The following is a 350,927-nucleotide window of genomic DNA, read 5'->3' as shown; positions in this document are numbered from 1 at the left end:
CCGTCACGCCGGTCCGGGCCGCCCGCCCACATTCATGCCTTGCGGGTACGGCTCAGCCGTCCTCGCGGTCCGGGCTCTCCAGCCGGAAGAAGTTGCTCTGCCTACCGTCGGAGCGCTCCTCCTGGTAGATGAAGTTGAGCCGGCGCTGGTCGAAGGCGGCGAACCAGTCCTCCCAGCTGATCTCGCTCAGCCGCTGCTCGCGGCCGTTGGCCGGGAAGTCGAAGCGGAGTACGCCGGCGTGCCCGTCGTGCTCGCTGCCGTCCACCGTGGTCGGCACGCCGCCGCGCTGCTCCGCCCACTGCCGGATCACCTCGTGGTCCGTGGTGACCAGGCTGCGGCCGGGCCGCTCCGGCTCGTCGTCGGTGGAGGTGATCTCCTGCGAGTACTTGATCGACTTCGAGGTGTGCGGGCCGGTCCGTACGCCGCCGTCGGTCGACGCCGAGCCGGAGGACCGGCCGGAGCGCTTGTCGCCGCCGGTGGACGAGTCGTCCTTCAAACCCTTGATCAGGGCCTTGACCAGGTCGTCCTTGTGCATGCCGGCGGTGTCGGCGACGCCGCGCTCCCGCAGCCGGCGGCGCAGCTCGTCGACCTTCAGCCGAGCGATCTCGCTCTCGTTGATATCGGGGGTGTTCGGGGTCTGGTTACCCGGGGGATTCTTGGTCGCGGTCGAGCCGCCGCGTCCCGAGCTGTTCTGCGTGGGCATCGAACGTCTCCTCTCTCGACCCGTGTCTGGGGCTGCCCGCCGCGCGGGCGGGCCGGGCCATGACGATCATCTGTACCCTCACCGATCAGCTCAAACGTGCGCCCGGGTCGCCCGACCTACTGGCGGTAGAGCGTCTCCAGGTACGCCGGGCCGTACCGGCGCTCCAGGTCGGCCAGGCTGTCCCCGGTCTGCTCCACCTCGTTGATCAGCCGGGCCCGGGTGGGCAGGACGTCCGGCTGCCAGGTCTCCGGCCGCCACAGCTCGGAGCGGAGGAACGCCTTCGAGCAGTGGTAGAAGATCTGCTCGACGGCCACCTCCACGGCGAGGATCGGCCGGTGCCCCTTGACCACCATGTCGTCGAAGTACGCGGCCTCCCGGACCAGCCGGGCCCGCCCGTTGATCCGCAGCGTGTCCGGCCGGCCCGGGATCAGGAAGATCAGCCCGACGTGCGGGTTGTCCAGGATGTTGCGGTAGCCGTCCGCCCGCCGGTTCCCCGGCCGCTCGGGGATCGCGATCGTGGTGTCGTCCAGGACCCGGACGAAGCCGGCCGGGTCGCCCTTCGGGGACACGTCGCAGCTGCCGTCCGCGCCAGCGGTGGCGATCAGGCAGAACGGCGAGGCCGCCAGCCACTGCAGGTCCCGCTCGTGCAGCACGACGCGCTCCTTGGCCACCGCCCGGGGCATCGGTGCCCCCAGCAGTTCGCGCAGCTCTTCCTGTGAGGTGATCTCCACCGTCACGTCCGCCTCCCCCGACCGTTGACCTCGGTGGCGGTCACTGCGCGTGCAGGCCGCCGTCCCGTCAGCCTAGAAGGGCGCGGCGAGCCGGGGTTTGTCCACCGACGCGGTGGGTACCGGCTCACACAGCGCCCCCCGATGCGAGCAGTGGAGGCCCACCATGGAGAGCCGACTGAAGGTGCTCGGCCACCCCGTGCACCCGATGCTGGTGATGTTCCCGGTGGCGCTCCTCGTCACCGGCACGATCTTCGACCTGGTCGACACGGTCGGCGGGCCGGACTTCCTCGCCGAGGTGGCCTACTGGAACATCACCGTCGGCCTCGTCGGTGGCCTGCTGGCGGCGGCGGCCGGGTCCTTCGACCTGCTCGCCATCCCGGCCAGTACCCGCGCGAAGCGGGTGGCGCTCACCCACGCCGCGGCCAACGTCGCGGTCATCCTGCTCTTCGCCGCCGTCTGGGTGGTCCGGCTCAACGCCGACTCCCGGGCGGCCGGCGGCGCGCTGATCGCCATCGAGCTGGTCGGGGTGGCCATCCTGGGCGTCAGCGCCTGGCTCGGCGGCGAACTGGTCGACCGGCTCGGCGTCGGGGTCGACCCGGAGGCCGGCCTGGACGCGCCCAGCTCGCTGCGGCCCCCGGCGGCCACCCAACGGATCGGAGACGTGCGATGACGGAACAGCAGGGTCGGGGCTGGCGGGGACGGCAGCAGGGCTGGGACCCGATGGGGGAACTCCAGTCGCTGCGCTCCGAGCTGAGCCGCCTGGTCGGCGGCGCCCGGGGTGGCTCACCGGACGTCGAGCTGACCGAGACCGCCGACGGCTGGGAGGTGGTCGTCCGGCTGCCCGGTGTCGCGCCCGAGGAGGTCGCCGTCGAGCTGGACGATCGCGAGCTCTGCGTGCGGGCCCGCTCCGAGGCGGAGGTCAACGCCGACCAGGGCATCCCCGGCGGCTTCGAGACCCGGGGTTTCGAGTACCGGGTCGACCTGCCGTCCCGGGTGGACCCGGACGCGATCGACGCGGTGATGGACCACGGCCTGCTCCGGGTCCACCTGCCCCGGGCGCAGCGGCCCGCGCCGCGCACCATCACCGTCGGCCGTGCCGGTTACCGCGGCGGTCCGGCCGCCGAGGGTAGGGCCACCCTGGCCGATCCGGCGGCGGACCGGGAGCTGCACCACCCGGACACCACCCTCGACGAGATCGACCGGCCGTAGGGTCGCGTGACCGCCCCGTCCCTGCTCGGCCCGGTTGGCGAGCGCGTACCCGACGTGGAACGGATCGCCGTGCTGCGGGCCAACGCGCTCGGCGACTTCATCTTCCTGCTGCCGGCGCTGGAGTCGCTGCGGGCCGCGTACCCGGCGGCGGAGATCGTGCTGCTCGGCGCGCCGTGGCACGCGAAGCTCTGGCGCGACCGGCCCGGCCCGGTGGACCGGGTCCTGGTGATCCCGCCGGCCCCCGGCATCCGGGACCCGGGGCCGGGGGAGGAGCCGTCGCCGATGGACGACTTCCTGGAGCGGGCCGCGAAGGAGGGCTTCGACCTGGCGGTGCAGGTGCACGGCGGGGGCGGCAACTCCAATCCGATCGTCAGCCGGCTCGGCGCCCGGGTCACCGCCGGCCTGCGGGCCGAGGGCGCGCCGCCGCTGGACCGGTGGATGCGCTACGTCTACTACCAGCACGAGGTGATCCGTTACCTGGAGGTGGTCGCCCTGGTCGGGGCGCCGGCCACCACCGTCATCCCGTCTTTGGCGGTGACCGACGCCGACCGGGCCGAGGCGCTGCGGGTGCTCGGCGCGCCGGACCGGCCCCGGGTGGCGCTGCACCCCGGCGCCACCGACACCCGCCGGCGCTGGCCCGCCGAACGCTTCGCCGAGGTCGCCCGGTCGCTGCACGGCGACGGGTACGAGGTGCTGGTCACCGGCACTGCCGCCGAGCAGGAGGTGGTGGACGCGGTGGTAGCGGCGGCCGGCGTGCCGGTCCGTGCCCAGGTCGGCACGCTCAGCCTCGGCGGGCTGGCCGCCGCCTACCAGGGCGCGGCGCTGGTCGTCTCCAACGACACCGGCCCGCTGCACCTCGCCGGCGCGGTGGGCACCCCGACCGTCGGCGTCTACTGGCTGGGCAACCTGATCAACGGCGCCACCCCGCTACGCGCCCGGCACCGACCGATCGCCTCCTGGACGACGCACTGCCCGGTCTGCGGCGTGGACTGCACCCCGGGGATCTATCCGCACCGCCCCGGCACCGGGGACTGCCCGCACCGGGACTCCTTCGTCGCCGACGTGCCGGTGGTCGAGGTGCTGGAGGCCGCCGCCGAGCTGCTCCGACCGGAGCCGGGCGCGCCCGGGGCGTGAGCCGCGGACTCAGGCCGGTTGCGGCGCGTCGGACTCGGCGAGCACGACCACCCACGCCTCCACGTCCCGCTCGGTGACCGTGGTCGGCGACTCCAGGTGGTACGCCCCGCTGGGCAGCACTCCGGCGCCGCCGTACCGCGCCATCACGGAGAGCTGCGCGGCGACATCCTCGCCCTGGTGCCGCTCCTGCACCCGGCGCCAGAAGTCGAAGCCCCCGGAGTCGACCAGCGCCGCCCGGTCGTAGAGCACGCACCCGCCGATCCAGGAGACCTTGTACGCCCGCCACGCGCCCGCCGGCAGGTCCAGCTTCTCCGTGACGTGCAGCAGGTTCGCCGCCGGGTGCAGGGACGCCCGGTGCCACTCGGGGGTGTCCGGCCGGATCCGCTCGGGCACCGGTGGGCCGTCCCACTCCTCGTAGTGGCCGTGCGTCTCGGGACGCACGTCGTCGGCGTACGACAGGCCGTGCACCGCGTTGCCGACGAACCCGCAGCCCAGCTCGCCGATCGCGGTGACCAGCCGGTCCAGGGTGCCCGGCTCCAGCCAGACATCGTCGTCGAGGCAGAGCACGTACCGCGCCGCCGACTGGTCCAGCAGGTACGCGCGGTGCTCGGCCAGGCCGCGTCGGGGCAGCCGCCGGGTCAGCAGCACCGGGTGCCCCCGGTGGCGCAACGCCCGGACCATGGTGGCCGCCGCCGGGTGCGCGTACGCGGGGTCGCCGTCGGACTGGTCGCTGACCACCACCCCGAACCCGGGCAGGCCCTCCTGGGCGGCCAGCCCGGAGAGGGTGACCGCCAGCTCGGCGGGGCGGTTCCGGGTCGGGATCAGCACGTCGAGCTGTCGTGGTTGGCGGAACTCCCCGGGCGTGCCGAGGTCGAGCGGTCGGTTCACGTGGACCTGCCCAGGTGCTGCGGCGCGGCCGACGGCGCGGACTGGGCGCGGATCCGGTCGATGATGGCGGAGGTGGAGCGGTCCGGCACGTAGCCGAGGGTGCGTACCTGGCCGCCGAGCCGGCGCACCAGCGGCGCCTCGGGGACCATCTCCGGCGGGTAGTCGCCGCCCTTGACGTACACGTCGGGGCGGACGGTCTCGATCAGCCGGGCCGGGGAGTCCTCCTCGAAGATCACCACGTGGTCCACGCAGGCCAGCGCGGCGAGCAGGGTGACCCGGTCCTCGACCGGGTTGACCGGCCGGTCCGGGCCCTTGAGCCGGCGCACGCTGCCGTCGGAGTTGACCGCGACCACCAGCAGGTCGCCCAGCGTCCGGGCCTGTTCCAGGTAGCGCACGTGGCCGGGGTGCAGCACGTCGAAGCAGCCGTTGGTGAAGACGATCGAGCGGCCGGCCCGCCGGTGGTCGGCGACCAGGGCCGTCAGCTCGTCCGGCCCGACCAGCGTCGGATGGGCCGTACCGCCGGGGGCGTCGCCGAGGGCGGCGAGCAGGTCCTCGCGTCGGCAGACGCAGGTGCCGGTGTCGGAGACGGTGATGGTGGCGGCGAGCTGGGCGAGCTGCGCGGCGGTCGGCAGCGGCGCCTCGGCGGCCAGGGCCAGCGTCATCGCCGCCAGGTACGCGTCCCCGGCACCCACCGCGTGACTGGCCGGGACGGGGGTGCTGTGACTGCGTCGCGGCTCGCCGTCCGCGCCGCCGACCACCGCGCCGTCGGTGTCCAGGGTCACCGCCACCACGTCGGCGCCGGTGTGCGCGCGCAGCTCGGCCAGGCGCGACTCGGCCAGGACGGCCCGGTCGACGCCCTCACCGGCGCTGGCGTTCACGGTGACGCCGGCGCCGGTGACGCTGAGGCCGTCCCCGGTCAGGGCGACCCGGTCCTCGCCCGGCGTCGGTTCCCCGGTCGGGCCGGCCGTCGGGCCACCGACGGGGGCGGGGGCGGACTCTGCGAGGGGCCGCTCGCCGGCACCGCCCGGTGCCGCGCCGACGGTGAGTTCGGACGGCCCGTCGGCGGGGTCGCCGGCCGGGTGGTCCAGGTGCAGATCGGCGCCGCCGGTGCGGGCCGTCGGCGGCGGGGCGCCGAAGCCGGCCGCCGCGCGGGCCAGCAGCCGGGTCGCCTCGGCGAAGCTCGGGGTGACCACGGTGGGGTTCAGGCCCCGCCAGTCGGCCAGGTCGTGGGCGTCCAGGGCGGCGGTGGCGAACCGGTCGCGGTTGAGCACCAGCCAGGTGCGGACCGCGGCGGGCAGCGCGCCCAGGCCGTAGTCGCAGACCACCAGGGTGGGTGCCGCGCCCCGGGCGACGGCCTTCAGCTCCTCGGTCGCGCAGTCCAGCGCGGTGAGCAGCCCCTCCACCCCGTCGGCGTCGAGCGGGTCCTCCGGGTCGCCGGAGTCCTCGCGGAGCAGGATCTGGTTGCCGGCCAGCATCCGGCGCTTCACCGGGGTCGGCCGGTGCGGCTGGTTGACCGTACGGTCCCAGACGCCGGCCCGGTCCAGGCAGTCGTGCAGTTCGTCGCCGGCCACGTCGGCGCCGACCGGGGCGACCAGCAGTGCCCGGCCGCCGAGGGTGGCGATGTTGACCGCCGTGTTGGCGGCGCCGCCGGCCGCGGAGATGCGCCGGCGCAGGCTGAGGATCGGGGCGGGCGCCTCGCGGCAGAGCCGGTCGGACTCGGCGAAGCGCCACTCGTCGAGCATGGCGTCGCCGACGACCAGGACGGGGCGTCCGAGCCAGCTCTCCACGACGGTGGCGAGCCGGCGCTGTTCCGCTGCTGCTCCTGCCATGCCTTCCGGGATCCCCCCACGCTCCGGGGCCAAACGTGCCACCCGGCGGGGAGGGCGACGGCGTCACGTTTCGGTCGGCAGGCCCCGGGAACCGCCTGAAGGTAACCCCGGAGAGGAGAAGAAGGACATGGCACCGAACACTCTGCAGGGCAAGCGGGTCGCCTTCCTCGCCACCGACGGCGTGGAGGAGGTCGAGTACGTCCAGCCGCGCGAGGCGGTCGAGCAGGCCGGCGCCACCGCCGAGCTGGTCTCGCTGAAGCCCGGATCGATCCAGGCCTTCAACCACCTCGACCACGGCAAGACGTACGACGTGGACGTGACCGCTGCCGACGCGGACGCCGGCAGCTACGACGCGCTGGTGCTGCCGGGCGGGGTCGCCAACCCGGACTTCCTGCGGACGGACCCGGACGCGGTCCGCTTCGTCAAGGCGTTCTTCGACGCCGGCAAGCCGGTCGGGGTGATCTGCCACGGCCCGTGGACCCTGGTCGAGGCGGGTGTGGTGCAGGGCCGCCGGATGACGAGCTGGCCGAGCCTGCGCACCGACCTGACGAATGCCGGCGCCAACTGGGTCGACGAGCAGGTCGTCACGGACAACGGCCTGGTCAGCAGCCGCAAGCCCGACGACCTTCCCGCCTTCTGCGCCAAGATCGTCGAACAGTTCGCCGAGGGCGCCCACAGCCCCCGTTGATCCGCGAGGGTCAGGGTCGGGTCGTCGCCGCCGCGCGTTCGCCGGCGGTGGCGGCCCAGGCTTCGTCCGCGGCCTGTTTGCGGGCGAGGCCGTCGCGGCCGTCATAGCGGAGGAAGGCCGGCAGGGCGGCGGCCAGGGCCGCTGTGCCCAGGACGCACAGCACGCCACCGGAGACGATCGAGCCGTTCACCCCCAGCGGGGTACGCGCCACCAGCCCGGAACGGAGCTGGCCGAGCAGCGGGCCGGTCGAGTACGACAGCATCTCGATGCCGGCGAGCCGGCCGCGCAGGTGGTCGGGGACGGTCTGGTTCCAGATCGTCATCCGGAACAGCCCGGAGACCATGTCCGCCGCGCCGGCCAGCACCAGGAAGGCCAGGGCCAGCCAGGGCCAGCCGGAGAGCCCGAAGCCGACCACCGCGAGCCCCCAGGCGCCGGCCGCGAGCACCACCATCAGGCCGTGCCGGTGCACGTGCTTCACCCAGCCGGAGCTGACCGTGGCGAGCAGCGAGCCGGCCGCCGGGGCCGCGTAGAGCAGCCCGAGCACCGCCGGCCCGCCCAGCCGTTCGGCCATGAACGGGTAGAGCGCCTGCGGCATGCCGAAGAACATCGCGTTGATGTCGACCAGGTAGGTGCCGAGCAGCTCGGGGCGGCTGCGGGCGTACCGCAGGCCGGTGGCCACCGACCGCAGCGAGGGCCGGTCGGCGGCCGGGGGCGGTGGCACCGCCCGGATGACGGCCAGGCAGGCCAGAGAGAAGGCGAAGGTGGCCAGGTCGACGGCGTACACCCAGGCCAGGTCGACCGAGGCGATCAGCACGCCGGCGACGGCCGGGCCGCCGAGCTGGGCCACGTCCATCCGCAGCGAGTTGAGCGCGCCGGCCGCCGGGATCTGGTCCGGGGCGACGACCCGCGGGGTGAGCCCCTCCAGCGCCGGGCGCTGGATGCCGTCCAGCGCGGCGGTCGACGCCGCCACCACGTAGAGCAGCCAGAGGTGCGGGGTGGCCGACAGCGAGTTGACCAGCAGCACCCCGCAGAGCGCCGCGAAGCCGACCTCGCCGCCGAGCACCAGCAGCCGCCGGTCCAGGTAGTCGGCGAGCGCGCCGCCGACGAAGGCCATCACCAGCAGGGGTACGAGTTCGCAGACGCCGAGCAGGCCGACCAGCAGCGGATCCCCGGTGAGCTGGTACACCTGGTACGGCAGCGTCACGTACGTGATGAAGGACCCGAACCCGGACACCCCCGTGGCGGCGAAGACCAGGCGGAAGTCCCGCGAGGTACGCAGCGGCGTGAGGTCCAGCGCCAACCGGCGGAGCAGGTTCACGGGCGGCATGGTGGCCGACGGCGCGCGGGGGTGTCGAGGGGTTTTCGCGAGGCCGACGCATGTTCCTGCCGGTAAGGGAAAGAAGGCGGGATGACCACGGAAGCCCATGGCCGCCCGCTGCTCAACACCCGCCAGATCCGTCTGCTGATGTTCGGCCTGATGACCGGGATGCTGCTGGCCGCACTCGACCAGACCATCGTCGGTACGGCACTTCCGACCATCGTCGGCGAGCTGGGCGGGATCAACCACTACTCGTGGGTGGTGACCGCGTACCTGCTCGCCTCCACGGCCTCGACCCCGCTGTACGGCAAGATGGCCGACCTGTACGGGCGCCGCCCGGTCTTCCTCTTCTCGATCGGCGCGTTCCTGCTCGGCTCGCTGCTGGCGGGCCTGTCGCAGAACATGACCCAGCTGATCGTCACCCGGGGCATCCAGGGTCTGGGCGCGGGCGGCCTGATGACACTGGCGTTCACCATCATCTCGGACGTGGTCTCACCCCGGGAGCGCGGCCGCTACCAGGGGCTCTTCGGGGCGGTGTTCGGCCTGTCGTCGGTGGCCGGGCCGCTGGTGGGTGGTTACTTCGCCGAGACGAACTGGCGGTGGATCTTCTACATCAACGTGCCGCTGGCGATCCTGGCGATCGTGGTCTGCTACCACGTGATGCGGTTGATCCCGTTCGAGCGTCGGGAGCACGCGATCGACTGGCTGGGGGCGGGGCTGCTGGTGGCCGGGGTGAGCGCCCTGCTGCTCGCGCTGAGCTGGGGTGGCAACCAGTACGCCTGGGGCTCCGGCGTGATCGTCGGGCTCTTCGTGGCCGGTGCGGTGCTCGGGGTGGCGTTCCTGCTCCAGGAGGCCCGGGTCGCCGAGCCGATCCTCCCGCTGCGGCTGTTCCGCAGCGCCACCTTCGCGCTGGCCAACTCGGCGGGCTTCGTCCTCGGTCTGGTGATGTTCGGGTCGATCATCTTCATCCCGCTCTACCTCCAGATCGTCAAGGGCGCCTCGCCGACCCGCAGCGGTCTGCTGATGCTGCCGATGATGGCCGGCATCATCGTCACCTCGATCCTGACCGGCCGGGCGATGAGCCGGATCGGCCGGTACAAGTGGTTCCCGGTGGCCGGGTCGATCGTTCTGCTCACCGGCATGCTGCTCTTCACCCGTCTCCAGGTGGACACCTCGCTCTGGGTGGCCTTCGGCTTCATGGTGGTGATCGGGGTCGGGCTGGGCCTGTGCATGCAGTCGCTGATCCTCGCGGTGCAGAACGCCGTCGACGTCCGCGACCTGGGCGCCGGCACCTCCTCGGCGACGTTCTTCCGGTCACTGGGCGGCTCGTTCGGGGTGGCCATCCTCGGTGCGGTGCTCTCCTCGCGGCTCACCGGGGAGCTCGCCGACCGGCTGCCGGGGGCGATCGCCCAGTTGCCGCCGGAGCAGCGCGCGGCGGTGGCGGCCAGCGGCGGCGCGAACATCTCGATCAACGACCCGGCGACCATCCTGGCGCTGCCCGGCCCGGTGCGGGCGGCGATCCAGGCCGCCTTCGTCGAGTCGCTGCACATGGTCTTCCTGACCACCGGCCTGGTCGCGATCCTGGCGGTGCTGGTCACCCTGGCGCTGCCGAACGAGCAGCTGCGCGGCGCCGGCCCGCAGGGCGCCACGGGCGGGGCCGACCCGCTCGGCGGCGAGGCGCCGGCCCCCGGCGGCAAGCCGCTGACCAGGGAGTCGAAGGAGGAGGCGGCGGCCGACATGGAGGCCAAGTCGCAGACCATGCTCTGATCGAGTCGATCACGTAACGGAATCACGGACATGAGCGTCTGTTGTGGAGGAGCGGCCGTCCGGCCACTCCTTCACGCATCGGGGGATGTTCATGTCATCGCAACACGTACGCCGGCTGGTCCGTGCCGGCGTCGCCCTGTCCGCCCTCGCCGCCGCGGTCGGACTCCAGCCGTCAGCCGCCGTGGCGGGGAGTACCGCGACCGGAGCCGACCTCCAGCTCGACCTGACCGCCAGCCAGACGATGCTCTGGCACGACCGGGCCGAGGTCATCGTCGACGCCGTCGTGCAGAACGTCGGCAGCGCCAGCGTCGACGACGTCACCATCAGCTACCAGCTGCCGCCCGGCGGCGAGATCGCCGGCGATCCCTGGTGGCAGTGCGACTACGCGACCCTTGTCTGCACCTACCGGTACGGGGCGCTGGCGGCCGGCGAGTCGACCAGCCTGAACGTCTACTTCTCGCTGCCGGTCAAGCAGGAGGGGGCCGAGGCGCGGATCTCGGCGACGGTCTCGACGAGCACGCCCGAGATCACCCAGACCAACAACACCGACCAGGTCAAGACCACCTACGCCAAGCTCCCCGAGCTCGCCCTGTACCCCGGCGAGCTGCGCGGTTCCTGGGGTGAGACGGAGGTTCCGGCGGAGGGCGGACTGATCACGCCCAAGTTCACCGCTGAGAACACCGGCACCGGCACGGCCAAGGACGTGACCCTGGTCGTCGACCTGCCGCCGGGCGCCTCGTTCGAGGGCGACGGCTTCGGCGGGCTGTGCACCGTGACCGACACGTCGATGTCCTGCCCGCTCGGGACGCTGAAGGCCAGCGAGTACGCGTCGCTCACCGTCCCGATGGTGGTCGCTGCGGGTACGGCGGGTGACCAGTTCACGGTCCACGGCGAGGTGAGCACCACCAGCGCCGAGTGGCGGCCCGACCCGGGCGACTACGCGGACGTGATGTTCCGCTACGTGGAGCCCGTCCCCGCCGCCTGATCCGGCGTCGGCGGGGTGGCCCCGGGGTGATCGCGCCCCGGGGCCACCCCCGACCGGTCCGCCCGCGCGCGGGCCTTGAGCAGGTCGAGGATCAGGGCGAGCGGCGGCCAGGCGGTCCGGCCGCGCCGGGTGACCGCGTACGACCGCAGCCGGGCCTCCGGGTCGGTCAGGGGGAGCAGGCGTACGCCGGGCACGGTCGGCTGGTCGGACGGGAGCAGGCCGACGCCCAGCCCGGCGACGATCAGGTCCTGGACGAGTTCGAGGCTGTCCACCCGGTGTGCGATCCGGGGCTCGAAGCCGGCCATCGAGGCGATGGTGCGGACCACCACCTCGTCGGCGGTGTTGCGGGAGTTGACGATCCAGCCACCCTCCCGGAAGTGGCCGAAGACCTCGGGGGCCGGGCCGGCGGGCGCCGGAGGGCCGTCGGCAGGCACGCCCAGGCTCCACGCGGCGGACCAGAGCGGGGTCGCCTCGACGGTCTGGTCGAAGGGCGCCGGCGCGAGGTGGTAGTCGTAGGTCAGCGCGAGGTCGACGTCGTCCGCCGCGAGCAGCGCGTACGCCTCGGCCGGCTCGTGTTCGTGGATGCGTAGCCGGACCTGGGGGTGGCGCGCCGCGAGGTCGGCGGTGACCGGCAGCAGCGAGCGCCGGACGGCGGTGGCGAAGCCGGCGACCCGTACCGTGCCGGCCGGCTCGGCCTGCGGGTCGAGGTCGAGGCGGGCCGCGTCGACGGCCGCCAGGATCGTCACGGCGTGCTCGGCGAGCCGCCGTCCGGCGGGCGTGAGCCGGACCCGGCGGCCGTGCGGTTCGATCAGCTCCGCGCCGACCTCGCGGGCGAGCACGGCGAGCTGCTGGGACACGGTCGAGGTGGTGACGTCGAGCTCGTCGGCGACCTCCCGCATGGAGCCGAGCCGGGCCAGCTCCCGGAGCAGCCGCAGGCGACGCAGGTCCATCCCGTCATTGTTCAGGATTACCGAACAGTCCGTCCAGCGAAGTCACGTGGACGCGAACGGTCCCAGCCGGTTCTACTGGTGGACATGACTCCCACTCGCGCCGGCGCGGCAATGGCGGTCGCCTCGATGATGTTCGTCCAGCTCGGCCTGGCCGCCTCGGTCGGGCTCTTCGACCGGGTGGGACCCGAGGGTGCCGCCTGGCTCCGGCTGGCCTGGGCCGGCCTGCTGCTCGCCGTGCTGGTGCGCCCGCGCCCCTCCACCCTCACCCGGTCGGCGCTGCGGGCCTGCCTGGCGCTCGGCGTCGTGACGGCGGGCGTCACCATCCTCTTCATGGCCGCGGTGGCCCGGCTGCCGCTGGGGACGGCGAGCGCGCTGGAGTTCCTTGGCCCGCTCGGTGTCGCGGTGGCCCGCGGCCGGGGCGGGTCCAAGCTCTGGCCGGCGCTCGCCGCCGTCGGGGTGCTGCTGCTCACCGAGCCGTGGCGTGGCGGGGTCGACCCGCTGGGCGTCGGCTACGCGCTCGCCGCTGGGGCGTGCTGGGCGGCGTACATCCTGCTCACCCAGCGGGTCGGCGACGAGGTCTCCGGGCTGCGCGGCCTCGCCGTGTCGATGCCGGTGGCCGCCGTGGTCGCCACCGTCGCCGTCGGTCCGTCGGTCTTCGCCGACCTGACCTGGCAGGTGCTGCTGGCCGGGCTCGGGCTGGCGGTGCTGCTGCCGATCGTCCCGTTCGTGCTGGAACTGCTCGCCCTGCGCCGGCTCACCACCGCCGCCTTCGGCACCCTGATGAGCCTGGAGCCGGCGATCGCCCTGGTGGTGGGGCTGGTCGCGCTGCACCAGGTGCCGGGCGTCGCGCCGGTGCTGGGAATCGCCTTCGTGGTGGTCGCCGGCATCGGCGCGGAACGCACCGGCGGGCGGCCGGAAGCCGGGGCGCAGGCTCCGGAGAAGCCCGTGTCGGCGGTCTCGTCAGCCGGTTGGTGATTCATGTGCGCAGGCCCGTACTCCGATGATGTAACGCCGCTACGGCGGTGGGCGTCCATTAGGGAGCGGGCCGCCGTCGCGGCCCGTTGGCCGGCGTCGACGGGGGCGTCGGTCGTGCCGCGTGCGCCGGACTGATGCCCGCGCCGCGGCCTCCTGCGAACAAGGGATGTCATGACCCCTCAGCGCACCCTACGTACCGGACTCACCCTGCTCTGCCTGGCTGCCTCGGCCGCACTGCTGCCGGCCACCCCGGCGGTCGCCGCGCCGGCCCGACCGGATCTCAAGCTCGACCTCAGCGTCACGCCGCAGGCGATGATCAAGGACTACGGGAGGGGCAACGAGCCCACAGCCGTCGTCACCGCCACGGTGACCAACGTCGGGACGGCCACCGCCGACGGCGTCACCGTCTCCCTCACCCTCCCGCCCGGGGCCGGTATCGCGGGCGACCCATCCTGGCAGTGCGACTACACCACCTTTGTGTGCACCGACATTTACGGTCCGGTGCCGCCCGGCGGCGTCGCCGAGCCGTTGCGGGTCTACGTCAGCCTGCCGGACGCTCCGGCGGGCACCGTCGCCACCATCGGCGCCACCGCTGCCACCCCCGCCCGCGAAGTGACCAAGACGAACAACTCCGGTCAGGTGCAGACGACCTACGCATACGTCGCCGACCTGTCCCTGGGCGCCTCGGGGTCTGCCCAGAGCTGGGAGGCGGACGTCCCGACCAGCGGCGGGAACATCTTCCCCGTCTTCACCGCCCACAACATCGGCAGCGCCGCAGCCGCCGACCTGCGACTGGTGGTGGACGTGCCGGCCGGCTTCACCGCCGGTCAGCCGTACGAGGCAGTCGACAACCCGGGCCCGTGGCAGTGCGACGTCACGACCACCCAGGTGGTGTGCACGGCCGGCCCGCTCGAGGAGGAAGCCACCTCGACGGTGACGGTGCCGATGACCGCTCCGGCGGGTGTCGCTGACACCCGATTCCAGATCCATGGCGAGGTCAGCACCTCGGGCGACGAGTGGCGCCGCGGGGACGACTACGGCGACGCGCTCTACCTCTACGTGGACCCGGTGGCCTGACGTCGTAACCGGCTGGTCCTCGGGGTTACTTGAGGATCAGCCGGTTGGTCTGCTCGAAGACGTCCAGGTCGGCGAGGGTCTCCGGGACCGACGCCGACAGCGGTGCGGGGAACTCGTCGCGGGGGTAGAAGCCCGCGTCTATGGTCTCGTCGGTCACCCGGGCCAGCTCACCGTCCCAGTCCTCGACCCGGAACGCGGTCGTGAAGATCTGGTACGTGTGGCCGTACATGTTGGTGTGGGTGCGGTCCGCGCCGGTGTAGAGGGCGAACGCGCTCACCCGCAGGGCGCGCAGACCGGTCTCCTCGCGCACCTCGCGCACCGCGCAGTCGGCGATCGACTCGCCGAGTTCCATCGCGCCCGCGGGCAGCGCCCACTGGCCGTTGTCCGAGCGCCGGATCAGCAGCACCCGGCCCGCGTTGTCGCGGACCACGGCGCGCGCGCCGACGAACATCAGCGTCCGGTCACCGGCCAGGGCACGCAGCTGGCCCACGTACGAGTCGGCCCAGGAGATGCTCACCCGGACAATCTACGCAGCTTCCCGGCGGTCGACCGGAGTTCCGGGGTTCCCAACCTGTGACCGGCGACATTAGCTTGTTACCCATGCGTAGCACGATGATGGACGCCCCTCTTCAGGTATCCCGGATCCTCGAACACGGCTCCACCGTGCATGGCACGGCCGAGGTGATCACGTGGACCGGCGCCGAGCCGCGCCGGATGTCGTACGCGGAGGTCGGTCGGGCCGCGGCCCGGCTCGCCCACGCGCTGCGGGACGAGTGCGAGGTGACCGGCGACGAGCGGGTCGCCACGTTCATGTGGAACAACACCGAGCACCTGGTGGCGTACTTCGCCGTACCCAGCATGGGCGCGGTGCTGCACACCCTGAACATCCGGCTCTTCCCCGACCAGGTGGCGTACATCGCCAACCACGCCGAGGACCGGGTGGTGGTGGTCGACTCGACGCTGATCCCGCTGCTGGCCAAGGTGCTCGGCGAGATGACCACCGTCCGGCACGTGGTGGTGGTCGGCGGTGGTGACCCGGCGCCGCTGCGCGCCGTCGCCGGCGACCGGATCACCTTCCACCACTGGGACGACCTGCTCGCCGGCCGCCCCGACACGTACGACTGGCCGGAGGTGGACGAGCGGGACGCCGCCGCGCTCTGCTACACCTCCGGGACCACCGGCAACCCGAAGGGCGTCGCCTACTCGCACCGCTCGATCTACCTGCACTCGTTGCAGGTCTGCATGCCCGAGGGGTTCGGGCTCGGCCCGGGCGACCGGGAGCTGGCCATCGTCCCGATGTTCCACGCGATGTCCTGGGGCCTGCCGTACGCGGCGTTCCTCTCCGGCGCGTCGCTGATCATGCCGGACCGGTTCCTCCAGGCCGCCCCGATCGCCCAGATGATCGCCGCTGAGCGGCCGACCCTGGCCGGCGCGGTGCCGACCATCTGGAACGACCTGCTGACGTACCTGGACAACAACGACGTGGACACCTCCTCGCTGAAGGAGGTGATCGTCGGCGGTTCGGCCTGCCCGCCGGCGCTGATGCACGCGTTCGCCGAGCGGCACCACATCGACGTGATCCACGCCTGGGGGATGACCGAGATGTCCCCGCTTGGGTCGGTGTCCCGGCCGCCGGCCGGCGTCACCGACGACGAGGCCTGGCGCTACCGCTACACCCAGGGCCGGGTGCCGGCCGGGGTCGCCGCCCGGATCGTCGGCCCGCTCGGCGAGGTGCTGCCCGCCGACGGCGAGTCCGTCGGCGAGCTGGAGGTCCGTGGCCCGTGGGTGACCGCCACGTACGTCGGCGACGACACCCCGGACGAGGAGAAGTTCCGCGACAGCTGGCTGCGTACCGGCGACGTCGGCACGCTTTCCCCGGACGGCTACATCACGCTCACCGACCGGGCCAAGGACGTGATCAAGTCGGGCGGCGAGTGGATCTCCTCGGTGGAGCTGGAGAACGCCCTGATGGCCCACCCGGACGTGCAGGAGGCCTGCGTGGTCGGGGTGCCCGACCAGCGCTGGGGTGAGCGGCCGCTCGCCACGGTGGTGGTCCGGGAGGGGGCGTCGACCACTGTGGAGCAGCTGCGGGAGTTCCTCGGCAGGTCGGTGGCGCACTGGCAGCTGCCCGAGCGCTGGGCGGTCATCGACGCGGTGCCGAAGACCAGCGTCGGCAAGTTCGACAAGAAGGTTGTCCGCTCCCGCTACGCCGACGGCGGCTTGGAGGTCCGGGAGCTGAGCTGATTGGGCCGTAACACTTTTCGGCCCTACGACGCATCTAGGGGCAGGGACGTATCTCCTGAGGCATCCCTCCCCAGGGGCGGCCCCGGCGTTCGCACCGCGCCGGGGCCGCCCGTTCCATGCGGGGCGACCCGCAATGTCATTGTTGCGAAACTTGCTCGGTTCTGTCCGGGTGATCGCGAAATAGCTTCACGGTCTACTCCTCGGCGGTGCTGATCAGCACCTTCCCGACCACCGAGTCCTCCACCGCCTGGTGCGCCACGGCCGTGTCCTTCAGCAGGTAGTGGTGCAGCGGCAGCCCCGCGTCCTGGCCCACCCGCACCCCGCCCTGGGCGACCGCGGCGGCCACGTCGACGACCGCCTGCGCCTTCGCGGCCTTCGGCTCGGTGTAGACCAGCACGAACTGCCAGCGGGCGTTCGTCACCATGGACGGCCGGATCGGGATCGACGCCGCCTCCCCGCCGTCGTCGGCGTACGCGCAGACCGCCCCGCCCGGTCGCAGCACCTGCGCGTCGATGGCGGCATTGCGGGCCACCGCGACCTCCACGACCGTGTGCACCCCGTCCGGGGCGATCTTGCGGAGCTCCTCGACCACGTCCTGATCCCGGTAATTGATCACGAAGGAGGCGCCGGCGGCCGCCGCGAGCTGCGCCTTCTCCGCGCTGCTCACCGTGGCGATGATGCAGGCGTCGGCCCACCGGGCCAACTGGATCGCCGCGTTCCCCACCGCGCCCGCCCCGCCCTGCACCAGCACCGTGTGGTCGCTGAGCGCCCCGGCATGCAGCGAGTCCGGCATGTACTCGCCCGCGGTCAGGCAGCGGTGCGCGGTCAGGAACGGGATGCCCAGGCAGGCACCCAGGTCGAAGGAGGCGGCGCCGAGGGACACCGCCTGCCGGACCGGCACCACGGTGTACTCGGCCGCGGTGCCCCAGGGCCGCTGCCAGGAGGCCTCCCAGACCCAGACCCGCTCGCCGATCAGCCGCTGGTCGACCCCCTCGCCGACCGCCTCGACGACCCCGGCGCCGTCCTGCCCGGGGGTCTGCCAGCCGGCCGGCAGCGGCCACGACCGGCGCCCCTTCCAGTCGGTCGGGTTCACCCCCGAGACGGCCAGCCGGACCAGCACCTCACCCCGGCCCGGTTCCGGCACCGGCCGGTCCACCAGCTCCAGCACCGACGGGTCGCCGGTGCGCTCGTACACGATCGCCTTCATCGCCGTCTCCTCGCCTCGGACGCCCGGCGGGCCCGTGCCGGGCTGCCCTACCCGGGCCGATCCTGATCATTCCGATCCGGGCCGCCCCGGAAACCGTACAACCAGGTAGTCGGTGGCAGGAGGGGTGTCATGTGGGACGTACCGATGGTGGCTCCGACGCCGCCCACGACGGACGGCGCCGGCCCGCCCGGGGCCGAGGAGCCGGAACCGGCGCCGCCGCCCCCGGCGGGGCGGCGCTTCCTGCCCCGCTCCAGCCGGAGCCGGCGGATCTGACCTCCGAGCCTGGGAGCCGGTGCGGTTCAGCCGAGCCGGTCCACCACGTCCGGGGTGAGGGCGTGCACCGAGGGGAGCAGCACGGCGGCGAGCGCCGACGCGTCCGGGTCCAGCGGATACGACCCGTGCGGCACCGCCACCACCCGCATGCCGGCGGCGGCCGCGGAGCGTACCCCGTTGGAGGAGTCCTCGATCGCGACGCAGCGGGTCGGGTCGACGCCGAGCCGTTCCGCCACGGCGAGCCAGACGTCCGGCGCGGGCTTGCCCCGCGCGGTCTCCTCGGTGGACAGGGTCGCGCCGAACACGTCGGCGAGGCCGGTGGCGGCCAGCGCCGCCGCGATCAGCCGGGTCGGCGACGAGCTGGCCAGCCCCAGCGGCCACCGCGCGGCCATTCGGCGCACCACCGCGTCGGCGTCGTCGATCAGCGGTACACGTTCCGCGTACCGCCGGGTCATCTCCTCCACCACCTCGGTGGCGACCTGGCCGGCGCTCCGGTCGACGCCCAGCTCCCCGCTGAGGTATCCGGCCCACTCGCCGGTGCTCATCCCCATCAGCCGACGTTGGGTGTCCGGCTGCCAGGTGCCGCCGTGCGCGGCCACGTACGCCCGCCGGACCTCCTCCCAGACCGGCTCCGAGTCCACGATCACGCCGTCCAGGTCGAAGATCACCGCGTCCACCGCCATGGCCCCATCCTGCCGTGGTCGCCGGTGGCTCAACTCCGTTGGGTCGCCGGCAGGCCGATCGGGCTCTGCCGGGGAATGATCGTGCGGCACCGGCGGGCGATCGGTTCGAGCAACTCGCGCAGCCGCTCGGTGCGCTCGGCGCCGAGCGCCTCCCACGGGCCGGCGGCGGCCCGGTCGGTGGCCTCCTCGACCGCGCGGAACGTGCCGGTGCCGTGCTCGGTCGGGGCGTGGTCGGCGGTCAGCCAGCCGCGCGCCACCAGCCGCTCCTCGGCGGCCGTCCACTCCTCGTCGGTCCAGCCCCGGGCGAGCTGGTGGAACTCCCGGGACTGGTCGACCCGGCAGCGCCAGGCCAGCACCTCGACCGGGTCCAGCCCGGTGGTGACCAGCGCGGCGACGTGCCCGTCGCCCCGGTGCTCGCGCAGCGTGGTGGCGGCCTGCCAGAGCCGGGCCAGCGGGTATTCACCCGCCGGCAGGGCGGCGTTGACCGCGCCGAGCACCCGGCCGGCGGTCTCCACCCGGCCGGCGGCCTCCTCGAGCAGCTCGGCGGCCTCGACGAGGTGCGACTCGGGCAGCTCGTAGGTGAACTCGGCGAGCGCCTGCACCGCGCCGGTGAGCCGGGCGCGCAGCGCCTCCTCCGGGGTGGCCAGCCGCCAGACCGAGGGCAGCGCCCGGGCCACCATCCGGGGCGCGAAGCTGAAGAACGCGGCGATCACCGGCGGGGCGGAGGTCGGGCCGAGCGGGGCGGCCCGGCCGGCGAAGTAGCCCCGCCAGTAGCCGCGCAGCCCGACCGCCTCGTAGGCCGTCCGGGCCCGGGGGTGGAAGTAGGTGACGGCGTGCAGGGGCTCGAAGAGCGTCCACATCAACCGGGCGGTCCGCCCGGGGTCGTCCAGTGCCGGCACGTGCACCTCCGCACAGGAAAGGGTCACCGTGGCACGGACCGACCGCCCACGGTGACCCCGAACCTACTGGCAGTAGGTGATCGCCGGGAAGACCCCTGTGGGCTACTGCACGGCGAGCACGTCGACGACGAAGCGCAGCGGGCCGGACGGCGCGCCCGGGCGCTGCGGCTTGTCGCCGTACGCCAGGTCGGCCGGAATGTCGAGCTGCACCCGGCTGCCGACGGTCTGCCCCTCCATGCCCTGATCCCAGCCCGGGATGACGTTGCCCTGGCCGAGCACGAACGAGAACGGCTCCGAGCGCTTCCAGGAGGCGTCGAACTCCTCGCCGGACTTGTACGACACGCCCACGTAGTTCACCGTGATCTGCTGGCCGGGCTGGGCGGCCGGGCCGTTGCCCCGGATCAGCGGGACCGCCTTCAGGCCGCTCAGCGTGCCCTCGCCCTTGCCCGCCTGCGGCTTGGTGCAGAGCGCCCGGTCGGCGCCCTGGGGCAGGGTGGGGAAGCCGCCCGGGCAGCCGGCGGACGACGCGGCCGGCTTGGGGGCGTCGTCGTTGCCGCGAGTGGCCACGAAGACGCCCACAATCACCGCGATGACCGCCACGCCGGCGAGCGCGCCCAGCCACGCCTGCCGCCGCTTCTTCGCCTCGGCGGCCTTCTGGGCGGCCAGCTGCGCGGCCAGCCGGCGCTGCGCCTTCGTCTCCGGGCCCTGGCCCGGCGACCGGTTCTCCGTACGCTCGCTCACGTCCTGAACTCCCCTGCTGGTGTGGGTGACCGGCCCGGCGACCCGGTGCCGTGGCCAGCGCACACGGTACCCGGGTCGATGGCCGCCCCGGACCGGTCGCCCGGTCACTCTGTCCCGCGCTGCCGCGACGAGGCCCGTTCCTCCCGGTTCGGGCGGGTGCGCGGCCGGTCCCGGCGGTAGGTTCCACACCATGGCGATCCTCACCGACGAAGACCTGGCCCTGCTCTCCGAGCCCCAGCTCGCCCACGTCGCGACCATCGAGCCCGACGGCACCCCGCACGTCACCCCGGTCTGGGTGGACACCGACGGCGAGCACATCGTGTTCAACACCGCCAAGGGGCGGCAGAAGTACAACAACATGGAGCGGAACCCGGTGGTCGCGGTCTCCGTGGTGGACAAGGCGGACGACTTCCGCACCCTCTGGATCAAGGGCACCGCCGAGTTCGTCACCGAGGGCGCCGACGCGCACATCGACCGGATGGCGAAGAAGTACCTCGGGCAGGACACCTACCCGTTCCGGCAGCCGGGCGAGGAGCGGGTGATCGTCCGGATCACCCCGACCCAGAAGCTCGGCCGGGGCTGAGCGGGCGGCGGGGCCCCCGGCGGCGACGACCGGGGCCCTGCCGTACTCAGGCGGTCTTGCGGGGCGCGGCCTTCTTCTCCGCCGCCTTCTTCGCGGGCGCCTTGGCGGCCTTCTTCTCCGCCGTCTTCTTCGCGGCGGCCTTCTTCGCCGGTTCCGCCTTCTTCGCGGCGGCCTTCTTCGCTGGCTCCGCCTTCTTGGCGGCGGCCTTCTTGGCCGGTGCCTTCGCCGCCTTCTGCGCCGACCGGGCCGCCGAGATCGGGGTCGGCTCGCCCGCCCCGCCGGACGGTTGCTCGCCCCGGGCCGTCCGGGCCCGCTCGACGGAGGCCTTCAGCGCGGCCATCAGGTCCACCGCGGCGGCCGGCGCGGCCTCCACCTCCTCCGGCTGGACCACCTCGCGCCCCTCGACCTTCGCGTCGATGACCTCCTGCAACGCGGCCCGGTAGTCGTCGGTGAAGGCGTCCGGCGCGAACTCGCCGGCCATCGAGTCGATCAGCGAGCTGGCCATCGCCAACTCCGGCGGGCGGACCTTCAGGTCCTCGTCCAGGAAGCCGAAGTCGGGGGTACGCACCTCGTCCGGCCAGAGCATCGTGTTGAGCAGCAGCACGCCCTCGCGGACCCGCAGGGTGGCGAGTTGTTCGCGCTGGCGCAGCGCCACCTTGACGATCGCCACCCGCTCCGAGTCGGCGAGCGCGTCGCGCAGCAGCACGTACGGCTTGGTCGCCGTCCCCTCCGGCTCCAGGAAGTACGCCTTGTTGTAGAGGATCGGGTCGACCTGCTCGGCCGGGACGAACTCCAGCACGTCGATCGCGCGTGAGCTGGTCAGCGGCAGGTCGGCGAAGTCCTCGTCGGTCAGGATGACCATCTCGCCGCCGCCGATGTCGTACCCCTTGGCGATGTCGTCGTAGGTGACCTCCTCGCCGCAGACCTGGCAGGTGCGCTTGTAGCGGATCCGACCACCGTCGGACCGGTGGACCTGATGGAAGCGGATGTCCTTCTCCTCGGTGGCCGAGTAGAGCTTCACCCCGATCGACACCAGCCCGAAGGACACCGCTCCCTTCCAGATCGCCCGCATGCCGCGCTCCTCTCCCCGGTTCTGCCCAGGATCGCAAAGGATCGAACGGCACGCACGCTCTTCGCCGCCCAACTACAGTCAGAAGGTGCCCGGCGCGCCGCTGAAGCCGATGCTCGCGATGACCGGGCAACTCCCGGTGGGTGCCGGCTGGGCGTACGAGTTCAAGTGGGACGGGGTCCGCGCGCTCGCCGACATCACCCCCACCGCCACCCGGCAACACCTGTACGCCCGCTCCGGCGTGGAGATCACCGCCGCGTACCCGGAACTGATCCCGCTGGCCGAGCAGGTCGACGACGCCCTGCTCGACGGCGAGGTGGTACTGCTGAACCAGACCGGGCAGCCCTCGTTCACCGCGCTCGCCGAACGGATGCACGTGCGGGACCGGGCGAAGGCGGCCCGGCTGGCGGCGACCGTCCCGGTCACGTACATGATCTTCGACCTGTTGCGGCTGCGCGGCGAGGACCTGACCGGCCGTCCCTGGCACGAGCGGCGGGCGGCGCTGGAGGCGCTCGGGCTGGGGGCCGCGCGCTGGGCCGTCCCACCGACCTTCACGGACGGCCCCGCCACCTACGAGGCGGCCGGCGAGCACGGGCTCGAAGGGGTGATGGCCAAGCGGGTCGACGCGGCCTACCGGGCCGGCGTGCGCTCGCCGGACTGGGTGAAGGTCAAGCTGGAGGTCACCGGCGACTTCGTGGTCGGCGGGTGGCGACCGGGCGCCCGGAAGATCGGCGGCCTGCTGGTCGGGGTGCCCGGGCCGGACGGGCGGCTGATCTACCGGGGTCGGGTCGGCGGCGGGATCGGCGCGGCCATCGAGCGGGAGCTGCTGCGCGAGTTGGAGCCGCTCAGGTCGGGGACCTCGCCTTTCTCCGGCGACGTGCCGCGCGAGGATGCCCGCGGCGCGATCTGGGTAACACCCCAGGTCGTGGTGGAGGTGAAGTACGGCCAGCGCACCCCGGACGGGCGGCTGCGGTTCCCCCGCATCCTGCGCCTGCGCCCCGACAAGCCACCGGAGGAGGTCGACGATGCCGGCTGAACGGCTCAAGGTGGACGTCGAGGGTCGGCCGCTCGAGCTGTCCAACCTGGACAAGGTGCTCTTCCCCGAGGCCGGGTTCACCAAGGGCGAGGTGATCGACTACTACACCCGGATCGCCCCCGTGCTCCTGCCGCACCTGGCCGACCGGCCGCTCACCCGGATCCGCTTCCCCAACGGCGTCACCGGCGGCTCCTTCTTCGAGAAGAACGCCCCGGCCGCCACCCCCGAATGGGTACGCACCGAGACGCTGCCGGCGCCCGGGTCGAGCAAGGGCCGGGAGACCATCGACTACGTGGTCGCCGACGACCTGCCGACCCTGGTCTGGCTGGCCAACCTCGCCGCCCTGGAGCTGCACACGCCGCAGTGGCGGGTCGGCGAACACCCCGACATGATGGTCGTCGACCTGGACCCGGGCGCCCCGGCGGCGCTGCGACAGTGCTGCCAGGTGGCCCTGCTGATGCGCGACCGGCTGGCCCTCGACGGGGTGGACTCCTATCCGAAGACGTCGGGCAAGAAGGGCATGCAGCTCTGCTGCCCGATCAGCGCCACCCAGTCCTCCGATCTTGTTTCTGATTACGCCAGGCGGATCGCCCAGGAGTTGGAGAAGGCGCATCCCAAGCTGATCGTGTCGAAGATGGCCAAGAACCTGCGGCCCGGCAAGGTCTTCATCGACTGGAGCCAGAACAACGCGGCCAAGACCACGGTCGCGCCGTACTCGCTGCGGGCCCAGTCGGTGCCGTCGGTATCGACGCCGCTGACCTGGGACGAGGTCGAGGCCGGCGCGGCCGGGAAGCGGCCCTCGGCGAAGCCGTACACCGCCGACGAGGTGCTCAAGCGGGTCGCGAAGCAGGGCGACCTGCTCGCCCCCCTGCTCGAGGGCGGCCCCGAACTACCCGTGTGATCACCGCTCACCCCGCAGCCTCGGCGGCCTCCCTTGATCGTTTGCGGCTGGGCCGTTGTTCCGTCGGCGTGTCGAGTGGCTGAGTCACAAACGATCATGGAGGGGACCGGGTGGCGGCCTGCTCGGGTGGGGCCGGGGCGGGCGTTAGGGTGGGGCGATCCGGAGTGAGGAGCGCCAGATGGACGTGTCCACCGCCCTGCCCGTCCTCGGCGGCGTCGACCGGCTCCACGAGGCTCAGCGGCCGTTGCTGACCTATCTCGACGGCGCGACCGGCGAGCGGACCGCGCTGTTCGCGCACCAGCTCGGTGACTGGGCGGCGCGCAGCGCGGGGCTGCTGCGCGACGGCTGCGGGCTGGGCCCGGGCAGCCGGGTCGCGGTGCTGCTGCCGCCGCACTGGCGTACCGCGGCGGTGCTGCTCGGGGCCTGGTCGGTCGGGCTGGCGGTGTCGTTCCGACCCCGGGCCACCGCCGGGCTGCCGGTTCTCGAACCCGGCGGCGACCTGCCATACGACGCGGTCTTCGTGACCCCGGAGCGGCTCGACGACTGGCTGGAGGACGTGCCCGACGGGACGCACCGCTACCTCGTCGGCACCGCGCCGGGGTCGCTGACCGACGTGCCGGTGGGCTGGCTCGACTGGTCCGCCGAGGTGCTCCGACACCCGGCCACCTCACCCGACCACCACGCCGTCCACGCCTCCGACCCGGCCAGCCCGGACGGCACCAGCTACGGCGCGTGGGGCGCGCTGGCGCACGAGATCGCAGCCCAGCTCGGCCTGCGGGCCGGCGACACCCTCCTGGTCGACGCCGCCGAGCACGAGCAGCCGCTGAAGTGGCTGCTCGCCCCGCTCTCCGTCGGCGCGTCCGTGGTCATCCACGCCAACCTGGACACCGACCGTCTCGCCGCCGAGCGGGTCAGCCACGTGCTCTGAGCCCCGGCTCGTCGTCGACCGTGTCGGCTACGGTCACGCGCGGCGTACGTTCATGACCATCACCGGATACGGCCCGGCGGGCATTCCGGCCGTGGCCTGGTCGGCGGGGATCACGTTGTCCATCCGCATCCGCAGGGTCGCGGTGTCGGTGGCATCGAACCCGATCCGCCAGCCCCAACCGCCGCCGTAGTCGCCCTCGAACTCGAAGGTTCCGACCGATCCTGATCGTCCGGGCAAGGACATCGGCACCGGCTTCTGATGCCAGGAGTCGCCCCATACGGCCACGAGCGAGCCGTCCTCGCCGGCAGAGCCGATGACGAGCAGGCCGTCCTGGGGTCCGTCGTCGGGGTGCCCCCAGGAGTAGGCAACCGAGGTCAGGTGATCGCCGGCCGCCATCGTCACGGTCATCGTGGCGGGCAACTCGGCGAGCGGGTGCTCGGGCATGAGCCGGAAGCCGTTGGTGCCGGCCCAGGACCCGGCGAAGTCGGAGAGGATCATTCATCGACCGTAGGCTGCCGCGGCCGAGCAGGGCACCCTTGTCCTTCCGGCCGCCACGGGAGTGTCGGCGGGCGGATCGGCGGCGGTCCTTGTGGTCCGGCAATCGTTTCCGCTCGTGGTCTGTTGTTAACGCCGTTGACGTGTTGTTATGTCGGAACGACGATGTCGGTCCCGTATCCCGGTGACCCTTCGTCCCTGCCGCTGACGTGGCTCATCCCCCGTATGTGAAAGGGCAACGATGCGCAGAAGAAGATCGGCTTTCCAACTGGCGGTCCTGACCGCCACCGCCGCCACCTTCCTGGGTGCCGGCGGGGCTTCCGGGGCGGTCGCCTCAGCGGCGCCCGCGACCGCCTCCCCGGGTGCCGCGGCCTGTGCGCCCGGAGCTGAGGCGCAGAGCGCGGCCCGGGTGGCCGAGGGCGCTACCGCCCAGGAGCCGGAGCTGTACTCGAAGAACGAGGCGAACGCCTACGGCGTGATCAAGGATTCGCCGCGCCTGGCCAACGGCAGCGTCACCATTCCGACGGTCTTCCACATGGTCTCCGACCACACCCTCACCGCCGCTGAGACGACCAGGTGGAACACCCTGATCGCCAACCAGATGACGGTGCTCAACGACTCGTTCGGGGGCAGCACGGCGGCGGACGCCGCCGACACCCCGTTCCGGTTCAACCTGGTCGACACGACCTGGACGGTGAACAGCGACTGGTACACGGTCGTGCCGGGCAAGAACGAGCGGGACATGAAGCAGGCGCTGTACACCGGCGACTCCCGCACCCTGAACGTGTACGCGGCCGACATCGGCGGCGGGCTCCTCGGCTGGGCGTACTTCCCGAAGGGTTACAACAACGGCCGGGACTACATCGACGGCGTGGTGATGCTCGACGAGTCGATGCCGGGCGGCACCGCGGGCAAGTACGCCCTGGGTGACACGCTGACGCACGAGGTCGGGCACTGGCTGATGCTGGAGCACACCTTCGCGCACGGCTGCGCCGCCTCCGGCGACTACGTCGAGGACACCCCGCGCGAAGCGCACCCGCAGTTCAACTGCCCGGTGGGCGCGGACACCTGCACCGCACCCGGGCTGGACCCGATCCACAACTTCATGGACTACTCGCAGGACTCCTGCATGGACATGTTCACCGCCGGTCAGGCGGACCGGATGAGCGACGCCTGGCTGGCCTTCCGCGCCGGCGGCGTCGGCTAATCAGCTCGGCACGTGAAGGGGTCGACGGGCCGCGCGAGCGGCTCGTCGGCCCCTTCACGGTTGGGGCTGCCGCCCTCACTGAAAGAGCCTGCCGGGCCTTCGGGAGCGGCTCGGCTTGGTGATCAGGGAATCCCTGCGCCTTCGGCGCACCATGATGGTGTTCGCCTTGTTCTTCAAGCCCTTGAGAATTCGGTCCTTCATCGCATGCCTCTCTGCTCCCGGCCTGGTCATTCGCGTGTCGCAGCCCGCGTACCCGATGGGGCAGCAGTCATTCACCAGCGTCGGCCGCTGACGGACATGACCGGTGCCGTCGAGGTCGGGCACCCGATCGCCTTCAGCGGCGGCTGAGCCACGGCGTGCGCCGCGCGCAGCGTGAGGTGTGGTCCACCGGCAGCGCACACCGCCCGCCGCCGTCGGGCAGCGGCCGATCGCAGAAGACCCAATGGCGTACGCCCTGCTGGTCCTCGGCCGAGACGGTGACCCCGCCCGGCTCGACGCGGGCGCTGAGCCGGGCCAGCACCCGCGCGGCGGTCCGGGCGAAGATCCGGGCGCGAAGCAGGTCGGGTGCGGTGAGCGGCAGGTGGATCACCCAACGGTCGCTCATCGGTAGCTCTGCGCCGACTGGGCAGTCTGCCAGGCGCGCAGCGCGTTCTTGATCCGTACGTTCTCCTCCTGCACCGCGACCAGGGCGGTCTGCGCGACGGTGAGTTCGTCGGCCACCCGGTGCAGGAAGGCGCGGATCTCGACGGGGTCGAGGCCGCGCCGGCGGACGTTGAAGCACCGGTCACGGATCTGCCAGGGGCGCAGCGGGTGCCTGGCTTCTGCCATCGGTTGTCTCTCCTCGCGTCGGCTCGCCAGCCGGCGGATCAGGTTGCGCACGTGGTGACCGCCCTTCGTCGGATCGCGTCGAGGTGGAGGGGGCGGCCTCCGCCGGTCCCGGTCGGCGGAGACCGCCCCGCCCTGCCACCGCAGCCTCGATCGGCGGTACGGCAGCAGAGCCGCTTTTCGGTTCCTGAACTGGTTGTTGAGGTGCTGACACGGCTGACGGGGGAGCCAGCCGTGCCAGCGGTGGTGGATGCCCAACCGGGAGGGCCGGCTGCCTACCAGGCGATCCGATCTCGGGTGTCCGGAAGTCAACCTACAATGCAAAGCATACTAAGTGCAAGAACCAATCATGCTAAGCAGGCGAAGTCTTGGCCGACGGAGTGTTGGCGTGGGAGGATCTTGGGGCCTACCAGGAGTTGCCATGCCCCGAATCTCAGACCGCCAGCGCATTGCCCAGGACATCCGCGACAAGATCGCGTCGGGCGAGTACGGCCCCGGCGCGAAGCTGCCTTCACTGCGTGAGATGTCTGCGCATTACAGCGTCTCGGCCGAGCCCGTTCGGTCCGCTCTGCTGATCTTGCAAGCGGAGGGCTTGGTCGAAGGCCATCAAGGCAAGGGCGTGTACGTGACCGGGGCTTGATCAGCGGCTGACTAATTGTGTTGGACCTTCGAGAACACCAGGGTCGGATCTCACCCGAGCGGAACGCGTCGAAGAGCCGTTCCCTTGTTGGTGGGGGCCCTGCATGAGCGGGCCGGCAAAATCTTGTGCCTATGGTACCGCTCGCAGTACCATCCAACTGTGCCGTCCATAGCCAAGCTCGTTGAAACGATGCGAAAGAACCAGCAGAACATCGCCTACAACGATCTCTACGGCGTGTGCGAGCACTACTTCGGGAAGCCCCGGCAGGCCGGCACCTCACACGCAGTGTTCAAGATGCCCTGGGCGGGCGACCCCCGCGTCAACATCCAGAACGACAAAGGCAAGGCCAAGCCATATCAGGTGCGGCAGGTACTCAAGGCGATCGACAAGAAGGAGGCCATGTGATGCAGCCCGACGCCCGTTCCGAGATCACCCACTACACCTACCGCGTCACCTGGTCCGCCGAGGATCGCGAGTTCGTCGCCACCTGCGCCGAGTTCCCATCGCTGTCGTGGCTCGCGTCGTCGCAGATCGAAGCCCTTCAAGGGCTCCAGGATCTACTGCGTGAGGTGATCGCGGACATGGAGGAGCAGGGCGAGCCGGTGCCGCTGCCGTTCGCTGAGCGTAGCTACTCCGGCAAGTTCAACCTCCGCGTCGGAGAGAGCCTGCACCGCGAGCTCGCCATCCACGCCGCCGAGGATGGCATGAGCCTCAACCAGTACGTCCTGCGGAAGCTCGCCGCCTGATCACCACGGGTCAGTCGACCGTGGGCAGCTTCGCCGCAGCACGTCGTCCGCGCTGAAAACGTCGCCTTCCCGGCCGTCCTCCCGTACCAATGTCGCCGTCAGCCCCAGCCAGCGGCGGGCCTGGAGGCCCGCGGTGAAGAGGGGGTTGGTTGAAGGTCATCAAGGCAATCGCCCGGCCCAGGATCGGATGACCCCGGGCCGGGCCGGATTCGTCTGCGCGTCAGTCGAACGCGGCGGCGAACATGCCGGGCTGGTAGGAGCCGCCCCGCTGGTGCACGATCACCGCGAGCCGGTTGGCGGCGTTGATCAGGGCGACCAGGGAGATCAGCGCGGCGATCTGGTCGTCGTCGTAGTGCTTGCGGACCTGGGCCCAGGTCTCGTCGGACACGCCCTGGTGGGCGTCGGCAAGCCGGGTGCCCTCTTCGGCGAGCGCCAGCGCGGCCTGCTCGGCCTCGGTGAAGACGGTGGACTCGCGCCAGGCGGCGACGAGATGCAGCCGAGCCGGGGTTTCGCCGGAGGCCTCAGCCTCCTTGGTGTGCATGTCGATGCACCAACCGCAGCCGTTGATCTGGCTGGCCCGCAGCGACACCAGCTCCTGCGTGGCCTTCGGCAGCGGCGACTGCTGGATCACCATGCCGGCGTTGGCGAACCGCTTGAAGAACTTCATGGCGATCTCGTTGTCGAACATGTTGAATCGGGCGTCCATGGTTCCGTCCTTCACTCGTGGTGTTCGGTGGACGAACACGAGATGCCGGCGAGCAGAGCCCTGTGACGGCGCGGCCGGGTGACGACTACCACTCTCCGGAGGTGTCACAGAACGGCCGGGTCCGGCATCTGGTGGGTGACGCAGTCGAGAGCGAACAGGAGTCACCGATGGTGGGCACGCCGCAGACCGCACCGGACAACCGCCCGGATCCCGCCACCGAGACGTTCCTCGCCCATCGCAACCTGCTCTTCACCGTCGCGTACGAGATGCTCGGCTCGGCCGTCGACGCGGAGGACGTCCTGCAGGAGACCTGGTTGCGGTGGGCGGGCGTCGACCTCGGCACGGTGCGGGATCAGCGCGCCTACCTGGTCCGGATCACCACCCGCCAGGCGCTCACCCGGCTGCGTACGCTCGGCCGCCGCAAGGAGTCCTACGTCGGCTCCTGGCTGCCCGAGCCGCTGCTCACCGCGCCCGACGTGGCCGAGGACGTCGCGTTGGCCGACAGCGTCTCGATGGCGATGCTGCTGGTGCTGGAGACGCTCACGCCGACCGAACGCGCGGTGTTCGTGCTGCGCGAGGTGTTCGACATCGGGTACGACGAGATCGCCGAAGCCGTCGACAAGAGCCCGGCCGCGGTCCGTCAGATCGCCCACCGGGCCCGGGCGCACGTCGCGGCGCGCCGGCCACGCCAGGTCGTCTCAGCGACCGAAACCCGGTACGCGCTCGACGCGTTCCAACGGGCGGTCGAAACCGGCGACCTGCAGAGCCTGCTCGACATCCTCGCGCCGGAGGTCGTCCTTCTCGGCGACGGTGGCGGAGTCAAGCAGGCCGTCCCGCGGCCCATCGTGGGATCCGACAAGGTCGCCCGCCTGCTGGCCGGCGGCTGGGGCAAGATCGCGGACAGCACGTCGTGGCGGGCGGCGCAGGTCAACGGCTACCCGGCGTTGATCGTCCGACTCGACGGCGAGCTCGACACCGTCCTGGCCGTGCGCATCGACGACGGCCTCATCACCGGCCTCTACGCCGTGCGCAATCCCGAGAAGCTGTCGCACATGGAGCGGGAGACCATCCTGAGCCGCTGAGCGGGGACGAGTGGCCGGCTGATTCGTTGACGACATCAAGTTGGTAGCGAGCGAAACAGACCTCCGCTCCCCGCGACATCGCACCGGAGCCCGACCGACCGCCTTGGCCGCGCGGCCCGCCCGCGCCGGGCCGCACGTCAGTCGACCGTCGGCAGCTTCGGCGCCGGGGCCTGTGTCGAAGCTGGCGACGGTCTACGCCCGGTACATCCCGCCGTCGCATCCTGGTGCTCAGGTCACTGGTTGGATCCTGGGGAAGTGCGGGCAGCGGGACGCTCGCTGTAGACCAGTGCGGCCGCAATAAGTGCGGGCACGAAGGATGCCGCCAGCCCGATCCCGCCCAGTTCGGTCCATGCTGGATGTATTCGACCGAATGCTAACGGCAGTTCCTCGTCAAGCGCTGTTGGCTCGTCGGCCAGCCATAGCCACCATCCAGCGCCACAGCAGCAAAGCACGCTGAGCAGGGTCGTGGCGACGGTGACCATTCGCGAGCTCTTTTGACCAGTCCGAACCCAGAAAGCGACGGCGAGCAGTGCGGGCGCGAAGAGAAGCGCGTACCACAGGGTGAGCCGCACCTCGAAATGGAAGTAGGACGCCTTGAGTGCGACCGACCCGCTGTCGGTCGGAACGCTGGAGCGACCCGCTGCATCGGTCACGGCCGCGTCGATGCCTTTTCGGGCATATGCGGCGGAGATCGCCGCAAATATCAGCAACGACGCCTGAAGGATCAAGAACGCACTTGCGATCCTGACTACCAGCGAAGCACGTTGAGGCGGCAGCCCACCGGACGAGTTCGTGCTAGCTGGCACCACGAGGTGATGCTAAGCGGTGATCAAAGGCGGTGGGGGCGGGGCGGGCCGGCTGATTCGTTGGCGTCATCAAGTTCGTAGCGTGCGAAACAGACGCCCGCTCCTCGCGACACCGCCCGCAGCCCGGTGGGGCCGCGCGCTCAGTCGACCGTCGGCAGCTTCGGCCCGAGCACGTCGTCGGCATCGATGATGGTGTACGCGTACCCCTGCTCCGCGAGGAACCGCTGCCGGTGCGCCGCGTACTCGGTGTCGATCGTGTCCCGGGACACCACCGTGTAGAAGTGCGCCTGCCGCTTGTCGGCCTTCGGCCGTAGCACCCGGCCCAGCCGCTGCGCCTCCTCCTGCCGCGACCCGAAGGTGCCCGACACCTGGATCGCCACCGCCGCCTCGGGCAGGTCGATGGAGAAGTTGCCGACCTTGGAGAGGACCAGGGTGCGCAGCTCGCCCGAGCGGAACGCGTCGAAGAGCCGCTCCCGCTCCTTGTTGGTGGTCGAGCCCTGCACGATCGGCGCGTCGAGGTACTCGCCGAGCTGGTGCAGTTGGTCGATGTAGGCCCCGATCACCAGCACCTGGTCGTCCGGGTGCCGGTCGACCAGCGCCTTGATCACCGGCAGCTTCGTCCGGGCGGTCGCCGCCATCCGGTAGCGCTCCTCGGCCTCCGCCGTCGCGTAGGACATCCGCTCGGCGTCGGTCAGCGTCACCCGTACCTCGGTGCACTCGGCCGGGGCGATCCAGCCCTGCGACTCGATGTCCTTCCACGGCGCGTCGTACCGCTTGGGGCCGATCAGGCTGAACACGTCGCCCTCCCGACCGTCCTCCCGTACCAATGTCGCCGTCAGCCCCAGCCGGCGGCGGGCCTGGAGGTCCGCGGTGAACCGGAAGATCGGCGCGGGCAGCAGGTGCACCTCGTCGTAGACGACCAGGCCCCAGTCGCGGGCGCCGAACAGGTCCAGGTGGGTGAACGCGCCGCCGCGCCGCGAGGTGAGCACCTGGTACGTGGCGATGGTGACCGGGCGGATCTCCTTGCGCTCGCCCGAGTACTCGCCGATCTCCTCCTCGGTCAGCGAGGTGCGGGCGATCAGCTCCCGCTTCCACTGCCGGCCGGCGACCGTGTTGGTGACCAGGATCAGCGTGGTCGCCTTCGCCTCGGCCATCGCCGCCGCGCCGACCAGCGTCTTGCCGGCGCCGCAGGGGAGCACCACCACGCCCGACCCGCCGGCCCAGAACGCCTCCACGGCCTCCCGCTGGTACGACCGCAGCGTCCACGGCTTGCGGCCGTCCTTGCCCGCCTCGGCCAGCTCGATGTGGTGCGCCTCGCCGTCGACGTACCCGGCCAGGTCCTCGGCCGGCCAGCCGAGCTTGAGCAGCGCCTGCTTGAGCCGGCCCCGCTCGGAGGGGTGCACCTGGATGGTGTCGTCGTCGATCTTGTTGCCGAGCATGCCGGCGAGCTTCTTGCTCTTGGCGACCTCGATCAGGACCAGCCGGTCCAGCGCCCGCAGCACCAGGCCGTGCACCGGGTCGTTGGCGAGCTGAAGCCGGCCGTACCGGTCCATCGTCTCGGCCACGTCGACCAGCAGCGCGTGCGGGACGGGGTAGCGGGAGTACTTGAGCAGGGCGTCCACCACGGCCTCGGCGTCGTGGCCGGCGGCTCGGGCGTTCCACAGCCCCAGCGGGGTGAGCCGGTAGGTGTGCACGTGCTCCGGGGAGCGTTCCAGCTCGGCGAAGGGGGCGATGGCCATCCGGCAGGCCTGCGCGTCGGGGTGGTCGATCTCCAGCAGCAGGGTCTTGTCGGACTGCACGATCAGTGGTCCACCACTCACGCCAGCGTCCTCTCCCGAAGGTCGGATCGTCGGCCACCTCGTGCGACACCCGCCGCAGGCCGACCATCCAGTGTTGCACGCGCCCGGGTGACGGCAAGAAAACTGCTCATCCGACGCAACCGCCCCGGTACCGGAAACGTCTATCAATAGGACGGACGACCCGGGAGGCCCCATGCGCACCATCAGTTTCGCCACCCGGATCGCCGCCCTGGCTGTGGTCACGCTGGTCGGCGCCGTTGGGTGCGCGTTCGATCCGCAGGCCGACCCGGGTGGCACTGGAGGAGGGCTCGCCCCGGTCGGCAGTGCGGGAAAGGTAACGGGGGCGAGCGGTACCCCCCGGCCCGACCAGCGGGCCCTGTCCAGTCCCACCCCGGCGGCCCGGCCCACGACCAGGGCACCGAAGCCGCAGGTGACGGCCACGCCGACGAGATCGGCGACCGCCTCCCCCTCCGCGACCGCGACGCACCGGCCCACGCCGTCGCCGTCCGCGTCGCGCACGACCTGCCCGCAGGGCGAGCGCCAGCGCGACGTCGAGGCGTACCTCGCCGAGCTGGGCGGCTTCGGCAAGGTCACCGTCGACGGCAGGCAGTCGGACGCCGACTGCGCCGCGATCAAGAAGTTCCAGCAGCGGTACGACATCCGCCCCGCCGCCGGCCGCGCCGGCCCGCTCACCTACGAGGTGGCGAAGCGGCTGGCCACCACGGACGTGCAGCGCTGCCACGCCGGCTCGGGCACCACCTTCTGCGTCGACCTGACCCGGCAGACGACCTGGGTGATGCGCAACGGCAAGCTCGTCGCCGGCCCGACCGTCACCCGCACCGGGATGGCGGGCTACGCCACCCCCGCCGGCAGCTACACGATCTTCAACCGGGACCTGAAGGAGTGGTCCGACCCGTACGACGTCTGGCTGCCGTACTGGCAGCAGTTCAACGGCGGGATGGGCTTCCACGAGACCACCACGTACCTGCACAACTCCGCGATCGGGTCGCACGGCTGCGTCAACCTGCTGCCCACCGACGCGGTGCGCTGGTGGGAGCTGGGCCGGGTGGGCGCCACCGTCACGCTCGTCGGGCGCCGCCCCGGCACCTGAGTCGCCGGGGATCAGGGTTTTCGCCCCTGTCCGGGCCGGCCGCCGGGTGCCACTCTGGAGGCAGAGCCGGACGGGGCGGGAGGGCTGGCATGACCGTCGACCGCGAAGTGATCGCCGACGACGCGCTACCCCGGGGGCGGGTGACCCCGCCCGACGAGGTCTCCACGGCCACGGTGGTCGGCTACTCCGTCGCCGGAGCCGCCGTCGTCGGCTGGTTCCTCTTCGGCTGGCTGGTGCAGAAACAGGGCTTCGTCGCCTCGGTCGGTGAGGCCGCCGGTGCCGGCTCCGCGCTCCTGCTGAGCGTGGCGGTGGTCGGCACCGTACGCCGCAGCCGCCGCTGACTCCTCATTCCTCCCGCACCGCCGCGGTGATCCGGTGCAGGGCGAAGGTGTGCAGCATCTCCGTCCGGTCGTCCTCGGCGCGCAGGTAGCCCGCGCCGATCGAGACCGGCCGGACCAGCCTCGACATCGTCGCCCCGTGCGCGTCGACGTAGCCCACCCAGACCAGCGCCTTGTCCCTGACGGCCTGCTGGAGCACGGCGAGGGCCTCCCCGTGGCCGTGCGCCGGCACCGGACCCGCCCCGGCCCGGGCCGCGCCACCGCGGACCACCGCGGGGGCCCGCCGAGCGGCCCGCGCCGCCGCCTCGCCCCGCCGGATCTGCTCCACCACACCGAGCAGCCGCGGCATCGGCAGCTTCGGCGTGGCCAGCGGGTCGACCGCGCGGGTGGTCACCGGCACCCGGGCGGGGGCCCGCCGGGTCTTCGGCCGGGCCAGCACCGCCGCGCCGCTGGCGTCCTCCGGCACCGGGGCGTACCCGGCGTCGCGGAGCGCCAGCAGCATCCGCTGCACCTGGTACGGGGTGGAGAGCACCGTCGGGGCCAGCCGGCGGAACGCCAGCGGCTCCAGCCGCCGGTCCGCTAGCACCTCGGCGAGCAGCGCCTCGTCGTCGCTGCGCACGTACCCGCCGGCGGAGCCGACGCGCAGCCCGCCGTGCTTGCGCGCCACGTCGTCCACCAGATAGGTCAGCCCCTGCGGCACCGGGGTCCGGGACCGACGGCGGAAGAGCTCGTGCAGGTCGTCGGCGGTGTACCCGGCGTCCAGGGCGCGCCGCACGCTGCCCGTGCTGACCCGGTGCACGCTGGCGCCGCCGGCCGACTCGTGCTCGGCCACCACGTCCAGTTCGGCGGCGAGCGTCGGGTCGGGCGGGCCGGGCACCACCACGCTCAGGTCGGCCTGCACCAGGAAGTGGTCCACCGGGGCGGGGAGCAGCGAGTCCAGCGCCCGCATCGCGCTGGACGGGTCGCCGCTCTCGGTGTCCGCGCGCAGCCCCAGCGGGTCGTCCGCGCCCCGCTCGTCGGCGTCGGTGACGTCGGCCAGCAGCAGCCGCCCGTACGAGGTGAGCGCCCCCAGCCCGGTCACGCCGAGCTGGGCCGCCTCGGTCAGCACCTCCCGGTGCGCGGTCTCCCGCCCCCGGCTGCGCCGCGGCGCCCGCCAGTCGAGCAGCTCCAGCACCTCCTCCGGGGTCGGCGCGGTGGCCGGTTCCAGGTCGGCCAGCACCCCGAGCACCGCCCGGCGGGCGGCCGGCGCGCCGGCCCGTTCCGCCTCGGCGGAGAGCACGCTGATCGGCCGGTCCCGGTCGTCACGCTGGCCGACCAGGCCCACCTGCCGGCTCATGGTCAGCCAGGCCCGGGCGAGCTGCTCCCAGCGGTGGGCCAGCGACATCGCCCGCCACACCTCGTACCCGCCGGTGGGGAGCACCTGCTGGTCGGCGCCGTACCGGGCGGTGGTGGCCCCGGGCAGGTCCAGCTCGCCGACCAGCCCCGCCGCGTACGCCACCTCGAAGATCAGCGCGGTGGTCGACTCGTCCAGCCCGAGCGTGCGGGCCAGCCGGCGCAGGTCGCGTACCCCGACGCCGCCCGAGCGCAGCACCGGCGCCGGCTCGGCGGCCAGGCTCTCCAGCAGCGCCTCGGTGTGCCGTACCAGCTCCATGGTCTGCCCGGCCCCGGCGGAGTCGACGGCCTTCGGCTCGCGCGGCGCGGCGGCCACCGACGGTGGGCTGGTGCGCAGCGGGCCGAGCGGGCCGGTGTCCCGACGCAGCAGCAGCCCGACCTCGCGGGGCAGCTCCACCGTGCTGGCGGAGACCGGCACCAGCAGCCGCGCCTCGACCAGCCAGCGCACCGGCGAACCGGTCGGCGCGCCACCGTTGGTGGCGTCCGGGGGGAGGTCGTCCTCCGCGCCGGTCGCGGGGGCCCGCAGCGCGCCCGGGGGGATGCTGCCGACCGGCGGGCCGGCCGCGAGCCGGTCCAGGATCGCCCGGGCCGAGGGGGGAGCGGCGAGCAGCGCCCGGCGCAGCTTCGCCGGGTCCGCGCAGACCGCGGCCGTCCGCGGGTCCAGGTCGGCCGCGGGCCGGCCCAGCCCCGCCGGGTACGGGGCGAGCTCGTCCACGCTGCCCACGACGCGCAGGGCGTGCTCCGGGCCGTACAGCAGGAAGAGCGCGCGCAGCTTGTCGACCGCGGCCTGGATGGTGGTCGGGGCGGGCGGGTGCGGCCCGGCGGTGGCCGTGGCGAGCACCGCGTCGGTGGAGGTGGTGCCCTCCTCGGGGTGCCGGGTGAGCCGGGCGGCGTCGAGGATCTGGAGGGTGAACTGGTCCAGCCCGTCCAGCGCGCGGGCCACCGACACCCGCGACTCGGCCCGGAGGGCGAGCGCGGACACGTCGGCGGGCACCGGCACGACGAGGTCGGGCCGCAGTTGCAGCAGGGCGGCGAGCGACTCGTCGGGCAGGGCGCGCAGGTGGTCGGCGAGTGAGGTGGTCATCGTCGTTCCACGCTAGCCCGGTCCGGGGCGTTCCCGCCCCTCGGACGTCCGGCTCGGCCGGGGTTGGCCGGGTACGTTCTCAGGATGCCCGCGCTGATGGTCGGATTCGACCTCGATATGACCCTGGTCGACTCGCGTCCCGGTATCGCCGCCTGCTACCGGGCGTTGACCGCCCTGACCGGCGTGCCGGTGGACGCCGACCTGGTGGTCTCCCGGTTGGGGCCGCCGCTGCGCACCGAGATCGCGCACTGGTTCCCGCCGGAGCGGGTCGAGGAGACGGTGACGATCTTCCGGGAGCTCTACCCGGCGTACGCGATCACCCCGACGGTGCCGCTACCCGGCGCGCGCGAGGCGGTCGACGCGGTGCACGCCCTGGGCGGCCGGGTGATGGTGGTGACCTCGAAGCTCGGCCGGCTGGCCCGGCTGCACCTGGACCATCTCGGGCTGGCCGTCGACGAGCTGGTCGGCGACCTGTTCGCCGAGGAGAAGGCGACCGCACTGCGCGAGCACGGCGCGGGCCTGTACGTCGGCGACCACGTGGCGGACATGGTGGCGGCGCAGGCGGCCGGGATCCCGGGCCTCGGGGTGGCCACCGGGCCGTGCACGACCGACGAGCTGCGGGCAGCCGGGGCGGAGCTGGTGCTCGGCGACCTCACCGGATTCTCGGCGGCGCTGGACCGGATCACCGGGCTAGCCTTGGAGCAGTAGACGTCTCAAGTGAAGCAGGGGTTCCAAAGGTGCCGACGGGTCGAGTGAAGTGGTATGACGCGGCCAAGGGATACGGCTTTGTCACCAGCGACGAGGGTGGCGACGTGTTTCTGCCCAAGGGCGCGCTGCCGACGGGTGTCACCGACCTCAAGGGTGGTCAGCGGGTCGACTTCAGCGTGGTGGACAGCCGCCGCGGCGCCCAGGCGATGGGGGTCAAGGTGCTGGACGCCCCGCCGTCGATGGCGGAGCTGCGCCGGCGGCCGGCCGAGGAGCTGCACGGCCTGGTCGAGGACATGATCAAGGTGCTGGAGGCGAAGGTCCAGCCCGACCTGCGCCGGGGCCGCTTCCCGGATCGGAAGACCGCGCAGAAGATCGCTCAGCTGGTCCACGCGGTGGCGCGCGAGCTGGAGGTCTGAGGGCTGGAGACCCGAGGTACGAGCCCGGCGTCGGCGGCCCGGCCGAGCAGCGCGTCCACCGCGGCGAAGCCCGCGTCCCCGAGGTCGGCGGTGAAGTCGTTGACGTAGAGGGCGATGTGCCGGTCCACCACGTCGGGCTCCATCTCCTGGGCGTGCGCGAGCACGTAGTCGCGGCTCGCCGCCGGGTCCGCCCACGCCTGCCGGACGGACTCGCGGATCCAGCCGGCGGCCTGGACCGGGTCGACGGCGCCCTTGCGGGCCAGGATCGCGCCGAGCGGGATCGGGAGACCGGTGGCGGCCTCCCACCACTCGCCGAGGTCGACCAGCGCGGTCAGCCCGTGCCGGGGGTAGGTGAACCGGGCCTCGTGGATGACCAGCCCGGCGTCGTACGTCCCGGCGGCGACGGCGGGCATGATCTCGTGGAACGGCACCACCTCGATCCGGGCCGGCGGCCGCTCGGCCGACCAGAGCCGGAAGAGCAGGTACGCGGTGGTCCGGTCGCCGGGCACCGCGACGGTGGCGCCGGTCAGGTCGGTCAGGTCGGTCCGGTCGCCGCGGGTGAGCACCAGCGGGCCGCAGCCGCGGCCGAGCGCCCCGCCGCAGGGCAGCAGGTGGTAGTCGTCGAGCAGCCAGGGCAGCGCCGCGTAGCTCACCTTGACCAGGTCGAACGCGCCCCGCTCGGCGGCGGTGTTGGTGACGTCGACGTCCGCGTAGGTCACCTCGACCGGCGGCGCGCCGGGCACCCGGCCGTGCACCAGGGCGTCGAAGACGAACGTGTCGTTGGGGCAGGGCGAGATCGCCAGAGTGAGCGCCACGCTCCCACGGTAGCCCCGCCCCGGTGGCCCGACGCACCCCCGCCCACCCGGCTGTGACGCCGCCCGCCGGCCCTCCGACTTGGTGCTGCCCGCCGCCGGCCCTCCGGCGGTGATGCCGTCCGCCCCGGGCCCTCCGGCGGTGATGCCGCCCGCCGCCGGCCCTACCGTCCACCGGTGCCAGCGGTGACGCTGCGTGCGGAGGAGCGGCCGAGCAACCTCCTCCCGGCTCGCTACGAACTTGATGACGTCAACGAATCACCTCCCGGCCCGCCGCGGTTCGCGGTGCCCGGGGTGTGTCGCGTGCCGGGGGTTCGCGGTGCTCGGGGTGCGCCGCCTGCCGGGGTTTGCGGTGCCTAGGGTGCGCGCGGCTGCCGGCGTTTCGGGGTCATCCGGGCGTGTGCGCCCGCCGGGGATTGACCTCGTCCGGGCTGCGCCCGGCCGCAGCGCTCAGCGGCATCCGTGGTCTGCGTGCCCGCCGGGGACTCGCTCGACCGGGGTTCCGCCCACCGCCGATTCGTTGCCGTCATCAAGTTTGTAGCGTCCCGTCGACTACCTTCATCCCCAGCTCCGGCCGTTTTCCACAGAGTTATCCACAGGGCGGCCGAGGGTGTTGAGGACGGCTGCGGCGCCGGCCAGCATGGTCTGGATGAGCGAGACGACGCCTCAGGTCGATCTCGGCGCCGCCCTTCGGGCCCTGCGTCGGGGGGCGGACCTGAGCCAGCGTGAACTGGCCGAGCGGGCCGGAGTGCCGCAGGCGACCATCGCCCGGATCGAGTCCGGCGCGGTGACCGACCCCAGGTTCCGGACCGTGGAGCGTCTGGTGCGGGCGGCCTCGGGGCGGATCACCCTTGGCGAGCCGGGCGCTTCGCCCCCGCCGATCCCGCACGAGGAGCTTCGCGACGCGGCCGGGCGGCACTGCCCAGCGCACCTCGATGCCCGGGAGGTGCGGGAACCACGGGACTGGCCGGGAGCCTGGTGGGCGCACTGGTACGACCTTCCGCCCGAGCGGTGGAACGTGACGTTGCCGGCGACGACCTACGTCCTGGACCGGGCGGCCCGGGACCGGCGACGATGGGGCGAACAGATCCGGCGTGACGTGCGGGTACGCCGCTGCGTCGATGACCTCCCAGCTACGTCCTGGCGGTTCGTCGCCGAACTGCCCGACGGTGCACTGGTCGGCGAGCTGCGGGCGCACGAGCGCAGCGTCGAATTCTTCCGCCGGTACCCCCTGGATGATCGGCGGGAACTCGTGCTCGACGGCGTCCTCGTCTCCGCCGAGCATCGGGGGCTGGGGATCGGGCGCCGCCTGCTCGACGCGCTCGCCACCGAGATGGATCGTGCCGGCATCGGCGCCGTGCAGGCGGTCGCCGAGTTCGGTGGCATCGGCTTCCTGCTGGCCTGCGGCTACCGGCTGGAGGCCAGCCGACCGGCCGCGCTCCGGCTCGACCGGCCGGCCGTCAGCGCAGGAAGCGGGCGGCGGCGGTCAGGGCGGTGAGCGCCTCCCGCATCCGCCACGCGTCGCGGTCCCGGGGACCGATCGGGTTGGAGACGGTCCGCAGCTCGGCGAAGGGCAGGCCGGCCTGGGCGGCGGCGACCGCCACTCCGTACCCCTCCATGGCCTCGGCCACGGCGTCCGGGTGCCGGTCGGCGAGCGCGGCGGTGCTCTCCGTCGTACCGGTAACCGTGCTCACGGTGAGCACCGCGCCGACCACCGCCTCGGGCAGGGCCTCCCGCAGGGCGGCCAACAGCTCCGGGTCGGCGTCGACGATCGGGCCGCCGCCCAGCAGCTCGGGCGGCATGCCCAGCTCGTCGATCGGCAGGAAGCCCGCCGGCGACTCGGCGCCGAGGTCGGCCGCGACGCTGCGGGTGCCCAGCACCGTGCCGCCGACCGTCACCCGGCCGGCGAAGCCGCCGGCGACGCCCGCGCTGAGCACCGCACGGTACGGGCGGCCGGCCGCCTCGGCCAGCGTGAGCAGGCGTGCCGTGGCGGCGCCCGCGACGGCCGGGCCCACCCCCACCGGGCGGACGGTCACCGTCGGGTCGGTCAGGCCCGCCCGGACCGCCTCCGCCTCGGCGGGCACCGCGGTCAGCACCAGCAGGCCGGTCACGACACCGGCCCCTGCGACTCGCGTCGCTGCTCGCCGTCCGCGTTCGACCCGCCGACCGCCGACGACGGCCGGTAGATGTGGTAGCCGGGCGGTGCCAGACCGGCGTCCGCGGCGCCGGGGGAGTCGTGCCCGGTCGGCGCGGCGGAGGTCGGCGCGGGGGAGGTCGGCGCCACCTGGGCGGCGGCCGCGGTGGTCGCGTTGTCGCGGGTGGCCAGTTCGTCGTCGTGCAGCGGCCGGCCCATCAGCCGCTCCGCCCGCAGCCGACCGGCGACCACCGCGCCCCGGATCGCGGCAAGGGTGCCCACCCCGGCGGCGACCGCGATGCCGACCCGTCCGTCGAACGGCACCAGGCCGAGGCCGCCACCGGCCACGAAGGCGAGCATCAGCGCCGTCTCCGAATGCGCGAAGGAACTCGCCCGCAGCCGCTCCGGGATCCGCTCCTGGATCGAGGCGTCCACCGCCAGCTTGGCGATCCCGCTGCTCAGGGCCGCGACCAGGCAGAGCGCCGCGACCATCGGCAGGGAGAACTTCAGCGTCGCCAGGATCGCCACCCCGGCCACGATGACGATGCTGCTGGACTGGATCGCCGTCGGGCGGTGGATGCGCAGTCGGGTGCCCACCGCGGTGGCCAGGAAGCCGCCCACCGCCAGCGCCCCGCCGATCAGGCCCAGCGCCGCCTGATCGTTGAGCTGCCGACCGAAGAAGTCGGTGGTGAGATCACCCTTCTTCAGCGCGAACGCCAGGAACAGCAGGAGGAAGCCGTAGAGCGCGCGGAGCGTCGCCGCGCCGATCAACGTGGCGATCACCACCCGGCCGGCGGGGCGTCCCCGGCCCAGCGGCCGGTCGCCGTCGCGGCGCAACGCCCGCAGCGGGCGAGGCACCCGCTCCGGCGGCTCCGAATCCGCCTTCGGCGGCAGGCGCAACGCGATCACCATGCCGACCAGGAAGATCACCGAGGCCACCCGCAACGGCCACTGCGGACCCAACCAGAACGCGGCGAGCCCGATCGGCGCCACCAGGGCACCGGCGACGGTGCCGTAGACGCTGGCCCGGGCGCCGACCTGGGAGAGGCCCAGGCCCTCCGGCAGCAACCGGGGTACGGCCGCCGAGCGGGCCACCCCGTACGCCCGGGAGAGCGCCAGCACCCCGAACGCCGCCGGGTACAACCCCAGGCCGCCCAGGTAGTCGGAGATCAGCCAGGCGAGGAAGGCCCGGCCGAGCATGGTGGTGGCCAGGGCGTACCGGCGGCCGTGCCGGAAGTGGTCGAGCAGCGGGCCGACCACCGGCGCGAGCATGGCGAACGGCACCATCGTGACCAGCAGATAGAGCGCGACCTTGCTGCGTGCCTCGCCGAGTGGCACGTCGAAGAAGATCGTCCCGGCCAGGCCGATGGCGATCAGGGTGTCCCCGGCGCAGGAGATCGCGTGCAGGTCGAAGAGGCGGACCATGCCGATCTCGCCGCCGGCCCCCCGCGCCCTGGCCGACCCGGCCCGCCGGGTCACCCAGCGGCCGCCGCTGACCGAGCCGCGGAGCAGCAGGCGGCCGGCACGGAAGCCCGTGCCCACGGTCCGGCCCAGTACGGACCGCCCGGAGCGGGAGAACAGCGGCATGTGCACCATCCTCGCCCATCTCTTCCACCGGTGCCGCACCACCGGGGAGACATCACCGGGGAGTGCCTGTCGGCCGGCCGTGCGCATGGGGAACAATGGTCGGGTGACCAGGCCCGTCTCCACCCGTGCCGCCCGCCTCGACCAGGTCTGCGCCGCCGCCGTCGAGGTGGCCCGTGCCGGCATCACCGAGGTGGAGCCCGCCGACGTCGGCGACCACCTGCGTGCCGTCGCCGAGGGCGACCGGGTCGTCACCCACTACTTCGAATGTCTGATGGGCGGCTACCGCGGCTGGCGGTGGGCGGTCACCGTCACCCGGGTGCCGCGCAGCAAGCACGTCACGATCTGCGAAACGGTGCTGCTGCCCGGCTCGGATGCGCTGCTCGCGCCCGGCTGGCTGCCCTGGCAGGAGCGGCTCAAGCCGGGCGACCTGGGCCCCGGTGACCTGCTCCCCACCCCGCCGGACGACGACCGGCTCGCCCCCGGCTACCTGCTCTCCGACGACCCGGCGGTCGAGGAGACCGCCTGGGAACTCGGCCTCGGCCGGCCGCGGGTGCTCTCCCGGGAGGGGCGCGCCGAGGCGGCCCAGCGCTGGTACGACGGCGACCATGGCCCGTCCGCGCCGATCTCCACCGCCGCGCCGGCCGCCGCCCGCTGCGGCACCTGCGGCTTCTACCTGCCGCTGGCCGGCTCCCTGCGGCAGTCCTTCGGCGCCTGCGGCAACTTCTACGCCCCCGACGACGGCCGGGTGGTCAGCGCGGACCACGGCTGCGGCGCGCACTCGGAGACCCTGGTCGAGACCGGGGAGCCCGCGGTCGACGAGCTGCCCACGGTCTACGACGACAGCGCCGTCGAGGCGATGTCGGTCAGCCGGGCCCCGGGTTCCGTCGAGGCTGCCGAGCCGGCGGAGCCGTACGGCCACTCCTGACCGGTCAGTCCCGCCGGGCGGCGGCTTCCCGGCGGCGCCGTCGGTGAGCGTCGTGTCGCATCATCGTGACCAGACCGGGAAAGCCCCAGAGGAATCCCGCCAGGCAGGTCCAGAGCCAGTTCTGGTGCCCGGTCCTGGTCAGCCAGTCACGGAAGAAGATCAACAGAACCAGGCCCACCACCGCCCAGGCGATCAGCCCGGCGACCGCGAACGGGACCATCGGCGGGTCGAGCGGCTCGGGCCGCGGCGGTTGCTCCTGTGGCACGGGGCAAAGCGTACGCGATCAACTTTTGTCGGCGGCCCCTGATCTGCGACGATGCGCGCGACAACGGAAGATCACCTGCGAGGACCTGATGGCCATTGCCCCGCCGGACAACGGCACCCCGCCCGATCCCGCCCACCCCCGTAACGGTTTCGACCGATACTTCGAGATCTCCGCCCGCGGTTCGACGATGAGCCGCGAGGTACGGGGTGGTCTGGCGACCTTCTTCACGATGGCGTACATCGTGGTGTTGAACCCGCTGATCCTGGGCGGAGCCGTCGACGGCGACGGCAAGAAGCTCTCGATCCCCGCTCTGGCCGCCGCCACCGCGCTGGTGGCCGGCCTGATGACGATCCTGATGGGTGTCGTCGGGCGCTTCCCGATGGCGCTGGCCGCCGGTCTGGGCGTGAACGCGCTGGTCGCGTTCGAGATCGCGCCGGAGATGACCTGGGCTGACGCGATGGGCCTGGTGGTGATCGAGGGTGTGCTCATCGCCATCCTCGTGCTCACCGGCCTGCGGACGGCCGTCTTCCGCTCGGTCCCGACCCAGATGAAGACCGCGATCGGTGTCGGCATCGGTCTCTTCCTCACCATCATCGGCCTGGTCGACGCCGGGTTCGTCCGGCGGTTGCCGGACGCGGCGAACACCACCGTCCCGGTCGGACTGGGCATCAACGGCAAGATCGTCAGCTGGCCGATGCTGGTCTTCGTGTTGGGCCTGCTGCTCACCCTGGTGCTGGTGGTACGCCGGGTGCGCGGCGCGATCCTGATCGGCATCCTGGCCTCGACCGTGCTGGCGATCATCGTGGAGGCGGTCGCCAAGGTGGGGCCGTCCTTCGTCAACGGTCAGCCCAACCCGAAGGGGTGGGCGCTGAACGTGCCGGAGCTGCCGAAGCAGATCGTGGACATCCCGGACCTGTCCCTGCTGGGCAACTTCAACGTGCTCGACTCGTGGAGCCGGGTCGGCTGGCTGGTCCCGCTGATGTTCGTCTTCACCCTGATGATCACCGACTTCTTCGACACCATGGGCACCATGGTCGCGATCGGCCAGGAGGGGAGCATGCTCGACGAGCAGGGCACCCCGCCGCGGGCGAAGGAGATCCTGCTGGTCGACTCGATCGCCGCGGCGGCCGGTGGCGCGGCGAGCGTCTCCAGCAACACGTCGTACATCGAGAGCGCCGCCGGCGTGGGAGAGGGCGCCCGGACCGGCGTGGCCAACCTGGTCACCGGCGCGCTCTTCCTGCTCGCGATGTTCCTGGCGCCGCTGTCCACGGTGGTGCCGTTCGAGGCGGCCTCGACGGCGCTGGTGGTGGTCGGCTTCCTGATGATGACCGCGGTGCGCACCATCGACTGGACCGACTACGAGATCGCCATCCCGGCGTTCCTCACCATCACCCTGATGCCGTTCACCTACTCGATCTCCAACGGCATCGGCGCCGGTCTGATCACGTACGTGCTGCTGAAGCTGGCTAAGGGGAAGGCGCGGGAGATCCACCCGCTGCTCTACGGGGTGGCGGCGCTGTTCATCCTGTACTTCCTGCGTGGGCCGATCGAGTCTGCGCTGCTCTGACCCGTCCGGCTCCGGGCCGGCGCATCCGAATCGGATTCCCGGCCCGGAGCAGGGCAAACTTCCCGTGAGCATGGTCATATTCCACCTCGTTAGCCAGGCTCATTAGTTAGGCTAACTACCGTGACGGAGCGGACGGTGACGGCGAAACGCGTGCCACCGGCGCAGCTGGCCCCTCAGCTGCGTGATGCGATCACCCGACTCAACCGGCGGGTCCGACAGGCCCGCCCGGTCGGCGACCTGACGGTCACCCAGCTCAGCGCGCTCACCAGCCTCCGGCTGGCGGGTGCCCTGACGCCCCGGGAGCTGGCCGACGTCGAACGGGTGCAACCGCCGACGATGACCAAGATCGTCGCGAAGCTGGAGGAGCGCGGCCTCGTGCAGCGCACCCCCCATCCGACCGACGGGCGACAGGTCATCCTCGCGGCGACCGAGGGGGGAAGGGCCGTGCTCGACCAGTTCGAGCGGGCCCGCGACGAGTGGCTGGCCAGCCGGCTGGCCGCGCTCACGGAGGACGAACGCGACACGCTGCGGCGCGCCGCTGAGATCCTCCAGCAGCTCGCCCGCGCCTGAGCGCCCGTACCGCCGGGTCCGCGCCGTCCGTAGTGGATGACGCGTATCGACCCGAGGAGGCGCACCAAGAGTGCAGGCGAGATTGAGCACGATGTTCCAGTCCCTACGAGTCCGCAACTATCGACTCTTCGCCACCGGACAGCTGATCAAACTGATCGGCGTCTGGATGATGTTCATCGCCCAGGACTGGCTCGTCCTCGAGCTCTCCGACAACTCGGCCACCGCGCTCGGCGTGGTGACCGCGCTCCAGTTCACCCCGGTGCTGCTGCTCACCCTGCTCTCCGGCCGGCTCGCCGACCGGTACGACAAGCGCATGCTCCTCTTCGTCGCCAACGCCTTCTGGACGCTGCTGGCGCTCGGCATGAGCGTGCTGGTGCTCACCGGCCTGGTCCAGCTCTGGCACGTCTTCGCCTTCGCCCTCCTGCTCGGCGTGGCCAACGCGGTGGAAACCCCGGTCCGCCAGGCCTTCGTCTCGGAGCTGGTCGGCACCACCCTGCTGCCGAACGCGCTCTCGCTCAACGCGGCCGTGTTCAACACCGCCCGGATCGTCGGCCCCGCCGTCGCCGGTCTCGCCATCGCCGCCTTCGACGTCGGCCCGGTCTTCCTCTTCACCGCGGTCAGCTCGATCGCCCCGCTGGCCAACGTGGTCCGGATGCGCCCGGCCGAGCTGCACCGCAAGGACCTGCTGCCGGTCGGTGAGCGGGACTCCGCGAAGGTGGTCGACGGGCTGCGCTACGTCTGGCGCCGCCCCGACCTGCTGCTGCCGATGGTGGTCATGTCGATCATCGGGATGACGCTGTTCAACTTCCAGCTCACCCTCGCCGCGCTGGCCAAGACCGTCTTCCACACCGGGGCCGCCTCCTTCGGCCTGTTCAGCACCGCGCTCGCCTGCGGCGCCCTGGTCGGGGCGCTGGCCGGCACCGGGCGGCGCAGCCGCCCCTCGGTCTGGCTGGTGCTCGGCGCGGCGGTGGGCTGCGCCAGCTTCGGCACCCTGGTCGGCTTCGTCCCGGCGTACTGGATGGTCGTGGCGCTGCTCCTGCCCACCGGCTTCTTCATGGTCTTCTTCGCCCAGGCCGCCAACCAGCGGGTCCAGCTCGGCGTCGACGCCGCCTTCCGCGGTCGGGTGATGGCGCTGTGGGTGCTGGTCTTCCTCGGCACCAACCCGGTTGGCGCGCCGATCATCGGCTGGGTCGCGGAGACGTACGGCGCCGGAGCGAGCATCTGGATGGGCGGGCTCATCTCGCTGGCCACCGCGCTGCTCGCGCTCACCTGGCAGCTGCGCCGCTCCGGTGCCCGGCTCCGCTTCCGGGTGCTGCCGATGCCCCGCTTCTACGTGACCTCCGCGCCCGACTGCTGACCCCGCCCGCCATCGGTCCGCTCTCCCGCCGGGAGGGCGGACCGATTCGCGTCCGGATACCGGCAATCCGGTGGCGGACGGGGGTGCGGGGCCTTAGCGTCGACACGTGGCAGGCGGTAGCGCACTGACGCTCGCACTCGCGTTCCTGGCTGTGGCATGCCTGCCAGTCGCGTTCGCCCTGCTGTTCTGCGTCGACGAGATCCTCGACCGGGTGGTCTGCGGATGGAGCGAGTGGCGGGAACGGCGCCACGAGCGGCGTACCATCGCCCGGCTGGACCGCACGATCGAGGCGGACGCCCTCACCCGGGACGTCGACCTGACCGCACTCGACCGCCCCGACCGGCAACCGCTCGAACTCATCGCCGCCGACCTGCGCCGCCTCGGTGGGCACCGGCTCGCCGCCGGCGGCCGCTCGGTGGTCTGGCACGGCGCGGTCATCGAGGCGTACGACGACCGGCTCCGGGCGGGCTGCCGGGCGCTGGGGATCACCGAGCACCTGGCCGACCTGGACGGCGTCGACCGGGAGATCGAACGGGTCCGGGTGGAGGGGCTGCTCGACGCCGCCGGGCTGCCCGTCCCGGCCGCCCGCGCCGGCCGGCGTCCGCGCAACCGGCGGGCGTGAGACTCTTCGTCGCGGTCTACCCGCCCGTCGACGCGGTGGCCGACCTGACCGCCCGGATGGCTCGGCTGCGGGTCGGCGCCGCCTCCGCCGCCGGAATCAACGTACGCCTCGCCGACCCGGCCCACCTGCACGTCACGCTCGCCTTCCTCGGCGAGGTCGAGGCGGACCGGCTGATCGAGGTGGAGAGCGTCCTCGGCCGCGCCGCCGAGACGCTGCGCGACGTCCGGGGCAGCTCGCCCCGGCTCCGGCTCGGCGGAGGCGGACGCTTCGGGCGGGACCGCTTCACCGTGCTCTGGGTGGACCTGCTCGGCGAGGTCGAGGCACTGCACGTGCTCGGCCGGCTGATCCGGCTCGGACTGCGCCGGGCCCGGCTGCCGCACGACGACAAGCCATTCCGCCCGCACCTGACGATCGCCCGGCCCGGCGACCGGATCGACCATGCCGACGTCGAGGCCGACCGGGAGGCGCTGGCCGACTACACCGGCCCGGAGTGGCCCGCCACCGAGCTGGTCCTGGTCCGCAGCCACCCGGGCCCCAACCCCACGTACGACCGCCTCGCCGCCTGGCCCCTCTAGCCGCGGCGACGGGGCGGGTTACCAGGCCCAGGCTTCGGGGCCGGGGCCACCGTTGCCGATCGGCGGGAAGAGCTCGTCGAGGCGCTTGAGCGTCGCCTCGTCGAGGTCGATCTCCAGGGCGCCCAGGTTGCGGTCGAGCTGGTCGAGGGTGCGCGGGCCGACGATCGGGGCGGTCACCCCGGGCCGGGAGAGCAGCCAGGCCAGCGCCACGTCCGCCGGGTCCTGGCCCAGGTCCGCGCAGAGCTTCTCGTACGCCTCGATGGTGGGTCGGTGCGCGGCGAGCGCGTCGGCGGCCCGGCCGCTGGTGCCCCGCGCGGCACCGCCCTCGGCCATCTTCCGGATGACCCCGCCGAGCAGCCCGCCGTGCAGCGGCGACCAGGGGATCACGCCCAGCCCGTAGTGCTGTGCGGCCGGGAGCACCTCCAGCTCGACGTGCCGGGTGAGCAGGTTGTAGATGGACTGCTCGGCGACCAGGCCGAGGAAGTTCCGCTTCGCGGCCGCGGCCTGCGCCTGGGCGATGTGCCAACCGGCGAAGTTGGACGATCCGACGTAGACCACCTTGCCCTGGGCGACCAGCGTCTCCATCGCCTGCCAGATCTCCTCCCACGGGGGTGGTCCGGGAGACGTGGTGCATCTGGTACAGGTCGATGACGTCGGTCTGGAGCCGGCGCAGCGAGCCCTCGCAGGCCCGGATGATGTGCCGGGCGCTCAGGCCCTGCTCGTTGGGCCAGTCGCCCATCTTGCCGTAGACCTTGGTGGCCAGGACGACCTTCTCGCGCCGCCCGCCGCCCTGGGCGAACCAGCGGCCGATGATCTGCTCGGTGATCCCCTCACCGGTCTGCCAGCCGTACACGTTGGCGGTGTCGAAGAAGTTGATGCCGTGTTCCAGCGCCCGGTCCATGATGGCGAAGCTGTCCGACTCGGTGGTCTGCGGCCCGAAGTTCATCGTGCCGAGGCAGAGCCGGCTCACCGAGAGACCGGTGCGTCCCAGATTCGTGTACTCCATGACTCCACCCTGGCACGCGGGCACTTCGAGTGCCTCGCGTTACCAGGGTGGAGTCGTTGGATCAGGACGATTCGCGGGCCGCCGGGCCGCTGCCGAAGAGGACGTCGTCCCAGCTCGGCAGCCGCTTGCGCGGCTTGCCAGTGGCGTCGGTCGACTCACCGCCGGCCGCGGCGGCCGCCGCGGTGCCGGTGCGCCGGGGCCGGAGCACCGCCAGCGACGGTACGGCCGGGACCTCCTTCGGCGCGTCCGAGTCGTCGTCGAACGCGGAGCCCTGGCCACCGCCGAGGAGTGCCGCCGCGCCGCCACCGACCGCCCGCTGCCGGGGCGCGTCGCCGCCGGCCATCGCCGCCGGGGAGCGCGGGTCGAGCCCGCGCCCGGAGGTGCCGCCGAGCGGCCGGTCCAGGGAGGCGAGCAGGGCGTCCCGGCCGGCGCGGATCGGGTCCCGCCCGGGGCGACCGTGCTCGGCCGCGGCCGGCAGGCCGTGCCCGCCCCGGCTCGGCTCGCCGCGCGACGGGCCGGGCAGCGCGTGGCCGCCCCGCTCCGGCGCCGGCTCCTGGCCGAGGATCGGGGTGGGACGCTCGGCGCAGAGGTACTGCGCCATGTCGTCGTGCGGGGTGACGTTCTGCCGGAGCTTGTCGAGATCCCAGACCGCCTGGGCGGTGGCCTTGCCGGACGGCCAGGTGGCGATGATCCGCCAGGTGCCGTCGTCGCGCCGGTAGGCGTCCCAGGAGATCTTCTCGGTGTCGATCCCGTGCTGGGCCAGCCGGCCGTTGACCACTTCGGCCAGCGGGGTCGGCTTCTCCGCGCCCTTGAGCCGGGTGCGCCGGGCGTGCTGGGCGAGCATGGCCCGCTCCTGAAGCACCGGGCCGGCGTAGCGCAGCACGCGGTCGACCGGCACGCCGGCGATCCGGGCGACGTCCTCGGCGGACTCGCCGGAGCGGATGCGGGCCTGGATGTCCCGTGGGGACAGTGACGGCACCGGGTCGACGGCGGTGGGCACCACCGCGAGGGGCGCCGCGCCGGGCTCGGCGTGCAGCACCGTGGCGATGCGCTCGTCGATGGGGAGGGCGAGCAGGCGCCCGACCTCGTCGGCGAGCACCAGAGCCTGGCCGTCCTCGGAGAGGGCGACGAAGCGTACTGGGCGCATGGCGTAGCCTCCGTCCCGCTTCGCTGGCCGCGTCACGCCACGAGCCGGCCACCCGGGCGTCTCGAACCACCGTACGCTCATCTTCCCCGAGGTGGGGGATGCGACACCCGCATGTCGCGACTGAGCTGCGGCGATGATCACGGTGGGTGGCCGTCGGGGCTGCCGTGGCCACCCACCGTGACGGCCTGCTAGAGCCGCTCCACCACGTAGTCGATGGAGGCGGTCAGCGCCTCCACGTCCGCCGGCTCGACCGCCGGGAAGAGCGCCACCCGGAGCTGGTTGCGACCGAGCTTCCGGTACGGCTCGGTGTCCACGATGCCGTTGGCGCGCAGCACCTTCGCCACCGCGGAGGCGTCCACCTCGTCGGCGAAGTCGATGGTGGCGACCACGTTGGAGCGCAGCGCCGGGTCGGTGACGAACGGCGCGGCAACGTCGGAGCGTTCCGCCCAGCCGTACACGATGCCGGCGCTCTCCGCGGTGCGCTTGGCCGCCCACGACAGGCCGCCCTGCGAGTTCATCCAGTCGGTCTGCTCGGCGGCCAGGAAGATGGTGGCCAGCGCCGGCGTGTTGTAGGTCTGCTCCAGCCGCGAGTTGTCGATCGCGGTGACCAGGTCGAGGAAGGCCGGGATGTAGCGGCCCGAGCCCTTGATCTCGGTGGCCCGCTCCAGCGCGGCCGGCGACATCAGGGCCAGCCAGAGGCCGCCGTCGGAGCCGAAGCACTTCTGCGGGGCGAAGTAGTAGACGTCGGTTTCGCCGACGTTGACGTCCAGGCCGCCCGCGCCGGAGGTGGCGTCGACCAGCAGCAGGGAGCCCGGGTCGGCCCCAGCCACCCGGCGGATCGGCACCGCGACGCCGGTGGAGGTCTCGTTGTGCGGGGTGGCGTAGACGTCCACCCCCGCCTCGGCCTCCAGGGTCGGCGCGCTGCCCGGCTCGGACTTGCGCACGGTCGGCTCGCCGAGGAACGGCGCGTCCTTGACCGACTTGGCGAACTTCGCGCCGAACTCGCCGAAGCTGGCGAACTGGGCCCGGTCGCGGACCAGGCCGAACGTGGCGACCTCCCAGAACGCGGTGGTGCCGCCGTTGCCGATCACCACCTCGTAGCCCTCGGGAAGGGAGAAGAACTCGGCGATGCCCTTGCGCAGGCGGGCCACCTGGTCGCGGACCGTCTTCTGCCGGTGCGAGGTGCCCAGGTAGCTGGTGGCCACGTCGGCGAGGGCGGACACCGCCGCTGGACGGACCTTGGACGGCCCGCAGCCGAACCGGCCGTCGGCGGGCTTGAGGTCGTCGGGTATCCGGATGGTCGGTGCGTCAGCCACGGTTGTTGAGATCCTTCCGCATGGGCGAGGGCGGGCCCTACACCAGGCGCGGATCTGCCGAGCGGCGCTGCGCGCGGGCGCGCGGCGCGGCCGGGATCCGGCCCGGTCCGGCGACACTGCCGGTCTTCATCCTCGCACCCGGGCCGGCCGGCCCGGCGGTTGGTCCCACGCCGGGGGGTGAGTCGTGCGCCACAGACGGCGAGGGGGCCCCGTCCGCGCGGACGGGGCCCCCTCGACGGGTACCCGGATCAGACGCCGTGCGGGATGGCGCTCCAGCCCTCGACCTCCTGCGGCTTCCGGCTGCCCGGCCCGACGTAGCGGGCGGACGGGCGGACCAGCCGCTGGAGCTTCTTCTGCTCCAGGATGTGCGCGGACCAACCGCCCATCCGGGCGCAGGTGAACATCGAGGTGAACATGTGCGCCGGCACCTCGGCGAAGTCCAGCACCACGGCCGACCAGAACTCGACGTTGGTGGCGAGCACCCGGTCCGGGCGGCGGGCCTGGAGCTCGGCCAGGGCGGCCTTCTCCAGCGCCTCGGCGATCTCGAAGCGCGGCGCGCCGAGCTCCTTGGCGGTGCGGCGCAGCACCCGGGCCCGCGGGTCCTCGGCCCGGTAGACCCGGTGGCCGAAGCCCATCAGCCGCTCGCCGCGGTCGAGGACGCCCTTGACGTACCCCTCGGCGTCGCCGCTGCGCTCGACGGCCTCGAGCATGGTGAGCACCCGGGACGGGGCGCCGCCGTGCAGCGGGCCGGAGAGGGCGCCGATGCCGGAGGAGATGCAGGCCGCGGCGTCGGCGCCGGTCGAGGCGACGATCCGGGTGGTGAACGTGGAGGCGTTCAGGCCGTGCTCGGCGGCCGAGATGAAGTACGCGTCGACGGCCTTGACGTGCCGCGGGTCCGGCTCGCCGCGCCAGCGCTTCATGAAGCGCTCGACGATCGTCTCGGCCTTGTCGATCTCCTTCTGCGGCACGGCCGGCAGGCCGAGGCCGCGGGCGGACTGGGCGACGAAGGAGAGCGCCGTCACCGAGACCCGGGCCAGGTCCTCGCGGGCCTGCGCGTCGGAGATGTCCAGCAGCTGGTCGAGCCCCCAGTACGGGGCGAGCATGGCGACGGCGGACTGCACGTCCACCCGGATGTCGCCGGAGTGCACCGGGACCGGGAACGGCTCGGCCGGCGGCAGGCCCGGGCCGAAGCGGCCGTCGACCAGCAGCGCCCACACGTTGCCGAACGAGACCTGGCCGATCAGATCCTCGATGTCCACGCCCCGGTAGCGCAGCGCGCCGCCCTCGCGGTCCGGTTCGGCGATCTCGGTCTCGAAGGCTACGACGCCTTCCAGGCCCGGTTTGAAGTCCGACATGTCGTCTCCTGGCTTCCGGATCGGTGCGCCCGCGCGGGCTCATCCGGCCCTGCACCTTAGGCGACCCTCAGGGATGTGTTCGTGCCATCTTGCCTGCTGGGCAACCGAGTCCGCGACCCAGTGCGACTGTGCCGCACGTGACATCCCCGCCGGTGGACGGCGTCGCGGTCTCGGCGAGACTGGGTGGTGGGGGCTGGCCAGCGTCGGGGGACGTGGCGGCCCCGACGAGGGAGGGAAGGACTGTGACGGGCGACACACCCGCTCCGGCGGCCATGCGTAACGAGTACGCCGCCGACCTGGGCCTTTCCGAGGACGACCTGGCCGCCGACTGGTACGGCCAGTTCGACCGCTGGTTCGCCGACGCGGTGGCCCACGGGCTGCCCGAACCGAACGCGATGATCGTCGGCACCGCCGACGCCGCCGGTCACCCCAGCGGCCGGACGGTGCTGCTCAAGGGGTACGACTCCGAGGGCTTCGTCTTCTACACCAACTACGCCTCGCGCAAGGGCGCCGAGGCGACCGCGAACCCGTGGGCGAGCCTGGTCTTCCCATGGTTCCCGATGCAGCGGCAGGTGGTGGTCGCCGGCCGGGTGGAGCGGGTCGACCGGGCGGAGACCGAGGCGTACTTCGCCAGCCGGCCGCGCGGGTCGCAGCTGGGCGCCTGGGCCAGCACCCAGTCCCAGGTCCTTCCCGGCCGGGCGGCGCTGGACGAGGCGTACCGGGCGGTGGTCGAGCGCTTCGCCGACGTGGCGCAGATCCCCGCGCCGCCGCACTGGGGCGGCCTGCGGGTCCGGCCCGAGTCGGTGGAGTTCTGGCAGGGCCGGGCCAGCAGGCTGCACGACCGGCTGCGGTTCCGGCGGACCGACGAGGGCGACTGGGTCACCGAGCGGCTCGCCCCGTGACCGCCGTCGACGGGACCCGGTCGCGCGGGGCGCGCCGCTGGGCGATCGACCTGCGTCCACTGGCGGTGCCGGCGTTCCGGCGGATGTGGCTCGGCAACACGCTGGCCATGTTCGGCTTCCAGTTCACCGCCGTCGCGGTGCCGGTCGAGATGTACGCGCTCACGAGGGACTCGTTCTGGGTCGGGCTGCTCGGCGTCGCCGGCTTCGTACCCCTGTTGGTCTTCGGTCTCTGGGGCGGCGCGGTGGCCGACGCCCGCGACCGGCGCCGGGTGCTGCTCGCCGGCTCGGCGCTGCTCTGGGCCTCGATGGTCGGCCTGCTGGTGCACGCGCTGGTCGGCCGGGGCAGCCCGGTGCTGCTGCTCGCCCTGGTGACGGTGCACTCGGTCGCGTTCGCGATCAGCTCGCCGGCCCGCAGCGCGATCCTGCCCCGGCTGCTGCCCGCGGAGCTGGTGCCGGCGGGCAGCACGCTGAACTACACCACCTTCACCGCCGCCTCGGTCGTCGGGCCGCTCGCCGCCGGTCTGATCTTCGCGGCCTTCGGCACCGGACCGGGTCTGCCGGTCGCCTACGCGCTGGACGCGCTGCTCTTCACCGGGCTGGTCGTGGCCACCGTGCGGCTGCCCGCGATGCCCCCGGAGCCGGTCGCCGAGGGAGAGGTGCGCCGCGGCGGGCTGGCCGGCATCCTCGACGGGTTCCGCTACCTCGGCACCACGCCGGTGCTGCTGTCGTCCTTCGCCATCGACCTGATCGCGATGATCCTGGCCATGCCCCGGGCGCTCTTCCCGGAGATCGCCGAGAGCCGCTTCGGCGGTGGTGCGGCGGTGGGCTGGCTCTACAGCGCCATCGCGATCGGCGCCATGGTGGGCGGGCTGACCTCCGGCTGGATCGGCCGGATCCGCCGGCAGGGCCTCGCCCTGGTGGTGGCGGTGGTCGGGTGGGGGCTGGCCATCGCCGCCGCCGGCCTGGCCCGGCAGCTCTGGCTGATGGTGGCGCTGCTTGCCGTCGCCGGGGCCGCCGACCTGGTCAGCGCCGTGCTGCGGCAGTCGATGCTGCTGATCTACGCACCCGACCGGATGCGCGGCCGGCTCCAGGGGGTGAACACCGTGGTGGTCGCCGGCGGCCCGCGCCTGGGCGACCTGCGGGCGGGCGCGGTGGCGGCCGGCTTCGGCACCGGGGTGGCCTGGATCGGTGGCGGCCTCGTCTCGGCCGCGCTCGCGGTGCTGCTGGTGGTGGCCTTCCCGGCGCTGCTGCGCTACCGGGCGGCGGGCGCGGGGCGGGAGCCGCGGGGCTGAGCCGGGGTGGGGCGCGGGGCGGTGGGGACCGACTAAGGTCAGCCGACATGGACAACTCCGCACCCCGCCACCCGTCCGGGACACAGTGGACCGTCTCCGCCGGCGGCCACGAGGCCGTCATCGTGGAGGTGGGCGGTGGACTGCGGTCGTACCGGCACGACGGGGTGGACTACGTCGACGGGTACGAGGCGGACGAGATCTGCCCCGGCTCGGCCGGGCAGGTGCTGGCCCCGTGGCCGAACCGGATCCGGGACGGGCAGTACACCTTCGGCGGGCGGTCGTTGCAGCTCGACCTGACCGAGCCGGCCCGGCACAACGCGATGCACGGGCTGGTCAACTGGGTGCGGTGGCACCTGGTCGAGCAGTCCGCCGACGCGGTCACGGTCGGCTACGACCTGCCGGCGAACCCGGGGTACCCGTGGCCGCTGCGGCTGCGTACCCGGTGGAGCGTCGGGGCGGACGGCCTGCGGGTCGAGCACGAGGCGACGAACCTCGGCGCGGAGCCCGCCCCGTACGGCTACTCCATGCACCCCTACCTGCGGCTGCCCGGGGTGCCGGTGAACGAGATGTCGATGCGGGTCCCGGGCCGGACCCGGGTGCTGCTGGACGGCCGGCTGCTGCCGGTGGGCGCTACCCCGGTGACCGGCACCGAGTACGACTACACCGCGCCCCGCCCGATCGGTGAGGCGGTGCTCGACCTGGCCTTCGGCGACGTGGTCCGGGACGACGACGGCGGTTCGGCGGTAACGCTGGCCGCGCCGGACGGCGCGACCTCGGTGCACGTCTGGGCGGACCGGGAGTTCGGCTGGTGGCAGGTCTTCACCGGGGACACCCTGACCGGGGAGCGGCACCGCCGGTCGGTGGCGGTGGAACCGATGACCTGCCCGGCGGACGCGTTCCGCTCCGGCAAGGACGTGATCCAGATGGAGCCGGGGGTGACCTGGCGGGGCGCCTGGGGCGTCCGGCCCGGGGTCTGAGCGTGGAGTTCGCCGAGGTCGTCCGGCGGCGCCGGATGGTGCGCAACTACGACCCGGCCCGCCCCGTCCCGCCGGAGGTGGTGGACCGGCTGCTCGACCACGCCGTCCGGGCGCCCTCGGCCGGGTTCGCCCAGGGCTGGGGCTTCCTGGTGCTGGAGGCCCCGGAGGACCGGGAGCGGTTCTGGGACGCGGCCACCCCGGCGGGCGGCGGGCGGGAACGCTGGCTGGCCGGGATGCGCCGGGCGCCGCTGATCGTGGTGCCGCACGCCAACCGCTCGGCCTACCTGGAGCGGTACGCCGAGCCGGACAAGGGCTGGGCGGACCGGTCGACCGAGCGGTGGCCGGTGCCGTACTGGTTCGTCGACACCGGCTTCGCCGCGCTGCTGATGCTGCTCACCGCGGTCGACGAGGGGCTGGGGGCGTGTTTCTTCGGTATCCCGCCGCAGCGGTTGGACGCCTACCGGGAGGCGTTCGGAGTGCCCGAGGAGTACCAGCCGATCGGTGCGGTCACCGTGGGCTACCGGGCAGCCGACCACCGGTCACCCTCGCTGCGTCGCGGCCGGCGACCGGTCGGCGAGGTGGTCAGGCGCGGCCGGTGGAGTTGAGTACGGTTCGTCCGGTCCGCTGCGGGTATCGACGGTAGCGAAACCGACATGAGGGAGCAAAACACGGTGTGGCGAGGGCGGTTAGGCTGGCACCGACATGGGCGCCGCACTCCGCGGCGCCTCGGCGTGACCCGGCTCCACGCCGTCGGTCGGCCCGGCCACGGGGAGGGGAGCGTGCCGTGATCTTCAGAGCGGTCCGGGACGGGCGTCCGTACCCGGAGCACCACTTCACGCTCAAGCAGTGGGCGGAGATCCCGCCGCGCCCGCTGCGGCTGGACCAGCTGATCACCACCAAGCGGGAGCTGGCGCTGGACAAGCTCCTCGCCGAGGACTCGACCTTCTACGGCGACCTCTTCCCGCACGTCGTGCAGTGGAACGGCGGCCTCTACCTGGAGGACGGCCTGCACCGCGCGCTGCGCGCCGCGTTGCAGCAGCGCAACCAGATCCATGCCCGGGTGCTGGTGCTCAGCGGTCAGGCCGAGTGACGCCCGCCTGAAGAATCGTTAAGGTGGCCCCCATGAGCCCTCTCGACCTGCTGGACGTCGATGCCTCGCTGAGCGAGGAGGAGCGCCAGATCCGCGCTGTGGTGCGCCAGCTCATCGACGACCGGGTCCGCCCGCACGTCGCCGGCTGGTACGAGGACGGCGAGGTGCCGGCCCGCGAGCTGGCCCGCGAGTTCGGCAAGCTCGGCCTCCTCGGCATGCACCTGACCGGGTACGGCTGCGCCGGCGCTTCGGCCGTCGCGTACGGGCTGGCCTGCCTGGAGCTGGAGGCCGGCGACTCCGGCATCCGCTCGCTCGTCTCGGTGCAGGGCTCGCTGGCCATGTACGCCATCTGGCGCTTCGGCAGCGAGGAGCAGAAGCAGCGCTGGCTGCCCGCGATGGCGGCGGGCGAGGCGATCGGCTGCTTCGGGCTGACCGAACCGGACCACGGCTCCGACCCGGCGTCGATGATCACCCGGGCCCGCCGCGACGGCGACGACTGGATCCTCGACGGCGCCAAGATGTGGATCACCAACGCGCCGATCGCCGACGTCGCGGTGGTCTGGGCCCGCACCGACGAGGGGGTACGCGGCTTCGCCGTACCCATGGACACGCCCGGTGTCACGGCCCGGGAGATCCGCCGCAAGATGTCGCTGCGCGCCTCGGTGACCGGCGAGATCGCTCTCGACGGGGTCCGGCTCCCGGCCGACGCCCGGCTGCCCGAGGCGGTCGGTTTGAAGGCGCCGCTGAGCTGCCTCACCGAGGCCCGGCACGGCATCGTCTGGGGGGCGCTCGGCGCGGCCCGCGACTGTCTGGAGACGGCCCTGTCGTACGCGACCACCCGGACCCAGTTCGGCCGGCCGCTGGCCGGTTTCCAGCTCACCCAGGCCAAGCTCGCCGACATGGCCGTCGAGTGGAACAAGGGCCTGCTGCTCGCGCTGCACCTGGGCCGGCTCGCCGACGCCGGCAAGCTCCGCCCCGAGCAGGTCAGCGTGGGCAAGCTGAACAACGTCCGGGAGGCCCTGGCGATCGCCCGGCAGTGCCGCACGATCCTCGGCGCCAACGGCGTCTCCGGCGAGTACCCGGTCATGCGGCACGCCAACAACCTGGAGAGCGTGCTCACCTACGAGGGCACCTCGGAGATCCACCAGCTGGTCATCGGGCAGAAGCTCACCGGGATCTCCGCGTTCTCCTGACCTGGGCGAGGCCGTCACCCGTCCGGGTGGCTCGCCGAGCGGGTGTCGCACCGGGCACGTAACGTCATCGACAGACGACGTGTCGGACGAGGACGGTGAGGGCGATGGCCCGCAGCGGTGACAGCAACGAACCGACGAGGGAGTTCCCCGGCTTCCCGACCGCCGACACCCTGCCCGGGCGGTCCGACGCCACACCGGAGCCGCCGACCGGAACGCCGCCGCCCGCCGGGCGCGGGGCGACCCGGGGTCTCTTCGCGGTGCTCGGCGCGGCGGCACTGGCCGTGGTGGTGCTGCTCGGCGCCCAGGCCACCGGGATCTTCCCCGAGTTCCGCAACCCGTTCGCCAAGGAGCAGACCGACCGCAGCCAGCCGCCGCTGCTCAAGTCGATCCAGGACCTCAGCCGGTACGTCGCGGCCGAGGGCAACTTCCAGGTCGTGGTCGACCTGCAGAACGACCGCAGCAACGTGCCCGAGTTCCTGCTCAACCAGCGCACCCTCTTCGTCGGGGCGGGCAGCGTCGAGGCGTACGTCGACTTCGCGAAGATCTCCGAGGGGGCGGTGGTCGAGTCCGCCGACGGCAAGTCGGTGGAGATCAAGCTGCCGGCGCCCCAGCTCGGCAAGACCAACCTCGACCTGGAGAAGAGCTACGTCTTCGCCGAGGAGCGCGGCCTGCTCAACCGGCTCAGCGAGCTGGTCAACGGTGACCCCAACCGGCAGCAGCAGGTCTACCAGCTCGCCGAGGAGCGGATCACCGCCGCTGCCCGCGACAGCGGGCTGACCCAGCGCGCCGAGGAGAACACCCGCAAGATGCTGGAGGGTCTGCTCCGGTCGCTCGGCTACGAGAAGGTCACCATCACCTACACGGCCCCCTGACCGCGTCGCGGGGGCCCGGGGGGCGGGGGCCGCGCGACGGGGGAGCCGGTCAGTAGCGGGTGGCGGCGTAGCGGTCCTCGTTCGGCATCAGCACCCAGAGCACCAGATAGACGATCACCTGGGTGCCGGGGAGCAGTAGTGACAGCAGGAACAGCAGCCGGATCAGGCCGGCCGAGGTGTTGAACCGGCGGGCCAGGCCGGCGCAGACGCCGGCGAGCATGCGCCCCTCGCGGGGCCGGACCAGTTTGCGACTCATCGTCGTACTCCACTCTGCGGCGATCCGCCGCTCTGACATCCACGGTAGGAACGGTCGGCCACCGCGCCCTCGGTCGTGAGGGGGATCCGGTGGCCCCGTACCCGTAGGTGGTTACCCGTGTCGGTGTCAGCCGACGCACGGGCCGCGGGAAGCCGGCGGCGACGGAGGGTGAGCTGGGCGGGTAGGCTCGCCGATCGGCACCGCCCACACCCCGGGCGGTTCCGCACGGCCGCCGGGGACCCGGGCGACCGCGACCCGAACCGGACCCCGCACCACCGGGGACGACGGCGAGGAAGTGCAGCCATGATCAGTGTTTTCGACCTCTTCAGTGTCGGCATCGGGCCGTCCAGCTCGCACACCGTGGGCCCGATGCGGGCCGCCCGGACGTTCGTCGGCGGGCTGAAGGCCGACGGGCTGCTCAGCGACGTCGCCCGGGTGCAGGCGGAGCTCTTCGGCTCGCTCGGCGCCACCGGGCACGGGCACGGCAGCGACCGGGCCGTGCTGCTCGGGCTGGAGGGCGAGGCCCCGGAGACGGTCGACACCGACACGGTGGCGCCCCGGGTCGCCCGGCTCCGCGCCGAGCGGCGGCTCAGCCTGCTCGGCACCCAGGAGATCGACTTCGACCCGGACCGGGACCTGGTGCTGCACCGCCGCCGGTCCCTGCCGTACCACCCGAACGGGATGACGTTCGTGGCGTACGACGCCGCGGGCGCCGAGGTGCGGGCCCGCAGCTACTACTCGGTGGGCGGCGGCTTCGTGGTGGACGAGGCCGCGGCCGGGGCCGACCGGATCAAACCGGACACCACCCGGGTACGCCACCCGTTCTACACCGGTGCCGAGCTGCTCGGCGTCACCACCGCCACCGGGCTGTCGATCAGCGACGTGATGCTGGCCAACGAGCTCTCCTGGCGGGGCGAGGCCGACGTCCGGGCCGGCCTGCTGGAGATCTGGCGGGTGATGGGCGAGTGCGTCGAGCGGGGCTGCGCGCGCGACGGCGTCCTCCCGGGCGGGCTGAAGGTCCGCCGCCGGGCCGCTGAGCTGCGCAAGAGTCTGGAGGCGGAGACCGACTCGACCGATCCGCTGCGCACGATGGACTGGGTGACCCTCTTCGCGCTCGCGGTCAACGAGGAGAACGCGGCCGGCGGCCGGGTGGTCACCGCCCCGACCAACGGCGCGGCTGGGATCATCCCGGCGGTGCTGCACTACTACACCCGGTTCGTTCCCGGCGCGTCCGACGAGGGTGTCGTGCGGTTCCTGCTGGCGGCCGGCGCGATCGGCGTGCTGTTCAAGGAGAACGCGTCGATCTCCGGCGCCGAGGTGGGCTGCCAGGGAGAGGTCGGTTCGGCCTGCTCGATGGCGGCCGCCGGGCTGGCCGAGGCGATGGGCGGCACCCCCGAGCAGGTGGAGAACGCCGCGGAGATCGGCATGGAGCACAACCTGGGGCTGACCTGCGACCCGGTCGGGGGGCTGGTGCAGATCCCGTGCATCGAGCGGAACGCCGTGGCTAGCATCAAGGCGATCACGGCCGCCCGGCTCGCGCTGCGCGGTGACGGGGTGCACGCCGTCTCGCTGGACAAGGTCATCAAGACCATGCGGGAGACGGGCGCCGACATGAAGGTCAAGTACAAGGAGACGGCGCGGGGCGGCCTGGCCGTCAACGTGATCGAGTGCTGAGCTGACGGTCACCGGTCGCCGTCCAGGTGGGAGGCGGCGGTGAGCTCTGCGGTCGGGGCGTTGTGGTCGCACCGCAACTCGCTGCGGATCCTGGTCAAGCGGGACCTGGCGGTCAAGTACCAGCAGTCCGTGCTCGGCTATCTCTGGTCGCTGATCGAGCCGCTCGGCATGGGCGCGATCTACTTCTTCGTCTTCGGCGTCCTCTACGCCGGTGACACCAGCCGGCACCTCGGCGAGGCCGGCGCGTCGTACCCGCTCTTCCTGATCACCGGCATCTTCGCCTGGGCGTGGACCAGCTCCGCGCTCAGCGAGGCGACCAACGCGCTGACCGGGCAGTCCCGGCTGATCACCACGATGAACGTGCCCCGGCAGGTCTTCCCGATCGGCCGGGTCACCGGCCGCTTCGCCGAGTACGTCGCCGGCCTGCCGATCCTGGCCGCCATCGCCGCCGTCTACGCCGCGCACGGCCGGATCCACCCCGGCTGGTCCCTGCTCGCCCTGCCGCTGGCCGTGCTGGTGCAGGCGATCCTGCTGATCGGCATGTCGTTGCTGCTGTCGGCGCTCAACGTGCTGATGCGCGACGTGGAGCGGATCATGCGGCTGATCATCCGGGTGCTCTTCTACGCGACGCCGATCATCTACCCGCTGAGCCTGGTCCGGGAGTCCGACCTGCCGCGCTGGCTGAAGGTGGCGTACGAGCTCAACCCGCTGGTCGGCATCTTCCAGCTCCAGCACGCCATCTGGTACCCCGACGAGTTCCCCGACGCCCGGCTGCTGCTGACCACCGTCGTCGGCAGCCTGGTCGTACTGGCCGCCGGCTGGTGGGCGTTCCGCCGGCTCGAACCGGCCGTGCTGAAAGAACTCTGAGGGTGGCCCCGATCATCGAGGCCGAGGGGCTCGGCATCCGGTTCGTCCGCAACCGCCGGCGGCAGCTGCGGCTGCGCGAACTCTTCATCCACCGGGGCGGGCGCTCCGCCGCGGCCGGCCAGTTCTGGCCGCTGCGCGACGTCTCCTTCACCGTCGAGGCCGGGGACACCGTCGGGGTGATCGGCCGCAACGGCACCGGCAAGAGCACCCTGCTGCGGCTGATCGCCGGCGTGCTCATCCCCGACGAGGGGCGGATCCGGGTCCGGGGCGACGTCGCGCCGCTGCTGGAACTCTCCGCCGGCTTCTCCAACGAGCTGACCGGACGGGAGAACCTGCACCTGGTCGGCGGCCTGCACGGGCTCTCCCCGGGCTACCTGAAGCGGCACTTCGACGACATCGTGACCTTCGCCGGCGAGCAGGTGGAACGGGCCATCGACACGTCGGTCCGGCACTACTCGTCGGGGATGAAGGTCCGGCTGGGATTCGCGATCATCTCGCACCTGCCGCACCCGGTCCTGCTGATGGACGAGGTGACCGCGGTGGGCGACGCGGAATTCCGGGAGAAGTGCTACGCGACCATCGACCGCCTGCTCGCCGAGGGCCGGACCCTGGTGCTGGTGTCGCACAACGAGAAGGACCTGACCCGCTTCTGCCGGCGGGGCCTCTATCTGGACGCCGGCCGGTTGACCGTCGACGGGACGGTGGACGAGGCGCTGGCGGCGTACCACGCCGCGGTGCGGCGGTGACCCTCGCGATCGTGCTCACCGCCGGGGCCCCTGCCGCCGGTGGGCCGGTCGCGGACCGGCTCGCCGCCCAGTGGCGCCGGGCCGGGGCGGACCGGGTCCGCCGGGCCGGCGACCTGGCCGAGCTGGCCGCCCTCGTCGACGCCGCCCCCGGCCCGGTGCTGGTCAGCGGGGCCGATCTGGTGGCGCACACCGCCGTACTGCGGCACCTGGCGACCAGCCCGGCCGGGCCGACGGTGGCCCTGGTGCTCGCCGATCCGCCGGTCGCCGGCCGGGCGGCCGTCCGCGAGGAACGCGGGCAGCTCGCCGACGCCGGCCCGGAACTGCCCGACGCCACCGGCGTCTTCGGCGGGGCGCTGCGGGTGGGCGCGGCGGACCGGCCGGCCCTCGCCGCCGCCGCCCGCGCCGCCGCCTCGCCGACCGCCGGGTCGGCGCCCGCCGCCGGACCGGCCGCCGCGTCCGCGGTCGCCGGGGGGCCGGCGGTCGGGCCCGCCGTGGACCGGCTGGTCGCCGCCCTCACCGCCCGCGGCACCCCGGTCTCCGCCCAGCGGGTACGCCTGCTCGTCGCGCGCCGGGTCGCCGACCCCGACGAGCTGGCCGAGGCCGAGGCGGCGGTGGCCGCGGTCGACGAGGACCGGGCGGAGCTGCGCCTCGCGGTCAAGGAGCGGGACGACCTCTTCGCGACGTACGCCGTCAGCACCTGGTCGGTCCAGCTGACCCGGGCGGCGGCCCGGCTCGGGCTCGGCCCGTCCACGGTCACCCTGCTCTCGGTGCTGCTGGCGGTCGGCGCGGCGGTGCTCTTCGCCCTCGGCGGGCGGCCCGCGCTGGTGGTCGGGGCGGTCCTGCTCTACCTCGGCTTCGTGCTGGACTGCGTGGACGGCCAGCTGGCCCGCTACACCCGGCACTTCAGCGCCTGGGGCGGCTGGCTGGACACCATGGCCGACCGGGCCAAGGAGTATCTGGTCTACGCCGGCCTGGCCGTCGGCGCCACCCACGCCGGGGTCCGGTACGGCTGGGCGCTGGCCATTGCCGCGCTGACCCTCCAGACGACCCGGCACATGACCGACACCTGGTACGGCGCGCTGCACGACGAGGCGGTCCGCCGACCCCGGCGCGAACGCGCCGAAGGTCGGGTCGGGGTGCGGCTGGACGCGGCGTCGACCCGGGTGCAGGCGGCGCCCGGGTCGCCGTCGTACTGGTTGAAGCGGACGGTGGTCTTCCCGATCGGCGAGCGGTGGGCGTTGATCGCGCTGACCGTGGCGCTCTTCGACCAGCGGGTCGCCCTGGTCGCGGTGCTGGTCTGGGGGACGCTGGCCTTCGCGTACACGGCCGGGTTGCGTACCCTGCGGGCCCGCTGGCTGCGGGTGCCGGTGCTGGAGACGGTCGACGCGACGCTGCACCGCGACGACGGTCCGCTGGCCGCCCGGCTGCCGGCGCTCCGGCGGCCGGGGCCGCTCGCGCTGGCCGCGATCGGGGCGCTCGGCGCGGCGGCGCTGCTGGTCTTGGCGCTGCTCCGGCGCGGCGGCGGCGATCCGGGTGGGCTGCGCCCGGGGGTGCCGGTGGCGCTGCTGGTGCTGCTGGCCGCCGGCCTCGGGGCCGGCGCGGCGCATCGCGGGCCGCTGGATTGGCTGGTGCCGGCGGTGCTGCGGGCCGGGGAGTACCTCTTCGCGATCGCCGTGGGGGTGGTCGGCGGCGTGCCGCCGTGGCTGGTCTTCGGATACCTCCTCGTGCTCGCCCTGCACCACTACGACCTGACCGCCCGGCTGGAGAAGCGGCAGGCCGCCCCGCCGCTGCACCGGGGGACCGCGGGGTGGGAGGGGCGTTCCGCGCTGCTGGCTCTGGCGGCGATAGCCGGTGCCACGGGTGTCGGGATGGCTACACTCGGTGCGTACCTTCTGGCGGTTTTCGTGGCGAGTGTCGTCCTGGCCTGGGTCGTCCTGCCGGCCCGGTCGGCGGACAGGCGGTGGGGATGACGCTGATCAGCTTCGTCGTGCCCGCCTACGGCGTGCAGGGCTACCTGCGCGAATGCCTGGACTCCCTGCTCGACCAGTCGTTCGGCGACATCGAGGTGATCGGCGTCGACGACGCCTCGCCGGACGACTGCGGCGAGATCCTCGACGAGTACGCGGCCCGCGACGCCCGGGTCCGGTCGCTGCGGCTGGCCGAGAACGTCGGGCTCGGCGCGGCCCGCAACGCCGGCCTCGACCTGGCCGCCGGCGAGTACGTCTGGTTCGTCGACGGTGACGACTGGCTGGCGCCGGACTGTCTGGCCGAGGTGGCGGACCGCCTCCTCGTCACCCGCCCCGACGTGCTGGTCGTCGACCACGTCCGTCGGCACTGGGACGACCGCCCCACCCGCAGCGTCATGCGCCAGGTCTTCCCGGAGCAACCGGGTGAGGTCACGTTCGGCCTGCGCGAGCGGCCCGAGGTGATGCGCCTGCTGCACACCGCGTGGAACCGGGTGGTCCGTCGGGAGTTCCTGGTCGACCTCGGGCTGCGCTTCGCCCCCGGCTGGTACGAGGACGTCTCGTTCAGCTATCCGGTGATGCTGGCGGCCGAGCGGATCGGCGTGCTGGACCGGGTCTGCGTCAACTACCGGCAGCGACGGCACGGGGCGATCACCCGGACCCGCGGCGACCGGCACTTCGAGGTCTTCGAGCAGTGGCACCGGGTGTTCCGGCTGCTGGACGAGTGGGACGGCCGGGCGGAGGAGCTGCGTCCCGCCGTCTTCGAGCGGATGATCTGGCACTACCTCACGGTCCTCGGCAACGGCGAGCGGCTCGCCCCGGAGCTGCGCCCGGCCTTCTTCGAACGGATCACCGCCGACTACCGGCGCTTCCTGCCGCCCGGTGGCTATCCCGCCCCACCCGGGCTGGAGGGGCTCAAGCACCGGCTGGTCGGGGCGGGCCGCTGGCGCGCCTTCAACGCGCTGCACGACGCGAGTCGGGCCCGGAACACGGCCCGGAAGGCGGCCCGACGGGTCCGGCCGGTCGTCCGGCGGGCCGCCCGGCTGGGCCGGGAGGCGGTGCTGCGGGAGTACTACCTGGCCGAGCTGCGTCGCCCGCTGGACCCGACGCTGGCGGTCTACGCCGCGTACTGGTACCGGGGGTACGCCTGCAACCCGGCCGCCATCCACGAGGCGGCCCGCCGGCTCGCCCCCCAGGTACGCGGGGTGTGGATCGTCCGCCGGGACAGGGTCGACACGCTGCCGCCCGGTGTCGAGTACGTGGTGGCCGGCACCCGCGCCTACTACCGCGCCCTGGCCCGGGCGCGTTGGTTGGTCAACAACGTGAACTTCCCGGACTTCGTTCGGAAGCGGTCCGGCTCGACGCACGTGCAGACCCACCACGGCACGCCGGTCAAGGTGATGGGGTTGGACCAGCAGCGCTATCCGCTGGGTGCGGACGGGATGGACTTCGCCGGGCTGCTGCGCCGGGTGGACCGCTGGGACTACAGCATCACCTCGAACAGCTTCTCGACACAGATGTGGGACCGGGCGTACCCGGCGGACTACGTCCGGCTGGAGGTGGGCTATCCGCGCAACGACCGGTTGGCCACCGCCACCGCCGAGGAGGTCCGGGCGGTGCGGGACCGGCTCGGCATCGCCGGAGACGATCGGGTGGTGCTGTACGCGCCGACGCACCGGGAGCACCTGCCGCACTACCGGCCGCCGTTCGTGCCGGAACGGCTGCTGGCGGCGCTCGGGCCGACCGGTCGGCTGCTGGTGCGCAGCCACTACTTCCACGACCGGAGCGGCCGGATGCTGCGGCGTACGCTCGGGCGGACCGTGGACGTCAGCGACCATCCCAGCGTGGAGGACCTCTACCTCGCCGCGGACGTACTGGTCACCGACTACTCGTCCGCGATGTTCGACTACGCGGTGCTGGACCGGCCGATCGTGGTCTACGCCCCGGACCGGGACGCGTACCAGCTGGCCAGGGGCGTCTACTTCGACGTGACCGCCGAGCCGCCGGGCGCGGTGGCGGTCACCTTCGACGAGCTGTGCGAGGTCTTCCGCAGCGGGGAGGTCGACGGGGAACCGGCGGCGCTGCGGCGGCGGCTGTTCCGGGAGCGGTTCTGCGCCCTGGACGACGGGCACGCCGCGGAGCGGGTGGTCCGCCGGATCTTCCTCGACGACCCGAGCTGACCGCCGCGGCCACGCTGGGCCGTAATAGCGCTGTCACGAGTCGAACATGGCACGTTTACCCGATGTGCTAACCGGATGATGCTCGTCACAGTCAAGCGGGGTTTCGGCGAGCTGGGGGAGGAGACGGTGACCACCGTCGCACTCAAGGATGTCACCAAGGTGTTCCAGGACGGGACGCTCGCGGTCGACAGCGTCAATCTGGACGTCAACGACGGCGAGTTCATGGTGCTGCTCGGGCCGTCCGGCTGCGGGAAGTCCACCGTGCTGCGGATGGTGGCCGGCCTGGAGGATCCGACCTCGGGCGCGGTGATGCTCGACGGCGAGGTGTCCAACGACCTGCCGCCGCGCGAGCGGAAGATCGCCATGGTCTTCCAGGACTTCGCGCTCTACCCGCACATGAGCGTCGGCGACAACATCGCCTTTCCGCTGCGGCTGGCCGGCGTCGAGCCGGCCCCGCGCGGCGAGCGGGTCCAGGACGTGGCCAGCGCGCTGGGGATAGGGGACGTGCTGGCGCGCAAGCCGAGCCAGCTCTCCGGCGGCCAGCGGCAGCGGGTGGCGATGGGCCGGGCGATAGTGCGCCGGCCCGGCCTGTTCCTGATGGACGAGCCCCTCTCCAACCTGGACAGCGGCCTGCGCGCCGAGTTGCGCGCGGAGATCTCCGGGCTGACCCGGGAGCTGGGTGTCACCACCATCTACGTCACGCACGACCAGGCCGAGGCGCTGACCATGGCCGACCGGGTCGCCATCATGCGCAAGGGCGTGCTCCAGGACGTGGGCACTCCCACCCAGGTGTACGGCCGGCCGGCCACCCTCTACGTTGCCGCGTTCCTCGGCAGTCCCCGGATGAACCTGCTGGAGGCGTCGGTCTACGTCCACCTCGACCGGTACGTCACGCTGACCCTCGGCGAGCAGGCGCTCTACCTGCCCTGGGACGACATCCGTACCCGGGCGGTGGCGCACTACCACGGCGAGCGGATCGTGGTCGGGATGCGGGCCGAGGCGTTGACCCCGGTGGCCCCGGACACCCAGGGCGACGTGCTCCAGGGCCGGGTCCGCTATCTGGAGCACCACGGGCACGAGTCGCTGGCCTTCCTCGACATCGGCGCCACCGCGATCGTGGTGGACGAGATGGGCGCCCCGGCGGAGGGCGCCGGCACCGGCCAGCGGGGCATCGGCCGCTTCGGACAGGTGATGCAGCGGCTGACCGGGCGGGCCGGCGAGGCCGCGGCGGAGCAGGTGGCGTCCGGCGGCGGCAACCGGACGAGCGTGCTGAGCGACCCGGGCCGGCACCACCGCCGCCCGGCCGAGCTGGCGGTCCGGCTGGCTCCGTACCCGGCGATCTCGGCGGGCCACCCGATGTCCGTGGCGGTGCGGATGGACGCGCTGCACTTCTTCGACGAGCGCGGCGACCGGATCGACGTCGGCTGGCGCTGAGCAGGTCGGACGTGCCCCGGCTAGTCCTTGCCCGGGTAGTTACCGACTAGTAACGTCAGGGCATGTCCATCGACTCGCGCCAGGTGGCGGCCGGAATGCTCCAGGCCGTCCCGTTCGCCCGTACTCTCGGCTTCGAGTTCGTCGAGGTCGCGCCGGAGGCGGAAGGCGGCGTCCGGGCGGTCGTCCGGCTGCCCGACACCCCGGCCACCCACAACCACGTCGGCGGCCCGCACGCCGGCGCCATGTTCACCCTGGGCGAGACGGCGTCCGGCACGGTGGTGATGGCCGCGTTCGGGCATCTGCTCGACCGGGCCGTCCCGCTCGCCGTCCGGGCCGACATCGCCTACCGGAAGCTGGCCATGGGGCCGGTACGGGCCACCGCGCGGCTCGGTCGCGCCCCCGCCGAGGTGATCGCCGAGCTGGACGCCGGCCAGCGGCCCGAGTTCCCGGTCGAGGTCGAGATCGGCACCGAGGACGGCACCGTCACCGGCACGATGACCGTGGTCTGGACGCTGCGCTTCAACCGCTGACACACGCGCCGCAGCCGAATCCGGTTTGCCCGGCCGGTCCGATGGATAGATTCGTACCGTGCTGGGTCTACCCGCTCATGTGACCGCGTGTCTCTTCGATCTGGACGGTGTGCTGACGCAGACCGCCAGGGTGCACAACGCCGCCTGGAAGCAGACCTTCGACGACTTCCTGCGCCGGCGTGCCGCGGCCACCGGTGAGCCGTTCCGGCCGTTCGACCCCGGGCCGGACTACAACCGGTACGTCGACGGCCGGCCCCGGGCCGACGGGGTGCGCACCTTCCTCGCCTCGCGCGGCATCGTCCTGCCCGAGGGGAGCCACGACGACCCGCCGGACGCGGACACCGTCAACGGCGTCGGCAACCGCAAGAACGTCGTCCTGCTGGAGCGGATCCACCGCGACGGCGTCGAGGTCTACCCCGGCTCGGTGAGCTACCTGCGGGCGGCGGTCGCCGGCGGGCTGCGCCGGGCGGTGGTCTCGGCCAGCGCCAACTGCCGGGACGTGGTGGCCTCCGCCGGGCTGGAACCGCTGCTGGAGGCACGGGTCGACGGCCTGCTGGCCCGGGCCGAGGGGCTGCGCGGCAAGCCCCACCCGGACACCTTCCTGGCCGGGGCGAAGCTGCTCGGCGTCGAGCCGGCGAACGCCGCCGTCTTCGAGGACGCCCTCGCCGGCGTCGAGGCCGGCCGGGCCGGCGGATTCGGGTACGTGATCGGCGTCGACCGGGTCGGTCAGGCCGACGAGCTGCGCGCGCACGGCGCGGACGTCGTGGTCACCGACCTCGCCGACCTGTTGAAGGGGTCGACCTCATGATCCGCGAACGCGCCTATCCGGTCGAGCCCTGGCACGTCCGGGAGACCCGGCTCGACATGGATGTCCTCGCCCAGTCGGAGTCGGTCTTCGCGCTCTCCAACGGCCACGTCGGGCTGCGCGGCAACCTCGACGAGGGGGAGCCGCACGGCCTGCCCGGCACCTACCTCAACTCCTTCTACGAGCTGCGCCCGCTGCCGTACGCGGAGGCCGGCTTCGGCTTCCCCGAGTCGGGCCAGACCATCGTCAACGTCACCAACGGCAAGCTGATCCGGCTGCTGGTCGACGACGAACCGCTCGACGTCCGGTACGGCGAACTGCTGTCCCACGAGCGGATCCTCGACCTGCGGGCCGGCACCCTGCACCGGGAGATGCACTGGCGCTCCCCGGCCGGCCGCGAGGTCAAGGTGCGCAGCACCCGGCTGGTCTCCTTCACCCAGCGGGCGGTCGCCGCGATCCACTACGAGGTGGAGGCGGTCAACGGGCCGCTGCGGCTGATCCTCCAGTCCGAGCTGGTCGCCAACGAGACCCTGCCGGCGCAGAGCCGCGACCCGCGGGTCGCGGCGGTGCTGGAGTCCCCGTTGCAGGCCGAGGAGGAGCTGACCACCGACGACGGCGGGCTGCTCATCCACCGCACCAAGGTCAGCGGGCTGCGGGTGGCCGCGATCATGGGGCACGACGTGTACGCCCCGGACAAGGCCACCGTCGAGTCCGAGGGGTACGAGGACTGGGTGCGGACCACCGTCGGGTGCGTGCTCAAGCCCGGCCAGACGCTGCGGGTGGTCAAGTACCTGACGTACGGCTGGTCCAGCCGCCGGTCGCTGCCGGCGCTGCGCGACCAGGTCGGCGCGGCGCTGGCCGCGGCCCGGCTGGACGGCTGGGAGGGGCTGCACCGGGAGCAGCGGACCTACCTCGACGAGTTCTGGGACGCCGCCGACGTGCGCGTGGAGGGCGACCCGGAGGTGCAGCAGGCGGTCCGGTTCGGGCTGTTCCACGTGCTCCAGGCCGGCGCGCGGACCGAGCGGCGGCCGATCTCCGCGAAGGGGCTGACCGGGCCCGGGTACGACGGGCACGCCTTCTGGGACACCGAGATGTTCGTGCTGCCAGTGCTCACGTACACCCAGCCGACCGCCGTCCGGGACGCGCTGCACTGGCGGCACTCGACGCTGGAGCAGGCGCGGGAGCGGGCCCGCACCCTGAACCTCCAGGGCGCCGCCTTCCCGTGGCGGACCATCGAGGGCCCGGAATCCTCGGCGTACTGGCCGGCCGGCACCGCCGCCTTCCACATCGCCGCCGACGTCGCCGACGCGCTGCGCCGGTACGTGCTGGCCACCGGGGACGAGCAGCTGGAACGGGACATCGGCCTGGAACTGCTGGTGGAGACCGCCCGGCTCTGGCGCTCGCTGGGGCACCACGACCGGCGCGGCCGGTTCCACATCGACGGGGTGACCGGCCCGGACGAGTACACCGCGGTCAAGAACGACAACATCTACACCAACCTGATGGCGCAGCGGAACCTGATCACCGCCGCTGACTGCGCGATGCGCCACCGGGACGAGGCGCGCGACCTCGGGGTGACCGAGGAGGAGGCCGCCGAGTGGCGGGACGCGGCGAACGACATGCACGTCCCGTACGACGAGGGGCTGGACGTCCACGAGCAGGTGGAGGGCTTCACCCGGTTGCAGGAGTGGGACTTCGAGCACACCCCGCCGGAGAAGTACCCGCTGCTGCTGCACTACCCGTACTTCGACCTGTACCGCAAGCAGGTGGTCAAGCAGGCGGACCTGGTGCTCGCCATGCACTGGCGGGGTGACGCGTTCACCGGTGCCGAGAAGGTCCGCAACTTCCTCTACTACGAGCGCCGCACCGTCCGGGACTCCTCCCTCTCCGCCTGCACCCAGGCGGTGATGGCGGCCGAGGTGGGCCACCCGGAGCTGGCCCACAGCTACCTGCGCGAGGCCGCGCTGATGGACCTGCACGACCTGAACGAGAACACCCGCGACGGCGTGCACATGGCCTCGCTCGCGGGTGCCTGGATCGCGCTGGTGGCGGGCTTCGGCGGGCTGCGCGACCATGACGGGACGCTGTCGTTCTCGCCGCGGCTGTCCAGCCGGCTCAGCCGGTTGGAGTTCTCGTTGCAGTGGCGGGGCCTGCGGCTGCGGGTGGACGTCCGGCCGCACCAGACCACGTACTCGCTGCGCAACGGCGGGTCGGACACGGTCCTCGAGCTGCGCCACCACGGGGAGAGGATCAAGGTGACGTCCGCCCTGCCGGTCACCGTCCCGGTGCCGCCGGCGCAGGCGACGGGGCCGTCCCCGGAGCAACCGCCCGGCCGCGCGCCGCTGCTGCGCCTCCCGGAGAACCGCCCCTGACGATCACGAGGTCGGCGGCGACCGCCGCCGACCTCGTGATCGACCAAGAAGGGACCGTCCGGTCAGAACTGGGGGCCGTTGGAGGGCCGGCCCGCGGCGTCGCGCGGGCTGACCGCGCGCGGGTCCTCCGGCGTACGCGCCTCCGCCGCCTCGTCCGCCCAGTCCCGGCCGCGCTCGGCGTCCTGTTCGCGGCGTTCCTGCTCGGCGGTCTGGGTCTGCTGGGACGTCTTCCGCTCGGCCATGGCGATCCTCGCGATCCGTCGGGGCGCGGCTGCGCCGGTGCTGAGGTCACCCCGCGCCTTCCCGATCGCCCCGGACGCAAACGACGTCACCCCTCCAGGTGTCGGGCGAAGCTCAGCCGCAGGTGGTTCTTCGGCCGCGAACCGACGATCGAGCCGACCACCTCGCCGGCGCGGAACACCAGCAGGGTCGGCATCGACATCACCTGGTACGCCCGGGTGGTGGCCGGATTCTCGTCGGCGTTCAGGGTGGCCACCAGCAGCCGGTCGCCGAACTCCCCGGCCAGCTCGGCGAGGCTCCGGGAGACCGCCACGCAGGGCGGGCACCAGTCGGCCCAGAAGTCGACCACCACCGGACGGTCGGCGGCCAGCACCGTGTCGGCGAAGGTGGCGTCCGTGACGACGGTCAACGCTCCGTCTGCCGTCTCCTGAAGCATGTTTCCTCCCGGTCTGCGATGGCCTGGGCGAGTTGGTGGTGCAGCTGCCGCCGGACCGCGCCCAGCCGGTCGAGGTACGCGTCCACCTCGGCGAGCTTGCGGCGCAGCACGGCGACCGAGTCGGGGCAGACGTCGCCCGAGGCGTGGCCGGCCCGCAGGCACGCCACGAAGGGGCGGATGTCGTCCAGGTCGAAGCCGATCGCCAGCAGCGTCCGGATCTCGTGGACGACGCGCAGCTCCGCCTCGTCGTAGACCCGGTAGCCGTTGGCCGAGCGCTGGGGCCGCACCAGCCCCCGCGTCTCGTAGTACCGCAGCGTGCGGGTGCTCGTGCCGGCGCGTTCCGCCAGCTCACCGATCAGCATCCGACCTCCTCGGCCGCTCCTGCCGGTCACGCTAGACCTTGTCGCCGGTGTCAAGGCAACGGGTGAGGACGGCCGTCCGGCGGGTACGCGGCCGACTGGACACTAGGTGAGGAGGCAACATGGGTACGCGCGCAGCGGTGACCATCCCGGTCGGGGCAGCCGGGCTGCCGGCCGACATCGACGGGCCGGACGACGCGACCGGCGTGGTGCTCTTCGCGCACGGCAGCGGCAGCTCCCGGCACAGCCCCCGCAACGTGGCGGTGGCCGGGGTGCTCCAGCGCGCCGGCCTCGCCACCGTACTGGTCGACCTGCTCACCCCCGAGGAGGACGCGGTCGACGCCGTCACGGCCGAGCTGCGTTTCGACATCAAGATGCTCGCCGACCGGCTCGCCGGGATCGTCGACTGGCTCGGCGCCGAGCCCACCCTCGGACGGCTGCCCGTCGGCCTGTTCGGGGCGAGCACCGGCGCGGCGGCGGCCCTGGTCGCGGCGTCCGAGCGGCCGGATCGGGTGGCGGCGGTGGTGTCCCGGGGTGGCCGCCCCGACCTGGCCGGCGCCGCGCTGTCCGGGGTGCGCGCGCCGACGCTGATGCTGGTCGGCGGCCTGGACGAGCAGGTCATCACGCTGAACGAGCAGGCCGCGGCGCAGCTGCACGCCCCGTACGAGCTGCGGATCGTGCCCGGTGCGACGCACCTCTTCGAGGAGCCGGGCACCCTCGACCAGGTCGCCGACGCCGCCGCCGGCTGGTTCGCCACCAACCTCCGCGTCCCCGCCTGAGTGGGGTGGGGGTCAGGGGGTGGTGGGGTGGCGGTGGCGTTGGATGGTGTCGACCACGCGGTAGGTGACCGCGGCGATCGGGACCGACACGAACGCGCCGGCGATGCCGGCGATCAGCGTGCCGGCGGTGACCACGACCAGGATCACCGCGGGGTGCAGCTGCACCTGCCGCTTCATGATCAGCGGTTCCAGCAGGTTGCCCTCGATCTGCTGGACGGCGATCACCGCGGCCAGCACCAGCAGCGCCGTGGTCGGGCCGTTCGCCGCCAGGGCCACCAGCACCGCGACCGCGCCGGCCACCGTGGCCCCGATGATCGGCACGAAGCCGCCGAAGAAGGTGATCAGCGCCAGCGGCAGGGCAAGCGGTACGCGGAGCAGCACCAGCGCCAGCCCGATGCCGATCGCGTCGATCGCCGCGATCACCATGGTGCCCCGGCTGTACGCGCCGAGGGTCCGCCAGCCGACCCGGCCCGCCTCGGCGGTCACCTCCCGGTTCGGGCCGGTCATCCGGCGCAGCACCCAGTGCCACATCGACCGGCCGTCCTTGAGCAGGAAGAAGAGCAGCACCAGGGCGAGCAGCGCGGAGCCGGCCACCTCGGCCGCGGTCCGCGCCCCGCCCACCGGGTCGGGGGTGCCGCTGCCCACGCCGTCGCGGACCTGGCGGATCAGCTTGTCGAGCTGGGCGTCGCTGACCGGCAGGGTCTCGGTGACGAAGTCCCGGCTGCGCTGGAGGCCCTGGTCGAGCTGCTGGCTCAACTCGCCGAACTGGGCGGCGGTCAGGTTCCACACCAGCGCGCCGACGCCGCACAGAATGCCGAGCAGCAGCAGGATGGTCAGCAGGGCGGCCGGCGCGGCCGGCACCCGCAGCCGGCGCAGGGCCAGCAGCACCGGGTCGAGCAGCGCGGTGAGGAAGAGGGTGACCGCCAGCGCGATCGCCAGCGGCGCCAGCAGCACCGCGACCTTGCCCAGCAGGTACAGCCCGAACACCACGACGATGAGGCAGGCACTCCACACCACCGCCGTACGGACCAGCCAGGGCAGGGCAGCCCAGGCCTGGCGCGGGCCCGGGCGGGCAGCCCTCGCAATGGGCTCGGGCGTCCGCCCGTATCCGTCATCGACCACGTCGACCCTCCTCGTCTCAGCGGGGTCGATACCCGACCGGCCGTGCCGCGACACCCGGTGACCCGACGCCCGGCCCGGTCGGGGACTCCGCTCACCCGTCGAGGACCACGGGTGTTTGCGGCCAAAACCCGAGGGAACGCAGAGGACACCGACCTAGGAGGACCATCATGAGTGACTTCATGGACAAGGCCCAGGATTTCGCCGACAAGCACGACAAGCAGGTCGACCAGGGCCTCGACAAGGCCGGCGACTACGCGGACAAGCGCTCCGGCGGCAAGTACGACGAGCAGATCGACAAGGGCGTCGACATGGCGCAGCAGCGCACCGGTGAGGGCGACCAGGATCGTTGACCCGCCCTGCCGCTGCCGGGTCGCCCGATACGGGTGACCCGGCAGCGCTGTGTCCGGAGCGGACACCCCCTGGCCACCATCGACCGCTCTCGGTCGGACGACGGACGGCCACGCACTCGGCCCTTGCCGGGGCGTGGCCGTCCGGGGTCCGGTCAGCTGTGCTGCTTCTCCCGCAGCTCCGCCATCGAGGTGGGCCGGCCGCTCAGCGCGTCGCGCATCCGGTCGACCAGGCCGGTGCCGGGGGCGAGCATCTTGTTCGCCGGCGGGTGGTCCGGGGCGGCCGGGTGCGGCCGGGTCGGGGCGGCCTTCTTCGCCGCCCGCACCTTGCCGGCCAGCTCGACCAGCTCCTCGCGGGCCACCGCGGCGCGCAGCCGGGGGAACAGGTCGGTCTCCTCGTCCTGCACGTGGTGCCGGATCGTGCTGGTCAGATGGGCCAGCAGCTCGTCGAAGCGGGGCTCGGACGGGTCGAGCGACTCCAGCTCCTTCATGGTGCGTTCCGCGTCGGCGTGCTCGGAGATCTCGTGCTCGGCCAGCTGCTCGCCGTCCGGCAGCGCCTTGCGGGCGGTCGGGTAGACGTACGCCTCCTCGGCGACCGAGTGGCGGACCAGCTCGGCGATCACCACGTCGGCCAGTTGGCGGCGGTGCTCCGGAGTGCCCTGCCGGCTCTCCAACTCGACGAAGATCGCCTCGACCTCGCGGTGGTCGGCGACCAGCACGTCGACGACGTCCTGGTGCGCGGTGTCGTGATGAGTCATGTTCGATGCCCCTTACCGGTGCGGTCGGTCGGATGGGGGGCTGGTACCCGTCATCCGTCGGCCGAACCCACCCGAGTGGACGGATCCCGGACGGCGGCCGCACCCTCCGCCCCCTGGGCCGCGCCCTGCGCGGTGGCGGTTTCCCGCGCCACGTCGGGCGGTGGGGCCGCGGGCAGCGGGAAGCAGAGCAGGGCGATGTCGTCGGCGGCCGGTCGGCCGCCGCGGGCCGCCGCGATCAGCTGATCCGTCCAGTCGTCGTCGCCGGCGCCGTCCGCGCCGATCGCGCCGGCGAGCCGGTCGATGCCCTCGTCGATGACCTCGTCGGGTGACTCGACCAGGCCGTCGGAGTAGAGCACCACCATCGCGCCGGCCGGCGCCGTCAGCTCCTCGTCGGCCCGAACCCCGCCGCCGACCCCGAGCGGGCGGGCGGTGGCCGCCAGCCGGCGCACCGTGCCGTCGGCCAGCCGCAGCAGCGGTGGTGGGTGGCCAGCGGAGGCGTACCGGAGGGTGCCGGTGGCCGGGTCGACGAACACGCAGGCGGCCGTCGCGAAGACCACGTCGGGCAGCGCGACGACGAAACGGTCCAGTTCGGTCAGGAGCGCGCCCGGGCCGGCGACCCGCCCGGCGAGCGCCCGGGCAGCCGTCCGCAGCTGACCCATCGCCAGCGCCGCCTTGACGCCGTGCCCGACCACGTCGCCGACCAGCAGGGCGTGCCGGTGGCCGCCGAGCGGGATCACGTCGTACCAGTCGCCGCCGGCGTTGAGCACCGACGGCGCCGGCAGGTAGCGGCCGACCGTGCCGGCCGGCAGGTCCTCGGTGAGCAGCCAGCGTTGCAGGTCCACCACCGCGTCGTGCTCGTCCTGGTGCAGCCGGTCCCGCTCCGCGGTGAGCCGGTCGATCCGGCGGCCGGCCAGCCCGCCGCTGACCAGCGCCAGGCCGGCCAGCAGCAGGATCCCGGCCAGCCAGCCGGCCAGCTGCCGGTCCGGCCCGGCGGTCGCGTCCGCCACCGGCCGTTCCAGCGCGACGTACTCGCCGAACCCGCCGATCCTGCTCCAGCCGACGATCTCGTCGGGGCGGCCGCTGAGACCGGTGCGTTCGGCCCGGGCGCCGCTCGCGAAGGCGTCCCCGCCGGCCACCAGCCGCCGGTAGAGGTCGGTGTCGGAGATGTCCCGGGTGCGGTCGACGTTGGGGCCGACGATGAGCTGCCCGGCCCGGTCCACCACCAGCAGGTCGGTCTCCGGCCCGTAGAACTCCGGCCCGATCTCGGCCGCCTGCCGGGCGGCCACCGCGCGGATCCACGACATGCTCCAGCCGCCGGCCAGCACCCCGTTCACCGCGCCGTCCGGCCCGCTGGTGGGCACCGCGAAGACCATCACCTCCCCGGCGAACGCGGGGGAGGTGAGCGCGGCGCTGGTGGTCCACTCCGCGCGCCCGCCCGCCACCTCGGACCACCAGTCGCCGCCGGCCGGGGCGCCCACCGTGCCCCGGTCGGCCGCGCGGACCGTCCCGGTGGTGCCGAGCCAGGCCAGGCCGCCGGTGAGGCCGAGCTGGTCGACCCGGATCGATTCGAGCCGCCGCTGGATCGCGGCCGGGTCGCCGCCGGTGAAGGTACGCCCCGACGCCACCGCCTGGAGCAGCCGGACGAGTGAGAGGCGGCTGCCGTACACGTTGGCGGCGACGGTCTGGCTGCGCAGCCGGACCTCCTCCACGGCGGCGGCCCGCTCGGCGCGCCAGGTGTCCACCGCGATCAGCGCACCGGTCGAGCCGAGCGCGAGGGTGACCACCGCGACGGCGGCGAAGAGTCGCCGGCCCGCTCCCAGGCTGGTCGACGGCCGCTGGCCGGGGGCCGGTCGTCCGGTCACCGTCACACGATGTCAGCCCGGCGGACGGATCGGTAGGGGGCGTACGCGTGCGGGCGTTGTCGCGCCGGTCACCCTGCCGTACGCTTCTCCTCGGCCCGCCCTCACGGTTTCCAGTGAGGAGCAGTCATGCCCTTGAACCGCCTGCTGGCCCTTGGGCTCAGCGCGGGTACGGCGGTCGTGCTGAGCGTGCCGGCGGTCGCCGCGCCGGCCTCGGCCGCCCCGTCCCCGCACCACCCCGCCGGCGGCAGCCTGGTGCTGGTCGGTGGTGGTCTCGCCGACGACAACGCGACCATCTACGGCGACATCGTCCGGCTGGCCGGTGGCACCGGCAAGGCCCGGATCGGCATCTTCACCGCGGCGGCCCCGGTGCCGTCCGAGGACCCGGACGCCGACACCCCGGACTGCAACAACAGCGTCTGCAACGGCGACTACTACGCGAAGCTCTTCAAGACCTACGGCGTCGCGGACGCGCAGTGGATTCCGATCGACCTGGACCACCCGCAGGCCGCCGACGACCCGGCGGTGGTGCAGCAGATCAACTCGATGACCGGCTTCTTCTTCGGCGGTGGCGACCAGTACCGGTACGTCACCACGATGACCCGGGGCAGCGCGCAGCGGGACTCGGCCGCGCTGGCCGCCGTTCGGCGCAAGCTGCGCTCCGGCGCGGTGGTCGCGGGCACCAGCGCCGGCGCGCAGATCATGGCCGGCAAGGACATGATCACTGGTGGCTCGACCGAGCCGGGGCTGCGCGACGGCGCGAAGGTGGGCTACTTCGACGACCCGGGCGTGCTCGGCTACCTGCCCAAGGGGGGCTTCGGCTTCTTCACCGAGGGGCTGCTGGACACCCACTTCTCCCGGCGTGGCCGGGAGGCGCGCTCGATCCGGCTGGCCTCGGACACCGGCAACGACCGGGTCTTCGGGCTGGACGAGAACACCGCGCTGGAGGTGACCGGGGTCGGCTCGCGGCACCGGTCGCTCAAGGTGATCGGCCAGCGTGGGGTGAGCGTGCTCGACCTGCGCCGCGCCGAGGTGACCAGCACCGATGGGGTGTGGGGCATCGAGGGCGTGCGGTGGAACCGGCTGACCGAGGGTGACCGCTACCGGGCCGAGCGCTGGCAGCCGGTGATCGCCGCCGGCAAGGAGCGGGTGGCCCCGGCCGCCGGCCCGTGCACGGTGCCCGCCTCGGAGGACGTCTTCTACGACTACGCGCTGGTCGGGCTCGCCGAGGGGCTGGTCGACCAGGCCGGTTGCGCGTCGACGTCGGGCACGTCGTACGAGAAGGACCCGCAGTTCGCCGCCGAGGTGACCCGGGGCCCTGGCTTCGCCGGGTACCGGGACGGGTCGAGGACGTCGTTCGTCGACGCGGTGGTCGGCATCCGTCCGGTCTGACGGTCGGCCCGGGCGGGTCGGTCTGCCCGGGCGGGTTCGACAACGAGCGGTATGACTCTGCGTCATGAATATGACTCGGAGTCATACCGCTCGTGCGTTCGTTGCCTGCCGGGCGGGGTGCCGGCAGCTCAGGTCGGCGGTGGCCCGAGCAGGGCGGGTAGCTCGGTGAAGGAGGCGATCACCGGACCGCCCCAGGTCGGATCGGTGTCGTTGTGCTCGGTGGTGCGCAGGACGGTCATGCCGACCGCCGCGGCCCCGGCGAGTTCGCCGTCCGAGCCGTCGCCGACGAACACGCAGTCGCCGGCCGCCACGCCGAGCCGGTCGGCGGCCGTCAGGTAGCTCGCCGGATCCGGCTTCGCCACGCCGATCTCGCAGGAGAAGACCGCGACGTCGAGGCGGGCGGCGAGACGGCTGCGCGGCCACGCCTCCGCCGTCTCCGAGGTGGCGTTGCTGACCAGTCCGAGTCGGTGGCCGGCGGCCCGGAGCGCGTCGAGGGCGTCCAGGGTGGCGGGCGGTACGGAGTCCAGCACCCGCCGGGCCAGCTCGCGGCGGAGCGATCCCGCCCGGGACACGGCGTCGGGCGTGGGGGCGCCGCCGAGCCGTCGGGCGAGGATGTCAATCGTCTCCTCCACGTCCCACCGGACCAGCCGGTCCCGCCAGGTCGCGTGGTACGCGGCGACCAGCGCGGCGGGTTCCACCCCGACCAGTGCGCCCATCTCGGCGACGACGCGGTCGCGCTCGGCGTCGGCGCCTTGGACGAGGGTGTGGAACAGGTCGAGGATCACGGCCCGCGGCATCGCCGCATCCTATCCGGACACTCCGGCGAAGGACCGTCACCGGGCTGTAACAGAAGTTACGTATTGAGCATGGAACTTAATGGATGTAACTTCTGTTTCATCGATCCGTGGCCCCTCGGAGGTGCCCATGTTCCCTGCCCGCAACCCCCGCCGACTGACGGTGGTGGCCGCCGCCGCTGCCCTGCTCACCATCGCCCCGGTCGGGGTGACCGCAGCCCAGGCCCAGGTCACCCGTGTCCGCCAGGGCAGCGCCACCGACGTCAGCCGGACCGCCTGGTCCGGCCCGGCGTACACCATGAACGGCTCGGGCGGGATCATCGCCGCCACCATGAACCAGGCGATCAACGCGATCCGCGGCGGCACCGGCTCCATCGACGTGGTCGTCATCGCCGGCTCCGGCACCACCACCCCCGAGTGCGACGTGATCAGCACACTGGCCGGGGTCAACTCCTGCACCACGCTCACCCTGACCGCCGCCCGGGACGGTGACGACGCCCAGGTCAACACCGACATCCGCAACGCCGAGTTCGTCTACTTCGCCGGCGGCAACCAGTGCAACTACGTGGCCTGGAAGGGCACCGCGCTGGAGGCCTCCGTGGAGTCCGTGGTGGCCAAGGGCGGCGGGGTCGGCGGCGGCAGCGCCGGGCACCACATCAACAGCGACATCGTGTACGACGCCTGCACCGCGAGCGCCACCTCCGCGACCGCCCTGGCCAACCCGTACGACCGGTCGCTGACGTTCACCACCGGGATGTTCCGCTGGCCCAACTACGCCAACACCATCAACGACTCGCACTTCGTCACCCGGGACCGGATGGGCCGGACAATGGCCTTCGTGGCGCGGGCGATCAAGGACGGGCTGGCCAGCGGCGGCAAAGCGTGGGGGGTCGGGGTCGAGGAGGGCGCGTCGCTCTACATCGACAAGTTCGGGCTGGCCACGCTCAGCGGACCGAGCGCGTACATCGTCCTCGGCGACCACCAGCCGGAGGTGGCCGTCTCCGGGCAGCCGCTGACCTACTCGAACTTCAAGATCTGGAAGCTGACCAGCGGCCAGACCTACCACTTCGCCAACCGGCCGACCTGTGGCTACTACCTCAAGAGCGTGAACGCCGGCGTGCCGAGCAGCAGCCTCTACAGCGGCACCCCGGTCACCGACTGCTCGACCACCCCGCCGCCGTCGGGCGGGTCGAGCTACGCCGAGGTGGAGCCGAACGACTCGCGGACCGCGGCCAACGACATCTCCGCCAGGTCCTACCCGCTCACCCTCACCGGTGACATGAAGAGCACCACCGACCGGGACTACTTCGCGCTCACCCTCGGCAGTGGACAGACGCTGACCGCGAACTGTGACGTCCCGACCGCGTACGACGCCGACCTCTACCTGCTCAGCTCCACCGGGAGCACGCTGACCCGGTCGGTGAACGACGGCGCCGGCGCCCACGAGTCGGTCACCCTCACCCGGACCACCTCCGGGTCGGCGACCTACTACCTGGACCTGGAGGCGTACTCCGGCTCCGGCGCCGCCGACTACACCTGCACGGTCACCAAGTCCTGATTCCCACCCCGAAGCCGGGCGCGGAGCGGGCGGGACCCCGCTCCGCGCCCGGTTACGCTCAGCGCGTGTCGAATCCCGATCATGTCGAAGAGCCGCACGCGGTCGGCGTCGCCGCGCTGATCCGGCAGCGGCTCGGCGAGTGCAGCCCGGCCGAGCGCCGGGTGGCCCGGGCGCTGCTCGCCTCGTACCCGGCCGCCGGACTGGGCACCGTCGCCGCGCTGGCCGAGCGGGCCGAGGTGAGCGGGCCGACGGTGCTGCGCTTCCTGTCCCGGCTCGGCTTCGGCGGGTACCCGGAGTTCCAGCGGGCGCTGCGGGAGGAGCTGGCCGAGCGGGAGACCTCACCGCTGTCGGCGTACCGGGCGGCGGAGCGGACCGGCGCACCGCCGGAGGGCGCTCTGGCCCGGTCGGCGGCCACCCTGCCGGACGCGGTCGCCGGCACCCTCGCCGAGCTGCCGCAGGGCGAGCTGGACGCGGCGGTACGCCTCTTCGCCGACCAGCAGCTGCGGGTCACCGCCGCCGGTGGCCGGTTCTCCGGGCTGCTCGCCCACTACCTGGTGCTGCACCTGATGCAGGTGCGCGGCGGCAGCCGGCTGCTGCCCCGCACCCCGGTGGAGCGGACCGACATGCTGGTCGACGTCGGCCGCCGGGACCTGTTCGCCCTGTTCGACTTCCGCCGGTACGAGGAGCCCACGCTGGCGCTGGCCCGGGAGGTGACCTCGCGGGGGGCCAAGGTGGTGCTCTTCACCGACCGGTGGTTGTCGCCGGTCGCCGGTCTGGCCGAGGTGGTACTGCCCAGCCGGGTCGAGTCGCCCTCGCCGTACGACAGCTTCGTGCCGGCGTTGGCGCTGGTGGAGACGCTGGTGGCGGCCCTGATCGACCGGCTCGGACCGGTCGCCGGCGGCCGGCTGAAGGCGATGGAGGCGGCCCAGCAGACGTTCGGCAGCGACTGAACGGCGCGTTACAGAAAATTGTAACCCCACCGAAATCGTAACGTGCGTTACAGTCCGGGGGCTGGTTCGTTCTGGCCCCCGGAAGGACACCTCATGCGCATCCGTCAGTTGGCCCTGGTCGGCGCGACCACGGCCCTTCTCGCCGCCACCGCCGCCTGTGGCGGCACCACCGACGCCGCCGGCTCCGGCGACGACGTCAAGCAGGTCTCGGTCACCATCGACGGGGTCGGCGCGGTCAACACCGACACCGCGCTGGCCAAGAAGGTCCCGACCGACGTGCGCGGCCGCGGCACCCTGACCGTCGCCACCAACGCCCCCTACCAGCCGTTCATCGACTTCAAGGTCGAGGGCAAGAACGACGAGTTCAAGGGCCTCGACTACGACCTGTTCCAGGCCGCCTCGGCCCGGCTCGGCCTGAAGGCCACCTTCAGCCAGCAGCCCTTCGACGGCCTCGTCCCCGGCCTGCAGGCCGGCAAGTACGACGCCATCGCCGGCGGCATCACCGACAAGAAGGAGCGCCAGCAGGTCGCCACCTTCGTCGACTACTCCGCCTCCGGCACCGGCTTCCTGGTCAGGACCGGCAACCCGCTGGGCGTGCAGACCGTGGCCGACCTCTGCGGGCGCAAGGTCGCCGTGCAGAAGGCCAGCAACCAGGCGAAGAACCTGACCACGTACTCCAAGGACAGCTGCGCCGGCAAGGCCATCGACGTCAAGGAGTACCCGGAGAACCCGCAGGCGGTGCAGGCCATGCTCGCCGGCAACGTCGAGGTGGTCGCCGCGACCAAGGTGAACCTGGTCGACACCGCCAGCTCGCTCGCCGGCAAGGCTGAGCTGGTCGATGACAAGTCCGCCCCGAACGGCTGGCTGGCCAGCCCCAACGGCTTCGGCTTCCTGAAGGCCAACAAGGAGCTGGCGCAGGCGTACCAGGCGGCCGTGCAGTCCCTGATCGACGACGGCACCTACGGCAAGATCCTCGCGCAGTGGAAGCAGGAGCCGATCGCCGTCAAGCAGGCCACCATCGACCAGGCCATCGACTGACCCGGCGGACCACCACTCCCTAGGACCGCGGTCGCCGGGCGTCCTCGATTCCGTGAGGGCGGGCCCGGGGGCGTCCGGCGACCGCCGCACCCTTCCGCCGCAGGAGGCACCGCACATGACGAGCGACACCGAGACCGTACGGGTGGTGCCCGTACGCCACTACGGACGCTGGGCGACCGCGCTGCTCGTGGTCGGCCTGACCGCCCTGTTCCTCCGGGCGCTGTTCGACAGCCCCAACCTGGAACCCGGCACCATCGCCACCTACCTGTTCAAGGACTACGTCCTCGACGGCGTGGTCACCACGCTCTGGCTCACCCTGCTGGCGATGGTGCTCGGCACCGTCGGCGGCGTACTGCTCGCCGTGATGCGGTTGTCGGAGAACCCCGTGCTGCGCGGCGTCTCCTGGGCGTTCATCTGGGTCTTCCGGGGCACCCCGCTGCTGGTCCAGATCATCTTCTTCGGCTTCCTCGGGGCGCTCTTCCCCCGGATCAGCCTGACCGTGCCGTTCACCGGCACCATCCTGTTCGACAAGCCCACCAGCGTGGTGGTGACCGGGACGGTGGCCGCCGTGCTGGCCCTGTCGCTCAACGAGATGGCGTACGCCGCCGAGGTCATCCGGGGCGGCATCCTCGCCGTCGACGAGGGGCAGACCGAGGCCGCCGCCGCGCTGGGCATGAGCCCGACGCTGACCCTGCGCCGGGTGGTGCTGCCGCAGGCGATGCGAGTGATCATCCCGCCGATGGGCAACGAGACCATCACCATGCTGAAGTCGACCGCGCTGGTCTCCGTGATCGCCGGGCGGGACCTGATGACCGCCGTGCAGACCGTCTACCAGAACAACTACAAGGTCATCCCGCTGCTGGTGGTGGCCGCCATCTGGTACCTCGCCCTGGTCAGCCTGCTCTCGGCGGGCCAGTGGCTGATCGAGCGGCGGTTCGGCCGCGGCTTCTCCCGGGTAGGTGTCCGATGACCGTGACCGACGAGACGCAGACCGGTCCGGTGGCGACCGCGACCAGGCCGATGGTGCGCGCCGACGGCGTGACCAAGCGGTTCGGACCGGTCGAGGTGCTCAAGGGCATCGACCTGACCGTCGCCCCCGGTGAGGTGACCTGCCTGCTCGGCCCGTCCGGCTCCGGCAAGTCCACCTTCCTGCGCTGCATCAACCACCTGGAGCGGATCGACGGCGGTCAACTCTGGGTGGACGGCGACCTGGTCGGCTACCGCCGGCAGGGCGACAGGCTGTACGAGCTCAAGGCGCGCGAGGTGGCCCGCCGGCGCCGGGACATCGGCATGGTGTTCCAGCGGTTCAACCTCTTCCCTCACCTCACCGCGCTCGGCAACGTCGTCGAGGCGCCCGTGCGGGTGCTCGGCACCCCGCGCGAGAAGGCCCGCGCCGAGGCGCTGCGGCTGCTGGAACGGGTCGGCCTGGCCGAGAAGGCGGGCAACTACCCGGGCCAGCTCTCCGGCGGCCAGCAGCAGCGGGTGGCAATCGCCCGGGCACTGGCCATGCACCCGAAGCTGATGCTCTTCGACGAGCCCACCTCGGCGCTCGATCCGGAACTCGTCGGCGACGTGCTGGACGTGATGAAGGGGCTGGCCGCGGACGGGATGACCATGGTGGTGGTGACCCACGAGATGGGCTTCGCCCGCGAGGTCGCCGACAGCGTCGCCTTCCTCGACGGCGGCGTGGTGGTCGAGGCCGGCACCCCGGCCGAGGTGCTCGGCAATCCCCGTCACGAACGCACCCGCGCGTTCCTGGACAAGGTGCTCTGATGGATCCTCTGCTCACGGCGGCCGGTGACCGGCTCGGGGCGTACCACGAGCGGTTGGCCCGGCTGGTCGGCGTCGACTCCGGCTCCGGGCAGGTGGACGGCCTGCGCGAGGCCGCCGACCTGGTGCAGACCTGGTGCCTCGCCGCCGGGCTGTCGGTCGAGCGGGAACCGGTGGCAGACCCGTCCGGCGCCCCGCTCGGCGACGTGCTGGTCGCCCGCAGGCGCGGCCGGGGCGAGCGGCGCGTCCTGCTCGCCGCTCACCTCGACACGGTCTTCCCGGCCGGCACCGCGGCCACCCGGCCGTTCCGGGTGCACGACGGCCGGGCGTACGGGCCGGGGGTCAGCGACGACAAGGGCGGCCTGCTCGCCGGGCTCGCCGCCGTCGAGGTGCTCGACGCGCTGGGCCGGGAGGAGTACGGCGAGCTGGTGCTGGTCTGCACCCCGGACGAGGAGATCGGCTCGCCGGGCAGCCGCCCGCTGCTGCGTACCCTCGGCGCGGAGGCGGACGTGGCGCTCTGCCTGGAATGCGCCCGCGACAACGGTGATCTGGTGTCGGCCCGCAAGGGCGTGGCCGACCTGGAGATCGTGCTGCGCGGCCGGGCCGCGCACGCCGGCATCGAGCCGGAACGTGGGGCGAACGCGCTGCTCGCCGCCGCGCGGCTGACCGTCGCGCTGGACGCGCTCAACGGCCGCTGGCCGGGGGTCACGGTCAACGTCGGGGTGCTGGAGTCCGGCGGCCGGCCCAACGTGGTGGCCGATCGGGCCCGAATGCTGGTCGACCTGCGGGCCTGGCGAACCGGAGAGTACGCCGCGGCGCTCGCCGAGATCCGCCGGCTGGTCGACGAGCCGACCGTCGCCGGGGTACGCGCCGAGCTGGCCGTGCACGCGCCCACCCCGCCCTGGGAGCCCGGCGCGGAGGAGCGCTGGCTGACCGAGCTGGCCGCCAAGGTCGGGGCGGGTCTCGGGGTGCCGGTGTCGCACACCGCCACCGGTGGCTGCGCTGACGCGAACCTGCTCGCCGAGGCCGGGGCGACGGTGCTCGACGGGCTCGGCCCGGTCGGCGGCGACGATCACAGCCCGACCGAGTGGCTGGACCTGGACTCGGTGGTGCCCCGGGTCGCGCTGCTCGCCGGCCTGATCGACGAGGTCGGCCGGCGCTAGGACGACGCGAGGGCCGGTCTCCCCGGGTGGGGAGACCGGCCCTCGATCTTCAGGCGTGCGGGATCAGGAGCTGTAACCGCGGCCCGCGATCCAGTTGGCCAGCTCGGTGACGTCCATCCAGTACTCCTGGATGTCCGGCGCCGCCGGGTCGGCGATCTTCACCGTGTTGCCGTCGTCCTTGTACTCCACCACCGTCAGGTAGTGGCCCGGGTAGTTGTGCTCGATGCCGTCGACGTCCAGCGCGCCGCCGAGGATGTTGGCGACGACCGGGTCACCGGCGTCCACCGAGGCCTTGATGTCCGCCCGCAGCCGCTCAACCTGCTCCTTCGAGGCGGTGTCCGAGCTGATCTCGGTGGTCTTGTACTTGCCGCCGGTGTACTCGTTGAGCACCCGGGTGATGTCGATGGCCGAGTCGGTGCCGTTCTCGGTCGTGCCGAGCTTCTTCGCCAGCTCGTCCTGACTGATCGTCTTGCCCTCGGCCGACAGGGCGATCCGGGTGGACGCCGGGCCGCAGTAGTAGAAGTTCGGCTGCGCCTGGTACTCGTAGCCGGCGCGCCGCTCGGCCTTGCCGCCCTTGCTCTTGTCGGCCTTGCCCTTGTCCGGCTTGTCGGCCACCACCGAGGCGGCCGGCTTGCCAGCCGGCGCGGCGTGCGCCGCCACGGCCGGGCCGGCGATGGCGCCACCGGTCATGATCAGGCCGGCGACGGAGAGCATGCTGTTCCGGAAGATCGTGTTCATGGTCGAAGCTCCGTTCGGGGGTTGACGTCGCGCGTCGGGGACGCGGACGCAAGCACCGGGAGGGGCGCTCGGATCGGGGATCGGTGGCCCGGGCGCTCGGCCCGCTCGCCCACCGGCTAGGTAACGACCGCGGGCGGCCGGCCATTCCAGCCGCTGCGCTCGTCCTGCTCGGTCGTACGGAGGGTGTAACGACCGGCGGCGGGTCGCGATTCCGCCGGGCGGCTGACGCCGGTCATCACGAACCGGACATCCGTGCACGCCCCCGCCCAGTGTGGCCGGCAGGCCCGGGCCGGACTCGGGCCTACAAACTTGATGACGCGAACGAATCGCGGATGGTGGTCACGCCTCGCCGCCCGAAACGGACATCCGATTCTCTGACGACATCAAGTTCGTAGCGTCCGAAAGGCGGCCCGGCGGGATGAGACGTCCGCTCCCGCTCGAACCCGGAAGGGTCAGGAACCGGACGCCGGGGGCAGGCTGCCGAGCAGGCGGGTCACCCCGATCTCGATGACCACGCGCTCCGGATTGGGGCGGGGCTGCCGGTAGCGCTCGGCGTACCGGCGCTCGGCCTCGGCCACCGACGCCGGATCGGACCGGAGCACCGCCCGACCCTCGATCGTGAGCCAACACCGGCCGTCGACGTGGCAGACCGCCACCGGGGTGCCGGCGGGACCGGCCGCGGCGACGTGCCGGGCCTTCGCCGACGTGGCCGAGGTGATCACCCGGGCCAGTCCGGCGTCCGGGTCGAAGGTGACCCCGACCGGGACCACGTGCGGGGTGCCGTCGGCGCGCAGGGTGGTCAGCGTCGCGAGGTGCCGCTCCCGGCAGAAGGTGAGCACCCGCTCGTCCCACGGGTCCAGGCGGTGATCGCCGGCCATGTCCGCTCCCCCGTCTCGTGGCCGGCGTCGTCCCGGTCCGCCCCGATCATGGCACGGTGCGGCGTACCCGTTCCTGATCAGGGGGAGTACCCGGCCGGCCGGGCAACGACCGGGTCGCCGCCCGGCGCTGGTTGACCAGCCGGGTCAGGTAGATCAGCGCCCCGGCGAGCACCCCGAGGTCGTCCAGGTAGATCGGGTCGGGGAGCAGATCGACGGGGGAGATCGTGTAGATCAGCGCGCCGTAGAAGGCCACCTTGCCGCCCACACCGAGCGCCCCCAGCAGCCGCCGGGTGCGTACCACCCGGACCGCCAGCACGATCGCGCCGACCAGCGCGGCGAGCGCCAGGATGCCGCCGACCACCACGAGGACCCACGTCTGTCGGGACATGCCGTCACGCTAACCGAACCGCGCCCGCACCGCCGGGCTCGCGCGCCGGTCACCCGGCCGCTGCGGCCTCGCGATCAGTACGCGGCGACCGCCGCCCGGCCGTGCGCCACGGTCGGCGCCTCCCGGGCCGGCTCCACCACCGGGTGCCGGGTCTCCGGCATCGGCACCACCGACTGTGCCTCCTCCGGCCGGCGGTCCAGCGCGGCGAACGCCTCCTCCCGCAGGCTCCGCGCCGCCGCGGCGGCGAGGTCCGCGTCCCGCCACGCCGCCCGCTCCCGCTCCACCGCCGTGCGGTGCCGGGCGGCCAGGTTGTCCCGCGTCGCCCGGCGCAGCAGCAGTTCCTGCTCCACCGGGTGCCGCCGCGGGTCCCAGCCGCCGCGGTGACCGAAGACATCGCTGAGCTGCTCGACGGAGAGCTCCTTGCGCCAGTACGCGTCCAGGGCCGCCCGGTGCAGGTATCGCTCCCGGTCGGCGTACTCGGCCGGGGTGCGGACCGTCTGGGGCAGCGGCATCGCCGCGGCGGCGGAGAGCCGGCGGACGTCCGCCTCGGCGGTCTCGTACTCCCGCCAGGCCGCCTCGACCTCCTCCTGGACGGCGAGCCAGGCCGTCCGGCGGCGCTCCGCCGTGGCCGCGGCCCGCTCGGCCGCCACCGCCACCTCCTCGGCGTACCGGGCGCGTTCGCGCTGCTCGTCGGCCAGCTCCAGGTGAGTGGGGAGGGCCGCCTGGCGGAACCGGCCGGCGAGGGCGAGCCGGAACACGTCGGGGCGGACGAACAGGCCCGCGACGGCGACGGCCGCGACGGCGAGCAGGATCAGCCAGATCAGGGCGGCGGCGGGGACGTCGGGCAGGACGGCGGAGAAGACGGTCTGCATCACCAGCACCTCACGGTGGGAACGATGTGGAGGGACGAGCGGGGACGGCGGGAGCCGGCGGTCGTACCCGTGGGAACGGACCCGCGGCCGGGAAGGCGCGTCGGGCCCGGCACCCGGACGGGTGCCGCGCGGGCTCAGTGCCGGGGCGGACCGCGCCGGCCGGTGGCGTCCCGGAGCGGGTCCGTCGCCGGCGTCCGCACCGTCGTCGCCGGCGGGGCCGGGTGGGCGGAGGTGGCGGCCGGTCGGGCCGGGAGCGGCCCGGCGGAGCTGTCGTCGACCCGCACGTCGGCCGGCGGGGTGGTGGCCGGCAGCTCGGCCACCCGGGAGGCCACCACGCTGGGCCGGAGCGGGGCGGACGCGGCGGCGGCCGGACCGCTCGGGCCGGCGACCGCGGCGCCGAGGCCGACGGCGAGCACCAGGGCGGTCATCGCCAGCCGGGCGAGATCACGCATCACGCGCAGCGTCGCCACCCAGGCGGGGCGGATCGTCGCTACGGGCAGCATTCACCCAACCTAATGCCTCCGGTCACCGCGCGCAGCGGTGCGACGGCGTGCCGGGAGGTGACCCGGGCCACTCCGTCCTCAGCGGACGAACCCCTCGCCTAGCGGTCGCCGCCGAGCACCGGCGGCGCGACCGAGTCGGCGTCCTGCCAGACCATCTCGTCCTCGGTCAGCCAGGTGAGCCGCTCGTCGGACTCGTCGTCACCCTGCTGGCCGCGGCCACCCAGCACGCCGTTGCGGCTGGCGCCGCCGGCCGTGGCGGCCCGGTTGGCAGCCCCGCCGGAGCGGCCACCGCCGTTCGCGCCGCCCGACTGCCCGGAGGTCAGCCGGCCCGTGCCGGTCGCCGACCGGTTCTCCGCGCCGGTCGGCCCGACGCCGGTACGCCCCGGCAGGGTCGCCGCCCGGCCGGAGGAGGCCAGCGAACCGGCCCCGCCCACCACGCCGCCGGCGGGCAACCCGCCCAGGGCGCCGAAGGTGCTCGACGGAGTGCCGCCCGAGCCGGCCAGGCCGACCGCGCCGAGCGCACCGCCGCCCAGCACCGCCCCGCCGACCAGCGGGTCCGCGCCGGCCAGCGAGGTGCCGCCGGCCAGGTCGTCGACGCCGGCGCTGCCCGGGCCGGCACCCACGCCGCCCGGGCCGGTGCCCGAGGTGTCGCCCGGGTCGGTGCTGCCCGATCCGGTCGTCGGGCCGTGCGCCGGGCCGGTCGGGGTGGCCACGGTGGCGTCGCCGCGCGGGCCCGCGACACCGGTGGTCGGGGCGGCGGCCGGGGTGCTGGACACCGGACCGGACCTCGGCGTCGAGTCGCTCGGCCGGGTGCCGCCCGGCAGCCGGCCGTCCGGCGGCGGGGCTTCCACCACCCGCCCGTACGCCGAGACGTCGTAGCCGGCGGAGAGCTCCGCCACCAGCAGCACCATCCGCTGGTGGGCCTTCTCCTGCTCGGCCTTGTCCTGCTCGTGGCCGATCAGCCCGCCGACCACCATGCCACCCACGCCGAACACCGCGCCCTTGGCGGCGTTGCCGAGCATCTTGTCGTGGTCGTCGGTCTCCTCCGGGCTCTCCGCCTGCTGCTGGGCGACGCGCAGCTGGCCGGCCATCATGGTCAGCGCCTGCCCGACGTCGGACATCCCGTCGGCGAGCTCGGCCGAAAAGCGCGACACGAGCGACAGCCGCTCCTGGAACTCGTGCGCCGCGTCGCCCGTCCAGCTGCCGGCCAGCCGGTCGAGGTCACCGTCGAGGTCGCGCGCCAGGCCGCTCAGGGTGTCCTTGAGGGAACTCCACTGGCTGGCGAGGCCGTCGATCTGACCCGGGTCGCCCGCCCGAACGGCGTCGTAGAGCTCCTTGTGGCTGACGTGCTGGTAACGCTGGGTGTATTCAGACACGCCCGTCCTCCCGCTCCTCGAGCACCTTGTCGACCCCGTTGAGGGCGGTCTCGATGTCGGCGGCGTTCGCCGCGTTGCGCGCCTCGGTGGTGCGGTAGTTCGTCATGACCGTGTGGGTCGCGGCCCGGGCCGCCGCGACCGCGCGGCGCAGCTGCGCGACCCGCTCCGCGTAGTCGGCCTGGACGTCGCTGTAGCGGCGGGCGTTGCCGGTGGCGTCGGCGAAGGAGCCGAGCGCGGGCGGCCGGCACTGCATCTCGCTGTTCAGCTTCCGCAGCGCCGTCTCGGCCTGGGTCAGTCGATCCGCCAACCGCTGGTGGAAGTCCTCCAAGGACAGTACGTCCACTGTCGTGCGCCCGGTCATGGCAGCATCCCCGTTGTCCATAGTCGATCCAAGGGCCAGGCCCAGGTTAGTCGACCCGCGCCATCCCGGGCGACCCCGTGCGACGGCCACCGGCCCGGTCAGCCCCCCTGGGCAGGCACGGCGTCGGGCGTACCCGAAGGGCTGGGCCGCTCGTCCTCGCGCCGGTCGTCCGGGGCGAAGTGGTCCAGCGCGTCCTGGCGGTCCAGCGCCGGCCCGGTCGGGATCAGCGAGAGCAGCGACGCCGGTACGACCAGCGGCGCCACCCCGGCGTACCCGAGCGCGGCGACCGCGTCCCCGCCGCGCCGGCCCAGCGGGTGGCGCACGCCCTGCGAGCTGATCAGGTAGACCGTGGCGCCGGCCGCCGGCTCGGTACCCTCGCCGGCTCCGGGAGCGGCCTGGACCAGCACGCCCTTGCCGCCCGGCAGCACCACCTCCTGCGCGGTGCGGACCGCGTCGCGCGGGCCTTGCCGGACCGGGTTCCCGGCGTCCGCCAGCTCGGCCGGCACCTGGTCGAAGGCCTCCAGCGTGGTGGTCGGGGGCCCGCCCGCCGCGCCCGCCCGGTAGGTCGCGCAGACCACCGTCCGGCCGGGACGGACCGGGTACAGCGCGGGCAGGGACTGCAGCGCGCCCTCGGCCTCCAGCCGCTGATCGGTCAGCAGTTCGCCGGCCTGGTCCGGGGTGATGTCGGTTATCTGACCCCCGTCGCTGACCAGGAGCAGCGCGGTGACCTCGCCGATCGAGACCAGGCCGTCCCGGGTGAGCACGTAGTGCTCGCCGGCGGCCCGGAACACCTGGCCGATCCGGGCCGGCCGGCCGGCCACCGGACGGCCGCTCAACGCGTCGTCGCCCGGGATCGCCGGCTCCCGCAGGGCCGGCCCGGCCGGCACCGCGTTGAGCAACTGCTGGCCCACCTCCAGGGTGTCCGCGGCGGCCATCTTCAACGCCGCCAGCGCCCGTTCGCCGCCGACCACCTGCAGCCGCGAACCGCCGGTGAGCAGGTAGCGCTGCGAGCCGGACTCGACCAGCACCGCCCGACCGGTCAGCGGGGCGCCACCGGTGAGCGCCCGGCCGACCAGCACCTTGGCGCCGGAGCGGCGCGAGTCCGCCGGGTCCGGCACGTCGCAGACCGACCAGGGGAGGCCGACCAGGGCGGTGCGGTCGGGCAGGGCGTCAGGGGCGCCGACGATGCCGACCGTACGGCCCCGGGGGCGGTCCTTGATCGACGCCTGCGACACCGTGCGGACCTCCGGGTCCGGCTCGTTGACGATCAGCCGGGCGGAGGCGTAGTTGAGCGTCGGGTGCAGCACCCCGGCGGCGAAGACGTAGGTCGCACCGGTCTCCCGCTCGATGACCAGGCTGTTCTCCTCCAGCGGAGCGGTGTTCCCGGTCAGCTGGCCGTAGGCCCCGGCACCACCGAGCACCACGGCGGCGGCGACCACGCTGCCCGCCACCGCCATGCCGAGCCGGCGCATTGGCAGGTTGGTGGTCTCCGGGTCGCCGGAGAGCAGCGCCGAGACGATGCGGCGGGTGACGAAGCGGTACGCCTGCACCTGATCGCGGCGGGTCCGCATGGTTGACCTCCGGCGGGGTTGGTCCGCGACGATCAGGTCCGAACTCCGTCGCGGGCTTCCCTACGATAAGGGGCCGTCGGCGGGTCACCGGGACCCCCGCCCGTACTCCGGTCGCGCCACCGCGACCGGACGCCCGCGATGTCCAGAAGGGACGCCCACCGATGACGCAGCTCCAGGCGCCACCCGGTCGTACGCCCACCGTCCCCGCCGACCGCCCGGTGTCGCCGGTCCCGGAGCGCGGTCGGGGCCGGATCGGCCCGGTGGCCGTCGGCCAGCTCGTCGTGGTCGAGCTCTGCGCGCTCGCCGTCTGGGCGGCGACGGCCGGGCCGAGCTGGCTGGTCGGGGTGGTGGCCGCGGTGGCCGTCCCCGTCGCGCTGGCCACCTTCGTCCGGCGCGGCGGCCGCTGGTGGTACGAGGACCTGCTGCTGCGCCGCCGGCTGCGGACGCGACGCGAGCACGCCCGGGCGGCGGTGGCGACGGGTGCCGTGGTGGACGCCCGGCTGGCCGCGCTCACCCCCGAGCTGAGCATCACCGAGCTGACCGAGCGGGGCACCCGGCTCGGCATCGGCCAGGACGGCCGGGGCTGGTTCGCCGCGCTGGCGCTGACCGGCCCGGTGGGCGCGCCGGTCGGCTCGGTCGAGGCGGCCGTGATGGACCGGGCGCTGGCGGTGCTGGCGGACTTCGCCGGCCCGGTCACCCTCACCCAGGTCGTCTCGCACACCCTGGTCTGGTACCCGGCGCCGGGCGCGCCGCCGGCCGCCCACCGTACGGTCTGGGTGGCGCTGCGGCTGTCGGTGCCGGACGCCCGCACCGAGGCGGTGACCCGGGGCGGCGGGATGCCCGGCGTGCACCGGGCGATGGCCGCCGGCGTCGGCCGGCTCGGCAAGGCGCTCACCGCGGCCGGCCTGCACCACCGGGTGCTGGGTCGGGACGAGCTGCGCGCCGCGGTGGTCGCCGCGGCCGGTCTCGACCTGGCCCCGGAGCCCCCTGCGGAGAGCTGGACCGGCCTGCGCGGCGGCGGCTGGGCCCAGCGCTGCCTGACCCTGCGCCGCCGGCCCGGGGCGCCGCTCGGCGCGCTGGTGGATGCGGTGACCGCCACCTCGGCCCCGTCGCACACGGTCGCCGCGGTGGTGACGCGGGGCGGCCGGTCGGTGCCGCCGCTGCTGCGGGTGGCGGCGATGGACGACCACGTCGAGGCCCTCGTCTCGGCCGTCCGGAACGTGGCCGGCCGCTGCGGCATGCCGGCCCGCCCGCTCGACGGCCAGCACGGCCCGGGCGTATACGCCACCACGCCGGTGGCCACCGCGGCGGGGACGATCAGGGTCGGAGGTTGACGATCCAGCCGTAGAGGCCGCACACCCAGACGGCCAGCGGCACCAGCGCCACGATCAGCAGGATCTCCACGATGTCGAGGAGCCGGCCCCAGACCGGCGAGATCCGCCTGCCGGCCACGGTCAGCCCGTGGACCAGGCTGACCACCGCGGTCAGCAGCAGGCCGCCGAGGACCAGCCCGAGCCGTACCGGCAGCCCCGCGTCGCCGAAGGTGGCCGCCGCCGTGCACGCCAGCCCGGCGGTGCCGGCGACCAGCACCGGGACGCGCTGGGACCGCCCGATGAACGGCCGGGCCCGCAGCAGCGACAGCAGCGCCAGCACCAGGCAGAGCAGCACCGCCGGCAGCCGTCCGTCGGTGGCCAGCACGGCCTGGCTGCCGAGCACCAGCAGCGACACCGTCCACAGCAGACCGGTGAGGAACTGGTCGGCCCGCTCGGAGAGCCGCAGCACCCGTCGCCCGTCGACGTTCTCGGTGTCGGTCTTCAGGTCGTCCGGGCCGGTGGGGATGGACGGCACGGGCAGCCGGGCCAGCCGGTAGGCGGTCATCGGCAGTATCGGCAGCGTCGCGAAGGCGACCGCGGCGACCACGGCGGCGGCTCCCGCCGCGGTCAGGCCGAAGAGCAGGTTGAGCAGCGCCGCGCCCGCGACGGCGGCGCCGATCGCCACGGCGCCGAAGAAGAGCGGCATCCGGTCGCCGACCGCCAGCGCGGCGACCGCGCCGGCCAGCAGCACCGCGGTCCCGGCCAGCAGGACGTGCGGGCCGGCCAGCCCGTCCAGGGCGCGGTCGCCGGCGAGCACCAGCAGGCCGCCGATCGCGGCGTACCCGATCCCGGCGACGGCCAGCACCACGCCGGTCCGGGTGTCGCCGGCCGCCCGGGAGAGCACCGCCGCCGTCACCACCAGCAGCACCGCGACCAGCAGGGCCGCGAGCGCGCCGGGCAGCTGCGGCGGCCCGGCGAACAGCGTCACCGCCGCCCCGGCCGCCAGGGTCAGCGTCGCCAGCAGCACCGCGAAGGAGCGGGTGGTGCCGACCTGCCAGGTGCCCTGGCGCTGGTTGGTGGCGGTCGCCACCGCGTCCACCACGTCGTCGAAGACGATCTCCGGGGCCGCCGCCGCGCGCGGGTTGAAGTAGAGGACCTCACCGTCGCGGACCCCGAGCTGCGTCGCGGTTCGGCCGCCGTCCAGCGGCGCGCCGCCGAGCCGGGAGAGGGACCACCCGCCGTGCCGTACGCCCTCGTCGGCGAGGTCCTCGCCGGCATAGCGGAGCAGGGTGGGGAGCAGGTCGGCCAGCGGCACGTCGGAGGGGAGCGCGAGATCCATCCGGGTCCGCGGCGCCACGATGGTGATCCGGCTCAACCCGCCGGTCGCGGTCTTCGTCGCCATTGTGGCCTCCTCGTGCTCTCGATCCACCTCGGCCGGTGGCATCGCCCCCGGGGGTCCACGACGCCCACGGGAGATTACCTACGATGGCGGGCACGTACGATGCCCACCCGACGACTCCGGTCGGTCGCAGACCGCAGCAGGGCCGCTTCTGGGGGAGGAGACAGCCGTGAGCACGGTGGTGTTCCGCCGGCTTCCGCGTCAACCGGGGCCCGCGCTGCCGCGCGGCGAGGTGCTGCTGGAGTCACCGCCCGAGCTGCCCGAGCAGACTCCCCGGAGCATGGGGCAGCTGCTGATGGTGCTGCCGATGCTCTGCGGCGTCGGCGCCATGGCCTTCCTGTACGCCGGCAAGGGCGGCGGCATGGTGACGTACATCGCCGGTGGTCTCTTCGGTGTGTCCATGCTGGGCATGGCGATCGGAACGATGAGCAGCGGCAGCGGGAACGACAAGGCGGAGCTGAACGCCGAGCGCCGCGACTACATGCGCTACCTGGCGCAGATGCGCAAGCGCACCCGGCGTGCCGCCGAGCAGCAGCGGGCCGCGATGGCCTGGCGGCACCCGGAGCCGGACGCGCTCTGGTCGATCGCGGCGTCCCGCCGGATGTGGGAGCGGCGGATCACCGAGGACGACTTCGGCGAGGCCCGGATCGCGACCGGTCCGCAGCGGCTCGCCGTGGAGATCGTCCCGCCGGAGACCAAGCCGGTGGAGGACCTGGAGCCGATGAGCGCGATCGCGCTGCGCCGCTTCGTCCGGGCCCACTCCACGGTGCCGGACCTGCCCACCGCGCTCTCGCTGCGGGCGTTCAGCCGGATCGTGCTGCGCGGCGAGCGGGAGCCGCTGCTCGACCTGGCCCGGGCCGCGCTGGCCCAGCTGGTCACCTTCCACGCCCCGGAGGACCTGATCCTCGCGGTGGTGGCCGCGCCGGACCGGCAGGCGGCGTGGGACTGGGTGAAGTGGCTGCCGCACGCCCACCACGCCGCGCGGACCGACGCGGCGGGCGCCCGGCGGCTGGTCTTCGCCAGCCTGGCCGAGGCCGAGGAGTCGCTCGCCGCCGAGCTGGCCGGGCGGCCCCGCTTCGCGCCGGAGGCCAAGCCGCTGACCACCGCCCCGCACGTGGTGGTGCTGGTCGACGGCGGCGAGGTTTCAGCGACCTGCCAGCTGATGGGGCCCGGCCTGCTCGGCGCGACCGTCGTCGACCTCTCCGGCACGGTGCCCCGGGACGCCGGCCGCTGGCTGCTCTGCCTCGACGCCGGGGACGGCAGCACGCTGGAGCTGGTCCGCGGCACCTCCACCTCCCGGCTCGGCCGGCCGGACCGGCTCAGCGCCGAGGCCGCCGAGGGGCTGGCCCGGCAGATCGCCCCCTACCGGCTCTCCCAGCAGCAGAGCGCCTCGGACGAGCCGCTGGCCCGCAGCACCGAGCTGCCCGACCTGCTCGGCGTCGGCGACGCGGCGACGGTCGACGTGGCGCAGACCTGGCGGCCCCGCGGGCACCGGGACCGGCTGCGCATCCCGCTCGGTCTCGGGCCCGACGGCAACCTGGTGGAGCTGGACTTCAAGGAGTCCGCGCACGAAGGCATGGGACCGCACGGCCTGGTGATCGGCGCGACCGGTTCCGGCAAGAGCGAGCTGCTGCGCACGATCGTCGGCGCGCTGGCGGTGACCCACTCCTCCGAGGAGCTCAACTTCGTCCTGGTCGACTTCAAGGGCGGCGCGACCTTCGCCTCGCTGGAGGCGCTGCCGCACACCAGCGCGGTGATCACCAACCTGGCCGACGAGTTGCCGCTGGTCGACCGGATGCGGGACGCGCTCGCCGGTGAGATGACCCGGCGGCAGGAGGTGCTCCGGGCGGCCGGCAACTACGTCTCCCGGTACGACTACGAGAAGGCCCGGGCGGCCGGGGAACCGCTCCCCCCGATGCCGAGCCTGCTGATCATCTGCGACGAGTTCAGCGAGCTGCTCGCCGCGAAGCCCGACTTCATCGACCTCTTCGTGATGATCGGCCGGCTGGGCCGGTCGCTCGGCGTGCACCTGCTGCTCGCGAGTCAGCGCCTGGAGGAGGGGAAGCTGCGGGGACTCGACACCCACCTGTCGTACCGGATCGGCCTGCGGACCTTCTCGGCGGTGGAGAGCCGGATCGTGCTCGGCGTGCCCGACGCGTACGAGCTGCCGAACGCGCCCGGCCACGGCTACCTGAAGACCGACACCAGCACCATGCTGCGGTTCCGGGCGGCGTACGTGTCCGGGCCGTACCGGGCGCCGGGGCAGGGCGAGCGGTCCTCGCGGGCGCTGGTGCAGCGCCGGATCGTGCCGTACGGGGTGAACTTCGTGCCCGTGCAGGTGCCCCGGGAGCCGGTCGAGGCGGAGACGCCCGAGCAGCCGGCCGACGGCAAGGCCGTGGCGATGCTCGACGTGCTCATCGACCGGCTCAGGGGCCGGGGCGCCCCGGCCCACCAGGTGTGGCTGCCGCCGCTGGCCGAGCCGCCGAGCCTCGGCGAGCTGCTCGGCCCGCTGACCGCGCACCCGACCTTCGGGCTGACCACCGCGAACTGGCCCGGCCGGGGCCGGCTCACCGTGCCGGTCGGCGTGGTCGACCGCCCGTACGAGCAGCGCCGCGACCCGATGATGGTGGAGCTGGCCGGCGCGGGCGGCAACGTGGTGATCGTCGGTGCCTCGCTGAGCGGCAAGAGCACCCTGCTCCGCTCGATGATCGCCTCGCTCGTGCTCACCCACACCCCGCGTGAGGCGCAGTTCTTCTGCCTGGACTTCGGCGGCGGCGCGCTGCGCAGCCTGGAGGGGCTGCCGCACGTCTGCGGGGTGGCCGGTCGCCGGGACACCGAGGCGGTCCGCCGCACGGTGGCCGAGGTGACGGCGATCCTGGACGACCGGGAGACCCGCTTCGCCCAGCACGGCATCGACTCGGTGGCCGCGTACCGGCGGCGACGGGCCGCCGGCGAGTTCGCCGACGACCCGTTCGGTGACGTCTTCCTCGTGGTCGACGGCTGGAACACCCTGCGCCAGGAGTACGAGGAGCTGGAGCAGACCATCACCAACCTGGCCAACCGGGGCCTGGGTTTCGGCGTGCACGTGGTGCTGACCGCGGTGCGCTGGGCGGAGATCCGGATCAACATGCGGGACCTGCTCGGCACCAAGCTGGAGCTGCGCCTGGGCGACGCCAACGAGTCGGAGATCGACCGGCGCGGGGCGGCAAATGTGCCGACCGGGGCTCCCGGGCGCGGCCTCACCCGCGACAAGCTGCACTTCCTCACCGCGGTGTCGCGGATCGACGGCAAGCGCGACATCGACGACCTGACCGAGGCGTCGGTGGCGCTGGCCCGGCACGTCGCGGACGCCTGGCCGGGCCGCCCGGCCCCGAAGGTACGGCTGCTGCCGCGCCGACTGCCGCTGGCCGAGCTGGTCCGGGTGATCGACCGGTCGGTGCCCGGCCTGCCGATCGGCGTCAACGAGGCGGCGCTCGCCCCGGTGCACCTGGACCTGGCCAGTGAGCCGCACCTGACGGTCTTCGGCGACGCCGAGTGCGGCAAGACCAACGTGCTGCGGGTGATCGCCCGGGGCATCGTCGAGCGGTACACCCCGGCGGAGGCCCGGATCGTGATCGCCGACTACCGGCGGGGCCTGCTCGGCGCGGTCGAGGGCGACCACCTGCTCGACTACGCCCCGTCCAACCAGGCGTTCAGCCAGGGTCTCGGCTCGATCCGCAGCGCCCTGCAGAACCGGCTGCCGGGCCCGGACGTCACCACCGCGCAGCTGCGCGACCGCAGCTGGTGGAAGGGGCCGGATCTCTACATCCTGGTCGACGACTACGACCTGGTCGCCTCCGGCGGCGGCAACCCGCTCAGCGCGCTGCACGAGCTGCTGCCGCAGGCCCGGGACATCGGCCTGCACCTCATCGTCACGCGTCGGATCGGCGGGGTGGCCCGGGCCCTCTACGAGCCGGTGCTGCAACGCCTGCGCGAGCTGGACTCGCCGGGCCTGCTGATGTCCGGCAGCCGGGAGGAGGGTGCCGTCTTCGGCACCCTGCGGCCCAGCCCGCAGCCGCCGGGCCGGGGCACGCTGGTGCGCCGCCGGGACGGCCAGCAGCTCATCCAGACGGCCTGGGCCGAGCCGTCGTGACGGGGCATCCAGGGTGGACCGGAATCGGTACGCTCGGCGCTCGTACGGTCTGGAGCAGGGGGCGACGGTGAGTGTGAGTGACGAGACCCGGGCCTGGTTCGGGCGCCTGGTGGCCGACACTCGGGAGCGGTTCGCCGGGCTGGCCGAGCTCGGCGACGACCCGGAGCGGCTGTACGGCGAGGCGGAGTCCCCGGACGGCGTCGTCGCGGTGGTGGCGCCCGGCGGGATGCCGGTCCGGCTCACCCTGAGCACTTCCGCGTTGCGGTTGGGGCCGGAGGAGCTGGCGGAGCGCATCGTGGCGACCCAGCGGGAGGCCGCGGCCGAGGCCGGCCGGCGGCAGGCCGAGGCGGTCCAGGAGCTGATCGGCCCGGCCACCGGCGGGGCGGTGGACGTGCGGGCGATGGTCGACCGGGCGGTGGACCGGGGCCGGTTCCGCGAGGCCGCGGAGCGGCTGGACTCGGCGGACGAACAGTTCGGCGGGCGCCGGTGAGCGCGCGGCGGCGCCGACCCGCGCTGCGGCCCGGAGGGCGGGCCCGGTGAGCGGCGACGGTTTCACCGTCCAGCCGGAGGCGCTGCGCGCGGCGGCCGGCGGTCAGGAGGCCGCGGCCGGGGTCGCCGAGTCCACCGCCCGCACCGTCGAGTCGGCCACCGTGCAGGGCAACCTCTTCGGCGTGATCGGGCAGATGGCCGGCATGGACGCCGGCTACCGCGGCTGGGTGGCCGACGAGGTCGCCTCGCTGGACGGGCTCGCCCAGCACCTGCGCGACCTGGCCGACGGGTTGCGCGCCAACGCCGAGGCGTACGAGTACACCGACTCGGGCAACGCCGAACACCTGGCGAGCCGGTACCGGGAGCGGTCATGACCCAGCCGAACGCCGTCGACGTCGCCAAGGGCTACCAGCAGGTCCGGGACACCTGGAACCAGGTGACCAGTCCGGCGTCCGAGGCGCTCAACACCGGACTGGACGCGCTGCTCTACCCGTTCGTCTGGCCGCTGCTGCAGCTGCTCGAGCTCTGCGTCGGGGATCCCGACCAGCTCGACGCGCACGCGGGCGCCTGGCGCAACGCCGCCACCCAGCTGCGTCAGCTCGCCGAGCAGGAACGGCAGGGCCTGGACGCGCTCCGCCCGGAGTGGACCGGCCCGGCGGCCGACGCCTACGCCCGGCGGATCGCCGCGCTGGTCGAGGGGCTGGAGGCGGCGGCCGGGGAGATGGCCCGGACGGCGGACAGTCTCGGCGACACCGCGATGGACCTGCGCGACTGCGAGGAGATCATCCGGACCATCATCCGGGAGCTGGTTGAGTGGCTGGTGATCACCTGGCTCGCCGCCCAGGCACTGGCGATCATCACCGCCGGGGCGTCCGAGGCGGCCGCCGCCGTCGCCTCGGCGGCCGAGACCGGCGTCGCGGTGAGCCGGGCCACCCGGATCATGGCGCAGCTGCACCGGGCGCTGGAGGCGTACAAGGCGGTGATGGAGGCCCTCAAGGCGATGGGCACCGTCGGCAAGATCGCCGCCTGGACCATCAACAAGCTGTACGGCCCGAAGCACTGGCTCAAGATGGGCATCAAGCTCGCCACCCCGCTGGACGGGTCGATCGTCGGCGAGGGGTTGGAGTCGATCGGCGATCTGGTCATCGACTCCTCCGCCGACGAGTACGAGGACCGGCGGCGCGGCGACGACGGTGACGGCAGCCGCTGGCGGCGTACGGTGAGCTCCTGGACGGACCCGGCAGCCGACCGGGTGCCGTGACTCGGGGAGGGTCGATGGACGAGCCGGCGGCGCGTCGGGCGGAGCTGCTCGGTCGGGTGGGGGTCCTGTTGGCCCCGGGCGAGACGTTGCGGGAGGCGTGCTGGTTCACCCGCGTCCCGGGCCGGCGTTCGGCCGGCGAGGTGTTCCGTGCCGAGCTGAACCCGCTGCGGGTGGCGGAGGGGCTGGCCTGGGATGCCGCCGGGGTCACCGCGTCCACCGGGCCCGGGGTCGAGTGGTACCAGGCGGCCCGTAACGGGGTGCTCGGCGGCCCACCGGGTTCGGTTGGGGTCGGGCTGGACGAGCAGCTGCCGGAGCCCACGGTCGCCCAGGTGTTGGCGCTGACGGACCGCCGGATGCTGGTGCTGCGCCGGCAGGGTGGTCGCCCGGCCGTCACCGAGCCGTCCGGCGGCGGGCTCCGGGACCGCCTGTCGGCGGCGGCCCGCCAGGTACGCGCGGCCTGGCAGGGGTCCGGTCCGGTGGACCGTGACGCCCCACTGGAGGTGGCCTGGCAGGTGGGCCGGGAGTCGGTGGTCCGGGTCGACGCCCTGCCCGGTGGCACCATCGGGCGCCTCGCGCTGCTCTTCGCCGACGGCTCGTGGATCGTGCTCGGCCCGCCGGACGACGGAACCGCCCAGCGGATGGCCTCTTCCTACACCGGCTGATCCGCTGGTCATCCACTGTGGCGCGAAGCCGTCCGGTCACACAGGGCTGCGGAGCCTTGACGCGGTCCGCTACCGTCTCATGCGGAGTGTCCGTCGGTGGGGTGTTGGCCTTGCCGCGGGGGAGGGGCGCGGCAGGTGCGCCGCCACAACATGACGGAAGGGTGTGAAGCATGGCGTTCGAGGTCGAAGCAGCGACTCTGCATACCGCCGCGAGTGACGTGCGGTCCACGCGCAGCGAGGTTGACGGCGAGCTGAAGAAGCTGTGGAACGTGGTCGACGACCTGGCCATCGCCTGGAAGGGTCAGGCGTCCACGGGCTTCCAGTCGCTCATGCAGCGCTGGAACGAGGACACGGTCAAGCTGCTGACGGCGATGGACAGCATCGCCGACCTGCTCGACAAGTCGGGTACGACGCACCAGGTCAACGACGAAGAGCAGCAGCAGATGCTGGACAAGTTCCACTCTGCTCTCAACCCGTGATCCACTGAGAAGAGCAGGGGAGGAATCATGACGATCAAGGTTGACTACGCGGTCCTCGAGAGCGCCAACCAGCAGATGCAGGGCATCTCGCGGACGATCGACGAGAAGCTGGACACGCTGCGGTCGATGCTGTCGAAGCTCCAGTGGGACGGGCAGGACCGGGCCGCCTACGAGCAGCACCAGGCGCAGTGGGACACCGCCGTTCGGGACATCAACCGGATCCTGAACGAGATCGGCGGCGCCGTCGGCGTCGCGCGTGAGAACTACGTCTCCACCGAGATGAGCAACGCCAAGGTGTGGGGCTGAGATAATCCAGCCGTCGCGGCTCCGGTCCGGTTCGACCGGACCGGAGCCGCACTGCGTTGCCAGCCACCGAGGTCCGGGGAGTGTCATGGGTACGGGCGAACGTCGTCGACCGGTGTTGAGATCCGCCGTCGCCGTGCTGCTGGCCGGCGCGGTGGTCGGGTCCGGGGTGGTGGGTGCACCGACCCCGGCGCGCGCCGCCGACACCGTGCGCGGCCTGCAGTGGTACCTCGACGCGATGCGGATCCCGCAGGCGCACCAGATCACCAAGGGGCGCGGGGTGACCGTCGCCGTCATCGACAGCGGCGTCGACGGGAACCACCCGGCGCTCGCCGGGCAACTGGCCGGCCGGCCGGGCACCGGCCCGGTGGGTTCCCCGGACGGCTGGGTCGACCGGGACGCCGAGGAGGGGCACGGCACGGCGATGGCGGGCCTCATCGTCGGGCGGGGCGGCGACCGGAACCGCCAGCTCGGCATCGCGCCGGAGGCGAAGGTCCTGCCGATCGCGCTGAGCAGTGCCCGTAGCGACGGGGAAATCGCCGAGGACATCCGCTGGGCCGCCGACGCCGGCGCGGACGTGATCAGCATGTCCATCGGCTTGGAGCAGACCTCCAGCATCCGGGTCGTCGAGGCGGTCCGCTACGCCCTCGACAAGAACGTGGTGCTCGTGGCGGCCACCGGCGCCCGGACGAAGGGCAGCCGGACGGTCTCCTCGCCGGCGAACGCCCCCGGGGTGATCGCGGTCAACGCGATGGACCGGTCGGGCGGCCTGTCCCGCGTTTCGGTGCCCGGTCCCGAGGTGGTGGTCGCCGCGCCGGGCGACGACATCATCGCTCCGGTGCCGACGGTGGTCTCCTCGAACGGCTACGGGGTCAGCTCGGGCACCAGCCAGGCCACCGCGATCATGGCCGGGGTGGTCGCGCTGGTGCGGGCCCGTTACCCGGATCTGGATCCGGCCAACGTGATCAACCGGCTGATCCGGACGGCCCGGGACGCGGGGGCGCCGGGCCGGGATCCACAGTTCGGCTTCGGCGCGGTCGACGTGCTGGCCGCCTTGCAGCGCCAGGTGCCCGCCGTGGACGCCAATCCGCTGCTCGCGGCGGGCGCGCAGCCGGGTGGGGCGACGGCCTCCCCGGAGGCGGACGACGGACGTCCCGCCGTCGCGTTCAAGGTGAAGAACAAGGCCGGCACGGTGATCGCGGGAGTGTTCTGCCTGGCCGTGGTGGTCGGCGCGGTCGTGCTGGCGCTGGTCGCCCGCCGCCGGAGCCGCCGCCGGGCGGCGCCGCCGTTCGGCCCCGGGTCGGGTCCCGGCACGCCGATGGGCGGTCCGGGCTTTCCGCCGCCGGGGGCCGTCCCCCCGCCCGGGTACGGCCCGCCGGCCGGCCCGCCCGGCCACGGACCGCCGCCCGCCGGGTACGGCCCCGCGGCAGCGCCGACTCCGCCCGGGTACGGGCCACCGCCCGCCGGGTTCGGCGCGCCGCCGCAGCCGCACCCGTACCAGCCGAGACCGCTCGCCCAGCCGGTTCCGCACCACCCGCCCACGCCGTCGCCCGGCCAGCCTGACGGGTTCGGCCAGCCGGGGGTGGCTCCGCAGCAGCGCTGACGCACCGCCGACGACCAACGGGGAGGACAGAGATGACCGACGACGGCAACAGCCCACCGCAGGTGGAAGGTTGGGTGCGGGTGCCGCCCGGCGCCGCCGACATGCTGCCGGCGGGGAGCCCGCTGCGGCCCATCGCCACGGTGGCCGCGCACGGGCCGGCGTTCGGCGTCCGCCGTGACGACGTGAGCGCGGGCGCGGGATCGGCGCCCTCCGCGCTGGTGGGCGGGCCCGGCAAGCGGGACGTCACCGAGTGGGAGGCGGACCGCCTGGAGGCGGCCGCCGACAACCTGGAGCAGCAGGCCGGCTACCTCCGCCGACTCGCGTTCGACATGGAGGAGATCAAGGACCTGCTCGGCGGTGACGCGGCGTTGCGTGACCCGGGTGGCGCCCTCGGCGGGTTCCCGAAGGCGCTGAACCTGGCCGGCGTGCATCACGGGCTGCACAAGACGACGTCGGAGGGGCTGAAGAAGCTCTCCGCCGACCTCTACAAGGCCGCCGACGCGCTGCGTGAGGTGAAGCGGAAGTACGACACCGCCGAGGGCGCCAACAAGATGTCGGCGCAGGAGATGCAGCGGGCCTTCGGGGCCGGCGGGCCCGCGGTCTGACCGGGGAAAGGGGACTGACATGGGTGGTCCGAGCTGGGAGGACATGGCACGGCAGGTGCTCGTCGCCGGCCGGCCGAGCGACGTCACCGGCGCCGCGCTGGGCTGGCAGGCGCTGCTGGGCAACATCGACGAGGTGAAGCGGCTGGTGGAGGCCGACGTCAAGGGCCTCGGCGAGAGCTGGAAGGGCCCGGCGTACGAGGCGTTCCGCACGCACATGGAGGGGCTCACCAAGCAGGCCGAGGCGATCGTGGACGGGGCCCGGAAGCCGGGGCACGGTCAGCAGAGCATCGTGACCGTGCTGCAGACGGCCGCGAGCGATCTGGAGCGGGCGCAGCACGCGATGCCGATCCCGCAGGGCTGCGTCGGTGACCTGGTGGCGGCCCGCAACGGCGACATGGTCCTCGACACCGGGCTGTTCGAGGCGAGCGTCCGGGCCGACTTCATGGGCAGCTGGCCGGTGGAGAAGATCGGCCAGTTCAACGACTGGGTCGGCGAGTTCTTCAACGACAACACCGAGAAGGCGCGCCAGGCGTACGACCAGGTCAGCGACGACTACCGGGACCGGGAGCGCGAGACGCCCGGCGGCGCGGGCGCCTCGCCGTGGGGCGGCGAGACGACGACCCGGCCCGATCTGGGTGGCGCTCCGGGCACCGGAGGTGCCGGAAAGGTGCCCGGGCTCGGCGGCATGCCGTCGACGGGCGGCCTCGGCGGTGGCCCCTCGCTGGGCACCGGTGGCCTGCCCGGTACCGGCTCCGGCGGCGCCTCCTTCGGCTCGGGCGCCCACCCTGACCTCTCCACCGGCGGCGGGTACGACGGCTCCGGCAGTGGCTGGACCCCGGGCACCGGCACTGGTTACAGCCCGGGCGGCACCGGCCTGGACGAGGACTACGGCACCGGCCTGGCCGGCGCGGGTACCGGCACCCTGCCCGGGGTGGGTACCGGCTTCGGCGGTGGCGGTGGCGGCCTGCCCGGTACGACGGGCCTGGGGGCCGGCGGCGGCGCAGGGGTGGCCGGCGGCATGATTCCCGGCGGTGGCGCGTTGGGCCGGCCGGTCAGGCCGGGCCTGCCGCCGATGATGGGCGGCGCGGCCGGGGCGGGTGCCGGCGCGGGCCGCGGCGGCGGCCGGCTCGGTGCCGGTGGCCGGCCGGGCATGGGCGGCGCGGCGATGGGCCCCGGCATGGCCGGCGGCGGCCGCGGCGGGGCCGCCGGCAAGGGCGCCGGCGCGGGTGCCCGGGGATCCGGTCTGCGTGGCGGGATGGCCGGCGCGGGTCACGGTGCCGGCGCGGGTTACGGCGAGGAGGAGGAACTCCCCCGGAACAGCTGGCTGGAGGAGGACGAGGACGTCTGGGGCGCCGACGGCGGCGGCTCGGCGGGCGTCCTGCGCTGAGCGTCGACGGGCGCCGTCCACAGTGGTGGGCGACGCTCGTCCGTCTCCAGGCGGGTCAGGCGGGTTCGGTGCGGCGTCCGGGGCGCCAGCCGCGCCGCCGGCCGCGGATCAGGATCGGCCGGGCGGCGAGCAGCGCCGCGGTGAGCACGGCGCCGATCCCGGCGGCCCAGAGCGCCACGGTGCGCTGCCCGGCCAGCGGGTCCCGGGCCGGTGCGGGCGCCGTCATCGCCCCGGCGGGCGGGTCGGTGCGCGTACCGAGCAGGCTGGTCAGCGCCCGGTACGGGTTGACCACGCCGTACCCGACCTCGGAGTTACGCCCCTCGGGCGGGTTGTCGGCCGTCCGGGTGATCCGGTAGGCCACCTGTTCCGGGGTGAGGTCGGGGCGGGCGGAGCGGAGCAGCGCCACCACCCCGGAGACGTACGCGGCGGCGAAGCTGGTGCCGCCCTGCGGTTCGGCGAGGTAGCCGGACCCGCTCGGGGCGGGGCCGACGATGTCCAGCCCGGGGGCGGCGACATCGACGTAGTCGCCGCTGACCGAGCTGCCCACGTGGCCGCCCTGCACGTCGACCCCGGCGACGGCGATGACCCCCGGGTACGCGGCCGGGTAGCGGGGCCGGTCCGAGCCCTCCTGGTCGCGGTTGCCGGCGGCGGCCACCACGACCACGCCCTTGGCCAGGGCGTAGTCGACGGCCTCGGCCAGTTCCGGTCGGTTGAACGTGGCCAGCGACAGGTTGATCACCTGGACGTCCTGGTCGACCGCCCAGCGGATCGCCTGGCCGATCTGCACCGGCAGTGCGCGGTCGGTGGACTCCTTCGCGTCCGGCAGCACCCGGACCGGCAGGATCCGGGCGGCGGGGGCGATGCCGCTGTACGGCGCGCCGGTGCCCTCCCGGCCGGCGATGATGCCGGCGACGACCGTGCCGTGGCCGGCGAGGTCGCACCGGCCCTTCATCGCGGGCAGGCCGTTGAAGTCGCGCCCCTCGGCGACCTGGCCGGCGAGGAGCGGGTGGTCCGGCGACACGCCGGAGTCGATGACGGCCACGGTGACCCGCTCGCCGTGGCTGATCCGCCAGGCCGAGGCGGGGTCGAGCCGGCGCAGCGCCCACGGCGTCTCGGTGGGGGCGGCCCCGCCGGGCCGGGGGGCGCAGGCCGGTGCCGCGCCGGCGGGCGGGCCGGGAACGAGGGGGGTGGCGAGCAGGGCCGCCAGCATTCCACCGAGGACCGTCCGAGTGGTACGCCCGGCGGGCCCGGTCACCGCCGTCCCGCCCGGCCGGAAGCTCTTACGCACGCGGTGAGATTACCGTCGCGGGCCCGGTGCCGGGGTGACGGGCGGGCCCGGATGTGGCGGGCGCTCAGGAGTCGGCGTCGGTCGGCGCGCTGGTGAAGAGGGAGAGGAGGTCGCCGACCTGGCGGTCCGCCTCGGCCGGGTGTCTGAAGTGGCCGCTGGGGTTGACCGTGTATTCGTTGCGCCGGCCGACCCGGGTGCGGTGCAGGTAGCCGCCGGCCTCCAGGTCGGCGACGATCGCCTGGGCGGCCCGCTCGGTCACCCCCACCTCGTCGGCGACGTCGCGCAGCCGGGCGGTGGGGTTACGCGCGATGGCGAGCAGCACGTGCCCGTGGTTGGTGAGGAACGTCCAGGTGCGGGTGCTCCCGTTCTGGTTCGCTGTGGTCGCCATGCCCGACATCGTATGACCTGCCGTTCGGGTTTTCGGCCCTGGCCTCCGCCCGAGGTACGGCCGTTGCCCCGCAGCGGGCCGATCCCGACGAAAGGCAGAAATCTTAATCACGTATATCTTGACGTAGGTTGGAGTGCGTGTGACCGTGGGTGTTCGGCCGCCTCCGTCGCCGGCCGGGTTGACCAGGCCGATCACGGACCGAGGTGAGGCAATGGCCCCGACCACTCCGACCCAGGCGCTCGCCGAGTTGCACGCCGGAAACCGCCGCTTCGTCACCGGTGCGCCGCGCCACCCCAACCAGGACGCCGGTCACCGGACGGCGGTCGCGGACGGGCAGGACCCGTTCGCCGTGATCGTCGGCTGCTCCGACTCCCGGCTCGCCGCCGAGATCATCTTCGACCGCGGGCTCGGCGACCTCTTCGTGGTCCGCACCGCTGGGCACACCGCCGGCCCCGAGGTGCTGGGCAGCGTCGAGTACGCGGTGACCATCCTCGGCACGCCGCTCGTGGTGGTGCTCGGGCACGACTCCTGCGGCGCGGTCCAGGCCGCCCGGGACGCCGCCCGTACCGGCTCATCGCCGGCGGGTCACCTCCGGGCGGTGGTGGACGCCGTCGCGCCCAGCCTGCTCCGGGCGGCCCGCGAGGGCGTCGACGACATCGACGGGATCGTCGACATCCACATCGCGCACACCGTGGAGAATTTGCTCGCCAGCTCCGCGGCGCTGGCCACCGAGGTGGCCGCCGGGCGGTGCGCGGTGGTCGGCATGTCGTACCGGTTGTCCGCGGGCGAGGTGCGCACGGTGGCCGCGGTGCCGGCCGCCACGGCCCCCGCCCAGACCGGCCGCGGCGGCCGCGCGGCCGCCGTCGCCCACTGACCGACCCGGGGTACGCGACGAGGGCCGCCCCGCACCCGGCGGGACGGCCCTCGGTGACACCCGGCGCGCCTACAGCAGCGACATGTGCACGTGGTCGGTGTGGTTCGACGGCCCGCTGTACGACCTCCACCCGGTCGCCGGGAACCAGATCTGCCGGTTCCAGATGACGTAGTAGATGCCGAGCCGGTCCGCGTTGCGGATCAGGAACGCGGCGAGGTTGTTGCCGTACATCCGGGTGTCGTTGTTGTGCCAGGGGGCGAACCCGCTGTTCTGCAGCGACCAGTCGCAGGCCCGGCCCTTGGGGTGCTCCCACGGCCCGCCCGGCCGGTAGCAGCCGGCGAACCGCTTGAAGCCCGCCCGACGGACCTCGTTGTAGGCGTGCAGGGTGCGCGGCGTGATCATGCCCGAGGTGGTCGGGTCGTTCTCGGTGCGCGACTCGGGCAGCCAGCCGCCGTCCGACGTCCGGCCCGGCCCGATCCGGGCCACCGGCGACTTCGCGTCGACCAGGCCGCCGGTGAAGCCCTCGCCACCGACCAGCGCCAGTGCCTTCTCCGCCTCCCGGCTCTCCCGGGCCATGGCGTTGGCGAGCCTCTGCTGCTCGCGCACCTCACCGTCGAGCGCCAGCTTGGCCTGCTGGGCACGGTTCCTGGCGGCGGTGACCCTGCTGAGCTTCTCCGCGTTGACCATGTTCAGCTCGTCCAGCGCGGACGCGCGCCTGACGAACGAGTCCGGGGCGTCGCTCTCCAGCAGCATCGCCACCGCGCCGATCCGGCCGGTCCGGTAGGACTGCGCGGCGATCTGGCTCACCTGCGGCCGCAGCGCCGTCAGCTCGTCCTCGGCGCGGCGTACCTCGAGCGCGAGCTGGAGTTGGCGCTTCTTCGACTTCTCCAGCTGCGACTTCGCCTTGGTGTACTCACGGTTGCGCAGCTCGATGACGTCGGTCAGCAACTTCGGCTCGGCGTCCTCCTCGTGCCCCGACGGGGTCGGGGTCGAGGGTGCGGCCAGCGCGGGGGCGGCCGGCCCGGCGAGGATGGCCAGGGCGGCGAGCACGGCCACCGCCGGTGTCAACCAGCGGCGCAGAGGTGCCGTCACAGTGTTCCCTTCCGTCGACCGCCGACCGGGTTAGCTGACGGGTTCGGGACGGAAGTGGCCCCTACCGCTGTCGCGGATGCACCCCAGGTACCTGGTTCCCCGGCTCGCCTTGCGGCGATTGGGCGGTGGTCCCGCAGGCGCCGGTGCGCGCCTTCGGCGGTGACCGGCAGCGAGGTTACCCGAGAGGAGTACCGGGGAGCTACGTCCAGAACCCGACTAAAAGCGTTATTTCGCAATGGCGTTCCGTGACCAGTGACGCGGTTATCAGCCGGGGGGTCGTCGTTGGTCACGCAGCGGAGTCTCACCATGCGGTGTCCGTGCTCCTTTCCGGGTCGGGCCACCGAGCCGGGGCCGGGGTGGACGGGCCGGCGTGCCGTGGCGCGCTCAGCGCCTCGAGCGCCGAGTCACGGTCGGCCGGGGGACGAGGGGTGGGCGCCGGGCCACTCGCCGCCGCGGTGTCCCCGGCGGGCCCGCGGCCGGCGGTGGTGACGAGCGCGGCCAGGCCGGTGGTCAGCGGTACGGCGGCCACCAGGCCGAGCGTCGCCACCGCACTGCGGACGATCTCCTGAGCCAGGAACTCGCTGGTGAGGATCTCACTCACCGACCGGCTGTCCACGGTCAGCAGGAGCAGCAGCGGCAGCGAGGCGCCGGCGTACGCCAGCACGATGGTGTTGACCGTGGAGGCGATGTGCGCGCGACCGACGCGGGTGGCCGCCCGGTAGAGCTGCAACCGCGACAACCCCGGGTTGGCGTGGGCCAGCTCGGTCACGGTGGCCGCCTGGGTGACGGTGACGTCGTCCAGCACGCCCAGCGAGCCGATGATGATGCCGGCGAGGAGCAGGCCGTGCAGGTCCACGTCGCGCTGGTACATCGACAGCGTGGTGGCCTCCTCGCTGCCGAACCCGGTCAGGTGGGTGGCGGCGGTGGCGAGGCTGCCGAGCACGCCGGTCAGCACCAGACTGCCCAGCGTGCCGAGCACCGCGACCGAGGTCTGCGCGGTGATCCCGTGGGTCAGGTACAGCACCACGAACATGATCAGCGCGGAGCCGGTGATCGCGATCAGCAGCGGTGAACCGCCCGCCGAGATGCCGGGGACGACGAAGGCCAGCAGGATCGCGAAGCTGGCGGCCAGGCCGGCCAGCGCCGCCAGCCCGCGCAGCCGGCCGAACGCCACGATCGCCGCCGCGAAGAGCGCCACCAGCCAGAGCAGCGGCTTGCCCCGCTGGTGCTCGGCGATGTTGTAGCTGCTGGCCGTCGGGTCCGCCGGATCGGTGAGCTTGACCAGCACGATCTCGTCGCCGACCGCCACCGTGGGGGCCCCCGGCCCGGCCGGCATCGGGGTCTGGACCAGTTTCCCGGCGTCCGGGCCCTGCTCGACGCTGACGGTCACCGTGCCGCACGGCCCGGTGGCCATCCCCGGCGTCCCCTCAGGGACCTCCGGGGTCGGTGGGCACGGCTCGCTCACCACCCGGGCCACCGTGCCGTGGTAGCGCGGCACGTCACCACCCCGGTCCTGCTCCCGGACGTCCCGTGGCCAGAGCGCCAGCGCGGCGACGACCGTGATGACGAAGAGCGGTACCACCGTCGCGACGAGGATCCGTCGCACCCGGGGTGGGGTGGACGGAGCGGGACGGGTGTGGTCGGCGCCCATGGCGAGTCTCCTGACGGTCCGGGGCGGGGTACGTGTCAGCCAGCCGGTCGGTTCAACGGCGGGACCCGTACACCGGGACACGTACCGGAGTGTCGCCTTGTCGTGCCGGCGTCGCCACGTACGGCGAGCGGCGCCGCGGCCGCCCGCGGGACGCCGCCCACGGGCGCCCGCCCCGGCGCGGTGCGCGGGGCGACGGTGGCGGTGGGCGGCGGGTCATCGTCGCCGAATGGTAGCCAGGACCGTCGCGGGTGGCTCGACTCGGACCGGTCCCGTCCGGGTCCGCCGCTGCCGGAGGAGGCGTCGGCTAGCGTGGTGGGGTGCGGACGGCGACGCTGGCGGAGACCGGGTGGTGGGCCCGGCTGCTGCTGCTCGCCTGCACCCTGCTCGGCCTGGCCGCCATGCACACCATCGGCCATGGCACGCACGCCGAGGGCGCCCACCCAATGGCCCACGTCGCGCACGCCGATGGCGCCTACCCGGTGGCCCACGTCGCGCACGCCGATGGGGGCTACCCGTCGGTCTACGGCGCGCACGCCGATGAGGACCACCTGGTCAGCCGCGGCGCGAGCGCCGAGGGCGCGACTGCGGTCGGCGACTGCGTCGGTGACCACTGCGCCGGGGCGGTGGCGTCACCGGCCGGTGACGCCGGCGGTCACCCGGACCTGTGGACCGTCTGCCTGGCGGTGATCGGCGCTCTCGCGGTGACGATGCTGCTGGCGGCGCTGCTGCTCGGCTGGACCCGGCCCGCCGTCGGGGACCGCCGCCCGTTCCGGCCCTCGCCGGGGCCGCGCGCCCCGCCGGGCCGCCCGCTCGGGCTCCGGCTCGCCACGGTGTCGGTGCTGCGCACGTAGGAGGGCCCGACGCGGCTGTGCCGCGTCCGCCGTCCGTTGCGTAGCTGTCGACACCGAAAGGACCTGATCGTGTTCACCCGTACCAACGCGCGTCGTGCCGCTCTGGCCGGCGTCACCCTGACCGCCGCTCTCGCCCTGGCCGCTTGCGGCGGCGACGACCACCAGGCCGGTTCCGGCCACGACATGCCGGGGATGGGGACCACCGGCGCCCCGTCGGCGAGCGCGTCCGTCGGCTTCGGCGACGCCGACGCGATGTTCGCCCAGATGATGATCCCGCACCACCAGCAGGCGGTGCAGATGTCGGAGCTGGCCGGGACCAGGGCGCAGGACCCTGAGGTCAAGCAGCTCGCGGCGCAGATCAAGGCCGCCCAGGCGCCGGAGATCGCCACGATGACCGGCTGGCTCACCGCCTGGGGGCGTCCGGTCCCGTCGGCGAGCCCGGCGGGCGGGCACATGCCGGGCATGGACCACGGCATGCCCGGGATGATGTCCGAGGCCGACATGGCGAAGCTGGCGGGCGCCTCCGGTCGGGAGTTCGACCGTCAGTTCCTGACCATGATGATCGCTCACCACCAGGGGGCGATCACCATGGCGAAGGAGGAGATCGCGAACGGCGTCAACGCCGACGCGAAGGCCATGGCCCAGCAGATCGTCACCGCCCAGCAGGGCGAGATCGAGACGATGAACAAGATCCTCGCCCGGCTCTGAGCGCCCGGTCGGGGGTGCCGCCGGGTGCCCCCGACCGGTCAGCCGCGCTTCATCAGGCGGCCGACGGCGGCCATCATCTCGCTGGCCATCTCGTCGGGGCGGCCCTCCGCGGCGCCCTCGCGCATGCAGTGCCGGGCGTGCCCGTCGAGCAGGCCGAGGGCGACCTTGTCCAGGGCGGCCTGGATGGCCGAGATCTGGGTGAGTACGTCGATGCAGTACCGGTCGTCCTCGACCATCTTCTCGATGCCGCGGACCTGCCCCTCGACGCGGCGCAGCCGTGCGAGCAGCTGGTCCTTGCTGGCGGTGTAGCCCCGGGTCGGGGTGCTCGGTGTGGTCATGACGACAAGGATAGCCTACCCCTGGGGGGTATGCTACGGTCACTGGGCGAGCTACCCCTGGGGGGTATAGGATCGGCTACAGGGAGAGGAGAACTGCCATGGTCACCACCACGTACCAGGTGCAGGGCATGACCTGCGGGCACTGCGTCAACTCGGTGAGCACCGAGGTGGGCGCGATCGAGGGCGTCAAGGACGTCCAGGTCGACCTGGCCACCGGCCGGGTCACCGTCAGCAGCGAGAGCCCGATGGACACCGACTCCGTGCGCGCCGCGGTCGACGAGGCCGGGTACGACCTCGTCGAGGCGTGACGGGTCACCAACCCGAGAACCGAGGTACCACGATGAACACGGCGACCAAGCTGAGCGGCTTCGCGCTCGGCCTCGCGGCGGTGTTCGGCACGGCGTACGGGGCCGGCCAGCTGGCCGGCCCCGTCACCCCGGCGGCCGAGACCCGACACGCCCCCGCCACCGGCGACTCCCACTCCGCCACCGACTCCCACGCCACCGACTCCCACGGCGCCGATCCCCAGGGCGGCCACGACGGCGCGGCCGACGTCGGCCTGCCCGGCGGCCTGCTCGTCTCCGACCGGGGCTACACCCTGCAACCGCTGGCCGCCCCGACCGGGCAGTTCGCCTTCCGGGTCACCGGCCCGGACGGCGCGCCGGTCACCCACTACGACGTGGCGCACGACAAGCGGATGCACCTGATCGTCGCCCGCCGCGACCTCTCCGGCTTCCGGCACGTCCACCCCGAACTGGGCGCGGACGGCACCTGGCGGGTCGACTCCCCACTGGCCGGGCCGGGCGTCTGGCGGGCCTTCGCCGACTTCACCCCGTCGGGCGGGGAGCCGCTCACCCTCGGGGTCGACGTGACCGTCCCCGGCCCGGTCGACGCCCGGCCGCTGCCGGCCGCGGCGACCAGCACCACCGTCGACGGCTACACGGTCACCCTGGCCGGCGCCGCACAGCCCGGGCGCAGCAGCCCGCTCACCCTGAGCGTCAGCCGGGACGGCCGGCCCGTCACCGACCTGGAGCCCTACCTCGGCGCGTACGGGCACCTGGTGGCGTTGCGCCAGGGCGACCTGGCGTACCTGCACGTGCACCCGGAGGGCGCGCCCGGCGACGGGCGGACCCCGGCCGGGCCGGCGGTGACCTTCTCCGCCGAGGTGCCGTCCGCCGGCACCTACCGGCTCTACCTGGACTTCCGCCACGGTGGCGCGGTGCACACCGCCGAGTTCACCGTGGTGGCCGGTCAGGAGGTGACGCGATGACCTCGACCGCGGAGTCGTTGCCGGTCGCCCCGAACCAGATCGAACTCGCCATCGGCGGGATGACCTGCGCGTCCTGCGCCGCCCGGATCGAGAAGAAGCTCAACCGGATGGAGGGCGTGACCGCGACGGTCAACTACGCCACCGAGAAGGCCACCGTCCGGTACGCCGACGAGGTCACCCCGGACGAGCTGATCGCCACGGTGGAGAAGACCGGCTACACCGCCGTCCTGCCGCCCCCGCCCGCCGCGGCCGGGGCGCAGCCGGCCGGCGAGCCGGTGGACGAGCTGCGCGGCCTGCGTACCCGGCTGTGGGTGTCGGTCGCGCTGGCCGTCCCGGTGATCCTGCTGGCCATGGTCCCGGCCTGGCAGTTCACCTACTGGCAGTGGCTGTCGCTGACCCTGGCCGCCCCGGTCGTCTGCTACGGCGGGCTGCCGTTCCACCGGGCCGCCTGGACCAACCTGCGGCACGGCGCGGCGACCATGGACACCCTGGTCTCGCTCGGCACCCTGGCTGCCTTCGGCTGGTCGCTCTGGGCGCTCTTCCTCGGCGACGCCGGGATGCCCGGCATGACCCACCCGTTCCGTTTCGACATCACCCGTACCGACGGCGCCGGCAACATCTACCTGGAGGCGGCGGCCGGGGTCACCGTGTTCATCCTGGCCGGCCGCTACTTCGAGGCCCGCGCCAAGCGGACCGCCGGCGCCGCCCTGCGCGCCCTGCTGGAACTGGGCGCGAAGGACGTGGCGGTGCTGCGCGGCGGTGGCGAGGTCCGGATCCCGGTCGACCAGCTCGCCGTGGGGGACCGGTTCGTGGTCCGCCCGGGCGAGAAGATCGCCACCGACGGGGTGGTCGACGAGGGCACCTCGGCGGTGGACGCCAGCATGCTCACCGGCGAGTCGGTGCCGGTCGAGGTCGGGCCGGGCGACGCCGTGGTCGGCGCGACCGTGAACGCCGGCGGTCGGCTGGTGGTCACCGCCACCCGGGTCGGTGCCGACACCCAGCTCGCCCAGATGGCGAAGCTGGTCGAGGAGGCGCAGACCGGCAAGGCGGCCGTGCAGCGGCTCGCCGACCGGATCTCCGGCGTCTTCGTCCCGATCGTGATCGCCCTGGCGGTGGGCACCCTCGGCTGGTGGCTGGGGAGCGGGGCCGGCCCGACCGCCGCGTTCACCGCCGCGGTGGCCGTATTGATCATCGCCTGCCCGTGCGCGCTCGGCCTGGCCACCCCGACCGCCCTGCTGGTCGGTACCGGTCGCGGCGCCCAGCTCGGCATCCTGATCAAGGGGCCGGAGGTGCTGGAGTCCACCCGCCAGGTCGACACCGTGGTGCTGGACAAGACCGGCACCGTCACCACCGGCCGGATGGCCCTGGTCGACGTGCTCCCCGCCGCCGGCGGGGACCGCGCCGAATTGCTCCGGCTGGCCGGGGCGCTGGAGGCCGGCTCCGAGCACCCGATCGCCCGGGCCGTCGCCGCCGGCGCGGCCGAGGCGGGGGAGTTGCCCCCGGTCACCGGCTTCGGCAACGTCGAGGGGCTCGGCGTCGCCGGCACCGTCGAGGGCCGCGAGGTGGTCGTCGGTCGGCTCCGGCTGCTGCGGGAGCGGGGTCTCGACGTACCCGAGGAGGTCGCGCGGGCGGCGAGCGGCGCGGAGGCCGCCGGCCGGACGGCGGTGGTGGCCGGTTGGGACGGTCGGGCCCGCGGCGTCCTCGCGGTCGCCGACGTGGTCAAGCCGACCAGCCGGGCGGCGATCGCCGGGCTGCGCGGGCTGGGTCTGGCCCCGGTGCTGCTCACCGGCGACAACGCCACCGTGGCGGAGGCGGTCGCCGCCGAGGTGGGCATCGACGAGGTGATCGCCGAGGTGCTGCCCGCCGACAAGGTGGAGGTGATCAAGCGGCTCCAGGCCGAGGGGCGGACCGTGGCCATGGTCGGCGACGGGGTCAACGACGCCGCCGCTCTCGCCCAGGCCGACCTGGGCCTGGCCATGGGCACCGGCACCGATGTGGCCATCGAGGCGTCCGACCTGACCCTGGTCCGGGGTGACCTGACCGCGACGGTCGACGCGATCCGGCTCTCCCGGCGGACGCTGCGCATCATCAAGGGCAACCTGTTCTGGGCCTTCGCCTACAACGTGGCCGCCCTTCCGCTGGCCGCGGGCGGGTTGCTCAACCCGATGATCGCCGGGGCGGCGATGGCCTTCTCGTCGGTATTTGTGGTGGCGAACAGCCTGCGGCTGCGCCGGTTCCGCCCGGTCGCCTGACCCTCCGCTGATCACGTTCGGTGATCGGTGGGCGAAGGTGGTGTTTCCCTGATCGGGCACGGGGGTACATCCGGGGCGTCGGAGGAACTGCTATCTGGAGGTTCGCATGGGCATCGACGACAAGATCGACAACGCGTCCGAGAACACCGCCGGCAAGGTCAAGGAAGGCCTCGGTCGGGCGACCGACGACGAGCGCCTCGAGGCCGAGGGTCGTAACGACCAGGCCAAGTCGAACCTGAAGCAGGCCGGCGAGAAGATCAAGGACGCCTTCAAGAGCTGACCTACGTCTTTCCGCCACGCCGGGCCGACATCTCGTCGGCCCGGCGTGGCGTGCGCCCGGCCGGTCACTCCGTCCTGCGGCACCCGCCCGGCTGTCGCCCGGCGCTGGGACAGCGGAGAGTGATCGGCCGCGACCGGGCCTCGCTCCACGCCGACGAACGCCGTCCCCGCCGGACGGCCGACCACCGAACGGGGAACCGATGTTCCGCAGCTCCGCCAGCACGCTCGCCCTGGTGACCCTCGCCGCCCTCGCGGCCGGCTGCCAGAGCACCGGGAACGACCAGCCGCAGAGCGCCCCCGCCACCGCCGGCGGCACCCCCACCGCCAGCGCCAGCGCCGCGCCGACCGTCAGCGCCTCCCCGTCCACCGTGAGCGCGGCGAACACCGCCTCGGTCTGCCGGGCCGTCGACCAGCTGATCATCGACGGCAGCCGGCGGATCGCCGACGACTCGGCGGCGGCGAACGCCCGACAGCTCACCCCCGAGCAGCTCAACGGCCAGCTCAAGGGCACCCTGGCCCGGCTCGCCGACGACATCCGCGACCAGGCCGCCCGGGCCGAGGACCCGCGGATCAGGAAGCTGGTGACCACCGCCGCCGAGCGGATCGACGCGGGCGCCGAGGCGACCAGCCCGGCGACGTGGATGGCGACCAGCTTCGTCGCCATCCCGCAGCAGCTCAGCCGCGACTGCCGGGTCTGACCGGCCCGTCGCCGCTGGGGCGGAGCACCCGGTACGTCACGTGCGTGACGGTCGGGCCGGCCACCACCGAGACCTGCTCCAGCCGCGGGTCGCCCACCTCCTCGAAGAGGCGCCGGCCCGAGCCGAGCATGATCGGCACGATGTGCAGCTGGAGGGTGTCCAGCAGGCCGGCGGCGAGGAACTGCCGCACCGTGCTGGCCCCGCCGGCCACCGCCACGCCCTTGTCGCCGGCCACCTCCCGAGCCTGCCGCAGCGCCGACTCCACCCCGTCGGTGACGAACCGGAACTCCGTCCCGCCCCGCATGGCCAGCGGCTCGCGCGGATGGTGGGTGAGCACGAAGACCGGCGTCCGCCACGGCGGTTCGTCACCCCACCAGCCGGTCCAGTCCAGGTCCCACGGCCCGTCACCGCCGCCGAACATCCCGCGGCCCATCACGTACGCCCCGATGTCCCGGGTCATCTCGTCGACCACCTCGGCGTCGACGTTCCGCTCCCCGCCGGGCAGCCCGTGCCGCTCCCGCCAACTGTCCACCCGGAAGAACCACTCGTGCAGGCGCAGTCCGCCCCGACCCAGCGGGTCCTGGAGGCTCTGCTCCGGCCCGGCCACGTACCCGTCCAACGACATCGAGATCTGACAGCTCACAGTTCCCATGCCGGGTGGACCTCCGGCGGCGCCGAAACTCATCGGCCGGCACCGAGCCGGGCGGCCCGCAGTTCCAGGTACCGCCGCTCGGGCATGCTGGTGGTACGCCGGGCGGCCTCCCGGTACGCCTCCCGCGCCGCGTCCGCCTCCCCGGCCAGCTCCAGCAGGTGGGCCCGGACGGCGGCCAGCCGGTGGTGACCGGCGACCCGCTCGTCCGCGTCCAGCGGGGCGAGCAGGGCGAGCCCGGCGCGGGGGCCGTCCACCATGGCCACCGCGGCGGCCTGGTTGAGGGTGACCACCGGGTTCGGCGCGACCGCGGCGAGCACCCGGTAGAGCGCGACGATCTGCGGCCAGTCGGTCTCCGCCGTCGACGGCGCCTCGGCATGCACCGCGGCGATCGCCGCCTGGAGCTGGTACGGCCCCGGCGGCGACCAGGTCAGCGCCTCTGTCACCAGGGCCACCCCCTCGTCGATCGCCGCCCGGTCCCACCGGCCGCGGTCCTGCTCGGCCAGCGGGACCAGCTCCCCGTTCGGCCCGGTTCGCGCCGCCCGGTGGGCGTCGGTGAGGAGCATCAGCGCGAGCAGCCCGGCCACCTCGCCGTCGCCCGGCAGCGCCCGGCGCAGCTGCCGGGTCAGCCGGATCGCCTCGCCGGTCAGCTCGGCCCGGTGCAGCTGGGTGCCGCTCGACGCGGTGTAGCCCTCGTTGAAGATCAGGTAGAGCACCTGGAGCACCGCGCGCAGCCGCTCGTCCCGCTCGGCCGGCGAGGGCAGGGCGAAGCGTGCCCCGGCCGCCTCGATCCGCTGCTTGGCGCGGCGGATCCGCTGGCTCATCGTCGGCTCCGGCACCAGGTACGCCGCGGCGATCTGCGCGGTGCTCAGCCCACCCACCGCCCGCAGGGTCAGCGCCACCTGCGCCGACCGGCCCAGCGCCGGATGGCAGCAGAGCAGCAGCAGGGTGAGGCTGTCGTCCTGCCCGGACGGTGCGTCGTCGGCGGGCGGGGCCACCGTGGCGTACGTCGGCTCGCGGAGCGCCACCGCGGCCTCGCGCTCCCGGCGGGCCCGCTCGCTGCGCCACTCGTCGGTCAGCCGCCGGCCCGCGACGGTGAGCAACCAGCCGCGCGGGTGCTCCGGCACGCCCTGCTCCGGCCAGCGGGTGGCCGCCGCGAGCAGCGCCTCCTGCACCGCGTCCTCGCAGGCGGAGAAGTTGCCGTGCCGGCGGACCAGGGTGCCGAGGACCTGCGGCGCCAGGGCGCGCAGCAGGTCCTCGACCGCCCGGCTGGTCACATCTCGGTCCCGGCCTGCTCCATCATCGGCCGCACCTCCAGCACGCCGAAGCCCATCCGGACGTCGGGCCAGCGGGCGGCGATCTCGGCGGCCCGCTCCGGGCTGTCGCAGTCGACGGTCAGGTAGCCGGCGAACTGCTCCTTGCTCTCCAGGAACGGCCCGTCGGTTACCTCCGTCCGGTCGCCGGCCAGCCGGACCGTCCGGGTCTGCGCCGGGTCGGCCAGCGCCTCGCCGCCGACCAGTTCCCCGGACGCGGTCAGCTCCGCCATGATCTCGTCGACCTCGCCGAAGAGGGCGGTGCGCTCCTGCTCGCTGAGCCCCTCGACGAAGCCGGGGCGGTTCCAGATCAGCAACATGTACTTCACGACGGTGCTCCTCGGGTCGGGCCACGGCGTGGCCTCTCAAGAGGGGATCGGCGCCGGCGCCGCGGATCCGACAGCCCCACCGGAGGATCTTCCCCCAGATTCAGCGCCGGCCGGTGACGGGCCGCGCCGGCCGCCCACCCGCCTGGAGCGAGGCCCGGTCGGCGGCGGAGGTGCCGGAGTGCCAGCCCTCGGCGTCCCGGACGGTCAGCCGGGCCCGGGTGAGCCCGGGGAAGAGGGTGTCCATCCGCTCGCGGACCGCGTCGGAGCGGGCGGCCAGCACGGGGAGCAGGCGCTCCGGCCCGGCGGCCTCAGCGGCCTGCCGGTTCGCCTCCTCGGTCGCGGACCGCAGCCGCTCGCCGATCCGCAGCGCGAACGCGTTGAGGAACGACTCGTCGTACGCCTTGGTGCGCCGGCCCGCCGCCTTCCGCTCGCTTCGGCCGCGCAGCATGGCGGTGGTGGCCTGGAGCAGCAGCGAGGTGTAGAGCAGCTCGACCGCCTCCAGGTCGCCCGCGAAGCCGAGCACGGTGGCGAAGCCGAGGTCGTCGGACCAGACCGCCTCGCACCGGTTCGCCGCCGCCACCTCCTGCACCAGCAGCGCCTTGGCCCCCGCGTACGGGGCCTCGGTGCCGAGCCGGACCCCGCCGGGCTGGTCGGGGCGTTCGGCGCTCGCCTCGACCAGCGCCCGGTCGAGGCTGTGCCGGGCGATGAGTTCCTGCGCCTTGCCGGTGAGCGCCTCCGCCTCGGCGGGGAAGGTGGTGGACTCGGCCTTGGCCAGCAGCGCCCGGACCCGGTCCAGCATCCGCGACCCGCTCCGCCCGGCGGGCCCGCTCCGGACCGCCAACGCCGCGCCGCTGCCGGGCGGCGGGCGCAGCACCGCGATCGGGGGCAGGCCGGCGAGCAGCGCCAGCACCTCGACCGTGTCGCGCAGCGCTGTGATCCGGTCCTCACCCTCCCGGGCCGCCCAGCGGGCCAGCCAGCCGGCGTCGTCGTCCCACCAGATCCGGGCGTCGAGGCTGTCGAGCTGTTCCGCCCACCACTGCGGCACCTCGCCGGTCTGCGCGCGACGCTGGGCGGCGAGCGCGTCCACCACGAGCCGGCCGGCGCGCGGGCCGAGGCGGCGAGACACGATCCGGGCCACGTCGACCGGCTGCCAGCCGCGCGGCCAGAGCCGGGACAGGGCGGCGACCAGGCGACCGAGCAGGGCGGCGTCCATCGCCGCCGCGCCGTCCGTGGCGCTGGTGCCGACCACGAGGCGGTCCAGCTTCCGCTCCGCGTCACGTACGTCGGTGCCGCGCACCGCCGCGATCGCGGCGGCGATGAGGGCGTCGGCGTCCGGCACGGGTGGTCCTTCCGAGAGGGGTGACGGCCGGTAGGTGTCCGGATCGTCGGGAGTGTCTACCGGCCAACGGTACCGGGTGCGGAATCGGTGCCCGGATCACTCATCCGCGCGGGCTCCGCCCCCGTACTCCTGTCCGCAGCGACCGACCGGGACGGAGGCGAGAGTGGCGAGCCTGACCGTGAGCGGGGCGGCCGAGCGGGGCCGGCACCGGGGGCGCCGCCGGGCCGGCGGGCTCTCCGTGACGCTGGTGCTGGTCGTCGGCCTCGCGGCCGGTGGCGCCTGGGCCGCCCGCCGGGGCGGCGGCGACCTCGTCCACGACCTGATCGGCGACATCCGCCGCGACCCGGCCAAGGGCCGCCCGGCGGCGGCCGCCGGGCCGGCCGTGCCCACCACCGTCCCCGGCGGGCCGTCGGCCCCTCCCGCCCCGCCGGCGCTGCGCTACCCCGAGCGGGGTACGGGCACCTGGCGGACCGCCACCGCCACCGGCAGGGTGGCCGGCCAGGAGGGGGAGCTGCTGCGCTACCGGGTGGCGGTGGAGGGCGGCATCGACGACGTGGACGTGGAACGGTTCGGCCGGGAGGTCGCCGTGGTGCTGGCCGACCGGCGGGGCTGGACGGCCGACGGCCGGTGGCGGCTGCAACGGGTCGGCCCGGACACCCCGGCCGACTTCACCGTGATGCTGACCACCCCGGTCACCCGGGGCGAGCTGTGCGGCGACCCCGCCGACCACTACACGTCCTGCCGCAACGGCGACCGGGTGGTGGTCAACGTGGCCCGTTGGGCGCGCGGGGTGCCCGGCTTCGGCGGCGACCTGGCCACCTACCGGTCGTACGTGCTCAACCACGAGGTGGGGCACCGGCTCGGCCGGGGTCACGAGCGCTGCCCGGCGGCGGGCGGCCCGGCGCCGGTGATGCAGCAGCAGACCCTCGGCCTGCACGGCTGCCTGCCCAACGCCTGGCCGCAGGTGGACGGCGCGCCGCACGCCGGCCCGCCCGGCGAGTACGACGATCCGATCCCCGCGGAGGGCTGACCGGGGACCGTAGGTGCGTTTCACCGCGAGTGTCGTTAGGCTGGCCCGAGCCGATCTCCGCCTTCTGCTACGAGGGAACGAGGCCGGCCGACGCAGGGAGCAGCGAAGTGCACGCGGATGGACCGCACCTTCAGCCCTCGTCGACGACGGGTCTCCAGGTCATCCCGGTCCGAGTGGACGCCGGGCGGCTGCGGGTGCGGGTCGCCGGCGAGGTCGACCTGGCCACCGCCGGAGAGTTCCGGGACGGCCTGAACTCCGCCCTCGACGGGCTCACCGGCACCGTCGTCGAGGTCGACCTCGACGAGGTCCGGTTCCTCGACTCCTCCGGCATCCTCGTCCTGCTCAACGCCCACGCCCGCGCGGCCGGGCAGGACTGCCCGCTGGTCGTGACCAACCCGCGGCCGGGCGTCCTGCGGGTCCTGGAGATCACCGGCGTGACCGCACTGCTCGGCGCCGGCTGACCCGCCTCACCCGGACGCCGGCAGCTCCCCGGTCTCCACCAGCCGGTGGGCCACCTCGACCAGCTTCACGTTGCACCGCTGGCTCGCCGCCACCAGCCGCCCGAACGCCTGCTCGCCGGTGAGCCGGTGCCGTTCCATCAGGATCCCCTTGGCCTGGCCGATCAGGTCCCGCACGTCCAGCGCCCGGTTCAGCTGGGCGACCCGGCGCGCATCGCCGATCGCGACGGCGGCATGGGTGGCGAGCAGCAGCCCGATCCCCTCCGACTCGGCGTCGAACGCGTGCGGCATCGGGGCGTACATGTTGAGCGCGCCGAAGCTGTCCCGGGCCAGGTAGAGCCGGACCGACATCATGCTGCCCACACCGAGGCCGGACGCCCGGGGGTTGAACTCCGGCCACCGACCGCCGACGCCGGTGTCGGGCAGGTGGACGAGCCGCTCCTCCGCCAGGGCGGTGAGGCAGGGGCCCTGGCCGGTCGCGTACTGGGCGTCGTCCACCTGGCGTACCAGGTCGTCGGTGGCGGCGGTGGTCCGCCAGCCGCGCCGTCCGGCCGGCTCGGTGATGCCGGCGTGCCGGGCGCCCGGCACGGTGTCGGCGGCGGCCCGGGCGACGGCCTCCAGGGTCTCCTCGACCGTGCCGGCCGACTGCAGCTCCCGGGCGAGCCGGGACAACCGGACGGCGAGCGGGTCGATCCGGGTCACCTGGCCGGTGAAGGTGAGGGTCGGCTCGGCGCCCGGTGCGGAAGGTGTGTCCAACTGGCTGTCGTGCGGCACGGCATCTCCTCCCCACTGGCTACGCGGGAGGCCGGCGGCGTTCCCGGTGTGGTTGCTGGCCAATTCCGTACCCGCCACCGGCGGACGCCAATCCGGGGCGCTCGTCACCCCCGGGTCCCCGGATCGGCGGCGGACGCGGGCGGCGGCCGTCGCCGGGTGAATACTGGCCGGGTGGAGAGCACCCCGCCCCGCCTCCTGCTGGTCGAGGACGATCCCGCGCTGGCCGGACTGCTCGCCGACCTCCTGCACGAGGAGGGCTACGCCGTGGACGTGGTCGGCGACGGACACCGTGGCCTGCACCACGGGCTGACCCGGGACTACCAGCTGATGGTGGTCGACCGGGGGCTGCCCGCCCTGGACGGGCTGGACCTCGTGGTCCGGCTGCGCGAGCACGGGGTGGGCTGTCCGATTCTCCTGCTCACCGCCCGGGGCGGCGTCGACGACCGGGTGGCCGGCCTCGACGCCGGCGCGGAGGACTACCTGGTCAAGCCGTTCGAGGTGCCGGAGCTGCTGGCCCGGCTGCGCGCCCTGCGCCGGCGCCACCCCGACGCCGCGCACTGGCTGCCGCTGGGCAGCCGCCGCCTCGACGTCACCAACCGCCGGGTGCTCGACGGGGCCGACGAGATCCCGCTCTCCGCCCGCGAGTTCGCGGTGCTGCGCGCGCTGGCCGGGCGGCCCACCCGGGTGTTCACCCGCGAGGAGCTGCTCCGGGCCGCGTTCACCGGCGCCGACGCGCCGGGCACCGTCGACGCCTGCGTGCACCACCTGCGCCGCAAGCTCGGCCGGGACACCGTCCGTACGGTGCACGGGCTCGGCTACCGGCTCGGTACGGCCTGACGCCGGTGGACGAGACGCGGCTGATCCGGGCCCGCCGGCGCACTGTCGCCCAGACCGCCGGCGCGATCGGCGTCGTCCTGCTGCTGGTCGGCGCGTTGATGTTCGTGCTGACCAGCCGTCAGCAGTCCCAGGCCCTCGACGACGAGCTGGGCCGGGTCCTCGTCGCGGCGGAGGACGTCGACGACCCGCCGCCCGGCCAGTACCTGGCCCGGGACCGGCCGGGCGGCGGCACCGAGCTGACCCCGGGCGCCCCCGGGGCCCTGGCCGGGGTGCTCGTTCCGGCGCTGGGCCGGCCGCCCGGCCGGTTCGACGCCACGGCGGGTGACGACCGGCCGGTCCGGGTGCTCGTCGGACGGCACCCCGACGGCAGCCGGTGGGCCGTGGCCGCCGATCTGCGACCGCTGCGCCGGGAACGCAACCAGCTGGTCGGCGTGCTGCTCCTGGCCGAGCTGGCCGGGCTGGCCGGCGCGCTGGTGGCGGCCGCGTTGCTGGCCCGTCGGGCGGTGGCCCCGCTGGCCGCCGCGCTGACCCTGCAGCGCCGCTTCGTCGCCGACGCCTCGCACGAGCTGCGCACCCCGCTGACTGTGCTGCACACCCGGGCGCAGCTGCTGGCCCGGAAGGGGCGTACCGAGCCGGCGGGGCGGCTCACCGACCAGCTGGACCAGCTGGTGACCGAGACCCGGGCCCTCGGCGAGGTGGTGGAGGATCTGCTCGTCTCGGCGGCGGCCGAGCACCAGCCGCTCCCGGAGGCCGTGGTGGACCTGGCCGGGATCGCCCGCGAGGTGGTGACCAGCATGTCCCTGTCCACGCGGGGGCGGCAGGTCGAGCTGGTGCTGGCCGCCGACGGGCCGGCCGAGGTGCGCGGGACGCGTATCGCGCTGCGACGGGCGGTGACCGCCCTGGTGGACAACGCGGTCGGCCACGTCCCCGCCGGCGGCCACGTACGGGTCAGCGTGCGCGCCGAGGGCGGCCGGGTGCGGGCCGAGGTGGCCGACGACGGGGTGGGGCTGGACCCGGCCGACACGGACCGGCTCTTCGACCGTTTCGCGCACGGGCGCTCCGGTGCCGGTCGCCGCTTCGGGCTGGGCCTTGCGTTGGTGCAGCACGTCGCGCGGGCACACCACGGATCGGTCGAGGTGGCCGGGGCGCCGGGCGAGGGCGCGACGTTCACCCTGGTGCTGCCGGCCGCCTGAGGGAGGCGCAAGAAATTCGCAAGGAACGGTGGGCACGGTGGCCGCGGAGTTCCAAGGACCGACACCGAGGAGAGAACGTGCCCGACACCGTCAACGGCCTGCCCGTGCACCCGCTCGTGGTCCACGCCGTGGTCGTACTGCTGCCCCTGGCCGCGCTCGGCGTGATCGCCCTCGCCGTCCGGCCGTCCTGGCGGGGACGCTTCGGTCTCCTCGTGGTGCTGGTGGCGGCGCTGGCCACCGCGGCGATCCCGCTGGCCACCGAGAGCGGCGAGACCCTGGAGCGCCGGGTCGGCGACCCGGGCCGGCACGCCGAACTCGGCGACACCGTGCTCTGGTTCGCCCTGCCGCTGCTGGCCGTCGCGGTCGCCCTGTTCTGGCTGCACCGGCGGGCCGCCCGCCCGACCGGCCAGCCCGGGTCGTCCCGGCCGGGCGCGCTGGGTGTGGTGGTCGCGGTGCTGGCCGTGCTGATCGGGGTGGCCAACCTGGTGCAGGTGTACCGGGTCGGCGAGTCCGGCGCGAAGGCCGTCTGGAGTGACACCCCGGCGCAGGCGACCAGCCAGGAGCGCTGAGGGTCAGTCCGGCGGGCCCTGCCAGCGGACCAGCAGCACGGTCGCGTCGTCGCGCAGCTCGTCGTCCTGGTACGCGAGGATGGCGTGCACCAGTCGCCGGGCGGTCTCCGGCAGCGGCAGGTCGTCGGCGAGTGCCTTCGCGGTGAAGTCGACCAGCCGGTCGACGCCGAACGGTTCACCCTCGGCGGAGCGCGCCTCGATGATCCCGTCGGTGTAGAAGAGGACGTCGTCGCCGGGCTCCAGCGCCTCCTCGATCACCACCGGGGCCCGGATGTCGCCGAGGGTGACCGGCAGCGCCGTGGGGGTGGGCAGCACACTGGCGACCTTTCCCCGGCGCAGCACCAGCCCGCTCGGGTGCCCGGCGGAGATTACCCGCAGCCGGCCGGTGCGCTGGTCGAGTTCGGCGAGCACGCCGGTGATCAGGCCGCGCCGGTCGTGCTCCCGTACGGTGTTGTCGATGTGGTGGTAGGTGGCGGCCAGGTCCATGTCGCCCCGCCGGGCGTTGCGGTACGCGGCCAGCGCCAGACTGGCCAGCACCACCGCCCGCATTCCGCCCTGCGAGCCGTGCCCGACCGCGTCGAAGAGCGCGAGGTGGGCGGTGTCGGAGTTGACCGCGTAGTCGAAGGCGTCGCCGCCGACGTCGTAGCTGGGCTCGAGCACTCCGCTGATGGTCATCCGGCCGGTGGAGAAGGTCAGTGGCGGCAGCTGGGCGCGGAGCATCTCGGCGGCCAGCCGCATCGGCGCCCGCCGACGGACCCGTTCGACGGTGTCGCTGTAGAGCGCCCGGGTGACGATGAGCTCGGCGAGGAGCGACGCGGCCGCCTCGAACCGGGAGTAGTGCTCCTCCGCCACCGGCTCCGCGGAGATCACCTCGACCACGCCCATCCGTTCCAGGCCGTCGAGGAGGGGCACCCAGAGCCGGGCCGCGCCCGGCTCGCCCTCGGCCGGGAAGGACCGCATCAACCCGTACGCCCGGCCGGCGAGCGTGCCGTCCACGGCGATCACGTCCCGCTCGGGGGTCTCGTCGTCCCGCATCGGCAGCAGTTCCCGCTGCTCGTGGTCGACCAGGTAGATGACCACGTCGGTGGCGCCGAGCTCGACCGCCGCCCACCGGGCCAGCCGGGGCAGGTCCTCCGGGCGGGCGTGGTGGGCGCGGTCGAGCAGCCCGTGCAGCGCTTCCCGCTCGGTCATCTCGCCTCCGTCTCCGGCCTTCGCGTTGCTGTTCGGCCACCCGCCGGGCCGGAAGGGCGGCGGGTGGGTGGGCGGTCAGCGGCGGGGGAAGGCGGCCCAGATGTTCTTGGTGCATTCGCTGGCGTACCAGCCCACGTCGAGGGAGACCGCCATGGCGATCTGGAGTCCCCGGCCGCCGGCGCCGAGGGGGCGGGTGTGGGCTAGCTCCGGGATGGTGCTCAGGTCGTGGTCGGCGACGTCCAGGACGAACCGGTCCTCGTCGCTCATCAGCCGGACGATGGTGGGCGGCCGGCCGTGCTTCAGCGCGTTGGTGGCCAGCTCCGTGGCGACCAGGAGGACCAGCTCGGGCACCTCGGCGAGCTCGTCGGGGCCGCCGGGCTCCGCCTCGGTCAGCGCCTGGTGCAGAGACGCGCGCAGCCCGCGCAGGTCGGCCGCATCGGACAGCTCCCACCGGCGCAGTTCGGTGGCCTGCGGCGGTGGCGGCGACGTGCGCAACTGTCCCATGATCCCGCCTTACCCTGGGTAGCCCCCTCCTAAGCGGCTCCCGGTCACCGGCAGCAGGACCGTGCCGGGTCGGACCGGACGTCCGGAGCCGCGACCGGCTCGAACAGGGGGTCCCGGCGGTGCGTCATTGTTCTACGCTCGTCCATGTGAGCGAGCTGCTTCCCGAACCGCTGCCCCCGTCGCGGCTGCGCGCCTCCAACGCGGACCGGGAGCGGGTCGCGGCGGTGCTGCGCGAGGCCGCCGGGGAGGGCCGGTTGGACCTGCACGAGCTGGACGAGCGGCTGGCCCGGCTCTACGCCGCCCGGACGTACGCCGAGCTGGAGCCCCTGACGTACGACCTGCCGGCGGTCGGGGCGCCGCCGGTCCCGGTGTCGATGGCGGCGTCGCACGACGGCCTGGCCCCGGTCTCGACCGGCGGCGTGGCGGTGATGAGCCGCTTCGAGCGCACCGGCCGGTGGAGCGTGGGGCGGGAGTTCGGCTGCGTCGCGTTCTGGGGCGGTGGGCTGGTGGACCTCCGGGATGCGGTCTTCGTCGCGGGCGGGGTGCATATCCGGGCGATCGCGATCATGGGTGGCATCGAGATCTGGGTGCCGGAGGACGCCACGGTGCACGTGACGGGGCTGGGCATCATGGGCGGCTTCGACCACGCCGCGGCCGGTGCCGGCGCTCCGGGCGCCCCGACCGTCACGATCGGCGGGCTGGCGTTCTGGGGTGGGGTGTCGATCGAACGACGGCCGTCCGACCGGGAGGCCCGGCTGCGCAAGCTGGAGAAGAAGCGCAGGAAGCTGGAGAGCCGGTCGTCGTTCGACGAGTGATCGACTTCTCCCGGCGGGCCGGGTACGCGGCGTGGCCATCGGGTAAGGGACGGAGCAGCCCCGATGAAGGAGGTACGCCCATGACCCGCGTCGCGGTCACCGGAGGCAGCGGCAAGCTCGGCCGGGCCGTCGTCGGCGAGCTGGCCGACCAGGGGTACGAGGTGGTGAACCTCGACCAGGTGCCGCCCGCCGAGCCGCGCTGCCCGTTCACCCGGATCGACCTGGGCGACTACGGGCAGGTGCGGGAGGCGTTCACCGGGATCGACAGCCGCTACACCGGGCTCGACGCGGTGGTGCACCTGGCCGCCATCCCGGGGCCGGGGGTCACCGGGAACGCGGCCACCTTCACCCACAACATCACCGCGACGTACCACGTCTTCGCGGCGGCCAGGGCGGCCGGCATCCGCAACGTGGTGTGGGCGTCCAGCGAGACGCTGCTGGGCCTGCCCTTCGACACGCCGCCGCCGTACCTGCCGGTGGACGAGGAGTACCCGGCCCGGCCGGAGACCTCGTACGCGCTGGCCAAGCACCTGGAAGAGCAGATGGTGGCCCAGTTCTGCCGCTGGGACCCCGAGCTCAAGGCGATCGGGCTGCGCTTCTCCAACGTGATGGAGCCCGACGACTACGCGGCCTTCCCCGGCTACGACGCCGACCCCCGGCTGCGGATGTGGAACCTGTGGGGCTACATCGACGCCCGGGACGGGGCGCAGGCCGTGCGCCGGGCGCTGGAGCAACCGGCCGCCGGGATGGACGTCTTCGTCATCGCCAACGCCGACACCGTGATGACCCGGCCCACCGCCGAGCTGGTCGCCGAGGTCTTCCCCGACGTCCCGGTCCGCGGGGAGCTGTCCGGCAATGCCACGCTGCTCTCCATCGACAAGGCCCGCCGGGTGCTGGGCTACGAACCCCGGCACGGTTGGCGGGAGCGGTAGGGGCGCGCCGAACGGTGACCCTGGTCACTCGGAGTGGCCGCGAGCCCGAAACGGCTCGGCTACTGAGCGTGACTGACCGGCCGACGACGCTGGTCTGGGCTACCGGGCGGTGTCGACCGGGGGCCAGTTGAGATACCGTCGGCCTGTGATCGTCGAGGAACACTGGTGGAACGGGGACGCGTCGTCCCGAGGGCGACGCGACGTGTACATCCGCACGGATGGGCGGCGCTGGGAGGTGCAGGCCCAGATCGGCGGCACCTACGGCCGGTCGAAGGTGCAGGAGTGCCCGAGCCGTAGCGCGGCGAGCATCCTCGCCGGGGCCTGGCGCGGCGGCAATCCGGCCTGGCGGGAACTGCCCAGCTGAGCGGGGCCGCCCGGGTCAGGCGGCGGGTCCGCTGTGGGTGGTCGCGGGCGGGAAGTGCAGCCGTACGCTGGTGCGGCTCCGGTCGGTGTGTGTGGTGACCACGTCGGCGAGCTGGCGGGCCAGCCAGAGACCCCGACCGCCCGCCTTCCCGGCCCCGTCCGGGTGGCGGTAGCCGGCCTCCGGTGGGATCCGCCGTCCACCGGCGTCGTCGACCTGCGCGATCAGGGTGTCCCGGTGGCACCAGCAGCGCAGCCGGACCGGAAGTGCCCCGTGGACCAGGGCGTTCGTGCTGACCTCGGTGACCGCGACGACGAGATCCCCGATCTCCTCGACGTCGAACGACCGCTCGTCCGCCCAGGCGCGCAGCGCCCCGCGGAGCGGGGCCAGCTCGTCGAGGCTGGTGAGACCGACGTCGAGATCCACCACCGGCGGGGCCGGCTCCAACGGCACCTCGGCGCGCACCGCGAGGTAGTCCGTGGTGGCGAGGAAGGCGGCGTTCGGCACCCGACCGGTCTCGGTGAGTTCATGGCTGTGCAGGCTCCGGACACCCTCGATGACGAGCGTCGGGTGCCGGCGGCTGTCCCACAGACAGGTGACCGGGCAGCCGTACCCGGCGTACGTGTCCGCGCAGGCCGACTCGTACGACAGGTGCGCGGCGGCCCGGTCCGGGGAGCCGGGGTGGGCGTCGGTGACCACGTCGGGTTCGGTGATCACGTGGACCGGGTTGCCGCTGGCGTGCTGGGCGGCGAGATACCGGCGAAGCCCCTCGTACGCCAGGCCCAGCCGCACCCCGAAGGTGTCGTGCCCGCCCCATTCCAGCCGGTCGGCCAGCGCCCCGAGGCTCGTCCGGACCAGCCTCTCGACCTGCCCGCCGACGACGAGGAGCACCCGCTCCCGGGCGTCGAGCGAGCGACGCAGGTACGGGATCAGCCGGGTCCGGACCGTGTCGTCCGAGTCGACGATCAGCGCGGTGTGGACGAACGGGTCCGACGCCGGGACCACGTGACCCGGCATCATCGCGCCGCCGCCGTGAGCGGGGCCCGAGGGAAAGGCGGTTCGGTCACGTGACACACGCCTTCCGAGGTGATCGCGGCGGCCGGGGCGGTACGACGTCCGCGTACGTGTCGGGCTGGCCGCCCGCGTGGGCGCACAGGCCCGTTGACCGAGCGTAGCGCGCCTGGTCGCGGACCGCTGGCTGTGCGTGGCGCCCCGGCCCGTGCGGGGCCGGGGCGCCACTTGCACGTCAGGCCCGGCGGATCCAGAAGGTCAGGCCGAGCGACTCGTCGGTGAACGGCTCCGGGTCGGCCCACGACGGCTCCCCGTCGGCGCAGTCCGCCGCCAGCACCTCCTCGGCCACCAGTTCCCGGTGCTCGGCGAGGGCCAGCGCGGTCTCCTCCCGGTCGGCCCGGTAGCGCAGCACGATCCGGTCGGTCACCTCGAGGCCGCTGCTCTTGCGGGCCTCCTGGATCTGCCGGATGGCGTCCCGGGCCACGCCGGCCCGACGCAGCTCGGGGGTGAGGTGCAGGTCCAGCGCCAGGGTGGCGCCGGCGTCGCTGGTGACCGCCCAGCCCTCCCGGGGCGTCTCGACGACCACCACCTCGTCCGGGCCGAGGGTGACGGCCTCGTCGCCCACCAGCACGGTCGCGGACCCGGACTCCCGCAGGGAGTCCTTGAGGGCGGCGGCGTCCGTCGCGGCGATGGCCGCGGCCACCTGCTGCACCGCCTTGCCGAACCGCTTGCCGAGGGTACGGAAGTTGGCCTTGGCGGTGGTGTCCACCAGCGAGCCGCCGGCCGCGCCGACCGAGGTGACCGAGCCGACGTTGAGCTCGGCGGCGATCTCGGCCAGCAGATCCGCGGGCAGTTCCTCGAAGCCGTTGGCCGAGGCGAGCGCGCGGGCGAGCGGCTGGCGGACCTTCATCCCCGAGTCGGCCCGGGCCGCCCGGCCCAGCTCGACCAGCCGGCGGGCGACCGCCATCTGCCGGGACAGCGCCGGGTCGATCAGCGACTCGTCGGCGACCGGGTACGCGGCCAGGTGCACCGACTGCGGCGCGCCCGGGGTCACCAGCACGACCATGTCCTGCCAGACCCGCTCGGTGATGAACGGGGTGAGCGGGGCGAGCAGCAGGGTGACGGTGTGCAGGGCCTCGTGCAGGGTGGCCAGCGCGGCCCGGTCGCCCCGCCAGAACCGCCGCCGGCTGCGCCGGACGTACCAGTTGGACAGGTCGTCGATGAAGGCGGCGAGCAGCCGGCCCGCCTGGTGCGTGTCGAACCCGGCCATCGCGGCGTCGACCTGCTGCACCAGCGTGTTCAGCTCGGAGAGCACCCACCGGTCGAGCACCGGCCGGTCGGCCGGCGCCGGGTCCTCGGCCGACGGGGTCCAGCCGGCGGTCCGGCCGTACAGGGTCTGGAAGGAGACCGTGTTCCAGTAGGTCAGCAGGATCTTGCGGACCACCTCCTGGAGCGCGGTGTGCCCGACCCGCCGGGCCGACCAGGGGGAGCCGACGGCGGCCATGAACCAGCGCACCGCGTCCGCGCCGTGCTGGTCCATCAGCGGGATCGGCTCCAGGATGTTGCCCAGGTGCTTGGACATCTTCCGGCCGTCCTCGGCCAGGATGTGGCCCAGGCACACCACGTTCTCGTACGACGACCGGTCGAACACCAGCGTGCCGATCGCCATCAGGGTGTAGAACCAGCCCCGGGTCTGGTCGATCGCCTCGGAGATGAACTGGGCCGGGTAGCGCTCGACGAACAGCTCCTGGTTGCGGTACGGGTAGCCGAACTGGGCGAACGGCATGGAACCCGAGTCGTACCAGGCGTCGATCACCTCGGGCACCCGGCGGGCCTGGGCGCCGCAGTGGCAGGCGAAGGTCACGTCGTCGATGAACGGCCGGTGCGGGTCGAGCCCGGTCACGTCGGAGCCGGTCAGCTCGCTCAGCTCGGCCAGCGAGCCGACGCAGGTCAGGTGCTCGTTCGGGCAGCGCCAGATCGGCAGGGGGGTGCCCCAGTAGCGCCGCCGGGACAGCGCCCAGTCGACGTTGTTGTTGAGCCAGTCGCCGTACCGGCCGTGCTTGACGGTGGCCGGGTGCCAGTTGGTGCGCTCGTTCTCGCGCAGCATGGCGTCACGGACCGCGGTGGTCCGCACGTACCAGGAGGGCTGCGCGTAGTAGATCAGCGCGGTGTGGCAGCGCCAGCAGTGCGGGTAGCTGTGCTCGTACGGGACGTTGCGGAAGAGCAGCCCACGGGCGGCGAGGTCCTCGACGAGCGGCCGGTCGGCGTCCTTGAAGAACAGCCCGCCGACCAGCGGGATCTCCGGGGCGAACCGACCGTTGGTCTGCACCGGGTTCACCATCGGCAGCCCGTACGCCCGGCAGCTGGCCAGGTCGTCCGCGCCGAAGGCGGGCGCCTGGTGGACCAGGCCGGAGCCGCTGTCGGTGGTGACGAACGGCGCGAGGATCACGATGTGCGCGTCGTCGATCTCGACCAGGTCGAACGGAGCGCGGTAGCTCCAGCGCTCCAGCTCCTTGCCGGTGAACGTCTCACCGGTGAGGTCCCAACCCTCGCCGAGCGCCTGGGCCAGCAGCGGCTCCGCCACGACCAGCTGCTCGTTGCCGTCGGTGGCCACCACGTACGTCACGTCGGGGTGCACGGCGACCGCGACGTTCGACGGCAGGGTCCACGGGGTGGTGGTCCAGACCAGCAGCGCGGCGCGGCCGGCCAGCGGGCCGGAGGTGAGCGGGAACCGGACGTACACCGACGGGTCGACGACCGTTTCGTACCCCTGGGCCAGCTCGTGATCGGAGAGGCCGGTCTCGTCCCGGGGGCACCACGGCGCGACCCGGAAGTCCTCGACCAGCAGGCCCTTGTCGAAGATCTGCTTGAGCGACCACCAGACGGACTCGATGTACTCCGGGTCCATGGTCCGGTACGCGTCGTCCATGTCGACCCAGTAGCCCATCCGCTCGGTGAGCCGGGCGAACGCGTCGGTGTGCCGGGTGACCGACTCGCGGCAGCGGGCGTTGAACTCCGCGATGCCGAACTTCTCGATGTCCTGCTTGCCGGCGAAGCCGAGTTCCTTCTCGACGGCGAGCTCCACCGGCAGGCCGTGGCAGTCCCAGCCGGCCTTCCGGGCGACGTGGAAGCCCTTCATCGTCTTGTAGCGCGGGAAGACGTCCTTGAAGACCCGCGCCTCGATGTGGTGGGCGCCGGGCATGCCGTTGGCGGTCGGCGGCCCCTCGTAGAAGACCCACTCCGGGCGGCCCTGGGACTGTTCCAGGCTGCGCGCGAAGATGCTGTTGGCGTGCCAGAAGTGCAGGACGTCGTGCTCGAGCCCGGGCAGATCGACCTGGGTCGGTACGCTGCGGTACATCGCTCCTCCGTCGGATGCATGTGCGGTTGCTCCGGCGGAGGGACGAGGCCAGCGGCCCCGCGGTACCACCCTCCTTGGCCGCGTGCGGCCCTCTCGTTTCAGGTGCGGTCGGTTCTACTCGGCCTCGGGCCTTTCCTCCGACGGCTCCGGGGTGATCTTCCCGCCGCGCAACACCCCCGGGCTTCCACCGCCCCCGGGTCGCTCCTGGCTGCGTGCTGCGGTACTCGTCCCCATCTGCGCCTTGCGGTCGCATCGTAACGCAGCCGCGGCGGCGGCGACCACGCGGAATCCGTTTCCCCGGCGTGCCGCCCCGCCGGTCACGGCCGGCAGTAGACGTCGCCCGAGTTGACCTCGTGGGGCAGCGCGGCCAGGTACGCCGCCACGCGCGCCGCCGACGACCATCCCGGGAGGTCGAAGCGCATCTCGTCACCGAGCGCGACGGTGAAGTGGTGGAATCCGAGGGCGACGGCCCGGTCGAGGCAGCGCCGGGCCACGGTGCGCTCGATGGTGGTGAACTCGAAGGAGAGTGCGGGCAGGGTACGGCTGAGCCCGGCCAGCACCTCGTCCTCGAAGCCCTCGACATCGATCTTGGTGAAGGCCGGTACGCCGTACTCCTCGATCAGCGAGTCGAGGGTGACCGAGGTGACGGCGAGGTCGACGTCCCAGGTCTCGTCCTCCCACCCGCCGGCACCCTCGGCCGCGCGGAGGAAGTGCGCCGAGGCGGTGGAGACCGTGGGGTTGGCGGAGTTCACGTGCAGCCGCACCACGCCGATCCGCGCGCCACAGGCCGCCTCGACCACGCTCACCCGGTCGTCGCCGGCGTAGAGGGCGCGCAGCGCGCGGACGCAGAGCGGTTGCGGCTCCAGGGCCACGACCCGCCCGCCCAGCCGACGGAAGCTGCGGACCCGGTCGCCCACGTGTGCCCCGACGTCGAGGACCAGGTCGCCGGCCCGGACGAACGGGGCGTAGAACGCGTCCATGGCCGCCGCCCGGGCGGGATCAGCGTAGGCGAGATCGAGGGACCGGCGCAGGGCCGCCGTGGCGGGGTCGGCCTTGAGCGCCGCGACGGTGTCCTTTCGGTCGTACACCCGCGAACCATAACTTTTCTCATCACAAGGGGCGCCCGGTTCGGCCCGGGCCCGGAGGAAACCGAAAGTTAGATTTGTCTTGACAAGAAAAGTTGTCGGTGCGAGAGTCAAGGCATGTTCGACATCGCAGTGATCGAGGATCCGGCGGCGGCCGAGGCGTCGCTGGACCCGATGCGAGCCCGGCTGCTGGCCGCCCTCGCCGAACCCGCCTCGGCCACGATGCTCGCCGCCCGCGTCGGTCTGCCCCGGCAGAAGGTCAACTACCACCTCCGGGCCCTGGAGCAGCACGGCCTGATCGAGCTGGTGGAGGAGCGCCGCAAGGGCAACGTCACCGAGCGGGTCATGCGGGCCACCGCGGCGTCGTACGTGATCTCGCCCGCCGCCCTCGCCGCCGTACGGCCCGATCCGTCGTCGTCGCCCGACCGGCTCTCGGCGCGCTGGCTGCTCGCCGTCGCCGCCCGGCTCGTGCAGGACGTGGGCGCGCTCATCACCGGCGCCGACCGGGCGAGGAAGCCGGTGGCGACCTTCGCCGTCGACGCCACCGTCCGGTTCGCTTCCGCGCGGGACCGGGCGGCATTCGCCGAGGAGCTGGCGTCCACGGTCGCCGCACTGGTCGGTCGCTACCACGACGAGCGGGCCCCCGGCGGCCGCGAGCATCGGGTGATCCTCGCCCTGCATCCCAGCGTCAACCCCACCACCGGCACCGAGTCCGAGGAGTCCTGAGATGACCGCCGTGAACAGCCCGACCATCGTCCGGACCGCGCCGCTGGGCGCCACCTCCCGGCGCCGCCGGGAGCGCGCCTGCTCCCTGGGCACCGCCGTGGCGGCGAACAGCCTGCTCTACCTGGTCGCCCGTGCGGCCGGCACCGACTTCCGGCTCACCGACCCCGGCGCCACCGAGGCGCACCAGCTGATCCTGCCGGAGATCGCCATCTTCAGCCTGCTCTTCGCGCTGCTCGGCTGGGGCACCCTCGCGCTGGTGGAGCGCTTCACCCGGCACGCCCGGGTGGTGTGGAGCGGGCTGGCCGGCGCGGTGCTGGCGGCCTCCTTCGTCCCGATCTTCATCGAACAGGCCACCGTGGACACCCGGATCATGCTCTGCCTGCTGCACCTCGTGGTGGCCGCCGCGCTGCTGCCGATGCTGCGCCGGCCCACCGCTGCCCGCTGACCCGACCAGAAACAGACCACGACCAGACCACAGACACCGGAAGGACACCACCATGGGACACCACTTCGAGCTGCACAAGGACGTCGAGCTGGCCGCCACCCCCGAGCAGGTGTGGGAGGCGATCGCCACCGGACCGGGCATCGACTCCTGGTTCATGGGGCGCAGCGAGGTGGAGCCGCGCGAGGGCGGACGGGCCCGGCTGACGATGGCCGGCCATGTCGACGAGGCGACGGTCACCGGGTGGGAGCCCGGCAAGCGGCTCGCCCAGCGCAGCGAGTCCGGCCCGGACGGCTCCTTCATGGCCATCGAGTACCTCATCGAGGGCCGCGACCAGGGCGGCACCGTGCTGCGGATGGTCCAGAGCGGCGTCCTCGGCGACAACTGGGAGACCGAGTACGAGGCGATGAAGGTCGGTTGGGACATGTACCTGGGGACGCTGGCGGCCTACCTGGCGCACTTCCCCGGCCGGGCCGGCACCCCGGTCACGGTGTTCCGGCCGGCCGTCGGTGGCCCGGAGCGGGCCTGGGCCGCGGTGACCGGCGCCTTCGGTATCGCCGGCCCGGTCACCGAGGGGCAGTCCGTCCGGCTCACCGTCGACGGCCTGCCGCCGATCGAGGGCGTCGTCGACCTCGCCGGCCTGCCGACCTACCTTGGGGTCCGCACCGACGACGCGCTCTACCGGTTCCTGCACTCCGGCGCCGAGCGGGGCGACGTCCTGGTCCTCGGCCACCACGTCTTCGCCGCCCACCAGGAGCCGGCCCGTACCCAGCAGGCCTGGCAGGACTGGGTGGACGCGCTGCCCCTCGGCTGAACCCGACGCCCGTGCCCGACCGACATCCGGAAGCGGCCCCTCCCCGTCGTGGGGAGGGGCCGCTTGCGCCGACAGTTCGCGCACGGATCGGAACCCGCCGAGCGCCGCCCGGTCACGGCCCGCCCGGAACCTCGCCGGGGAGGCGTCCGGTCGATGGCAGGAATGTGCCGGCAATCCCGGGCAGCCGGTTTCTGCCAGGCCCCGGCTGCGGTGATGGTGCCGATCCAGGCCACGGGGCGTACGGTGGACATGTCGCCCGGGTCCCGGTGACCGCCAGATGCCGTCGCCAACCAGCCCGCATGGGGCGTTGAACGGTCGTCATCCCCATCCGGACACCGTGCTCGTCGTGCGGGCTGATCGCCGACCGTGTCCCGGCCGCACGATTCCCCGGTCACCGCAGGCACAGGTTCGCCACGGCCCCGACGGTGGTGGGATCCGACCCGCCCGTCCACACCGCGTCCGTGAGCACGACCGTCCCGGACAACTTCACAAGGGAGCACCCGATGAGGATCGCCAAGCATCGAATCGTCGCCGTCCTACGCGAACGCGGCCAGCCGGCCCGAGCCGACTGGGTCGAGCGCGAACTGCCGGATCGGGTGGACCCGGCCAAGCACGTCGGGCTGCTCGCCACCCTGCATCTCGACCCGGCTGACCTGGCCGACGCGCCGTCCCCGTGAGGGTGGCGCTGCTCGGACCGATCGCCTGGCGGACACCCCCGCACCACTACGGCCCCTGGGAGCAGGTGACCGGCCTGCTCGCCGAGGGGCTGGCCAGCCGTGGTGTGGACGTGACGCTCTTCGCGACGCTGGACTCCGTCACCTCGGCCGCCCTGGACGGTGTGTGCCCCCGGGGGTACGCCGAGGATCCGGACCTGGACGGCCGGGTGTGGGAGGCGATGCACGTCGCCCACGCGTTGGCCCGCTCAGGGCAGTTCGACCTGGTGCACAACCACCTCGACTGGCTGCCGCTGGCCTTCGCCGAGCACTGCCACGCTCCGCTGCTCACCACCATCCACGGCTTCTCCGGCACGGGCATCCTCCCCGCGTACGGCAGGGCACGCTCGTCCTACGTGTCGATATCCGACGCCGACCGGATCGAGGGGCTCGACTACGTCGCCACGGTGCACCACGGGGTCGACCTCACCGGGTTGCCGTTCGCCCGTGACGCCGGCCCCGGGCTGGTCGCCTTCGGCCGGATCCATCCCGACAAGGGCACCCACACCGCCATCGAGATCGCCCGCCGTGCCGGCCGGCCGCTGACCATCTGCGGCATCGTGCAGGACGAGCGGTACTTCGCCGAACAGGTGGCCCCGCACATCGACGGCGACCAGGTCGTCTTCCTCGGATCGGTGGGTCCTCGACGACGCGCGGAGGTCCTGGGCGCCAGCGCCGCCCTGTTGCACCCGATCGCCTTCGACGAGCCGTTCGGGCTGTCGGTCGTGGAGTCGATGGCCTGCGGCACCCCGGTGATCGCGTACGCGCGGGGTTCCATGCCGGAGGTCGTGGACGAAGGGGTGACCGGACTCCTCGTACACACCGTCGAGCAGGCCGTCGACGCGGTCACCCGGATCGCCGACGTCGACCGGGCCGGCTGCCGGGCGCGGGCCCGGCAGCGCTTCGGCGCGGACCGGATGGTCACCGACTACCTGGCCGTCTACGACCAGCTCAGCCGTCGACCGCACCGCTGAACCCTGAGCGACCGACGGTTCCTGACCAGGCAGGTCCCTCGCCTTCGAATCCGTTCCGCCGGCCACACACGCTGGCCGGCGTGCGCCGTCACCGCGTGAGGATCGCCCCGTACCGCGGCGGCGTCCGACAACCGGAAGGCCCGAGACTCATGCTCAGCTATGGATTCCTCAGCACCCACCCACCAACCCGGTGTGGACTGGCCACCTTCAACTCCACCCTCGCCGCCCACCTGACCGCCGACGGCGCCCGCGGCGGCATCGTGCGGGTCACCGACCGCGGTGACGACCAGCGGCCCGGGCCCGGCGTCGTGCACACCTGGTCGACGGGCACCTCGGCCGGCTGGCGGGACGCCGCTGCCGCCCTGAACACCTTCGACGTGGCCGTCGTCCAGCACGAGTACGGCATCTACCCGGGTGCCGACGGCGGGGACGTCCTACCGCTGCTGCGCCGGCTCACCGTGCCGAGCATCGTGGTCCTGCACACCGTGCTCCGCCAGCCGTCCGCCCGGCAGAAGTCCCTGTTGGAGCAGATCGTCGCCACCGCCGGAGCGGTCGTCACGATGACCGACACCGCCCGCGACCGGCTGCTCGTCGGCTACCACGTGACCCCGGACAAGGTCACGGTCATCCCGCACGGCGCCGCCGAGCACGTCGGCGTACCCGCCGACCGCCGTACCCGCCCACACCTGCTGACCTGGGGGCTGCTCGGCCCCGGCAAGGGCCTCGAGTGGTCGTTGCGGGCCCTCGCCCGGTTGCAGGACCTCGACCCCACACCCACCTACACCGTGGCGGGGCGGACCCATCCGAAGGTGATCGAACACCAGGGCGAGGTGTACCGGGCCGGACTGCACCGGCTCGGCGCCCAGCTCGGCGTCGCGCACGCCGTGGACTACCAGGACGTCTACCACGACCAGCTCGCCCTCGGCCGGTTGATCCGCTCCGCCGACGTGGTCGTGCTGCCCTACGACTCCCGCGAACAGGTCACCTCCGGGGTGCTCGTCGAGGCGGTGGCCGCCGGGGTGCCCGTCGTGGCCACGGCGTTCCCGCACGCCGTCGAGCTGCTCACCGGCGGACTCGGTCTGGTCGTACCCCATCAGGATCCGGCGGCGCTGGCCGCGGCGATCCGGCGGGTCCTGACCGAACCGGGCCTGGCCGCCCGGCTGGCCGGCCGCATCCGACCGCTGGCCGCGGACCTGCGCTGGCCGGCGGTGGCGACCCGGTACGGCACCCTCGCCGAGCGGCTCACCGCCGCCCGCTCACCCGCGGTCAGCGCGGCGTGACCGCGACCACCGGCCGCCCCAGCACGCCGGCCGGCGGCAGTGTGTCGGCGGCACCCCGGCCGAGCTTCGCGCACCTGACCCGGTTGAGCGACGACACCGGCCTGTTCGAACACGCCCGGCACGCGATCGTCCGCCGCGAGCACGGCTACTGCACCGACGACGTCGCCCGCGGCCTGGTCGTCATCAGCCGCGAGCCGGAGCCGGACGAGGAGGTGCTCCGGCTCGCGGAGCGCTACCTCGCCTTCCTGACCCACGCGCAGGACGCCGGCGGGGCGTTCCACAACCGGCTCGGTCACGACCGGCGCTGGACCGACGAGCCCGGGCTCGGCGACTGGTGGGGCCGGGCGCTGTGGGGGTTGGGCACCGCCGCCGCCCGCAGCCCCGCCGCCTGGATCCGGGAGGAGGCGCTGGTCGCCTTCAGCCGGGGCGCCGCGCGGCGTTCCCCAGCGCCGCACGCGATGGCCTTTGCCGGGCTCGGCGCTGTCGAGGTGCTGCGCCGCCACCCGGGCCACGCCGCCGCGGCCGCGCTGCTGGCGGACGCGGCCACCACGGTCGGCGCGCCCGGCTCCGACCCGCGCTGGCCCTGGCCAGGGGAGCAGCTGACCTACGCCAACGCGGCCCTCGCCGAGGTCGTCATCGCCGCCAGCCAACTCCGCCACGGCGGCCCACCCCTCGACGACGGCCTGCGCATGCTGGCCTGGCTGCGCGACGTCCAACTCCTCGACGGGCGGCTCTCGGTGGTGCCCGCCGGCGGGTGGCGGCGCGGCGCGGCGCGACTCCGCCACGACCAGCAGCCGATCGAGGCCGCCGCCTTCGCCGACGCCTGCGCCACCGCCGCCACGATCACCGGCGACCCCGACTGGGAGACCGGCGTGCGGCAGGCGGTCGGGTGGTTCCTCGGCGACAACGACGTCGGCACGCGGATGTGGGACCCGGCGACCGGCGGCGGCTACGACGGCCTGACCGCGCACGGACCCAACCTCAACCAGGGCGCCGAATCCACCCTCGCCCTCATCTCCACCCTGCAGCACGCCCGGCGGTGGTCGTGACCGGGATCCTGGCCGTCCGGCAGGGCCTCATCCTCACCCCGGACCCACGCCGGGTCATCGTCAAGCTCTTCGTCCCGGGCGAGGACGCCGCGGTGGTACGCACCCGTGCGCGGGCGCTCATCGACCGCGTCGCGCAACTCGACGAGGAGGAAACGGGCCGGCTGCTGCGGGACACCTTCGACCGCTTCGGCGCCCGGCACCGCGACCTGGACCGCACGTTCCACCACCACTACGACCTCGTCCGGCACCGCATCGCCCGGGCCCAGGACCTGCCGCCCACCACCCGCCTCCTGGTCGGCGCCTACTTCAGCCACGAGTACGCGGTCGAGTCCGCCGCCCTCTGCAACCCGTCGATGGTGGCCCACCCCGACCAGGCCGGTCTGGGCGCCGGGCAGCTACGCGTGGCGGTCAGCCTGCGCCAGATCGGCGAGGGCCATGTGTCGTCCATCGGGTTCGCCACCGCGGTCCTCGGACCCGGGAGCCGGCTCACCGTCGCGGACCGGTCCGGGCCCCTGGTAGCCGGGCAGCGGGTCGGCGTACGGCACCGTCGGGACCTGCTCGCCGCCGGCCTGGCCGAGGAGGACTGCGACAACGAGGTCTCCGCCACCGTGCTGGACGCCCTCCCCGAGACCTACGACGAGGCCACCTTCGAGCGGGTACTCGGTAACCTGCCACTGGACCTGCTCTCCCGCAGCACCGGGCTGAGCACCCTCGAACAACTGCGCCGGACCAACGCCGCCAGCTACGCCACGACCTTTCCCACCGACTCGGCGCTGCACGAACGGGTGCTCTGGCCGACCACCCCGGCGGAGAGCAACGGCATGGAGGACGCCCGGTTCGTCAGGTTCACCGACGAATCCGGACCGGTGTACCGGGCCACCTACACCGCCTACGACGGACGGCGCATCGCCACCCGCGCGCTGGCCAGCACCGACCTGCGCCGCTTCGAGGCGACCCCGATGCGCGGGCCGGGCGCCCGCAACAAGGGCGTCGCGCTGTTTCCCCGTACCGTCGGCGGCCGGCACCTGGCGCTGTGCCGCGCCGACGGCGAGACCATCGGTCTGACCTGCCTGGACGGCGAGAACCGCTGGCAGGGGCCGGTGCCGCTGCACGGCCCCCGCGACAGCTGGGAACTCATCCAGGTCGGCAACTGCGGATCCCCCATCGAAACCGACGCCGGCTGGCTCGTGCTCACCCACGGGGTCGGCCCGATGCGCCGGTACGCCATCGGCGCGCTCCTGCTCGACCTGCACCGGCCGGAACGGGTGGTCGCGCGGCTCCCCGGCGCGCTCCTAGCACCCGACGCGGCCGAGCGGGAGGGATACGTGCCCAACGTCGTCTACTCCTGCGGCGGGCTCGTCCACGCCGGCGAGCTGTGGCTGCCGTACGGGGCCAGCGACGCCCGGGTCGGCTTCGCCACCGTACCGGTGGCCGCCCTCATCGCCGCGATGGTGGAATCCGCGCCGCCCCCATCCCAGGGCTGAGCCTGTGGACTGACGCCCAGAAATTCTATGGCTGAAGAACTAGATATCCTCGGCTGCGCGAGGTAGCGTTCTTCACGTCGAGAGCAGAGAACCAAAGACGTGGACGACCGCCCGGCCGTGAGGTGACGACGGGCGCGGAACGATGCGAGTAGCACGTAGCAAGGACAGCGAAGTAAGAGGAAAGGGAGGGCGTACACCGTTGGATCGCCCGTCCTCGGCCGTCATCTCAGGCCGGGCGGACACCGCAGTTTCCATCGAACGAGAGGTGGTCTCCGGTCACGCATATGCGATCCCCGCATCCGACGCCGTCACATCTGGCCGGCGCGGGTACGACAAGCCGACGCTCCTGTCGGCACATGGTGTTCTGACCCGTAACCCTGGGCCCCGGCGCGCGAGCGCCGGGGCCCTCGACGTGGAGGTGACATGGGGCAAAACCCCGAAGACATGTTCGGCGACGAGGACTACCCCGCCTACACCATCGGCCAGGCCGCCGAGATGCTCGGCACCTCGCAGGAGTTCCTGCGACGCCTGGACGAGGCGAAACTGATCGACCCGCAGCGCTCCGCCGGTGGCCACCGCCGCTACTCGCGCTACCAGCTGCGCCTGGCCGCCCGAGCCCGCGAGATGGTCGATCAGGGCATGGCCCTGGAGGCCGCCTGTCGGATCATCATCCTCGAGGACCAGCTCGAAGAAGCTCTTCGACGAAACGAGGAGCTGCAGCAACGCGACTGACCCCCTGCCCTCTCCACCGCCGGGCTACCGCCCCCGGGGCACCGGCATGCGGCGATTCGAGAGCAGGTCAGGTCAGCGTCGAGGCCCCGTCCTCGTGCGGCGTCGGACGCACGATCAGGTGCTCCAGTCCGGTCAACCTCAACACCGCACGAGCGGGGCTGCCCGGTTCAGCGGCGATCGGCAGCTGCTCCAGGCCCGCCGCGAGGTCGTGGACGAGTTGCACACCGGCGCTGCCGAGGTGGCTGACGGCGGTGACGTCGAGGGTCAGGGGAAGGCCCCCACCTCGGCTGGCCTGCATGATCGCGGTACGGAGCGAGGACGTGGTGACCATGTCCACCGGGCCATGTACCTCAAGCGTCCTGCCAGCCGGCGTGTCGACGACGTGAGTCGTCATCTCCTCGGCGGGGCGGCCGTGGGCGCGACGGGTCACCGGATGTGCGGCGCTGGCCACGGTGGTCGGATATCCGAGTCGATAACGCATGCCCACGGTGGTGCCGCTCTCGGCGTGGTGAACCTCCAGGTGGTCCACGAGGCCGCGGATCATCGCCAGGCCGCGACCGCGTCCGCCAGGGTCGGGCACAGGGGGGCGCCACCGCCCCCGGTCGGCGCAGGTGAGGTGAACGACGCCGTGGCTGTCCAGGACGGCGTCCACCGAGAACACCTCGTTGCTGTGGGCCGGGTGGGCGTGTTCGATGGCGTTGCCGGCGGCTTCTCCCACCGCGTGGAGAAGATCGCTGACAGCTGGTTCGCCCGCGCCGAGGGTGCTCAGCCAATGGGTGATCTCCCGGCGCAGCGAGCGCAGTGCCGCGGGATCGGCGGGCAGGGTGAGGTGCAGGGGTGGGACCGGTTCGGGCAGCAGGTACGCGGCCAGGAGTGTGGTGTCGTCGCGGTAACCGCCGTCGGTGAGGGTGAGGCGTTCGGCGACGAGGGTGCAGAGCCGCTCGGGCAGTCGCTCCGGAATGGTGGTGTCGTCGCTGACGGCGTCGCGCAGCGCGGCCGCCGCAGCGGCGGCCAGGGTGCGCGCGCCCTCGTCCAAGCTGCGGTGCGGTCGTTCGATCAGGCCGTCGGTGTACAGCAGCACGAGCTCGCCGGGTGCGAGCCGCATGGTGTGGACGGTGGCGGGGCCGGAGTCCGTGCCGAGTGGAGCGGCGGGAACCACAGGCACGAAGGTGGCATCACCTCCGGCATTGATCAGCAGCGGTGGCGGATGGGCGTGGCTGGCCACCTGCGTGATGCCGGTGTCGGGGTTGAGCACGGCGATGCAGGTGGTGGCCGCGCGAGTGGCAGTGGAACGGGCGGCGAACTCGTTGAGGACGGCGAGGGTCTGAGACAGGCCACTGCCGGCCTGCAGCGCTTGCAGCGCGACGGTGCGGAGCTGGCCCATGGCGGCAGCGGCGGGGGCGCCGTGGCCGACGACATCGCCCACGGCCAGCGCGATGCTGCCGTCGGGCAGGGGCACGGCGTCGAACCAGTCGCCGCCGGCGAGGAGGTCGCTGCCGGCGACCAGGTAGTGGGCGGCGACTTGAACATGGGGCAGGACGGGCAGCACCTCGGGCAGCAGGCTGCGTTGCAGTTCGAGGATCAGGCGCGCCGCGTGCTGGTAGCGGCGTTCGGAGGTGGTGGCGGCGGACTCGGCGGCGCGCCGGGCGGTCACCACGTCGGTGGCGTCGACCGCCTGCACGATCACCCCTCGAATCGTGCCCTCGGGGTCCTGCCACGGGGCGATGTCGAAGGTGTAGAACGCCTCCTCCAACCTCCCGTCCCCGTCGCGGTCGGTGAGGATCCGCTGCTCGTAGCCCTGCGTGCGGATTCCGTGCAATGCCTGGTCGAGGAGTTCGAAGATCTGTTGGCCGGCAAGTTCCGGCACCGCCTGCTTGAACGGCTCACCGAAGAGGTCGCTGCGGTTGCCGACGGCGGCACGCACCTCCGGATTCGCCGCCACCACCTTCAGATCCGGGCCCTCGAAGACCCAGACGAATCCCGGGAGCTGCTCGAAGGCATCCAGTAGCTTCCGAGGGTCGCCGGAGCTCCAGCGTGCATCCGCTTCTGCCATTCCGCGCCGCCCCTCACCTGGCCTGAAAAGGGCCACCTGATGCCGTACCCACATCAATCCCGCACCAATCCACCGTGACGCCCATGCCCTCGGGCGTGACTGCCGACCACGGGTCACCCTACGGCGAGCCCCACCGGGTCGGGTACGAGCCCGGGATGCGCCGCCAGGCATGGTGATCCTCGCCTTTCGGCGTACCGCTCGCCAGGCGGCGGGACGGGGACCGCCTTGCTGGGAGAGCCGGTCCGAGCCCCGCCGCCACCTGGTGAACATCAGCCGTTCGGTTAGGTTTATGGCGACTAATGGCCTAGTCTCGGCTCATACGGTTGGCGCCGGCAAGGTAGAGCGCGGCCGGTGCGAAGCGGAGGAAACGGCATGATCACGACGACCACTGACAGGCCTGCCCAGACAGACGTTCGCGCTCGGCACGATGCGGCGGCAGACTCTCCGGCCACGCAGCTCCTTCTCGCAATGTCGGCGCTCCCCGCCGACCACCCGTCGCGTGCCGCGGTTCGTGATCGTGCGATCGAGGCCTGGCTGCCGCTGGCCAACCACCTGGCGCGGCGTTACAGCGGTCGCGGCGAGCCGACCGGCGATCTGATCCAGACCGCGGCGGTGGGGCTGATCAAGGCGATCGACAAGTTCGACCCGTCGCGCGGTGTCGACTTCGCCGGCTACGCGATCCCCACCATCGTGGGCGAGCTGAAGCGGCACTTCCGTGACCGCACCTGGGACATCCGGGTGCCCCGCCGACTGCAGGAGCTGCGGTTGGCGATCTCGGACGCCAACGGCGCCCTGTCGCAGAGCCTCGGCCGCTCGCCGACGGTCGCGGACATCGCCGCCCACCTCAAACTCACCGAGGAAGAGGTGCTGGAGGGCCTGGAGGGTGCCCGCGCGTACAACGCGGTGTCGCTGTCCACCCCGGTGGGCGACGGCGAACGGGCCACCGAGCTGGGCGACATGCTGGGCGGTGAGGACGAGGAACTCGCCCTGGCCGAGCTGCGGGTTGCTCTCGGCCCGGCGCTGGCCACCCTCGACGCGCGTGAGCAGAAGATCCTCACCCTGCGCTTCTACGGCAACCAGACGCAGAGCGAGATCGCCGAGCAGGTCGGCGTATCCCAGATGCACGTGTCCCGGCTGCTGGCCCGCGCGCTGGCCAAGCTGCGCACGCAGTTGGTCGGCTCCTACTGATCCGCACTCGCCCAGCATGGTGGGCGCGTCCGGTCAGGTGATCTGCCGGGACCTGCTGGCCTACCTCAGTTGAGACCGCGAGCGGTGGCGGCCCTTCGAGGGGGCCGGCACCGCTCGCGCGTGTCATCGCCTGGCGTGTTGCTTGGCCAGCTCGGGTTGCTCGCCCTTGTTGACCCTCCGCAGCGCCTCGCGCAACTGCTGCTCGGTCATCTTGGAATTACCCTCGATGCCCGCGTTGTGGGCCTGCTGGCGAAGATCGTGCAGCCGTTCCCGGTCGCCCATCTCGGCCTCCCCATGGTGCGGTGGCGCGGGCGGCTCCGCGCGCCACTCCGCTCGTCGCCTTCCCGGGCACGCCGTGAGCAAACGGCCTCAGCGAGGCGATGCCGCGCCGGCGGGTTGGCCTAGGGTAGGAACGTGCGGGAAGACGAGCTGCGGGACCTGGTCCAGCGCAGCCCGTGGCTGACCCGGGCACTGGGCGTCGTCCGCGACGCCGGCCTCCCGGACGCCTGGATCGGTGCGGGCGCGCTTCGCGACCTCGTCTGGGGCGAGCGGTACGGCGACGGGTTCGACCCGCTGTCGGTGCGCGACGTCGACGTCGTCTTCCTCGACCCGACGGACCTCAGCCGGGACAACGACCACCGTGCCACCCGGCGACTGGTGGCGGCATGGCCCGATCCGCCGTGGGAGGCGAAGAACCAGGCGGCCGTGCACACCTGGTATGCCGCGAAGTTCGGCGGCGACCCGGTGGCCCCGTTGCGGACCATCGCCGATGCGGTCGCCACCTGGCCCGAGTACGCCACCGCCGTGGCGGTACGCCTCGACGCGTACGACCGGGTCGCCGTCTGCGCGCCGCACGGCCTCGACGACCTGCTCGACGGGGTGTGGCGGCGCAACCCGACCAGGGCCAGCCCGGAGATCTCCCGGCAACGACTCGCCCGCCACCGCCCCGCCGAACGGTGGCCCGGCGTCCGCGTCGTGGCCTGAGCGGCGCGCTGGCGCGCCGCTCGAAGCTCGGGTCAGGCGTCGCGCTCGGCGAGGCTGCCCATCTTCACGGCGGTGAACACCGCGGCGGCCAGCGCGACATCGGAGAGCAGCATGAGGCCGATGGCGTAGGAGCCCTGCGACCCGTAGACCCAGCCCATGACCAGCGGTGGGACGAATCCACCGAGCCCGCCGGCGGCACCCACCAGGCCGGTGACCGCACCCACCTGGTCAGCGGGGGCGACCTTGCCGACGAGGGCGAACACCGCGCCGCTGGCCGCGCCCAACAGCACTGCCATCCCGAGCAGCGCGATCGTCGCCACCGGCAGCAAAGCGGGCTGGAAGGCCTGGACCACCGCGAAGGCGGCGACCCCGCCGAAGCACCACACCAGCACCCGCACCGGGTGCACCCGGTCGGAGAGCCAGCCGCCCACCGGGCGGGCGGCCACGGCGAGAACGACGAACCCGGCGGTGCGCAACGCGCCGTCGGCGGCGCTCAGCCCGTAGGCGGTGCGCAGGTAGGCGGGCAGGTACACGCTGAAGGCCACGAACCCGCCGAAGCCCACCGCGTACAGGAAGCAGAGCTGCCAGGTCACGGTCAGCCGGCCGACCGTGGCGAGGCGCTGCCAGGCCGAACCGGCCGGACGTGCCCGGCCCGGCGCGTCACGTAGCAGCAGGAACGACAGGACCGCGTACGCCGCCAGGATCGCCGCGACGAGCAGGAAGGGTGACCGCGCGCCGTAGGCGTCGGCGAGCCGGACCGTGGTGAAGTTGGCGATCGCGGTGCCGCCCATGCCGATGCCGAACACGCCGATGGCGAAGCCGCGCCGGGCGGGCGGGTACCAGCCGGAGACCAGTGGGACGCCGACGGCGAAGGCGGTGCCGCCGATGCCGAGGAAGAACCCGGTGACGATCAGTGCGCCGTAGGAGGAGACCGCGCTCAGGGTCAGCACCGGCACGATCGTGGCGAGCGTGACCAGCGGGAACACCACCCGCGCTCCGTACCGGTCGGTCAGGGCGCCGACCGGTATCCGGCCCAGCGAGCCGACCACCACCGGTACGGCCACCAGCAGCGACTGTGCGGCGAAGCTGAGGTCGAGGCGTTCCTTGATGCCCGGGCCGAGCGGACCCAGCAGCGCCCACGCCCAGAAGTTGACCAGGAAGCCGACAGTCGCCAGGGCGAGCTGGAGCGTCGCTCCGGACCGGTCCGGGGTGGCCGTGCTGCCGGGGGTCCGATCTGGTGCCGGCAAGGTGTCGGTTGCCTGGCTGTCACGGCCGATACTCATCGCTGCTCTCCGTGGGGTCGTCGTGGTGTCGGGCCGGGGTCGACCGGAGGAATGCCGGATTTCCCTTGCCCGCTATGAGCCTCGGCCCGCCGATCTGGCCCGGGCAGGGCCGGAAGTCCCTCATCGGCGGGAACGCCGGCCCGCAGTCGACGGGACCGGTCATGGCAGGGTGAGCAGGCCCACGTGGTCGCCGGGTTGCCACCCCGGGGGTACGACGGCGAAGGCGTCAGCGGCAGCGGCGGCGCCGAGGTATCCGGGGTGGGCGCCATCGACGAGCCGCAGCCCTGCGTCCCGGCGTCGTACGGGCATGACGCGGGCGTTCCGGTCGTCCGGTTGCAGTGGATCGGCCAGCACCGCCGCGTCCAACTCGGCCAAGGGCCGGCCAGCGAGAGCGGCGAGCAGCGGATCGACCAGGGTGAGCGCGGCGACCAGCGCGGCGTAGGGGTTGCCCGGAACTCCGACGATCCATCTCGGCCCGACCTGCGCCAGGACCTGAGGGTGCCCGGGGCGGCACGCCACCCCATCCACGTGCACCACGGCGCGCAGGCGTCGCAGCGCGAAGTGCAGCCCGTCCGCGGGCCCCACCGACGACGCTCCGCAGACGATGGTCACGTCGGTGTCGGTCGTGCTGTCCCGGATCGCCTCGGCGAACCAGTCGGGGTCGTCGCCGACCATCCGGGAGTCCAGCAACACCGCACCCCAGGCCGACAGGAGCGGACCGAGCATCGGCCCGATGGCGTCGCGGACCCTGCCCCATCGAGGCGGACCGGTGGGGATCAGCTCGTCGCCGCTGATCACCAGCCGTACCCGGGGCCGCGCGCGGACAGGGAGAGTGTCCAGCCCTACGCTCGCGGCCAGCCCCACCGTCGCCGGGGTGACGCGCGAGCCGGCCGTCGCGACCTCCTGTCCGGGCTGCGCGTACTCACCGGCCCGGCGGATGTGCCGACGGTCGCCCGGGGCCGCGTGCACGACGTCGCCGATGCGGTCGGCGGCCTCGTAGGGCACGACGCGGTCCGCGCCGTCCGGTACGGGCGCGCCGGTGGCGATCTCGACGGCGCACTGCGCGGCCAGCGGCGCCACCGGGTGCGTGCGTCCGGCGAGAACCCTCCCGACGATCCGCCACGGGCCATCACCCCGGACGGCGTACCCGTCCATGGCCGAGTTGTCGAAGCCGGGCACCGGAACCGCCGCACGCAGCGGAGCCGCCAGCGTCCGGCCGATCGCGGTCCCGAGCGGCACCGACTCCTCGGGCAGCGCCACCGGCAGGCTGTGCGCCAGCCCTCGCGCTGTTGCCCACTCGATGGCCCGGGTGCCGCCGGAGCACCTGAGTTGCGGGGTGCTCACCGTCGCGAGCGGCTGCGGTCGCCGCGGCGGGTGGGCAGCCGGGGCGGACCCTCCCAGCCGGGCCGGGTCGGCCGCAGCCCGGGCCGGTCGTCACGGCTGCGGTAGACCACGTAGGGGCGGGTGGCGTAGCCGACCGGGGCACTGAAGGCGTGGACGAGCCGGGTGAACGGCCAGAACGCGAAGAGCGCGAAGGCGGCCAGGATGTGGATCTGGAAGCCGACCGGCACGCCGGCCATGATGTCCGGGTCGGGGCTCAGGTAGAACAGCGACCGGAACCACGGGGAGACGGTCTCCCGGTAGTCGTAGCCGTCCCCGACCACGTTGGCCCGCACGGTGGCCAGCAGCCCCAGCACGATCACCCCGGCGAGGACCACGTACATCGCCTTGTCGTTGCGGGTGGTGGCGGCGAAGACCGGGCCGGTCAACCGGCGGCGGGCGATCAGGATGCCGAGCCCGATCAGCGTGCACAGGCCGGCCACCGTGCCGATGAACACGGCCATCAGGTGGTAGGTGTGCTCGGTGACGCCGACCGCCTCGGTCCAGGCCTTCGGCACCACCAGACCGCCGATGTGTCCGATCAGGACCATCAGCACCCCGAAGTGGAACAGCGGGCTGCCCCACCGCAGGATGGTGCTCTCGTACAGCTGGGAGGAGCGGGTCGTCCAGCCGAACTTGTCGTACCGGTGACGCCAGATCAGGCCGCCGACCAGGATCGCGATGGACAGGTACGGGTACACCACCCACAGCAGGATGTTCATCGGCGTCCTCCAGTCGTGTCGACCAGTCCGAATGGTTCGAGCCCGACCTGCTCCACCGGCGGTCCGGTTCGGGCCAGGCGGGCGGCGGCGGCGATGTCCCCGGGCTGGGCGGGCGGCAGCATCTCGCGGACCGCCTCCACCGCCTGCCGGTACACCGACTTCTCCCGTCCCAGCGCCTCGACCAGCAGGTCGAGGCCGACGCGGTTCTCCCGCAGCAGACGCCAGCCGGAGTCGTCGACGGCGGCCAGGTCGAGCACCGCGGGAAGGAAGTCGGGCAGCTCGCCGTCGACCACCGACAGGCCGGCGGCCCGGTACGCGGCCGAGAAACCGACCAGCGCCTCCCCACGCCGACGGGTGTCGCCGCAGGTGTAGTACGTCAGGTGTAGGCAGCAGCGGCGGCGGAAGTCGAACAGCTCCACGTACGCGGCCCGCAGGTCGGCGGGCGTGCCGCTCTCCCGGTGCGCGGCCACGTCCCGCAGCGGGTCGGCCACCTCGGTCGGCAGGCCGTCGAGCGCGGCGCGGATCGTGGGCAGCGCGGCGAGAACCTCCTCGTCGGGGTAACGCAGCAGCAGGGACGCCGCGCGGGCGGCCACCGCCCGCCAGGTCGGCTGGTTCACGGCTTGCTCCCGTCGACGTGTTCGGGTTCCGGTCGGCGGGGCGGGAAGAGCCCCTTCGGGGTGCCCTTGCCGTCCCAGTTGAGCAGGTTGACCCGGCGCGGCTCGTCGCCCGGATCGGTGAAGCTCTCGGCGGTCTGCCGGTCGCGCAGCATGTGGAACGTCTCCACCTGCACCGGCACCGGGGTGCCGGACGACTCCCCGAACGGCCCCTGGCCGTACGGGCCGCCACCGCCCATCCCGGGGCCGCCCTCGTAGTCCAGGCTGCACTCGGTGGCGATCTTCTCCAGCCGGTGGGCGTCCTCGGCGTGCGCGGCGGGGATGACGTAGCGCTGCTCGTACTTGGCGATGGCGAGCAGCCGGTACATCTCGTCCATCTCCGCGCCGGTCATGCCGACCGCGGCGGCGATGGACTCGTCGCGCTCCTCGCCCAGGTTGATCCGGCGCTGGTAGGCGCGCATCGCGGCGAGCCGGTTCAGCACCCCGCGCACCGGCTCCGGGTCGCCGGCGGTGAAGAGCTCGGCCAGGTATTCCACCGGGATGCGCAGCGCGTCGATGGCGCCGAAGAGGTTGCCGGCCTCCTCCGCGTCGTGGCCGGTCTCGCGCAGCACGTCGGCCACCGGCGACAGCGGCGGGATGTACCAGACCATCGGCATGGTGCGGTACTCCGGGTGCAGCGGCAGCGCCACCTCGTACTTCATGATGAGGTCCCAGATCGGGGAGCGCTGCGCGGCCTCGATCCAGTCGTCGGCGATCCCGGCCGCCCGGGCGGCCGCCACCACCTGCGGGTCGTGCGGGTCGAGGAAGACCGAGCGCTGCGCGTCGTACAGGTCGTGCTCGTCCTTCATCGCGGCCGCCTCGGCGACCCGGTCGGCGTCGTAGAGCATCAGCCCGAGGTAGCGCAGCCGCCCCACGCAGGTCTCGGAGCAGATGGTCGGCTGGCCGATCTCGATGCGCGGGAAGCAGAAGGTGCACTTCTCGGCCTTGCCGGTGCGGTGGTTGAAGTACACCTTCTTGTACGGGCAGCCGGTGACGCACATCCGCCAGCCCCGGCAGCGGTCCTGGTCGACCAGGACGATGCCGTCCTCGGCCCGCTTGTAGATCGCCCCCGACGGGCAGGAGGCCGCGCAGGACGGGTTGAGGCAGTGCTCGCAGATCCGCGGCAGGAAGAACATGAAGGTCTTCTCGAACTCCTGCTTCACCTGGCCGGAGATCTTCGCCAGCACCGGGTCACCGGCGGCGATCTCGTTGCCGCCGGCGAGCGAGTCGTCCCAGTTCGCGCTCCAGGTGATCTTCGTGTCCTCGCCGGTGAGCAGCGACTTCGGGCGGGCCACCGGGGTGTCGTCCCCGGCCGGCGCGTTGATCAGGTGCTCGTAGTCGTACGTCCACGGCTCGTAGTAGTCCTTCATCGACGGCAGCTTCGGGTTGGCGAAGATGCTGAACAGCTTCTTCACCCGGCCGCCGGAGCGCGGCTTGAGCTTGCCGGAGCGGGTCCGCACCCAGCCGCCCTGCCAGCGCTCCTGGTTCTCGTACGTGCGGGGGTAGCCCTGCCCGGGGCGGGTCTCCACGTTGTTGAACCAGACATACTCGACCCCGGACCGGTTGGTCCACGCCTGCTTGCAGGTCACCGAGCAGGTGTGACACCCGATGCACTTGTCGAGGTTCATCACCATCGCCATCTGCGCCATCACCCGCATCAGTACTGCACCTCCTGGGAGCGACGACGGATCACGGTGACCTCGTCGCGTTGGTTGCCGGTGGGGCCGAGGTAGTTGAACGCGAACGACAGCTGCGCGTACCCGCCGATCAGGTGGGTGGGCTTGACCAGCAGCCGGGTCAGCGAGTTGTGGATGCCGCCGCGGCGGCCGTTGGTCTCCGATTTCGGCACGTCGATGACCCGCTCCTGGGCGTGGTACATGTAGACCGTCCCCTCGGGCATCTTGTGGGTGACCACGGCCCGGCAGACCACGACGCCGTTACGGTTGACCGCCTCGATCCACTCGTTGTCCCGTACGCCGATCTTCTCCGCGTCGGTCTCGCTCATCCACATCGTCGGGCCGCCCCGGGAGAGGGTGAGCATGATCAGGTTGTCCTGGTACTCGGAGTGGATGGACCACTTCGAGTGCGGGGTGAGGTACCGGACGGTGATCTCCAGCTCCCCGTTGCGGCCGAGTCTCGGCTCGCCGAAGAGCTTGTGCATGTCCAGCGGCGGCCGGAAGATCGGCAGCGCCTCGCCCGCCTCGTGCATCCAGTCGTGGTCGAGGAAGAAGTGCTGCCGACCGGTGAGCGTGTGCCAGGGCTTGAGCCGCTCGGTGTTGATGGTGAACGGGGAGTAGCGCCGGCCGCCGTGCTCGCTGCCCGACCACTCCGGGCTGGTGATCACCGGCACCGGACGGGACTGGGTGTCGGCGAAGGTGATCTGCTTGCCCTCGTGCTCGGCCGCCAGGTCCGCCAGGCGTACCCCGGTGCGCTTCTCCACGTCCTGGAAGCCGGCGGTGGCCACCCGCCCATTCGTGGTGCCGGACAGCGCCAGGATCGCCTCGCAGGCGTGCACGTCCTTCGCCAGCGACGGCCGCCCGTCGGCCGCGCCGCCGTGCACCTCGCCGTTCTTGCGGCGCAGGTACTCCACCTCCGGGCGGACGTCGACCGAGAAGCCCTTGCCGGTGGTGCCCAGGGTGTCCATCAGCGGTCCGAGCGCGGCCATCTTGTCGGCGATCGCGCCGTAGTCCCGCTCGACCACCACCAGCTTCGGCATGGTCCGGCCCGGCACCGGGGTCTCCCCGGTGACCGCCCAGTCGCGGACCCGGCCGTGCGGGGTCGCCATCGCGTCGGGGGTGTCGTGCAGCAGCGGCGCCGCGACCAGATCCTTGCGTACGCCCAGACGCGGCCCGGCGAGCGCGGAGAACGCCTTCGCGATGCCGTGGAAGGCGTCGAAGTCCGTGCGGGTCTGCCACGGCGGGTTGATCGCCGGGGTGAAAGCGTGCACGAACGGGTGCATGTCCGTGCTGCTCAGGTCGTGCTTCTCGTACCAGGTGGCAGCCGGAAGCACGATGTCGGAGAAGAGCGTCGTGGAGGTCATCCGGAAGTCCAGCGACAACAGCAGGTCGAGCTTGCCCTCCGGCGCCTCCTCCCGCCAGGTCACGTCCTTCGGCCGCAGCTCCTCCGGCGCCTCCTCGGCGCGCAGGTTCGCGTCGGTGCCGAGCAGGTGGCGCAGGAAGTACTCGTTGCCCTTGGCCGACGAGCCCAGCAGGTTGGCCCGCCAGACGGTCAGCACCCGCGGCCAGTTCTCCGGTGCGTCCGGGTCGGTGCAGGCGAACTTCACGTCTCCCTGGCCGAGCCGCTCGGCCACCCAACCCGCCGGGTCGTCCGGTCGGGCCGCGAGGGCCTCGTCGGCCAGGTCGAGCGGGCTGCGGTCGAAGGTCGGCATCGACGGCATCCAGCCCGACCGCGCGGACTGCGCCAGCAGGTCCATGGTGTGCTTGCCGGCGAACGCGCCGGTGCCGGTGGGGGAGGAGACCACGTCGGCGGAGTAGGTGTCGTAGCGCCACTGGTCGGTGTGCACGTACCAGAAGGCGGTGCCGATCATCTGCCGTGGCGGGCGGACCCAGTCCAGGCCGAATGCGAGCTGCGCCCAGCCGGTCGCCGGGCGGCACTTCTCCTGCCCGACGTAGTGCGCCCAGCCGCCGCCGTTGACGCCCTGGCAGCCGGTGAGGGTGACCAGCGCGAGGATCGCGCGGTAGGTGGCGTCGGAGTGGAACCAGTGGTTGGTGCCGGCGCCGAGCAGGATCATCGACCGGCCGCCGGAGCGGTCCGCGTTGTCGGCGAACTCCCGCGCCACCCGGGCCACCTGCGCCGCCGGTACCCCGGTGATCGGCTCCTGCCACGCCGGCGTGTACGGCGCCTCGACGTCGTCGTACCCGGCCGCCCACTGGCCGGGCAGGCCGTCGCGGCCGATCCCGTACTGGGCCAGCAGCAGGTCGAACACGCTCGTCACCAGCTGACCCTCAACCATCCGGGTCGGCACGCCCCGGCGCAGCACCTGCGGGGTGTCGGTGTCGAACCGGGGCAGCTCCACCTCGACCGCGTCGCCCGCCCCGAGGCAGGTTAGCGCCGGCTCCAGGTCGCCCAGGTCCAGGTTCCACTGGCCCTGCTGCTCGCCCCAACGGTGGCCGAGGCTGCCCCGCGGCACGGCGGGCCCGTCGGTGGCCGAGTCCCAGAGCACCGTCTTGAAGGCCGCCTCCTTCCCGGTATCGCCCAGGTCCTCGGCGGTGAGGAACTTGCCCGGCCGGTACGCCCCGTCGGCCCCGGGCTCCAGGGTGACCAGGAACGGCAGGTCGGTGAACTTGCGGACGTAGTCGACGAAGCGGGGGGTACGCCGGTCGACGAAGAACTCCTTGAGGATGACGTGCCCCATTGCCATCGCCAGGGCGCCGTCGGTGCCCGGCTGGGCGGGCATCCACTCGTCGGCGAACTTCACGTTGTCGGCGTAGTCGGGGCTGACCACCACGACCTTCTGCCCCCGGTAGCGCGCCTCGGCCATCCAGTGCGCGTCGGGGGTACGGGTCACCGGGACGTTGGAGCCCCACATGACGAAGTAGGAGGCGTCCCACCAGTCCCCGGACTCCGGCACGTCGGTCTGGTCGCCGAAGACCTGCGGGGAGGCCACCGGCAGGTCGGCGTACCAGTCGTAGAACGACAGCATCGAGCCGCCGAGCAGCGACATGAACCGGGCGCCCACGGCGTGCGACACCATCGACATGGCGGGGATGGGGGAGAAGCCGGCCACCCGGTCCGGGCCGTACTCGGAGATGGTGTGCACGTGCGCGGCGGCGATCATCTCCTGGGCCTCGTCCCAGCCGATCCGGACCAGGCCGCCCTTGCCGCGCGCCTTCTGGTAGCGGCGGCGGCGCTCCGGGTCGGCCTGGATGTCCGCCCACGCGGCCACCGGGTCACCGAGGCGCTCCTTGGCCTCCCGGTACATCTCCACCAGCACACCCCGGGCGTAGGGGTAGCGCACCCGGGTGGGGGAGTAGGTGTACCAGGAGAAGGCGGCCCCGCGGGGGCAGCCGCGCGGCTCGTACTCCGGCCGGTCCGGCCCGACGCTCGGGTAGTCGGTCTGCTGCTGCTCCCAGGTGATGATGCCGTCCTTGACGTACACCTTCCAGGAGCACGAGCCGGTGCAGTTGACGCCGTGGGTGGAACGGACGACCTTGTCGTAGGACCAGCGGTCTCGGTAGAAGGCGTCCGCCTCCCGACCGCCAATCTGATGCAATGTCCGGCCGTCGGCGGAGACCTCGGCCCGGCGCACCAGGCCGCCCACCGCCAGCAGCGCCCGTCCCGCACTCTCGGTCGCTCGCGACATACGCCTCATTCCTTCGATAGGGGAGCCGTGATGCCCCACCGTCGCGGCGGTCGTGCCGGAGCGCAACCGCGAGCGGGGGGGCGTCGCGGCAATCCTGCCGACGTACTACCTCGCGAAACCGGGCCAAAGGTCCCGAGATCATCAGGCGTTGTACCTGCGGTTCGCGGCGGGACTTCGGGCCCGGTCCGGCGGTGACCGTGGTCCCTTGTCCCGGCGGTTGCCACCGGCCAGCGTCTGCTGCGTGACGCGGACAGCGGTGACGAACCAGACGAGCGACCAGGCAGCCGGCAGATCGGTACGGGTGCCCCGGCAGGATGTCGGGGACCGCCCGTTCATCGTCATCTGGGAGGCCACCCAGGCCTGCCCGCTGGCCTGCCTGCACTGCCGGGCCTCCGCCCGCCCGGACCGGGACCGGGCCGAGCTGGACACCGACGAAGCCGTCGCGCTGATGACGCAGGTCGCCGACTTCGGTCGGCCGGCGCCGCTGTTCGTGATCACCGGCGGCGACCCGTTCCAACGCCCGGACCTGGAGACCCTGGTCCGGCGGGGCACGGAGCGCGGCCTGGCCGTCTCGGTGTCCCCGTCCGGGACGCCCACCCTCACCCGGGAGGCGCTCGCCGGGCTGCGCGCGGCCGGCGCGCGGGCGGTGTCGCTGAGCCTGGACGCCGCCACCGCCGCCGGGCACGACGGCTTCCGGGGCGTACCGGGGGTGTGGGACCTGACCGTGCGGGCCTGGCGGGACTCGGCCGAACTGGGGTTGAAGGTCCAGATCAACACCACGGTGACCCGGGACAACGTCCGCGACCTGCCGGAGATCGCCGGGCAGGTCCGGGACCGGGGCGCCATGCTGTGGAGCGTGTTCTTCCTGGTGCCGACCGGGCGGGGCGCCGCGTTGCGCGGCCTCGACGCGGCGCAGACCGAGGACGTGCTCAACGCCCTCTACGACCTCGGCGAGACCGTGCCGGTCAAGACCACCGAGGCGCACCACTTCCGCCGGGTCTGCCTGCAACGTGACGTGCTGGCCCGGCACGGCGAGGACCACGTCCGGGTGCTCGGGCTGGGCCCGCTCTACCGGGAGCTGCGCGGCCTGCTCGACGAGCGGGGGCTGACCGGGCGGCCGAGCCGCCCCCGCCGACCCCCGCTGCGGGTCAGCGCCGGCAACGGCTTCGTCTTCGTCTCGCACCGCGGCGACGTGCACCCCAGCGGGTTCCTGCCGGTGACCGCTGGCAACGTGCGGCAGCGCTCGCTGGTGGACATCTACCGCGACTCCGAGCTGTTCGCCGGGCTGCGGGACCCGGGGCTGCTCGGTGGGCGCTGCGGCGCCTGTGAGTTCCGGGCCGTCTGTGGCGGATCCCGCGCCCGGGCGTACGCCACCACCGGCGACGTCTTCGCCGAGGAGCCCGGCTGCGGCTACCAGCCCGGCTCCTTCCCGTACGCGCAGGAGGTGCCCGCGGTTACGTGAGCCGTCGCCCGACGTGCGCGCCGGGGTGGATCTCGACACCGGTCACCAGGCGGGTGAGCTGGCGCCGGCTCACCTGGCCGCTTCGGCCGTCGGGGTGATCCGGTCCCAGGCCGGGATCGGCAGCGAGATCACCGCGGCCGGGAAGAGGCCGTGCTCCTCGTTGTCGATGTGCCGGTGCAGCCGGTCGAGGGCGGCCAGCACCGGCGGCCAGTCGGGCGCGGTCCGGTCGACGGTGCCGAGCACGCCGTGGATGTCGTCGTGCTCCGCGCAGAGCTTCGCCACCGCCTCGGCCAGGCTGCCCTCGGCCCGCAGCTCCACGAAGAGGCCGTCCTCCTCGGTGGCGGTGTGCGGCATCAGTAGGGCGAGCAGCGCGTCCAGCGCGGCCAGGGCGTCCGCACCGCCGGCTTGCACCGAGGTGCGGAGCCGGCCCGCCGCGTTCGCGATCGCCTCGTGTTCGGCCGAGAGCTGACCGATCAGTGGGAACTCCCGACAGCCGCAGTAGTTGCACACGAGCGTTCATCTCCTGACCACGAGGGGTGGGCGACTCCATCGTGCGTGCCATCAACCCCGGTCAGCAGGGCCGAACGGCCCCGTACGCCGGGACGGCGGGCCCTGACCCCCACCGTCCCGGCGCCGGCAGACTGCTCAGACCGTCACCGGCTGGCGGGACAGCCGGATCTGCCACACCTCCGGTCCGTCCTGCAGCCACTCGGTGGTCATGCCGCCGCCGTAGCGGGCCTCGACCTCGGCCAGCAGCGGGCGGGGGGCGTGCGGGGCGACCAGTACCAGCGCGCCGCCGGCGGGCAGCGCGTCCAGGGCCGCGAGCACCCGCGCGTGGCGCTGGTCGTGCGGCAGCAGCCGGACGTCCAGCCGGGGGTCGATGCTCAGGGTCGGGGCCGGCGCGTCAGCCGGGGCCCGGTCGCCGCCACAGCCGCAGCCACCCCCGCCGCAACCGCCCTTGTCCGACCCTTCCGAGGAGCCGAGCAGATCGTGCATGCCCTCCAGCAACGTCGCCAGCGAGACGTCCGCCGCATCCACCAGCTCCGGGACGATCAGGTCGTTCTCCTTGGCCAGGTGAACGGCGAAGAGGGCGGCGAGGGCGCGGGCGGTGGCGGCGAGACGCACCGGCCGGTTGCCGGTCTCCAGCTCGGCGACCAGGCCGGTGATCGCCTGGTGCTCGTCGAGCATGCCCCGCACCAGCAGCGCGGCCTCGGTCCGTTCACCGGCGGCGGCGTAGAGCGAGCCCTCCTCGGCGTGCGCGTGCGGCAGCAGCTCGTCGCGGAGCCACCCGAGCAGCTCGTCGCGGTGCCGGAGCGCCCCGGCGGCGTCGCCCCGGTCGGCCGCGTCCAGCACGTCTCCGACGTGCCGGTCGAGGTCGGCGGCGAGCTGGGCGTGGTGCCGGACGACGGCCTGCGCGGCCTGCTGGTCGGCCGGGGAGCGTGAGGCGGACATGGAACCCTCCAGGGTTTTGCGGGTGAACGACGTTGTAACGTTATCTAACGTGGAAACCCCGAGAACAGGGCCGACCGGCGAGACGATCGACTCCCACCGTCACCGGGCCCTCGGCACCGCCAGCCGGGCCTCGATCCTGGAGATGGTGCGCGCCGCCGGCACCGGCATGACGATCGCCGAGGTGGGTGAGCGCACCGGCCTGCACCTCTCCACGGCCCGCGCCCACCTCGACCGGCTGGTCGACGCCGGGCTGCTGGTCAAGGCGCGGGCCAGCGGCGGCCAGCCCGGCCGGCCCGCGTGGCGTTACCGGGTGGCCATCGCCGAGGCCCTGGCCCCGGCGCCGTACCGGGCGCTCGCCGCCGCCCTGCTCGACCACCTGTCCCGGCGCGGCCACGGCGACGTCCGGGCCGAGGCCACCCGCGCCGGCCAGGACTGGGGACGCCACCTGGCCGCCGCCACCCCGTCCGGCAAGGAGCCGGTCGACACCCTGCTCGACGTCCTGCGCGGGCTGGGCTTCAGCCCCCGCCTCCACGAGACGGCCGACGGGACGACCGAGATCCACCTGCACACCTGCCCCTTCCTGGAACTGGTCAACCGCAACCCCGATGCGATCTGCGCACTGCACGTCGGCGTGGTCCGCGGCACGCTCGAACACGCCGGTGCCCCGCCGGCCGGCGCCGTGCTCGAGCCGTTCGGCGCGCCCGACGCCTGCGTGGTGCGGCTGGCTTTGCCGAATACCACCGAAGAGTCGGCATGAACCCCCGGCCGCTCGCCGTACGCTGGCGGCTCCCCGCCCTCGCCGCCGGCGGATTCGCCCTGGCGGCCGGCCTCTACGCCGCCCTGCTCCTGCTCGACCTGCCGGTGCCCGCGCCGGACGCGCCGCTGGAGCAGGTGCACGGCCCGCTGATGGTGCTCGGCTTCGTCGGCACCCTGGTGGCGCTGGAACGCGCGGTGGCGCTCCGCGCCCGCTGGGCCCTGCTCGCGCCCGCCTGCTCCGGTGCCGGAGGGCTGGCGCTGGTGCTGACCGGACCGAGCCTGCCCGGCCGACTGCTGCTCATGACCGCCTCGGTGCTGTTGCTGCTGATCTATCGGCAACTGTGGCGGCGGCAACCGGGCCCGGCCCTGCTGGCCCAGGCCACCGGCGCGCTGAGCTGGTACGCCGCCACCCTGCTCTGGCTCGCCGGCTTCGGCGGGCCGGAGATCGTGCCCTGGCTCGCCACCTTCGTGGTGGCCACCATCGCCGGGGAGCGGCTCGAACTCGCCCACCTCACCCTGCCCCGGCACGGCGAACGCTGGTTTCTCGCCGCACTCGGCGCGCTGACCGCCGGGGTCACCGCCACCGCGCTGTGGCCGTCCGTCGGCGCGTACCTGTTCGGGGTCGGACTGCTCGCGATCGTGGCCTGGTTGGCGGTTTACGACGTCGCCCGCCGCACGGTGCGCGCCACCGGCCTGCCCCGCTACGTCGCGGTCGGGCTGCTCACCGGGTACGCCTGGCTGGGGCTGGCCGCCCTGCTCTGGGCCGGCGCCGGCCCGGTGACCGCCGGCCCGCGCTACGACGCCACCCTGCACCTGGTCTTCCTGGGCTTCGCCATGTCGATGATCTTCGTGCACGCCCCGGTCATCCTGCCCGCGGTGCTGCGTCGCCCGCTGCCCTACCGACCCTGGCTGTACGCCCCGCTGGCCCTGCTGCACGCCACCCTGGCGGTCCGGGTCCTGGTGGGTGACGCGCTCGGCGTGCAGACCGTGTGGCGCTGGGCCGGCCTGGGCAACGTCCTCGCGGTGCTCGGCTTCGTCGGCTGCGCCGTCGCCGCCGCGCGCGGCGCGGGTCGAAGGCGCACCCGCCCGGCCGCCGTCCCGCCGGCCGTGGCGGCGGTGCGGTGATGGCCCGCGCACTCGGCGAACCCGCCCCGAACGGCGCCGCACCGTTCCCCGCCGGCCTGTTTCCTGCCGGCCCGGCGCCCGCCGGCCCGTCCCCGGTCGAGCCCGGCAGTCCCGCCCCGGCCGCCGGATCGGCTGCGGCGGCGGGGACGGGGCGCGCCGGCCGGCACCGTAGGGTCGCGGCGCTGCCGCTGGCCTACCTGGCCGCGCTCGTCGTGCTCGGCTTCGTCCACCCCTTCCTGCCGGCCTGGCGCTGGGCGGCCATCCACCTGCTGCTGCTCGGCGCGGTCAGCAACGCCATCCTGGTGTGGAGCGCCCACTTCGCCGCGGCGGTGCTGCGCGCCCCCGCCCCGGACCGCCGCCGCGCCCAGGCCGCTCGGCTCGTCACCCTCAACGTGGGTGTGCTGGCGGTCCTCGTCGCCGGCACGGTCGACCGGCCGTGGCTGGGTGTGGGCGGCGCCGCGCTGGTCTTCGCCGCGGTCGCCGCCCACCTCGTCGGGCTCGCCCGGCGGCTCCGGCGCGCCCTCCCGGCCCGCTTCACCGTCACCGTCCACTACTACCTGGCGGCGGCCGTCGCGCTGCTCGTCGGCGTGCCGGTCGGCGCCTGGATGCTGGTGGTCGACGACGCTCTGCGCCCCCGGCTGGTGCTGTTCCACGCGCACGTCAACCTGCTCGGCTGGGTGACGCTGACCGTCCTCGGCACGCTGCTGACCCTCTGGCCCACCGTGCTGCGCGCCCGGATGGCCGACGGGGCGGTCCGCGCCGCCACCGTCGCGCTCCCGCTGGCGGTGACCGGTCTGGCCCTGCTCGGTGTCGGCGTGCTCGCCTGGTGGCGGGTGGTCGCCGAAGCCGGGCTGGCCCTGTTCACCCTCGCCGCGCTGGTCGCCCTGCGTCCCGCGCTGGCCGTCGCCCGGGTCCGGCCCCCGAACGCCTTCGCCGGCTGGTCGCTCGCGGCGGCCTTCGGCTGGCTCCTGGCCGCTCTCGGCATGGACGCCGCGACGCTGCTGTCCGCCGACGGTCCCGCCACGGCCGCCGACCGGTTCCACGCCGTGCTGCTGCCGCTGCTCGTCGGTTTCGTCGCGCAGGTTCTCGTCGGGTCGCTGAGCCACCTGCTGCCCATGGTGCTCGGCGGCGGACCCGGACCGGTACGCCGACGCACCGACCTGCTGCAGCGGCACGGTGCGCAACGCGTCGCGACGGCCAACGCCGCCCTGGTGGTCTTCGTTCTGCCCACCCCGCCCTTCGTCCGCGTCACCACCTCACTGCTGATCCTCGTCGTGCTGGTGCAGTTCCTCGTACCGGCCGCCCGGGTCCTGTTCACCGCCCGGAGGTAAGCCGTGTCCGCGCACCCCGAGACCCCCGCTCCACGCCCGCTCGGCGGGGCCGCCGTCGGTCTCGCCCTCGTCCTCGTCGCCGTCCTCGTCGGGGTGGCCGCGCAGCGCGTCTCCGAGGGCGCGTCGGTGTCGGCCGCCGCATCCGCCGTCGCACCCACCGGACACACCACCACGGTCACCGTGGTCGCCGACGGGATGCGCTTCCACCCCGACCGGATCGACGTGCCACCGGGCGACCGGCTGGTCATCGAACTGACCAACCGGGACCACCGCCGGCACGACCTCGTCCTCGACTCCGGGGCGAAGACGTCGCGGATCGCGCGGGGTGGCACCGCCCGGCTCGACGCGGGCGTGGTCGGAGCCGAGACCCAGGGCTGGTGCTCACTGCCCGGCCACCGGCAGGCCGGCATGACCCTGCGGATCGTCCCGACGGGATCGACGCCCGCGGGCCACCCGACGGCGAACGGCACGGCGGCGCCGCACCTCGATGCGATGGCCGATCCCGGCGACGCCTTCGTGGCCCGCGACGCCGTCGCGCCGGCCACCCCGCCCGGCCGGCTGCACCGGCGAGAGCTGCACGTCAGGGAGATCCAGCGGGAGGTCGCGCCCGGCGTACGGCAGCGGCTGTGGACCTTCGACGGCACCGTCCCCGGCCCGGTGCTGCGCGGCAGGGTCGGCGACACCTTCGAGATCACCCTCGTCAACGACGGCACCGTCGACCACGGCATCGACTTCCACGCCGGCGCCGTCGCCCCGGACGAGGTGATGCGCCCCATCGACCCCGGTCAGCGACTCACCTACCGCTTCACCGCCACCCGCGCCGGGATCTGGATGTACCACTGCTCGACCATGCCGATGCTGCACCACATCGGCAACGGCATGTACGGCGCGGTCATCATCGAGCCGCCCGACCTGCCCCGGGTCGACCGCGAGTACGTCCTCGTGCAGTCCGAGCTGTACCTCGGCCCGGACGGCGAGCCCGGCGACCTCGCCAAGATGCAGGCGGAGCGCCCGGACGCCGTCGTCTTCAACGGCTACGTCGCCCAGTACGCCCACCGGCCGCTGCCCGCCCGCGCCGGCGAACGGGTCCGCGTCTGGCTGCTCGACGCCGGTCCCAGCAGGGACAGCTCCTTCCACGTCGTCGGCACCCAGTTCGACACCGTCTACCGGGAGGGACGCTGGGAGAACCGACCGGCCGACCCGGGTGGGGCCCAGGTGCTCGGGCTCGGTCCGGCCGCCGGTGGCTTCGTCGAGATGGTCTTCCCCGAGCCCGGCCACTACCCCTTCGTCAGCCACGCCATGGTCGACGCCGAACGCGGCGCCCGTGGCCTCTTCGAGGTGAGGTGACGCCATGTCCACCGCCGTCACGACCCCGCGACCGGTCGGGTCCCGTCGCCGGATCCGCCGTTTCCTGCCGCCGCAGCACGGCGCCTGGGCGATGCTGCTGCTGCCGTACACCGTCGGGGTCGTGCTGGTCGGCCCGCGTTGGCCGCACCTGCCGCTGCTGGGCGCCTGGCTGGCCGGCTACCTGCTGTCGTACTACGTCTTCCAGGCCGTCAAGACCCGCCGACCGGGCCGGTTCGCCGACCAGCTGCTGGCCTACGGCCTCGTCACGGCGCCGCTGGCGGCGGCCGTGCTGTTCGCCCGGCCGGCGGTGCTCCGGTACGCCCCGGTCTACGCCCTGCTGCTGGCCGTCAACGCCGGGTACGCCTGGCGACGGCGGGAGCGGGCCCTGCTCAACGACCTCGCCTCGGTGGCGCAGAGCTGCCTGCTGGTCTTCGTCGTGGCCACCATCGCCGGGGTGCCCCTCGTCGACGTGGCCCCCGCCTTCCTGGCCCTGCTGCTCTACCTCGTCGGCACCGTCCTGTACGTCAAGACCATGATCCGGGAACGCGGGCACCCCGGCTACCTGCGCCTCTCCATCGGCTTCCACGCAGTCGCACTGGTCGTGACGCCCTGGCTGGATCTGCTGCTCGTGCCGGCTTTCGTGGTGCTGCTGGCCCGCGCCGTGATCCTGCCGGGTCGGCGATTGCGTCCGGTCCAGGTCGGAATGATCGAGATCGGCTGCTCCCTGCTCGTGCTGACCCTCCTGTTGATCGCGTTCTGACCCGCCCCCGGTCGCCGCCGTCCGGCCGCCACTGATGGCTCATTCAGTGAACCTCGCAGGTCAGGGTTAGTAGATCAGGGGGCTGTGGGTACCTCTTTCCACCGTGGAGAAGATGAGCAAGCGTTACGTCGGGCGCGTGCCGCCGGCCGAACCGGCCCCCGCCGATGGAAAGGTGGCCAGGGTTCTGCCGGCGCGGGGGCCGGGCCGGTCCGCCGGTCCCGGCACCGTCCGCGGCGTCGCGGCCCCGACCGGACGGACCGTCGTCCGTCGCGCGGCCGCGCCGACCGGGCCGGCCGTCGTCCCTGGCGGGGCCGCGCCTACCGAGCCGGCCGTCGGGCCCGACAGTGCCGCTCCGGTGGAGTCGCCCGGGCGGCACGGCGGGGCCGCCCCGGTTGAGCCGGCCGCCGTCGACGAGCCGGTCGACGGGGCCACCGCGCTGCTCCAGTCGCCCGACATGACGGCGGCGATCTTCGTGGACGGCTCCGGACGCCGGGGCCGCCTGCTGCGCCGCACCGTGTACACGCTGGTGGCGTTCGCTCTCCTGCTCATCCTGGCGTTCTGGCTCGTCCAGGGTGTGGACGCGTTCGGGTCGACGAGCTGATGGCCGTCTGGCGTGGACACCGGCGGGTGGGCGGCACCGACGAGATCGTGCCGTCATCCCCACCGCCCGCCTCGTCGGAGGGGGAGCGGCGGCAGCGCCGAGCCAACCGCCGGCGGTGGGTGCTGGCGGCGGTGGCCACGTTCATCCTGCTGAACCTGCTCGCTGTCGGGGCGTACGCGAACGCGCGCTTCACCCCCGACCACCAGAGCGACGGTCCGGTCGGGACCGGCGCGGTGCCGGCGGTGGTCCGCGACGGCGGGACGGTGGTCGACCCGCGCGGCAGCAAGCTGGACGCCCGGCGGATGCCGGCGCGGACCATCGCCCTGACCTTCGACGACGGTCCGGATCCGACGTGGACGCCCAAGGTGCTCGACGTGCTGAGCCGACACCACGCGCCGGCCACCTTCTTCGTGGTGGGCTCGCAGGTCAGCCGGCACCCCGAATTGGCGGAGCGGATGGCTCGCGAGGGTCACGAGCTGGGCATCCACACCTTCACCCACCCGCAGATGGCGGACCTGCCGTCCTGGCGGCGGAAGCTGGAGTACTCGCAGACCCGGGCCGCCATCGAATACGCCACGGGCGTCGACACCGCGCTGGCCCGCCTGCCGTACTCCAGCGGGGTGGACTCGCTGGACGACACGAGCTGGCCGGTGGTGCGGGAGTCCGGCCGGTGGGGCTACGTGTCGGTGTTCAACGACACCGACAGCCAGGACTGGGCCCGCCCCGGCCCCGATGCGATCATCCGCAACGCCACCCCGGAGGGGAACCGGGGCGCGGTCGTCCTGATGCACGACAGCGGCGGGGACCGGGCGCAGACCATCGCCGCGCTGGACCGGTTCATCCCCGAGATGCAGGCCCGCGGCTACCGGTTCACCACCGTCTCCCAGGGGCTCGGCTGGCCGTCGGCCCGCGCGGCCCGGCCGGACACCGCCGACCAGGTTCGCGGCGCGCTGGTCGTCTGGGGCGTCCGGCTCGCCGACGGCACCGTGCACGTGCTGTGGCTGCTGCTCATCGTCGTCGGCCTGCTCACCCTGGCCCGCACCCTGCTGCTCTTCGGGTACGCGGTGGCCCACGCCCGCCGTCGCCGCGCCCCGACCTGGTCCTGGGGCGGCGAGGTGAACGACCCGGTCACGATCATCGTGCCCGCCTTCAACGAGCGGACCACCATCGCCGCCGCCGTGCGCTCGCTGGCCTCCGGTACGCACCCCGGCATCGAGGTGCTGGTCGTGGACGACGAGTCCGACGACGGCACCGCCGACGAGGTCGAGCGCCTCGGGCTGCCCAACGTGCGGGTGGCCCGGGTCCCCGGTGGCGGCAAGGCCGCCGCGCTCAACGCCGGGGTGGCGCTCGCCCGCAACGACCTGCTGGTCATGGTCGACGCCGACACCGTCGTCGCGCCCGACGCGGTGCACCGTCTGGTGCAGCCGTTCGCGGACCCGCGGGTCGGCGCGGTCGCCGGCAACGTCAAGGTGGGCAACCGGCGGCGGCTGCTCGGCCGCTGGCAGCACATCGAGTACGTCATCGGGTTCAGTCTCGACCGGCGCCTCTACGACACGCTGCACTGCATGCCCACCATCCCCGGTGCCCTGGGCGCGTTCCGGCGCGAGGCGGTACGGGCGGCCGGCGGGCTCAGCCGGGCCACCCTCGCCGAGGACACCGACCTGACCATGGGGATCCACCGCGCCGGCTGGCAGGTCGTCTACGAGGAGGCCGCAGTCGCCCGTACGGAAGCGCCGAGCGCGTTGCCCGAGCTGTGGCGGCAGCGCTACCGGTGGAGCTACGGCACCATGCAGGCGTTGTGGCGGCACCGCCGGGCGCTGGTCGAGCGGGGGCCGTCGGGCCGGTTCGGCCGGCGGGGACTGCCGTTCATCGCCCTGTTCTCGGTGCTGCTGCCGCTGCTCGCCCCGGTCGTCGACATCTTCGCCGTCTACGGGCTGTTCTTCCTCGACCGGTACGAGACGGTGCTCGCCTGGCTGGCCGTCATGGTGGTGCAGATCGTCACCGCGATCCTGGCGTTCCGCCTCGACCGGGAACCGCTGCGCCCGCTCTGGGTCCTTCCGCTCCAGCAGTTCCTCTACCGGCAGGTCATGTACCTGGTGCTGGTGCACTCGGTGATCACCGCGCTCAGCGGTGGACGCCTGAAATGGCAGAAGCTGCGCCGCACCGGCGAGGTGGCCGAGGCGCAGCCGCAGCCGGTCAGCTGAGCGGCTGGTGGACGAGGCGCAGCCGCAGCCGGTCAGCTGAGCGGCGCCCGTGCTCCGGCTGCCGCCCGCCGGGCGGCAGCCGGCAGCCACGGTGCGGCCGAGATCAGGAGGCGGGCCCGGGCGGGGGAGAAGACGCCCGCCGCCGGTTCGGCCCGGCCGCACGGCCCGTCCGACTCGCCCGGACTCTTGATCCAGAGCAGCGCGGCGACCCGTTCCAGTCCTGGATCGGTGGTCGGCGGCGCACCGAGACCCTCCGGGGTCGAGTTGCACCACTGGTCGTCCGGGGGTGCCGGCAGCCCGTTGCGGGAGGTGTCGATGACCATCTCCCGGTCGCCCACCAGCCGCGACACGGCCAACCCCCACCGGTGGCTGTCGGCGGTGGACTGGCGGTTGGACACGTTCACCGAGAAGCCCTCGGCCCGGGTGATGCCGGACCGGCGCAGCCGCACGGCGATCTCCGTCGGCCCCCGCCAGCGAGAATGCCCCGCGTCGAGGTAGACGTGGTGGCCGGCGTCGGCCAGCGTCCGGGTGGTGTCGGCCAGCAGTTCCGCCCGGGCGTCGTCGAAGCACTCCGCGGCCACCGCGTCCGGCTCCAGGATCACCGCCGTCCGGTTGTCGCCGAGCCGCCGCACGGTCTGTGCGATGAACTGCGTGTAGGCGTCCGCGTCGGCCGCACCGCCCCCGCTCGTGCCGGCACAGTCCCGGTTCGGGATGTGGTAGATCACCACGACCGGCAGGGCCTTGCGCCGGTGGGCCGCGGCCAGCACCGGCGCCAGATCGGTCAGGTCGTCGGGACCGGTCAGCCACCGGGCCTGCGGGGTGTCGGCGATCGGGTCCAACCAGGCCGCGTCGTGGTCGTCCCGCCAGCGCGCCGCCGGGCTGTCGGTGTCCACCAGCAGGGTCGCGCCGCGGAACGGGTGCCGCAGCGAAATGTACTCCGCGCCGCCCGCGCCGCCCGCGCAGCCGCCGAGCGTCGCGAGCAGCACGGCGGCCAGGGCGCGGGTGAGCAGAGCCGATCGCATCCGGTCACGGTAGGCCGGGACGGGGTCGGCCGCAGTGCGGGCGGAGGGCCGTCCGGACGCTCCTATGCCGCGTCGAGTTGCTGAGGTGGGTTTTCGAGGCGTCGGTAGAGGTCTCGGGCGATGTAGCGCTTGAGGCAGCGTTTGATCTCCCGATCGGTTTTGCCTTGGGCGTGGCGGCGTTCGGCGTGGGGCCGGGTGCGTTCGTCGCGTGGTAGCCGGGCCAGGACGACGCTGGACCGATTGCTCGCGGCGAGCAGGCCGCCGACCAGGACGGCCGCCGCACCCACCGTCTGACCGGTCAGCAACGCGGCGGCGAACACGGGTGGTCACCGCCTCCCGGTCCGGCCCGGCGGCGGCGAGGGCCGCCGGGAACGGCCCGGTACCGGGTCCGGTGCGGCTGGAGCACTAGGACCGACCGATCCAGGTTGCCGCGCGCCACTTTCCTTCTAGCGCGTTGTCCGGCAGTGTCGTGCAGGTGCCGGCCGTCAGGTCGCAGCGTGCGGTGGCGCTGCTGCCTTCGGCGTTGTCGGTGAGCAGGACGTCGGATCCGGTCAGCCAGGAAGGGTTCTTCCCGTCCGCGGGCCAGGGCCGGACCTGGTTCTGCGTGACGTCAAGGACACCGTGGTGCTGCGGGTTGTCGCCGCTGCCCCATTCGACTGCCACGTACCGGCCGTCGGGTGAGACGTTGCCGATGGAACGCCAGCTGTCGCAGTGTGCGGCGGTCAGTTTCGCGTCGGTGTCGAGCTTCTGCAGGCAGCCTTCGGTCTCGTCGATGGCGACCAGGCCGCCGTTGACGGAGATCGCTCCCCCGTGCACGTCGATGGGCTCGCCCTTGCCGGTCCAGGGGGCACGCCAGGCGAGGCTGGCCGGGTCTTGGGGGGTGCCGGTGAGCAGGATGGCGTGGTTGGACGCCCAGGCGGCCTGGGTGAAACGGCCGGGGAGCCGTTGCTTGACCTTGCCGGTGGTGACGTCAACCAGTTCGGCGGCCGGGGCGATGCCCGGTGTGTCGTTACCGAGCCAGGTGCTGACGGCGATCAGGGCGCCGTCCGGGGAGACGGTGACGCTGCTGGCCTGCGCGGCGTGGTAGATGTCGCGGCGGGTGTTGTCGGGCGCGAAGAGCACGATGTGTACGTCGTGCAGGCCGTCTGCGCCGTCAGCTCGGGGGCCGGTCAGGGCGACGAACGTTCCCTGGCTGCGCTGGGCGAGCAGGTGCGCCGACTTGGTGGTCTTGCTGTTGAACCGGATGGGTCCGGTTGCCGTGACGAGGGTCGGGTCGGTGGCGACGTCCGGGCCGAGGCCTGGGTCCAGGGTGTGAGGGACGGGCAGGTCGGCGGCCTTGCCGGCGCTGAGCTGGCTGAAGCTGGCCGGCTTGGCGTCGGTGACGTTCAGGGCCCACAGGGGGTGCGTACCGTCGGTTGCCGCCTTGGTTGAACCGGTGGTCGAGGACGGTCCCGCGGTCCGTGCCTGCTGGCTCAGGTGCGGAACGCCCACGGTGATGCCGACTGCGACGCCGGCTACGGCCAGGCTCGACGCAGCAACGAGCACGGCGGGGTGCAGGCGACCGAGACCGAACCCGGCGGTCTTGCGTCCTGCGGTGTCGGCGGGGTTCCGCAGCCGCGATGTTCCGGGCTCGAGGTGGTCGGTTGCCTTGTTCAGCATGTCCCTCAGGCGCCTTTCAAGTTCGTCCATCACTCTGCTCCCTCTCGTGCCCGGACCATGCCCTGGTCGTGCCCGACCAGCGCTGCCGCGAGCCGGGTGTGCGCGCGGTGCCCGCTGGATTTGACGGTGCCGGCGCTGATGCCGAGGACGCGGGCGATGTCGGCTTCTCCGAGGTCACACCAGTACCGGAGCACCACCACTTCGCGCTGCCGTCGTGGCAGGGCCTGGACCATGTCCCAGAGCCACCGGTCGGGAAGATCGGCGGGTCCAGTGGCGTCGCGTTGCGCCAGACGCGGAGCGAAACGTCGGGCTACGGCGCGACGGCGTTGCAGGCTGCGTGACCGGTTCACGACGGCGGTCCTGGCGTACGCCACGGCGGTGTCTTCACGGACATCGACCCACTTGCGGTAGATCTCGATCAGTGCTTCCTGGGCGATGTCTTCGGCGTCCGAGAGGTTGCCGATGAGCAGGTAGGCCAGGCGTACCAGGTGTTTGCCGTTGTGCTGGAAGAAGCGGGTAAACGTGACGTGCCCCTCCACGGAGATGTCACCTGCCATCCTCAACCACCCTGCCTCTTCAGCCTCATGCAACCGTTACGCCCGAGCGAGGGCTCAGGTTGTCTCCGGGTCGGAGATTTTTTGGTCTTGAGTTTGTGGGGAAGTGCCGCCGGGGCGTGGGCCGCGGTGGCGCAGCTCCACGGCGGTGATCTCGACGGCGGGTCGGTCCTCGGCTGCGGCGCGCTGCTCGCGGGCAGGCTGCGCGGTAAGCCACTCGTGGAAGCCGGGACGTCGGACCGCAACGACACGGCACATTCGCTGCACGCCGCAGTCGGCGCGGTGTTCGGAGATGAACCGGTAGCAGAGGGTCATCGGCCCATCTCCTTGGCGAGAACAGGGCGCCGCCTTGCGGAGGATCTTTTCCTCGACCTTCAGCTCGGCGACCTTCTTCGCAGCCGACGCGGCTCATCACGCTCACCGGCGCGGTGCCTCGATGGATGTGGCACCAGGCCATCCTTCCCCAGTCGACCGTCTGGGCTCAGGGTGTGCGGTCCGCAGGTCGAACCTCAGTCCGCTCCATAGGTTCGGTAGCGGCTGGCGCGGCCCGGTTTGTCGCAGTAAGCGCGCCGCAAACGTGCTCTGCCGGGTGGCATGGGCGCATCGTGTGGGCGAAGCCGGTGCCAGCCCGGAGAACACGCCGGGCGGGCACCGGTGTGGTTGTTGAAACGGCCGGATCCCTCGGCTGCTGTCCGGATGATACGAACGGTAGCCAAGGGATCGGACACTCGCCGTCCATGGTGATTGGTTCAAGGGAGCTGGGGGTTAGCCGAACAGCTTCTTGTCGAAGGTCTCCTGCCACGGCTGCACGCAGCCGCGCCAGGCGGTGTCGTACTTCGCCACGGCTGCGATGGCGGTGGCGGTGGTGCCGTGCTCGGCTTCGGCGATGTCCTGCGGGACCACGAACGGGTTGGTGCCCACGGCGAAGCCCTCACCCTGCATGCAGGTCACGTAGACCTTCGCTGCGGCCTTGACCTCGGGGCTGTCCGCGGCGGCGCGCTGCAGCTCGGCGATCTTGGCCTGCCCGGCGGCCCCGCCCGACGCCTCGAAGTCGATCTTCGCACTGCAGTCGTTCACCGCGTCACCCCATGCACCCTGCTGCGTGACGGACATCTGCGCGACCAGGACGCCGTTGGGGTCATCGGGGGTCGCCGCAGTGCGGGCGGCGATGTCGTTGCGGATCTCGTCGGTGAGCGCGCCCTTGTTGACGACGCTGAACGCGTCGACGACGTCCGACTTCGCAAGGCCGCCGTTGAAGGGCAGGCCCTTCTCCTGCATGCAGGCGGCGAGCTTCTGGTTGGTCTGTCCGTAGGAGGCGAGCAGCTTCTCGGCCTGCGCGGTCGGGTCCGGCGTCGGGTCGGCGGTAGCGACTCCCGCAAATGCGGTGAGGCCGACGGCCGCCGCAATTCCGGTGAGAGCCAGCACGTTACGAATCTTCATTTATCACTCCAGGAATCAGGTACGAAACAGAATTGGGATGCTGGCCTGATCCCTGTTCAGCTCTGGACCGACAACGTGGTGTTCGACGCCCCGTAGATCGGCTGGTCGTAGAGATTCTTCAGGTAGGTGCGGTCCGTCTGGTTGATCTTGATGCAACCGGCGGACTTGTAGTTCGATTCCGTCCAGCTGCCGCCGTTGGCTCCCTGCGAGTGAATGAACAGCTCGGTACGGGTCACGGTGCCCCTCGAGCACAGCTTGCTGCCCAGGTTCCAGACGGAGCCCTTGACCACGGTGCTGCTCGTCTGGTGGTTCACCTCGTAGCGCGCCGCGTAGGAGCCGTTGGGCAGCCACCCGTGGTTGCTGACACAGTCATCGCTGGTTCCGTCGCCGGAGCCGGCCTTCATCGTCACCTTCCGCCGGGTCGGCAGGAGCTGCCCAGACCCGCAGTAGGACGTTCCCGAGTAGTAGGTGTAGAGGGTGCCGTAGGGGGCGGTCCCCTTGTCGAACGTCATGGTCGGGTTGAGCTTGGACGCCATGCACTCCGACTGCAGCACATCCGTCCAGGCGCTGGCGGGCACAGCTCCCGTAGTGAGAACCAGCACGACGGCTACGCTCGCAACCAGCAATGCGTTCGACGCTTTTTCAAGCAAATCTTTACCTTGCGACAAGATGCTTCCCTTCTCGAGGCTGGAGCATGCGGAATGGCGCAGACGCACGGGCGGGGAACCGCCATGGGCGGTGGGGAAAATCCGCCATTCGGCGACAGGGATAACACTAAGGGATTCCCAGCGCGCTGTGGTCCCAGGTGACCATTCCGCTTGTTACGGGCTCAAATAGGGCTAAGCGGCCGTCAATAAGCTGCGCGACTTCATCCGTCCGGAGAACATGCTCGGGACGAGCCCTGTCCCGTTCAGGAGCGCAGGGCCGTGTGCCGGTGGTACTGGGGCCGCCGCGATTGCCGGGTAGACACCCGCCACCAGCCCGGTGACCATGCCGGCCAGCGGGCCACCGCCGATCTTCGGCGGCGTGTCAGCGGTGAGCGGCGGATGGGGCGCGTGGCGGTCATCACCTGCGAACGCCAACTCGATTGTGGACATCTTTCACGATGTCATGACGGAGATGGGTGCCGGACCACCAGCAGACGGAGCGGACGAGCCCCACCCCCGCGCCAGGCGCGTCCCAGGCGGCGATCCCGGGGTGAGCGCTCCGGGGTTCTCCGGTGGACCAACTTATTCGGCGGCCGTTTTCTGTGCGGTGGTGTCCGGTTCCTGTGAGGCGGCCCATGAGGCGAGCAGGCGCAGCGCGTCTTCGGACGGTGAGCCGGGTTCGGCGGCGTAGATGGTGAGGGTGAGGCCGGGTTCGGCGGCCATTTCCAGGCCTTCGTAGGCGAGGGTGAGGTCGCCGACGATGTGGTGGTGGAACCTCTTCGCGCCGGTGCCGTGGTGGCGGACGTCGTGGGCTCCCCAGCGCGTGCGGAACTCGGTGCTGCGGGTGGACAGCTCGCCGACGAGGTCGTGCAGGCAAGGTCTTCGACCTCAGCCTGCCCCTCGACCAGGCCGCCGAGGCCTACCAGGCCATGGACGAGCGCCGCGCCATCAAGGTGCTGCTGCGCCCGTGATCCTCGCGCCGCCCGCCCCCGCGCCCACCAGGCCGGGGGCGGCGGCGCGCCCCCTGACATTTGGAAGGACACCGTGACCGCCACGCCGACGAACGCCGACCCGACAGCGGCGGCGGATCAGCCCGGGAGAACGGGTGAGCAGACGGTCGGCCGGGCGCCGGCGGTCGTGCTGGGCCCGCTGACGATCTTCGCTCCGATCTCCATGGACCTCTACCTGCCCGTGCTGCCCGCGCTCACCATCGAGCTGGAGTCGGCCACCTCGACCGCGCAGCTCACTGTCACCGCGTGCCTGCTCGGGCTGGCCCTCGGACAGCTCATCGCCGGGCCCCTGCCCGCTACCCACGATGAAAATGGCTTAGAGCTCCTAACTCTTTGAGTGTTGGAGTCGGCGCCAGCCGATGATGGCGCAGGCGAGGGTGAGGAAGGCTTCGTGGATGTCGTCGCGGATCTCCCACCGCACCCGCAGGCGGCGGAACCAGTGCAGCAGGGCGATGGTCTGCTCGACGACCCAGCGTCGGGTGCCGAGTCCGGAGCCGTGTGCGACGCCGCGTCGGGCGATGACGGGTGTGATGCCTCGGGTCCGTAGCGCGCGGCGGTAGATGTCGTAGTCGTAGCCGCGGTCTGCGTAGATCTGGTCGGGCCGTTGCCGGGGTCTGCCGCGGATGCCCTTGATCGGCGGGACTTTGTCGACCAGGGGCATCAGTTGGGTGACGTCATGGCGGTTGCCGCCAGTCAGGCTGACGGCGAGGGGGATGCCGCCCGCGTCGGTGATGACGTGGTGTTTCGAGCCTGGCTTGCGGCGGTCGACCGGGCTCGGGCCGGTTTTGGGCCGCCTTTGAGCGCCCGGATGTGGGAGCCGTCGATCACCGCCCGGGACATGTCCAGCTGCCCGGCAGCGCGCAGTTTGCCCAGCAGCACTTCGTGCAGTTGCTGCCACGCGCCGGCGTCGTTCCAGTCCCGCAACCTGCGCCAGCAGGTCATCCCCGACCCGAACCCGAGTTCCTGGGGCAGGTGCTCCCACGGGATCGCCGTGTAGAGCACGAACAAGATCCCGCACAACACCTTGCGGTCATCCAGCGGCTTACGGCCGGGATAGCGACGCCGACGTGGTGGTCGGGGTGGCAGCAACGGCGCGATCTCGGCCCACAACTCGTCCGAGACGATCCACGGCGGCCGCTCACCCCTCCTCACGCCCGAACACTCTAGCCGACCGTCCATCAAGGACGACCGCCCCTAGATCATTCTGTTAGGGGTTCTTACTGTTCAAACTGCCGCCCGCTGCCGGGCGCGCTGGGTCTGCCAACTCACCGCGATCAGCAGCGCGGCCACCGCGACCAGCAGTGACATCGCGGCCCATGCGAGGGCCCCTCGCCTGCTGTCGTACATGGCCGCCATGCCGATCTTCGGCCCGAGCAGCAGCACTGGCCCGAGTAGCAGGATCGCAGGCCACCAGGCACGCCGGTCTCGTCGGGCGGTGAGGACCACCCCGGTGACGATGAGCGCCAGGAACAGCATCATGCCGAGAAGTACGTCGTACCGCAGGTTGTAGCGCGACCCAACCAGCAGCATCGTGGCCGCAGCCGCGATGACGAAAGCGGTGATGACCGCGGTGCGTCGGTAGCCGTGGCGGCGGGGCACCGCCAGCGCCAACACGCCGAGCGCGAGCTGAGGCACGAGCACGAACAAGTTCGGCTCGTGAAGTGAGGTCAACTCCATTGCGGGGACGACCGCGACGGCCACGGCTACCCCCCGTGTTCGGGAATGTGGTGTGATCGAGACTGCTAGATGGTGATCTCATCGCCGTAGGACCGACGGCGCGGCGGCGCTGTGCACGACACGGTAGTACCGCTTCGTGGTGTCCAACCGCTTGTGATCAAGCAGTTGGCGCAGCACGTTGATCGGTATGCCGGCGTCTGACCTGACCCTCTACCCAACGGTCGCCACGCATCACGGCTAGACCGAAGTAGGCGTGGCGGCTTCGCCGGCCACCCCCGAACGATCACGCCGCTGCTTCACCACCTCGCCATCCCACGCGAGCACAACGTCGTGCACACCGCGCCCGTCCCGGCGACGGTGATGCGCCTGACTCAGACCGCCACCGGGGTCGCAACAGACCAGCCGATGCCGCCGGGCACGCGTCGTACGGTCACCGACAGTCCAGACGTAGGCCAGCGTCAACCCCTGCCTGAACAGACGAGTACCAACGGAGCACTACCGTCCCGCAGACGGAAAGAACGGGTGCGGAAGTGGGAAAGAAGGTGACCCCTGTTCTCGCAGGTCACAGCCTTGATCGCTTGTGCGCCGGAAGGGACTCGAACCCCTAACGTCGCCGTGCTGGTTTTGGCGCGTTCGTGCTCGCCCGGTGCCGAACATCCGAGCACCGTCGCAGCACCATGCGAGCCGCGATACCCCCTCGGATCTACGCGTCCAGGGTTCTGACGGTGTCGAGCCTTGGCAGCACGCACGCTCCAACCACGACCGCCTTCACCTCCCGCTTCACTCGGTCCAAGCCGCGCCGCTGACCGCCTCCCACTGACCTTGGCGCAGCGATTTCGCGCTTGACGACAGTCACGTAGATTCTGCCGAACGCAGACACATCGCTGCCGACATCGGAACTGCCCGGCGGGAAAATTCTCGGCTCCGCGGTAAACCTTCTGGCCACCTCCGCCGTCAAGGAGATCATGAAGATCGGATCGGGTTCGGACGTCGACGAGTCGTTCGCGGCCTTCGTCGCCACGCGCTCTGGCCGGTTGGTGGCACACGCGTACCTGCTGTGCGGCGACACCGAGCAGGCGCGGGACATCGTTCAGGGCGTCCTTGTCCGGGCGTATCGACGGTGGGGTCGGATCGACCGCGACGACCCGTACGCGTACGTCGCCACCGCGATCACCAATGCGGTGACGGACTGGTGGCGCATGGCTCACCGCCGTTACGAGACACCAACCGCCGCCCTGCCCGAACAGGCCGGCGACGCGGCATTCGGCACGGTCGACGACCGGCAGGCGTTACTGGTCGCGCTGCGGCAGCTGACCCGGCGGGAAAGAGCCGTCGTCGTCCTGCGCTACCTGGACGACCGCACCGAGGCTGACGTGGCCGCCATGCTCCACCTGGGCGTCGGCACGGTCAAGGCCACCTGTCACAAGGCGTTGCGCAAGATGCGCCGGGAACTTCAGGACACACCAATGGAAGGTCTGCGGACCGCAGCGCGGGAAGGGATCCAGAACCGATGAAGGCCGAGACGGATCTGCACCAGGCGATGGATGCCGTCGCCGCCACCACGCCGTCGCTGGACGCTGCCACCATCCTCGCCCGGGGCAAGCGGCACCGCACCCGTCGTACGGCGCTGCTCGCGGCCTGCACCACCGCCACCGTCATTCTCGGCCTCGGCGCGACACTTTCGATCCTCCCGCTGGCATCGCCTCCGCCGCAGCAGGCGGCCCTGCCCTCGACGGCGGTGAAACCGTCCGGCCCGTCGGCGTCCTCCGCCGCCCCGCCGGCGTCCTCCCCCGCGAGCCCGGATCCCACCCTCGCACCGGCGGACCGCTTCGCCAGAGGCCCCGAGAGGCGGTTCAATGGAGCGTTCGTCTCCGACATCACTGACAAGTCGCTGCCGTCCGGCCAGTCGACCGGCTTGCTCCTGCGCCTGGTCCGGGACCCCGGCTCCACCACACTGCCGACGCACGTGGACGACGTCACGCCGCAGCGTATCCGCGTCAAGGGAGTCGACGTCCGCCTCTACCTCACCGGCAGCGACCAGGACATTCAGCAGGCCGAATGGGTCCACGAACGCTCTTTGCGCGTCCTGCAGTGGATGCCGGGAACGGGTCCGCACCGGATCTCGGAATCGGACGTCGAATGGATGATTGCCAGTTCCATCGGCGGCAGCTTTTGATCCGTTTTCAGGCTTTTGGCAGGTAATGCTCACCCCGGATCCCACCGTGGCCGCTATTCGGATAGCGTCGGCCACGTCGCGGAACGGGGGACGTGCCACATCCGTGGGTCCTGCGCTGTATTTCCACGACACAGATGCACGCTGAGGCGTTGAAAGGAAAGCATCTTGTCGCATCGCAGAAGTCTGTCCGAAAAAGTGTTGAACGCATTACTGGTCATCGGAGTGGCCACTGCCATGATCGCCACCGGCGGGTCGGCACCCGCGCTGGCCTACACCGAGGCGGTGGCCGGTACCGGCAACTCTGCTCCGTGGTTCAACTTCGACAAGAATCCGTCAAGCCCGTTGTACAGCACACTCACGGCTTATGTCAGCGTGGGCGGCGTGCGGTACCGCATCAGCCAGCGCGCCGGCAGCGGTAACGGGAGCACCAACGACTGCCTGTCCAACCAGGGATGGTTGCCCAACGGTTACTACTGGGCCGACGGAAGGGACAGCACCCGCTTCTCCCACATCTACAAGGACTGGGGCAGCGATGTCGTCCGCGGCTGGGTCTGGAATCTCGGATCGAAGCTGTGCTCGTCGGGTTCCACCACCCGCACGGAACTGTACATCCACTCGCAGGGCTACTCCGGGTGGACGAATTCCAACTACGCGTCGAACGGGTGCATCAAGATCAACCAAACGGACCGCAGCCATCTGCACGACCGGTTCTACGCCGCATACGACAAGTCCAACGGTTTCCTTCAAGTAGTCAGCTGAGAGATCGGACCACTGTCATGGACAACTCGAATCGTCGTAACCGTGCACTGCTGTCGGTGGCCGCACTCATCGCGGTCACGATTGGCGCCTCCGTCATCTTCCAACCGGCCGCCCACAGCGAACAGCCCAGTTCGATCCGCGATCAGGTACTTCGCCACGAGCAGTTGGTGGCGGACTGCATGAAGGGTCGGGGCTTCGAATACGAGGTGACCGTTCCGCGGGACCTCCTGGTCGAGGAGGCGCGCGCCGCGGCGGAGGCCGACGGCCGCGACGTCAGGGCCGCGGTGGAGCAGGCATCCACCGCCGCGCGTGGCACGTCGCCCGATCCGAACGAGCTGCTGGTGGCGGGGCTGGAGCCCCGGCAGCAGCAGGCCTGGGGGGACGCTCTCTGGGGCACGGATGACACTGCCGGCTGCATGGACAGCACCCTTCAAGCCGCCGCCCGGGTCGACGTCGACGCCGGGCTCCGACGCGCGGAGGCCATTCTCGCCCAGGTCAAGTCCGACCCCGCGGTGCAGGCAGCCGAGAAGGCGTACGTCGCTTGCATGGCCGCCCAGCGGTACTCCGTCACGTCGGTGGATGACATTTACGAGTACGTGGGCCGGCGAGCCGACGTGCTCAGCGCCGAGGCCGGGCAGGAGCTGAAGGAAAAGGCGTACGCCCGACACGACGCCTGCTCCCGGCCGTACAACCAGACGTTCAACGCCACCCATCTCCGGCTTCTCGGTGGCAAGTGACTCTACCGCGACAGTTCCGGCTGACCAGGTGATCACAAGGTCCAGCTGATAGCGGCATCGCCCCGTGAAGGGCGTGCGACGGGGTGGTTGGGCCGGTGGTCGGTCCAGCCACCCCGCCGCCGTGCCTGGCGGTGGCCTACCCCGTCTTGACGTGACCGGCGGCCGGGCTCGGGGGAGGGTCGACGCGCGCGGTGCCCACCAATCCCGCTCATGAGGGCCCTCCGACCCTGTCCGTCGGCCGGGGCGATGCGGGCGTGCCGGTCTGTGCCCTCGTGCGCCGCTCCGAGTCGGCGGCGACACTGCCCACCAACGTCGAGATCGTCACCGGCGATCTCGCAGTGCCCGAATCGCTCGACGCCGCGCTGCACACCATCAGTACGTCTTCCTGGTCTGGACCGCCCCGTGGCAGACTGCGGCGGCCGTCGTCGACCGGCTGGCCGCCCACACACAGCGGGTCTTCTACCTGTCCGCACCGCACCGGACCCCGCATCCGTTCTTCAGCAACCGAACCCGATGGCGGCGCTGCCCTTGATGGCCATGAGCTGCGGTGCCGCCTAATGGGCGAGCTGCTCGATCTCGGCGTCGAGCGTGACGATCTCCGCTGTGAGCTGCTGGTATCGGGGTGGCGAGCACTTGAGTGCCAGCTTGCTGGCCGCCTTCGATCTCCGCGAGCTGGCCGGGGCGGCAGCGCGCTGTGGCGTCGACGAGCTGACGAGGCTGAGCTCCTCAAGGAGGTGGTGCCCCAAAAGACCGGTACGCGGCCATCCAACAGATGGCCGCTGAGGGGCTACCCGTCGAGATCTGCTGCCGTGTGCTCGCGGTCTCGGCGTCCGGGTACTACGCCTGGGGCAACCGACCGCCATCGCAGCGGGCGCTGCGTCACGCGTGGCTGACCGAACAGATCCGAGCGGTGCATCTGGCCTCCCGGGGAGCGTACGGTTCTCGCCGCGTGCACGCCGAACTACGGCTGGGCCGTGGCCTCGTCGTGGGTTATCACGCGGTGGAAATGCTAATGCGCCGCGCCGGCATCCGCGGCCTGCCTGGAAACCGGCGCCCACGGCCGAAGCACCAGACTCCGACCGCGAGCGATCTGGTCAACCGCGACTTCACCCGCTCATCGCCGAACCAGTTGTGGGTCACTGACATCACCGAGCACCCGACCCGGGAGGGCAAGGTGTACTGCGCTGTCGTGCTGGACACCTTCTCCCGCAAGGTCGTCGGCTGGTCCATTGACGCGGCGCAGACGGCCACATTGGTTACCAACGCTCTGAGCATGGCCATCAGCAACCGCCAACCGGCCGGCTCCGTGATCCACTCGGATCACGGAGTCCAGTTCACCTCATGGGCCTTCACCCGCCAGGTCCAGGAAGCCGGCCTGGCACCGTCAATGGGATCGATCGGCGACTGCTACGACAACGGCATGATCGAGTCGTTCTGGGGCCGGATGCAGCTGGTCGACACCCTCGCCCGCCGGTCGGCTCAAGTACGAGTCCACGCCATCAAGGGCGTGCGTGCTGCCAAGGATCGACACCCGCAGAACTTTGGACGCGTAGATCCGAGGGGTGTCGTCGGCTCGCATGGTGCTCGTCTGTTCAGGCACGGGTTGGCGCTGGCCGGCGTCTGGCTGTCGGTGACAGTACGACGCGTGCCCGGCGGCATCGGCTGGTCTGTTGCGACCCCGGTCCCGGTCTGAGTCAGGCGCATCGCCGTCGCCGGGACGGGCGCGCTGTACACGACGTGGTGCTCGCGTGGATGGCGAGGTGGTGAAGCAGCGGCGTGATCGTTCGGGGGTGGCCGGCGAAGCCGCCCGTCGGTCCTACGGCGATGAGATCACCATCTAAGAGTCTCGATCACACCACAGTCCCGGAAACCGCCGCACTCCGTCGCTCGACCTGCGTGCCCGCGCTGGTGACGATCCCAGCTCGCGTATCGGGCCGCGCCCACCGCGCGCCCCCTGAACAAGCTTCGGGAATATCTTCGTTGCGAAGATATCCTTCCTTGGATAGGGTCAGCGCATGAAGACTCCGCTACAGGAGCCCACGTTCCTGGTCCTGACCGCCTTGGCGGAGGGACCCATGCACGGCTATGGACTGATCCTGAAGGTGACCGAGCTGTCACAGGGTCGATTGTCGCTCCGACCCGGTACCCTTTATGGCTCCCTCGACCGACTAGCCGACGACGGACTAGTGACGGTGGATCGGAACGAGATTGTCGATGGCCGTGCCCGCAAGTACTACCGCCTCACCAAGGAGGGGATCGCGCTGCTGCATGCCGAGACGGAACGCATGCGCCGGGCCGTCGAGGCGGCGACTAGCCGCCTCAGTAATCATGCGGCAGCCCGGCCGCTGATTGCGCCGCTCAGTGCGAATCTCGTCGGTGGTGTCGCGTGACATCCGTGCTGCGTCATCGCTACACCAAACTCCTGTGCTGGTACCCCGCCGCCGACCGTAGCGATCGGGGCGTCGAGATTGTGGACACGTACATGGAACTCTCGCCTGCCGGACAGCGCTGGCCGCGTCCCGGTGATGTCGCCGACCTGGTGGTCGGCGGACTGCGCCAGCGCCTGCGGGCTCGCAACGCCCTCGGTCTCGCCGACGCCCTGCCGCTCACCGGCACCATCGCTCTGGTCGCGGCCGTGACGATGGCCACCATGGGGTTGATCCTCACGGAAGTGTTCCCGGATCCCGAAACGTACGCCGTCGGGGCTCCGATGCTGGGGCCGTTCCACACCCTCGGCGCACTGGCGTGGATCGCCTGGATGCTCGTGCTGCCGGCTGGGATCGCCGGGTTCGGCCGATGGGCGGTCGCGATCGCAACCGCCGTGACGATCGGGGTGGCCGTGGCCGTCGCGGTCGTCCCCGCAGCGGACTTGACCTCACTTCAGGAGCCGAGCTTGTTCGTGCTCGTGCCTCAGATCGCCCTGGGCGTGTTCGCGCTGGCGGTGCCCCGCCGCCACGGCTACCGACGCGCGGCGGTCACCGCTTCCATGATCGCGGCTGCGGCCACGATGCTGCTGGTTGGGTCGCGCTACAACCTGCGGTACGACGTACTTCTCGGCATGATGCTGTTCCTGGCGCTCATCGTCACCGGGGTGGTCCTCACCGCCCGACGAGACCGGCGTGCCTGGTGGCCTGCGATCCTGCTACTCGGGCCAGTGCTGCTGCTCGGGCCGAAGATCGGCATGGCGGCCATGTACGACAGCAGGCGAGGGGCCCTCGCATGGGCCGCGATGTCACTGCTGGTGGCGGTGGCCGCGCTGCTGATCGCGGTGAGTTGGCAGACCCAGCGCGCCCGGCAGCGGGCGGCCCAGTTTGAACAGTAGCTCCACCGGTTCGCCTCTGGCCCGACGTCGGCGGTCAGGTCGCGAGTTGGTGTTGCAGGCCGCAGCGGACGGGGTAGAGACGTCACTTCTGCTCTACTGAGGTCCCCCTCGCGGTGTGGGGCTGGGCGGGAATGGTCGTCTCACGCCGGCCGAACCGTCCAGATCCGCCACCGACGTCCCATCCAGTCGAAACACTCCCGCACCGGGACCGTCCACTGGCTACGGGACGTCACCCACGACGAAGCTGCCGAACCCGCACCGACACGGGCCCTCGTGTCATGGCTACCCTCAGCAACGCCACTGGCGCCCTACGCCTCACCGGCGTTGATCGATATCGCCGCCGCCAACCGCCACCACGCCCGCACAGCAGCCGACCACTCGCCCTGTGCAGGCTCACCTGAGGCCCGTTGCCGGGGCCCTGCCTGGCCGCAGCCCGGGACTGGCCGTCGTCCACATGCCTGAACGAACCGGTTGGACGAGATCCTAAACGTGATCAGCGTCACAGAAGGATGCCGCATATCGGACTTTTCGGTGTTAGAAATTCCCGCGAAGAGGGCATTCGATCGTTATCGGTCGACCTGACGGGGCAGCGCAAGAAGTTTATGAACGCTAATCTCGCGTCTGTTCCAACAACGCAATTCACTTAGTTGGTCTATCGATGGCGCGCCGCGCAGGATCAGGAAGGGACTGCAATCCTGCTGGTCGCTCGCGCGACTCGAGATCGGTGGACTCTGTCGCGGGGAGGAAATGCAGAATGAAGGTAGCGCGATCCGTGGCCCTCGGGGCTTTGGCGGCCGCATTTGCGACGGTCGGGGTGGCCTCGCCGGCGATGGCGGTGGACCGGAACTGCTATGACGGGTACTTCTGTGTCTACAGGGATCTGAACTTCAGCACCGCCAACACGATGTACAAGTTCACCTACAGCGACAACAACTGGAGTGACGGGCAGTCGGGGATCTACCACGCTGACAGCTCGTGGCGGAACTTCTACCCGAAGACGGCGCATGTCTGCGACTACGGCTCTTTCAACATCAACACCACGATGGCCGTGTTGGGTGACGGGTGGCAGCTGAGCTACAGCTCGAGCTGGAACGACAAGGGCGAGGGGCACTCCTGGAGCACTTGCTGACTTTCGGCAAGTGAGAACCTCCGTCCACCGAGGCTTCGTTGCGTCGAGTCGACGGCTGGGTCGAGTTCCGCGCGTCACTTTGCGCGTTCGGCGATGTCGGAGGTCTTTCGCCTTCGCGCATTGACCGTCTTCTTCGCCTGAAACATCTGGCGCTTGCGGTTTCAGGAAGCGGTTCCGGCGTCCCGCTTGCTCGGGGTACGCTCTGCGGAAGCGGGACGCCGTCCTGTTGGGACAACAGTCAGTAAGGAATGTCGGGTAATCGCGATGGGACGACGTCGGGCGCTCTGTGTGGCGGCAATGCTTGTGGTGGGCCTCAGCGGATGTGGTGGTGACCCCGCCTCTCCGGATACGAAGGCAGCCGCGACTCGGGCGCAAATGGCCTGGGATTCCGCCCAGCAGCAGTCCAAAGAGGTCGAGGACATCGAGCGCAGGCTTGTTCGGCGCTGCTTGACCAAGAAGGGTTTCAAGACCTTTCCGCCGGAAGCGCCGGCGGGGAATGAGCCGAGAGAGGGGCAGCAGCCGATTTCGCCCGATCCCGCCGATGCTGCTCGCGTCGGATATGGGCTCGACCCCCGCCTGCTACCGGAGCCTCCGGGGGCGGCCGACGAATCGGCCTACGCGCGGACGCCGGACTCGTACAAGAGCAGCCTCACCACCGCCAAGTACGGGCCGGAGGGGGACACGGTCTCCTTCAACGCCCCGGACGGCGCCAAGGTGTCGATCCCCCGCTCCGGTTGTCTCGGCGAGGTCCGCTCGGGCCTGTTCGGTGACCTCAACCAGTACCTCCGGCTCTCGTTCACGGCGGCCAACCTCGTTCGGCAGGGCACGGCACGTGAGGTCGAGAATGACCCGAAGGTGTTGGCCGCGTTGGACCGCTGGAAGGCATGCGTCGAGAAGGCGGGCTACCCGGGTATCAAGAAGTTCGGGGAGATGAAGAACAAGGCGCGGCAGCTCTACAAGGGCATCGACCCCGCCAACGGCAAGGCATTCGACGCTGCGGTGGCCGACGAGATCAAGATTGCGACAGCCGAAGCGACGTGCACCAGGTCCACCGGCCTCGACGAAGCGGTCGCAGTCGCTCGGGCCGAGGGATCGGTGGAAACGCTGGCCAAGTACGAGGCCGATGTGGTCGCGTGGAACGCGATGGTGCGAGAGGCGTTGAAGAAGGGTCAGGAGATGTTGAAGGCATGACGGGCGGGTACCGCAAGGCGGTCACCACTGCGGCGATCATGGTTGCGGTCGTCGCGGCGACGCTGTCCGTCTGGGCTGTCGCCTCTCGCGCGCGGACGCCCGCCCAGCGAGCGGCGGAGGCGGCACCGCCTCTGCCGTCGGTGCTGACCGCCGTCGTGGAAGAGGGGCCGCTCTCCGACGAGTTCCTCCTGCAAGGCACCCTGAGCCGACAGTCGAGGGCCTCCGTCCAGGGACCCGCCGTGGCCAACGGCAGGTCCGTGGTGACGGACCTGCCGGTGAAGGAGGGCAGCCGGGTACGCAACCGCCAACTGATCGCCGTGGTGTCCGGCAGGCCGCTCATCGCGCTCGAGGGACGGTTCGCCAGCTACCGCGATCTGCGCCTCGGCGACGAGGGGCCCGACGTCCGGCAGTTGCGCCTGGCCCTCGGCCTGCGCAGCGACGACGTCTACGACCGCGCCACCGCCGCCAGCGTGGCCCGTCTCTACCGGGACGTCGGATACCCGGCGCCCGCCGCCACGACGCCGGCCGAATCGACGCCTGCCGGGTCGGCGCCTGCCGAATCGCCGCCCGCAACCGCAACACCCGCAGCCGCGACGCCCGCCGAGCCGAAACCCGCCGCTACGGTGCGTGGCGGGCTGCTTCCCATGGGCGAGGTCGCATTCCTCCCCGCGCTTCCCGCGACGGTGGTGGACGTTACCGCCGGGGTCGGGGACAAGGGCGACAAGCCCCTGCTCACGCTGGCGTCGGGCGGGTGGCAGGTGGTGGCGACGCTCAGCGAGGATGATCGCGCGAACCTCAGGGGCCTCCCGGTTGGCACCAGCATGTCGATCAGTGACGGGCCCGCGGACGGCAAGAAGGTCGTCCTTGCCGGCGTGACAGCGGCCAAGGCGGACGAAGAGGGTAAGCCGGCTTATGCGGCGACCTTCAAGATCAGTGGCTCGTCCGGAGCGGCCCTGACCGACGGCATCCCGGTGTCGGTACGCATCGTTCGGCGGCAGAGCCCTCGCGGAGCCGTCGTCGTTCCGGTGTCGGCGTTGTGGACCAGAGCGGGTGGGCAGACCGAGGTTCACATCGAGTCGGACGGCCGTCGGACGGTGGTGCCGGTAGAGGTCCTGTTCGTCGTGGACGGGCGCGCCGCGGTGACTGGTCCGGCGGAACTCACGGGCGGCGTCGAAGTAACGGTCGGCTCCCGCAACGGCGGCTCCGTTGGATGACGCCGTGGTGCGGTTGGTCGACGTCACCAAGACCTTTCCGGGGCCGGTCGCCGTATCGGCTCTGAACGGCGTGAACCTCGAGATCCGCCGAGGCGAGATGACGGCGATCATCGGCCCGTCGGGCGCCGGAAAATCCACTCTCCTCAACATCCTCGGGTTGCTCGACGTGCCGACGTCCGGCCGTTACCTGCTGGACGGCCAGGACACCTCGGGGCTCGGCGAGCGGCAGTTGACCGCCCTCCGAGCTGTCACCCTCGGCTTCGTGTTCCAAGCCTTCCACCTCGTCCCACACCTGACCTGCGTGGGCAATGTGATGCTGCCGCTCGCCCATCAAGGGTGGCCTCGCCGGGAGCGGGCCAGACTTGCGACGGATGCGCTCGTCCAGGTGGGACTGGGCCACCGACTGCATGCTCGGCCCGCGACATTGTCGGGTGGGGAACGGCAGCGGGTCGCGGTGGCGCGGGCGATCGTGCACTCACCTTCGGTGATTCTGTGTGACGAACCGACGGGAAACCTCGACCAGCAGAATTCGCTGCACGTCATGGACCTGCTTCGGCAACTGGTCACCCCGGAGCGGTCACTGATCGTGGTGACCCACGACGACACCGTGTCGGCGTGCGCCGATCGGATCGTGAAGGTGGTCGACGGTGTCGTCTGCTGAGCATTCGCGGCCTCGCCGGGCCACGACGTCGTTCAGGGATGTCGTCGCTCAGGCCCTGCAGGCCATGGCGGGGCGTCGGGGGCGCGCCGCACTCACCGCCTCGGGCGTCGCGTTCGGCATCTGCGCCGCCGTGGCCACCCTGGGGATCACCGCCAGCGCCTCCCAGGCGGTCACCGCGAAGTTCGACGAACTGACCGCTACCGAGGTACGGGTGAAATACCCGACTTTCGATTCAGGTGACCACGGTGCCCGACCGGACGTTGGGCAACGCCTGCGGGTGAGAAAACTCAACGGCGTCCGAGACGCGGGCCTGTTGGCCCAGGCCGACGGGCATCCCACGATCTCGAACATCCGTGACGACGACGCGCCGTGGAGCGAGGCGACGGTGCTGGCCGTCCAGGACGGTGGTCTGGCGGCCAGCGGCGCAACGATGGTCAGCGGCCGCATGTTCGATGCCGGTCACGAGAGCCGGCACGACAGGGTGGCCCTGCTGGACTCGGTAGCTGCGACGTGGCTCTTCGGCGGGGCCGGGGAGGGGCCGGGCGCGATGGTGTACGTGGCCGGTGTGCCGTACGCGGTTGTGGGCGTCTATCAGGCACCCTCGGGCAACACGGCCATGACTGGTGCGGTGGCGCTGCCGTACTGGACCACGACCGGGCAACCTGGACTGCGCTTCCCCAGCTCGGAAATGGTCGTCAGAACTCGACTCGGGGCAGCGGACCAGGTGGCGCGTGAGGTGCCGTATGCCATCGCCCCTCAGGCGCCCGATGACCTGGCGGTACTGGTACCGCCGGACCTGCGTTCTCTCCGCGCAGGTGTCGAGCGGGAAACGCAGGCGCTCTTTCTCGGGCTCGCGCTGGTCTCATTGGTGATCGGTGCACTGGGTGTCAGCAACGTCTCGTACGTGTCAGTGCTCGAGCGGAGATCCGAGATCGGCCTTCGGCGTGCCGTGGGCGCCTCCCGCCGTGCCGTCGCCGCACAGTTCTGCCTGGAGACTGCCGGACTCGGGCTCATCGGCGGCGTTGCGGGGACCATTGCCGGCATTCATGTCACGGCTGCGACCAGCCTCGTGAAATCGTGGCTCGTCATCCTCGATCCGATGGTGCTCGCCGGCGGACCGCTGATCGGCTTGGTCACCGGGCTGGTGGCGGGTGTGTTCCCGGCGATCGCGGCGGCCCGCGTACAACCGGCAGACGCTCTGCGCTCTTGACCGGAGGATCGTCGGACCTGAACTGTTCGTGGAGTGGCTGATCGCAGAACGGAACATGCCCGGCGCCTTGTGCACGACGAGGGATTCGCGGCAGCGCTGGCCTGTACCGTGCCAGAACTCGCTCAACGCCGTGACGTGGGATTCCGAAGATCGCGTCAGGCTGCCCGGTGGTACTCGTTGATCACTCCAGCGAGTCGTCGTCGGCGCCGCACGGGCATGTTCATGGGGGTCACGACGGCCGGGTCATGGTTGGGCGGCAACTGCTGTCGCCCTTGGTGTGGCCGGTGGTCGTTGAGGTGGTCCACGTACTCGCCGACCACGGCCAGGGCGTGCCGCTCGTTGTAGATGAGCAGATGGTCGGTGCACTCCTCGCGCAGGCTGCGGCCCCAGCGTTCAATGAAGCAGTTCGCCCGCGGGGTGCGGGGCGGAGTCTTGATCACCGTCATGCCTTCGGCGACGAAGACGTGATCGAAGGCGGTGGCGTATTTGCCGTCGCGGTAACGGTCGCGGATGAGGAACCGGAACCTGCTGGCCCGATCGCCCAGGGTCATGAGAAGGTTGCGGGCCTGTTGGGTCACCCATTGCCCGGTGGGGTGGGCGGTGACGCCGAGCAGGTGGACCCGCCGTGTGGCGACCTCCATTACCACCAGCAGGTACAGGCGTCGCAGCAGGATCGTGTCGAGGTGGAAGAAGTCGATGGCCAGCAGGCCGGTGGCCTGGTTGTGCAGGATCGTTCGCCAGCTGGTGTCCTGCTGGCGGGGCGGCGGGCCGACACGACGGTGGGCCAGGATTCGCCGGATCGTGCATGCCCCGATCCGGTGGCCCAGCCGCTGTAGTTCGCCTTGGATTCTGCGGTGGCCCCATCGCGGGTTTTCGCGGGCCAGCCGTAGCACCAGGTCCCGGATTTCGTTGCTGACCGGTGGCCGGCCTGGCTTGTTCGGGTAGGTCCAGTGGCGTCGTACCAGCCGTCGGTGCCAGGCCAGCAACGTCGTCGGGGTGACGATGCGATGCGCCCGTATCCCGCGGGGTAGCAGGTGGGCCAGGGCGGACAGGATCGCCCGGTCCGGCCAGGACAGGCGCGGCCGGCCGGGGACCTGCCGGCGCAGCACCGCAACCTCATGGCGTAGCGCGAGGACCTCGGCCATCAGTGCTCTGTCGCCGCGGATCAGTAGCCCAAGTCCGCTGAACAGGCGGATCATCCCCAAGTACAGCAACCGTACGACCATGCCAGCGATCATCAACCCGAGCCGAGAAATCCCAGCTCACAACATGTGCGACGAGTTCTGGCACGGTACAAGCCTGTTCCGGGTGGTGCCGGGACGGGTGGGAAGCGGCCCTGACAAAGCCGGGACGTGTGAGCACTGCCAGATGGTGCGGGTCCGGCGAGCGAGACGAAGAGGAGTACGCGAGGAACCGGCGTCATTACGTCCCTTTAATGGGTTACCGGCTCGAACCTGGTGGATAGGGGCCGGATGGCGGTGCTTCCCCGGTCGCATGCATGGTCGGGAAGCTTCCGGGCCGGACAGGATCGCCGGTCCGGGAGGCCGTGGGGAAGGTCTGCGGCGTACCCATGGCAAGGCCGCAGGGGCAAAGCCGGGCTCCTCCTTCGACGAACGAGCAGCAGTGAACACGGGAACCAGCGCACCGATTGTCGGGGTGTCCGATGATCTCTGCTGTGCTCGGAACGCGCTCGGTGAGTCGTGGGTACCGTTGGGCAGCCGCGGTCACGGCCGGGCAGCGGTTGGCGCGGGTCCGACCGGCGGGCATCGGTGTGCTCCATGTGTGCTCCGCTGGTCGGAGCAGCGGGCGGCTGGCGCCCGTGAGCACAGGCGGGTACGCCTGGGTACTCGTTGGCACCCGCTGGCAGGTAGGCTGGGCCTTCGCGCCCTCGTAGCTCAGGGGATAGAGCATCGGTTTCCTAAACCGTGTGTCGCAGGTTCGAATCCTGCCGGGGGCACCTTGAAGATCAGCCAAAATGCTGCCTGAGCTGGCAATAGACACGGCGCTCTGCCTAGGTCAAGTGGGGTGTCCGAAGCAAGATCCGGAATGACGGCCATCATCCGGGCCAGGTCCACGGTCAACGCGTCGTCAATGCGGCCGTCGGCGGTGGCCTCTTGCCCATCGATGCACTTGGCGTAGACCTTGAGTACAACGTCGACGGAGTGCCCGGCCCGTTCGGCGACATCGGTCGCCGGAACGCCGATGTTGAGCCACAACGACAAGGCAGCGTGCCGCAGGTCGTACGGCCGTCCTGCGAGCCGAGAGTCAACCTGACGCGGGCGTCAGCGCCAGGAGCCGCGCCTGTTCTCAGTCGCGGGAGTATGTCGAGGCGGCAACGACGTTGTCCCGCTCGCTGCGGAACAGACGGCCGTCCTCGGCAACACCGAAGCGCTTGATGTGCTCCCGCAGGATCTTCACGAGCGCCAACGGGATCGGCACGCCGCGTGGCTCGTCCTTGGCCCGGGGCTTCAGTCCGCGGTCGTCGTGGACTTGGCCGCTGTCCGCCCACCGCCTGCCCGCCTGCGGGCGACTCTTCGCCAGCGTCAGTCGACCCCATCCCGCTTCGGGAAGGTCGCAGTTCTGCTCCGGAAGTCCTGACGCTTCTGCTGGTCTCAGCGCGGCGAAAGTACAGGCAGCCGAAGAACGCGACCAGGCGCTCACCACGTTTCGCCTTCCCCCGCTGACCGACGTGGGTAGGGGCGATCAGCAGTTCGAGCGCCTGTCGCTGGTTGACGACCACCCGGCGGTCGACGACCTCGGCTACCTTCTTGCGCTGTGACCGCCCGCGGAGCTTGTCAATCGGGTTGAACTCCAACTCTTCAAGCTCAACCGCGTACTGAAGCGCGTCGGGTGCCGTTCCCGCTGGTGACGAGGCAGCGGCTCCAAGTTCCGCTTCAACTCAACAACCCGCTGGCAGTTGCTCGCCATGAACTGCGAGCAGCTCCAAGCGCTGCGCGGGTGGTGGAGGCGCACTCGGTTCCTGTACGCGCGTCAGGCCGCCCGGCCCGGCTGATCGGGGCGGGTTCAGACGGAGACTTCGGCGCTGAGGACGATGGTGCGTTCCTCGGGCAGGTGAAGGAACTCGGTTTGGCTGGCGGCGTTGTGGGCGAGGGCAATGAACAGGCGTTTACGCCAGATGGCCATACCGGGGCTACGGGTGCAGCGCAGGGTGATCCTCGAGACGAAGTAGGAGACTTCGTCGTGGGCGATAACTTCGGCGAGGGGGTGGGTGGCGGCGTGGCGCAGGACCTCGGGGAAGTCGGTGGGGTCTTGGAAGCCGAAGACGGCGGTGATGTGGATGATGCCGTCGTTCGGGTCGCCGAGATCGTCGATGGTGAGGCGCTGGTCCCAGGGAATGTGCGGGACGTTGGCGGTGCGACCGGTGATGATCACAATTCTGTCGTGCCGAACGTGGTTGTGCGCGACGTTGGCGCGCAGCGCCAGAGGGGTGGTCTCCTTGTTGGGGTGGGGGAACACCGCGGTGCCCGGCACCCAGGGGATGTTCGTGGCGTGCAGGGTGTCGATGAAGTCGCGGAGCGGTCCTTCGCGTTCGGTCCGTCGGGCGGTGACCAGTTCGGCTCCGCGCCGCCACGTCAGCAGGGTGGTGAACAGGATGATCGCGATGAGCAGCGTCAGCCAGCCGCCGTGGGTGACCTTGGCCAGGTTCGCGGTGAAGAACGTCAGCTCGATGCTGCCGAAGACGACCCCGAACAGCACCAGCTGCCAGGTGGTCCAGTGCCACAGCGCCCGCGCGACGACGAGGAACAGGGTTGTGGTGATCAGGAATGTGCCGGTAACTGCCACCCCGTAGGCGGCGGCAAGGTTCGTGGATGAGCCGAACGCAAACGTCACTAGCAGGACTGCCGCGAACAGGCTCCAGTTCACTCCGGGGGCGTAGATCTGCCCGTACTCGTGGCGGGAGGTCTGTCGGATGCGCAGGTGCGGCAGGAAGCCCAGCCGCATGGCCTCCCGGGACACCGAGAACGCCCCGGATATCACCGCCTGGGACGCGATCACGGTGGCCACGGTGGCCAGGACGACCATCGGCAGCCGCGCCCAGTCTGGCAGGAGCAGGAAGAACGGATCAGACCGGCTGTCCGGCGTTCGTAGGATCAACGCGCCTTGCCCGAGATAGTTGAGGGTCAACGCGGGAAACACGATCGCGAACCAGGCCCGCCGGATCGGGGCACGGCCGAAGTGCCCCATGTCGGCGTAGAGCGCTTCGGCGCCGGTGATCGCCAGCACGACGGCGCCCATCGCGATGAACGCGATGACCGGGTGGTCCACGACGAACAGGACCGCATACGTCGGTGACAGCCCGGCCAGAACACTCGGGTGACGTATCACCTCGGCCGCGCCGGCAACGCCCAGACAGGCGAACCAGAGCACCATGATCGGCCCGAACACGGCCCCGACCCGTCCGGTGCCCCATCGCTGGATGGCGAACAGCAGGGTGAGGATCACCGCCGACACCGGCAGCACCACCACCGCCCACCGCGGGGAGATGACCTCAAGCCCTTCCACCGCCGACAACACCGAAATCGCCGGGGTGATCACACTGTCGCCGTAGAACAAGGCAGCACCCAGCGCCCCGAGCGTGAGAACGGTGGCGGCGCCCTTTTCGCCGGCCTTGAGCAGCGCCCTTCGGGCGAGGGCGGCCAGGGCCATCACCCCGCCCTCGCCGTCGTTGTCGGCCCGCAGGATGAAGATGACGTATTTGACCGACACGATCAGGATGATCGACCAGAAGACCCACGAGATCGCGCCGAACACGTCGGGGGCGTCCGGTGTCAGGCTGCGGTCGAGGGTGAAGACGGTCTTCAGCGCGTACAGCGGGCTCGTGCCGATGTCGCCGTACACGACACCCAACGCGCCCAGCAGCACTCCCAGGCCCGCCGTCGGGCGACCCGCCAGTGATGTCTGGGACGCCGTCCCACCATCCTCCGCCGGCTCCTTGCCGCCTACCGCAGACTGCTCGCTGTTCGCACGCTCCGCCACCCCACAGGCATACCAACCCGCACGCCGCTTGAACCCCAGACCTCCGAACTTTGGTCATGCCAGCTCTGAAGGGCAGAGCGCCGGAGGGGTCGGGCAACCGCGCCCGCGAGCTGGGCCAGGCCGTCGCCAGGCCGTCGGGCGCTGAACAACGCTGCCTAATGACGACAGGTGTCGACGGCCTCTGCCCAGGTTGCGGAGGGCCACTTCGCAGCGACCAGCAACCGCCGAATGGTCTTACCTGTAGTTGATGAACTGATGGCCCGCTACCTCTACCGGCAGCAATCTGCCCGACCGGTCGCCCAGAAACCACGCCTCTACCGCAGCCATCCCGCCATCGTGTCGCCTCCCGGCTCTGTGTGGCTGACATCCATGTCTGATATCAGCCGCTACGGCCGAGGGGCGGACCCTCGTGGACGCACAGGGGATCAAACGCGGACGGTAAAGACCTCCACGGATGCTAAGCCTCCTGCTGAAAGCGCCTTACAAGCGGAGGCCGGAAGTCCCGACTGAAGGCGCTCTTCGTGTGAGTCACTACCAGCTGGCGGCACCGGGACGTCCCGTCGTACCGCGAGCGATTCATCTGCGCGCAGCGTATCGATCGTTCGCACGGTTGACCGGTAGGCTCGCCCGGTCCACGCTCCCGCGCTGGGGCGCAACGTCTACGGTGGCGCACCGCGCCGCGTGTGCGGGTTAGGGGTGTGATGGCACGCAGGCTGAGCGCCGTCGGCGGCTCGGTGTTCCCGGATCATCACCAGTTCCTGGTGCTGGCGTGGAGTGCGGCTGGGGAGGACGCCGGCCGCACTCCGGCCACCGGAGCGGACCGCATCCCCTTCGTGCCCACGTTCACGTCCGGGCGGGTGCTGTACGCCGACCGAGGGGTCATGTACGTGGTGAGTGAGGCGGACCGGGTGTACGTGGAGCTGGAGGCGTGGGACGGCCGGCCCCCAGTCGATCCGGAGGCGGACGTGAGCGAGCAGGCCGAGGTCGAGCTGCCCACGGGTGGCGCCCGGGCATGGGCACTGCTGGCGCCGGCGGTCACGCCGGTGCTGCGGGTCGGCCCGCCGGGTCGGTACGCGGTGCGGGTGGATGTGTACCGACCCGGCGGGCCGGACGACCCGACGGACGAGAAGGCGTGGGACGACGAGGCGTCGGACGACGACGCGGGGTCCGAGACGGTGGTGGCGCGGTTTTGGCCGGTCTCGCACAAGGCGAGACGGGAACGGCCTTGATCTGCAAGATCCGGAACATGCGCGGAATGATCAAGCACATCGCTGGCGAGCCATTGCGCGTATGCCCTGGTAGGAGAAGAGTTGCGCAGCGAGCGCTACTCCCTTCCTAAACCGTGTCTCGCAGATTCGAATCCTGCCGGGGGCACCAGATCAGAGCCTTGATCAGCGATCACTGTTCCGCCTTCCGGGGCTTGCGTGCCCGATCGCTTTGCCGCCTTGGCTCTGTTCGCGTCCAGGTGCTGAGCAACCTCAGCGTCCCGCCCGTCGACCGCGCGGGCGTAGTGGCGGGTGGTCTGCACGACGAACGCCGGCACGGCCAGCTCCCGCCGCTGGTGGTTCTTCGGGGTGTCGATGACCGGGCCGCCGGGCAACTGCGCCACCGCCTGGGCAACGGTCACCCGGCCTGCCCGGATGTCGACGTGGCGGCGGCGCAGCGCGAGCGCTTCCCCGATCCGCAATCCGCCGTAGGCCAGCATGTGCCGTCCGTGCCCGGCGGCGCGGTGATCGCGACTGCGGCGCCGTCGTGGCGGCCGGGGCTCTGGACGACAACGTTGGTGGGGTCGTCAGCGGGTCATAGCCATTGCAAGAGCGAGGCGATCGTGACTGTGGCCTGGTATCTCGTCGGGTCTACTCTCGGTGCAGTTCGGCTCCGAGGCCGTGGGTTCGGAACGCCTGGTGCGGTTTGCTGGATGTTGGCACGATGTCCGCCATGACGATCTCCGACCCCAAGGCAGACCTGCTCGACTACCTGCAAGGGGCTCGCGGTGCGATGTTGTGGAAGCTCGACGGGCTGACCGAGTACGACGCCCGCCGCCCGCTGACGCCCACCGGGACCAACCTGCTGGGGCTGGTCAAGCATTTGGCACGTGGCGAGTTCGGGTACTTCGGCGAAACCTTCGGGCGTCCAAGTGGCGCCGTCGCGCCGTGGCCGGAGGGCGAGCAGGCTTGGGAGACGTGGGCACTGCCGACAGAGTCGCGCGAGTCCATCGTCGGTCTGTACCGCCAGGCCTGGGCGCATGCGGACGCGACGATCGAGGCGCTGCCGCTGGACGCGGTCGGCCGGGTGCCGTGGTGGGGCGATGGCGGCGAGGTGACGCTGCATCAGATCTTGGTCCATATGACTGCTGAGACGCAGCGCCATGCTGGTCATGCCGACATCGTCCGAGAGCTAATCGATGGCGCGGTCGGCCTTCTCAGCACGTCGACCAATATGCCGCCGTCGGATGCGGCGACATGGGCCGCCCATCGAGACATGGTGGAGCGGAATGCGCAGGAGGCCGCCCGACAACGGCCAGGGCCTACGCGCTCACCTGCGGCCACCGCATGATCTTCAGTCTTCACACACCGATGATCAGCGGTGGTCGCACCCGTTTCCCCACCAGCCCCCGCCAGCAAGCTCACGATCTACGGCTGGAGTACTAGGCAGGCGAGCGGTCCGCATCCAGTCCGCAAGAGGTTCAGCCGCTCCCGGGTGCGGATGTTCCCGGGCGACTTGATGGTGTGCTGAAGGTTCCCGCTTCATGAGGGCCGTCCGCCGAACTGCCACGCGGACAGTCGACCGAGGTCGCATACGCGGACAGATCCCGCCGGACGAAGCGCCTAGAACTTGTAGGCGAGACGTCAGGCCCGTGTCGTGCCGTCGGAGGCGAGCGAGGCAAGGTCGTCACGCTCCTGTGTCGTCATCTCCTGGTATGCCTTCCAGAAGGTTCGGAAGGGTTGGGTCAGTTCGTCGCTGTAGGTGGTGCTGGCGACGGCCTGGCGGAGGCTGAGTTGGCCGTCCTGGACGGCGGCGGCCATCTCGCGCAGGAGTGGGTTGTTGCTGCGGCCGAGCTGGTTGAGGGCGTGTCGCAGCGCGTCAGCGCGTCTTTCGTTCCCGCCGGTGATGTCGTCCCGGTCGTCCATGGCGTCAGGCCTTTGCTCCGGCGAGGGGGTGGTCGTACCGGCCGCCGTCGGGCAGCGCGGGGAGGGCGACGGCGTCGAGGTCGCTGAGCTCGCGGTTGAGGATGGCGCGGAAGACGAGGACGGCTGCGGCGATCTGCTGGCAGAGCTTGGTGGCTTCGCCCCAGAGCCGGAACAGGTTGGCGACCTCGGCGGCGGCCAGGCCGTAACCGACGACGGCGCCGACGCCGGTCTCGCTGGTCACGGTGCCGGCGGCGGCGGCTACGCCGGCGATGATGGCGCCGTCGATGAGGCTCTTGACGACGCCGCCGAGGGCTTCGCCGGCGGACCAGACGGCGTCGGCCATGTCGAGGTACGCCTTGCTGATGTTGCCCAAGGGTGTGTGAAGGTCGGCGACGGCGTTGGCGGTGGTGGTGAAGTACCGGAAGGCTCCGTCGCCGGCGACGCCCTGCCAGAGCGGGTGCAGGGTGCTGGTACCGGACTGGATGTTGTAGGCCAGGTCGTGCAGGGCTCGGCCGATGTTGTCCACGACGGGTGCCATCTTGGCGAGGGCTTCCCAGTCGCCGGAGACCTTGTTCTGGATCTCGCCGACGGGGTTGAAGCCGAAGACGTGGTCGAAGACCTCGTTGACCCAGGAAGCGGGGCTGAGGTAGTCCATCCAGCCCAGCGCGTTCGACGGGTTCTTTGCCTCGCCTGGGACGTCGAGGTGGCCCCGGACGTCACGGGGGTCGATGAAGTTCGCCGGGGCGCAGGGATTGTTCGCCAACTCCAGTTCGAGCGCAGTGATGCAGCGGTCGACCGCGGCGGGCAGCGTGCGATCGAGGCGGTCAGCGGCGGCGAGGTCGGTCGTGCGGTAGTAGCCCGCGCTGGCCCGCAGCTCAGGGGCGGAGTTCTCCAGCAGGCAAGCGAGCCGGTTGAGGGTGCCGTTGATGACCTCGACGGCGTGCTCGTGTGCGGCCTTGGCGATGCGCAGCTGCTCACCGCCGGTCGCCACGTCGGCGTACCGGTTGAGGTAGCTGCGGATCTCCCACACATCGCCGGTAGCGCGGTCGACCTGACGTGCGAAGCCGACCACCGCGTCGGGCTCGACGAACAGCGTCATCTCGCCGCCTAGTCCACCAGGAAGATGCCGGCCAGACCGGCGACGGCGAGGATGACGGCGGCAGCGAGTACGTAGAGGCGAGCACGCGCCTCCCGCACGACGTAGGTGCACAGGCCGAGCGCTCCACCCAGGATCGAGGCGGCGTACCACGGCAGGTTCGCGGGGGTGACTTCACCGATGAAGATCATCCAGACGGCGATGACGGCGAAGAAGATGGTCGCGTAGGCGATCGTCTGCCGCAGGTTCCGATAGGCCGTCGTCTGCAACCTCGCCACGGACTCGCGGTAGACCTCCGCCGCCTCGGCGCGTTCTTCTTCGGCGCCCCGCCGCCGGCGGTCTCGGCTACCGGTCCTTCGCCCCCGACTCATGCCGGCGAAGATACCAACGACAGTCATGCCACGCTGCCCTCGGTGACTGTCAGCGACGGAAGGCTGAGTCGGTCGGCCGACGGCGACGCCCAGAATTCCTAAACCGTGTGTTACCGGCCGGACGATCACAATGATTCGGTGAGGCTGCGACGACGACCGAAGTGGTATGGCGACTGTCCCGACTGTGGGCATGGCTGGCGCGAGCACATCCCGCCGGAGTCGTGCAGCGAGTGCCAGTACGGGATCGAGCACGAGGAGCGGGAAGCTCGGGCCGTCCCATGCACCGCGACGGCCCCACCGCCTCCCGGCCGTCGATGACAGCTGCAAGGCGCGGGGCTGCGGACCCCGCCAGACAGGGCGCCCCAGAACTTGTGAGCGAGACGTCGACAGGGCTAATTCGCTCGCTCAGAGTTGCTGCGGATGCCGCCGCAGCCTGATCCGATACGTCTGCAGCGCCGCGGCTGCGGCGGCGACCAGCAGGACTGCCAGAGCCGGCCCGCCAAACATGATCGTCAGGCCCGCTCCGATGTTGGCGCCGATGCCCCGGGCAGTCAGCACCCGCCAGGCGAAGCCAACGACGGCGCCGGCCCCGACCAGCGGCAGCAGCACCGGCCACCACCGGGAGTCGAGACGGCGGGTGGCGGTGCCCCGAACCAGTAGGCCGAGCGCACCGATGGTGCTGATGCACGCCAGGACGCCGACGGTCCGGTCTCCAACGGGGCCACGGCTGAGCGGCCGGAACGCGTAGTCGAGTTCGACGCCCTGGGCGGCGAGTTGCCGTGCCGCTTCGTTGGTCAGATCGCCGGTGAGCCACCAGGATGCAACCGGCACCGCCAGGATCAAGACGAGCATTGCGACGGGGAGCACCGTGGAGCGTAGCTTCATGTGTTGATACCTCTCCCCGCACACCTGCTTCTCTGGGTGATGGAGAGTCTGCGGCCATGCCTGGAGTGAGGCATGAGCACCGGTACTCAACGACCAGTACCAGCCGGTTCGAATCCTGTCGGCCACCTCGAAGATCAGGTGGCTGAGGAGCGGCTATTCCACTCTCGGTCGTCGGGGATGCGTTGACGGACGTGTCCGGCGCCGCAGCAGCAACGCGGCGCCGAGGACGACCACGCCGATGACGGCGTTCGCGAGCATCGGCCAGGGACCGCGCTGCGGGCGACCGGCGTTCCGGACGGTCAGGTCGGGCAGCAGACCGGCGGCGAGGTGCAAGTCCGCCAGCTGGCAGCTCTGGGTGCCGAGTTCGCAGGTACGACCGGTGTCGAAGTGGGACAGGGTCCGCCGGGTGCCGGCGCCGAGCTGCACCTCGACGAACGAAGCGTGACCTGCGGCGTTGATGGTCGCGACGATCACGCTGCCCGGCGAGCGCCAGCCGAGCAGTTGCACGACGTCCGGGACCGGCGCCGGTGGCGTGCCGGCGCCCGTGAGAGGCACGAATTCCACGTTGCCGACCTTCCACAGGAAGGTGCCGTGGCCGGTGTCGCCGCCGGTGGTGCCGTTGAAGGGCCCGTCCGAGAGCCATGGCACGGTGCCGAGGAACCGGCCGTCCGGTGACCAGCCGACGTCGGCGGCCAGCTCGCGTCCCCTCGGGATGGGGATGCTGCCGTACTCGCGGCCGTCGAGGTCGATGAGGTGGGCCGTCTGGCCGACCTGGACGGCGAGCCGGCGACTGTCTGGCGCGAACGCCGCCGTCCACGCCGGTTTGATCGCCGGCACCTCGGTGCTGCGTCCGCTTGCCAGGTCGAGCAGCCGCAGCGTACCGGTGCGGGCCACCTCGGCCTCGACGAAGTTGACGCTGCCGAACTCACCGGAGCCGGTGAGGGGCGCGGCGCTGTACGCGACGTGGCGGCCGTCGGGGGACCAGGCCAGCAGCCGCACGCCGACCGGGCCGCCAAGCGGGATCGATCGGCGCTTGCCGGTGGTCAGGTCGACGAGGATCAGGTCACCGGCCGCGCCGCGTTCGTCGCCGAGCAGCACGCGGGTGCCGTCCGGGGCGAGCAGCGCCGACGGGCGGTTCCGCTCCGCCATGGCGTCGACGCGCCGGTACGTGTCCCCGTCGGCCCCGACGACCAGCGGCTGGAACATGTTGAAGGTCTCGCCGTTGCCGTAGACGTAGAGAGCGATCGCGCGGCCGGGCGGAGCCGTCGTGACGGTGCTGGTGAGTGTCGAGTACCCGGCGAAACGGTCCGGCAGGCCGGGCTTCGTCGACGGGGCTGCTGGCTGGCCGGGAAGCTGGACGCCGGGCACGACCAGAACGGCCAGCAGCAGCACGACGACTGCCCAGACCGCGGCGGTGCCGATCCGATGGCGCCGAACCGACTGGCGACCCCGGGTGAGCACGGTGTCCAGGTAGCCGGGCGGCAACGGCGGCGGATCGTCCGGCAGGGTGGCGAACAGTTCTCTCATGGTGTGTCCGACCCTCCCGGCACGTAGTTCGGCAGTAGGCGGCGCAACGCCGCGATGGCGTACGAGGTCTGGCTCTTGACGGTTCCGGTCGAGCAGCCCAGCGCTGCCGCGACCTGCGCGACGTCGAGGTCCTCCCAGTAGCGCAGGACCAGGACCGCGCGCTGCCCGGGGGACAGCTTCGTGAGAGCAGCCAGCAGGTCGACGCGGTGTTCGGCACCGGCCAGCGGCACCGTCGAGGGTCCGATCACGTCGGCCACGGGCCGGACCCGGCGGGTCCAGGACCGATCCCGCTCGGCCAGGTAGGCGTGGACCAGCATCGCCCGCACGTAGGCGTCGACCGAGTCCGCTGCCGACGCCTTCCGCCAATGCCGGTACAGCGCGACGAGGCACTCCTGCACCAGGTCGTCAGCCGCCGACCACTGCCCGCACAGTCGGTACGCCAGCCGTCGCAGCCACGGCATGCGTGCCTGGACGTACTCGACGTACTCTCGTTCACTCCGCACCCGGCCTCCCATCAACACAATGAGTGGCCCGAGACCCGATTCGGTTGTGGCGGGTTGTGATCGAAGTCGCGTCGTCGCATCCAAGCTGATCCAGCCAAGCCGATCCGAGCACCGGCGACGTCGTCTCCGAGGGGCACTGGAAGCTGTTCTGCTCCTAAGCCCGTACGCGACGTGGCGCGTCTGCCGGTGAGCGCGCGGCGCGGCCGGTCGGGTGGTGGTCCCGGCCGGCCCCGCGCCGCGACCCGGTCAGACGGTCGTCACGTACCGCCGCAGCCCGGCGGGCCAGCCCCCTTCGCTGGCGACCGCGTCCCGGACGCCCTCCCAGCCGGGCCCGTGCGCGTCGAGCCGGTCGTGGACCAGGTCGACCCGGGTGCCGGTGTCGGTGGGGGTGAAGGTGACGGTGACCCGGCTGCCGGTGGCGTCCGGCGGCGGGACCTTCCAGTCGGGGCCGATCAGCCAGGCGAAGGCGAAGGTGCGCGGCGGGTCCCAGGTGAGGACCCGGCCCCAGGTGCAGACCTCGCCGGCGTCGTTCTCCTCCCAGAGCCGCCCGCCGACCTGCGGGTCGACGCCGATCTGCTTGAGTTCGCCGGGCAGGAGGTGGTGTGAGCGTTCCCACCAGCGGTCCATCCCGGTGGTGAAGACGGTGAAGGCGTGCTCGGGCGGCGCGGCGACCTCGGCGCTGTTGCGCACGACGGTCGGGTCGGTGGTCTCTGTGGTCATGGTTTCTCCTCGGTCGGTTGCTCCGCGGCCCGCGCGAACGCGGTCAGCGCGTGGTTCCAGAACTGGTCGAAGTAGCCGCGTACGGCGGCCAGACCCTGCGGGTCGAGCGCGTACACGCGGCGGGTGCCCACGGCGGTGGACGAGACGAGTCGGGCTTCCTTGAGGACCTTGAGGTGTTGCGAGACCGCGGGACGGCTGACCGGTAGGTCGGCCGCGATCTCGGCGACGGAACGTGGACCGGCGGCGAGGAGTTCGAAGATGGACCGCCGGGTCGCGTCGCCCAGGGCGTCCAACATCCGCCCTTGGTAAGTGGCCACGAACGGTAAGTCTAGGCTTTCCAATCCGCCTGTCAAGGGAATCGCCCTCTGGCGCGATCGGCCGCGGCGGGGTAGAAACAGCTCATTCCCCTGTTCACGTCCGCCGGGATGTCCGCCGCGCCGGCAAGAGAGCGCTCTCTAAACGCACGGACAGACCACCACCGACAGGTAGGCCCATGACTTCCGATCTCCACCCGTCCCGCCGGCAACTCCTCGCCCTGGCGGCCGGCACCGTCGCCGCCGCCGGCCTCGCCCCCACCGCCGCCTCCGCCGCGCCCGCTCGCGCCGAGGAGCGCGACGAGGAGGCCGACTTCGGCCCGAACGTCTACGTCTACGACCCGAACACCCCCGCCGCCGAGATCCAGTCCACCGTGGACCGGCTCTTCGCCCGGCAGGAACACAACGAGATGGGCACCGACCGGTACGCGGTGCTCTTCAAGCCCGGCCGGTACGAGGTGAACGCCCGGCTGGGCTACTACACGACGGTGGCGGGGCTCGGCGCGCACCCGGACGACGTCGAGATCCACGGCGCGGTCCGGGTGGTCGGCCAGCCCGACCCGAACTCCCCGGCCGGCATCTCCGCACTGACCAACTTCTGGCGCTCGGCCGAGAACCTGGCGATCAGCCCCACCGACTGGTCGAACCAGTGGGCCGTCTCCCAGGCGTCCCCGATGCGGCGGGTGCACGTCAAGGGCATCCTCTGGCTGGAGCCGGGCAACGGCGGCTACTCCAGCGGCGGCTTCATCGCCGACTCCCTGGTGGACGGCATCACCATCAACGGCTCCCAGCAGCAGTGGCTGACCCGCGACAGCGAGCTGCGCGGCGACTGGACCAACGGAGTCTGGAACCAGGTCTTCTCCGGGGTCCTCGGCGCCCCCGCCCAGGGCTTCCCGAACCCGCCGTACACCACCCTGCCGACCAGCCCGGTCGTCCGGGAGAAGCCGTACCTCTTCGTCGACGCCGCCGGGCGCTGGCGGGTCGCCGTGCCGGCGCTGCGTCGGGACACCGCCGGCACCACCTGGGCGTCGGGCGCGCGCGCCACGCGCTCGCTGCCGCTGCGCGACTTCTTCATCGCCCGCCCCGACCACGACGCCCAGACGATCAACCGGGAGCTGGCCTGCGGGAAGCACCTGCTGCTCACCCCGGGCGTCTACCGCCTCGACCGGGCGCTGCGGGTGATCAACCCGGGCACCGTGGTGCTCGGCCTCGGCATGCCGAGTCTCGCCCCGACCACCGGCGACGCCGCGCTGCGGGTCGCCGACGTCGACGGGGTACGGATCGCCGGCGTGCTGGTCGACGCCGGCGAGCGCGAGTCGGAGGTGCTGGTCGAGATCGGCGACCCGCACTGCGGGCGCGACCACGCCGCCGACCCGATCTCGGTGCAGGACGTCTTCTTCCGCATCGGCGGCCCCTGGGTCGGACGGGCCCGGGCCAGCCTGGTGGTGAACAGCAACCACACGCTGATCGACAACGTCTGGGCGTGGCGCGGCGACCACGGCAACGGCATTGGCTGGACGGCCAACACCGCCGACACCGGCGTCGTCGTCAACGGCGACGACGTGACCGCGTACGGGCTCTTCGTCGAGCACTACCAGCGGTACCAGACGATCTGGAACGGTGAGCGCGGCCGGACCGTCTTCTACCAGAGCGAGCTGCCGTACGACCCGCCGAGCCAGGCCGCTTGGAGCAGCCCGACCGGGAAGGGCTGGGCGTCGTACAAGGTGGACGATCGGGTGCGCGGGCACGAGGCCTGGGGGCTGGGCGTCTACTCGTACTTCAACCAGGGCGTCGACATCCGCTGCGACCGGGCGATCGAGGTGCCGCGTCGGCCCGACGTGCGCTTCCACGACATGGTCACCGTCTTCCTCGACGGCAGCGGCGGCATCGAGCGGACCATCAACGAGGCCGGTGTCCCGGTGATCGGCAGCTACGGCACCAGCCCGGTGGTCAACTATCCGGCCTGAGCTCTGCACCCCGCCGGTCGCCGTGCACGATGGACGGCGGCCGGCGGGACCCGAATGTAACAAGAATTCGTCGGAAAGCGCTCCGCCCCTGTTACGGAGCGCGCTGGCGCGGTGGCGCATAGGCTCCGACGTATATCGAGGGCGTGCAGCTCACGGGGGGCCGTGACCAGGTCGGACGCGATCGAGGGGGCGCGTCCGGCCCTGGCCCGTGCCCGCCCCGGCGGCGCGCCGACGCGCACGACATCGCGGTGTCGACTTCTGCGGTCACACCCCGAGCTGGTCCGCCCGGCTGATCACCTCGTCGATCAGGCCGTAGTCGCGGGCCTGCTCGGCGGTGAACCAGCGGTCCCGGTCCCAGTCGCGCTGGATCTCCTCCAGCGTTCGTCCACTGTGCTCGGCGGTCAGCTCCTGCATCGTCCGCTTCACGTGCAGCATGTTCTCGGCCTGGATGGTGACGTCGGCGGCCGTGCCGCCCATCCCGCCGGAGGGCTGGTGCATCATGACCCGCGAGTGGGGCAGCGCGAAGCGCTTCCCGGCCGCCCCGGCGCAAAGCAGGAACTGCCCCATCGAGCCGGCGAAGCCGAGGGCCAGGGTCGCCACGTCGTTCTTCACGTACCGCATGGTGTCGTAGACGGCCATCCCCGCGCTCACCGAGCCGCCCGGCGAGTTGATGTAGAGGTAGATGTCCCGCTCGGGGTCCTCCGCGGCGAGCAGCAGGATCTGCGCGCAGATCTGGTTCGCCGAGGCGTCGGTGACCTCGGTGCCGAGGAAGACGATCCGCTCCCGCAGCAGCCGCTCGAACACCTGGTCACCGAAGGTCGGCTGGCCGCCGTCCAGCATCCGTACGTCGTACCCGATCATCGTGACCGCCCTCCACCCACCGGCGGGCGACGGGAGCGCCCGGGGGACCGGCGCCTCCAGCCTGCGCCGGCCGTGGCGGGCCGCCCCAGCCTTTCTGCCGGCGGCAGATCCGCCGTGGGCAGAACCGGCCGGCCTACCCGGCGGTCAGCCGCCGCCGGCCCGCCCGGGCCCGGCGCCGGGCCAACACCCGGGAGGTACGCGGACCGGGGCGCCCGGCCGGCGCGGAGGCGAACAGCCGGACCCGCAGGCCCGCCCCGCCCACGGTCGACCCGACCGGCGACGCGGGGCCGCCGACGTGCAGGATCGGCCCGCCCAGCCGCAGCATCGGCCCGGCCGGGTGTCGGACGGCCGGCGCGGCGGCCACCGGCGGCGTCGCGCCGGCCGGCTGGAAGCCGATCCGGACGCTCGGACCACCCTCGCTGCGGGCGGCGGGCACCCGGTCCAGCCGGGCCAGCGCCGCCCGGGGCGCGGTGGGGATTCGCGGCTCCATCCGGCGCAGGTCGTCGCGGGCCTCCTCGAGCAGGTCGGATAGGTTGATCCCGAGGGCGCGGCAGATCGCCGCGAGCACCTCCGAGGAGGCCTCCTTGCGCCCGCGCTCCACCTCGGAGAGGTAAGGCAGCGAGACACCGGCGGCCTCGGCCACCTCGCGCAGCGTGCGGCCCTGCCGCAGGCGTACCCGACGCAGCACCCCACCGATCACCCGGCGCAGCAGCGACATGCGGGCCTCCTCGCGGTCGGCGTCGGTGGACCTCCCCATCATGCCCCGTCCGGGGCCGGGTCACCGTCCCGGTCGCCACCCCGGGGTGCGGATCACCCGCCAACCGCTATGTTGTGGGCGTGCAGGCGACCCGGGGGAAGCAGGACCAACGGTGATCCATTTCCCGGCGCAGCGGCGCGGTCCGCTGAGCGCGCTGAGCATCCGCCTGGCCGCCGCCCTGGGCCTGGTGGTCCTCACCGTCGCGGTGGTCTACCTCGACCGAGGCGGCTACCGCGACGTCGACGAGAACGGGCTGACCCTGCTCGACTGCGCCTACTACGCGGTGGTCACCCTCTCCACCACCGGCTACGGCGACATCACGCCTTTCGCGCAGTCCGCGCGGCTGGTCAACGTCCTGTTCATCACCCCCGCCCGGGTGCTCTTCCTGATCATCCTGGTCGGCACCACCCTGGAAGTCCTGACCGAGCAGTACCGGACCGGCCGTCGCCTGGTGCGGTGGAGGAGAACCGTGAAGGACCACGTCATCATCTGCGGCTACGGCACCAAGGGCCGCAGCGCGGTCTCCGCCCTGCTGGAGAACGGCCTGGACAAGTCGCGCATCGTGGTGGTGGAGCGCAGCGGCACCGCCCTGCGGCAGGCCACCTCGGCCGGGCTGGTCGCCATCGAGGGCTCGGCCACCCGCTCATCGGTGCTGGAGGAGGCGCACGTCCGCAACGCCAAGGCGGTGATCATCGCGACCGACAGCGACGACGCCTCGGTCCTGGTCGCGCTCACCGCCCGGCAGCTCACCGCCGGCCAGGTCCGGATCATCGCGGCGGTCCGCGAGGCGGAGAACGCCCCGCTGCTGCGGCAGAGCGGCGCGCACCACGTGATCGTCTCGTCGGCCACCGCGGGCCGGCTGCTCGGTCTCTCCACCTCGGCGCCGCCGCTGATCGACGTGGTGGAGGATCTGCTCACCCCGGGTCAGGGCATGGCGCTGGCGATGCGCTCGGCCGACCGGCACGAGGTGGGCAAGTCCCCGCGCGAGCTGGAGTCGCTGGTCATCGCCCTGGTCCGCCGGGGCAAGGTGGTCAGCCTCGCCGACAAGGCCGGCGCGGTGATCGAGACCGGCGACATGCTCGTCCACGTCCGCGACGACCGCCCCAATCCCACCAACACCACCCACTGACGCCCCCACCCCCTCCGGCCCGGACGCGGCTCTCTCGGTGAATCTGCGTGGATCTTGGTCGGGGAGCGCGGGACAGCGGTGGGGGGCGGGGGGTGGTAGAGATCAGGGCGTGGAGACCATTGTTCTGCTGCCGCCCCTTGCCGCCAGCGGCCGTACCTGGCGTCGACAGGTGGACGAGCTGGGCGGGGAATTCGCCGTGCACACCCCGGAGCTGCCCGGGCACGGCGGCAGCCCCGGCCCGTTCACCTTCGAGCGGGCGGTCGCCGAGGTGGCCGGGCTGATCGACCGGACGGCCGGGCCGCTCCACCTCGTGGGGCTCTCGCTCTCCGCCACGGTCGCCGTGCTGGCCTGCCTGGCCCGTCCGGGCCGGGTCGGCAGCCTCGTGCTCTCCGGGGGCATCGCGGCCCCGCCGAGGGCGCTGGCGGTCCAGCGGGCGATCACGGGCCTGATGCCGGGGGCGGTCATCGCCCGGATGGCTGCCCGTCTGCTCGCCCCGTCCCTCGCCGGCCTGCCGGCGGACGAGCGGGCCCGGGTCCTCGCCGAGGCCAGCGAGGATTTTCGGACCGCCGGTCGGCGAACCTACCTGGACGGGCTGCGGGAGCTGGCCCGTACCGATCTGCGCCCGGGCCTCGGCGAGGTGACCGCCCCGACCCTGGTGCTCTGCGGGTCACGGGACCGGCTCAACGTGCCGGGCGCCCTGGAACTGGCGGACGGCATCCCCCACAGCCGGCTGCGGATCGTGCGGGACGTCGGGCACCTGTGGCACCTGGAACAGCCCGGGCTGTTCTCCCGGACGATCGGTGACTTCGTCCGGGAGAACCAGGCCCGTGGCTAGCTGATCGTCCAGGTGTCGCCGCTGGCCAGCAGGCCGGCGAGCTGCTGCTCCGGGGTGTCGGTGACCGTTGCCTTGGCGGTGGCCACCTGCTCCTGCACGACGCTGTCGTAGGAGGGACGGTCGACCTTGCGGAACACGCCGATCGGGGTGTTGCGCAGGTCGAGGCCGGGCAGCCGGGACAGCGCGAAGGCGTACGCCGGGTCGTTGACCGTCGCGTCGTGCACGACGATCTCCCCGGCCGGGGTGGACGCGGTCTCCCGGACCTCCAGCCCGAAGCCGCCCGGGGGGTGGACGACGCAGAACTGGCCGTCCTTGCCGAACGTGACCGGCTGCCCGTGCTCCAGCCGGATCAGGTAGTCGTCCCGGGTGCCGGGCTCCTTGAGCTGGTCGAACGCGCCGTCGTTGAAGATGTTGCAGTTCTGGTAGATCTCCACGAAGGCCGAGCCCTGGTGCTCCGCGGCGGCCCGCAGCACCGACTGGAGGTGCTTGCGGTCCGAGTCGATGGTGCGGCCGACGAAGGTGGCCTCCGCGCCGAGCGCCAGCGACAGCGGGTTGAACGGGGCGTCCGCCGAGCCGACCGGGGTCGACTTGGTGATCTTGCCGACCTCGGAGGTGGGGGAGTACTGGCCCTTGGTCAGCCCGTAGATCCGGTTGTTGAAGAGCAGGATCTTGAGGTTGACGTTCCGGCGCAGCGCGTGGATCAGGTGGTTGCCGCCGATGGAGAGCGCGTCACCGTCACCGGTCACCACCCAGACCGACAGGTCCGGCCGGGAGACCGACAGGCCGGTGGCGATCGCCGGGGCGCGGCCGTGGATGGAGTGCATCCCGTAGGTGTTCATGTAGTACGGGAAGCGCGACGAGCAGCCGATCCCGGAGACGAAGACGGTGTTCTCGCGCGGGATGTTCAGCTCCGGCATGAACTGCTGCACCGCGGCGAGGATCGCGTAGTCACCGCAGCCGGGGCACCAGCGCACCTCCTGGTCGGACTTGAAGTCCTTCGCGGTGAGCTTGAGGGCGACGGGCTCAGACATTCTTCAGGACCTCTTCCAGCGTCGTCTCCAGCTCCGCGGCCGTGAACGGCAGGCCGCGGACCTGGTTGTAGCTGACCGCGTCGACCAGGTAGCGGCCCCGGATCACCTGGGCCAGCTGGCCCAGGTTCATCTCGGGGATGACCACCCGGTCGTAGGAGCGCAGCACCTCGCCGAGGTTGGCCGGCATCGGCGAGAGGTGCCGCAGGTGCGCCTGGGCGATGGAGAGCCCACGCTGGCGCAGCCCACGGCAGGCCGCGCCGATCGGGCCGTACGTGGAGCCCCAACCGAGCACCAGCACCCGGGCGTCGCCGTCCGGGTCCTCCACCTCGACGTCCGGCACCGGGATCGCCTCGATCCGGGCCGCCCGGGTCCGCACCATGAAGTCGTGGTTCGTCGGGTCGTACGAGATGTCACCGGTCTTGTCGGCCTTCTCCAGGCCGCCGATGCGGTGCTCCAGGCCCGGGGTGCCCGGGATGGCCCACGGCCGGGCCAGGGTCTCCGGGTCCCGCAGGTACGGCAGGAAGGTGGTGCCGTCCTCGCCGTTGGGCGCGGTGGCGAACTCGACCCGCAGGTCCGGCAGGGAGTCGACGTCGGGCAGCAGCCACGGCTCGGAGCCGTTCGCGACGTAGTTGTCCGAGAGCAGCAGTACCGGGGTGCGGTAGGTGAGCGCGATCCGGGCGGCCTCCAGCGCGGCGTGGAAGCAGTCCGACGGCGACTTCGGCGCGATGACCGCGACCGGCGCCTCGCCGTGCCGGCCGTACAGGGCCATGTTGAGGTCGGCCTGCTCGGTCTTGGTCGGCATGCCGGTGGAGGGGCCGGCCCGCTGCACGTCGACGATCACCAGCGGCAGCTCCAGCGCGACCGCCAGGGAGATCGTCTCGCTCTTCAGCGCGACGCCAGGGCCGCTGGTGGTGGTCACGCCGAGCGAGCCGCCGTACGACGCGCCCAGCGCGGCGCCGACCGCGGCGATCTCGTCCTCGGCCTGCATGGTCACCACGCCGAACCGCTTGTGCTTGCTCAGCTCGTGCAGGATGTCCGAGGCCGGGGTGATCGGGTACGCCCCGAGGAAGACCGGCAGCCCGGAGCGGACCCCGGCGGCCACCAGGCCGAGCGAGAGCGCCGCGTTGCCGGTGATGTTCCGGTAGGTGCCCGGCAGCATCTTCGCCGGCTTCACCTCGTAGCGCACCGAGAAGTTCTCGGTGGTCTCGCCGAAGTTCCAGCCGGCCTTGAAGGCGGCCACGTTCGCCGCGACCAGCTCCGGCCGGGCCGCGAACTTGCGCTCCAGGAACCGCAGCGTCGACTCGTACGGCCGGGAGTACATCCAGCTGAGCAGGCCGAGAGCGAACATGTTCTTGGCCCGCTCGGCGTCCTTCTTGGACACGTCGTTGGCGGCCAGCGCGCCGACCGTCATCGAGGTCAGCGCGACCGGGTGCACCACGTAGCCGGCCAGTGAGTCGTCCTCCAGCGGGCTGGTCTGGTAGCCGACCTTGGCCAGGTTGCGCCTGGTGAACTCGTCGGTGTTGACGATGATGTCGGCCCCGCGCGGGAGGTCGCCCAGGTTGGCCTTCAGCGCCGCCGGGTTCATCGCCACCAGCACGTTCGGGGCGTCACCGGGGGTGAGGATGTCGTAGTCGGCGAAGTGCACCTGGAAGCTCGACACGCCGGGGAGCGTGCCGGCGGGCGCCCGGATCTCGGCCGGGAAGTTGGGCAACGTGGAGATGTCGTTGCCCAGCTGCGCCGTCTCCGACGTGAACCGGTCGCCGGTCAGCTGCATGCCGTCGCCGGAGTCGCCGGCGAACCGGATGACCACCCGGTCGAGTTGACGGATCTGCTTGGTCACGCCTGCACCTCGCTTCGCTCAGCCCCGCCGCACGGGCGGCTGAACCTGTTGGTGACCCCGCCTTGCCCCGCCACGTGACCTCCTTGACGCGCCACTGCGCCGACCCACCCGTGGCTGGTCCGGCCCGCTGTCGTTTCTCACCTCAGAGCCTACGTCGAGGCGTTAGGGCATCCTTGGTGGAGGTCCGACGACTGGGATCGGAATTGGCGGTTTTATGTCCCGGTTTGTGGCGTTTGGTGGGGGCCGCCGTAATCGAGATCACCGATCACCGGGCGCCGCCGACGGCCGGTCGGATTTCAGTCCGACGCCGTCGGGCTCGCCGCCGGCTCCGGCACGGTGCCGGTCATCCGGCGACGCAGCGAGGTGGTGGCCAGCGCCAGCGCCAGCACCACCAGCAGCGCGGAGATCGCGATCAGGGCGGTCGCGATCCGCTGCACCGAGGACAGCCCGTCGTCGGAGGCCCGTCCGGCCGCGGCGAGCACGCCCTGCGAACCGGTCGGAATCGGGGTCGCCACCGGCGGGGTGGTCAGCGCCGCCGCGGCGGTGATCCGGAAGGTCATCTGCATCTGCTTGGCCGGGCCGTGGCGCGGGTCGAGCCGACCGATCACGGCGCCGGCCAGCGGCGCCTCGCGCTGCGCCTCGGGGGTCGCGGCGACCGGGAGTCGCAGCGTCGCGGTCCGGCCCGCGGGCAGCATGCTTAGGTCGCACCGGGTACGCGTGGGCGCGGCGGTCACGCAGCCGGCCGGCGGGCTCGCCACGCTCACCCCGGCCGGCAGCACGATCTCGACCCGGCCCCGGGCGTCCACCTCGCCGGTGTTGCCCAGCCGGACGCCCAGCTCGGTGGGGCCGCCGCTGATGTCGAAGGCCACCTCGTCGGCGGCGAGCGTCATGCCGGGCACCGGCGGGCCCGGCGGGAAGAGCACCGCGAAGCCCTCCTTGTCCTCGGCGGTTCCCTTGCCCGCGGGGCCGGTCGCGGTCACCCGCACCGAGCCGCTGAGCGGCATCTGCCGCCAGGCGCTCCCGCTGACCCGGATCCGGATCAGGGTGCTGAACTTCGCGCCCGGCGCGGCGGTCCAGCTGCCACAGCGGTAGTGCCGGTCGCCGGACGAGAGGCAGCCCGGGGTCCCGGCGTCGGTCAGCCCGGCCGGCAGGGTGTAGCGGAGGCGCAACTGCGCGGGCACCGTGCCGGTGTTGCTCACGGTGACCCGCAGCGTGGTGACGGTGCTTGCGGCGTTCCAGTAAACGGGGGTGAGAGAGACGTCCCGGGTGGTCACCCGGACGCCCAACTGACCGGCGTCCTGCGTGCCCGACCCCGGTGCCGGCGCCAGCGTGACGCCGCCGGGTCCGGGGGGGCCGGCCGGTCCACGCGGTGCGGTCGGCTCGGGCGCGGGGGCCGTGGTCGCCGGCGCGGTGGTGGCGGGGGCGGTCTCGGCCGGAACAGTGGGGTCCGGGGCGGCCGTGGTCGGATTCGGGGCCGCGGTGGTCGGCTCCGGGTCCGGGGGCAGGGTGGGCGGTGCGGTGGTCGGGTCCGGTTCGGACGTCGTCGGCTCCACCGGAGGCGTGGTCTCCTCGGTGGGATCGCCGGCCGGGGTGGTCTCGTCCACACCCTCCATGGCCACCTGCGTGACGGTGGGTGCCGCCGTCGCCAGGCCCGGCGCGACCGCGAGGCCGACCGTCAGGCCGACCGCGAGCGACGCGGCGACCAGCGAGGAGGTACGCCGCTGCATCGCCCGCCGAACGGGGCCTACGTCGAGGCGGGCCATCTGTCCTCCGTGACCGTCAGTGAAGTTTCATTATTCGGCAACAGTTGCCGCAGGGCACTAGTTCCGCGAGGAAACAAATCCGTAACGTGTTCGGTACTTCGCCCGATCCGGCCCGCGCCGAGCCGGTCCCGGTAGGCTCGTCGACCATGACCGGTTACCTGGGCTCGTACGCGACGCTCGGGCTCCTGCTGCTCGCTGCCGCTCTCTTCTTCGTTACGGCGTTCTCGGCCAACCGGGTGTTACGTCCTAGCCGTCCGGCTGATCCGCCAGGCAAGCTGACCAGCTACGAGTGCGGCCTCGACCCCGTCGGCGGCGACTGGGCGCAGATGCAGATCCGCTACTACGTGTACGCGTACCTGTACGTGCTGTTCGCTGTGGAGGCGGTCTTCCTCTTCCCCTGGGCGGTGGTCTTCGACCGGCCCGGTTTCGGCCTCGTCACGGTCGCCGAGATGGGCGTCTTCGTGGCCGTCGTGGCGCTGGGCATCCTCTACGCCTGGCGCAAGCGCATCCTCCGCTGGACCTGACGGCCGGCTCAGGCCAGGCCGCGGCGGGTCAGCGTCGGCGGGCGGTCGCCCCGGATAGCGGCGACCATGTCCAGCACCCGGCGGGTGGGCCGGACCTGGTGGGCGCGGAACACCTGGGCGCCGAGCCAGGCGGAGACCGCGGTCGCGGCGAGGGTTCCCTCCAGCCGCTCGGGCACCGGCAGGTCGAGCGTCTCGCCGATGAAGTCCTTGTTCGACAGCGCCACCAGCAGCGGCCAGCCGGTGCCGGCGAGCTCGTCCAGCCGGCGGGTGATCTCCAGCGAGTGCCGGGTGTTCTTGCCGAAGTCGTGCGCCGGGTCGATCAGGATGCCGTCGGGGCGTACCCCCACGGCGACCGCGCGCTCGGCGAGCCCGGTCACCGTCGCGACCACGTCGCCCACCACGTCGTCGAAGGCGGCCCGGTGCGGACGGGTCCGTGGCGCGAGGCCGCCGGCGTGCGAGCAGACCAGCCCGGCGCCGGTCTGCGCCGCCACCCGGGCCAGCGCCGGATCGGCGCCCGACCAGGTGTCGTTGAGCAGGTCCGCGCCGGCCTCCACCGCCTCCACCGCCACCTCGGCCCGCCAGGTGTCGATCGAGATGACCACCTCGGGGAAGGCGGCCCGGACGGCGGCGATGGTGTCCACCGTCCGGCGGATCTCCTCGGCCACGTCGACCTCGTCGCCCGGGCCGGCCTTCACCCCGCCGATGTCGATGATCTCGGCGCCCTCGGTCACCGCGCGTTCCACCGCGCGCAGCGCGCTGTCCAGCCCGAACGTGGCGCCCCGGTCGAAGAACGAGTCCGGCGTCCGGTTGACGATCGCCATCACGACCAGCTCGCCCGGCGCGAACGTCCGCCCACCGAGCCGCAGCGCCCCGGCCATGCCCGCCTCCCGCCGTCACCGACCGGGTCCCCCGGCCGGTGACGACGCTATCGGAGTCCGGTCCGCCTCCGCCGGGCCGGTACGGCCCGCCAGGATCGTCGACGACGCCGGCCGTTGGGGTCGCTCGGGGACCGGTCGCCGTGCCACGATCTCTGCATGGGTCAGGTTCTGCTCGTACTGGTCGTCGCGTTGACCGTGGCGGCAGTGGTGTTCGGGGTGACGGTGCTGGTCTCCGGCCGGGATCCCGGCCTGACACCGGCCGAGCCGGACGGCCGGGCCGTCCCGCTACCGGGCGGCCGTCCGCTGCGGGAGTCCGACGTCGGGGAGGCCCGCTTCGACACCGCCCTGCGCGGCTACCGGATGGCCCAGGTCGACGAGGCGATGCGCCGCGCCGCCTACGACATCGGCTACAAGTCCGAGCTGATCGGCGTGCTGGAGGCGGAGGTGGAGGCGCTGCGCGACGGCCGTACCGCCGACGCCGACGCGCTGCGCCGGGCCCGGGCGGAGGCCGTCGGCGACCCGGGTGTCGACGAGACCCCGGCGTACGCCGGACCGGTCGACGCGACGGCCGACGAGGACGCCAGCGCTTTCCCGGCGGAGGCGCCCCGGCCGGCCTCGCCCGACGAGCCGCCCGCCGGTCACCTCGACGAGCCGCTCGCGGGCCACCCGGCCGAACCGGTCGGGCTGCGCGCGGACGCGCCGGACGACCCCGACCGGCGCCGCGACGAAGCCGACCTGGCCGACGCCCGCGCCGACGTCCCGGACCCGACCGCCGACCCGGCGGACGCCCGCGCCGACGTGCCGGACCCGACCGCCGGCCCGGTCGACGCCCGCGCCGACGTGCCGGACCCGACCGCCGGCCCGGTCGACGGCCGGCCCGGCGCGGTGGTCCGCTCGGAGTCGGTATGACCAGCCCGGCGGGTGGAAGTGCCGAGGGCCTGGGCGAGGCGGCCCAGCCCGGCGCGGGGGAGTTCACCGCCACGGTGATCGTTGACGCCCCCGCGGCACGGGTCTTCGCCGCGCTGACCGCGTGGGAACGGCAGTCCGACTGGATCCCGCTCACCACGGTCCGGGTGGTCGAGGGCGACGGCGGGGAGGGCAGCCTGGTCGAGGCGGTCACCGCGCTCGGCCCGGCGGTGCTCCGCGACGAGATGCGGGTGGTCCGGGTGGACGCGCCCTACGAGGTCGGCGTGGTGCACTGCGGCAAGCTGCTGCGGGGCCCCGGCGTGCTGCGCTGTACCCCGCTGGCCCGCGACCGCACCCAGGTGGTCTGGCACGAGTGGTTCCACCTGCCCGGGGGGAAGGCCGGCCGGCTGGCCTGGCCGCTGCTCTGGCCCGGCTCCAAGGCGAGCCTCACCCTGGCGCTGAAGAAGTTCGCCCGGCTGGTCGAGCAGGGCCGCCTGCCCTGACCCGACCCCGGTGTCGGGGGCCTGCCCTAGCGTGGACGCCGTGACTGACCTGGTGACCGGCGCCGACGGGCTGACCCGCTGCGCCTGGGGATCGAGCACCCCGGACTACGCCGTCTACCACGACGAGGAGTGGGGCCGGCCGCTGCGCGGCGACGACGCGCTCTACGAGCGGCTCACCCTCGAGGCGTTCCAGTCCGGCCTGTCCTGGCTGACCATTCTGCGCAAGCGCCCGGCGTTCCGGCTCGCCTTCGACGAGTTCCACCTCGAGCGGGTCGCCGAATACGGCGAGGCGGACGTGGCCCGGCTGCTGGCCGACGCGGGGATCGTCCGGAACCGGGCCAAGATCGAGGCGGCGATCGCCAACGCGCGGGCCGCGGCGGAGCTGCCCGACGGCCTCTCCGCCCTGCTCTGGTCGTACGCGCCGCCGCCCCGGGCCGCCCGGCCGGAGTCGTTCGCCCAGGTGCCCGCGCTCACCCCGGAGTCCACCGCGATGGCCAAGGCGCTCAAGAAGCGCGGCTTCCGTTTCGTCGGCCCCACCACGGCGTACGCGCTGATGCAGGCCACCGGCATGGTCGACGACCACCTCGCGGGCTGCCACGTCGCCGCCGCCCTGGCCCGTGATGGGATGGGGGCATGACCGTGACCGACCACCGCACCGGCGGGACGACCGACGCCGACGGCGGGCGGGGTGACGGCGCCTGGGCGGTGCTGCTGCCGGCCGGGCGTCTCGACGCCGAACGCCTCGTCCACCACGACACCCTGGAACTGGCCGCCCCGGCCGGCGGGCACCGGCCGCGCCCCGGCGACCCGGTGGCGGTGCTGGTGGACGCTCCGCCCCGGCTGGTGGCACTGGGCCGGGTCGCCCGGGTCGGCGCCGGCTCGCTGGTCGTGGCGTACACCCGGCGGGCCTTCGACGAACCGGTGCCGGCCGACCGGGTGACGCTCGACGGGCCGGTCACCGCGCTGGACCCGGCGGCCTACCGGGAGCTGGCCGACCGGCTCGGCCCGCCGCCGCCGCGCCGGACCTGGCTGGTCAGCCTGGACCTGCCGATCGAGGCCGACTCCCGGGCCGAGGCGGTGCGGCTCTTCTGGTCGTACGTGCAGGAGCTGGGCCCGGCGGAGCTGCCGGCGTTCGTCTCGCCCTCCGGCGACGAGCTGGCCATGCAGGCGTTCGTGCTGGGCGCCGAGGCCAACCAGGACCCCGAGGAGGACGACTAGCCCACCGAAGGGGTGCGGCGGCCGGCAGCCCGGCCGCGTTCAGTGTCCCTCGAAGACCGGCTTCTGCTTGTTCACGAAGGCCATGGTGGCGGCCTTGTGGTCGGCGGTGGCGCCGCAGATGGACTGGGCCTGCGCCTCGGCGGCGAGGGCGTCGGCGAGGGTGCCGGCGTCGGCGATGGAGAGCTGCCGCTTGATCGCCCCGTACGCGACGGTCGGGCCGGCGGCGAGCCGGGCGGCCAGCTCCTGGGCGGTCGGCAGCACCTTCTCGTCGTCGTCGACCAGCGTGTTGAGCAGGCCCAGCCGGCAGGCCTCCTCGGCGCCGACCGGCTCGGCGAGCATCAGCAGCTCGACCGCCTTGGCGTGGCCGACCAGCCGGGGCAGCGTCCAGGAGGCGCCGGTGTCGGCGGCCAGCCCCACCCCGGCGAAGGCCATCAGGAACTTCGTCCGGGGACCGCCGATCCGGAAGTCGGCGAGGAACGCCAGCGATGCGCCCGCCCCGGCGGCCATCCCGCGGACCGCGGCCACCACCGGCTTGGGCAGGTTGGCCAGCCGGGCGGCGATCGGGTTGTAGTGCGCCCGCACGGTGTCCAGCGGGTTGGCGGTGGCCGACTCCAGGGTCTGCACGTGCTCGCGCAGGTCCTGGCCGGCGCTGAACGAGCCGCCCGCCCCGGCCAGCACCACCGCGCGGCAGGACCGGTCGGACTCCAGCTCGGCCAGGGCGTCCCGGAGCGCCTCCTTGAGGGCCACGTCGAGCGAGTTCATCGCCGTCGGGCGGTTCAGCGTCAGGGTGACCACGGCGTCGGTGCGGTCGACGAGCAGCGGCTCGGTCACGTTCTCAACGACCCTTCTGTCGGGCGGTGCGGTTGCTGGCGTCGAGGCAGTGCTCGACGTACCGATCCGCGGCCGGCCGGAGCCGGGCCGCGTGTCGGTCGAAGAAGCTGGCCGCGGCGGTGCCGGGCCAGCGCTCCGGGAGCAGCGCCGGCGGCAGCTGCGGGTCCCGGAAGAGGAAGGTACGCCACGCGTGCACCAGCCGGAACCGGGCCGCGTACGCCTCCTCGTCGCCGCTGCGCACGGTGACGCCGGCCAGCAGCGGCCGCTGCTCGTCGACGAACCGCTCGTACGCGTACCCGATCTCGGTGAGGTCCCAGGCCCGGCGGACCACGCCCATCGCGCCGGGGGTGCCGGCGGCGTGCGCGGCGGTGAACCGCTCGTAGCAGACGCCGGCCTCCTCCAGCAGCATGTCGACGTCCTCGCTGGGCCGGGTCGCCACCCAGGTGTGCTCGTCGAGGGTGCCGTAGCCGAGGAAGCTCAGGTTCGCGGCGAGCCGCTGCCGGTCCCGGCGGGCCGTCGGGGTCTCCAGCACGAGCAGGTCGAACCGGCCGTCCCAGGTGATCCGGCCGGTGCGGTAGATCCGGGCGCCCGCCTCGTCGAGTCGCCGGGCCGCCTTCAGTGTGATCGAATATCCCGGTCCGGTGGCGAGGCGGAGCGGGTCGAGCCAGCCCTGGCGCACCATGCGGGAGACCGCGGTGCGCACGGCCGGAGGTGCGATTCCCAGCGGCGCCAGCAGCTTGACCAGGGCGGCAACCGGCGCGCGGCCACCCCTGGGTCGGAGGTAGTCGCCGTACAGGTCGAAGAGTGCCGACCGTGCCTGCATGACCGCACATTGTGACAGGCCTATCCAAGATAAGCTAGATGCTGTTACATCAATGCTGCTTCGGTTTGGGTCCGGCGGTGTTCATCAGGGAAAATCGTTGGTCGACGCCCCCGTGCACGTTGCGGGTGGTCATGACGAAGTGGCTGTGGGGCAACCCACCGACCCTGGTGTAGGTCTGAGGGGAGACAACATGGCGGCGATGAAGCCGCGGACGGGCGACGGTCCGCTGGAAGTCACCAAGGAGGGCCGGGGCATCGTCATGCGAGTCCCGCTGGAGGGCGGTGGCCGGCTCGTCGTCGAGATGACTCCCGACGAGGCCAACGCGCTCGGTGACGCGCTGAAGGCGGCTGCCGGCTGAGCGAACGACGGTCCACGCGGCGTCCGCCGCACGGACGGGTCGTCATACCCTGAGCCACCGGCATCGCCGGTGGCTCAGGGCCTTCAGCGTCCCCTGCGGGGCACCGATTTCCCGCACCACGATCAATTCCGGAGGTACGGTCGAGCGTGCTCGCCATCCGTCTGACAGCCGGCCCCGGCCGGCTGGACACGCTCGTCCTGCCCGTGCACACCGGTGCCGCGACCGACCGGGGCGACGCCCCGGCGACGCTGGCCGCGACCGGCTCGGCCCTGCCCGACGAGGCGTCGGCGGAGGCGGCCGGCCTGCTGCCCGCCGCCCGGCTGACCGGCCGGGCCGGGGAGACCTACCGGCACCTGCGTCCGACCCGCACCCCGGGCCGGCTGCTGCTGCTCGGCGTCGGCGAGGGCACCGACCGGCACTGGCGGACCGCCGGGGCCGCCCTGGCCCGCGCCGGGTCGGATGAGACGCACATCACTCTGGCGCTTCCCGCCGACGCCGCCGAGGGCACCGTCCGGGCGCTCGTCGAGGGGCTGCTGCTCGCCTCCTACCGGTTCCGGATGACCGACGCCGGGGAACGGCCCGCGCTGGCCGAGGTCGAGCTGCTCGCCACCGACCCGGAGCGGTACCGCGACGCGGTCGACACCGCCCGCACCACCGCGGAGATGACCCGGTTCGCCCGGGACCTCACCAACACCCCGTCCTCGGTGAAGAACCCGCAGTGGTTCGCCGCGCAGGTCGAGGCCGCTGCGGCCGAGCTGCCCGACCTGCACCTGCGGGTACGCGGGCCGGAGGAGCTGGCGGCCGAGGGCTTCGGGGGGATCCTCGCCGTCGGTGGTGGCTCGGCGAGCCCACCCCGCCTGGTCGAGCTGGACTGGCGGCCGGCCGACGCCCGTACCCACGTGGTCCTGGTGGGCAAGGGGATCACCTTCGACACCGGCGGCATCTCGATCAAGCCGGTGCCGGCGATGAAGCTGATGCGCAAGGACATGGCCGGCGCCGCCGCGGTCGTCGCGGCCACCCTGGGCGCGGCCGCGCTGCGCCTGCCGGTCCGGGTGACCACCCTCGCCCCGCTGGCGGAGAACATGGTCAGCGGCTCGGCCTTCCGGCCCGGCGACATCATCCGGCACTACGACGGCACCACCAGCGAGACCACCAACTCCGACGCCGAGGGGCGGCTGGTGCTCTCCGACGCCCTGGCGTACGCCGCCCGCGAGCTGGCCCCCGACCTGCTGGTCGACCTGGCCACCCTGACCGGCGCCAACGCGGTCGCGCTCGGCAAGCGGCACGGCGCCCTCTACAGCGAGAACGACCAGCTCGCTGCCGACCTGCTCGCCGCGATCGACGCCGCCGGCGAGGCCGCCTGGCGGATGCCGCTGCCCGCCGACTACCTGGAGCACCTCGGCAGCGACCTGGCCGACCTGCACAGCTCCCCGGACCGGGGCGCCGGCTCCGTGATCGCCGCGCTCTACCTGCGCGAGTTCACCGGCGACACGCGCGACCGCTGGCTGCACATCGACATGTCCGCGCCCTCCTGGGCCGACGGGGACGACGCCGAGCTGACCCGGGGCGCGACCGGCTGGGGCGTACGCGGACTGCTGCGCTGGCTGGGCACGCTGGGCTGAGCCGGCGGTCGGAGCGGGCCCCCGGCGGGCCCGGTCAGCGGTTCAGCACTTCACCGCGGCCAGCAGGCCGTCGCCGACCGGCAGCAGGGCCGGGGTCCAGTGTTCGGACTCCCGGAGCGCCTTGATGGTCTCCCGGACGGTCACCGTGTCGGTGTCCCGGGCGGCCGGGTCGCCGATCCGGCCGCCGGCCAGGGTGCCGTGCAGGGCGAGCACCCCACCCGGGCGCAGCAGCCGCAGCGCGGCGTCCACGTACGCGGCGAACCCGGTCGGCTCGGCGTCGACGAAGATCAGGTCGTACGCGCCGTCGGCGAGCCGGGGCAGCACGTCCAGCGCCCGCCCGGTGATGATCCGGGTGCGCCCGGACGGGAAACCCGCCTCAACGAGGATCCGTCGCGCGATCCGCTGGTGCTCGACCTCCAGGTCGATGGTGGTGAGCACCCCGTCGGCGCGCATCCCGCGCAGCAGCCAGACGCCGCTCACCCCGGTGCCGGTGCCGATCTCCACCACCGCCCGGGCGTTGCCGGCCGCGGCGAGCAGGCGCAACGCCGCCCCGACCCCCGGGGTCACCGCGTCGAGGCCCACCTCCCGGGCGAGGCTGCGGGCGGTCCGCAGCACGAGGTCCTCGCCGACGTACGACTCGGCGAACTGCAACGCCTGCGCCGTCGGGTTGCCGGAACTGGCGACCGTGGCGATGGGACACCTCCGGGCGGCGGGAGTGGTGCGAGGGGCGGGTTGGCGCTATGAGCCTAGAGGCGAGGCTTTCGGCGTGCAGCCGCGCGTCCACCGCTGACGATCACGCCGGGCCAAGAGCTGACTCCACCCGGCGCATCCGTGCAATCCTGGATGCGGTACCCCACGCGTCACGCCGGACCCCTCTCCCGGCGCGGCCCGGGGGACCGGGGGACGGAGTGGAGGCACCGACGTGACCGACGGCTGGGACTGGCGCCAGCCCGGCGGGAGCCCGGCACCGGCGGGACCGCCGGCCGGGACCCCGCCGGTGGGGCCGCCGACTGTGCCGCACGGCGCCGCGGCAGGCACGACATCACCGTGGTGGTCCGACGCGCTCGCCGACCCGTGGCGGGACCCGTACGCGCCGGCCGCGGTGGTGATCCCCACCGCACCCCTCGCCGGGGCCGCGCCGGAGCCGGTCACCGACCCGGACGCGTTGGGCCGGCCGAAGCTGCGCCAGCTCCTGCTGATCCCGTTGATCACCGCGCTGCTCGCCGGTGCGCTGGGCGGTGCCCTGGGGTACGCCTTCGCGGTCCGCGGCGGGGCCGGCGCCGGGGTGGCCCTGGGCGCCCGTCCCGCCGAGGCGCCGGCGCTGGCCCAGCGCCGCCCGGAGTCGCTGGCCGGGGTCGCCGAGAAGGTCCTGCCCAGCGTGGTGACCGTGCGGGTGGCCAGCCTGGGCGGCACCAGCGAGGGTTCCGGCTTCGTCGTCAGCGCCGACGGCCACGTGATCACCAACGACCACGTGGTGGCCGGTGGCACCGGCAAGGCGTCGGTGGTCTTCAACGACGGCAGCACCGCCCCGGCCACCGTGGTCGGCCAGGACCCGGAATCCGACATCGCGGTGATCAAGGTGAACCGCAGCGGGCTGCGCCCGATCGAGTTCGGCGACTCCGACGCGCTCGCCGTCGGCGACCCGGTGCTCGCGATCGGCTCGCCGCTGTCGCTGGCCAACACCGTCACCGCCGGCATCGTCAGCGCCCTGGACCGGACCATGCAGGCCGGCGAGCCGGGCGGCCCGGTGCGCTACTACGCGGCCATCCAGACCGACGCGGCGGTCAACCACGGCAACTCCGGCGGGCCGCTGGTCGACGCCGCCGGCCGGGTGATCGGGGTCAACTCGACGATCAAGTCGCTGGTCGCCGAGGGGCAGGAGGCGGGCAACATCGGCCTCGCCTTCGCCATCCCGATCAACCAGGCCAAGCGGGTCACCCAGGACATCATCGGCACCGGCAAGGCCCGGCGTACGGTGATCGGCGCCCAGGTGGGCGGCACCGGCACGGCCACCACGGCCGGCAGCGGGGTACGGCTGGCCGCGGTCGAGCCGTCCGGGCCGGCGGCCGGGGCGGGCCTGAAGGCCGGGGACGTGATCCTGAAGCTCAACGGTCGGCCGATGACCGAACCGACCGATCTGATCGCCCTGGTCCGCAAGTACGCCCCGGGCTCGGTGGTGACGGTGGAGTACCGGCGCGGGGCGAGCCGGCAGAACACCTCCGTGACGCTCGCCGCAGACGCCAAGTGAGGGCCGGTCACCCCCTCCCGGAGCGGCGCGCGACGTGCGTAGTCTTGGCCTGACGCCGACGAGGAGGCCCAGCCGTGCTCGACAACCTGAACTGGTGGGAGATCGGTGCGCTGCTGCTCCTGGCGCTGCTGATCTTCGGTGACCGGCTGCCCAACGTGATCAACGACGGGCTGCGGATGGTGCGCAACCTGCGGAACATGGCCCGCAACGCCACCGGCGACCTGAGCCGTGAGCTGGGCACCGACATCCAGTTGGAGGATCTGCACCCCAAGGCGTTCATCCGCAAGCACCTGCTCAGCGAGGAGGACGAGCAGGCGATCCGGAAGCCGCTGCAGGGTGTCTACGACAACCTCCGCGCGGACGTCACGGGCGTGCACAACGAGCTCAAGGACGTCGCAAACGCCGCGGACCCGCGCGCCAACGGCCGCCGCCCCGGCACCGCCACCGGCGGCGCTCCCGCCCCGGCACCCCGCCCCAGCTACGACGACGCCACCTGACCCACCCCCCGCCACGTCGCACCCCCGAGGGCCGTCCTGGCCCGCACTGTCACGCAAAAGCGGGGCCTCCCGAGCGCGGGAGGCCCCTCTTTTGCCTGACAGTGTGCGGATTCTGGCGGTGTGGTGGGTCAGCGGCCGGCGGGCTTGAGGCCGAGCGGCTTGCCGAGCAGCGACTCGCGGCGCAGGGCGAGCCGGTCGGCGATCTGGCTCAGCGCCTTCGCGGCCGGGGACTCCGGCTCGGCGACCACGATCGGGTTGCCGGCGTCGCCGCCCTCCCGGACCCGGGTGTCCAGCGGGATCTGCCCCAGCAACGGCACCTGGGCACCGATCGTCCGGCTCAGCGACTCGGCGACGGTCTGCCCGCCGCCGGCGCCGAAGAGCTCCATCCGCGAGCCGTCCGGCAGCTCCAGCCAGGACATGTTCTCGATCACCCCGACCACCCGCTGGTGGGTCTGCAGGGCGATCGCGCCGGCCCGCTCGGCGACCTCGGCGGCCGCGGCCTGCGGGGTGGTCACCACCAGGATCTCGGAGTTCGGCAGCAGCTGGGCCAGGGAGATGGCCACGTCGCCGGTGCCCGGCGGCAGGTCGAGCAGGAGGACGTCCAGGTCACCCCAGTAGACGTCGGCGAGGAACTGCTGCAGCGCCCGGTGCAGCATCGGGCCGCGCCACACCACGGCGGCGTTGCCCGCGGTGAACATGCCGATCGAGATGACCTTCACGCCGTGCGCCTGCGGCGGCATGATCATGTCTTCCACCCGGGTCGGGCGGCCGTCCGCGCCGAGCATCCGGGGCACCGAGTGGCCGTAGATGTCGGCGTCCACCACCCCGACGGAGAGGCCGCGGGCGGCCAGCGCGGCGGCCAGGTTCACGGTGACGCTGGACTTGCCGACCCCGCCCTTGCCGCTGGCCACCGCGTAGACGCGGGTGCGGGAGCCGGGCTGGGCGAACGGGATGACCGGCTCGTCGGCGGCACCCCCGCCGCGCAGCTTGGCCTGGAGGCCCTGCCGCTGCTCGGGGCTCATCACGCCGAACTCGATCTCGACACCGGTCACGCCGGGGACCGCCCCGACGGCGGCGGTGATGTCGTTGCGCAGCTTGTCCTTCAGCGGGCAGCCGGCGACAGTGAGCAACAGCTCGACGCGGACGACGCCGTCGTCGCCGACCTCGGCGGAGCGGACCATGCCCAGTTCGGTGATGGGCCGGCGGATCTCCGGGTCGTTGACGGTGGCCAGCGCGGCCTGGATCGCGTCGGAGACGGTGCTGACGGGTGCTGACATGCCCGCAATGCTACGTCGCCGGTGATCCGCCACCGCCGCCCGAGGGGGCGTGGTGTGAGCGAATCGATGACCGCGTCGGACGCGTCCGGGGCCCACCGGGCGGACGGGACGTCCGGCGGCAAACCGGGCGGCGAGCGTGTCGGTCAGCCCTCCGGGCGGCCGTCCCGGGCGAAGTCGCCGTCCAGCTCGTCCCGGGGCTCGTCGAGCGGCTCCGCGCTGCGGCGCTGGGCCCGCTCCTGCTGCCGCCGCTCCAGCTTCTGCCGGCGCTGCGCCGCCTCGTCCAGCTCCTCGGCCAGCCGGGCCAGCTCCGAGCGGAGGAAGTCCCGGGTGGCCACCTCGCCCATCGCGATCCGCAGCGCGGCGATCTCCCGGGCCAGGTACTCGGTGTCCGCCTTCTGCAGGGTGGCCCGCCGCCGGTCCTCCTCCAGCGACACCCGGTCCCGGTCGGCCTGCCGGTTCTGCGCGAGCAGGATCAGCGGGGCCGCGTACGACGCCTGTAACGACAGGACCAGGGTGAGGAAGGTGAAGGTGTACGGGTCGAAGCGCAGGTCCGCCGGGGCCAGGGTGTTCCAGCCGAACCAGGCGGCGATCACCACCGTCATGTAGACGATGAAGTTCGCCGTGCCCATGCCCCGGGCGATCCCCTCCGACCAGCGGCCGAAGGCCTCCGGGTCGAAGCGCGGCAGCTTGACGCCGCGGGGCTCGCGCGGCTGGTCCAGCCGTTCGGCCCGCCGCTGCTCAGCCATCTGTGCCGTCCAGGACGGCGTCGGTGGGGGCCGGGCCCGGTATGGCGTCCCGGTCACGCCAGTCGCGGGGCAGTGAGTGGTCCAGCACGTCGTCCACGGTGACCGCGCCGACCAGGCGCATGCTGCGGTCCACCACCGGCATGGCGACCAGGTCGTAGGTGGCCATCCGGCGGGTGATCTCGGGCAGCGGCGTGGTCGGCCGGAGCGGGTCGATGTCGTTGACCACCACCCCGCCGAGCAGGTCGGCCGGGGGTTCGCGGAGCAGCCGCTGGAAGTGCACCATGCCCAGGTAGCGCCCGGTTGGGGTGGTCATCGGCGCGCGGGTCACGAAGACCTGCGCGGCCACCGCCGGGGAGAGCTGCTCCTCCCGGATCCGGGCCAGCGCCTCGGCGACGGTGGCGTCCGGCGGCAGGATCACCGGCTCCGAGGTCATCACGCTGCCGGCGGTGCCGGAGGCGTACCGCAGGAGCTGGCGGACCGGGTCGGCCTCGTTCGGCTCCATCAGGTCGAGCAGCACGTCCTGCTCCGGCGGGGGCAGCTCGTTGAGCAGGTCGGCCGCGTCGTCCGGGTCCATCTCCTCCAGCACGTCGGCGGCCCGTTCCCGGTCCAGCGCGGCCAGTATCTCCACCTGGTCGTGCTCGGGCAGCTCGCTGAGCACGTCGGCGAGGCGCTCGTCGTCCAGGGCGGCGGCGACCTCGTTGCGCCGCGCGTCGGGCAGGTCCTGCAACGCGTTGGCCAGGTCGGCGGGGCGCATGTCCTCCAGGACGGCGAGCAGGTTCGCCGTACCCCGGTTGTCGGCGATGCCGCTGAGTCCGCGCACCCGGTCCCACTCGACTTGGTGCAGGTGGCCGCGGCGGGTGAGCCGGCTGGCCTGCTCGCGGACCGCGACCCGGGACAGCGACCACTCGCCGCCACGGCTGCGCTCCATGGCCACGTCGACCACCGCGCCGGGCTGGCCGCCCGGCTCGAGCTGGACCCGCCGGTCCAGCAGTTCCTGGAGGACGAGCAGCTCGTTCGGGCGCTTCTCGAAGCGGCGCAGGTTGAGGGTGCCGCTGCCGAGGACGACCGCCTCGGCGTCGATGGACGTGATCCGGTTGATGGACAGGAAGATCCGTCGGCGCATCGGCATCTCGGCGACCAGGCCGACCACCTCGGGCGGACGCTGGGTCGGCCGGATCCGGGCCACGGCGTCGCGGACCCGCCCCACCTGGTCGCCGTTGGGGTCGAAGACGGCGACTCCGGCGAGTCGTGCGATGTAGACCCGGTTCGGCGTGCTCACAGGCACCAGCCTAAGCGCCTAGTGTTTATCAACATGTCGACCTTGGCCTACGAGATCGTGGACGTCTTCACCGACCGCCCCTTCGCCGGCAACCCGCTGGCCGTGGTGTTCGGCGCCGAAGGGCTGGCCACCGAACAGATGCAGGCGCTCGCGGTGGAGTTCAACCTGTCGGAGACGGTGTTCGTGCTGCCACCGACCCAGGTCGGCGCCACCTACCGGGCCCGGATCTTCACCCCGGCGGCGGAACTGCCCTTCGCCGGACACCCCAGTGTCGGCGCCGCGGTCACCGCCAGCCGGCGCGGGATGTTCGGTGTGGGCAGTGTCACTCAGGAGTGCGGTGCCGGGGTGCTCCCGATCGAGGTGACCGCCACCGGCGCCACCCTGACCGGTGGCACGCCCACCCTCGGCCCCGAACTGGACCCGGATCAGCTGCTGGAGATGGCCGGCCTGACCGCGGCCGACCACACTGGCCCGGCGCCCCGGGTGGCCGGCTGCGGGCTGGAGTTCCCCTACCTGCCGGTCCGCCCGGACGCGGTGGCCCGCGCCAAGGTGAACCCGGCGGCGGCGGAGCGGTACGGAGTGGAGCACGTCAGCGTCTTCTCCTGGGACGCCGGGACGCAAACCGCGCACGTCCGCGTCTTCGTGCCGGGGCTCGGTGTCCCGGAGGACCCGGCGACCGGCTCGGCCGCCCTCGGCCTGGGCGTCTGGCTGGTCGCCAGCGGTCTGCTCCCCGGCGACGGCACCTCGACGTACGCGGTCCGCCAGGGCATCGAGATCCACCGACCATCCGCGCTGGCCTGCACGGTGACCGCGGCCGACGGGGCGGCGGTCGGCGCCACGGTCTCGGGTCAGGTGATGGCGGTGGCCCGGGGCGAGATCCTGATCCCGCCGTTCGTCGGCTGACCGGCACGGGCACGACGACGTACGAGAGGATGCCGGTGTGACGGACGAGCCGGACGCCCGGGACAGCACCCCGCTGGTCGACGAGGCGATGAAGAAGGCCGCGATCGCCTGGGTGAGCGTCGGCGACGGGCCGGCGCTGGCCCTGTGGTGCGCACCCCTGGAGGGCGCGCTCTTCGTGGTGAGCGGTCCCGGCGAGCAGTCCGCGCCGGGGCTGGCCGACGCCACCGGCGCCCGGGTGACCCTGCGCGGCGACCACGGTGGGCGGATCGTGACCTGGCCGGCCCGGGTGACCCGGGTGACGCCCGGGACGGAGGCGTGGGAGAACGCGGCGCCGCTGGTGGCGGCGAAGCGGCTGAACGCGCCCGGCCCGACCGCCGACCTGGTGGCCCGCTGGGCGGCCGACGGCTGCGCGCTGACCCGGCTCTCCCCGGCGGGCGATCCGGACGCCGGGGACCGGCTACCCGACGCCGCCTTGGCCGAGCCGCCGCGCGGCGCCCCGGTGGTGCGGGTGACCCGCAAGCCGTTCCGGCTGCACCGGGTCCGCCGCCGCTGACGCCGTCACCGACCGGGAGCCGGGTCCGCCGCCGCTGACGCCGGTCACCGGACGGGAGCAGGACCGCTCAGCAGGCCGCCGGCACCACGTCGACCAGCTCGACCACCTCGCGCAGCGACCCGATTACCCGGCCGTCCCAGTCCCGTTCCGCGTCGAAGACCAGGTGCCCGGCCAGGTCCGGGGTGACCAGGCGGGCCGCGGTCATCCCGGCCCGTCGGGCGCCGGTCAGTTCCCGGCTGCCGCCGTCGCCGACGTAGAGGCAGGCCTCCGGCGCGACGGCGAGCCGCCGGCACGCGGCCTGGTAGAGCGCCGGGTCGGGCTTGCACCGGCCGACCTGGACGGAGAAGACCCGCACGTCGAGCAGCGGGGCGACCGCCAGTTGCGGCAGGAACGCCGGCAACTCGTGGGTGCAGTCGCTGACCAGTGCGGTCCGGATCCCCCGCTCGCGCAGCGCGGCGAGGGCGGGCACGGCGTCCGCCCGCAGCCGGGTGTCGGCGCGTACGGCGCGGTGCCGGGAGGCGACCGCGGAGCGGACCGCCGCGTCGGAGGGGTGCACGCCGGCCTGCGCGCACACCCAGCGCAGGGTTGCCTCCGCGTCGCCGTACCGGCCGGCGGCCCGCTGGTAGAAGGTCCGGTCGAGTACGGCGGAGAGGGTGTCGACCGGGCAGCCGAGCAGCTCGGCCGTGGCCTGGTGAGCCGCGCCGCGCTGAACGCAGCGGGTCAGCGTGCCGAAGAAGTCGAACAGCACCGCGGAATACCTGGGCATGAGGGAGCGCCTCCGGGCGTCGAGGGGTCGCCGGCGCGGACCTGCAGATCGTAACGGAGTGCTGACGGTCCGTGCTGTCCTCTCTTGTGTGAGTATTGCTCTCCGTGTCTCCGACCCCCTCCCGCCATCCGGTGGACCCGCTGACCGCCGGCGTCCTCGTGCTGGCCGTCGCCGCCGTCTCGTCGTCCGCCCCGCTGGTCGCGTTCGCGGCCGCCCCGGCGCTGGCCATCGCGTTCTGGCGGAACCTGCTCTCCACCGCCGTGCTGGGCCCGTTCTCGCTGGCCCGCCGCCGGGCCGAGTTCCGGTCGCTGACCGTCGGCGCGGGCCGCCGGGAGGGCTTCTACTGCGTGCTCTCCGGGGTGGCGCTCGCCGCGCACTTCGCCACCTGGATGCCGAGCGCGCAGCTCACCTCGGTCGCCGCGGCCACCGCACTGGGCGCCACCCAACCGGTCTGGCAGGGGCTGATCGCCCGGTGGCAGGGCCGTCGCCTGCCCTACCAGGTCTGGCTCGGCATCGGGGTGGCGGTGACCGGCGCGGCCCTGGCCACCGGCGCGGACTTCGCCGTCTCCGGCCGGGCCTTCGCCGGCGACCTGCTGGCGGTCACCGGCGGCATGTTCGCCGCCGTCTACACCGCCTTCGGCGAGCGGGCCCGCGCCACCATCAGCACCACCACCTACACCACCATCTGCTACGGCGTCTGCGCGCTGATCCTGCTGGTGGTCTGCCTGGTCGGCGGGGTGCCGCTGCACGGGTACGACTCGTCGACCTGGCTGGCCATCCTCGCCCTGGTGGCCGGCGCGCAGCTGCTGGGGCACTCGATGTTCAACTACGCCCTGCGTCGGGTCTCGGCGACCACGGTGAGCGTGCTGATCCTGCTGGAGGCGCCCGGCGCGGCGCTGATCGCCGGGGTGTGGCTGGGCCAGCTGCCCCGGCCGCTCGCCCTGCCCGGGTTGGCGCTGCTGCTGGTCGGGGTGGCGGTGGTGGTGCTCGGCGGGGCCCGCGCCGGCCGCCGCGCCACGCCTGCCCCGGTCCCGGCCGACGCCGCCCCGCCCGCAGGCTGACCCGCGCCCCGGCGCACCGCGCCGCCCCGGCTCCTTCGGCGCGAGTACGCCCAAACCGCCGCCCCGGCAGCCCCCGTCACGTGAGATAGCGGGGAAGGAGGGGTGAGGCGATGGCGCGGCGGGACGAACACGAGCCGGACGGCGGCACGGTCGTCACCCCGTCGGCCGAGTTCCCGCCGCTCGACCCCGCCGAGCTGGGCACCCTGCGCCGGATCGGCGAACGCTGGCGGGTGAGCGGGGGCGCGGAGCTGCCGGTCGACCCGACCCTGGGTCGGCGCCGCGCCCAGCCCGCCCCGACCCGGTTCGGGCGGCTGGCGCCGATCGACCTGTTCCGCCCCGAGGAGCCGGACGAGCTGGTCGCCACCGAGCCGGCGAACCTGCCCGGCACCCGGTTCGGCCGGACGCTGACCCGGCTGCGCCGGGCGGTCCTCGGCCCGCCGTTGACCAGCGCCGCGGTGCTCTACGAGCGGATGCGCAAGCTGGTCGCCCTGCCGGTGCTCTCCTCCGACCTGCTCAGCTCCGTGGCGTACGGCCCGGAGGCGCTGCTGACCGTGCTGGTGCTGGCCGGCAGCGGCGCGCTGGGGCTCTCCCTGCCGCTCGCCGCCGGGCTGGTCCTGCTGATGGTCGCGGTTGGCGTCTCCTACCGGCAGACCATCCCCGCCTACCCGCACGGGGCCGGGTCGTACATCGTGGCGGGGGACAACCTGGGCGCCGGGGCGGGGCTGGCCGCCGCGGCCGGGCTGATGCTCGACTACGTGCTGACCGTGTCGGTGTCGGTGGCCGCCGGGGTGCACGCGATCACCTCCGCGCTGCCCGGGCTGGCACCGTACGCCGTGCCGCTCGGGGTGCTGGTGATCGGTGTGCTGCTCGCCGGCAACCTGCGGGGCGTCCGGACCGCCGGCAACCTCTTCGTGCTCCCCACGTACGCCTTCGTGGCCGCGCTGCTCGCCCTGCTCACGGTCGGCTACCTGCGGTTCGCGGGCCGGGGGTTCGCGCCCGTGCCGCCGCCCGCGGTGCCGGCCGCCGAGGGGCTCGGCCTGCTGCTGGTGCTGCGCGCCTTCGCGTCGGGCGCGGTGTCGATGACCGGCATCGAGGCGGTCTCCAACGCGGTGCCCGCGTTCCGCCCGCCGGAGTGGCGCAACGCCCGCACCACCCTCGGCTGGATGGTGGGCATGTTGGTGCTGCTCTTCGCCGGGCTCACCCTGCTGATCCACCTCGACGGCCTGGTCCCCACCCGGGAGCAGACCCTGCTGTCCCAGCTGGCCCGGGTCACCTTTCCGACCGGCCCCTGGTACGGCGTCGTCCAGGCCACCACCGCGCTGATCCTGCTGCTGGCGGCGAACACCGCCTTCAACGACTTCCCCCGGCTGCTCTTCTTCATGGCCCGGGCGGGGCACGCGCCCCGCCGGTTCCTGCACATGGGGGACCGGCTGGCGTTCAGCAACGGTCTGGTGGCGCTGGCCGCGACGGCTGCGCTCGTCTTCGTGGTGTTCCGTGGCCACACCGAGTCGCTGATCCCGCTCTACGCGGTGGGTGTCTTCCTGGCCTTCACCCTCTCCCAGGCCGGCATGGTGGTGCACTGGCGGCGCCGGCGCGGGCCGGGCTGGCGGCACCGGCTGGCGCTCAACGCGGTCGGCGCGGCCCTGTCCGGGCTGGTGCTGCTCACCGCGGCGGTCGCCAAGTTCACCGAGGGCGCCTGGGTGGTGGTGGTCGCCGTACCCCTGCTGGTGCTGCTCTTCCACCGGGTGCGCCGGCACTACCGAACGCTGCACGCGGCGCTGGCCCTGCACCCGTTGCCGGTCGCCGGCGGACCGCCCGCCGGGCCCGCCGAGGGGGAGGAGCTGCCCCAGCAGGTACGCCACCTGGTGGTGGTGCCGGTGGCCCGGCTCAACCGGGCGTCGTTGCGGGCCCTGGCGTACGCGGTGTCGCTGGGCCGGCCGACCCTGGCGCTGCACATCGCGCCGGAGGAGGCGGAGGCGGAACGCTTCCGGGCGCAGTGGGAGGCCTGGGGGGACCACGTCCGGCTGGAGGCGATCGTGTCGCCGTACCGGGCGGTGATCGGGCCGTTGGCGCACTACCTCGAGGCGCTGCGCGACTCCGCGCCCGAGCTGGTGCTGACCGTGATTGTGCCCGAGGTGGTGCTGCGCCGGCGCTGGCACCGGCCGCTGCACAGCCGCACCGAGCACCGGCTGCGGCAGGCGCTGCGGGCGCTGCCGGGGGTGGTGGTTACCAGCATCCCGGTGCACCTCACCGAGTGACGGTCGGAACCTCGTGCACCTCGATCACCCGGGTCTCGGGTGCCGCGTCGCCGACCGCCGCCCGCAGCGCCAGCCGCTCCGGATCGGCCAGGTACGACTGCACCCCGTTCCGCGAGTCGAACCGGATCAGGTGCACCTCGCTGCGTCCGTCGACGGCCCGCAGCCGCCGCTCGAGCTGCCCGCCGTGCCGTTCGAGCAGCGTGAGCACCGCGTCCTCGTAGCGCTGGCCGGCCTCCGGGTCGGCGCCGAACTCGACCACCGCCACCAGACGCAACCCGCTCACCCGTCGATCCCGACGGCCTTGGCGCTGGCCGTCCAGAGCCGGGCGGCGAGTTGCGGGTCGGCCGCCTTGCGCAGCGGTCGGCGTAGCCGCCGGTCGGCGTAGTAGGCGCCGTTGACCAGCCGCGCCGGGTCCTGGCGGGCCAGCCAGACCAGCGTCTCGGCGCCCTTCTCCGGGCTGCGGAACGGCAGGAGCCGCATGCCGAGGGCGACGAACCGGCTGTCCGCGCCGAACCGGGTCCGCACCACGCCCGGGTGGAACGAGTACGCCGGCACGCCCGGCCAGCGTCGGGCCGCCTCGGCGGTGAAGAGGATGTTCGCCTGCTTGCTGGTGCCGTACGCCTGGATCGACCGGTACCGGCGCAGCGTCACGTTCAGGTCGTCCGGGTCGAGCACGCCGCTGCGGTGCGCCCCGGAGGCGGTCACCACCATCCGCCCGATCCGGTCTTTCAGCAGGTTGCTGAGGAGGAACGGGGCCAGGTGGTTGGCCTGCACGGAGAGCTCGAAGCCGTCCACCGTGGTGAGGGGGTGCAGCACGATCGCCCCGGCGTTGTTGGCCAGCACGTCGATCCGGTCGTACGCCGCGCGCAGCCGCTCGGCGAGCCCACGGACGTCGTCGAGCACGGCGAAGTCGGCGCGGAACAGCTCGGGGCGCTCCCCGGAGGCCTCCCGTACCCGGTCACCGGCGGCTTGGAGGCGGGCCGGGTCCCGGCCGACCAGCACCACCTGGTCGCCACGACGGGCCAGCTCGACCGAGGCGGCGAGGCCGATGCCGGAGCTCGCGCCGGTCACCACCACGATCCGACGCCCAGTGAGATCTTCCACAGGTCCATTCACCCCGGTCACGGCACGAGGTTACCGTGTGGTCACAACGCCCTTTGGGATCGTTAAGTTCTCGGATTTCATTTCAGGTGGCGTCGGCCTGCCCGCCGGACGCTGGAAGGAGCACATCCATGGCCGCTGTCGGTCGCCCCCGCCGGTCCTGCCTCGCCGTGCCGGGTTCCAGCGTCAAGATGCTCGGCAAGGCCCAGGGCCTTCCCGCGGACCAGGTCTTCCTCGACCTGGAGGACGCGGTCGCCCCGCTGGCCAAGCCGGACGCCCGCAAGAACATCGTGGCCGCGCTGAACGACGGCGACTGGGCCGGCAAGACCCGGGTGGTCCGGGTCAACGACCTGACCACCCCGTGGACCTACCGGGACGTCATCGAGGTGGTCGAGGGCGCCGGGGCGAACCTGGACTGCATCATGCTGCCGAAGGTGCAGAACGCCGCCCAGGTGCAGTGGCTGGACCTGACCCTCACCCAGATCGAGAAGACCCTCGGCCTGGAGGTCGGCCGGATCGGCATCGAGGCGCAGATCGAGAACGCCGCCGGCCTGGTCAACGTCGACGCGATCGCCGCCGCCTCGCCGCGGGTCGAGACGATCATCTTCGGCCCGGCCGACTTCATGGCCTCGATCAACATGAAGTCGCTGGTGGTCGGCGCGCTGATCCCGGACTACCCGGGCGACCCCTACCACTACATCCTGATGCGGATCCTGATGGCCGCCCGGATGCACGACAAGCAGGCCATCGACGGCCCGTTCCTGCAGATCCGCGACGTGGACGCGTTCCGCGAGGTGGCGAAGCGCTCGGCGGCGCTCGGCTTCGACGGCAAGTGGGTGCTGCACCCGGGCCAGATCGACGCCGCGAACGAGGTCTACCAGCCGGCCCAGGCCGACTACGACCACGCTGAGCTGATCCTCGACGCGTACGAGCACTACACCTCGGAGGCGGGCGGCAAGCTCGGCGCGGTGATGCTCGGCGACGAGATGATCGACGAGGCGTCCCGGAAGATGGCCCTGGTGATCTCCGCCAAGGGGCGTGCGGCCGGGATGACCCGCACCTCGACCTTCACCCCGCCCTCGGAGTGACCGCCACGCCGCCCCTCGCCGGGGCGGGGTGACGAAGGGGCCGTCCCGGCGCGCCGGGACGGCCCCTTCGTGCGTCAGAAGTCGCTGCTACTGCTGCTCGAGTCGCCGTTGGCGATGGCGAGCACGATGACGACCACGTAGAACGCGATGAGCAGCAGCATCAGGCCGGTGAGGATCCAGCCGACGATGATGGCCGCCTTCGCCATCCCCTCGCCGCCCTCGCCGGTCTCCCGGATCTGCTTGCGGGCCACGTGGCCGAGGATCGCGCCGACCGGCGCGGTGATGCAGGACGCGATGCCGACCAGCGACAGCACCAGCGCGGCGATCGCCATGCTGTTCGTCTTCGGCTGGGCCGCGTAGCCGTACGAGGGGTAACCGGGCGCTGGGTAACCGGGCGCTGGGTAGCCCTGCGTCGGGTACGCCGCCGCGGCGGCGTACGGGTCGGTGGGAGCGGCCGGCGGCCCGGAGTACGGCGCGGCCGGGGCGTACGGGTCCTGGCCGGTCGGCTGGGCCGGAACGGGCTGGCCGCTGACCTGCAGGGTCGGGTCGGCCGCGGGATCGTGCCAGCCGCCGGAGGGCGGGGGATAGGTCATGAGATCTTCTCCGTCGCATGTGGGTGCGCCGTCAGGGTAGCCAGACCGAACCAGAACGGATGTCCCCCGTGGTGCCGCGTTGCCCGGGCCGCTCCCAGGGGGCAGGATCGCGGCATGGCTATCGACGCGCGTGGCGTGGACCTCTCCGACGGCGGACCGAGGCGGGTCGGGTCGGGCCGGCGCATCCCCACCGCCGGCCACAACGGCCAGGACGAGCCGGTGCCGGTCTCCGATCCGGTGACCATGCGGCTGGACGGCAAGATCGCTCTGGTCACCGGCGCGGGCAGTCCGGACGGCATCGGGTACGCGACGGCCCGCCGGCTGGCCGACCTGGGCGCCCGGGTCGCCATCGTCTCCACCACCCGCCGGATCCACGAGCGCGCCGGCGAGCTGGGGGTGACCGGTTTCGTCGCCGACCTCACCGACGAGTCGGAGGTGGGCGCGCTCGCCGACGCGGTCACCGAGCAGCTCGGCGACGTCGAGGTGCTGGTGAACAACGCGGGCCTGGCCAGCCGGGCCAGCCCGGAGGTGCTGCGCCCGGTGGCCCAGCTCAGCTACGACGAGTGGCGCGGCGAGATCGACCGGAACCTGACCACCGCCTTCCTGTGCAGTCGCGCCTTCAGCAGCTGCATGTCCGAGCGGGGCTGGGGACGGATCGTCAACCTGGCGGCGACCGCCGGCCCGGTCAACGCGCTGCCCACCGAGGCGGCGTACGCGGCGGCGAAGGCCGGGGTGGTCGGGCTGACCCGCGCGTTGGCGATGGAGATGATCGCCGACGGGGTGACCGTCAACGCGGTCGCGCCCGGCACCATCTACACGGCGGCTTCCACGATGGCCGAGATCAAGCAGGGCCTGGGTACGCCGGTCGGCCGCCCCGGCACCCCGGACGAGGTGGCGGCGGCGATCGCCTTCCTCTGCTCGCCGGCCGCCTCGTACATCACCGGCCAGATGCTGGTGGTGGACGGCGGCAACAGCGTCCGCGAGGCGCAGTTCCGCTGACGATCAGTTGTAGGTGTTGCCGTTGTCGGAGCCGGCCCAGATCGCGAAGCCGATCCAGCCGCAGCAGGCCAGCAGGCCGAGCACCGTGAAGACGTAGCTGAGGATCAGGCCCCAGGTGGCGAGCTGGTCGCCCTCCTCGCCGGTCCGTCGGATCTGGCGCTTCGCCAGGTGGCCCAGCACGATGCCGGCCGGGGCGAAGACGAACGCGAAGACCAGCGACAGGATCGCCATGACGTTGGTGCCCCCGCCGCCGGGCGGGGGGCCGTACTGGCCGTACGGGCCCTGGGGCGGGTACGGCGGCTGCTGTCCCCACTGCGGGTGCTCGGGCTGACCCCAGCGGGGCTGCTCGGGCTGGTCCCACTGCGGCTGGTCCGACTGGCCGGACGGCCGTTCGTAGGGCGACGGGGGCTGCTCAGGCTCGCCCGGTGGTGGATGACTCACGTCCGCTCGCCCCCTCCGCCACAGGTCAACGCGGCTCTCTCTTGCGGACGCTACCCGTAGCGGTGAACCTTTTCACAGCGGTTGTGTGGACTGGTCACCTTGGCTCGGCAGGCCGGGGGGCCGATACTGACCGAGCGTTCAGTTACCCACGAGTAATGCGCCGATTCCCCGGAGGCTGAGATGGCCCGACTCGCCCAGACGCCCGGCCTGACCGATGTGCAGCGGTCGATCCTGGAAACAGTCCGGGAGTTCGCGGACAAGGAGATCATTCCGCACGCCCAGCGGCTGGAGCACGCCGACGAGTACCCCACCGACATCCTGGACGGGATGCGCGAGATGGGACTCTTCGGCCTCACCATCGACGAGGAGTACGGCGGCCTCGGCGAGAGCCTGCTGACGTACGCCCTGGTGGTCGAGGAGCTGTCCCGGGGCTGGATGTCGATCTCCGGCATCGTCAACACCCACTTCATCGTGGCGTACCTGATCTCCCAGCACGGCTCGGCCGAGCAGAAGTCCCGGCTGCTGCCGAAGATGGCCACCGGCGAGGTGCGCGGTGCCTTCTCGATGTCCGAGCCGGAGACGGGTTCCGACGTCTCGGCGATCAAGTCGAGGGCCGTCCGCGACGGCGACAACTACGTGCTCAACGGCCAGAAGATGTGGCTGACCAACGGGGCGTACTCCTCGGTGGTGGCGACCCTGGTGAAGACCGACACCGGCGCCGAGTCGGTCTACGGCAACATGAGCACCTTCCTGCTGGAGAAGGAGCCGGGCTTCGGCGAGACCGCCCCCGGCCTGACCATCCCCGGCAAGATCGACAAGATGGGCTACAAGGGCGTCGAGACCACCGAGATGGTGCTCGACGGGGTCACCGTCCCCGACTCGGCCATCCTCGGCGGCGCCGACAAGGTCGGCCGCGGCTTCTACCAGATGATGGACGGCATCGAGGTCGGCCGGGTCAACGTCGCCGCCCGGGCCTGCGGCATCTCCATCCGCGCCTTCGAGCTGGGCGTCGCGTACGCCCAGCAGCGCAAGACCTTCGGCCAGCCGCTCGCGAAGCACCAGGCGATCGCCTTCAAGCTCGCCGAGATGGGCACCAAGATCGAGGCCGCGCACGCGCTCATGGTCAACGCCGCCCGGCTCAAGGACGCCGGCCAGCGCAACGACGTCGAGGCCGGCATGGCCAAGCTGCTCGCCTCGGAGTACTGCGCCGAGGTCGTCCAGGAGGCGTTCCGCATCCACGGCGGCTACGGCTACTCCAAGGAGTACGAGATCGAGCGGCTGATGCGGGAGGCCCCGTTCCTGCTCATCGGCGAGGGCACCTCGGAGATCCAGAAGACCATCATCTCCCGCGGCCTGCTCAAGGAGTACAAGCTCTGATCCGGCGTACGCCGGTCACCCGCCGGCCGGCTCGACAGCCGGCTCCGGCGCGGTGACCGGCCCGCCCGCCAGCACGTGCGGGCGGAACCGGTACTCCTCGATCGCGGCCACCAGCCGCTCCTCCGGCACCGCCGTGTCCCGGCCCCCGACCACCGGCGCCGGCTCCAGCGACCCCCACCGCACCGGGCGGAGCCGCACCCCGTCGATCCGGCCGTCGCTGCGGTGCGGGATCACCCGGTCGATGTTCGCCCAGTCGTACGCCCGGCGACCGTGGCGGATCCCACTGGCGGTCAGCGCCACCCGCCCGGTGAACCGCGCCTCCTCGTAGGTGGCCCGTCCGAGTCCCGCAGCCAGGCCGAGGACGAGCACCGTCCGCGCGATCCGCCCCCACCCCTGGTCCGTCGGAACCAGCGAGATCACCACCAGCGCGGCCGCACCCATCCAGACGAGATCGGCGCCGAGGTCGACCCACCCGGCCAGCGAACGACGGGCCACCAGTCCCGGCTCGACCGCGTCCCGGCCGGCCACCCGTGCGCTCCAGACCAGCCGGCGATCCCGCCGGGGCCACCAACGCCGCTCCAGCGCGCGGGCGCCGATCAGCAGCCAGACCACGCCCTCGACCCCGTCGAAGTCGAACCGATCGCTGCGCAGCAGCGGCATCGCGACCACCCCGGCTGCCGCCGCGGCCGCCGCGAGGGCCAGCAGCCGCCGACCCCAGAGCCCGTCACCGAGCGGGGGGATCCGGACCGTCGGCGGGAAAGACATGCGCGCAGGGTACGACCACCGGGCCAACCTCGCCGCGAGGCCGGTCGTCGCCCGAACCGGTCCCGGCGGTCAGGGCAGGCGGGTGAGGTTGCCCGCGGCGCGTTCGATGATCAGGCAGCGGTCCTCGACGTAGTCCATGCCGGCCTCCTCGGCGATCCGCCGCGCCTCGGCGGAGACGATGCCGAGCTGCAACCAGACCGCCGGTGCGCCGATGGCCGCCGCCTCCCGTACCACCTGCACGGCGTCCCGGGCGGGCCGGAAGACGTCCACCAGGTCGACCGGGTGCGGGATGTCGGCCAGCGACGGGTACGCCTTCTCGCCGAAGAGTTCGTCCACCGTCGGGTTGACCGGGATGATCCGCCAGCCGTACCGCTGCATCTGGAACGGCACGCTGTGGGCGGCCTTGCGCGGGTCGCGGGACGCGCCCACGACGGCGATCACGGCCGAGTCGGCGAGGAGCTGCTGAGCGGTACGCACCGGCCGACTCTAACCCGACCGGTCAGCCGCCACCGCCGAGTGCCGCCCGCAACCGGGCGTACTCCTCGGCGGTCCCGATGTCGGCGCGCGCCTCGGGGTGGGTCAGGTAGTGCCGGATCGCCCCGGCGATCTCCGTCGGCGCGCTGTCCACGTCGCGGACGACCACCAACCCACCGCGGCGCCCCAGCCCGCTGCTGGTGACCAGCTCCGGGCGGACGATCGGCAACGTGAGAATCCCGGGTTCCCGCGGGAACCCGACCGGTCCCGCCGGGTCCAGCGCGGCCCACGGCACGAACCGCTGCCTTTCGGTACGGCGATGGGCGATCCCGTCCGGGGTCAGCTCCACGCCCGGCACCCGCCGCCACAGGATCAGCCCCAGCACGGTCGTCGCCAGCCCGGCCACCACGAAGAACGGCCAGCGGTCGTCCATCGGCCGGAGCAGGGAGTCGGCGGCCTGGTAGGCGAAGAACCCGACCACGGCGGGGGCGAAGCCGACCTGGGCGCGGGGTGGCGCGAAGAAAGCCCGCGCGCCCTCGTCGACCCGCAGCTCGGCGGTGCTCGGCCGCCAGCGGAGGTGACGCAGGACGATGCCGATGAACAGGACGAGGGGCGCCGCGCTCAGCAGCGCCAACGGGTCGTCGAGCCGGTCCGCCAAGTCCCGCGGGAGTGCCGCGCCCAGACCGACGGCCAGCGCCACCACGACAGCGATCCGTTGCCGGCGCAGCGCCGCCCCGATGATCTCCCGCATCCCCGGCACGGTAGACCCCGCCGGCTACAGCAGCGAGAGCTGCTCGGCCGCCGGTGGTGGGGGTGGCTCCGGCAGTCGCCGGTTGTCACCGTGTTCGCCCCGGTGCAGGCCGTGCCGGCGGGCCGCGATCCGCACCCGCGCGGTCAGCTCCCGCTGGTACGCCTGCGGCGCGTACGCGCCGGAGCGGTAGAGCTCGCGGTAGCGGGGGACCAGGTGCGGGAACTCGCGGCCCAGCCAGTGCGCGTACCACTCGCGGGCGCCGGGGCGCAGGTGCAGCGCCATCGGGGTCACACTGACCGCCCCGGCGGCGGCGATCGCAGCCACGGTGGCCTCGATCGACTCGTCGCGGTCGCTGAGCCCGGGCAGGATCGGCGCCATCAGCACGCCCACCGGGAAGCCGGCGTCGGTGAGCTGGCGTACCGCGTCGAGCCGGCGGCGTGGACTCGGTGTGCCCGGCTCGACCGCCCGCCACAGCGCCTCGTCGACGAAGCCCACCGAGTACGACACGCCGACCCGGGTCACCTCGGCGGCCTGCCGCAGCAGCGGCAGGTCCCGCAGGATCAGGGTGCCCTTGGTCAGGATGGAGAACGGGTTGGCGAAGTCGCGCAGCGCCTCGATGATCGGCGGCATGAGCCGGTAACGCCCCTCGGCCCGCTGGTAGCAGTCCACATTGGTGCCCATTGCGACGTGCGCGCCCCGCCAGCGCGGGGCGGCCAGCTCCCGGCGGACCAGCTCGCCGGCGTTGACCTTGACGATCACCTTGCGGTCGAAGTCCGCCCCCGCGTCGAGGTCGAGGTAGGTGTGGGTGTTCCTGGCGAAGCAGTTGTGACTCACCACGCCGTTGGCGATGAAGTCGCCGGTGCCGGTGGTGATGTCCCACAGCGGCAGTTCCAGCCCGAGTGGTTCGACGGCGGTGACCCGGAGTGCCGCCCGGCACTTCAAGGCCGCGCCTTCGATGTCCCGCTTGCGGGTGATGGCCGGGTCGGTGAGGTGAAAGAACCGCAGCCGCTCGGGAAGCCCACCGGTCAGCCGGATCTGGCGGACCCGGTTCGGCCGTCCGCGATCCTCCAGCACCGTGTGAAAGCCGAAGCGGTGGAACGCCTCGGAGAGGTGGTCGAGGATCTCGTCGTCGCCGTTGCTGATCCGAAAGACGCCCCGGCTGCAGCTCCCCTCGGCATCGAAGATCCCGGCGAGGAAGCCCAGCCGCCAGTCGTCGCTCGGCCGCTCGGGCCAGCGGACCAGGTCCGTGACGGCTGCGATGTCTCGCTGCCGCGTGGTGCGGATCGCGTGCACCGCCCGTCGGGCAGCGGTCGCCGGCGCGAAGAGGAAGCGACTCGTCGGCACCCCGAAGCCGGAGAGGAAGAGTTCACTGCGGCGTAGTGCCTCCGCGTCGGCGAGCGCGAGCCGGAATCGGTGGACGACTCCACCTGGGTAGCGGTAGGTGCCGAGGTGGGCGTCGCCGCGAACCATCCCGCAGAGGTAGCCCCGCCGGTAGTCGGTCGAGTCCTTCGGGGCGGCGGCGAACTGGCCGGTCCCGATCAGGCGGTTGTTGGTGGTCAGGTAGGGACGCTGACCGACGCCTTGCATCATGCCGGTGACGTACTTCCAACCCCGCTCGGAAAGGAAGCGGTGGTCGCCGCTGGCCACCAGCGTGGTGCCGTCCGCCAAGGTCAACCGGTAGGCCGGCTTCACCGTCGACCACTTGGCCAGGACCGTGGTGACCACATAGCGGCGGTACGCCCCCCGCCGCTCGGTCCCGTAGATCCGGTCGCCGGGCTCCAGCTCGCTGATCGGCCTGGTCCGCCCGTCGGCCATCAGGATCGGGGTCTCCCCGGCCAGGCAGTAGACGCAGGCATGGGTGCAGCCACGGTACGGGTTGATCGTCCACTCGAACGGGACGCGGGACTCGCCGGGCACCCGGTTGATGATCGACTTGGCGCGGACCTCATAGAAGGTCATGCCGGCGAAGCCGGGGGTGTCGAAGGTGCGGGCGATCGCGCCGGGCAGCGCCAGCGGCAGGGGTGGCGTCGCTGGCGCTGACCCGTCGGGATGCCCCTCGTCCGGGGGAGCGGAGAGGTTCTCCCAGCGCATGGGACTATTCGAACACGTGTACGAAGAGAGCGCAAGCGGACACGACGACGGCTGGGCCCCGATCGAGAGCCCAGCCGTCGTTCGATAAAGATCAGTGCTTGTGGTCGGCCAGCTGCTTGCGGACGTCGTCCATGTCGAGCGCCTGGACCTGCTCGATCAGGTTCTCCAGGGCCGACTCGGGCAGCGCGCCCGGCTGGGCGAAGACGATCACGCCGTCCCGGATCGCCATGATCGTCGGGATGGACCGGATGTCGAACTTCGCGCCCAGCTCCTGCTGGGCCTCGGTGTCGACCTTGCCGAAGGTGATCTCGGGGTGCTTCTCCGAGGAGCGCTCGTAGACCGGGGCGAACCGCTTGCACGGACCACACCACTCGGCCCAGAAGTCGACGAGCACGATGCCGTCGCTGGCGGTCACCTCTTCGAAGTTGGCCGTGGTCAGCTCAACCGTTGCCATTGCTCTCTCCGATCAGCGCGGATTGCGTTTCGTCCCATAGAACCAGGGTCGGCCCCTTCAAATTCCCGGGCCGGCCGGGCCGAAACCGGCCGTGGGTCGTCCGCCCGCGATCACGCCCATCGAGTGGCATCGGCCGCTCCCGTCCTGCGGACCGCAAGTGCGTGACGCATTTGCGTGACGAGCCGTGATGGGAGCGTTCCCAAGGAGATCGCGGGGGGCGGGTGTTACGCTGCGGTAATTTCCGCACTGACGAGGGCCTATCCGACCTGCGGAGATCGCCGATCACCCGGACGCCTGTCACGGAGCGTGATGTCACAAAAAGGTAAATGTGACGTCCATCTCTGTCCGTCCGACGTTCCCTGCGGCAGAATCGTCCCCATCAGAGCGTGGGCGGCGGGTGCCGGGGAGGGCCCCGCCGCTCATTGCGTCTCCCCCCGGTTGCGCCCGGTGTGACATTTCCTCACCACCCGCGCCCCGGCCGTCGACTTAACAAGCGGTAAGGCATGCTGTGCCGAACTCCATCGCCGCCCGTCGAAGGGGACCAAGGATGCAGTTCGGCCGCTACTACGAGGAGTTCGAGGTCGGCGCCGTCTACCGGCACTGGCCCGGCAAAACGGTCACCGAGTACGACGACCACCTCTTCTGCCTGCTCACCATGAACCACCACCCGCTGCACATGGACGCGCACTACGCCGAGACGTCGAGCCAGTTCAAGCGCAACGTGGTGGTCGGCAACTACATCTACTCGCTGCTCCTCGGCATGTCGGTGCCGGACGTCAGCGGCAAGGCGATCGCCAACCTGGAGATCGAGTCGCTGCGGCACGTCGCCCCGACGTTCCACGGCGACACCATCTACGGCGAGACCACGGTGCTGGACAAGCGCGAGTCCGGCTCGAAGCCCGACCGGGGTGTCGTCGCGGTGGAGACCCGCGGCTACAACCAGGACGGCACGCTGGTCTGCGTCTTCCGCCGCAAGGTCATGGTCCCCAAGCGGGAGTACGCCGCCGCGGCCGTGCCCGACGGCGTCGACCCGGAGCGGCCGAGCTTCCCCGAGCCACGCTGACCGGGAGCACGCGTACGACGTAGGGCCCCGCCCCGCCGGGTATCGGTGGGACGGGGCCCTTTCCGCGTTCCGCGTCATATGCTGACGCCGGAGGTTCCCATGAGCCACTCCCTCGCCGGAGAGCCGCCCTCTGCCGGACGCCGTGCCGCACCGCTGACCACCGCCGTCTACTCCGCCGCCGAGTGGGATCTACTCACCACCCTGCCCGGCCGGGTGCTGGTGGCCGCCGTCTCCCCGGCGCCGGGCCGACCGTCCCGGGACGTCGGCGCCGGCCTCGCCGGCCTCGACGCGGTGGCCGCCGGCCGGGCCTTCGACAGTGATCTGGTCCGGGCCGTGGTGGCCGCGATCTACGCCCGGCACGACGGGACCTCGCCGTCGGTCGAGCAGCTGGCCGACCTGGTCGACCTGCTGGCCGCCTGCCGGGCCGCGACCCGGGTGCTGCGCCGCCGCGCCGACCCGGCGGACTCCGCCGCGTACCGGCAGTGGGTGCAGTCGGTGGCGGCCCGGGTGTGCCGGGCCGGACCGAGCGCCGGATCGGTGTCGGTGAGCCTGTCGCCCGCCCCCGCCGACCAGCGGTTCCTGGACCGGCTGGGCGGAGCGTTGGAGCTGCGGTGAGCGGGCCGCGGCCGGGGGTCGGGGCGGCGCGGGGCCGCTCGGGCCGTACCCTCTTGTGACCGTGACCGAGGACCAGCTCGACGTGGGTGTCGGCCCATGGCCCGGCGACCCGCCGGACGACCCGCGCTACGACCCCGAGCTGCTCGCCGCCGGCGACCGGCGCAACGTGGTCGACCGCTACCGGTACTGGCGACGGGAGGCCGTCGTCGCCGACCTGGACACCCGCCGGCACGACTTCCACGTGGCGATCGAGAACTGGCAGCACGACTTCAACATCGGCACGGTCGTCCGCAACGCGAACGCCTTCCTCGCCGCCGAGGTGCACATCGTCGGCCAGCGCCGGTGGAACCGCCGGGGCGCCATGGTCACCGACCGGTACCAGCACGTCCGGCACCACCCGACGATCGAGGAGTTCGTCGGCTGGGCGGCGGAGCGGGAGCTGCCGGTGGTCGGCATCGACAACCTGCCCGGCTCCCGGCCGCTGGAGACCAGCACCCTGCCCCGGCGGTGCGTGCTGCTCTTCGGCCAGGAGGGGCCGGGCCTCTCCGACCCTGCCCGGGCGGCCTGCGACCAGCTCATCTCGATCGCCCAGTACGGCTCGACCCGCTCGATCAACGCCGGGGTGGCCAGCGGGATCGCCATGCACGCCTGGATCAGGGCATACGCCGGGCCGCCGCCGGGCTGAGCCCGTACCCATCGTGCGCGGGGGAAACGGCCGCTCCGCTTGACGGTTGGTCGGCACGGGTCCACGGTGGGGATGTGAGTGTCGTGGTGAGTTGTCCGAGGTGTGCCGGTCCCGTTCGGCTGCCGGACCTGATGCACGCCGAGTCGCGATGCGTGCGGTGCGGCCCGGTCGCGCCGCTGCACGTGCCCGAGCACGTCGACGCCGACATCGTGGCGAGCGTGGTCGAGCGGGTCGCGGCCGCCGCGCCGACGGAGCGGCCGCCCCTGCCGGTGTGGTGCCCCTGGCCGCTGCCTCCGGGGTGGACGGTCACCGGGGTGGCCTGGGCCGGTGACGAGGCCGCCGGGGTGCGGGCCACCGCGGTGGCCTGCGCCGGGCCGGCGCCGCTCGGGGGTGGGCCGGCCGACCTGGTTCTGATCGCCGAGGAGCCGGGGGTGGGGCTGGGCGCCCGCTTCGCCGGGGTGTCCGGGCCGGACCCGGGACCCGAGTTGGCCGAGGCGTTGACCGCGCCCGCGGTCGGGCAGCCGGAGCACGTGGAGCCGGCGCGGATCCGGGTGGGCGGGCATCCGACTCCACTGTGGTTGGTGAATTCCGCGACGGATCGAAGCGCGTACGCCGGCGAGGCTCGGGGAATGTGGCTCCATGCGATAGCCTGGCCGGCGAGCGCGGGTCACCTCCTCGCGGAAGATGTCGTCCTGCACGACCTCACCGAGTGGACTCCGCCCGAGCTCGTGTACGGCGCACCGTCCCCGTACCTGCACGGAAGGGCGTGAGAAACCCTCCCGGGCTTGTCGGGGAACGGGCGCAGACGCAGATATTCACTGTACGACACCATACTGATACTCTGGGTGCTGCTGCGGTATTCGGACCCGGCGCCGCGCGAGAGGATGGCCCGCCATGGCTAAGAAGGTCCTCACCTGGGCCGGCATCGCGTTCTTGATCTTCTTCGTTGCGTACCGGCCAAACTCCGCTGCGGACGTCTTCAAGTCGCTCGGTGGCGGCATCATGGACATCGCCCAGGGCTTCGGCGACTTCTTCACGAGCCTCGTCGCCTAGCCGCCCATGGGCAGCCCCTCCGGTCCCCCCTTCGACCCCGACGATCCCGACCGGGAGCGCCGGGAGCGCGACACCGAGCCCATCCCGAGATACCGGGACGAAGGGCCAGGCTTCGGCTCCGGCGCGGGCCTCTCCGACGGGCCGTCCCTGTCGGACGGTGCCGGCTACGGGGACGGGCCGGGCTACGCCGGTGAGGGCCGTTCCGGTCGGGCCTGGGTGCGTGACCCCGAGGCGGGCTACCAGCAGCCGGTCATCTCCGAGGACGAGCTGGCCGGGCTGCGGGCCGACGCCCAGGGCATGGCGCCGCGACGGGTGCTGCCGCTGGAGGACGAGCCCAGCTCGCTCGTCGCCCGCTACCTCTTCCCCACCGAGCGCTACCGGGGCGAGTGGAAGCGGCACTGGATCCACCTGACCACCCCGATCCTGATCGGCATCGGGGCGACCTTCGTGCTCGGCTACCTCTCCGGCTTCCTCGCCGGGCAGGACGTCGGCGCGCTCACCACGATCGCGGTGCTGCTCTGGTTCGCGATCATGGGCTGGGTCGCCTGGCGGGTCGCCGACTGGTGGTACGACCGCTTCATCCTGACCAACAAACGGGTCATGGTGGTCAACGGCATCATCACCCGGCGGGTGGCCATGATGCCGCTGGTCCGGGTCACCGACATGAAGTACGAGCAGTCCCCGACCGGCCGCGCGCTCAACTACGGCACCTTCGTGCTGGAGTCCGCCGGTCAGGAGCAGGCGTTGCGCGAGATCAAGAATCTGCCCAACCCGAACGAGCTCTACCTGCGCGTCGTCGAGGAGATGTACGAGCCGCAGGCGGTCGAGGCGCGGCTGGGCAAGGAAGCCGACGAGGCCAAGGCCGACGACGGGGCGTGAAGGTTTTCGTCCGTTCATCGGATGAACAGCGCACCATTTGCCGTGGCACCCTGCGAGGACGGGGTGGAGGTGAGCGGTGGCCGATCGGGATCCGCTGGAGGAGGAGTTCCGCGAGTTCGTCGCGGCGCGTTCCGCTGCGCTGCTCCGCACCGCGTACCTGCTCGCCGGGGACTGGGCCACCGCGGAGGACCTGCTCCAGACCGCGCTGACCAAGACGTACCTGGCGTGGAAGCGGCTCGGCGGGATCGAGGCGATCGAGCCGTACGCCCGGCGGGTCATGGTCAACACGTCGACCAGTTGGTGGCGGCGGCGCTGGAACGGTGAACGGCCGACCGAGGTGCTGCCCGAGCGGGCCGGGGTCGACGAGATCGAGCAGCAGCTCGACCGGGACGCGCTCTGGCGCCATCTGACGGCGTTGCCGGCGCGGCAGCGGGCGGTGCTGGTGCTCCGCTTCTACGAGGACATGTCGGAGGCCCAGACCGCCGCGCTGCTGGAGATCTCGCCCGGCACCGTGAAGAGCCAGACCTCCCGCGCCCTCGCCACGCTGCGCAAGCGGCTGGGCGGGCAGGCGCTGCTCGACCTGCCCGCGGAGCCGGCGGCCACCCCGTCCCGGCCCACGACGAGCGCCGGCCGACGAGCCGCCACGACCACGGCCACCGGGGCCCGGTCCGCGCCGGCCACCACCACCGGTGCCCGGCCCGCTTCGGGCGGCGCGACGGGTGCCCGGCCCGCGTCCGCCGTCGACGGACCGCGTGTCCCGGCCGCCGTCGCCCCGGCCGTGCCCGCCCGCCGCCCCGCCGCGCCCGCGAACCGTCCCCGACCGCCCGTCCCGGCCCCGACCACGGCCGTCCCGGCGGAGACCCGATGAACTCCACCACGCCGGACAACCGGACCGAGGGTCCCGAGCGTCCACTTGCTGTGACGCAGGACGACCTGGAGCGGGCGCTGCGGGAGACGCTCTCCCGCCGGGTCGCCGTACCCCCGCCCCCGGCGTTCGACCCGGCCGGCCAGGCCATCCGGCGGGCCCGGCGGGCGCGGCGCCGCACCACGGTCGCCGGCCTGGCCCTGGCCGGGGTCGCCACGGCCATGATCACCGCCGGCACCGCCCAACTCGGCGGCCAGGCCGGCCGCCCCGACACCCCCACCGTGGTGCTGGGCGACCCGCGCGACACCGACACCTCCGGGTGGCCGGTCGCCCCCGTCCCGCCGGCCCGGCCGGCCGGCGGCACGGTGGACCTGATCAACGGCACGGTCCTGGTCAGCGAGGGGAAGAGCTACGAGCTGGGCGTCGGCCCGGCGGAACGGGCGCAGCGGCTGCCTGACCACACCGGCTGGCTGGTGGTGAGCGCGACGACCACGGCGGGCCGTACCCTCTGGTTCCTGCCGACCGGCGGTGCGCCACGGGCGCTCCTGGCCGGCGCGGAGGAGATCGCCGTCGCCCCGGACGGCCGGCAGGTGGCCTGGCGCGACGGTGGCCGGCTCCTCGCCGCCGGCATCGTCGCCGGCCAGCTCATCGCCACGGTCCAGGCGAACGACCCGGCGGGCGTGGTGCCGACCCGGTTCGTCGGCGACTGGGTGCTGGTCCGTCCCGCCGCCGGGGGCTACGCGCTGTGGCGGCCGGGCCCGGGCAACACCCCGGGTACCAACCATCCCGACGTCCTCGACGTCTACGGGGAACGCCCCGACGGTCGGCTCGTCGGCCTGATCCGCTCCGCCGGCCGGTCCTGCCCGGCGCTGCTCTCCGCCGACCTCACCCCGGTCGCTGTCCGCTGCGGCCCGGCGCTGGCCGGCGACGGGCGGGGCGGCGTCTCCGCCGACGGGCGCTGGTTGCTCGCCAACGGCCGGATCGCGTCATCGGACGGCGCCCTCCTGGTCGACCTGGCCGGGGTGACACCGGTCGCCTGGCCGGCGGGGCCGGTGATCAGCGGTGCGGTGGCGTGGACCGGCGCGCAGAGCGCCGCGTACGTCGACCGCTCGGGCGCGCTGGCCCAGCTCCGCCCCGATCTGGTGCTGGCCGGGGAGCGTGCCAGCACGACGCTGGTCGGCGGCGGGCCGGACGCCCGCCCGGTGCTGGTCACCGGCGACTCCTGACCGGACGCTCCGGCGCGCTGCCGGCCGGCCCGGTAGCGTCGGGCGATGACCACGCGGATCGACCTGCACGCCCACTCCACGGCCAGCGACGGCACGCTCAGCCCGGCCGAGCTGGCGCGCGCCGCCGCCGAGGCCGGGCTGGACGTCGTGGCGATCACCGACCACGACACCACCGCCGGCTGGGACGCCGCCGTGGCGGCGCTGCCACCCGGCCTGTCGCTGGTCCGGGGCGCCGAGCTCTCCTGCCGCTGGCACGGGGTGGAGCCGGCGGTGCCGCTGCACCTGCTCGCGTACCTCTTCGACCCGGCGCACCCGGACCTCGTCGCCGAGCTGGAGCGGGTACGGGCCGCCCGGGAGGTGCGCGGGGAGCGGATCGTCCGGCTGCTCCAGGCCGACGGGATCGACATCAGCTGGACGCAGATCATCACCGCGGCCGGCGGCGGGACGGTCGGCCGCCCGCACATCGCCGCGGCGCTGATCCGGGCCGGCCTGGTGGACAGCACCACCGAGGCGTTCGCCCCGGACTGGCTGGGTGAGCGGTACCGGCTGCCCAAGGAGGACATCGACGTCTTCCGGGCCGTCGCGCTGGTCCGCGCGGCCGGCGGCGTACCGGTCTTCGCCCATCCGCGGGCGACTCGGCGGGGACGGATCGTGCCGGACGAGCTGATCGTCGAGCTGGCCGCCGCCGGGCTGGCCGGGCTGGAGGCCGACCACGAGGACCACTCGCCGGCCGAGGCGGCCCACGTCCGCGCGCTCGCCGCCGAGCTGGGCCTGCTGGTCACCGGGTCGTCGGACTTCCACGGCACCCACAAGACCGTCCGGCTGGGCGCCCACACCACCGCCCCCGAGGCGTACGAGCGGATCGTCGCGGCGGCCTCCGGGGTGACCGAGGTCGCTTCCGGCTGATCCGCGTTTCCGCTCTCAGCGGCGCGACTACGGTTAGCCGGTGGATCTCAAGCTCTTTGGTGAGGTCTTCGTGACCCTGCTGGTGATCGTCGACCCGCCGGGCATGATGCCCATCTTCCTTGCCCTGACCGGACCCCTGGCCGCCCGGGATCGCAACCGGGCCGCCTGGCAGGCGGTCGCGTTGGCGCTCGGGGTGATCGTGATCTTCGCGGTGGCCGGCCAGACGCTCCTCGACTACCTGCACGTCGACCTGCCCGCGCTCCAGGCCGCCGGCGGCCTGCTGCTGGTGCTGGTCGCGCTGGAGCTGCTGACCGGCAAGGCCGACGACCCGAGCCAGCAGGCCACCTCCAACATCGCCCTGGTGCCGCTGGGCACCCCGCTGCTGGCCGGTCCCGGCGCCATCGTGGCCACCATGCTCTTCGTCCAGCAGGCGGACGGGTTCAACGACTTCTCGGCCATCGCCGCGGCGATCGTGGCGGTGATGGTGGCCGTCTGGATCGTGCTGCGCTTCTCCGGCGGCATCGTGAAGATCCTCCGACCGGGCGGGATCGAGGTGCTCACCCGGATCGCCGGCCTGCTGCTGGCCGCGATCGCGGTCCAGCTCATCGCCGACGCGGTGGCCGCCTTCGTCACCCAGTACGTGAACATGGCCTGACGCCCGCCGGTGCACAGGTGGCGGGGATGTCGTACCGGGATGGCAGGATCGGGTCCGTGCGACGACCCGTGGGTGCGCCCCGACCCCGTTCCGGCCAACCCGAGCAGCTCGGCTTCGACGGGATGCCGGAGCGGCTCTTCGTCTGCACCCCCAGCAAGCTCGGCGCCTACGAGGACTGCCCGCGCCGCTACCGCTACTCCTACGTCGACCGTCCCGCCCCGCCCAAGGGGCCACCGTGGGCGCACAACTCGCTCGGCGCGAGCGTGCACACCGCGCTGAAGAACTGGTACGCGCTCCCCGCGGACCGGCGCCGACCGGAAGCGCTCGCCGGGCTGCTCAAGGGCACCTGGGTCCGCGAGGGCTACCGCGACGACGAGCAGGAGCGTGCGGCGTACCGGCGGGCGCTGGGCTGGCTGGAGGCCTACGTCGCGACGCTGGAGCCGGACGCCGACCCGCTGGGCGTGGAGCGGGTGGTCGCGGTCAAGACGGCGGTGCTGGCCTTCAACGGCCGCACCGACCGGATCGACTCCCGCCCCGGCCCGGCCGGCCCCGAGCTGGTCATCGTCGACTACAAGACCGGCCGCGCCGGGCTGGACGGCGACGACGCGCGCGGCTCGCAGGCGCTGGCGCTCTACGCGTACGCCGCCGAGCGGACGTTCCGCCGGCCGTGCCGCCGGGTGGAGCTGCACCACCTGCCCACCGGGACGGTCGCCGCGCATGACCACACCGAGCAGTCGCTGGCCCGTCAGCTGTCCCGGGCCGAAGAGACCGCCCGGGACATCATGGCCGCCGAGCGGGCCGTCGCCGACGGCGCCGACCCGGACGAAACGTTCCCCGCGGTGGCGGGGACCCGCTGCGGCTGGTGCGACTACCGGCGCGGCTGCCCGACCGGCGCGCAGATCCAGGGGCGGGACCCGTGGGCGGCGATGGAGCGGCCGGCCACGCCGGCGGAGTGAGCCGGGCGCCGCGGCTCAGGCGGCGGTGGAGGTGAGCCGGGTGGCGCGTTCCTTCGCGGCCTGCTGCAACGGCCCCTCCCGCCACTGGCGGGGCAGCGCGGCCAGGGCCAGTCGCAGCGCGCGGACGCTGAGGTCCGCCGAGAGCGCGGTGGTCGGCAGGCCCAGGCCGCCGTAGAGCCGCAGGGCCCAGGGCGGCAGCAGCCCGAGCGCGGTGCCGGCGATGCCGAGGTACGCCCAGCGGGGCGGCCCCAGGGACAGGCCCAGCCGGGCCGGCCGGCTGAGCTTCCACGGGATCGGCGGGGCGGTCAGGAACAGCGCGGTCTCGGCCGCCTCCTTCGTCATCCGCAGCTCCGGGCGGACTGCCCGGTAGTAGTCGGCCACCTCGGCGGCGCTGCCCGGCACCTCGGCCGGGTCGAGACCGACCAGGGCGGCGGCCCGCCGCTGCTCGGCGTAGTAGCCGTCGACCTCGGCGTCGGTCAGCGACAACCCGGCCCGGCGGGCGGTGCTGACGAACGACTCCACCTCGGTGACGTGCACCCAGCGCAGCAGCTCCGGTTCGTCGATGCGGAACTGCTCGCCGGTGGACGGGTCGATGGCGCGCATCCGCGAGTGCAGGCCGCGCAGCCGGCGGCCCGCCGCCTCGGCCTCCGCGGTGGTGCCGTAGATGACCGTGCCGACGTAGGTGGCGGTCCGGACCAGCCGACCCCAGGCGTCGGACTTGTAGTTGCTGTTCTGTGCCACGCCGGCCATCGCCCGGGGGTGCAGCGCCTGGAGGTAGAGGGAGCGCAGGCCGGCGACGATCAGGACCGGCTCGTCGTGCACCTTCCAGGTGACCGAGCCGGGACCGAAGAGGCCGAGATCGTCGGAGTCCACCGACCAAGAGTGCCACGCCGGCCGGGGGATCGGCCCAGGGACGGCGGCTCGGACCGCAGCGGTGCGGCGGGCTCAGATTTCGGTGGTGCGGCGGGCTCAGACCTCGGCGGTGCGGCGGGCCTGGCAGGTGGGGCAGAGGCCCCAGAAGGTCACTTCCGCCTCGTCGACCTCGAAGCCGTGGGCGATGTTCGGGTCCAGGCAGGGGGCGCCGCCGACCGCGCAGTCGATGTCGGCGATCTCGCCGCAGCCCCGGCACACCACGTGGTGGTGGTTGTCGCCGGCACGCGCCTCGTACCTCGCGGGACTGCCCGCCGGCTCGATCCGGCGGGCTAGGTCGGCCCGGGAGAGCGCGCCGAGGACGTCGTACACGGCTTGGGTGGAGACCGAGTCGAGGCGTTCCCGGACCCGGCGGGTGATCTCGTCGACCTCCAGGTGGCCCCCGCCGGCCAGGACGTCCAGCACGGCGAGGCGCGGCCGGGTCACCCGAAGGCCCCGCGACCGGAGCAGTTCCTCGCCACTGGACACGAGGCAATGACAGCACGGGGTCGGCGGGCCGACAACCGACCCCGACGGCAGGTGGCCCCGGACACAGCTCGCACGACCTCGGTGAACCGTCCCCCTCAGCACCGCGTGTACCCGATCGGCGGCGTGCCGCGACAAGTGGATCGTCGTACGCTGCTTGCCGCGGAACCGCATCCACTGTCGGAGGTGTCGGTGTTCAAGGAAATCAACGGCCTGCCGGGCCACGTCCTGGTGGTCCACGCCGTCGTGGTGTTCGTTCCGCTGCTGGCGCTGCTGGCCGCCGCGTACGGGCTGATGCCGCGCTGGCGGCCCCGGCTCGACTGGGCCGTGGCGGTCCTCGCGGTGGTGACCCCGATCCTGGCCTGGGTGGCCACCGAGTCCGGCGAGGCGTTCCAGGAGGCCCTGGAGGCCAAGGGCTACCCGCCCGAGCTGCTCGCCAAGATCCACGAACATTCCGAGTACGGCGAGAACCTGCTCTGGTTCACCGTCGGGCTCGCGGTGGCGGCGCTCGTGCTGCTGGCGCTGACCAGCGGTCGGATCCGCACCCCGCAGTTGCCCGCCTCGGTCACCTGGGCGCTCACCGCGCTGGTCGTGGTGCTGGCGGTCCTCGCGCTGGTCTACGCGTACCTCACCGGCGACAGTGGCGCCGAGTCGGTCTGGGGCAACACCCTCTGAGCCCGGCCTCTCGCATCCGCCCTGCTCAGAAGATCGCCCGGGAGCAGAGCAGGCAGAGCAGGACCAGCAGCACCACCCCGGCGACCGCGCCGACGCTCCAGGTGAGCCGCTGGGCCCGTTGCTCCGCGACGTCCATCGCCTCCATGTCCTGCGGCGGCAGGGCGCGTGGCGCGGTCGGGTGCAGGTGTACCGGGGGTCGCCAGCCGGGTGGCGGCGGGGTGGTCGGCGGCGGTCCGGCGTAGCCGCCGCCCGCCGGTGGCGCTGCGCTCGGCCCCGTCGGGGCGGGTGGGGGAGCCGGTGCCACCCCGGTCGGCGCCGCCCACGGCGACGGCGACGTCGGCGCGACCGGCGGTCCGCCTCCGGCCGGGCCGCCGGTCGTCGGTACGTCGGACCGAACGTCGCCGGTCGTCGGTTTGGTGCTCGGGGCGCTCGGTGGCACGTTCTCGGGCGGCCGTCGCCAGTAGTCGTCCTCCGGGGGGTTACCGCTGGGCGTCGTCACGACGTCCGACGCTACCAACGCCCGGGGCGCCGGACCGGTCGACGCGGCGGCCCCCGGGGTGGGAGTGGTACGGCCGCGGGCCGGAGCGCTGCCGGCGTGACGACCGCCGGTTGGGATAGTCTTGCCGCTCGTGAGCACCGAGAACCCGGGCCCGCAGGGCGTACGCGGCGACGACGACCGCGCCGTCGACCTCAGCGAAGACTTCGTGGTACTGCCCGAGCAGACGGTCGACGACACCGATCACGGCTGGGGCGAGCGCGGCGGCGGCAACGACGACTGGCTGCTCGCCGAGCGTCCCCCGCACTGGGGCTGACCGCACGCGCAGTGCCGGTCCGCGCCACCGCGGCTCAGCCGCGCACCACGACGGCGAAGCGACTCCCCTCCGGCTGGCCGATCGTGCGACGTGCCTGGTCGGGCCGGAGGGCCAGGTAGAGGGCCGACGTCCCGTCGGTGGCGTCCCCGCTCACCACGTCGAGCACCAGCGCCCCCGCTGCGAGCAGGATGGCATCGGTGGTCGCCTGCCCGCCCGGCATGACCAGCAGGTCGACCCGGGCGCCCGGCCGGAGCACCGCGAGCGCCGCCGGCTCGGCCAACCGCACCGGTACGCCCACCGCCCCGCCCGGCAGCGCCAGCGCCCCCGGCCGGCCGGCACCCGCCGGCACGCTCCCGCGCGCCCCGGCAGCCTCGCCGGGCGACACGTCCGGCCCCGCCGGCCCACCGTCGCCGGTCGCGCCGCTTCCGACCGCCCGGCCGTCTCCGTCCACCGGCCCGCTGCCGCCCGGCGGGCCACCTCCGCCCATCGGCCCACCATCGCCTGCCGGGCCGCTGCCGCCTGGCGACCCGCTGCCAGCCGATGTGCCGTGTGCGCTCGCCGGCCCGGTCCCGTCCGGCCGCCGGTCGTCGGCGCTCGCCAGCCGGTCCTGCGCGGGTCCGGGGACTGGGCCGGCGCAACCGGTCGGATGGTCCAGGACGATCACCGCGAGCCCGAGCAGCGCCGCCACCAGCCCCGCCCGCAGCAGCGTCCCGCCGCCCGGCCGGCGCGGCCACCGCACCGGCCGCAGGGCGCGACGGCCGTCCGGGTCACCTGCCGCCATGACACCACCTCCGAGTGCGGTTCGTCGTCCGAGGCGCGGTCCGCGCCGGGCGCCGCTGGACGGGCACCCGGTTCAGCAGGCTAGGTGGGCGGCGGGACGGCGTGGAGGACGTCGTACCCAGCCTGTGGACAACTCTCGGGCCTGTGGACAACGCCCGTCGGCCGCGCCGATCGGCTATGCCCGACGGTGGCCGGGTACGCCGAACGCCCCTGCGGCCCGGGGGCGGCAGGGGCGTCGGAAGTGCGGGATCAGGAGGCGGAGGAGCTGCCCGACGAGCTAGCGGCCGGGGCCTTGGCCGAGCCGCCGCCGTTGGTCGACGTGCCGGACGACGTGCTCGACGACGAGTCGCCGCCGGAGGACGAGCCCTCCGACTTGGCGGCCGGCTTGGCGGCTCCGGCGCCCTTGCTCTCGCTACCCGAGGAGCGGGAGTCGGTCCGGTAGAAGCCGGAGCCCTTGAACACGACGCCGACCGAGTTGAAGACCTTGCGCAGCCGCCCCTCGCACGCGGGGCACTCGGTCAGCGGCTCGTCAGAGAAGGACTGCACCGCCTCGAGCTGGTGGCCGCACGCGGTGCAGGCGTACTGGTAGGTGGGCACGTTCTCCTCCGGATCTGGCACGGCCGGTTGGCACTCGACGTATTCGAGTGCCAATGGTGCGTCATCGCACCCGGGTTCGTCCAGCGGACGTGGGGGGATCGACAGCCGGCGCGTCCCCGAGGGTACGCAGGCCGCTCGCCGGGGCGAACACCGCGCGTACCGGACGATCGTGCGGCTCGGCGGGCAGCGTCTCGACCAGCTCGCCGTCGTGCAGCAGCGCCACGGTCAGGGTCGCCGCGGGCACCCGGGCCAGCGCGCGGTCGTACGAGCCGCCGCCCCGGCCCAGCCGTGCCCCGCGCCGGTCCACCGCCAGCGCCGGCACCACCACCAGGTCCGCCCCGGCCACCGCTGCCGGCCCGAGCCGAGGCCCGTCCGGCTCGCGCAGCCCCCGACCGGCGGCCACCAGTGAGCGGGGACCGGCGTACCGGGCCCAGTCCAGGTCCAGGTCGTCGACGAGGACCGGCAGGAGCAGCTCCGCCCCGGCGGGCAGCGCGGCGAGGAGCACGTCGGGCAGCTCCGGGCCGCCCGGTTCGGACCCGACCGGCACGTACGCCGTCATCTTGCGCGGGCGCAGCCGGCGTACCAGCTCGGCCAGCCCGGCCTGGACGGACGCCGCGGCGGCGGCCCGCTGCGGGCCGGTCAGCGCCCGACGGCGGGCGAGCAGCGCGATCCGCGCCTCGCGCTTCGCCGCATGGGTCACTTCCGCGTCATCAGAAAAATCCGGCACGCAACACTCCTGACGCAACGCTTGTATAGCGGTCGCTCTGTGTCAGCATCGCAGCAAAGGGCCTGGAAGCTCCGGGGGGCAGCGTTGACGCTACGCGGGCGGTTGACGGCAGCCTTCCTCGCGGTGGTGCTCGGCCCGGTGCTGCTCGGCGCGGTCTTCGCCGGGACCACGCTGGCGGCGGTCGACCGGAGCCGCTCCACCGAGCGCCTCGGCCTGGCCGCCTCCGCCGTGCGGACCTCCGTCGACGCGCTCTGCCAGCAGCTGCGAGCCGTCGCCGACGCGGTCGCGCTGCGCACCGACGCCGCCGCCCGGATCGTGGCGGCCGGCCAGGTGGTCGGCCGCGGCCTCGCCGCCGCCGTGCTGGTCACCGACGTGAACGGCACCCCGACGTACGTCACCCCGGGGGCGCCCCCGACCCCCTGGCTCGACTGCGCGGACGGCGGCGTGGCCGAGGGGCCGGTACGGGCGATCGGCGCCCGGGTCGAGCTGCGCGACCCGGCCGGCGCGGCGCTCGGCACGGTGGCCGCCGCGCAGGTCGTGGACCCGGCCTTCGTGGCCCGGCTGGCCGCCGCCACCGGCGTCGCGGTCACCCTGCTCGACGCCGGTGCCCCGCCGGGCCGGGTCACCCACACCACCGAGTCCCACCAGGTACGCGAGGCGGTGCTCGCCGCCGCCGGCACGGCCGACGGAGACCGGGTCACAGAGACCCGCGACGGCCGGTACGTCCGGCGGCTCGACCCGACGTCCGGGCAGCCGCTGCCCTTGGTCCTCTCCGTCCCCGGCGAGCGGCCGCCCGGCCTGCCCGCCGTGCTGCTCGGCGCGGTGCTGCTGGCCGCCGTGCTGGCCGTGCTGACCGCCTGGCGGCTGGCCCGGGTCACCACCCGACCGCTGGTCGAGCTGGCCGCGGCGGTGGACCGGGTGGCCCGGGGCGACCTGACCGCCCGGGTACCGGTGCGCAGCCGCGACGAGATCGGCCGGCTGGCCGCCGCGTTCAACGGGATGACCCGGGAGACCGCGAGCTACGTGGCGGCGCTGACCAGCAGCCGGGACCAGCTGCGCGGGCACCTGGCGGTGCTCGGTGACACCCTGGCCAGCACCCACGACCTGCAACGCATCCTGCGGGTGATCCTGCACAGCGCTATCGGGGCGACCGGGGCCCGGGCCGGCGCGGTGCTGTTGCTCGACCCGGCCGGGATGCTGGTGGAGCAGTGCGCCGAGGGGCTGGACGGGCGGTACCCCGCCGGGGCGGACGCGCTGCGGGTGCCGGTCGGCGTCGGGGTGGTCGGGGCGGTGGCGGCCACCGGGGAGGTCCGGAGCGGACGGGCCGAGCCGACCGACCCGCCCGACGGGGAGCCGCGCTGCGAGTCGTACATCGCGGTGCCCTTCACCGCGCCCGGCGGTCCGGCCGGCGGCGAACCGACCGGCCGGGATCCGACGGTCGGGGTGCTGGCCCTCTACGACCGGCTCGGCGCCGAGGAGTTCGACGACGACGACCTGGTCACCCTGCGCACCTTCGCCGGGCACGCGGCGGTGGCGGTGGAGAACGTCCGGGTGCACGAGGAGGCCCAGCGGCTGTCGCTGACCGACCCGCTGACCGGGCTGTGGAACTACCGCTACCTGCGCGAGTCGCTGCGCCGCGAGGTGGAGCGGGCGAACCGGTTCGGCCGGATGCTCAGCATCCTCGCCCTCGACCTGGACCGCTTCAAGACCGTCAACGACACGTACGGGCACGCGGCCGGTGACGCGGTGCTCGCCGAGTTCGCCCGCCGGGTGCGCGGGGAGATCCGCGAGGTGGACCTCGCCTTCCGGCAGGGCGGCGAGGAGTTCGTGGTGCTGCTGCCGGAGACCGACGCGCGGGGCGCGGCGATCGTCGCCGAGCGGCTCGGGGCGGCCGTCCGGGACACCCCGATCACGGTGGACGGGCACGGCGTGCGGGTGCCGGTCCCGGTGACCGTCTCGATCGGCATCGCCGTCTATCCCGATCACGCCAACTCCGGGCAGGAGGTGCTGGACGCCGCCGACGATGCGCTCTACGCCGCGAAGGCCGCCGGCCGGGACGGCTACCGGGTGACCGGGGCGCGGGCCACGCCGGTGGAGCAGGAGATCACGGTGCCGGCGGGGGCGGCCAGCCCGGACGACGGGCTCCCGCGCGCGGGCCCGGCGGTCGAGCGGACCGCGAGCCGGCACGCCACCAACACCGCCGGTGTGACGCAGCCGGGCGGCGCGTCTTCCGGTCCTCACCCGCCGCGGCAGAGCCGTGGCCGATAGTCTCGCGGCATGTCGGAGCACTCAGCGAACCCCTCAACGGCCGCCGCGACCGGCCGTACCCGCGCGGTCAAGGCCGTCATCCCGGCCGCTGGGCTGGCCACCCGGTTCCTGCCGGCCACCAAGGCGGTGCCCAAGGAACTGCTGCCGGTGGTCGACCGGCCGGTGCTGCAGTACATCGTCGAGGAGGCGGTCCAGGCCGGCCTCGGCGACGTCCTGCTGATCACCGGGCGGGGCAAGACGGCCATGGTGGACCACTTCGACCGCCGGCCCGACCTGGAGGAGCGGCTCGCGAAGAAGCCGGAGCTGCTGGCCGCCGTCAAGCGCACCGAGGACCTGGCCGAGATCTATACCTGCCGGCAGCCCGAGCAGCTCGGCCTCGGCCACGCCGTCGGGTACGCCGAGTCGCACGTCGGCGACCAGCCGTTCGCGGTGCTGCTCGGCGACGAGTTCGTCAAGCCGTCCGAGCCGCTGCTGCCGGCCATGCTGGAGCTGCAGGCCCGCACCGGCGGTGTGGTGCTGGCGTTCTTCGAGGTCGACCCGGCCGAGACCAGCCGGTACGGCATCGCCTCGGTCGAGCCGGCCGAGTCGGAGCTGGCCGACATCGGCGAGGTCGTCAAGGTGACCGGCATGGTGGAGAAGCCGAAGCCGGAGGACGCCCCCAGCAACCTGGCCGTCCTCGGCCGGTACGTGCTGCCGGGGCGGATCTTCGACGCGATCCGGCGGACGGAGCCGGGCAGCGGCGGCGAGATCCAGCTGACCGACGCGATGGAGCTGCTGCGCACCGAGGGAGTGCCGGTGCACGCGATCGTCTACCGGGGCACCCGCTACGACACCGGCATGCCGCTGGGCTACCTCCAGACGGTGGTGCAGATCGCCGCCGAGCGGGAGGACCTGGGCGGCGAGTTCCGCAAGTGGCTGACCGAGTTCGTCAACTCCGACGCGGCGGGCGGCTCCGGTACATGACCGCTACGGCCGACGCCGAGGCGGCCGCGAACGAGTTGACGCCGCTCGCCGACTACCTGGGCAGCGTGCTGCGCAGGTTACGCGCGCTGCCTCCGCTCGACCTCGACCTCACCCAGGCGTACGGCAACGTCCTCGCCGAGGACGTCGTCGCGCCGCACTCGTTCCCCGCCTTCGACCAGGCGGCGGTGGACGGGTACGCCGCGCGCTGGGAGGACCTCGTCGGCTACGGCCCGGTCCCCTCCTCGGGGGGCCCGGGCCGGACCGTGCGGTTGAACGTGGTCGGGGACCTCGGCGCGGCCAGCTGGCGACCGGTCCGGCTCACCCCGGGATCGTGCTTCTCGGTGGCCGCCGGCGCGCCGCTGCCGGTGGCCGCGGACGTCGTGGTCCCGGTGGAGTGGACCGACCAGGGCATGGCCGCCGTGGAGATCTTCCGCACCCCCAAGCGGGGGTACGGGGTCCGCCGGGCCGGTGAGGAGCTGCCGGCCGGGACCCTGCTGGCCCGGGCCGGCACGTACGTCTCGCCGGCGCTGGTGGCCGTCTTCGCCGCCACCGGCCTCGGCCATGTGGTGGTCCGCCCCAGCCCCCGGGTGGTCATCGTGGCGACCGGCGACGAACTCGTGGACGTGGGCCGGGGCAGCCAGCCGGGCCAGGTGGTGGACGCGAACTCGCACGCGCTGACCGCCGCGGCGGCCGAGGTGGGCGCGCTGGCCTACCGGGTGGGCATCTGCGACGACGACCCGGAGGCGCTGCGCGGCCTGCTGGAGGACCAGACGCTGCGCGCCGACCTGATCGTGACGACCGGCGGCACCGGCACCGGGCCGGGGGACATGGTGCGCCGGATCCTGTCGCGGCGGGAGGGGGGCCGGGCCGGCCCGGTCACCTTCACCGACGTGGCGCTCTATCCCGGCACCTCGCTCGGGTTCGGTACGGTCGGCGCCGAGGAGGTGCCGGTGGTGTGTCTTCCCGGGGAGCCCGGCGCGGCGCTGATCGGCTTCGAGGTGCTGGCCCGGCCGGCGATCCAACTGCTCGCCGGCGCGGAGCCGGTGTTCCGGCCCAGCGTCCGGGCGCACCTGCTGGAGACCATCTCGTCGCCGGCCGGGCTGCGCGAGTTCCGGCCCGCGCACGTGGCGGAGCGGCGCGGCGGCGGCTACACCGTCCAGCCGCTGCCGGGCGGGCCGTTCACCCTCTCCGGGCTGGCCGAGGCGAACGGTCTGATGGTCCTCGGCGAGCGGGTCACCGCCGCGGCGGCCGGGTCCACGGTGGACGTCCTCCTGCTGGACCGGCGCCGGTGAGTCTGTTCGGCCGGAATCCAGGCTGGCCGGTGACGTTGGCCGACGGGCCGGTGGTGCTGCGGCCGTACCGGCGCTCCGACGCCGCGGCCTGGTCGGAGATCCGGCGCGCCAACCAGGCCTGGCTGGCGCCCTGGGAGTCACACCTGCCGGGCAGCTGGGACGAGACGAACTCGCCGGCCGCGTTCCGCTACGTGCAGCGGGACCAGCGCCGCTCGGCGCGTACCGGTGAGGGGATGCCGTTCGCGGTGTGCCTGCGCGAGGACGGCCGGGAGCGGCTGGTCGGGCACATCAACGTCGGCAGCATCGTCCGGCGGGCGTTCTGCTCCGGGTACGTCGGGTACTGGGTGGACTCCCGCGTCGCCGGCCGCGGGGTGATCCCCACCGCCATGGCGCTCGCCGTGGACCATGCGTTCGGCCCGGGTGGACTGCACCGGGTGGAGGTCAACATCCGGCCGGAGAACCGTCCCTCCCGGAGGGTCGTGGAGAAGCTGGGCTTCCGCGAGGAGGCGTACCACGTGCGCTACATGCACATCGACGGTGCCTGGCGCGACCACATCGGATACGCGATGACCAGCGAGGAAGTGGCCGCCGAGGGTGGCCTGCTGGCCCGCTGGCACCGGGTGCGCCGTACCGGCGGGTGAGCCGTCCCACGGGCGGGATCGGCGCGGCGCGTCATCATCCTGGTCGGTGGCCCGTAACCTCAAGTGACTGCAAGCTGTGGCAAGCGCTGCCCGCCCGTACGATCTGCGCCGTCGAGGACCATCCGGTGAAGATCCTGCGGCCGATCGGCGGTTGCCCCGAATTCGGTGACGGGAGGGGTGAGGGTGCCGACCTCGGTGCTCCTCGCCGTCCTCGCCGCCGCCGGCCTGCTCGCCCTCGCCCCGGCGCTGGTCCGCCGGTACGACGCCACCGAGCGGCTGGTGGCGGAGCGGGCGCAGTCGACGGCGCGGGTGCTCCAGCGCCGCCGGCGGGCTCGTACTGTCCCCGGTCGGCGGCCGGTCAACCCGTCCCGCGCCCTCGTCGTCACCCTCAGCGAAAATGCGACGACGGGCGGCCTGAGCGCTCCGGTCTCCGCGCCGCCCGCGCCGGTGCGCCGCTCCGGTCGGCTGCGCGCCGTGCCGTCGGCCCCGGGCAGGGCGCGCCGCCGGCCGCCGCCCCGCCGGCACCACACCCCGGCGGTCTACCGGCGGCGTCGGGTGCTCGCCGCGCTGCTGCTGCTCAACTTCGTCGAGCTGGTCGGCGTGGTCGTGGTCAGCCCGGGCTTCTGGATCGGCTTCTCGGTCACCGCCACCCTGCTCGTGGCGTACGTCGTACACCTGCGGGGGATGGCCGTGAAGGACCGCCGGCGGCGGCGGATCCAGGCCCGGGAGGCGGCCTGGCTGGCCGCCCGGCAGGCCGAGGTGCGGCGGGAGCAGGCCCGTCGGGCGGCGGCCCGCCGGGAGGCGCAGCGTCGCCTGGCGGCCCAGCGCGAGGCGGTACGCCGCTCCGCGATGGGTCTGGACCGCCCGGCCGACCTGCCCGCGGCGGCCAGCGGGGGCGGCTCGGTCTCCTACCGGCGGACGGGCGGGCTGCGTGGACGCCCGTATCAGTCCGGCGGCGGCCCCCACACCGCCTGACCGCTCAGGCTCCGCCGATCTTGCAGTTGCCGGCCCCCGTTGTGGGCCTTCGTCCCGTTCGTCCGGGCGGCAACTGCAAGATCGGCGGGGAAGGGGTGGGCCGGTGGGCCGGTTCGCTCGGGTGAGGGGCGTCTGTTAGCCTTGTCGTCGGCCCGCCCGGTGAAAGCCGGGTGGGACCGAAGCCGGTCCGCCGGCGGAGGGGTTGTGGCGCAGTCCGGTAGCGCACCTCGTTCGCATCGAGGGGGTCAGGGGTTCGAATCCCCTCAACTCCACCCAGTTCAAAGGCCGTTTCCCCGCTGAGGGAGACGGCCTTTTTCGATCTTGTACAGCAGCGGAGTACAGCAAGCAACCACTCACGCGTACGGACAACAGGACTGTTCCGCCGCCGGTGCCTGCCTGGGTAGGGTCCGGCGGTGATCGTCTCCCAGTACGCGTACTTCGCGCTGACTTCGTCTCGGGTGCCGGCCGCCGAGATCACCGCGAGGCTCGGCACCGAGCCGGACGAGATCGTCGTTCGCGGCAGTCGCAATGCCGACCCCGCGAGGCCTGCCAGGCACCGGTGGAAGGTGGCATGTCGCGAGCCTGGGTTGACCGTGGACGACCAGATCGCCCGGATCGTTGATCGGCTGTTCGAGCACGCGGGACGCATTGGTGAACTTGCCGTCGAGATGGAAGACCCTGATGGCGGGCCGAGCGCGAGTGTTCTGCAAGTCGTCCGCGTGTTCGAGCATCCGGATGGCGAGGAGGAAGACCAGACCAGCCCATTCGAAGGCTTGCAGAAGCTCCCCGGCCAGCACCAGTTGCTGGGCTGGCATCTCGATGTTCGGGTGCTGGAGTTTCTCCGACTGACGCGAGCAGAGCTGGACGTGGACGAGTACGCCTACGGGTAAGGATGGTTCCGGTCGACCGAAGGATCCGGTCCGGCTGGCTTCTGTGTCGGTCCCTCAGCCGAGTCCGAACACGGCCGGTTTGCCGGCGGTGGAGTACGGCAGCTCAGAGGAACTGCTCGCCGAGGCGCTTGAAGTGCTGTCTCGGTCGCCTCCGCGCTGGCCTCGCTGTAGATGTTCATGGTCACCGCGATCTGGCTGTGCCGGAGGATCTGCATGGTCACCCGGGGGTGCACGTCGAGCGCCACCAGCAGGGAGGCGCAGGTCCGTCGGGTGGTGTGAACGGAGATCTGCCGTACGCCGGCCTTCCGACAGCGGGTCTTGAACTCGCGGTGGAAGTTCCTCGGCTCGACCGGTGTGCCGAGCCGGGTGGTGACGACCATGCCGTTGTCCTGCCAGGCCCGTCCTGCGTGGGCACGGTGTCTCTCCTGGTCGTCGCGGCGAGCGCGCAGGGCCGTGGCGCAGATGGCGGGCAGGGGCAGCAAACGCTTCGCTACGCGTTGATGACGGCCGGAAGGGATCGACAACGTCGCCAGTGCATGAGCACACGGGACGACCTCCGCCGACACTGGTTGGTGACCGCGACCAGGCTCCCCCGACGGGGGTCATCTGCGCTTTCCCGCCGGTACCGGTCAGGCCGTTACGTGCGCGAAGTTACGAGCCACGGGGTGTGTCTCGCCCGTTTAGGGGTATCCGCCCTCATTCGGTGTGATTAAGGGCGGGAGGGCTGGTGGATTCGTACCCTGCCGTGGAGTCCCATGGCTTGATCGGTGACCTGCAGACCGCGGCGCTGGTGGCGATGGACGGGACGGTGGACTGGTTCTGCGCCCCACGCTTCGACTCGCCGAGCGTGTTCGGTGGCCTGCTCGATCGGCACAAGGGTGGGTACTTCCAGGTCTCACCCGAGGGCGTCGACTACACGAGTAAGCAGTTGTACCTGCCCGGCACGCCGATTCTGATCACCCGCTTTCTCAGCGCGGACGGCGTGGCTGAGCTGGTGGATTTCATGCCCGTCGCGGGAGATCACGTCACCGACCGCCACCGCCCTTCCACCCCGGCGCCGGTGCCTTCACGCAGCACTATGCGTCCGACGTCCTGGACGCGTCACTGCTCGCCATGCCCTACCTCGGAGTCGTGTCGCCAACGGATCCGATGTGGCTGTCAACGCTGCGGGCCATGGACGCGAAACTGGTCTCCGACAGCCTCGTCTACCGGTACGACCCGAACGCCTCACCCGACGGCCTGCCCGGCCAGGAGAGCACCTTCACCATGTGCACCTTCTGGTACGTCCGGGCCCTCGCGCAGTCTGGGCGGCTCGACGACGCGAGGCTGACCTTCGAGAAGATGCTCACCTACAGCAGCCCCCTCGGCCTCTACTCGGAGGAGATAGCCCCCACCGGCGAGCAGACCGGCAACTTCCCGCAAGCATTCAGCCACCTCTCACTGATCAGCGCCGCCGTGAACCTCGACCAACTACTCGACGCCCGCCCCTGAGCGAAACGAGAGCGATAACCCGCCGGGGGTCGAACTGGAAGGACGGTTCGCGCACCGAGGCGACCACCCACAGGCCGAGCCTCATCAAGGCTGCCCGCAGTCAGCAGAACGTCAGCGAACGCGTTACAACGCGACGGGTGAAGGCCATAAGAAGCGGCAAGGCAGCCGGTGCGCAGGCAGACAGGACGACACCCATCGACAGTGTTCGACGACCAGGACCAGGCTCCCCCCGACGGGGGTCACTCCTCAGCGGGCAGGGAGCCGGCAGCAGCGGCGACCTGACATCAGTCGTTGACATCAACGGTGGCGGCCGAGGCCGGACGAGTGTGGACGGGTGTCGCCTCGGAGCCGAACCCCCGTGGACGTCAACGGACGCTACGACCTTCGCCGAAAGCGCCTCGTAAGCGAGTCGTCAGGCCGGCTGCTGGGGCGGTCACATCGGCGCGTGAGCCAGCGCCCGCCGACGCGCGTACCAGGTCAGCTATTCCGCGCTCTACCTCGGCTCCTACCTCGTCCAAGCTGCCGAGGATCTTCACTGGGTTCCGGCTGGCGCGTTGCATCACCGGTTCCTCGGATGGACCCGCGAGGCCAGCGAATTTACGACAGCAGTACAGCAGCGAAGTACAGCAACCGTGCCAGCCACACCACACCGAGACGAGCCTGAGCAGGCCGTATGACCTCGGACGACGCCCGATCACACCACCTCGCCGCCAGTTCGCATCGAGGGGGTCAGAGGTTCGAATCCCCTCAACTCCACCCAGTTCAAAGGCCGTTTCCCGTGGTGGGAGACGGCCTTTTTCGATCCTGCACGGCAGCCCCTTCGCGATTCGATCTCCCTGTCGTACCCGCCAATGAGATCTTCCGCATGGAGCGTCCGGTGCGGCAGGCGTACCTGAACAGCGCTCGCCGGGACGGCCGCGATCCTGTGATCGGCTGTTCAGCGGAGATCTGGCGCGCGACTGTCAACGCCCGCCCTGCGCCACTCGCGATACGTCCGGCCCGGCTCGCGCCTTGTTGTCATGCTGGCCCGTGCCTACTGTGCAGTGATGCTTTCGCGAATGCTGACGGTGACGTTCGATGCGCACGACGCGGCTCGCCTGGCAGAGTTCTGGGCCGGCTTGCTCGGCCGGGAGGTCGTCGAGGACGCCGGTGGTGCGCTCCTGCCCGGCGGCGACGCACAGCTCAGCCTGCGGTTCGTTCCGAGCCGCGCGGAGAAGGTGGGGCCGAACCGCATGCACCTTCACCTGACCAGCGCCAGCCGCGCCGACCAGCAGCACACGGTGGCTACGGCGCTGGGGCTCGGCGCCGGTCACCTCGACGTCGGGCAGCGCCCCGAGGAGGGGCATGTCGTCCTGGCCGACCCCGAGGGCAACGAGTTCTGCGTGATCGAGCCGGGCAACGCCTTCCTCGCCGGGTGCGGCTTGCTCGGGGAACTCGCCTGCGACGGCCGCCGGTAGGTTGGCCTCTTCTGGAGCGAGGCGCTGGGTTGGCCGCTGGTGTGGGACCAGGACCAGGAGACCGCGATCCAGTCACCGCACGGCGGCACAAAGGTCGCCTGGGGAGGCCCGCCCGTGGCCCCGAAAAAGGTGCGGAACCGGCAGCGCTTCGACCTCGCCCCGGCCGGTGGCGACCAGCACGCGGAGGTCGACCGGCTGGTCTCTCTCGGAGCCACTCGGCTCGAGGTCGGTGAGGACGGCGCCGTCGTGCTGGCCGATCCCGACGGCAACGAGTTCTGCGTGAGAGGAAACTGACCAGAGCGCCACGACCACGGCGAACTCACGCACCTCCGGCAGCGACGCCGGGGCCGACGGTCCGGTCGCCGTCAAGGCGATTGCGGGAACGCGCAACCGCCCCTGTCCGCCCTGCGGTCACGGTGGTCCGATCCGTCCGCCACCAGGCGAACCGCTGATTCGGGTACGGCGCCGGGAGTGCATCCTGTTGCGGCTTCCGCAGGTCGCTTGGCCGCCGCACAGATGGTCGGCCAGGCGACCGTAGCCCGTGCCGGGCTGTGTCACCCTGTACCCGACATCGGGCACGGGGGACGAGCCTGAAGGGTGCAGCCGTGGGCGACACGAAACGGGAAATGGCGGCCGGTCCGGGCGATCCCGGCGTGGACAGGCTGGCCAGCATGTCCCGGGCCCTGGAAGTCGCGGTGAGCCGGCGGATCCTCGCGGTCCAGAACGGCGAGGCGCATGACCCCCAGGTGCGCCTCTTCGCTGAGGGGCTGCCCGAGATCCTGGACCGGCTGCCGATGCTGGAGGCCGCGACCCGGTACGTGGTCTACAACCTCCAGCGCAGCTCCACGTTCGACCCGTCCCGCCGGGAACGTCTACCCAACCGCCGTACCCGGGCCAGGAAGCTCCAGGGGCACATGATCCTCCACCCCACCGAGCACCTGCCGCTCACCGCCGCCTGCCACCCCGACACCTCGGTGGCGCAGGTGCAGGGCATCGGCCTGGCCATCGACGAGCGGCTCGCGCTGTTCCCCGGCCCGTACACCGCGGACGGGCGTCCGACCGCCTGGTTGTGCTCCGACCCGGACCTGGTGGCCGCCTTCTGCGAGCTCTGGCACGAGACGAATCGGTCCGCCGTGCCGGTCCGCGACATGCCGGGCCTCGTCCGCCTCACCGAGCGCCAGTTGGACGTCGTCGCGCTGCTGTCCAAGGGCGCGAAGGACGCGGCGATCGCCCGGCTGCTCGGTGTCTCCCCCAGGACGGTAACCAGCGACGTCGGCAAGATCATGGACGCGTTCGGCGTCGCGACCAGGTGGGAGGCGGGAATGGTCATCGGCCGGGCCTGCCCGCCGAGCCTCAGCGATCGGCCCGTCGCCCGCCCCTGACCGTCGGTCGACGCCCGTTAGCGGTCAGGGTGTGGGCGTACCCGGTCGGTGGGCGGGTTGGAACAGTTCTATGAGGTTGCCGGCCGGGTCGGTGAGCAGAATCTGGCGCCCGCCGGGGCCGGCGACCACGCCGCCGCGGAAGGGCACTCCCGCGTTGCGCAGTCGGTCGATCTCGGCATCCAGGTCGCCGACGATCAGATGGATGCGGTTGCGTCCAGCGGTGGAAGCGTCGTCGGGGGTGGCCCGGGCGCCCGAGCTGGTCGGCCCGGACAGCAGCAGCCGCAGCGGGCCGCGCACCACGTCGGCGAAGGCGGGCGCGGCGCTGGTCTTCAGCGTGAAGCCAAGATGGGTGGTGTAGAAGTCGACGGCCTGCTGGACGTCATCGACGAGGTAGCGGACGCTGGCGTAACGGTCGGGTGCGGTCACGGCTGAACCTCCTTCATGGACGGTTGGTCGGCGGCGAGTGCGGGCAGCAGATGCCTGATGCGGCTGTCGATGTCGGCCGCGGCGTGCTGGAAGGCGGGGTAGCTGGCCCGGTCGGTGTCGCCGGCCGTGGTGGGGTCGGGGATGCTCCAGTGCACCCGCCGAGGATGGTCCGGGAAGTCAGGGCAGGCCTCGCGGGCCTTGTCGCAGAGGCTGATCACGTAGTCGAGCCGACGGCCGGTCAGCGTGTCCAGGTGCCGGGGGCGCCGGCCGGTGATGTCGACGCCGAACTCGTCGCGCAGCACCCGTACGGCGTTGGGGTGGAGGCGTGGCTTGGGTCGGCTGCCGGCGCTGGCCACCTCGACCTGGCCGCCGGTGCGGTGGTGCAGCAGGGCCTCGGCGATCGGTGAGCGGGCGCTGTTGCCGGTGCACACGAACAGCACGCCGACGCGGGGCGAGCGCCGCAGGCCGTCCGGGGGTGTGCGCGGTGCGGGCTCCCGGTGCAGCGCCGGGTGCAACGCGGCGCCGGTGCCGGCCAGCGCCTCCGAGCAGCGATCCAGATCCAGGTGGTAGTAGCTGTCGCGGCCGTCGAAGGTGCTGCGGGTGGCGGTGACCAGCCCGCCGTCGCGCAGCAGCCGCAGATGGTAGGAGACCAGGTTCTGCGGCTCAGCTGTCAGCGTGACCAGCTCCCGGACCCGGTAGTCGCTGTTCGCGAGTGCGGTCAGCAGCCGCCACCGCAGCGGATGGGCGGCCAGGCGCACGAACGCCGGATAAGCCTGACTCGACAACGCCACGACCCGGAGAATACATCAAATGCACTTGATGGAGTAAACAGTCCGATCAGACACCCTCGCGCCAAGGGGCCGTCCCCCGGTCGAGGACGGCCCCTTGGCGATGGTGGTGCTGACGTCAGGACTCGCAGCCGACGCCGTCGTTGTTTCCGTCGAACCCGTGCGGGTCCGGCGCCAGGACCTTGAAGTTCCGGTACGAGATGTCGCCGCAGTCCAGGTCCGGCGGCGGCGGCGGGATGCACACCGTGGGGTAGGCCGGGTCGCAGGAAGGCGGCGGCGGGGTCGGAGTGGCCTCGATCCGGATGTACCAGGTCCCGTTCGAGGGCCGCCAGACCGTACGGTCGTCCCGGTAGTCACCGCCGTAGTTGCCCGGCTGCGGCACGTCGCCGTTGACGCCCCAGGTGATGGCTGAGGTGCCCAGCACGTACCAGGTGCCGTTCCCGGGTCGGAACACGGAGAATTCCGCGCGGCTGTCGCCGGTGTAGTTGGCCGCCACGGGGATGTCGCCGGACTGGCCGTAGCGGACGCCGCTCAGGCCGCGGACGTACCAGGTGCCGGTCGAGGGTCGGAAGACCGCCACGTCGGCGTGGCCGTCGCCGGCGAAGTGGGCGCCCACCGGCTTGTCCCCGGACTGGCCGTAGCGGATGGCGCTCATGCCGAGGATGTACCAGGTGCCGGTGGACGGCCGGAACACCGCGAGTTCCGCCCGGCCGTCGCCGGTGTAGTTCGCCGGCACGGGAACGTCTCCCGACTGGCCGTAGCGGACGCCGCTCCTGCCGAGGATGTACCAGGTGCCGGTCGACGGCCGGAACACGGCGGGCTCGGCGCGGCCGTCGCCGTTGTAGTCGGCGGGCACGGGAATGTCACCGGCCTGACCGAAGCGGACAGCGGAGGCGCCGCGGATGTACCAGGTGCCGTTCGACGGCCGCCACACGGCGAGGTCGGTACGGCTGTCGCCGTAGTAGTTCCGGGCCACCGGCACGTCGCCCTGCTGGCCGTACTGCACGGCGGAGGTGGTCGCCGCGTTGGCCGGAGCGGCGAGCCCGACAGTTGCCGCGGACAGGCACAGCGCCGCCATCGCGACAGGGACTCGAAATCTCATGCAGCTCCCTCAGAAGATCGTCAGGACACGACCATAAGTGGGGGCGCGGAAAGGTAAATCCTCCGAAGGCAGCGGCAGGTCGCCCGAAAGCCGGTTCCGGGGCACCGAACAGATGATCATGCGGAACCCCAGGCAGAGGCCGCTCGACCCGCTGCGAACTTCTGTACGGGATCGAGGTGACGACAGGCGAAAGGCCGATCCCGGACAGGGAACGGCCTTTTACCGTCCGGCGAGGACCACCCGCCGGCCGTCACTCCAACGCGAACGACCCGAGCGGGATCTCACCCGCCGGCACGTACCTGCCGATCATCACCCCGGTGGTCGAGACCGTGCTGTCGGTGAGCGTCAGCCCGCCGGGGACCGTCCCGTCCGCGAAGAGGCGCTTGCCCGCTCCGATGACGACGGGGAAGATCCACAGGCGGAACTCGTCGACCAGTTGGTGGCGAAGCAGCGTCTGGACCAGGTTGCCGCTGCCGTGCACCTGCAACTCCGGCCCGTCGCCCTGCTTCAGCGCCGCGACCCCGTCGGCTATGTCGCCCTCGATCAGGACCGAGTTGCGCCACTCCAGGGTGGGGCGACCCCGTGAGGCGACGTACTTGGTGGCGTCGTTCAACGGCTTGCCGCCGGCCTCCTCCGGCGCCTTCGGCCAGTGGGCGGCGAAGATGTCGTAGGTCCTGCGGCCGAGCACGAGGTCGAACGGCCGGCCCATCGACTCGGTCATCACCTCACCCATCCGCTCGTCCCAGTAGTTGACCGACCAGCCGCCGTGCGCGAAGCCGTTGTCGTCGTCCTCCCCGGGGCCGCCGGGGGCCTGCATGACGCCGTCGAGGGTCAGGAAGGTCTGCACGACCAGTTTTCTCATCTCTCGTGCCCTTTCCTCAGGTCCCGAAGTGGGGTGGAGCCCGGCCTCGTCGGAAGGGCCGGCGTGCTGGAGCGATATTCACGACAAGGCGCGAATCGCCACGCAAACCCACGCTAGAGGAAACGTGCGACGAACTCGTGCGAGACACGTCGTCGGGCCGGCCCCACGCCGACCGTCCGGGTCGGAGGGTCGGACGTGGACCGGCCGCCACTACCCTGACCCGCATGTCGACCACGGACGAGGAACTGGCGATCATGGCAGCCCGGGCCGGAGCCGCCGTCGTGCGGGACCGCTACGGCGCGACCCTGACCCGGGTGGAGAAGTCCGGCGGCGACTTCGCCACCGCCGTCGACATCGAGGCGGAGCAGGTGATCCTCGACGTCCTCCGCGCCGCCCGGCCGGACGACGCCGTGACCGGTGAGGAGACCGGGCGTACGGGCGGCGGCGGGCAGCGGATGTGGCTGGTCGACCCGCTCTGCGGCACGCTCAACTACGCCGTACGCACCATGTTGGTCGCGGTGAACGTCGCCCTGCGCACCCCGGCGGGCATCACCGTCGCGGCCTCGGCCGACCCGTTCACCGACGAGGTCTTCTGGACCGACGGCGTCGGCGCGTACGTGCGGCACGACGGCGTCGACGAGCGGCTCACGCCGTCGGCCGGCTCGCACCTGGTGGACGTCAACCTCGACCCGCCGTTCCCGAACGCGCCGGGCTTCCGCGCCGTACGGCTGCTCGGCGACGCCGGGTTCGTCGAGCGGTTCCGTCCCCGGGTGGTCTCCACGACCCTGGCGGTGGCCTGGGTGGCGGCCGGCCGGCGGGCCGCCTACGTCACCGACGGCGACCTGCGGGACAGCGTGCACTTCGCCAGCGGGATCGCGCTGTGCCAGGCGGCCGGGTGCGTGGTGACCGACCTGCGGGGGCAGCCGGTGCACACCGGCGCCGGCGGCCTCGTGGTGGCGGCGGACCGGCCGGCCCACGACGCCCTGCTCGCCCTCGTCGCGGGCCAGCTCCCGGACGGCCAATGACCTACCCGTGGTCGCGCGCCGAGGCGAGCAGGGTGTGGATGACGGCCGGGTCGCTCGTCTCGACATTGCTGAGCATCACGATCCGGCGGTCCGTACCGGGCAGGCAGCCGACGAACGAGACGAAGCCCGCGTTGCCGCCGTCGTGGTGGAACAGCGGCTCGCCGGCCAGCGTGCCGACGAACCAGCCGTAGCCGTAGCCCCGCGCCGTCGGCCGGCCGCCGGTCGGCACCCGCTCGGTCACCATCAGCGTCCGGTACGGCTCGGCGAGCAGCCGCCCCGCCCCCAGGACGTCGAGCCAGGTCACCATGTCGGCGGTGGTGGACCAGACGTCACCGGCGCCCATGCCCACCACGTCCAGGTCCCATGACGGCACCGGGGCGCCGTCCGGCCCGTGACCAGGGGCGATGTCGTCGCGGTCACCCGGGGAGCCGGCGAACGTGTCGGCCATGCCCGACGGCGCGAAGATCTGCTCGGCGAGCACGTCGCGGTACGGCCGGTCCGCCACCCGCTCCACCACCTGGGCCAGCAGCACGTAGCCCGGGCTGCTGTAGTACCAGCGCTCGCCGGGGGCGGACAGCGGTGGCACCTGTTGGAAGGTCCGTACCAGGTCGTCCGGCTCCACCCGCCGGGCCAGATTGATCATCGGATGGTCGTGCCAGTGCCCCAGCCCGGAGGTGTGGGTGAGCAGCTGATGCAGCGTGATGTCGTGCCAGGGCGGTGGAGCGGCGCCGAACCACCGCCCGATCCGGTCGCCGAGCGCCAGCGCGCCGCGTTGGGCGAGCAGCAGCACGGCTGCCGCGGTGAACTGTTTGCTCACGGACGCCAACTGGAACCGGGTGCCCGGTGTGCAGTTCGGGGCGGTGGTCTGGGTGACCACGGTGTCCCCGTGGCGGATCAGGACCGAACCGGGCACCTCGGACAGCGTCGGCATGGGGCCCAGCCTAGGGCGGTGCGCCGACGTGTGTCACCGGCGTCGATCTCCGGCCGGGCCGGCGCGACAGCATCCCCGGTGCCCCCCACCGCGGCGACGGGTACGGCAGACTCCCCCTTCGCCAATTGTTCCCGCTCCGCCCCTGGAGGCATCCGATGACAGCCGACCTGCCTGCCCCGGCCGTGACCGCCGGGGGAGGCGTACCGCAGGTGTGCGCCCGGCACGGGGAGCCGGCCATCCGGCACCAGAAGGTGCTGTTCCGCTCCCGTACCCCCGGCTGGGTCTACATCCTGCTGCCGTTCGGGGTGCTGGTGTTCGCGATCGTCGCCGCGGTGCTGCAGAAGCGCGTGAAGGCGGCGGCCTGGCCGTTCTGCGCGGAGTGCGCCCGGCTGCGCACGCGCCGCCTGCTCATCGGCCTCGGCGTGGTGGCGCTGGCCATCCTGGGGGTGGTCGTCCTCGCCGTGGCGGTGCCGCAGGGCAGCGACGCCGCGGGCATGATCGTCGTGCTCTTCGTCTTCGCCCTGTTGGTGGGCCTGGGCTTCGTCGCCGCCTCCGGGTGGGGCGGGATCGCCTCCGGGCACGTCTCCGCCGACGGCGCCCTGCTGCAGGTCCGCAAGCCGCACCCGCGCTTCGCCGAGCAGGCCGAGGCCGTCCGCATCGCCGTCGAACAGCACTGGGCGGCGCAGCGCTGGCAGCAGGCCCAGGCCCTGGGCAACCCCGCGGCGGCGCAGTGGCAGCAGCCGGTTCCGCCGCAGACGCAGTGGCCGCAGCCGCCGGCGCCCGCCGGGGCGCCGCCGCAGCCGCCGTACCAGCAGCCGTAGCCCGGAACGGGCCGGCTCCCCGTCGGGGGAGCCGGCCCGTGAGGCTCGCGCCGGGTCAGGGCTTCCAGGAGCCGGCGGACTCGAAGTTGTGCTGGTACTCCACCACGCCGTTCTGGTCGGCCACGTCGAAGACCACCGCGCCGGAGCGCTTGCTGCCGGCCGGGATGCCGTTGCCCGAGGAGAGCGGGTCACCGCCGCAGCCGGAGAGCAGCCCGGCCAGCCCGCTGACCGTGGTGCCGTCCTCGGCGATCCAGCGGAAGTAGAACGGGTTGATCGACGCCTTGCCCTTGGTCACCGTGGCGGTCACATCGGCGATCAGGTAGAGGCCCTTGTCGGGGGCCGGGGCGAACGAGCGGCAACCCTTCGTGGAGGTGGTGAAGCGGCGGACGGTGATCTCGATGGTGCCCTCGTCGTCCTCGAGCACCAGGGTGGCACCCGGCTCCATGTTGAACGTCTCGCCGTCGGTGGCGGTGGCGGTCGGCTTCCCGCCGGGCAGCGCCGGCGCCACCGTGGTGCCCGGGGTGGGCAGCGAGCGCTCGATTTCCTCGGCCTTGTCGGCGGCCTTCCTGCCGCCCACGACCGCGGCCGCGACCACACCGCCGCAGCAGAGCAGCACCAGTGCCGCCACCACGATGCCGACGATGACCCAGACCTTCTTCTTCGACTTCGGCGCGGCCACCGGGTAGCCGGGCGGCAGCGGCGCGCCCGGCGCGCCCGGAGCGCCCGGAGCGGGCGGCCAGGGACCGCTGGGCGGGGCCGGGTAGCCGCCGCCGGAGACCGGCGGGTACGGCGTACCGGAGACCGGCGGCTGCGGGGCGTACGGGTTCTGCGGCGCGTAGGGGCTCTGCGGCGCGTAGGGGCTCTGCGGCGCGCCCGACACCGGCGGCAGCGGCGCGGTCGGGTCGGCCGGGTACCGCGGCACGGGGGCCGTGGGGAACGGCTGGGTCGGCTCCGCGGGCTGCTGGTTCGGATCCTGCGGCCCGTAAGGGGGCTGGGGCTGGCTCACCGTACTCCTCGGCACGTCGATAGATCGGTAACGCCTGGACGCTAGTGGGTGGGCGCAACCGCTCAGCGGTGCGGTAGCACCGCCGCGGTGCGGACCAGATCACCGGTGACCGCGAACCGACCGGTGAGCAGCGCCGGAGGGTCGGTGACCGTCGCCGCCGCCACCCGTTGCGGGTTGATCCGGGCGGTGAACGTCCCGGCGTCGGGGTCCAGCGTCACCGTGGCGTCCTGGAAGTCCAACCAGGAGCCCACCACCGGGTGCCAGACCTTGTAGACGGTCTCCTTGGCACTGAACACCACCACCGGCCAGCCCGCTCCGGCCGGCAGCCGGGACAGCTGCTCCTCCTCCTCGGCGCGCAGGATCAGCCGGCGTACCCCCGGACTGAGCTCCCTGTGCCGCTCGGCGTCCATGCCCACCGACCGGACGTCGGCCAGCCGGGCGGCCGCGGCGGCGCAGTAGCCACGGGTGTGGGTGATCGTGCCGACCACCCCGGTCGGCCAGACCGGGGAGCGGTCGGGGGCCGCGACGACGGGCGCGGTGGGCACGCCCAGCGCGGCCATCGCCCGCCGGGCGCAGACCCGGCCGGCGGTGAAGTCGCGCCGTCGGCTCTCCACCGCGCGCTCGCCGAGCCCCGCCACCTCGGCGGGGAGCAACTCGCCCACCCAGTCCGCCGCGTCGGCCTCCACCACCACGACCGTCGGTGGCAGCAGGTCACGCATCACCCACCCCCTTTGGATACGAGAGCAGCCGCGCCCGAGCCGGTCGGCCGACCACGGTGTCCACGTCGACGTCGGCGGGGCGGCCCGACAGCGGGCGGGCCGCCCGCCGGGCCAGGATCCGGTCGACGGGAAAGTCGGTCACGGCCATGGCTGGTGAACGTACCGCAACGACGTAACGGCGGAGGGTGGCCTGGCGCTGTAAAGGCGTTGCTGGGGAGCCGATTCGGGCTGTGCGTCGCGAGGCCGACGGGTCGCCGTTTCCGGCGGACCGTCGCGGAAGCTGAGAGGAAGTGACGATGTCCGATGGTATGGAACCCCTGCGGTCCCCGCTCGAGGAGCATGTTCCGATGACTCCCGGGTGGACCTGCGGCTCCTGTGGGGAGGAGTGGCCGTGCGCCGAGAAGCGGGCCCGGCTGCTGACGGAGTTCCAGGCGGACCGGGCTTCCCTCAGCGTCTACCTGGGATCCTGTCTGGCCGCGGCGAGCGCGGACCTGCCCGCGACGCCGGGCGCGTCCCTGCGGGCCCGGTTCATCGGTTGGCTGCCGAGGGGGCCGTTGCAGTCGTGAGGTGACCGGTGGCCCACGCCCCCCCATTGGGCGGAGTGGGCCACCGGTCGCGGTCAGGACCGCCGGGGGCGGCGGGTCAGCGCGAAGCCGACCACGCCGGCGACCGCGGCGAGAACTCCACCGACCGTGCTCCACACCCAGCGCGAGCCGAGCGTGGGCAACCGGTCGGCGAACCCCGCGTCGTCCTCCTCGTCGGCCTTGGCGGCCGCCGGCTCGTCGGTCAGCACCGCGCCGGCCTTCGGGTTCGGCACCAGCGGCGCCTTGAGCTCGCCGTCGTCGCGTGACCCGTCGCCGTCGGCGGTGACCAGCAGTTCCACGTCGACCGGGAGCCCGAGGTCCGGCTCGGGCAGGTCGACCACGGAGAGCCGGAGGTAGTACGTGCCGGGCAGCGGGTCGGCCGACCAGGGCTCGGCCCAGGAGCGGACCTGGCGCAGCGTGCAGCCGAGCGTCACGGCACGGGCCGAGGCGTCCACGGTGGGCGCCTGCGCGCCGGCCGTGCACGCCTGCCGGCGGCGCAGCCCGTCGAAGACCTGGACCGTCCAGGTGGAGGCGCCGGTGTGCGGCTTCGGGAACGACACGGTCGTCGTGACCTCGTGCCGCTGGCCGGCCGAGGCGGGGAACGACCAGTAGAGGAAGTCGCCGGTGGAGGCGTTCACCCGGACCGGCTGGCCGGCGGCGATCCCGGTGGCGGTGAGGAAGGACGTGCCGGCCCGGGTGACCGGGGTGGCCCCGGGGGACGGGGTGGGGGCCTCGGCCGAGGCCGGGGCGGGGGCGGCCAGCAGGGTCAGACCGGCGGCGGTCAGCGCCGCGCCGGTCCGGATGGTCGGGGTGCGCATCAGTGCTGCCTCCAGGTGGCGACCCACCAGCGGGTGAGCAGGCCGACGAGCAGGCCGGTGACCAGGCCGGCCAGGGTGAGCAGGGCGAGCAGGACCCAGCCCCGCCCGAGGTCCGGCGCGGCCGGGGCGGGGGAGGAGGCGACCACGTCGACGGTCAACTCGACCGGCATGCCGGGGGTGGTCCGGGTGCCCGGCCGGGGCGCGAAGGAGTTGCTGACCACCAGGCAGACCGTGGTGGCGGGGACCGGCGCGTCGGTGGCCTCGGGGCTGGGCGCGGTGCCGTCCTCGGTGGCCGACCAGCGCAGCCCGGCCGACACCACGTCGGTACGCCCGCTTCCGGCGTCGGAACCGCGGACCAGTTCGCGTCCGTCCGTGGCGGTGGCCCGGACCAGGACCCCGTGGTCGAAGTTCACCGGTCGGTCCAGCGCCACGCTCGCCGAGGCGCGCAGCTCCTGCCCGGGGCGGACCGGCACCCGGTACCAGCGGTGCTGGGAGAACGCCTCCCGGTCGCTGTACACGCCGGGCGCGAGCAGCGGCGCGTTCGCGCACTGCGTCGTGCCGTCGACCACCGTGGGCGCCGCGGTGTAGGTCTCCTGCGCCCGGTCGACCAGCTGCTTGATCCGGCCGGTCAGCTCGTCGGCGCTCTGTGCGGCGGTGTAGGTGCCGCCGGTCGCGCCGGCGATGCAGAGCAGTTGCCGGCGGACCTTGTCGTCGGGCGCCAGGCCGAGGGTGTCGACCACCAGCTTCGTACCCTGGGCGGCCAGCTCCCGGGCCACCTCGCACGGGTCCGGGGGCGCGCAGGTGTCCTCGCCGTCGGTGATCAGCACGATCCGCCGGACGGTGGGGCCGGTGCCCAGGTCCTGGGCGGCGGCGCGCAGGGCGAGCCCGACCGGGGTGAAGCCGGTCGGCCGCAGGGTCGCCACGGCCGCCTTGGCCTGGGTCCGGTCCACCGGGCCGACCGGCGCGATCTGCTGGGTGTCCTGGCAGCCCTGCTTCTTGTCCTTGCCCCGGTAGGTGGCGCCGAGCACCCGGATGCCGAGCTGGGTCTCCTCGGGCAGCGCGTCAACCACCTCGGCGAAGGCCTGCTGGGCGACGGAGATCCGGCTTCGGCCGTCGATGTCCCGGGCCCGCATCGAGCCACTGACGTCGAGCACCAGCTCGACCTTCGGCGGTTCGGCGGGTGTCTCCTCGTCCGCCACGGCCGGCGCCGGGCCGGTCAGTACGGTCGCCGCCAACAGCCCGATCAGGACGGCTGTCGGTCGTCTCTTGTTGATCACCGGGCGGAGTGTAGTCAGATCCACTTTGGATGATCATTTGGGGGCGGCCGGGCGGATGGGCGGCTTCCGGCCGATCCGGTGCCGTCCCTCGGTCTTTCGGTCACTTTCGGCGGTGGTGCCCGGATCCCCTGCGCTCGTCAACCCGCCGTCGGCGCGGTCGTCTCCGTCCCACGCGCGGTTCGGCCCGGCTCGCTGACCCTCGTGATCGGGCATGAAACGGTACGGACCACCCGGCTGTCTTCCGCGTACCGTCCGTGCATGGTGACCGTCCGTTAGGTGCCAGATGTAAACCTTTTGCACCCCTGCGCATCCGTCGGAAATCTGACCGAAGTCGACCCGTTGTGCCGGTGCCGCAACGTGGCTAAGCTCTTCTTGCGCGCCCCAATCGCCCGCTTCCCCCGTGGCAGGCGATCGGGGCGCGTTCTAATTTTCCGCCCGGGTACCGCCGCTGCCACGTGCCGGCCGAATCGCTCGGGACGACGCCACTTCCCGCTCGACCCCGCCGGCCCCGTCGCGTCCGATTCCCGGTCCGAGCCGCCGTTTTCGGTCCGGGCGGCGACCTCTCCCTCGGCCGCGGTCAGATCCAGCGGCCGTCCAGCCACATCCGGGCCGACCAGTCGTCGTACGGCAGGGTGTTGCCCACGAAGATCGGATAGAAGTACGCGAAGCAGACCGCCACCAGCAGCACGTACGCGCCCACGATCACGCCGCCGATCAGCCGGCGGTCGGCGCCCCGCTCCGCCACGTCCTCGGGATCGGCCGGCGTCAGTCCGGCCGGCGCGGATGGCGTGACGATCGCGCCGAGCACGTAGACCACGGCGAGCACCAGGAACGGCAGCGCCGGGGCGGCGTAGAAGGAGAACATCGTCCGGCCGTCGAGGGCGAACCAGAACCAGGGGAGCAGGCCGGCGGCGACGCTGAGCAGGATCGCCCCGGCCCGCCAGTCGCGCCGGGCCATGCCCAGCCAGGCCACCGCGCCGAGGGCGGGCAGGAACGACCACCAGAGCAGCGGCGTGCCGAGCAGCAGGATCTCCGCGGCGCAGCTGGCCGCCCCGCAGGCCCCGTCGCCGGACCAGTAGAAGGCCACCGGCCGGCCGAGCAGCAGCCACTGCCACGGCCAGGACTGGTACTTGTGCGGCGTCTCCAGGCCGGTGTGGAAGTCGAACGCGGCCTTGTGGTACTGCCAGAGGTTGTTCAACGCCCCGACGAACGGGGTGTCGCTCAGCCCCGGGGTGTTCGGGTAGCGCGCCGCCAGCCGGTAGTAGCCGTCGTCGGTGAGCAGCCAGCCCGACCAGGTGAGCACGTACGTCCCGACCACCAGCAGCCCGGCCAGCACCAGCCAGGGCAGCTCGTCCAGGAGCGCGTCCCGCCACGGGCGGCGTACCCCGGCGGAGCGGCGGACGCCGACCTCCCAGAGCAGCGCCAGCAGCCCGAACGCCGGGATGAAGTAGAGCGCGCTCCACTTCACCCCGCAGGCGCAGCCGAGCAGCACCCCGGCGACCAGCCGCCACCACGGCCAGGTCCGCCAGCCGCCGGCCGGCCGTGCGGCCCGCCCCGGCGCGGTCGGGTCGAGCCCGGCCGCCAGCGCCCGGCTCCAGCGCCGCCGGCGGGCGTCCCGGTCGAGCACCAGCGCGCCGAAGGCGGCCAGCACGAAGAGCAGCAGGAAGATGTCGAGCAGCGCGGTACGGGAGAGCACGAGGTGGAAGCCGTCCAGCGCGAGCAGCAGGCCGGCGGCGCAGCCGAGCGTGGTGGAGTGGAACATTCGCCGGGCGATCCGGGTCAGCATCAGCACCGACAGGATGCCGGCGAGCGCGGCGGCGATCCGCCAGCCGAACTCCGGGGCGGTGGTGAACAGGTGCCCCGGGACGGAGATGTTGAGCTCCTGGTCGGAGTACCCGAAGGCCCACTCACCGAGCCCGATCAGCCACTTGCCCAGCGGCGGGTGCACCACGTACGACGGGCCGTTGTCCTTGTAGTTCCACTCGACGCCCTTGTCGATCAGCCCATAGCCGTCGCGGGCGTAGTAGATCTCGTCGAAGATCTTGCCCTTGGGGCCGCTCAGGCCGAGCAGGCGCAGGACCGCGGCGATCGTCACCACCACGGCGGTGGCGACCCACGAGTTCACGTCCAGCCGGGCCTCGACCGTGGCGAGCCGACGGCGGACGACCGCCGGGATCGCGGCGGCGCCGGCCGGTGGGACGCCCTGCTCGGGGCGGTCCGCGCTCGCGCTCTGTGCTGTCGACGCACTCGTCACCCGGCGATCGTAGGCTGCGGAGGTGCCCGGTGGCGTCCGTCGTCCCCGAGATTGGGTACCGCCGTCGATGAAGGAGCGCATCCCGTGGGTGAAATGTCCGACCTCGGGCGGCTGATCCTGCTCGGCGCGCCGCTGGGCAATCCCGCCGACGCCTCGGCCCGGTTCCGGGAGGTGCTCGCCGCCGCCGACGTCGTCGCCGCGGAGGACACCCGCCGGCTCACCCGACTGGCCCGCGACCTCGACGTGACCGTCGGCGGGCGGATCGTCTCCTACTTCGAGGGCAACGAGGAGCGGCGCACCCCCGAGCTGGTCGAGGTGCTCACCAACGGGTACACGATCGCCCTGGTCACCGACGGCGGTATGCCCAGCGTCTCCGACCCCGGCTACCGGCTGGTCCGGGCCGCCCTGGACGCCGGCGTGCCGGTCACCGCCGCCCCCGGGCCGAGCGCGGTCACCACCGCCCTGGCGCTCTCCGGCCTGCCCTGCGACCGGTTCTGCTTCGAGGGCTTCCTGCCCCGCTCGCCCGGCACCCGCCGGTCCCGGCTGCGGACGCTGGCCACCGAGGAGCGGACGCTGGTCATCTTCGAGGCCCCGCACCGGATCTCCGGCGCGCTGGCCGACCTGGCCGCCACGTTCGGCGCCGACCGCCCGGCCGCGCTCTGCCGGGAGCTGACCAAGACGTACGAGGAGATCGTCCGCCGGCCGCTCGGCGAGCTGGCCGAGTGGGCCGCCGAGCACGAGCCGCGCGGCGAGATCACCCTGGTGGTGGCCGGCGCGCCGGAGACCCCGGCCGAGCGGCCCGACGACGACACGCTGCGCGCCGCGGTGGCCGAGCGCGAGGCCACCGGGATGTCCCGCCGGGACGCGATCAGCGAGGTGGCCACCGGGTACGGGCTGCGCCGCAAGGACGTGTACACGATCGTGCACAGCTGACGGTCTCACCCGGCGGCGAGCAGGAACCCCACGGTGATCAGCAGTGGCCCGGCGTACGCACCGGCCACCGCCCAGCGGCGCTGACCGCTCGGCCAGCCGGGTCGCCCCGGTCCGCCCGGCTCGCCGGCCCGGGCTGCCGTCGTGCCGGGGGAGGTCTCGTCGGGCCCCGCTCGCCTGGCAGTCACGACAGTCATTGGACACCGCGTCCCGGGCGGGTTCGGGCAGCTCAGGCCGCGTGTCGGTGATAAATCGGGCAGGCGGGCACGAAGGGGTCCGGCGGGCCGGGGAGGCCTATTGGTTCGCGGGCACCCCGGGCCGGTCACTAGGCTTGCTGGTCATGAGTCACGTTCTCGCCGCGGTCGCCTGGCCCTACGCCAACGGTCCGCGCCACATCGGCCACGTATCCGGATTCGGCGTTCCCTCCGACGTCTTCTCCCGGTACATGCGGATGGCCGGTCACGACGTGCTCATGGTCTCCGGCACCGACGAGCACGGCACGCCGATCCAGGTGCAGGCCGACGCCGAGGGGGTCACCCCCCGCGAGCTGGCCGACCGGTACAACCGGGTGATCGCCGAGGACCTGCGCGCGCTCGGGCTGTCGTACGACCTGTTCACCCGGACCACCACCCGCAACCACTACGCGGTGGTGCAGGAGCTGTTCGAGGGGATGCACCGCAACGGCTACATCGTCCCCAAGGTGACCACCGGGGCGATCTCCCCGTCCACCGGCCGGACCCTGCCCGACCGCTACATCGAGGGCACCTGCCCGATCTGCGGCTACGACAGCGCCCGCGGCGACCAGTGCGACAACTGCGGCAACCAGCTCGACCCGATCGACCTGATCAACCCGAAGTCCAAGATCAACGGCGAGACGCCGGAGTTCGTCGAGACCGAGCACTTCTTCCTCGACCTGCCGGCCCTGGCCGAGGTGCTGCGCCAGTGGCTGGACACCCGCGAGGGCTGGCGCCCCAACGTGCTGCGGTTCTCGCGCAACCTGCTCGACGACCTCCAGCCCCGGGCCATCACCCGGGACCTGGAGTGGGGCGTACCCATCCCGCTGGACGGCTGGCGCGACCGCTCCGACAAGCGGATCTACGTCTGGTTCGACGCGGTGATCGGCTACCTGTCGGCCTCCATCGAGTGGGCCCGCCGCTCCGGCGACCCGGAGGCGTGGCGCAGCTGGTGGTCCGCCGACGCCGAGGGGAAGGACGCCCGCGGCTACTACTTCATGGGCAAGGACAACATCGTCTTCCACTCGGTGATCTGGCCGGCGCTGCTCGCCGGCTACTCCGGCGAGGGCGGGAACGACGGCGAGCCGGGCCAGCTCGGCCGGCTCAACCTCCCCACCGAGGTCGTCTCCAGCGAGTACCTCACCATCGAGGGGCGGAAGTTCTCCTCGTCCCGCAAGGTCGTCATCTACGTCCGGGACTTCCTCGAGCGGTACGACGCCGACGCGCTGCGCTACTTCATCGCCGCCGCCGGCCCGGAGAGCAACGACACCGACTTCACCTGGTCGGAGTTCCTCCGCCGCAACAACGACGAGCTGGTCGCCGGCTGGGGCAACCTGGTCAACCGGTCCGTCTCCATGGCGGCGAAGAACTTCGGGGCGATCCCGCCGGTCGACCCGGCCGGGCTGACCGAGGCCGACGAGGCGCTGCTCGCGGTGGCGAAGACCGGCTTCACCACCGTGGGCGAGCTGATCGCCCGGCACCGGCAGAAGCAGGCCATCGGCGAGGCGATGAGGGTCGTCGCCGAGGCGAACAAGTACCTCTCCGAGCAGGCCCCGTGGAAGCTCAAGGACGAGGCCGACAAGCCGCGGATGGGCACCATCCTGCACGTCGCGCTCCAGGTGGTCAGCGACGCGAACACGCTGCTCACCCCGTTTCTGCCGCACTCCGCCCAGAAGATCCACGAGCTGCTCGGCGGCACCGGCGTACACGCGCCCATGCCGGTCCTGGAGGAGGTCGAGGACCTCGACGGCGGCCCGGGGTACCCGGTGCTGACCGGGGACTACACGGTCGGGGCGCGCTGGGAGCCCGTACCGCTGGTGGCCGGCACGCCGCTCGCCGCGCCGAAGCCGGTCTTCCGCAAGCTCGACCCGGTCATCGTCGAGGAGGAGCTGGCCCGGCTGGCCGGCTGACCCACCCGTACGACGACGCGGCCCCCGGGGGAGCTTTCCCGGGGGCCGTGCGGCGTTCACCGGCGCCGGTCAGGCGCGGGCCATGCTGGGCTGGCCGAAGAACTTCATCATCGCCGCGGTGACCTCGTCGGCGTGCGTCCACGGCGTGCCGTGCGGCGCGCCCTTCAACGTGATCAACTCGCTGTTCGGCAGCATCGGCTGGAGCCGCTGCCCGGTCGCCGGGTACGGCAGCACGTTGTCCTTGTCGCCCTGCACGATCAGCACCGGCACGTCGATCTTGGGCAGGTCGGCCCGGAAATCGGTCTGCCAGGCATCCACGCTGTCGTGGGTGCCCTTCGCCGACGCGATCGCGCCGATGTTCCAGTGCCCTCGGAACGCCTCCTCGCTGACCCATTTGCCCTTGTTCTCCGAGTAGTTGAAGAACGCGTCGCAGAAGGTGGTCAGATAGGCGAACCGGTCCGCCAGGATCGCCTGCTGGAAGCCGTCGAAGAGCTTCTTGTCCACGCCCTCCGGGTTGTCCGCCGTCTTCAGCAGGAACGGCGCCAGCGGGGCGAGCAGCACCGCCCTGCTCACCCGGTTCGAGCCGTACGTGCCCAGGTAGCGGGTCACCTCACCGGTGCCCATCGAGTGGCCCACGAGCATCGCGTCCCGCAGGTTCAGCTCGGTCATGATCATGTCGAGGTCGGCGGCGAAGGTGTCGTAGTTGTACCCCGACGTCGGCTGGCTGGACGCGCCGAAGCCCCGCCGGTCGTACGTGATCACCCGGTAGCCGGCGTCGAGCAGCTTGATGCTCACCTTCTCCCAGGTCGCGCCGTTGAACGGGAAACCGTGGATCAGCACCACCGGCTGGCCGGAGCCGTGATCCTCGTAGTACAGGTCGATGGGCGCCGAGTTCTCGGTGCCGACAGTGATGAAAGGCATGCGGGTCTCCTGATCCATGGACGTCGGACGCCCCGCGCATTCCCGGCCGGTCCACCGTTATGCACCCCCCGGTCACAGGGCGTACGGCAGGTCCACCACCCGATCGTCGGTGACCTCGCTGCCCGGCGCCCACGTCTCGTAGACGCCCCGTTCGTGGCACTGCGCCCCGATGTCCAGCACCGAGTCCGGATCCGGCCGGCACAGCCGCAACCGCAGCCAGCCCGCCTCCTCCCGCATCACCAGACACGGCACGTCCCGCCACTGCGCGTACCGCAGCCGGCGGGCCACCGAGTCCACCGGATAGCGGGCGGCCCGGGTCATCGCCAGCACCCGGAACCCGCCGGGCAGGTCGGCCACCGCCTCGTACTCGCCGCCGCCGTGACCGCCGACCAGCTGCGTCGAGCGGGGCGCGTCGCCGGTCGGGACGTACTCCTGGTCGGGGGAGAGGCCCGGCACCGCGGCCAGCAGGTGCCGCCACTGCGGGCCCACCATCCGCAACCAGCCCCGCTGCTCCGCCTGATAGGTGTAGAGCACCACCTCCCGGCCCTCGGCGGTGTAGGCCAGCAGGGTGGCGTTCGCCGGCATCGGCAGGTCCGCGAAGTCGCGGGTGACGAACTCCGGGATCAGTTGGGCGCTGCTCGGCACGAACCCGGTGCCCAGCACCGGTGGCCCGAGCCGGTCCCGCGGCGGCAGCGCCAGCAGGCCCCGGTGCGCCTCGCCGGCCGGCACGTCGTAGTCGCCCGGGTCGGCGGCCCGCCAGCGCAGCGCGTACGCGATGTCGGTGCCGTCCCGACCGCTCGTGCCGTCGCCGCGCAGCACCGCGAGCGCCGCGGGCGTCCGCAGGTGGGCCACGTCGTGCTCCCGGTAGCAGAAGCCGTGCGGCAGCCAGCCCCGCACGTACCCGCCCAACTGTCGGGCGGAGAGCACCTTGACCATGCGGGTGCCCCGGCGGACCACCGCCGAGCCGCGCACCGCGGCCAGGGTCGGGTCGCCGGCCGCGCCGGGCTGCTGACTGAGCTGGTGCACGTACGCCCAGCCCCGCTCCCGGTGCAGCGGCACCATCAACGGCGCGTCCGGCTCCTCGCCGGCCTCCGCCGTGCCGTGCACCGCCGTCACCTCGCTGGCGTGCACGAACCTGCGCCACGGCAGCGCCGAGCCCGGCCGGGGGGCCCACTCGAAACCGGCCACCTCGTCGGCGCTGAACAGTTCGTAGGCCGATCCCCGGGCGAGTTCCTCCGCCGGGTACACCGCACCGTCGTACGTCACGTGCGGGCCGGTCCGTTCGGCGCCGCTGGCCTGAGGGGTGACGCTCACCCCCGCGACGTTAAGCGCCGCGGATGCCGAACCGGTGAACAGTCGGTGGCGACCGGGAAACGTGACCCGGTGGCGGTGTGTGATGCTGGCCGCGATGAGTGAGCCGACCGAAACCCGCAAGCAGCGCGCCGCCCGTCGCGCCGGGGAGTTCCCGCCCGCGCCCGAGCCGCTGCCCCGCCCCGTGCTGGACAGCCACACCCACCTCGACATCACGGTCAGCGAGGCCGGGGCGCCCGCCGGCGGCCCCGTCGACGACCCGGTCGCCGCGGCCATCGAGGTGGCCGCCGGCGTCGGCGTGGACCGGCTGGTCCAGGTGGGCGTGGACGTGGACTCCTCCCGCTGGAGCGCCGAGGTCGCCGAGAAGTACCCGGCGGTGCTGGCCACCGTCGCGCTGCACCCCAACGACGCGCCCCGGCTGGCCGACCTCGACGAGGCGCTGCGGCAGATCGAGGCGCTCGCCGGCCGGGACCGGGTCCGCGGGATCGGCGAGACCGGGATGGACTTCTTCCGGACCGGCGACGAGGGGCGCGCCGCGCAGGAGGAGAGCTTCCGGGCGCACATCGCCATCGCCAAGCGGTACGGCAAGACGCTGGTCATCCACGACCGCGACGCGCACGCCGACGTGCTGCGGATCCTCGACGACGAGGGCGCACCCGACACGGTGGTGCTGCACTGCTTCTCCGGCGACGCGGACTTCGCCGCCGAGTGCGTCCGCCGGGGATACCTGCTCAGCTTCGCCGGCACGGTCACCTTCGGCAGCGCCACCGCGCTGCGCGAGGCCGCCGCGCTCACCCCGCTCGACCAGATCCTGGTCGAGACCGACGCGCCCTACCTGACCCCGATGCCGCACCGGGGGCGGCCGAACGCGTCGTACCTGATCCCGCTGACGGTCCGGTCGCTCGCCGAGACCACCGGCGCCGACCTCGACGCGCTCTGCGCCGCCATCTCCGCCACCGGCGACCGGGTCTTCGGCCCGTGGTGAGCGGGCCGGAGCCCGCCGCTACGCTACGGGGCGTGACCGGTCTCCTCGGCCCGGCGGAGATCCGGGAACTCGCCGCCCGGCTGGGCGTCGCCCCGACCAAGAAGCTCGGCCAGAACTTCGTGCACGACCCCAACACGGTCCGCCGGATCGTCACCGCCGCCGGGCTCGCCCCGGACGACGTGGCGCTGGAGGTGGGGCCGGGGCTCGGCTCGCTCACCCTGGCCCTGCTGCCGGTCGCCGCGCACGTGCACGCCGTGGAGATCGACCCCACGCTGGCCGGGGCACTGCCGGAGACCGCCGCCCGGCACGCCGGCCCGGACGCCGCCCGGCTCACCGTGCACCGGGCCGACGCGTTGCGGATCACCGCCGCCGAGCTGGCCGAACCGGCGCCCACCGCGCTGGTGGCGAACCTGCCGTACAACGTCGCGGTGCCGGTGGTGCTGCACCTGCTCGCCGAGCTGCCCACCCTGCGGCACGGCCTGGTGATGGTGCAGAAGGAGGTCGCCGATCGGCTGGTCGCCGGCCCCGGCTCCAAGGTGTACGGCATCCCGTCGGTCAAGCTGGCCTGGTACTCCCGGGCGAGGGCCGCCGGCAAGGTGCCGCCGAACGTGTTCTGGCCGGTACCGAACGTCGACTCCGGCCTCGTCGCCTTCACCCGCCGGGAACCGCCCCGCGACGACGTCGCCCGCCAGCGGGTCTTCGCCGTGGTCGACGCGGCGTTCGCGCAGCGCCGCAAGACGTTGCGCGCGGCGTTGGCCGGCTGGGCCGGTGGGGCCGACCGGGCCGCCGCCGCGCTCATCGCCGCCGGGGTCGACCCGGGCGCACGCGGGGAGTCACTCACCGTGGAGCAGTTCGCCGCCATCGCCGCGTCGGCCCCGACCGCCGCACCCACCGCCGGTTAGGCTGACGCCGTGCCCGCCCCCGGGCGCCGCACGTGTACGCGTACGACCCGGTTGACGGCCGGCACGAACCGGTCGCCGACTCCGCCGAGGAGCTGATCGTGACCAAGCTGTTCGACATCCGCCTGCGCCCGCGGGACGTCCCCCAGTGACCGAGGCCTGGCGACCGGACGACGAGGACGAGCAGCAGCGGCGCGGGGCCAGCGGACCGGTCAAGGTCCGGGTGCCCGCCAAGGTCAACCTGCACCTCGGGGTGGGGCCGCTGCGCCAGGACGGCTACCACGAGCTGAACACCGTCTACCACGCGATCTCCATCCACGACGAGCTCACCGCCCGCCGCGGCGACACGCTCACCCTCACCATGGAGGGCGAGGGCACCGGCGAGCTGGCCCTGGACGACTCCAACCTGGTGATCCGGGCCGCCCACGCCCTCGCCGGGTACGCGGGCGTCCCGCCGCACGCCCGGCTGCACCTGCGCAAGCAGATCCCGCTCGCCGGCGGGCTGGCCGGCGGCAGCGCCGACGCGGCCGCCGCCCTGGTCGCCTGCGACACGCTCTGGGGCACCGGGCTGTCCCGCGACGAGTTGGCGTCCATCGCCGCCGACCTCGGCTCCGATGTGCCGTTCCTGATCTACGGCGGCACCGCGCTCGGCACCGGCCGGGGCGAGGCGGTCAGCCCGGTGCTGGTCCGCCCCACCTCCTGGCACTGGGTGGTCGCGGTCGCCGACGGTGGCATCTCCACCCCGGCCGCCTACCGGGAGCTGGACCGGCTCCGCGACGCCGGCGCCGCCCGGGAGCCGCTGGGCAGCACCGATGCCCTGCTCGGCGCGCTGCGCCAGCGCGACCCCCGGGTGCTCGCCGCCACCCTCGGCAACGACCTCTCCGACGCCGCCCTGTCGCTGCGCCCCGCGCTGGCCGACACCCTCAAGGCGGGGGAGGCGGCCGGCGCGCTCGCCGGCATCGTCTCCGGCTCCGGGCCGACCTGCGTCTTCCTCGCCGCCGACGCCGCCGACGCGGAGCGGATCGCCGCCGAGCTGGAGGCCGCCCAGGTGTGCCGGGAGGCTCGGGTCGCGCACGGCCCGGTCGCCGGGGCCCGGGTGGCCTGACCCGTACGCCCCACCGGGCGGGCCGGGCGGTCCGCGTACCCTTGGGCCAGGCGTCCCCAGGTGCCCGCCGGCACCGGGACGCCTTTGATCATCATGGGAGGTGAGGTCGTGGCCAACATCGTCAACCTGGACCGGGTGTCCAAGGGGTACGGCGCCGCCGGGCCGCTGCTCACCGACGTCTCGCTCGGCCTCGACGACGCCGACCGGATCGGCGTGGTCGGCCTCAACGGCGCCGGCAAGTCGACCCTGCTGCGGCTGCTCACCAAGCAGGAGGACCCGGACGGCGGCCGGGTCACCCACCGCCGGGACCTGCGGGTGCTCTGGCTGCCGCAGAACCTCACGCTGGCCCCCGAGGCGACCGTCCGGGACGTGGTGCTCGGCACCGCCTGGCTCGGCGAGAGCATGGGCGCCGAGCACGAGTGGGCCGGCGACGCCGGCGTCCGGGGCATCCTCGACGGCCTGGGCATGCCGCACCTCGGCCTCGACCAGCCGGTCGGCCCGATGTCCGGCGGTGAACGCCGCCGGGTCGCGCTGGCCGCGCTGCTGGTCCGCGAGTCGGACCTGCTGATCCTCGACGAGCCCACCAACCACCTCGACGTGGGCGGCGTCGACTGGCTGGCGAAGTACCTGGTCGGCCGCAAGGGCGCCCTGGTCGTGGTCACCCACGACCGGTGGTTCCTCGACGCGGTCTGCACCTTCACCTGGGAGGTCGCCGACCAGGCCGTCCGGGCGTACGAGGGCGGCTTCGCCGCCTGGACCCTGGCCCGGGTGGAGCGCGAGCGGGTGGCTGCGGCCACCGAGGCCCGCCGGCAGAACCTGCTCCGCAAGGAGATCGCCTGGCTGCGCCGGGGCCCGCCGGCCCGGACCTCCAAGCCGCGGTTCCGGATCGACGCGGCCAACGCGCTGATCGCCGACGTGCCGCCGCCGCGCGACACCATGTCGCTGCAACGGCTCGCCACCGCACGGCTCGGCAAGCAGGTGTACGACCTGGAACAGGTCACCCTGCACGCCGGCCCGAAGGAGATCCTGCACGGCGTCACCTGGCAGGTCGGCCCCGGCGACCGGATCGCCATCCTGGGCCGCAACGGGGCCGGCAAGACCACCCTGCTGCGGATGCTCGCCGGGGTGACGGGCCCCGACGGCGGCCGGTTCGCCACCGGATCGACGGTCAAGCCGGCGTTCCTCTCCCAGGAACTCGCCGAACTCCCCGGCCACCTGCGGGTCCTGGAAGCCGTCGAGGAGGTCGCCCGTCGGGTCCAGCTCGGCGACCGGGAGATCTCCGCCGCGCAGCTCGCCGAGGTCTTCGGCTTCGACGACCGGCGGCTCTGGACGCCGGTCGGCGACCTCTCCGGCGGTGAGCGACGCCGGCTCCAGATGCTCCGGCTGCTCGCCACCGAGCCGAACGTGCTCCTCTTCGACGAGCCCACCAACGACCTCGACACCGACACCCTCGCCGCGCTGGAGGACCTGCTCGACTCCTGGCCCGGCACGATCATCGTGGCCAGCCACGACCGGTACCTGATCGAACGGGTCACCGACTCGGTTTACGGGATGTTCGGCGACGGTCGGCTGGTGCACCTGCCCGGCGGCGTCGACGAGTACCTGTCCCGGGCCGGCGGGGCCGAGCCGGCCCGCATCGAGGCCGTCACCGCCACCACCACGCCGGGTGCGCCCGCCGCCACCGGCATGTCGGCCGCCGAGGCCCGGCAGGCCCGCAAGGAGCTGACCCGGCTGGAACGGCAGATCGGCAAGCTGGAGCAGAAGGAGACGGCGCTGCTCGACCAGCTCGCCACGCACGCCACCGACTACGCGCGGGTCGCCGAACTCGACGCGCAGCTCAAGGAGCTCCGGGCCGAAAGGGAACGGACCGAGGAGACCTGGCTGGCCCTGGCCGACGAGATCCCGCCGGTCTGACCGGCCGCCGACGCCGCGCCGCGCCGGGACGCCACCCCGTGTGCGGCGTCACATCCCGGCGTGCGGGACAATCGTCGGCGACCCCTCATCCGAACGGCGTTGGAGACACAGTCATGGCCCACACCCCCGTCAACCACCCCGCGCGGCCGGTCTACCGGGCGATCGGCGGGCTCATCGGTCTGTACCTGGTGGTCTTCGGTGTGCTCGGCATCATCGTGAGCGCCGGCAACGACATCTTCGCCCGGGATGACACCAAGGTCCTCGGCCAGGGGACGAACCTCGGGTTCTCGCTGCTCTCCGTGCTGCTCGGCGGAGCCATCGTGGCCGGCGCCGTGATCGGCCGCAACCTCGACGTGGCGATCAACCAGTGGCTGGCGTACACCCTGATGGTGATCACCCTGGCCGGGCTGGCGTTCATCCGGACCGACGCCAACATCGCCAACTTCAGCATCATGACGATCATCGTGCTGATGACCCTGAGCCTCGTCCTGCTGGTGGCCGGCATGTACGGCAAGGTCGGCACCGACGAGGAGCAGGAAGCCTGGCAGAAGGCTCGCCTCGTCCTCTGATCCCCCTTCGCGCCTCAGGTCCCGTTCCGTCCGCGGCTCGCTGCCCGGCGGGGCGGGATCCTGCGTTGGTGGTCCCGCGGTTCGGCGGACAGCCGGCCTCCGTACGGGCGACAATTCTGGTGAATTGTCGTAGTCGGACGGAGGAGTCATGGCGCACATTCCGGTGAACCACCCGGCGCGCCCGCTCTACCGGGTCTTCGCCGGGCTCGTCGGGCTCTACATCCTGGTCTTCGGGGTCTGGGGCGTCGTCGAGACATGGGGCGACGGGCTCTTCGACCGGGGCAGCCACTGGGCCCTCGGACTCCGTACCAACCTTGCGTTCTCGCTGGTGTCCGTGGTCTTCGGCATCGTGCTGATCATCGGCGCCTCACGCCGCGGCAACCTCGGCCACTACATGAACCTGACCGCCGGGGTGGTCTTCATGGTCACCAGCATCGCCATGATGTCCGTGCTCCAGACCACCGCGAACTTCCTGAACTTCTCGATGTCCACGGTGATCGTGTCCATGCTCTTCGGGCTGCTGCTGCTCGCCACCGGGCTCTACGACAAGATCGGGCCCGACGAGCACGCCGAGGCGGAGCGGATGCACCGCAGGCACCCGATCTCGGAGGCCAACGCCCGCTGACCCTGTCGCAGCGCCGGTCAGCCCCGCTTGCGGGCCGTGATCAGGCCCGGCTTCGCCTCCAGGTGCGACAGCCCGTTCCAGGCCAGGTTGACCAGGTGCGCGGCGACCGTCTCCTTGCGCGGCTTGCGCACCTCCAGCCACCAGCGGCCGGTCAACGCCACCATCCCCACCAGCGCCTGCGAGTAGAGCTCGGCCAGCTTCGGGTCGTACCCCCGGCTGGAGAACTCGGCGCCCAGGATGTGCTCCACCTGGTGCCCCACGTCGTTCATCACACTGCTGAAGTTGCCCGTCGCGGACATCAGCGGCGACTCCCGCACCAGCACCCGGAACCCGCTGGTCTCCTCCTCGATGTACGTCAGCAACGCCATCGCCGCCTGCTCCAGCAGCTCCCGGGGATGACCGGCGGTCAGCGCGGTGCTGAGCCGGTCCAGCAGGGCCCGCACCTCGCGGTCCACCACCACCGCGTAGAGGCCCTCCTTGCCGCCGAAGTGCTCGTAGACCACCGGCTTGGAGACCTTCGCCCGGGACGCCACCTCCTCGATGGAGGTCGCGTCGAAGCCCTTCTCGGCGAAGATCTGCCGACCGATCGAGATGAGCTGCTCACGCCGCTGGGACGCTGACATCCGTACCCGTGAGGTCGGCTTCGCGGCTGCCGCCGGCACCGCCCGCCGTCGGCTGCCGGTGTTCTCCCCGCCCGGGGCCTCTGTCATGTCGTCACCTCATCGGCGCTCGGTGACGCCCGTCGTGGAATGTTCCGGCCGGCGCGCCCCTGCGTGCCGGTTGCGGCCATCCTGCCAGGCCCGCTCCGAAACCATTGCCGGGTTTCCGCGCCGCACGCCGCGTCCTGTCGCACCTACGTTCTAATTTGCGGGTCATGGAGGGCGAGGTGCGGCGGCTGCGCGTGGAGGAGGGGCTCTCCGTCGCGCAGATCCGGGCCCGGACCGGGCTGGGACGCAACCGGGTGCACGAGCTGCTGCGCGGGGTGCCACCGCCGGCGTGGACCCGGCGTCCGAGGGCCAAGGACGAGTTGCGCGCCGAGGCGGTGGTGCTGCGCGGGCAGGGGTGCTCGGTGAACGAGATCGCCGAGCGACTCGGCGTGGCGAAGTCGACCGCCTACCTGTGGGTGCGGCATCTCCCGCTCGACACCCACGAAGAGGCGGCCGCCCGGCGTCGGGCGCATTCGAAGGTGATGACGGACGCCAGGTGGGCGGCGCACCGGCAGGCCCGGGACATCGCCCAGGCCGCCGCCCACGTCGCGGCGGCCGAGGTGGTGGGTTCCCTCGACGACCGGGACCTGCTGCTTCTGGGGACGGCGATCTACTGGTGCGAGGGCACGAAATCGAAGCCCTGGCGCCGCGACGATCACGTCAAGTTCATCAACAGCGATCCGGGGCTGCTCGCATTGTTCCTGCGCTTCCTCGGGGTGTGCGGCGTGGAGCGCGACGTGCTGAAATACCGGGTCGCCATCCACGAGTCCGCCGATGCCGAGGTTGCGGTGCGGTGGTGGGCCCGGACGCTGGAGCTGCCCATCGACCGGTTCCAGCGCTCGACCATCAAACGGCACCACCCGACCCTTCGTCGGAACACCGGTGAGGGTTACCACGGCTGCCTGGTGATCGACGTGCCGCGCAGCCGTGAGCTGTACTGGCGGATCGAAGGTATGATCGCCGAGCTGTTCCGGATCGCTTCCGGCGCACGGAGCCCGCTTGGCGGGCCGTGAAGGCTTGACAAGCGATGGGGTGTGGGGTAACGGCAACCCGCAGACCTTTGGAGTCTTGAGCTCCTGGTTCGAATCCAGGCACCCCAGCTCAGCGCAAGATCGTTCCCTTGCGTGCAGCCGGCTCCGCTCCGGGATGTGATGCCGGCTTTTGTGCAGCCGAGTGCGGATTGCAGTGGTTGCGTGGTTAGCATGACCGCGAGACTGTCGCCTTCCCGACGGGAGCCACGTCGTGCCCCAGCCCCACCTCCGTACCGTCGTCGTGCTCGCTGCCGGTGAGGGCAAGCGGATGAAGTCGACGCTGCCCAAGGTGCTCCACCCGCTGCTCGGTCGTACGCTGCTCGGCCACGTGCTGGCCGCGGCCGCGCCGCTGGCCGCCGACCGCACCGTCGTGGTGGTCGGGCACGGCGCGGAGCAGGTCCGCGCGCACCTCACCGAGATCGCCCCGGACGCCACCCCGGTCCTGCAGGCCCAGCAGCTCGGCACCGGGCACGCCGTGCGGATCGCCCTGGAGGCGGCGCCGGAGGCCACCGGCACCGTCGTGGTGATCAACGGGGACGTGCCGCTGCTGCGGGCCGAGACGGTGGCCGCGCTGGTCGAGGCGCACGAGGGCGAGGGCGCGGCGGCGACCGTGCTGGCCGCCGAGGTGCCCGACCCGACCGGCCTGGGCCGGATCGTGCGGGACGCCGCGGGACGGCTGGAGCAGATCGTCGAGGAGCGGGACGCCACCCCGGCGCAGCGCGCGCTCCGCGAGATCAACGCCGGCATCTACGCCTTCGACGTGGCCCGGCTGCGGGATGCGCTGGGCAAGCTCTCCACCGACAACGACCAGGGCGAGGAGTACCTCACCGACGTCTTCGGCCTGCTCGTCTCGGCCGGTGAGCCGGTGGGCGTGCACGTGGCCGCCGACCATGTCGAGACGCTCGGCTGCAACGACCGGGTGGAGCTGGCCGGGCTGCGTGGGCTGCTGCGCGACCGGGTCAACGAGGCCTGGATGCGTACCGGGGTGAGCATCCTCGACCCGGCGACGACCTGGATCGACGTGACCGCGACCGTCGAGCGGGACGCGGTGATCGACCAGAACACCCAGCTGCGCGGCACCACCTCGGTGGGCGCGGAGGCGGTGGTCGGTCCGGACGTCACGTTGATCGACACCGTGGTCGGGCCAGCGGCGACCGTGCTGCGCAGTCACGCGGTGAGCGCCGAGGTGGGCGCCGGCGCCAGCGTCGGCCCGTACGCGTACCTGCGGCCGGCCGCGCGGCTGGCCGAGAAGTCGAAGGTCGGCACGTTCGTCGAGGTGAAGAACTCCGAGCTGGGCGCGGGCGCGAAGGTGCCGCACCTGTCGTACGTGGGTGACGCGACGATCGGGGCGAAGGCGAACATCGGCGCGGCGACGATCTTCGTGAACTACGACGGGGTGAACAAGCACCGCACTACGGTGGGCGAGGGTGCCTTCGTCGGCTGCGACACCAGCCTGATCGCCCCGGTCGAGGTGGGCGCCGGGGCGTACGTGGCGGCGGGCAGCGCGATCGCCCAGGACGTTCCCCCGGGCGCGCTGGGGGTGACCCGGGCGCCGCAGCGCAACATCGACGGCTGGGTGGCCCGCAAGCGTCCGGGCACCGTCTCCGCGGCGGCGGCCGAGCGGGCGAGGCGGGCCGGTGAGGGTGCGTCGGGGAACCCCGTCCCGGCAAGCGAAGGTGAGCCACTGCACGGGGGTGCCCAGACAGTGGGAGGCGCGTCGGGGGCGGGGGATACTGCAACCGAATAGTCCCCGGCCCCACACCGCCGGGAACCACCGACCAACGGGAGCGCACGGGCCCATGGGCAGCATCGTCGCCGAAAACCGCAAGAGCCTGATGCTCTTCTCCGGACGTGGATTTCCGGAGCTGGCCAAGGAGATCGGTGAGGTGCTCGGCGTCGCGCCGACCCCCTCCGACGCGTACGAGTTCGCCAACGGCGAGATCTTCGTACGGTTCAAGGACTCGGTACGCGGTTCGGACGCCTTCGTGGTGCAGTCCGTCACGCACGGGGTCAACACCTGGGTCATGGAGACCCTGATCATGATCGACGCGTTGAAGCGTGGTTCGGCCAAGCGGATCACCGTGGTCCTGCCGTTCTACCCGTACGCCCGGCAGGACAAGAAGCACCGCGGCCGGGAGCCGATCTCGGCCCGGCTGGTGGCCGACCTGCTGAAGACGGCCGGGGCGAACCGGATCCTCACCGTGGACCTGCACACCGCGCAGATCCAGGGCTTCTTCGACGGCCCGGTGGACCACCTCTTCGCGATGGACGTGCTCGCCGAGTACGTGGAGCACAAGTACGCGGGCCGGCCGATGACCGTGGTCGCGCCGGACTCGGGGCGGGTGCGGGTGGCGGAGCGGTGGACCGACCGGCTGGGCGGCTGCCCGCTGGCGTTCATCCACAAGACCCGGGACCCGCTGAAGCCGAACCAGGTGGTGGCGAACCGGGTGGTCGGTGAGGTCGAGGGCCGGGTCTGCCTGATCGTCGACGACATGATCGACACCGGTGGCACGATCACCAAGGCCGCCGACATCCTCAAGGAGTCGGGCGCGGCGGAGATCGTGGTGGCCTCCACCCACGCGCTGCTGTCCGACCCGGCGACGGAGCGGCTGAAGAACAGCCCGATCAGCGAGGTCGTGGTCACCAACACGCTGCCGCTTCCCCCCGAGAAGCAGCTCGACAAGCTGACCGTGCTGTCGATCGCGCCGCTGCTGGCCCGGGCCATCCGGGAGGTCTTCGACGACGGCTCGGTGACCACCCTCTTCGGTGGCCTGAGCTGAGCAGCTGAGCGCCGCGACGGCGGCTTCCCCACACCGTTCCCGTCGGCCTGCACGGCGGCGGGAACGGTGATATGGGTACTGCCGGAAAGCGGGGAATCGGCTCGGGTAGACTGGTGCGGTTGCCACGGCGAGGGTGCCCGGCGGGCCGCTGAAAAGCACCGTACGGAGGCACCGTCATCGACGCGGTGCTCCGGGCAGTCGTGCATGACGCATGAGCCCCAGCGAGCCCCTCGCCGCAGCACCGCCAGTCGACAAGTCGCCGCCGCGAAAAGCATCAGGAGTTTCCCCGTGTCCGAGGTAAAGATCAGCGCCGAGCCCCGTACCGAGTTCGGCAAGGGTGGTGCCCGTCGTACCCGCCGGGCCGGCAAGGTGCCCGCCGTGCTGTACGGCCACGGCGAGAAGCCCCAGCACATCGCGCTGCCGTCCCTGGAGTTCGCCGCCGCGATCCGTAAGGGCGGTGCCAACCAGCTCTTCGCGATCGAGGTCAGCGACGGCACCCAGGTGCTGGCTCTGCCGAAGGCGATCCAGCGTGACCCGATCAAGGACACCTTCGAGCACGTCGACCTGCTCCTGGTCCGCCGGGGCGAGAAGGTCACCGTCGACGTCCCGGTCCAGCTGACCGGTGAGGCCGCGCGGGACACCCTGATCGTGCACGACCACGACACCCTCTCGGTGACCGCCGACGCCACCAACGTGCCGGACCACCTGGAGGCCTCGATCGAGGGCATGGAGGCCGGCACCCAGGTGACCGCCGCCGACGTGGAGCTGCCGTCCGGCGTCGAGCTGGTGGCCGACCCGGAGATGGCCGTCGCCTCGGTGACCGCCGCCCCGACCGCCGAGCAGCTCGAGGCGACCCTGCCCGAGGTCGAGACCGCCGACGAGGAGGTCGAGGCCGGGGTCGGCGAGGAGACCGCCGAGTCCTCCGAGGGTGCCGACGCCGGCGAGCCGGCCGCCGCCGGTGGCGAGGAGACCGCCGAGGCGAAGACCGAGGCCTGATCGGTTCGCATCGTTTGCGACAGGCGTCCCCGCACCGTCGGGGGCGCCTGTCGGCGTATCGGGACACCGACGCGGGAGGGACGGGACGTGACGGACGAGACGGGGCCGTGGCTGGTGGTCGGTCTGGGCAACCCGGGCCGGGAGTACGCCGGGAACCGGCACAACGTCGGCTTCATGGTCGCCGACCTGCTGGCCACCCGGGTGGGTGCGAAGTTCGGCCGGCACAAGCGGGCCGTGGCGGAGGTCGCCGAGGGTCGGCTGGGCTTCGGCGGGCCGAAGCTGGTGCTGGTGAAGCCGCTGACGTACATGAACCTCTCCGGTGGCCCGGTGGCCGGCCTGGCGCAGTTCCACAAGGTGCCGGCGGACCGGGTGATCGCGGTGCACGACGAGCTGGACATCCCGTACGGGCAGCTGCGCGTCAAGATCGGCGGCGGTGAGGGCGGGCACAACGGGCTGCGCTCGATGTCCAAGTCGCTGGGGACCAAGGAGTACGTCCGGGTCCGGTTCGGCATCGGCCGGCCGCCGGGGCGGCAGGACCCGGCGGACTACGTGCTGTCGGATTTCGGCGCCGCCGAGCGCAAGGAGCTGGAGTTCCTGGTCGACCGGGCGGCGGACGTGGTGGAGTCGGTGGTCAGCAAGGGTGTGGAGCCGACGCAGAACGCGTACCACGGGGCCTGATCGCGGGTGGCCGGCGTCCCGACGGCCGGCGGCCGGGCGGGGCGTACCGGAAAGGGGCCGGTGCGGCCGGTAGTCTGCGCCTTCTGACGTGGCGTGACCGGCGACGTGGTCGCGGCGAGGCGACGGGAGCGAGTACGTGGGCAGTCCTCCGATGATCGACGGCGCGTTCGCCCGGTGGCTGGCGGCGCGGGCTGGCCAGGCGCTGCTGGAGCTGCGGGCCGAGATGGGCTTCGCCGACCCGGGGGCGCTGAAGTCGGCCGGGGACAAGGTCTCCCACGACCTGATCCGCACCGAGCTGGCCCGCTGGCGGCCCGGCGACGCCGTCCTCTCCGAGGAGGACGAGGGGTCGCGGCTGGCCTGGGCGGCGGAGGTGAACCCCGGTGCGGTGTCCCGGCTGACCGCGGACCGGGTGTGGATCGTCGACCCGCTGGACGGCACCCGGGAGTTCTCCGAGGAGGGCCGCCCGGACTGGGCGGTGCACGTGGCGCTCTGGGCGCGCAACGCGCCGACCCCGCACGGCCTGACCGCGGGGGCGGTGGGGCTGCCGGCGCAGCACCGGGTGCTGGGCACCGACTACCCGCCGGCGTACCCGCCCATGACGCTGGAGGCGGCGACCGCGGGTGGCGCCCGGGTGATCCGCTTGGCGGCGAGCCGCAGCCGGCCGCCGGCCTTCCTGACCGACCTGGCCGAGGATGTCGGTGCGCACCTGGTGCCGATGGGTTCGGCGGGCGCGAAGATCGCCGCGGTGGTGACCGGTGAGGTGGACGCGTACATCCACGCCGGCGGCCAGTACGAGTGGGACTCGGCGGCGCCGGTGGCTGTGGCGACGGCCACCGGCCTGCACGCTTCCCGGATCGACGGTTCTGCGCTGAAATACAACGAGGCGGATCCGCGCCTGCCGGACCTGTTGGTCTGCCGCAAGGATCTCGCCAGTCGGTTGCTTGCAGCGCTGCAGAAGCATTCCCGTTAGCCTGAGCGCCTGTTTTGATTTGTCCGACCGGAAAGGTCTGGAATCCATGAGCGGACCCACCCCGATCGAGCCGGTGTCATGACCGCGCCGGCCCGCTTCTACCAGGTCTCCCACCTCGACGCGCTCGAGGCGGAGAGCATCTTCGTGATGCGCGAGGTGGTCGCCGAGATGGAGCGCCCGGTGCTGCTCTTCTCCGGCGGCAAGGACTCGATCGTCATGCTCCGGCTGGCGCAGAAGGCGTTCGCCCCGGCGAACATCCCCTTCCCGGTCATGCACGTGGACACCGGCCACAACTTCCCCGAGGTGCTGGAATACCGCGACCAGCGGGTCGCCGAGCTGGGCCTGCACCTGATCGTGGCGAGTGTGCCCGAGGCGCTGGCCAGCGGCCTGGTCCGGGAGTCCGGCGACGGGATGCGCAACCGGATCCAGACCCCGGTGCTGCTCGACGCGGTCGAGAAGCACCGCTTCGACGCGCTCTTCGGCGGGGCCCGCCGGGACGAGGAGAAGGCCCGCGCCAAGGAGCGGATGTTCAGCTTCCGCGACGAGTTCGGCCAGTGGGACCCGAAGAACCAGCGGCCGGAGCTCTGGGCGCTGTACAACGGCCGGCACCACCCGGGCGAGTCGATCCGTGTCTTCCCGCTCTCCAACTGGACCGAGCTGGACGTCTGGCACTACATCGCCCGGGAGCGGATTCCGCTGCCGTCGATCTACTACGCGCACGAGCGCGAGGTGGTCGAGCGGGACGGCATGCTCTACGCGGTCAACGAGTTCTTCCACCCGCGGGCGGGGGAGGAGCGGTTCAAGACCCAGGTGCGCTACCGCACCGTGGGCGACGCCTCCTGCACGGCGGCCGTCCGGTCGGACGCCGACACCGTCGAGAAGGTGATCGACGAGGTGGCCGCCACCCGGATCACCGAGCGCGGCGCGACCCGCGGTGACGACCGGGTCAGCGAGGCCGCCATGGAGGACCGCAAGCGGGAGGGCTACTTCTGATGACCACCGAGAGCGTGACCGCGACCGGCGTGGCCGCTGCGGACGCCCGCGCCACCACCGGGGCCGGGCCGGAGGCCCGGCGCATGGACCTGCTGCGGTTCGCCACCGCCGGCAGCGTGGACGACGGCAAGTCGACCCTGATCGGCCGGCTGCTGTACGACACCAAGTCGCTCTTCACCGACCAGCTCGCCGCCGTGGAAGCGGTCAGCGCGGCGCGGGGCGACGAGTACACCAACCTGGCGCTGCTCACCGACGGCCTGCGCGCCGAGCGGGAGCAGGGCATCACCATCGACGTGGCGTACCGCTACTTCGCCACCCCGCGGCGGAAGTTCATCATCGCCGACACCCCGGGGCACATCCAGTACACCCGGAACATGGTCACCGGCGCCTCCACCGCCGACCTGGCGCTGATCCTGGTGGACGCCCGCAAGGGCCTGGTGGAGCAGTCCCGGCGGCACGCCTTCCTCTGCTCGCTGCTGCGGGTGCCGCACCTGGTCCTCTGCGTGAACAAGATGGACCTGGTCGACTACTCGCAGGAGGTCTTCGAGCGGATCGCCGACGAGTTCACCGCGTTCGCCGCGAAGCTCGACGCGCCGGACCTGACCGTCGTGCCGATCTCCGCGCTGCGGGGCGACAACATCGTCACCCGGTCGGAGAACATGCCCTGGTACGACGGGCCGTCGCTGCTGCACCACCTGGAGCGGGTGCACATCGCCAGCGACCGCAACCTGGTCGACGTCCGCTTCCCCGTGCAGTACGTGATCCGCCCGCAGTCGACCACGGTCACCGACTACCGCGGCTACGCCGGCCAGGTCGCCTCCGGGGTACTCAAGCCGGGCGACGAGGTGATGGTGCTGCCGTCCGGCTTCACCAGCCGGATTTCCTCCGTGGAGACGGCGGACGGCCCGGTCGACGAGGCGTTTCCGCCGATGTCGGTCACGGTCCGGCTGACCGACGAGATCGACATCTCGCGTGGCGACCTGATCTGCCGGCCGAACAACTCGCCGGCGGTGTCCCAGGACATCGAGGCGATGGTCTGCTGGATGGACGAGACCCGCCCGCTCCAGGTCGGCGGCAAGTACGCGATCAAGCACACCACCCGGTCGGCCCGGACGATCGTGCGCAGCCTGCACTACCGGCTGGACATCAACACGCTGCACCGGGACGAGGCGGCCGGCGAGCTGAAGCTTAACGAGATCGGCCGGGTCCGGCTGCGCACCACGGTGCCGCTGCTGGCCGACGAGTACCGCCGCAACCGCACCACCGGCGGTTTCGTCATCATCGACGAGACCACCAACCGCACGGTCGGCGCCGGCATGATCGTCGACACCGCCTGACCCTCCCGCCGCCCGCTCGGGCGCGCATCTTCACGGAATGAGTGGCTGTCCCGGCGTGGACGGCCACTCTTTCCGTGTTCGAAGCGTCGAGCGGGGCGGGGATGGGGTCAGGGGAGGCGGGTGGCGCCGGGGGCGGGGAGGACGGGGACGGTGGCGGGGGTGGGGAAGCCGTGGTCGGCGTACGCCGCCGTGACCGCGGTTGCCACCTTGTCGGCGTGGTCGGCCTCGACCAGGGCGAGGACGCAGCCGCCGAAGCCGCCGCCGGTCATCCTGGCGCCCAGCGCGCCGGCCGCGAGCGCCGACTCGACCGCGAGGTCGATCTCCGGCACGGTGATCTCGAAGTCGTCCCGCATCGAGACGTGCGAGGCGGTGAGCAGCGGGCCGATCTCGCGTACCCGGCCGGCGCGCAGCAGCGCGACGGTGTCGAGCACCCGCTGGTCCTCGGTGACCACGTGCCGGACCCGGCGGCGCATCTCGTCGTCGGGCAGCCGGCCGAGGGCCTCGTCCAGGTCGGCGACCGCGACGTCCCGCAGCGCCGGCACCCCGAGCAGGGCCGCGGCCCGCTCGCAGGACTTCCGGCGGGCGGCGTACTCCCCGTGGGCGTGCCGGTGCGGGGCGCGGCTGTCGACCACCAGTACGGCCAGCCCGGCGGCGTCCAGGTCGAACGGGATGTGCTCGATCGACTCGTCCCGGCAGTCCAGGAAGAGCGCGTGCCCCTCCCGGCAGCGGATCACCGCCGACTGGTCCATGATCCCGGTCGGCGCGCCGACGTAGTCGTTCTCGGCCCGCTGGGCGAGCCGGGGCCACCGGTCCTCGGGCAGCTCCGGTCCGCCGAGATCGACCAGGGCGGCGAGCACCGCCGCCTCGATCGCCGCCGAGGAGGAGAGCCCGGAGCCGACCGGCACGTCGGAGGCGATCGCGATCCGGGCCCCGGGCACCGGGTGCCCGGCGTTTCGCAACGCCCAGACCACCCCGGCGACGTACGCCGCCCAGCCGGTGACCTTGCCCGGGGTGGCCAGGTCATCGGCGTCGAACGAGACGGGGTCGGCGGAAAACTCCGAGGACACCGTCCAGCGTTCGCCCTCCTGCGGGGCGGCGGCGGCCACCGTGCGCAGCGGCAGGGCGAACGGCAGCACGAAGCCGTCGTTGTAGTCGGTGTGCTCGCCGATCAGATTGACCCGGCCGGGAGCCGCCCAGCGGCCCGCCGGCTCCGCCCCGTACGCGGAGCGGAAGCCGGCGGTGGCGCGGGCCGCGACGTCGGTCACGGCCGTTCCAGGACGTGGGCCCGGTAGAACGCCCAGCCGTCGCCGACCATGTCGTGCAGGGTGGGCTTCTCCGGCACCCAGCCCAGCTCCTCGCGGGCCAGGGCGGCGGAGGCGACCAGCTCGGCCGGGTCGCCGTCGCGTCGCGGCGCCACCTCGACCGGCAGCGGGTGCCCGGTGACCTCGCGGACCACGTCGGCGACCTGGCGGTTGGTGAAGCCGTTGCCGTTGCCCAGGTTGTAGATCCGGTGCCGGCCGGGGACGGCGGCGGAGAGCGCCAGCAGGTGGGCCCGGGCCAGGTCCTCGACGTGGATGTAGTCGCGCACGCAGGTGCCGTCGACGGTGGGGTAGTCGTCGCCGAAGAGCTGGAGCTTCTCCCGCCGGCCGGCGGCGACGTCCAGCGCGATCGGGATGAGGTGGGTCTCCGGGTCGTGCCGCTCGCCGATCGCCAGGCCGTCGCGCAGGTACGCCCCGGCGACGTTGAAGTAGCGCAGCGAGACGGCGGCCAGGTCGTGGGCGATCGCCTCGGAGGTGAGCGCGTAGTCGACGGCGAGCTTGGTCGCGCCGTACGTGTTGGTGGGGGCCTTGACGGCCGTCTCCGGGATGGGCAGCTCCTCGGGGTTGCCGTAGACGGCGGCGGTGGAGGAGAAGACCATCCGCGGCACCCGGGCGGCGCGCACGGCGTCGATCAGGGCGATCGAGCTGACGGTGTTGGCGTGCCAGTAGAGCTCCGGCTTGACCATCGACTCGCCGGCGGCGATCAGCGCGGCGAAGTGCAGCACGCCGTCGAAGCCCGCGTCGGGGGTGAGCACCCGGGCCGCCTCGTGGACCGGCAGGTCGACGTGGGTGGCCTCGGGGGCGAGCGCCTCCCGGTGGCCGGTCCGCAGGTCGTCGAGAACGGTCACCTCGTGGCCGTTGTCGAGCAGCATCCGGGTCACCACGCTACCGATGAAGCCGGCGCCGCCGGTGACGAGCAGTTTCACGTCGGGTCCTCCTGACTTGGCCGCTCCCGCCGCGGCCGTTCGTGATCACCCTACGGCGGCCCGCGGTGACCACGCTTCCCGTCTACGCCTCCACCATTCCATCATAAAGACTCACGACTGAACAGATCCGAACATCGGCCACCGTCCGTGCCGCGCGCCCCTACCATCACCTCTATGCGGGAGGCGGGCGGTCCCGGGCTCCGGAGGCGCGTGCCGGGGCGAACCCGGCGGGCCCCCGGGCCGGTGGCCCGTGGCGTCGCCCGGCTCGTCGTCCGCGCCGCCGACGCCGCCACCCGGCTGGTCACCGACCTGCTCGGCGCCAGCCCGGCCGCCGGTCGCGAGCGGATCAGCGAGGACGAGCTGCGCGACCTGGTCGCCGCCAACACCGTTCTCGACCCGGACGAGCGGCGGATCATCGACGAGGTGCTGGTCGCCGGGGCGAGCCTGGTCCGCGAGGTGATGATGCCCCGCACCGAGGTGGTCTTCCTCGCCGCCGGGCTGAGCCTCGCCGAGGCCGCGCGGGTGGTCCGGACCGAGACGCACACCCGCTACCCGGTGGTCGACGGCACCCACGACGACGTGGTCGGCTTCGTCCACCTGCGCGACGTGCTGCTCCGCCCCGACCTGGACCCGTGCACCACGGTGGGCGAGCTGACCCGCCAGGTCAAACAGCTGCCCGGCAGCAAGCGGGTGCTCGCCGCGCTGACCGAGATGCGCAAGGAGGGGCACCACCTGGCGGTGGTGGTCGACGAGTACGGCGGCACCGCCGGCATCGTCACCCTCGAGGACCTGATCGAGGAGCTGGTCGGGGAGATCCACGACGAGTACGACGACGCACCCGAGCCGGTCCACGCCGGACTGCCCGCCGTGGTGGACGGCCGGCTCAACCTCGCCGACTTCGCCGAGCGGACCGGGGTGGAGCTGCCCGTCGGGCCGTACGAGACGGTCGGCGGGTTCGTGATGGCGGCGCTGGGCCGGCTGCCGGTGGCCGGCGACGAGGTGCCGGTCGCCCCGGACGACGCGCCGGAGCCGGACGAGCGCGACACCGGCTGGCTGCTGCGGGTGCTGGCCCTGGAGGGGCGGCGGATCTCCCGGGTCGCGGTCTCCGCGGCCCGGCTGCCGGAGCAACGACGCGAGGTCAGCGCCCCGGCCGGGCCGGTGGCGAGCCGACCCGCCGGCCCGTCATGACGTACGCCAGCGGTTGCTGACAGAATTGCCGGCATGTCCGACGTTCCCGCCCGCCCCCGCGTCTTCTCCGGCATCCAGCCGACGGCCGACTCGTTCCACCTCGGCAACTACCTCGGCGCGGTGCGGCACTGGGTGGCCCTGCAGGACACCCACGACGCGTTCTACTGCGTCGTCGACCTGCACGCCATCACCGCGGGGCACGACCCGAAGGTGCTCCGGCAGCGGACCCGGGTGGCCGCCGCGCAGCTCTTCGCGGTCGGGCTGGACCCGGAGCGCAGCACCCTCTTCGTCCAGTCGCAGGTGCCCGAGCACCCGCAGCTGGCCTGGGTGCTCGGCTGCATCACCGGCTTCGGCGAGGCGAGCCGGATGACCCAGTTCAAGGACAAGTCGCAGAAGCAGGGCAGTGAGCGGTCCAGCGTCGGGCTCTTCACGTACCCGATCCTCCAGGCCGCCGACATCCTGCTCTACCAGGCCAACGCGGTGCCGGTCGGCGAGGACCAGCGCCAGCACCTGGAGCTCTCCCGCGACCTCGCCCAGCGGTTCAACTCGCTGTTCGGCCAGACGTTCACCGTGCCGGCGCCGCACATCGTCAAGGACACCGCGAAGATCACCGACCTGCAGGACCCGACGGCCAAGATGTCCAAGTCGTCCTCCTCGCCGGCTGGCATCATCGACCTGCTGGAGGACCCGGCCCGGTCGGCCAAGAAGATCCGCTCCGCGGTCACCGACACCGGCCGCGAGATCGTCTTCGACGCCGAGACCAAGCCCGGCATCTCCAACCTGCTCACGATCTACTCGGCGCTCTCCGGCCGGAGCATCGACGACCTGGTCGCCGGCTACGCGGGTAAGGGCTACGGCGACCTCAAGAAGGAGCTCGCCGAGGTGGTCCGGGAGTTCGTCACCCCGATCCAGGAGCGCACCCGCGCCTACCTCGACGACCCGGCCCAGCTGGACAAGCTGCTCGCCACCGGCGCGGAGAAGGCCCGTGCGGTCGCCGCGCCGACGCTGCGGGCGGCGTACGAGCGGGTCGGGTTCTTCCCGCCGGTCCGTTTCGAGTAACGGCCCCAGGGTCGACGGGTACGGGTGGAGGGTGGCGCGGAGCGTGGATCGCAGGGACGGGGCGCCGCTGGCCGGCGACACCATCCAGATCGGGATCGCGGTGGACATCCCGGAGCCGTGGGGCGGCATGCTCACCCGGCGCCGGATCGAGGCGGGTGACCCCCAGGCCGTCCCGGCGCACGTGACCCTGCTCGGGCCCACCGAGATCCCGGTGGCGGTGCTGCCGGTGGTCGAGGAGCACCTGGCCGCGGTGGCCGCGACGCACCTGCCGTTCACCCTGCACCTGCGGGGGACGGGCACCTTCCGGCCGGTCACCCAGGTGGTCTTCGTGGCGGTCGCGGCCGGGATCAGCGAGTGCGAGCTGCTGGCCGCCGCCATCAACGCCGCGCCCGGGCTGCACCGGGAGGCCCGCTTCCCGTACCACCCGCACGTCACCGTCGCCCAGGACGTCGCGCCGGAGGCACTGGACAAGGCGTACGAGGACCTGGCCGACTTCTCGGCGATGTTCGAGGTCGAGGCGTTCACCCTCTTCTCGCACAGCGGCCAGACGCGGTGGCAGCCGCGCCGGGACTTCCGGCTCGGCGGCTGAACCCTCTCCGGCGGGCGGTCCGCCGCCCGGGCGACGACAGATCGGCGAGGATGACGTGGTGGACGCGTGGGGTCGGCTGACCGGCGGTATCGACCGCCGGTTCACCGTGGCCCGGCACCGCTGGCCCCGGTTCGACCACCTGTGGCGGGCGGTGGACCTCTACGGCGCGGTGCTGGGCGGACGGCTGGCCGCCGCGATCGCCTACTACGGGTTCTTCGCCGTCTTCGCGCTCGCCCTGGTCGGCTACTCGGTCTTCGGGGCGATCCTGGAGGACAACGACGAGGTCAGCGACGCGGCGGCCGGGTTCCTGAAGGAGAACCTGCCGTTCCTCGACCCGCAGCAGATCGCCCAGAGCAGCAACGCGGTCGGGGTGATCGGCCTGGTCATCCTGGTCTTCACCGGGATCGGCTGGGTGGAGGCGATCCGCTCCTCACAGCGGCTGATGTACGGCTTCAATCAGCAGCCGGGCAACCTGGTGGTGCGCCGGCTGGTGGACCTGGGCGTGCTGCTGCTGGTCTTCGTGCTGCTGGGCCTCTCGGTGGCGGCGGTGGACGCGCTGGAGTCGGTGCTGCGCTTCCTGCTGCGCTCCACCGGCTCGGTCGGCCTGACCACGATCAGCGCGGTGCTGAGCGTGCTGATCAACGCGGTGCTGGCCACCGCGTTGATGATCGCCGTGCCCCGGCTGCGGATGAGCCGGCGCCGGCTACGCCCGATCGTGCTGCTCGTCGCGGTGGGGATCACGCTGCTCAACACCGTCGGGCGCTACTACGTGGTGCGGACCGAGCGGAATCCGGCGTACACCGTGGTCGCCGGCGCGGTCGGGCTGCTGCTCTACCTCTACCTGCTCAACCAGCTGCTGCTCTTCGGCGCCGCGCTCGCCGCGACCAGCCGGTACGGGCGGGTGGTGGACCTGGCGGAGGGGCCCGCCCCGGCGGACCTCGACGACGACGAGACCGAGGCCGAGGTCGACGCCGACACCGATCCGGGTACCCCGGGAGGGGCGGGCTGACATGCGCCTGGAGATCGACCCGGCCTCGGCGGTGCCGCCGTACGAGCAGGTGCGCGGGCAGTTGGCCGGCATGATCGGCGACGGGCGGCTGGCGGTGGGCACCCGGCTGCCCCCGGTGCGGCAGTTCGCCGCGGAGCTGGGGCTGGCGGTGAACACGGTGGCCCGGGCCTACCGTGAGCTGGAAATGGCCGGCCTGCTGGAGACGAGGGGGCGGCACGGGACGTTCGTGGCGCCGGGGCGCGACGACGCGGCCGACCGGTTGCAGCGGACCGCCACCCGGTACGCCGAGGAGGCGCTGCGGCTCGGGGTGCCGCCGGAGCGGGCCCTGGAGCTGGTCCGCGCCGCCCTGGACGCGGCCCGGTCGGGCTGACCGCGCCGCCCGCCGTGGTGACCTCGGGTCCCGGCCGCGACGGAGAAGTCAGGAGATCGACAGTGCGAGAACCGGTAGTTGCCGCAAATGCCACTCACGTCCCGGTCGGAACGGACCATGATGAGCCGGTGGGCGCACTCGTGACGTTGGACCTGCCGGACGACTCGCCGATGCTCGGCCTGCCGTGGATCATCACGTTCGGCCCGCTGGCCGACCCGGCGGAGTGGGAGCCGGTGGTCTGCGGCCCGTACGAGCGGCCGCACGCGCTGGCCCTGGCCGAGGCGGTGGTCGCCGAGGAGCAGCTGATGGCGGTGGTCGAGCCGCTGCTGCCGGCGCTCTCGGCCGACGAGATCCGGGGTGAGATCGCCGCCGCCCAGATCGCCGCCGAGGACGAGACGGCCGGGATCGAGGAGGCCGACCTCTACGGCGACTTCGAGGACGTGATCGACGAAGAGCTGGAGGCGGCGGCCGCCCGGCACGAGGAGTCCGAGCCGCTGCCCGCGCCGACCGAGCAGGAACTGCGCGCCGGCTTCGAGCGGATCGCCGAGCTGCTGCGGAACAAGGGACGCTGAGGTCTCGGCGGGGCCGTCCCCAGGTGGACGCCGGCGCCCCGGGGAGCGAACTCCCCGAGGCGCCGGTGCCACCTCACCCCCCACCACAAGGGGTCGGTAGCCCAGTCGCCCGTCGGCGCGGGGCACAACGGACGACCAGGTCGATGGCGGGTTACCCGGCTCAGCGCCGTTCGAACCACGCAGCACTGTCCACCGGCAGGAGGTGACCGTTCTCCCGCTCGGTGAGGTCGGCGCTGGCGACGATCGGCGGGCCGTAGCCCTCGATCAGCACCTCGGCGCCACTGATGTTGACCACGCAGGTCAGCACGGTCCCGTCCAGGGCCCGGCTGAACGCCAGCACACCCGGCTCGGTCTCCAGCCAGACCACTTCGCCGGCGGTGCCCGCCAGGGCGGGGTGCGCGCGCCGGATGCGCAGCGCGGCCCGGTAGAGCTCCAGCGTCGAGCCGGGCACGTCGGCCTGGGCGGCCACCGAGAGGGCACGCCAGGTCGCCGGCGCCGGTAGCCAGCTCAGCTCGCTGCCCTTCGGGCCGAAGCCGTACGGGGCCAGCTCGCCGCTCCACGGGATCGGCACCCGGCAGCCGTCCCGGCTCTCGCCGGTGCGCAGGAACGCCGGGTCCTGGCGCAGCTCGTCGGGGAGGTCCAGCACCTCCGGCAGGCCCAGCTCCTCGCCCTGGTAGACGTACGCGCAGCCGGGCAGGGCCAGCATCAGCAGGGCGGCGGCCCGGGCGCGGCGCAGGCCGACCTCGCCGTCGCCGTACCGGGTGACGTGGCGCTGCCGGTCGTGGTTCGACAGCACCCAGGTGGTCGGGGCGCCGACGATGGTCGACTCGGCCAGGGCGGTGTCGATCACCTTGCGGAACGAGTCGGCCGACCAGGTGGCGTCGAGGAAGTCGAAGCTGAACGCCTGGTGCAGCTCGTCGGGGCCGATGTAGCGGGCCAGCCGCTGCGGGGTCTCGGCCCAGGCCTCGGCGACCGCCATCCGGCCGCCCGGGTAGCTGTCCAGGATCGGCCGCCAGGCGCGGTAGATGTCGTGCACCTCGTCCTGGTCGAAGTACGGCAGGCGACCCTTGCCGAGCAGCTCGGACTGGCGCTGCCCGGTGGTCATCGAGTTGAAGCCGACGTCCGGCAGCCCCGCCGCCTTGATCATCCCGTGCGCCACGTCGATCCGGAACCCGTCCACGCCCCGGTCGAGCCAGAAGCGCAGGACGTCCTCGAACTCGGCGCGCACCTCCGGGTGGCGCCAGTTCAGGTCGGGCTGGGCCGGGTCGAACAGGTGCATGTACCACTGGCCGTCGGGCAGCCGGGTCCAGGCCGGGCCGCCGAAGATGCTCTCCCAGTCGTTCGGCGGCAGCTCGCCCTGCTCACCCTTGCCGTCGGCGAAGAGGTAGCGCTCCCGCTCCGGGGTGCCCGGGGCGGCGGCCAGCGCGGCCTGGAACCACGGATGCGCGCTGGAGGTGTGGTTGGGCACCAGGTCCACGATGATCCGCAGGTTCAGCGCGTGCGCGTCGGTGATCATCGCGTCGAAGTCGGTGAGGGAGCCGAAGAGCGGGTCGACGTCGCGGTAGTCGGCGACGTCGTAGCCGGCGTCGATCTGCGGCGAGGTGTAGAAGGGGGTCAGCCAGAGCGCGTCCACGCCGAGGTCACGCAGGTACGGCAGCCGCTCCCGGATGCCCTGGAGGTCGCCGACGCCGTCGCCGTTGGCGTCGGCGAAGCTGCGGACGTAGACCTGGTAGACGACCGCGGAACGCCACCAGTCGTTGTCGGAGGTCAGCGGCGTGGGGTCGGTGGCGGCGGTCATCGGTGACGATCCCCGTTCTGTGGCGGGACGGCGGCACCCGCGCGGCGCTGGGTGATGGGCGCGGGTGGTGAGCAGAATGCCGTCCGCACGCTGCAAGAGTCAAGCATTCCTTGCGCAAGAAATGACGGCCGTCACCCTCCGGCCAGCGGCTCGTCACGTTTCCCCCGTCCCACGTGCCGGGATGCAGGGGCGCGACGGGCCCGGAAAGCCGGCCGACCCTCCGCTTCGGTGATCGACTTCGGGCCGGCGGTGGGCCGGGTGGTGGGGGGTCGGGTCAGGCCGGGACGGGCAGGGCGGGCGGCGCCGGGCGCTGCCGCTTCGAGCCGCCGGCGGCGGGACCGGTCTGGCGGACCACCGCGGTCGAGCCGCGGACCACCAGTTCCGGGCGGAAGAGGTACTCCGAGTGCGGCGCGGCGTGCCCGTTGATCTCGTCGACCAGGGCGCGCACCGCGGCGACCGACATCGCGCTGACCGGCTGGCGCATGGTGGTCAACGGCGGGTCGGTGAAGGCCATCAGCGGCGAGTCGTCGTAGCCGACCACCGACACGTCGCCGGGGACCGACAGGCCGCGCTGCCGGGCGGCCCGGATCGCGCCGAGCGCCATCAGGTCCGAGCCGCAGACGAGGCCGGTGACCCCGCGCTCGATCAGCCGGCCGGCGGCGGCCTCGCCGCCCTCGACCCCGAAGAGGGAGAGCTCGGCGAGGTCCTCCAGCTCGGGCTCGGGCAGGCCGGCCAGCCGGGTCATCGCCGCCTTCCAGCCGGTCACCTTGCGCTGCACCGGCACGAACCGGTCCGGGCCGGTGATCAGGCCGATCCGGCGGTGCCCGAGCGCCACCAGGTGGGCGACGGCCAGCTCGGCGGCCTCCCGGTCGTCGCAGGAGACGAAGGGTGCGGCGACGTCCGGGACGTACCCGTTGATCATGACGACGGGCAGCGGCCGGGCGATCAGCGCCCGGTACCGGTCGTGGTTGGCTGCGGTGTCGGCGTGCAGGCCGGAGACGAAGACGATCCCGGAGACCTGCCGGTCCAGCAGCATCTCCACGTACTCGTCCTCGGTGACCCCGCCGGGGGTCTGGGTGCAGAGCACCGGGGTGAACCCGCTCTGCGCCAGGGTCGACTCGATGACCTGGGCGAACGCCGGGAAGATCGGGTTCTCCAGCTCGGGCACGACCAGCCCGACCAGCCCGGCGCTGCGCTTGCGCAGCCGGGCGGGTCGTTCGTAGCCGAGCACATCGAGGGCGGTCAGTACGGCTTGCCGGGTCTCCGGGGCCACTCCGGGGCGGTCGTTGAGCACCCGCGACACCGTGGCCTCGCTGACTTCGGCCTGTTGGGCGATGTCGGACAGTCGAGCGCGCATGGCGGCACTTTAGCTCAAGGGCAAGTTCTTGCGTACACTCCTGCAATCCCTTCCATTCTCTGCAACCTCTTGCTAACGTCCCGGCAACACGCGAGAGCAGCGGCGCGGCAACCCGGCGCCGGTTGGCAAGAACTTTCAGAGGTTTCCACGGCGGGCCGCCCTTCCCCCGGCGGGCCGCCATGACGACAGGAGTACCGATGCGCATCCGTACCGCGGGTGTGGTCACCGTTCTCGGCCTGGCGCTCGCCGCCTCCGGCTGCGGCGGCGACAACAAGTCCGACGAGCCGGCCGCCAAGGCCTCCCCCCAGGCCGCGAGCGGCAAGCTCGTCATCTGGGCCGACGACAAGCGGACGGCGGCTCTCAAGCCGTTCGCGGAGAAGTTCGGTCAGGAGAACGGCGTCACCGTCGAGGTGCAGGCCGTCTCCAAGGACCTGCAGACCAACTTCGTCACCGCCTCCCAGCAGGGCAGCGGCCCGGACGTCGTGGTCGGCGCGCACGACTGGATCGGCAACCTGGTGCAGAACGGGGCCATCGACCCGGTGCAGCTGGCCGACGACCAGAAGAGCGCCTTCAACCCCACCGCGATCAAGGCGGTGACGTTCAACGGTCAGGTCTACGGCGTCCCCTACGCCACCGAGAACATCGCCCTGATCCGCAACACCGAGCTGGCCCCCGAGGCGCCGAAGACGATCGAGGACCTGGTCGCCACCGGCAAGCAGCTCAAGGCCCAGAAGAAGGCCAGCGAGATCCTCTGCCTCCAGTCCGGGCAGAACGGCGATGCGTACCACATCTACCCGCTGTACACCTCGGCCGGTGGCTACCTCTTCGGCACCGGCGCCAACGGCGACTACGACCCGAAGGACCTGGGCGTGGGCAAGCCGGAGTCGATCGCGGCCTTCCAGAAGATCGCCAAGCTCGGTGAGAAGGGCGAGGGTGCGCTGAAGCGCTCCATCACCGGCGAGAACTCGATCGCCACCTTCGGCGCCAAGAAGTGCGCCTACCTGGTCTCCGGCCCGTGGGCGATCGCCGACGCCAAGAAGGCCGGCATCAAGTACGACATCTCCCCGGTCCCCGGCTTCGCCGGTGGCAAGGAGGCCCAGCCGTTCGTGGGCGTCCAGTCGTTCTACGTAGCCGCCAAGGGCAAGAACAAGGCCCTGGCCCAGGAGTTCGTCACCAACTACGTGACCAAGCCGGACCTGGCCGTGGCGCTGTACAACGCCGAGCCGCGCCCGCCGGCGCTGACCGCCGCCTTCGACCAGGTCAAGGGCAGCGACCCGGACCTGGCCAAGTTCTCCGAGGCCGGCAAGAACGGCCAGGTGCTCCCGGCGATCCCGGCCATGGCCGCGATCTGGGACCCGTTCGGCAAGGCCGAGGCCGCCGTCATCGGTGGCGCCGACCCGGCCAAGACCGTCACCGCCGCCGGCAAGACGATCTCCGGTCAGATCAAGTAATGAGCACGTCGCTGTCCGGCCCGGGGTCTGCCTCGCAGACCCCGGGCCGGGGGCCCGTCCGCTCCGGGCTCCCGCGCAAGTCCCGTACCGCGCGGAACCACGCGCCGATCACCCTGACCGGCCTCGTCGTCAAGGTGGTCCTGCTCGGCCTGGTGGCCGGGATCGCGATCTGGGCGGCCTTCCCGCTCATCGAGGCGAAGTACTGGATTGGCCTGGCCATCCTGCTGGCGACGACCGCCGGCCTGTTCTACCTCTACCTGACTCCGCGGCACATCCCCGCCAAGTACCTGATCCCGGGCACGCTCTTCCTGATCGTGTTCCAGGTCTTCCCGGTGCTCTACACCGCCAGCACCGCCTTCACGAACTTCGGCGACGGTCACCGTGGTGACAAGTCCGACGCGATCGTCGCCATCCAGAGCTCGTCGGTGAAGCAGGTCCCCGGCTCCGCCCAGTACCCGCTCTCCGTCGCCACCAAGGGCGACCCGGCCACCGGGTCGCTGGTCTTCCTGGTGACCGACCCGAAGACCGGTGCGGTCTCCGTCGGCGACGCCGGCGGGCTCCAGCAGCTCGACGCCGGCCAGGTCACCGTGGCGCCGGGCGGCAAGGTCACCGCCGCCGACGGCTACACCGTCCTCAACTTCGGCCAGGCCAGCGCCCGCAGCAAGGACATCACCGAGCTGGTGGTGCCGACCGCCGGCGGCGCGCTGCGCTCCTCCGGCCTGTCCCGGGCGTACGAGGGCAAGGCGCTGCGGGCGTACGACGAGGGCTGCGACTGCATCAGGGACAGCGAGAGCGGCAAGACCTGGACCGCCGACGAGTCGGTCGGCTCCTTCGTTGCCGCCGACGGCGAGCGGCTGGCCCAGGGCTGGAAGGTCAACGTCGGGCTGGAGAACGTCGGCCGGGTGCTGACCGACCCGAACATCTCCGGCCCGTTCTTCGGCACGCTCGTCTGGAACTTCGCCTTCGCGATCGGCTCGACCGGCTTCACGTTCCTGCTCGGCATGGGCATCGCGCTGGCCCTGCACTCGCCCCGGATGCGCGGGACGAACCTCTACCGGGTGCTGCTGATCCTGCCGTACGCCATGCCGTCGTTCGCGATGCTGCTGGTCTGGCGGGACATGTTCAACACCGACTTCGGCCTGGTCAACAACCTGTTCGGGCTGAGCGTCGACTGGTTCGGCGAAACCTGGTCGGCCCGGGTCGCGGTGCTGCTGGTGCAGCTCTGGCTCGGCTACCCGTACATGTTCCTGGTCGCCACCGGCGCGCTCCAGGCCATCCCGCGGGAGCTGACCGAGGCCACCTCGGTCGACGGGGCCAGCCCCTTCCAGTCGTTCAAGGCGGTCACCCTGCCGCTGCTGCTGGTGGCGATCTCGCCGCTGCTGATCGCGTCGTTCGCGTACAACTTCAACAACATCAACGCGATCTGGTTCACCACCGAGGGTGGCCCGTTCCCCGCGGACAATCCGCGCAGCGGCGCCACCGACCTGCTGATCACCTACACCTACCGGTTGGCCTTCGGGGCGCAGGGCGCCGAGTACGGCATGGCCGCCACGGTGTCGATCTTCATCTTCGCGATCGTGGCCATCGTGTCCGCGGTCAGCTTCTCGCGTACCCGCAAGCAGGAGGAGGTGTACTCGTGACCACCTTCGCCGACGCGCCCGTCGCCAACCGCAACGCGACGGGCAGGTCCAGGGGCCGCTGGTTCGCGCAGGTCGGCTGGCGGCACCTGGTCGGGGTGCTGGCGGTGGCGTTCAGCCTCTTCCCGATCCTGTTCGTCGTCTCGGCGGCGCTCAACCCGCTGGGCACCCTCTCCTCCACCGAGCTGCTGCCGACCGGGGCGTCGTTCGAGAACTTCTCCAACCTGTTCTCGAAGACCGCGTTCGGTCACTGGTTCCTGAACTCGCTGCTGCTCGCCGGGGTGGCCAGCTTCGCGTCGATCTTCCTGTCGGCGCTGGCCGCGTACGCGTTCTCCCGGATGCGCTTCGCCGGCCGCCGGGTCGGCCTGCTCACGCTGCTGCTGATCCAGATGTTCCCGCAGTTCCTGGCGATCGTGGCGATCTTCCTGATCTTCACCACGGTCACCGACCTGTGGCCGTCGCTCGGCTTCAACACCCCGTGGGGCCTGTTCCTGCTCTACATGGGTGGTGCGCTGGGGGCGAACACCTGGCTGATGAAGGGCTTCTTCGACACCCTGCCGAAGGAGCTTGACGAGTCGGCCACCATGGACGGCGCGTCGCACGCCCAGGTCTTCTTCCGGATCATGCTGCCGCTGGTGGCGCCGATCCTCGCGGTGACCGGGCTGCTCGCCTTCATCGGCTCGATCAACGAGTTCATCCTCGCCAATGTGTTCCTCACCAACACCAACTCGAAGACCCTCGCGGTCGGCATGTTCGGTCTGGTGGCGGGGGAGCGCAACAACAACTTCGGGATGTTCGCGGCGGGCACCCTGCTCACCGCCATCCCCACGGTGCTGGTGTTCCAGCTGCTCCAGCGCTACATCGTCTCCGGGCTGACCGCCGGCGCCGTCAAGGGATGAATTGGAGGGGTGGGCGCTCTCCGCGGAGGGCGGGGTCAGTGGTCCGGGTGCGTCCGGACCGCTGACCCGGGGGTGGTCCGGGTGCGTCCGGGCCGCTGACCCGGGGGCGGTCCGGGTGCGTCCGGACCGCTCCTCCTTCCTGTACGGATCGCAACCGGAAGGTCCTGCCATGTCGTTGCAGCCGCACCACGACGGATCCGCCACCTACGTACCCGAGCAGGAGCCGGAGCTCGGCGCGACCGTGCCGGTCTTCGTCCGGGTCCCCGCCGGCGCGGACGTCCGCCAGGTGCACGTCCGGACCACCGGTGACGGTGAGCCGCGCTTCGCCGAGGCGACCGTCGACCGGACCGAGGGCGGCGACGTCTGGTGGCGGGCCGACGTCGAGGTCCGCAACCCGGTCAGCAACTACCGCTTCATGCTCTCCGGGGCGCGGGGCCACCGCTGGCTCAACGCCGCCGGCCTGGTCGACCACGACGTGCCGGACAACGGCGACTTCAAGCTGGTCAGCTACGCCCCGCCGCCGGCCTGGGCCCGGGACGCGGTGATCTACCAGATCTTCCCGGACCGGTTCGCACGGTCCGCCGCGGCCGACGGCCGGACCGCGCCGGACTGGGCGATCCCGTGCGACTGGGACACCCCGGTGATCGGGCGCGGCCCGGAGACGCCGTACCAGTTCTACGGCGGTGACCTGGACGGCATCACCGAGAAGCTGGACCACCTGGACCGGCTCGGGGTCAACACCGTCTACCTCACCCCGATCTTCCCGGCCCGCTCCAACCACCGGTACGACGCGTCCAGCTTCGACACCGTCGACCCGCTGCTCGGCGGCGACGCGGCGCTGGCCCGGCTGGCCGACGCCGTCCGCGCCCGGGGCTGGCGGCTGCTCGGTGACATCACCAGCAACCACACCGGCGACGCGCACGAGTGGTTCACCACCGCCGTCTCCGACATGCGCGCGCCCGAGCGGGAGCTGTACTACTTCGACGAGATCAGCGGAGACTACGAGTCCTGGAACGGGGTCAAGTCGCTGCCGAAGCTCAACTGGGGCAGCGCCGAGCTGCGCCGCCGCTTCGCCACCGCCGACGACTCGCTGCTGCGCCGTTGGCTGCGCCCGCCGTACGGGCTGGACGGCTGGCGGGTCGACGTGGCCAACATGACCGGCCGGCGCGGCGCGGACGCGTACACCCACGAGGTGGCGCGGTTGCTGCGCGAGGTGGTCGCCGACACCCGCCCCGACGGGCTGCTGCTCGCCGAGCACGGCCACGACCACACCGGCGACCTGGACTCCGACGGCTGGCACGGCACGATGAACTACGTCGGCTTCACCGACCCGGTCTGGTCCTGGCTGCGGCACGGCGACCAGCCGGTGCCGAACTTCCTCGGCACCCCGGGCGGGGTGGCCCGGCGGGACGCCGACGCGGTGCTGGCCACCATGGACACCTACCGGTCGCTGATCTCCTGGCGGTCGTACACCCACTCGTGGCAGCTGCTCGGCTCGCACGACTCGGCCCGGATCCGGACGGTGGTCGGCGACGCCGCCCGGCAGGAGGTCGCCGCCGGCCTGCTCGCCACGATGCCGGGCACCCCGGTGATCTTCGCCGGGGACGAGCTGGGGCTGACCGGCACCAACGGCGAGGGATCGCGTACCCCGATGCCGTGGCGCCGGCCGGAGAGCTGGGACCAGGGCACCTTCGCGGCGTACCGGGCGCTGCTGGCGCTGCGGCGGGGCGAGCCGGCGCTGCGGCACGGTGGCCTGCGCCGGGTGCACGCCGACGCGGACAGCCTGGTCTTCCTCCGCGAGGCGCCCACCGGGACGGTGCTGGTGCTGGCCCGGCGGGCGGCCGGCGCCCCGGTCCGGCTGGCCGGCCTGGCGGCGGGGGAGAACATGTACGGCGGCGCCCCGGCGCTGCGCCCGGACGCCGACGGCGTGGTCACCCTGCCCGGCGACGGCCCCACCTTCCAGGTCTGGCGCCTTCGCTGAGGGCTGCCCGGCGAGATGATCGCGCTCGAACCAGGAAGTAGTGGTCTGCCGGCACCGGGGAGGCCACTACTTCCTGGATTTTGCGCGATCTTGTGCGGCGCTCCCGAGGAGTGCGCGAACGCCGGCCAGGTAGGTCTGCCGGTCGGGGCGGCCGGTGAGGATCTTCTGCATGAAGTAGCCGGGGACCAGGCCGAACAGTGCGGCGGCGACCGCCTCGGGGTCGGTGCCGGGCGCCAACTCGCCAGCTTCCCGGGCCCGACGGACCAGCACGGTGAAGTGGTCGCGGAAGCCGGTGTAGGTGGCGTGGACGAACCTGGCGAGGATCGGATCGCGCTGCGCCTCACTCCACACCTGGATGGCCAGGGGCAGCACCCCGTCGGCGCCGGTCTGGGTGTCGACGTAGGTCAGCGCCCGGTCCAGCGCCTCGTCCAGCGGCAGCGGCGGTTCCGCCCGGGCCAGCTCGGCGAAGACCTGGTCCGCGCCGCCGATGACTGACTGGGCGATGGCGGTGACCAGGTCGTACTTGCTGGGGAAGTAGCGGTAGACCGCACCCACCGACAGGCCCGCTTCGGTGATCACGTCTTGCATCGAGGTGCGGTGGAAGCCGTCGCGCAGGAAGCAGCGCCGGGCCGCGTCGAGGATCTGCTGACGGCGGGCGGCGAGGTGTTCGTCCGATACGCGTGGCACGATCCACAGTGTAAAACGAACGCTCGTTCTTGACAGTTGGTGGGCGGCGGGCGCAGGCTCGATCGCAAAGAGAACGAGCGTTCGTTTTAAGGAGTGGGAGATGTCCAGGGTCCGGTCCCCGTGGTTGCTCGCCGTCCTGAGCGCCGCCCTGGCGGTCGGGGTGCAGGCGCTGCTCGTACCCCTCTTCGCGGCACCCGCGGCCAATCTGGAGCCGCGCGACCTGCCGGTCGCCGTCGCCGGCCCCGCGCCCGCCACCGCGGAGCTCGCCGGCCGGCTGGCCGCGGCGCGCCCCGGCGCGTTCGAGGTCCGCACCCTGCCGGACGCCGCGGCTGCCGACCGGGCGCTGCGCGACCGAGAGGTCTACGCCGCCTTCGTCGTCGGCCCGGCCGGCCTGGCCCTGCACACCGCCCCCGCCGCCAGCCCGACGGTCGCCGCGCTGCTCACCGAGGCCTCCGGGCAGCTCTCCGGCGGCCGGCCGGTGCCGGTGGTGCCGGTGGTCCCGACCGACCCCGACGATCCCCGGGGTGCCGGCTTCGCCGCCGGGTTCCTGCCGTTCGCGCTCACCAGCATGCTCGCCGGCGCCCTGCTCACCCTCCTGGTCCTCCGCCGGGGCGCCCGGCTGATCGGGCTGCTCTGCTACGCCGTGCTCGCCGGGGTGGCCGGCGCGGCGGTGCTGCACGGCTGGCTCGGCGTGCTGAACGGCGACCTGCCGGCCGAGGCGGGCGCGGTGGGACTCTTCGCGCTCGCCGCCGCGAGCATCGTGGCCGGCTTCGGCGCCCTGCTCGGCGGCCCCGGCATCGGCCTCGGCGCACTGCTGGTGTTCCTGGTCGGCAATCCGCTCTCCGCGGTCAGCGCCGCACCGGAACTGCTCCCCCAGCCGTGGGGCACGGTCGGCCAGTTCCTCCCGGTCGGCGCCGGTGGGACGCTGCTCCGCTCGGCGGCCTTCTTCGACGGGGCGGGCGCCGGCCGATCCGTCGCGGTGCTGGCCGGGTACGCCCTGATCGGTCTGGTGCTGGTGCTGGTCGGGCGGTCCCGCTCGGTTCGGCCGGCCGACCTGGACCCGGCGCGGATCTCCGACCGGGACCTGGCGGAGATCACGGATTGAGCTCGGCCGGCGGGCCCCCTACTACAATCCGTCGTTGATGGGGCAGGATGACCCGCGTGGAAGCTCTTCGCCTGGTACTTCTCTACGTCCATCTGATCGGCTTCGCGCTGCTGCTCGGTGGCGCGATCGCCCAGTACGTCAGCGGTCGGCTGCGGATCAACGCGGCCATGCTCTGGGGGTCGGTGATCGGTCTGCTGACCGGTCTGGGCCTATCCGCGCCGCTGCGCGACGGCGACGAGCCGGCGCCCGCCAAGCTCGTCACCAAGCTGGTGCTCGCGCTGCTGATCTTCGTCATGGTCTTCTTCTCCCGTAAGCGGGAGTCGGTCAACCGGGGGCATTTCCTCGCCATCATCGGGTTGACCCTGGTCAACGCCGCGGTGGCGGTCTTCTGGCGGTAACTGCCACCCGGACCATCGGGAAGGCCTGTGGACGAACGATCTCCCCGGCCGACGACGTCGGCCGGGGAGATCGGATGTTCAGTCCTTCCGCTCCGCGTAGGCGCTGACCGGCCCGAGACCATCGATGATCTCGGAGTCCGTCTATTGGAGTGCACCGCATCGCCGACCGCAAGATCCAGGCAGGGCGGCATTTTGATGGCCTCTTCCCGTGAGCGGAGTCGGTTGACCGGGGTCGGTTCCTCGCGATCATTTGATTGACCCTGGTCAACGCCGCAGTGGCGGTATTCCGGCGAAGCATCCGCCAGGAGGTGCGCTGGCGGCGCTGTCTCTGTTTCCCGTGTTCACGGCGTTTGCCCGGCCGACGCGGTGTCGGCCGGGGAATTCCGCTCCTCGACTACTTCGTCTCGATCAGCGCGTCAACAAGATAGGGATCGGACGAGTCGCAGTAGGCCGTCGAGTACTTGTAGGTGCCGGCAGGCAGCCAGGAGCCGTACTTCCAGACGCCCCAGCCGTACGGTGTCGGGGCGCAGTACGCCGCCGTACGGAAGTACCCGGTTCCGGCGAAGCAGTTCGAGTTGGCCCTCGCCGGGCTGAACGAGTAGTACTTGTTGAGCTGGCAGTTGGTCGGCGCGGCCAGCGCCGGGCTCGCGGCTCCGATCGCACCGGTGGCGACCGAGGCGGTGAGCAGCAGCGTTGCCGCAGCCATTCGCTTGGCCGTCATGGATCCCCGTTGACGCACTTGTCCTCCATCACAATGGCCCGAAATCGTTGATGATCTCGGCGTCCGCCTATTGGACAACAGCGTCGCTGCCGGCCGCAAGATCTAATGAGGGCGATCCTTCGATGTTCGGCGGGCGGCGCCCGGTATGCCCAATCGGCCCGTCGCGGCGGCGGCAAAGTGATAAAACGGAAGCAGTGTGGGACACCGGGCGAAGCTCCTTAACGGCCATAAAGTACCCGAGACCTATCCCGCCGGCGCTCGCCCTCCGTGTCGGACCGCCTCGACGAGGAGTGATCTGCCCCACCCGACGGTTACATGCGGGTAACGGGCGCCCAACAGTCGTGCACGATGTTCGGTCGGTGGGTGGACGCGGGCGTACGCTCCCGTCCGTAACGTGGGACAGCCGGCGGCACAGTGCAGGCCGGCTTATGGGCTGCCACCGCACGTGGAGCGGTGAGCAATGGGAAGGAGACGTCTTGCGCTCTGTGCGTGGGATGCGGATCGCCTCCGCCGTCGTGGCGGGTGGGCTCGTGCTGGGCGCCGCCGCGTGTGGTGAGGCCCCCAAGGATGACAACAACGCCGGCGACGGCGGCAAGAAGTACAGCGCCTGCATGGTGACCGACGTCGGCGGCATCGACGACAAGTCCTTCAACACCTCGGCCTGGAAGGGCCTTCAGGAGGCGAAGAAGGAGAACGACAAGATCGACATCAAGAACGTCCAGTCGAAGGCCGAGGCGGACTACGAGGTCAACCTCAACGGCTTCGTCAACCAGAAGTGCGACTTCATCCTGGCCGTCGGTGGCCTGATGCAGGATGCCACCAAGAAGGCCGCCGCGGCGCACCCGGACCAGCAGTTCGGCATCGTCGACGCGAACCCGGGCGTGGACAACGTCTACCCGATGCAGTTCGACACCGCCCAGGCCGCCTTCCAGGCCGGCTACCTGGCCGCCGGGATGAGCAAGACCGGCAAGGTCGGCACCTACGGTGGCCTGCCGATCCCGCCGGTGACCATCTTCATGGACGGTTTCGCCGACGGGGTGGCCTACTACAACAAGGCCAAGAGCAAGAACGTCCAGGTGTTGGGCTGGGACAAGGCGACCCAGAAGGGTTCCTTCACCAACGACTTCGTCAAGCAGGACGAGGGCAAGAAGGTCTCCGACACCCTGGTCGCCCAGGGCGCGGACATCATCATGCCGGTCGCCGGCGGCTCGGGCCTCGGCACCACCGCCGCGGCGCAGGCCTCGGGCGGCAAGTTCTCGGTGGTCTGGGTCGACGTCGACGGCTGCGAGAGCACCCCGAACTGCGGCGCGCTGCTGACCACGGTCGTCAAGAACATCCCGGACGCCGTCAAGGAGGCCGTGCTCAAGGCCGCCGGTGGCGAGAAGCTCCAGGCCAAGCCGGGCTTCGTCGGCAACCTGGCCAACAACGGCGTCTCCATCGCGCCGTACCACGAGTTCGACAGCAAGGTCCCGGCGGACCTCAAGGCCGAGGTCGAGAAGATCAAGGCTGACATCGCCGCCGGCACCATCACGGTCACCTCGAAGGCTCAGCCGACCAAGTGACCGACCGCCCGGCCGCCACGATGGGATCATCAGCGGGGGCCGGCGAGCACCAGGCATGACGATCGGCCGCCTCGGCGTACGTGGGGGAGACCCCGCGACCGCCGGGGCGGCCGATCCGCTCCACCCGTCGGCCGGCCCGTGCGGGTGGCCGCCCCACCGGCAGCTACGCTGCACCATCGCTCGCACTCCAGGAGGTTGCGCTGAGACTCGAACTGCGCGGCATCACCAAGCGGTTCGGTGATCTGGTCGCCAACGACCACATCGACCTGACGGTGGAGCCTGGAGAGATTCACGCCCTGCTCGGCGAGAACGGCGCCGGCAAGTCGACCCTGATGAACGTCCTGTACGGGCTCTACCAGCCCGACGAGGGCGAGATTCTGGTCGACGGCCAGCCGCTGAAGCTGAAGGGCCCGTCCGACGCGATCGCGGCCGGCATCGGCATGGTGCACCAGCACTTCATGCTGGTCCCCGTCTTCACCGTCGCCGAGAACATCATGCTCGGCGCCGAGCAGGTCAAGGGCGGCATCGCCGGCTTCCTGGACCGGCGCCGGGCCCGCCGCGAGGTGGCCGAGGTATCCGAGCGGTACAACCTGCGGGTCGACCCGGACGCGGTGATCGAGGACCTGCCGGTCGGCATCCAGCAGCGGGTGGAGATCGTCAAAGCGCTCACCCGCGACGTCGACCTGCTGATCCTGGACGAGCCGACCGCCGTGCTCACCCCGCAGGAGACCGAGGAGCTGCTGACGGTCATGCGGTCGCTCAAGGCCGCCGGCAAGTCGATCGTCTTCATCACCCACAAGCTCGGCGAGGTCAAGGCCATCGCCGACCGGATCACGGTGATCCGGCGCGGGAAGACCGTCGGCACCGCCTCCCCGGAAGCGAGCCGGGACGAGCTGGCCGCGCTGATGGTCGGTCGCAGCGTCCGGCTCACCGTGGACAAGAAGCCGGCCACCCCCGGCCGGCCGATGCTCGAGGTCGCCGGCCTGGTCGTCGATGACGACCGGCAGATCCGCGCGGTGGACGGCGTCGACCTGACGGTGCACGCGGGCGAGGTGCTCGGTGTCGCGGGTGTGCAGGGCAACGGCCAGACCGAGCTGATCGAGGCGATCATGGGGCTGCGTCCCACCCTCGCCGGCACGGTCACCCTCGACGGCCAGGCGGTGCACGGCTGGTCGACCAAGAAGGTGCTCCGCGCCGGGGTCGGCTACGTGCCCGAGGACCGCAGCGTGGACGGCCTGGTCAAGGAGTTCTCCGTGGCGGAGAACCTGGTGCTGGACATCTACGACCGGCCGCCGTTCGGCAAGGGCCTGTCGTTGAAGCCGGACGCCATCGCGAAGTCGGCGCAGGAGCGGATCACGCAGTTCGACGTCCGGACCTCCTCGGCGGACGCCCCGGTGGGCACCCTCTCCGGCGGCAACCAGCAGAAGGTGATCGTGGCCCGGGAGCTGTCCCGGCCGCTGAAGCTCTTCATCGCCGCCCAGCCCACCCGCGGCGTCGACGTCGGCTCCATCGAGTTCATCCACAGCCGGGTGATCCGGGAGCGGGACATCGGCACCGCCGTCATGGTCGTCTCCAGCGAGCTGGACGAGGTGATCGGGCTGGCCGACCGGATCGCGGTGATGTACCGCGGCCGGATCATCGGCATCGTCGGGCCGGACACCCCCCGTGAGGAGATCGGCCTGCTGATGGCCGGCATCACCCCGGACGCGGCCGCCCCGGGCGGCGCCACCGGAGACGGCGAAGCGACCCCCGACCCGGCCGTGAGCGGCGGAGGACCGGCCGCTCCGGCCCCCGAGGGCCCAGGTAGCGAGGACGAGGCATGACCAACCCCAACCCCGACTCGGGCTCCCCGGACAAGGAGCCGGCGACCGAGGCGCACACGGCGGCGCACGCCGCCGGTGACACCAACCGGGCCGCTGCGATGACCGCCCCGAAGCGCCCGGAGCCGGAGCCCCGGCCCTCACTGGGCCGGCTGTTCCTGGAGAACCTCTGGGCCGCCAACACCGTCACGGTCACCGTGCTGGCGCTGGTGCTGGCCATGGTGATCGGCGCGATCCTGATCATCGTGTCGGACCCGGAGGTGCTGGCCACCTACAGCTACATCACCGCCCGCCCGGCCGACGCGCTCAACGCCAGCTGGACCGTGGTCAGCGAGGCGTACGCGAACCTGTTCAAGGGCGCCGTCTTCGACCCGGACGCGGTCGGCTTCTCCGCCACGCTCGGGCCGATCTCGGAGACGCTCACCTACACCGCGCCGCTGGCCTTCACCGGCCTGTCGGTGGCGCTGGCCTTCCGTGGCGGCCTGTTCAACATCGGTGCCCAGGGCCAGGCGACGATGGGCGTCATCCTGGCGGCGATCGCCGGCTTCGCGCTGCCGCTGCCGCCCGTGCTGCACCTGCTCGTGGCGCTGATCGCCGGCGCCGTGGCCGGTGCGCTCTGGGGCTTCGTGCCCGGCATCCTCAAGGCGAAGACCGGCGCGCACGAGGTGATCAACACGATCATGCTCAACTACGTCGCGGTCTACTTCCTGTCCTGGATCATCGTCCAGAACGGGGTGCAGAACCCGGACCGCTCGGACGCGATCAGCAAGCCGGTCGACTCCTCCGCACAGCTGCCCCGGCTGCTCGGCTCCGACCTGCGGGTGCACGCCGGCATCCTGCTGGCGGTCCTCGTCACCTGGTTCGTGGCCTGGCTGCTCAACCGCTCCACGCTCGGCTTCGAGCTGCGGGCCGTCGGCGCCAACCCGGACGCCGCGCGGACCGCCGGCATCAGCGTCACCCGGACGTACGTGCTGGTGATGGTGATCTCCGGCCTGCTCGCCGGCCTCGGCGGCAGCCAGATGGTGCTCGGCTCGACCGCGAACGCGCTCACCCCCCTGGTGATCGCGCAGATCGGCTTCGACGGGATCCTGGTGGCGCTGCTCGGCCGGGTGAAGCCGTGGGGTGTGCTGCTGGCGGCGCTGCTCTTCGGCGCGCTCCAGGCCGGCGGCAACCGGATGCAGTCGTACTCGGGGATCTCGCTGGAGCTGGTGACCGTGCTCCAGGCGCTGATCGTCATCTTCATCGCCGCGCCGGCCATGGTGAAGGCGATCTTCCAGCTCCGGGCCGCCCGCGCCGCCCGGTTGCAGACGAGCCTGGCGAAGGGCTGGTAAGGCATGTCCACCACCGCTGTCCCCGACGTCGCTGTCGCGACGGTCGACGAGGGATTCTGGACCCGCACCCGCAAGGTCGGCGCGGTCCTGCTGGCGCTGGGCGTGCTCGCCACCGTGCTCTTCGGGGCGCTCGCCACCAGCCAGCAGGCCCGCTTCACCCTCAGCGAGACCGAGGGCGGCGCCGCTCTGGAGATCAACGGCACGGTCGGCGCGATCCTGTTCGGGGTCGTCGCCGCCGTGGCCGGCGCGGCGCTGCTGGCCGGGGTGCCGAAACGCTGGTTCACCCTGGTGCTCGGCGTCGGCCTGGTCGGCTTCGTGCTGAGCTTCCTGTGCTGGCAGGTCTCCGCCGCCCCGGAGGGGCGCAACTTCATGCCGCTGGTCAACATCGTCCGCGGCACGTTCATCCTGGCCCTGCCGCTGATCTTCGGCGCGCTGGCCGGGGTGCTCTGCGAGCGTTCCGGCGTGGTGAACGTGGCCATCGAGGGGCAGCTGCTGATGGGCGCCTTCAGTGGGGCGCTCTTCGGCAGCATCTCCGGCAGCGTCTGGGTCGGCCTGGTCGCCGCGGCGATCGGTGGTGCGCTGATCTCGCTGCTGCTGGCCGTCTTCGCGATCCGTTACCTGGTCGACCAGGTGGTCATGGGCATCGTGCTGAACCTGCTCGCGGTCGGCGTCACCGGCTTCCTCTACGAGCGGCTGATGCAGACCCAGGCGGAGAAGTACAACAGCGCGCCGCGCTTCTCCAACTGGGAGATCCCGCTGCTCAAGGACATCCCGCTGCTCGGCCCGGCGCTGTTCCGCGGCAACATCTTCCTCTACCTGGGCCTGCTGCTGGTGCTGGTCATCCACATCGCGCTGTTCCGCACCCGGTGGGGCCTGCGGACCCGCTCGGTGGGTGAGCACCCGACCGCGGCGGACACCCTCGGCGTCAAGGTGCTGGGGCTGCGCTACCGCAACGTGCTGGTCGCCGGCATGGTCGCCGGGATCGGTGGCGCCTCGTACACGCTGGCGCTCTACTCGTTCACCAAGAACATGATCGGCGGTAAGGGCTTCATCGCGCTGGCCGCGCTGATCTTCGGCCGGTGGAGCCCCACCGGTGCGCTGCTCGCCGCGCTCTTCTTCGGCTTCGCCGACCAGCTCGGCACGTACCTCGGGGCGATCGGCAGCAGCATCCCCAGCCAGTTCCTGGCGATGCTGCCGTACCTGGCGACGATCCTGGCGGTGGCCGGGCTGGTCGGCCGGGTCCGGGCGCCCGCGGCGGACGGCAAGCCGTACATCAAGGGCTGAGCGCTCCACGACACCGGGCGGCGTCCTCCTGCGACAGCGGGCGGGGCGCCGCCGTCGTCGTACCGTCCGGCGGTCGCCGAGGTTCCCGTGCCGGCGGACGGGCCGCGCCGCAGGTCAAAACGGTGATGCGGCAGAATCAGGGGATGACCGAGATCGACTGGGAGCGGCTGCGGGCCGCGGCCACCGAGGCCATGCGGCACGCGTACGCGCCGTACTCGAACTTCCCGGTCGGCGCGGCCGCGCTGGTCGACGACGGCCGGATCGTGGTCGGCTGCAACGTGGAGAACGCCGCGTACGGGGTCACCCTCTGCGCCGAGTGCGGCATCGTCTCCTCGCTGCACGCCACGGGCGGCGGCCGGCTGGTCGCGATGTCCTGCGTCGACGCCACCGGCGAGCCGCTGATGCCGTGCGGCCGGTGCCGGCAGCTGCTCTGGGAGAACGGCGGCCCGGAGTGCCTCGTCGAGGCCAAGGGTCGCCCGCTGCGGATGGCGGAGCTGCTGCCGCACGCCTTCGGCGTCGAGGACCTCGACGCGGTGGTCGGCGAGACCCCGCTGCCCGTGGTGCCCGAACGGCTGGCCGCCTGGCGGGGTCGGGGCACCGTCTTCGTCCACCCCGACCTCTCCGCCGGCCAGCAGGTCTGGACGGCGTACTGGGAGCGGTCGGCCGGGGACGACGCGGGCGCCGAGACGGGTGTGCTGGAGGAGGCTCCGAGCTGGGACGACTCCGCCGAGGCGATCACCTGGGGGCTGGCCCGTACGCCCCGGGTGGTGGTGGTCGACGCCTCCGGCACCATCTTCTGGGCCGGTGAGGGCGAGCCGCCGATGGAGATCCCGACCCGCTGGGGTGGTTGAGCTTGGGGGATGGGCCCGGTCCGCACGCCGGTTTCTGCCATGACGAAGAAGAGGAACTACTTGTGAGTGCGTTCACGGCGGTTGACGTCATCCGGACCAAGCGGGACGGCGGTGTGCTCACCGACGCCCAGATCGACTGGGTGGTCGACGCGTACACCAAGGGTCTGGTCGCCGACGAGCAGATGTCGGCGCTGGCCATGGCGATCCTGCTGCGCGGGATGACCGCGCCGGAGATCGCCCGGTGGACCGCCGCGATGATCGCCAGCGGCGAGCGGCTGGACCTCTCCCCGGTGGCCCGGCCGACCGTGGACAAGCACTCCACCGGCGGCGTCGGCGACAAGATCACCCTGCCGCTCACCCCGCTGGTCGCCGCGTGCGGCGGCGCCGTGCCGCAGCTCTCCGGGCGCGGGCTCGGGCACACCGGCGGCACGCTGGACAAGCTGGAGTCGATCCCCGGCTGGCGGGCCGCGCTGAGCAACGACGAGTTCATCTCGCAGCTGCGCGACGTCGGCGCGGTGATCTGCGCCGCCGGTGCGGGGCTGGCCCCGGCCGACCGCAAGCTGTACGCGCTGCGCGACGTCACCGGCACCGTCGAGGCGATCCCGCTGATCGCCAGCTCGATCATGAGCAAGAAGATCGCCGAGGGCACCGGCGCGCTGGTGCTCGACGTCAAGGTCGGCTCCGGCGCGTTCATGAAGTCCGTGGACGACGCCCGGGAGCTGGCCCGGACCATGGTGGAGCTGGGCGGCGCGCACGGCGTGCGGACCGTCGCCCTGCTCACCGACATGTCCACCCCGCTGGGCCTGACCGTCGGCAACGCGGTCGAGGTGACCGAGTCGGTCGAGGTGCTGGCGGGTGGCGGCCCGGCCGACGTGGTCGAGCTGACCCTGGCGCTGGCCCGGGAGATGCTGGCCGCGGCCGGCCTGCCGGACGCCGACCCCGAGGCGGCGCTGCGCGACGGTCGGGCGATGGACGCCTGGCGGACGATGATCCGCGCCCAGGGCGGCGACCCGGACGCCCCGATGCCGACCGCCAACGAGGTCGAGGTGGTCCGCGCCCAGGCCGACGGCTTCGTGGCGTCCGTCGACGCGTACGCGATCGGGGTGGCCGCCTGGCGGCTCGGCGCGGGCCGGGCCCGCAAGGAGGACCCGGTCAGCATTCCGGCGGGGGTGGTGCTGCACAAGCGTCCGGGCGACCCGGTGCGGGCCGGTGACCCGCTCTACGAGCTGCGCGCCGACGAGGCCGCCCGGATCCCGGCGGCGCGCGCCGAGGCGGAGCGGGCGGTCCGGATCGCGGCCACCGCGCCGGAGTCGACGCCGCTGGTCATCGAGCGGATCGGCTGAACGGCCGAGCACCCGCGGCCGGTCGGCCGGTGGGGGCGGGGTGACATGGTGTCGGCGTGCCGGGACCGCTATCCTCCCAGCCCAGGGGGATCGACCGGCGGTGACGCCGATGTGAGCAGACAGGGACTTCGACCGTGCTGGTACCCGCCCCCGACCCCCGGGAAGTACGTGAGGCGAGCCTCGACGAGCTGTCCCGGCTGGGCCTGCCGCTGCCACCCGCCCAGTTCCCGCTGGTCTGGGAGCCCGGCGACGAGATCGAGTTGCGCCCGCTCGGCGAGATCGAGGCGCGCATCGCGGTGCTGCACGTGATCCTGGCCCGCTGCTTCGGGATGCCGCCGCAGGCGGCGATGAGCTGGCTGCTCGGCTCGCACCTGGTCGATATGGTCACCCCGCCGGAGTGGCAGTTCGTGATGGGCGGCAAGGGCGACCACCGGTCGTTCGTGCTGCACCACGACGCGCTCTTCTCGCTGTGCTGGGTGCTGGGCCTGACCAAGGAGCTGGACCCGACGGTGCCGGTGGACGAGCGGCTGGTGGAGCGGCTGCCGCACATCCCGGCGGGGGAGACCTTCACCGAGTGGCGGTCCCGGATCCTGGCCGCCCCGCAACACGCGGCCGACGCGGCCGCCCTGCTCGACCTGCACTACTGCCTGGACTGGGCGTACCTGGAGATGCAGAAGGCCGGTCGGCGGCTGCCGGGCCTGGTGGACGCCAACGCGATCGGGCAGCGGCGCTGGGCGCTGGAGTGGGCGGTCATGCTGCGCGGGCCGTACCACGACGAGCCGCCGGGTTGGGAAGAGGTCGACCTCTCCACCTGAGCCGGCTGACGGTCAGCGCGGTCGCCAGACGGTGAGCCGGACGGCGGCGGTGACCGTGACCGGCTCGGGCAGGGTGGCGACCCGATCGGCCAGCCGCGCCGCATCGGCGTGCCAGGCGCTCGGCCCCATGCCGACCAGGGTGGTCACCTCGGCCCGGGTGAGGGCCAGCCGGCTGTCGTGCACCGCCGTCGCCTCCTCGGTGAAGTGTCCGGCCAGGCTCTCCGCCACCCGGTCGGCCTTGGCCGGGTCCACCCTGAGCAGGCCGAGCGCCTCGACCAGCTCGGTAAGGTGGGCGTCGGTCGGGGTGACCACCAGCAGCGCCCCGGCCGGGTCGAGCACCCGGCGGAACTCGGCGCCGTTGCGGGGCGCGAAGACGTTGAGCAGGACGGCCGCCGACGCGTCCGCCAGGGGTAGCCGGCGCCAGGTGTCCGCCAGCGCGGCGGCGGCCCGGGGGTGGGCCCGGGCGGCGCGGCGCAGCGCCGGCTTGGAGACGTCCAGGGCCAGGCCGACGGCGTCGGGCAGCGCCGCCAGCACCGCGGCGAGGTGCGCGCCGGTGCCCGCCCCGGCGTCCACCACCAGGGGGTACGCCCCGGCGGCCGGCCGGACGACGGATGCCGCCGCCCCGGCCAACGCGGCGGAGATCGGATCGTAGTGCCCGGCGGCCAGGAAGTCGGCCCGGGCGGTCACCATCGCGACGGTGTCGCCGACGTGCGGGGCGCTGCCGGTGAGCAGATTGACGTACCCCTGCCGGGCGATGTCGAAGCTGTGCCGGCGCGGGCAGCGCAGCGCGCGGGTGTCGGTGGCCTCGGCCAGCGGTTCGGCGCAGACCGGGCAGCGCAGCCGGTCCAGCACCCGTGGGTGCACGAGGCCCCCGGGCTGGTCGGACGGGCGCGACGCGGTCATCAGGGCAGCGTACGGGAGCGGGGTGGGGGCTCGGCCGGGCCGGGCGCGGCGCCGGCCGGATCCGGTGGTGGTCAGGACCGGCCGGCGGCGAGCCGGTCCACGACCCGGTGGGTCAGCCGCTCCAGGGCGGCCAGCTCGTCGGGTTCGAGCAGGTCGATGAGGTGGCGGCGGACGGCGGCGACGTGGGCGGGTGCGGCCGCCTCGATGGCCCGCCGGCCGTCGGGGGTGAGCGCCACCACCGAGCCCCGGCCGTCGGTGGCGCACTCCTCGCGGATGACCAGGCCGCGCTGCTGCATCCGGGTGAGGTGGTGGGACAGCCGGCTGCGGGACCAGAGCATCCGGTCGGCCAGCTCGCTGAGGCGCAGTCGGCCGTCGGGGGTTTCGGAGAGGTCGGAGAGCACGTCGTAGTCCGGCTCGGAGAGGCCGGCGTCGGCCATCAGCTCCCGGGCCAGTTGGAGGTCGAGCAGCCGACGCATCCGGCGGTAGCCCCGCCAGGCCCGGTCCTCGCGGTCGTCCAGCCAGCGCGGTGCGTCCATGGAGGGATGGTACGCCAGTGGTTGACATGTCACCTAACCGGTCCGTACGGTCGATGACATGTCAACCAAGCTGTGGGAACTCTTCGCCGGCCGGGGCCGCGGGGTGCTGGTGACCCTGCGCCGTGACGGACGGCCCCAGCTGTCCAACCTCGACTACCTGGCTGAGCCGGGGCTGATCCGCTGCTCCACCACCGGCGACCGGGCCAAGGCCCGCAACCTGCGCCGGGACCCCCGGGCCAGCTTCCACGTGACCACCCCGGACGGCGGCGCGTACGCCGTCGCCGAGGGCACGGCGACGCTCACCGCGCCCGCGACGGCGGAGGACGACGCCACGGTCGAGGAGCTGGTCGAGGTCTACCGCCGGATCCGCGGCGACCATCCCGACTGGGCGGAGTACCGGGCCGCGATGGTCGCCGACGGCCGGCTGGTGGTCCGGATCGCCGTCGCGCGGGTCTACGGCTGGCGGCCCTGACCCGCTGGCTAGGGTCAGGGCATGGTCGCAATCCGATACGAGGACATCGTCAAGGTCCCGAAGGCGCTGCTGCACGATCATCTCGACGGCGGCCTGCGGCCGGCGACGGTCGTCGAGCTTGCCGCCGAGGTGGGTCACGAACTGCCCACCACCGACCCGGCGGCGCTCGGCCGCTGGTTCGTGGAGGCGGCGAACTCCGGCTCGCTGGAGCGCTACCTGGAGACCTTCGCGCACACCGTCGCGGTGATGCAGACTCCCTCCGCGCTGCGCCGGGTCGCCCGGGAGTGCGCCCTCGACCTGGCCGCCGACGGGGTGGTCTACGCCGAGGTCCGGTTCGCCCCGGAGCAGCACCTGGAGCAGGATCTCACCCTGGACGAGGTCGTCGAGGCGGTGCTGGCCGGCTTCGACGAGGGCAGCGCGCTGGCCGTCGGCGCCGGCACCCCGATCCGGATCGGCACCCTGCTCACCGCGATGCGGCACGCCGCCCGGTCGCAGGAGATCGCCGAGCTGGCCGTCCGGCACCGGGACGCCGGCGTGGTGGGCTTCGACATCGCCGGCGCGGAGGCCGGCTTCCCGCCCACCCGGCACCTCGACGCCTTCGAGTACCTCCAGCGGGAGAACTTCCACTTCACCATCCACGCCGGCGAGGCGTTCGGGCTGCCGTCGATCTGGCAGGCCATCCAGTGGTGCGGCGCCGACCGGCTCGGCCACGGGGTGCGGATCGTGGACGACATCAACCCCGGCCCGACGCCGGTCCTCGGCCGGCTGGCCGCGTACGTGCGGGACAAGCGCATCCCGCTGGAGCTCTGCCCCTCGTCGAACGTGCAGACCGGGGCGGCGGCCTCGATCGCCGACCACCCGATCGGGCTGCTGCGTGACCTGCGTTTCCGGGTGACGGTCAACACCGACAACCGGCTGATGAGCGGCACCTCGATGTCCCGGGAGATGGCGCTGCTGGTGGACGCCTTCGGCTACGGCTGGAAGGAGCTCCAGTGGTTCACCATCAACGCCATGAAGAGCGCCTTCATCCCGTTCGACGAGCGGCTGCGAATCATCGACGAGGTGATCAAGCCGGCGTACGCGAAGCTGCTCGGCTGATCAGTGGTGCGGGTGGCTGGCCACCAGGCCGGCCACCCGCCGCAGGATGTCGCGGGCCCGGGCCGCCTCGGCGCCGAGCCCGGTCTGCCGGCGCAGCACCGCCGGCTCCGCGCGCAGCAGCGCCACGCCGCGCCGGACCAGCACCCGCGGCGCCTTGCGCTGTTCGGCCAGGTCCCGGGTCAGCCGACGGACGAAGGTCGCGCCGCGCGGGCGGCGCAGCGCGTACGCCCCGGCGAGCAGTCCCCGGCGGCGGCACTCCGCCACGATCTCGGCGGCGAAAATCCCTTCGGCCAGGAAAAGTGGCGATCCGGTCACCTCGAATGGCCGGGTGGCCACCCTCCGGTCGGCACCGATCGCATAAACCGGCACATCGGCCTTGCCCTCCCGGGCCAGCCGGGCAATCGTTTCCACGGCCGTGCCGGCGTCCCACGAGTCGGGCGAGTCCCAGTCCACCAGGCCGTTCTGTCGTGGCAACGTAGGGTCATCACCGTCCTTGTAGAAGTCGTCCAGACAAAGCACGGGAAGTCCGGTTCGCTGCGCTACGTACGACTTTCCCGAGCCCGAAGGGCCGGCGAGCAGGACGACGCGGTGACGGTATTTCATTACTTTAGGTGACTCCGGCCAGACAGATTGCGAGCAAAGTGCCTCCACATCTCATCACACCTTCGCTGAGCGCCAACCTGGGCTTTCTCTTTCAGAGACGGCGTGATGGAATCTCGGGGGTCCGACCCGCCGGGTCGGTCGCTGGGCGTTGCCCGAGGCAACGCGGGACGCTGTAATCGCGAGGGCGGTGACGTGAGCAAACGGCCAAAGGCGGCGGGCTCCTTCCTGTCGCGTCTGCGTCGGCCGGCCAGCCGACTCCGCGACATGCCGATCTGGTCCAAGCTCGGTCTGATCATGATCGTGCCGACCATCGCCACGGTCGTCGTGGGCACCAGCGGGCTGGTGGACCACCTGCAGACGCTCAACAACGCCAACCGGGCCGGCGACCTGGCCAACCTGGTCGGCTACTCCGGTGACCTGGTGAACAGCCTCCAGGACGAGCGGACCTCCGCCGTCCTGCTGCTCAACTCGCCCAAGGGGCAGGCCCGCGAGCAGTACCAGGAGGCGTACAACCGGGTCAACTCCCGGGTGGACCAGTCCAAGGTGCCGTACTCGCAGCAGCGGGTCGAGATCGAGAACCTGCCGGGCAGCCTCGACACGCTGCTCGACCAGATCGACCAGGGGCTCTCCGACCTGCCGGGCACCCGCAGCCAGGTCTACAACGGCAAGCTGAGCGTCAGCCAGGCGATCACCGACTACCAGGGCCTGATCGACAACCTGCTCAGCGTCCGTGACTCGACCACCCAGCTCGCCGGCGACAACGACCTGAGCGACCGGATGCGCGCCGCGGCCGCGATCGCCCGCACCAAGGAATACCTCTCCCTCCAGCGCACCGTCGTGCATCAGGTGCTGGGCGGGTCGTACCCGCCCGCCCTGCGGGAGGACTACATCGCCACCAAGACCGGTCAGCAGCAGGCGATGCAGACGTTCCGGGCAATCGGTACCCGTGAGGAAAACGAGTTCTACGACCAGACCGTCGCCGGCTCCGACCTGCGTCAGGGCAAGGCGTACGTCGGCGACGTCGACGGCCTGATCACCGAGGACATCTCCTCGCTGAAGTTCGGGCCCGACCAGTGGGACGCGGCCATGGTGGCCTACTCCGCGCTGTACCGGACGGTCGAGGTGAAGCTCGACGGGAACGTGGTCGCCCAGGCCGACGGCCTCCGCTCGGACGTCCAGCGCCAGGTCTTCCTGGAAACCGGCCTGCTGCTCAGCATGCTGCTGCTGGCCATCCTCTTCGCGTACCTGGTCGCCCGGTCGATGGCCCGCTCCCTGCGCGACCTGCGCCAGGGTGCCCTCTCCATCGCCCAGTACGGACTGCCCCAGGCGGTGGCCCGACTGCGCGACCCGCAGGTCAGCGGACAGCTCACCCCGGCCCAGCTGGCCACCCAGATCGCCGAGCCGCTGCCGGTGCGCAGCAAGGACGAGTTCGGCCAGGTGACCGAGGCGTTCAACGCGGTCCACCTGGAAGCCGTCCGCACCGCCGCCGAGCAGGCCGCGCTGCGCTCCTCCGTCGCGACGATGTTCGTCAACCTCGCCCGCCGCTCGCAGATCCTGGTCGACCGGCTCATCGGTCACCTCGACCGGCTGGAGCGCGGCGAGGAGGACCCGGACCGGCTGGCCGAGCTGTTCCAGCTCGACCACCTGGCCACCCGGATGCGCCGCAACGACGAGAACCTCCTGGTCCTCGCCGGCGCGGACTCCACCCGCGTCCAGCGGGAGCCGGCCGCCCTGATCGACGTGCTGCGGGCCGCGCAGTCCGAGGTCGAGCACTACACCCGGATCGAGTTCGGCATCATCGACCGGGACATCGAGGTCGCCGCGCACGCGGTCAACGACCTGGTGCACCTGGTCGCCGAGCTGTTCGACAACGCCACCGCCTTCTCGCCGCCGGACTCCCAGGTCATGGTCGAGGCACGTCGGATCGGCGACCGGGCCACGCTCTACGTCGAGGACCGCGGCATCGGCATCAGTGCCGACCAGCTGGCCGACCTCAACGAGCGGCTCGCCACGCCGCCCCAGGTGGACGTGGCCGTCTCCCGGATGATGGGCCTGGTCGTGGTCGCCCGGCTGGCGTCCCGGCACGGCGTCAAGGTCGAGCTGCGCCCCGGTTCCGGTCGCGGCACGGTGGCCGAGGTCACCCTGCCCACCTCGGTGCTGGTGCCCCGCGCGCTCACCGGCCGGCAGCCCGGCGCGCTGCCGGCCGCCCCCGGCCCGCAGGGCTCGGGCGGCACCCCGGTGTTCGGCGCGCTCCCGGCGCTGAGCAGCGGTCCCACCCCGACCCCGCGCCCCAGCGACTCGGGCAACCAGGTCACCCTCGGCGGCCGCCCCTTCGACCCGGCTCCGCGCAACGGCTCGGGCGTTCCGGCCGACGCCGGCGCGACCCGGTCCATGCCCGCCTGGTCCGACCTGACCGGCGCCGGCAGCCTCAACGGCGGCGACGGCCAGCCGGCCGCCCGCCCCGCCAACGGCCACCAGGTCGACCCGCTGCCGCAGCGGCGGGCCGGTGGCGACGGCGACCCGGGGAGCACCGGCCAGCAGCCGGCCATCCCACGGCAGCTGCCCAGCAGCCCGGAGGCGCGGCCGTACAGCGCGCCGCCGTTCCCGCCGGTCTCCTCGCCCCCGGTGCCCCCGGTCTCGGCCCCGCCGCTGCCGCCGGTCTCCGGCGTACCGGTCTCCGCCGCGCCGATCTCCGGCCAGCCGGCCTCGGGCCAGCCGTACCCCGGCCAGCAGTACCCGGGTCAGCAGTACCCCGGTCAGCCGGTCTCCGGTCACCCGTACCCGGGTCAGCCGGTCTCCGGTCACCCCTACCCGGGTCAGCCGGTCTCCGGTCACCCGTACGCCGGTCCGCCGGTCTCCGCCGCTCCGGCCCCGACCTCGGCGCCGCCCGCCGGCCCGCTGCCGACCCGACCGACCACGTCGGCCCCCGGCACCGCCGGGGCGCCGCCGGTCTGGCCGCCGGTGGCCAACCCGGAGCGGGAAGCGGCCACCCCGGCGGTCCCCGAGCGGCTCGCCGCCGCCCTGGACATGACCACCGAGCTGCCCCGGGTGGCGCGTCCCGACTCGGCCCCGCCGCAGTCGGCGGCCACTGCGCCGGCGCAGCGGCAGTCGGCCGCGGCGCCGCAGGCCCGGCCGGCGCAGTCGCCGCCCGCCAACCGGCCCTCGACGCCGCAGCAGACCCCCAACCGGCAGCGGTACGCGGACGAGACGATGGAGCTGCCGATCTTCCGGGAGCTCGAGTCGGCCTGGTTCCGTACCCGCAAGCCGGGTCCCGAGGAGGCGGCCGGCACCCGCCCGACGGCGAACGGCGCGGCGGCTCCGCAGGCGCCCGCCGCCGACACGGCCCGCGCCGTCTCGAACACCACCGCACCGATGACAGGTAACGCACCGATGGCAAACACTCCGACGGCCGGAGGGGCGCCGCGCGACAACGGGGCGGCGACGAACGGGGGCCACCCCGGTCTCGGCGACGGCTTGCCCAGCCGCCGACCCACCCCGCAGCCCGCCGGCTGGCAGACCGCGGCCGACGACGGCTGGCGGGCCGCCGTGGCCGCGTCCGACGCGCCGGTGGCGGGCACCACCCAGACCGGGTTGCCGAAGCGGACGCCGATGGCCCAGCTCGTGCCGGGCGCCATCGAGAAGCCGACCACCTCGGTGCAGCGCCGGACGCCGGAGGCCGTACGCGGCCTGCTCTCCGCCTACCATCGGGGCGTGCAGCGCGGGCGCAGCACTCCCTCGGACAGCAACCCCACCAGCCCGGAGGCGACTCCGGGAGGGCAGCAATCCTCGCAGTCGGGCGCAGACCGGGCCGCCGGGAGCGGGCAGAAGGAGCAAGAAGGATGACAACTACGCAGGATCTCGGTTGGCTGCTGGCCAACTTCGCCGACCGGGTGCCGGGTGTGGCGCACGCGGTCGCCGTCTCCGCGGACGGCCTGCTCCTCGCGTCGTCACGAGACCTGCCCCGGGACCGGGCGGACCAGCTGGCGGCCATCGCCTCCGGTCTGGTCAGCCTGACCCAGGGCGCGGCCCGCTGCTTCGAGGGCGGTGCGGTGCTGCAGACGGTCGTCGAGATGGACAACGGCTTCCTGTTCCTGATGTCCATCTCGGACGGATCCTCGTTCGCCGTGCTGGCCGCCCGCAGCTGTGACGTGGGCCAGGTCGGCTACGAGATGGCTCTCCTGGTCGACCGGGTGGGCGACGCGCTGACGCCGCAGCCACGTACGGCTGTCGGGATGATGGGCTGACCGCTGACCGGCCGATTGGCAGGGCAGCTACAACACGACAAGAACGACGGGTTCCACCGGTGAAGGCCGGTGTCGGGTGCGAGGGAGGTGAGCGGCGACATGGCCGATCGTGACGAACCGACCGGAGCGTTGGTCCGTCCATACGCCGTTACCCGTGGTCGTACCCGTCCCCGGCTCGACATCGCCATGGAGGCGCTCGTCGAGACTACGGTGCGCGGTCGGGCCGCTGCCAGTGGCAACAGTGGCCAGGGCCGAGAGCACCAGTACATCGCCGCGCTGTGTGACGGACGCGTGCAGTCGCTGGCCGAGATCGCGGCGCGGATGCAGCTTCCGCTCGGCGTGGCCCGGGTGCTCATCGCCGATATGGCGACGGACGGCCTGGTCGCGGTTCACGAGCCGACCATCTTGGACGACTCGGACGACGCGGTGGGCACTGAACTGCTGGAGAGGGTGCTGAGTGGACTTCGCAGGCTCTGACATGTCGCACCGCCCGCCTGCGCCGAGCGGGCGAGTGACGTCGGCGAAGATCGTTATCGCCGGTGGGTTCGGCGTCGGCAAGACGACGCTGGTCGGCTCGGTCTCGGAGATCACGCCGCTGACCACCGAGGCCATCATGACCTCCGCCGGCGTGGGCGTCGACGACACCCGGCAGGTGCCGGGCAAGACGACGACCACGGTGGCGATGGACTTCGGCCGTATCTCGATCGACCGGGATCTGATCCTGTACCTGTTCGGCACGCCGGGCCAGACGCGGTTCTGGTTCATGTGGGACGAGCTGGTACGCGGGGCGATCGGCGCTGTGGTGCTGGTCGACACCCGCCGGTTGGCCGACTGCTTCGCGGCGATCGACTTCTTTGAGCACCGGCGGCTGCCGTACCTGGTGGCCATCAACTGCTTCGACGGGATGCAGTACCACGACCCGCAGGACGTCCGGGACGCGCTGGCGATCTCGACCGACGTCCCGGTGGTGGCCTGCGACGCCCGGAACCGGGAGTCGACCAAGCACGTGCTCATCTCGCTGGTCGAGTACGTGCTGACCATGCGTCGCACGCGCGCGGTCGCCCCGGCCTGACGGTCCCGACGCGCCCGGTGGCGGCTCCGGCCGTCCCCGGGCGCGTCGTGCTGTCCCGGACGCGCAACGCGCGCCCCACCACCGACCGGTCGGCGGGGCGGGCGACCGGGGAGGTCAGGAGATCCGGTTCCAGCCGCTGTTGATGACGCGGTAGATGCCCAGGGCGCTCGGGTCGAGTCCACTGTGCTTGCTCGGCTCGAACGCGTACGCGCCGGTCATGCCCTCGATCCCCTGGTTGCGCAGGTACGCCCGCACCCGCCCCCGGTCGAGGCTGCCGGCCGCCCGGGCGGCCCCCACGATCAGGGTCAGCGCGTCCGAGGCGTACGGGGCGAAGCCGCGGTACCTGCCGTACCGGTGCAGGTACCGGGAGGACAGGTCGCGCAGCGCCAGGGCGCCGGTGGAGGTGTTCGTCAGCGTGGAGTCGCCCAGCGACAGCGGGTGCACCGCGTACGCCCCCTCCACGGCCGGGGCGTTCCGCTCGTCGAGGGTGTCCTCGGCGACCCCTGCGGCGTCGAAATAGAGCCGACCGCGGTAGCCGGCCTGGCGCAGGGCCCGGGCTGCGGCGCCGGAGTCGGGGGCGTTCGCCCAGATCACCACGGCGTCCGGCGCCTTCCGGGCCACGGTGCGGGCGGCGGTGAGGAAGCTCGTACCGGTCGCCGGCAGCCGGCTGGTCACGGCGAGGTGCCCGCCGACCGAGTCGACGGCGGCGCCGATCGCGGCCACCCCGGAGTCGCCGTGCAGGCCGTGGCCGGCCAGCAGCGCCACCCGGCGCCGGCTCTGCTCCTTGAGCAGGGTGGCGAGCCTGGTGGCCAGCTGCTCGGCGTCTGGCGTCACCTTGTAGACGAAGGTCCGGTCGGCGAGCGGGTGGACGATCCCGTCGCCGTACGCGAGGGAGAGATAGGGGACGCGGACCCGCTGGGCCACCCTGATGATGCCCAGCGAGGTCTCGGCGAGCGTCGCGCCGAGCAGGGCGTGCACGTCGTCGCGGGTGGCCAGCTCGGCGGCCTGCCGGGCGGCCAGTCGCGGATCACTGCCGTTGTCCCGTACCTCCAGGCGGATCTTCAGCCGCTGGTTGCCGACCGGCACCCCGTACTCGTTGAGCGTGTCGGCGGTGATCCGCAGCGCCCGCTCCTGGGGCACACCGAGCGTGGCGCCCGGCCCGGTCAGCTCGAGGCTGACGCCCACCACCAGCTCGCCGAACCCGGCGGGGGCCCCGGTGGTGCCGCCGTCCCGGCCCTCGTCGCGCCCACAGGCGCTGAGCAGAAGGGTGCTGGCCGCCGCGGCGAGCACCCCCCGTCGGGTGAGCACGAAGGAGCCGATTGCCGGTGTCGCCATTGGAGTCGCCTTCCCACCCCGGCGTCACCTGTCGGCGCCGGTCCGCCGGGTATGCTCCCGGCCGCCCCGACCCGGCGTCAACTTATCCGGGTGTGGGCAGAAACACCGGGGGCGGGACGGGCTCGGATCGCGCTCAGGACCGGTAGCCGGCGGAGCGGAACTCGTACTCCCGCTCGTCCTCCCGCTCGGCCGGGTCGCGGCTGAAGTCCCAGCCGCCCGCCGCCTCGCGCCCCGGCCGGCCACCGACCGCGAAACCGCCGATCTCCTGACCGCGACGCCAGCCGCGGAAGTAGCCGGTGGTGTTCTCGGCCAGGCTCGCCGCGTCCCGGACGATCCGAAGGGGACGCTCCTCGCGCAGCGGTGAACCGGGCACCAGGTTGGCCTGGGGCACCCGCTTCGGCAGGCCGGCGTTGGTCTCCGCGCCCACCGCCGGACGAGCCGCCTGCTCGGCGGCCTGCCAGCCGGTGTCCGCAGTGGACGACCACTCCAGCTCGCTCTCCTCGGTGTGCCCGACGAACCAGGCGGACCGCGCTTGAGCGAAGATCAGCAGGTCGCCGTCGCCCTCGTCCGAGATCGGCGGGGGCCGGTGCTCCATCGGGGCGGGCCGGCGCTCGGCCGGCTCGGGGCGGCGCTCCGTCAGCTCCGAGCGGCGCTCCAGCGGTTCCGAGCGGCGTTCCAGCGGTTCCGAGCGGCGACCGAGGGGCTCCGGACGGCGCTCGAGGGGTTCCGGGCGACGCTCGGGCAGCGGACGCTCACCGCGGCCGGCGCGAGCCGAACGGCTCGCCTCCTCGCGGTCGACGAGTCGCAGCGGCGGCGTCTCCAGGTGCGGGTCGGCGGGCGCGATGCGCCCCTCGCGCAGCGCCCGGTCGGCCAGCGGCGGCGGCTCGACCAGCCGCAGCATCGGCGGTTCCTGCGGCAGGTCGTCGGCGAGCCACGGCGGGGTGACCCGCCGCACCGAGCCGGGATCGGTCGGGGCGTCCACCGGCCGCCCGGCGCGCTCGCCGTACGGCGACACGACCGGGTTGTCGGCGTCGCTGTCGGACGGGTTCTCCGGGTTGTTGACCAGCGGCCAGTTGGCCCGCGAGCCAGGCGCCGAGTCCGCCTCCGGGCGGGGGGTGGGCACCGGCACGCTGAGGTCGGTGGCGCTGAAGCCGCCGGTGGGCGACGAAAGCGCGCCGTTGGTCTTCGGGCGGGGCGGGATCACGGTGCGCTGCCGCTCGGCACGGGCGCTGTTGATCGCCGCGGTGGTCAGCGTCGGCCGGAACGGCTCGCCCGCCTCGGCCGGGGGCACCGTCCCACGCTGCGCCGGAGCGATCGGGGTGATCCCGGGCGGCGGGGGCGGCGGCGCGGAGACCGGCCGGTTGGCCGGGTCAACGCCGCGTCGCACCACGGGCATGCCGGGATCGGTGCCGCGTCGCACCACGGGCATGCCGGGATCGGTGCCGCGTCGCACCACGGGCATGCCCGGGTCGGTGCCGCGCCGCACCACCGGCATGCCCGGGTCGGTGCCACGGCGCACGGCGGGCATCCCCGGGTCGGTACGCGAGGGCGGGGCGGAGGTCGGGGTGCCGGCGGCGGCCGGGCTGACCGGGTGCGGCGCCACGGGCGGTGGGGAGACCGGGGCGGGTGCCACCGGCGGCGGACCGAGCGGCCGGGGGGCGGTCGGCAGGTTGCCACCGGAAATCGGCTCGGGACGGCTGCGTCGCCCGGACGGCACGGGTGCCTCGGTCTCGGCGGGCCGGAGGGAACGCAGCCCGGCCGCGGTGCCACTGATCCCCGACAGGTCGCCGACCTGCTCGCCACGGCGGGCGGCGGCGCGTCGGCCGGGTGCCGGTTCGGGCGTGGTGACCCGGGCGCTGAGGGCGCTGACCAGCGCCTCGCAGCCCGCGTCGCAGGCCCGCACGGAGGCGACCGCCTGGCGGACGGTCTCCGCCACGGCGGAGGTGAGCGTCCGGTTGACCGTGGTGCGGCGCGGTGTCTCGGAGATGGCCACCCGCAGCGCGGTCACCGCGGCCTCGATCTCGTCGGCCTCGGCCACGCCGTCAGCCGCCAGGTGCGCGGCGACCGCGTCCGCGGCGACGGAGACCTCCCGGCCACGGCCGGTCGTGCCGCCGAGCATGCCGGGCTCCGGCAGCGCGTCGAGGACGGCGAGCGCCACCGACTCGGCCGGGTCCGGGTACGCCCGTAGGGCGGCCGGATAGAGCTCGCGGAGCACCTCGCGCAGCGCCGCGGCGGCGGCGTGCCGGCCGCTGGAGAGGGCGGCATGCGCGGCGAGGACCTGCTTGTAGCCGGCCAGGTCGCGGGGTGCCGGCAGGGTGACCGCGGAGAGCGCGCCGGCCTGGAGGGCGCGGGCCAGGCCCACCGCCCGCCGCTCGGCCGGCGGAGACTGCATCTCCTCCAGGGAGTCGTCGTCGGCGAACCGCTCGGCGAAGTCGTCGACGGAGTCGTCGTCCGCGATGGCCAGCGGCCGGCCCGCGGCGCTCAGCAGGGAGGTGACCGTGTGGTCGTCGCTGTCGGCCGCGATCGCCGCTCCGCTCGGCCCGCCCGACCGCTCCACGAGCAGCGCGACCAGCTGGGCGTAGCCCGTCGGGTCGTCGCCGATCTCGCAGACATGCAGCAGACGGCCTGCGTCGTCGACCACAGCGGACGTCAGCGTCGAACCGGCCGATGCCGGTCGGTCGGCCGGATCCGCCGAGGCCAGACCGCAGTACATGCGCACGAGCGCCACGGCGTCGTCCTCCTCCCGGGACACAGGTCCATTCTCTGCCAGAGACTGATGCTCCCCGCTCGGGGTCAGTCGCGCCAGTCCACGACAGCAGAGATCTTGCCGACAATGGTGCGCCAACCCAAACTTGCGGTTTGTGCCCCGATCTTCTTCAGCCGCCGTCGGCCGAGGAAAGCACCGATTCCGCCGTTGACAGTGGCGCGCAGGGCCTCATCCAGGTCGTCCAGGCTGGAGCCGGCGGAGAGCATGTCCAGCACAGCCGGTAGCCGCAGCGCGTACGAGATGTCACGGGCGACCTCGCCGGCCTCGATCAGGAGCGTGGGATCCCACGTGTCGTGCCCGCCGCGCAGGTTCTCCACTACCAGGTCAAGCTCGTAGGTGTCCTCGTCCAGCGGGGCGATGTCGGCGGGTTCCACCCGTTCGGACAGTTCATTCCAGCCGTCCAGTTGCGACATGTCGTTGGGCGCACCGGAACGGATGAAACTGACCAGCGCCTCGGGGGTCTTGAAGAGCAGTAGCCGGCCCTTGTGGCTGAGGAAGACCGGCACCTCCTCGTCGCCCGCCGCGTCGGTCTCCTCGTCCTCGTCCTCGTCGTCCGGCTCGTCCTCGCCGTCGACCGCGGCCGCGCGGCGCTTGCGCCGCTCGTCGTCGTCCTCTTCCTCGCCGGCGGTCAGCTCGGCGTACTCCTCGTCGAGGATGACCACCTCCTCGTCGTCCTCGGCCTCCACGACCTGGCGGCGGGCGAGGAAGGGGTCGTCCTCGTCGCGCTCGGCGACGTCGGTCGGGGTCAGCTCCCGCGCGGGCCGGTACGCCCGCAGGGTGAAGCCGGTGCCGGCCGGCAGGGCGATCTCCACCGGGTCGATGCCGAGCTCGTCCCAGAGGGTGCGGTCGGCCGCGCCGCGCTCCACCTCGGGCTCGACCAGCCCGTCGGTGTCGTCGAGCTCGGGCTCGTCGGCGTCGGGCCGGTGGGGCGACTGGCGGGCCACGCTGACCTCCGTGTGCGTTGGGTGTGCGCACTCGTCGACGCGTCCGGCCGCCGAGTGACTCTGGGCACATACCCTAGTGGGCGGCCCGTGAGGTCCGGACCCCGCACCCCGGTGGCGGTTCGTCCGGTTGACAAGTAGCGTAGCTACGCATGAAGGCCCAGGCGCTGCACGGACACCTCGACGCCCTGCTGCTGGCCGTGCTGGAACGGGGCGCGCTGCACGGCTACGCCATCATCGAGGCGCTGCGCGATCGCAGCGACGGCAGTCTGGATCTGCCCACCGGCACGATCTACCCGGCGCTACGCCGGCTGGAACGGGCCGGCCACGTGGCCAGCTCGTGGAGTACGGTGAACGGGCGGGAGCGGCGCACCTACGAGCTCACCGACGCGGGCCGCCGGGCGCTGGCCGGCGAACGGGCCGGCTGGCGCGACTTCAGCGCCACCGTCGCCCGGTTCCTCGAGCCCGACACCACCCCACCCGGCGCCCCCGCCTGACCGCGCGGGCCACAGCACGTATCAGCGGGCGGCGACCAGCCAGATCCGGGTCGCCCGGCCGAGGGAGAAGTAGGCCGCCCCCACCAGCACCGCGCCGACCATCATCGGTGGCCAGGTGAGCGCGGCGTCCCAGAGCCCCAGCGACCAGGCGAACAGCCCGGTACCGGCGGCCGTGGCGAACCCCAGCGCCCCGGTGAGCCCCAGCCCGAGCAGCCGGCCCGCCGTCGCCGACCAGCCCCGCCGGGCCGCCAGCGGGCCGTACACCAGCGCGGTCAGGGCGAGCCCGGCGACGACCAGCCAGATCCCGTTCATGGACGCGGAGAGCAGCAGGTAGCCGGCCGGCGGCCGGGGACCGTCGCTCCAGCTCGACCCCCGCCAGGTCAGGTCGCCGGCGGTGGTCAGCGCCAGGGCCACCAGCAGGGCCCGCAGCGACAGGCCGCGCAGCGCCGCCGCAGCCAGTTCGGCCTGATAGGCGGGGAGCAACTGGGCCGGCGTCCCGAACTCGGCCACCGCCCGCCGCTCGGCCTCCGCCGCCGGCAGCCCACCCTCCCGGTACGCCTCGGCGGCGTCGCTCAGCGCGTCCCGTAGCTCGACGAGGAGTTCCGCCTTGAGCCGGGCCGGCCCGCGCAGCCGGTCGTCCAGCTCGCGCAGTCGGTCCGCCACCCGTACGTCTTCACCGGCCTGCATAGGGCCACCCTGTCACCCCGGGCGGCGCGGCGCGTCGGGGAGATTCCCGGAGCCGGGCCTCAGGGTGCCAGGGCGAGGTAGCCGCGCTCGGCCGCCTCCTGGAGCTGCCACTGGTCCCGGTACCAGCCGGGGGCCGCCACGAGCTCGGCGTGCCGGCCGCGCTGGATCACCCGGCCGGCGTCCAGCACGACGATCTCGTCGAACCCGCCCAGGCCGCTGAGCCGGTGGCTGATCAGCAGCACCGAGTGCCCGGCCGGGGTGGCGGCCAGCGCCGAGGCGAGCACCGCGTCGGCGGCGGCCGGGTCGAGCCCCTCGGTCGGTTCGTCGAGGACCAGCACGCCCGGGGCGGCGAGCAGCGCCCGGGCCAGGGCGAGCCGCTGCCGCTGGCCGCCGGAGAGCTGCCCGCCCTCCTCGCCGACCACGGTGTCCCAACCGTCGGGCTGGTCGCGTACCCAGTCCAGCAGGCCGGCCGCGCGGGTCGCCGCGGCCAGCTCCTCCTCGTCCGCACTCGGGCGACCGAGCAGCAGGTTCTCCCGGACCGAGGCGTGGAAGACGTACGCCTCGGCGAGCAGCCCGCCGACCGCCCGGGGCAGCGCCTCGGCCGGGTAGCGGGACAGCTCCACCCCGTCCAGGGTGATCCGGCCGGCGTCGGGGCGTACCGCCCCGGTGAGGACGGCGGCCAGGGTGCTCTTGCCGGCGCCGCTGGGGCCGACGACGGCGATCCGGCGCCCGGCGGGCAGGTCCAGGTCGAGCCCGTCCAGGGCGGGTGCGGCTCCCGCCCGGTAGCGGACGACGACCGCGTCGAAGCGCACGTCGTGCGGGGCCGCCGGGTCGACCGCGGCGTCCCCGGCCGTCGGCGCGGGCACCGGTTCGTCCAGCAGCGCGGCCACCCGGTCCAGGCCGGTACGGAGCTGGGTGCGCTGCCGGGCCGCGCCGACCAGGGCCAGCGCGATCTCCACGGCGGCGAGGGTGCCGACCGCCAGCACGCCGACGAGCACCCCGCCCACCCCGGCGCGCAGGGCGGCGAGCACCACCCCGCCGGCGGTCAGCCCGGCGACGAGTACCCCGGCGGCGTCCACCGCGAAGCCGGTCGCGGCGAGTCGGCGTTCCAGCCGGGCCAGCCGGTCGGCGTGGTCGGTGGCGGCCCGCAGGGCGTGCCCGGTGGCCCCGAAGGCGGCCAGGTCGGCGGCGCCGTGGGTGAGGTCGACGGCGTCGGTGGCGAGCGCGCCGCGCAGCGGGGCGACCTCGTTGGCGGCCCGCCGGGTGAGCGCGGTGGCCAGCGCGGGCAGCGCCACCCCGGCGACCAGCATGCCGGCGGCGAGCACCCCGGCGGCGGGCGGCGAGACCAGCGCGGCGCCGCCGACCGCCAGCAGGGCGACCAGGGCGGCCGCCGCCCCGGGTACCAGGACCCGGAGCAGCAGGTCCTGGACGGCCTCGACGTCGGAGACGAGTCGGCTCAGCGCGTCCCCGGAGCGTTGCCCGGCGCTGCTCCGGCGGGCGGCCAGGGTGGCGAAGACCCGGGCCCGGACGTCGGTGATCATCCGGAGCACCGCGTCGTGGCCGGCGAGCCGTTCGGTGTAGCGGAACACGCCGCGGCTGATCGCCAGCGCCCGGACCGCGACGATGGCCACGGTCAGCCGGTCCAGCGGCGGTCGGCCGGCGGCGCTCATCAGCAGCCAGGTGGCGGTGGCCATCAGGGCCAGCCCGGCGAACTCGGTGGCGGCGGCGAGCAGGCCCGCGCCGACCAGCCGACCCAGGTACGGCCGGGCCAGCCGCAGCACGGCCCGCTCGGCGCTCGCCGGACGACCACCCGCCGTCGCCCCGGGCCGGTCGGCGGCCAGCTCCGGCGGGGTGAACTCGGCGGGGGTGGGGCGGCCCGGGTCCCGTCCGGCGGGGGTCATCCCGTCGGCGGAGACCCCGCCGGGGACGGCCCGGCCGGGCTGGTCGGGGGAGACGGGACCGCCGTTCACGGGGCCACCTTCGCAACCGGGGCGGGCGTCAGCTCGACCACCCGGCCGTCCTCGATCCGCAGGATCCGGTCGGCGTCGGCGAGCAGCGCGGGCCGGTGCGCGACCAGCACGGCGGTACGCCCCGCCACCAGCCGCCGGGTGGCGTCGAGGACGACGGTCTCGCTCGCCGTGTCCAGTCGGGCGGTCGGCTCGTCGAGCAGCACCAGCGGGGCGTCCCGGAGGAAGGCCCGGGCCAGCGCGACCCGCTGCCGCTGCCCGCTGGACAGGCCGTGCCCGCGCTCGCCCAGCGTGGTGGCGAGCCCGTCGGGCAGGGCCGCGACGACCTCGTCGAGCGCCGCGTCGGCGACCGCGCCGGCCAGCGCGGCGTCCGGGATGTCGGGGGCGCCGAGCCGGATGTTGTCGGCCAGCGAGGCGGCGAAGAGGTGGGCGCGCTGCGGCACCCAGGCGACCTGCCGCCGCCAGGCGTCCGGGTCGACGTCCGCCAGGTCGACGCCGTCGACGGTGACCCGGCCGGTGGTCGGCGTGACGAAGCCGAGCAGCAGGCCGAGCAAAGTGCTCTTGCCGGCGCCGCTGGGGCCGATGACGGCGATCCGCTCGCCGGGGCGGATGGTCAGCGTGACGTCGCGCAGCGCGGTGGTCCGTTCGTACGCGACGGTCACGCCCTCGAAGCGGATCTCGCCGCGCCCGCTCGGCGCCGGCAGTGGCGCGGCGGCCGGGGTGGTGGTGGCCGGCGCGGCGGAGACGGTGAGCGCCTCGTCCAGCGCGGTCAGTCCCTCCATGCTGGCGTGGAACCGGCTCCCGGCGGCCCGCAGCGGCAGGTACGCCTCCGGGGTGAGCAGCAGCACGAGCAGCGCGGTGGAGAGGGTGATCCCGCCGCCGAGGAGCCGGATGCCGACCGGCACCGCGACCAGCGCCACCGACAGGGTGGCGACGAGTTCCAGGACCAGCGCGGAGAGGAAGGCGATCCGCAGGGTCTTCATGGTGGCGACCCGGTGCCCGTCGGCCATCCGGCGGACCACGTCGGTCTGCGCCCGGGCCCGGCCGAACGCGCGCAGCGTGGGCAGCCCGGCGACCATGTCGAGGAAGTGGCCGCCGAGCAGCGACAGCCGCCGCCACTGCCGTTCGGTGGCGGCCTGGGCCTGCCAGCCGAGCAGCGCCCCGAAGACGGGGATCAGCGGGATGGTCAGCGCGATGATCAGCGCGGAGGACCAGTCGGCGAGGACCAGCCGGGCCAGCACGGCCAGCGGCACGGTCACGCTCAGCACGAGCTGGGGGAGGTAGCCGGTGAAGTAGGCGTCCAGCGCGTCCAGGCCGCGCCCGGTGAGGGTGGCGAGCTGCCCGGCCCGCTGGCCGGCGACCCAGCCGGGGCCGTGCCGGCCGACGGCGGCGAGCAGGTCGGCGCGCAGCGTCGCCTTCACGGTGGCGGCGGCGCGGGCCGCGACGGTGCCCTGCGCCCAGCCGACCAGCGCCCGCCCGGCGACGGTGGCGACGAAACCGGTCAGCGCGGGCCGGTCCAGTCGGCCGTCGACGGCGGTGGCGAGGAGTGCGGCGAGGGCGGTGGCCTGCCCGACGACCAGCAGCGCGGTGAGCCCGCCGAGGAGTGCGAGCACGGCGAGGTCGCGCCGGGCCGCGGGGACCCGGCGCAGCAGACGCGGGTCGAAGGGACGGCGGTTCACCAGTACACCGGTGCCCTGCCGTCGGTCCGTCCCCTGAACACCCACCAGCACATCGCCTGAAAGCCTAGTAGGGCCGGCAGGAGCGGCAGCACGAGCCAGCCCAGCAGGTGCAGCGTGGGTCCGCTCGCCGCCGCGTCGGCGACGCTCAGGGACGCCGCCGGGTCGACCGTGGAGACCAGCGCCGCCGGCCAGAGCGCCGCCCCGATCAGCGCCACCGGCGCCGCGAGCGCCAGGCCGGTGGCGGCCAGCGCTACGCCGGGCCGGCCACGGCCGAGCGCCGTCCGCGCGGCCAGCAGCGCCGCGACCAGCACCAACGGCAGGAGTACGGCGGCCAGTGGACGCGCCGCGGCGAGACGTACCCGGTCGGAGAGCAGGCCGAGGAGGGTGGCCGCGGCGACCGCGGCGAGCGCCACCGGGATGAGTCGGCGGGCCAGCCGGGCGGCTGCGGCGGCCTCGCCGGCCGGCAGGCGCAGGGTGAGGAACGTCGCACCGTGCGCGGCGACGACGGCGAGCATGGCGAGCGCGGCGGCGGCGACGAACGGGGTGGCCAGGTGGGTCACCCCGGCGACGTGGCCGTCGGCGTGCCGGGGAACGCCCTGGAGCAGCCCGGCGAGCAGGGCGCCCCAGCCGAGCGCGGCGAGGGCGCTGCCGATCACCACCAGCCGGTCCCAGCCGGCCCGGGCCCGGGCCCCGCTCGGCCGGCTGCGCAGCTGCACCCCGGCGGTGACCAGGACGACGCCGGCCAGCGCCCCGACCACGGCCGGGTAGAAGCCGGAGAGCAGCTCGCCCTCCAGGGTGGGGAAGGCGCCGAAGAGGATGCCGACGGCGGCGACCAGCCAGACCTCGTTGCCGAGGAAGAACGGCCCGAGCGCGGTGAGGGCGGCCCGCCGGCGGGCGGGCGCCTGGGCGCGGGCGAGCAGCAGGCCGACGCCGTAGTCGTAGCCGGCGAGGACCAGGTAGGTCGCGAAGAAGAGGCCGAGCAGGGCGTACCAGGCGGTTTCCATCTCGGGTCCTATCGGGCGAAGACGGGTTCGGGGCGGGCCTCGTCGTCTCCGATGCCGGGCGGTCGGCCGAGGGCGGGGTCGGCGGCGCCTCGGGCGGCGGCCCGGGCGAGCAGCGTCCAGTTGGTGACGGCGAGGGCGGCGAGCAGCAGGCTGAAGCCGATCAGCGAGGCGAGCATGATGCCGGGGTCCACCGCGGAGACGGCCCGGTCGGTGGGGAGCAGCCCGTAGGCCACCCAGGGTTGGCGGCCGACCTCGCGGGCGATCCAGCCGAGGATCACCGCGACGAAGGGCAGCGGCAGCGCGAAGAGGATGAGCCAGAGGGGGAAGCGCAGCCGGATGACCGCGTCCCGCCAGAGCAGCGGGAGCAGCAGCCAGGTGCCGCCGAGGGTGAGGCCGATCAGGATCATGAAGCCGAGGCCGACGCTGGAGAGCACCGGCGGGGTGTAGTCGGCGGGCCCGAACCGGGCGGTCCACTCGGCGATCTGCGTGTCGGCCGTCGGGCCCCCGCCGAACTTGGTGGGCTGGAGCTGCCCGACCGGGCCGAACTGGGCGAAGCCGAAGCCCTGCACCGCGGTGACCGCGAGCGCGGCGGTGACCAGCCCGATCCGCAGCGAGGTGCGGTGCAGCGCGAAGTCCGGGGTCCGTCGGATCAGGTGCCCGGCGCTGACCGCGGCCATCAGCACCCCGCCGGTGAGCAGCCCGGCGGCGACCACGTGGCCGAAGGCGAAGCCGAGGGTGGGGTTGGTGAGCAGCGCGCCGAAGTCGGTGAGGTGGGCGATGCCGCCGCGCACCTCGTACCCGACGGGGTGTTGGAGCCAGGCGTTCGCCACCATGATCCAGAAGGCCGAGGCGTACGCGGTGAGCGCGACGCCCCAGAGCAGCGCGAGGTGTACGCCCCGGCGCAGCCGGTGCCAACCGAAGATCCACATCCCGAGGAACGTGGATTCGAGGAAGAACGCGACCAGCGTCTCGATCGCCAGCGGGGCGCCGAAGACGTTGCCGACGTAGCGCGACAGGCCGCTCCAGTTCAGCCCGAACTGGAATTCCAT

General features: G+C 72.8%; 351 protein-coding genes, 3 tRNA genes, 7 pseudogenes and 1 riboswitch (1 of these 362 only partly in view). Of the genes and pseudogenes, 207 read left to right on the top strand and 154 right to left on the bottom strand.

Annotation, left to right across the window (positions count from 1 at the left end; genetic code table 11):
- Positions 1-52: 52 nt before the first annotated feature.
- Complete coding sequence (locus AC5RWQ_RS09660; protein WP_334489454.1) at positions 53-703, bottom strand: hypothetical protein; 651 nt, start codon at positions 701-703, stop codon at positions 53-55.
- 116 nt (positions 704-819) lie between these two features.
- Positions 820-1,440 (bottom strand): pyridoxamine 5'-phosphate oxidase family protein, encoded by a 621-nt coding sequence (locus tag AC5RWQ_RS09655; RefSeq protein ID WP_494282372.1) that lies wholly within the window; start codon positions 1,438-1,440, stop codon positions 820-822.
- 157 nt (positions 1,441-1,597) lie between these two features.
- On the opposite strand from AC5RWQ_RS09655, the gene AC5RWQ_RS09650 reads away from it, so the two are divergent.
- Genes AC5RWQ_RS09650 through AC5RWQ_RS09640 form a run of 3 tightly spaced genes read left to right on the top strand, consistent with a single transcriptional unit; the run spans position 1,598 to position 3,777 of the window.
- Entirely contained in the window at positions 1,598-2,104 is a 507-nt protein-coding gene (locus tag AC5RWQ_RS09650) for a DUF2231 domain-containing protein (protein ID WP_334489460.1), read from the top strand.
- Entirely contained in the window at positions 2,101-2,643 is a 543-nt protein-coding gene (locus AC5RWQ_RS09645) for an Hsp20/alpha crystallin family protein (protein ID WP_334489462.1), read from the top strand. The genes AC5RWQ_RS09650 and AC5RWQ_RS09645 overlap by 4 nt, the downstream gene beginning before the upstream one ends.
- 6 nt (positions 2,644-2,649) lie before the next feature.
- Entirely contained in the window at positions 2,650-3,777 is a 1,128-nt protein-coding gene (locus AC5RWQ_RS09640) for a glycosyltransferase family 9 protein (RefSeq protein ID WP_494282371.1), read from the top strand.
- Between the two features lie 9 nt (positions 3,778-3,786).
- On the opposite strand, the gene AC5RWQ_RS09635 is transcribed toward AC5RWQ_RS09640, so the two are convergent.
- Both AC5RWQ_RS09635 and rfaE2 read right to left on the bottom strand, forming a co-directional pair.
- Complete coding sequence (locus AC5RWQ_RS09635) at positions 3,787-4,665, bottom strand: glycosyltransferase family 2 protein (RefSeq protein ID WP_494282370.1); 879 nt, start codon at positions 4,663-4,665, stop codon at positions 3,787-3,789.
- A complete protein-coding gene (rfaE2, locus tag AC5RWQ_RS09630; protein WP_494282369.1) occupies positions 4,662-6,494 on the bottom strand; it encodes a D-glycero-beta-D-manno-heptose 1-phosphate adenylyltransferase in 1,833 nt (610 codons plus the stop codon). Before rfaE2 ends, AC5RWQ_RS09635 begins: the two co-directional genes overlap by 4 nt.
- Before the next feature lie 127 nt (positions 6,495-6,621).
- Here rfaE2 and AC5RWQ_RS09625 point away from each other — a divergent pair, with 127 nt between their 5' ends.
- Positions 6,622-7,182, top strand: coding sequence for a type 1 glutamine amidotransferase domain-containing protein (locus AC5RWQ_RS09625; RefSeq protein ID WP_494282368.1), 561 nt, complete (start codon positions 6,622-6,624; stop codon positions 7,180-7,182).
- Positions 7,183-7,192: 10 nt separating this feature from the next.
- Here the strand turns inward: AC5RWQ_RS09625 and AC5RWQ_RS09620 are convergent, their stop codons facing one another.
- Complete coding sequence (locus tag AC5RWQ_RS09620) at positions 7,193-8,509, bottom strand: MFS transporter (protein ID WP_494282367.1); 1,317 nt, start codon at positions 8,507-8,509, stop codon at positions 7,193-7,195.
- Between the two features lie 81 nt (positions 8,510-8,590).
- On the opposite strand from AC5RWQ_RS09620, the gene AC5RWQ_RS09615 reads away from it, so the two are divergent.
- Together AC5RWQ_RS09615 and AC5RWQ_RS09610 are read left to right on the top strand one after the other, a co-directional pair.
- Complete coding sequence (locus AC5RWQ_RS09615; protein ID WP_494282366.1) at positions 8,591-10,267, top strand: MDR family MFS transporter; 1,677 nt, start codon at positions 8,591-8,593, stop codon at positions 10,265-10,267.
- A 91-nt stretch (positions 10,268-10,358) separates the two neighbouring features.
- Positions 10,359-11,252, top strand: a complete 894-nt coding sequence (locus tag AC5RWQ_RS09610; protein ID WP_494282365.1) for a COG1361 family protein — start codon at positions 10,359-10,361, stop codon at positions 11,250-11,252.
- Here AC5RWQ_RS09610 and AC5RWQ_RS09605 read toward each other — a convergent pair.
- Entirely contained in the window at positions 11,225-12,202 is a 978-nt protein-coding gene (locus tag AC5RWQ_RS09605) for a LysR family transcriptional regulator (RefSeq protein ID WP_494282364.1), read from the bottom strand. The genes AC5RWQ_RS09610 and AC5RWQ_RS09605 overlap by 28 nt on opposite strands.
- A gap of 84 nt (positions 12,203-12,286) precedes the next feature.
- Here AC5RWQ_RS09605 and AC5RWQ_RS09600 point away from each other — a divergent pair, with 84 nt between their 5' ends.
- Both AC5RWQ_RS09600 and AC5RWQ_RS09595 read left to right on the top strand, forming a co-directional pair.
- Entirely contained in the window at positions 12,287-13,177 is an 891-nt protein-coding gene (locus tag AC5RWQ_RS09600; RefSeq protein ID WP_494282363.1) for an EamA family transporter, read from the top strand.
- 171 nt (positions 13,178-13,348) lie between these two features.
- Entirely contained in the window at positions 13,349-14,254 is a 906-nt protein-coding gene (locus AC5RWQ_RS09595) for a hypothetical protein (RefSeq protein WP_494282362.1), read from the top strand.
- 25 nt (positions 14,255-14,279) lie between these two features.
- Here AC5RWQ_RS09595 and AC5RWQ_RS09590 read toward each other — a convergent pair whose 3' ends face one another.
- The gene (locus AC5RWQ_RS09590) at positions 14,280-14,771 is read right to left on the bottom strand and encodes an NUDIX domain-containing protein (protein ID WP_334489480.1); all 492 of its coding nucleotides are present in this window, start codon (positions 14,769-14,771) and stop codon (positions 14,280-14,282) included.
- A 98-nt stretch (positions 14,772-14,869) separates the two neighbouring features.
- Between AC5RWQ_RS09590 and AC5RWQ_RS09585 the strand changes: the two genes are divergently transcribed.
- The gene (locus tag AC5RWQ_RS09585; RefSeq protein ID WP_494282389.1) at positions 14,870-16,498 is read left to right on the top strand and encodes a fatty acid--CoA ligase; all 1,629 of its coding nucleotides are present in this window, start codon (positions 14,870-14,872) and stop codon (positions 16,496-16,498) included.
- A gap of 193 nt (positions 16,499-16,691) precedes the next feature.
- On the opposite strand, the gene AC5RWQ_RS09580 is transcribed toward AC5RWQ_RS09585, so the two are convergent.
- Positions 16,692-17,705 carry an NADPH:quinone reductase gene (locus tag AC5RWQ_RS09580; RefSeq protein ID WP_494282361.1) on the bottom strand — a complete coding sequence of 338 codons (1,014 nt, stop codon included), beginning with the start codon at positions 17,703-17,705 and terminating at the stop codon, positions 16,692-16,694.
- A gap of 129 nt (positions 17,706-17,834) precedes the next feature.
- Here AC5RWQ_RS09580 and AC5RWQ_RS09575 point away from each other — a divergent pair, with 129 nt between their 5' ends.
- Complete coding sequence (locus AC5RWQ_RS09575) at positions 17,835-17,978, top strand: hypothetical protein (protein ID WP_494282360.1); 144 nt, start codon at positions 17,835-17,837, stop codon at positions 17,976-17,978.
- Between the two features lie 26 nt (positions 17,979-18,004).
- Here AC5RWQ_RS09575 and AC5RWQ_RS09570 read toward each other — a convergent pair whose 3' ends face one another.
- From AC5RWQ_RS09570 to AC5RWQ_RS09560, 3 genes are all read right to left on the bottom strand, one after another.
- Positions 18,005-18,661: an HAD family hydrolase gene (locus AC5RWQ_RS09570; RefSeq protein WP_494282359.1), complete on the bottom strand. Its 657-nt coding sequence runs from the start codon at positions 18,659-18,661 to the stop codon at positions 18,005-18,007.
- Between the two features lie 29 nt (positions 18,662-18,690).
- Positions 18,691-19,521, bottom strand: a complete 831-nt coding sequence (locus AC5RWQ_RS09565) for an SCO6745 family protein (RefSeq protein WP_494282388.1) — start codon at positions 19,519-19,521, stop codon at positions 18,691-18,693.
- Positions 19,522-19,662: 141 nt separating this feature from the next.
- Positions 19,663-20,301, bottom strand: a complete 639-nt coding sequence (locus AC5RWQ_RS09560; protein ID WP_494282358.1) for an FKBP-type peptidyl-prolyl cis-trans isomerase — start codon at positions 20,299-20,301, stop codon at positions 19,663-19,665.
- A 190-nt stretch (positions 20,302-20,491) separates the two neighbouring features.
- Between AC5RWQ_RS09560 and AC5RWQ_RS09555 the strand changes: the two genes are divergently transcribed.
- The gene (locus tag AC5RWQ_RS09555) at positions 20,492-20,884 is read left to right on the top strand and encodes a PPOX class F420-dependent oxidoreductase (RefSeq protein ID WP_334489491.1); all 393 of its coding nucleotides are present in this window, start codon (positions 20,492-20,494) and stop codon (positions 20,882-20,884) included.
- Between the two features lie 46 nt (positions 20,885-20,930).
- Here AC5RWQ_RS09555 and ku read toward each other — a convergent pair whose 3' ends face one another.
- Positions 20,931-21,956: a non-homologous end joining protein Ku gene (gene ku / locus AC5RWQ_RS09550; protein ID WP_494282357.1), complete on the bottom strand. Its 1,026-nt coding sequence runs from the start codon at positions 21,954-21,956 to the stop codon at positions 20,931-20,933.
- An 85-nt stretch (positions 21,957-22,041) separates the two neighbouring features.
- Between ku and ligD (AC5RWQ_RS09545) the strand changes: the two genes are divergently transcribed.
- The 3 genes from ligD (AC5RWQ_RS09545) to AC5RWQ_RS09535 all read left to right on the top strand — a co-directional run bounded on the left by ligD (AC5RWQ_RS09545) (position 22,042) and on the right by AC5RWQ_RS09535 (position 24,818).
- On the top strand, positions 22,042-22,989 hold the full coding sequence (gene ligD / locus AC5RWQ_RS09545; RefSeq protein ID WP_494282356.1) for a non-homologous end-joining DNA ligase: 948 nt from the start codon (positions 22,042-22,044) through the stop codon (positions 22,987-22,989).
- The gene (gene ligD, locus AC5RWQ_RS09540; protein ID WP_494282355.1) at positions 22,979-23,890 is read left to right on the top strand and encodes a non-homologous end-joining DNA ligase; all 912 of its coding nucleotides are present in this window, start codon (positions 22,979-22,981) and stop codon (positions 23,888-23,890) included. Before ligD (AC5RWQ_RS09545) ends, ligD (AC5RWQ_RS09540) begins: the two co-directional genes overlap by 11 nt.
- Before the next feature lie 178 nt (positions 23,891-24,068).
- On the top strand, positions 24,069-24,818 hold the full coding sequence (locus tag AC5RWQ_RS09535) for a TIGR03089 family protein (protein ID WP_494282354.1): 750 nt from the start codon (positions 24,069-24,071) through the stop codon (positions 24,816-24,818).
- Positions 24,819-24,851: 33 nt separating this feature from the next.
- Here AC5RWQ_RS09535 and AC5RWQ_RS09530 read toward each other — a convergent pair whose 3' ends face one another.
- Positions 24,852-25,316 carry a hypothetical protein gene (locus AC5RWQ_RS09530; protein ID WP_494282353.1) on the bottom strand — a complete coding sequence of 155 codons (465 nt, stop codon included), beginning with the start codon at positions 25,314-25,316 and terminating at the stop codon, positions 24,852-24,854.
- A gap of 238 nt (positions 25,317-25,554) precedes the next feature.
- Here AC5RWQ_RS09530 and AC5RWQ_RS09525 point away from each other — a divergent pair, with 238 nt between their 5' ends.
- Positions 25,555-26,520 (top strand): zinc metalloprotease, encoded by a 966-nt coding sequence (locus tag AC5RWQ_RS09525; RefSeq protein ID WP_494282352.1) that lies wholly within the window; start codon positions 25,555-25,557, stop codon positions 26,518-26,520.
- 75 nt (positions 26,521-26,595) lie between these two features.
- Here the strand turns inward: AC5RWQ_RS09525 and AC5RWQ_RS09520 are convergent, their stop codons facing one another.
- Genes AC5RWQ_RS09520 through AC5RWQ_RS09510 form a run of 3 tightly spaced genes read right to left on the bottom strand, consistent with a single transcriptional unit; the run spans position 26,596 to position 27,348 of the window.
- Complete coding sequence (locus tag AC5RWQ_RS09520; RefSeq protein ID WP_494282351.1) at positions 26,596-26,844, bottom strand: hypothetical protein; 249 nt, start codon at positions 26,842-26,844, stop codon at positions 26,596-26,598.
- 10 nt (positions 26,845-26,854) lie between these two features.
- Positions 26,855-27,124, bottom strand: coding sequence for a hypothetical protein (locus AC5RWQ_RS09515; protein WP_494282350.1), 270 nt, complete (start codon positions 27,122-27,124; stop codon positions 26,855-26,857).
- The gene (locus AC5RWQ_RS09510; protein WP_494282349.1) at positions 27,121-27,348 is read right to left on the bottom strand and encodes a DivIVA domain-containing protein; all 228 of its coding nucleotides are present in this window, start codon (positions 27,346-27,348) and stop codon (positions 27,121-27,123) included. The genes AC5RWQ_RS09515 and AC5RWQ_RS09510 overlap by 4 nt, the downstream gene beginning before the upstream one ends.
- Positions 27,349-27,766: 418 nt before the next feature.
- On the opposite strand from AC5RWQ_RS09510, the gene AC5RWQ_RS09505 reads away from it, so the two are divergent.
- From AC5RWQ_RS09505 to AC5RWQ_RS09495, 3 genes are all read left to right on the top strand, one after another.
- Positions 27,767-27,985: a winged helix-turn-helix domain-containing protein gene (locus tag AC5RWQ_RS09505; RefSeq protein WP_494282348.1), complete on the top strand. Its 219-nt coding sequence runs from the start codon at positions 27,767-27,769 to the stop codon at positions 27,983-27,985.
- Between the two features lie 159 nt (positions 27,986-28,144).
- Positions 28,145-28,390, top strand: coding sequence for a toxin HicA (locus AC5RWQ_RS09500; protein ID WP_494282347.1), 246 nt, complete (start codon positions 28,145-28,147; stop codon positions 28,388-28,390).
- Complete coding sequence (locus AC5RWQ_RS09495; protein WP_494282346.1) at positions 28,390-28,731, top strand: type II toxin-antitoxin system HicB family antitoxin; 342 nt, start codon at positions 28,390-28,392, stop codon at positions 28,729-28,731. Before AC5RWQ_RS09500 ends, AC5RWQ_RS09495 begins: the two co-directional genes overlap by 1 nt.
- A gap of 220 nt (positions 28,732-28,951) precedes the next feature.
- Here AC5RWQ_RS09495 and AC5RWQ_RS09490 read toward each other — a convergent pair whose 3' ends face one another.
- Positions 28,952-29,437 carry a carboxymuconolactone decarboxylase family protein gene (locus AC5RWQ_RS09490; protein ID WP_494282345.1) on the bottom strand — a complete coding sequence of 162 codons (486 nt, stop codon included), beginning with the start codon at positions 29,435-29,437 and terminating at the stop codon, positions 28,952-28,954.
- A 167-nt stretch (positions 29,438-29,604) separates the two neighbouring features.
- Here AC5RWQ_RS09490 and AC5RWQ_RS09485 point away from each other — a divergent pair, with 167 nt between their 5' ends.
- Positions 29,605-30,519: an RNA polymerase sigma-70 factor gene (locus AC5RWQ_RS09485; protein ID WP_494282344.1), complete on the top strand. Its 915-nt coding sequence runs from the start codon at positions 29,605-29,607 to the stop codon at positions 30,517-30,519.
- 233 nt (positions 30,520-30,752) lie between these two features.
- On the opposite strand, the gene AC5RWQ_RS09480 is transcribed toward AC5RWQ_RS09485, so the two are convergent.
- Positions 30,753-31,247, bottom strand: a complete 495-nt coding sequence (locus tag AC5RWQ_RS09480; RefSeq protein WP_494282343.1) for a hypothetical protein — start codon at positions 31,245-31,247, stop codon at positions 30,753-30,755.
- Positions 31,248-31,465: 218 nt separating this feature from the next.
- Positions 31,466-33,145, bottom strand: a complete 1,680-nt coding sequence (locus tag AC5RWQ_RS09475; RefSeq protein ID WP_494282342.1) for a DNA repair helicase XPB — start codon at positions 33,143-33,145, stop codon at positions 31,466-31,468.
- Positions 33,146-33,317: 172 nt separating this feature from the next.
- Here AC5RWQ_RS09475 and AC5RWQ_RS09470 point away from each other — a divergent pair, with 172 nt between their 5' ends.
- Entirely contained in the window at positions 33,318-34,235 is a 918-nt protein-coding gene (locus AC5RWQ_RS09470; protein WP_494282341.1) for a L,D-transpeptidase family protein, read from the top strand.
- Positions 34,236-34,324: 89 nt separating this feature from the next.
- On the top strand, positions 34,325-34,576 hold the full coding sequence (locus tag AC5RWQ_RS09465; protein ID WP_334489524.1) for a hypothetical protein: 252 nt from the start codon (positions 34,325-34,327) through the stop codon (positions 34,574-34,576).
- Positions 34,577-34,580: 4 nt separating this feature from the next.
- Here AC5RWQ_RS09465 and AC5RWQ_RS09460 read toward each other — a convergent pair whose 3' ends face one another.
- Positions 34,581-37,049: a helicase-associated domain-containing protein gene (locus AC5RWQ_RS09460; protein ID WP_494282340.1), complete on the bottom strand. Its 2,469-nt coding sequence runs from the start codon at positions 37,047-37,049 to the stop codon at positions 34,581-34,583.
- Positions 37,050-37,133: 84 nt separating this feature from the next.
- On the opposite strand from AC5RWQ_RS09460, the gene AC5RWQ_RS09455 reads away from it, so the two are divergent.
- Positions 37,134-37,757, top strand: coding sequence for an HAD family hydrolase (locus AC5RWQ_RS09455; RefSeq protein WP_494282339.1), 624 nt, complete (start codon positions 37,134-37,136; stop codon positions 37,755-37,757).
- A 29-nt stretch (positions 37,758-37,786) separates the two neighbouring features.
- Positions 37,787-38,173, top strand: a complete 387-nt coding sequence (locus AC5RWQ_RS09450; protein ID WP_494282338.1) for a cold-shock protein — start codon at positions 37,787-37,789, stop codon at positions 38,171-38,173.
- Here the strand turns inward: AC5RWQ_RS09450 and AC5RWQ_RS09445 are convergent.
- Positions 38,134-38,988: a 1,4-dihydroxy-6-naphtoate synthase gene (locus tag AC5RWQ_RS09445; protein WP_494282337.1), complete on the bottom strand. Its 855-nt coding sequence runs from the start codon at positions 38,986-38,988 to the stop codon at positions 38,134-38,136. The two genes, AC5RWQ_RS09450 and AC5RWQ_RS09445, sit on opposite strands and share 40 nt — an antisense overlap.
- Positions 38,989-39,634: 646 nt before the next feature.
- On the opposite strand from AC5RWQ_RS09445, the gene AC5RWQ_RS09440 reads away from it, so the two are divergent.
- Positions 39,635-40,483, top strand: coding sequence for a GNAT family N-acetyltransferase (locus AC5RWQ_RS09440; RefSeq protein WP_494282336.1), 849 nt, complete (start codon positions 39,635-39,637; stop codon positions 40,481-40,483).
- Here AC5RWQ_RS09440 and AC5RWQ_RS09435 read toward each other — a convergent pair.
- A complete protein-coding gene (locus AC5RWQ_RS09435; protein ID WP_494282335.1) occupies positions 40,446-41,096 on the bottom strand; it encodes a futalosine hydrolase in 651 nt (216 codons plus the stop codon). The genes AC5RWQ_RS09440 and AC5RWQ_RS09435 overlap by 38 nt on opposite strands.
- Positions 41,093-42,706, bottom strand: a complete 1,614-nt coding sequence (locus AC5RWQ_RS09430) for an MFS transporter (RefSeq protein ID WP_494282334.1) — start codon at positions 42,704-42,706, stop codon at positions 41,093-41,095. Before AC5RWQ_RS09430 ends, AC5RWQ_RS09435 begins: the two co-directional genes overlap by 4 nt.
- Positions 42,707-42,791: 85 nt before the next feature.
- On the opposite strand from AC5RWQ_RS09430, the gene AC5RWQ_RS09425 reads away from it, so the two are divergent.
- Positions 42,792-43,631: a DUF3027 domain-containing protein gene (locus AC5RWQ_RS09425; protein ID WP_494282333.1), complete on the top strand. Its 840-nt coding sequence runs from the start codon at positions 42,792-42,794 to the stop codon at positions 43,629-43,631.
- A gap of 4 nt (positions 43,632-43,635) precedes the next feature.
- Here the strand turns inward: AC5RWQ_RS09425 and AC5RWQ_RS09420 are convergent, their stop codons facing one another.
- Positions 43,636-43,896 (bottom strand): DUF2530 domain-containing protein, encoded by a 261-nt coding sequence (locus AC5RWQ_RS09420; RefSeq protein WP_334489544.1) that lies wholly within the window; start codon positions 43,894-43,896, stop codon positions 43,636-43,638.
- Positions 43,897-43,984: 88 nt separating this feature from the next.
- On the opposite strand from AC5RWQ_RS09420, the gene AC5RWQ_RS09415 reads away from it, so the two are divergent.
- The 5 genes from AC5RWQ_RS09415 (at position 43,985) to thpR (ending at position 48,587) form a co-directional block, all read left to right on the top strand.
- Positions 43,985-45,463: an NCS2 family permease gene (locus AC5RWQ_RS09415; RefSeq protein ID WP_494282332.1), complete on the top strand. Its 1,479-nt coding sequence runs from the start codon at positions 43,985-43,987 to the stop codon at positions 45,461-45,463.
- 120 nt (positions 45,464-45,583) lie between these two features.
- On the top strand, positions 45,584-46,033 hold the full coding sequence (locus tag AC5RWQ_RS09410) for a MarR family winged helix-turn-helix transcriptional regulator (protein ID WP_494282331.1): 450 nt from the start codon (positions 45,584-45,586) through the stop codon (positions 46,031-46,033).
- A 70-nt stretch (positions 46,034-46,103) separates the two neighbouring features.
- Positions 46,104-47,390, top strand: coding sequence for an MFS transporter (locus AC5RWQ_RS09405; protein WP_494282330.1), 1,287 nt, complete (start codon positions 46,104-46,106; stop codon positions 47,388-47,390).
- A gap of 106 nt (positions 47,391-47,496) precedes the next feature.
- Positions 47,497-48,012, top strand: coding sequence for a hypothetical protein (locus tag AC5RWQ_RS09400; protein ID WP_494282329.1), 516 nt, complete (start codon positions 47,497-47,499; stop codon positions 48,010-48,012).
- The gene (gene thpR / locus AC5RWQ_RS09395; protein WP_494282328.1) at positions 48,009-48,587 is read left to right on the top strand and encodes an RNA 2',3'-cyclic phosphodiesterase; all 579 of its coding nucleotides are present in this window, start codon (positions 48,009-48,011) and stop codon (positions 48,585-48,587) included. The genes AC5RWQ_RS09400 and thpR overlap by 4 nt, the downstream gene beginning before the upstream one ends.
- Positions 48,588-48,605: 18 nt before the next feature.
- Here the strand turns inward: thpR and AC5RWQ_RS09390 are convergent.
- The 4 genes and pseudogenes from AC5RWQ_RS09390 to AC5RWQ_RS09375 all read right to left on the bottom strand — a co-directional run bounded on the left by AC5RWQ_RS09390 (position 48,606) and on the right by AC5RWQ_RS09375 (position 53,411).
- A pseudogene (locus AC5RWQ_RS09390) lies at positions 48,606-49,593 on the bottom strand (aldo/keto reductase).
- A 61-nt stretch (positions 49,594-49,654) separates the two neighbouring features.
- Entirely contained in the window at positions 49,655-50,740 is a 1,086-nt protein-coding gene (gene sepH / locus AC5RWQ_RS09385; protein ID WP_494282327.1) for a septation protein SepH, read from the bottom strand.
- A gap of 188 nt (positions 50,741-50,928) precedes the next feature.
- Entirely contained in the window at positions 50,929-52,056 is a 1,128-nt protein-coding gene (gene serC, locus AC5RWQ_RS09380) for a phosphoserine transaminase (protein WP_494282326.1), read from the bottom strand.
- Between the two features lie 248 nt (positions 52,057-52,304).
- On the bottom strand, positions 52,305-53,411 hold the full coding sequence (locus AC5RWQ_RS09375) for a citrate synthase 2 (RefSeq protein WP_494282325.1): 1,107 nt from the start codon (positions 53,409-53,411) through the stop codon (positions 52,305-52,307).
- 272 nt (positions 53,412-53,683) lie between these two features.
- Between AC5RWQ_RS09375 and pdxH the strand changes: the two genes are divergently transcribed.
- From pdxH to AC5RWQ_RS09340, 7 genes are all read left to right on the top strand, one after another.
- The gene (gene pdxH / locus AC5RWQ_RS09370) at positions 53,684-54,313 is read left to right on the top strand and encodes a pyridoxamine 5'-phosphate oxidase (RefSeq protein ID WP_494282387.1); all 630 of its coding nucleotides are present in this window, start codon (positions 53,684-53,686) and stop codon (positions 54,311-54,313) included.
- The gene (locus AC5RWQ_RS09365) at positions 54,310-55,605 is read left to right on the top strand and encodes an MFS transporter (protein ID WP_494282324.1); all 1,296 of its coding nucleotides are present in this window, start codon (positions 54,310-54,312) and stop codon (positions 55,603-55,605) included. The genes pdxH and AC5RWQ_RS09365 overlap by 4 nt, the downstream gene beginning before the upstream one ends.
- Before the next feature lie 47 nt (positions 55,606-55,652).
- A complete protein-coding gene (locus AC5RWQ_RS09360; protein WP_494282323.1) occupies positions 55,653-56,582 on the top strand; it encodes an aldose 1-epimerase family protein in 930 nt (309 codons plus the stop codon).
- Between the two features lie 2 nt (positions 56,583-56,584).
- Positions 56,585-57,187 (top strand): nitroreductase family protein, encoded by a 603-nt coding sequence (locus tag AC5RWQ_RS09355; protein ID WP_494282322.1) that lies wholly within the window; start codon positions 56,585-56,587, stop codon positions 57,185-57,187.
- A gap of 179 nt (positions 57,188-57,366) precedes the next feature.
- On the top strand, positions 57,367-57,672 hold the full coding sequence (locus AC5RWQ_RS09350; RefSeq protein ID WP_334489570.1) for a type II toxin-antitoxin system VapB family antitoxin: 306 nt from the start codon (positions 57,367-57,369) through the stop codon (positions 57,670-57,672).
- A gap of 32 nt (positions 57,673-57,704) precedes the next feature.
- The gene (locus AC5RWQ_RS09345) at positions 57,705-58,865 is read left to right on the top strand and encodes an acyl-CoA dehydrogenase family protein (protein WP_494282321.1); all 1,161 of its coding nucleotides are present in this window, start codon (positions 57,705-57,707) and stop codon (positions 58,863-58,865) included.
- 104 nt (positions 58,866-58,969) lie between these two features.
- On the top strand, positions 58,970-59,737 hold the full coding sequence (locus AC5RWQ_RS09340) for a DUF4230 domain-containing protein (protein ID WP_494282320.1): 768 nt from the start codon (positions 58,970-58,972) through the stop codon (positions 59,735-59,737).
- Positions 59,738-59,786: 49 nt separating this feature from the next.
- Here AC5RWQ_RS09340 and AC5RWQ_RS09335 read toward each other — a convergent pair whose 3' ends face one another.
- Complete coding sequence (locus AC5RWQ_RS09335) at positions 59,787-59,993, bottom strand: PspC domain-containing protein (protein ID WP_334489577.1); 207 nt, start codon at positions 59,991-59,993, stop codon at positions 59,787-59,789.
- Between the two features lie 303 nt (positions 59,994-60,296).
- Between AC5RWQ_RS09335 and AC5RWQ_RS09330 the strand changes: the two genes are divergently transcribed.
- From AC5RWQ_RS09330 to AC5RWQ_RS09290, 9 genes are all read left to right on the top strand, one after another.
- Complete coding sequence (locus AC5RWQ_RS09330) at positions 60,297-61,667, top strand: L-serine ammonia-lyase (protein ID WP_494282319.1); 1,371 nt, start codon at positions 60,297-60,299, stop codon at positions 61,665-61,667.
- 39 nt (positions 61,668-61,706) lie between these two features.
- The gene (locus AC5RWQ_RS09325; RefSeq protein ID WP_494282318.1) at positions 61,707-62,534 is read left to right on the top strand and encodes an ABC transporter permease; all 828 of its coding nucleotides are present in this window, start codon (positions 61,707-61,709) and stop codon (positions 62,532-62,534) included.
- A 2-nt stretch (positions 62,535-62,536) separates the two neighbouring features.
- Entirely contained in the window at positions 62,537-63,280 is a 744-nt protein-coding gene (locus AC5RWQ_RS09320) for an ABC transporter ATP-binding protein (RefSeq protein WP_494282317.1), read from the top strand.
- Positions 63,277-65,250, top strand: a complete 1,974-nt coding sequence (locus AC5RWQ_RS09315) for a DUF5941 domain-containing protein (protein WP_494282316.1) — start codon at positions 63,277-63,279, stop codon at positions 65,248-65,250. Before AC5RWQ_RS09320 ends, AC5RWQ_RS09315 begins: the two co-directional genes overlap by 4 nt.
- Positions 65,247-67,424, top strand: coding sequence for a bifunctional glycosyltransferase/CDP-glycerol:glycerophosphate glycerophosphotransferase (locus tag AC5RWQ_RS09310; protein WP_494282315.1), 2,178 nt, complete (start codon positions 65,247-65,249; stop codon positions 67,422-67,424). Before AC5RWQ_RS09315 ends, AC5RWQ_RS09310 begins: the two co-directional genes overlap by 4 nt.
- A 126-nt stretch (positions 67,425-67,550) precedes the next feature.
- On the top strand, positions 67,551-68,858 hold the full coding sequence (locus tag AC5RWQ_RS09305) for an ABC transporter ATP-binding protein (RefSeq protein ID WP_494282386.1): 1,308 nt from the start codon (positions 67,551-67,553) through the stop codon (positions 68,856-68,858).
- A gap of 62 nt (positions 68,859-68,920) precedes the next feature.
- Positions 68,921-69,388, top strand: a complete 468-nt coding sequence (locus AC5RWQ_RS09300) for a DUF4442 domain-containing protein (RefSeq protein WP_494282314.1) — start codon at positions 68,921-68,923, stop codon at positions 69,386-69,388.
- Positions 69,389-69,446: 58 nt separating this feature from the next.
- Positions 69,447-70,196 carry an HAD family hydrolase gene (locus tag AC5RWQ_RS09295; RefSeq protein WP_334491889.1) on the top strand — a complete coding sequence of 250 codons (750 nt, stop codon included), beginning with the start codon at positions 69,447-69,449 and terminating at the stop codon, positions 70,194-70,196.
- Positions 70,193-72,565 carry a glycoside hydrolase family 65 protein gene (locus AC5RWQ_RS09290; protein ID WP_494282313.1) on the top strand — a complete coding sequence of 791 codons (2,373 nt, stop codon included), beginning with the start codon at positions 70,193-70,195 and terminating at the stop codon, positions 72,563-72,565. Before AC5RWQ_RS09295 ends, AC5RWQ_RS09290 begins: the two co-directional genes overlap by 4 nt.
- A 62-nt stretch (positions 72,566-72,627) precedes the next feature.
- On the opposite strand, the gene AC5RWQ_RS09285 is transcribed toward AC5RWQ_RS09290, so the two are convergent.
- From AC5RWQ_RS09285 to AC5RWQ_RS09275, 3 genes are all read right to left on the bottom strand, one after another.
- Positions 72,628-72,807 (bottom strand): hypothetical protein, encoded by a 180-nt coding sequence (locus AC5RWQ_RS09285; protein WP_494282312.1) that lies wholly within the window; start codon positions 72,805-72,807, stop codon positions 72,628-72,630.
- 86 nt (positions 72,808-72,893) lie between these two features.
- The gene (locus AC5RWQ_RS09280; protein WP_494282311.1) at positions 72,894-73,214 is read right to left on the bottom strand and encodes a thioredoxin family protein; all 321 of its coding nucleotides are present in this window, start codon (positions 73,212-73,214) and stop codon (positions 72,894-72,896) included.
- Positions 73,211-73,603 carry a MerR family transcriptional regulator gene (locus tag AC5RWQ_RS09275; RefSeq protein ID WP_494282310.1) on the bottom strand — a complete coding sequence of 131 codons (393 nt, stop codon included), beginning with the start codon at positions 73,601-73,603 and terminating at the stop codon, positions 73,211-73,213. The genes AC5RWQ_RS09280 and AC5RWQ_RS09275 overlap by 4 nt, the downstream gene beginning before the upstream one ends.
- Before the next feature lie 119 nt (positions 73,604-73,722).
- On the opposite strand from AC5RWQ_RS09275, the gene AC5RWQ_RS09270 reads away from it, so the two are divergent.
- A complete protein-coding gene (locus tag AC5RWQ_RS09270; protein WP_494282309.1) occupies positions 73,723-74,379 on the top strand; it encodes a dienelactone hydrolase family protein in 657 nt (218 codons plus the stop codon).
- A 12-nt stretch (positions 74,380-74,391) separates the two neighbouring features.
- On the opposite strand, the gene AC5RWQ_RS09265 is transcribed toward AC5RWQ_RS09270, so the two are convergent.
- Positions 74,392-75,501: an AI-2E family transporter gene (locus tag AC5RWQ_RS09265; RefSeq protein ID WP_494282308.1), complete on the bottom strand. Its 1,110-nt coding sequence runs from the start codon at positions 75,499-75,501 to the stop codon at positions 74,392-74,394.
- 167 nt (positions 75,502-75,668) lie between these two features.
- Here AC5RWQ_RS09265 and AC5RWQ_RS09260 point away from each other — a divergent pair, with 167 nt between their 5' ends.
- On the top strand, positions 75,669-75,851 hold the full coding sequence (locus AC5RWQ_RS09260) for an antitoxin (protein WP_334491896.1): 183 nt from the start codon (positions 75,669-75,671) through the stop codon (positions 75,849-75,851).
- Positions 75,852-76,003: 152 nt separating this feature from the next.
- Here AC5RWQ_RS09260 and AC5RWQ_RS09255 read toward each other — a convergent pair whose 3' ends face one another.
- Positions 76,004-76,606 (bottom strand): hemerythrin domain-containing protein, encoded by a 603-nt coding sequence (locus AC5RWQ_RS09255; protein ID WP_494282307.1) that lies wholly within the window; start codon positions 76,604-76,606, stop codon positions 76,004-76,006.
- A 50-nt stretch (positions 76,607-76,656) separates the two neighbouring features.
- Complete coding sequence (locus AC5RWQ_RS09250) at positions 76,657-78,468, bottom strand: SpoIIE family protein phosphatase (RefSeq protein WP_494282306.1); 1,812 nt, start codon at positions 78,466-78,468, stop codon at positions 76,657-76,659.
- Between the two features lie 126 nt (positions 78,469-78,594).
- Between AC5RWQ_RS09250 and AC5RWQ_RS09245 the strand changes: the two genes are divergently transcribed.
- Positions 78,595-79,857, top strand: a complete 1,263-nt coding sequence (locus tag AC5RWQ_RS09245) for a cyanophycinase (RefSeq protein ID WP_494282305.1) — start codon at positions 78,595-78,597, stop codon at positions 79,855-79,857.
- A 128-nt stretch (positions 79,858-79,985) separates the two neighbouring features.
- Here AC5RWQ_RS09245 and AC5RWQ_RS09240 read toward each other — a convergent pair whose 3' ends face one another.
- Positions 79,986-80,654, bottom strand: coding sequence for an HAD family hydrolase (locus tag AC5RWQ_RS09240; RefSeq protein ID WP_494282304.1), 669 nt, complete (start codon positions 80,652-80,654; stop codon positions 79,986-79,988).
- 127 nt (positions 80,655-80,781) lie between these two features.
- Between AC5RWQ_RS09240 and AC5RWQ_RS09235 the strand changes: the two genes are divergently transcribed.
- From AC5RWQ_RS09235 to AC5RWQ_RS09210, 6 genes are all read left to right on the top strand, one after another.
- Positions 80,782-82,209 carry a hypothetical protein gene (locus tag AC5RWQ_RS09235; RefSeq protein WP_494282303.1) on the top strand — a complete coding sequence of 476 codons (1,428 nt, stop codon included), beginning with the start codon at positions 80,782-80,784 and terminating at the stop codon, positions 82,207-82,209.
- 65 nt (positions 82,210-82,274) lie between these two features.
- Positions 82,275-83,159, top strand: a complete 885-nt coding sequence (locus AC5RWQ_RS09230; RefSeq protein WP_494282302.1) for a MurR/RpiR family transcriptional regulator — start codon at positions 82,275-82,277, stop codon at positions 83,157-83,159.
- A 93-nt stretch (positions 83,160-83,252) separates the two neighbouring features.
- Entirely contained in the window at positions 83,253-84,197 is a 945-nt protein-coding gene (locus AC5RWQ_RS09225) for a transporter substrate-binding domain-containing protein (RefSeq protein ID WP_494282301.1), read from the top strand.
- 115 nt (positions 84,198-84,312) lie between these two features.
- Complete coding sequence (locus AC5RWQ_RS09220) at positions 84,313-85,167, top strand: amino acid ABC transporter permease (protein ID WP_494282300.1); 855 nt, start codon at positions 84,313-84,315, stop codon at positions 85,165-85,167.
- The gene (locus tag AC5RWQ_RS09215; protein WP_494282299.1) at positions 85,164-85,970 is read left to right on the top strand and encodes an amino acid ABC transporter ATP-binding protein; all 807 of its coding nucleotides are present in this window, start codon (positions 85,164-85,166) and stop codon (positions 85,968-85,970) included. The genes AC5RWQ_RS09220 and AC5RWQ_RS09215 overlap by 4 nt, the downstream gene beginning before the upstream one ends.
- On the top strand, positions 85,970-87,130 hold the full coding sequence (locus AC5RWQ_RS09210; protein ID WP_494282298.1) for a M20/M25/M40 family metallo-hydrolase: 1,161 nt from the start codon (positions 85,970-85,972) through the stop codon (positions 87,128-87,130). The genes AC5RWQ_RS09215 and AC5RWQ_RS09210 overlap by 1 nt, the downstream gene beginning before the upstream one ends.
- A gap of 63 nt (positions 87,131-87,193) precedes the next feature.
- Here the strand turns inward: AC5RWQ_RS09210 and AC5RWQ_RS09205 are convergent, their stop codons facing one another.
- From AC5RWQ_RS09205 to eccB, 8 genes are all read right to left on the bottom strand, one after another.
- Positions 87,194-87,868, bottom strand: coding sequence for a C39 family peptidase (locus tag AC5RWQ_RS09205; protein ID WP_494282297.1), 675 nt, complete (start codon positions 87,866-87,868; stop codon positions 87,194-87,196).
- A 452-nt stretch (positions 87,869-88,320) separates the two neighbouring features.
- Entirely contained in the window at positions 88,321-88,746 is a 426-nt protein-coding gene (locus tag AC5RWQ_RS09200) for a pyridoxamine 5'-phosphate oxidase family protein (protein WP_494282296.1), read from the bottom strand.
- 46 nt (positions 88,747-88,792) lie between these two features.
- A complete protein-coding gene (locus AC5RWQ_RS09195; protein ID WP_494282295.1) occupies positions 88,793-89,134 on the bottom strand; it encodes a YkvA family protein in 342 nt (113 codons plus the stop codon).
- Positions 89,135-89,208: 74 nt separating this feature from the next.
- Positions 89,209-90,006 (bottom strand): hypothetical protein, encoded by a 798-nt coding sequence (locus tag AC5RWQ_RS09190; protein WP_494282294.1) that lies wholly within the window; start codon positions 90,004-90,006, stop codon positions 89,209-89,211.
- A 134-nt stretch (positions 90,007-90,140) separates the two neighbouring features.
- Complete coding sequence (locus AC5RWQ_RS09185; RefSeq protein WP_494282293.1) at positions 90,141-90,509, bottom strand: hypothetical protein; 369 nt, start codon at positions 90,507-90,509, stop codon at positions 90,141-90,143.
- Between the two features lie 98 nt (positions 90,510-90,607).
- A complete protein-coding gene (locus AC5RWQ_RS09180; protein ID WP_494282292.1) occupies positions 90,608-91,885 on the bottom strand; it encodes a WXG100 family type VII secretion target in 1,278 nt (425 codons plus the stop codon).
- The gene (locus tag AC5RWQ_RS09175) at positions 91,878-92,246 is read right to left on the bottom strand and encodes a DUF2563 family protein (protein ID WP_494282291.1); all 369 of its coding nucleotides are present in this window, start codon (positions 92,244-92,246) and stop codon (positions 91,878-91,880) included. Before AC5RWQ_RS09175 ends, AC5RWQ_RS09180 begins: the two co-directional genes overlap by 8 nt.
- A 98-nt stretch (positions 92,247-92,344) precedes the next feature.
- Positions 92,345-93,817, bottom strand: coding sequence for a type VII secretion protein EccB (gene eccB / locus AC5RWQ_RS09170; RefSeq protein ID WP_494282290.1), 1,473 nt, complete (start codon positions 93,815-93,817; stop codon positions 92,345-92,347).
- 161 nt (positions 93,818-93,978) lie between these two features.
- Between eccB and AC5RWQ_RS09165 the strand changes: the two genes are divergently transcribed.
- A complete protein-coding gene (locus tag AC5RWQ_RS09165) occupies positions 93,979-95,151 on the top strand; it encodes a type VII secretion protein EccE (protein WP_494282289.1) in 1,173 nt (390 codons plus the stop codon).
- Here AC5RWQ_RS09165 and eccD read toward each other — a convergent pair.
- Positions 95,135-96,532, bottom strand: a complete 1,398-nt coding sequence (gene eccD / locus AC5RWQ_RS09160) for a type VII secretion integral membrane protein EccD (RefSeq protein WP_494282288.1) — start codon at positions 96,530-96,532, stop codon at positions 95,135-95,137. The genes AC5RWQ_RS09165 and eccD overlap by 17 nt on opposite strands.
- Before the next feature lie 166 nt (positions 96,533-96,698).
- On the opposite strand from eccD, the gene eccCa reads away from it, so the two are divergent.
- The 10 genes from eccCa (at position 96,699) to AC5RWQ_RS09110 (ending at position 107,450) form a co-directional block, all read left to right on the top strand.
- Positions 96,699-100,661, top strand: coding sequence for a type VII secretion protein EccCa (eccCa, locus tag AC5RWQ_RS09155; protein ID WP_494282287.1), 3,963 nt, complete (start codon positions 96,699-96,701; stop codon positions 100,659-100,661).
- A gap of 67 nt (positions 100,662-100,728) precedes the next feature.
- On the top strand, positions 100,729-101,151 hold the full coding sequence (locus AC5RWQ_RS09150; protein ID WP_494282286.1) for a YbaB/EbfC family nucleoid-associated protein: 423 nt from the start codon (positions 100,729-100,731) through the stop codon (positions 101,149-101,151).
- A 46-nt stretch (positions 101,152-101,197) separates the two neighbouring features.
- Complete coding sequence (locus tag AC5RWQ_RS09145) at positions 101,198-101,524, top strand: type VII secretion target (RefSeq protein ID WP_494282285.1); 327 nt, start codon at positions 101,198-101,200, stop codon at positions 101,522-101,524.
- The gene (locus AC5RWQ_RS09140) at positions 101,521-102,411 is read left to right on the top strand and encodes a WXG100 family type VII secretion target (protein WP_494282284.1); all 891 of its coding nucleotides are present in this window, start codon (positions 101,521-101,523) and stop codon (positions 102,409-102,411) included. Before AC5RWQ_RS09145 ends, AC5RWQ_RS09140 begins: the two co-directional genes overlap by 4 nt.
- Positions 102,412-102,425: 14 nt before the next feature.
- Positions 102,426-103,073, top strand: a complete 648-nt coding sequence (locus AC5RWQ_RS09135; protein WP_494282283.1) for a hypothetical protein — start codon at positions 102,426-102,428, stop codon at positions 103,071-103,073.
- A 170-nt stretch (positions 103,074-103,243) separates the two neighbouring features.
- Complete coding sequence (locus AC5RWQ_RS09130) at positions 103,244-103,552, top strand: WXG100 family type VII secretion target (protein ID WP_334491922.1); 309 nt, start codon at positions 103,244-103,246, stop codon at positions 103,550-103,552.
- 27 nt (positions 103,553-103,579) lie between these two features.
- Positions 103,580-103,858, top strand: a complete 279-nt coding sequence (locus tag AC5RWQ_RS09125) for a WXG100 family type VII secretion target (RefSeq protein ID WP_334491923.1) — start codon at positions 103,580-103,582, stop codon at positions 103,856-103,858.
- Between the two features lie 112 nt (positions 103,859-103,970).
- Entirely contained in the window at positions 103,971-105,458 is a 1,488-nt protein-coding gene (locus AC5RWQ_RS09120; RefSeq protein ID WP_494282282.1) for a S8 family serine peptidase, read from the top strand.
- 32 nt (positions 105,459-105,490) lie between these two features.
- Positions 105,491-106,063 (top strand): hypothetical protein, encoded by a 573-nt coding sequence (locus AC5RWQ_RS09115; protein ID WP_494282281.1) that lies wholly within the window; start codon positions 105,491-105,493, stop codon positions 106,061-106,063.
- Between the two features lie 19 nt (positions 106,064-106,082).
- The gene (locus tag AC5RWQ_RS09110; RefSeq protein WP_494282280.1) at positions 106,083-107,450 is read left to right on the top strand and encodes a WXG100 family type VII secretion target; all 1,368 of its coding nucleotides are present in this window, start codon (positions 106,083-106,085) and stop codon (positions 107,448-107,450) included.
- 55 nt (positions 107,451-107,505) lie between these two features.
- Here AC5RWQ_RS09110 and mycP read toward each other — a convergent pair whose 3' ends face one another.
- Both mycP and AC5RWQ_RS09100 read right to left on the bottom strand, forming a co-directional pair.
- Entirely contained in the window at positions 107,506-108,738 is a 1,233-nt protein-coding gene (mycP, locus tag AC5RWQ_RS09105; RefSeq protein WP_494282279.1) for a type VII secretion-associated serine protease mycosin, read from the bottom strand.
- 64 nt (positions 108,739-108,802) lie between these two features.
- The gene (locus AC5RWQ_RS09100; RefSeq protein WP_494282278.1) at positions 108,803-109,135 is read right to left on the bottom strand and encodes a helix-turn-helix transcriptional regulator; all 333 of its coding nucleotides are present in this window, start codon (positions 109,133-109,135) and stop codon (positions 108,803-108,805) included.
- A 202-nt stretch (positions 109,136-109,337) separates the two neighbouring features.
- Between AC5RWQ_RS09100 and AC5RWQ_RS09095 the strand changes: the two genes are divergently transcribed.
- Complete coding sequence (locus tag AC5RWQ_RS09095; RefSeq protein ID WP_494282277.1) at positions 109,338-110,000, top strand: carbonic anhydrase; 663 nt, start codon at positions 109,338-109,340, stop codon at positions 109,998-110,000.
- Between the two features lie 69 nt (positions 110,001-110,069).
- On the opposite strand, the gene AC5RWQ_RS09090 is transcribed toward AC5RWQ_RS09095, so the two are convergent.
- Complete coding sequence (locus AC5RWQ_RS09090; protein ID WP_494282276.1) at positions 110,070-111,092, bottom strand: coiled-coil domain-containing protein; 1,023 nt, start codon at positions 111,090-111,092, stop codon at positions 110,070-110,072.
- A 4-nt stretch (positions 111,093-111,096) separates the two neighbouring features.
- Positions 111,097-111,227: riboswitch (cyclic di-AMP (ydaO/yuaA leader) on the bottom strand.
- A gap of 166 nt (positions 111,228-111,393) precedes the next feature.
- On the bottom strand, positions 111,394-112,743 hold the full coding sequence (locus AC5RWQ_RS09085) for a YibE/F family protein (RefSeq protein ID WP_494282275.1): 1,350 nt from the start codon (positions 112,741-112,743) through the stop codon (positions 111,394-111,396).
- A gap of 317 nt (positions 112,744-113,060) precedes the next feature.
- Here AC5RWQ_RS09085 and AC5RWQ_RS09080 point away from each other — a divergent pair, with 317 nt between their 5' ends.
- Positions 113,061-113,594: a hypothetical protein gene (locus AC5RWQ_RS09080; protein WP_494282274.1), complete on the top strand. Its 534-nt coding sequence runs from the start codon at positions 113,061-113,063 to the stop codon at positions 113,592-113,594.
- A gap of 69 nt (positions 113,595-113,663) precedes the next feature.
- On the top strand, positions 113,664-114,302 hold the full coding sequence (locus AC5RWQ_RS09075; protein ID WP_494282273.1) for a DUF305 domain-containing protein: 639 nt from the start codon (positions 113,664-113,666) through the stop codon (positions 114,300-114,302).
- 38 nt (positions 114,303-114,340) lie between these two features.
- On the opposite strand, the gene AC5RWQ_RS09070 is transcribed toward AC5RWQ_RS09075, so the two are convergent.
- Entirely contained in the window at positions 114,341-114,640 is a 300-nt protein-coding gene (locus AC5RWQ_RS09070) for a metal-sensitive transcriptional regulator (protein ID WP_494282272.1), read from the bottom strand.
- Between the two features lie 98 nt (positions 114,641-114,738).
- On the opposite strand from AC5RWQ_RS09070, the gene AC5RWQ_RS09065 reads away from it, so the two are divergent.
- The 5 genes from AC5RWQ_RS09065 (at position 114,739) to AC5RWQ_RS09045 (ending at position 119,139) form a co-directional block, all read left to right on the top strand.
- A complete protein-coding gene (locus AC5RWQ_RS09065) occupies positions 114,739-114,948 on the top strand; it encodes a heavy-metal-associated domain-containing protein (protein ID WP_494282271.1) in 210 nt (69 codons plus the stop codon).
- Between the two features lie 32 nt (positions 114,949-114,980).
- Positions 114,981-115,910 (top strand): DUF8832 domain-containing protein, encoded by a 930-nt coding sequence (locus tag AC5RWQ_RS09060; protein ID WP_494282270.1) that lies wholly within the window; start codon positions 114,981-114,983, stop codon positions 115,908-115,910.
- Complete coding sequence (locus AC5RWQ_RS09055) at positions 115,907-118,162, top strand: heavy metal translocating P-type ATPase (RefSeq protein WP_494282269.1); 2,256 nt, start codon at positions 115,907-115,909, stop codon at positions 118,160-118,162. The genes AC5RWQ_RS09060 and AC5RWQ_RS09055 overlap by 4 nt, the downstream gene beginning before the upstream one ends.
- Positions 118,163-118,268: 106 nt before the next feature.
- Positions 118,269-118,442, top strand: a complete 174-nt coding sequence (locus AC5RWQ_RS09050) for a CsbD family protein (protein WP_334488739.1) — start codon at positions 118,269-118,271, stop codon at positions 118,440-118,442.
- Between the two features lie 199 nt (positions 118,443-118,641).
- Positions 118,642-119,139, top strand: a complete 498-nt coding sequence (locus AC5RWQ_RS09045) for a hypothetical protein (RefSeq protein WP_494282268.1) — start codon at positions 118,642-118,644, stop codon at positions 119,137-119,139.
- Here AC5RWQ_RS09045 and AC5RWQ_RS09040 read toward each other — a convergent pair.
- From AC5RWQ_RS09040 to AC5RWQ_RS09025, 4 genes are all read right to left on the bottom strand, one after another.
- Positions 119,117-119,791 (bottom strand): dihydrofolate reductase family protein, encoded by a 675-nt coding sequence (locus AC5RWQ_RS09040; RefSeq protein ID WP_494282267.1) that lies wholly within the window; start codon positions 119,789-119,791, stop codon positions 119,117-119,119. The two genes, AC5RWQ_RS09045 and AC5RWQ_RS09040, sit on opposite strands and share 23 nt — an antisense overlap.
- Positions 119,792-119,820: 29 nt before the next feature.
- Entirely contained in the window at positions 119,821-121,065 is a 1,245-nt protein-coding gene (locus AC5RWQ_RS09035; protein WP_494282266.1) for an RNA polymerase sigma factor, read from the bottom strand.
- Positions 121,062-121,421, bottom strand: coding sequence for a YciI family protein (locus tag AC5RWQ_RS09030; RefSeq protein WP_334488780.1), 360 nt, complete (start codon positions 121,419-121,421; stop codon positions 121,062-121,064). Before AC5RWQ_RS09030 ends, AC5RWQ_RS09035 begins: the two co-directional genes overlap by 4 nt.
- Before the next feature lie 109 nt (positions 121,422-121,530).
- Complete coding sequence (locus AC5RWQ_RS09025; RefSeq protein WP_494282265.1) at positions 121,531-122,769, bottom strand: DUF2786 domain-containing protein; 1,239 nt, start codon at positions 122,767-122,769, stop codon at positions 121,531-121,533.
- A gap of 163 nt (positions 122,770-122,932) precedes the next feature.
- Here AC5RWQ_RS09025 and AC5RWQ_RS09020 point away from each other — a divergent pair, with 163 nt between their 5' ends.
- Both AC5RWQ_RS09020 and AC5RWQ_RS09015 read left to right on the top strand, forming a co-directional pair.
- On the top strand, positions 122,933-123,799 hold the full coding sequence (locus AC5RWQ_RS09020) for a DUF3152 domain-containing protein (RefSeq protein WP_494282264.1): 867 nt from the start codon (positions 122,933-122,935) through the stop codon (positions 123,797-123,799).
- 107 nt (positions 123,800-123,906) lie between these two features.
- The gene (locus AC5RWQ_RS09015; RefSeq protein WP_494282263.1) at positions 123,907-124,260 is read left to right on the top strand and encodes an STAS domain-containing protein; all 354 of its coding nucleotides are present in this window, start codon (positions 123,907-123,909) and stop codon (positions 124,258-124,260) included.
- Positions 124,261-124,266: 6 nt separating this feature from the next.
- Here AC5RWQ_RS09015 and AC5RWQ_RS09010 read toward each other — a convergent pair whose 3' ends face one another.
- Positions 124,267-125,031, bottom strand: coding sequence for a GAF and ANTAR domain-containing protein (locus AC5RWQ_RS09010; protein WP_494282262.1), 765 nt, complete (start codon positions 125,029-125,031; stop codon positions 124,267-124,269).
- A 171-nt stretch (positions 125,032-125,202) separates the two neighbouring features.
- On the opposite strand from AC5RWQ_RS09010, the gene AC5RWQ_RS09005 reads away from it, so the two are divergent.
- The 3 genes from AC5RWQ_RS09005 to AC5RWQ_RS08995 all read left to right on the top strand — a co-directional run bounded on the left by AC5RWQ_RS09005 (position 125,203) and on the right by AC5RWQ_RS08995 (position 127,630).
- Positions 125,203-125,868 (top strand): response regulator transcription factor, encoded by a 666-nt coding sequence (locus AC5RWQ_RS09005; RefSeq protein ID WP_494282261.1) that lies wholly within the window; start codon positions 125,203-125,205, stop codon positions 125,866-125,868.
- A gap of 5 nt (positions 125,869-125,873) precedes the next feature.
- Positions 125,874-127,061 (top strand): sensor histidine kinase, encoded by a 1,188-nt coding sequence (locus AC5RWQ_RS09000; RefSeq protein WP_494282260.1) that lies wholly within the window; start codon positions 125,874-125,876, stop codon positions 127,059-127,061.
- A gap of 77 nt (positions 127,062-127,138) precedes the next feature.
- On the top strand, positions 127,139-127,630 hold the full coding sequence (locus tag AC5RWQ_RS08995) for a DUF2231 domain-containing protein (RefSeq protein WP_494282259.1): 492 nt from the start codon (positions 127,139-127,141) through the stop codon (positions 127,628-127,630).
- Between the two features lie 3 nt (positions 127,631-127,633).
- Here AC5RWQ_RS08995 and AC5RWQ_RS08990 read toward each other — a convergent pair whose 3' ends face one another.
- Together AC5RWQ_RS08990 and AC5RWQ_RS08985 are read right to left on the bottom strand one after the other, a co-directional pair.
- The gene (locus AC5RWQ_RS08990; protein WP_494282258.1) at positions 127,634-128,821 is read right to left on the bottom strand and encodes a PP2C family protein-serine/threonine phosphatase; all 1,188 of its coding nucleotides are present in this window, start codon (positions 128,819-128,821) and stop codon (positions 127,634-127,636) included.
- 75 nt (positions 128,822-128,896) lie between these two features.
- Positions 128,897-129,325 (bottom strand): ATP-binding protein, encoded by a 429-nt coding sequence (locus AC5RWQ_RS08985; RefSeq protein WP_494282257.1) that lies wholly within the window; start codon positions 129,323-129,325, stop codon positions 128,897-128,899.
- A gap of 146 nt (positions 129,326-129,471) precedes the next feature.
- Here AC5RWQ_RS08985 and AC5RWQ_RS08980 point away from each other — a divergent pair, with 146 nt between their 5' ends.
- The 3 genes from AC5RWQ_RS08980 (at position 129,472) to AC5RWQ_RS08970 (ending at position 131,436) form a co-directional block, all read left to right on the top strand.
- On the top strand, positions 129,472-130,140 hold the full coding sequence (locus tag AC5RWQ_RS08980; RefSeq protein ID WP_494282256.1) for a DUF1707 SHOCT-like domain-containing protein: 669 nt from the start codon (positions 129,472-129,474) through the stop codon (positions 130,138-130,140).
- Between the two features lie 80 nt (positions 130,141-130,220).
- Positions 130,221-131,072: an NAD-dependent epimerase/dehydratase family protein gene (locus AC5RWQ_RS08975; RefSeq protein ID WP_494282255.1), complete on the top strand. Its 852-nt coding sequence runs from the start codon at positions 130,221-130,223 to the stop codon at positions 131,070-131,072.
- Between the two features lie 145 nt (positions 131,073-131,217).
- Positions 131,218-131,436: a hypothetical protein gene (locus tag AC5RWQ_RS08970; protein ID WP_494282254.1), complete on the top strand. Its 219-nt coding sequence runs from the start codon at positions 131,218-131,220 to the stop codon at positions 131,434-131,436.
- Positions 131,437-131,451: 15 nt separating this feature from the next.
- Here AC5RWQ_RS08970 and AC5RWQ_RS08965 read toward each other — a convergent pair whose 3' ends face one another.
- From AC5RWQ_RS08965 to AC5RWQ_RS08955, 3 genes are all read right to left on the bottom strand, one after another.
- Positions 131,452-132,438: an ATP-binding protein gene (locus AC5RWQ_RS08965; RefSeq protein WP_494282253.1), complete on the bottom strand. Its 987-nt coding sequence runs from the start codon at positions 132,436-132,438 to the stop codon at positions 131,452-131,454.
- A 241-nt stretch (positions 132,439-132,679) separates the two neighbouring features.
- Positions 132,680-135,802 (bottom strand): isoleucine--tRNA ligase, encoded by a 3,123-nt coding sequence (gene ileS / locus AC5RWQ_RS08960; RefSeq protein ID WP_494282252.1) that lies wholly within the window; start codon positions 135,800-135,802, stop codon positions 132,680-132,682.
- A gap of 317 nt (positions 135,803-136,119) precedes the next feature.
- Positions 136,120-136,890, bottom strand: coding sequence for an FkbM family methyltransferase (locus tag AC5RWQ_RS08955; RefSeq protein WP_494282251.1), 771 nt, complete (start codon positions 136,888-136,890; stop codon positions 136,120-136,122).
- Positions 136,891-137,004: 114 nt separating this feature from the next.
- Here AC5RWQ_RS08955 and AC5RWQ_RS08950 point away from each other — a divergent pair, with 114 nt between their 5' ends.
- The 9 genes from AC5RWQ_RS08950 (at position 137,005) to AC5RWQ_RS08910 (ending at position 145,101) form a co-directional block, all read left to right on the top strand.
- Positions 137,005-137,613, top strand: a complete 609-nt coding sequence (locus tag AC5RWQ_RS08950) for an ArsR/SmtB family transcription factor (protein ID WP_334488692.1) — start codon at positions 137,005-137,007, stop codon at positions 137,611-137,613.
- A gap of 1 nt (position 137,614) precedes the next feature.
- Positions 137,615-138,058 carry a DUF6069 family protein gene (locus tag AC5RWQ_RS08945; RefSeq protein WP_494282250.1) on the top strand — a complete coding sequence of 148 codons (444 nt, stop codon included), beginning with the start codon at positions 137,615-137,617 and terminating at the stop codon, positions 138,056-138,058.
- 52 nt (positions 138,059-138,110) lie between these two features.
- The gene (locus AC5RWQ_RS08940; protein WP_494282249.1) at positions 138,111-138,869 is read left to right on the top strand and encodes an SRPBCC family protein; all 759 of its coding nucleotides are present in this window, start codon (positions 138,111-138,113) and stop codon (positions 138,867-138,869) included.
- 503 nt (positions 138,870-139,372) lie between these two features.
- Positions 139,373-139,546, top strand: coding sequence for a hypothetical protein (locus tag AC5RWQ_RS08935; protein ID WP_494282248.1), 174 nt, complete (start codon positions 139,373-139,375; stop codon positions 139,544-139,546).
- Between the two features lie 2 nt (positions 139,547-139,548).
- Positions 139,549-140,556, top strand: coding sequence for a glycosyltransferase family 4 protein (locus AC5RWQ_RS08930; protein WP_494282247.1), 1,008 nt, complete (start codon positions 139,549-139,551; stop codon positions 140,554-140,556).
- A 149-nt stretch (positions 140,557-140,705) separates the two neighbouring features.
- Positions 140,706-141,836 carry a glycosyltransferase gene (locus AC5RWQ_RS08925; RefSeq protein ID WP_494282246.1) on the top strand — a complete coding sequence of 377 codons (1,131 nt, stop codon included), beginning with the start codon at positions 140,706-140,708 and terminating at the stop codon, positions 141,834-141,836.
- Positions 141,833-142,885: a glycosyltransferase gene (locus tag AC5RWQ_RS08920; protein WP_494282245.1), complete on the top strand. Its 1,053-nt coding sequence runs from the start codon at positions 141,833-141,835 to the stop codon at positions 142,883-142,885. The genes AC5RWQ_RS08925 and AC5RWQ_RS08920 overlap by 4 nt, the downstream gene beginning before the upstream one ends.
- The gene (locus AC5RWQ_RS08915) at positions 142,882-144,369 is read left to right on the top strand and encodes a glycoside hydrolase family 130 protein (protein ID WP_494282244.1); all 1,488 of its coding nucleotides are present in this window, start codon (positions 142,882-142,884) and stop codon (positions 144,367-144,369) included. Before AC5RWQ_RS08920 ends, AC5RWQ_RS08915 begins: the two co-directional genes overlap by 4 nt.
- A 423-nt stretch (positions 144,370-144,792) precedes the next feature.
- The gene (locus AC5RWQ_RS08910) at positions 144,793-145,101 is read left to right on the top strand and encodes a MerR family transcriptional regulator (RefSeq protein ID WP_494282243.1); all 309 of its coding nucleotides are present in this window, start codon (positions 144,793-144,795) and stop codon (positions 145,099-145,101) included.
- Positions 145,102-145,168: 67 nt separating this feature from the next.
- Here AC5RWQ_RS08910 and AC5RWQ_RS08905 read toward each other — a convergent pair whose 3' ends face one another.
- Positions 145,169-147,271: a SpoIIE family protein phosphatase gene (locus tag AC5RWQ_RS08905; protein WP_494282242.1), complete on the bottom strand. Its 2,103-nt coding sequence runs from the start codon at positions 147,269-147,271 to the stop codon at positions 145,169-145,171.
- Positions 147,272-147,526: 255 nt separating this feature from the next.
- Here AC5RWQ_RS08905 and AC5RWQ_RS08900 point away from each other — a divergent pair, with 255 nt between their 5' ends.
- A complete protein-coding gene (locus tag AC5RWQ_RS08900) occupies positions 147,527-148,342 on the top strand; it encodes a SigB/SigF/SigG family RNA polymerase sigma factor (RefSeq protein ID WP_494282241.1) in 816 nt (271 codons plus the stop codon).
- 123 nt (positions 148,343-148,465) lie between these two features.
- Here AC5RWQ_RS08900 and AC5RWQ_RS08895 read toward each other — a convergent pair whose 3' ends face one another.
- On the bottom strand, positions 148,466-148,624 hold the full coding sequence (locus AC5RWQ_RS08895; RefSeq protein WP_494282240.1) for a hypothetical protein: 159 nt from the start codon (positions 148,622-148,624) through the stop codon (positions 148,466-148,468).
- A 132-nt stretch (positions 148,625-148,756) separates the two neighbouring features.
- On the opposite strand from AC5RWQ_RS08895, the gene AC5RWQ_RS08890 reads away from it, so the two are divergent.
- Positions 148,757-149,326, top strand: a complete 570-nt coding sequence (locus AC5RWQ_RS08890) for a nucleotidyltransferase family protein (RefSeq protein ID WP_494282239.1) — start codon at positions 148,757-148,759, stop codon at positions 149,324-149,326.
- A 32-nt stretch (positions 149,327-149,358) separates the two neighbouring features.
- Here AC5RWQ_RS08890 and AC5RWQ_RS08885 read toward each other — a convergent pair whose 3' ends face one another.
- The 6 genes from AC5RWQ_RS08885 to AC5RWQ_RS08860 form a co-directional block, all read right to left on the bottom strand.
- On the bottom strand, positions 149,359-150,609 hold the full coding sequence (locus AC5RWQ_RS08885; protein WP_494282238.1) for an MFS transporter: 1,251 nt from the start codon (positions 150,607-150,609) through the stop codon (positions 149,359-149,361).
- A gap of 159 nt (positions 150,610-150,768) precedes the next feature.
- The gene (locus tag AC5RWQ_RS08880; RefSeq protein ID WP_494282237.1) at positions 150,769-151,953 is read right to left on the bottom strand and encodes a molybdopterin molybdotransferase MoeA; all 1,185 of its coding nucleotides are present in this window, start codon (positions 151,951-151,953) and stop codon (positions 150,769-150,771) included.
- The gene (gene narI, locus AC5RWQ_RS08875) at positions 151,950-152,711 is read right to left on the bottom strand and encodes a respiratory nitrate reductase subunit gamma (protein WP_494282236.1); all 762 of its coding nucleotides are present in this window, start codon (positions 152,709-152,711) and stop codon (positions 151,950-151,952) included. The genes AC5RWQ_RS08880 and narI overlap by 4 nt, the downstream gene beginning before the upstream one ends.
- Positions 152,708-153,328 carry a nitrate reductase molybdenum cofactor assembly chaperone gene (gene narJ, locus AC5RWQ_RS08870; RefSeq protein ID WP_494282235.1) on the bottom strand — a complete coding sequence of 207 codons (621 nt, stop codon included), beginning with the start codon at positions 153,326-153,328 and terminating at the stop codon, positions 152,708-152,710. The genes narI and narJ overlap by 4 nt, the downstream gene beginning before the upstream one ends.
- On the bottom strand, positions 153,325-155,022 hold the full coding sequence (gene narH / locus AC5RWQ_RS08865) for a nitrate reductase subunit beta (protein ID WP_494282234.1): 1,698 nt from the start codon (positions 155,020-155,022) through the stop codon (positions 153,325-153,327). The genes narJ and narH overlap by 4 nt, the downstream gene beginning before the upstream one ends.
- Positions 155,022-158,687, bottom strand: a complete 3,666-nt coding sequence (locus AC5RWQ_RS08860) for a nitrate reductase subunit alpha (protein WP_494282233.1) — start codon at positions 158,685-158,687, stop codon at positions 155,022-155,024. The genes narH and AC5RWQ_RS08860 overlap by 1 nt, the downstream gene beginning before the upstream one ends.
- A 241-nt stretch (positions 158,688-158,928) precedes the next feature.
- Between AC5RWQ_RS08860 and AC5RWQ_RS08855 the strand changes: the two genes are divergently transcribed.
- Complete coding sequence (locus tag AC5RWQ_RS08855) at positions 158,929-160,149, top strand: TIGR04053 family radical SAM/SPASM domain-containing protein (protein ID WP_494282232.1); 1,221 nt, start codon at positions 158,929-158,931, stop codon at positions 160,147-160,149.
- Between the two features lie 69 nt (positions 160,150-160,218).
- On the opposite strand, the gene AC5RWQ_RS08850 is transcribed toward AC5RWQ_RS08855, so the two are convergent.
- Together AC5RWQ_RS08850 and AC5RWQ_RS08845 are read right to left on the bottom strand one after the other, a co-directional pair.
- The gene (locus AC5RWQ_RS08850; protein ID WP_494282231.1) at positions 160,219-160,659 is read right to left on the bottom strand and encodes a hemerythrin domain-containing protein; all 441 of its coding nucleotides are present in this window, start codon (positions 160,657-160,659) and stop codon (positions 160,219-160,221) included.
- A 135-nt stretch (positions 160,660-160,794) separates the two neighbouring features.
- Positions 160,795-161,601, bottom strand: a complete 807-nt coding sequence (locus AC5RWQ_RS08845; RefSeq protein ID WP_494282230.1) for a DUF2249 domain-containing protein — start codon at positions 161,599-161,601, stop codon at positions 160,795-160,797.
- A gap of 49 nt (positions 161,602-161,650) precedes the next feature.
- On the opposite strand from AC5RWQ_RS08845, the gene AC5RWQ_RS08840 reads away from it, so the two are divergent.
- From AC5RWQ_RS08840 to AC5RWQ_RS08810, 7 genes are all read left to right on the top strand, one after another.
- On the top strand, positions 161,651-162,358 hold the full coding sequence (locus AC5RWQ_RS08840; protein ID WP_494282385.1) for a helix-turn-helix transcriptional regulator: 708 nt from the start codon (positions 161,651-161,653) through the stop codon (positions 162,356-162,358).
- Positions 162,355-163,482, top strand: a complete 1,128-nt coding sequence (locus AC5RWQ_RS08835; RefSeq protein ID WP_494282229.1) for a DUF8744 domain-containing protein — start codon at positions 162,355-162,357, stop codon at positions 163,480-163,482. The genes AC5RWQ_RS08840 and AC5RWQ_RS08835 overlap by 4 nt, the downstream gene beginning before the upstream one ends.
- Positions 163,482-164,813 carry a hypothetical protein gene (locus AC5RWQ_RS08830; protein WP_494282228.1) on the top strand — a complete coding sequence of 444 codons (1,332 nt, stop codon included), beginning with the start codon at positions 163,482-163,484 and terminating at the stop codon, positions 164,811-164,813. The genes AC5RWQ_RS08835 and AC5RWQ_RS08830 overlap by 1 nt, the downstream gene beginning before the upstream one ends.
- A 3-nt stretch (positions 164,814-164,816) precedes the next feature.
- The gene (locus AC5RWQ_RS08825; protein ID WP_494282227.1) at positions 164,817-166,160 is read left to right on the top strand and encodes a multicopper oxidase domain-containing protein; all 1,344 of its coding nucleotides are present in this window, start codon (positions 164,817-164,819) and stop codon (positions 166,158-166,160) included.
- A gap of 4 nt (positions 166,161-166,164) precedes the next feature.
- Positions 166,165-166,920 (top strand): YwiC-like family protein, encoded by a 756-nt coding sequence (locus AC5RWQ_RS08820; RefSeq protein ID WP_494282226.1) that lies wholly within the window; start codon positions 166,165-166,167, stop codon positions 166,918-166,920.
- 112 nt (positions 166,921-167,032) lie between these two features.
- Positions 167,033-167,521: a hypothetical protein gene (locus tag AC5RWQ_RS08815; RefSeq protein ID WP_494282225.1), complete on the top strand. Its 489-nt coding sequence runs from the start codon at positions 167,033-167,035 to the stop codon at positions 167,519-167,521.
- A complete protein-coding gene (locus AC5RWQ_RS08810) occupies positions 167,521-169,725 on the top strand; it encodes a bifunctional polysaccharide deacetylase/glycosyltransferase family 2 protein (RefSeq protein WP_494282224.1) in 2,205 nt (734 codons plus the stop codon). The genes AC5RWQ_RS08815 and AC5RWQ_RS08810 overlap by 1 nt, the downstream gene beginning before the upstream one ends.
- A 32-nt stretch (positions 169,726-169,757) precedes the next feature.
- On the opposite strand, the gene AC5RWQ_RS08805 is transcribed toward AC5RWQ_RS08810, so the two are convergent.
- From AC5RWQ_RS08805 to AC5RWQ_RS08770, 8 genes are all read right to left on the bottom strand, one after another.
- Positions 169,758-170,747: a glycoside hydrolase family 6 protein gene (locus AC5RWQ_RS08805; RefSeq protein WP_494282223.1), complete on the bottom strand. Its 990-nt coding sequence runs from the start codon at positions 170,745-170,747 to the stop codon at positions 169,758-169,760.
- A 62-nt stretch (positions 170,748-170,809) separates the two neighbouring features.
- On the bottom strand, positions 170,810-171,067 hold the full coding sequence (locus tag AC5RWQ_RS08800; protein WP_494282392.1) for a hypothetical protein: 258 nt from the start codon (positions 171,065-171,067) through the stop codon (positions 170,810-170,812).
- 85 nt (positions 171,068-171,152) lie between these two features.
- Positions 171,153-172,406: a WD40 repeat domain-containing protein gene (locus tag AC5RWQ_RS08795; protein WP_494282222.1), complete on the bottom strand. Its 1,254-nt coding sequence runs from the start codon at positions 172,404-172,406 to the stop codon at positions 171,153-171,155.
- Between the two features lie 29 nt (positions 172,407-172,435).
- On the bottom strand, positions 172,436-172,963 hold the full coding sequence (locus AC5RWQ_RS08790; protein WP_494282221.1) for a SigE family RNA polymerase sigma factor: 528 nt from the start codon (positions 172,961-172,963) through the stop codon (positions 172,436-172,438).
- A gap of 54 nt (positions 172,964-173,017) precedes the next feature.
- Complete coding sequence (locus AC5RWQ_RS08785; protein ID WP_494282220.1) at positions 173,018-173,275, bottom strand: hypothetical protein; 258 nt, start codon at positions 173,273-173,275, stop codon at positions 173,018-173,020.
- Positions 173,276-173,725: 450 nt separating this feature from the next.
- Positions 173,726-174,385: a hypothetical protein gene (locus AC5RWQ_RS08780; protein WP_494282219.1), complete on the bottom strand. Its 660-nt coding sequence runs from the start codon at positions 174,383-174,385 to the stop codon at positions 173,726-173,728.
- A 71-nt stretch (positions 174,386-174,456) separates the two neighbouring features.
- Positions 174,457-175,116 carry a hypothetical protein gene (locus tag AC5RWQ_RS08775; protein WP_494282218.1) on the bottom strand — a complete coding sequence of 220 codons (660 nt, stop codon included), beginning with the start codon at positions 175,114-175,116 and terminating at the stop codon, positions 174,457-174,459.
- A gap of 513 nt (positions 175,117-175,629) precedes the next feature.
- Positions 175,630-175,899: an MmyB family transcriptional regulator gene (locus tag AC5RWQ_RS08770; protein WP_494282384.1), complete on the bottom strand. Its 270-nt coding sequence runs from the start codon at positions 175,897-175,899 to the stop codon at positions 175,630-175,632.
- A 192-nt stretch (positions 175,900-176,091) separates the two neighbouring features.
- On the opposite strand from AC5RWQ_RS08770, the gene AC5RWQ_RS08765 reads away from it, so the two are divergent.
- The gene (locus tag AC5RWQ_RS08765; protein WP_494282217.1) at positions 176,092-176,394 is read left to right on the top strand and encodes a hypothetical protein; all 303 of its coding nucleotides are present in this window, start codon (positions 176,092-176,094) and stop codon (positions 176,392-176,394) included.
- On the opposite strand, the gene AC5RWQ_RS08760 is transcribed toward AC5RWQ_RS08765, so the two are convergent.
- Together AC5RWQ_RS08760 and AC5RWQ_RS08755 are read right to left on the bottom strand one after the other, a co-directional pair.
- Positions 176,383-177,236 (bottom strand): IS5 family transposase gene (locus AC5RWQ_RS08760; protein WP_494282216.1). Its coding sequence is split into 2 segments (ribosomal slippage): positions 176,383-176,846 and positions 176,846-177,236, totalling 855 coding nucleotides; the frame shifts between segments, so codons are not numbered across the junction. The genes AC5RWQ_RS08765 and AC5RWQ_RS08760 overlap by 12 nt on opposite strands.
- A gap of 45 nt (positions 177,237-177,281) precedes the next feature.
- Positions 177,282-177,758 (bottom strand): hypothetical protein, encoded by a 477-nt coding sequence (locus AC5RWQ_RS08755; protein WP_494282215.1) that lies wholly within the window; start codon positions 177,756-177,758, stop codon positions 177,282-177,284.
- Positions 177,759-178,699: 941 nt separating this feature from the next.
- Here AC5RWQ_RS08755 and AC5RWQ_RS08750 point away from each other — a divergent pair.
- From AC5RWQ_RS08750 to AC5RWQ_RS08695, 12 genes and pseudogenes are all read left to right on the top strand, one after another.
- Positions 178,700-179,248 carry a SigE family RNA polymerase sigma factor gene (locus AC5RWQ_RS08750; protein ID WP_494282214.1) on the top strand — a complete coding sequence of 183 codons (549 nt, stop codon included), beginning with the start codon at positions 178,700-178,702 and terminating at the stop codon, positions 179,246-179,248.
- Positions 179,245-179,910 (top strand): hypothetical protein, encoded by a 666-nt coding sequence (locus AC5RWQ_RS08745; protein ID WP_494282213.1) that lies wholly within the window; start codon positions 179,245-179,247, stop codon positions 179,908-179,910. Before AC5RWQ_RS08750 ends, AC5RWQ_RS08745 begins: the two co-directional genes overlap by 4 nt.
- Positions 179,911-180,075: 165 nt before the next feature.
- Positions 180,076-180,669, top strand: a complete 594-nt coding sequence (locus tag AC5RWQ_RS08740; protein ID WP_494282212.1) for a hypothetical protein — start codon at positions 180,076-180,078, stop codon at positions 180,667-180,669.
- Positions 180,670-180,725: 56 nt separating this feature from the next.
- Positions 180,726-181,406, top strand: a complete 681-nt coding sequence (locus AC5RWQ_RS08735) for a hypothetical protein (RefSeq protein ID WP_494282211.1) — start codon at positions 180,726-180,728, stop codon at positions 181,404-181,406.
- A 754-nt stretch (positions 181,407-182,160) separates the two neighbouring features.
- A pseudogene (locus AC5RWQ_RS08730) lies at positions 182,161-183,099 on the top strand (IS3 family transposase); the annotation flags it as partial.
- Positions 183,100-183,421: 322 nt separating this feature from the next.
- Positions 183,422-183,796, top strand: a complete 375-nt coding sequence (locus AC5RWQ_RS08725) for a PadR family transcriptional regulator (RefSeq protein ID WP_494282210.1) — start codon at positions 183,422-183,424, stop codon at positions 183,794-183,796.
- A complete protein-coding gene (locus AC5RWQ_RS08720; RefSeq protein WP_494282209.1) occupies positions 183,793-184,728 on the top strand; it encodes a hypothetical protein in 936 nt (311 codons plus the stop codon). The genes AC5RWQ_RS08725 and AC5RWQ_RS08720 overlap by 4 nt, the downstream gene beginning before the upstream one ends.
- 754 nt (positions 184,729-185,482) lie before the next feature.
- A complete protein-coding gene (locus tag AC5RWQ_RS08715; RefSeq protein WP_494282208.1) occupies positions 185,483-185,857 on the top strand; it encodes a hypothetical protein in 375 nt (124 codons plus the stop codon).
- A gap of 375 nt (positions 185,858-186,232) precedes the next feature.
- On the top strand, positions 186,233-187,048 hold the full coding sequence (locus tag AC5RWQ_RS08710; protein WP_494282207.1) for a hypothetical protein: 816 nt from the start codon (positions 186,233-186,235) through the stop codon (positions 187,046-187,048).
- A complete protein-coding gene (locus AC5RWQ_RS08705; protein WP_494282206.1) occupies positions 187,045-188,262 on the top strand; it encodes a hypothetical protein in 1,218 nt (405 codons plus the stop codon). The genes AC5RWQ_RS08710 and AC5RWQ_RS08705 overlap by 4 nt, the downstream gene beginning before the upstream one ends.
- On the top strand, positions 188,255-188,923 hold the full coding sequence (locus AC5RWQ_RS08700) for an ABC transporter ATP-binding protein (protein WP_494282205.1): 669 nt from the start codon (positions 188,255-188,257) through the stop codon (positions 188,921-188,923). Before AC5RWQ_RS08705 ends, AC5RWQ_RS08700 begins: the two co-directional genes overlap by 8 nt.
- Positions 188,910-190,133, top strand: coding sequence for an ABC transporter permease (locus tag AC5RWQ_RS08695; RefSeq protein WP_494282204.1), 1,224 nt, complete (start codon positions 188,910-188,912; stop codon positions 190,131-190,133). The genes AC5RWQ_RS08700 and AC5RWQ_RS08695 overlap by 14 nt, the downstream gene beginning before the upstream one ends.
- A 155-nt stretch (positions 190,134-190,288) precedes the next feature.
- Here AC5RWQ_RS08695 and AC5RWQ_RS08690 read toward each other — a convergent pair whose 3' ends face one another.
- A complete protein-coding gene (locus tag AC5RWQ_RS08690; protein WP_494282203.1) occupies positions 190,289-191,359 on the bottom strand; it encodes an integrase core domain-containing protein in 1,071 nt (356 codons plus the stop codon).
- A gap of 658 nt (positions 191,360-192,017) precedes the next feature.
- On the opposite strand from AC5RWQ_RS08690, the gene AC5RWQ_RS08685 reads away from it, so the two are divergent.
- Positions 192,018-192,090: transfer RNA gene (locus AC5RWQ_RS08685), tRNA-Arg, on the top strand.
- A 350-nt stretch (positions 192,091-192,440) separates the two neighbouring features.
- Here the strand turns inward: AC5RWQ_RS08685 and AC5RWQ_RS08680 are convergent.
- Positions 192,441-192,794 carry a hypothetical protein gene (locus tag AC5RWQ_RS08680; protein ID WP_494282202.1) on the bottom strand — a complete coding sequence of 118 codons (354 nt, stop codon included), beginning with the start codon at positions 192,792-192,794 and terminating at the stop codon, positions 192,441-192,443.
- Positions 192,795-193,157: 363 nt separating this feature from the next.
- Complete coding sequence (locus tag AC5RWQ_RS08675) at positions 193,158-195,131, bottom strand: potassium transporter Kup (protein WP_494282201.1); 1,974 nt, start codon at positions 195,129-195,131, stop codon at positions 193,158-193,160.
- 701 nt (positions 195,132-195,832) lie between these two features.
- Between AC5RWQ_RS08675 and AC5RWQ_RS08670 the strand changes: the two genes are divergently transcribed.
- On the top strand, positions 195,833-196,360 hold the full coding sequence (locus AC5RWQ_RS08670) for a hypothetical protein (RefSeq protein WP_494282200.1): 528 nt from the start codon (positions 195,833-195,835) through the stop codon (positions 196,358-196,360).
- Positions 196,361-196,455: 95 nt separating this feature from the next.
- Here AC5RWQ_RS08670 and AC5RWQ_RS08665 read toward each other — a convergent pair whose 3' ends face one another.
- A complete protein-coding gene (locus AC5RWQ_RS08665; protein WP_494282199.1) occupies positions 196,456-196,836 on the bottom strand; it encodes a site-specific integrase in 381 nt (126 codons plus the stop codon).
- A gap of 233 nt (positions 196,837-197,069) precedes the next feature.
- On the opposite strand from AC5RWQ_RS08665, the gene AC5RWQ_RS08660 reads away from it, so the two are divergent.
- The gene (locus tag AC5RWQ_RS08660) at positions 197,070-197,687 is read left to right on the top strand and encodes a DinB family protein (RefSeq protein WP_494282198.1); all 618 of its coding nucleotides are present in this window, start codon (positions 197,070-197,072) and stop codon (positions 197,685-197,687) included.
- A gap of 293 nt (positions 197,688-197,980) precedes the next feature.
- Here the strand turns inward: AC5RWQ_RS08660 and AC5RWQ_RS08655 are convergent, their stop codons facing one another.
- The 8 genes from AC5RWQ_RS08655 to AC5RWQ_RS08620 all read right to left on the bottom strand — a co-directional run bounded on the left by AC5RWQ_RS08655 (position 197,981) and on the right by AC5RWQ_RS08620 (position 203,681).
- Positions 197,981-198,262, bottom strand: a complete 282-nt coding sequence (locus AC5RWQ_RS08655; RefSeq protein WP_494282197.1) for a hypothetical protein — start codon at positions 198,260-198,262, stop codon at positions 197,981-197,983.
- 4 nt (positions 198,263-198,266) lie between these two features.
- Entirely contained in the window at positions 198,267-199,361 is a 1,095-nt protein-coding gene (locus AC5RWQ_RS08650; RefSeq protein ID WP_494282196.1) for a hypothetical protein, read from the bottom strand.
- An 8-nt stretch (positions 199,362-199,369) separates the two neighbouring features.
- Complete coding sequence (locus AC5RWQ_RS08645) at positions 199,370-199,636, bottom strand: hypothetical protein (RefSeq protein ID WP_494282195.1); 267 nt, start codon at positions 199,634-199,636, stop codon at positions 199,370-199,372.
- A 498-nt stretch (positions 199,637-200,134) separates the two neighbouring features.
- Positions 200,135-200,614, bottom strand: coding sequence for a hypothetical protein (locus tag AC5RWQ_RS08640; protein ID WP_494282194.1), 480 nt, complete (start codon positions 200,612-200,614; stop codon positions 200,135-200,137).
- Between the two features lie 153 nt (positions 200,615-200,767).
- A complete protein-coding gene (locus tag AC5RWQ_RS08635) occupies positions 200,768-202,141 on the bottom strand; it encodes a hypothetical protein (RefSeq protein WP_494282193.1) in 1,374 nt (457 codons plus the stop codon).
- A complete protein-coding gene (locus tag AC5RWQ_RS08630) occupies positions 202,138-202,644 on the bottom strand; it encodes a SigE family RNA polymerase sigma factor (protein ID WP_494282192.1) in 507 nt (168 codons plus the stop codon). The genes AC5RWQ_RS08635 and AC5RWQ_RS08630 overlap by 4 nt, the downstream gene beginning before the upstream one ends.
- Before the next feature lie 246 nt (positions 202,645-202,890).
- Entirely contained in the window at positions 202,891-203,364 is a 474-nt protein-coding gene (locus tag AC5RWQ_RS08625; protein WP_494282191.1) for an SRPBCC family protein, read from the bottom strand.
- Complete coding sequence (locus tag AC5RWQ_RS08620; RefSeq protein WP_334488583.1) at positions 203,361-203,681, bottom strand: ArsR/SmtB family transcription factor; 321 nt, start codon at positions 203,679-203,681, stop codon at positions 203,361-203,363. The genes AC5RWQ_RS08625 and AC5RWQ_RS08620 overlap by 4 nt, the downstream gene beginning before the upstream one ends.
- Positions 203,682-203,857: 176 nt before the next feature.
- On the opposite strand from AC5RWQ_RS08620, the gene AC5RWQ_RS08615 reads away from it, so the two are divergent.
- Positions 203,858-205,645: a pectate lyase-like domain-containing protein gene (locus tag AC5RWQ_RS08615; protein ID WP_494282190.1), complete on the top strand. Its 1,788-nt coding sequence runs from the start codon at positions 203,858-203,860 to the stop codon at positions 205,643-205,645.
- A 264-nt stretch (positions 205,646-205,909) separates the two neighbouring features.
- Here the strand turns inward: AC5RWQ_RS08615 and AC5RWQ_RS08610 are convergent, their stop codons facing one another.
- Positions 205,910-206,506, bottom strand: coding sequence for an ATP-dependent Clp protease proteolytic subunit (locus tag AC5RWQ_RS08610; protein ID WP_494282189.1), 597 nt, complete (start codon positions 206,504-206,506; stop codon positions 205,910-205,912).
- Positions 206,507-206,639: 133 nt separating this feature from the next.
- Entirely contained in the window at positions 206,640-207,224 is a 585-nt protein-coding gene (locus AC5RWQ_RS08605; protein WP_494282188.1) for a helix-turn-helix domain-containing protein, read from the bottom strand.
- Between the two features lie 151 nt (positions 207,225-207,375).
- On the opposite strand from AC5RWQ_RS08605, the gene AC5RWQ_RS08600 reads away from it, so the two are divergent.
- Complete coding sequence (locus tag AC5RWQ_RS08600) at positions 207,376-208,392, top strand: potassium channel family protein (protein WP_494282187.1); 1,017 nt, start codon at positions 207,376-207,378, stop codon at positions 208,390-208,392.
- Positions 208,393-208,501: 109 nt separating this feature from the next.
- The gene (locus AC5RWQ_RS08595) at positions 208,502-209,227 is read left to right on the top strand and encodes an alpha/beta fold hydrolase (protein ID WP_494282186.1); all 726 of its coding nucleotides are present in this window, start codon (positions 208,502-208,504) and stop codon (positions 209,225-209,227) included.
- On the opposite strand, the gene AC5RWQ_RS08590 is transcribed toward AC5RWQ_RS08595, so the two are convergent.
- From AC5RWQ_RS08590 to AC5RWQ_RS08580, 3 genes are all read right to left on the bottom strand, one after another.
- Positions 209,224-210,258 (bottom strand): 2-oxoacid:ferredoxin oxidoreductase subunit beta, encoded by a 1,035-nt coding sequence (locus AC5RWQ_RS08590; protein ID WP_494282185.1) that lies wholly within the window; start codon positions 210,256-210,258, stop codon positions 209,224-209,226. The genes AC5RWQ_RS08595 and AC5RWQ_RS08590 overlap by 4 nt on opposite strands.
- Positions 210,251-212,098, bottom strand: a complete 1,848-nt coding sequence (locus AC5RWQ_RS08585; protein WP_334488568.1) for a 2-oxoacid:acceptor oxidoreductase subunit alpha — start codon at positions 212,096-212,098, stop codon at positions 210,251-210,253. The genes AC5RWQ_RS08590 and AC5RWQ_RS08585 overlap by 8 nt, the downstream gene beginning before the upstream one ends.
- A gap of 296 nt (positions 212,099-212,394) precedes the next feature.
- Complete coding sequence (locus AC5RWQ_RS08580; protein ID WP_494282184.1) at positions 212,395-213,861, bottom strand: hypothetical protein; 1,467 nt, start codon at positions 213,859-213,861, stop codon at positions 212,395-212,397.
- 146 nt (positions 213,862-214,007) lie between these two features.
- Between AC5RWQ_RS08580 and ndhC the strand changes: the two genes are divergently transcribed.
- Positions 214,008-214,385 (top strand): NADH-quinone oxidoreductase subunit A, encoded by a 378-nt coding sequence (ndhC, locus tag AC5RWQ_RS08575; RefSeq protein ID WP_334488559.1) that lies wholly within the window; start codon positions 214,008-214,010, stop codon positions 214,383-214,385.
- An 8-nt stretch (positions 214,386-214,393) separates the two neighbouring features.
- Here the strand turns inward: ndhC and folP are convergent, their stop codons facing one another.
- Positions 214,394-215,263, bottom strand: a complete 870-nt coding sequence (folP, locus tag AC5RWQ_RS08570; RefSeq protein WP_494282183.1) for a dihydropteroate synthase — start codon at positions 215,261-215,263, stop codon at positions 214,394-214,396.
- 156 nt (positions 215,264-215,419) lie between these two features.
- Between folP and AC5RWQ_RS08565 the strand changes: the two genes are divergently transcribed.
- Genes AC5RWQ_RS08565 through AC5RWQ_RS08550 form a run of 4 tightly spaced genes read left to right on the top strand, consistent with a single transcriptional unit; the run spans position 215,420 to position 217,890 of the window.
- Positions 215,420-216,172, top strand: coding sequence for a DivIVA domain-containing protein (locus AC5RWQ_RS08565; RefSeq protein ID WP_494282182.1), 753 nt, complete (start codon positions 215,420-215,422; stop codon positions 216,170-216,172).
- Entirely contained in the window at positions 216,169-216,672 is a 504-nt protein-coding gene (locus AC5RWQ_RS08560) for an SRPBCC family protein (RefSeq protein WP_334488551.1), read from the top strand. Before AC5RWQ_RS08565 ends, AC5RWQ_RS08560 begins: the two co-directional genes overlap by 4 nt.
- A 40-nt stretch (positions 216,673-216,712) precedes the next feature.
- Positions 216,713-217,309 (top strand): DNA-3-methyladenine glycosylase I, encoded by a 597-nt coding sequence (locus AC5RWQ_RS08555; RefSeq protein WP_494282181.1) that lies wholly within the window; start codon positions 216,713-216,715, stop codon positions 217,307-217,309.
- On the top strand, positions 217,306-217,890 hold the full coding sequence (locus AC5RWQ_RS08550; RefSeq protein ID WP_494282180.1) for a hypothetical protein: 585 nt from the start codon (positions 217,306-217,308) through the stop codon (positions 217,888-217,890). Before AC5RWQ_RS08555 ends, AC5RWQ_RS08550 begins: the two co-directional genes overlap by 4 nt.
- A 39-nt stretch (positions 217,891-217,929) precedes the next feature.
- Here AC5RWQ_RS08550 and AC5RWQ_RS08545 read toward each other — a convergent pair whose 3' ends face one another.
- The gene (locus tag AC5RWQ_RS08545; protein WP_334488543.1) at positions 217,930-218,721 is read right to left on the bottom strand and encodes an enoyl-CoA hydratase/isomerase family protein; all 792 of its coding nucleotides are present in this window, start codon (positions 218,719-218,721) and stop codon (positions 217,930-217,932) included.
- Between the two features lie 4 nt (positions 218,722-218,725).
- Positions 218,726-219,544, bottom strand: coding sequence for a PaaX family transcriptional regulator (locus tag AC5RWQ_RS08540; protein ID WP_494282179.1), 819 nt, complete (start codon positions 219,542-219,544; stop codon positions 218,726-218,728).
- 190 nt (positions 219,545-219,734) lie between these two features.
- Between AC5RWQ_RS08540 and AC5RWQ_RS08535 the strand changes: the two genes are divergently transcribed.
- Both AC5RWQ_RS08535 and AC5RWQ_RS08530 read left to right on the top strand, forming a co-directional pair.
- Positions 219,735-219,902 (top strand): DUF3117 domain-containing protein, encoded by a 168-nt coding sequence (locus AC5RWQ_RS08535; RefSeq protein WP_007455245.1) that lies wholly within the window; start codon positions 219,735-219,737, stop codon positions 219,900-219,902.
- 146 nt (positions 219,903-220,048) lie between these two features.
- Positions 220,049-221,524 (top strand): leucyl aminopeptidase family protein, encoded by a 1,476-nt coding sequence (locus AC5RWQ_RS08530; protein WP_494282178.1) that lies wholly within the window; start codon positions 220,049-220,051, stop codon positions 221,522-221,524.
- Between the two features lie 42 nt (positions 221,525-221,566).
- Here the strand turns inward: AC5RWQ_RS08530 and AC5RWQ_RS08525 are convergent, their stop codons facing one another.
- Positions 221,567-222,175 carry an O-methyltransferase gene (locus AC5RWQ_RS08525; protein WP_334488536.1) on the bottom strand — a complete coding sequence of 203 codons (609 nt, stop codon included), beginning with the start codon at positions 222,173-222,175 and terminating at the stop codon, positions 221,567-221,569.
- A gap of 271 nt (positions 222,176-222,446) precedes the next feature.
- Between AC5RWQ_RS08525 and AC5RWQ_RS08520 the strand changes: the two genes are divergently transcribed.
- Complete coding sequence (locus tag AC5RWQ_RS08520) at positions 222,447-223,772, top strand: S1C family serine protease (RefSeq protein ID WP_494282177.1); 1,326 nt, start codon at positions 222,447-222,449, stop codon at positions 223,770-223,772.
- Positions 223,773-223,846: 74 nt separating this feature from the next.
- Entirely contained in the window at positions 223,847-224,269 is a 423-nt protein-coding gene (locus AC5RWQ_RS08515) for a twin-arginine translocase TatA/TatE family subunit (RefSeq protein WP_334488531.1), read from the top strand.
- 128 nt (positions 224,270-224,397) lie between these two features.
- Here the strand turns inward: AC5RWQ_RS08515 and AC5RWQ_RS08510 are convergent, their stop codons facing one another.
- From AC5RWQ_RS08510 to AC5RWQ_RS08500, 3 genes are all read right to left on the bottom strand, one after another.
- Positions 224,398-225,546, bottom strand: coding sequence for an Mrp/NBP35 family ATP-binding protein (locus AC5RWQ_RS08510; RefSeq protein WP_494282176.1), 1,149 nt, complete (start codon positions 225,544-225,546; stop codon positions 224,398-224,400).
- A 143-nt stretch (positions 225,547-225,689) separates the two neighbouring features.
- Positions 225,690-226,292, bottom strand: coding sequence for a DUF1003 domain-containing protein (locus AC5RWQ_RS08505; RefSeq protein WP_494282175.1), 603 nt, complete (start codon positions 226,290-226,292; stop codon positions 225,690-225,692).
- Entirely contained in the window at positions 226,285-227,571 is a 1,287-nt protein-coding gene (locus tag AC5RWQ_RS08500) for a magnesium transporter MgtE N-terminal domain-containing protein (protein ID WP_494282174.1), read from the bottom strand. Before AC5RWQ_RS08500 ends, AC5RWQ_RS08505 begins: the two co-directional genes overlap by 8 nt.
- 33 nt (positions 227,572-227,604) lie before the next feature.
- Here AC5RWQ_RS08500 and AC5RWQ_RS08495 point away from each other — a divergent pair, with 33 nt between their 5' ends.
- Positions 227,605-228,474 carry a PhzF family phenazine biosynthesis protein gene (locus tag AC5RWQ_RS08495; protein ID WP_494282173.1) on the top strand — a complete coding sequence of 290 codons (870 nt, stop codon included), beginning with the start codon at positions 227,605-227,607 and terminating at the stop codon, positions 228,472-228,474.
- A gap of 88 nt (positions 228,475-228,562) precedes the next feature.
- Positions 228,563-229,027 (top strand): hypothetical protein, encoded by a 465-nt coding sequence (locus AC5RWQ_RS08490; protein ID WP_494282383.1) that lies wholly within the window; start codon positions 228,563-228,565, stop codon positions 229,025-229,027.
- 67 nt (positions 229,028-229,094) lie between these two features.
- Here the strand turns inward: AC5RWQ_RS08490 and AC5RWQ_RS08485 are convergent, their stop codons facing one another.
- The gene (locus AC5RWQ_RS08485; RefSeq protein WP_494282172.1) at positions 229,095-229,793 is read right to left on the bottom strand and encodes an HAD family hydrolase; all 699 of its coding nucleotides are present in this window, start codon (positions 229,791-229,793) and stop codon (positions 229,095-229,097) included.
- 95 nt (positions 229,794-229,888) lie between these two features.
- Between AC5RWQ_RS08485 and AC5RWQ_RS08480 the strand changes: the two genes are divergently transcribed.
- A complete protein-coding gene (locus AC5RWQ_RS08480) occupies positions 229,889-230,854 on the top strand; it encodes a DMT family transporter (protein ID WP_494282171.1) in 966 nt (321 codons plus the stop codon).
- Positions 230,855-230,964: 110 nt separating this feature from the next.
- Positions 230,965-233,112, top strand: coding sequence for an APC family permease (locus AC5RWQ_RS08475; RefSeq protein ID WP_494282170.1), 2,148 nt, complete (start codon positions 230,965-230,967; stop codon positions 233,110-233,112).
- Here AC5RWQ_RS08475 and AC5RWQ_RS08470 read toward each other — a convergent pair.
- Positions 233,102-233,395, bottom strand: a complete 294-nt coding sequence (locus AC5RWQ_RS08470; RefSeq protein ID WP_494282169.1) for a DUF1330 domain-containing protein — start codon at positions 233,393-233,395, stop codon at positions 233,102-233,104. The two genes, AC5RWQ_RS08475 and AC5RWQ_RS08470, sit on opposite strands and share 11 nt — an antisense overlap.
- Positions 233,392-234,216 carry an SDR family NAD(P)-dependent oxidoreductase gene (locus tag AC5RWQ_RS08465; RefSeq protein WP_494282168.1) on the bottom strand — a complete coding sequence of 275 codons (825 nt, stop codon included), beginning with the start codon at positions 234,214-234,216 and terminating at the stop codon, positions 233,392-233,394. Before AC5RWQ_RS08465 ends, AC5RWQ_RS08470 begins: the two co-directional genes overlap by 4 nt.
- A 128-nt stretch (positions 234,217-234,344) precedes the next feature.
- On the opposite strand from AC5RWQ_RS08465, the gene AC5RWQ_RS08460 reads away from it, so the two are divergent.
- Entirely contained in the window at positions 234,345-235,301 is a 957-nt protein-coding gene (locus AC5RWQ_RS08460; protein ID WP_494282167.1) for an HpcH/HpaI aldolase/citrate lyase family protein, read from the top strand.
- Positions 235,302-235,375: 74 nt separating this feature from the next.
- Here AC5RWQ_RS08460 and AC5RWQ_RS08455 read toward each other — a convergent pair whose 3' ends face one another.
- Positions 235,376-235,894, bottom strand: coding sequence for a DUF4190 domain-containing protein (locus tag AC5RWQ_RS08455; protein ID WP_494282166.1), 519 nt, complete (start codon positions 235,892-235,894; stop codon positions 235,376-235,378).
- Between the two features lie 114 nt (positions 235,895-236,008).
- Here AC5RWQ_RS08455 and AC5RWQ_RS08450 point away from each other — a divergent pair, with 114 nt between their 5' ends.
- Complete coding sequence (locus tag AC5RWQ_RS08450; protein WP_494282165.1) at positions 236,009-236,893, top strand: SDR family NAD(P)-dependent oxidoreductase; 885 nt, start codon at positions 236,009-236,011, stop codon at positions 236,891-236,893.
- A 3-nt stretch (positions 236,894-236,896) separates the two neighbouring features.
- Here AC5RWQ_RS08450 and AC5RWQ_RS08445 read toward each other — a convergent pair whose 3' ends face one another.
- Positions 236,897-237,334, bottom strand: a complete 438-nt coding sequence (locus AC5RWQ_RS08445; protein ID WP_494282164.1) for a DUF4190 domain-containing protein — start codon at positions 237,332-237,334, stop codon at positions 236,897-236,899.
- Positions 237,335-237,514: 180 nt separating this feature from the next.
- Between AC5RWQ_RS08445 and AC5RWQ_RS08440 the strand changes: the two genes are divergently transcribed.
- Positions 237,515-238,711: an acyl-CoA dehydrogenase family protein gene (locus AC5RWQ_RS08440; protein WP_334488493.1), complete on the top strand. Its 1,197-nt coding sequence runs from the start codon at positions 237,515-237,517 to the stop codon at positions 238,709-238,711.
- Positions 238,712-238,726: 15 nt separating this feature from the next.
- On the opposite strand, the gene AC5RWQ_RS08435 is transcribed toward AC5RWQ_RS08440, so the two are convergent.
- The 5 genes from AC5RWQ_RS08435 to trxA form a co-directional block, all read right to left on the bottom strand.
- Positions 238,727-239,476 (bottom strand): hypothetical protein, encoded by a 750-nt coding sequence (locus tag AC5RWQ_RS08435; protein ID WP_494282163.1) that lies wholly within the window; start codon positions 239,474-239,476, stop codon positions 238,727-238,729.
- A gap of 69 nt (positions 239,477-239,545) precedes the next feature.
- Positions 239,546-239,953: a CoA-binding protein gene (locus AC5RWQ_RS08430; RefSeq protein WP_334488488.1), complete on the bottom strand. Its 408-nt coding sequence runs from the start codon at positions 239,951-239,953 to the stop codon at positions 239,546-239,548.
- A 22-nt stretch (positions 239,954-239,975) separates the two neighbouring features.
- On the bottom strand, positions 239,976-240,701 hold the full coding sequence (locus AC5RWQ_RS08425; protein WP_494282162.1) for a hypothetical protein: 726 nt from the start codon (positions 240,699-240,701) through the stop codon (positions 239,976-239,978).
- A gap of 24 nt (positions 240,702-240,725) precedes the next feature.
- Positions 240,726-242,792 (bottom strand): intein-containing Rv2578c family radical SAM protein, encoded by a 2,067-nt coding sequence (locus tag AC5RWQ_RS08420; protein WP_494282161.1) that lies wholly within the window; start codon positions 242,790-242,792, stop codon positions 240,726-240,728.
- Between the two features lie 91 nt (positions 242,793-242,883).
- Positions 242,884-243,246 (bottom strand): thioredoxin, encoded by a 363-nt coding sequence (gene trxA, locus AC5RWQ_RS08415; protein WP_334488482.1) that lies wholly within the window; start codon positions 243,244-243,246, stop codon positions 242,884-242,886.
- 547 nt (positions 243,247-243,793) lie between these two features.
- On the opposite strand from trxA, the gene AC5RWQ_RS08410 reads away from it, so the two are divergent.
- The 11 genes from AC5RWQ_RS08410 to AC5RWQ_RS08360 all read left to right on the top strand — a co-directional run bounded on the left by AC5RWQ_RS08410 (position 243,794) and on the right by AC5RWQ_RS08360 (position 252,149).
- The gene (locus AC5RWQ_RS08410) at positions 243,794-244,309 is read left to right on the top strand and encodes a MaoC family dehydratase (protein ID WP_334488479.1); all 516 of its coding nucleotides are present in this window, start codon (positions 243,794-243,796) and stop codon (positions 244,307-244,309) included.
- Between the two features lie 99 nt (positions 244,310-244,408).
- On the top strand, positions 244,409-244,924 hold the full coding sequence (locus AC5RWQ_RS08405; RefSeq protein ID WP_494282160.1) for a hypothetical protein: 516 nt from the start codon (positions 244,409-244,411) through the stop codon (positions 244,922-244,924).
- A 61-nt stretch (positions 244,925-244,985) separates the two neighbouring features.
- Positions 244,986-245,609, top strand: a complete 624-nt coding sequence (locus tag AC5RWQ_RS08400) for a TrmH family RNA methyltransferase (RefSeq protein ID WP_494282159.1) — start codon at positions 244,986-244,988, stop codon at positions 245,607-245,609.
- Positions 245,610-245,683: 74 nt separating this feature from the next.
- Positions 245,684-246,379 carry a DUF6758 family protein gene (locus AC5RWQ_RS08395; protein ID WP_494282158.1) on the top strand — a complete coding sequence of 232 codons (696 nt, stop codon included), beginning with the start codon at positions 245,684-245,686 and terminating at the stop codon, positions 246,377-246,379.
- A gap of 124 nt (positions 246,380-246,503) precedes the next feature.
- Entirely contained in the window at positions 246,504-246,662 is a 159-nt protein-coding gene (locus tag AC5RWQ_RS08390) for a hypothetical protein (protein WP_334488470.1), read from the top strand.
- A gap of 6 nt (positions 246,663-246,668) precedes the next feature.
- Positions 246,669-247,541 carry a PH domain-containing protein gene (locus tag AC5RWQ_RS08385; protein WP_334488467.1) on the top strand — a complete coding sequence of 291 codons (873 nt, stop codon included), beginning with the start codon at positions 246,669-246,671 and terminating at the stop codon, positions 247,539-247,541.
- A 76-nt stretch (positions 247,542-247,617) separates the two neighbouring features.
- Positions 247,618-248,409, top strand: a complete 792-nt coding sequence (locus tag AC5RWQ_RS08380; RefSeq protein ID WP_494282157.1) for a SigE family RNA polymerase sigma factor — start codon at positions 247,618-247,620, stop codon at positions 248,407-248,409.
- Positions 248,406-249,632 carry a hypothetical protein gene (locus AC5RWQ_RS08375; protein WP_494282156.1) on the top strand — a complete coding sequence of 409 codons (1,227 nt, stop codon included), beginning with the start codon at positions 248,406-248,408 and terminating at the stop codon, positions 249,630-249,632. The genes AC5RWQ_RS08380 and AC5RWQ_RS08375 overlap by 4 nt, the downstream gene beginning before the upstream one ends.
- Before the next feature lie 45 nt (positions 249,633-249,677).
- Positions 249,678-250,538 carry a PHP domain-containing protein gene (locus AC5RWQ_RS08370; protein ID WP_494282155.1) on the top strand — a complete coding sequence of 287 codons (861 nt, stop codon included), beginning with the start codon at positions 249,678-249,680 and terminating at the stop codon, positions 250,536-250,538.
- 40 nt (positions 250,539-250,578) lie between these two features.
- Positions 250,579-251,193, top strand: a complete 615-nt coding sequence (locus AC5RWQ_RS08365; protein WP_494282154.1) for a MarC family protein — start codon at positions 250,579-250,581, stop codon at positions 251,191-251,193.
- Positions 251,194-251,219: 26 nt separating this feature from the next.
- Entirely contained in the window at positions 251,220-252,149 is a 930-nt protein-coding gene (locus AC5RWQ_RS08360) for a RecB family exonuclease (protein WP_494282153.1), read from the top strand.
- A 15-nt stretch (positions 252,150-252,164) separates the two neighbouring features.
- Here AC5RWQ_RS08360 and AC5RWQ_RS08355 read toward each other — a convergent pair whose 3' ends face one another.
- Entirely contained in the window at positions 252,165-253,022 is an 858-nt protein-coding gene (locus AC5RWQ_RS08355; protein WP_494282152.1) for an oxygenase MpaB family protein, read from the bottom strand.
- Positions 253,023-253,118: 96 nt separating this feature from the next.
- Positions 253,119-253,547, bottom strand: a complete 429-nt coding sequence (locus tag AC5RWQ_RS08350) for a Fur family transcriptional regulator (protein WP_334484828.1) — start codon at positions 253,545-253,547, stop codon at positions 253,119-253,121.
- 189 nt (positions 253,548-253,736) lie between these two features.
- Here AC5RWQ_RS08350 and AC5RWQ_RS08345 point away from each other — a divergent pair, with 189 nt between their 5' ends.
- Positions 253,737-254,219, top strand: coding sequence for a DUF2231 domain-containing protein (locus tag AC5RWQ_RS08345; RefSeq protein ID WP_494282382.1), 483 nt, complete (start codon positions 253,737-253,739; stop codon positions 254,217-254,219).
- A 25-nt stretch (positions 254,220-254,244) separates the two neighbouring features.
- On the opposite strand, the gene AC5RWQ_RS08340 is transcribed toward AC5RWQ_RS08345, so the two are convergent.
- Positions 254,245-254,718 carry a hypothetical protein gene (locus tag AC5RWQ_RS08340; protein ID WP_494282151.1) on the bottom strand — a complete coding sequence of 158 codons (474 nt, stop codon included), beginning with the start codon at positions 254,716-254,718 and terminating at the stop codon, positions 254,245-254,247.
- Positions 254,719-254,848: 130 nt separating this feature from the next.
- Between AC5RWQ_RS08340 and AC5RWQ_RS08335 the strand changes: the two genes are divergently transcribed.
- On the top strand, positions 254,849-255,031 hold the full coding sequence (locus AC5RWQ_RS08335; RefSeq protein ID WP_494282150.1) for a hypothetical protein: 183 nt from the start codon (positions 254,849-254,851) through the stop codon (positions 255,029-255,031).
- Positions 255,032-255,065: 34 nt separating this feature from the next.
- Here AC5RWQ_RS08335 and AC5RWQ_RS08330 read toward each other — a convergent pair whose 3' ends face one another.
- From AC5RWQ_RS08330 to AC5RWQ_RS08320, 3 genes are all read right to left on the bottom strand, one after another.
- On the bottom strand, positions 255,066-255,812 hold the full coding sequence (locus tag AC5RWQ_RS08330; RefSeq protein WP_494282149.1) for a hypothetical protein: 747 nt from the start codon (positions 255,810-255,812) through the stop codon (positions 255,066-255,068).
- Positions 255,813-256,060: 248 nt separating this feature from the next.
- Positions 256,061-256,429, bottom strand: a complete 369-nt coding sequence (locus AC5RWQ_RS08325) for an FmdB family zinc ribbon protein (protein WP_494282148.1) — start codon at positions 256,427-256,429, stop codon at positions 256,061-256,063.
- Positions 256,430-256,469: 40 nt separating this feature from the next.
- Positions 256,470-257,135 carry a 5-formyltetrahydrofolate cyclo-ligase gene (locus AC5RWQ_RS08320; RefSeq protein ID WP_494282147.1) on the bottom strand — a complete coding sequence of 222 codons (666 nt, stop codon included), beginning with the start codon at positions 257,133-257,135 and terminating at the stop codon, positions 256,470-256,472.
- Between the two features lie 84 nt (positions 257,136-257,219).
- On the opposite strand from AC5RWQ_RS08320, the gene AC5RWQ_RS08315 reads away from it, so the two are divergent.
- From AC5RWQ_RS08315 to AC5RWQ_RS08285, 7 genes are all read left to right on the top strand, one after another.
- Positions 257,220-259,403: a diguanylate cyclase gene (locus AC5RWQ_RS08315; protein ID WP_494282146.1), complete on the top strand. Its 2,184-nt coding sequence runs from the start codon at positions 257,220-257,222 to the stop codon at positions 259,401-259,403.
- Between the two features lie 9 nt (positions 259,404-259,412).
- A complete protein-coding gene (locus tag AC5RWQ_RS08310; protein ID WP_494282145.1) occupies positions 259,413-260,366 on the top strand; it encodes a UTP--glucose-1-phosphate uridylyltransferase in 954 nt (317 codons plus the stop codon).
- Entirely contained in the window at positions 260,363-261,658 is a 1,296-nt protein-coding gene (locus AC5RWQ_RS08305) for a molybdopterin molybdotransferase MoeA (protein ID WP_334484844.1), read from the top strand. Before AC5RWQ_RS08310 ends, AC5RWQ_RS08305 begins: the two co-directional genes overlap by 4 nt.
- A complete protein-coding gene (locus tag AC5RWQ_RS08300; RefSeq protein ID WP_334484846.1) occupies positions 261,655-262,299 on the top strand; it encodes a GNAT family N-acetyltransferase in 645 nt (214 codons plus the stop codon). The genes AC5RWQ_RS08305 and AC5RWQ_RS08300 overlap by 4 nt, the downstream gene beginning before the upstream one ends.
- Before the next feature lie 177 nt (positions 262,300-262,476).
- Complete coding sequence (sepX, locus tag AC5RWQ_RS08295) at positions 262,477-263,274, top strand: divisome protein SepX/GlpR (protein ID WP_494282144.1); 798 nt, start codon at positions 262,477-262,479, stop codon at positions 263,272-263,274.
- A 198-nt stretch (positions 263,275-263,472) separates the two neighbouring features.
- A tRNA-Ala gene (locus AC5RWQ_RS08290) sits at positions 263,473-263,546 on the top strand.
- 141 nt (positions 263,547-263,687) lie between these two features.
- A complete protein-coding gene (locus AC5RWQ_RS08285) occupies positions 263,688-264,164 on the top strand; it encodes a DUF4279 domain-containing protein (RefSeq protein ID WP_494282143.1) in 477 nt (158 codons plus the stop codon).
- On the opposite strand, the gene AC5RWQ_RS08280 is transcribed toward AC5RWQ_RS08285, so the two are convergent.
- Positions 264,155-264,544 carry a tyrosine-type recombinase/integrase gene (locus AC5RWQ_RS08280; RefSeq protein WP_494282142.1) on the bottom strand — a complete coding sequence of 130 codons (390 nt, stop codon included), beginning with the start codon at positions 264,542-264,544 and terminating at the stop codon, positions 264,155-264,157. The genes AC5RWQ_RS08285 and AC5RWQ_RS08280 overlap by 10 nt on opposite strands.
- Positions 264,545-264,891: 347 nt before the next feature.
- Between AC5RWQ_RS08280 and AC5RWQ_RS08275 the strand changes: the two are divergent.
- From AC5RWQ_RS08275 to AC5RWQ_RS08255, 5 genes and pseudogenes are all read left to right on the top strand, one after another.
- Positions 264,892-265,206, top strand: a pseudogene (locus AC5RWQ_RS08275) (trehalase-like domain-containing protein); the annotation flags it as partial.
- Positions 265,207-265,220: 14 nt separating this feature from the next.
- Positions 265,221-265,655: pseudogene (locus AC5RWQ_RS08270) on the top strand (glycoside hydrolase family 15 protein); the annotation flags it as partial.
- A gap of 1,058 nt (positions 265,656-266,713) precedes the next feature.
- Entirely contained in the window at positions 266,714-267,112 is a 399-nt protein-coding gene (locus tag AC5RWQ_RS08265) for a VOC family protein (RefSeq protein WP_494282141.1), read from the top strand.
- An 18-nt stretch (positions 267,113-267,130) separates the two neighbouring features.
- Positions 267,131-267,406: pseudogene (locus AC5RWQ_RS08260) on the top strand (VOC family protein); the annotation flags it as partial.
- A gap of 311 nt (positions 267,407-267,717) precedes the next feature.
- On the top strand, positions 267,718-268,494 hold the full coding sequence (locus AC5RWQ_RS08255) for a helix-turn-helix transcriptional regulator (RefSeq protein ID WP_494282140.1): 777 nt from the start codon (positions 267,718-267,720) through the stop codon (positions 268,492-268,494).
- Between the two features lie 24 nt (positions 268,495-268,518).
- On the opposite strand, the gene AC5RWQ_RS08250 is transcribed toward AC5RWQ_RS08255, so the two are convergent.
- The 4 genes from AC5RWQ_RS08250 to AC5RWQ_RS08235 form a co-directional block, all read right to left on the bottom strand.
- Positions 268,519-268,920 carry a VOC family protein gene (locus tag AC5RWQ_RS08250; protein ID WP_494282139.1) on the bottom strand — a complete coding sequence of 134 codons (402 nt, stop codon included), beginning with the start codon at positions 268,918-268,920 and terminating at the stop codon, positions 268,519-268,521.
- Complete coding sequence (locus AC5RWQ_RS08245; RefSeq protein WP_494282138.1) at positions 268,917-269,711, bottom strand: arsenate reductase/protein-tyrosine-phosphatase family protein; 795 nt, start codon at positions 269,709-269,711, stop codon at positions 268,917-268,919. Before AC5RWQ_RS08245 ends, AC5RWQ_RS08250 begins: the two co-directional genes overlap by 4 nt.
- Positions 269,712-269,826: 115 nt before the next feature.
- Positions 269,827-270,810, bottom strand: coding sequence for a hypothetical protein (locus tag AC5RWQ_RS08240; RefSeq protein ID WP_494282137.1), 984 nt, complete (start codon positions 270,808-270,810; stop codon positions 269,827-269,829).
- A 250-nt stretch (positions 270,811-271,060) separates the two neighbouring features.
- The gene (locus tag AC5RWQ_RS08235) at positions 271,061-271,672 is read right to left on the bottom strand and encodes a dihydrofolate reductase family protein (RefSeq protein WP_494282136.1); all 612 of its coding nucleotides are present in this window, start codon (positions 271,670-271,672) and stop codon (positions 271,061-271,063) included.
- A gap of 224 nt (positions 271,673-271,896) precedes the next feature.
- Between AC5RWQ_RS08235 and AC5RWQ_RS08230 the strand changes: the two genes are divergently transcribed.
- Positions 271,897-272,697 carry an inositol monophosphatase family protein gene (locus AC5RWQ_RS08230; RefSeq protein WP_494282135.1) on the top strand — a complete coding sequence of 267 codons (801 nt, stop codon included), beginning with the start codon at positions 271,897-271,899 and terminating at the stop codon, positions 272,695-272,697.
- A gap of 1 nt (position 272,698) precedes the next feature.
- Here the strand turns inward: AC5RWQ_RS08230 and AC5RWQ_RS08225 are convergent, their stop codons facing one another.
- Positions 272,699-273,628, bottom strand: a complete 930-nt coding sequence (locus tag AC5RWQ_RS08225; protein ID WP_494282134.1) for a serine hydrolase domain-containing protein — start codon at positions 273,626-273,628, stop codon at positions 272,699-272,701.
- 155 nt (positions 273,629-273,783) lie between these two features.
- Between AC5RWQ_RS08225 and AC5RWQ_RS08220 the strand changes: the two genes are divergently transcribed.
- Positions 273,784-274,449, top strand: a complete 666-nt coding sequence (locus AC5RWQ_RS08220) for a hypothetical protein (protein WP_494282133.1) — start codon at positions 273,784-273,786, stop codon at positions 274,447-274,449.
- A 55-nt stretch (positions 274,450-274,504) separates the two neighbouring features.
- On the opposite strand, the gene AC5RWQ_RS08215 is transcribed toward AC5RWQ_RS08220, so the two are convergent.
- The 3 genes from AC5RWQ_RS08215 to AC5RWQ_RS08205 all read right to left on the bottom strand — a co-directional run bounded on the left by AC5RWQ_RS08215 (position 274,505) and on the right by AC5RWQ_RS08205 (position 276,322).
- Positions 274,505-275,455: a DUF4352 domain-containing protein gene (locus AC5RWQ_RS08215; RefSeq protein WP_494282132.1), complete on the bottom strand. Its 951-nt coding sequence runs from the start codon at positions 275,453-275,455 to the stop codon at positions 274,505-274,507.
- Between the two features lie 62 nt (positions 275,456-275,517).
- Entirely contained in the window at positions 275,518-276,174 is a 657-nt protein-coding gene (locus tag AC5RWQ_RS08210; protein WP_494282131.1) for a 4'-phosphopantetheinyl transferase family protein, read from the bottom strand.
- Entirely contained in the window at positions 276,167-276,322 is a 156-nt protein-coding gene (locus AC5RWQ_RS08205; RefSeq protein WP_494282130.1) for a hypothetical protein, read from the bottom strand. Before AC5RWQ_RS08205 ends, AC5RWQ_RS08210 begins: the two co-directional genes overlap by 8 nt.
- Positions 276,323-276,521: 199 nt before the next feature.
- Here AC5RWQ_RS08205 and AC5RWQ_RS08200 point away from each other — a divergent pair, with 199 nt between their 5' ends.
- Complete coding sequence (locus AC5RWQ_RS08200; RefSeq protein WP_494282129.1) at positions 276,522-276,740, top strand: hypothetical protein; 219 nt, start codon at positions 276,522-276,524, stop codon at positions 276,738-276,740.
- A 53-nt stretch (positions 276,741-276,793) separates the two neighbouring features.
- On the opposite strand, the gene AC5RWQ_RS08195 is transcribed toward AC5RWQ_RS08200, so the two are convergent.
- From AC5RWQ_RS08195 to AC5RWQ_RS08185, 3 genes are all read right to left on the bottom strand, one after another.
- Positions 276,794-277,576: a peptidase gene (locus AC5RWQ_RS08195; protein ID WP_494282128.1), complete on the bottom strand. Its 783-nt coding sequence runs from the start codon at positions 277,574-277,576 to the stop codon at positions 276,794-276,796.
- Positions 277,576-278,853, bottom strand: coding sequence for a VWA domain-containing protein (locus AC5RWQ_RS08190; RefSeq protein WP_494282127.1), 1,278 nt, complete (start codon positions 278,851-278,853; stop codon positions 277,576-277,578). Before AC5RWQ_RS08190 ends, AC5RWQ_RS08195 begins: the two co-directional genes overlap by 1 nt.
- A gap of 577 nt (positions 278,854-279,430) precedes the next feature.
- The gene (locus AC5RWQ_RS08185) at positions 279,431-281,107 is read right to left on the bottom strand and encodes a dolichyl-phosphate-mannose--protein mannosyltransferase (protein WP_494282126.1); all 1,677 of its coding nucleotides are present in this window, start codon (positions 281,105-281,107) and stop codon (positions 279,431-279,433) included.
- 93 nt (positions 281,108-281,200) lie between these two features.
- Between AC5RWQ_RS08185 and rsmI the strand changes: the two genes are divergently transcribed.
- Entirely contained in the window at positions 281,201-282,040 is an 840-nt protein-coding gene (gene rsmI / locus AC5RWQ_RS08180) for a 16S rRNA (cytidine(1402)-2'-O)-methyltransferase (protein WP_494282381.1), read from the top strand.
- 5 nt (positions 282,041-282,045) lie between these two features.
- On the opposite strand, the gene AC5RWQ_RS08175 is transcribed toward rsmI, so the two are convergent.
- Entirely contained in the window at positions 282,046-282,225 is a 180-nt protein-coding gene (locus tag AC5RWQ_RS08175) for a hypothetical protein (protein WP_494282125.1), read from the bottom strand.
- Positions 282,226-282,377: 152 nt separating this feature from the next.
- Here AC5RWQ_RS08175 and metG point away from each other — a divergent pair, with 152 nt between their 5' ends.
- Positions 282,378-284,180: a methionine--tRNA ligase gene (metG, locus tag AC5RWQ_RS08170; protein WP_494282124.1), complete on the top strand. Its 1,803-nt coding sequence runs from the start codon at positions 282,378-282,380 to the stop codon at positions 284,178-284,180.
- A gap of 69 nt (positions 284,181-284,249) precedes the next feature.
- Here metG and AC5RWQ_RS08165 read toward each other — a convergent pair whose 3' ends face one another.
- Positions 284,250-285,101, bottom strand: coding sequence for an alpha/beta fold hydrolase (locus AC5RWQ_RS08165; protein WP_494282123.1), 852 nt, complete (start codon positions 285,099-285,101; stop codon positions 284,250-284,252).
- Between the two features lie 72 nt (positions 285,102-285,173).
- On the bottom strand, positions 285,174-286,415 hold the full coding sequence (locus AC5RWQ_RS08160; protein WP_494282122.1) for a hypothetical protein: 1,242 nt from the start codon (positions 286,413-286,415) through the stop codon (positions 285,174-285,176).
- An 82-nt stretch (positions 286,416-286,497) separates the two neighbouring features.
- Between AC5RWQ_RS08160 and AC5RWQ_RS08155 the strand changes: the two genes are divergently transcribed.
- From AC5RWQ_RS08155 to AC5RWQ_RS08130, 6 genes are all read left to right on the top strand, one after another.
- Positions 286,498-287,397, top strand: coding sequence for a TatD family hydrolase (locus AC5RWQ_RS08155; RefSeq protein ID WP_494282121.1), 900 nt, complete (start codon positions 286,498-286,500; stop codon positions 287,395-287,397).
- A gap of 32 nt (positions 287,398-287,429) precedes the next feature.
- Positions 287,430-288,299 carry a 16S rRNA (adenine(1518)-N(6)/adenine(1519)-N(6))-dimethyltransferase RsmA gene (gene rsmA, locus AC5RWQ_RS08150; protein ID WP_494282120.1) on the top strand — a complete coding sequence of 290 codons (870 nt, stop codon included), beginning with the start codon at positions 287,430-287,432 and terminating at the stop codon, positions 288,297-288,299.
- 145 nt (positions 288,300-288,444) lie between these two features.
- Entirely contained in the window at positions 288,445-289,401 is a 957-nt protein-coding gene (locus AC5RWQ_RS08145; RefSeq protein ID WP_494282119.1) for a 4-(cytidine 5'-diphospho)-2-C-methyl-D-erythritol kinase, read from the top strand.
- Positions 289,402-289,509: 108 nt separating this feature from the next.
- The gene (locus AC5RWQ_RS08140) at positions 289,510-291,315 is read left to right on the top strand and encodes an ABC-F family ATP-binding cassette domain-containing protein (protein ID WP_494282118.1); all 1,806 of its coding nucleotides are present in this window, start codon (positions 289,510-289,512) and stop codon (positions 291,313-291,315) included.
- A gap of 113 nt (positions 291,316-291,428) precedes the next feature.
- The gene (locus AC5RWQ_RS08135) at positions 291,429-291,884 is read left to right on the top strand and encodes a DUF4383 domain-containing protein (RefSeq protein ID WP_494282117.1); all 456 of its coding nucleotides are present in this window, start codon (positions 291,429-291,431) and stop codon (positions 291,882-291,884) included.
- Positions 291,885-292,032: 148 nt separating this feature from the next.
- On the top strand, positions 292,033-292,509 hold the full coding sequence (locus tag AC5RWQ_RS08130; protein ID WP_494282116.1) for a DUF4383 domain-containing protein: 477 nt from the start codon (positions 292,033-292,035) through the stop codon (positions 292,507-292,509).
- A gap of 17 nt (positions 292,510-292,526) precedes the next feature.
- On the opposite strand, the gene AC5RWQ_RS08125 is transcribed toward AC5RWQ_RS08130, so the two are convergent.
- A complete protein-coding gene (locus tag AC5RWQ_RS08125) occupies positions 292,527-293,219 on the bottom strand; it encodes a TetR family transcriptional regulator (RefSeq protein WP_494282115.1) in 693 nt (230 codons plus the stop codon).
- Between the two features lie 164 nt (positions 293,220-293,383).
- Here AC5RWQ_RS08125 and AC5RWQ_RS08120 point away from each other — a divergent pair, with 164 nt between their 5' ends.
- From AC5RWQ_RS08120 to cysN, 9 genes are all read left to right on the top strand, one after another.
- Positions 293,384-294,229, top strand: a complete 846-nt coding sequence (locus AC5RWQ_RS08120) for a helix-turn-helix domain-containing protein (RefSeq protein WP_494282114.1) — start codon at positions 293,384-293,386, stop codon at positions 294,227-294,229.
- Between the two features lie 15 nt (positions 294,230-294,244).
- Positions 294,245-294,316: transfer RNA gene (locus AC5RWQ_RS08115), tRNA-Gln, on the top strand.
- A 142-nt stretch (positions 294,317-294,458) separates the two neighbouring features.
- Complete coding sequence (glmU, locus tag AC5RWQ_RS08110; RefSeq protein WP_494282113.1) at positions 294,459-295,994, top strand: bifunctional UDP-N-acetylglucosamine diphosphorylase/glucosamine-1-phosphate N-acetyltransferase GlmU; 1,536 nt, start codon at positions 294,459-294,461, stop codon at positions 295,992-295,994.
- Positions 295,995-296,046: 52 nt separating this feature from the next.
- Positions 296,047-297,027 carry a ribose-phosphate diphosphokinase gene (locus AC5RWQ_RS08105; RefSeq protein WP_334484912.1) on the top strand — a complete coding sequence of 327 codons (981 nt, stop codon included), beginning with the start codon at positions 296,047-296,049 and terminating at the stop codon, positions 297,025-297,027.
- 288 nt (positions 297,028-297,315) lie between these two features.
- Positions 297,316-298,023 carry a 50S ribosomal protein L25/general stress protein Ctc gene (locus tag AC5RWQ_RS08100; protein WP_494282112.1) on the top strand — a complete coding sequence of 236 codons (708 nt, stop codon included), beginning with the start codon at positions 297,316-297,318 and terminating at the stop codon, positions 298,021-298,023.
- An 87-nt stretch (positions 298,024-298,110) separates the two neighbouring features.
- Positions 298,111-298,701: an aminoacyl-tRNA hydrolase gene (gene pth / locus AC5RWQ_RS08095; protein WP_334484916.1), complete on the top strand. Its 591-nt coding sequence runs from the start codon at positions 298,111-298,113 to the stop codon at positions 298,699-298,701.
- Between the two features lie 151 nt (positions 298,702-298,852).
- Positions 298,853-299,671: a 3'(2'),5'-bisphosphate nucleotidase CysQ gene (locus AC5RWQ_RS08090; RefSeq protein ID WP_494282380.1), complete on the top strand. Its 819-nt coding sequence runs from the start codon at positions 298,853-298,855 to the stop codon at positions 299,669-299,671.
- A 78-nt stretch (positions 299,672-299,749) separates the two neighbouring features.
- Entirely contained in the window at positions 299,750-300,664 is a 915-nt protein-coding gene (gene cysD, locus AC5RWQ_RS08085) for a sulfate adenylyltransferase subunit CysD (protein WP_494282111.1), read from the top strand.
- Positions 300,664-302,001 (top strand): sulfate adenylyltransferase subunit CysN, encoded by a 1,338-nt coding sequence (gene cysN, locus AC5RWQ_RS08080; RefSeq protein WP_494282110.1) that lies wholly within the window; start codon positions 300,664-300,666, stop codon positions 301,999-302,001. The genes cysD and cysN overlap by 1 nt, the downstream gene beginning before the upstream one ends.
- A gap of 107 nt (positions 302,002-302,108) precedes the next feature.
- On the opposite strand, the gene galK is transcribed toward cysN, so the two are convergent.
- Together galK and galE are read right to left on the bottom strand one after the other, a co-directional pair.
- Entirely contained in the window at positions 302,109-303,266 is a 1,158-nt protein-coding gene (gene galK / locus AC5RWQ_RS08075) for a galactokinase (RefSeq protein ID WP_494282109.1), read from the bottom strand.
- Entirely contained in the window at positions 303,263-304,192 is a 930-nt protein-coding gene (galE, locus tag AC5RWQ_RS08070) for a UDP-glucose 4-epimerase GalE (protein ID WP_494282379.1), read from the bottom strand. Before galE ends, galK begins: the two co-directional genes overlap by 4 nt.
- A gap of 228 nt (positions 304,193-304,420) precedes the next feature.
- Between galE and AC5RWQ_RS08065 the strand changes: the two genes are divergently transcribed.
- From AC5RWQ_RS08065 to AC5RWQ_RS08040, 6 genes are all read left to right on the top strand, one after another.
- Entirely contained in the window at positions 304,421-305,434 is a 1,014-nt protein-coding gene (locus AC5RWQ_RS08065) for a hemolysin family protein (protein WP_494282108.1), read from the top strand.
- Positions 305,435-305,467: 33 nt separating this feature from the next.
- A complete protein-coding gene (gene trpS, locus AC5RWQ_RS08060) occupies positions 305,468-306,493 on the top strand; it encodes a tryptophan--tRNA ligase (RefSeq protein WP_334484926.1) in 1,026 nt (341 codons plus the stop codon).
- A 31-nt stretch (positions 306,494-306,524) separates the two neighbouring features.
- Positions 306,525-307,082, top strand: a complete 558-nt coding sequence (locus AC5RWQ_RS08055) for a 2'-5' RNA ligase family protein (protein ID WP_420883973.1) — start codon at positions 306,525-306,527, stop codon at positions 307,080-307,082.
- Between the two features lie 58 nt (positions 307,083-307,140).
- Positions 307,141-308,091, top strand: coding sequence for a YhjD/YihY/BrkB family envelope integrity protein (locus AC5RWQ_RS08050; RefSeq protein ID WP_494282107.1), 951 nt, complete (start codon positions 307,141-307,143; stop codon positions 308,089-308,091).
- Position 308,092: 1 nt separating this feature from the next.
- The gene (locus AC5RWQ_RS08045; protein ID WP_494282106.1) at positions 308,093-308,461 is read left to right on the top strand and encodes a GntR family transcriptional regulator; all 369 of its coding nucleotides are present in this window, start codon (positions 308,093-308,095) and stop codon (positions 308,459-308,461) included.
- Positions 308,462-308,589: 128 nt separating this feature from the next.
- Positions 308,590-309,033, top strand: a complete 444-nt coding sequence (locus AC5RWQ_RS08040) for a hypothetical protein (protein ID WP_334484932.1) — start codon at positions 308,590-308,592, stop codon at positions 309,031-309,033.
- Between the two features lie 160 nt (positions 309,034-309,193).
- Here the strand turns inward: AC5RWQ_RS08040 and AC5RWQ_RS08035 are convergent, their stop codons facing one another.
- Both AC5RWQ_RS08035 and AC5RWQ_RS08030 read right to left on the bottom strand, forming a co-directional pair.
- Positions 309,194-310,831 (bottom strand): glycoside hydrolase family 13 protein, encoded by a 1,638-nt coding sequence (locus tag AC5RWQ_RS08035; protein ID WP_494282105.1) that lies wholly within the window; start codon positions 310,829-310,831, stop codon positions 309,194-309,196.
- A 274-nt stretch (positions 310,832-311,105) separates the two neighbouring features.
- A complete protein-coding gene (locus AC5RWQ_RS08030) occupies positions 311,106-312,188 on the bottom strand; it encodes a LacI family DNA-binding transcriptional regulator (protein WP_494282104.1) in 1,083 nt (360 codons plus the stop codon).
- Between the two features lie 197 nt (positions 312,189-312,385).
- On the opposite strand from AC5RWQ_RS08030, the gene AC5RWQ_RS08025 reads away from it, so the two are divergent.
- The 4 genes from AC5RWQ_RS08025 to AC5RWQ_RS08010 all read left to right on the top strand — a co-directional run bounded on the left by AC5RWQ_RS08025 (position 312,386) and on the right by AC5RWQ_RS08010 (position 318,156).
- Positions 312,386-313,639, top strand: a complete 1,254-nt coding sequence (locus tag AC5RWQ_RS08025) for a sugar ABC transporter substrate-binding protein (RefSeq protein WP_494282103.1) — start codon at positions 312,386-312,388, stop codon at positions 313,637-313,639.
- Complete coding sequence (locus AC5RWQ_RS08020; protein WP_494282102.1) at positions 313,639-315,279, top strand: ABC transporter permease subunit; 1,641 nt, start codon at positions 313,639-313,641, stop codon at positions 315,277-315,279. Before AC5RWQ_RS08025 ends, AC5RWQ_RS08020 begins: the two co-directional genes overlap by 1 nt.
- Entirely contained in the window at positions 315,276-316,175 is a 900-nt protein-coding gene (locus AC5RWQ_RS08015; protein WP_494282101.1) for a sugar ABC transporter permease, read from the top strand. The genes AC5RWQ_RS08020 and AC5RWQ_RS08015 overlap by 4 nt, the downstream gene beginning before the upstream one ends.
- A 169-nt stretch (positions 316,176-316,344) precedes the next feature.
- Positions 316,345-318,156 carry a glycoside hydrolase family 13 protein gene (locus AC5RWQ_RS08010; RefSeq protein WP_494282100.1) on the top strand — a complete coding sequence of 604 codons (1,812 nt, stop codon included), beginning with the start codon at positions 316,345-316,347 and terminating at the stop codon, positions 318,154-318,156.
- A 66-nt stretch (positions 318,157-318,222) separates the two neighbouring features.
- Here the strand turns inward: AC5RWQ_RS08010 and AC5RWQ_RS08005 are convergent, their stop codons facing one another.
- Complete coding sequence (locus AC5RWQ_RS08005) at positions 318,223-318,843, bottom strand: TetR/AcrR family transcriptional regulator (RefSeq protein ID WP_494282099.1); 621 nt, start codon at positions 318,841-318,843, stop codon at positions 318,223-318,225.
- A 100-nt stretch (positions 318,844-318,943) separates the two neighbouring features.
- On the opposite strand from AC5RWQ_RS08005, the gene AC5RWQ_RS08000 reads away from it, so the two are divergent.
- Together AC5RWQ_RS08000 and AC5RWQ_RS07995 are read left to right on the top strand one after the other, a co-directional pair.
- A complete protein-coding gene (locus AC5RWQ_RS08000; RefSeq protein WP_494282098.1) occupies positions 318,944-319,948 on the top strand; it encodes a hypothetical protein in 1,005 nt (334 codons plus the stop codon).
- A gap of 56 nt (positions 319,949-320,004) precedes the next feature.
- Positions 320,005-320,346: a hypothetical protein gene (locus AC5RWQ_RS07995; protein WP_494282097.1), complete on the top strand. Its 342-nt coding sequence runs from the start codon at positions 320,005-320,007 to the stop codon at positions 320,344-320,346.
- 394 nt (positions 320,347-320,740) lie between these two features.
- Here AC5RWQ_RS07995 and AC5RWQ_RS07990 read toward each other — a convergent pair whose 3' ends face one another.
- Positions 320,741-321,067, bottom strand: coding sequence for a hypothetical protein (locus tag AC5RWQ_RS07990; protein WP_494282096.1), 327 nt, complete (start codon positions 321,065-321,067; stop codon positions 320,741-320,743).
- A gap of 494 nt (positions 321,068-321,561) precedes the next feature.
- Here AC5RWQ_RS07990 and AC5RWQ_RS07985 point away from each other — a divergent pair, with 494 nt between their 5' ends.
- The 7 genes from AC5RWQ_RS07985 to AC5RWQ_RS07955 all read left to right on the top strand — a co-directional run bounded on the left by AC5RWQ_RS07985 (position 321,562) and on the right by AC5RWQ_RS07955 (position 330,073).
- A complete protein-coding gene (locus tag AC5RWQ_RS07985; RefSeq protein ID WP_494282378.1) occupies positions 321,562-322,629 on the top strand; it encodes a BMP family lipoprotein in 1,068 nt (355 codons plus the stop codon).
- 80 nt (positions 322,630-322,709) lie between these two features.
- Entirely contained in the window at positions 322,710-324,452 is a 1,743-nt protein-coding gene (locus tag AC5RWQ_RS07980; protein ID WP_494282095.1) for an ABC transporter ATP-binding protein, read from the top strand.
- Complete coding sequence (locus tag AC5RWQ_RS07975) at positions 324,449-325,780, top strand: ABC transporter permease (protein WP_494282094.1); 1,332 nt, start codon at positions 324,449-324,451, stop codon at positions 325,778-325,780. Before AC5RWQ_RS07980 ends, AC5RWQ_RS07975 begins: the two co-directional genes overlap by 4 nt.
- 3 nt (positions 325,781-325,783) lie before the next feature.
- A complete protein-coding gene (locus tag AC5RWQ_RS07970; protein ID WP_494282093.1) occupies positions 325,784-327,064 on the top strand; it encodes an ABC transporter permease in 1,281 nt (426 codons plus the stop codon).
- 143 nt (positions 327,065-327,207) lie between these two features.
- Positions 327,208-327,915, top strand: coding sequence for a cytidine deaminase (locus tag AC5RWQ_RS07965; protein ID WP_494282092.1), 708 nt, complete (start codon positions 327,208-327,210; stop codon positions 327,913-327,915).
- A 62-nt stretch (positions 327,916-327,977) separates the two neighbouring features.
- On the top strand, positions 327,978-329,258 hold the full coding sequence (locus AC5RWQ_RS07960) for a thymidine phosphorylase (RefSeq protein WP_494282091.1): 1,281 nt from the start codon (positions 327,978-327,980) through the stop codon (positions 329,256-329,258).
- Positions 329,259-329,392: 134 nt separating this feature from the next.
- On the top strand, positions 329,393-330,073 hold the full coding sequence (locus AC5RWQ_RS07955) for a DUF4272 domain-containing protein (RefSeq protein ID WP_494282090.1): 681 nt from the start codon (positions 329,393-329,395) through the stop codon (positions 330,071-330,073).
- 12 nt (positions 330,074-330,085) lie between these two features.
- Here the strand turns inward: AC5RWQ_RS07955 and AC5RWQ_RS07950 are convergent, their stop codons facing one another.
- A complete protein-coding gene (locus AC5RWQ_RS07950) occupies positions 330,086-330,937 on the bottom strand; it encodes a putative RNA methyltransferase (RefSeq protein WP_494282377.1) in 852 nt (283 codons plus the stop codon).
- A 110-nt stretch (positions 330,938-331,047) separates the two neighbouring features.
- On the bottom strand, positions 331,048-331,512 hold the full coding sequence (locus AC5RWQ_RS07945) for a MarR family winged helix-turn-helix transcriptional regulator (protein WP_494282089.1): 465 nt from the start codon (positions 331,510-331,512) through the stop codon (positions 331,048-331,050).
- A gap of 58 nt (positions 331,513-331,570) precedes the next feature.
- On the opposite strand from AC5RWQ_RS07945, the gene AC5RWQ_RS07940 reads away from it, so the two are divergent.
- Both AC5RWQ_RS07940 and AC5RWQ_RS07935 read left to right on the top strand, forming a co-directional pair.
- On the top strand, positions 331,571-331,984 hold the full coding sequence (locus AC5RWQ_RS07940; RefSeq protein WP_494282088.1) for a PPOX class F420-dependent oxidoreductase: 414 nt from the start codon (positions 331,571-331,573) through the stop codon (positions 331,982-331,984).
- 21 nt (positions 331,985-332,005) lie between these two features.
- Positions 332,006-333,082: an adenosine deaminase gene (locus AC5RWQ_RS07935; RefSeq protein WP_494282087.1), complete on the top strand. Its 1,077-nt coding sequence runs from the start codon at positions 332,006-332,008 to the stop codon at positions 333,080-333,082.
- Here the strand turns inward: AC5RWQ_RS07935 and AC5RWQ_RS07930 are convergent, their stop codons facing one another.
- Complete coding sequence (locus tag AC5RWQ_RS07930) at positions 333,083-333,556, bottom strand: ATP-binding protein (protein WP_494282086.1); 474 nt, start codon at positions 333,554-333,556, stop codon at positions 333,083-333,085.
- Positions 333,557-333,877: 321 nt separating this feature from the next.
- On the opposite strand from AC5RWQ_RS07930, the gene AC5RWQ_RS07925 reads away from it, so the two are divergent.
- The 4 genes from AC5RWQ_RS07925 (at position 333,878) to AC5RWQ_RS07910 (ending at position 339,001) form a co-directional block, all read left to right on the top strand.
- Positions 333,878-337,528: a sensor histidine kinase gene (locus AC5RWQ_RS07925; RefSeq protein ID WP_494282085.1), complete on the top strand. Its 3,651-nt coding sequence runs from the start codon at positions 333,878-333,880 to the stop codon at positions 337,526-337,528.
- Positions 337,525-337,929, top strand: a complete 405-nt coding sequence (locus tag AC5RWQ_RS07920) for a roadblock/LC7 domain-containing protein (RefSeq protein ID WP_013283992.1) — start codon at positions 337,525-337,527, stop codon at positions 337,927-337,929. Before AC5RWQ_RS07925 ends, AC5RWQ_RS07920 begins: the two co-directional genes overlap by 4 nt.
- 99 nt (positions 337,930-338,028) lie before the next feature.
- Positions 338,029-338,406, top strand: coding sequence for a DUF742 domain-containing protein (locus tag AC5RWQ_RS07915; protein WP_334485192.1), 378 nt, complete (start codon positions 338,029-338,031; stop codon positions 338,404-338,406).
- A 1-nt stretch (position 338,407) separates the two neighbouring features.
- A complete protein-coding gene (locus AC5RWQ_RS07910; protein ID WP_210775114.1) occupies positions 338,408-339,001 on the top strand; it encodes a GTP-binding protein in 594 nt (197 codons plus the stop codon).
- A gap of 114 nt (positions 339,002-339,115) precedes the next feature.
- Here AC5RWQ_RS07910 and AC5RWQ_RS07905 read toward each other — a convergent pair whose 3' ends face one another.
- The 4 genes and pseudogenes from AC5RWQ_RS07905 to AC5RWQ_RS07890 all read right to left on the bottom strand — a co-directional run bounded on the left by AC5RWQ_RS07905 (position 339,116) and on the right by AC5RWQ_RS07890 (position 344,047).
- A complete protein-coding gene (locus AC5RWQ_RS07905) occupies positions 339,116-340,336 on the bottom strand; it encodes an ABC transporter substrate-binding protein (protein ID WP_494282084.1) in 1,221 nt (406 codons plus the stop codon).
- A 133-nt stretch (positions 340,337-340,469) separates the two neighbouring features.
- Positions 340,470-340,937: pseudogene (locus AC5RWQ_RS07900) on the bottom strand (transposase); the annotation flags it as partial.
- A 186-nt stretch (positions 340,938-341,123) separates the two neighbouring features.
- Positions 341,124-343,088: pseudogene (locus AC5RWQ_RS07895) on the bottom strand (transposase); the annotation flags it as partial.
- Positions 343,089-343,129: 41 nt separating this feature from the next.
- Complete coding sequence (locus tag AC5RWQ_RS07890; protein ID WP_494282083.1) at positions 343,130-344,047, bottom strand: SatS C-terminal domain-containing protein; 918 nt, start codon at positions 344,045-344,047, stop codon at positions 343,130-343,132.
- 149 nt (positions 344,048-344,196) lie between these two features.
- On the opposite strand from AC5RWQ_RS07890, the gene AC5RWQ_RS07885 reads away from it, so the two are divergent.
- Positions 344,197-344,541, top strand: coding sequence for a PadR family transcriptional regulator (locus tag AC5RWQ_RS07885; RefSeq protein WP_494282082.1), 345 nt, complete (start codon positions 344,197-344,199; stop codon positions 344,539-344,541).
- Between the two features lie 21 nt (positions 344,542-344,562).
- Here the strand turns inward: AC5RWQ_RS07885 and AC5RWQ_RS07880 are convergent, their stop codons facing one another.
- From AC5RWQ_RS07880 to AC5RWQ_RS07860, 5 genes are all read right to left on the bottom strand, one after another.
- The gene (locus tag AC5RWQ_RS07880) at positions 344,563-345,228 is read right to left on the bottom strand and encodes a permease prefix domain 1-containing protein (protein ID WP_494282081.1); all 666 of its coding nucleotides are present in this window, start codon (positions 345,226-345,228) and stop codon (positions 344,563-344,565) included.
- A gap of 59 nt (positions 345,229-345,287) precedes the next feature.
- Positions 345,288-347,129, bottom strand: coding sequence for a thiol reductant ABC exporter subunit CydC (gene cydC / locus AC5RWQ_RS07875; RefSeq protein WP_494282376.1), 1,842 nt, complete (start codon positions 347,127-347,129; stop codon positions 345,288-345,290).
- Between the two features lie 65 nt (positions 347,130-347,194).
- A complete protein-coding gene (cydD, locus tag AC5RWQ_RS07870) occupies positions 347,195-348,874 on the bottom strand; it encodes a thiol reductant ABC exporter subunit CydD (protein WP_494282080.1) in 1,680 nt (559 codons plus the stop codon).
- Positions 348,871-349,878 (bottom strand): cytochrome d ubiquinol oxidase subunit II, encoded by a 1,008-nt coding sequence (locus tag AC5RWQ_RS07865; protein ID WP_494282079.1) that lies wholly within the window; start codon positions 349,876-349,878, stop codon positions 348,871-348,873. The genes cydD and AC5RWQ_RS07865 overlap by 4 nt, the downstream gene beginning before the upstream one ends.
- 8 nt (positions 349,879-349,886) lie before the next feature.
- Positions 349,887-350,927, bottom strand: the 3' portion of a protein-coding gene (locus tag AC5RWQ_RS07860) for a cytochrome ubiquinol oxidase subunit I (protein ID WP_494282078.1). It continues 213 nt past the right edge of the window; the window shows 1,041 of its 1,254 coding nt (coding positions 214-1,254); the start codon falls outside the window, past its right edge — the gene reads right to left on this strand; the stop codon is at positions 349,887-349,889.

The sequence above is a fragment of the Micromonospora sp. BS32 genome (assembly GCF_059089345.1).
Note: the sequence above shows the minus strand (reverse complement) of the source record. Positions and strands in the feature narration are given on the sequence as shown.

Coding starts and splice junctions, on each gene's coding strand:
- trpS (WP_334484926.1), top strand. CDS start 305,468: ATGTCCGACGTTCCCGCCCGCCCCCGCGTCTTCTCCGGCATCCAGCCG.
- AC5RWQ_RS08090 (WP_494282380.1), top strand. CDS start 298,853: ATGATCGACGGCGCGTTCGCCCGGTGGCTGGCGGCGCGGGCTGGCCAG.
- AC5RWQ_RS09340 (WP_494282320.1), top strand. CDS start 58,970: ATGGCCCGCAGCGGTGACAGCAACGAACCGACGAGGGAGTTCCCCGGC.
- AC5RWQ_RS09240 (WP_494282304.1), bottom strand. CDS start 80,654: ATGCCGCGGGCCGTGATCCTCGACCTGTTCCACACCCTCGTCCAAGGC.
- AC5RWQ_RS07915 (WP_334485192.1), top strand. CDS start 338,029: ATGGCCGATCGTGACGAACCGACCGGAGCGTTGGTCCGTCCATACGCC.
- AC5RWQ_RS09185 (WP_494282293.1), bottom strand. CDS start 90,509: ATGCTGCCCGTAGCGACGATCCGCCCCGCCTGGGTGGCGACGCTGCGC.
- AC5RWQ_RS07975 (WP_494282094.1), top strand. CDS start 324,449: ATGACCAACCCCAACCCCGACTCGGGCTCCCCGGACAAGGAGCCGGCG.
- AC5RWQ_RS09235 (WP_494282303.1), top strand. CDS start 80,782: ATGTTCCCTGCCCGCAACCCCCGCCGACTGACGGTGGTGGCCGCCGCC.
- AC5RWQ_RS08565 (WP_494282182.1), top strand. CDS start 215,420: ATGGGTCAGGTTCTGCTCGTACTGGTCGTCGCGTTGACCGTGGCGGCA.
- AC5RWQ_RS09070 (WP_494282272.1), bottom strand. CDS start 114,640: ATGACCACACCGAGCACCCCGACCCGGGGCTACACCGCCAGCAAGGAC.
- AC5RWQ_RS09205 (WP_494282297.1), bottom strand. CDS start 87,868: ATGAACACGATCTTCCGGAACAGCATGCTCTCCGTCGCCGGCCTGATC.
- AC5RWQ_RS08225 (WP_494282134.1), bottom strand. CDS start 273,628: ATGCCGACGCTGTCCGAGGTGCCCGGTTCGGTCCTGATCCGCCACGGG.
- AC5RWQ_RS08130 (WP_494282116.1), top strand. CDS start 292,033: ATGGCGCACATTCCGGTGAACCACCCGGCGCGCCCGCTCTACCGGGTC.
- AC5RWQ_RS08540 (WP_494282179.1), bottom strand. CDS start 219,544: ATGCAGGCACGGTCGGCACTCTTCGACCTGTACGGCGACTACCTCCGA.
- AC5RWQ_RS08200 (WP_494282129.1), top strand. CDS start 276,522: ATGACTCCCGGGTGGACCTGCGGCTCCTGTGGGGAGGAGTGGCCGTGC.
- ku (WP_494282357.1), bottom strand. CDS start 21,956: ATGCGGGCGATCTGGAAGGGAGCGGTGTCCTTCGGGCTGGTGTCGATC.
- AC5RWQ_RS08625 (WP_494282191.1), bottom strand. CDS start 203,364: ATGACCACAGAGACCACCGACCCGACCGTCGTGCGCAACAGCGCCGAG.
- AC5RWQ_RS08990 (WP_494282258.1), bottom strand. CDS start 128,821: ATGACCGAGCGGGAAGCGCTGCACGGGCTGCTCGACCGCGCCCACCAC.
- AC5RWQ_RS08195 (WP_494282128.1), bottom strand. CDS start 277,576: ATGCGCACCCCGACCATCCGGACCGGCGCGGCGCTGACCGCCGCCGGT.
- AC5RWQ_RS09330 (WP_494282319.1), top strand. CDS start 60,297: ATGATCAGTGTTTTCGACCTCTTCAGTGTCGGCATCGGGCCGTCCAGC.
- AC5RWQ_RS09615 (WP_494282366.1), top strand. CDS start 8,591: ATGACCACGGAAGCCCATGGCCGCCCGCTGCTCAACACCCGCCAGATC.
- AC5RWQ_RS08330 (WP_494282149.1), bottom strand. CDS start 255,812: ATGGCGGCAGGTGACCCGGACGGCCGTCGCGCCCTGCGGCCGGTGCGG.
- AC5RWQ_RS09345 (WP_494282321.1), top strand. CDS start 57,705: ATGAGCCCTCTCGACCTGCTGGACGTCGATGCCTCGCTGAGCGAGGAG.
- AC5RWQ_RS09195 (WP_494282295.1), bottom strand. CDS start 89,134: ATGTCCCGACAGACGTGGGTCCTCGTGGTGGTCGGCGGCATCCTGGCG.
- AC5RWQ_RS07920 (WP_013283992.1), top strand. CDS start 337,525: ATGACAACTACGCAGGATCTCGGTTGGCTGCTGGCCAACTTCGCCGAC.
- AC5RWQ_RS08835 (WP_494282229.1), top strand. CDS start 162,355: ATGAACCCCCGGCCGCTCGCCGTACGCTGGCGGCTCCCCGCCCTCGCC.
- AC5RWQ_RS09490 (WP_494282345.1), bottom strand. CDS start 29,437: ATGGACGCCCGATTCAACATGTTCGACAACGAGATCGCCATGAAGTTC.
- AC5RWQ_RS08490 (WP_494282383.1), top strand. CDS start 228,563: ATGAAGAAGGCCGCGATCGCCTGGGTGAGCGTCGGCGACGGGCCGGCG.
- AC5RWQ_RS09310 (WP_494282315.1), top strand. CDS start 65,247: ATGACGCTGATCAGCTTCGTCGTGCCCGCCTACGGCGTGCAGGGCTAC.
- AC5RWQ_RS07935 (WP_494282087.1), top strand. CDS start 332,006: ATGGTCGCAATCCGATACGAGGACATCGTCAAGGTCCCGAAGGCGCTG.
- folP (WP_494282183.1), bottom strand. CDS start 215,263: ATGGCCGGGGCGCTGCGGCTCGGTGGGCGGACGTTCGCGCCGGGCGAG.
- AC5RWQ_RS09270 (WP_494282309.1), top strand. CDS start 73,723: ATGGGTACGCGCGCAGCGGTGACCATCCCGGTCGGGGCAGCCGGGCTG.
- AC5RWQ_RS08440 (WP_334488493.1), top strand. CDS start 237,515: ATGGCCCGACTCGCCCAGACGCCCGGCCTGACCGATGTGCAGCGGTCG.
- AC5RWQ_RS09050 (WP_334488739.1), top strand. CDS start 118,269: ATGGGCATCGACGACAAGATCGACAACGCGTCCGAGAACACCGCCGGC.
- AC5RWQ_RS09140 (WP_494282284.1), top strand. CDS start 101,521: ATGACCCAGCCGAACGCCGTCGACGTCGCCAAGGGCTACCAGCAGGTC.
- AC5RWQ_RS09255 (WP_494282307.1), bottom strand. CDS start 76,606: ATGACTCATCACGACACCGCGCACCAGGACGTCGTCGACGTGCTGGTC.
- AC5RWQ_RS08455 (WP_494282166.1), bottom strand. CDS start 235,894: ATGACCTATCCCCCGCCCTCCGGCGGCTGGCACGATCCCGCGGCCGAC.
- AC5RWQ_RS08435 (WP_494282163.1), bottom strand. CDS start 239,476: ATGTCTTTCCCGCCGACGGTCCGGATCCCCCCGCTCGGTGACGGGCTC.
- AC5RWQ_RS09065 (WP_494282271.1), top strand. CDS start 114,739: ATGGTCACCACCACGTACCAGGTGCAGGGCATGACCTGCGGGCACTGC.
- AC5RWQ_RS09455 (WP_494282339.1), top strand. CDS start 37,134: ATGCCCGCGCTGATGGTCGGATTCGACCTCGATATGACCCTGGTCGAC.
- AC5RWQ_RS08210 (WP_494282131.1), bottom strand. CDS start 276,174: ATGCGTGACCTGCTGCCACCGACGGTCGTGGTGGTGGAGGCCGACGCG.
- AC5RWQ_RS08705 (WP_494282206.1), top strand. CDS start 187,045: ATGACGGGCGGGTACCGCAAGGCGGTCACCACTGCGGCGATCATGGTT.
- AC5RWQ_RS08615 (WP_494282190.1), top strand. CDS start 203,858: ATGACTTCCGATCTCCACCCGTCCCGCCGGCAACTCCTCGCCCTGGCG.
- AC5RWQ_RS08105 (WP_334484912.1), top strand. CDS start 296,047: ATGGGCAGCATCGTCGCCGAAAACCGCAAGAGCCTGATGCTCTTCTCC.
- AC5RWQ_RS07865 (WP_494282079.1), bottom strand. CDS start 349,878: ATGGAAACCGCCTGGTACGCCCTGCTCGGCCTCTTCTTCGCGACCTAC.
- AC5RWQ_RS09190 (WP_494282294.1), bottom strand. CDS start 90,006: ATGCAGACCGTCTTCTCCGCCGTCCTGCCCGACGTCCCCGCCGCCGCC.
- AC5RWQ_RS09610 (WP_494282365.1), top strand. CDS start 10,359: ATGTCATCGCAACACGTACGCCGGCTGGTCCGTGCCGGCGTCGCCCTG.
- AC5RWQ_RS08805 (WP_494282223.1), bottom strand. CDS start 170,747: ATGCGATCGGCTCTGCTCACCCGCGCCCTGGCCGCCGTGCTGCTCGCG.
- AC5RWQ_RS08975 (WP_494282255.1), top strand. CDS start 130,221: ATGACCCGCGTCGCGGTCACCGGAGGCAGCGGCAAGCTCGGCCGGGCC.
- eccB (WP_494282290.1), bottom strand. CDS start 93,817: ATGCGGACCCGCCGCGATCAGGTGCAGGCGTACCGCTTCGTCACCCGC.
- AC5RWQ_RS09360 (WP_494282323.1), top strand. CDS start 55,653: ATGGACAACTCCGCACCCCGCCACCCGTCCGGGACACAGTGGACCGTC.
- AC5RWQ_RS08450 (WP_494282165.1), top strand. CDS start 236,009: ATGGCTATCGACGCGCGTGGCGTGGACCTCTCCGACGGCGGACCGAGG.
- AC5RWQ_RS09570 (WP_494282359.1), bottom strand. CDS start 18,661: ATGGCGGTGGACGCGGTGATCTTCGACCTGGACGGCGTGATCGTGGAC.
- AC5RWQ_RS09300 (WP_494282314.1), top strand. CDS start 68,921: ATGTCCATCGACTCGCGCCAGGTGGCGGCCGGAATGCTCCAGGCCGTC.
- AC5RWQ_RS08370 (WP_494282155.1), top strand. CDS start 249,678: ATGACCACGCGGATCGACCTGCACGCCCACTCCACGGCCAGCGACGGC.
- narH (WP_494282234.1), bottom strand. CDS start 155,022: ATGCGGGTGATGGCGCAGATGGCGATGGTGATGAACCTCGACAAGTGC.
- AC5RWQ_RS08785 (WP_494282220.1), bottom strand. CDS start 173,275: ATGACCCTCTGCTACCGGTTCATCTCCGAACACCGCGCCGACTGCGGC.
- AC5RWQ_RS07940 (WP_494282088.1), top strand. CDS start 331,571: ATGTCAACCAAGCTGTGGGAACTCTTCGCCGGCCGGGGCCGCGGGGTG.
- AC5RWQ_RS09430 (WP_494282334.1), bottom strand. CDS start 42,706: ATGCCGCTGTTCTCCCGCTCCGGGCGGTCCGTACTGGGCCGGACCGTG.
- AC5RWQ_RS09525 (WP_494282352.1), top strand. CDS start 25,555: ATGCGCAGAAGAAGATCGGCTTTCCAACTGGCGGTCCTGACCGCCACC.
- sepH (WP_494282327.1), bottom strand. CDS start 50,740: ATGCGCCCAGTACGCTTCGTCGCCCTCTCCGAGGACGGCCAGGCTCTG.
- AC5RWQ_RS09580 (WP_494282361.1), bottom strand. CDS start 17,705: ATGAAGGCGATCGTGTACGAGCGCACCGGCGACCCGTCGGTGCTGGAG.
- AC5RWQ_RS08885 (WP_494282238.1), bottom strand. CDS start 150,609: ATGAGTATCGGCCGTGACAGCCAGGCAACCGACACCTTGCCGGCACCA.
- AC5RWQ_RS09060 (WP_494282270.1), top strand. CDS start 114,981: ATGAACACGGCGACCAAGCTGAGCGGCTTCGCGCTCGGCCTCGCGGCG.
- AC5RWQ_RS08125 (WP_494282115.1), bottom strand. CDS start 293,219: ATGACAGAGGCCCCGGGCGGGGAGAACACCGGCAGCCGACGGCGGGCG.
- AC5RWQ_RS08845 (WP_494282230.1), bottom strand. CDS start 161,601: ATGTCCGCCTCACGCTCCCCGGCCGACCAGCAGGCCGCGCAGGCCGTC.
- AC5RWQ_RS08635 (WP_494282193.1), bottom strand. CDS start 202,141: ATGAGAGAACTGTTCGCCACCCTGCCGGACGATCCGCCGCCGTTGCCG.
- pdxH (WP_494282387.1), top strand. CDS start 53,684: ATGCGTAACGAGTACGCCGCCGACCTGGGCCTTTCCGAGGACGACCTG.
- AC5RWQ_RS08385 (WP_334488467.1), top strand. CDS start 246,669: ATGGGCAGCCCCTCCGGTCCCCCCTTCGACCCCGACGATCCCGACCGG.
- cydC (WP_494282376.1), bottom strand. CDS start 347,129: ATGACCCCCGCCGGACGGGACCCGGGCCGCCCCACCCCCGCCGAGTTC.
- AC5RWQ_RS08650 (WP_494282196.1), bottom strand. CDS start 199,361: ATGACGCTGTTCGTCGAGCCCGACGCGGTGGTCGGCTTCGCACGTCAG.
- AC5RWQ_RS09600 (WP_494282363.1), top strand. CDS start 12,287: ATGACTCCCACTCGCGCCGGCGCGGCAATGGCGGTCGCCTCGATGATG.
- AC5RWQ_RS09645 (WP_334489462.1), top strand. CDS start 2,101: ATGACGGAACAGCAGGGTCGGGGCTGGCGGGGACGGCAGCAGGGCTGG.
- cysN (WP_494282110.1), top strand. CDS start 300,664: ATGACCACCGAGAGCGTGACCGCGACCGGCGTGGCCGCTGCGGACGCC.
- AC5RWQ_RS09085 (WP_494282275.1), bottom strand. CDS start 112,743: ATGGGCGCCGACCACACCCGTCCCGCTCCGTCCACCCCACCCCGGGTG.
- AC5RWQ_RS08950 (WP_334488692.1), top strand. CDS start 137,005: ATGTTCGACATCGCAGTGATCGAGGATCCGGCGGCGGCCGAGGCGTCG.
- AC5RWQ_RS08460 (WP_494282167.1), top strand. CDS start 234,345: ATGGCCGCTGTCGGTCGCCCCCGCCGGTCCTGCCTCGCCGTGCCGGGT.
- AC5RWQ_RS08155 (WP_494282121.1), top strand. CDS start 286,498: ATGCTGGCCGCGATGAGTGAGCCGACCGAAACCCGCAAGCAGCGCGCC.
- AC5RWQ_RS08580 (WP_494282184.1), bottom strand. CDS start 213,861: ATGGCCCGCCTCGACGTAGGCCCCGTTCGGCGGGCGATGCAGCGGCGT.
- AC5RWQ_RS08895 (WP_494282240.1), bottom strand. CDS start 148,624: ATGGGCGACCGGGAACGGCTGCACGATCTTCGCCAGCAGGCCCACAAC.
- rfaE2 (WP_494282369.1), bottom strand. CDS start 6,494: ATGGCAGGAGCAGCAGCGGAACAGCGCCGGCTCGCCACCGTCGTGGAG.
- AC5RWQ_RS08710 (WP_494282207.1), top strand. CDS start 186,233: ATGGCCTGGGATTCCGCCCAGCAGCAGTCCAAAGAGGTCGAGGACATC.
- AC5RWQ_RS09530 (WP_494282353.1), bottom strand. CDS start 25,316: ATGATCCTCTCCGACTTCGCCGGGTCCTGGGCCGGCACCAACGGCTTC.
- AC5RWQ_RS08940 (WP_494282249.1), top strand. CDS start 138,111: ATGGGACACCACTTCGAGCTGCACAAGGACGTCGAGCTGGCCGCCACC.
- AC5RWQ_RS09515 (WP_494282350.1), bottom strand. CDS start 27,124: ATGAGCGACCGTTGGGTGATCCACCTGCCGCTCACCGCACCCGACCTG.
- AC5RWQ_RS08560 (WP_334488551.1), top strand. CDS start 216,169: ATGACCAGCCCGGCGGGTGGAAGTGCCGAGGGCCTGGGCGAGGCGGCC.
- AC5RWQ_RS09620 (WP_494282367.1), bottom strand. CDS start 8,509: ATGCCGCCCGTGAACCTGCTCCGCCGGTTGGCGCTGGACCTCACGCCG.
- AC5RWQ_RS08860 (WP_494282233.1), bottom strand. CDS start 158,687: ATGTCGCGAGCGACCGAGAGTGCGGGACGGGCGCTGCTGGCGGTGGGC.
- AC5RWQ_RS08725 (WP_494282210.1), top strand. CDS start 183,422: ATGAAGACTCCGCTACAGGAGCCCACGTTCCTGGTCCTGACCGCCTTG.
- ileS (WP_494282252.1), bottom strand. CDS start 135,802: ATGTACCGCAGCGTACCGACCCAGGTCGATCTGCCCGGGCTCGAGCAC.
- AC5RWQ_RS07990 (WP_494282096.1), bottom strand. CDS start 321,067: ATGACGGCCAAGCGAATGGCTGCGGCAACGCTGCTGCTCACCGCCTCG.
- AC5RWQ_RS09225 (WP_494282301.1), top strand. CDS start 83,253: ATGCGCATCCGTCAGTTGGCCCTGGTCGGCGCGACCACGGCCCTTCTC.
- AC5RWQ_RS09125 (WP_334491923.1), top strand. CDS start 103,580: ATGACGATCAAGGTTGACTACGCGGTCCTCGAGAGCGCCAACCAGCAG.
- AC5RWQ_RS09275 (WP_494282310.1), bottom strand. CDS start 73,603: ATGCTGATCGGTGAGCTGGCGGAACGCGCCGGCACGAGCACCCGCACG.
- AC5RWQ_RS08925 (WP_494282246.1), top strand. CDS start 140,706: ATGCTCAGCTATGGATTCCTCAGCACCCACCCACCAACCCGGTGTGGA.
- AC5RWQ_RS08935 (WP_494282248.1), top strand. CDS start 139,373: ATGAGGATCGCCAAGCATCGAATCGTCGCCGTCCTACGCGAACGCGGC.
- AC5RWQ_RS09555 (WP_334489491.1), top strand. CDS start 20,492: ATGGCGATCCTCACCGACGAAGACCTGGCCCTGCTCTCCGAGCCCCAG.
- AC5RWQ_RS08360 (WP_494282153.1), top strand. CDS start 251,220: ATGTCGTACCGGGATGGCAGGATCGGGTCCGTGCGACGACCCGTGGGT.
- cysD (WP_494282111.1), top strand. CDS start 299,750: ATGACCGCGCCGGCCCGCTTCTACCAGGTCTCCCACCTCGACGCGCTC.
- AC5RWQ_RS08535 (WP_007455245.1), top strand. CDS start 219,735: ATGGCGGCGATGAAGCCGCGGACGGGCGACGGTCCGCTGGAAGTCACC.
- AC5RWQ_RS08790 (WP_494282221.1), bottom strand. CDS start 172,963: ATGGCAGGTGACATCTCCGTGGAGGGGCACGTCACGTTTACCCGCTTC.
- AC5RWQ_RS08230 (WP_494282135.1), top strand. CDS start 271,897: ATGTCGACCACGGACGAGGAACTGGCGATCATGGCAGCCCGGGCCGGA.
- AC5RWQ_RS09650 (WP_334489460.1), top strand. CDS start 1,598: ATGGAGAGCCGACTGAAGGTGCTCGGCCACCCCGTGCACCCGATGCTG.
- AC5RWQ_RS08035 (WP_494282105.1), bottom strand. CDS start 310,831: ATGACCGCCGCCACCGACCCCACGCCGCTGACCTCCGACAACGACTGG.
- AC5RWQ_RS08670 (WP_494282200.1), top strand. CDS start 195,833: ATGGCACGCAGGCTGAGCGCCGTCGGCGGCTCGGTGTTCCCGGATCAT.
- AC5RWQ_RS08235 (WP_494282136.1), bottom strand. CDS start 271,672: ATGAGAAAACTGGTCGTGCAGACCTTCCTGACCCTCGACGGCGTCATG.
- AC5RWQ_RS08900 (WP_494282241.1), top strand. CDS start 147,527: ATGATCACGACGACCACTGACAGGCCTGCCCAGACAGACGTTCGCGCT.
- AC5RWQ_RS08750 (WP_494282214.1), top strand. CDS start 178,700: ATGAAGATCGGATCGGGTTCGGACGTCGACGAGTCGTTCGCGGCCTTC.
- AC5RWQ_RS08375 (WP_494282156.1), top strand. CDS start 248,406: ATGAACTCCACCACGCCGGACAACCGGACCGAGGGTCCCGAGCGTCCA.
- AC5RWQ_RS08065 (WP_494282108.1), top strand. CDS start 304,421: ATGCGGGAGGCGGGCGGTCCCGGGCTCCGGAGGCGCGTGCCGGGGCGA.
- AC5RWQ_RS09565 (WP_494282388.1), bottom strand. CDS start 19,521: ATGTGGACGCTCTTCGAGCCCCTGCACGCCGTCACCTACTTCCACCCC.
- AC5RWQ_RS09440 (WP_494282336.1), top strand. CDS start 39,635: ATGAGCGAGACGACGCCTCAGGTCGATCTCGGCGCCGCCCTTCGGGCC.
- AC5RWQ_RS07885 (WP_494282082.1), top strand. CDS start 344,197: ATGAAGGCCCAGGCGCTGCACGGACACCTCGACGCCCTGCTGCTGGCC.
- AC5RWQ_RS09055 (WP_494282269.1), top strand. CDS start 115,907: ATGACCTCGACCGCGGAGTCGTTGCCGGTCGCCCCGAACCAGATCGAA.
- AC5RWQ_RS08305 (WP_334484844.1), top strand. CDS start 260,363: ATGACCGCTACGGCCGACGCCGAGGCGGCCGCGAACGAGTTGACGCCG.
- AC5RWQ_RS07880 (WP_494282081.1), bottom strand. CDS start 345,228: ATGCAGGCCGGTGAAGACGTACGGGTGGCGGACCGACTGCGCGAGCTG.
- AC5RWQ_RS08605 (WP_494282188.1), bottom strand. CDS start 207,224: ATGTCGCTGCTGCGCCGGGTGATCGGTGGGGTGCTGCGTCGGGTACGC.
- AC5RWQ_RS08240 (WP_494282137.1), bottom strand. CDS start 270,810: ATGAGATTTCGAGTCCCTGTCGCGATGGCGGCGCTGTGCCTGTCCGCG.
- AC5RWQ_RS08405 (WP_494282160.1), top strand. CDS start 244,409: ATGAGCCACTCCCTCGCCGGAGAGCCGCCCTCTGCCGGACGCCGTGCC.
- AC5RWQ_RS09135 (WP_494282283.1), top strand. CDS start 102,426: ATGGACGAGCCGGCGGCGCGTCGGGCGGAGCTGCTCGGTCGGGTGGGG.
- AC5RWQ_RS08010 (WP_494282100.1), top strand. CDS start 316,345: ATGTCGTTGCAGCCGCACCACGACGGATCCGCCACCTACGTACCCGAG.
- AC5RWQ_RS08420 (WP_494282161.1), bottom strand. CDS start 242,792: ATGCGCTGGGAGAACCTCTCCGCTCCCCCGGACGAGGGGCATCCCGAC.
- AC5RWQ_RS09585 (WP_494282389.1), top strand. CDS start 14,870: ATGGACGCCCCTCTTCAGGTATCCCGGATCCTCGAACACGGCTCCACC.
- AC5RWQ_RS09095 (WP_494282277.1), top strand. CDS start 109,338: ATGGCCCCGACCACTCCGACCCAGGCGCTCGCCGAGTTGCACGCCGGA.
- AC5RWQ_RS07910 (WP_210775114.1), top strand. CDS start 338,408: ATGTCGCACCGCCCGCCTGCGCCGAGCGGGCGAGTGACGTCGGCGAAG.
- rsmI (WP_494282381.1), top strand. CDS start 281,201: ATGTCCGACCTCGGGCGGCTGATCCTGCTCGGCGCGCCGCTGGGCAAT.
- AC5RWQ_RS08205 (WP_494282130.1), bottom strand. CDS start 276,322: ATGGCCGTGACCGACTTTCCCGTCGACCGGATCCTGGCCCGGCGGGCG.
- ligD (WP_494282355.1), top strand. CDS start 22,979: ATGCCGGCTGAACGGCTCAAGGTGGACGTCGAGGGTCGGCCGCTCGAG.
- AC5RWQ_RS08120 (WP_494282114.1), top strand. CDS start 293,384: ATGGAGGGCGAGGTGCGGCGGCTGCGCGTGGAGGAGGGGCTCTCCGTC.
- AC5RWQ_RS08425 (WP_494282162.1), bottom strand. CDS start 240,701: ATGCGGGAGATCATCGGGGCGGCGCTGCGCCGGCAACGGATCGCTGTC.
- AC5RWQ_RS09220 (WP_494282300.1), top strand. CDS start 84,313: ATGACGAGCGACACCGAGACCGTACGGGTGGTGCCCGTACGCCACTAC.
- AC5RWQ_RS09115 (WP_494282281.1), top strand. CDS start 105,491: ATGACCGACGACGGCAACAGCCCACCGCAGGTGGAAGGTTGGGTGCGG.
- AC5RWQ_RS09200 (WP_494282296.1), bottom strand. CDS start 88,746: ATGGCCGGCGATCACCGCCTGGACCCGTGGGACGAGCGGGTGCTCACC.
- AC5RWQ_RS09505 (WP_494282348.1), top strand. CDS start 27,767: ATGCCCCGAATCTCAGACCGCCAGCGCATTGCCCAGGACATCCGCGAC.
- AC5RWQ_RS08475 (WP_494282170.1), top strand. CDS start 230,965: ATGGCGCGGCGGGACGAACACGAGCCGGACGGCGGCACGGTCGTCACC.
- AC5RWQ_RS08985 (WP_494282257.1), bottom strand. CDS start 129,325: ATGGGACAGTTGCGCACGTCGCCGCCACCGCCGCAGGCCACCGAACTG.
- AC5RWQ_RS07985 (WP_494282378.1), top strand. CDS start 321,562: ATGCGGATCGCCTCCGCCGTCGTGGCGGGTGGGCTCGTGCTGGGCGCC.
- AC5RWQ_RS09245 (WP_494282305.1), top strand. CDS start 78,595: ATGCCCTTGAACCGCCTGCTGGCCCTTGGGCTCAGCGCGGGTACGGCG.
- AC5RWQ_RS08410 (WP_334488479.1), top strand. CDS start 243,794: ATGCAGTTCGGCCGCTACTACGAGGAGTTCGAGGTCGGCGCCGTCTAC.
- AC5RWQ_RS09375 (WP_494282325.1), bottom strand. CDS start 53,411: ATGTCGGACTTCAAACCGGGCCTGGAAGGCGTCGTAGCCTTCGAGACC.
- AC5RWQ_RS08310 (WP_494282145.1), top strand. CDS start 259,413: ATGTCGGAGCACTCAGCGAACCCCTCAACGGCCGCCGCGACCGGCCGT.
- metG (WP_494282124.1), top strand. CDS start 282,378: ATGAGTCACGTTCTCGCCGCGGTCGCCTGGCCCTACGCCAACGGTCCG.
- AC5RWQ_RS08165 (WP_494282123.1), bottom strand. CDS start 285,101: ATGCCTTTCATCACTGTCGGCACCGAGAACTCGGCGCCCATCGACCTG.
- AC5RWQ_RS08590 (WP_494282185.1), bottom strand. CDS start 210,258: ATGTCTGAGCCCGTCGCCCTCAAGCTCACCGCGAAGGACTTCAAGTCC.
- eccD (WP_494282288.1), bottom strand. CDS start 96,532: ATGGCGACGAAGACCGCGACCGGCGGGTTGAGCCGGATCACCATCGTG.
- AC5RWQ_RS09470 (WP_494282341.1), top strand. CDS start 33,318: ATGCGCACCATCAGTTTCGCCACCCGGATCGCCGCCCTGGCTGTGGTC.
- AC5RWQ_RS09210 (WP_494282298.1), top strand. CDS start 85,970: ATGGATCCTCTGCTCACGGCGGCCGGTGACCGGCTCGGGGCGTACCAC.
- AC5RWQ_RS07945 (WP_494282089.1), bottom strand. CDS start 331,512: ATGGACGCACCGCGCTGGCTGGACGACCGCGAGGACCGGGCCTGGCGG.
- AC5RWQ_RS08640 (WP_494282194.1), bottom strand. CDS start 200,614: ATGAAGCTACGCTCCACGGTGCTCCCCGTCGCAATGCTCGTCTTGATC.
- AC5RWQ_RS09625 (WP_494282368.1), top strand. CDS start 6,622: ATGGCACCGAACACTCTGCAGGGCAAGCGGGTCGCCTTCCTCGCCACC.
- AC5RWQ_RS09495 (WP_494282346.1), top strand. CDS start 28,390: ATGCAGCCCGACGCCCGTTCCGAGATCACCCACTACACCTACCGCGTC.
- AC5RWQ_RS09460 (WP_494282340.1), bottom strand. CDS start 37,049: ATGACCACCTCACTCGCCGACCACCTGCGCGCCCTGCCCGACGAGTCG.
- AC5RWQ_RS08030 (WP_494282104.1), bottom strand. CDS start 312,188: ATGCGCGCTCGACTGTCCGACATCGCCCAACAGGCCGAAGTCAGCGAG.
- AC5RWQ_RS08485 (WP_494282172.1), bottom strand. CDS start 229,793: ATGCCCAGGTATTCCGCGGTGCTGTTCGACTTCTTCGGCACGCTGACC.
- AC5RWQ_RS08280 (WP_494282142.1), bottom strand. CDS start 264,544: ATGGTCGTCACCACCCGGCTCGGCACACCGGTCGAGCCGAGGAACTTC.
- AC5RWQ_RS08025 (WP_494282103.1), top strand. CDS start 312,386: ATGCGCATCCGTACCGCGGGTGTGGTCACCGTTCTCGGCCTGGCGCTC.
- AC5RWQ_RS08945 (WP_494282250.1), top strand. CDS start 137,615: ATGACCGCCGTGAACAGCCCGACCATCGTCCGGACCGCGCCGCTGGGC.
- AC5RWQ_RS09660 (WP_334489454.1), bottom strand. CDS start 703: ATGCCCACGCAGAACAGCTCGGGACGCGGCGGCTCGACCGCGACCAAG.
- AC5RWQ_RS08910 (WP_494282243.1), top strand. CDS start 144,793: ATGGGGCAAAACCCCGAAGACATGTTCGGCGACGAGGACTACCCCGCC.
- AC5RWQ_RS09290 (WP_494282313.1), top strand. CDS start 70,193: ATGATCCGCGAACGCGCCTATCCGGTCGAGCCCTGGCACGTCCGGGAG.
- narI (WP_494282236.1), bottom strand. CDS start 152,711: ATGAACATCCTGCTGTGGGTGGTGTACCCGTACCTGTCCATCGCGATC.
- AC5RWQ_RS09165 (WP_494282289.1), top strand. CDS start 93,979: ATGACGCAGCTCCAGGCGCCACCCGGTCGTACGCCCACCGTCCCCGCC.
- AC5RWQ_RS08795 (WP_494282222.1), bottom strand. CDS start 172,406: ATGCTGAACAAGGCAACCGACCACCTCGAGCCCGGAACATCGCGGCTG.
- AC5RWQ_RS09465 (WP_334489524.1), top strand. CDS start 34,325: ATGACCGTCGACCGCGAAGTGATCGCCGACGACGCGCTACCCCGGGGG.
- AC5RWQ_RS09605 (WP_494282364.1), bottom strand. CDS start 12,202: ATGGACCTGCGTCGCCTGCGGCTGCTCCGGGAGCTGGCCCGGCTCGGC.
- AC5RWQ_RS09215 (WP_494282299.1), top strand. CDS start 85,164: ATGACCGTGACCGACGAGACGCAGACCGGTCCGGTGGCGACCGCGACC.
- AC5RWQ_RS08000 (WP_494282098.1), top strand. CDS start 318,944: ATGTCCAGGGTCCGGTCCCCGTGGTTGCTCGCCGTCCTGAGCGCCGCC.
- AC5RWQ_RS09110 (WP_494282280.1), top strand. CDS start 106,083: ATGGGTGGTCCGAGCTGGGAGGACATGGCACGGCAGGTGCTCGTCGCC.
- AC5RWQ_RS09175 (WP_494282291.1), bottom strand. CDS start 92,246: ATGACCGGGCGCACGACAGTGGACGTACTGTCCTTGGAGGACTTCCAC.
- AC5RWQ_RS07965 (WP_494282092.1), top strand. CDS start 327,208: ATGACCGAGATCGACTGGGAGCGGCTGCGGGCCGCGGCCACCGAGGCC.
- AC5RWQ_RS08510 (WP_494282176.1), bottom strand. CDS start 225,546: ATGTCAGCACCCGTCAGCACCGTCTCCGACGCGATCCAGGCCGCGCTG.
- AC5RWQ_RS09510 (WP_494282349.1), bottom strand. CDS start 27,348: ATGGCAGAAGCCAGGCACCCGCTGCGCCCCTGGCAGATCCGTGACCGG.
- AC5RWQ_RS08045 (WP_494282106.1), top strand. CDS start 308,093: ATGCGCCTGGAGATCGACCCGGCCTCGGCGGTGCCGCCGTACGAGCAG.
- ndhC (WP_334488559.1), top strand. CDS start 214,008: ATGACCGGTTACCTGGGCTCGTACGCGACGCTCGGGCTCCTGCTGCTC.
- AC5RWQ_RS08690 (WP_494282203.1), bottom strand. CDS start 191,359: ATGGTCGTACGGTTGCTGTACTTGGGGATGATCCGCCTGTTCAGCGGA.
- AC5RWQ_RS09485 (WP_494282344.1), top strand. CDS start 29,605: ATGGTGGGCACGCCGCAGACCGCACCGGACAACCGCCCGGATCCCGCC.
- AC5RWQ_RS08715 (WP_494282208.1), top strand. CDS start 185,483: ATGAAGGTAGCGCGATCCGTGGCCCTCGGGGCTTTGGCGGCCGCATTT.
- AC5RWQ_RS09415 (WP_494282332.1), top strand. CDS start 43,985: ATGGCCATTGCCCCGCCGGACAACGGCACCCCGCCCGATCCCGCCCAC.
- AC5RWQ_RS08505 (WP_494282175.1), bottom strand. CDS start 226,292: ATGGCTGAGCAGCGGCGGGCCGAACGGCTGGACCAGCCGCGCGAGCCC.
- AC5RWQ_RS09030 (WP_334488780.1), bottom strand. CDS start 121,421: ATGTTGCTGATCTGGAACCGCCCCGGCTTCGTCGAGGGGCTCAGCGAG.
- AC5RWQ_RS09335 (WP_334489577.1), bottom strand. CDS start 59,993: ATGAGTCGCAAACTGGTCCGGCCCCGCGAGGGGCGCATGCTCGCCGGC.
- galE (WP_494282379.1), bottom strand. CDS start 304,192: ATGCTGCTCGACAACGGCCACGAGGTGACCGTTCTCGACGACCTGCGG.
- AC5RWQ_RS07970 (WP_494282093.1), top strand. CDS start 325,784: ATGTCCACCACCGCTGTCCCCGACGTCGCTGTCGCGACGGTCGACGAG.
- AC5RWQ_RS08390 (WP_334488470.1), top strand. CDS start 246,504: ATGGCTAAGAAGGTCCTCACCTGGGCCGGCATCGCGTTCTTGATCTTC.
- AC5RWQ_RS07905 (WP_494282084.1), bottom strand. CDS start 340,336: ATGGCGACACCGGCAATCGGCTCCTTCGTGCTCACCCGACGGGGGGTG.
- AC5RWQ_RS09575 (WP_494282360.1), top strand. CDS start 17,835: ATGTGGGACGTACCGATGGTGGCTCCGACGCCGCCCACGACGGACGGC.
- AC5RWQ_RS09535 (WP_494282354.1), top strand. CDS start 24,069: ATGGACGTGTCCACCGCCCTGCCCGTCCTCGGCGGCGTCGACCGGCTC.
- AC5RWQ_RS08610 (WP_494282189.1), bottom strand. CDS start 206,506: ATGATCGGGTACGACGTACGGATGCTGGACGGCGGCCAGCCGACCTTC.
- AC5RWQ_RS09595 (WP_494282362.1), top strand. CDS start 13,349: ATGACCCCTCAGCGCACCCTACGTACCGGACTCACCCTGCTCTGCCTG.
- AC5RWQ_RS08810 (WP_494282224.1), top strand. CDS start 167,521: ATGGCCGTCTGGCGTGGACACCGGCGGGTGGGCGGCACCGACGAGATC.
- trxA (WP_334488482.1), bottom strand. CDS start 243,246: ATGGCAACGGTTGAGCTGACCACGGCCAACTTCGAAGAGGTGACCGCC.
- AC5RWQ_RS09100 (WP_494282278.1), bottom strand. CDS start 109,135: ATGTCGGGCATGGCGACCACAGCGAACCAGAACGGGAGCACCCGCACC.
- AC5RWQ_RS08495 (WP_494282173.1), top strand. CDS start 227,605: ATGTCGACCTTGGCCTACGAGATCGTGGACGTCTTCACCGACCGCCCC.
- AC5RWQ_RS08830 (WP_494282228.1), top strand. CDS start 163,482: ATGGCCCGCGCACTCGGCGAACCCGCCCCGAACGGCGCCGCACCGTTC.
- AC5RWQ_RS08815 (WP_494282225.1), top strand. CDS start 167,033: ATGAGCAAGCGTTACGTCGGGCGCGTGCCGCCGGCCGAACCGGCCCCC.
- AC5RWQ_RS09045 (WP_494282268.1), top strand. CDS start 118,642: ATGTTCCGCAGCTCCGCCAGCACGCTCGCCCTGGTGACCCTCGCCGCC.
- AC5RWQ_RS08660 (WP_494282198.1), top strand. CDS start 197,070: ATGACGATCTCCGACCCCAAGGCAGACCTGCTCGACTACCTGCAAGGG.
- AC5RWQ_RS08220 (WP_494282133.1), top strand. CDS start 273,784: ATGACAGCCGACCTGCCTGCCCCGGCCGTGACCGCCGGGGGAGGCGTA.
- AC5RWQ_RS08655 (WP_494282197.1), bottom strand. CDS start 198,262: ATGGACGACCGGGACGACATCACCGGCGGGAACGAAAGACGCGCTGAC.
- AC5RWQ_RS09425 (WP_494282333.1), top strand. CDS start 42,792: ATGGGGAACAATGGTCGGGTGACCAGGCCCGTCTCCACCCGTGCCGCC.
- AC5RWQ_RS09260 (WP_334491896.1), top strand. CDS start 75,669: ATGAGTGACTTCATGGACAAGGCCCAGGATTTCGCCGACAAGCACGAC.
- AC5RWQ_RS08020 (WP_494282102.1), top strand. CDS start 313,639: ATGAGCACGTCGCTGTCCGGCCCGGGGTCTGCCTCGCAGACCCCGGGC.
- AC5RWQ_RS08550 (WP_494282180.1), top strand. CDS start 217,306: ATGACCGTGACCGACCACCGCACCGGCGGGACGACCGACGCCGACGGC.
- AC5RWQ_RS09130 (WP_334491922.1), top strand. CDS start 103,244: ATGGCGTTCGAGGTCGAAGCAGCGACTCTGCATACCGCCGCGAGTGAC.
- AC5RWQ_RS08745 (WP_494282213.1), top strand. CDS start 179,245: ATGAAGGCCGAGACGGATCTGCACCAGGCGATGGATGCCGTCGCCGCC.
- AC5RWQ_RS08265 (WP_494282141.1), top strand. CDS start 266,714: ATGCTGACGGTGACGTTCGATGCGCACGACGCGGCTCGCCTGGCAGAG.
- AC5RWQ_RS08820 (WP_494282226.1), top strand. CDS start 166,165: ATGTCCACCGCCGTCACGACCCCGCGACCGGTCGGGTCCCGTCGCCGG.
- AC5RWQ_RS08665 (WP_494282199.1), bottom strand. CDS start 196,836: ATGCTGGCCTACGGCGGATTGCGGATCGGGGAAGCGCTCGCGCTGCGC.
- AC5RWQ_RS08135 (WP_494282117.1), top strand. CDS start 291,429: ATGGCCCACACCCCCGTCAACCACCCCGCGCGGCCGGTCTACCGGGCG.
- AC5RWQ_RS09040 (WP_494282267.1), bottom strand. CDS start 119,791: ATGGGAACTGTGAGCTGTCAGATCTCGATGTCGTTGGACGGGTACGTG.
- AC5RWQ_RS09285 (WP_494282312.1), bottom strand. CDS start 72,807: ATGGCCGAGCGGAAGACGTCCCAGCAGACCCAGACCGCCGAGCAGGAA.